The sequence below is a fragment of the Aeribacillus sp. FSL K6-8210 genome (genome assembly GCF_037963925.1).
Lineage (GTDB): Bacteria > Bacillota > Bacilli > Bacillales > Aeribacillaceae > Aeribacillus > Aeribacillus composti.
In genome coordinates, this window is record NZ_CP150172.1 from 3,335,635 (window position 1) to 3,797,007 (window position 461,373).

Here is a 461,373-nt window from a genome sequence, read left to right on the forward strand (position 1 = left end):
GACTTTTGATGGAACTGTACATACATCGTTATATTCCAGTTACTGAAGTGGAAGGACCAGGCAAAAGATTTGCAATTTGGGTACAAGGTTGTTCAATTCGTTGTAAAGGGTGTGCCGTTCCTTGGACTTGGGTAAATGAAAACGGTACAAAAATGAATGTGGAGAATTTATTTGAATTCATTAAAGATAGTAAAGAGCAAAACGAGATTGAAGGCGTCACATTTCTTGGAGGAGAACCGTTTGATCAAGCTGAAGCCTTAGGGGAACTAGGAAGAAAAGTGAAACAACTCGGCTTAACAGTTATGACATTTACAGGGTATTTATATGATGATTTGAAAAAACAAAAACAAAATCAACAGCTGCTATCAGTGACAGATTTGCTAATCGATGGACCTTTTATCGAAGAAAAATTAGATTTAAGCCGTCCTTGGGTTGGTTCATCCAATCAAAACTATCATTTCCTCACGGATGTTTATAAACATTTAGAAACGAACTTTCATCAATTTCAAAATAAAATTGAAATTCGAATTTCTCAAAATGGTACAATCTCAGTGAACGGAATGGCAACGAAAGATACATTGAAAGAAATATTGAATCAGCACACTTTTAAACGTATCCGATCAAATACTTAATTTTTATTTGTTAGGTGCACTTGATAAAGAAACAATAGATAATCCCCTACCTTTCAGGTACCGTCAAAAATTTTGTGTAATACAAGATAGATAGGGGGTCTCTGAAATGGATTTGGAATGTTTCTCCACACGGGGCTGTCCAGAAAATCAAATCCCCATAAAAAACAAAAAATCATAAACATCGATATATCAACGTTTCTAAAACATCAAAGGGGGCGTCAATAAGTAGTAAAAACGACTTATTAGACACCCCCATGTGGAAAGTGGGAATCCTCCTATTTTTTTGATTTGCATTATTTAGTTCTTCAAACATTTGCTCGAGGGCTGCTTGTACTTCGGCCAATCCTGGCAACTTTCGCTCTGCCCATTTCTCATTAGCTGATACAGGATTAATTTACCAAATCCTCAATCATAAGGGTGTGGTTGCCAGGTCATTTTCACCTAGGCAATCGATTACTTTCTCGTATACCAACCGGCGGCAGATGTTATTGCGAAGCTTTATAATGCAGGATGATAGGCTTATTTTTTTCATTGTTGCTTTATATAAACTAATTTCACCAGTTGTATGTTCGGAGTCTGCGGAATCAGCCACAAAATTTTCATTTAATGATATAGTCCAAATCTCTTCGTTATGTCTCATTAAAACAACAGCAAGAGTACCAAACTGAGTAATATGATCCCAGTAAAATAATTTCCTTTTTACCATTTATGAGTAACAGAAATTCCTTCTGAATGGCTCACAACCTCAACGTTATTTCCTTGCCATCGACCATGGATTTCAGCCCCGACATAATAATAGAACCTTCCGTTTCCGCGATCACCATAAGTCCAGATAAATTGTTGAATCGTATGATCAACGGTTTTATATGTAACGGCGGCAATAACATTCGCTAACTATTCCACTTTAAAATTCCCCATCTGTTTTATAGGGAAGCCTTTCTTTTGGACGAGACAGAATTCCGTAATAAGACCTCAAGTAAACGGCATCCCCACTCTAATTGATAATACATGTTTAAAATCAGGCGATATACTTATGATATTTTTAACTTTTTTACCCTTTGCAACAAACAATCCCTCATTGACCACTTATTCCATCCAATTTCTGGATGATGTGTCTCAAACCCTAGGATATTTTACTTAAAATAGAAAGTTTTAGGTAGATTATTTAAATTTTTCCTTATAATCATTTAACTATTTATTTAAAAAGCCGATTATAAATAATGAAATTGTTTGGTTTTCAATTTAATTATCACTTTGATGACTATTGTGTGCAGAAAAGCTTTGCGGAAGACCAACCAAACATGAACTCTGCAAGTTCCGATTTTTGCAATTACGGGATATCTGGAAGTAGGTACGCTTTTTACATAGCATTAATCTGGCCCAAACCCGTACTACTATAGTTCGTTTGTTGATACTTTAAAAAAACAACACAACGCAGACTGGAAACTGGCGATTTTAACTATGGCAATCACATTTTAATCGTCGATTTAAAAACAGGTAAATCAATCGATTTCTTTAGTGCGTTGAATTTTTACTATGGAAGCAAAGTGGAACCATTGCCTTCCATTAATTAGATAGGAGGGAATAACCGTGAAAATTGATCTTGGATATATCGGAGCAATAGTCGCTCGAAATAGAGCCAAAATGCCACCCGTACACGAAATCAAAAATCCATTGGCCGGACAACAAGTGGAAGTCATCCGAAACGGACAAGCCTATAAACTTACGATTTCGGATGAAATCAAACAAGTTCAAGGCTTGATGGCCATACCGATGGAAAAGTTTTTTCACGTAGAAAACGCTGACCCTTCTGATATTTTCTCTTATCGGCCAAAGGATCAATGGCTTGTGTTCAGCCAATATTTATATGAATCCAAATACTTTGATTCGCTAAGTAATGAAGAAGTAAAAAAAGTAGAATCCATCTTACAACACATAACGGACGGAGTAGATAGTTTGTCGCCATATCTAGGGATTAGCCTTTTTGGAATTAGTAAAGAACAACAGCATTCTTATGAAGCCCATCTTGAATTGGCTTCTTCAACAGCTGCACTTCAATACTTCAGTGATACGTTTTTAAGCGGTGATGTAAAAAAAGGATTTGATCAACTGATTCAAGATTATGTCCGCCACAATACGAAAATAGCCATAAATCACCAATCGGTAGAGGAGCGATTCATCGCAGCACGAGCCAAAATCAGGTCACTAAATGCTCCTTTAACATACCAACAAAGCCGTGAGCTGTCCATGACGAATAAACTTGGGAAAACGGTATATACACAAGCAGAAATTGAATCAGTCATCAAAAATTATCAAGAAATGTTTGAGAGCATTCAAAATGAAGAAGATTTGTCTGGAGTGCTTGCAAAAGCAAAAGAACAACTGCTTTCATTTGCTACGAAAGGCATCTCACCAAGGGATATAGATTACCAATTGGCAAGAGATTTTGTTGCACAGCGTGCCGATGACACATTCAATCGAATTGAAAATTACTGGCGTATGTTATTGCAAGAAAAATAAATTGTTCATTTGATCCGTGTTAAAAGATAGGGGGAAGTTTTTGTACTTTTTAACAAAAGTTGAGCAAAATATTGAAAAAGCTCAACCAACAGAAAATTGCTTGCAATGAAAATTACCGCTTAATAACTGAAGAAATCAATAATCTGCTTTCGAATAAACTGAAGCTTAAGCTGGAAAAATCTACTATCAATCCAAACGTGAACGAAAGAAATATGAGGAAAGATTACAAAATGATTTAATAGACATTTCAATGAACTAACTTCTGAGATGCTTCACCGTTTGGTTGATCGAATCGAAATAAAAGAAGATGTTTCACCAAAGATTTATTATCATTTCAAAAATGATGTTTTAAAAGAATAAAAGATATAGGAAAAGCACGTTTCATGATTTCCAGAAACGTGCTTTCAGCTTATCGACAAAGTCGACAAACTGGGATTAGTTTAAAAAGCTAATCTTTTTGATTCCATTAAAAGCCAGTTACGAGTGGCATAGGGGGATACCGCGATAATAAAGAAAGCTAAGGTTCTATGAATTAAGACTTCATATTTTAGTGTTTATGATAAATTAAATCAGTTTCGTAACTATCACCGCTGTAATTATTTTTTTAAATACAATCTCTTTAATTCTTCTGTTTCTTCTTTCTTTAATTTAAAATTATAATGTGAAATGATCTTTTTCATTAAGGAGTCAAATTGCTTTAAATAAAAGCCATAATTGTAAATTATCACAAATGCACTTGGCAATCTTTTGTTTCGGACAATTGGGATTATATTATTCTCAAAAGACAAGAAAAAACATCACAACGATCGTCATTTATTTTATCAATATTTATTTTTCCAATTTCTTTCCTATACAAAGAAAAATAATTTTTCCCTATATGATCTTCAAGGATTTTATTTGCTTTATTAACATCTTCTCCTATATTTCGCAGCATTTTTCTTACGCTATTACTTGGTTTATCTTGATTAAAGTAACTATACACAACAATATAAAATGCCAATTGGCCAAATTCCGAATCGGCATATTGTCCAATCAAAAATTCTTTATTTCTTTGGACTTCATATAATCTCATTTTTTTGTTGACAATATTAGTTTTACATTTTATAGACATATCGAAATACACATTGTCTTTATCATAATTTTTTTGATAGACAGAAACTTTGTAATGCACCCCTTTGTCAAGACACAAATTGATAATATTTAAGTTATCCATTCTCTCCTTTCGCTATGAATGTGGTGCGTGTGCAAAAAAGGCTTGACATGGAGCCTCTACGGGCACGATTTTTTGCGCCTACTTGATGTACTAATCACATAGTCTAAAATTCTTTCTTTCGATAAATAATTACAGCAATTAAATATGAGAGAGTAAATACAGTAATACCAAGTACTATAAATAAAATCGGAACTAATAAAGACGAATCTATGGATAACGGTAATTTGTCTATTAAATCTTCTACTAAGAATTTGATTCCATAATAAACAAATAGACCTACAAATCCTCCTCCAAGTACAAATGCATCAGATTTGTCTGCACCAAAGATATAGAGGAACGGGTATATAAGCGCACCTGCTAAAAGAACTACGAAAATTCCAGAAGAAATAATATTAATTATGCCATTTATTTGTGTTTCAAAAATTAGATCATATGTATAAATAACAATATATGAAAGAAATGCTCCGATAATCACAACCGATAAGTAAAAAATATAGTGACTTCGGACAATATTAGACCTACTAACCGGTAAGGTAAGTACATATTTATCATAACCAGACTTACTCTCTATTTTTATAACTTCAAGTGAAGGCAAAGTCATTAATAATATAATTAACATAGCGGCCACACCACTTACCATAGGCCCTGCAAAAAATAAAAGTACACCAGAAATCAATAATGCGAGACCTACATATGCAAAAATACTTCGATAAACTAGGTAATAGTTTGTCAATAATAGACCTTTCACTTAAATTTCACTCCCTGTTAGTTAGTAAGAGACTAAGTTCTTCCATTGAAATCTTTTTAGAGCTAAGGTCCTTTGGCAATTCCATTTTATTTGATACAAGTATTCTAGAATAAGAACCATAGTCCCTTTTTGCAACAACTATATTTCTATTTAGTAAAGATAATCGTTCCTTTTTGATATCAACAATTGCAAATTTTTCAAGAATCTTGTCCTTTCTCTCATTTAATAAAATTTCACCATTTTTGATAAAAACAATATGACTAGCAATTTTCTCAATATCACTCATAATATGAGAAGAAAGTAATATCCCACCACTACTCTCTCTCACAAAGCTTTTTAACTCACCTAAGACTTGTTCTCTTGATGAGGGATCAAGCCCTCCTGTTGCCTCATCTAGTAATAGTAGTTTTGCATTATGTGACAGTGCAACAGCTATAGAAAGTTTCATTGACATCCCACGAGAAAATTTATATATTTGTTTATCTTCGGGGAGAGAAAAAGAATTAACCAATCGGAAAAAATCATCTTGATTCCAAGTATTAAATATTCTCAAAAAAACTTTATTTAGTTGTTTGATTGTTAGGTGCGCCGGTAAATTCATAGCATCGAACACAACTCCAATTTTTTCCTTCATCTTAGGCTGTTTATGTATATTTTCTTTGCCAAAGATTTTAATTCTACCTGAATCCTGAGAAACTAGACCTAGTATTGTTTTAAATGTAGTAGATTTACCTGCACCATTATCACCAATAAAGCCAACTATTGATCCTGACGGAACATTGAATGTAACATTTTTTAAAACAACTTTATTGCCATATCGCTTTGTAATATTTTGAACATCTAATAAGTACGACATTTTCTCACTCCAACATATTATCTTAGTATATATATGTATTCTACTTACACCCGTTAAATCATTTATTTTTTCAAAAATTATCTTTCTATTCAGAATAATAATGTAGAATAATACATTTTAAAAGGGGCTTTTGAATCGTTTTGTTTTTTTATTAGGTCTAAGAGCCTATGTTTTTACTTATTTTTGTTTGTACATCCAAGGTTATGAAAATAATATAGAGAATAAATAGTATTTTTCCATTGATTGATGTTAAATTAATAGATGGATACTACCTTGACACTACATTAAATAAAAAAATTTATAGAAAAATAACAAGTATCATTTACTTAATGATTAGTGTCGAACTCGATTCATCAGAAAAATGTAAGTGTAGTACTTCTTCTAGGTCCTTTTCGGTTAATTTTTCTAATATTTTTACGTCAAATAAATTCGTCCCATTGAAATGATAACGTGTGAATTGATTTGCAATAAATTGAGGCGAATTAATAGACCTTAAAAAGCAACCAATTTCCTTATTTATTACACGTTGTGCATTATCTCTTTTTATCGGATCCCTTTTAAATCTAGAAACCGTTTCATATACAGTATTAATAACTTCTTGAGGCTCTTTACTTTCCCCACTAATTATGGAGTAACCAAAATTCCCCTCAATTCCGCCGGAACCTTAACATCCCCAACCCCTTCCATGGCGAATCCTATTTGCCGGTCAGGGTTCGTATTTTTCAGATTTGTTATGGCGTTGTCTACGAATCGGCCGACTTTAGGCGCACCGTTTGCTGCGCCGGTTTTCAAATGCTGCGGCACTTCTAATTCATTAGCCTCCTACTCGATGTTTAGGGAAGCTAAAGCTACATAGTGAATAACCGTGAGAAAGAAATTTTATATGTTTTTCCAGTTTGAAAAGTTCGTGAAATTTTTCAAACTGTGGGAAAATGTTCAAATGGAAAGGATAAGTCCCGACATCTTGCCAAGTTATTGTTAAAAATTAGATTTTAATATAAATTAATTGTAAGCGCTGACAGTTTATAGTTGCAACTATAAGCACCTTGACATTTTTGCTATGGCAATCATCTTTTGCATGAAATAACAGATCCCACAAATTTCTTCTTAAGTATTGTTATTTAATTGCTAGAAAAGGAGTGGATCAAGGATGATGCAAAAAATCCAACGGTTCGGTGGGGCGATGTTTGTGCCAGTATTATTATTCCCATTTGCGGGGATACTTGTAGGTCTCACAATTTTATTTAAAAACGGGGATATTATGGGTTCTTTGGCTGATCCAGATGGAGCATGGTATAAATTCTGGACGGTAATAGAGGAAGGTGGATGGACAGTATTTAATCAAATCCCGTTGCTTTTTGTTGCCGGCATCCCTATTGGATTAGCGAAAAAAGCACACGCGAGAGCTGTTTTAGCAGCACTCGTAACCTATTTAACTTTCAATTATTTTGTAAACGCTATTTTAACGATTTGGGGGGAAAATTTTGGTGTCGATTTTAGCCAAGAAGTTGGAGGAGTGAGCGGGTTAACGGAAATTGCCGGTATTAAAACTTTAGATACAAATATTATCGGTGCGATTGTTATTTCTTCCATTGTTGTTTTAATCCACAATCGATATTTTGACAAAAAACTACCAGATTTCCTAGGTATCTTCCAAGGAACATCCTTTGTTGTCATTGTTTGTTTTTTTGCTATGTTGCCTCTTGCCTTGCTTACCTCGTGGGGATGGCCGATAATTCAGAACGGAATTGCTTCTTTACAAGGGTTTTTGGCTTCCTCTGATGTATTAGGGGTTTGGTTGTATACATTCCTTGAAAGAATCTTAATTCCAACGGGGCTGCACCATTTTATATACGGTCCTTTTATCTACGGCCCGGCAGTTGTTGATGGCGGAATTGCAAAATATTGGATGGAGCATTTATCGGAATATGCAACAAGTGCTCATTCATTAAAAGAAATGTTCCCGGAAGGCGGTTTTGCTTTGCATGGTATGCCCAAAATTTTTGGAATCCCTGGCATTGCATTAGCGATATACGTAACAGCAAAACCTGAGAAAAAGAAAATCGTATCAGGTATGTTGATTGCAGCAACTTTAACATCTGTTGTAGCCGGGATCACAGAACCGATAGAGTTCACATTTTTATTTGTTGCTCCTCTTCTATTTGCTGTACATGCATTTTTAGCAGCTTCTATGGCTGCGGTGATGTATGCGTTTGGTGCAGTTGGTAATATGGGTGGTGGATTGTTAGAAATTGCCAGCTCCAACTGGATTCCGTTATTCAAATACCATACTTCCACTTATATCACTCAGTGGATAATTGGATTGGCATTTACGGTTATCTATTTTTTCACGTTTCGTTATTTAATTGTAAAGCTAAATGTAGCTACCCCAGGTCGTGAAGCAGATGACCAAAAAGAAGTAAAACTGTATACAAAAGCAGACTACAAAGCTAAAAAGCAAGCAGAAAATAAAAATAGTGCAAATAAAGAAAATGCTTATTTTGTTCAAGCTAGTGAATTTTTAGAAGCTCTAGGCGGATCTTCTAATATTGCCGATGTAACAAACTGTGCTACAAGACTCCGCGTAACAGTAGTAGATGAATCAAAAATAGCGCCTGATAGCCGATTTAGATCAGCTGGAGCCCACGGAATTGTTAAGAATGGGAAAGCAATTCAAGTGATAGTCGGTTTATCGGTTCCACAAGTAAGGGAACAATTTGAGAATTTATTGAGTGATTCTAGCAAAAAACAATATAAAGAAAACTGAAAGGCTCCACATTTACTTGCAAATTCTAAAATGTTGTTTATTTGACAAGCGGGAAAATTCCCTTCTTATGGGAAATAGAACTGAACTTGAGATAGCGACCAGAATGGTTAAGAAATATTGTTTTCATACAAATGAATTGTTATAACTTGGATGAAAGAGGATATTGCATTAAAGGAGGAAACCTAAAAATGAAAAAATTCTCGGTATTAATTGCAGGCGGGGGAAGTACTTTTACTCCAGGGATTGTTTTGATGTTATTAGATAATTTATATAAGTTTCCAATTCGGAAATTAAAACTTTATGATAATGATGAGGAACGTCAAGCAACAATTGCAGGAGCTTGCGAAATAATTCTCAAAGAAAGAGCTCCGGAAATAGAATTTTTGGCAACAACAAATCCTGAAGAAGCCTTTACAGATGTTGATTTTGTCATGGCGCATATTCGTGTAGGAAAATATGCAATGCGTGAATTAGATGAAAAAATACCTTTGAAACATGGTGTAGTTGGTCAAGAAACATGCGGGCCAGGTGGAATTGCATATGGAATGCGTTCTATTGGAGGAGTATTAGAATTAATTGATTATATGGAAAAATACTCTCCTAATGCATGGATGCTCAATTATTCCAACCCAGCAGCGATTGTAGCTGAAGCGACGCGCCGTCTCCGTCCTCATTCGAAAGTACTTAACATTTGTGATATGCCTGTCGGGATTGAAGAACGTATGGCGCGAATTTTAGGGTTAAAATCTCGCAAAGAAATGACGGTAAGATATTATGGATTGAACCATTTTGGATGGTGGACGGATATTCGCGACAAAGAAGGAAATGATTTAATGCCTAAATTAAAGGAGCATGTTGCAAAGTACGGGTATGTTGTCAATGATAGCGGAGACAATCAGCATGTTGATGCTAGCTGGCAAGATACATTCTTAAAAGCGAGAGACGTATATGCATTAGACCCAGATACGTTGCCAAACACATATTTAAAATACTATTTATTCCCGGATGAAGTAGTGGCAAATTCTAACCCGAATTATACAAGAGCAAATGAAGTAATGGAAGGCCGTGAAAAATTTGTTTTCGGCGAATGTAGAAAAATAATTGAAAATCAATCCACAGAAGGCAGTAAACTTCATATAGATGAACATGCAGCATATATTGTAGATTTGGCGCGTGCCATTGCTTATAACACTCATGAAAGAATGTTGCTTATTGTAGAAAATAAAGGGGCTATTTCCAATTTTGATCCGACCGCAATGGTGGAAATTCCATGCATTGTCGGCAGCAATGGTCCTGAACCGCTATCGATCGGGGAAATCCCGCAATTCCAAAAAGGATTAATGGAACAACAAGTATCTGTGGAAAAGCTAGTGGTAGAAGCATGGATAACAAGGTCTTACCAAAAATTATGGCAAGCAATAACATTATCAAAAACAGTACCGAGTGCAAAAGTTGCTAAAGAAATATTGGATGATTTAATTGAAGCAAATAAAGATTTCTGGCCTGAACTTCATAAAGATGATGTGGTAGTGAGCGAATTTTTTTAAGATGATCGATTTTATCAAATAAAAAGGGGCTGTCCAGAAAGTCAGATCCCCATTGAAAACAAAAAATCATAAACACCGATATATCAACGTTTCTAAAACATTAATGGGGGCGTCAATAAGCCGTAAAAACGAATTATTAGACACCCCCTTTTTTTGTTTCACTCCTCCTTCTGTTAATGAAAAATTATTTTTTGCCAAGCAGCAGACTTACACCTTTTTTTCCTTTAAACTAAGTATTGTAGTGTTCTGGCATTACATTTGGCTGCTTCCGAAGGAATGTAAAGGATAATAATCCAGTACAGTTCCATATAGTTCTGCCAGCGAATTTATTCGCAGTTAACGGCACGGCCATTTGGAGATGACAAGAGCAAACATAAATTATTTATTGAAGGAGGGGATATGGCTTGAGATTAGAAGAACTTATTAATAAACATTATAAAAAATTAAATGAGACAGATTTACACATCTTAAAGTACATTATGAATAATAAAAATACTTGTTATTCGTTAGGGATTAATAATCTAGCTGAAAAATGCAATGTTTCCCGCTCTTCAATATTGCGGTTGGCACAGAAATTGGAATTTAGTGGATATAGTGAATTCCGAGTGTTCTTAAAATGGCAAGGTCGAGAGGATCCGGTAGAAGAAAAAAGCGGTGTAGAAATTTTGCAGGAAGATCTTCATGAAACAATCAAATATATTCAAACCAAAGATTTTTCGGATGTTTGTGAATTGATATATAATGCCAATCAAGTATTTGTTTTTGGGACGGGCACTGCCCAATTACATTGTGCATTAGAGTTGCAAAGAATGTTTCTGCCGCTTCAAAAGTATTTGAATGTTATCCACTCTCAATTGGAGTTTGAAATAATTGTAAAGGATTTGCAGAAAAACGATGTTGTGATCATTTTTTCTTTATCAGGAGATACACCAACAATTTTTCCTGCAGTGCAAAATTTAGTTGCCAAAGGAATTCCTTTTATCTCTATAACAAATTTAGTAAATAATCGTTTGGCTAGAATGACTCCGTATAATTTATATGCCAGGAGTTCAAATCTCGCAAGCCATAACGGAACAAAATTGAAAACATTTGCCCCTTTTTTTATTATTGGAGAAGCTATTTTTAGCCATTATGTTGACTACCTGAAAGAGAAAAAAGAAACAATTGAAAGGGCGGGAAAAGATGAAGACGCATAATACAACGTGCCAACAAAAACATTCGAATGATTCCCCTTCCATATTACAAAGTTTGCGCATTTTTAAAATATCGGTCATCTTTTTTATACGTCCCATTTCTCTTTCTTAATTATTTATATATAATGTCGCTGCAGGCAAACCAACCTTTTTTTGCTCAAGTAAAAGAGGATCCTTTCATTAAAATTTGTTTGTGTTTGCCATGTTAAATCTTTTTTTGGTGTATTGACAAGAATGGTGTTGTCAGATTTATAAAACAGATCCAGTTAGAAATAGGAAGGTTGGCGATTTCATTATTACTGGTTGAAATATATTTGGCAGTATGTTGCTTCTTTTAGCTATTAGCAAATACCGGAAAGCACATAAAGAATTCATAAAAAATAGTACGTTGAACCGGAAGGAAAAAGGAGCAAATTTAAGATTTGTCGGAAGTACCATTATTGTTGGATTGCTGTCTGTTCTTTGTCTTGTCTTTATTATTAAAATACAATTTTCATAAAATTATTATAGATAGAAAGAAGGAATTAGTATGTTAAAAAAAATATTTGCGAAAAATCCCAAAACTATTATAGAAGAAATTTTTTCACCTATGTATGGCGAAGTAATTTCATTATCAGAAGTACCGGATCCCGTGTTTGCCCAAAAGATGATGGGGGATGGGATAGCGGTTATTCCTAAAGACGGAAAGGTGGTGTCCCCTGTAAAAGGACAAATTATTCAAGTATTTCCTACTAAGCACGCAATAGGTATTCGAACAAAACATGGGTTAGAAGTATTAATTCACGTTGGACTAGATACGGTTGAATTAAATGGTGAAGGTTATGAAGTAACTGTGAGTGAAGGGCAAAAAGTAAAAATTGGAGATCCCATAATGAATGTTGATATAGAATTTATTGAAAAAAATAATAAAGAAATCGTAACGCCAATTATTATTACAAATAGCGCTGAAAAGACTGAGAAAATAGTTGTGCGGGAAGCTGGTGAAATACAAAGGGGAGAGTATATATTGAAATGCTATGTTGTAAATTAGGGCAATTTCATCCTAACATCCGAAATACCGCGAAAAATTTTGCGAATCCCCTAGATGATGCACATTCTTACCAAGCATTTGTGCATTTTCCAAATATATTTCTGTAAAATGATGCAAGGTATTTTCTGCAAGAAGAAAATTCAGAGTGTCGCAGTATATCTTTATCAAAATTTTGTATAAATATACATATATGTGATCTATCCATCAAGGGCTTGACATGGATCTTCTGTAGCCATGATTCTTTAGCCAAGCGCCAGCTTCAACAGTTTTGGCAAAACCAAAAAAGGTTATCATGGCTCCTCCTCCATGTAAAGCTCCTTTGCATATCACTGCATAAGGATTTTGCAATTCTCTGCACTTTTATTTTCAAAAAACAAACCTATTGTAATTAAGTTTATTATAATCTCCCTGTTCTCCGTGTCTAATTTTTAGACTAACATCAATTTTATGTTTCTATTACTTAAATACCTTATTGTTCTTAGCTAATATTATATATCCTAAAATAACAGTTTTCTGTTCTAAGCCTTTTTATAAAGTTATCAATGGCATCACTTTCATTATTAAATATTACTTCCGAACCTGTTACAATATTGGATCTTTATTATCATGGATAACATAAAAAGGATTCAAAAACCCCTCTTCTCTGAACCATTTATTACGGTCAAATTTAATTTCCATTAACTATTAATTTTATTTCATCGACATGGAATAGCTTAGAAGCTTTGGATAAGTAGTGCGGTCAAATTAAAATGTTTATTTTCTATCTACCTATTTTTCCCATCGTTATCATATATAAAAATTTGAAAATTTGATTCTCATTTCCCCTTTCGATAATTGAAAAATTTTGTCTTTCATCCACATTATATAAGATCCAATTATCACCTTCTAAGTAGCAACCTGTTGAAAATGGTACATTGGTTTTTCTACCAATAACAATATTCAATTCTTCCAAATCTATGCCTAACTCTTTTATTTTATTTTCATATTCAGTTCGTGTCATTTTTTACCAACCTCCTTTATTTTGTAATATACCGATATCCTCTAAAGCTTTCACATTTATTGGAGTGTTAATTTGTTTCACACCACCCGTAGTTATTTTCCCATGGAGCTGCTTCCCCCATAACACCATATGTTGAGTCTATTTCTTTTTCTTTATACAAAGCTACCAATTCAGGATTTGATTGAAAAGCTTTATATTGAGAATACCAATTGGCAATAACATTTTCAGTAATATGAGGATTATTAGTTCCGATCTTTATATTTAATTTATCAATAATAGAATTTATTTTGTTAACAGAATCTTCTGGATGGTCAATACTAAAATTTTTAATAGCATCTATTGCATCTTTATAGTACGTTTTATCAAAATAATAGGTGTTCCTCGCATACTCATTTTCAATATAACAAATAGAACGTTCACTTTGTGTACTATGATAACCATTTTCTACCACACCTAAATTGTTGCCAAAAGGACTTCCAATTCTATCTAGTTCACTTGGAATTAATATTTCTCCAGTTTCTTTATTAAATACACCAATTGCAGTATCTTTATTCAAATCTGGAAAACTTGGCCAGTCAATATCTGGCCATTCTCCCCAATTAGAATAATCAGCATTTTTTATCACTCTAACATCATTTAAAACATTAAAATTTATTTTTTGTTCCGGTGTTAACTTATTGAAGTTAGCTTTCATAATTTCAATCTTTTCAGCATTAGATAACGTTTCATTACACCAAACATTATCTCTGAGATATTTATTGAAATTATCTTGTGCCTCTTTCCCTATACCTTCAAATGATTCACAAACATATTTTTCTAATTTAGGATCTATAGTACTTTCGCCTGTTCCCATATCCTTAATGTTATATTCGAAGCCATCGTTGTTAACTTTATTCCCCCCAACATTCACCCCATCGACCTTGCTCAAGTATGCCCGGATTTTGTTTTCCACCGCATGCGTATTTTCCGCCGGAACCTTAACATCCCCAACCCCTTCCATGGCGAATCCCATTTGCCGGTCAGGGATCGCATTTTTCAGATTTGTTATGGCGTTGTCTACGAATCGGCCGACTTTAGGCGCACCGTTTGCTGCGCCGATTTTCAAATGCTGCGGCACTTCTAATTCATTAGCCTCCTACTCGATGTTTAGTAAATTCCCACCTTGTGAAAATCAGAGTATGATTGATTTCTTATGTGTTATAGTTTTAACCCTACTTTTTGGCACCCAATCCATAAATGTATCTCGATCTTTTCTGTCTAGATCTAACTCAACTCCTATTGCAACATCAGATGTAGCAACAAGATATTCATTAACATTTTCATTTAATATTTGCACCTCTAGTCCATCAATCACTCCAATAAGTTCTATTTCATAAATATCTTCTATCTCATTCTGTTCAACTTCATTAATATACACTCTAGGGAGATTACTAATGTCATAATTATCTGGATATTTTTTTTCTTTAAACCCCTTATCTAAATCTGTTGCATTATAGCTAATTAACCTAACTTTATTCTCTATTAATCTAGCCTTATAGTCCTCACCTTTATATTTGGCATATAATCCTTTTTTCAAAATAATCCCTCCAGTAATTATTTTATCGGAACAAATCTACCAACGTCTTCGTCATATATAGCGCGTAAAAATTCTTCTCCATTGATTACTTCATACAATTCAGCCCCATCTTTTGGAGCAAAGTAACCTTTAAATTTCCATTCAGGAACTCTCTATTATATTTATCCACAAATCCCAACTTTAACGATTCTGGATCCTACTTATTATTATTAGATTTCCATCCATATTACGAGTCATTTCATATTCTTTTCCCTTATAAGTGGCGAAACGGCCTTTTCTGATCATGTTTATTCACCTCGGTAATTTGATAGGATTGTCTATTTATGGAAAAAAGGGGTGTCTAATAAGTCGTTTTTACGGCTTATTGACACCCCCATTAATGTTTTAGAAAAGTTGATATATCGGTGTTTATGATTTTTTGTTTTCAATGGCGATTTGACTTTCTGGACAGCCCTTCAAAAATTCTGTCGATCCCTCTATTAAAAAATTTTATGCTCTACCACATTTATTGACAGAAAATATTTTATGTTTCTATTACTTAAATACCTTATTGTTCTTAGCTAATATTATATATCCTAAAATAACAGCTTTTCTGTTCTAAGCCTTTTTATAAAGTTATCAAGGGCATCACTTTCATTATTAAATATTACTTCCGAACCTGTTACAATATTGGCTCTTTATTATCATGGATAACATAAAAAGGATTCAAAAGCCCCTCTTCTCTGAACCATTTATTACGGTCAAATTTAATTTCCATTAATTATTAATTTTATTTCAACGACATGGAATAGCTTAGAAGCTTTGGATAAGTAGTGCGGTCAAATTAAAATGTTTATTTTCTATCTACCTATTTTTCCCATCGTTATCATATATAAAAATTTGAAAATTTGATTCTCATTTCCCCTTTCGATAATTGAAAAATTTTGTCTTTCATCCACATTATATAAGATCCAATTATCACCTTCTAAGTAGCAACCTGTTGAAAATGGTACATTGGTTTTTCTACCAATAACAATATTCAATTCTTCCAAATCTATGCCTAACTCTTTTATTTTATTTTCATATTCAGTTCGTGTCATTTTTTACCAACCTCCTTTATTTTGTAATATACCGATATCCTCTAAAGCTTTCACATTTATTGGAGTGTTAATTTGTTTCGCACCACCCGTAGTTATTATTTCACCGTTTTTTTCCCATGGAGCTGCTTCCCCCATAACACCATATGTTGAGTCTATTTCTTTTTCTTTACACAAAGCTACCAATTTAGGATTTGATTGAAAAGCTTTATATTGAGAATACCAATTGGCAATAACATTTTCAGTAATATGAGGATTATTTGTTCCATTCTTTATATTTAATTTATCAATAATAGAATTTATTTTGTTAACAGAATATTCTGGATGGTCAATACTAAAATTTTTAATAGCATCTATTGCATCTTTATAGTACGTTTTATCAAAATAATAGGTGTTCCTCGCATACTCATTTCAATATAACAAATAGAACGTTCACTTTGTGTACTATGATAACCATTTTCTACCACACCTAAATTGTTGCCAAAAGGACTTCCAATTCTATCTAGTTCACTTGGAATTAATATTTCTCCAGTTTCTTTATTAAATACACCAATTGCAGTATCTTTATTCAAATCTGGAAAACTTGGCCAGTCAATATCTGGCCATTCTCCCCAATTAGAATAATCAGCATTTTTTATCACTCTAACATCATTTAAAACATTAAAATTTATTTTTTGTTCCGGTGTTAACTTATTGAAGTTAGCTTTCATAATTTCAATCTTTTCAGCATTAGATAACGTTTCATTACACCAAACATTATCTCTGAGATATTTATTGAAATTATCTTGTGCCTCTTTCCCTATACCTTCAAATGATTCACAAACATATTTTTCTAATTTAGGATCTATAGTACTTTCGCCTTTTCCCGTACCCTTAATGTTATATTCGAAGCCATCGTTGTTAACTTTATTCCCCCCAACATTTTTTACAAAGAAGTGCTATTTTTCAAAGTCTTTCGTTGCTCATTCCGTCATCAACCCTTAGACCGATTGGGACCGGCCCATGTCGAGATACCGCGATAATAAAGAAAAAGCTGAGGTTCTATGAATTAAGACTTCATATTTTAGTGTTTATGATAAATTAAATCAGTTTCGTAACTATCACCGCTGTAATTATTTTTTTAAATACAATCTCTTTAATTCTTCTGTTTCTTCTTTCTTTAATTTTAAATTGTAATGTGAAATGATCTTTTTCATTAAGGAGTCAAATTGCTTTAAATAAAAGCCATAATTATAAATTATCACAAATGCACTTGTCAATCTTTTGTTTCGGACAATTGGGATTATATTATTCTCAAGAGACAAGTAAAAAACATCACAACGATCGTCATTTATTTTATCAATATTTATTTTTCCAATTTCTTTTCTATACAAAGAAAAATAATTTTTCCCTATATGATCTTCAAGGATTTTATTTGCTTTATTAACATCTTCTCCTATATTTCGCAGCATTTTTCTTACGCTATTACTTGGTTTATCTTGATTAAAGTAACTATACACAACTATATAAAATGCCAATTGGCCAAATTCCGAATCGGCATATTGTCCAATCAAAAATTCTTTATTTCTTTGGACTTCATATAATCTCATTTTTTTGTTGACAATATCAGTTTTACATCTTATAGACATATCGAAATACACATTGTCTTTATCATAATTTTTTTGATAGACAGAAACTTCTTTTAACGATTGGTTATCATTTTCAACGATAAAAAGATTAGGATCCTTCTTTAAGAGTTCAAGCACATTCATCATGGACTCCACTTCCTTACAGAAACAAGTTCAATTAAATCTTCTTCAATTAATTCATTAATTGTATAAGGTTTCCCATTTTCATGGTATTTTACAAATTGTGTTCCCCCGCCTGGTCTGCCAAACCAAGGCGCAGCTTTACCAGATTTAACACTAAAGTCTTCCAATACTCTATAAACGTAATAGTTTGCTTCGTCACTATGCAATGCGAGCGCTCTCTCTTCATACGGAACACCCTTTGGAGAAAAGAAGCCTCCAGTTGGTTCTCCATATCTATCTATTAACATTCCTTCTTTCAGGATTGTGTCAACCGGTTCTTCTGCGAATCCATCATTTGGAGGCCATATTACTTCTCCAGTTTCTTGATTATAATATTTTGGATTATCATATACATCTTTATATTTAAGGTACTTTTCCTCACTGGGTGGATACATCCATTTTTCAATTTTCGCTTTATCACCTGGACTTAAACCTTTTGAATTATCTTTAATTTCTTTTATGTCCTCCAAATTCACCCCATCGACCTTGCTCAAGTATGCCCGGATTTTGTTTTCCACCGCATGCGTATTTTCCGCCGGAACCTTAACATCCCCAACCCCTTCCATGGCGAATCCCATTTGCCGGTCAGGGATCGCATTTTTCAGATTTGTTATGGCGTTGTCTACGAATCGGCCGACTTTAGGCGCACCGTTTGCTGCGCCGATTTTCAAATGCTGCGGCACTTCTAATTCATTAGCCTCCTACTCGATGTTTAGTAAATTCCCACCTTGTGAAAATCAGAGTATGATTGATTTCTTATGTGTTATAGTTTTAACCCTACTTTTTGGCACCCAATCCATAAATGTATCTCGATCTTTTCTGTCTAGATCTAACTCAACTCCTATTGCAACATCAGATGTAGCAACAAGATATTCATTAACATTTTCATTTAATATTTGCACCTCTAGTCCATCAATCACTCCAATAAGTTCTATTTCATAAATATCTTCTATCTCATTCTGTTCAACTTCATTAATATACACTCTAGGGAGATTACTAATGTCATAATTATCTGGATATTTTTTTTCTTTAAACCCCTTATCTAAATCTGTTGCATTATAGCTAATTAACCTAACTTTATTCTCTATTAATCTAGCCTTATAGTCCTCACCTTTATATTTGGCATATAATCCTTTTTTCAAAATAATCCCTCCAGTAATTATTTTATCGGAACAAATCTACCAACGTCTTCGTCATATATAGCGCGTAAAAATTCTTCTCCATTGATTACTTCATACAATTCAGCCCCATCTTTTGGAGCAAAGTAACCTTTAAATTTCCATTCAGGAACTCTCATTTATCCACAAATCCCAACTTTAACGATTCTGGATCCTACTTATTATTATTAGATTTCCATCCATATTACGAGTCATTTCATATTCTTTTCCCTTATAAGTGGCGAAACGGCCTTTTCTGATCATGTTTATTCACCTCGGTAATTTGATAGGATTGTCTATTTATGGAAAAAAGGGGTGTCTAATAAGTCGTTTTTACGGCTTATTGACACCCCCATTAATGTTTTAGAAAAGTTGATATATCGGTGTTTATGATTTTTTGTTTTCAATGGCGATTTGACTTTCTGGACAGCCCTTCAAAAATTCTGTCGATCCCTCTATTAAAAAATTTTATGCTCTACCACATTTATTGACAGAAAATATTTTATGTTTCTATTACTTAAATACCTTATTGTTCTTGCTAATCTTAAAATAACAACTTTACTGTTATAAGCCTTTTTATAAAGTTATCAAGGGCATCACTTTCATTATTAAATATTACTTCCGAACCTGTTACAATATTGGCTCTTTATTATCATGGATAACATAAAAAGGATTCAAAAGCCCCTCTTCTCTGAACCATTTATTACGGTCAAATTTAATTTCCATTAATTATTAATTTTATTTCAACGACATGGAATAGCTTAGAAGCTTTGGATAAGTAGTGCGGTCAAATTAAAATGTTTATTTTCTATCTACCTATTTTTCCCATCGTTATCATATATAAAAATTTGAAAATTTGATTCTCATTTCCCCTTTCGATAATTGAAAAATTTTGTCTTTCATCCACATTATATAAGATCCAATTATCACCTTCTAAGTAGCAACCTGTTGAAAATGGTACATTGGTTTTTCTACCAATAACAATATTCAATTCTTCCAAATCTATGCCTAACTCTTTTATTTTATTTTCATATTCAGTTCGTGTCATTTTTTACCAACCTCCTTTATTTTGTAATATACCGATATCCTCTAAAGCTTTCACATTTATTGGAGTGTTAATTTGTTTCGCACCACCCGTAGTTATTATTTCACCGTTTTTTTCCCATGGAGCTGCTTCCCCCATAACACCATATGTTGAGTCTATTTCTTTTTCTTTACACAAAGCTACCAATTCAGGATTTGATTGAAAAGCTTTATATTGAGAATACCAATTGGCAATAACATTTTCAGTAATATGAGGATTATTTGTTCCATTCTTTATATTTAATTTATCAATAATAGAATTTATTTTGTTAACAGAATCTTCTGGATGGTCAATACTAAAATTTTTAATAGCATCTATTGCATCTTTATAGTACGTTTTATCAAAATAATAGGTGTTCCTCGCATACTCATTTTCAATATAACAAATAGAACGTTCACTTTGTGTACTATGATAACCATTTTCTACCACACCTAAATTGTTACCAAAAGGACTTCCAATTCTATCTAATTCACTTGGAATTAATATTTCTCCAGTTTCTTTATTAAATACACCAATTGCAGTATCTTTATTCAAACCTGGAAAACTTGGCCAGTCAATATCTGGCCATTCTCCCCAATTAGAATAATCAGCATTTTTTATCACTCTAACATCATTTAAAACATTAAAATTTATTTTTTGTTCCGGTGTTAACTTATTAAAGTTAGCTTTCATAATTTCAATCTTTTCAGCATTAGATAACGTTTCATCACACCAAACATTATCTCTGAGATATTTATTGAAATTATCTTGTGCCTCTTTCCCTATACCTTCAAATGATTCACAAACATATTTTTCTAATTTAGGATCTATAGTACTTTCGCCTGTTCCCATATCCTTAATGTTATATTCGAAGCCATCGTTGTTAACTTTATTCCCCCCAACATTCACCCCATCGACCTTACTCAAGTATGCCCGGATTTTATTCTCCACCGCATGCGTATTTTCCGCCGGAACCTTAACATCCCCAACCCCTTCCATGGCGAATCCCATTTGCCGGTCAGGGATCGCATTTTTCAGATTTGTTATGGCGTTGTCTACGAATCGGCCGACTTGCAACGCACCGTTTGCTGCGCCGGTTTTCAAATGCTGAGGCATTTCCTTCGCCCATGCTTTCGCATTTCGAATGCGGGCAACGATGTCTTTTTCAGCATGGACAACCATGTCGGAGGCACGTTGTGATTTTTGCTGGAAGTCCGTTTTCAACCCCGTTAATAATTGAAGATCACTTGCTTCTCTTAGAGGTGAAAAGCGGGCAGCGCTGCTGAATCTAGAAAGCGCGCTGACGCCAGGGACGATATCCAATGGTGCGAGGGCACCGCGGAATACTCTTTCGCCTGTTCCCAGTTCCCTCCCTGAAATCCAGTCTTTTCCGGAAACGGCCGAGCTTAATTCCAGTGTACCATAGGCCATGCCCAATGCCATCCCTGCTGGCGGACAAATAAATGAGACGCCGACAATCACGACGAGCGCCGCTATTTGCCCCCAGAATTCTTTGTTCATTTGCCCGTCTTTGATCGATTCATACTGAAAAGCCCGGGAATTCAAAGCTGCCTGTATATATTCCTGTTCCGAAAAATCTTGCTGGGGATTCAGTTCTTTCCATGAGGCGTATTCCCGTTCCATCAGCCTGGCATAGTAGTTGCTGCCGCTGAACAGATCTTCCAGTCCGACCTCGGCTTTTGGCACTTCGATCGTCTCTTGTGTGCCATAAGTTCCTGGAACGACGATTATTTCTTTAACACCGATGTGGTTTTTCGTCTTGATCTCTGATATCGATAAGTTGCGCATCGCTTCGACAAAAGCATCGATATCTTGATAAAACGGCTCATCGATCGTACGGTCGACAATATCTCCGACACGGCCGCTAAAGCGGTGCAGGACGAGATAATCTTCATATAATTGTTGATATTGGCTTTTGCGGTCCGTGTGGGTGAAAGAGATGACACCGTCGCTATCATATTTGGCGATGTCTGATTGGGCGTCTTCCAAAAGATCACTGATATCTTTCAAATTGTCGATCATGCCTTTGCCCCATGCGCCAAGGCCGATCAGATCGCCAATGCCTTTCTTGGTCCTTTCCCATTCGGAAGGTATATATTTGACATCCATCCGATTATACCTCCAATTTTGCTATAATCTGTTCCGCAATTTGTTGGTCCACTTCCATCATGGTTAATAAAATGTCCATTACTAACGTTGCTGCACGACTGTAATGATCGTACAAATCCATGATCTTTTCATTCGCTTCATCGTATACAGCCATCGCTTTCATCGCTTTGCCCGCCGTATAGTAATCAAGGCTGCTTAGTTTTTTTATATTGGGAATTGCCGTTTCCTCTAATTCCGAAAGAATTCTGTTCAAATAATTAAAAACAGTCGTGATTTCATCCGGATTGACATCAATGGTGCCGGATCCTCCTCCGCCCATATTCGCGTTAGCCATGCGCTTTTGCCTCCTTATAAGGAAATTCCAATTCGTCAAAGAGCAGTTTCAGAAACCAATATTGGCTTGCATGGTAGTATTTCTTTTGTGGGATATCCACCATAATCAGATTTTGATCTTTCGTAAAAATCATCCACTGCTGATAGAATTTCGGATTGTCAGGCTCCATCGGCCGTTCAGTCATATGAAAGAATTCAAGATTCATAAACATTTTTTCCGGTTCAAAACTTTCTACTTCTCGCCTTTCTTCATGGGTTAGTTCACGCTTTAAAAAAGTTTTTTCAAGCGGCGCCGGTTCTCTTGACATTAACGGAAACTGTTCGCTTAGCAATTTGAGAACAAAAGCTTTGGCTATGATCCTTAATTGGTATAAGTTATTTTCTAGTTCCACCAAAACGATCAGCTTGTCATTTGTTTTCTCGAAGAAAGCAAACATTAAATTATTAATTCGCACATATTTTTCACTTTGAGCATAATGTTCCAGTGCTTGAATGACCAAGGCCCCCGCCTCTGTGATTTTGCCGGCAGAATCTAATATTTGTTTTTCTTTTAAGCGTTCGTGAGCTTCTTTAAAAACTTCTTCTCCCTTTAATTGGTAAATTTGTTTATCCGGGAGGCCGAATATCGTATTGCATCCAAAAGCCGCAGCCAACAAATATAATTCCGGTACGTTAAAAGCATCGCGAGCAGCGTTCATAAGTTTCTCACTTCTTTAACTGATGGATCGTTCAAAAAGTCATGGAAATAACTTTCCAAATTATTCAGGGCTTTTGTCTGTTTCGCTGCAGCCTTTTCCATCTCTTGATGATATTTGTGTATAATCTCGAGATAGGTAAGAAATGCGTCTCGTGATTTTCCACTCCACCCCGCCGAGTGAATATAGGAAATTAATTGGCTGCATGTGTTCTTCGTGTTTCTAATCGACTCTTCAAGCGCTTTTGCCGTTTCTTTCGCTTCATTTACTTTGGCACCGTTGATTTTAACGCTTCCCATATAACCGCTCCATCCTTTCTTTCCGTTCTCTTTCCTCTCTTTCCGCTCTCTCCCTCGCTTCTTTAATGGCTAAGTTTTTATAGTAAATGTATCTTTCGTATGCCTTATTTTTGGCGGACACAAGAGAGCTTCTTTTCTGCTTTTCCAGTTGGAAATATTTATTCAGCTTCTGATTGAGTTCTTGCCGCTTAGGTTCAAAGTCGTTTGATGGAATGTCTGAGCTGGATAAATGAGCTGCTTTTCCTACATAGCTTTCGTAGATTCCTTCTGCTTCCGAAACATTTTGATCATAATCCGAAAGTGCATCATGAAGTTTTTCGTAAAGCTTATGGTAATCATCTCTTTTTTTCTCCGTCGCCGTTTTGAACCAATCAAACATGTTCGCTCACTTCCTCCTTTGTACGATATGGCGCGGCGATTTTAATTTTTACCGCTTTTCCATATCGGATATAATAAGCTTCGTAAGGCGGCAGGTTCTTTTCCTTATACGGCCGATTCATCACTTCCAAAATATTTTGGTCGGCAACCCTGCCAATCAACACACCCGTTTTTTGTTTTTTGATCATAGTGGAAATGTCATCATACATTCTTTCAATTCTTCCCGGGATTCCGCCAATAATGAAATAGATTCCAAGTCTTGCTCCCGTTTCCATCAGCTTTGCAAGCGTTGACTGCGACAGCGCCGACATCGTTTCAACGACAAAGGAGGCATCGGTGATTAAAACAACGAGCGGACGGATTTGGTTCTTAAAATCGCGTATGGTCGCTCGCCCGTTTGTTTCCAACTGGATTTGGCGAAATGCGTCTTCCCTTGCCTCGTATAGTTCTTGAATTTTGGCTACAAACAAATCCATTGAAGCTCCATTATCCGCATACAAATTGACATGGTTTTGATACAATTGGAATGCTGCTGCAGCATTATCCAACAAACCGACATCAATGTGCTCATTGAGCGAAATGCTGGATAGAAGAGTTAAATACGTTTGTTCCACTGCATCAGCCATTTCTCCTAAAATTAATGTATTTTGGTCTTCAACAACCTGTAGTGCTACAGGCTCTACTTCTTCAAAATCCACCGCAAATGGAATGCCTCCTGACGCCAACATATCTTTTGCCTTCGGATGTTTAATGAATACAGAAAATTCAACCACTTCTGGAACCATTGGAATTGGAGCCGGCGTTTTGCCTTTCCACGCTTCACGCATACCTTTGCTCTCCGTTTGGATTCCCTCAATGATTTGCAGCGTATCTTCGCCTTTTACAGGCAAAGCTGTTTGAAAAGCAGTTGGCTGATCCAATTTGATTAGGCCGCGGCCTGGTATTTCCTCAATCGATAAATCCGTTCTCCCTACAATATTGCGAACTTCTGTAGCATCTATCATAAACAAGGCAATCTGATGTTTAATATTGGCGAGGAGAGGCGCTCTTAACGCGCTTTGCCTTCCTGCGCTGATGGCAAGATGTATACCGACGCTGACGCCTTCCCTTGCAACTTGCGCGACCATATTCTCAAAATCATCCTTATAAGAAGAGTCTAAAACGGAATCATACGTATCGATTATGAGTAGAATCGCCGGAACGTTTTCGCCGATTGCCTTTTCGTACATGCGAATGTTGGCAACTCCGTATTTACTTAATTTCTGCTTGCGCTCCTTCATCTCGTTTCGTAAGCGGCGAATAAGCTTAGCCATTTTCACTTCGTCATCTGCCATAATGGTGTCGGCGACATGGGGCAAATCTTTCAATGGCAACAAACCGTTAGTTCCTAAATCGATTAAATACATATGAACTCTTTCGGGGTTATACTGTCTGGCAATATCCACTGCCAAAGTCTGCAAAAAGGTTGATTTCCCATAGCCTGGGCTGGAATAAACAGCTAAATGTCCATCCTTCTCCAAATTCAAGGTTAATGGCTTTTGCTCTTGCATTTCCGGCAAATCTAAAAAGCCGATGGTCGCTTCAAGCCCTTGCTTCTCTTGATACCAAGCTTCTGTATATTCTACTTGATGCAGCTCCGTTAAATAGATCTTCTCTTCTAACGGCGGCAGCCACGGTCTTGGCAATTCTTCCACACCGATTTTTTCAGCGTAGGCGTTGATCCAGTCGACGACAGCTTCGAGTTCAGTCGGGACTTTTACTATTTCTTTGCGGTTGGAAAGGCCGCTTAAATCCTGAGAAATCGGCTCATATTGGCCAAGCTCGTTTATCGCGTAAATCGTCGTGTCCAAAAGGTCTTGGTCCTCCTGATCCGGAACATAATTTGCGCCGCTCCATGCGCTTTGAAATAGTTCGTAAATTTCATTGTTGCCGACTTGCAGGTAGGCGCGTCCCGGCAAGGTGATTTCAGCGGCGTCCGGTGTTTTTAAAATTTCCATCGAGTCGCTTGTGTTTTGGACTTTGAGTGCCAGTTTAAATTTCGAGTTGGACCAAATTTGATCGTCGACAACCCCGCTCGGTTTTTGCGTTGCCAATATCAGATGGATGCCGAGCGAACGACCGATGCGGGCGGTCGAGACAAGTTCTTTCATGAAATCCGGCTGCTCCGCTTTCAGTTCGGCAAATTCGTCTGAGATCAGGAATAAATGCGGCATCGGCTCTTTCGCTTCGCCCGTTTTATATAACTTCTGGTATTGGTTGATATGGTTGACGTTATGCTCTCCAAACAAGCGCTGGCGCTTCTTTAGTTCGGCTTTGATCGAGGCAAGCGCGCGCATCGACTGGACACCGTCAAGGTTTGTGATGGTGCCGAGCAGGTGCGGCAGCTTCCGGAACAGATTCGCCATCCCGCCGCCTTTATAGTCGATCAGCAAAAATGCAACTTCATGCGGATGGAAATTAACGGCAAGCGAGAGAATATAAGATTGAATGATTTCAGATTTCCCCGAACCCGTCGTCCCGGCGATCAGCCCGTGCGGTCCGTGCGCTTTTTCATGGAGGTTCAACTGGACAATATCCTCTTTTCCCCGCAGTCCGATCGGTACTGCCAGGCTTTTATATGCTTCGTTTCGTGCCCAGCGTTCTTCAATCCCGAGCTCCTCAACCTTTTCCACGCCGTACATTTCAAGGAAAGTCACGCTTTCCGGAATGGAATTTTTCAAGTTTTGCAGGTGGTTTAAAGGAGCCAAAGCACGGGAAATGTCTTCTTTGTTAAAACCGTCCGGGAAGTGATCTGGAACAAACCGTTTGTTTACCAATTCGCCGTTTTCGATAATGATGTTGCCATAGTGGGCATCGCGTATATCAATCACCGTTTTTACATGCTCAGGCAATGACTGCATGACATCTTCCACAAACACGAGCGAAACACCAAGTTCGATTGGATCTTCATTAAAAAACTCCATGATCGTATGGTCTAAAATCAGCTTTTCATCTGTAATAAAAATGACAAAATGCGGTGAAAAATAGATATTCTCATTTTTGTTCGCTTTCTCATCAATTGTTAATTTTCTTTCTTTTAAAATTTGATAGAGCGAATTGAGAACCTGGTCGCGAGATCGCTCGTGGTATATAAAACCTCTAATATTTAAATCACGCAAACTGGCATGCGGCAGCCAGCGCATCCAAGCCCATTGTTGCTTTTCTTCCTCCGGGAATATCGTCACAAATTGAACATCGTGATAACTGTGAAATAAGGCTGTTTGCATGACGAGCATTTGCAGCTGTTCCAACACAAGACGGCGCTGACCAATATATCCCACTGGCCCATTTAACAAGGACGTTACAATCGGAACATCATGCAATTTTAAAAATTGTGATCGAAGGCTGCGCGCCTCCTCGACAAGTTCATCTTTATCCTGTGTAAATTCTTCCATGCTGAATTCGATGTCAAAGCTGGCATCCACTGTCCCTGTTCCAACGCGATACATTAAAAAGTCATGGTGAAACCTCGTCTTTTCGTAAATCCGCGAGTCCACCCTTAAGGCCATATCACGGATTTGCTCCACACTTGGGTAGTGATAGTTTAAGGCATGGCGCTGTTCTTCACTTGCTTGATACAATTCATGTGTTTTTTGCTTCAAATAATCCCGGTAGCTCTCCTCCCGTTCTTTCATATCCAATCGATATTGCCGCAAGCTTTTCACATAAGAGGTGATGGAAAAAATAACTGTGACAATCGTCATAGACAGCATCACAATTAAATAAATGCCGCTTCGCTGAAAAAAGGAAACGAGTACGAAGGCTGCAATCATGACTAGCGGCGGAACAATGACACGGGCAAGTTGTTCACTCGGTTTGCTTGGCTTGCTGGATGGTTTAGCAATTTTCCGTTTATCTTCCGGAACACGGTAAATAATGCGCGGTGAACGGTGATAATCAGGATAATCCGCGTTATACTTGCTTTGTGCGCTATATAATGGCACCAATTTAGATATATAGGGTTCGGAGGCCAATATCTCCAAACGATCTCTGGTCACTCTGACCATTACACCGGCAAAAAAAAGCTCATCCCCCGCTTCAATCTTCACTTCTTCTCCATCCACAAATGTATAGTTATGATAGACAGTGCCCTGATAGACAGCCATTTGAAAAGAGTCTCCCAATTGATCACGGAACAATACGAAATCAATAGCAGTATTGGGAATCTGCACATCATCATACGTATTTTTGCCAAAGGTAATGTTCAATTTATTGGAAATGTCATAGTAGTGCCAATCATTATGCTCCGTAAGGTATATTTCCAGCGGAATATTGTTTATCTGTAATGAAATGGCACCATTTATCAATGATTTATTTTCAACCTTGCATGTTTCACCATCCCAATCCACCCAAATGGTGTCGGATAAACCGCGAAAGGTAATAGTGTCAGACCATTGGCCGCCGATTGATACTCTTTTCGGTTCATGGTCATGTAAATGGCATTTATGCAATTGTTTATCATAACTCACCAGTAATAATCGTTGTGCCATCTCTTTCTCCCTCTCTACATGCAATTAAGAAAGACGCATGCCTTTTTTTCCAGTAAGCGAAATGATTGGGGTACATGAATCGTAACGTTTAATTCTTTAAAACTAAAAATCAGCTGAACTATTAAAATGATAGCCGCTCATAAATGCAGGCAAGATCCCCTCATTTCGTTTCTTCTGTTTGGTTTTGTTCAGGAACCTTTTTCTCCGTTCGATCTGTCTGTGTCCCCTTTGCTTGATCGGTTACTTGTTGTTCTGCAGCTGCCGGCGCGGATCCACCCGTTTCTTCAGTTGGATTGGCTTTCTCCGGATCCGTCACAAACAAAGATTCCAGACCATATTTTTCTCCATACGATTTTAACTTCTCTTCATATTGCTGCACCTGGTTTTGCCGTTCGGTTCCACTTAAGTTTGGATCATTTTTTGCCTTCTCAATTTTTTTAATATAGCTGTACATGATTAACACCGGATCATCGAGATACATCGCTAAATCAAGTGATTTATCCAAATCTCCGCGGCCATTGTAAATCCAATACAATAAGTAGTTAGGATCGCTTTTTAAGCTAATATTATTCATAATGGTGTCTTTTTCTTCATCGCCCAGATTTTCGGATTTAACATATGAATAGGCCAATATATATTTTCCCGAATCTGGCAATTTTTCAGGATTGACACTTTCGAGATCTGAAATGACTTCTGAATAATCCTTGGATAAAAAAGCCCTATGCGCTTCCAAAAGGTGCTGCTGAAACGGCAGCTTGAAAAAGCCGAAGTATACAACAGGAACAGCCAAAATGACTGCAGCTGCGATCATGGCAATGGATAAACGTTTAAATAGCTGAAATCTTTTTTTTGGAACGATTTGCATATTTTTCTCTGTTTCGCGCTTTTCCTTGCGATACTGATTGTGTAAAAATTCAACAAAGTCATCAAAATGATCAATTTCACTGATTTGACGTTCAAACTCGGTATCTTTTGCATTTTTCCATGAACCTGCATATAGTTCATCGAAATTATATTTTTTTGAAAATAGGGCGATACTCAAGCATTTATATTGCAGCAGGAAGGTTTCGTCGTTGATCTCATAGGGGGGTAGCACCTGTCGAATGCCTCTGTAAACCAAAAAAGGTATAAGATTATCATCAAATATGAGATTATGTGGATGCAGGAAGAACGTAATTCGCGTATCTAAAATTTTTCTGAAACGGGCCAGATTGCACAGCAATCGCAACTTGTCACTTCGCCCCAAGCTTTGAATGGTTTCCCAATGGTTCATATTGGAATCAACTTGAAATTGGAAAGTGAGAACCTCTTCCCCGTCCTCCACTTCTACCGGAACAAACTGGTCTGTATTCTCCTTCATCAGAGCCAATTCACGAATATCTTTCACGCGGGTCTGCGATTTTGCCAGTTCTAATTTCCATTGATTGTTTTCAATAAAAAAATGATAAGACACGGAATCCATTTTAATTGTTTTTTCCTTCATGATTTCTGACTCCTTTTCAACGTTACACAGGCTATAATAAAAAGCATGGTTCTTGTTCTATAAAACAAGTAAAATATCTCCATTCGCCACTGGGAACTCGCTAATCTGGTCGTCATCCGCCAGTAAAAGTTCTTTAGTCGGGATTTTTACCGCAAAAAGGGAATAATTAGGGAGTTCGAGCCTTAAAGATTCATTCAAGTTCGACAGCAGCTGTTTTATCGGCTGATGTGCCGGTATCCTCACATCATATCGACCTTTCCCCCATTTACTAAAATCAACGGTCACATTGATATGCGTTTCAACGGGCATTCCTGATCTCCCCTTTACTCCATTATTTTTCTTATAAGAGCCAAAATTCCGCCGACCAACATAACAGCAAATCCGCTCAGAAATCCAATGGCTATCTGATTTACCCTTTCCTTTTTCTCTGCATGATCCGCAGTGCTTTGGCTAGCGGGAGAAGAATGCTGCGTAAAAAAATGTTGTGAAAATAATGTCTTTTTCGCATCGTAAAAGCTTGTTTTTGCATCGCTCGCCACCGAATCGGCAAAAATTTCTTCTTTTAGATGATTCACTGCATGATCCAGCTCTTTTTGTTTTTTCTGGACCGCAGCCCGAGTTTGTTTTTTAAACAAACCGGGCGCGATTTTTTCCAGTTCAGTTTCACTCTCACTTTGGGATTCTTGTGATTTTATGTCATCGCTGATACGGTCTACTTGTAAATCAAGCTTCCCACTGTGATCCAAATGTTCATCTGCCAACGAATGTGCAGAAAGCAAAGGCTGGACGCCTATAGCTGCAGCAACTAAAATACTAATTCGGATTAGCTGCTTCATCCCTTGCCTCCTTACTTTGTGTAAACCCATTTATCACAAATAAATGTCCGACAAGACTTAAAAATGCTGTCCCCACTAATATGGTGATGATCAATGGATCGTACTTTGCATCGTCAACAAAACCTAATAGCAGCTTCTCAATATATTGCAGTGGCGACAATTCTTGCAATGTAGATGCTAAAGACTGTTTGTCGAAATTCAGCCCAAGAGTTTCTGTCAACAATACATAAAGGCTTAACATGCCAAGAAGTAAAAACATCCCGATCATTTTAAGCTGTCTTAGCAAATAAGCTCCTGCCAGCACCATGGTGAACATAATCAGGGAGATCAGGCCAATCCATTGAAAATATTTTTCTTGTGGAATATCGATAAAAGAACCTGACAGCAAACCGATGATGATTCCTTCGATAACGCCAATTCCTGCTGTCACCCATGTGATCGGAGTATTTTTCCAAACCAATGTTCTGTTTTCTGAGAAATCATCCTTTATCAATCTTTTTCTTTCAGACGTTGCAATGACGTATGCAGAAAATAAAGCCAAAATAAAACAGATTAACACCAAATAATAAGGGATAAAAGTATCTTTAACTACTTTCACTTCGCTGTTTTTTGTCTGCACCGGATTTGATAGAAAATTCAACAAGTTTTCATTTGGACGGTCGCCTATACGGCTGTTGGCTAACACTTGTCCAAAGTTATCAGCAAACTCTTGATCCTTCAGCAGCTTATTAGTCAAATCATTTGAAAGCTTTTGAGCCTTTTTCACTAATGTGTCGCCGCTGTTTACAATATTGTCAGCCTGTTTATCAATCGCATCAAAAGTTTTATAGACGCTGTCTGTTGAAATCAATACATTTTCAGATTGATCTGCCAAGGATTGGCTTGTAGCCAGCAATGTTTGAAGTTGATCGTCTAAGGACAGAACAGCGCTTTGTTCTTTATTTTGACCGGCTTGTATCTCACTATTTGCGTTTTGCAGCTTCAAACTGGCTTCCCGCCATGCTTCCAACCGCTGTAATGTATTGGTAATGCGATGATTCAATTCTTCTGCTTGTATCGTCGCTTGTTGGACTAATAAAGCCATTTCGTCAGAATGATTTTGAGTTTTCTGAACTAGCTGCTTATAACCTGCTATCTTATTTTTAAGGTCTTCCGTTTCAGCTCTGACATCCTCAGTTATTTTCCCGGCCATATAGTCGGATATGGCTTCTACAATATCTTGTTTATGGAACAGGTAATAAAGAGAATCCTCTGCAGCCATATCCCCCAAGCTACGTTGTTCCAATCCATTGGCTAAATCGGAAATACTTTTCCCAAAATATAATTCATATAACATCGCTGTTTTTTGATAATCTCTGATACTTTCATTAAGGCTTTTCATGAAAGTATTAGCCGGATCACTTATCAGCTGAGACATTACTTTATGATAGATAACATTGTTAATATCTTCTCTTTCAACAGGAGGTTCATTTGTATTCTCATCATTTGAATCGTCCTGTGTCGATTCGGAATTACTGTTTTCATTCATATTTAGAGCTTCAGGATCAGGCTGTTGCTCTTCTGGCGGCAATGGATCAGATGGATCAGACGGCTCTGGCGCCTCTGTATTTTTATGCTTTTGAATAATCTTCCATTCCCATGCAACAGGCTGAAATAAATCAATTTTCGCATTTTCGTCCTTCAAGCTTATTTTTATGTTGACTGTAATATTTCCTTTTTCAGTGACAGGAAGATCAAATGTAACGTTGTTCTGATCTCCATCCACTTTAAAAACATTTGTTTGCCCATTAGGAAGAGTCAATGTCACTTCATGAATACGAAAAAGTTCAGGAACTGCCGCATTTATATTTTGACTCTCAATATTTCCGCCTAGAATAGCTGCATTGTCCGACAAAATGATGCCTGATTCCGTTAAATCCTTTTTCACTTTGTTTATTAAATTTGCTAAAGGAAGCCCCGTACCGTTGGATGGTTGTGGCTGATATTGAAATTCCCGATTAAATTGGTTTGTCACCTTGATAACCATTTTGATATCGCTCTTCACCGACTCATCGATGTTTAAATCATCAATTTCTTCCCGTTTTAACGTTTGAAGTTTATCAATTTGGCTTTTAATCGTTTTTTGGACAATTTTATCGGGAGTATCAAATATTTGATTTAACGAAACGTAACTGTTTCCGACACCATCTTTCATTTGTTTTGCCAGTTTTTTCGCAATATTTTCCTCTGTTTCATTTTCTAGCTTTTTCGTTAATTCTTGCTCATAGCTGTCTATTGTTTCCAATGTTGATTTTAACGACATCTTCAGCGCTTCAGACTTCAAGAAAATATTTTGGTCCTCCATGGAATTGAAATGGAACTGATTATAAATTGCTTGATTGGTTTCAACCAGTCGGTTAATATTTTGCTGAACGTCTGCAGCGTTTAGACTGCTGTCGAATGCTGTTAGCTGATCTGCAAAACCTTTTGCCAAAGTTTCATGAGCATTCTTCATTTGTTGGAAATCTAAAAAATTTGTTTGATAAGCATTTGTTGCTTTTGCCCCTTCAACAAAGGAGCTCTGGTAATTTTGCAAGATATCCTCCAGACCTTTGAAAGCATCGGTTGATACCTTTGTTTGATCCTTTACTGTCGCAAACTGATTAGTGAAACCAGATAATGGTTGATGAATATCATGATTATATATATTGGTATGATTCCGTTCCTTCCTGACAAGTTCAGCAACATTGTCTTGGGCCTTTTGTAAGTTTCCTATTACACTAGCGAAGTAAACATCAATAATTCGACGATTAAAATCCTCTAAAATTGAACTAGCCGTTTTTTCCGCCCGGGCTTTCATGCTGCTGTTGCCCGATGCATTAATCTTATAGTTTAAAGTGATTTTCTCCGGATTTTTATCATTCATTGATAGTGCTTTTTCTGTAAAATCATTTGGAATGATAATAATCATGTTGTACAAATTGTTTTTAAAGCCGCTTTCAGCAACACCACGGCTGACAATATACCAATCATGTTCATTATCTTTTTCAATACTTTTCACAAATTCATTGCCAAATGCGTATTTTTTGCCATTAAAGGTGCCGCCTTGATCTTCATTTACTAAAGCAACAGTCATTTTTTGCTCATCATCATTTGTACTTTTCGATACTTGGTTTAATGCTAAGTAGGAACTTCCTGAGGAAAGCATGAGCACCAGTCCAAGAAACAAGAAAGAATTGAGCACAAATTTCTTCATTCCATTCACCCCCTTTTATGTGAATGACATACAGATATGTTGGGATGAAAACCAAACATGACAAACATCCTCAAAGGCACTGCCTTCTTGCCAACGCCTCATTTTTCCTTGCACATCCATTCCGAAAATATTTATGTATTAAGAAAAAAGCCACACAACATCGTCGCGTGGCTTTTTTGACAACACGGAAGTCGTCCAACCATCTAAGCCTGGTATTAGACATGAAGTCAACGCGGATTGATTATTGAAGCCCAAAATTGCGTGATAGCTGCTCATCATGTTGAGCTACTGCTTCCGCTGTTCTATTCAATTGCGTATTAATATCATGCATAAGCTGGGCAAAGTTTTGCACCTTCGGTTTTAGTTGATTAAATTGATCATCAAATCCTTGGAAAGCACGGCCTTCCCACTCAGCACGAAGTTCATTTTGTAAATTTGTTAAATCTCTTAAAATTTGCTCAATTTGCAAACCAGCTTGCCCATAACGCTGAGCCTTCGCTTTTAGCTCCTCTGGGGTCATTCGAATTTGTCCTGCCAAAATATCCATCTCCTTCAAAATAGTTTTGTGGCATTCGTTTCTTTAAATAATATCGAATGCTTAATAAATATTTTCCTATAAATGTATTTATCAATAGTTGGAAAAACAGTCAAACGCCCGATGAAAGATGTCAAATTTCACACAGTACTTTTTGCCCAAAATTATCTCGAACCTATGATTTTTTCTAAAAACAATTGATGGCATACAATTCCATTTAACCAGTAATTCGGAATTCTAAAATTGGTTATTTGTGGTTTTTATGTTACATTTTATGGTGCATATAACTTATTTTTTGTAAAAAAATCTAGGTAATGGAAATTGTTTATATTGCGCTTTCATAATTGAGGATTTTTTGTTAGGAGGATGCCGATTGTAGTTAAAAATGCTGTCTTTTTTTAGAATTTTGATAACCCTAAGGACCTGTTCTTTGATGCAAACGCGGAAAAGTATGCTTACAACAGTTAATCCCGTATAACATCTAATACCCTTGCCTATATTGGCAAGAAAAAAGGAAGCAATTACCTCTAAATAAGACAATTACTTCCGGGATTTTTCTTCATTTCTACTTTTTTTGGACTAGACCATTGCAAGGCAAGGCTATCAATTTTTTGGATCTTCACTTGGCATTCTCTTTTTAGTTATATTTTTTTCTTACAACAGCAAAACATATACTCCCCATTCCAAGTAAAATAATGCCAATCAGTAGGAAATTAAATTGATTGGTAGCTGTATTTGGCAATTTTTTACCTTCTAGTTCCTTCTTTTCTTCTGCTAACTGTTCAGATTTTGTTGGTTGTCCGATTTTTTCTTCCGGCTGTTCAGGTTCTGCTGGTTGCTCAGGATTTCCTCCCGGCTGTTCAGGTTCTGCTGGTTGCTCAGGATTTCCTCCCGGCTGTTCAGGCTCTGCTGGTTGCTCAGGATTTTCTCCCGGCTGTTCAGGCTCTGCTGGTTGTTCAGGATTTTCTCCCGGCTGTTCAGGTTCTGCTGGTTGTTCAGGATTTTCTCCCGGCTGTTCAGGCTCTGCTAACAATTCGGCTGTGATAAGCGCAAAATATACAGAGTAAGCAGCAGTTTCCCCATTATTTGAAATCTCTATAGTATACGGTATGGATGGATCAATATCTTTAAAAATATGTGAAGAATCAGCTGCTATTTCCTCACCCGTTTCTTGATTTTGTAAGCTAACTTCGACATTAGCTTTCGGAATGATTTGTAAGCTTAATTGACCATTTTCATCAACAATTAAATGGCTTTTTTCAACAAAATTCGCAAAATCCGCTCCAAAATCTGCTAAACTGAGAACATATGTGCCTGCATCATAGTGTTTCGTTTTTAGAATATTTGTTACTGCTTCTTTCAATGCTTGCGTAGCAGATAAAATTTCCACTCTTGTTGCGGCTAATTTGTTACTAACCTTCTCAGCTTCATTAAGTGACGTTTGAAAAGTATTCACATGCTCCCCATCAGCTTCCAATTTACTTGGATCGATTTTCTTTGCAAGTTCAACGAAATCTTTTAAGTCTTCTTGGATATTGACATTAAAGTTTAAATATACTTCTTTTTCCACACCATCCGTATTATATTTCACATAAGAAATGCCTTTCCAAACATCGTCTCCAGCATCCTTGTGCCTAATGTTTATTTGATAAATATTAGTATCATTTTTCGCTTCTACAAAATACACTTTAGACATAGCACTTGAAAAACCGCCATTTGCAGTATCTGCGGCTTTATAAATTTGTAAAGTTTCTTTTGGTAAATGAACAGGAATATTAGCAACAGTTTGATATGTTCCAAATTGCTTTAATACTGCTGTTGTTTCTTCGCCGAAATCACCTGCATGCTCGGACAGTTCTGCATCATCACCAATAGAGTTTAAAACTCTAAATCTTAAAGGCTCTATCTTAAAGAATTGATCCCTCTTTACAGAATCCATTGCAAATTTTAGACTTTCTATTGCTGCATCAACCTCTGTTTGTGTAGCATTTGGATTATTATAAACGTTTTCAGCGTTGGCAAGCCTTCTTTGAATTTCGGGGACAGCATAGCCATGTTCTCCTTCAGAATAAACATATGGAATCAAAGTCCCTCTAGGATGCACTGTATTAAAGAGGTGTCTTGCCTCCTCAAGCACTTTTTCCAATTCAGATTTATCCGTTTCAACATCAATCGGTAGAGTACTTGTATCTAATTGTAATTGAACATTGTACCAATTATCATATATGCCACCAGGCATACCAGGGACATTTTCCATATGCACATGCATTAAAATATCTAAAGCTTTTGTTACATCCTCCATTTTATAACGAATCACATAATTCCCATTATCTTTTCGTTCTGGCTGAACTTGCTGATACCCATCCATACCAGATATGTTATCACCTGAAATAACAGCCTTTGGCTTACCTGGCAGTCGATAACCAATATAAGGTAAATAATCTTTGTTTACTGCTGTAATTTCATGCTCAAATATTATCGTATCATCTTCTATAATCAATCTTCCTGAATTAGCAACATACAAATAACCATGAGCTGCTGATGTTTCCGCAGTTCCATCTTTTAAATAACGATAATCAACTCCTTCATATGTTCCATTTACCAATCCTGCCCCTTCCGCATGAACATTATGAAATATTGGAAGGATAGGTGATAAAGTCAACAGGAATATTGCAATACCTATCCATAATAACCTACTTTTCCTCTTCAAGCTGATCTCTCCCTAATCACAAAATTTTTCCAATGGAGAGTGAATGGAAAAACCCCGCCACTCTCCAAATATTCTGAAAATATCAAAGCCATTGAATAAATAGAGGAATATATCCACTATGCGGACCAGCGTTTACATATAATTGAACAGCTAAATTTACATCGAAATCATAGACGTCAAAAGTAAATTGAACATTTCCATCCGCATCAACTGTCCGATTGGCGGAAACATAATCACTGCCATCCCATACTAATAAATCACCAATATAACTAGCATCCTTCAATGTAATAGTTGCAGAATTACCATCGATAACGGCATCACCAACAATAAACGAACTCGCGTGACTAGAATAATTCCCATTAGAATCTAAAAACTGATAATTTAATGTTGCGGCAGATACAGATACAGCAATCGCTATGGATAGCAATAATACACTTATGAACATCGCAACAGTTCTTTTATAGCTTAGATTAGTTTGAATCATTCTCTACCATTCTCCTTCATTTCTTGGTATTACATCCATTCTCATAAACCCTGCCATTACTTATTAAATCAATTGCGTTTACTTACTCCTTTATGTTTTTATATGCCAGGGCATTTAATGGTAACGATAATCATTCTCAATATATGACGTAAAAAAACACCATTGATTATGATTGTGTTTCAATAATGATAATCATTATCAATGGTGCGCGAAAAAAAATGCCCTGCTTAATGAGCGGCATCTTGATGTAGTAAATAAAATGTTTGCCTATCAAGTATAGTTTTACCATTTACATGTATAATTGTCAACTTTTTTGTATTGGTATGTCAACACTAAACTAGACAATTTTTTTGAGGTGTTTCTCTCTGTACTCCACCGGGCTTAAATACTCAAGTGTTCCATTACACTTTAAAAACCCTGAGATCCATTGTATGCAAGGATTTCAGGGTTTTTCAATTCTTCTGATGATACATAAAATCATGTATTATTTTGGGAGCGATGTCTTTTTGGATAGATTTTTTCAAAACCTTACTTTTATGCTGTTGTCTTTTGGAAAGTGAAGAAACACTTCCTGCCTTCATCCTTTGATCTTTTCGTATTCTTCCAAAGCGTTTGAATATAGGCTTTCTTTTGAGAAAACAAGATTCGACTGCCGGCAAAACCCGATAAACTTGACAAAATTTTTGCGGACTGCCTCCTTTAATTTTTCCGCTGGTATTGTAAATGTATCCGCCGGTCCTTGTTTTCTCTTTTGTAATGTAATTACATAATTGCCGGCTTCTTTTTTGATTATGGCATTCCCATCGGCATTATCAAGGAAGCATATTTCAAATTCTTTATCTTCTTCCTCTCTTAAAATTCTTGCCAAATCCAGCCACGTTGTTAACAAACATTCGGTTTCCGTTCTTTCCTCCGTGAAAACAGGCTTTCCATCATAACTTAAAAATATATAGCCTGCCAGGTAATCCAAGTTATTCTCTTCCAATATTTTCTTGGCGGCAATCCCGGCCAGAGGGTCATCAATCGACAAAAATTTAGTCTTTTTTACCGTATAATATTCCTCAAGTTCATGGCTGTAATTATATACGAAAGTTTTTATCATAACGTCATTTTCAATCATACCTGTTCACCTCATTTTCTCGGAAATGCTGTAGATACATAGCCATTAGAATTTATTCTTACTTCATATGTTACTCCCCTTATTTTTTTGTAACATTTACTCCTCGTTTTTTCTTAAGTGCAGAACTTATTTTTGATTTATTAGAATTTATAACATTTGCTACTATATTTTTAATATCATTAACTGTAAAATCCGGATCAAAAAAGTCTTTATTCTTTTTTCCAGTCCAATATCTTGGATGGTGATTCTTCAGGATATGTTCCATCTTGGCTTTTGTAAAAATTACTTTTTTTCCACCACCAACGTTATAAGAAACGTTCCTAAATGTTTTCACTGCGTTTTTTGCTGCACTGCTTGACTTTTTCAGGAAAGTCTTTTTTCCAATTTGTAAAACGGTTTTACTACCTATTTTTTTAATAGTATATCTTAAAACAGCACCTCCGAGTAAGTAAACAAAATACGGCACAGCAGAAGCCTGTAATTAGTAGTGTTATATTCGTATTGTTCACCTGTCTTTAGATCGGTGAATATTGCAATAAAAGAATTCCTTCAGACTCAAGAACACTCACATTGAATTTATTTTCTTGAAAAACCCCATCTTCTTCCGCTTCACTTGAAATTTATATTTTTTCAAACTGTACTTGAGCAAATTTACTAACATAAATTTACAAATAAACATAAAAAGAGACATGAACCGATTCCTTGGTTAGAATAGATGTGCTATCAAACTACCCAAACAAGGAGGTTCATGTCTCTCGTATGGATACGATTAGCACATTATCAAGAAATTTACAATACATGATCTTCTCTCGGATTAAAACTTTATTATTCCAAGTCTGTGATGAACCATCTCGTCCACCTCATAGATGGAATGCTCACAAAAGGATGTTCTGGTACTCTGACGGATCTCCATCAGTGAGTTATCATCCGAAACACCGAATTCCGATACCCACCTCGTGACCATGGGAGGCGAAACGTATCGAATGTATCGCTACGAAGGGGCATTGAACGACATTCCAAGTGCGGTGGTATTGTTTTGTTGGAAAACCGATCAACCGATGACGAGCGAGCATTTGCGTTGTTTTTTAAGTACAGACACAAAAACTGAGCGATTAGGCTATTCTTGGATACTATGCGAAACGCTGGTCGATCGAAAGCTACTTTCGGCAAACGAAAGAAACATTAGGTTTCGATCGATATCGAATCCGACATGAGCGAGCCATTAAACGATTTTGGGCCATCGTACAATTTACGTATATCTATTGCATGACAGAACATTCAAGTGATTTTTCAACCGGTCTTGCGAGTGTGAGATCGAGAAAAATTCACAATCTCATTGAGTTTATTTATTACGAAGCCAAATGAGGAATGCTACTAGATTCCATTAAAAAAACCAGTTACGAGTGGCATAAGGGGATCTTTGTTTGCTTTTTGAAGATAATAATAAGTGTATCAGAGCAACTCCTACTGGACGAGATTTTTGCATTCGTCCCTTTTTTCATATTCGAAGAAAGAAGTTTAAACTGAGAAACAGTCGCCAAAAACAAAAGAAACATTAGAACTATCAAAAACGAGGGCGAAAACTTTGTCAATTCGTGAAGGAAATAAGCAAACAAATTAAGAAATCGCCCGAAAAGACGACAAGGCAATATTTTGTCGGCCAATTATCACGCCCGCAAACACTTCCATTTATAGAAGGCGACAAACTGGAAATCGGAATCACTTCATACGGTGATTTTAAGGGTGAATTGCCGCATTACCACACGCAAGCTTATGAATATCAATACATTATCAGCGGAAAAACGGAATATTTAGATGTGGAAACAGGAGAACTGTACACCTTTCAAAAAGGCGATTTCTATGTAACTACCCCAGGCATTAAATATGCTCAACGGTCACAACCCGGCACAGTTATTTTTTTATTAAAGCGCCCCCGGGGAATGATAAAGTGAATGTGGAACCGATGGCTGAAATCGGGAATTGGCTTAATCAAAAAACAAAATAAAGCAAAAACCGGATCCTTATTGTCAGCCGATCCTTCAGACCCGACCGGTAAAGCCGTTTTTCCGCTTTTCTCCCGAATACCGTCGATACCGATGAAGCAAATTTCATTTACACAAGTCAATACCGAATGCATGTATTCGGTATTGACGATAAACAATCGATTGTTTGAGAAAAAATAGGGAAAATCTGTTCAATATAAAACGATGTTCATAATTCTTTCCAGGCGTAGAAAATTGAGTGGGCGAACTGCAAATGCCAATCTTAAAAAACAACGATACATCGTTAACGGAATTTTACTCTTCCAACTATATTTAATATTCTCTCTTCTCTATACGGATAATCCAGTTATAGAGAAGTTGATAATATTTATGGAGATTGCCAAAAATTTCAACAGCTAGCTCTTCATTGTATGTATGAACTGTCAAATTCCGATCATCTACCATTTTTAATGCAATGATCGTTTCCTCATCAGATAAAATTCCAATTTCCCTGCTTGAACGAATTACTCCTTTAGGTGAACCGACATCAATTCCTTCTTTATCATATAAAAATTGTTTTACTGCTTTCCAACAAGCTTCAAAACTAAACTCAAATCGCTGAATAGCTGCATCCCGTTCAACTTCCGTTGGATTCTCTAGGAGCAAAACCTCTTGGAAAGCACGAAGAGCTTTTAAAGCAAGTTGAATACGTTCCTTTAACCGTTCCATAAAATTCCTTCCTTTTTCACTTTTTCTTTCATAGCCTGATCGGCTTTAGATAAATCGACAAGATCTACTCTGTACGGTAATGGCGATTCCTCTATTCGTTCACGAAGTTCCACCCACTTAGAAATCGGAATAGCTGAATCTGCAGAAAGAGCGATGTCAATATCGGATGTCCTCTTTTCCTCTTTACGAGCCCACGAACCAAACAGATAGACTTTTACTGATTGATCATGTAATGTTTCAACAATTATTTTTTTCAAAAACGACAGTATCTGTTCCCGATCAGCCGAATTTAAATCCATTTTTTATCAAACCCTTTTTTGAATTTGAAAATGATTATACCATAAAATGTATCATAAACGTGTCCAATTTTTAGACTAACATCAAAATTCCACAAGATCTAATGTTTAATAAATTAAGAAAGGATGATAATTTTGGAAGATAATTTAGAGTACTGTCCATTTTGTGGGAGCTGTCTACAAGGAGATCCCATCCCCAAGGAAAAACAACATCATTACAATGCGACACACTTTAGTCGAAAAATCGGGATATCTAGTTTAGAGGAAGACCGTGTAGTAAGGTGGCAATGCCCGGATTGTAAAGGAGAATGGGATCGCACATAACCTTGTAATTCTACAAAGTTATTACCAGACCTTTGTTTCTCTGTGAAAAACTAATGCTCCAAATATGTTCTAAGCTCTTATTTGTTTTGGAACACCTATATTAAAACAAAGACTTGCAATTATTGCATTTTTCGACTACTTAATATTCAGTGTTCCAAAGTTCCATTAATTAAGTACCCAACTATTAATAACTTTTTCGATTTCCATCATAAAATTATATAGCACTATGCAAAAATTTTAGGAACAAGGGAACAACTCGCGCTAAAGCCTTATTTATAGCGCATTTTGGTTGTTCCATTTGTTCCGGTTTTTTTAGAACAGATTCAAAAATCTATTTCACGGAAAAAATAAATTCATTGTATCGGGCAAGTCTGGATGGATTATTCCTTCTTTGATTTGTTTCGAACTAATCGGATCTGTCAGTTGTATTATCCATTAGGAAAAGCCCGTTTCATTGATTTTCAGAAACGCGCTTTTTCGAATATTTATTTTTTTATAAGCAACGCGCAGCACTCCACATGCGCCGTGTGCGGGAACATGTCGACGGGCTGGATGTATTCGACTTTGTACAAGCTGGAAAGAAATTGAATGTCTTTTGCCAGGGTGGACGGATTGCATGAGACGTAAACGAATCGTTTTGGCTTCACTTTTTTGATTGTTTTGAGAAACGCTCGGTCGCAGCCGGTGCGGGGAGGGTCGACGACGACAACATCTGGGCGCCAGCCTTCTTTTGCCCATTTTGGCATCCATGTTTCTGCTTTGCCTGTGACATATGTTGCATTTTTGATCCCGTGTTTTTCGGCGTTTTTTTTCGCGTCACGGATGGATTCTTCAATGACATCCATTCCTCTGATTTCTGCTGCATCCTTTGCCAGCCACAAGCCGATCGTGCCGACGCCGCAATAGGCATCTACGATTTTTTCGCTTCCTGTTAAACCTGCTGCTTTTTTGACTTCGTCATAAAGTTTGACCGTTTGCACCGGGTTAAGCTGGAAAAAAGCGCGGGCGGATAGTTCAAAGGAAAGATCGCCCAATGTTTCTTGGATGACTTCTTCACCTTTTAACAAAACCGTTTTGTCGCCGAAAATCAGCGATGTTTTGCTTCCATTTATATTTTGCATGACTGATTTTACTTCCGGCGCGCGCTTCATGATCTCCGCTGCAATCAGTTCTTTTCGCGGCAATTCTTCCGCTTTTGTAATGAGGACGACTTGCACATGGTTCGTTTGAACGCCGGCGCGTACGACGATTGTGCGAACGATGCCCGTCCGTTTTCGCTCATGGTAAATCGGAATGTGAAAATCCTCCAGTACTTGTTTTACCGTTTGGGTAATTTTATCTGTCAGCGGGTGCTGAACCATGCAAGAGTGAATTGGAACAAGCTTGTGTGAATTCGCACCATACAGGCCTGCTATCACTTGCTGTTTTTCATTTCCGAGCTGAAATTGACTTTTATTGCGGTAATGCCAAGGGTCGTCCATACCGATTGTCGGACGGATGTCGAGGGCGTCAACCTCGAGGTTCGTATGGCGCTCAAGCGCTTGAATGACAATGTCCCGTTTGGCAGCAAGCTGCTGTTCATATTGCAAATGCTGCAATTGGCAGCCTCCGCATCGGTCATAATAGATGCAGGGCGGTTTCACACGATGAGGGGATTTTTTCCGTATTTTTTTAATAACGGCTTCTGCATAATTTGGTTGAATATTCTCTGCTTGAACGACCACTTCTTCCCCGGGCAAAGCTCCCGGGACAAAGACGACTTGTTTCTTAAAATACCCGACACCTTCTCCGTTAATGCCAAGCCGCTTAATGGTCAGCGGAAATTGCTGTCCCTTTTGAATCGTCACAGATGCCGATCTATTTTTTATCTTCATTTCGCTTCTCCCCGTCTCTTTTCGATGCTTCGCCATAAATAAAAAGCTGCATAGCTTAAATAAGGAGCCCACTCGCGGCTGTAGTTTTCCATTTCTTCTTTTGTCGGTTTCGTTTCCAGTTGAAAATAATGCTTGATCGCGTTTTGCAAGCCGATATCAGCAGCAGGAAACAGATTCGGCCTGCCCAGCCCAAATAAAAGAAAATTTTGCACCGTCCACGGGCCGATGCCGCGCACTTGAACCAATTTTTTCATAATGTCATCATCGCCCCATTCATGGAAGGCATGAAGCGGCAGTGCTCCTTCTGCAATCAGTCTGGAGGTATCAATAACATATTCCGCTTTTCTCATGCTGAATTTCAGCGCCCGCAAATCCTCATAATTCAATTTGGCTACTGTTTCCGGTTTTGGATAAAACCATACATTATCTACTTGAAACCCAAAAGTTTGCACAAAAGCGGTCGTCAACTGATAGGCAAATGATAAATTTAATTGCTGATGAATAATGCATTTCATTAAACAAGCATACGGATGAAAATCTAACACGAGCGGCGTCCCTTCATGCTCTTGAAAAAGCGGAGCAAGGTTGGTTTGCAGGAAATGATCTTGAATGGTTTTAAGCGAATTCTTCCATTGAAATATGCGTGTCAGCTCATGGATGGCTCGTTCTTTTTGTTCATCCTGTTCCCCTGATATTTCAAATACTGGGTTTTCCTTCGTTCCGATTGCTTTTACAGCGGCAACAAAAGGTTCTTCTTTTTCACTATAAAGAGGAACAAGGACGGTTCGCTTGTGCACGTCCACCTTGTTCAACGGATCAAGTGAAAGGCGCTCTAACACGCGGTCGAAGTCATACGGCGGCGCCGCTTTTATCGTCACATTCCACATGTTTTTACCGACCTTTATCGTATTTTTTCGGAGCTATTATATCACATAATCCGCTTCTATTAATAAAGAAATGGACTTTCAAACATTTTCTCCATCACTAGATCGTCTAAGCTTTTAAAAGTATAGCCTTGCTGTTTTAAAGTTTTAATCGCTTCATCAAGCGCATCAGCGTTGTCTTTTGATACGGTGTGCAGCAAAATGATCGCGCCCGGATGAATTTGATTGATAATGTTGTCGTATGCATATCGCCAGCCTTTTTGTTCATTCACCTTCCAGTCGACAAATGCAAGCGACCAAAAAATATTGCGATAACCGTATTTTTCGGACAATGCAAGTGTGCGTTCGCTAAAAATGCCCCTTGGCGGTCTCACATATACTGTTCCTTCTTGGCCTGTAAGCTCCTTTACTTTGTCGCTGACGGCATCAAGCTCCTTCTTTATTTTATCAGCACTTATTGTCGTCATATCAGGGTGGCTCCATGAATGATTGCCGACAATATGCCCTTCCTTCACCATTCTCTTTACAAGATCAGGGGCTGTTTTTAAATAATGGCCTGTTACAAAAAACGTCGCATGTACATCGTGCTTTTTCAGTACGTCCAAAATTTTCGATGTATAGCCGTTTTCATAGCCATTATCAAACGTTAAATAAATCTCTTTTTTGCTGGGATCTCCTAAATAAAACGCTCCATATTTATTTAAAAGTTCATTCCATTCTTTCCCGGCATCAGGAGGCTGATGATTATTGTTTTTTTGAAAACCCCAATGAATCGGGTGATTGCTGACAGCAGCAGAGGCGCAGCTAAAAAAAGAAAAAAATAACAAGACAGAGCAATATAAAATCCGGAAATAATTCAAGCTGTGAATCTCCTTTCCATTATTTTTACTATTAGTCTTTATCCGTTTTTAGGAATTATGCTCCATCTTGATTTCAAAAAAATACCATAGCCAATCATCTGGCTATGGCATTGAGTTTAATATTTAGCTAAATACCGGCTCTTTAAATTGAGAAAGCTTTTCTAATGACGATTTTTCAATGTCTTCATGCAGGCTGTTGCCGTGTGAATCCATTGTGACAACGGCCGTGAAGTCTTTTACGCGCAAATGCCACATAGCTTCTGGAATTCCAAACTCCAGCAAGTCAACACCTTCAACCGCTTCGATGCAATCCGCATAATATTGAGCAGCACCGCCAATCGCATTCAAGTATACTCCGCCATGCTCTTTTAAAGCTTGCAGCGTTTTTTGCCCCATGCCGCCTTTGCCCATTACCGCACGGATGCCAAATTTTTTCATAATATCCCCTTGATAAGGCTCTTCGCGAATGGAAGTTGTCGGCCCAGCCGCTTTCACTTCCCAATTGCCGTTTTCATCTTTTAACATGACAGGTCCGCAGTGGTAAATAATTTGACCGTTTAAATCAACCGGCGCATCATGATCCATTAAATATTTATGGATGGCATCCCTTCCTGTGTAAATGATTCCGTTGATGCGAACAACGTCGCCGACTTTCAGCTCGCGGATTTGTTCTTCTGTAATTGGCGCTTGCAGCGTGATGACACGTCTTTCAGAGTCCGTTGATGCTAAATGTTCTTCTTGTGCAGCATTTTCTTGAAAATCAACATCTTCTCCATCTTGATAAAGCCATTTTATGATTTCACCCGTATTTGGATCGATATGCACACCTAAACGGCGGAATGCCCAGCAGTTGTATGCGACAGAAACAAAAAAGCTTGCAGGGATTCTGTGCATTGCGCCGACTTTGCAGCCTAATAAAGTGGTTTCCCCGCCAAATCCCATCGTTCCGATGCCAAGCTTGTTCGCATTTTCCATAATATATTCTTCCAATTGCCGCAATTCTTCGTTCGGATTTACGTCATCGACTTCGCGGAATAATTGTTCTTTCGCTAAATCGTACCCCGATGAACGGTCTCCACCGATTCCAACTCCAATGAATCCTGCGCTGCATCCTTGGCCTTGTGCTTGATATACCGCATGCAAAATACATTTGCGGATTCCATCCAAATCTCTCCCGGCTCTTCCCAATCCTTCTAGTTCGCACGGCAGGCTGTATTGAATATTTTTGTTTTCGCAGCCGCCGCCTTTTAATATTAAGCGAACATCGATATAATCTTTTTCCCATTGTTCAAATTTTACGACTGGAAGCCCTTCGCCCAAGTTATCGCCGGAATTTTCTCCAGTGAGCGAATCGACCGAGTTCGGGCGAAGCTTCCCGTCCTTCGTCGCTTGAGCGATCGCTTTTTTTATTGTTTCCTTTATTTGAATTTGATTGATACCGACTGGCACTTTAATTTTAAATGTCGGCAATCCGGTATCTTGGCAGATCGGCGATACATTTTCATCTGCCATTTTAATATTTTCGGTTATCGTGGCAAGCGACATCGCAGCTCTTGTACCAGCATTTTCACGCTGCTTCGCCTTCAAAATAGCGCGGCGGACATCCTTCGGCAATTTTGTAGACGTTTCCACAATTAATTGATACATACTCTCATATAATTTTTCCATCCCGCTTATCCCCCTTACATTCAGTCAAAAAACTCCCACTTAACACAATTTTTATTATACTTCTTTTAATTTTGATTGGAAAGGCATTCACGTGCTGATCATTTTTTAGGGGGATAAGGAGAGTGTTTCAACATTCATTGCAGCAGTTAAAAAAGGTTCAGCTTGCGAATTCTATCAACCGCTTCTAAAAGCCTGCTCTCATCAACTAATAAACCAACGCGTATGTATCCTTCTCCATATTGCCCGAAGCCGTTTCCTGGCGCAACGGCGACATCTGCTTTTTCAAGCAAATAATCGGCAAACTCTTCGCTAGTAAAACCTTTCGGAACAGGGAGCCAGGCAAAAAATGACCCTTTCGGAGCTTGAGCGTTCCAGCCAATTTGCTGAATAGCATTGATAAACGTATTTCGGCGGTTTTCATAAAGGGAGACAAGCTCCTCTACACACGACTGATCGCCTGTTAATGCGGCAGCTGCTGCTAATTGTATTGCTGGAAAAAGGCTGCAATATAAGTGATCTTGAATAAGATTAATACTTTCAATGATATTCTGGTTCCCTACAGCAAATCCAACGCGCCAGCCGGCCATATTGTAGGTTTTCGACAATGTGTACATTTCAATGCCGATGTCCTTGGCTCCTTCCGCTTCAAGAAGGCTGGTCGGTTTTTTGCCGTCAAAGCCGATCGCACCGTACGCAAAATCATGGACAACGGAAATTCGATGCTTCTTTGCAAACGTAACCGTTTCCTCAAAAAACTTAAGATCGGCCGTTGCTCCTGTCGGATTGTTCGGGTAGTTTAAATACATCAATTTTGCCGCTTCTTTATCCTCCAACGGAATGGCGTTGTAATCAGGTAAAAACCGATTTTCTGCCAACAGCGGGAACGTTTTAAATTGAGCCCCGGCTAAAACAACGCCTGATAAATAGTCTGGATAACCCGGGTCGGGCAATAGCATTAGATCTCCTTCATTTAATAGGCACATCGGCAATTCAACAAGTCCAGTTTTCGTACCGAATAAAATCGCCACTTCTTTTTCCGGATCTATATCGACTCCGTATTGTTTCTTATAATATTCACTAGCCGCATGTTTTAACTCGATAAGACCTGAAAATGGTGAATATTTATGTGTTTTCGGGTCTTCTGCTGCGGTTTGCAGCGCTTTGACGATATGCGGGGGAGTCGGCTGGTCAGGATTTCCTTGTCCTAAATTAATAATATCTCTTCCTTCGGCTACAGCGTTATTCACTTTTTTCACAAGGGCAGAGAAAAATTGTGTTGGAAGCTTTTTTAAACGTTCTGAAATCTCCACTCTAATCCACCTTTTTTTATAAAAATAGTTGAAATTATCATAAAAATTCTATAGTCTTTATATAAAAATGTCTAGGGGCTGAAAATCATGAAAGTTGCTTGTATACAAATGAATATCATTTTAGGCGAACCGGACCAAAACTATGAAATCGCTCAAAAAAATATAATAGAAGCAGCAAGCCATCAAGCGGATACAATTGTTTTGCCTGAAATGTGGAATACAGGATACGCCCTTGATCAGCTTGATGAGCTTGCAGACAAAAATGGAGAAAAAACAATTGAGCTGCTGACATCCCTTGCTAAAACATATCATGTCAATATTGTCGGCGGTTCAGTTGCAACGAAAAAAAACGGACAATTTTTTAATACCATGTACGTTGTCGACCGATTCGGAAATATCACCGCTGAATACGACAAAGCCCATCTGTTTAAATTGATGGATGAGCATAAATTTATGAGTGCCGGCCAAAAAGTAAATATATTTGAGCTGGACGGCATCACTTGCGGTGGTGTTATTTGTTATGATTTGCGTTTTCCGGAATGGATTCGCACCCATGCATTAAAAGGTGCAAACATTATGTTCATTCCTGCCGAATGGCCGAAAAAGCGAATTGACCATTGGCAATTGCTTCTCCAAGCACGGGCAATTGAAAATCAAATGTTTGTTGTAGCAGTAAACCGGGTCGGAGCGGATCAAAATAATGAATTTAATGGACACTCAATGGTCATTGCCCCTTGGGGCGAGCTTCTTGTTCATGATCAAACAGATGCAGGAATTTTTTACGCCCAACTGGATCTTCAAGAAATTGACCGTGTAAGAAAAACCATTCCTATTTTTCAAGACAGACGTCCGGAATTATATTTCGAATAAAATTTTACACCCCTTAAAAGAATGTGAAAGCATTCCCTTTTAAGGGGTTTTTGTATGAAAAGGCAATTAAACGCTTTTCATTTGTTTTAAACTTTTGGTAAAGGGTGGATAGGCAATCCCTTTTTCTGTAATAATTGCCGTAATGAGTTCATGATCGGTCACGTCGAATGCCGGATTATATGTTTGCACATTTTCCGGCGCCATCGGTTTTTCATACCATTTTGTCGTGATCTCCTCTGCTTTTCTCACTTCGATCGGTATATGTTCCCCTGTCGGACAATCTAAATCGATTGTTGAAAGCGGAGCACAAACATAAAACGGGATTCCATAATATTTTGCTAAGATTGCCACTCCGGAAGTTCCAATTTTATTCGCAGTATCTCCGTTTGCGGCAACTCGATCACACCCGACTAAAACCGCTTGTACTTTTCCCTCCTTCATCACAATGGATGCCATGTTGTCACAAATTAACGTTACATCCACACCAGCTTCCTGCAATTCCCATGCAGTTAGACGTGCACCTTGAAGAAGCGGTCTTGTTTCATCTGAAAAAACTTTGAAATGGTAGCCTCTTTCTTGGCCTAAGTAGATGGGAGCTAACGCAGTCCCATACCTCGCCGTCGCAATTGTTCCTGCATTGCAATGGGTCAGAAGACCCCAGCCGGGTTTTAATAATGACAGGGCATGCTCCCCGATCGAATAACAGACTTGCTCATCCTCATTACGGATATGTTCTGCTTCTTCCTTCAGTGCGTTTTTAATTTCCTCGATGCTTTTGTCTTTTTCTACTTTGAGTCTATCCTCCATGCGATCTAAAGCCCAAAATAAATTCACTGCAGTCGGCCGCGATGAAGCCAAATACTGTTTGATTTTTTGAAAATCATCCAAAAGCTGTTCATAAGTCGACGCTTTTGATTGCTTCGTGCCTAAATAAACACCGAATGCAGCAGCAATTCCGATCGCAGGCGCTCCTCTAACCTTCAGATGGTAAATGGCCTCCCATATTTCTTCTGGAGTAGAAAGATGCAGAAATACTTTCTCATTCGGCAATAACGTTTGGTCGAGTATGATCACCGTATTGTTTTCATCATCCAGTTGTACGGATTGAATGGCTTTTACTGCTGTCATAAAACTTTTCCCCTTCAATAAATTTGCGGACACTTTGTAATAAAACATTCACAAAGTCGTCGCCTGTACGAATGTTTGCACGTTCAAGAATAAAGGTTTTACCAGCTGTTAAACAAATTTTTTCAGCCAAAGCTCGGGATTCTTTATTTTCAATTGACGTGATGTCTTTTACATGGGCGATCCCAATAATTCTTCTGCATAATTCAAGTCCGGCAGCGGCTGAGGCATCCTCAAGGATGGAATTTAAATACCATTCTTTAAAACTAGGTGCACTTGCAGTTCTTTCTTTTATATTCTCATCCCAAGCATGTAAAAATTTTTTTGTAAACAGCTCTATTACGTCTGAGATTGTTTGTTGAATATATTGCAAGTAGTCTTCCTTTGTTTCTTGATCTTCAATTGTAAAGCTTGCATTTACATAGGCGAAAATAAGGTTTGCAATCACATTCCCAATATCGAACCCAGCAGGTCCATAAAAAGCAAACTCAGGATCGATTATTTTTGTTGAATCTTCCTTTATAAAAATGGAACCGGTATGAAGGTCGCCGTGGAGGAGGGACTGTGCTTTTGTCATAAAATCAAACTTCAGTTTAGCTGTTTCCAATGCAAGCTTTGAATCATTCCAAATTTCTTCGCGGATGAATTCTCTCGTTTCTGGAAATACATCATTTTGCTCACAATCGTAAAAAGGTTCTGTATACACGAGATCTTCTGTTATTTCACATAATTCTGAGTTTGTAAATTTTTGCACCAATGCTTTCTTCTCTTTATGATCGATAACGGCATCTGAAGTAAGCAATAAGGTGTTGACAAGAAACGTTGTAATATGGTCGGCAAACAAAGGGAATTTTTTATGTTTTAAAAGAGCTGTCCTCATAATTTCATGGTCAGATAGATCATCCATTACACAACAATTCATAATCGGATCATACGAATAAACCTTAGGTACAAATCCAGGCGCTAATTCCCCTTGCAGCTTCAATGCTTCGCTTTCAATCCGGTTGCGATCTGGCGAAACTTTAAAGGCGTCTGAAATACGTGCAACCGGACCAGCTTGTTTAATAATGACAGACTGGCCGCTATTTTGATCAACGACACGAAATACATAATTTAAGTTGCCATCGCCAATCTCTCGGCATTCCAATTCTGCGTTTTGTTCAAAAATATCGAGTTTTTTCTGTACATATTCGATGACATCTTTCTCAGTCATCGTAAAATATGTTGTAAAATCCTTCAAAAAAATTCCCTCCTCTATCTTTGTTTGTCATAAAGCGAAAAAAGAGTCTTTCATAATATCCATTCACAATATGGGGACGACATTATTACAAGACCACTTCGTCACCTGCTTGTAAAAGCGATTTCGGCAAATGCTCCAAATGGATTCGGATTTCTAGATCCAAAGCAGCCGCCGCATCCATTAAATAGAGGGGGCTGTCTAACAAGTCGATTTTCCGGCTTATAGACGCCCCTTTAATGTTTTAGAAACGTTGATATATCAATGCTTATGATGTTTCGTTTTCAGTAGATTTTGACTTTCTAAGACAGCCCCTTCCCAAAAATATAAATCTGCATCATTTATTCTTGATTTTCCCCATCCCGCCATAATACTTGATAATTTATCTGTGTTTACTTGGTTTTCAAGTGAAACTATATCCTCTTGTAACATGAGACAAGCCTATTTTTGTGGTGCTCTTCAGCTGCAAACTTCTTCGCTAAAATGTGTAAACCTATTAAAACCGGGTCAGCAGCCGCTGTGGTATTTTCATAGTTTTTTTGCATTCAGGAACATTGTTCACTGAGCTGGATGAATTGTGTATCCGAAGAGCAGCCAGTTATATGAAAAAGATGATGTTAAGCTTGCAGCTGTGAACGTTTAAAGCCGCTTTTTCATAAATTCTTTAAAAACTTAATTTACTTCTTCTTTTTCGTAAACAGGCACCCAGCCTTCTTCTGACACAAAGATGCGGATCGCAACAACTTTTCGGTCATCAGCTAATGTGAAATAGTGGCGTCTGCCCTCTGGAACAGAAATAAGGTCTCCCGGATTAAGATGCACTTCAAAAAATTTTCCGTCCTGTCCTTGAATAACAAAAATTCCATGGCCGCTAACAATAAAGCGCACTTCATCATCTGTATGATGATGTTCACGCTGAAAATTTTTCAGCAGCTCTTCAAGGTTTGGCGTATGATCTGCTAAAGAAATGACATCCCAAGCTTTGTAGCCGCGTCTTGCTGAAATATCTTTAATTTCATTTTCAAAAGATTGTAAAATCGTTTGTTTTTCCTCATCATTTAAAAGATATTTCTCTTTTAAATGCTCTGGTAATTTGGCAATATCCCATTGCTCGTAAATAACACCTTGTTGATTTAAAAATGAAATCACTTCCTCTTGATTGCTGATAACTTCGTTTGTTCCTTGAATTTTAATAGTTGTCATGTGAAATACCTCCTTAAAATGTTTAATTATTTAAAGCTCCTGTACTCGCAAGGAGACCGGCTTTTGCTTGAATAAGAGCAAGCTGATACTGAAATAAAAATTCACAAGCTTCTAAAATTTTCTTCGCTTCAAAGCCATCTTTTCCCCATACAGTAATTCCGTGGTTGCGAATAAGAACTGCCCCTTTATCCTCCTTCACGAAATCGCCCAAAGTGCTTGCTAATGTAGGAATATGGGCATAATTATAAATAATCGGAATCTGTAATTCTGCATCTTCCTCCCAGCGGTCAAACGCTTTTATCAGTTCTTGTCCTTGAAATACAATTTTCCCAGCGTCACCATAAAGTTCAGAGATGACATTATTTGCAACCGTATGTACATGCAGGCTGCAGCCGGCTTTGCTTCTTTTATATATTTCGCAATGCAACAGCGTTTCTGCCGAAGGCTTCAGATGTGTTGCGCCTACAGGATTTCCTTCTCCATCAACAAGCAAAAAATCTTCCTTCGTTTTTTTTCGTTTATCTTTGCCGCTTGCGGTCACAAGAAACTGAAGAGGGGAATCTTGAACTTTTATGGCTAAATTGCCGCTTGTCCCCATAAACCAATCCCTCGCAGCAAGCTCCTCTTTAATCTCCGCAAGCTCATGAACACGAGTTAAAACGACACTCATTTTGCGTCACCTTTTTCTTCTATGAAATTTGTTTTGTTTATTGTCTTCTCTAAAATGTCAATACAGTCGTAAAATGTTTCGAAAGATTGATAAGGAATAGAAAATTCTTGACATTTTTTTGATAAATAATCACGTGCAATAACTGTATCTGCAATCTTCGCGGCTTCTAAATCTGTGACGGAATCCCCGATGATGATGGAATGAGTGTCAGCATTTGCAATTTGCCGAATAATTGACGGTTTGCAGCACCCACAATTTTGGTTGGGACATTTTTCATCACACGTATAAGGCCAATGAATGGTGATCGTTTCTCCGCTAAAATCCGCTTTATTGCAAAACAGTGCGGTAATAGAATCAAAAGGCTGCAACAGCGGTTTAATAAAAAAATCGATTCCGCCGCTGACAATGTATAAAGGAATGTTCATGTTTTTCGCATAATGAACAAAGTCGCGAAATCCTTCCCTTATTTCTGCAGTTTCTAAAATATAGTGAATGATGTCACCCTTTAAAGAAGATGGAAGAAGTGCAAACATCTTGCCGACTCCTTCCTGAATACTAATCGACTGGGAAAGGACGCCATCCTTCAATTGCTCCCACTCTTTTGGAGCGAAACGCTTCATGATGCTAACGATGTTATCTTTTTTTGTCACCGTTCCATCAAAATCACAAAATATTACTGGCTTCAATTGGACGGTGCCTCCTTCCATCCCCAGAGCCGAATTGCTTCTTGTAATTCTATGTCTTCAGCTGCTTCATTAAGGGGAACACCCCGGGAAACAGCGTCAACTGCCTGACGGAAAGCTTTTCCTCCGCCTTTAGCACCTTGCGGGTGACCGTGAACACCGCCTCCTGCATTAATGACACAATCTTTTCCAAAATCATGAATTAAAATGGGAACAAGACCCGGGTGAATGCCAGCAGATGGAACAGGAAAAACTGGTTTTAAAACTGATTCCTTCACCAATTCTTCTTTCACTTTTAAAACTTTGTCACGCTCCAATGCAACGCTGCCATATGGTGAAGGGAACAACGAAAAATCTGCTCCAGCAATTCTTATCAATTTTCCAAGCAATAAGGAATGAGAGAGCCCATATTTTTCGGATGAAGTAAACGATCCGCTAAACGCCGGATGAGCCATAATTGGGAGGGCGATTTCATCATCTTCCCTTAATGCTTGCAGCACATCGAGGCCATATGTAAAAACATTAAATAGCAAAATATCGGCACCTAATTCTTTTGCTTTTCTTGCCTTATCTTTCAATTCAAATGTTTTTCCCGTCAAATTGACCGCATACAAAGTTCGGTGCCCTTTTTCTTGATACACGTTATCAAGAACTTTTTTGCCTTCCTTTATTCTTGTTTCAAATGATGTGAGCGAATTTTCAAAAAGTATTTCGTCATCCTTTACTAAGTCGACGCCCCCGAGAGCCTGCTCCCGCAATTGGGCAAGAAGGTAATCCATATCACGTCCAATTACACCTTTAAAGATGCTCATCACTAACGGTCTGTCGTAAACGCCAAGTTTTTCTCGTAACCCCTGAATTCCAAAGCGAGGACCTGGAAAATACCGAAAGATCTCATCGTCAAACTGCAAATCTAGTAATTTTATTTCTCCATCTAGTGATAATTTTCCAAAAGTTGTCGTTAAGATGGCAGGAATGTCTTTAGAAAAGTTTTCTCCCGGAAAGCGAATGTGAAGCTGTGCAATCGTTTTGCCGGAGGATGGATCCTCGCCTGTTTCTTTTATTTCAACCACTTGTCCTTTATGCTTTTTTAACTGCTCTTGCACTAAAAGAGGAAGGTCAGTCCACGAACCTACCGTTAATCCAAGAGCAATGCCTTCTGCTTTTTTTTCTAAATCTTCTCGTTTCGCAATGATTTGGTATACTGCTGTTACGTGACCCATTTTTTCAATCCTCTTCATTCAGATTTTTTTATATAAATAAAACCTCTTCAATAAGAAGAGGTTTTTTGTCAAAACAACTTCTTATCTTTCAACATCTCTGTTGGGAGAATTAGCACCGTGCTCATCATATGAGTCGGTTGCCGGGCTTCATTGGGCTCATCCCTCCACCTGCTCTTGATAAGAGTTTTATTATTAACTTTATAATTCTTATTCGGTTACTTGGATTATGCCACTATCCTTCCCCTCTGTCAACACTTTTTTACATCATATTCGATTCAAATTCGCTTACATTTTTCTGATGGCATGCTACAATTATTTAATGGTGCAGTTTACAATTTGAGGTATTTACCGGAACTTGAGGTTGAGCCAAAACAGGAAAGCCTAAAAAAAGAGGACGAAAAAAGAAGGTACAACATCTTTTTAACGTCTTCCGATCGCATCATGCTAGATTACTAGACTTAGAAAAACTGGTTGAATTACGCAATTATAACGTTACTGGTTATCGTGAGACAATTTGTTTCTTGTACCGTTATTGGTTATGTTGCTTTTTGAATGATCCAGAAGAAGCCTTAAAACAAACGCTAACGTTTAATTTACAGTTTAATGAGCCTTTAAGAAGATCCACCAGAAGCGCTGAAAAGGCCTATTATGCACGGAATAACGAAGAAGCAAACCGAATAGCCAGAGAAAAAGGGTATCCTGGCGCTGGATATAATATCAGCAATAAAAAATTAATTGAATGGTTAGATATAACAGAGGACGAACAACGCCATTTAAGCACGATTATAGATGCGAATGAAAAGCGGAGAAGGAAACAAAAACGCCGGGAAATGGGCGTAAAAAGCCGTGAGGAGTATTTAAAAGAACAGCGCAATAAAACGGATAAGAACTTAGAAAAACTTAGACAAGCAATTGAGTTGAATCCTGATTTCTCGAATTACAAATTAGCTAAATTGCTAGGAATAAGTGAATCGTATGTAAGGAAAGGATGTTATATGTTATTTACTGGAACGGATGATTTAATTAAAAACGAGGATCGATCAATTAAAGAACATGATGTTTTATATTCTAGAATTAAACCTTTACCCGTGGTGCTAGTTGAGTCTTAACGCTCAACTAGCCCAAGAACAACAAGCGAGTAAGCCAGTAAAATACCATCCAGTGCCGTTTCAAATCCAGAAACCGAGTTCGCTCGAATCTCGGTGATCCGATACGAATCGACTAAAATCGAAAACACGGTTTCAATCACTTTGCGTTTTCGTTTCATCCACTGTTTCCATGCGTCGGATTGGAGAATTCGCTGATTTTTTCGAACGGGCGTCCAAAAAGCGACTCGATGCTCTTCGTACAGCTTCTTTTGCAGTTTTTGGCTGATGTACCCTTTGTCACCTAGGTTATATGGATGTGGAATTTGCGTCATGACGGTTTCAGCGGCCACCCGGTCGTGACAAGACGCTTCGGTGACAACATATCCCATCGGAAGCCCTTGGTCGGTGACCTGCAGGTGAAGTTTCCACCCATAGAAAGTGATCCTTTTGGAAGCACAATAGCCAATATCGGCAATTCCACGGAATCGTTTGACGCGATGCATTCGAGCTGAATGACACAGCTCGATCGGCAAGCTGTCCACGACCGCATACGCATGGTGTTGCCCACGCTTGGCTAGCTGGTGCCGAATCCACTTGATCGCAAAGCTAAGCGCTCGGCAGCGACGGTTGTACCGAGAACGCTCAGGGAACAAGTCCTTGGGAAACAAATTCCCAATCACAAACCGATGCCAAGCCCGTTCGGAAGTGAAGCCCAACAACTTTCCAAGGACATGGATGGTGATGATGACTTCGTCTTTCTGTTTCAACAAATGACGATTTCGACGTTGAAGAGGAATCTGGATACTCGATAGTTGAGCCGATACAAAAAGCAAAATCGATGCATATTGTTTTTGAAGTTTGACACGATCTGTAGTAAAATGAAAGTGCTCTTGCATGGGGATTCTCCTTTCGAATGGTAGGTCGCACTTTCATTCTACAGGAGATTCGCCAGGCAAGAGCTATTTTTTATGCTTGTTTGATTTTATCTAGCACCACGGGTAACCTTTATCTTCACAAAAAATGGAAGGGTTAGTGGTGTACTTTCAACCCCATTGATGAAATTAAACCGTTTCTCAACTGAACAATTAATAGAAGTTTCATATAAAGTTAGGGAAATCCACGGTATGGTACACAAATGGATACCAGAGACAGTTATTGATGATACATTTATTAAGCAATATGTTGAATCATTTACTGTTGCCTTTGAACAGGAAATCACTGTACTTCCAAGGACATTTTTACGTGAATTTATATTCGTATTAGACGCTGCAAAAGAGGGGAACGATGTCCATTCTCTTTTAAATTATTAGTCCTAGTACTGTAGAAAGAATTAAACTGGATTTAAGTCAGTATTTTGGACACCAATAAGTGAAATTTAATTTTGATCTCATTGACATCGCTTGTCGCTTGACATGGAGCCTCTGCGGGCGTGGTGTTATGCGAAGGGGGAAAGGGGCAATGAATTCTTTCGCATGGCAAATAAGCCTACCACACCCGCCACTCCATGTAAAGCGGATGCTTGTAAAATTGTGAAGAGCACTACGCTGCCCTTTGATACTGTCTACTGTTTCTTGTGGCGTCATATAGCCCAGGCAGCTATGAATCCGTTTCCGATTGTACCAGCCTTCTAAAAATTCGAATAAGGCTCTTCTGGCAGCTTGAAAGTTCAAATAGTTGATTCTATAGATCTCTTCCTTTTTCAGAATTGCATGGAAAGACTCAATGCAGGCGTTATCGTATGGGCAACCTTTTTTTACTGAAGGAGTGTTTGAACTGCTTCTTTTCCATGTATTCTACAAATTTCTCGCTTGTATACTGGGATCCCAAATCAGAATGCAAGATCAATCCCGGACCTGGACGTTGTGCCTGATAAGCGTTTTCTACTGCCTTTAAAGCCAGTTCAGTCGTCATGTGACGGTCAAAAGCGTAACCAACAATCTTTCTGGAATGTAAATCCATTACGGAAGCCAAGTAGCACCAACCGTCTCTCAAAGTATGAATGTACGTAATATCCGTAACCCATTTCTCGTTGATGGTTGTCGTTGAGAAGTCCTGGTTCAGCAGGTTATCGTGTTCTTCCATCTTGCCCTTATTGGAATGGGGGCGATACTTTTTTCTGATAATGGAATAAATGCCTGCAGCCTTCATCAAATGCTGAACCCGTTTCAGGCTGACTTTGAGCCATTCTTTTTCAAGCATATGGTGGATCTTCGGTTCTCCGTATCTCTGCTTGCTTTCCGTATGGATTTTTCGTATTCTGTCTGTCAGCTCCCGGTTTTCCGTTTTGTTTTTGATTCTGTTTTTTGTTTGGATTGATAGTAGGTACTTCTCGGCACGCCAAGGACCGTACACATGGTTTTAAGGTCATAATGGTGTCTGGCTCTTATCTCGTCAATCATGGATATAACAGTGGTTTGAATCTACTTCTTTGCGAATATGACCATAGCTTTTTTAAAGATTTCGTTTTCCTCTTTCAGCCGGTGCAATTCTTTTTGCAGGTTCAGAAATTCTTCCGGGGTAAAAGAGCCCCCGTCATCCACCTTAACCGGTTTTTGTTTTCTGATCCATTTGTAGAATGTCGTTTCAGACAGGCCATATTCGATCAAGATCTGTTTTACTAGTGTTCCAGTTTGATAAAGCTCAACCACCATTTCCTTAAATTCAGCATGATAACGTTTACGTTTTTCGCTTGTGTTACCTATATCAGGACACATCCCTTCGTTAATATTATATTTCACTAAAGGGTGTCCATGAAACTATACTAGCATCAGTAGTTATATTATTTAAAAAGATTCTTAATCCAATTTCTGTCTGACACATGTAATAAACTCAACACTCTTGATGCGACTAAGTCAAAATCTTCTTCATTCTTTGCATCCTCATAGTTAAACCAAGTTTCATTGGATTCTTTTATATTTTCTGTGAGTCTATATCGGTAATCTATACCTACATCGTGTGCAGTCACTTTACTTGGCGGAATTTCTTCTCCCCAACTCGTTGTTACTCCTTCAATTGGGCAAATAGCTAAAACTACAACAAAAGATCCACCATAACGATTAAACTGAAAAGTTATTAAGTCAATATTATCTTCATTTTTCCTTCTAAAATGTGGAAATGAACCTTTAAAACCATGTTCTCTTAAATAAGGAACAACAATCTTTTTTAATGCATTAGTCATATTTAGACGGTCATTGGAAGCCATATTTAGTATTCCTCCAAAAATTCATTTTGTCTTTTATATCTTAATTATATATTATTATTAAAAGAAAGGGGTTCCCATGTGATTCAAAACGAACTAGTACACTTAAAATTCACAATTCTAATTTTAGTGACCTCTAGTCTAAATATTATTTATAAATTTTATAAGGTATTCCTTTAGATTTCAAATAGTTTAGTACAGGTTTACTTGCCCCTACTTTTCCTGTAGTATCACTTCTAAAGAAATGCCATTTAGCACCTTTTAGTTCCTTCTTTTTGATTAATAAGGCGTCTTTATCAATCTGTTTTCTTATAGTTGAAGTTAACGAAACATAACCAACTTTAGATTCATGTCCAATTCCAGAAGTATCGAGCACGTCTATATATCTACCACCTAAAGGAGTTCTAAAATATTCTTGTTTACTTCTTACTTTTACTAATGTTTCTAAATACTTCTCTCCAGCTCTTCCACTACTAAAAGATAATTTAGCTTTTTTTGCAGCTGATTTTGTAACTTGTTTACCTGATTGTTTGGAAACATACTTAATTGCTCCGCCAATTATACGTACAACAACACTTATTATAGATGCTTTAGCTTCATTTTCAGAGATGGTTATTTGTTCACCAGTATTTTTTTCTATTAAAATAGCTTTAAATTGTTCTTCAGTATTCTCAATTATTTTTACATCATATACTGTTTTTTCAATCTTATCCCCAACATTCTAATACGGAACTAACTGTTATATCATTACCTTTTAGATTTGAATCTATAATTAAATCCGTAGCATATTCATCTGTATCAATATCTAATTGAAGTTTGATTCCATTGCTGTCTAGGTTTTGAATAGTAGGTTTAATTTTTTCTGCACTATTAATCCCGATACGGATCATAGGCATATTCGTTCATCAAAAATTCCTCGAAGCCTTCCCACACCTCCCTCTTGCCCTCATGGACGTAATGGCGCTGATTCACGAATTCGATCCGTGAGCCGTTGCGCTTCCACCCTTCGTGAACGATCAGGATTTGTCTTCCTTGGCCCGTTTTCTCTTCCCTTGGCGAGAGACAAACAGTCCATCGGCCTCCACAAACAGCATCCGTCCATATTGCTGGTCAACCGAGCAGTGCAGCGGAGCTTCGGCTTCGAGCACCAACTGGCGGATCGCCTCATGGCTTATCACCGGATACCCGACCATCTGGGCAAGCGTACAAGCCGCTTTGCGATAAGAAGAGCACTCCACAACCAATCCCACCGACGTTTCTTCTAGACAAGGACTGATTGACTGCGATCCATCAAACACTAGAAGGGAGTCAAGCAAAAACGTGTAACGGTTTTGTTCTCGGTCTAAATAGTAGTTTCGCTCAAAGGTGACTTCGCCAAACAGGGTTTGAATCGTGGTGCGTCGTTTGTCTTTCAAGTGGTACCGGCGCTTGTCCCGGGTTTCCGCCAATTGTCGGTCGATGTCCTCCAACAAAGCCGTAAACAGTTCGGCGAAGGCGTTTTGCAGGGCTCGAAACAAATCAAGTTCGATCTCTTTCCATGTCAACGAATTTGTGGTAAGATGTTGTTGAATATTCATGGGACTCTCTCCTCCTGTTTGATAGTGTGGTCAATAATCATCTTATCAGGGAGAGAGTCCTTTTTTCATGTTCCTGCTTGGGATCCTACCGCGCTTTCGCTTGGTGACCCCGATGAGGGGATTGCGAACCTATGTTCCCATCCCCCCTCATCGGGAATTCTAAGAATTTCTCCCACAAACATTTTACGCACACCAGAAAATATTTATGGAAAATGCAAAAAGGCTAGATAACGCTAGATACCATGCATGGTTTCATCATCATAACTCTGATTGATGGATTACTGTTGCAAAGAAAAAAGAAGGTAAATTCATCCAATATCATTACAAACCACAGGAATTGGCTGAAAAACTAACAGAATGGCTCGAAGAGGATGTTTATTTTAGCTAGAATACAATTTTATAAGCCTAGCCGACAAATTACGAATATAAGGCAATTAAAGTCGTTATATGTTGATTTAGATTTTTATTTGTTTAATTATAATTCGAACTGGATCATCGGCAAATTAGAATACGATTATTTTGGCCAATCGATTCCAGAGCCGAATATAATCATTTTTAGCGGTCAAGGAATGGTTTTAATTTGGCTTAAAGAGCCTGTTCCTTACAAAGCCGTTATGGCAAGCGGTACAAAATCACTTCTTAGAACAATTAAAAGAGCTAGGGGGCGACTCTAGGGCGGTTGATGCTTCAAGGGTATTCCGCATTGCTGGAAGCATTAATTCAAAAAACGGTGTAGAGGTAATAGGGCAATATCGTCATAAGGAACGTTATGTCTTGAGAACGTTAATTAAAGGAGAAATGATTTTTATGGAAACTTATACAACCCTCAAAAAGATTACTCCTTCCTATGACCCTTGGGAAGCTTATTTAGATATGAAGGAATACGGTGAATTAACATTATCAAATATAGAATTTACCACCACCACAATCTGTAATATGCGATGTGAGCATTGCGCTGTAGGATACACTTTATCTCCGAAAGATCCGGAAGGGCTGCCGCTCGATTTACTTTTAAAAAGGCTAGACGAAGTGCCGACATTGCGATCCCTTTCGATTACCGGCGGGGAGCCGATGCTTTCGATAAAATCTGTGGAAAATTATGTCGTTCCCATTTTAAAATACGCACATGAACGCGGGATACGAACCCAAATCAATTCCAATTTAACATTGGACTTGAAACGCTATGAAAAAATTATCCCGTATTTAGATGTTTTGCATATTTCCCATAACTGGGGAACAGTCGATGATTTTGTTGAAGCCGGATTTGCAATGATGAAAAAGAAGCCTCCATATAAAGAACGCGCAAAATATTTTGAACGAATCATTGAAAACTCTAGAGCTCTGGCTGAAGCGGGAGTAATTGTTTCAGCGGAGACGATGCTGAATAAACGGACGGTTCCTCATCTTGAAAAAATCCATAGACAAATTGTAGACGAAATGAAATGTCAACGCCATGAGGTGCATCCAATGTATCCAAGTGATTTCGCTAGCAATCTTGAAACGCTCAGCTTGGATGAGATACGCGAAGCAATTCATAAGCTCTTGGATATCCGCGACGAATCAGTGTGGATGCTGTTTGGAACACTCCCGTTTTACGCTTGCAGCGACAATGAGGAAGATTTAGCATTGCTGAAGCGATTGAGAGAAAGCAAAAACGTGACTGTTCGAAATGACCCTGACGGCAGATCCCGTCTCAATGTCAATATTTTTACAGGGGACATTATTGTGACAGATTTCGGCGATGTACCGCCGCTTGGAAACATCAAAAAAGATACTCTTTTATCAGCCTATGAAAAATGGATGCAATCCCCGATTGCCCAACAGCTGAATTGCCATTGTCCAAACGTAGCGTGTCTTGGACCGAATCTTTTAGTGAAAAATAGTTATTACCGAGACTTAGATTTTACAAAAAGAAAAGCGCGCATATAATAAAAGGGCTTGGGCTTCTTTCGGCAATATATTTGCCTTTCGCCCGCCCTTTTCTATTATCTAGGCTGATTGGTAATAAGAAAGTGGAAGGATGCCCGATCCTGCACAGGAATCCATGCTCCAATGCCTTGTTGCGTAACATTTTTGACAACAATTTGCTTCTTGCTTCCCTTTAACATTAAATACACTTCTCCGTAAGTGACTTTTCCTTTTTCGTTGACAGCGGGAACGTATGCGTATAAATACCCCATTTTTTTCGGCGGGATATTATATACTTGATTTTTTTTCGTCCCGAAGCCGACAATTGTTTCAAATGCTAGCGGCATTTTCGATTTCTTTGCCGCCTTCATCAGCATCAATTTTTTGACATCTTTATGATCAGAAATTCTAGCGGTTAATCCTCCTTTTACCCGTTTTTGTGCCTCCTGTTTATAGCTAATTTGAACGGGCGACTTACCGCCTCGATTGTCAAAAAAGTTTGTATTGATTTTTTGATACTCCCAATTGACTGTTGTTTCCTCAGATTCATAATTCAATGCCCACCGTCCCAAGTAAATGGCGGCTCTATATCCTATGGCGGTTGGAGAAGGTGTAATGGAAGACTCATTTAACATTTTAATTAAAACAGGATTTTCAATCGGGACGTTGGATGTTTTGATTAACTCTTTTGTTAATTCACTTGGCTGTAAATAAGGAAGATTTTGACTCGGATTTGGATACGTATTTTCTTTTGAAATATCCATCACCGATTTGGGGATAGTTGGTGCTTCAGCGAAGCTTAAGCTTGAAAAAACCGATGCAAGCATGACTGAAATAAATAACGTCATTAGCTGTTTCATGTGGTTATCTCCTTTCAAGTAGCCTTTGCTTGTAGTTTTTTCAAGCTATTTGTATTTTATCCGCAAAATATCTTTCTATAATAGATAGAAGCCTATCCCCATGATGACATAAGCAGCAAGCAAAGTAGCCCCTTCAAACCAGTTCGTATCGCCGTCATTGGAAATTACAATCATGAGCAGTACTCCTGTCGCCATGGCAATCAACTCAGGAAGTGTAAAGACGAGCGGCATTTTTTCTGAAAACAGAAGCGAAATTAATACAAGCAAAGGCGCAACAAACATGGCGATCTGCAAGGTTGATCCGATGGCGATTTCAACCGCTACATCCATTTTATTTTTGTAAGCCATAATAATCGCAGACGCATGCTCCGCTGCATTTCCAACAATGGCAACGACAATTACCCCAATAAATAATTCACTCCAGCCAAGTTCATGTGCGACCGTTTCAAACGTATGTACAAGATTTTCCGAAACATATGCAACCGCAATTGTTGCCAAAAACAAAATGATGGTTGCGATTTTGCCAGACCATTCCGGGCTTTCGTGTTCTTCGATCTGCTCCTCTTTTTTCTGATAAACTCCCCGATGGGTTACCAATTTAAAAAACAACGCGGCTAAATAGAGCCCGATCATAATGATGGAAATGCCAATGCTTAACGTCAATGTGTCCGTATCATTCATTGTTTGTGCAAACACTTCTGGAATGACAAAGGCAACAATGACCGCAAACATTAACAATCCAGAATTATGTCTTGCGTCGTATTCATTAAACTTCTGCCGCTTGTACTTTAATCCACCAACAAAAAATGATAAACCTGCAACAAGCAGCAAGTTGCCGATTACAGAACCTGTGAGAGATGCTAAAACAACTGAAATTAAACCTGCTTTTAACGCAAAGATTGAAATAATGAGCTCAACAGCGTTCCCAAAAGTCGCATTCAACAGTCCGCCAATTCGTGGACCTGCCACAATCGCCAAGCTTTCTGTCGCTCTTCCCATAAAACTGGCAAGTCCGATAATCGTTAAACAATAAATTGCAAATAGAAGCAGTGCATTCCAATGCATCAAACTGCCAATAACGGACAACGGCAATCCAACAACAACCAAGGTCGATAATATACGATTGAACATAAAGCTCACCACCCATATTTAGCAATAATTTTCCCGAAAACTTTGCTTACTTATTTTAACAAAAGTTGTTTAAAATAAACACTTCCTTCTAAAAAAGGCCGTTTACAATTATGGAAAAAATTTGTCCGTAAAAATTATTTTTATTCTGACATAAGCACTATATTTTGATAAATCGAGCATTTTGCAAAGAGTCAGTCAAGACTTTGTGGGAACTTTTTTGATTCGCTGAAAACAGATGTAAGTCATAGGTTAGCGAACCATTTTTTTGAATTTCATCTGTAAGCGCTTTGGGACTATCATCCCTTGCCATGACAGACCGATATGTATACCTTTTTTTACCATCCCTTGAATTCAGACAGGGCATGATAGATCGGCGTCCCGGACGATTGCTGTAAATATGGAAAAATTAGAGAAGGCCATTCAAAAGATTACAAATGAGATGAGACGTTGCAAAGAAGCGGGTTTTGTAGACGGTATTCCATTTTGGGAACAAGCGTTAAGTAAGCTACTGAAAGAGAAAAAATAAAGGTCACTTATCCATTAAGGCATTGTAATTAGTTTCATTCTTTTAAGGATTTTCGAGTTTGTTGGTATTTAGTCTACCAGTAATAAAGTTCTAGAATACTTTATTTAATGGTATTTTTATGTAAAAAAATGAAATATATGGAACTATATTGATAAAATTAACGTCTATAAGGTGTGATAGAAATTAATATACTAAGGAGGTAATTTAATATGCGTAAAAAATTTTACTTGGGGCTTTAAGTTTATCTTTGTTAGGAAGTACATTACCATCATACTCAGCGTTTGCGGCAGAAAAACAAGATACATTAAACGTCTATTCTCAAGGATATAATGTATCGTTATCAGAAAATCTTATTCAAACAGCTGATCAATATGTTGTTGTCGAAGAAAATAAATTTGTATTGAAAGATGAGAAAAAGTTAAAGGAGATTCTTTCTGAAAGAGATTTTGAGATTGTTAACTATTTAGTATCTCAAGCTAATAATAATTTAGAGACCATCAGTGGAGCTAATACAGCGGTAGTAGGAAATAGTGTTGTTGTAATGCCTAAAGACGTTTCAGCTAAAACTATTAGTTACGCTAAAGCTTCTGAAGGAAAAAGAGCAATTAAATTTCATTGGTGGGGAATCGAACTGTGGTTGACTAAGACTGATGTTCGAGCCATAGTAAAAGGTGGAATTTCTGGTGGTGCAGCATATCTAGGTAGTATATTTGGAATAGCTGGCGCAGTTGCAGGAGCTGTTGTAGGAGCCATAATATCTGAGTATATAACAGGTGTCCCGATTTATGTTAAATATACTTATGGTAATAAATATCCTCCTATTGTCTTACCTCAATAAAAAGGGTTGAAAATTATGAAAAAAGCTATTATATCTGCAATTTTTGCAGGATTAGTCGTTTTAATAGGTGAGTATATATTCACAAATAGCTTAATTAAGTTATCGGTTCAAATACCCGTGTTATTAATTGGTATTGTGCTGATATATAGGCTACTGGGAAAATAGATTGATACACATTTTCGCTGTATAAAATCTTTACAACATTCCCCTGTACTGTTTTAAGTGCAGGGGAATGAAGATAATTGCTAGTAATAGTCATATCCATTTTCTCCTTTATTTTTGATTTTATTTTAATTACTAACTCAACTTTCGCAGATAGAAATTGGCAAATAAGCCTTGATATAACTAGGAAGGCCTGCAATCCATTGCTGTAGTTGACTTTCAATGATTTTTTTGTCATTTTATTTATCTTTTTTAGGGTATCTTGAAGAAGCTCGATCAACTGCTGTAAAGCTACAGCCCAATCCAGTTCATTGATTTCATTGCATAGTTCATAAAAGAGACCGCCAATGGTCCGATCATCCGTGTTACATTGATTTTGCCACGAGAGAACGATGTAACGAGTAAACACAATGGTGGTATGGCTGATAAGCAAGTCGAAAGAACGGCCTTGGAATTCTCCCTGAAGGCGCAACAGTGATTTAGTCGTCTTGAAAAATACTTCGATGTCCCAGCGTATTCCATAGATGCGCACGATTTCTTGTTCTGTCAGGGTACAATCGGTGCTAAGAATGGCCACCCATTCGTTTTTCTTGTTTCGGTTTTGAATGAAGACCACTTTAACTGGTATTCCATTTGCCATCACCGTGTGAATGGAACGAAGGATTCCTTTCTTTCCTTGAACCGGATTAGACAATCGATAGAGTTCTTTTAAAGAGACGGCTCTGCCCCCTACGAGATAGCGTTGATTGGTCGCTTTCACCATGCCGATCACATCAAGTCCCTGTTCCACGATTGCTTGAATGAGAGGTTGTTGAGTAAACCATGTATCCATCAAGACGTAACGGGCTCCAACCCTGCGGTCAAGGCACGCTCAAGTATAGCAGGGATTTGTTCTGGTGCTGTCTGTAATGCCTCAACACGGCGTTTATCCCCTGATGTACGCTTATCTATTTTTTCTGAAATCCCATTGATTTGAGCCTTTTTGGAGCTCAATAAAGAAAAGTCAATCGGCATAAAGGAGTAGCCGTCAGACCAGCCTAAAGTAAGCATACGAAAGCCTTTATAGAATCGCTTCCGGAGCGACGAGTGATCCATACAACGTGCAAGCAGTTCCACTTTCTTACTGCGATTCCGTCCAAACATCGAATCATCAATAATGAATACTTTTACCCGGTATTTATCTGTTAGGCTACTAACCTTGGCAATGACCGAGGAACTAAAGGAAAGTAGAACGGCACCATGGTTGAGGAAACGGTAGACCGCATCCTTGACTGGCAGCTGATCCGCTTTTTTAGAGTCCAAAAGCCGGAACCAGTTCTTCTGTTGGAAAATGAGGCAAAACACCAGTTGAAACAAATAAGAACAGGTGAATCAGAGATTTTTTTGGATGTTTGCCTTTCGAAGATGTTTCAAGATTTCTAATTCGTTGAAAACGGATTTTAGTTTATTTGGTAATTGATTATTTTGTTCCTTCTGCTCTATCATTTAGAGGACACCATGTGCAAAATACTCAAATCTAAAAAATACAACAACAAGAAAAAAATGATGTCTGAAGCAGAAGCCTTTTGCCGATTACAGCTTCGGATGATTGACGGTATACTATAACGTGGTGGTTTTTGCAAACATTTCACAACGTTACCGTGCTTGGACCTTCTTCCCTTTTTAAAAATGAGGACAGCCGCATGGGTAAAGCCTGTCGATCATTTTGTAAAAAAACCCCTTTATTTTAATCAGGCGATATAGTATGATAATTTTAACGAAATGACCAAAATGTCCATTTAGTCAATCAAGAGGATGAGGAGCATGGCTATCGATCGAAAACAAAATATTATTGATGCGGCGACAAAATCTTTTTCCTTATTCGGGTATAAGGCAACGACGATAGAACAAGTGGCGAAACTCGCGAATGTAGGCAAAGGAACAATTTATACGTTTTTTAAAAGCAAAGAGGATTTGTTAGACGAAATTATTTCCTCAGTTATTGTAGAAATAAAAGAAACGGCAGAGCATGCAATGGACCCCGATCGTCCATTTCTTGAAAACGCCCATCGCGCTTTATATCGCATTGCAGAGTTTCGAAAGCAACATCCACTAACAATTAAGCTTCTCCAAGAAATTCGGGATATCGGGACTCCGGCCGTTCAAGAAGTGATGAAAAGATTGGATCGGGCGATTATCGCCTTTATCCGCGAAAAAATTGACAACGCCATAAAAAAAGGAGAAATTCGCAACTGTGATTCCGAAATCACCGCCTTTTTAATGTTAAAAATGTATATCGCCCTAAACTTTGATTGGGAAAAGGAACATGAGCCGCTGCCAAAGGAGAAAATCGCAGAATTATTTGAGCAGTATTTTTTAAAAGGATTGTCGAAATAGATAGTCCTTCTTCTTTTATCATAAAATGACTAAATGAGCAAAATGGTCAAAAGTACAAAAAAGGAAGGAGATAACCGTTGCGTGGAATCTCATTATTTTTACATGAGCTAAAAATGATTGTAGCGAATCGGAAAATTTTGATTCCTGTTATCGCTATTTTATTTATTCCCATTATGTATAGCGGAATGTTTATATGGGGATTTGGAGATCCGTATGGCCACTTAGAGAGATTGCCGGTCGCTGTAGTCAATCAAGACAAAGGGGCAACATTGAATGGGGAAAAGTTAAAGATCGGCGACGATCTAGTGGAAAATCTAAAAAAGAAAAAGCAGCTTTCTTGGGAATTTGTTGACGAGAAAGAAGCGGAAAACGGATTAAAAAACCGGAAATATTATCTAGTTATCAAAATTCCAGAAAACTTTTCAAAGCATGCAACTACGATAAAGGACGAACACCCTCAAAAAATGGAGCTCATTTATATGCCGAATGAGAGCATGAACTTTTTCGCAGCACAAATCGGGGATAAAACCATTGAAAAACTGAAAGAAGAAGTTGGTGATACATTAACGGAAACATATGCCGAAACAATGTTCCAAAATATTAAGAAGCTGGCAGAAGGGCTCGAATCGGCAAGCGAAGGAGCAAAGAAACTGCATGATGGCATTGATTCAGCAAAACAAGGAGCAATAAAGCTGAAGGACGGGGTTGATTCGGCCAAAGATGGTTCACAAGAGCTGTACAACGGCGCGCTCTCTGCGGAACAAGGAGTTCAAGAAATATATGGACATTTAAAAACGATGGCTGAAAAATCATTGATATTTAAAAATGGACTGCAATCCGCTAGTTCCGGAGCCGAGCGTCTGAACAGCGGAATGAACCGTTTTAATTCCGGTCTTGACCAATTGATTGCAGGTCAAGAGAAATTGCTCGATGGTGCAGAAAAGGCAAGAAATGGTTCTCAGCAGCTGGCGGATGGATTAAAGCAATCACTTCATGGAATGAAACAAATAAATGAAAAAGCTCCTCAGCTCGCAAACGGAGCCGAGCAAGTACGAAGCGGAGCCAGCAATCTGTCGTCATCACTCGGACAATGGGCTAAGGGAGCAGAACAAACGAAAACGGGAGCGGCACAGGTGAGTGCCGGACTGGAACAGCTGACAGCCCGGCTTGATGCTATGATCGCTCAAACGTCTGATCCGCAGCAAAAAACGGCACTCAAAGAACTGCGTGCAAGTGTAGGGCAGCTGGCGGATGGAAGCAAACAAGTAACAAGCGGTATCAGCCAGCTTTCCGAAAATGCTGCAGCATTGAAAGATGGAGCTGATCAGCTTTCTTCTGGATCAGCGCAATTGCATAGCGGAACAGTCGCTTTAAGCGACGGTCTCAAACGACTAGTAGCAGGGCAGGAGCAGCTCGCCGCAGGTGCCGAATCATTAGCTGGCGGACAGAAGGAGCTCTCCCAAGGATTATCGACATTCGGTGAAAAAATGAATGAAGCGAAAAGCGGAATAACCCAGCTGATGGAAGGAAGCGGACAATTATCAGCCGGCTTGCATGATCTCGCTTCCGGTTCTGATCAACTGCAAGATGGCACTAATCAGCTTGCTGCTGGTTCCGGCGAATTAGCAAACGGAATGGAAAAACTCACAAATGGGTTAGGAAACTTTTCACACGGAATCGAGCAGCTTTCTAACGGGTCTGGTCAATTGACGGAAGGAATGACGACGCTGGATAAAGGTTCTAATGAATTGGCAGAAAAATTGCACGATGGAGCCAAAGATGCCAGCAACGTCAAAGCGGACAAAGAAATATACGATATGTTTGCAAAACCTATTAAAATTAAAAACGAAAAATTAAACGAAGTTCCTAACTATGGAACGGGGATTGCTCCGTACTTCTTATCGCTGGGATTGTTTGTCGGCGCCTTGCTCGTAACAATTGTGTACCCTCTTCGTGAACCAGCAACTACACCTAAAACGGGAATGAGTTGGTTTTTTAGCAAGTTTGGTGTTCTCGTTATGATCAGCGTCATGCAATCGTTGATAGCCGATACAATTTTACTAGCAGGAGTAGGCATTGAAGTGCAAAGTATTGCGAGATTTATCGTATTTACGATCATCACAAGCTTAACGTTCATGACGTTAATTCAGCTGCTTGTCACAACGTTAAGTGATCCGGGAAGATTTTTAGCAATCATTATCTTAATCTTACAATTAACTACAAGCGCCGGTACCTTCCCGTTAGAGTTAATCCCAACAGCGTTGCAGCCGCTCCACAACTGGCTGCCAATGACATATTCCGTAGCCGGCTTCCGTTCAGTCATTTCGAGCGGCGATTATGCGTTTATGTGGCAAAATGCATTTATTTTGCTCACTTTTATGATCGTGTTTGTTCTCGCAACGATCACCTACTTTACAATCCAACATAAACGCCGTTTTAGCGAGGCCGTATAACTTTTTGTTTTTGAATTTGCCGGACGAACTTTTACACCTTCGACTCTAGCGTAATAACTGAAAGGAAATTTTTCAGAACTAAATGTGGTAAATCGGCAATGCCACAATTCCTCTTCATAAAAATGAAATAGAAGCAGATCTCTATCATCTGCTTCTATTTTTTTGTTGAAACTTTTATTCATTCAGCGATTCGCCAAAAAGGCCTTCAAAAATGGATTCTTTTATAGGACGACGAGGGGTTGGTGCCTCTCTTTCCTGCAGGCTTTCCGGCAGAGCTTCTTTTTCCCCTTGATAGCCAATTGCAATGAGCGCATTGATTGCATACTCTTCAGGGATGTTTAAAACTTGACGTGCTTTTTCAAAGTCTATGCCTGTCATCGGATGCGTAATCAAGTCTTTTCTTGTTGCTTCTAATGATAAATAGCCCCAAGCTGCACCTGCATCAAAGGCGTGGGAGCCGATTTCCCCCCGCTCGCTAGTCTTTTTAGAAATAATCAAGGCAAAAACCGGGACGTTTTTGCACCAAATTTGATTAAACTCGCCAATGAATGACATAAATCTTTTGCGGTCTTCCTCTGTGCGAGCGATAATAAAACGCCATGGCTGGAAATTGAAAGCAGAAGGCGCCCAGCGTGCTGCTTCAAAAAGGCTTAGTAACACATCCTCCGGGACCTCTTTAGTTAAAAACGAACGCGGAGACCAGCGTTTTAAATAAATAGAATCAATTTCATATTCGGCCTGGCGGGCAAGCTTCGTTTGTGTCATCACATTACCTCCTAGAAATCAGATCGGAATTATACACATTTATTGTATTACATTTTTTTCTAAAAACAATTTTTTTGCTCATAAAAGCTTTTATTTTAGTTCAAATGTTTCCGTAATGTTGATGCTGCCTTCTACTGATTGAACCATTGGACAATTTTTGTGCGCCAGCTCCAAGCATTTTTGAATTTGCTCACGGTCCAAATCCTCGCTGGAACTTGAAATGATGAAATGAAGATGAATTTTTTCAATTCTGTTCGCTTTTTCTTCGTTCCGTTCAACTTCAGCTTGAATCGTAATATCGTCATAAACGATTCTTTTTTTATCTAAAATTTTTCTGAAAACACTTCCGCTGCAGCCAGCAATGGCGGAAACCATCAATTGAAATGGACGGAATCCGTATGTAACATCACCTGCCACATGCAGTTCTCCGTATTCAAAAGTTGTTTTATATCCAATTTCCTTCATTTGAAATTCCATGCTGTATCATCTCCTCCATTAATATCTACAATTTTATTGTAATTGATTAATTTTTTTATTTGCAATTAATACAAATTGCGGGAAAAAAATTAAAAAATAAGTTGAACATCTACTCCATCTGTTATATAATAGTTTCAAAATAAAAAAACTGTATCATAACATTATAGAGGAGAGGGGAAAAATGATGAAACGGCAGGAAAGAAAAAATATGATTGATTTTATTGAAAAAATAGGAAATATTGATCGGGAAACGCTTATGTACATGACGGATGCGGACATTGAACACATTTATGCTTCTATTTATGATCGATATTTAGAAATGGCTGAGTAGAAAACGCAAAAGAAGCCTTCCGCCGCCGGAGGTCCGATGCGAACATTCCCGCAAAAAAAAGAAGCTTCAACGCGCAGACACTCAACCTCTTGCCGAACTTTATTTAATATAAAATTAAAGCTCTGAACTCATGGCAAACATAGCTAAATTCTCGTTGAATACAAAAACCCGGGCTGTCGAAAAAGTCGACAGCCCGAGGAATGCGCTTGATAATATCTCTTTTAATGGTAGCCGTTTTGGCCGTTCGCACTTCCGCTTGTCTTATGCTTCGGCTTGGATTTTGAGTTTTGCTTGTTGTGTTGACCGCCTTTTTTTGATTGCTTTGCCACTCGTATGTCCTCCTGTTTACGTCAATTTTTTCAGCCTCATTTTTAATATGACCATGTGAAATGAAAAAAAGTCTTCGAAATAAATGGCGGCCTTTATTAATTATTGGAATTTTTTGATAAAATTGCATTGATCTCCCCGCCTAATATAATAATAACCGCGGAAAGATAAAACCAAATTAGAAGAATGATCACCCCGCCGAGGCTTCCATATGTCACGCTGAAATTCCCAAAATTTCCGACATAGTAAGAAAAAAGAAGAGAAACAACAATCCAGCCAACGGTAGCAAATAAAGCGCCTGGATATGCTTCAGAAATTTTCATCCGTTTATTTGGCGCAATAAAATACAGTCCTGTAAAAACGATGCACAAAATAACAGCACTTAATAACCATCTTATCGTATTCCATATCGTTAAAAACACTTCTGTAAATCCGAACGCCCGAAATATAAACAAGCCTATCTCTCTGCCAAACACCGGAAGCAGCAGTGCAACTAAAATGACTAAAATCATGGCAAAAGTCAACAAAATAGACATCAAGCGAGCTACAAGGAAATGACGGTTTTCTTCCACTTGATATGCTTTATTAAAAGCTCTGACAATCGCATTAATCCCATTTGAGGCAGACCAAATTGTTCCAATGACTCCGAACGACAAAAGGGTCACATTTTGAGTTTCAATAATATGCCTCACATTGTTTTCGATCAATTTCATTGTATTTCCCGGTGCATATTGTGCGACAAAATCAAGAACAACATCTGAAGAGAGGGGCAAATATGCAAGGAGATTCATTAAAAAAATAAGGAATGGAAAAAGAGACAAAAGAAAGAAGTAGGCTAACTCCGCAGCTAAACTTGATATTTCATCTTCTTTAAACCGTTTAAAAAGCTCTTTAGCGATTTGAAGAAGGTTGATGTGGTCATCCATCTTGGCACCTCATTTCAAACTAGTTTCTGTCAAAGGCGCTCCTTCCATTTCTCTTTTGCTTCTTTCATTATTTCCATTACTTTCGGTGTCGTTTCTTTTAATTCTTTCACTTTTTCAGAAACAAATTCAATATCTTCGATTGTTTGCTCGATTGTTCTTTTGACAGAGTTCATTTTTTCCTTTGTTTTATCAGCAATCTCCATCGGATTTTCTGCGCACTGCTTGATTTTGCTAAAAGCTGATCTGCTTTTGCTGATTACATTGTCCCTTGTTTTTTTATCCAATAAAGAAAGCGCTGCGCCTGCGATCGCTCCGATGAACAGCCCTTTTAACAATTTATTTTGCGATTTCATTTGACTTTCACCTCTTCTACGAAAGATGGTGTTCTTCTTTGATCTTCTGGAGCAGCCCTTTGCAGCCTTTGACAACCATGTCATAAACCTCTTCAAAATTCCCAGTATAATACGGATCAGGGACGTCCAAAATATCAGCATCTGGTACGAAATCCATTAAACGACTGATTTCACCCGTATTGTTATATCCTGCCATCCGGCGCAAATTTCCTAAGTTTTCTCCATCCATGGCAATAATATAATCAAAATCTGATAAATCATTCTTATGAATTTGACGTGCTTTTAAACCTTCATAAGAAATTTGGTAACGGTCTAATATTTCTCGAGTCCCTCTATGCGGCGGGCTTCCTACATGCCAGCCTCCCGTTCCCGCTGAATCGACAAAAATTTTATCTTCCAGACCTTCCCGTTTAACTAAATCACGAAAAACCGCCTCAGCCATTGGCGAACGGCATATATTTCCTAAACAAACAAAAAGTACTTTTATCATTGCTGAAACCTCCTGAACCCATTGCTTCAATCGTTTTTTCATAAGCTGCAAAGAATAGTTTGGAAAGATCAATTTTTTTGATCATAATATTCAATCTTTCATAATACATGATACAATGAAACAAATAAAAAAACGAGAGGATGAAATCAATTGAATTTATGTGAAAAATCAGCAGAAAATATGGAATACATGATTAAAAAAATTACAGAAAAATTGAATATGATCAACATCAGTGCAGTTCAACCAACACATTTTAATGTAAATATGTATGAAGACCTAAAAGAAATTTATGACCATGTAATGAAAAAAAATACTTTCAGCCCCAGCGAAATGCAAGCAATTGCAGAGGAATTGGGGAACCTACGAAAGAGCACTCTTTAAGTGAATTGAGCTTTCTGCTGCTCGTTGCGAATGGGCTTGTGCAAATGACGGCAATAAGTGTTTAACTTAGCGATGTTGAAGTGTTGTGAAAACTCGCAGCTGCTGTCCTCATCAGTTTGCTTCAGTTGATTTGTTATATGTGGTTCTATACGCTTCTCAAAACGATGTTCGAGTCACATTAGGAACCGCCCAATCTGCCATCCATCAGAGGTTTAGCTTGGATTCTAAAGCAGGCGAATCGTGTACGCGCTCCATTTTCATCATTCTCTTTTTTCTTTTGCAAGAGAAAAATAAAGATAGACCTCCTTGTTGTTTAGAGGCCAGATTTCAGAAGAAATCGTTTTTACTTTAAAGCAGCTTTATAAATTCAGTATAAGCTGCTTTTTGCATAATAACTTTTTTGTCAAAACGGTGTCTATTTTTTGAACAAAATGTGAATTTTTTGTTTCGTTTTTGTGACAAATGATTTATAATAAAAGAAAACGTTTTCTTTGTTTGGGGGTCAAAAAAATGGTCGTGACACTCATGAAATATTTTTATTTATTCGTTGCTCTCTTCTGTTTATTGTCTGGAATTTTGGTCGGTTTTGCAAAGGAGCTTCCGCTTTCGGTGATAGTCATTTTCTTAGGTTTTTTCAATCTTGCTTTATATTATGTCTTCCATAGAGAAGCCTTGAAAAAACAGCAAATTTAAAAGAATGGCGAAAATAAAGGCACCATTCTTTTTCGAAAACGTCAAATAAGCTTTTTATAAACTTTATCTTTATAAAATTGAGATGCAGATGTGTTGAATATATTCCTTTTCTTCACGATTCGTTCCAATGCCAATTGTTTTTCCGACAGCTTTTGTTGTAATTTTTTCCTTTCTGCTTCATCTTCACAGCATTTTAGTAAATCTTGAATAGTTAATAGTTCCTTTTTCAAGTCATTTTCTTGATCGACCATTCCGGCGTTTCTCAAAAGACGATAAGCCATTCGGAGTTCTTCCGGAATATCAGACAAATCGTCATGCGGGAGAGGCTTCCCCATCCCGGGAAGTTCTTTAAACTCTCCCTCTTCATATGCCTTTTTGATCCGATCCTCAGCAATTTGTGCAAATATATCCACGCTTCATCCTCCCTTCGACCGTTATGTTCGTTCTTTTTCTAAACGCTTTACCCGCTTTTTCATCGCTTTTGTTAAATATCCGCCTTTAAAAGAACGAATTTCATATGAGCTTAAAAACGCTTTTGGTTCTATTTCATTGACAAGTTTTAAAAATTCTTCCTCCCGAGACCGTTTGGCAACAACTTCCAAACGATACCTAATCGAATTCATTCCTTCTCCTTGAAAGACCGTAACCCCAAAACCAGCCTCCCTCAATTTTTTGACTAATCCGGAATTTTTATCCATTAAATTCACATTGTATGTTACATATCCAAAAGCCAGCTTTTTCTCCAGTTCACCGCCCAACAACAGCCCTGCACCAAAACCGATAATATATGCACTAATATTGTAAATATTAGATAAATCTTGAAAAACTATTCCTAAAGCGACAATATAAATCGCTGCTTCTAGCAAACCTATACCAGCAGCAGCCTTTGTTTGATTTTTCACTAACAAAATAGTTCGGATCGTCAATACTGGTACATACAATAATTGCAGCAAAAAAATAAAAATTGCTTGTAGAAACATGTTGCCTAGACACTCCTTTGTTCCATCATACTATAAATTATTTTCAAAAAGAAAGAGCTATCATAAACTCAAAATCTGAGATTTGAAACTACATTTTTACAATTCATCTTGATCTGTTATTATGCTTCGAAACTTCCTTTTTCATGCGAATAGGCTGGCGCTTGAAATACATCGCTGTTCTCCATACCCACTCCAACGGCCCTAATTGAAAATATTTAAACCAAATATGGCTGATGATAAGCTGCACGGCAAAAATTGCGAGTGCAAGCCAAAAACCGGCGAAGGGGTATACTTTACCGTACAATCCCAATCCGTAATGATAAAAAATATATGTACAAATAACAGATTGCATGATGTAATTTGTCAATGACATGCGTCCAACAGGCGCAATCTTCTTAACAATTTGCCGACAGATTGGGTGAAAATATAAAAATATGAGAGAGATCACATAAAACAACATGAGAAATGGTGCACCGAACACCATGTAAAAACTATTTTTAGCGGTGACCGCAAAAATATTTAACGGAAGCCCAATGATAAGCCCGAAAAACCAGATGGCTGTTAATAACCTTCGATGCTTCTCCGGTTCTTGAAAAAGCTTTTGTTTCGCAAATATCATGCCAACTAAAAACATGCTGATATATGGGAGCATGTTTATTATATAGACAAGCGGTTGAAAAGGCCACATGCCAGACATAGACATGTAAAAAAGCCGATCATGAATACGCTGATGGAAAATATCAGTAAAACTTCCGTTTTGATATGAATGGATTGCGTTTCTTGCCTCCTCTTCCAGTAAGGCAGCCTGCTCTCTTTTTTGGACTAAAGCATCCTCACCATTGGATACAGCCGTCATCAAACCAATAAGGAGCAAATATAAACTAAATAAACATACAGTCCATACCAAAAGGGTTTTCCAGGAACACTTCCGGAAAAAAAGGAGAAGAAACCCCAGCACAGCATAATCCATTAAAATGTCTCCATCCCAGATGAAAAATGAATGAATTAGTCCAAATACAAAAAGCACCACCAGTCTGCGTATATATATAGAAACAAAGTTCCTGCCGTTTCCTAAAGCCCGTTCCTCCATGATGATGATTCCAAATCCGAACAATAATGAGAACATTGTAATAAACTTCATTTGTACAAATATTTCCAAAATATTTTTCGTTAGAAAATCCCATGTTCTCCATGTTTCAGTAAAAAAATTTTCGCTGCCTATTTGGTATAAATATACATCTGGATAGCTGAAATGCGCCATATTCACAAGTAAAATGCCAAATATCGCAGCCCCCCGCACCACATCCACTACTTCATAACGCTCACGTTTAAGATTCAAACCAAAACCCCCATTCTGAAAAAAGTTCTTATTGTTAACGCCCTTTTTTCATTACTTTTTGTCCAAAGGCTGCATTTCAGCTTTATCGTGTTTAAATTTATTTGAATATAGCGAAAAAAGAATGACAATTTTCTTATAGTCTATTATGATAGACATAAGATTCGAATATCAACAGATCCACAAGGGGAGCTATATGCTGAGAGTGGACGGATATTTCGTCCAGACCCTTTGAACCTGTTAGTTAATGCTAGCGTAGGGATGTGGAAGTATACTGATCCATGATACAGCCTTTTTCCCCCTTATGGATATTTGTTGATAGCAAATAATATACAGGGGGTTTTATTTTTGGAAAAAAATCGCTTATTACTATTAATAGAAGCAGCAATCTTTGCAGCATTGGCAGTTATACTTGATCTTCTCCCTTCCATTCAATTATCATCAGCCATTTCTATATCCATTGCCATGGTGCCTGTACTCATATTATCGTTTCGATCCGGTGCAAAGATTGGCTTCATTTCCGGCTTTTTATGGGGATTATTGCAAATTGTATTAGGTGATGCATACATCCTGACGCCTGTTCAAGGCTTCATCGACTATTTTCTAGCTTTTTCCTTTATCGGTTTAGCCGGTCTTTTCAGCAAAACTATCCAAAATAAGCTGAAAGATGGAAAGAAAAGCTCTGCTCTTGTTTTCATCATCTTTGGCGTCTTCATCGGAGCTTTTGCACGTTATTTTTGGCATTTTATCAGCGGTGTCTTTTTCTTCGGAGAATATGCACCAGAAGGAATGTCAGCGGTCGTTTATTCTTTGATCGTAAACGGCATTACGATGATAGGAGCCTTTGTATTATGCGCTGTCGTTACTGTTATTCTCATTATGGCGGCGCCAAGATTGGTTGTAAAATAAATAAAATAGTCCTCTGCAAAACATGCAGAGGATGATTTTGTTTATAGGGTAAATACTTTCGTTTCAACAGTGTATTTTTTTAATTTTTCACGGCTTACATGAAAACCGATCCCCGGGTTATCAGGCAAGGCAATTTTTCCATTATAAACCGATATTTCCGGTTCAATAATATCTTCTTCCCAATACTTAGATGAACTGGATATATCTCCTGGCAGTGTGAATTGTTCAAGTGTCGCTAAGGCTATATTATGGGCCCGTCCAATCCCTGATTCAAGCATCCCTCCGCACCAAACTGGAACATTTTGCTCTTTGCAAAAATCATGGATTTTTTTTGCTTCTGTCAAACCGCCAACACGGCCGATTTTTATATTCATAATTTTGCAGCTTCGAAGTTCAACAGCCTTTCGAGCATCTTCGAAGGAACAAATACTTTCATCTAAACAGATCGGTGTGTCCAATTCTTTTTGAAGTTTGCTATGATCCACAATATCATCGTGCGCAAGAGGCTGCTCAATCATCATTAATTGAAACTCATCCAATTGTTTTAGATGATTTATATCTTTTAATGTATAGGCACTGTTCGCATCAGCCATTAAATCCAAGTTCGGAAAATGCTTCCGTATTTCCTTAACTACTTCAATATCCCAACCGGGTTTAATCTTTATTTTTACTCTCTTGTATCCTTCCTCCTGATATTGTTCAATAAGACTGATTAAATCTTTTATTGTCGGCTGAATACCGATGCTCACCCCAGCTTCAACTTCTTTTTTCATTCCCCCGAGAGCTTGTGAAAGAGGTATATTTTGCTGTTTTGCATATAGATCCCACACGGCACCTTCCAAAGCCGCTTTTGCCATATAATTTCTGCGAATAAAACGAAACGATTCAGCCAACTCACGAGGATGATGAAACGTCGTCTTTGATAAAATCGGAATGAGGAAATCTTCGATCATGTGCACAGTTGTTTTCACGGTTTCTTCTGTATACCATGGAGTGGAAAAAGCAACCCCTTCTCCAAAACCGGCTGCACCATCATCATCCTTTACTTCTACGATCAACAATTCGCGATCGTGAATGTCTCCATAGCTAGTAGAAAATGGGGCTTTCAAACGCATCTGTAATATATGCAAAACAATTTTCTTAATTTTTATCAATTAAGAGCATCTCCTTTTTTAGCCAAGCTCTCAGCTAAGTTCGACAAAATCATTCCCATTCGCCAGAGGGCTCGATATTTCCCGGAAAATATTTCTTAAAATAGCGAATCCACTCGAACGTTTGTTTTACACTAATTATAAAATAAACGCTTTCTTAATGTAAAGGAGCAAGGGATTTCTTTATTTCCCTTATTGTTTATTGAACTGCAAAATCTCAAATAAATAATGAGATCAATCGTAGAAACGAGTCTCATCATGAGATTAATTTTTCCACTCAATAGTTGTCTTCTTCTCTTTGTTGACTAGCAATTTAAAAACATCAGGTCTTGCATAATGCCCAACAGGATCAAAATCAAACTGGCTATAGGCGATTTGTTTCATATCCAGTTCTGCAATGATGATGTCTTCCTTGCCAAATACGGGCTCTGCCACATATTCGCCCAACGGTCCAACAATGGCGCTACCACCTCTGCTCATTATTTCAGGTGAAGAAGCAAGTTCATCATAACAAGCCAAATCTTTCGGATACATATCTTTTGTCACATATTGATTGGCAGACAAAACAAAGCATCTCCCCTCCAAAGCAATGTGGCGGATTGTTGACTGCCAAGTTTCCCTTGCATCAGCCGTTGGGGCAATATAAATTTGAATTCCTTGTGCATACATCGCAGCCCTTGCTAACGGCATATAATTTTCCCAGCAGATTAGCGCCCCTATTCTTCCATAAGGGGTGTCAAACACTGGCAATGTGCTTCCATCCCCTTCCCCCCAAACAATCCGTTCTGCTGCAGTCGGTTTTAATTTGCGGTGTTTTCCTAACAACTGTCCGTCAGAATCGAAAAATAAAACAGAACAGTAAAGAGTCCCGCCGCTAAATTCATTATCCCTTTCTGTAACGCCTATCACAAGGTAGACACCTGCTTTTCGAGCCGCTTCGCCCAGTTGTTCCGTCGTTTCGTCCGGAACAGCTACAGAATTGCTCCAGTATCTATACCAATCCTTCCTCCCTTCAGCCGAACGGCTCCCAATCGTTGTACCGAAAGATAAGCCTCTAGGATAAGCGGAAATAAAAGCTTCAGGAAATACAACAATCTTTGCTCCTTTTTCAGCAGCTTGATGTATGAGGCTAACCGCCTTTTTTGTCGTGGCGTCCCGGTCCATAATAACAGATGAGGCTTGTATAACAGCAACTTTAACCTTTTGTGCTCTGTTCGACATATTCTTCCCCTCCACCAAATTGAAAAATCTAAAGCCATCTTAAATGCCGAAGCTCACGAACCTTCAAAGTCAATAACCTTCGGAAGTTGCCCCCCTATTCATCTTCCATAAAAAAATCTGCACAGGAAGGAAAACACTTTGAATAATCCTCTTTTTAAGCATAGAAGGGCCGGCCCATGTATTAGAGTTCAAAATAATTGGATTATGTTTTTCCATGAGAGCTTTTCATGTGATATCTCATCTGAAGTAATTTAATGATAATTTCTTAGCATGCTCCTTTGTACAATACAGCTGTGGCTGAGTGTCGAACTAACTATCAACACTTAATTCTATAGAAGCATTAAGCGTAAAATATGAGAAACGGTTTGAATTGGAGTATATTATTCATAATAAAAATGTTCAAAAATTTTTGGACCATCCAATCAAAGACTTTGTCAATCATCCAATTTCAATACTGCAACAGCCATTTATCCAAGACGAACCATAAAGTGAAATAAATTTGCCGAAAATCGCACATCTATTTTAAGGGTTTTCAACTTCAAGTAAAGAAAAAATCGGGCAGGACAGCTTTAAGCATTGCGTCCATGTTACAAAAGATAATGATTTTTCAGCAGCGTTCAAATCATGTGCTAAAAACTCCAAGTTAAAATAAAAGTGGATGGGTAAAATGTTACTGAATTGGATGGGCATTATTCTTTCATCTAGCGTTATAATTAATGTTTGAACAGGTTCAAATTTTGATGGATATAACAACATTTTCGATTATGTTCAATAGGAACATTCTATAGATAAATAACAAAGAACCTGGTTAACTTGCCATATAGCAGGAAGTGCCAAGCAAATCTAAAGGGTGAAGCATATGGACTGGAAACCGGATCGAAATGCAAAAAAGCCTATATATAAACAGCTGGCCGAATATATTGAAAATGGAATTGCGGATGGCACATTTCCCCCTGATAAACCGCTGCCTTCTGAACGGTTTTTGGCCAATAAGCTGCAAATAAACAGAAGTACAGTTGTGGCTGCATATGACGAATTAGAATCAAACGGACTTATCGAGAGAAAGAGAGGAAGCGGAACAACAATCAGCAAAGATATATGGGGCATGACAAAGAAGCGTGTACCAAGCTGGAATCGGTATATTGAGGCAGGATCGTTCTTGTCGAATTTACCTGTGACCCAGAGAATACGCAAAGAGATGGAAGAGCATAAACTAATCAATTTAGCTAGCGGTGAATTGTCGGAAGATCTTTTTCCAATCGACTCCTTGCGAGAAATCATTTCGACAAGGTCATTTATCGGAAGCCTAGGATATGATCATCCTCAAGGGAATGAGATATTAAGAAAAACTATCACAAAGCATGTGAAACGATATCGGAGAATTGAGACAAATCCGTCTTCCATTCTCATCACATCAGGAGCGCAGCAAGCTTTATATTTAATCGTCCAATGCTTATTAAAGCCGGGTGATGCGATAGCATTAGAAGAGCCTTCGTATTATTACAGTCTCCCGGTCTTTAAATCAACCGGAATTAGACCTTTCTATTTACCAGTTGACAAAGACGGTATAAACCCGGATGATTTGCTTCAATTGCATAAAAAACATCGAATCAGGATGATCTTTTTAAATCCTGCTTTCCAAAATCCATCAGGCGCTTTCCTTCATAAAAACCGGCGGGAAAAAATATTGGAAATATCGTCTGAGTATGGAATACCGATTGTTGAAGACGATCCTTACAGTTTAACGTCCTTTAATGGGGAAGAGACCTACCCGCTAAAATCAATGGATGAGCATGGAAATGTCTTATATATCAGCTCATTGTCAAAAATTGTTGCTTCTGGTTTGCGAATTGGTTGGGTTATTGGACCAAAGCCTGTGATTGAAAGATTGTCTGATGCCAAACAGCAAGTGGATTTCGGTCATGCCAGCTTTACTCAATGGATTGCCAATGATTTTCTGGAATCTGACGACTTCGATGCCCATATCAACTGCTTAGTCAAACGGCTCGAAAACAGAAGGGATCAAATTGTCAAAAGCCTTCGATTCTACTTAAAAGACGATGTTGATTTTTATATCCCACAAGGAGGCATTCATTTATGGTGCAAAATAAAGAAAGACTTTAATGAGATCCAGCTGCTAGAAGAGTCGATCAAGCGCGGGGTTATTTATGTTCCGGGCTCAACGCTTGGATCAAGTACAAAATATGTCCGTTTTACCTTCGCAAGAGAAAATGAAGAAAATATAAATGAAGGAATAAAAAGATTTGCTGATGCATTTTATAATATTCAGCATAAATAAATTCCTATTTTCAGGTGATTATCAAAATTCTCTACCACAATGTAAAGAGACAGGGAGATGGTTTTATGTATAGTATGTTATTGACCGTAGGCATTATTATTTGTGTACTTGCACTCATTTTAACTGCGTTTATCGGAAAAGAAGTAGGAAAAAAAATAGAAACATATAAAGCGATCGGGAACAGTCCCCATGATGAACTTACAAGGTCAAGGAAATATGAAACAAGCTCCTTTCGCAATGTTCGCTCGTTGACATGGATTTATACCTTATTGTTCATTGTCATCCTCATTGTATGTCTTATTTTTCTGTTTTAATGCTAAAGAAACGAACCTATGCAAACAATAATGAACTAAATATATTTAAACCTAAATCCTCGACTAACCCTTGCTAACGAAATGACGTTTAGCATGGTTGTTAGTTGAGGTTTTTTATTTTGGTTTTCATTGAATTTTCATAGCTCCAAAAACGTTTTTCGCCAAAATTTTTTGACAATATATATTTACATTTATTTCAAAAAGTGATATCATTTTAATATAAAAATAATATGAGAGGGGCAATGAAAGTTGAAAGAAAAAAAGGCATGGTTTATTGACGGGTTTATTGGAATTGTATTAATCGTTGCACTTTTGCTCGGAGCAGCTTTTACATTTATCCAGGAGTTTATTGTTCTTGCAATTGTATTGGTTGTTCTTGCCGTACTGCTTGGAAGCGGTCTTACCATTGTACAGCCGAATCAAGCAAACGTTGTCATTTTCTTCGGACGTTATTTAGGAAGCATTCGGAAAAGTGGCCTTGCCTTAACGGTTCCATTAACTATTAGACAAAAGGTGTCCCTTCGCGTTCGAAATTTTAACAGCAAAAAGCTAAAAGTAAACGATGTGGAAGGGAATCCGATTGAAATTGCTTCGGTCATCGTCTTTAAAGTAATCGATTCCGCAAAAGCAACTTTTGATGCGGATGATTATGAAGAATTCGTGGAAATCCAAAGCGAGGCTGCCATTCGTCATGTAGCAACGAAATATCCTTACGATACGTTTGATGACCACAATATTACATTAAGAGGCAACGCCGATGTTGTTTCAAAAGAGCTGGCAGATGAATTGCAAGAAAGGTTGAACGTCGCTGGAGTTGAAGTAATAGAAGCTAGACTGACTCATTTAGCTTACTCGACTGAAATTGCCAGCGCCATGCTTCAGCGCCAGCAGGCAGCCGCCGTTTTATCTGCGAGAAAAAAGATTGTCGAAGGAGCCGTCAGCATGGCCCAAATGGCTGTCGAGCAGCTGGCTAGCAACGGAACGATTGAGCTTGATGAAGAAAGAAAGGTTAACATGGTGAATAATTTAATGGTTGCGATCATCTCCGATCGCGGCACCCAGCCGGTCATAAATACCGGAAGTCTATATTAATGGTTGTGTCGCATCATGGCAAAAAAGAAAAATTTCCCTTTAAGAATCGATCCTGAATTGTATGCCGTTATTGAACGTTGGGCGCAAGAGGAATTCCGCAGCGTCAATTCCCATATTGAATTTTTATTGCGGGACGCTGCTCGACGCGAAGGAAGGTTAAAGAAAAAAAAGGAGAAAGAATAAAACATCGATCATCTTTTCCGCAAGTCAAAAATTGGCTGCTGACTTCCTTCAAATCTTGGCGCCCTAGACACCCTTGTCTTAAACAAAATACTGCTGCTTAAAAGCTTGGCGAATGTACAGATGCCCAGCACATACAAAAAATCCCTTATGGATAACCATGAGGGATTTTTTATGAGTGAAGAACTTTTTCTAAATGTTTCACTGTTGGTGTTAAATTAGCAAAGAAATACGCTTCGCGGAGTCTGCGGGAAGGTGCACTATGCATGAGATATCCGGCACTTCCGTGATGAAGCATGTTTGCCTGTACAGCTTCAAGGGTTAAATAAGCAGCTTCCAAACGTATCTTTGCAATTTCTTTCCAGTCGAGTCTTTGATCGCTGAACAATGCATGAATGTCATCTTGAATTTTGCGCTCTTGTGTTTTCAATTGACCCGGCTGTATTTTCAAAAAGCTGTTGCAGCCATTTTGTTTATTAATAACCTTTTCAATGGAGGCGATGGAAGATCGTATAACACCTAAACCAAGAGGTATTTGATATAAAATGAAAACCGGGCGGATTTTCTCCACAAAAAGATCCGCATCGTCAGATAAAACCCACTGATTCGGGACAAAAACATCTTGAAAAGTACAAGAATATGTTGCGCTTCCATTTAAACCTAGAAAATCATTTTTTTCCTTTAATATTAATCCTTCTGCATTGCTCGGAATGAAGCACATGATTCGTTTGTGTTCATCCACCTCAGCAATCACACCGAACCAATGATTGTCACCTAGATTGGATACATTCGGCAAAACACCTGAAAGTATATAACCATCTTCTTTAGGTTTTGCCTTTAAGTGCAATTTTTCAAGTCCTGCATAATATTTCATCGGATTCGATAAGCCTGTTGCACCTAAAATTTTTCCACTCTCCAACAAAGGGAGCAATTTATTTTTTAATGAAAGATTATTGGAATTTCGCACATAAGTTAAAGCGGCCAGATGGCACCATAGGCAAAATGCAGTCGTCATACACCATTTTGCTGTTTCTTCTACTACTTTCATTTCTTGTAAAATATATTCCTTTTGCGACTTATGATTCGTAGAGAAAAATCCAGCTTTCCCTAGCTCCCGCAAATATTGCTCCTGATAAAAACCTTCCGCATCAATTTTTTTTACATATGGTTTCAATTCTTTTTCAATTAACTGCTCCAACGTTTCAACTTTTTCGTCCAAACTATTCATTTCAATCATCACCCGCGTTCATAATGTCCGAAATCAGGCATTCCAATTATTATTAAATAAATAATTCCTACGTGTTTAGTCGGTTTAAAGTTATTTTATTATATTAGGTTCAAAAAATCAATCTTTATTTTGCCGCCTCTCCTATTTTTTTGATAAAGATGAACCTGTATATGTATTTCAAAAGAGCTTTGAAAAAAAGACAATAAACCAATGCTTGGCTTATTACAACTTCCTGAAAGTAGCCGGCATCCGCAAGCTACTTTCAGATAAAAATCGAAAAAATATAAAAGCAAGTGGAAAGAAACGCATTGTTTTTCTCCACTTGCTTCATTTTAGGGACTTATCGGACAGCCCCGCCTCTTTAAAAAAGGTGATTAAAATTGATTATTTATCTGCCAATATTTCCGTAATGGAGTCAATTGGTGTTTTTACTGCGTTGCGGGCACGCTTAACAGCCTCTTCATCTGGTGCATCGTAGAAGCAAAGGCATTTTGTCATATCTTCACAAACATAAGTTCTCGAAAATGTTACTTCAGGAACTTCTTGATAATGTACAGAGTTTTTCTTCTTTCTCTCCAAATATTGTTCCATTGTCAAATCTTCTGGTAAATTCCATTCAACCAAATAATTGACAACTTCATTATTTTTCTTTACATCTTCGAGTTCTTTTCCAACAAGACGAACTTGTTTTACTAGATGAATAGGTATCTGAATGTCTTTTAACGTTTCAGTGGCAGCTTTTTGATTTTCTGCTTCAACAATAAAGAATGCGCGTGAGAAATCCTTTGATACTTGAAGTTCAATTAATGATGCCTGATTTTCGTTTAATTTTCCTTGAAGCTCTGAAACTTTTTGATCTAATTCCTCTTTTGCTGATACAATACCATGTAAGGATGATTCAATTAAGTATAGCGCCATATTTTTATCCCCCACTTTTTTATTATCATAAAGTCATTTTAATATACTTAGTTCAAAAAATCAACTTAATCACTTTTAAATTATTTTATGTTAAAATGGATTGTAACAAATGGAGGAGATTAGTTTATGAAAATAAGATATGATATCCCTTGCAACATCGCGCAATCACTTAATATCATTGGAGATCGTTGGACACTGTTAATTATTCATGAAATTTTAAACGGAAATGCACTTTTTAATGAAATTAAAAAAGCTTTACCGGGAATTTCTTCTAATTTGCTTTCGGAACGTCTCAGATATTTAGAAGAAGAAGGCCTCGTTCAATCAGAGCTTTATTCACAGCATCCACCTCGATACCGCTATGTATTAACACAAAGCGGAAAAGATTTAGAGCATGTTTTCAATGCACTTATTATTTGGGGAAGCAAACATTTAAAAAAATGTTATAAAAAACTGATTGACCCGGCTACAGGTGATGAGGTGGACATTGCCTATTATTCCAAAAAAACAGGCGAACTTGTCCAAAATGTTGAAGTTATTTCTATTGAAAGTGAGCTTCAAAATATTAAATAAAAATGCTGTCAGGTCCTCTAAGACTAGTTTAAGGATAGGCGTGCTGGAAGCTCCGGCAATTGCCTTTTCAGGAGGAGTTTTTCCACGCGTCTAGCCTCTTAGATACCAATTTTTACATAAATTCATTTCCCTTTGTCTAACGAATACGAAGTCCATATTATAAATCCCCTATTCCAGGTTATCATCATTCCCTTGTTCTCCTTTTTCAACACCTTCCGTAAAATCCAGTATGCTTGAATCACCTACCTATTCTTAAAGCATCACTTTAAAAATCCCGCTTACAGCTTAAAATGTTTTCCTGCCTCCGGCTTCAAAAATGCCATCCGCAAACGTCCATCATAATAAAAATCTATAAAAACGCAATGACTAAGCTTATCCTCATTGAACTCCCATCACTTCTTCTACAAAACGTCCAGATACATCGGTGCAAACCGCTCACAATCAAAATAACACGATTCATTCTCAAAAATTAAAATCATTGACACTAAAAAATATTTTCTATATATAGTTGAAAAAACTAACAAAGTATAATAAAATGATCTACAAATATTAAAACTCACTATTCTTATAAGAATTATTTTGTTAATGAATTAACCGAAGATTAATGAAAATCCGACGACTAAGAGGCGGTGTAATGAATGGATTCTCAGCAGTCTACAATTATTAAAGTTGAAAATTTGAGCAAGAGCTTCACAAATAAAAATAAAGAAATACACGTTCTAGACAATATTTCACTAGAAATAAAGCAAGGTGAAATCATCTCCATATTAGGAGAAAGCGGCTGCGGGAAAAGCACTTTTTTAAATATTATCGGCGGCTTTGAAAAGGCGGATAGCGGTCAAGTTTTGCTTGATGGGAATGTGGTGAATCAGCCGAATCGCAAATGCATAATGCTGTTTCAAGACTATGGACTGCTCCCATGGCGAACAGTGCTTAAAAATGTAGAATTGGGGCTGGAAGGTCTCAAGCTTCATCCTGCAGAACGAAAGGAAAGAGCGTTACATTACTTGGCATTGGTTGGTCTAAAAGGGAAAGAAGATTTGTTTCCTCATGAACTTTCTGGAGGAATGCAGCAAAGAGCAGGAATTGCCAGAGCACTTGCACTGAAGCCAGAATTAATTTTAATGGATGAACCGTTTGCAGCATTGGACACGTTTAATCGTTATTATTTGCAGGATGAACTGCTTCGCATCCAGCAAAAGGAAAAAACAACCATTATTTTAGTTACCCACGATATTGATGAAGCAATCTATTTATCAGACCGGATTCTCATTATGCATCCAAATCCCGGTCATATTCACAGGGAGATCAAGATCGCTCTCTCGAAGCCTCGAGACCGAAGCCATTCTGATTTTCAGTATTATCGAAAAATCATTTTTGAAGAATTCCACTTTAACCATCCTAATGTAACAACGGAGTATTATATCTAATTTTTCAAAGCAAGCTCACATTGTATATAAAAAAATAAAAATAGGAAAAGGGGAAATTAGATGAAAAGGATTATTCAATCTGGACTGATTCTATTAGTTATATCAGTATTGTTATTGACAATGGCTGCTTGTGGGGCAAACGGAAGCGATAATACTTCCGAAAGCGGCAAAGATGGAAAAAGAACAATCAAGATCGGGTATTTGCCGATTACTCATGCAGTACCTCTGTTTATCGAGAAGGAATTAGAAAAATATGAAAAATTCAATCTGGAACTCGTGAAATTTGGTTCGTGGCCTGAGCTTGTAGACGCCTTAAACACAGGCAATATTGACGGAGCTTCCATGCTAGTTACTTTGGCTATGAAGGCAAAAGAGCAAGGCATTGATTTAAAAGCTGTCGCATTAGGACATCGAGATGGGAACGTACTTGTCGTAGCAAATGATATTAATAGTGTTAAAGACTTAAAGGGGAAAAATTTTGCTATTCCACACAAATTCTCCACTCACAATATTTTGCTTTATCAAATGTTAAAACAAAACGGATTAAAGTACGATGATGTAAAAGCTGTCGAGATGCCTCCAGCAGAAATGCCGGCAGCTTTATCTGAGGGCAGAATTGCTGGATATGTCGTGGCAGAACCTTTTGGTGCAGCTTCCGTATCGATCGGAAAGGGCAAGGTACTATTTCAAGATAATGAAATTTGGCAGAATTCCATTGACTGTGCACTAGTACTGCGCGGTGAATTTATCGAAAAGGAAAAAGAGATTGCTCAGGATTTTGTTAATTATTACTTAAAAGCTGGTGAGGTAGCAGAGCACAAGGATGAGCAAACAATTGAAATGTCCTCCAAATATATGAAAGCGGACAAAGAAGTAATGGATTTATCTTTTAAATGGATTGCCTATGACGATTTAATCATTCATGAAAAAGACTATAAAGAATTAACGAAAAACTTGATTGAGATGGGCTTACAAAAAAATCCGCCATCTTATGAAGAATTTGTAGATAATTCGCTAATAGACAATGCAAAGCTTCCATAAGGGGAATTCCTATTTCTCGAGCAAACCGAAAGATGGACGCGAATTTAAAGATGTTCTATGGTTAAGCAGGCACTAGGCATGTTGAACAACAGAAGCCCTAATGATGGAAGTATACTAAAATGACAGTTCCGCATGGTTGATGATGCATAAATTCACCAATTAATTTGAGAAAAAAGAGAAGTGATAGGATGATTAAATATAAGAATTTCATAAATGTCATCATTGGTTTTGCTATCTTGATTACCTTGTGGCAATTAATTATTTTCATTGGAAAATATGATTCAGCACTTTTCCCTTCACCCATCCAAGTATGGGATGGAATACTTTCTTTGATTATAGATGGCACACTGTTCGAACATTTTCAAGTGAGTATCATGCGATTTTTGGCTGGATATCTTTCTGCCGTTGTATTAGCGATCATTTTAGGACTTATTTTTGGCAGAATACCACTATTATGGGGAGTGATTGACCCAATTATCCAGGTATTGCGGCCTGTTTCGCCAATCGCATGGTCGCCGTTTATTGTACTTTGGTTTGGGATTGGCAATATGCCGGCAATCGTAATTATTTTTATTGCTGCCTTCTTTCCTGTTTTGCTATCGACAGTATCTGCTGTAAAGAACGTTGATAAAACTTATTTGAAAGTGGCACAAAATTTCGAGATTAAAAAATTCGAGCTATTGCGCAAAATCATTTTTCCTGCCACATTCCCTTATATTGCGAACGGGCTTCATATAGCTGTAGGTACAGCTTGGATTTTTCTTGTAGCAGGAGAGATGGTTGGAACGCAGTCAGGACTTGGTTATTTAGTTGTCGACGCCAGAAATTCCATGAGGCTAGATTTAGTCATGGCTGCCATACTATTTATCGGCGTATCCGGGCTGCTTCTCGATAAAGCGGTCGGACTTATTGAAAACTGGATTAATCGTATTTGGGGAAGAGCATAATCGCTGTGCACGGCAAACTTTCCTGTTTCAAGGGATATCTCAGCCCTACAAGTTGAAAGTGCTTTTCCAACTAATCATCTAATTACCTATATTAATTTTTCAGAGGATAGTATGTTCATGATTAGAGCATACATCCTCTTTTTTTCTGTGAAAATCAATTAACCATGGCTGAAGCGGTATACCCCACAATCAAATTGGATACCCTATTAACGACCAAAAAAAGGCAATAGGAAAGCAGAGCTACCTTATTTTTAGGTATCTCGTATATTTCTGAACCTTTTTGGTTATACTAATTTATTTACTGCTCTCGAAACGGTTCTTTTCGAGAAATGATGCAGTAAATGATGGTAAGCATTCGGTGCGCGATCGCAACGAGTGCTTTTTTCTTTCCCCTGCGTGCCGCCAATGACCAATATTTCGCTGCCAAACGTTGATTCCTACATCGAGACAAAGCCCAAGCCGCCTCACATAACGCCGACTTGATATGCGGATTTCCCACTTTCATGATTTCCCGGCGCGACTCCCGCCCATGAAGCGAGGTGTTGAGACGTTGGAAATTGTCCCATATCGACTCCGATTTCAGCGATAATCACGGCAGCGGTTTCCTTCTTGACCCCCGGTATGGTCACAAGAAGCTCCATCTCTTGTTTGTATACTTGTAAGAGTTGGTCGATTCGTTCTTCGATGTCTCGAAGTAAACTTTCCAACGATTCGATGTGCTTCCACGATTGGCGAATCATGAACAGTTGATGGTTGGTCAATGTACCAAAGAGAGAATCCTGAATTTGTTGTTTTTTCCTCTTCATACTCCTGTGAATGCAAGCATCGACTTCGGTTTCTTCGATGTATCCCTGTTTCATTAAACGTTCCAGTAGCTTTCGCCCAGATACACCAAATACATCCGAAATCACGGAACTTAACTTGATATTGGAACATTCCAACACTTTTTGAATGCGGTTTTTCTCCGCGGTTAACTGCCCGATCCATTTTTTGCGCAAGCGAGTTAAATCCCGTAATTCTCGAATGTTCTCAGGAGGTACGAAACTCTTCTCGATCAATCCGTAACGCAACAATTTGGCGATCCATTCTGCATCGGAAACATCGGTTTTTCTCCCCGGTACATTTTTGATTCGCTGAGCGTTGGCAAGTGTAATGTCAAAGTAATCTTCCAAAATATTGAACACAGGTTTCCAGTAAACGCCCGTACTCTCCATCGCAATATGAGTGACACCACGATCTTCTAACCATTTCAGAAGACGAAACAAGTCTTTCGTGAAAGTAGGAAATGTTTCAACTTCCTTTTGAACGTGTTCTTCCTCTCCAAGAAGAGCACAAACGACAATTGTTTCGGCATGGACATCTAATCCTGCACAACGATGATAAAGAACATCCATGATTCTTACTCCTTCCATCGATAAATTCGCAAACAGGGAGTCCATTTGCACGTTAGGCATTTTTCTGTTCGTAGTCACCTTTTCACACGAAAAGGGCTGACAATGGGTGGAACACCAAATGGACTCAAACAGTTTTTATTACAGGGTCGAACCACCATTAAAGAGAACGTCTTTCAAAACTGTTTGCGTTCATATCCATTATGGGAAGGAATGATGGATTTTCATGCATGAGTGGGGAGTAAAATTACTCATGGATGTTTTTATACACATCTTTCTTATTTGGAACTAGTCTCTCCAGCGATTTTAGAAAACGGCAAAAATAATTCGGCTATTAAAAATAATCTTTCGGGCAAAATCATGCTAGATGTAAATCTTTTGTAAAGCAAAATTTACAATGAATTAGCTTGGGCACAATATTTGCTTAATATTTGTTTTTTATATTTCTTTTAAAAGCTTTTGATCCTCTGCCTCCATCCAAAGAGCAAGCATATTCTGCCCAACAAGATGTTTCGCGCAATCCAAAGTATAACAAACGTTTGCCAATCGAATTGCTTTTATAACAAAATACTTTGTTAAATCTTGAGAGCAGATTCGGAATTTTAAAAGAAAGGAAATTTAGCTATGGCAAAAAGCAATGCAGGAACAATTTTGTTGGAAAGATTAAAAGAACATAAAATGGTAGCAGCTATTAAAGAACCGAAATATATTGAGAAAGCGATCAAGAATAAAGAACATTTAAGTGCTGTCTTACTAATGACAGGAACCATTTTAACGGTAAAAAGATATGTTGATTTCATCCAGTCTGAAGGGCTCCCCGTCATATTGCATGTTGAAAAAATAGGCGGTCTGGAAATGGATGGCGATGGAATTGACTTTGTAAAAAAGAATGTCCAGCCAACGGCGATCGTTACAACGAGGAACGGCATTATAAAAAAGGCAAAATCAAGCGGTTTATTTGTTATTCAGCGAATCTTTTTAATTGACACGGAAGTTTATCATAATTTAGTGAAGGATGCGGACCAAATCCGCTCAGATATAATAGAAATTATGCCTTGCCGTGCGCCGGATTTTTTAAAGAAATTCACAAAGGTTTCGCAAGTTCCCGTTATAACAGGAGGGCTGTTGACTTTGCCTGAACATGCGAAGGAAGCGATAAATAATGGCGCACTCGCTGTAACGACGTCCAACTCAAAATTGTGGGAAATGGATTTAAATAAATTTTAAAAGAGAATTTACATATGATTTATACTAGATTAACAATTATCATCTATATTAAAAGTAACAAGTGAATAATTACTGGTGCAAATAGAGAGACCTCAAATTTAATGTATATGAAATAGATATATACATTATATTTGGAGTCTCTTTTTTGTTATGCAAGCAATTGGAGGTGATTTCGACATCATTTAATAGTTTTGTCAGGCCGGGAGATGAAAAGCATTTACACCTAAAATATTAATGGCAAACGATCTGCCAACCTGTCATTGGCATAACGATGAAAAATAGCTTTATCTGTAATTGAAGACAGCTTGTAGAAGCCGCTTGCTCGAACACGGACGGTGATAGCCAGTCAAAGGCAACACGATTTGTTAACTGATTCATGTAAAGAATTTTCTAAATAGGCGAAATGTCACGACAGTTTGAAGATCCCTTTCATTAATTACGCTCAAACAATTTGGTGAGGAGGAATATAATGAAATCATTTGTAAAATTGATTTGCGCATTTACATTAGTATTTATGTTAGCAGCTTGTAACAACACGAGCAAGCAGGCAGCCAATGACTCTCCTTCTAAATCAGAGGACGGCAACAAAAAAACTGTTATCGAATACTGGCACGTAAATGCTGAAACTCAAGGCGGAAAAACAGTAGAAGAGTTAGTGAAGGAATTTAATGCACAAAGTGATACTGTAGAAGTCGTAGCCAAATACAACCCGGACATGTATAAAGGGTTGATGCAAAATTTACAGGCTGAAGTAGCTGCGGGCAATTCACCAGCAGTTGTACAAGTAGGATGGGCATTTTTAGACTACTTCTCAAATAATTTTCATTATGTGCCGCCGCAAGAAATAATAGATAAATATTTTCCAGAAGATAAAACATTTTTAAAAGATCATTTCTTAAAAAATGTTTTGGATTTAGCGAAAAATTCGGATGGTGAACAAGTCGGGATTCCATATTCGTTAAGCAATCCAGTCCTCTATATTAATCGAGACCTTTTACGAAAAGCTGGTTTAGATGAAAATGGGCCAAAAACGTGGGAAGAGGTAAGAGAATTTTCCAAAATAATAAAAGAGAAAACAGGAAAATATGGGTTTTATTTGCAGGAGCCGGCAGATAACTGGGCTACACAAGCTTTATTAGAAAGCAACGGAGCCAAAATGATTACGGACGGAAAAGCAACATTTGCTTCAAAAGAAGGAATTGAAGCGTATCAACTATGGGCTGATATGGTGTTAAAAGATAAAACAGCCTTGCATTTGCCTTGGGATCAAGGTGTACAAAGCTTTATCGATGGCAATGTCGCCATGGTCTATACAACGATTGCCCAACGTTCGCATATCCAAGCGAATGCCAAATTTGACGTAGCGGCAATCAAATCGCCAGCATGGGAAGGAAAAGAAGTAAGACTGCCGGCAGGTGGCGCAATGCTGGCTATTACAGCAAAAGATGAAGATCAGCAAAAAGCAGCATGGGAATTCATGAAATTTCTTTATAGCGTTGAATCAATGGCTAAATGGACAGAAGGAACAGGTTATGTGCCTCCACGTAAAGATGTTGCAGAAGCAGAAAATGGACTTAAATCATTTTTAGAAGAAAATGAAATGATGAAGCCTGCCATAGAACAAATGGACAAGATTGTTCCTTGGGCATCATTCCCTGGAGACGCCGGTTTACAAGCAGAGCAATTATTAATAGATGTACGCGACGAAATTCTTACAGGAAAAGTGTCAGTAGAAGAAGGTTTAAAATCAACGGAAAAATCCATCAACGAATTGTTAAAGTAAAAGGAAATGTCTACAAAGGGTGACTAACATTTATAACAATTTTTCAAAAAAACTTCCTTTAGTCACCCTCCTTTTAACTTTTATTTTCGGTATCAGTGCGGAGGGTAATAAAAATATGAGTGATGGGACGGTTTTTAAAAATAAAGAGAGTTGGAAAGCGTATTGCTTATTGATTCCAACGTTAATTATATTTTCGATATTCATGTTCTGGCCATTTTTATACACGATTTATTTAAGCTTTTTTGACTGGAACATGATTACTCCGACAAAAGAATTTGTCGGATTGAAAAACTACATTGATGTTTTATCAGATCGAAATACATATAAAATATTGGGAAATACATTTATATATATTGCTTTCTTATTAGTTATAAACTGTATCATACCGTATCTTTTTGCTTTCGTTTTAGATTTAATTTTAAAACGATTTAATGGTTTTTATAAAAGCGCCTTGTTTCTGCCGGCATTCATCTCATTGGTCGTCGGTTCGATATTGTTTACGTGGATTTTAAATCCAGTTTCCGGACCTGTTGCCATTATTTTAGGATGGTTCGGCATTGAAATGCCGATTTGGAGTAAATTAGACGGTTGGGTCATATTGGTTTTAAGTTTGATTACATCTTGGAAAGTATTTGGCTATAACTTTATCGTCCTTTATGCTTCTATCAACGGTATTTCACGCGAAATAATAGAAGCAGCCCGTTTGGATAATGTTCCTTTATGGAAAATATTCTTTCATATCGTCTTGCCTATGAGCAGCGCTACTGGCATTTATGTGTTTATTATTACAATCGTCCAAGGACTGCAGTATGTATTCACGCCTATAAAAGTGATAACACAAGGCGGTCCAAATTACGCCAGCTCCAATGCGATCTATCACGCCTATCACGAAGCCTTCGTACTTTACAGAACAGGACATTCTGCAGCTTTATCAATTATGACGATGTTAATCTTTTTCATATTATTAGTTCTTGAATTTAAGTTTGTTGAAAGAGGTATCTATTATGAAAATTAAACGATCTGTTGCGATACCTTGGCACATTATTTTTATCATTACAATCATTATTCTTTTATATCCTATCGTTTTTGCATTAGGTTCATCGTTTAAAACGTTGGAAGATGCCTACAACAATGTTTTGAACATAGTTCCGTTAAATCCGACATTCGAAAACTATATCACATTCTTTAATAGTTTACCCGCTTTCAAAATTACGATGAATACGTTCATTATTGCCTCTGTTGCGACAATTTTCAAACTGATTACATCATTTTTAGCAGCGTATGCTTTCGTATTTTTGCAGTTTAAAGGGAAAAACATTTTATATTTTATGTTAATTAGTACAATTTTTATCCCTTTTACCGTAACAATGATTCCAAACTATTTGATCATATCGGGTATCGGTTTAGTCAACAGCGTTTGGGGTGTTATTTTGCCGCAGCTTGCCAATGCGCTTGGTATCTTTTTAATGAGGCAGTCGATGAAAACAATCCCCATCTCGTTAATTGAAGCAGCCAAATTAGATCATATTGGACACGCCCGGATTATGAAAGATATCGTTCTCCCATTAGTTAGGCCGGCTGTCACATCAACAGGTATCTGGTTTTTCATTACTACCTGGAACGAATACGTATGGCCGGTGCTCATTTTAAAAAGCAAGGAAAATTATACATTGCCTCTTGCTTTACAGATGTACATCAGCTCAGAAGGCGGCACGAATTTTACTGTCGCCATGGCCGTATCAGTCATCACAATGATAATACCTTTAACTTTATATTTAATTTTCCAGAAGTATATTATAGGAACATTTACTTCTTCTGGAATTAAATAACGGAGGATGGCACAATGAAGGAAATAAGATTTGAAAACGTTTGGAAATCCTATGGAAAAACACATGTTGTAAAAGGGCTCAATCTTACCATTCATCCTGGAGAACGTTTAGTTCTTCTAGGTCCGTCCGGATGCGGCAAATCGACAACTTTACGCATGATTGCAGGCCTTGAAGAAATTACTTCGGGCGACTTATATTTGAATGGCGTAAAGGCGAATGACATTCCAAGCGGAAAAAGAAATGTAGCGATGGTATTTCAAAATTATGCATTATATCCTCATATGAATGTCGTTGAAAATATTACGTACGGTTTAAAAGTTCAGAAGGTTCATAAAGACGAAATTCAAAAAAGATTAAATGCTGTGTTAGAAATGCTCCAGTTGAAAGGATATGAAAACAGATTGCCGAAAGATTTATCCGGCGGGCAAAGGCAGCGTGTCGCTTTAGCAAGAGCCGTTGTAAAAAAATCTGATTTCTTTCTGCTTGATGAACCATTATCAAATTTAGATGCGCAGCTAAGAGTATCTGCGCGCAAGGAACTAGTGAAAATCCATGAAATGTATAAGCAAACAATCGTTTATGTTACACATGATCAAATTGAAGCAATGACTATAGGGGATCGTATTGCGTTAATGAATCAAGGGCAATTGCAAATGGTAGATACGCCGGAAAATGTATATAACCGCCCTGCAAACATCTTTACGGCAAAATTTATCGGCTCGCCTCCAACGAATATTGTCGATATGGATTATTATGATGGCAAGGTTATGATCGGGAAACAATCATTTTTATTGCATCCGATGTGGATCCGACAAATAAATGAATGCAATGCCAAAACGTTTGTTTTTGGAATTCGTCCTGAACATCTAGAAATTTATAAAACTCCCCAAGAAAACACATTAAAAGGCACAGTGAAATACGTGGAAAACCAAGGAAGCAGCTACAGTATTTATATAAATTTAGAAGGTCATGAAGTGATTGCGATGAGTGAAAAAAAGAATTGGCATCCGGGGGAAATGGTCTATTTAAAACCAAAAATGGATCGTATTCATATTTTTGATCAAGAATCCACACAATCAATAGGCTATCCGCAAGAGCTGGATCTGAATGAAAGCAGTCCGATGAATCACAAAATCAATGTGGAAACATATCTTTCATGAGGTGGTTGTTTATGAAAAGAAAAATCTGTTATTCTGATTTGCCGCTTGTATCAAAAGATCCTTTAAAAAATGTCCATGACTTAATTGAATATGGAGCTGATAAAGTTGAACTATTAATGGATGGCGAAAAATGGGATGACATGGAAAAATCATTCAAAAAATTGTCTTCCAAACTAAAAGAATTGCCCATCGGCTACACCATTCATCCGCCAGCATGGGATATTAACTTAACAAGTGAAAATAAAGCGATTCGGGAAGCTTCATTTTTTGAATACAAAAAAGCGATTGAGTTTGCCGGCATGATTCAGGCTTCGCATGTTGTGATCCATCCTGGGTTCTGTTTTTCTCCGGTTTTTGACAAACGTTTAGCAAAGCAGCGAGCTGAAGATTATATCCATCAATTATGTGAATTTGCTAAACCTTTGAACGTCAAGCTGGCAATCGAAAACGTCGGATACAACGGCAGTTCGATTTTTACGCAAGATGAGTTTATAAGCTTTTTAGAAAATATTCATGACACGGCAGGATATTTACTTGATATTGGCCACGCAAATTTAAACGGTTGGGATATTCCGCAAATAATGAAACAGACAAAGGATCGACTGATTGCCCTCCATGTTCATGATAATAACGGAACAGGAGACGATCACTTGCCAATCGGTGAAGGAACCGTCCCATGGCAAGAAATCTTTAAAACGATTCATGAACAATCAATCGATTGTCAGCTCATCCTAGAATATGCCCCCGGAACACCGTTAGAAAAGTTACGCGAAGGCAAAGAAATTCTTCTAAAAGAACTTTCAACAGAATAAAGGTGGAGTATTGTATTGTTACACATTGACGATTTTGATGCATATTGTTTTGATTTAGATGGAACTATATATATTGGCAATAAACTTTTGCCCGGTGTAAAAGAAACGATCGACCGATTAAGGCGCCATAACAAAAAAATTCTTTTTATCACAAATACATCGACACAAACAAGAGAAGAATGCAGAGAGCGGCTTCATCATTTAGGAATTCAAGCGAAACTGGACGAAATCATGACAGCTTCTTATTTGTCAGCTGTATATTTTTTAGAGAAATCTCCGGACTCTCTAGTCTATATTGTAGGCGAAAAAGCGATTTCGGAAGAATTCCATAAATTTTCCCTAAAAATGACCGACAATCCTATGGACGCGACCCACGTACTTGTCGGGCTTGATCGCAGCTTTACTTACGAAAAACTCAATTTGGCAATGAACGCGGTTCGTAATGGAGCCAAATTAATTGCAGTCAATCCGGATTCGCTTTGTCCAGTTCCTGAAGGGTATATTTCAGATACACTGGCAATAGCGAAAGCAATAGAAGCTGCATCAGGACGGCCGATCGATCAGGTGATCGGGAAGCCTTCCTCTTTTTGCGGCAAAAAGATTCTTGAAAAATTAAACATAAACAGCAACAGGTGCTTAATCATTGGCGATCGCTTAGAAACCGATATTTTGCTTGGAAAAACAAATAATTGCCGCACATGCCTTGTATTAACCGGAGCCTCCAGAAAAGAGGATATTGAAAAAAACAAAATTTACCCGAATTATATTGCACAAAATTTACAGTATTTGTTTTTCATGAAATAAATCGATGCTTTCATACATACTGATTTTTAGGTAAAAGGTTCAAACCCAGGTGGACGTGATTCATCCTCGAAGCTGTCACGCTCCACCTGTTTTTTATACACACAATCAGCCGTTAAATTTTTTGACGACAACATCATTGGAAATACTCATCCAAAGCGACAATCATCGCCCCCATCCGCTCCAGCTCTGGAGCCACGATGCGCTGCACCCCATAATCCTTCAATTCTCCAGCAGTTACTTTGCCGACGGCTGCTGCCACAACATTTTGTTGAAATGCCTTTATAAGGTCGGATGTTGCTCCTTTTTTTTCAGCCAATTTGAAAAGCACTCTTACTTGCGGGGCTGCTGTAAACGCAACAGCATTCAGCTTATTCTCGATTATTTCATCCAGCAGCTGCTCGACGGTCTCAGGATTAGGTACAATGGAGCGGTATGGCAAAATTTCATGCAAAATCGCTCCGTGCTTTTCAAACCATTCTGAAAGCTTTGGCACCGGTTCTCCATGCAATTGTAAAAAAACATGCTTGTCTTTAAAAGAAAATCCTTCAATAGCCCGAAGCAGCCCGTCATTCGTTCCGTCATCATCGGCAGCATCCGGCTGAATGCCGATTTGTTTAAGAGCCGCTTTCGTTTTATAGCCGCGGGCAGCTATTTTTGCTTCTTTTAAAACGTTTATAAATGAATCCAAAATGCCGATCTTTTCTGCCGCTTCCAACAGAGCGTTCGTCCCTATTCCTGTCGTAAACACAGCCCAGTCAGTCCCTTTTTCAACAATGCTTCGAAGATCAGTCTCCAATTCCGAAGGAGAGCATTTTATTGTTTCTTGAATGGCTCGAATAACAGGCTCCCCTCCTTTTTTACGAATTAACGTGGAAATTTCCTCGCTCTTTCGAGAGCCTGTGATGGCGATCCGCTTCCCATGTAAATTTCCCATGCCTTTCTTCCCCCTTTTTCTCTATCATACTATAAATACTCCGTTCATCCCTTATTTTCAAATGAAAAAGTTTGAGTCAAGTATTTGTGGGCAACTTTTTTATGGAAGTAGAGTTAGAGCTACCGTTATGGAATTTCAATGTTTTTGTATGTTAGCGGTAGACGGGATTATAGGAAAAGCACACCTGGCTTTCTGCATTAATAAGTACCGGTGTTGTTTTTGGCTAACTTTATCTGCAAAAAGGATCTCCATTTTCTATGTTCATCTATTATTCTATTTATAAGAAATATTTTACTAATTTACCAAATTTAAGTTGAAAAAAGTTAAGCCTGAATCCGTGACAAAACATCTTTACAATGGTCGCAAACCGTTGATACGATAAGGGAAAACGACGTTGACGATTCTTCATCAAGTAGGTGATGTGATGAAAGATTTCCCGATTCGGTTTGTATTGACAGATGAAGCGATTACCCCAAGTGCTGGGCTTGCTCTCGTTGGCTACTTACTCCATCGAACGAAACTGGATAAACGGGTAAACGCACTTCGGCTTCCAACGGTTCGTCGAGAAGTGCACATTTCCCATAGCGATGTCATTCGCTCGATGATTGGCTTGCTTGCCACAGGAAAAACGGATTTCGATCATATCGAAGCGTATCGTCAGGACGATATCTTTTCGGCATCGATGGGGATTCAGCACGTGCCTTCCTCTCCAACCTTGCGACAACGACTCGATCAGCTCGCTTGTCTTCCGATGACCGAAACGATTCTTTGGGAGGAGTCCATACGTCTGTTGATTCAACGACATGCCACTTTGTCCCCTTGTTGGACCAAAGGAAAGACGACATGGCTTCCCCTTGATATAGATGGTTCCCCATTTGACAACTCCGATACGAAAAAAGAAGGAGTCAGTCGAACGTATAAAGGATTTGACGGTTTTACACCGTTGTTTGCGTATGCAGGGAAGGAAGGGTATCTCGTTCATGCCGAGTTGCGTCCAGGGAAACAACATGTGCAAGACAACATGCCCTCGTTTTTAGTCACCGCTATCCGTCGAGCTCGTCAACTGACTTCATCTCGTCTGCTTGTTCGCATGGATGCAGGAAACGATGCAGAAGCGAATGTGCACGTATGCCTAAAGGAAGACGTGGACTTTGTCATCAAGCGAAACTTACGCCGAGAATCGAAAGCGCTTTGGTTCCAGATCGCTTCGCAAAAGGGCAAACGTGTCGATGATGGACAAAGCGAAGGAGTACAAACCTATGAGCTATGCCTTCCACAGAAGGCAGCGATCGATGGAAACACGTATACGTACGTTCAAGTCACCCAAGTGACGGAACGGACGATGGAACGCAATGGACAGCTGATGCTCGTTCCTGATTATGAAGTGGAAAGCTATTGGGTGCGGCTCAAAGGATACGAGCATGTTCGAATGAGCGATGTGCTCGCGTTGTATCATGACCATGCGACATGCGAACAGTTTCATAGCGAACTGAAGAGCGACTTAGATTTAGAGCGGCTTCCATCTGGGAAGATGAAAACGAATGCGCTCGTGTTGGTCATGGGAGCCTTCGTTTACAATCTTCTTCGTCTGATTGGACAAGATCTATTAAGCGATCCGAGACATCCGTTGCACCACAAAGTGAAACGCCGCCGCATCAAGACGATTATTCAGACGGTGATCACGATGGCAGGGCGACTCGTCCGTCGATCACGACAGATCTGGATGAAACTGACGCGAAGGAGTGGCTATAGCGAGCCCCTACTGAACGTCTATCAGAAATGGAGAGAGGCAAGATAACGAACGAATGTTCGGGCACTGATGTCCAACGTCACTCCCTGTGCTTTTTTGTCTATTTTTTTTGGTTCGTATACCTAAAAAAGAGATTTGTTCCATTTTCGGAAATAGAGATGACATAGGTCATAAGCATAAAAGGGGTTTTATGGATTATCAATCCATCAAAATTACAACAAAATCAAAGTCGATTTCAATTCATCACGGATTCAGGTTAAGTTTAATATATAATGAAAATGAAAAGGAATTTTTTCCTAATACTTTATTAACAGAGGAGGAGAATTAATGATAAAGAAAATTGGAAAAGTATTGAGTACAGTCTTGTCCTTATGCATGTTATCGGTAATTTTGCCAGCTGTATCTCATGCAAATTCTACTTCTTCTGAGGACATAGTCCAACAACAGTTAGAAACTTTTGAAAGGGTGGAGAAAGAGATCGAATCTGACCCAGAACTAGTTCAACCTGATAAAAATTCATCAGCTTATAATTTTAAAGCTAATAATTTTCAAGCGTTAGCAGCAGCATCATATCCAAAAAGAAAAGGAGTTATATTAGTAACTAAAGATGGAAAATTTGGTTCTCTAGTAGGGCATGCAGGAATCATATACTCAGAAACATCAACAGTTGAATCTTTCCCAAAAGAAGGAGTGAAAACATTCAAAAATAATTGGAATACAAAATATAAAACTGTTTATGCGGTAACGACAAAGGGAACAACTGTCGCTCAAGATGCAAAAGCTGCAGACAGAGCGTATTCACACAAAGGAAAACCTTATAATTGGGAATTTACGAATATCAACACTACAAAAAAATTTTATTGTTCGCAATTAGTATATGAAGCATATAAGTATACTACAGGTTTAAACTTAAATCATAGCGGAGGAATCGTATTTCCAATTGATTTAGTTAACTCTTCTCACACGTATATCATTTATACTAAAGGAGTTTAACAAATGAACCTTTTTAAAACGATAACAAACAGATACAAAATGATCTTTATCTGTTTGTTATCCTCCATGATCTTTTTACAAGGATGCTTCTCAACGGAAACAAAAAACATCGAAGATTACAAATATGCAGTGATTTATACAGATATGTTTGAGAAAGCAGTTATACACCTGTACAATGAAAAAGGAAAGTTTCTTTCAAAACATAAAACGAAATACAGAGGAATGCCTCTTGGAGCTTTTATGGAAAGACCTATTCATATGAATAATAAAGTATATTACGCTAATCCACAATCTAAACACAACACCAATGAATTTATATTAGAGTTAAATAAAAGTAATTTGCAGATCAAAGAAATTCCTAACGAAGACGACATTGCTCCCACAGTTTGGACTGTTGATGAGGAGTTTGCTTATATGTCTGGGGGAGATCTCACTTCCTCTGAGCTTGCCAAAACAAATATAGCAACAGGAAAACAGGTCGCATCCACTGAGCTCAAGGGGCAAGCCATTCATATGATTGAACATTCAGATAAATTATATGTATTAACCTTTATACACTCCAATCCAGATGATATTTACGGTATTATCAATGTAATCAATAAAAAAGATTTATCTTTAATTGAAACAATAAAAATAAACGATATGATGTATTCATCAGATATGGAGCTCGTTGACAACGATCTTTTCCTAGTAAAAACATCAGATGGAAAAGACAATCAGTCAAATGAATTAATAAAAATAAACTTGAAGAACAAGAAAATTGAAAAGATTACCCTTCCGTTCAAATCCTTGAGTGATATGCATGTACACAAAGATCATATCTTTATCACACAAGGAGATATACAACGAGAACCTACGGAAAAGAAAATTGCGAAACTTCATTTAAATTCTTCTAAAATTGATGTATTTACTACAGAAATTGAAAACTATGTTTCATATATTCATGAAGATCAATTTATTACATCAGACGGTACAAAGATACAAATTTATAATCTTGATAACTTCAAAAAAGAAAAAGAATTTAAATTAGAAGGAGATGAGAGTCTGTTCACTTCATTTTTCATCAATGATTAAAAGCCAATACTATGTAGCAAGGTATTGGCTTTTTGTAATGCCTTCTTACGGTGTCTAACTTGCGAGTTTCATAATCAAATGTTGACCTCGTCTATGACTTTCAGCATATGTATGTGTTTCTTGCGTCTGTTTCTTTTATGGAAAAGGTTGAGACGTTCAAGCACATACTAATCAATTCGACATGTCGGTCATACCTCCCTGGGTAAGGGTGCAGTCTTTCCTTCCACCTGTCTGCTTCATTTACTCTGTACCATCTTCGACAGAAAGGACTTTGTTTCATCCAATGGCAACTAGCCTCATATGAAGTTCGTGTTTCGAGAGACACCCTAAGTTTGCTGCCCGCTTCCTTCAGATTCCACATCACCACGGACACCCTTGCGTTAAGCTAACTGCTACTTTTGTCTTTACAGCTCGGGACTTTCACCCTAGAGATTACACCTATGCCCGGGCGCATATGAAAAAAGAGAGCTGTTTTCAGCTCCCTTTTGAAAAATTATTGGATCACATTATCCACTTCTTTCACCATTTCAGCAACCGAAATCAATCCGCCGCCGGATAAATACCAGTAGTTAGGATCTAAGTACACAATATTGCCGTTTTTGTAGGCATTTGTCTTTTTCACTAATTCATTTTCTACTGTTTGTTTTGCAGATGATTGGCCGCCTACTGCAGCACCGCGGTCTACCACAAATAAGTAATCAGGATTTTTTTCAACAATATATTCAAATGAAATGCTTTGTCCGTGTGTAGAAACCTCAATGTTTTCATCTACAGCTTTAATTCCAAATTCATCATGGATGAGTCCAAATCTAGATTTCGGTCCATATGCGCTGACTTTCCCTTCATTGGCTAAAATAACTAATGCATTTTTTCCAGACGCTTCTGCTTTTTCTTTTAGCTTTTTAATCGATTCATCGATTGCTGCCAGTTCTTTTTCAGCTTCCTCTTCTTTACCGAAAATTTCTCCAAGTGTTTTCACATTTTCATGGAATGACTCTAAATATTTCGTTGTATCAACACCCATAAAGATGGTTGGTGCAATTTTCTCAAACTCTTCATAAACCTCTGATTGTCTTCCGGAAATAATGATCAAATCAGGCTCAATCGAACTGATTTTTTCAAAATCCGGTTCTTTTAAACCGCCGACATTTTCATATTTATCGTCACTGTATTTGTCTTTTAAATAGGATGGAAGGTTATCCTTCGGTACACCTACCACTTCAACGCCAAGCTTATCCAATGTGTCAAGAGCACCAAAATCAAAAACGACGACTTTTTCTGGATTTTTCTTCACTTTTGTTTCGCCAAGCTGATGCTTAATCGTCAGTTCTTCTGACTCCTGTTTCGTGTCATTTTTTTCACCTTCGCCGCTAGTTGCTCCGTTCGAGCCGCAAGCTGCAACAACAAAAACCATCAAAGAAGCAATGAGAAAAACTAAAAACTTTTTCATAAAAATTACCCCCTGTATATTTTTTAAATGATGTCGGCAATTCTTTAAACATCTCGCAATTGAATAAGAAAATCATTATCATTTCGAATTCTTTGTAAGGAAGAGCTGACAGCTCTTCCTTCTGCTGAGATGTTTATCAAAATGCCTCCATCAATACTACCCTTTAAGAAAAGTACACACATATTTTGCAATTGTTTATTTGCTGGATGTTTATATCCATATCATATACGTCTTTTAAGACAGAACGATCTATGACTCGATCAGTTGGCCCGACGTGTACGAGTTCTCCATCTTTCATTGCAACCACATAATCGGCATACACCGATGCAAAATTGATATCGTGCAGTACAATGACAATTGTTTTTCCAAGTTCATCGACAAGTTTTCTTAGCATTTTCATAATTTGCACAGAGTGCTTCATATCTAAATTGTTCAATGGCTCATCAAGCAAAATATATTCGGTATCCTGCGCGATCACCATAGCGATAAAAGCCCGCTGCTTTTGGCCTCCGCTCAATTGATCAAGAAATTTATGTTCAATCTCTTCAAGCCCCATGTAACGGATCGCTTCATCCACATGCCTTTGATCTTCTTTTGTTAATCTTCCGCTTGAATACGGAAATCTGCCGAAAGAGACCAGTTCCCTGACTGTTAAGCGAAGATTAATGTGGTTTGATTGCTTTAAGATCGAAATTTTTTTCGCCAAATCGTTGCTTTTGCATGCGCCAATTTCTTTTCCGTCAATCAAGATTTCTCCTTCATCTTTTTTTATTAATCGGCTGATCATTGATAGCAGCGTGCTTTTCCCAGCTCCGTTTGGGCCGATGAAGGCTGTGATTTTTTGTTTCGGAATTTTCAGCGAGACGCCTTTTACTACAAATTTGTTTCCGTACTGTTTTGAAACATTTTTTACTTCTACCATGATCGATTCTCCTTTAATAGAAGATAAATAAAATAAACCCCTCCAACAAAATTAATGACAACACTTAACGTAGTTGAAAATGTAAACACTCTTTCGACCAATAGCTGACCGCCAACCAACGCAATGATGGAAAAAAGAACGGTTCCGATCGTTAAAACACTATGTTTATATGTGTTTAAAAATTCCCTTGCCACGTTAATCACGAGAAGGCCTAAAAACGTCATCGGACCGGTTAAAGCTGTCGAAATCGAAACGAAAACAGCCACAATGATCAAAAGCCTTTTGACAACATAATCGTAATCAATGCCGAGATTAATCGCATGCTCCCTTCCAAGTGCCAGCACATCTAAATATTTGGCATATTTCAGTGAATAAAGACCCACCAGCAGCATAACGGCAATCGACAAGTACAGCAAATCCGTATTCACGTTATTGATGCTAGCAAACATTCTGTCCTGCACAATTAGAAATTCGTTAGGATCTATCAGCACTTGCATAAAAGAAGTCAAGCTGTTAAATAATGTTCCGAATATCAGTCCAATCAGAAGAAGAAAATAAATGTCTTGGCCTTCGCCTCGAAGAAGGAATTTGTAAAAGATCAGTGCAAACAGCATCATAAAGCACAAGGAAAGCGCAAAGTTAATATTTTTATCGATCATCGCAACATGTGTTGAACCAAATAAAAAGACAAGCATGGTTTGCAAAAGCATATATAAAGAATCTAAACCTAAAATGCTCGGAGTTAAAATTCTGTTGTTTGTAATCGTTTGAAATACTAACGTTGAAAAACCGATTGCTACACTTGTAATAATAACCGCCAGCATCTTCACCGAACGGCGCGGCAATGCATAATCCCAATTTTTGCCGAGGTCGATGAACAAAAAGGTGATAATTAAAAGGACTGCGACCACTAGAAGAGATGTTATTTTCGCTCTATAACCCATATGCTTTTCTCCTCATAAGTAAGTAAACAAAAATGGCACTGCCGATGACACCGACGGTTAAGCTGATCGAGATTTCGTACGGATATATAATGATTCGCCCTAAAATATCGCAAAACATAACGAAAACAGCACCGAGCAAAGCGGTATGAATCAAATTCTTTTTCAAATGGTCTCCATTGTATATAGCGACAATATTCGGAACGACAAGACCTAGAAACGGAATGGTTCCAACCGTCAATACAACAGATGAAGTGATCAAAGCTACGATAACAAGTCCGATATTGACAACTTGTTTATAATTCAAGCCTAAATTTTTCGAAAATTCCTCTCCCATTCCAGCGACAGTGAATTGATTCGCATACAAGTATGCAATTAATACAAAAGGAATGCTGACGTACAATAATTCATATTGACCTTTTAAAATTAACGAAAAATCTCCTTCCAGCCATGAGGAAACATTTTGAATCAAATTATTTTTGTATGCAAAAAAAGTAGTGATAGATCCAATGATGTTGCCGAACATCAGCCCGACTAGAGGAACAAAAATAGTATCTTTATATTTGATTTTCTCCAATATTTTCATAAAGATAAATGTTCCTAAAAGTGCAAAAGCAAATGCAACAATCATTTTTTGAATCGGACTAGCGTCTGCAAAAACCATGATCGCAACTAAAATCCCCAATCTGGCGGAATCCATCGTTCCTGCCGTAGTTGGGGAAACGAACTTGTTTCTGCTCAGCTGCTGCATAATAAGACCGGCAATGCTTATGCTCGTTCCTGCAATAATAATGCTAATGACACGCGGAATTCTGCTGATGATCAAAATTTGTATTTGTTCATCTGTCAAATTGAATAAATCAGTTGGTTTAATATCTTTTACCCCGATAAAAATCGATGCAATTGAAAGAATAATGAGAGCAATGATCAAATATCGTTTTTTCATTTTTTAACTCTTTCCGTAATAAATTAATAATGAGATTCGTTATCAATTATAATAAGAATAAGACTCATTTTCAATAAATTAAGAAAAATGTCTGAATTTGTCCACAATTTGATGGATGAAGAAGATTAAACCTCTCTTATAAACATCATTTTTTACCATAAATTTCATTGAATGCTAGCTTCCATGTAGTAAAATCCTCTTATCAAATATTTTCTCCTGCCAAAATTTTACTTACAGAAAATGTTTAAAGATTTGATGAACTTGCATAATTATAAATTGTTTGGTTTTTTTATTGACAAAATAATGTTCATACCGATATTATATATGAATAAATATTTTATTTTACTTATAATTATTCATTCGATTAAATGAGGGAGTATACATGCACATTCGAAGAGCGACTATGAGCGATACAGATGCCATCTATCAATTAATTAAACATTATGCATTGGAAGGAAAGCTGCTCAGCAGAACGTACGCATCTATTTATGAAAATTTACAAAATTTTTATGTTGCAGATGAAGGCGGAGCAGTGGCTGGCGTTGCCAGCTTGCATATTTTAGACAAAGATTTGGCTGAAATCCGCTCGCTGGCCGTTGACCCTGCCCATACCGGCAAAGGCATCGGAAAAGAGCTCGTAAAACAAATCATTTATGAAACAAACAGGTTGGAAATTGAAAATTTGATTGCCTTAACGTATCAAATCGAGTTTTTTACCAAATTAGGATTCGATATCGTTGACAAGCAATCTCTCCCGCAAAAAATGTGGAAGGATTGCATCAATTGTCCGAAACTTCCATCGTGTGACGAAACAGCTATGTTAAAAAAAGTATGGCAGACAGAACTAGCGAAACAATAAAAATAATTTCATCACACTTTTTTATTGCCCGCCTCAAAGAAGCCGCACCGCCGCAGTTTTCAATAGTAAATAAAATGAAAGGAGCTATCCAGAAAGTCAAATCCCTATCGTAAACAAAAAATTATAAACGTCGATATATCAACGTTTCTAAAACATTAAAGGGGGCGTCAATAAGCCGTAAAAACGACTTATTAGACACCCCTTTGCATCCATAAACCATTTACAGCACAAATTGTCGAATAGCATGGGCGACACCGTGTTCATCGTTTGTCCTCGTCACGATATCGCACATTTCTTTCACCTCAGGCTCGGCATTCCCCATTGCAACGGAAAGCCCTGCAGCTTCCAGCATTGGAACGTCATTGAAATTATCACCAATCGCAATCGTTTGTTCCAATGGGATATTGTAGTGCTTGGCAACAGCTTTTAATCCGTATCCTTTATTTCCCTTTTCATCCATTATTTCAATGTTGTAGTCACCTGATGTCGTAACCGCAATCCCAGCAATGTTTTCTAATTGTTCCATAATTTCTTTTCTAGTATGTTGATTAAATTGCAAAATAAAAAACTTTTGGACCGATAAATCACCGCGGTTTATAACATCTTGTATATGACGAAAGTATCGATTATTGTCGGTCCTTTTTGGCTGCTCGATAAACTGTTTGTACTCAGATTCAAGCAAACATTTTGCCAGCTCCGGATTCGACTGCAGAGCAGAGCGAACTTTGGCGCTCCAGTCTTCCGGCATCCAAATACCATCATTTGTATAAAGTTTATACGGCACACCATAACTCTCCAAAATTTCGGCTGCTTCCAACATGTTTTGTTTGTTCATTGAAATGTATTTCGGCTTTTCTCCTTCGATTACGACAACTGTTCCATTGCTTGCTGCAAATGGACATGCCAAATCATATTCGTCCAGCAGTTCACGAATACTCTCAGGCGCCCTGCCGGAGCAAATCATGATGATATTTCCCTCATTTTGTGCTTCCCGAATAGCTGTAAGATTTTCTTCTGATATGGATAAATTGGAAGATAGCAATGTCCCGTCTAAATCAATAGCTACTAATTTCATACTGTTTCCCCTTTTAACAAAGTAAAGTGATTATATTCATTATATATGATCCTTTATTTCTGACAACATGTCTTTCGTTTTTAATTGCGGTTTAGCTGGTTTGTGACTAAATCAAAATAAAATCCTTCTTTTTCCAGCAATTCATCATGAGATCCTTTTTCCACAATGCGGCCATCCTGGATAACAAATATTTGATCTGCTTTTTTAATCGTATTCAGCCGATGAGCGATCACAAAGCTTGTTCTCCCCTTCATCAGCCTCTCCAGCGCTTCTTGAATCTTTAATTCTGTTACAGTGTCAATGCTGCTTGTCGCTTCATCCAGCAATAAAATGGACGGATTTTTTAAAATCGCCCTCGCAATTGAAAGAAGTTGTTTTTGACCTTGACTGATGCTCGTTCCACCTTCGTTAATGATTGTATCATATTGATCAGGCAGGTTTTTAATAAATGAATGAGCATTTGCTAGCTTTGCCGCTTCCTCCACTTCCTCATCTGTTGCATCCAATCTTCCGTATCGGATATTTTCACGAATTGTCGTGTGAAACAAAAAAGGATCCTGCAATACAAACCCCATTGCTTGACGAAGTTCACTCCGTCTTAATTTGGAAATATCCTTTCCATCTATCAAAATTCTCCCTTCATTTACTTCATAAAAGCGTGCCAGTAAATTGATGATCGTTGTTTTTCCGGCGCCGGTGGCACCGACAAGGGCAACTGTTTCTCCCGGAGAAACATGAAAGCTAATATTTTTTATCGTTTGTCTCTCTTCCCCGTATGAAAAAGATACTCGATCAAACACAATGTCTCCTTTTATATTTGCGGATTGTACATATTCTCCAAAATCGGCTTCCTCTGCCTGCTCATCGAGCAAATCAAATACCCGCTCTGCACCGGCAACCGCAGATAATAATGTATTAAATTGATTGGCAAGATCATTTAAAGGCCGTGTAAACTGCCTGGCGTACTCCGCAAAAACAACAATCGTTCCGATGGTTATCCACCCTTTTAGAGCAAAGATTCCACCGAACCCTGCAATCAATGTAAAACTTAAATTGTTTAATACGTGCATAAGCTTTGGGATAAAACCGGAAATCGTCTGAGCCCAAAATGAAGATCTCCGCAGCCTTTCATTTTTTTCTAAAAACTCATGCATAACCCGGTTCTCTTGTGAAAAAGTTTTGACAATTCGCTGACCAGTGATGGTTTCTTCAATGTATCCATTCAGTTCTCCTAAACTTCGCTGCTGCTCTTTAAACAATTGTCCAGTCCGCCGGGTAATCCATTTCATACCTACAACCAATAAAGGAACAACTATTAAGGTGATGATTGTTAAAAAAGGGCTCATCCATAACATAACAGAAATAACACCAATTAATGTAAGAACACTGGATGAGATTTGAATCACTGAGCTGTTTAATGTCGAGCTGACGTTTTCAACATCATTGGTCATTCGGCTCATCAGCTCTCCCGTTTTTTTCTGATCAAAAAAAGAAATGGGAAGAAGGTGAAACTGGCGAAATAGATCGGATCTCATTTTATACACAGTATTTTGCGCCACTTTGATCATCCATATGTTTTGCAGCCAAATGGAAAGGGAATGCAATGCATAGATCAAAACAAGAACGGCGAAAAAAAAGAAAAAGTGATTTCCGCTTTTTTCTACAATATAAATGTCGATCCCTTTCCCTACTAAAAAAGGCCCAAGGATTGTTAAAACTGTGCTAATAAAAACCATGAGCAAAACGAAAAAAAACAAAACCTTTTGATCTGACATATATCCCCAAATTCTTTTTAATGTTCCTTTCCAGTCTTTAACTTTTGAAGAGCTTTTCTTCACTTTTGACTGATTTGTCAGCTTTAGTTTTTCATATCGGAAAGGTTCAATAAGACTTTTGAGCATGACGGATGCCATCCTTTCCATATTGTGATTCATAGATTTTTTGGTAAAGTGGAACGCTGCGTATTAATTCATCATGCCTTCCTTTCGCAAGCACCTTTCCGTTTTCTAGTAGCAAAATTTGATCAGCCGCCATCGCTGTTGCAATTTTTTGCGTAATGATCAAGGTCGTACATGGATATTTCATCAATGCTTGAAGCAGTTTTCTTTCCGTCTTTAAGTCTAAAGCACTCGTGCTGTCATCAAGCAGCAATATTTTTGGCTTTCGGACAAGCGCTCTGGCAATCGAAATTCGCTGCTTTTGCCCTCCGGAAAGATTCACGCCTTTTTGGCTGATAAGGGTATCATATCCATGAGGTAGCTTTAAAATCGTATCATGTATTTGGGCATCCTTTGCAGCAGCAATGATTTCTTCCATAGTAGCATCTTCTTTTCCCCATAAAATATTATCTTTTACCGTTCCAGTGAATAACAGCGATTCTTGCGGAACCATCCCAATTGACCTTCTTAAATGCTCAAGCTTGATCGTACGTATATCGAAACCGTCAATATAAACGGCTCCTTTTTCTAAGTCGTATAATCGCGGAATTAAATTAAGAAGAGTCGATTTGCCGGAGCCGGTAGCCCCCATCACCGCCATAGTTTCTCCAGCATTTACCGTAAACGATACATCATCAAGCACCTTAACGGCTGAATCCGGGTATGCAAAGGACACCGATCGAAATTCAATTTTTCCCTCTTTTATTTGATGACTTGATTCGGCAAGCTCATCAGTCAATTTTACTTCTGTTTGAAGCACCTCCGAAATCCTTAAGCTGGAGGCTTTTGCCCTTGAAAAACCAGAGACAATAAAAGACAGCATAGATAAAACAGAAATGATCCTCGTTGAATAATTGACGATCGCAACGACTTCACCTACTTTTGCCTCACTTGGTCCAGCATGAGCCGCCCATAAAATAATTAAAATGCTTACATTCATTACAAAAAGCAAGACAGGCTGCATGATTTCCATAAAGCGGAGCACGAAAATTGTTTGGTCTTTTAAATCTTTGTTCGCCTCCTGAAAGCGATTAACTTCATAGTCATTTCGCAAAAAAGCTTTGATTAAGCGCATATTCGTCAAGTTTTCCTGTATGACTTTATTCACCGTATCCAGCTTTTCTTGCACGATTCGAAACATCGATCCTGCTCTTTTCATCACCCATAAAAGAAAAAAGATAAGGCACGGAAGAATGACGATGAGAATGAAGGATAATGTAAAATTTACTGCTAGAGCCATAACCGCGCCGCCGATCACCAACAATGGAGCACGCAGCATAATCCGAAGTCCCATAAAAATTGTGTTTTGCACTTGGGAGACATCATTTGTCATCCTTGTAATGAAAGATGAATTGGAAAATTGATTATAGTTCGCAAAAGAAAAGGTTTGAATTTTCCCAAAAAGAACTTTTCTAATATCAAATCCAAAGCTCTGGCTGACATGCGCCGCAAAAAATGAATTAATGATGCCTGCTGCAAAGGCAAGAGCCGATACACCAACCATCACCAGCCCCCAATGGACGACAGCTGATAAATCCCTTTTCAAAATTCCATCATCTACAATTTTTGCCATAAACAAAGGCTGGACAAGCTCCACTGTCAGCTCGGTTAACATGAGAGCAAGAGCAATAACAACCGCCAAGCGGTACGGTTTTAAGAAAGACGCCACTTCTTTCATAAGCATAGCCTCCAAAAAGTATGAACGAAACTATTTATATTTTCCATCATACAACTTTATAAAAAATTTTTTAACTATTTTTACTTTTCCCTATTAAAGAAGGCAATTATATGTTTTTATGGGACGTGTGGTAATTCCAACTATTGTTTGCAAGCTGACGCATTCACAAGCAAGCAGGTTGTAATTCCAAATATTTTTTCGAAAGTGACAAAAATTAAGACGACCCCGAAAAGTTCGTTTGAACCTTCCGAGATCGTCCAGCTATGAAATATTTATTAACCTTTTTTTACTTCTTCAGGCACTTGCAAACCAAGACCTTCTGCAACGCGGGTGCCATATTCAGGATCTGCTTTGTAGAAGTGGCCGATTTGGCGGAGTTTTATTTCCTCCAGCTTAACTGGCTTCATTGAATTTACAATATTTTCAATAAGGCGTGCTCTTTCATCTTCACTCATGAGACGGTATAAGTCGCCCGCTTGAGTATAATGGTCATCATGGTCATAAGGAACGTTTTCCGCAACACCTGATACTGGGTATGATGCTTGTTTTGCTTCAGGTGTTTCTTTTGGACCGCCGAAGCTGTTTGGTTCATAATATACAGAGCCTCCGCCATTTGAGTCAAAGCGCATAAATCCATCACGTTGATAGTTGTTCACTTCAACTCGCGGACGGTTGATTGGAAGTGAGTTATAGTTTGCCCCGATGCGGTAGCGATGTGCATCATGATATGCAAAGAGACGACCTTGCAGCATTTTGTCCGGCGACACATCGACTCCTGGAACTAGGTTTCCCGGTGAGAATGCAGCTTGCTCAACTTCTGCAAAATAGTTTTCAGGGTTTTTATTTAATACTAATTTTCCTACTTCAATTAATGGATAATCTTTGTGAGACCATACTTTTGTCACGTCAAATGGATCCCATCTGTATGTGTTGGCATCTTCAAGCGGCATGATTTGCACATAAAGCGTCCAAGAAGGATAGTCTCCGTTTTCAATCGCATTGAATAAATCCTCTGTATGATAATCCGGATTTTCTCCGGCAATTTTTACAGCTGTTTTCGTATCAAGGTTTTTTATACCTTGGTCAGTTTTGAAATGATATTTGATCCAGACGCTTTCCCCGTCTTCGTTTGTCCATTTAAATGTATGGCTTCCATAACCATTCATATGACGGTATGTTGCTGGAATTCCGCGATCTCCCATCAAATAAGTTACTTGGTGCAATGATTCAGGCGATAGAGACCAAAAATCCCATACGGCAGTAGGATTTTTCAAATGTGTTTTTGGATCGCGTTTTTGTGTGTGGATAAAATCAGGGAATTTAATCGCATCGCGAATGAAGAAAATCGGCGTGTTGTTTCCTACGATGTCATAGTTTCCTTCTTCTGTGTAAAACTTAACGGCAAAACCGCGCGGATCGCGGACCGTATCAGCGGAGCCAAGCTCACCTGCAACAGTTGAGAATCTTACAAATACTGGTGTTCGCTTGCCTACTCCGTTGAAGACTTTCGCTTTCGTATATTTTGACATATCATTTGTCACTTCAAAGTATCCGTGAGCACCGGCACCTTTTGCGTGAACAACTCGTTCAGGAACTCTTTCTCTATTAAAATGGGCTAGTTTTTCCAGAAGATGTACGTCTTGAATTAATGTCGGACCTCGATGGCCTGCTGTCATCGAATTTTGATTGTCCCCTACAGGAGCACCCCAGCTCGTCGTAAGCTTTTTATTATCTCCCATTTACCGATCACCTCATAATTTAAAATAATATTTCTCTAATCATTACAACTATATGATAACATATTTTAATTAAAAATCAATAGTAAATTATAATAATTTTAATAAAGGAGTTTGAAACCGTTGATCTATCAATCAATGAACCTCGTTTATTATCAATTAGCCACTATTTTTTTCATGTTGTTCTGTTTATTTTCTTTGACAAGTTGTTTAAAAAATTGGCAATCGAGTAGGAGGGGGTGACTAACCCCCGACCTCTCACACCACCGTACGTACCGTTCGGTATACGGCGGTTCAATTAAGTATGACGTAGTGCTTGATATCTTTCGAATAGACTTCTTAACCCTCGACGCTTCCAATAGGAGTTGTCGAGGGTTTTGTGTAGGATGGGACTGCAGGCAATCCGCCAATATTTCTTGCGTGTATTGCCCCATTCGAATGCTTTATGGCTTGGAACTTCTAATCCTCTGAGTTTCCGAATTCTTGTTTTCGGGGTTTTCCATTCTTTCCACAAACACATCCGAAGCCTTCGTCTAATCCATTCATCAAATTCTTTGAACTTACTTGGTGTTTCTGCCAAGGCAAAATATCCGCACCATCCCATTAAATACTTATTCAGTTTCTCAATCCTTTTCTCCATTGGATACGGTTTCGACCTTGATGTAATTTCACGGATCTTGTTCTTCAAACGTTTCACACTTTCGTTCGCAATCCGTACCTTTGGAGTCTTATTGAGTGTGAAGCTGAAACCGAGAAACTTCCGTTTCCAAGGACGGTCTACCGCCGATTTCTCTTTATTTACCTTGAGCTTTAACTCCTTCTCTATAAAGTTCGTAATGGAGTTCATGACACGAATTCCTGCTTTCTTTGTTTTCACATAGATGTTACAGTCATCCGCATACCGAACAAACTTATGTCCACGTTTCTCAAGCTCTTTATCCAATTCATGAAGCATGATGTTTGATAAAAGTGGACTAAGCGGGCCGCCTTGAGGCGTTCCCATGTCCGTTTCCATTACCACTCCATTGATCATCACGCCTGATTGAAGATACCGGCGAATTACCTTCAGTAGAATTCGATCTTTGATCGTTTTCGCCAAGATCCCCATCAGTTTGTCGTGATTCACCTTGTCAAAGAATTTCTCTAGGTCTATATCGACTACCCAACGATATCCTTCTTTGATATAACCCTTTGCTTCCCTAACCGCATCATGTCCCCTTCTACCTGGTCGGAAACCATAGCTATGGTTCGAGAAGGTCGGATCAAAGATTTTCGTCAACACTTGGGCAATCGCTTGTTGGATGAAACGATCCGTCACGGTAGGGATCCCTAGAAGTCTTACTCCACCGTTCGGTTTCGGGATTTCGACTCGACGGACGGGTAAGGGCTTGTAGGTTCCTTCTCTCAACGACTGTCGAATGGAGTCCCAATTTTCGTAGAGGTGTCTTCGTAGGTCTTTTACGGACATGCCATCTACTCCGTGACCTCCTTTATTCTGTTCGACTCGTTTCAGTGCCGCCAGGAGATTTTCCCGTGACAAAATCATTTCCATCAACATTGATATCCTCTCCACGTGAACGAATTCTTCTATTTGTGCCATCTTCTGCTCCACCCTCTTGAAGTCCCCCGTGGGATTCACCACTTCCTCCTTCAAGTAAGTCCTATCGGATTGTCTGCTTCCACACAGAAGGTGAACGCCTAGCGATTCGTTCTCCTTAATTGTTCAGTCCTTCCTCTTCCATCTCGAGCTTGAAAGAGTACTATGACTTCTGCTGACTTCTGACTGTTCAGTTATCTATCACTAGATAGGTTACCAAGGTTACTTGGCGTGCCAGCCAGATCTCCCCGGGTAAGTACATGCACTTTCACACCATCTATCCGCCTCATTTACTCGATATGACCTTCGACAGAAAGAGCTTTGTTTTGTTTCGCAAACTCACTCAATCATACCTAGCCTTATATGAGGTTCGTGTTCCTCGGACCGGTGTTTTGCCTCCAGCTTCCTTCAGATTCCGCGTCACCACGGACACCCTTGCTCTTGGCTAACCTCTACTTCTGTCTTCGGGGTTCGGGACTTACACCCTATAGTTCATGTACATGCCGGGCGCACGAAAAAAACGGCTGAGCAAATATAGCTCAGCCGCTACAAATTGAGAGGTTCTTATGGAAGCTATCGAATTGAAACTGAAAAAACAACATACATAGTTGAAAAAGACCGTTGATCTCTCCGTGCAAAAACAGCAAGCCATTTTCATTTATGGCAAGATGTCATTTCATATTCCCAAGCAATATAGGATTCAACGCTAATATGAAAAAATGTTCGTATTCCACTTTATCTCTTTACGAAGAGATTCGCTCCGCTTTCCTTTCCATGCGGGAGCTTGGAATGAATAAAGACAGAAAAGCAGCTGCAAAGGCAAGCAAGCCTGTTGCAAGAAACACTTCATAAAAACCGATGTGATCTGCAATAAAGCCCGCTAACATCGGACCAGTGAAAATGCCGATTGCATAAAATGATTGATAAAAGCCCATTGCGGTCGTCCGATATGCTTCTTGACAGCTTTGAATAACCATCGCAAGCAGCAGCGGAAAAATAAAACCAAGCCAAAACCCTATGAAAATATGCATGAAGCAAATCCATAGAATCGAATTTGACAACGGCAACAGAAGATGAAATAATCCGCTTAAAATAAATGAAAGCAAAAGCAGTTGTTTTTGCTTTCGAACAGGAAAATAGGCAAGCAGCAATGATGCAGCAGCATGCGGAATAAAAAAGGAAGTGACGACCCAAAAAAACACGGACTCACTAAATCCGATTTTCGAGACATAAACCGGTGTAAATCCAAAAATCGTCATAAACAAAATTCCGTGTCCGGCAAGCGATAAAGCTGAGATGCCCCAAAGCGGCTTGATGCCGAGAACATATTTTAATTGACTCATATATTTGAAATCAATAAGATTCACCTTATCGCCGATTTCTTTAATGCGAAATGAAAGAATAAGACCAATCAAAGCCATGACGGTCCCAATGAGAAACGGCATTTCCCAGCCGAACCACTCTACAATTTTCCCGCTGATAGCCATGCTAATAAATTGGGAAACGACCGTCATAAACTGGAGAATTCCCATCGCTTTGGAAGATTGACTTTCCGTAAAATATTGAGCGTATAATGTAGTAGCCATTACCCACATCGACGCGGTAATTCCTGAAAGAAGTCTTGCAATAAAAATCGGGATAAATGATTGAAAGAAAAGAAACAGGATTCCGCTGGCAAACGCCATAAAAAAACCAGCTATAAGCATTCCTTTTCTCATTTGCCCTAAATAGTCTGATAAAACTCCAAGAGGCAAACGAATCAAAATCTGGGTGATGCCGTAACTGCCAAAAATAATGCCAACAAGTGAATAGTCAAACTGCAAATGTTCTAAATAAACCCCAAAGATTGGAACATAAATATAAATGGAAAACCAAAAGCAAAAGATAACTGTTAAAAAAATAATATGATCTTTTTTCCCTGCTATATTTATTTTTTGAACGTTCATCGCCAAAACCTTTCTATATAATTAAATAGGAATTTTTTGCTCTTTCCATTTTACGATATTTTTGAAATTATACAATATTCGAGTTTCACGAAAATCGTTTCTATAAATTTCCTATTCCAATAGTATAATTAAGATATATAGTGTTGTGGAGGGATATTATGACTGAGCTTTTAGTAGGATTGATCATTGGTATTTTCATCATGTTCATCGTTGTCAATATCAATAAAACGAAGAAAAAAAGATCATTAAAGCTTGTTCAAGAGGCTGTCCCGGCAGAATTAGCCTGCCGCATTCCAGAAGGGCTGCCAATTATCTCTCGTTTGGAAGACTCTCTAAACTCAGAATATATGGAAAAAGTAAAGAAAAGAGTGTTAGCAAATCATCCTAGTTGGACCGAAACGGACTTTAACTGGCGCCTATTTGAATTAAAAAGATATTTTTTGTTGGCAGGAATTTTAAAATCAGTTCCAATGTTCAGCGATGAAGTGGATGAAATATGGCATGAAATGATTATGTTTACGAAAGAATACGAAAATTTTTCAAAAAAATTTTTTGGATCATTTCTGCATCACAGCCCTAATGTGGAACGGACACCGATTCCTCACGAAAGAGCCCTTTTTGATTGGATGTATTTGCACTTATTTGAAATCTATCCAAACAGCACGAAGCTGTGGGGAGGCTTTTTAAAAAATCCGCTAAGCAAAACACTTTTGGAAGAAGTTCGCTCAGCTAGTGACGAAAAACTGTTTGATAAATATTTTCGTTCGTTTGACCCGATCAAGCCATTACAAACAAAGCTGCTTGAACAGCTGAAAAACGATATTGAAAAAGCAGAAGAAATGAAACGACAAAACAAATCGCTCCGCAAGGAAATAAAAACAGACGATACGTACTCGATGCTGCTACCGGCTATGGTATTTTTATCGCTGTACGAGCAGGACAGTTATACAGAAAAAATGTCGCAGCTTTTGAATAAGGATGCAGGGACAAGCGGAGGTTCTGTTTATGCATGCGGGGCTGCGCTCAGCGATTCCAATGATCATTCAGGGGGTTCCGGATGCTCTTCTTCAGGATGCTCCAGTTCAAATTGCGGAAGCAGCTGCGGCGGAGGATGCGGCAGCAGCTAAGGAAATGTTCATAACCACACTCTTTTAAAGGTGAGCGCGATGAGCAGAAACCGGCAAAGTGCCGATTCTTGTTTTCGATTTTAAAAGCCCATATGCGCATTTTTTCTATGCTGCAAACAGCTGCCCTTCAAAATACCATTAGATCTACTATGCATCCATTTTTACAGTACATAAGGGTAGCTTATGCCGTATATGTTCCAACAACAGCTCGTTCTTGCTTCAAAGATCAGATTTCGCAAAAATCATTAAAAAACCATCGCCTCCCAAATTGAGGATGGCGATGGTTTCCTTTTATTTCGAGTGCATTTTAAATTCTAAAAATAAATCATTATAATAGGAAAGCATTCGTTTCCCTAGGTTTTCATACACTTCCAATTTATCCGTTAATTCAGGGGACGGGTAAAACCGCTCATCTTCAGAAATCTCTTTCGGCAAGTATTCAAGCGCCTTTTCATTTGGAGTAGAGTAGCCGACATATTCAGCATTTTGCGCAGCCACTTTCGGGTCTAGCATAAAGTTGATAAATTTATGAGCGCCTTCTATGTTTTTGGCCGTTTTCGGAATAACCATATTATCAAACCAAAGATTAGAGCCTTCTTTCGGCACCACGTAATCTAGCTTCTCATTTTCCCACATGATATCTGCAGCATCTCCCGACCAGACGAGAGCGGCACCTGCTTCTTCGTTTGCCATCAGCATTTTGATTTCATCTCCAACGATCGCCTTCACGTTTGGAGTCAGTTTATCCAGTTTCTTTTTCGCTTCTAGCAAATGGTCTTTGTTCGTATCATTCAACGAGTAACCAAGACTGTTCAATCCCATTCCGATTACCTCTCGGGCGCCGTCGACAAGAAGTATTTGATTTTTCATATCTTTATCCCATAAATCATTCCAGCTGTCGATCTTTTTTCCCCCGAGAGCTTCCGGATTATACAAAATGCCGACCGTTCCCCAAAAATATGGAATGGAATATTTATTCCCCGGATCAAACGATAAATTTAGAAAACGGGGGTTGATATATTTTAAATTAGGAATTTTCGAATGATCAATAGGAATAAGAAGACCTTCTTCCTTCATTTTGCTAATGGCATACTCAGAAGGGACGGCAATATCAAATGTTGTTCCTCCTTGGGAAATTTTTGTCATCATCGCTTCATTAGAATCAAATGTTTGGTAAATCACTTTTATACCTGTTTCTTTTTCAAAACGGTCGATCAATTCCGGATCAATATATTCTCCCCAGTTGTAAATCGTAAGGGTATTATCACCGGAGTAGCCTTCAGATGCATTCAGTCTCGCAATAAAAAACAGGATGGCAAACGAAGCGATAAATACTATCGCAAACATCTGCACAATTTTTTTCATTTCCGTCCCCCCAATCTTCCCGGACGATTATAGCGCAGCGTGATGAAATAATAGCCGATCACAAGCAAAATCGTTAAAAGGAAAATGAGTGTTGACAAAGCATTAATGGTAAGGGAAATGCCTTGTCGAGCCATTGAATATATTTCAACAGATAAAGTGGAAAAACCATTTCCAGTAACAAAGAATGTAACGGCGAAATCGTCCAAAGAATAGGTTAAAGCCATAAAAAATCCAGCAAAAATCCCAGGGGTAATATAGGGGATTACTACTTTTGTTATGACATTCCACTGGCTCGCCCCTAAATCTCTTGCCGCATCGATTAATGTCGGGCTCATTTCCTGAAGCTTTGGCAATACCATCAATACGACAATCGGCACACTAAAGGCGATATGAGACAGCAAAACAGAAATAAAACCAAGCTGAATGCCGACAATGGTAAACAAAATTAAAAAGGAAGCTCCGATGATGACATCAGGACTGACTAATAGAACATTATTTAACGAAAGCAATGTATTTTTCACCCGTCTTGTTTTGACGGAGTAAATGGCGAGCGCACCGAAAACGCCGATGATCGTTGAAATCGCCGCAGAAAGCAAAGCAATTACAATCGTATTCAGTACAATAATCAACAGACGCACATCCTGCAGGACTTCTTTATACCAGTCCAACGTAAAATTTTCAAAATGATGCATTTTTCCGCCGCTGTTAAACGAGTAATAAATAAGGTAGAAAATCGGAGCGTATAAGATGAAAAATACGATGATTAAATATATATTTGAAACCTTCCATTTTCTGTTCATTTTTCATCCCTCACTTCCGATTTCCTGTTAAAAACATGATGATCACCATTGCAAGAATTAAAAAGACCGCAATGGTTGCTCCCATTCCCCAGTTTTGAGTAACTAGGAAATGCTGCTCTATTGCTGTGCCAAGCGTAATTACCCGGTTTCCTGCAATCAAGCGGGTAATCATAAATAACGATAATGCAGGAATAAACACTGCTTGGCATCCGGATTTAACACCGTCCAGCGTCAGCGGAAAAATGACCCGGCGGAACGTAATCCAAGGGGATGCTCCGAGATCCTTAGCTGCATCTACAAGCGTTGGATTTAATTTTTCTAAAGCATTAAAAATCGGCAAAATCATAAATGGAACGAAAATATAGACAGAAACAAACACAAAGCTGAAATCTGTAAATAATATTTGTTTAGCACCGACACCAATTAATTCCAAAAAATGATTGGCTATTCCATAGGTTCCAAAAATGCCGAGAAAGGCGTATGCTTTTAACAGCAAATTGATCCACATCGGCAAAATGATTAACAAAAGCCAAAGCTGCTTATGTTTTGTTTTCGTTAATAAAAGAGCTGTCGGATAAGCGATCAATAGCGAAAAGGCTGTAATTAAAAACGCATACCAAAATGAGCTTAACGCCATTTTCAAATAGACCGGCGTGAAAAATTTCTCGTAGTTTTCAAAAGAAAATGTTCCTTCAATGTTAAAAAACGAATAAAAAATGATAAGCAGAATCGGAACGACAACAAATAGTAAGATCCATAACACATATGGTAAGAAGTATAAAGCGCGAATATTACTTTTCATCGGCAACACCAATACGAGAATTTTCTTCTAAACGCATAACGTGTATTGCTTCCGGTTCAAAATAAAGACCAATTTCATCGCCGACTTCTGCCTTTTTTGTAGAATGAACAAGCCACTCGTTGCCATCCTTATCATAACAGCAAATTTCATAATGAACTCCTCTAAACAGCTGGGAATCCACATAAACCTTCAGCTTTCCTTTTTCAGGTGTTGTTATTTCCAAGTCCTCCGGTCGAATTACCACTTCTACGTCCTCGTTCGGAGCAAAGCCTTTATCAACACATTCAAACTGCTTTCCGACAAATTCAACAAGATAATCTTGAATCATTTTTCCTGCGACAATATTCGATTCTCCGATAAAGTCTGCCACAAAGCGGTTAACAGGTTCATCATAAATATCTTTCGGCGTTCCACTTTGCTGAATTTTCCCCTTATTTAAAACAAAGATTTCATCAGACATTGCAAGAGCTTCCTCTTGGTCGTGTGTGACAAAAATAAATGTAATGCCGAGCCGGCGCTGAAGCTCCCGCAGCTCGTACTGCATTTCCGTGCGCAGCTTTAAATCAAGAGCTGACAACGGTTCGTCTAACAGAAGCACTTCCGGTTCATTGACTATCGCTCTCGCAATGGCGACCCGCTGCCGCTGTCCTCCTGACATCTCCTGAATGTTCCGTTGTTCATAGCCAGATAAGTTTACAAAACGAAGGGCATCTTTTACTTTTTGTTCGATGATATCCTTTTTCATTTTTTTAATTCTAAGGCCAAAGGCAACATTTTCAAACACATTCAGATGCGGAAAAAGGGCATAATCTTGAAACACTGTATTGACTTGACGTTTGTTCGGCGTTACATGGTTAATATTTTTTCCGTTAAAATAAATCGTGCCGCTGGTCGGTTCCGTAAATCCCGCAATTAGACGGAGAATGGTTGTTTTTCCGCATCCTGAAGGTCCAAGCAACGTGTAAAATTTTCCGCGTTCGATTTCAAAACTTACATTATCCAATACTGGCAAATCATCATCATATTTTTTTGTCACTTGTTCAAAGCGAATAATTGTTTTATTGTTCATGAACGATTCCTCCAACCGCATCAAGAATTATAAATAAGATTCAGTTGCCACTAAAATTACTTGCGACATGCTTTCTGCCTCATTGACAATTTGATGCTCATCGGATGCATGATAATAAATGGATTCTCCTTCCTTTGCCACATACTTTTTTGTTCCGATCCGAACTTTTATTGTTCCTTTCAGAACATAGGCGAACGTTTCAGATAAGGATGGTTCAAAAACTTTAAACTCTCCTTTTTCAAACAACGTTAAAAGAATCGGCTCCATTTCTTTTTCATTTGATTCAGGAACAATCCATTCAACCTTATATCCTCTCTCTTGGTCAATAAATACTTTTCGTTCTTCTTTGCCGTAAACTACTTTTTGCTCGGCATCCTCATCATCGAAAAAATCTTTTGGATTGCATCCCAGCACATCCAATATATTCAGAAACGTTTCCAATGAGGGAGAGCTTAAATCTCTTTCCAATTGGGAAATGTATCCTTTAGACAAATCGGTTCGTTCGCTTAGCTCTTCTTGCGTCAGACCTTTTTTTATCCGCAAATTTCGAATTTTCCTCCCAATTTTCATCATAACAACCTCATTTGTTTAATACTAGTAAACTTTTTGTCAAAAAAAATTAATATATTTATCGAAAATTGTTTATTTCACGACGATTTATTATACACAATTACACAAAAAACACAATAAAAAATTTTCAAAAAAAGAAGGAATTTTTAGTTGATCTTCAACTAAAATTTCCTTCTTTTTAAAAATCCTTAATTGTCAGAAATGAGGCCACTACATCTGGATCAAAATGCGTATTTTGATGCTCCACTAAAAAATTCAACGCTTTTTCAATCGGCCATGCAACTTTATATGGACGGCTGCTCGTTAAAGCTTCAAACACATCGACAACCGCAACAATTCTAGCTTCTAAAGGAATTTCTGCTCCTTTCAAGTTTTTCGGATATCCCGTTCCATTCCATTTTTCATGGTGAAAGAGAATAATATTTTCGGCCACTTTATAGCTTTGCCTTAAAAAGTTATCTTTCAGTTTGCTTGTTATTTTTTTCAAAATGTCAAAGCCTATTAACGGATGCGTCTCCATAATTAAGCGTTCATATTTTGTTAGTGGTCCTGGTTTATATAAAATTCCTTCAGGTATGCCAGCTTTTCCTATATCATGCAAAATGCTGGAGTAAGCAACATTTCTCATATATTCTTCTGATAAATTAAGATTATGATAGCTGTTGTGAGCATAAATGAGCTTTTCAGTTAGTTTTCGAACGTTGATCAAATGATCCTCAATGCTTGGATCTTGAATTTCACAAGAAATCGCCAGCACTTCCAATATTGATTTTTTTGTTTCTTCTATTTGCTCCTGCGAAACGTATGCTCCGCTGTCCAGCTGCTCCAATTCCCGAAAAATTCCTACAAAAAACAGTTCATCTTCTATTAGAATAGGAGTTATTGTTATAGATGAGTGCCATAATTCTCCTGATTTCTTACGATTCACAAAAACACCGGACCAAGGCTTTTTTTCCGATAATGCTTTTTTCATCGAAGCATAAGTTTGCTCCGGGGTCAAATGAGATTTAATGACACCTGCTCTTCTGCCGACAATGAAATCCTTTTTATATCCCGTTATTTGTTCATACGCATCGTTAACAGCGACGACAACATGATCTTTATCTGTCACAATGACAGCATCAGCCAGTTGAAGATAAGGAGACAATAAGTTTTCTACATTCATGTTTTTAAATCCCTTTCCCAAATCTCATCTTGCAAACTATTCATTTAAAGGGATAATCTCATATTATTGGTTCGGTTCATAGATGCTCCACGTTAATTTCACCGAATTTACAATTTCATCTGCTACTGTTTCAGGATCAAGATTATTGGTCGATACTTTTGAGTTATGGAGAGAGTATGCATTTTGCCGTTTTATAAACAATTTTTCAATTTCCTCCATTGATTTTTCCTTTAAAAGAGGGCGGTTCTCGACTAAAAGCGGCATTCGATCCTTCCAGCTGTCCCATGATAAATCCAGCAAAAAGACGATGCAGTTTGATAAACAAGCATTGCGGACCTCTTCTTGTAAATAGGCTCCCCCTCCTAAAGATACAACCTTCAAGCGTGTGTTCGTGCAAATATCAACAATATACTCCTTTTCGATTTTTCGGAAATAATCTTCGCCAAATTTTTGAAATATTAACGAGATGGGCATATTTTGCTTTTTTTCAATCTCCTGATCCACATCAATGAAATCTCGGTATAACTTTTTCGCGACCAACTGGCCAATAGTCGTTTTGCCGACTCCCATAAATCCAATTAAAACAATATTTTTTTCCCGAAGAGGGATTTCTACATGTTCCTTCATAACGCATCCACTTCCCTAGATTTCTTCATCATGGTGTGTCAGCTTGACTCCCGCACTACAAGCTCAGGCTGTAAAATCAGTTTTTTTGCCTCTTCTTCATCACCTTTCATTCTCCGATGCAAGAGATCAGCAGCTTTTGCACCGAGCCGATCAGGAAAAGCTGCAATGGTTGTTAAAGAAGGGCTGAATACCGCTGACTCCGGAATATTATCAAAACCAACCACAGCCACATCTTTGCCTGGAACAATGCCTTGTTCTTTTAATCCGAGCATAACACCAGATGCAACAACATCATTATAGCAAAAAACCCCGGTTGGAGGCTGAGGATGCTGCATAACTCGCTTAATCGCCTCTATTCCCCCTTGCCTAGTTGCGGGAGATTGGACAAACAGCGATTCATCCATTTCCAGCCCGGCTTGTTCAATCGCTTCACAAAATCCTTTTTTCCGGTCTGTCCATACTGATGAATTAGAAAAACCGCCCAAAAAAGCGATGCGGCGGTGGCCTTGTTCGATTAAATGTTCAGCCGCTATCCGTCCGCCTGCAACATTATCGATTCCGACATAATCAAACGGCTCTTCTGACAGCATTTTTCTCGCTACTAAAATAACAGGAATCCCCCATTGCTTTAACCGTTCTACCATATCTGGTGAACTGCCTGGGACAGGGCTCATAATTACCCCGCCGACACGATATTCAAGCATTGTCGCAAGCAGCGCATCTTGTTTATCAGGGGAATCAAACGTCGTTCCTAATATTACGGTATATCCTTCTTTATCTAAAGCTTCGTGAACGCCCACCAATAATTCCGAGAAAAAGGGGTTGCCGATCTCTGTTATAATCAAACCAACTGTTGAAGATTGGTGGGATCGTAAATTCGCTGCAACACGATCATATATATATCCCAACTCTTTTATCGATTTTAACACTTTTTCTCTTGTTTCTTTTGAAATATTTGGGCTGCCCCGAACAACAAGGGAAGCTGTAGCCCTCGACACACCCGCGTGTTTTGCAACCTCCTGCAGTGTCACGCGGGACTGTTTTTTTCGTCCCATCTGTCCAATCACCTGCTAACGCAATTAATCAACGAATTCAGTTGAGAAAAGTATACCTTTACATTTAAAACGTTGTCAATTTGTTTATTTCCATGCTTTACGGCTTTGAAAATGTTATAAATAATCACCTCCCTTCAGGCTGCAGGAGCACCACAAATCACCTGAAAAAATGGGCTGAAGTCGGTTTATATATAGACAAGAGCATAGATCAAATATGTACTTCTGTCGGGAGGAAGCCGCCATATAACCGTTTCATAGATGGCTCCAAGTGATTCACCTTTGCCTGTTGTATGGATACCAAATGAAAAAAGCCCCGTTCGAAAAAGAAATCGTGCGATTGGAGGCAGTGGAATATCACCAAGAGAGTGAAGCTCGATGTGCGAAAGACAGCTTTTTTGAATAGGGAAAAATTCATTCAAGTACGAGTATCTGAAGAAAATCGCAAAATAAAAGATTTAATCATAAAAAACTGCACATTATTTCAGAAAAGGAGCCAATCATTTGCTCCATCCTTCCTGAAATAATGTGCAAATTAACAATACCTTCAGTCCAATCAAAGTACCTTTTTAAATCAGATAGTAAACACTTTAAAAATCTACATATCTGTAAACCATTGAAGCGGAACGGTAACAATGGACGGAAACAGAATAAGCAGTAAAAGAACAAGTGTTTCTGCAAGTAAAAAAGGCCATATTCCTTTCATAATGTCCTCCATTCCTATCTTTCCAACCCCACAAGCGACATTTAACACAGTACCAACTGGAGGAGTGAGCAATCCAATGCAGTTGTTCAGTATAAACAGCACCCCGAAGTACACCGGATCGATTCCCGCCTTTTCAATAATAGGCATTAAAACAGGAGTTAAAATCAGAACAGTAGGCGTCAAATCCATTGCCGTACCAACTAAAAGAACTAACGCATTAATTGCTAGCAGAAGCAGCAATTTGTTCTCGATTAACGGTCCAAGCATATCCGCAGCTATTGATGGAATATTGGCTACTGTTATCAACCAAGCTGACAACATTGCTGCTGCTACAAGAAACATTACAACGCTTGTTGTTTTTGCAGCAGCTACTAACACCTTAAACAAATCTTGTATTTTAAGTTCTCGATAAACAAACAACCCGACAAATAACGCATAAAATGCAGCTACAACAGCAGCCTCTGTCGGAGTAAAAATCCCGCCCCGAAGTCCTCCAACGATAATAGCTGGAAGTAAAAGCGCCCAAATAGCCTGACGGGTAGCAGACAATACTTCTTTTGCAGATTTTCGGGGGAAGACTTCTACCTGCTCTTTTCTTACCATTAACCACCAACAGACAACCAAGCATAAACCAATTAGAAGCCCTGGAATGATCCCTCCCATAAATAATTTTGTAATCGACACGCCGCTTGTTACCCCAAAAATAATCATCGGTATGCTCGGAGGGATGATCGGGGCAATAATACCGCCGGCTGCAATGAGGCCAGCAGACCGATTTCGGTCATATCCAGCCTTGACCATCATCGGAATAAGAATAGCGCCAAGAGCCGCCGTATCCGCTACCGCTGAACCGGATAAACCGGCGAAAAGGACGCTTGCCATGATCGCTACATATCCTAATCCTCCACGAATATGACCGACAAGAGACATGGCAAAGTTAATAATTCGATTAGAAATGCCTCCTGCGTTCATCAATTCTCCCGCAAGAATAAAGAAAGGAATAGCCATCATCGGAAAACTGTTCGCCCCATTAATGAGGTTCTGTGCCATAATTTGAGTGTCAAAAATATTCAGAAAAAACATGAGAGCAACACCGCTCACCAAAAGCGCAAACGCAATAGGCATCCCCAACGCCATGACACCAATTAATGAGCTGACAAAAACAACAAAAGCCATTTACCTCTCACCTCCTGCCATCCCTTGTTTTTTCCCATGATGTAATTCCACGATTTCTTCATGAACCGCTTCCATAATTTCATCTTCCGATTCTTTCATTCGGATAAGCTTTTCAAGCGTATTTGGCCGAAAGAGAGCCTGATAAATATTAAATATTACTATTATTCCCATTCCGATACTCACCACAATACCCATTCCATAAACATAAGCGAGTGGCAAATTCGTGGCAGGAGCTCTGCTTTCCAAGCTGCTCATAGTGATCTTCCAGCTTCCATCCAGAAGCAGCCACAGTACATAAAGAACAATCGCATTACTTAAAATAAATACAATTCGCTTTGCCCCAAGCGGCAGCTTTTTTAAGAGTACATCCACCCCTAAATGGTCGTTATCTTTCAAAGCACCGATGGCTCCTAAAAACACCATCCAAACAAATAGATAACGCGACATTTCTTCCGACCATGTAATGCCGGAATGAAAAGCATAACGCAATACGACATTGCCAAAGACGAGAATTGCCATGGATGCTAAACATAACGCCATTAATATCTGCAACAGCTTATCTAGCATAAATGCAACCTTTTTCAACCGTACTTCCTCCTTACTTTCAAATAATTGGAAAATAACTCTTAAGAGTGAGCACACTCCTAAGAGTTAAATAGTGTCATCATTTATTTGCCTGCCTCCAATAATTTAGCAACTAGATCTTCACCAAATTCTTTTCCGTATTTTTTATAAATTGGCTGTACTTTGTCAATAAACGTTTGCTTTTGTTCATCTGTTAACTCTGTAACAACCATCCCCTCTTTTTCAATCTCTTTAAATAATTCTTCATCTTCTTCTGCATTTAACTGACGCTGATATTCTTTCGCTTCTTCAGCTGCTTTTTTTATGATTTCTTGTTCTTCGCTGGAAAGTGTTTTCCAAAACTTTTCGCTTATTAAAAACGGGCTTGCATTATACACGTGACCGGTTTTTGTAATGTACTTTTGAACCTCATACATTTTATTAGCTGCAACGTTTCCAACAGGATTCTCCTGTCCATCGACAACCCCTTGTTCAAGTGCAGTAAACAGCTCTGTAAAAGCCATCGGAACAGGATTCGCCCCTAATTCTTTCCACAGATCAATATGAAGCTTGTTTTCAAGCGTACGAATTTTTAATCCTTTAATATCATCGACACTTTTAACCTCTTTGACGTTGTTCGTTAAATGGCGAAACCCGTTTTCCCAGTAGTTTATACCAATAACACCTGTGCCTTCCAGATCTTTCATTAATTCTTGCCCAATTTCGCCATCCAAAACTTTGTAAGCGGTTTCTCTGTCTTTAAATAAAAAAGGTAAGTCCAATACGTTAAATCTTGGAGCGAAAGATGCGATCGGCCCAGTCGACATGGTTGATCCTTGAATAGATCCCATTTTTAATCCTTCAAATACTTCTAAATCCCCTCCGAGCTGTCCATCGGGATATACTTCAACTTTAATAGATCCATTTGTTTCTTTTTCGACGATTTCACCAAATTTATAAAGTCCTTTTGAGAGAGAGCGTTCTTTTGTGGTCGCCACTGCTAATTTCATAATTTTAGTTTCTGAAGATTTTGAGCCTGATTCATTATTTTCTCCCGAACTCGAACCGCTTGAACATCCGACTAACAGCAACAAACAAGATATTAAGATGAAAGAAATTTTTTTCATTTTTTCACACTCCTATCTTACAATCAATTTGATTTTCGAAAGGTTTATAGTTTTGATTTTATTAATAACTAGGCGTTTGGGGGAGCAGAAAAGGGCTGACATGGCATGGATTATCCTCATTTCTACCCTGTCAATAACCCCTTTCTTAGTCCATCTTTTTGAAAATGATCGTTTTTGTTTTCCTGCAAAAAATTGCTTCTTTAATCTTCTGGCAGGCTTCCTTGCGGGCTATAGCACCACAACAACCAAAGCGGTTCATTTCCTGTATTAACATGCTGGTGATATTCGCCCTCGGGTATGAACATATAGTCTCCTTCTTTAAATGGACGGCGGTTTCCATTTCCATCAACCACTTCTCCTGAACCTTTTATAACTACGTCCATTTCTTCAGATTCTGGATGGTTGTGAAGGGAGCTTGCTTCCCCGGGGGAAAAAATCGTAATTCCAGCCATAATATGTTTAGATCCTACAGTTTGCGGGGTAATCAGCTGGAAAACCTTGCGAATCTGGTTCAACTCCGGCTTATCCAGCCCTAACCATAATGTTTTAGCGTCTTGAAAAGGATCAAGAACTTTAATTTTCATGCCTGCGCTCGTTTTCGGCATAATCAATTCCTCCTTCATAATTTAATTGGAAATGTTTTAATCCACTGAAACATGGTGAACTTTCCTATCCGGGGAATAGATATCCATAATATTCCAATGTCCTGCTGTCGGCGTTGGTACATTGATCATCTCCACATCAATCACAAACGGTTTATTTGCTTCAATGGCCCGCTGCAATGCTGGCTTGAATTCCGCTGCAGCTTGAACTTTTACACCTTCCACACCGTAAGCCTTCGCAATGGCTGCATAATCAGGTGAATACGGCTTTCCATCTTTTCGAAATACCGTTCCGTAGGTTGTGTCGAAGTGGGCTTTTTCCAGTCCGGCTATGGTTCCAAAAGCATGATTGTTCATGATCACCCAGACAACCGGAATATTTTCTTCAACAGCGGTGGCAAGAAGCGCCGGATTTTGTCCGAAGCCTCCATCACCGACTAATGAAACGACCACTTTATCTGGATGCGCTATTTTTACTCCTAATGCTGCGGGCGCACCAAAGCCCATCGTGCAATAGCCCCCAGGCGTGAAAATAGTGCCCGCTTCATATACCGGAAATTGCTGTCCAACCCCATTTTTATTCCAGCCGACATCCGTTGTTATAAAAGCATTTCTTGGCAGCACTTCACGAACTTCTTGTAAAATCCGCTCCGGACGCATCGGATAGCAGTCATTGCGAATATGTTCCTCATTCTGTTTACGAAATTCTTGTTTATATTGAGAAATTTTCTGTTTCAGCTCTTTATTTTCTTTTCCCTTTGGAACGAGCTCTTTCGCCACCCGGTTTATTACGGAAAGCGCTTGTTTTAAATCTGCCACAATTCCGATTTCAGTCGGATAATTTCTTCCAATCTCGTTCGGATCAATATCAATATGAATCAATTTCGTTTTCGGAATGTTAAAGGTGTATTCCGGCTCCCAGGAGCTGCAATCCGCCTCTGAAAATCTTGTGCCGAGTGCTAAAATCAAATCTGCATGCAAACACATATCATTCACAAATTTTGTTCCCCAGAAGCCTGTCATGCCCAAGGCTAATGGATGATCGTCGGCAATGGCTCCCTTGCCCATTAATGTGTAGGCAACAGGAATGTCAAAATGTTCAGCTAATTCCTTCAATTCTTTGGAAGCATCGGCTAGCATAATGCCTCCTCCAGCATAAATCAATGGATTTTCCGCCTTGATTAGTTTTTCGACAATTTCTTTTGCAGTCTCGTTATCGATAGAAGGCTTATGCAACTTTTTCGTATGATGATTCAATTTTTCAAATAAAGCAACATCGACCTCCTTCGAGAAAATATCCATTGGCACAGATACTAAAACAGGTCCTGGTCTTCCGCTTTCAGCTAATTGAAATGCTTTTTCTAAAATTTCCGGAAACAGATCCGGCCGGTCAACCCGCCATGCACGTTTAACAAACGGGCGGTATATTTCGTATTGGGATGCATCTGCATGCAGGTTAATTTCTTGATGTGGGTGCTTTCCATAGAAATGACTCGGTACATCCCCTGCAATGACAACCATCGGAATGGAATCTAAAGCGGCATTTGCAACACCTGTTGCAGCGTTCGTCAATCCTGGTCCAAGATGGCTTAAGACAACTGCCGCTTCTTTTTTTGCCCTCGCATACCCGTCTGCCATATGTGCAGCAATTTGCTCATGCCTTACATTTACAAACTTGATGGAGCTTTTTTCTAAAGCGGCTAAAACAGCAATGTTTGTGTGGCCGCAAAGACCAAAAATATGTTCAACCCCGCGGTTTTCCAAATATTGAACGAGTTGATCGGAAACCAGCTTTTTCATAATTTTTCTGCCTCCTTAAAGCTTAAAATAACTTTTCCAGCATTTCCGGAAGCGGCCGTTTCATAAGCTTCCTTGTAGTCGGTAATGGAAAAAATTTTAGAAACAATTTGTTCGACGGAAAACTCAGGATCCCGTAGATATTCAATCGCTTGCAAATAGTCATCTGGAAATTGATAAATTATTGAACCATATATTGTGATTTCACTGCGCACAATATGAACAATCGGAAAATTCGCCTCCTGCGCCAGCCCAATCAAAACGACAGCTCCTCCTGGCTTCGCTAATTTAACAGCGCTTTCAACTGAAACCTTTGTACCGGCTGCTTCAAATACAACGTCAAACGTTTCAAGCGATTCAATCTCATGCGGCAAGAAAACTGAAATATCACCGATTTCTCTAACTAAATCAAGCTTGTGCTGATTGATGTCAATCGCTGTCACTTTTGCACCTAAATAATGGGCGAGCGCCGCTGCCAGCATTCCTTCATTCCCGCAGCCGACGACAGCTACCTTCATATTTTTTTCCACATTGACCTTTTTAAAGGCATGGACGATAACTGCGAGCGGCTCTACGAGAACTGCTTTTTTATTCGGCAAGTCATCAGGCACTGCTAAAACATATTTGGAAGAAATGTTAAACTCTTGGGCAAACCCTCCATCAATATTTACGCCTAACGATTTCTTGTTTCGGCATATATTTGTCAAACCTTTTTGGCATTGATCGCATACTCCACAAAATGTATTCGGTAAAACAACGCACCTTGTTCCAATTTTAAATGAAGCTTGTTCCCCTTTTTCCACAATCACCCCAACAAGTTCGTGGCCGGCGCGAACGGGATATTTTGCATAAGGGAGCTTTCCTTTATAAACACTTAAATCAGAACCGCAAATCCCTCCATATACTAATTGAATTTTTACCTCATCGCCTTTTGGAGCTGGAACTGAGTTGTTATGCCGCAGCTCTAGTTCGTTCGGTTTTTTTACATATAGCTCAATCAATCTGTACACCACCATGTTTGTTTCATTCAATAAGGATCTTGAAAAACAATCATCTTCATTTCTGTCATTTCCTGAATTGCATAACGCGGCCCCTCCCGGCCAATCCCGCTATTTTTCACACCGCCGTAAGGCCAATGGTCAAGCCGGAAATTTGAAGTGCCGTTGATTACAACGCCTCCTACTTCCAGCTCCTTAGCTGCTTGATAAATGACATCCATGCGGTTTGTAAATAATCCCGCTTGAAGTCCAAAGGACGAATTATTTGTTTCCGCTATTGCCTCTTCAATCGTACAATACGGAATAATGCTGACAATCGGACCGAACACTTCTTCACATACAACTTTGCTTTGCTTCGGCGGATTCAGAAGAACAGTCGGCTCAACTGTCGCCCCCTGCTGTTTTCCTCCGGTAATCAACTCGGCTCCGGATTGGACTGCTTCCTTGATCCAATTCATAACGCGTTCCGCCGCTCGTTCATCCACCAAACAGCCAATATCTGTATCCGGCGATAATGGATCTCCAACCTTTAATTGCTCCACTTTCTCTTTGAAAAGTTTTGTAAACGGCTCAACGACAGTCTCGTGTACATAAATTCTTTGAACGGAAATGCAGCTTTGACCGGAATTGCTGTAGCCTGTTAAGGCACATAAAGCTGCCGCTCTCTTTAAATCAGCATCTTCGTGTACAATGGTTGCGGCATTTCCTCCTAGCTCTAACAGCACTTTTTTCATTCCAGCCAAGTCACATATATTACGGCTGGCAGCAACTCCACCTGTAAACGAAATGACATTGACCCGGTCATCCTGAACAATTTGCTGACCGACTTCTGCTCCTCCTAGCACCATATTAATACCGTGTTTTGGAAAGCCTGCTTCAAGCAGAAGCTTCAGCAGTTCCGCTGCAATTAAAGGCGTCTGAGGAGCAGGCTTTAACACAACACTGTTTCCGGCTGCAAATGCAGGTCCGATCTTATGACAAATGAGATTTAACGGCGCATTAAATGGGGTGATAGCTGCAACAACCCCAACCGGAACACGAAACGTCATGGCCAATGCTTTCGTTCCGCGCTGCGAAGCGCTTCCCGGTATCGTTTCTCCGATCAGCCGTTTTGCTTCTTCCGCTGATTGTTCCAATGTTTCAACCGAGCGGGATACTTCATCCAATGTGTTTTTCAATGGCTTGCCGAGTTCCTCGGAAATAAATTTTGCGAATGTCTCTTTTCTGCTGTCTAGCAAGGAAGATGCTTTTTTTAAAATATTGGCTCTCTCGTAAACTGGAATTCCTGCAATCTCTTTTTTTGCTTGAAATGCTGAGGATAAAGCATTTTCAACATCTTCCTTTGTTGACAGCAGCTGCTCACCGATTATTTCGCCAGAATAAGGGCTCCGCACCTGTACTACTGGCCGCCCCGAATTGATCCAACATCCGTTAATAAATGGCTGAGCTTTTCTCATCTAATCACCTGCTTATCACATCGATTTGGCTCTGTTTACTCTTCTATTAGATCGATCCAATATCAGAGCTTTTTAGATCGATCTAAAATTCTATTAGATCGATCTAAAAAATATTTATTGTTGGGAATTTTGAAAATAATCTCTTTTTAAGAAGATTATAAATTTTATTGTAAACGGTGTCAATACATAAAAAACATTTCAACAAAACATGCTACCACAATGCCGAACCCAATGTACCCTAATGCAAAAATCATATTCCATGAACCGATCCGATAAGATTGTGCGCTTAATTCATCAGACAAAATTGATACTGATATATTAAAAGGGCTGAACATCACAGTCGACAAGCTGCTGCATATTAACACAATGGATAGCGGAATTGATGGTATGTCGACTAAAAACGGCTGCAAGAGCTCTGCCAATAAAGCAAAACCTACTAAAGGGTGAAAACCAATTAACGATGTAATGAAAAAATAAAGTCCTATTGTACTATATAAAATCAACGTCTTTTCAGTTCCTAATTCAAAAACAGGTTTTAAAAATGATAGTAATTGCGAGTCTGCCAGCATTTCTACAAATAAACCTGCTCCCAAAAACATGAAAAAGTAATTGGCTAATCCCCTTGTCCGCTCTTTCCAATGCTGGATTGCAACTGTAAAATATCTTTTTCCTTTTTTAATAAACAAAGACCAAATGGCAGAAAATGGGATAATCAATAATACAACAGAAAACAGAAAACCTTTTTGTAAAAAATGTTGAACAGTCGACACCATGAAAATAAACAAAAGCAGCATTCCGATTAATTCAGAAGCTTTTTTATAACCCTTTTTCTTATTTAAAAAATGAGGCGTATGAAAGGCGATTTGGATACCTTTATATTTATACGAAGACATGAGCCAATCAAACCCAAGCATTATGATTGCCATCGGAAGCAAAATTGGAAAAATGATAAAATACTGCACTTTTGTAATATCTATCGTTGAACTCACCATCACCTCCATCGGGCTCCAAGTAAGACATAATGCATAGGCGCGCAGCAAGTTTTGCGAATAAAATTTCGTTAGCACTTTTTTGGGCAAATCACGCAGGATAACATTTAATGATTTAATAAGAAGGGGAGCTGTAGCAATATTTAAAAATAGACCGAGTATATGACAAACTCCTGAGCTTCGCCGATATAAATGGTTCAGATCAGCAGCTTGATCCTGAAGTAACAAGCTTAAATGTTTATCATACCTTCCGACACGAATGATGGAATTCATAAATGGCAATACGAAAAACAATGAAAGCAAACCAAGCACTTGCTCAAAATGCAAAATAAACGTATGCCATGGCTGCTTACTTTGAATAAATAAAACAAATCCAATCAATAAAAATATGGCACCTGAAATGAGATATAGTCCTCTGGCATAAACCGCTGAAATTGCGAGTGCTACCAAAGCGACAGCTCCAGTGCTATAGCTTATGACTGGAGCATGAAAAAAACGAGATAAAATATAAATAGCTATCAAAACTGTATACACAAAAATGCGCAAAACCTTTCTCTCATCCTTTCTTTCTCAAAATATACTAATACATAATCCACGGGATCTTCCCTTAACATAACACAGTCTATCAAACACATAAACATTTTTACAAAACAAAAAGACCGGACTCGATATGCCGGCATCTTTTATATGAAAAAACGCACTCTGATAACACGCCGATCCAAAAAAATAAATGCCTCCTCTCTCAAAACGGCTTGAGAAATGGAGGCAGAAGTGAATCATTATTTACATTCTTCTTAAATAATCCCCGGCTTTATCCGCTGGCAAAGGTTTACTGAAATAGTATCCTTGCATAATATGACAGCCCTTCCCTAGCAAATATTTGAGCTGAACATTTGTCTCGACCCCTTCTGCAATGACATCCAAATTTAGAGAATGAGCCATTGCGATGATGGCGTTGACGATTGGATTTTCCTTTTGCCCCTGCCCGATTTGTTGTATAAACGAACGGTCGATCTTTATTGCATTGACAGGAAGTCTATTCAAATAATAAAGAGAGGAAAAACCTTTGCCGAAATCGTCCAGATGAATGTGCACACCTAATGATTGGAGCTTTTGAATAATTTTTACCGCATGTTCAAAATCTTTTATGGCCGTTGTTTCCGTTATTTCGATGACAAGCGAAGAATACGGCAGCTTGTATTTTGAAATCGATTCCTGGACTTGATGAACTAAATCACTATGAAAAAATTTACGTGCCGACATATTGACCGCAATCGTTAATTGTTTATTACTAAATTCCTCCTGCCAGCATTTAAGCTGTTTACACGCTTCATCCAATCCTAAGTTTCCTATCAATTCAATCGTATTATCTTCTTCAGCCAACTCAATAAATTCTGATGGGGAAAGAAACCCTTTCTCCGGGTGATTCCATCGAACTAAAGCCTCAAACCCGATGGTTCTCCTTTGAATTATGTCAACTTTCGGCTGATAATATAAGACAAACTCGTTATTGGCAATACCGCGCCGCAGCTCCTGCTTCAGGAGAAAACGTTCGTAATGATGCTCCATAAAAGATTGATAGAAGCGATATGTGCTTTTCCCATCCTTTTTTGCCTCATACATGGCTAAGTCAGCATGATGGATCAGTGTGTCTGCATTGTGGCCATGCTCAGGAAAAAAAGAAACTCCTATGCTTACTGTGATAAACACAGCATTTTCTCCTAAAATTAGTGGATATTGAAGCTCATTGACAAGGTTTGCAGCCAAATTATAAACTTGATCCTTTTCTACATCTCTCAGCATGATGACAAATTCATCGCCGCTATTGCGGCAAAGAAGCGCGTTTTCGTTTTTCATTATATCTTTTAATCGTTTTGCAAATTTGACTAACAGCTCGTCTCCCTTCTTATGCCCGAAAGAATCATTGATCATTTTAAAATTGTCAATGTCAATAAAGAAAAAGCCTCTTTTTATTTCAGGATGTTTTCCTATTTCTTCATCAACCATTTTTCGAAAAGTAGCCCGTTCTAATAAATTAGTCAACGAATCGTAGTGTGCCAGCTTTAATAATCTTTTTTCCTTTTTATTCCTAGCTATTTCCTTCGCAGTCCGATCCCTAAACAAGCGAAAAATCGTTTCGGCTTTCTCCTTTGTCTCCGTCGTCTCTATGTTTATAATAAAAATGAGCCCAATGATCTCCCCTTTGTAGCTTTTAAGAGGCACTTCCAAATAACCGGCGCCTTCTATATCTCCCTTTAATCTAGAGAATAACTGGTGAATAAATTTTTCGTAAGAGCTCGCTTCCTTTAAAGAACTTTCCAAAGCTAGTATTGGCTGAACATCTCCATCAGACAAATTTCCGTTTCGATACATTGCTAGTACATTTATTTTTGAAGATGTTTCGTCCACTTCTCCGACAAGGACTATTGGCGCATGTAATGTTTCTGCAATATACTTAACAAGGGAGCGAAAGTATTCTTCTCCAACATGAGTCAGCACTTCAACAGCCCGTATACCCAGCACTCTCTCAATCTCTTCCAGAGCTTCGTGTCTTTTCATCCCCACTACGATACCCTCCACATAATACGATTCCATTTTCAAGCACCTTATACAGAAAATAGAAGTTACATTTATAGTAATAAAATACAGGAAATTTGTCATCTAATAGATGCCAAAAAATAGCTAAAAAGAAGGATAAAAAGCATGCGTTTGGTTAAACTTCAAATAAATTTTGTCAGCAGCAAAAGTGACAAACTTGACTTTTCTTTAAATTGAGACTCGCAATGATAACGCTTTAAAATTTAAAATGTAGAAACATTATTCTAAAAAAATAAAAGGGGTGAACACAATGGCAGAATCAAATATTAAAGTAAAAATACAGAGATTCGGCAGTTATTTAAGCGGAATGATTATGCCAAATATCGGCGCATTTATTGCGTGGGGACTCATCACTGCGTTATTTATACCGACTGGTTGGACACCAAATGAAGCTTTAGCAAAACTAGTGAATCCGATGATACAATATTTGTTGCCGCTTCTAATTGGTTTTACCGGCGGGCGCATGGTGTATGATCTGCGCGGAGGAGTTGTGGGTGCAACCGCAACGATGGGAGTAATCGTTGGAGCGGACATTCCAATGTTTTTAGGTGCCATGATAATGGGGCCTCTTGGTGGGTATATTATAAAGCAAGTGGACAGACTGTTCCAAGGAAAAGTTAAATCCGGATTTGAGATGCTTGTCAACAATTTTTCAGCTGGTATTGTCGCCGCTATTTTAACGATTATTGCTTTTTTAGGAATCGGCCCGATTGTCTTAACTTTGAGCAGCATTTTGGCAGGTGGAGTTAAATTCATTGTCGATGCCAACCTGCTTCCGCTCGCAAGTATATTTATCGAACCCGGAAAAGTGCTGTTTTTAAATAATGCGATTAATCATGGAATTTTAAGCCCGCTCGGAATTGAACAAGCAGCAGAAACAGGCAAATCCGTTTTATTTTTGCTTGAAACGAATCCAGGGCCAGGTCTAGGAATTTTGCTTGCCTATATGCTGTTTGGAAAAGGAAATTCTAAACAAACTGCTCCTGGTGCAGCCATTATTCACTTTTTGGGCGGAATTCACGAAATTTACTTCCCTTATATTTTAATGAGACCATTATTAATTTTAGCTGCTATTGCCGGCGGAGCGAGCGGAGTGTTAACATTCTTACTTTTTGATGCCGGACTTGTGGCAGTGCCTTCACCGGGAAGTATTATTGCATTAATGATTATGACTCCAAAAGGACATTATATAAGTGTGTTGGCTGGTGTTATTGTTGCAACTGCTGTTTCATTCCTCATCTCAAGCATCATCTTAAAAGCAGCGAAAGCAGACAGCGAGGAAGACTTATCAGCAGCAGCAGAGAAAATGCAGCAATTAAAAGGTAAAGAAAGCAAAGCAGCAGAAATGCTCACAAATCAAGCGCAAAAAGACAGCGGAGATGCCGAGCTGCAAGAAAATGAATTAGCCAATGTCCAAAAGATTGTTTTTGCTTGTGACGCAGGCATGGGATCCAGTGCAATGGGCGCTTCCATTTTGCGAAACAAAGTCCAAAAAGCTGGGTTAAATATCGAAGTAACAAACACTGCCATCAACAATTTGCCTGATGACGCAGACATTGTATTTACACATAAAGATTTAACAGATAGAGCAAAAGCAAAGCTTCCTAATGCAACACACATTTCTGTTGAGAATTTCTTAAACAGTCCTAAGTACGATGAACTGCTAGAAAAATTAAAAGAACAGTCATAAGCAGATTGCACAGCTGTGCACTTTAAAAGGGGTGAATTCCATGTACTTGCGGGCGAGAGAACGGGAAATCATCGAATTAATGCTGCAGGAGGACCGACACATTTCCACAAAAGAGATCGCTGAACGATTAAACGTCAGCTCAAGAACAGTTCACCGGGAGCTTAAAAATATAAAAAAAGTGATAAAAAAATATGGTCTTTATATTGACAGCCTGCAAGGAAAAGGAATTCGCTTATTCGGTCCATCGCTGCGGAAACAAAATTTATTAAAAGATATCCGATCTGGAGAGCACACAGACTTTAGCCAGGAAGAAAGAAAAGTGCTTATCCTATGTTCACTTTTAGAGGCCAGCGAGCCTCTAAAACTGTTTACGCTAGCCGAAAAATTAAACGTCACTTCTGCAACCGTAAGCAATGATTTAGATCAAATCGAAGAATGGATTGCTCAATTTGATTTGAAGCTCATCCGAAAAAGAGGATACGGAATAGAACTCATCGGACCAGAAAATGGAAAGAGGGCTCTCCTTGGAAACATTATAATGGAGAAATTGGATGAAAAAAGTTTTTTGCAAGCAATTGAAAGGCAGATAAAAGAAGAGAAAAATGAAAAAAGGGAAAAAATTTTTGAAATCATTGATGAAGAAAAAATAAAAACGGTTGAAGGAGTACTTGAAAATTTTCGGCAAACCATTTTATTTTCTATTGCGGACAGTGCCTATATTGCTCTTGCAGTCCATTTAATGCTTGCAGCGGAAAGAATCCAAAAAGGCGAAACGATCGATATCGATCCTCAAGTTTTTCAAGAATTGAAAGGCACAAAAGAATTCGAATCCGCCCGCGTGATCGTCAAAGAATTGGAAAAAGCCTTTCAGATCAAGTTTCCTGAAGCGGAAATCGGCTATGTCGCGACTCATTTATTAGGTGCGCGCAGAAAAGAAGATAAAGATTTTTCCTTCTTTGATGTAGATGTAGACATTTCAAGAAAGGTCCATGCGCTCATTGAATTTGTTTCCAACAAAACCGGCTTTCCCTTGACGGAAGATCAATCTTTATATCAAGGGCTGGTAGCCCATTTTGTCCCTGCTATTACACGTTCAAAAGAGAAGATTCATACGCACAATCCTCTGCTGCAACAGATCAAAACAAAATTTTCCGCCCTTTTCGAGTCTGTCGAAGAAGGGGTAAAAAAAATCTTTTATGATCTTCAGTTATCAGAGGATGAAATTGGCTTTCTCGTACTGCATTTTGGCTCCGCTTTAGAATCAAAGATGGAGAATATTTCGCTGCAGGGATTAGTTGTTTGCCCCAGCGGAATCGGTTCTTCCAAAATGCTGGCAACGAGACTTCGCAAGGAATTTCCTGAAATAGAAAACATTCATATTGCTTCTCTTATTGATTTAAAAAAGCTGGATGTCAGCCAATACGATATTATTATTTCAACTACCGATCTTCCGTATCGTCATGTGCCATATATTACAGTTAACCCGCTGTTAAATGAGCATGATATCGCCAAAATAAAAAGGTACATGAATGAAAAGCTGACAGAATTCAAAAGAAGCGAAAACAATGTTCCGGGCATTCCTTTCCGGAAAAATCCTTCAAACGATATGATTCACATCATCGATCAATTTTTTGAACTGGGCGATATTATCAAAACAGTTTTGCTCCATTTCAATGTGAGCTTGCTTGAAAATACAGGACAGCATAAAAAAAATCTTTTGGAAATCGCCCGCACATTGCATAAAGAAAAATTGATCACAAATGATGAATCCATTGCGAAGAAGCTTTTGGTGAGAGAACAAAAAGGAGGATTGGGAATTCCCGGGACAAAAATTGCTTTATTTCATTTAAAAGATGAAGAAGTATTGATTCCTTTATTTCGTATTTATGATTTGGACAAAGCGGACAACGTCCTCGGAATGGACGGAAATGCGATGGAAATCAGCCGGATATTGCTGCTTTTAGCTCCTGAACAGCTAACTCAAAATAAGCTGGAAATATTAAGCCAAATCAGTTCATCTATTATTGAGAGCAATAGCAGTTTAACACTATTTGAAAGCGGAGATGAAGCAGCTGTCTATCATAAGCTGAATGAGATTTTCCATCGTTATATGAAAGAAAAATTTTTTAATTGGAGTGACTAAGATGAAGCAAATATTAACAGCAGAGAATATTGTTTTAAATGCAAAAGTGGACAATCAGGAGGAAGCTATTAAATTAGCTGGAAAGGTTCTTGTGGAAAACGGCTATGTGAACGAACATTATATCAGCAAAATGCTTGAAAGAGAACAAATCACTTCCACATACATGGGAAACCATATAGCTATTCCTCATGGAACAGAAGAAGGAAAAAAAGACATTTTATCATCAGGTATTTCCATTATACAAATTCCTGAAGGCGTAGAATATGGAGAAGGCAACATTGCTAAAGTAGTGTTCGGAATTGCCGGAAAAGACAACGAACATTTGGAGCTCTTGTCGAAAATCGCCATCCTTTGCTCAGAGGAAGAAAATGTTGACCGTATAATCAATGCAGCAACCAAAGAAGAATTAATCAATTTATTCAATGAGGTGGAATAAACATGATCGCTTTGCAGTTCGGCGCTGGAAATATAGGAAGAGGATTCATCGGCGCTCTTCTAAATCAAGCTAACTATGAAATATATTTTCTTGACGTGAATGAAAATCTAATCTCTGAGCTAAATAAAAGAGGAAGTTATATCATCGAATTAGCCAGCGAAAAAAAAGAAACAATCACCGTCACAGGTGTAAAAGGAATTAACAGTGCAAAACAAACTGACAAAGTTATCGATCTCATTTGCCAAGCTGACTTAATTACAACGGCTGTCGGTCCAAATATTTTAAAAATCATTGCACCGACAATCGCTTCAGGACTTAAGGAACGATTTAAACAGTCAGTCCAGCCTTTAAACATTATTGCATGTGAAAATATGATCGGCGGCAGCCAATTATTAAAAGAAGAGGTACGCAAATCGCTTACAGATGAAGAAAAACAAAAATTGGATCAATATGTTGGCTTTCCTAATGCAGCTGTCGACCGCATCGTTCCATTACAAACCCACGAGGACCCTTTAAAAGTTTCTGTTGAACCATTTTTTGAATGGGTCGTGGAAAAAACAGACATAAAAGGAAGCTTGCCAAATATTCAAGGAATCACCTATGTTGACGACTTAAATCCATATATTGAGCGCAAGCTATTTACTGTCAACACTGGACATGCTACTGCAGCTTATTTAGGCTATTTCAAAAATATAGAAACAATCGACAAAGCTGTATTGGACCCGTTTGTCCGCCCAATTTTAGAAGGCGCGCTAGCTGAAACCGGCGACATGCTGGCGAAAACTTATCATTTTGATCGTTCCGAGCATCAAAAATATATCGATAAGATTATCTCTAGATTTGAAAACAAACAAATTTCCGATAATGTCACTAGAGTAGCCAGATCACCTATTCGCAAGCTTGGCGCAAACGACCGATTAATTTTACCAGCAAAAAGATTAATGGAATTCGGTCAAAAACCTGAAAATCTTGCAACAGCCGTAGCAGCTGCGCTATTGTTTGACTATAAAGAAGACCAAGAGGCAGTCGAATTGCAAGAAATCATTAAAACAAAAGGAGCAGCTGCAGCTTTGAAGCAGTACAGCCAGCTTGACGAAAACGACCCGTTAACAAAACTAATTCTTGAAAAATATGAACAGCTCATCAAATTGAAATAATGTAAGCAGGATGGTTCATTCTGCCTGTTTAAACACGGGGCTGTCTAATAAGTCGTTTTTTGGCTTATTGACGGCTCCCTTTTATGTTTTAGAAATGTTGATATATCGATGTTTATGATTTTTTGTTTTTCAATAGGGATTTGACCTTCTGGACAGCCCCTCAATCGAATGCAATGAACAAGAAAACATATTAATTAAACAACCAATAAGAAGGCTGACTCAACATCGCTGAAAAGCAATGTGTTGAATCAGCCTTTTACTTTTGATTTCTCCGATGCTCTCGCCATGAATTGGAATATATGATAGGAAGATGCTGCGCTTTTTCCAAGGAATATACGTAAACAAAACCTTCTATATTTTGCCGGCTATCCTTGACCCAAACACGCTCATACTCATTATTCGGCCGGCCTTCTAAAAAATCCTCCAGCAAATCCATTTGCCTTAATCCTTCTTCTGTCACAATGAGCCATTCACCGGCAACTTCGTCTTCTCCTTCATCAAGAACAAGCGCTGGATAATCTCCTACATCATACAGTCGGCCTTTCACATGCCCCTTTTTGCAAGAGATTAAATAGGGCTCTACAACATGATGATTTGCTTCGCCGACTAACAACGTTCCATACACAAAAACTTGATAAAGCATGGCAGCTCACCTCAAAAAGTTTAATCCGGTCAGTGAACATCGACACGTCAGTTGAAAAGAGCGATTTCCCACCTCAAAATTCATAGCCGGTCAGCGGGACTATGAAAGCTAGTATGTAAAAAAATTTATTCCTAGGCGGCAAATCAATTGAAAAGAGCTACCGCCCCCACCTTAAAAAACATAACCAGCTAAGCAAGACCATGAAAACTGACATGTATAAAAATTTGTTTCCTAAGCGACAAACACACGTCAACCAATTGAAACGAGCTACTGCCGAATGATTTTCATAATCATCCGATTCAATACTTCGGAAAACACTAGTCCCATGGCGATGGCTCCTGATATGATAAAAGCTTTAGCTGCTAGTTCAATCGCCATAAAATAGTCTTGCTCGACGACATGGCGCATGGCATCGTACGCAATCCCTCCTGGGACAAGCGGAATAATTCCTGGGACAGAAAAAATGATGATCGGTGCTTTATACATTTTCGCAAACAAGTGACTAATGAAGGCAACAAGAAGCGCTGAAATAAATGCAGCGATAATTAAATCCATCTTAAAATGAATCAAGAATAAATACGCAAGCCATCCAACTGCTCCCGCAATTCCGCATGCAAATAACGTCTTTTTTGGTACATTAAAAATAATTCCAAATGCAAATGCTGCAATAAAGCTTGCTGCAAGTTGTGACAGCATGACAACAATCCTTTCAATTAATAAATCGATAAAACGATGGCAATTCCTGACCCGATCGCAAAAGCTGTTAAAAACGCTTCAGCTCCCTTTGATAATCCCGCCACTAAATGTCCTGCCATCAAATCGCGGACAGCATTCGTGATATGCAGCCCCGGCACAAGAGGCATGACAGAACCGATAATAATTTTATCTAAATCTGTCCCGATGCCCAGCTTCACCTGCCAAATGGCTGTAAATCCAATGACAAACGATGCTAGGAACTCTGAAAAAAATTTAATTTTAGCAAAACGATGAACATAAACTAAAAATGCAAAACCTAAACCGCCTGAAATCATGGCAGGAACAAAATCTGCCCACTTTCCTTGAAACATGATTAAAAACCATCCGCTCAAGATGGAAACGGAGGTCAATTGCAGCCAAACTGGATATTCAGGTTTTGATTCGTCTATTTGTTTCAGTTCCAACAAAACTTCATCAACAGATATTTCACCCTGCGCCATCCTTCTAGAAATGTTGTTCACCATCGCAACTTTATTTAAATCTATTGTCCGTTCCAGCACACGTACAAGTTTTGTCTGTTCCATTTCGTCAATGGAAAATATAATTCCAGTGGGCATAGCAAAACAATGAGACTGCTTTACACCAAGCGATGTAGCCATCCTCTGCATCGTATCCTCAACGCGGTACGTTTCCGCTCCATTTTCTAGCATAATTTTACCAGCTAGCAAACAGGCTTCAATAATCTTGTTGGAATTTAATTGCACGCTAATCTCTCCAATAAACTTCATTTCCTATTATTATATCCAAGTCTTTTGGTAAGTGAATGGCAAAACGATTCAGCCTTTTATAGGTCTTTAAGTATTAAATCTTAGCACCTCATCGACCAAATGCTCAAGCTTTTTCTTCTGATCAATTTGGGACATCACCGCGTAAATCAGCGCTCGCCGCGGAACAGAAGATTGCAATTCTTCCTTTAGAAAGGATAGCAATTCCTTTTGCTCCTCATCTGCCGATTTTTTTATTTTATCAATTTGATTGAAAAGGGATTCCTTTTTCTTTTTCCGATTCAAAGCCTCTTCCGGCTCCAGCCTTTCTACTATATCCGGATCAAATAGCTGATCCTTCGCTTTCACAACATTTTCCGCTATTTTTTCAATTCTTCTCAACGAATAAGCGATTATGCTGTTAATTTCTATTTCTGCTCCGGCAGTGACAGCGAAATGAATGGCGTTTTGAACCATTCCATACAACAACACGGCCAAATCAACCGAATACGGACGTATTTGTTCACCGAATACTTCTGCAATCCTCTTCTGTGCCCAGCAAAGTTCATCAAAATGATACTGCTGCACCAATCCTTTAAGCTCTTCATCTTCTGACATCAGCACACCATAAAACAGAGCGAATAGTTTATTTTCTTTACTGATTTCCATCTTGACTTGAATTTGTTCGATAAACGCGTTTTTATCGTTTGCTTGCCTGCCAGCCAACACTTCCATTCTCCGCTGATCTGTTTCCATTTTAATCTTTTCAAAAATACTAATTAAAAGTTCTTTTTTCGATGAGAAATAATTATAAAATGTCCCTTTCGATATCCCGCTTTTATCTAAAATATCTTGAACTGATGTTCTCACAAATCCCTTTTCAACAAAAAGAGTATGCGCCGCTTCCATTACTTGTCTTTTTCGATCGTTCAATTTGACTGCACATCCTTTATGATTGAACTCAAAAATAAAAGTTATTGTTGATTTTTTTATACTATCAGTATATATTATTATTATCTTTTATAACAACAGTATAAAATAATATACTATAAGTACAAGGAGGATTCTCGCTTGACCAATCATGAAACATTAAACAAACCGCCTTATGGGATGATTGCCATTTTATTTGTTGGTGCCTTTGTGTCTTTTGTTAACGAAACGTTTCTAAATGTTGCACTTCCATCCATTATGAAGGATTTTGAAATATCTCCTTCATCCGCGCAATGGCTGTCAACAGGCTACATGCTGATTAATGGGATTTTAATTCCTGCCAGCGCATTCTTGTTGCAAAAGTTTACGAATCGCCAACTATATTTAACAGCAATGAGCTTGTTTACAGCCGGTACAGTGCTAGCTTCACTTTCGCCGACATTTGGCGTGTTATTGGTTGCAAGAATGTTTCAAGCGGCCGGTTCAGCGATCATGGCTCCCTTATTAATGAATGTCATGCTTGTCGCTTTTCCTGTTGAACGGCGCGGCACAGCAATGGGATTTTTTGGACTCGTAATGATCACTGCGCCAGCGATAGGGCCAACGCTATCCGGATGGATTGTTGAGCATTATTCATGGCGTACATTGTTTGACATCGTTATTCCGATCGCTGCTCTCACACTCATCCTTGCAATCTTTAAATTAAAAAACATTTTGCCTCAAAAACAAATATCTTTGGATATTTTATCGCTCATCTTATCAAGCATCGGGTTTGGCGGCATTTTATACGGGTTTAGCTCCGCCGGGGAAAAAGGCTGGGATTCCGTTTATGTATATGGAACCATTATTGTCGGAACGATCAGCTTAGTCTTGTTTATTGTGCGGCAATTAAAAATGGAAGAGCCTCTTTTGCAATTTCGAATTTATAAATATCCGATGTTCGCCTTATCATCCGCTATTTCGATCGTCCTTTCGATGACGATGTTCTCAGCGATGCTGCTTATGCCAATATATATTCAAACAATTCGCGGCATTTCACCTTTTGATTCCGGACTTTTAATGCTGCCGGGAGCAATCATCATGGGAATTATGTCGCCGATAACAGGAAGGCTTTTTGATAAATTTGGTGCTAGAGCGCTCGCCATTATCGGCTTATCTATTACCATTTTTACAACATATGAATTCAGCCACTTAACAATGGATACATCCTACAGCTTTTTAATGCTTATGTACTCATTAAGAATGTTGGGAATGTCGATGGTGATGATGCCCGTCATGGCAAACGGAATCAATCAGCTGCCGCAAACCATGAACCCGCACGCTACAGCGATGAACAACACGTTGCAGCAAGTTTCAGGAGCTGCTGGTTCAGCGCTGCTGGTCACGCTCATGCAAAATAAAACGGAGGCGGAGGCGGAGCGATTGGCGCAATCCGCAGCGGGTGATCCAGCAAAAATGGCCGATATTATGAATGAAGCAATGCTAAATGGAATCAACTTTTCTTTCAAAATATCAGTGTTAATTGCACTGATCGCCCTCGTTCTCACTTTCTTTATCAAACGGGCAAAACCAGAAGGAGAAACATTTTTAAAACAATCCGCATCATAAAATAGAAAGCCTCTAGACTAAGTTCATCAGTCTAGAGGCTTTTTCATTCAAAATATCTAGATTTTCCAGCCGGAATTAAAAGGCAGCTTCAACAGCAGCTGAACATTTCATACCTATTTACTTATCATCAACCCTCTTATAATCAAAAAGCTGCAGAGACTGCTTCAATAATATGTTCTGCATCAGAAGTTGACATCCGATACAGTTACCCCATTTTTCTTTTGAAATCCCGTTGCCGAATGGAAACAAATAAGGCTTGATCCGACAATATATTTAACCCGTTATTTTCTCGTGTAGCCGAAGCATTCAATTTTTTCTGCTGATTTTACAGCTACAGCGCTTCCCAAACAGCGGCGATTCCTTGTCCTCCGCCAATACATGCAGATACAGCGCCATATTTTTTGTTTCGCCTTTTTAATTCATAAATAAGAGTTGTCGTGATTCTTGTTCCGCTTGCAGCAAGAGGATGTCCTAGCGCAACGGCTCCCCCATTTACATTACCTATTTCAAGATCAAAGCCTAATTCTTTTTGGCATGCTAAATATTGAGCAGAGAAAGCTTCATTGATTTCAATTAAGTCCAAATCAGAAATCGTTAAATTTGCTTTCTTTAATGCATTTTGAATAGCAGGAACCGGACCGATCCCCATATACTTCGGTTCTACTCCTACAACATCCCAGGAAACAAGGCGGGCAATCGGTTTTAACCCCTTTTCTTCTGCATAATCACTTGATGCAATGACAACAGCTGCTGCTCCATCAACCATACCGCTTGCATTTCCCGGCGTGACAACACCATTTTCAATAAATCTAGGCTTTAATTTACTAAGCTGCTCCATGCTCGTATGGCGGATATGTTCATCTTGATCAATAATGATGTCTCCTTTTTTCCCTTTCACAGTAACCGGTACAATTTCTTCTTTAAAATACCCTTTTTCTCTCGCTGCAATCGCACGCTCATGGCTAGATAAAGCATGACGGTCAATTTCTTCCCTCGTTAAATTATATTTGACAGCTAAATTTTCAGCTGTTTCAGCCATTGTGCAGCCGCCATACGTATCATATAGTCCATCCCATAACCAGTCTTCTACAACAGGCGAACCTAGAGGACTTCCCCATCTCATACCGCGAATGACATGCGGTACTTGACTCATATTTTCCGTGCCGCCAGCCAGCACAACATTTGCTTCTCCCGTTAAAATGTAGCGGGCGCTTGTTAGGATTGCTTCAATCCCCGTCCCGCATAAACGATTAATCGTTACGGCAGGAACTTCAATCGGGGTGCCGGCTTTTAATCCAACATGTCTTGCTAAAATGTGTGCATCTCTGCTTGATTGCTGAACGTTTCCAAACACAACATGATCAATTTCATCAGGCGAAATATTAGATTTTCGAATAGCTTCTTTAGCCGCAAATGCACCTAAATCAGTCGCAGTAGTATTTCGAAATGATCCAGATATTTCAGCAAATGCCGTTCTTGCTCCTTCCAGCAAAACGATATCTTTCATTTTATTCACTCCTCTAAACATTTCGGTATTCCAACAGTTCCTTTGCATGTATCAAATATTTCTGATGCGTTAGTGTATAAAAAAACGTTTTCATTTATCAGAATAATGAAAATTATTTACACGCTCATTATAAAATTACGAAAATTAAATAACAATGTTAAAAATACTTAAAAATCAAAGGAGAATTCAGCAAATTTGCGTATAGATGAACAAGCCGTCAGGTAAAGCGGCTTTTCAAAACAACTGCTGGATTGTTAATAAGGTAAAAAATGGAATGATGTCAAAATAAGTTGGGGTGAATATTTTCGATCATTTGATGAAAGTATGATGGTTTAGTATTGGATCTTGAAGAATTAGAGATACATTATATTCTAGAAAAAAAGAATTAATTATTAAACCACTCTGGAATGTACAATTTAAAAATGGTAGAAACCCGGAAAAGAAGATGGCAGCTTATCTTATGGTACTAATCCGGACGTGTTGTTTTTAAAAACCAATCATCGAATATTACATTTCTCGCTTTAGGAAAAGGACAGGTCATTTTTATTTTCTGGTTGTTTGATTATTTTTATGGCGCTTTCTTTATATCTCTTTTCCAGCTTGGTTCTTTCGTTTTGAGAAATAGCGAACTTTTCATGAGTTAACCTCTTTTGTTTCTACTAGAGTTCTATATAGAGGCAGCGAATGCATTCTTAAATGGTTCTGTAAAATATAAATAAATGAAAAATTTTACTTGGTGTGACAAAAAAAGGGAGGTAAAATGAATATTAAGTAATTGCAATATATTGTATAGGTTTAATAAAGAATTGGTGATTAAAATATTTAACCATACCTGAAAAAGCAGTTTTCGTACTTCTAAAGAAGGCGAAATATTAAAGAAAATAATACGTGATGAAGCCTTTTTTAGTTGGCTTAGAAGTAAAGACGAGTTTTTATCTAACGCTGCTAAAGAGTTTATTTTGATCTTAAAACTCAGCTTACTTCTCTTCCCAGCTAGACTACTAGATACTTCATATTTCTGATGATGATTTAACAGCTTTTAATCGAAAAAAAGGATCATTATTTTTGAAAGAAGGTGCGAAAATGATTAAGGAGCTTCATCGTTCTTTAATGGAAAATTTCGAACAATTGGTTTCGTGGAGAAGATATTTGCATCGTCATCCTGAGCTTTCTTTTCAAGAGGAAAATACACCGAAATTTATTGCAGAGAAGCTTTCCTCCTTTGGGATTGAGGTAAAAACCGGAATCGGCGGAAATGGAGTTATCGGAATGATCAAGGGCGGAAAAGAAGGAAAAACCATTGCCTTCCGCGCTGATTTTGATGCGCTTCCGATCCATGAAGAGAACGACTCTCCTTACAGATCGTCCGTAAAAGGAGTTATGCATGCCTGCGGCCACGACGGACATACAGCAGCTCTCCTCGGGGTTGCAAAAGTATTAAGTGAAATCGATCGCAGCCGTTTAAAAGGCAACATCGTATTCATCTTTCAGCACGCGGAGGAAAAACCGCCCGGCGGCGCCAAGTTTATGATTGAAGATGGATGCCTGGACGATGTTGACCTTGTATTTGGCGCACATGTTTCCACTGATATTCCGTACGGCAAAATAGGCTTACGAGAAGGACCCGTTATGGCTGCTGTCGATGCATTTACGATTCAAATAAAAGGAAAAGGAGGCCATGGGGCCCGTCCGCATGAAACAGTAGATGCTCTTGTCATCGGCAGCCAAATTGTGAACTACTTGCAGCAAATTGTCAGCAGACGCGTGAATCCGATAGATTCAGCTGTTGTGACAGTTGGTGTGTTTCAAGCTGGAACAGCTTTCAATGTCATTGCAGAAAACGCTAGAATAGAAGGGACAGTAAGAACATTTAATCCAAACGTTAGGAAGCAAATTGAGGAAGAGATCAGAGCGATTGTTCAAGGGCTATGCCAAGCTTCGCACGCAAGCTACGAAATTGATTATTTAAACGGCTATCCTCCAGTTATCAATCCTAGAAATGAAACCGAACAATTGCGAGCCATTATTAGCGAGACGTATGCATCTGACTGTTTTTATAATTATCAGCCGTCAATGGGAGCAGAAGATTTTGCATACTACTTAAAGCATAAACCAGGTGTTTATTTTCATGTCGGTGCAAGAGGAGACGATCCAAAAACTCATTATCCTCATCACCATCCCCGCTTTGACTTTGACGAGCGTGCGCTTCTCGTCTCAGGGAAAATATTTTTAAGTATTGTCAATCATTATCTTTTACAATAAAAAAATGATGTCAATTAAAAGTGGTGCAACAAATTCGAAATGTACATTGAAACAACAACAACAATGATGATTTTATAGGAAATGGCGTAAAACCCCTATGCATTTAGCCTAGGGGATGTAAGCTCTAATGACCTTGTTCTTGAATATATTTTTGGATAATCTCTTTGCTTACATTTCCAATACTACAAGAAAAATATCCATCACTCCAAAAGGTTCTTTCTTTCCAAAAATGTTGAGAAAGATATTCGTTATGCTTTTGCCATATTCGATAGGTTGTAAGTTGCTTCAATAATCTAACGATTTCAAGAATGCTCCATTTCGGAGAATAACGAATCAAAATATGAATATGGTCTTGGTCTATTTCTTGCTCGATAATTTGCCAACCATAACGATTAGATATAGATTCGATTTCGGTTTTAATATCATCACCAACTTTTAATAATAACTTTTTTCGATACTTACAAACAAATATCAAATGGCACAAACAGCTATGAAGAGTAAATTTATCAATTTCTGGTAGTATTGTGGAAATACGACTTATTCACAATTGGTAAAATTTTCCAGTTAAATTTATTTACAAAAAGGGTCAAAAAGAACCAATTTTGCTTATTTTTTTAAAAAATGTGGATAACTTATTTTTGTTTGTTGTGGATAACTTTTTTTCTTTGCCAAACATCACATCCTTTGGTACAATTAATTCGCTAGGTAAACCTAATTTGCATAGGTTTTCCCAGTTGTGCGATATCCTCGTCTGTTAGTGTTTGCCCACGGAAGGCTTCTAACAATCGCGAGGATATTTCTTTTATCGTTTTCTTCATGCTTCTCAATATTTTTGACCCATGCTCATCCCGAGTTCGACAGTTTTGAGGTCATTTTAGGCAAATGGAAATGACCAAAATGCTGTTATATCAAGGGTTTCGTAATGCGGATCCTAGGAAAAAACGCCGAATTTCATAGGCACACGATTTATTAATTTTTCCTTTTAAAAATAAATTTTATACGTTATAATATAGGCATGTACATACGACGAGTCACACGCAAAAACAAGGATGGAACAACCGTTGCTTATCTCCAGCTTGCTCACAATGAATGGGATCCAAAGGCCAAATATGCGAAAGCGAAGGTGATTTATTCATTCGGGCGCGAAGATGAAGTGGATCGCGCCGTCTTGGAACGTCTGGCCAAAAGCATTTCGCGATTCCTTTCTCCTGAGCAGGCTTGGGAAGTCGAAACGTTGACAGGAGAAGCTTCCGATGACTTTCAATTCCAGTCATGCAAACACCTCGGCGGCGTCTGGCTCTTGGATCAGCTCTGGAGACAACTGGGGTTGGGAGAGATTCTCCACTCCTTGTTTACCTCCCGACATCACCAGATTTCGCTGGAACGGCTGATTTTTGCCATGGTGGCGAATCGCGCCCTTCATCCGTCAAGCAAGTTGGCGATGGAGGAGTGGGTGGAGAAAGACGTGTATATCCCTCACCTTTCTCAAGCCGCCAGCCACCAGTTGTACCGGGCGATGGATGAACTGTTGGCCGTGCAGCCGGAATTGGAACGTCAAGTGTTCCATGCTGTGGCCGATTTATTGAATTTGGAAGTCGACTTGATTTACTTCGATACGACTTCGTCGTACTTCGAAGTGGATCCCTCTGAAACACCGGAAGGAGAATCGCTTCGAAAACAAGGATTCTCGAAAGACAAACGCCCAGACTTGGTTCAAATCGTCATTGGGCTGGCTGTCACCCGGGAAGGAATCCCGATTCGCGCTTGGGTATGGCCTGGCAATACGATGGACATGACGGTCATCAAACAGGTGAAACAAGACTTGATTGGCTGGAAGCTTGGACGTGTGATCAGCGTCATGGACCGCGGCTTTTCCTCTGAAGAGAATTTGCGAATCTTGCAACAGGCCGGCGGACACTACATTGTCGGCGAAAAAATGCGATCCGGCAAAGCCGCCGTCGAAGAGGCCTTAAGTCGTCGCGGACGTTATCATGAAGTGGACGAGAATTTGCACATCAAAGAAATCATCGTCGGCGACGGAGAAGCGCGTCAGCGCTATGTTCTCGTGTACAATCCCAGCGAAGCCGAACGCCAACGCAAGGAGCGAGAAAAGCTGCTTGAATCGCTGAAAGAGGAGTTAGAAGGGCTTCGCCAACTCCCAAACGAAGCCCATCATAAGGCGACCTGCCGGTTGCGTTCCCATTCGTCCTACGGAAAATACTTGCGCCAGTTGAAGGACGGAACCCTTCGCATCGACAAGCAAGCGGTTCGTGACGCGGAAAAGTACGACGGCAAATATCTCATCCGGACATCCGATGACACCTTGTCTGCCGAAGATGTCGCCATCGGGTATAAGCAGCTGGTGGATATTGAGCAGGCCTTCCGAACATTGAAGTCTACATTGGAATTGCGGCCTATGTATCATCGCTTGGAAGACCGCATTCGGGCGCATGTGCTGCTCAGTTGGCTTGCTCTCTTGTTAGTTCGGATCGTGGAGATTCGAACCTATGAATCGTGGCCGAACGTAAGGGACGAATGCGAACGTCTCATGCTTGGACATTTTTCTTCAAAAAACGGTGACCTTTATCAACGAACCGAACTGACGGCCAAACAGGCTCAATTCTTTGCGGCTCTAGGGCTGGAGCCTCCTCCGAAGATTCTAGGCATTCATCCTCGCACCTAGATACACGCTCAACGTATGCCCAAATGCCTCTCGTCCCTTTGGTATCAAGGGATGAGAGGCATTTTGTTTGCCTAGTGACTGTCGAACTCGGGCTCATGTAACACCATGATAATCTCTGTAATTTGGGTTAATAGGTAGTGATTTTTCATGGCATTGTAATCTTGGCTGCTTGCGTGTTCAATGTGGTAGCGCAGGTTTTTTTGTCTGTTAAACCCCTCATTCTCTATTCTCCAGCGGCTTCTGCCAGCGTTCATCAGTTTCTTTGCATTGTTTTTTGTGATTTTTATATCTGTGATAAAGGTAAATTTTTGTTTTCTTTTTTCATCTTCTAATTCGCATTCGAAAACATTCACCCCAAAGCCTCTGTAATCAATATCGTTCACCCAGGTGATTTCCCCTCGCTGTTCGCTTTCACGTATCTTTACCACATTGGCTTTCTTGCCTTCCTCCTCTTCCATATTTTTTAACGCTTGAAACTCATCGGTGATGCTTTTAATACGATCTTCCTTAAAACGGAATAAGTAGTTCCAATTATTCGCCTTGCATTGTTTAAATACATTTTCGCAGGCATAAAGACTATCGGCAATCAGACAGATAGGCAGTTTTTTAAAGGTGTCTTTCAGTCTAGCAGTCAGTCGATAAAAAGCATTCAACTCACAATCTTGCTTTTCCACGTCCTCTGATTCATTTTCAATAAACTCGGAGGCCACACTTAGTACCATATTTCCCACAATTAACTTGGCTTCCAAGACATGATGCATGTAGATGGTCTTTATTTTTTCTTCACCCGTTTCCTTGTCTATGTATTTGCGCTCCCGTTTCAGGCAGTGTTCACAATGTTTTTTGTCAAAAGTAAAAATACCGGTCCCATCTATGGCAATACCCCAGTATTTCCCATTGATACGATAGGATTCAAAACACCTCTTTTTGAATAATTTCTTGATCATATCGATTCGGATCCTTTCAAGTTCTGCCGGGTTCACTCGTGCCAAAAAATCATTGATTGTGTCATAATGGGGCAGTTCTTCCAAATCTTCATTCCCCAACAATTTCCCCAAATTTTTAATGCACTCTTCCTTATTAAATTCGTTTGTCATTTCGCGCATACTTTTTAAGTTGCATGCATTTTTCAAAATAACCATCATCAAAAGGACTTCCGTGTCATAGGTAATATAGCTTTGGTGCCTTGGATCATCAATAGTTTTGAGCAATTTGTTTAAATTTTTAAAAAAGTGATTTTGTGTTTTTAGCAACTCGAATAAATAATTTACCTCTTTTTCCTTTTCACGCTTTTCCTTCCTCGTTACCATAAAAAAATCCCCCCCAAATGCCAATATATTAGGTTTTTTACATACCCTTATTATCACATATTTGGCAAAGTTTGGGTGGAATTATCTCGAAGAATTTTTACTCTTCAGGGCTGTGGCACAAAAGTAAATGCTTACTGTGATTTTCAGAAATGTATTCCATTATTTTTCTAAACCTTTACGAATTAATTCGTAAACTGCAACTGAAAAATTTTTAATATTGTTCTTTTTTTTGTACTCTTCGATTCTTGTTACTAAATCGACAGGAAATTTAATTAATTTTGGTATACGTTCCATTTTACAATCCTCCTCGGTATATACTATTGACATATTTTTTAATTAAGTATATACTTTTAGTATATATTAAAGGAGGTAAAAAATCAATGATTGTAAATAAAGCATATAAGTTTCGGCTCTATCCGAACAAAGAACAAGAAATATTAATTAATAAAACCTTTGGGTGCTGTCGATTTGTATTTAATCATTTTTTAGCAAAATGGGATAATACTTACAAAGAGGCAGGAAAAGGGTTAACTTATAATTCTTGTTCTGCTCAGTTAACACAATTAAAAAAAGAATTAACTTGGCTAAAAGAAGTGGATAGTATTGCACTTCAATCGTCATTAAAAAATCTTGCTGACGCTTATTCCCGTTTCTTCAAGAAACAAAACGATAAACCACGTTTTAAGTCCAAGAAAAATCCTGTTCAGTCTTACACGACAAAGTATACAAATGACAATATTGCTATTGATGATAATAAAATCAAGCTGCCTAAACTTGGATGGATTCGTTTTGCAAAGAGTCGTGAAGTAGAAGGTCGCATTCTCAATGCAACAATTAGACGTAATCCAAGTGGAAAATATTTTGTATCCATTCTTGTAGAAACAGAAGTTCAGGAATTACCTAAAACTGACTCTGCTGTTGGCATAGATGTCGGCTTGAAAGAATTTGCTATTCTTTCAGATGGAACGATTTACTCTAATCCTAAGTTTTTTCGAAGATTAGAAGAAAAATTAGCAAAAGCACAACGGATTCTATCAAGACGTAAAAAAGGTGGTTCTAATTGGAACAAACAACGAATTAAAGTTGCTCGTATTCATGAAAAAATCACAAACGCTAGAAACGATTACTTGCATAAAATCTCCACCTATATTGTCAAAAACCACGACATTATCGGGATGGAAGATTTGTCTGTAAGTAATATGTTAAAAAATAACAATCTTGCTAAAGCAATTAGCGAAGTATCATGGTCACAATTTAGAACGATGTTAGAATACAAAGCGAAATGGTACGGAAAGCAAGTTGTTACCGTATCGAAAAATTTTCCATCCAGCCAGCTTTGTTCGTGCTGTGGCTACAAAAACAAAGACGTTAAAAATCTTGCATTGCGTGAATGGGTGTGTCCTAATTGTCATACCCATCATAACCGAGATATTAACGCAAGTTTAAATCTTCGCAAGGAAGCCTTGCGATTAACCGTAGGAACTACGGGGATAGCCTAATCAATTAGAGTTCGGTAGAACTCTGTACTTAGGAATCCACTACGGCTTTAGCCTAGTGGTAGTTCAAGTAGCGAAACTGTCAACAAGCAAATGCACATTCTGTTCAGCCGCTTCGATCCATACGTTAAAGAAACGCAAACAAAAAATGCGAAATTTTATACGCAAAGTAATAGTTTACAAGGAATGCAGGTTTTCTGTTTTAAGGAGAAAACCCGCATTTTCAATAAATTTTTGAAAACAGCTTACGTACATTTTTCGCGTTTTATTTCTATATTTCTTGAGAGATGTTTTTGGTGTATAATAATGTTCATTGAGCTTAAAATTTCCCATTGGCGAGCTACTCGCCTGGGACTTTTATTTTTTTCTTTTCCGGTGTGTTATTCCATTTGAAAATCTTATTTAAAAACTTGTAAATATTTTTGCTTTCTTTCGCAAGTAGCGGTCCTATGATCGCTAAAATAAGAACATAAAGGGCAGTAAAAGGAGTTAAAATGGGACTTAATCCTGCTGTAATCCCTAAATTTGCAACAATGATCGAAAATTCTCCACGAGCCATAATGGTTAAACCAATATTGGTAGATGCTTTATGGGATAGCCCTGCTTTCCTCCCCGAAATCATACCAGCTACAAAGTTCCCAGCAATTGTGAGTGCGGCAGCGCCTAAAGCTAACCAGATCGCATCAGCTAATGTTGATGGATCAATACTCAATCCAAAGCTGAAAAAGAAGATTGCGCCAAAGAAATCTCTAAACGGAACTACCAGATGTTCAATGCGGTCTCGATAGTCAGTTTCTGAAAAAACTAGACCTAACAGCAATGCGCCAATCGCTTCTGCAACATGAAGGGTTTCTGAAAAACCAGCAACAAAAAACAATGCAGCAAATATAACAATAATGAAAATTTCGTCAGATTTAATATTCAACCATTTATTTAATAAAGGCGCACCTTTTCGTGCAATGAAAAAAAACAGCAGCATATAGCCAACCGAAATAAGAACAGAGGTAATGATACCGAGGACAGAAGTAGAGCCGGAAAGCAAGACACCTGACATTGTGGTTAAAAATAAAGCAAGGAAAATGTCGTCAAATAAGATGATCCCAAGGATTAACTCTGTTTCTGGATTTGCTGTTCTTTTTAAATCAACAAGGACTTTGGCGACGATTGCACTGGAAGACACGCTGACAAGCCCAGCAATAATAAGAGTCTCCATCCATGGCAACCCGACGATAAATCCATATAAAAGGCCTAAAACAAAATTGATTGCTACATAAAGACTCCCGCCTACCACAATATTTCGGCCTGATTTCATCAATTTTCCAACAGAAAATTCCAAACCTAAATAAAAAAGCAAAAACAGAACACCAATGCGTCCTAAAAATTGGATAATTTCTTTACTTTCAACAAAGGTTAAGTCGATAATCCCAATCGTTGGGGCATGCGGGCCAACAAGCATACCTAGGACAATCAGGAAAGGGATAATGGAAAATTTAAGCTTATTTGCGATAATAGCTGCAATTGCAACAAGGACAAGTGCTGTACCAACTTCAAAGACTAAATGATCCATCTATAAACCTCACTCCTTTCCTTTGTTCGATAATAAGTTGTTAACTAGTTGTTTTAGTTGGTTTCGTTCTCCTGAAATTACTAATGTATCGCCTGCCTCAATCACCGTATCCGGACCTGGGTTGTGTGTCTTCTTTGTCTTTTTTTTCTTAATAGCAATGACCGTAACTCCATAATTGTTTCTTATATCAATCTCACCGATCGTTTTATTCACAACTGGTGCACCAGGTTCTACTTGATACCATTCAATAATTAAATCATCAAACGCAAAGTCAACGGTTTCTAATGCTTTAGGTTTATATGCCATTCCGCCTAAAATTCCAGCAATTTGTCTTGCTTCTGAGTCATCAAATGTGGCAGTACTTAAAACCTCATCATGATCATCTGAATCAAAATGATAAATTTCTCTCCGTCCATCATCATGGATGACAATAACAAGCTTATCTTGGTTCTTTGTAATAATTTCAAACTTATATCCAATTCCCGGAAGTTCACTTTCTCTAATATTCATGCAAAAATTCCTCCTTATAAATGTTTTAAATGAATGGATTAAGGTTGTTGAATATTAAAGGTTTACATCAATTTCCGTTCTAATTTTTTCATCTTTCGAAATTCCTAGATATTTGAGTGTTTCAGAAGGAGACGAATGGTGAAAATATTTCTGAAGCAAAGAAATGGCGACTCCTCGTTTATAGGCATGAAATCCAAAGGTTTTACGCATAGAGTTCGTTCCAATTTTCCCTTGTATGCCGACCGCTTCTGCGGCACGATGGATAATGCGGTAAGCCTGTTGACGCGTGATGGGCTTTTTCGTTTTCGCGGACTGGAATAAATAATCTTCGCGGTTCAATTGTCTCGATTGGATATAGTGGAGAATCGCCCTTTTTACTTTTTGGTTGAGATACACTTCCTTAGTCGTTTTAGATTCTTTATGTGGAAGCAGATAAAAATCCTTTATGTAGCCGTCATCCCCCAAAACATCTCCTACTTTTATTTCCAATATTTCTGTGATCTTTAAACCGGTATTGATGCCAAACACAAAGAGTACATAATCTCGCTCTGAATGCTTTTTTAAATATCTTTTCATGGCATTGATTTGTTTTATATCTCTTAGAGCTTCAACATATTCCATATAGTTATTCCCCTTAATCCACGTTACTTAATACTATTATATACTATTATTATGTAACACGCAAACAAAGCTTTGGATTTTAAGACGAAAATAAGGGATAAGGTAAACAAACTGTTGTTTTTATGTTTAGCGGTCCTGTTATTCCTAATAAAGAGAAATTTTAATATGTAATCCTGCCCGTTTCAAGCCTTCTTTAAACAATTTTGCATACGGTTTTTTCTTCATTCCATTTCATAGGAAACAATTTAGGTACCTGCTTTTTATCTTGCACTTTTATGAATTTCGCTTGAACCTCATCGCTTCCCAAATTTCGAGTTGCACCTTTGTCCTTTTGCGGCATGCCCTAAGCCCATATTGTGCGCCATTAAAATAATCGTTTTTGCTCAATATCACAAAATCATCAAGAAAAGACTGATCTATTTTTAGAAAATCGGCTTATTGACGCCCCCATTAATGTTTTAGAAGCGTTGATATATCGGTGTTTATGATTTTTTGTTTTCAATGGCGATTTGACTTTCTAAGACAGCCCCCAAAGTCATCACAACCAAGCACAATTGAAAGAAACAGTTATGCTATACTTTTATATAAAAAAATGACTATTTTTCGTTCTGTTTGTGGCACATGATAAAGACGTTTTGAACTGGGGTGAAAAGCCAATGCACATAAATGGAATAGAAGTGAAAGGTAAAGTCGTCGACAGACAATCTCGTTGCAAGCATTACCATAAAGATGTGGATATTATTGCAATCAAATTTTATTGCTGCCAGACTTATTATCCATGTCATAAATGCCATGAGGAAGAGGGATGCGGAAATCCACAAGTTTGGCCCAAAGCCTTGTTTGATGAGAAAGCGATTTTATGCGGCCATTGCGGGAAAGAATTGACTATTAATGAGTATTTGCACAGTGCATATCAATGCCCGAACTGCAATGCGCAGTTTAATCCAGGCTGTGGACTTCACCGTCATTATTATTTTGAAACTTAAAAAATTCATTTCAAAACGCATTACAAAAAGCCATTTCAAACTTACATTTATCAAAGTTTGAAATGGCCCTCATTTTTTAAAATAGACGTGTGTTACATACAATCTCAAAAACTAACTAAATTTTAAACTGCTGTATTAATCGATCAAAATCCATTGCTTCTTTATCCAAATGTTTTGCTGAATTTGCTACTTCCTTCATAGAAGAATTAGACTGTTCAGCAGTAGCTGTCACCTCTTCTATTCCAGCTGCAGATTCTTCTGATACAGACGCAATACTTTCAATGGATTCTCCCATTTTTTTCGTATTGTCAAGAACACTGTTAATCGATTCTGACATACCGCGAATTTTATGCGAGACTTTTTTAATGGTCTCTTTTAGTTCATTAAAGATATCACCTGTTTTGGAAATAGTTTCCGTACCTTCTGCTACGTTTCTATAGCCATCCTCCAATGAAATAACAACATTTTTAGATTCAGTTTGAATGCCTTGAATGATAGAAGTAATTTCCGAAACAGAGGAAGCTACCTGTTCTGCAAGCTTGCGCACTTCATCAGCGACAACTGCAAAACCCTTTCCATGTTCTCCTGCTCTCGCAGCCTCAATCGCAGCATTCAACGCTAAAAGGTTGGTTTGATCGGCAATTTCTTGGATGACGTTAATTAATTTGGCAATATCGTTTGTTTTTGTATCTAACCCTTTTACCATTGCGAGTGAACCTTGAATTTTCGCATCAATTGATTCCATTTTTTCGATTGATTTTATCATTGCCTGACTGCCATCCTCCGTCAGAGTAAGCATGGAGTCTGAAAATGTCTGCACTTCTTGTTGATTTTTTAATACATTTGTTACGATCGATTCAAATTCATTCATCTGTTCTAATAGCTCTGATGCAGAGTTCGCTTGTTCTTCAGCACCGCTTGATAATTCCTGCATGGTAGAAGCAATCTGTTGGCTGCCTTGCTGAACCTCTTCGGAATATTGTGACAGCGTTCTGCTTTGTTTGCTTAAATTGCCTGAAACATTTGTCATATGTCCAATAATCTGATGCAAGTTTCCTTTCATTTTATTCATAGCATTGATTAATTGGCCGATTTCGTCTTTACCGTCATAAATGACTGCATGACCTTGCAGGTTCCCGTCTGCGATTTGATTCGCCATTTTTACTGCTACAAGTAAATTTTTCCTTATCGTCCGTGTAATAAGGAAAACCACTGTTACCCCAAGAACGATTGATAAAAGGACAGATAAAACCAATATGAGTAGGCTGTGCTGCATAACATTGAATGTTTGATTGACAGCTACAATGCGTTCTTCCTCTACGACCTTTGTCAATTGATCTAGCTGAGCAACTGTTTCTGTACGCAATTCAGCGATTTGTTCTCTTAACTTGCCGATTTCTTCCTTGTTTCCACCCTTCAAAGCCGGAACTAGCTGGTTTAAAAACAGATCATTAATCATTTCCTTGTTTGTTTCAATCTTTGCTAATAAATCCCGTTGATTTTTAGTCTTCAGTTGAGACTCTATTCCCTTCTTTTTGTCATCATACTCCTGCATACGATCATTAAACTCTTGCAAGTTTTTTTCATCCATTGTATTTATATAATCGGCCACTCGAATGTCAGCAGCTCTGAAAAGTGAAGCCATTTCTGTTATATGTACAGCCTTTTCTCCTCTACGGTCAATTTGTTCAATGTTGTTTTTTATTTGAAAAAATTGGTTTCCTATAATAATAGACGCTATAATAAATAATCCCACTGTTACGATCAAACCAATTGAATATTTCCAGCCAATATTTAAATTTTTATACATCCGTATCATAATAATCCCCCTCGTACCTTCTTATGTAACTTTTTTTTCTTTTTCTAGTTGGAGGTTACACATCGGCAAAGAACGTATGGAATCACTAAAATGAAAGCGGCAAAGCAGGAAGCTATTTGAATATAGCTGTTGCAAAAGAGCCGGAAAATACTAAAAAGAAAACAGGTAAGCCAGAAAGCACTTAAGCTGCCGCATAACCAAAAATCTTTCTATTTTGAGCACCGACTGAAATATAAAAACAACCATTTCGGGAAAAATGCAATATAAAATCTTTCCGAATGGCATCACGAATAAGAAGCAAGCCGAATGCTAACCAAATAGATAAAATATTTTACCTTTAGAAGCTTATATTCATTATCGTCTCACCGCTTTTACAAGCCATTGGAAACTCCCCCTAAACCAGCCTCTGATTCATGCAATGCTAATTTCTCTTGCATTATGACAAAAGCACTAGTATATGTTTCATTTTAAACCTTTACAAAAATATTTTCATTAAAAAGAATCACACATTTGTACAAATGATTTATGAGAAAGAGTAAGCACTGACCCGTCCTTTGAAGATGGAAACCATCATTGAGACAAGCTAGTATAAAACAAAAATTAAGAAAGCAGGCACTGTTCTTCTCCAGCTTTTCCGTTATATTCGTGTTGCCTGCTTATGAAATGATTAACGCTTAAATTAGCCTTAGCTGTTTGATATCCCACTTAGTTTTGATACAACCATTTCCAGCCTGTCCGAATACGTTCAAGTTCCCCTTATTTATATCCAACTTAGTGATAAAACAAATCTACTTTTTATTTCGGTTCTAGCGGAAAAAACTTTATATCCCACTTAGTTTAGATAAAATCCTTCCGGGAACGGTCAGAATATTCCTTGTCAGTGAATTTATATCCCACTTAGTTCAGATAAAACTCACACTGATCAGACATTTCTTTTCTTAGAAGATTAATCTTTATATCCCACTTAGTTCAGATAAAACGGGCTTAAAAATCCATAGTTTTCTTCATAAAACTGAAATTTATATCCCACTTAGTTCAGATAAAACGCAATTGTTTTGGCATTGTAACCTCTTCAATATATAAATTTATATCCCACTTAGTTCAGATAAAACCTTTTGCTGTGTCTCTGAAATTCGTAAGTAAGTTTATTTATATCCCACTTAGTTCAGATAAAACGTATTTGCTATTACAACAACGTTTCGTATTAACGAGATTTATATCCCACTTAGTTCAGATAAAACATCTTCTTCTTTTTCTACAATCATTTTTTCAATTTGATTTATATCCCACTTAGTTCAGATAAAACATTTTAAATAGGGTAAAAAATGACGCCTTTAATCAATTTATATCCCACTTAGTTCAGATAAAACTAATAATCTACAAGCGTGAAAATAAAAGCTACTGATAATTTATATCCCACTTAGTTCAGATAAAACGATTTCTGTGTCTTGTTCCCTTTGTTTCCTGGCACATTTATATCCCACTTAGTTCAGATAAAACGATGTTTTTTACTCTTCCATCTACCCATATTGTAATAATTTATATCCCACTTAGTTCAGATAAAACGAATAATCTTTTTTCTCCAATAACAACACCTTGCTATTTATATCCCACTTAGTTCAGATAAAACGATCAAACGTAATGATGTCGCCGGTTTGGGCGATATAATTTATATCCCACTTAGTTCAGATAAAACACACCTCCTAAATCCGCCGTTTTCTCGCTCTGCAAAATTTATATCCCACTTAGTTCAGATAAAACGATTGATCGTGGAAATGGCCAACGGTTTCCCTTCCGCATTTATATCCCACTTAGTTCAGATAAAACTGTTAAAGCGACATCCAGCAAAAGTAAATGTTTATGATTTATATCCCACTTAGTTCAGATAAAACGATAGCGAATATTTTGAGTGAAAAAGTTTTTGAAGAATTTATATCCCACTTAGTTCAGATAAAACTTGAAAAGCTAACAAGAATAGCGGCTGAAGCAGATGAATTTATATCCCACTTAGTTCAGATAAAACCCGTTGCGCTCGGCAATGCACTCAACCTCCGAATAGTCATTTATATCCCACTTAGTTCAGATAAAAGTAAGCGTCAAATCTTGCACACCTTCTTGGTGTGCTAATTTCATGAGATAATCTCCTCAAGATGAAATTGAAGGAGGTTTTTTTATGCCTAAGAATCCTGAATTACGAAAGGTTTGGGAACAACGAATCGCTGACTATCGTAAAAGCGGTCAAACTCAAGTAAACTGGTGCAAGGAAAATCAATGGAGTATTCACCAGTTTAAATACTGGTTAAGAAAAATTGAAAATCCAATAAAAAATCAAGGAAAGTCTACAAAATGGGCATCCGTTACCCTAGAAGATCATTCACAAACAGTTGAAAATTCATTACGGATTGAAATTAGTGGGATTTCAATTGAAGTAAAACCTGGTTTCGATCCGGCCTTTCTTTCAGAAGTGGTTAGGACGTTGAAATCAACATGTTAGTTGGTACAAGAGCTGAACGAGTTTACTTGGCAAAAGGAAGTACTGATTTGAGAAAATCCATTGATGGATTAGCTGCTTTGGTGAAAGAGGGATTTGATTTAGATCCCTTTTCATCAAGCTATTTTGTGTTCTGTAATCGAAAGCGAGATAAATTAAAAATTCTTCACTGGGACTATAATGGTTTTTGGCTTTATTATCGTCGATTGGAAAAAGGAAAATTTCAATGGCCAAATGAAAATGACACTGGAACGATACAAATTAGTTATCGGCAATTACGCTGGTTATTGGATGGTCTTGCAATGGAGCAAAAGAAAGCACACCCAGAAGTAAAGGCTAGAACAGTTATATGAATTTTTTACTTTTAACAAAAACCTTGGAGGAAAATAGCTAAAACCGTCGAATTATTACTACATGATGAAAAATTTAAAGAATCCTACCCAAAACCCATTTGAATTAATTGAAAAACTTCAACAGCAAATCGTTGAATTGACGGCGAAATTACAATGGTATGAAGAACAGTATCGTCTTAGTCAAAAACGAAAATTTGGCTCTTCAAGCGAAAAAACAAATCCTAATCAATTAGAACTACCTTTATTCAATGAAGCAGAGGTAGAGTCTAATGTAAAAGCCGAAGAGCCAACTGTTGAAACAATTACATATCGTCGTAAAAAGAAACGTGGTCAACGTCAAGCTACGTTTGAAAACCTGCCTATGGAAACGATTGAATATCGTTTACCCGAAGAAGAGCAGGTCTGTTCGTGTTGCGGTGAAAAAACACACGAAATGAGCACAGAAGTACGACAAGAATTAGTGATTATTCCGGCTCAAGTCAAAGTTTTAAAACACGTTCGATATGTCTATGGATGCCGTCATTGTGAGCGTAATGAAATAGAGACACCAATCGTTACAGCACCTGCCCCAAAATCTGTGTATCCAAAAAGTTTAGCTTCACCGTCAAGCATGGCATATATTATGAATCAAAAATATGTAGAGGGGCTACCTCTATATCGCCAAGAACAACAGTTCAAACGATTAGGTGTGATCTTATCCAGGCAAACCATGGCCAATTGGATGCTTTATGGTGCCGAAAAATGGCTTGCGCCAATTTATCAACGAATGAAAGAGCATCTCCTCTCTAAAGACATTCTACATGCGGATGAAACAACTGTTCAGGTTTTACATGAACCTGGAAGGTCAAGCACATCGAAATCTTACATGTGGCTTTATCGGACTGGAAGAGAGGATCCACCACTTGTCCTTTATGACTATCAGGAAACTAGAGCAGGAGAACATGCCAAAGAATTCCTAAAAGGGTTTAAAGGATACCTGCATGTCGATGGATATGGGGGTGTCTAATAAGTCGTTTTTACGGCTTATGGACGCCCCCATGAATGTTTTAGAAACGTTGATATATCGGTGTTTATGATTTTTTGTTTTCAATGGGGATCTGACTTTCTGGACAGCCCCGTAACATTAGTTGGATGTTGGGCTCATGCCCGCAGAAAGTTCGATGAGGCTTTAAACGTACTTCCTGAATCCAAACGTCATTCAGCAGTCACAGCTCGGGAAGGACTCAATTTCTGTAATCAGCTATTTGCCATCGAGCGTGATTTGAAAGAATGTACACCAGAAGAACGATATAAAAAACGACTTAAACACAGCCAACCATTGTTGGAGGCTTTTTCAGCATGGCTAAAAACAGAGAAAAGCAATGTTTTACCAAAGAGTCTATTAGGTCAAGCCATTACATACTGCCTCAACCAATGGGAAAAACTCGTGGCATTTTTAGAGGATGGACGATTAGAAATCGATAATAATCGAAGTGAACGATCCATTAAACCATTTGTGATCGGAAGGAAGAACTGGATTTTTAGCAATACTCCGAAAGGAGCTAAGGCCAGCTCAATCATTTACAGTATTGTGGAGACAGCAAAAGAGAATAAATTAAATCCATTTTATTATCTTCGCTACTTATTTGAAAGGCTTCCCAATATGGATATAAGCAATATGGATGAGCTTGATCAACTACTTCCTTGGTCCAAAACAATTCCTTTGAATTGTCGGGTTTTTAATAACTTATCACAATAATAGTATTTAATCCCTATCATTAAAAGGTGGGGATTATTTTACGCTTACAGATAAAACACCTGCTGAAGTTGAAGAAATGTTTTCCCTGCCGGAATTTATATCCCACTTAGTTCAGATAAAACGCGGTTGTTTCCTTTGTGATGGAGATATGGGGAACGTATTTATATCCCACTTAGTTCAGATAAAACGTATTTGTGATTGGCAGATTGTTTTCATAGTCGTTAATTTATATCCCACTTAGTTCAGATAAAACGGTTGATGTATTGCATCATTTCACCTCCTTGTGATATTTATATCCCACTTAGTTCAGATAAAACGAATTCTGTCTGACTTACTTTTGTGGCTATTTGTCATTTATATCCCACTTAGTTCAGATAAAACAATTTTCGTTGAATATTATTTCAACGAAAAAATTGAATTTATATCCCACTTAGTTCAGATAAAACGCGATTCACAAAATGCGCTGCAATCCCGTTCGATAATTTATATCCCACTTAGTTCAGATAAAACTTCAAACGATTCGTTTCGCAAAACCGGAATCCCATATTTATATCCCACTTAGTTCAGATAAAACTTTGATCGCATTTACGAACTGTACATTGATGCGATCGATTTATATCCCACTTAGTTCAGATAAAACCTTCGATGAATTTTTGAAATGCCTCTTCGCTTTCAAATTTATATCCCACTTAGTTCAGATAAAACGCTTTGTAATAAAAAGTATTGATATTTCCTAAATTCCAATTTATATCCCACTTAGTTCAGATAAAACAAGTGCAGCTAGCGATTTACTTGTTAGACTTGCTTATTTATATCCCACTTAGTTCAGATAAAACGGACAGCACTAGAATTGATTGCACGCCGTTACAACGCATTTATATCCCACTTAGTTCAGATAAAACAAAAAAGCTTGATGATCCAAGAGATATATATGAAAATTTATATCCCACTTAGTTCAGATAAAACTTGCACATTGACCCTACATACCTTTCCAAAATGAAATCATTTATATCCCACTTAGTTCAGATAAAACAGACAGGAAGGTGATGGAAATGTGTAAACAATGCCAATTTATATCCCACTTAGTTCAGATAAAACCCAGTTCGAGAAACAGGACGGGACTGTTCAAATATATTTATATCCCACTTAGTTCAGATAAAACGGGCAACAGCAACAACAAAAAAGACCGCCACTTTTTATTTATATCCCACTTAGTTCAGATAAAACGGATGATAAATGGATTGTCAAACGACAGCAACATATATTTATATCCCACTTAGTTCAGATAAAACGCAATTTTTCAAAAAAGTGTTGACTTTAAACCTTGTAATTTATATCCCACTTAGTTCAGATAAAACGCACATTGACCCTACATACTTAAGCAAGATGAAATCATTTATATCCCACTTAGTTCAGATAAAACTCGGTTCCAATCGATGAAAGTCTTTTCTCCCTCAATATTTATATCCCACTTAGTTCAGATAAAACCCCCAGCTTGCTGTTGTTTAAGTGGGTCTTCTATTGATTTATATCCCACTTAGTTCAGATAAAACGAAGAAGTTCTTAGTAGAAAAGCGGATGACGTTGATATTTATATCCCACTTAGTTCAGATAAAACGGGTTACATCGTGTTGAACATTTACTTTTTAAATGTATTTATATCCCACTTAGTTCAGATAAAACGAACCTTTTTTCGAAGACCCCCGCTTAAACCCGAGAAATTTATATCCCACTTAGTTCAGATAAAACGGAGTTACTAGAACGGTTTGGACAATTGCAAACCAATTTATATCCCACTTAGTTCAGATAAAACTTCGTTGTCCAATACCAATCTTTGTACCCCGGATTTTATTTATATCCCACTTAGTTCAGATAAAACATGTGGGTGTTTCGTAGAGTGAAAGAAGAACAGGTTATTTATATCCCACTTAGTTCAGATAAAACTGTGGGCGTTTTTGATGACGCCGTTTGCAATGTTAGATTTATATCCCACTTAGTTCAGATAAAACCGGAACGGTTGACGAATTATGCGCGAAGATTGACAATTTATATCCCACTTAGTTCAGATAAAACCCAGTTTTGGGCTAAAACCTCAGCTAATCTAATAGAATTTATATCCCACTTAGTTCAGATAAAACTCGGTTCCAATCGATAAAAACCCTCTCCCCTTCAAGATTTATATCCCACTTAGTTCAGATAAAACGCATTCTAGGAATTATACCCGGCGACATTGTCGAAAATTTATATCCCACTTAGTTCAGATAAAACCCGAAGTTCTCATGAAGAACTCGACCATTTTTCTTTATTTATATCCCACTTAGTTCAGATAAAACAGTACCCCACCAAGCACATTCTTGCCAACCGTTAATTATTTATATCCCACTTAGTTCAGATAAAACATCTATGAGCTGTACTTTGATGCGATCGAGGGGATATTTATATCCCACTTAGTTCAGATAAAACGGGTTCGCGGGGTTTCTATCGCGGACATGCAGAAAGATTTATATCCCACTTAGTTCAGATAAAACTTGTGTCCATTTCCACATGAAAAACCTAAAAAGGCTATTTATATCCCACTTAGTTCAGATAAAACTGGGAAGCTTTTGAAGAAAGAGTGAAACCATTCAGATTTATATCCCACTTAGTTCAGATAAAACAAATCTCATTTATCCTGGGCAAAAGATAAAATTAAAATTTATATCCCACTTAGTTCAGATAAAACTTCGTACGTCTTTTCCTTAAATGAAACAACCATTCCATTTATATCCCACTTAGTTCAGATAAAACGGAATCCGCAATCTTTTGAGATTTGTAACGAACATATTTATATCCCACTTAGTTCAGATAAAACATATAGAGCATTTAAATCATAATTAAAATGCGAATATTTATATCCCACTTAGTTCAGATAAAACTTTTGCCATAATTTCACTCCTTCTCGCACACTTTTAATTTATATCCCACTTAGTTCAGATAAAACGATGAATCTCCGTATGTTTATCGTATGCAGGGAAAAAAATTTATATCCCACTTAGTTCAGATAAAACTTTCAAGGGAAACGCGGGAAAATCGACTCCCAAAAATTTATATCCCACTTAGTTCAGATAAAACCAGATACAGAAACAGCAAAAGAGTTAAAAGCAACATTTATATCCCACTTAGTTCAGATAAAACCTGTCTTAGCAAATTTTTTCATACACCAATTGAACAAATTTATATCCCACTTAGTTCAGATAAAACGTAATCGTGCTGTATATAGAACCGTTCCTCCTTTCCGATTTATATCCCACTTAGTTCAGATAAAACGCAAGAACAGATCGCTAAAATGCTTGGTGTGACAAAGATTTATATCCCACTTAGTTCAGATAAAACCGAAGCCATGCGCCTATTACCAGTCGTTCGGTCAAATTTATATCCCACTTAGTTCAGATAAAACGAGCCCCCTTTTTGGTTACTACACGCTGTTTCGCCTAAATTTATATCCCACTTAGTTCAGATAAAACTGATGCGGGCAACGCATCAGAAAGGGGTGAATTGAAATTTATATCCCACTTAGTTCAGATAAAACGACGCTAGGGCGCTTTGGGACGCGCTAATGTTAACGATTTATATCCCACTTAGTTCAGATAAAACCCAAACAAAAATGCCAAAATAACGATAGTATCAAGCTTTTTTATAAACTTGCGAGATCAAGTATTTGTGCAGTTTGCAGTAAAGGTTAAATCGTGTTTTGGGATCTATGAAAAAAAGCTTTGAAACCTAGAATTCATCGAAGGTTTCATCACTTTTTCATATAATAGGTTTGCTGCAAATATTGATTTTTGCCTTCAACATTGAGATAATGTTGATACTTGTTGACAAAAACAACATTCCTTAGGCTAAGAATATTTGTCTATCCTTGCTACTCTTCCAATCTTGATCCATATCCCTACGAAAACAAGTCTCATTTAAGTCTTTTTCATTAAAATTACAAATACATACTAGCCGTCAGCAGCCCATTTCATGCATCATCATGAATTGAGTTCATTAAAATAATGAATGTATACTAACCTTCCCAAAAAAAGATTGGAAACACTAGTACCCTATGTCAATCAATACAATCTATTATAACAACATTATTCTCGTAATCACTATCACATATTACTGAATTTTTTAAAAAATCGGCACAATCAATTATACTGCTTTTTTCATTAAAGGAATAAAGTCTCAAAACTTTTTTCCTGCCCATACACTTTCTTTTTTATGTTCCGCGGGTTTTTCACTTCATAAACATAAATCGAATCTTCGTTTTTGTTAATAATCGCCTCAAGCTCTGACATGCATTTGGCAAGACTGCTTAAAGTGATTTCCCCTTCGAATACAGAATTTTGCGTCCAATAAAGATACTCTTTTAATTTTTTTCGAACTTTATTTACTCTTTTCTCTCCAACATCGTACGTTATTATGACAAACACACTTACCACCACGCTTTCAAAGGCTTGTATTTTTCGTCACCGATTACATGCTTGATCAGCTTATAGCATTCCAATCGGATTAAATATCGATACGTTACTTGACGCTTCAACTTTCGATGTTTTATAGAAGTTTGCATTTTCTTTTCCCAACTTTCAATAAACCGTTTGCGCCCTTCTTCATTTAATAAACAGAAGCCATGTTCATATGAAAATTGCTTTGGTGTAATTCGACGGTTATTAATTAGCGAAAAAATTAGCGGTTCTACGATAAGGGGTTTAAAAATTTCTGCAATGTCCAAGCTTAAAGAAAATCGTTTAACTGAAGGTTCATGCAAATAGCTAATCGTAGGGTTTAACTGTGTTTTATATATTTCCGTCAACACTGTCGTATACATTAAACTATTCCCAAAAGAAAGTAAGGCATTTATCGGACTGGTTGGCGGACGCTTCTCTCTTTTTTCCATAGAGAACTCAGGACGTAAAAATTGTGAAAATGATTGATAATAACAATTTCGAATTCGGCCTTCAATTCCCATTATTTCTTGAACACTATTGGCATTTTCCAATTTTTTTCGTTCTTCAGTTATCATGCAAATTGTATCTGTCGTCTTTTCTTTATGAGATTTTAAATTCCGCAATATATGAAATGACGCACTCTCTATAAAAGAACGGGCAATCTCCAGTCTTTTTTCTTCTTTCAAATAATGTTCAGCCTGTTTAACTAGTACGAAACCGGAAACCTTTTTTTCTCTTGGAACATATGAACCAGCATAAAAACCATAATAATTGTATATATGAAGATTAATATCATATTGATTCAATAAGTTTAAAAAGCTGCTATTAAATTGTGTTTCTCCGAATAAGTGAAGATTTTCTACTTTATCAACAGGAAGGGATTTTTTCTTTCCTTCACCATCGATAAAATAAATAGTATTATCCTGTCGTTTTAATTGTCCATTTGAAAACACATAAAAATCTTGCAACTCACTCACTCCTCTTGAGCAAAACAAAAAGAATAGTAAGCACATGATGAACAGTATGGAAGTCTCTTTACTTTCGGGGCTGTCGGCTGATATTGAATAGCATTGATCGCTTTTATTAATTTTTCTATTTCCACCTCATTCTCTGATGTTAATTCAATTTCTTCCGTTCGTTTTTCCTTTGGGTAATGAAGCTTCCCTTTTTTTTCAATGCCCATCTGCTTTAAATAATATAAGTAATACAAAAGTTGCATCCGATCAGCTTTTTCCATTTTGCTAGACATTTTGACTTCCCTGACATAATCATCATCTACTAAATCAAGTTTTATGACATCATCTACCATTTTCTCTTTCATTTGTACTCTTTTATAGGAATGCTCATGAAGCAATTGACCGATGGCGACTTTTTCATGCTCACTCTCAAGTTGTATACCTTTTGAAAACAACCACAGCTTCCTTTTACAAACAAAATAATAGTGTACTTTTATCCCTTGAATATCTAGCCGCACAAATGACACCTCTTTATACAAAAGGGGATAAAGAAGGAGTAAGCGAAACTCCAGTACCTTTTTTTGTTTTTTTGTCAAAATCATAATCTAAGTCTAATATTTCGATATATGGCAGTAATGGATATTCTTTACCGTTAGATGATCGATACGTCTTTAAAATCGGTGATGTATTACCTCTTGCTCGGGCTTTGGTAATGGACACCGTTTTTCGCTCAATTTCTTTCCGCAGTTTCATGCGTTCATAACGATCTTCACATTGAGCTAACTGGTCAAAGAGGTACTCATATTCATCAAATATTTTTCTCGGAATCGCAAGAACAGCCTGGATGTCACGGAGTATATTTTGTGCTTCTTTGTTCGTTAATTCATGGTCAGTAATCGAATCAATCGCCCTCATTGCATGATCAAATTCCTTTAAAAATTTTGTATTTTTTAATGATTCCCGCTTATAAAGATTAGCAACCAGCTCTACTTTTTCCTTTTCTTTTATCACCTTTTCATGAAATAACGAAAGCGCCTCAATACTTTTTAAAACAATTTCTTGATCATAAATATAGCCGATACCTGAAGCATCTTTAGTAAAAATAAAAATGTTTGGATTGTCGTGATCAAGCAAGCGTCTTCGATAACATCTGCCAAATCGTTGAAATAAGCTATCCAATGTTGCTACTTCTGTATAAAGCTCATCAAAATCGATATCAATAGATGCTTCAACAAGCTGAGTCGTCACCCAAATGCCTGATTGATTTCGATCTTTGTCAAATGCTTTAATGGCTTCTTCAAGAATGCTGCGATCTTCCTGAATAAACATGGAGTGCAGAAGCGATACTTGATCAGTAAGTTTACACAATTTCGAATAAACTTCCACAGCTTGCTTAACGGTATTTACAATAACTAATACTTTTTTCTTCTTCCCACTTTCAGCGATCCTTTCATAGTAATCGCTCATTGGTTGATCATATATGGCAATACGATGACGAATATCGTCATTCACAAAAGTTTGAAATACGTAATCTTCTTTTTTTATTACTCCACGACTTTCAAGTGCTTCTACATATAAAGTCGGGAGTGTCGCTGTCATAATTAGAAACCTTCCACCAATTTGTTTAATCATTTCTAAAGCTTTAATTAATACCGCTACAATTTTCGGTTCATAAGCCTGGATTTCATCGATGACAACTACCGAATAAGCCATGGTTGCATACAGCTTTTCATATCCTCTATATTTAAAAGGAAATTTTAAAATTTGATCAATCGTAGTAAAAAGCAATTTTGAAGCAAAATTTTTCGACTGATCATAGATGACCTCCCAATTTTCTTTTCCTGTTTCATCAAGATAGTTGCTGCTTGTCGAATGCAGAAGTCCGGCTTGCTCGAATCCCATTTGTTCAAATACCCTATCAAATAGTGCATTGATACTGACTCGAAGAGGCAATGTAAAAAATGCTTTTTGATTACCGATCCATAATAAAGCTGCCTCTGTTTTTCCCATTCCCGTCTGTGCTACAATAATTGCATTTTTTCCTTGTTGCTCCTTCGCAAATAATTGAACATCTCTTAATGAAGACCCTTTCTCTAGGATAAATTGTACTGCTCGTTCACCGATATTTTCTTCTATCCCTACTTCAATATCGATATGCCCAGAGGCTGCATGATCTATTCGATGAAGAAGACCTTTCACTAAGACATAAAATAAATATTCATCTATTTTTTCCTCATCGTAGACAATTCTTTTTTCCATTTCTCTAAAAACTCGATTGGACAGTTTAATTTGATCCGGAACAGGAATTTCAAGATGGCTTCGAACTAGATCTTGTTTCTTCACTAAGTCCAGTTCAATTGCTTCTCGAAGTTCTTCAAAATTTAACTCATGGTCACGTTCATGATGATAAGCAATTGCTTGGATAAGCACCTTTCGTTCAAAACGAGTAAGTGAAAGCTTCTCCAAGGGAAGAAAAAATGGAGATAAATAATTGTGCGGCAAATATTTTTGTGCTTCAGTTTTTGCCTTATAAGGAATGCCGATCACATCTGAAATGCGTTGCTGAAAGGGTCCATACACCTTTCCAGCATCATGATAGTGAATGGCAATTTTTAAAAGCTCCCAAACTCTTTCATTCTGTATGTAAATGCCATATGCATTACGTAATTTTTCATATTGTCTCAATAATTCGTCTGTGTGCTCCTTCAAGGATTCAACGGGATTTGATTTTGCATAAATGATGCACAATGTTGATTCCCTCCCTTATATCTGTAAGAAAAGAGCTTTTGTCCATAGACAAAAGCTTAATTAAAGAAGACAGTATATCCTTCTTCATCAAAATGAATTGGTTCATAAAACAATTCACTGTAAATTTTTTCACCCTGTGCAACATATAATGTTGGGATTTTCACCCAATCACGAACTCCCTTTTTAATTGTATAAGTCCAATTTAGGCGATAAGGGATACCCGTTAGGTCATCCTCTGCAATGATCTTTTTCGGGATATACATCGAATGAGCTAAGTCACTTTCATCAACTGTTATCAGCTCAATAAATCTTATCTCATCCATACGTACGAGATCTTCATGGCGTCCAAGGCTGATATGACCGTCATAACTATAAAAAGCTTTATAAATTTTTTGCAAAATTTCGTCCTCTGCAGCGATATGTATTACTAACTGAACATTGTACAAAAGATGCATATAAAGCGGCATCGCTGTCATGGAAGTATAGGAATAATCAATTCCTGAAAGCCCGTCCAAAATTATAGGAAATTCTTTACTTTTTCTATCTTTTATAAAATAACTTTTTTTATAATCTACAACTCTTGTTTCATAATCACCTTGGATGCTCAAACGAAATGGAATCAGTTTATTGGCTTTTAACACTTCATGTATCATGCCCTTTACTGTTGAGTATGGAGGAAGCGGATATGTTTCTCCTACTTTCAAAGCAAACGGTTTTGTATAACAGGCAGTTTCTTGAAACATTTTTAGTCGTAGTACTTGCATCATTTATCACCAAAATATTCGTCAATTTCTTGTTCAAGAATTGTAAAAAACTGCTCAATTGTCACGATATTCCCGAGTGTTTCAATTTCACTTTCATTATCGAAAACTCCACGTACTAGCCCGATATTAGTACGATCTGCCACCTTTTCTCCAAGTATCGTTTGTTCAAGCACTGATGCAATTTTTCCTGTATTGAGTTCGTATTGATTTCCTTGTTTTAACGACACTCTCCCAAGGAAAAATGGATTAGCAACACTGTATACCCCTCCAATAATAAATAGAGGTGCAAGATTCTCTTGTCTTCCTTTAATTTCACGATTTAATATTTTAATGATTGTCAAAAGTTGTTTGATACGGGCAGCACGTTCTTCATTCGGCAGTTCAATCTTTCCGTCCACTCCGATACGAGCAAAATCTATGGTTACCGTATACGTATAAAGGCTTTGATGCTGCTCTAAATTTGCTAAATTCGCGTCTGTTCCAATTCGATTAGCGAGGCCCATATTTGTTAAAAATTCAAGATCGCTTCGAAAAGGTTCGAGTGAAATCGCATGACTAATGCGAACAGCTGCAGATCTTCTCTCTGCGCCTGATTTCGCCTTTGTTTTCATATATCCAAATAAATCCATTTCAACTGAATCTTTGATGGTGCATTCGTCTTTAAATTGAATAACTCCTTTCGATTTGTCTACAACATCTAAATTCCAGTTAAAAAGTTGATTACCAAGGCGGACGATGTCGTAGCGAAGACTTTGGCGAGAGGCAAATGTATGAACATCACCATTCCCGCGGTGGAATTTTTTTAATTCAGAAATATTGGCGATACCTTCCCCATAATTTAATGAATTCCCTTGAAATATTACTGTAAATGATAAAGCCTTTCTCATTATTCATTTCCTCCTTCAGGTTGTTTGTCATTAGGTTGGGATACCAAGCCTGCGATAAACGCATTAGCAACAGTCGCAAAATCAAGCTTTTCTTCGTGCAGCACTTGTAAAAAGAGAGAGGGCATTGGCAACTCCAAAGACATATACACGCGAATTAAAGAATCCATAAAAGTCTTTTTATTGTTCGCTTTTGTTGCATTTAACAATCGGTAAGCAATTCCCTGAACTTTCGGTTCTTGTCCTTTTTCCACGTATTTTTGCCGAACTTCACGTCCACAGTTGTATAAAAACCAGATACTTTTGCTTTCAGTTTTCGAATCGATCTTCACATCTCCATCTCCTTCCAAATATTTTTGGTATAAATGACGGACAACTACTGCCGTCTGAGCATCTAATGATGAATATTTTTTCTCGATGCATTGGCGGAGTACATTGAAAATCCTCCATTTTGCATCGCGCCTTGTTAAAAAGTCATATGCAAGCGCATTGCGCAAAGAATAATGCATCCTTTTCAATAGTTCGTGCTCATTCACGAAGAAACGACTTAATGAACGGGGTAAATCAAAATAATTCAATATCGTCTTTCTCGACCGATAATCGGATGAATAATCAATAAAAAGATAATTTCGATGATTCGCATTTCCCTTTTCCTTCAATTCTGTAACTAAATCAAAAATAATTTCGTTTAAAGGGTTCTCTTCTTCGCGCAATAATGCATAACGTTCATTTACTTCAAAAAGTTTATTCATACTCCCATCGATTTGCACAAAGCTTGATTGGTTTCCGTTTGGTGAAAGTGCCGCTCCGGCAGGCGCACAAAACAATATAAATTTGGCAAGATTGGAAATAGGAATTTTCATTTCATTGTCAAAATCCCAAAAATAATTCAAAGCATTTGAAGAACTAACCTGTAAGGGAACAAAATGACCTTCATTTAAATGTTCGAATGCATACCATTCATCAAAAAAACTGCATGATAAAAACTGTTCATTTTCGTTTTCCCGAATGTCAGCAAGAGATGTTTTCTTCCACGTTTTATGTAAATTTTTGATCGGTTTATAGGGACATTCTTTGAGCCAACTTAATAGTTGGTTTTCATCCTCTGCATTCATAAGCAGTTGTTTAAGCTTTAGTTCACACAAAATTGGAACGATGTAATCTTGATGTATGCGTTGAATTTGTTCCTCAATCGCCAACTTATTTAAACTAATATTAAGAAAACTATTCTGACCGAAATAAGGTTGAAGTATAGAAAGTTTAAAAAAGTTTACTGTTTGTTTTTCATTAATAAACGGTGTTTTCAGTAGATCGAGATAACGGTTAACTTCCTTTTCTATTTGCTCAATGTCTTCGAACTGATCATATCCCTTAATTTGTTCAATCAACAAAGACATTTCGGTTCCTTCAGCTGTATCAGAACAGTAATTTTTTGCCTTATCCCATGTTCTCTTTAACGATTCATCAAGCTTTTTTTTCGCTTCTTTAAATGTTTCTTCTTTCCGACACCGACTTAAAATTTTTTTTAGCCTTGTTTCATCCCGATCAGCAACACTGAATTTTTCAAGAAAATATGTAAAATAATCTTTAGCCATTGTGTTAAATATGCTGCTATCAAAACAAATACCGTCCTGCTTCATTTCTATATGATGTCCGGCTTTCCTAGCAATCCGTACAAATCCAACCAAACCTTGATTAATCATCCATTCACCCGTAGGCAAAAAAATTTCCAAGTTATATCACCTCCACCATGCCGAACGATTGATTCCTGCGAAACCCAATTCCAAGCTGGGAAAGCAAGCGTAAATCATCTATGTCTCCATTTAGACAAAAATTTCCTTTATATGCAGTGAAGTAAAGATACCCGTGGTCAAATTCTCTGATTTTTTCTTTAACTACAGTTTTCTTTAGTTGATTTTCTAAGACTTGCAATGGCTGTTTAAGTCCGTGCCCACGAAAATTTTTCAATAGGAGATTAGCAATATAATTCAGCTCACGCTCGAATGCAGGATCATCTGGCGCGATTGATCTGTTATGAGCATCACGAATATAAATGGGAGAAAGTGTTTTAAAATAAACAGGGATTTGATCTATTTGTTTTTCTTCTAAAAGTGTAATTTTTCCCCGATGAAGTGTATACGTTTGATAAGTAAACTCTTGTATCTGCTGCAACCCATTATAAAGGTGAAGAAAAAATTCATAGTCAGGCGTACTGATCAAGAATGATATCTTGCCTTCGATATGGAATTCATCATCGATAAGTTTATACTTTGGTAAAAATAATGCAGTGCTAAAATGTTTGCTGTTCTTACTAGGTTTTCCGTTAAAAAAATACAAAGATTCATACAATGTCGGAGCTGACCGTTTTATGCTCTCCTTGATCAGACTGACAAACATCATACGATAGGCAACGGGTAGCCTTTCAACCTCAAATTGGCATCGAAGTCTCATTTCTTTTCCCTCCAAGCTTTTCTATCATCATCCTATCATCTATTCCGGAACTTAATATGTCAGTTTAAAAAATTTTTTGACATTTTTTCTACTTCTTCCTCGACGCTTTGGCGAAGTTCATTCGGACCGAGCACCTGAACTGCAGATCCCATGCTTAATACAAAACTAGTTAATTCCGGCAACCCGGACATCGTCGCCCGAAAAATGATGGATCCATCTTGTTGTTGCTCTATTTCTTGATCCTCTGAATAGATCTTTTCACTTAAAATCTTGGAAAATGGTGGTTTTACATGCAATTCAACAAAATAGGTATCAGCATAAATACTCGTTTTACCTATATAGTCTTCGAGCCGAAATGATTCATCACGCTGAAACCTTTCTTCATATATTTGATAATCTTGAATTCTAGTTAATTTAAAATCACGATAATCATTTCTCAGCTCACAATAAGCAATGCAATACCAAAATTTTTTATACGGAATCAGTTTGTAAGGATGAATGATGCGTTCAGTGCGGTCTGAATTTAAAGCCTCATAAACAATTTTCACTTTTCTGCGAGCCGCGATTGCAAAATTTAATTGTTCATACTTATCTTTTTCATGATTCCAATCGACATTTGCTTTTTCCTCTAAAATAATTGGCTGCCATTCAGACGAAGACTGAATCTGCTGTTTGGAAATACTTTGAATCTTCATGACGGCACTTTCAAAATCATTGAATTGCAAAAAGGTAGGATGATTTTTTAAATATTCACTTGCCTTTACTAATGCTTCTAATTCTTTTGGTGAAAGCGACAAGTATTCAAAAATATTGCTTTTCGGCAGAACATAACCTCCATATCTTCCCCTAGCTGTCTGAATATGGAATCCAGCCATTTCTAATTGATCTCGATAAACTCGAATAACCCTTTCACTTAATTCAAGTTCTTCTGCTAATTCTTTAATTTGCATTCGTCCTCGTGATTTCAATAAAAGAAGCATTCGAAAAGCATTGACAATTTTCGACATAATGATACCTCCAAAATACCTAACAACATTTACGTGTAATATTTTACCATAGTAAATTAATCCTATAGATAATCTGTATGGAAAATTTATAAAACTTTTGAAATTAGGTCTATTAGAACAGAGTGTGATCGCTTCAACCACAGAAGATGCTCTTGCCATCGGCTTTTCATAGTAAAGGTATCTTTAGCACACGTTAGGTGGACAAAGGCATGGACATTTCATAAAAAACCGTCGAGCAGAAATTGAGGAAGATATTTTTGAAGGAAAACTTACAGAAGATAGGATCATTTTGAAAATATAGGAGAATTGGCTTTATCCACAACTAAATGCAAGACAACTTGATTACGTGTCAAAATTTTATCCTCATTCCTGCTCTTTTTTCGCGCATAAAAGCAAGGCTCTTTGCAGAAGGATCAGTGCTCGCAAACGGCGTCATTGTTTTTTGCTAATAAAATCCTAAAGGGTCAAAGTCACAATGAATCCATCTTTATCTCCTTTTTCACTGATTTCCTAAGTCAGCTAAATCAATTGCTGGGATATACAGTTGAAAAAAATGAAGAAAACGTTGATAGTTGATCTCGTTAACAGCAAAACAGCTACAGACATCGGCAGATTTATTTTTTCCACATGAAAAGCATTGTTTCTTTGATTTCTTCTCTTGCTATGTTCATGAACGAACACAGAGGACAGTGTGTGAAAGCGGGACGAATAACGTAATGCAGATTTCCATAAAATAACGGTGATTCGCTCTGTTATTCTTTTCAGCCGAACCATTTCTAAATTTGCAGCATGCTTTTTAAAAAAATGAAGCAAAAGTGTTGACTAATTTATAGTAATCTTATAGGATTTAATTGACTAATTAGTCAGTCAGGGGGGGTATAGTGCAGGCAGAAGCTCGAAGACAGGAAAGAAAACAGCAATTATTGCAAATTGCATTAGAATTATTTGCGACAGTTGGCTATGAAAAAACGAAAGTCTCAGATATCGTCGCAAAAGGCAATGTGTCCCAAGGGACATTTTATTGGTATTTTAAAAGCAAAGAAGCGATCGCGCTTGAGATGCTGGAAATAGGTCGTGCCCAACTTTTAGATGCAATCAAACTAGGGTACCGCACAAAAAAAGTGGACTTGCAAGATTCCGTTGCTTCCACGACACAAATGTTTGAACGTATTTTTCATTTCGCTGAAAACAATAAGTATTTCATGAACATATTGCTAAAAGGCATTCATTCTCAGCCAAAGATACAAGAAAAAGTGGAAGAGATTAAAGCAGACATGGAAACAGCTTTTGCGGAAAATATTGCACAGGCCAAAGAACTGAAAATGATCTCGCGTGAAGTAGATCCAAAATTACTGGCAGTATTCATCATGAGCCTCCTGGAAGGAGTTTTAGCCAGATGGCTATTTCAATCGCCATCATCAAAAGATGCATTACAGCAAAAAACACTTCAACAGCTCATTGAAGAAACTGTACACTTTGAATTTTTTGGAATCTTTGGTGTCTAATGAAGGAGGATAAACATGAAAAAAATAAGATGGTTCATTTCACTCATTGCAATAGCAGCTCTAATACTTTCAGCATGCGGTAATAACAATGATCAAAAAGAAAAACAAACTCAAGATCAAGAGAAAAACGCATTACAGGAAATCAAAGATAAAGGCGAAATCACTGTCGGCATTATGGGTACTTATGCACCTTATAATTTTATGAATGAAAACAAAGAATACGACGGCTTTGACGTTGACATTGCGAAAGAATTGGCAAAACGTCTAGGAGTTAAAGCAAATTTTGTTGCACAAGAATTTTCTGGTTTAATTCCTGGGCTTCAAAAAGGTAAATTTGATATTTTAGTAAGCCAAGTGACAATCACAGATGAACGGAAAAAACAAATCGATTTTACAGAACCATATATTACAAATAAAGTCAAAGTGATCGTTCGGGAAGACAATAATGACATCAAATCTGTTAATGATTTTAAAGGAAAAACAATCGGAGTTGGACTTGGTACGAATGATGAAGCATATTTGCGAAATGAATTATTGCCAAAAGTGGGCGATTTTAAAATCAACACATATGATGACGTGATTACAACATTAAAAGACTTGGATGCTGGCAGAATTGATGCAACGATCAACAATGTCTATGCATTAAAACCAGTCATTGAAGAAAACGGCTATAAAATTAAAGCCGTCGGCGATCCAATTAAGGAGGACCAAGCTGGCGTTGCAGTGAAAAAAGGCAATAAAGAATTGGTGGATGCTTTAAATAAAGCATTGAAAGAAATGAAAGAAGACGGAACATATAAAGAAATTTATGTAAAATGGTTTGACGAAGAGCCGACCGAAGAATGATGAAAGTAGGTTGCCAAAATGGACTTAGTCATTGAAAACTTGCCTTTTTTGTTAAAAGGGGCATATTATACATTACTCATTACTGTAGTTTCCATGTTCTTCGGTTTAATCATTGGTTTAATCATTGCGATTGCCCGGCTTAAGGGCAATCGCATTCTGCGTGGTATAGCAAGAGCCTATGTGTCCATTATTCGGGGGACGCCGGCATTGGTGCAAATCGTCATCGTTTATTATGGCTTAGTTGATTATGGGATTGAATTAGGCCCATTAACTGCTGCGTATATTGCACTAAGTATTAACATCGGCGCTTATGTTTCAGAAGCGTTTCGCGGTGCGATTCAATCCATACCAAAAGGGCAAACAGAAGCAGCGCTCGCAACTGGTATGACGGAACGCCAGGCGATGCGCCGAATTATCATCCCTCAAGCGATTCGCTACGCTATCCCCCCACTTGGCAATACATTTGTCGGAATGTTAAAAGAAACATCGCTCGTATCCGTTATTGCGGTCACAGAATTAATGCGCTCTGCTCAATTATTAGTGGCGCAATATTATGTTTACATGCCGTTTTATTTAGCCATTGCAGCGATGTATTGGATTATGAGTACATTCTTTACATTTTTATTAAATAAAATCGAAAAACGGCTGTCTGTTTATTAAGGTGGTGACAGCATGATAGAGATTAAAAATTTACAGAAAAATTTTGGACAGCATGAAATATTAAAAAATATTTCATTATCCATTCCAGCCCATCAAGTAGTGGCAGTCATTGGTCCAAGCGGTTCAGGAAAAAGTACGTTTTTAAGATGCATCAACGGACTTGAAACAATTACAGGCGGCACCATTACAGTCGACGGTCACGTGATTGATGCAAATGCTTCAAAAAAAGCACAACAAAAAGAAATTTATGCCATTCGTCGAAAAACAGGGATGGTGTTTCAACAATTTAATTTATACCCGCATAAAACGGCCGTCCAAAATGTAATGGAAGCTTTATTAGTAGTGAAAAAAATGCCGAAGGAAAAAGCATACAGCATCGCAGCCAATTTGTTAGAAAAAGTCGGGCTTGCAGCAAAAGAAGATGCTTATCCGTCTCAGCTGTCAGGCGGGCAGCAACAGCGTGTAGCGATCGCAAGAGCTCTTGCGATGGAACCGAAGTTGATGCTATTCGATGAACCGACTTCTGCACTTGATCCGGAGCTTGTAGGAGAAGTATTAAAAGTAATGAAAGAATTAGCAGAAGACGGCATGACGATGATTATTGTAACGCATGAGATGAAATTTGCCCGGAGTGCCGCTGACCGCATTTTATTTATGGCAGACGGCGTTATCGTAGAAGATGCGAAGCCAGCAGCATTTTTTGAACATCCGCAAACAGCGCGGGCACAAAAATTTTTGCAACAAGTTACAGAGTTTTAAAAGAGAGGAATTGAACAATATGCAAATTAAAGCAACATGGCAGGGCGGCCGTGCTTTTGAAGCAGTCGGTCCATCCGGATACAAAATGGCAATGGATGCCACGGAAAACTACGGTGGAGAAGGAAGTGCCGCAACCCCAACAGAAATGCTCCTAGCGGCTCTTGCCGGCTGCATTGGAATTGATGTAACGATGATTTTAAGACATGAATTAGATCATATTGAGGCAATTGATATTACAGTCGACGGCACGCGTCGCGAAGAATTGCCCTCTTCTTTCACCGCTTATACCATCACATTTACAGTAAATGGGGATATAACGCCGAAAAAAGTTTGGCGCGCCATCCAATTAGGCAAACAAAAATATTGTGCGGTTTCTGCATCTTTAAAGGGTGACGTTACGTTCAAACTAATATTGAACGGCAAAGAAATTCCTGCTGAAAAAGAGTGAAAAAACGAAGTAAAGTTTTGATTACAAAGGATATTGAAAAATCTTTTGCAATCATTTTTTATACAAATTTTGTTTTAGCAACTGCCTTTAACTACCTATTTTCTTGTTTCTAACAGCTGTTCCGCTGTCCAAGCCGGAGTGTTTGCGGTTTTAACTAACTATTTTCTTGATTGGGGCTGTCTAATAAGTCGTTTTTTCGGCTTATTGACGGCCCCCCTTTTATGAAATATCGATGTTAATGATTTTTGGTTTTCAATAGGGATTTGACTTTCTGGACAGCCCCGTGCCACATTTTTTGTTTTTGCTAAAAAAAATAAACGACCTTTTCCCGCAATTCATTTGGAAAAGGCCGCAATTCGGATATCTATTCTTTTTCCAATCAATTTTTGTAACCTACTTCACAAAAATCGTTCTGCCATTTTTTATTTATAAATTTTCGACAGCACGCTCATCTTCTTTTACATAGGAATATGCTAGCTCATGGAAGGACACTTGATTTCCAATAACATAATCATGTTGTTTTCGATTTTCATGCGCTTTTTGGAACACATCGCTGTGGAACCAGCCTTCGAAGCTGTCTTTGTTCTCCCATGTTGTGTATACACGAACTTCGTCATAATCTTTTAATCCGTCCGTTACTAAGAGATCTAAACGAATGAACCCAGGAAATTTCTCAATTCCCTTTCTAATTTTAAAACGCTCCACTAACTTTCCGGAATATCCTTTTTTCACGCGAATGGAATTGGTAACGATGTACATTCTTTTTTCCCCTTTCTTTTGAATCGTTTTGGAATAAACATTGGTTTTCCATCCATATCATGGATGGAGACAGAAATACCAAATACCTCTTCAAACATTTTTTCCGAAAATACTTCCTCTGGACTGCCTTGTTGATAAATCGTCCCGTCTTTCATCACGATTAAGCGGTCACTATACTGTGCGGCTTGATTCAGATCGTGAAGAATCATGATGACCGTCCTGTTATACTGTTGATTGATCGTTTGGACAACCTCCAAAATTTCCAATTGATGTACAATATCTAAAAACGTGGTCGGTTCATCCAATAATAAATATTCAGTACTTTGGGCAAGAACCATCGCAATCCACGCTCTTTGCCTCTCGCCTCCTGATAAGGAAGACAAGTGTTGATGTTCATATTGTTTCACATTGGCAAGAGCTAACGCCCAATCAACGATTTCTTTATCTTCTTGACTGAATGGGGCAAATTTGCGTTTATAAGGGTTCCTGCCGAACTCTACTAATTCACGTACGGTAAAATCGAGCGTAACATCATGTGTTTGCGGCAGCATAGTTAATTGTTTTGCAATATCTTTTCGATTCGCAGAAACGATATTTTTTCCATCGAGAATGATCTCGCCATTTTGGGGCTGTAATAAGGCAGCGATGAGCCGCAGCAAGGTGGATTTTCCTGATCCATTAGGCCCAATAATGCTAATCACTTCACCCTTTGGCAATTCCAGATTCATTTCGTTGATGCCGAATCGTTTGGAATGGTGGTAAGTCAGATCTTTAACGGTGAGCATGCTTCACTCCCCCCCTTTAAAGACCAAATATAGGAAAAACGGACCGCCTAGAAAAGACAGCAGGATCCCTACCGGCAATTCAATAGGATCAAACCAGCTTCTTGCCGCAGCATCTGCGAACACAACGAGTATGCCGCCGCCTACACAGGATAATGGCAGCAAATAACGATAATCGTTTCCGATGAGCAATCGAATGATATGCGGAACGATAAGACCTACAAATCCTACCAGTCCAGCAACACTGACGGCTATTCCAGCTAAAAGAGCACTGACAAAAATTAAGAAAAATCTGCTTCTTTCCACTTGATGGCCTAATAAAGTGGCCACCTCATCCCCCAGCATCAGCATGCGGATATGTTTGATGGAAAAAAACGCTAATGCCAGTGCAAAAATGGCATAATAAACAATCATCTCTACATGCACCCAGCTTACGCCGCTAATCCCGCCATTTAGCCACGGCAGAACCGCTTGAACTTTGTCGCTATGTAAAATCATAATACATGACATGATCGCACCTAAAAAGGCGTTGATTGAAATCCCGACCAGCATAATTCGAACAATGGAAGTTCCATCTTGCCAAGCTAGCAAATAAATGAGCATTGCCGTAAGAAAAGCGCCAAGAAAGGCTGCTAAAGGCAAAATGTGCAGTTGATCGGGATACAGCACCATGATCACCGTCGCTGCCAGTCCTGCCCCAGACGTCACGCCAATAATACCGGGATCCGCAAGCGGGTTTTTCATTACACCTTGTAAAATCGCACCCGAAACCGCTAAACACATGCCGACAAGCAGCCCAACGAGAATCCTTGGGAGCCGCAAATCCCAAACAACACGGTACACTAACGATTCCTTATCGCCCATATCCGCAAAAAATTCCTTAAATGAAATAGAGATACTGCCTGCTGTCAGGCTATAGAATACGCTTAGAAACAATAAGATGATCAGAATGATGATAAGCCATATTCGTTTCTTTCGATTCATCATGAATCCTTTCCTATATCTTTCAAGCTTTGACGCATATATTCCACTGCTTCTGTGATCTTTGTCCCCGGATTAGTGCCAAACAAATTCGATGGCAACACCACAATGTTTCCTTTTTTTACCGCATCCAAGTTTTTCCAAGCTGCATTTTTTTCCATTTCTTGTTTAAAAGCTTTTTCTACCCCGCTAGGATCACCGTGTGTGATTAAGTAAATGATATCTGGATCAGCTTCCACCACACGTTCTACCGCTAATTGAGCGTATTGCGGATATTCTTTTAACTTTGGAAAGTTCGATGCTACATTGATTCCACCCGATTTTTCTAAAATATCTCCTGCCAATGACGTTGGGAGAGCTGCTAAAAATGATCCAGGTGCTCCATAAACAAGCAATGCTTGAGCTTCGGAAGCTTCCGTTTGCTTCTCAACGACTTGCTCGATTTGTTTAATCAACTCTTGAGCTTTCGATTCTTTACCGAGAAGAGTTCCATATGTTTCGATGTTTTTCTTTATATCTTCAATGGAATTCGCTTCCGTCATGATAGTTTGTATTCCTTGATTCTCCAATGCGGGGATGTTTTTATCAAAACCAACATTGGCAATTAACACATCTGGCTTCAAACTTACGATCTTCTCTATATTCGGCTGGTGTGTATTTCCGATTTCTACTACTTTTTCTAATTCTTCCGGTATCTCTACCTTCGTACTAGGCCTGCCGACAATTTCCCCTCCTAATTGATGAATGATATCCATATCACCGATCGTTAATGAAGCAAATTTTTTCGGATGAGTGTCAAAAGCAACTTCACGACCTGATGCATCGGTCACTTTCACTTTGCTTTCTGTTACTTTTGTCCCTCCTGTTGATTCAGTTCCTTTTACCCCGCATCCGGTAAATAAGAGCAATAAGAAAAACGTGAGGGTGAATTGGAAAAGTTTTGTTTTCAAAAGTATCCCTCCTTTACCATTTTAATTAAAAATGATTATCATTGTCAATTGTTATTTTCGAAATTTTCAACCATTTACTTGTTCTCCTTTAATTTTGCATGTATGACAAGTCTCCCTTCTCCTCCAGGAAACGTGTAATCACAAGTAGATAAAGTTAAAATTTGATCATTCGGTTCGATATCAATATCGGTCTTATAAATGGAACGATCTTTTAACTGATTGACAAATGATAAAAATTCGTCATCAGAGGAAAATTCAGTATCGATATAATAAAAATCTGTAGTCGTTTTATATACTGAAAAGATTTCAGCATCGTAGCTTTCATATAACGTATCAAAATAAATGGTGCGGTGATGCTGGAAAAACGATTCATCCAGATATTTATCTAATTGTCCAAACATCGTGTCATCTTTCATACGATGTCCGTAAAGGATAACATTTTGATTTAGGCCTTTCACATCATTTCGATAATCCATAAAAATGCTTCCAGCCCTTGATTTCTCTTTTTTATAATTTCTTGTTAAATAAAACTCATTGTTTTCCGCTTGAAGAATCGGATACGAAATGTATGTGTCGGGAATTTCAATCCAACCAACAATATCTTGGTTAATGCGCTGCAATTCAATAAAAGACGAACGAATTCTTTCAAAGTCCTTGCCTTCGTGAGAAGTTCTCTCGGTACGATTTTCTTGATAAACCTCTTGTATTTCAGCTAAAACTTGCCGGTTTGTATAGTAATCGTAAAGGATACTTATAATTTGATACGCTGAAAAAAACAAAATCCCAATGCAAACAATGCTAACGAGTTTCCCAATGATCTTTCTCAATCCCCGATCATTCATGTCGCATTGTCATTCCTTCTAGCAACTCCCATTGGCACAACATAAAATCCGCTTTGATCATTATGATTGACTATGGCTCTTACCCCATAAATGCTTTCAATCATTCCTTCCGTGATCACTTCTTTTGGAGAACCTTCCGTCACAATTTCGCCGTTTTTCATCACAATAATCCAATCACTATAACGAATGGCTTGATTCATATCATGCAGCACCATCACAATCGTAATGTTATACTCCCTGTTTAACTTCTTGATGAGCTCTAAAATTTCGAATTGATAATAAACATCCAAATATGTTGTCGGTTCATCCAAAAACAAAATAGGAGTTTTTTGCGCCAATGCCATCGCTATCCAAACTCGCTGTCTTTCTCCCCCAGACAGCTGTTCTACTTTTTCTTTTCGTTTTGATTGCAAATTGGTAATGGAAAGCGCCCAATCAATCACTTCTTCATCCTCTTCTGAGTTATGATGATGAAAAAATCTTTTATACGGCATGCGGCCGTAGCTCACCAGGTTCTCGACATTGATATCAAAAGGAATTTCATTTTTTTGATGAACAACCGATAGTTTCTTCGCCAATTCCTTCGGCTTATATTGTTGAATCAATTTTCCGTCCAAAATAATCTGGCCTTTTTGCGGTGCATTGTGGCTAGACATAACTTCTAATAATGTGGACTTTCCGCATCCATTCGGACCGATAATCGTCGTAATTTTACCAGGTTCAACAGCAAGGTTAATTGATTTTAACTGATCCTCTTTTTGATTATATGAGAATGAAACATTTTTAACCTCCATAGATGCGATCACTCCTTCTAATCAATATAATCAAAAAGGGACCTCCGATTAATGACATAATAATGGATGCAGGAAGTTCCGTCGGCGCTAAAAACACCCGTCCGATTGTGTCGGCCGTTAAAATAAGCAAAGCTCCTGATAAAATGGAGAATGGTGTTAATATTTTATAATCTGAACCGACTAATAGCCGTCCAATATGGGGAATTAGCAAACCGACAAATGCAATGACCCCAACAGTTGCGGTTGTGACGCTTGCCAAATAAACTGCAATCGCAGATATAATAACCCGAGCTCTTGTCACGTGAAGCCCCAGATTTCGCGCCGTTTTATCTTGTAAAGCCAGCATGTTGCACCAAGAATAAACGAGCAAGGACAATATTAAACCGATGGAACCATATATAACAATTGTTTGAACATCGTCCCACGTTTGTTGAGATAATGTTGATGCAGTAGCTTTCGCAGAACTGGTTGTCGTATAGCCTCTGTAGTTAAAGGATTCATATAATGCAGTAAACACCGCATTGACTGCCACCCCAACTAAAATTAATCGAAGGGGGCTGAGTCCTGATTTCCATGAAAAGGAATAGACAAGAAAACAGGCAAGTATCCCTCCAAGAAAAGCAAACAGCGGCATCCAAAAAAACAACGTAGGAAAGAAACTGATCATAGTTAATGCAACAAAATTGGCTCCTGAAGAAATCCCGATGATCCCAGCTTCCGCCAAAGGATTTCTCATAACTGCCTGCAATAATAATCCCGATACCGCCAAATTTGCTCCAGCAAAAAGGGACACAATGATCCGTGGAAATCTCATATCCTTTATGACTTCTACATCTTCATTTCCACCAAACAAAAGGCCTCTGATCAACTCAGCAACGCCAATTTCCAAACTTCCGTTCACAATAGAGAAAAAAGTGACAACAACCAGCATTGTGGTCACTACTGCAAAAGTTAGCCACGTTTTCTTCATGGATCAGCACCCTTTTCTTTTTTGTCCGCTTATTCATGAAACTCAGGATACAAATATTTCACCAATTCATCTAAAGCTTCATCCGCTCGAATGGTTGCGGTAGTCGGGAACAATTCTTCTTCCAGATCATACACCCTGCCATTTTTGACAGCATCAAAATGCTTCCATATATCGTTTTTCTTAAATTCTTCATCGAACATTTTGACTACTTCCTCCGGCATGCCGTGAGCAAGCCTTAATATGACATCGGGATTGGATTCATATAAATATTCTGTGTTAGATTCTAAATACTCCACTTTCTCTCCTTGAATCACGTTGTTTCCACCCGCCAATTTCACTAGATCGCCAATATAGGAATGCTCTGTTGCCACTAAGTAACTTCCGGGAACTCCGAGTAAGATTAAAACATTTGGTTTTTCCAAGTTACGAGTTTTTTTCTGGATTTCTTTTACTTTTTTTTCGAATCTATCAACGATCTTCTTCGCTTGTTTTTGTCGTTCATATTTTTCTCCGAGTGCAAGAATTTCCTTTTCCATTGATTGAAGACTGGTTAAATCCAAAAAATCTACTTGAACGTTATGTTTTTCAAACACTGGCTCTAAATCATATTGAATAGTTGAAACAGAGTATACATCAGTAGGTTTTAAAGACATCAAAACTTCCATATCAGGATTTTTAGCATACCCCACTCTTTTCGCATTCTTATACCGCTCCGGCAGTTTTTTGCTGCTTGTGGGGACGCCAACTAAATCAATATCTAACGCATCAAAAATTTCCGTAACGGCAACAGATAATGAGACAACTCGATGATCCTGTTTTTTCGGCTTTTTTTGTTCCGTTGATTCAGCAGCAGATGAAGAACAACCGGCGACGACAACCAGCAGCATTATCAAAAGGATCAGCCATCCCATTCTTCTTTGTTTACACACTTAAACAAAGCCTCCCCGCTTTCGACCGACCTAAAAAGTCGTTGTCATATTTTTTAAATAAGAAAATGTTGTCTTGATGCGCATGTCCGCATCAAGACAACAGTCAGGTTATTTTTTCAAATGAATAAGGAGCCTTGAGCGATTCTTCCAAACTATGATGGCAAGAGATCCTAGCAGCAATGCCAAATACAAACCAATTTGGGAAAGATCAGCCGTTTTGGCATTCACGGTTGAATTATTTGAGTTATTGGAAGCGTCATCGTCTGTCGACTGTTGATCTGCATCTCGGTTAAAGGTTAGTGAATCGTCATCGCTATTGCTATTTTGTTGATTTTGATCTTGATTTTGGTTTTGATCTTGATCGGTGGAATTCGTATTCTTCGTTGGAACGCCTGTTCCATCATATGGTTTTACACTATCTGGATCAAAAGCAATTTGGATATCATACGTATTGTGATATTGAAGATCTGGAATATCCACCTTGATCTTAGCATTCACTTTTTTAGATAAATCTTCGATCGGGAAACCTACTACTCTTGTATCTTCTTTTTCATTTTTGCTTCGCACTTCCACATCTTGATATTGGCCGTTTCTTTCCACTTGTAATTTCGTGATCCATGAGCTTTTTAGCAATGTGAACGCAACATCTAATTGTCCATTTTTTACAGTTAATAGTGCCGGGCTGACAACATAATCATTGACCATTGACGGTTCTTCTGTACCATTTTTTAATACAGTAAATTCCACGGTATATAGACCGTCAGCCAACTCATTTCTTGTTTGTCCGCCATTGTTATTTCCAGAATTTTGATTGTTATTGTTCGATGGATTGTCTCCAGGCTTATTTGTACCCGGATCTTTCCCAGGATCTTCTGGTTTTTGTACATCCTCATCCGGCTGATCCTTCTTTACTGGTTTGATGCTGTCTACATCAAACTGGATTTGAACCGTATAAGATCCATCATAACCATATTGCGGTATAACAACTCTTGTTTGAACATTCAGTTTTTTCGTTAAATCGTCCACTTCAAACTTGACGACTCTTGTGTCTTCTACGTCATTCGTCGATACAACCTCCGCATCGACATATTGACCGTTTCGCTCTACTTGAAAGCTTTTAATCCATCCGCTGTTTTTTAACGTCACGGAGACGTATTTTTTGCCATCCTTCACCGATAAGCGAGCCGGTTTCACAGTATAGCCATCCATCATCGAGATATCTTCTGTCTTGTCTTTTAAGACCTTAAAGTCAATCGTATATTCACCGTCTTGAAGCTCTTCAGCAGGCTGTTCATCCTGATCGCCATCTTCTCCCGGCTGCGGATTTGGCTCATTATCTCCAGGAGCTGGATCATTCGGTTCCTCGCCATCTTCTTGTCCTGGATTTTCAGGCTCTTGGCCTCCTTCTTCCGGCTGCTCCGCCTGCACTGGTGTAATGCTGTCTACATCAAACTTGAAGTGAACGGTATGCGTCATTTCATACATGTTCGGAACCGAAACAGTCAATTGAGCATTCAATTTTTTTGTTAAATCGTCTACTTCAAACTTGACGACTCTTGTATTTTTTTCTACATTTGTCGATACAACCTCTGCATCGACATATTCGCCATTTCGCTCTACCTTAAAGCTTTTAATTAATGAACTGCTTTTTAACGTCAATAAGACGTATTTTTTACCGTCCTGCACTGTTAAACGGGCCGGCTTCTCTGTATAGTTATCCATTGATGAGATATCATCTGTCCCGTTTTTGAACACTGTCAAGTCAATCGTGTATTCGCCGTCTTGAAGCTGTTCCGCAGGCTGTTCATCTTGATTGCCATCTTCTCCCGGCTGCGGATTTGGCTCAGTATCTCCAGGAGTTGGATCTTTCGGCTCTTCCCCATCTTCTTGATCCGGATTTTCAGGCTCTTGCCCGCCCTCTTCCGGCTGCTCCGCCTGCACTGGTGTAATGCTGTCTACATCAAATTGGAATTGAACCGTATGAACTGTATCATATACGCCTGGTACGGCGACTCTTGTTTGAACATTCAATTTTTTCGTTAAATCATCCACTTCAAACTTGACGACTCTCGTGTTTTCTGCTCCATTCGTCGATACAACCTCCGCATCGACGTATTCACCATTACGTTCTACTTGAAAAGTTTTAATCCATTCGCTGCTTTTTAATGTCACTGATACATATGCTTTGCCGTTCTGCACTGTTAAGCCGGCCGGCTTCACGGTATAGCCGTCCATTGTCGAGGTATCTTCTGTCCCGTTTTTCAAGACCCTAAAGCCAATCGTGTATTCTCCGTCTGCTAAAGCCGATTCAGCAAAAACAGGCTGTATTTTGACGGTCGGCAATAATAGCAGGAAAACCATAAAAATGGCAAAAAACTTTCTAATCCTTTTCTTCACAAGAAACCTCCCCTTCTACAAAACTTTAAATCTAGATTTGAATTTAAAAATTAGAAATGCTGCAGATAATAAAAATAAACCGATGAAAACATAAAGTGACGTGCTGTCACTAGTTTCCGGATTATTTTCTGTCTGCTTGTCTGTTTCATTTTGATTGTTTGTTTTATTTTGACTACTTTTTTCATTGCTTGTTTTTGTAGAAGCAGAGGTAGATAATTCGTTTGAACTATTAGAATCTGAGCTAACAGCTTTAATACTATTTTGATCAAACTTTAGTCTTATTGTGTAATGGCTGTCATAAACACCCTCTCCAGGAAATTCGTCTTCTGGAATATAAACATGTATTTGAGAGGTTACAATGTCGGGAACTTGATCTACTTCAAATTGCGCAACTCTTTTATTTGCAGAAGTATCTGTGCTTATCACTTTTGTATCCACATTAGAAACTTTAAATTCTTTAATCCACGAACTATGATTTAATCTTACTTGAACGAAGTATTTGCCATTTTTCACAATTAGTTTTGCAGGCTTTTCCCAATAATCATTGGCCATGGATACCGAATCATTATCTGCTTTTAAAACTTTATAGTTGATGGTATATGTTCCATCAGCCAAGGAATTATTCGCCGATGCCGGCAATGAAGCATAAAAAACTACAAATAGTAAAAAGACGACTGAAAAAATTTTTTTCATTTTTTGATCCGTACCCTCCTTTAAAATGTAATTAATAGATTGTTATATTCCAGAATTAAATAGCTTTCCCCCTTTCGGCTACTTATCAATAATGATTCTCAATCTCAATAGTCATTTTATTAATAACGATTATCATTGTCAATAAATTTTTATGAATCTTCCAGTTTTCCATAATTATAGAAATTTTTCATTTAGTAGTTTTTTATTTAGTTGGAAACTCCGTATTAAAAGACTTTAGTCGAACTTTATACAAGAAAATAGAAAAATCTTGTTTAATTGAATTTCATCCATAAAAAAATAATTTGTATTTATCGGAATGATGGATTCGCCTTATGTCTGAAAAATTATTCGGACAGTGTATTATTCATGTGAATATAGGCTATCGATTAACAAAATGAATAGAAAAAAAATGGAGATGAAACAAATTAGATCAGTTCCCTTTTTTCGGACATGAGGTAGTGTGATGTTAAGGCCAAGGGGGAAAATGAAATGGAAGACTTGGAGTATTTTTAAAAAATGCTTTTTCATTGATTAAACTTTATTAAGAAAATTTAATGTTTGTACCAGCACTTTCTTCTTTATGTATCGATAACGCAATATGAACTCCAAAAAATAAGTTTAGTAAGTAATATAAAGCAGATACAAAAACGGTAAAAATTAGACATAAACTTTTTTAAAAAAGTGTGCATACGAAATCGAGTGTAAAACGGAATTAATTATTTTTGAATAATTTTTTTAAATAATATTCGCCAGCTATTCTATATGAGTTTACTACTAGGAATAAAGTATTGAAAATACATATGAGCATTTCTTCAAACAATAATATTTTCGCTGCACCTACAATGAAACTTCAAAACAAGCTCAGAATACTAGTAACTCTCATTTCTTTTTATCAATTTGTCCGATCTGTACAATCAACTGTTGACTTTCAAATTATTAAGATCTATTATTATAGAAAATTAAACCTAGCTAAATAGTATGATTTAAATTTGACACGACTCTAGTTAGATGGTACAGATTTTTGAATGGATAAAAGGTGCAGACGACGAAGCGGCAGGTACAGATTTAGCATTACTCATCTACTAACAGGGTGTGGATCAAATACATCCTCTCGTTCATCATTTGACACTGCAAAAATAGTGATTCAAAAGCTTGCATATGACAGAGCCTATCCTTATGCAAATGAAATCATATATAATTTGTGACTGCACAGTCAGTTGGATTAATAAATGTTCAGGCATTTAGAATGCTCATTCCTCAAACGCCGGCTGCAGCACTTTCAAATTTTTGTACAGCCACTGTCAATTTTATTAAAGCACATCATTAAGTCATAAGGTGCCATTGCATGAAATAATATTAAGTGCCTAACATGTCGGAATTTTTTGAATTTTATATTGATATGTAGTTTTGGAGAATATTTATAAAACTACCATACTTAAGCTTGAAGGCAAGAGGTGGATAACATGCTGGAAATTAAAAATGTACATAAATCATTTGGGAAAAACAAAGTTTTAAACGGAGTTGATTTAAAAATAGATAAAGGGGATGTTGTCGTCATACTTGGACCGAGCGGATCAGGAAAGACAACATTGCTAAGATGCATAAATTTTCTTGAAAAAGCAGATCAAGGCCAGGCAATTTTTGGGGATATTCAGGTTGATCTTCATAAAGCAACTAGAAAACAAATTCATGCAATAAGACAAAAGACTGCATTTGTATTTCAAAATTACAATTTGTTTAATAATAAAACAGCATTAGAAAATGTAACAGAGGGGCTTATTATTGGCAGGAAGATTCCAAAAGAAAAAGCGAATGAAATTGGAAAAAAAGCATTGGATAAAGTAGGACTGTCCCACAAATACAATGCTTACCCTAGTGAATTATCGGGCGGGCAGCAGCAAAGGGTTGGCATTGCAAGAGCGATTGCTTTAAATCCAGACATCATTTTATTTGATGAACCAACTTCAGCACTGGATCCGGAATTAGTTGGTGAAGTTTTAACAGTTATGAAGCAAATTGCCAAAGAAGGAACAACAATGTTGGTTGTAACTCATGAAATGTCTTTTGCGAAAGATGTTGCCAATCGGGTGATTTTTATGGATGGCGGAGTCATTGTAGAAGAAGGATCACCTAAAGAAATTTTCACACATCCAAAAGAAGAAAGAACAAAACAGTTCTTAAAGCGGGTAATACCCGAGGATTTTACTTACTATATTTAAACAATTGAACAGCCTCTGTCCTTTCACATCACTGTAAATACAGACCCAAACACAGAATTCCTAGCCCTAAACGATTCAAATACGAATTGTTTAGGGCTTTTGCCGAATATTGATTGATTTCCTTCAATATCCTTTACGAGCACCACTATTCAAGCTGTTTCCACTGGGCATCCTACGGAATGAACATATCAGGACGTGGAAGCTCCCGTAAAATAAAGAACCTTCGAAATGAGCCAGCGTTTCCCATTAAAGTATTAAATATCCACAACAGCCAAATATTTTAACGACACGACAAGCAAAAGCAAGTTTCTCAAGAACGTGGTAAAATAATAGCATCAGCATAGCACTGTTCAGCAGCGTAGTATTCTTTCGAAATGCATGAGTACAAGCACTTTATTGATCCAACAGTAATGCAAATTCTCACCCGTTATACGAAGAAGTTTTTCGCGGAAGATTTCGATCAAGTGGCAATTATACAAAGCTAAATATCTATCCATATGTTTTCGGCAAAAATGTCCTATTCTTTTGGAACCCGGCAAAATGTAAGCATCGTCGTCTATGCAATGAACAAGCAGTTCATCGGTTTTACCCAGATTTTATCCCATACGTTCGCCAACGTTTTCTAAAATAGGCAATTTTGAAAACGTTTACTTTTTATAATTTGTCAGATTTCCTGACGATAATATTGAGAATGCTGCATTTTAAAAAAATAATCTATTTAAAGACAGTTTAAATGGGCTGCTGCTTTTAATAAAGACGGAATATTTTCATTATAGATTATTAAAACCATTTTAAGGAGGTGGAATCATTCAATTAATGATTGCAGATGATGTGCTTGAGCCTAATACCATGAAATTGGTAAGATCGCTGCCGAATGTAATGAATTGATGACGACACCTTTGATTTGTGAAACTGCTGAACAATCGGCAAGATTAATTCAAAATAACTATGAACTAACAGAGATTTTTATATATGCTGACCCCGCGTTTTTCTACTTAGCAAAAAGTGCGTTTCCTATTAGTAATTTTTCGTATTACATCCCTTTTGCAGGATAAATGATCGGCAAAGAATCGATCAATCAAAAAGGAAAGCCAGGCCGGATTTAGGAAAAATCAATATCACGAAATTAGCAAAACACGTAAATGAAAAAGGAAAAGCAAATATTTAGTTTTCTTCATAACTGTAAATCCTTGGATAATTGGCTGCATTTATAGAAGCAAACAAAATGTAATCTGTAATTCTCGGTGTTTGGCTGACCATGTAGAGATTCTTTTTTTCGCTATATGACTCTTTATGTTACCTTCGGCTGGTATGAGCTTCTGGCGCAAGATATTTTGGTACGAATCTCGTTTAGTCTTTTCTAATTGTTCAGAAATTTTTTTAATAATGATCGACAAAACGGGTGATTCTTGTTCATTCAATTGACCCTTCATTATTGGATTTAGGACTGTAAAAATGCAAAAGGGGGCAAGAATTAATGAGGAATTCATTAGGCTATCCACAATTACTTTCGCAGTTGCGTCAAGACGATTCCCTAGACCTTTTGGCAGACCGTATTGGTGAAATGCTTGAATGTCCAATAACGATAGAGGATTCCAATCATCAGATCATTTCCTACAGCAGACATAAAGAAAATGTTGATGAAGCAAGAATGGCCACGATTATGAGTAGAAAAGTGCCAGATAAAATCATTAACAGTCTTTGGAAAAATGGGATTATGGCAAAACTGTTCGAAAGCGATGAACCTGTTATTGTCCCTGCAATCGAAGAAGTTGGACTTGGCAACCGTGTCGCTGTTTCGATTCGAAAACATAATGAGGTTTTAGGGTTTATATGGGCACAAATCAATGATAAAACAATGGGCGATGATCAATTGCATTTGCTAAAGGAAGCTGCAAAGCTTGTGAAAAACCATCTCCTCCTTCAGCGAATAAGAAAACGAAAAGAAGAAGAGAGTCATCAAGAATTTCTATGGAAGCTATTAACAGGTCATCTGAACGATGTGTCTAAGATTAAACACCAGGCTAAACGAGTTGGGGTTAATCTGGATGGAAATCTTGCTGTTGCTATCATTAACTTTGAAAATGATATAACACAAGCTATTGAAAAACATGCCTATTATTTGGCTGAAACATTGCACCAAGTTCAAGTAGTCAGCAAATTATTTGATCAAAATCAACTAATATTGCTTACCCGGCTCAGAACAGAAAAAGAGGCGATGAACGCTCTTTCCGGTTTTATTAAAGATTTTATCAACAAAATAAGTATGCGTTTACAAATCCGAAATATATCTGGTGCTTTCGGCTCCGTTTATCATACTCCGGAGCATGTTCATTGCAGCTATAAACAAGCATTGAAAGTATTAAGGCTTAAGGAAAAATTCCCCGATGAATTACAGCAAAAGTATAGTTTTCAGGAGATCGGCATCTATCAGTTTTTAGATGAACTTTATCAAATCCGAGTTCGTGACCACTATCAAAGTGAGGCAATCAAAAAATTAAGAGAGTATGACCTCAAGCATCACACCGATTTATTGCATACGCTTAAAAGTTATTTAGAATGCGACTGCAATGTTTATCAAGCAGCGCAATTATTACATGTTCATCCGAATACGTTAAATTACCGTTTAAAAAGAGTAGTAGAAATAACAGGAATAAACCTGAAAGACCCTAACCAGAAAATAACATTATTTCTGGATTTAAAACTTGAAAGCATGAATGTCGAGTAATTTGTATATTTACACAAATTACTTTTGCGGTTTTCTGATTTTTTCATAAAGTAAGGTTCAACTAAAAGAGATATGATAGTGGTGCAGATGTTATTTTAAGGAGATGGTGAGGATGATCATCGGGGTACCGAAAGAAATTAAAAATAATGAAAATCGTGTAGCTATCACACCTGCAGGGGTTGTGCAATTAATAAATGCAGGACATAAAGTTGTTATTGAAGCAAACGCTGGAATCGGAAGCGGTTTTACCGATGAAGAGTATAAACAGGCTGGTGCCGAGATTGTTGAAAGAGCTTCAGAGGTTTGGGAAAAAGCAGAAATGATTCTGAAAGTAAAAGAGCCCCTCCCAGATGAATATGTATATTTCCGAAAAGGGTTAATTTTATTTACCTATCTCCATTTGGCAAATGAACCGGAATTGGCCAAAGCTTTAGTGGAAAATGAAGTGACCGCTATTGCTTATGAAACAATTACCGTAAATAATACATTGCCATTATTGACACCAATGAGCGAAGTTGCCGGCCGCATGGCAGCTCAACTCGGGGCGCAATATTTGGAAAAATCTAAAGGAGGAAAGGGAATACTGCTAAGCGGTGTTCCTGGTGTCAAACGCGGAAAAGTCACGATTATTGGCGGCGGTGTAGTCGGAACGAATGCAGCAAAAATTGCACACGGCCTTGGTGCAGATGTAACGATTATTGACTTAAATCCTGCACGCCTGCGTCAATTAGAAGACATTTTTGGTTCAACTGTGCAGACGTTAATGTCAAATCCTTATAATATTGCAGAATCTGTCAAAGACTCCGATTTAGTTATCGGTTCGGTGCTGATTCCCGGTGCAAAAGCACCTAAGCTTGTAACGGAAGAAATGGTAAAATCTATGCAGCCCGGGTCAGTCATAATCGACGTTGCTATTGATCAAGGCGGAAACTTTGAAACGATTAATTATGCAACAACTCATGACAATCCTATTATCGAAAAATATGGAGTGCTGCATTATGCAGTCGCCAACATTCCAGGTGCGGTTCCACGTACAGCAACAATTGCCCTAACAAATGTCACGATTCCATATGCTGTGCAAATTGCTTCCAAAGGTGTAGTTCAAGCAATTAAAGAAAGTGAAGCGATTAAAACAGGCGTGAACGTCATGAATGGGAATATAACCTTTAAAGCAGTAGCACATGACCTTGGCTATGACTATGTTCCAGTCGATGACGTTATCTCCGAACGATTGTATTCTTAAAACGGTGATGAAACACCCTTCATGCTTAGCTGTGAAGGGTGTTTTTAGGATTCTTTAAATGGACGAACGTTCATTTGCATTTTTATTCCATCTTTTTTTCGGCACATCATGCCAATTATTGAATAATAATTCTCAACAACACTCAGCAACTGAAAATTAGATGTGTGTCTTAATGCCACCGTATACGGACTTTGCATACCATAAAATCCAGAAGGGGAGATCGCGTCCAACAACGATCTCCCCTTCTTATGTATCTACTATTCTTCTAATAGCAATGATTTAAGTTCTTCTAATCCTTTTTGACGCTCAATTGGATCCAGAAACCCCACACATGAATAGATTCTTAAGCAATAAAAAAACACCCATTCACAATTGACCATCAGCTAAAATGAATGGGCATTTAAAAATTTTTAGAGCATATGTTCAGGAAAAATCTACTTTTGGACTGGAGGCTGCTTTATTTTATCGAGTAGAGGACTCTACATAGCCTTTCTGACCCAGCACATAGAAGACATCTTGACGACTCTCCAAAATGTAGGAGGGAGCAGGCTTGCCTCGGTTCGCCCGGTGACCAGCAAGGTGAGCCTCGCTCTTCTCCCAGGCTTTCCAAGCCTCTTCTGATTCCCAGCGAATCATAACGAGTACTTCTTCATTCCCTTTTCTCTGCCTTTTCTTAAGCACGCTTAAATCGATAAAACCCGGCTGCTGTTCGATTATTCCCTGTGAAGTGAAGCGATCAACAATTCGATCGGCATGTCCTTCTGTCACTAAAATAGTTTTTATTTGAACAAACACTCACATTACTCCTTTCATTGTGATTATACATTATTATATTTGATAACAATTATCATTTTCAATAATTCCCGCAAGAAATATTCATCTTTTTTCAAAACGCTTCTCTATCAATTCATTTAAAAAGATGATGGCCAATAGCAAAGCGCCTGATCCGCAGCACAACATATGACGATATGGCTCCGCTGTCCCCACCAGATGAAAAATTGAATTGCCGGCACACTATCACTATTTAATTGTTCTCTACTTGTCCGGCTTTCGTATCAGATACTCCATTAGCCAAGATAATATTCATTCATTATTTTAAAAAACTATTTTAATATAAAAGTTCACAACAAAAAAACACACGTTTATGAAGTCAAACGAAATCAGCTCCTAACATGTATTTTTTACGTGACAATATTGTTGTCAATCTTGATAAATAAGTTTAAATTTTATCCAAGACAGGTGTCTTTTTACGAACACAAGTTTTACAATGCTTTTAAGGCTGCGGCAGAGCAAGCTCTTTATTGTCAAAATGGCTTTCCATTCAAATTCCGCATGTGTGTAACACCGTAAGGATAAACTCTTTTGGTTATCATAATAAAACTCCCCATGAAGATAAACAGATTTTTATTTTTTAATCTGTCTACCTAATGGGGAGGCATATCAAAAATCAAAACGTCATTAAAACAAAAAACACATAAACATCAATATATAAACGTTACTAAAACATTAAAGGGGAGGTCTATAAGTCGAAAAAACGACTTATTAGACATCCCTCTTTTTTTCGTCGTGACAAAAAATTTTTAAAAACGGATTATTTTCAATTATATTCTATTATTCTGCAATTTTTTTATATTATCTCTGCTTTAAAATCATTGACTTATCAGTCTCTTTTCTTTATTATAGAAACAATTATCCACTGATGAAAAGTGGCTGTTTTAAACTTTATTCATTCCACACCTTTGTTTCTCATCCAAGAAATTAGCTATAAACCGGTTCTTTTTCGTTTACACCAGAGATCGGTTCTTGTCCGTTTAGACCGAGCGTCTCTGCTGTTGAAGTATGAAGTTCATGGAAAAGATCCGGGTTTTCCACTAGTGACACACCATAAGAAGGAATCATTTCTTTAATTTTCGGTTCCCATTTATTCAAATGTTGAGGAAAGCATTTTTTAATTACTTCAAGCATTACGTGTACAGCAGTAGAAGCTCCAGGAGAAGCACCGAGCAATGCAGCGATCGAGCCATCTGCAGCCGTAACAACTTCTGTACCAAATTGAATCGTTCCTTTACCGCCAGCTTCAGTATCTTTGATAATTTGCACACGTTGGCCTGCGACGACTATATCCCAGTCCTCTGATTTAGCCGTCGGGATAAATTCACGCAACTCATTCATGCGCTTTTCTTTCGTTAACAGAAGCTGCTCGATCAAGTATTTTTCCAAAGAAAAGTTTTTAAAGGCTGATGCCAACAAAGTTACGAAATTGTGCGGTTTTACGGAAGCAAACAAATCCAAATTTGAACCAGTTTTTAAGAACTTAGGCGAGAAGCCTGCAAACGGTCCAAAGAGCAATGTTTTTTTGTTGTCGATATACCGTGTATCAAGGTGCGGAACTGACATAGGAGGTGCACCAATTTTAGCCTTACTGTAAACTTTTGCATGATGCTGCTCTACAACTTCTGGATTATTACATACCATAAATAATCCGCTTACAGGAAAACCACCAATATGTTTACCTTCTGGAATACCAGATTTTTGAAGCAAGTGCAGACTTCCCCCGCCGGCTCCAATAAATACGAATTTAGCCTTATGGATTTCAACTGAACCGCTATTGAGATCCTTCACTTTCAATTCCCACAAACCGTAACTTGTGCGTTTAATATCCTTAACACTATGCTTGTAGTATATTTCGACATCTTTCTCTTTTAAGTAGTCAAATAACATGCGTGTTAAAGCTCCAAAGTTAACATCCGTACCTGAGTCGATTTTGGTTGCTGCGATCGGTTCATTCGATGTACGTCCTTCCATTATAAGCGGAATCCATTCTTTCAGTTTTTCCGGGTCATCAGAAAATTCCATTCCTTGGAATAATGGATTGTTTGATAGCGCTTCAAAACGTTTCTTTAAATATCTCACATTATTTTCCCCTTGGACTAAACTCATGTGGGGCAGCGGTCTGATGAATTCCTGCGGATTTTGTATTAGATTGTTTTTTACAAGGTAAGACCAAAACTGTCTGGAAACTTGGAACTGTTCATTAATTTTTATAGCTTTGCTAATATCAATAGATCCATCCGGTTTCTCGGGTGTGTAGTTAAGCTCACATAGTGCAGCATGCCCCGTTCCTGCATTATTCCATTCATTAGAGCTTTCTTCTCCTGGTTTGTCGAGTTTTTCAAACACTTTAATTTCCCATTCCGGCGCTAATTCTTTCAACAGTGTCCCTAAAGTCGCACTCATAATTCCGGCACCAATTAAAATAACGTCTGTGTTAGTTGGTCTGCTACTCATTTTTCCCCATCCTTATCCCCCAATATTTGTAGAAAGGATGCAGGCGACCTGCCTAATTCAAAGCTCTACATGGCTTTCGCCACACGCCTTTTCTACAACAATTATATCTTAATTATAGTATATCATTATTTAAGTATAGTTCATTATTAGTATTTCTAATTAAAGTCCATCACGATTATTTATAGATTTACAGATTCTATATCAACTTTATACAACCAGACCGCTAAAATTAATTTTTTCTTGAAAATGAATCATTTTACTCCACCAACATATCCTATTATTTACCAATCGCCAGATATCACCTGAACGAATGAGATGTGCTGTTTAAATAAGAGTTTCTACCGATAAAGAAGATCAAAAAAGAATCCATAAGCAGTCAAATAGAGCTCTTTATGGGATATATCTTGGTTAAAGGGGGATATCGAAAATTTTTACGTTGATGCAAACGCGAACAGTTGCACAAAATAAAACAGATAAATCACCTCTTCAAACAACAGATGATGAACATGTCACTCAATTATAAAATCAGTCACTTATTCTGCCTCCCAAAATAGATAATTTGAACAAACAGTTCCAATTGTTTTTTTAGGATTTATTCCTTTGTTTGCTTATCTTGCCAGCAGTGATGATGTTCTGTCATTTTTTGGCGTGGTTTTTCACTCTATGCAAAAAAACACAAATTTTTACATATAGGATGTATGTTTGAATTTGATCATTTAATATTAAGTCACTTTACAGAGGATCGACCACATAAAAAATGAGCCACGTGATTTCCCATTTTCAAAACCTCTCTTATGCTTGTAAGTATCAGAACATTCAAACATAAAGAGAGGAAGAAAAGGATGATGAGTATGGCTCAATTTCATACCAAGGATAAGTAGTTTCCTACGATTCTAAAGCTCTAGTAATTTTTTGAATCAACATTTTTCAATTCCTTGAAAAACCGCTTGAAGCATCTTTTCAATCTCGATGACCGGATCTAGTTCTTTTTCGAAAATAAACCAATCATATAAAGTTCCCCGCATGCACCTGGAAATGATCATGGCCAGCTCTTGTATTGAAAAATCTTCGGTGAACTCCCCTTTTTCCTGTCCCTCTTGTAAGTAATTTTCAAGAATGTGATATAATCTTCGATTCGTATCCGCCAGAAACTTGGCGCTTTGGGGATTCATATAAATCGTTTGCATTAACTCTTTCCCTAAATCGTTTTTCAAATACTTCATTTGTGTGATGGAAAGACGTATAATTTTTTCCTTAGCAGATAAATCATTCGGCAATGTTTTGCAAAATTCATCATAAAAGTTATCAATTTCCTTAAACTTTTCCAAAAAAATTTCTGACTTCGAAGCAAAATGCCCGTAAAAGGCTCCCTTCGACGTTTTGCTTTTCTCGACGATTTCATCTACAGTGACTTGGTTATATCCTTTTTGACTAAACAGCTCCAAAGCTGTTTCCAAAATTCTTTTTTTGGTTTTAAGCGCTTTTTTTTGCTTTGCATTTAATGTCATAAAAAAATCCCCTTTTTTCCTAACTCAACTTGTCTTTTATTATATCTAATGGTCTTGGAAAACCTTTTATACAAAATATTCTAAATTAACAAAATATTATTGACAAATCAAATGTATTGAAATAAACTATGGTCTATAAAGACTACAGTCTATTTTTTATGTAAGCGTTTACTATAGGGGGTGAAATCTATGGATATTATTGGAGAAAGAACGATAATCGATTTGCTTCATGAAAAATGCAGGTTACACGGAGATAAACCATTTCTTGTCTTTGAAGATAATAACAAAAAAACCACCATGTATACTTATCAGACGTTTTTGCAAAAAATGAATAAATTCAGCCGAGTACTTTTGGATTTAGGGATTCAAAAAGGCGACCGGGTTACTCTCCATCTTCCAAATGGTTCTGACTTCATTGTCTGCTGGTTTTCATTAGCTAGAGTCGGTGCGGTTATGGTACCAACAAACATCCTCTCGACTGCAAATGAAATGGAATATACAATAGCCCACTCGGAATCGGTTCTCCTAATTACAGAAGAGGAGTATTTAGAAAAATTTCAATCAATTCAAAGCAAATTGCCAAATCTTAAAAAAATATTGTTAAGCCGCTGCAAAAATGATCTATACAAAGAAATAAGCATGGATCATTTAATTGAAAAAGCAGAGGGAGACATTCCTCCTATATCCCTCAAAAGCGATGATATTGTCTCCATCATGTATACTTCGGGAACAACTTCTAAGCCGAAGGGATGCATGATTACTCATGCCAATTATCTTTATACTGGCGAGGCTGTTTCGAAGACCCTGAACTTTACCCCAGAAGACAGGGCTTTGATCGTACTTCCTCTTTTTCATGGCAATGGCCAATACTATCTGTTTATGCCTGCCTTAACCGTTGGAGCAAGTGTTGCCATCACGGAACGGTTCAGTGCTTCCCAATATTTTAAGCAGGCAAAGAGATTGCATGCAACAGTCGGTTCATTGTTTGCAGCTCCCATCCGCATGATTTTAGCACAGCGTTTTGATGAGGCAGACAAAGAAAATCCTCTCCGCTTAATCATCTTTGCCCAATCGGTCACGCCTGAACAACTGCAGGAATTTGAACAAAAATACAATGTACCGCTGTTGCAGCTATACGGAATGACAGAAACTGTAGCACCGCCATTAATGAATCCATTATATGGGCAAAAGGATAATACCGGAATCGGAAAGCCCATCCTCAGCGCCGAAGTCAAACTTGTGGATGAAGCGGGAAAAGAAGTACCGGTCAACAAACCCGGTCAGATCATTGTAAAAGGCATTCCGGGGCGCACTATTATGAAAGGGTATTTCAAAAATGAAAAGGCAACCAACGAAACTATTCAAGACGGCTGGCTGTATACAGGGGACAACGCCATTATGACAGAAAACGGTTATTTTTACTTCGTTGATCGGAAAAAGGATATGATCAAACGTGCTGGAGAAAACGTAGCGGCAATGGAAGTAGAAAATGTAATCATGGAACATCCGGACGTGTATGAAGCCGCTGTCATCGGCGTGCCTGATGAGATGCGGGATGAGGCCATTAAAGCGTTTGTAATTTTAAAAGAAGGAAGACAAACGACGGAACAGGAGCTGATTGAACATTGTCGGAACCGTCTTTCAAAATTTAAAATACCGAATACCATCGAGTTTGTGAAGGACTTTCCTAGAACGTCTGTCGGAAAAATTCAAAAACATTTGTTGAGGAAATCCGAAAATGTACTTTAAAATCATTCAATTTACCTTTATGAACCTGCTTTTCCAATATTTTAAACCTCGGAATGTCATTAATGGAATTCCGCCGTTCCAGTGCAAGCGATAATGAAATAACCGTGAATTCCCTCAAAAAGAGAATTTGAATTTGATTATTAGATATGTGAGATGAGGGGTGTATTTTTATGAACAAAATCCGTATCTTGTTTGCCAGCTTATCAGGGTCTGTCATTGAATGGTATGATTTTTACCTATATGGTACTGCTACGGGACTTGTGTTTTCATTTCTATTCTTTCCAAGTCATGATCCGGCTGTAGGACTATTACTTTCTTTTGCAACCTTTGGCATTGGCTATGCAGCCAGACCTATCGGCAGCATTATCTTCGGTCATTTTGGTGATAAGATGGGAAGAAAGGCCGCTTTAATATTTACACTTATTGGAATGGGCGGAAGTTCATTTTTGATTGGTCTTCTTCCTACTTATGAGCAAATTGGTATTTGGGCGCCGATTATACTCGTCCTTTTAAGGCTCATCCAAGGTATTTCCCTTGGGGGTGAATGGGGTGGAGCTGTTCTGTTGGCCACCGAATATGCCCCGAAAGGCCTTCGCGGACTGTATGGCTCCATTCCCCAGCTAGGTGTACCCATCGGTTTAGTTCTCGGTTCATTAAGCTTAACGGTTATTAGTTATTTTACTTCTGATACACAATTTTTGGCATGGGGATGGCGGATTCCGTTTTTATTTAGCGTTGTTCTGATTGGACTCGCGCTCTGGATCCGAAGCGGAATTGAAGAGACTCCTGCCTTCAAACAACAAAAGGAAGCTGGAGCAATTGCGAAAATACCATTTTTGGAAACGTTCAAAACGAATTGGAAAAGTGTTTTGCATGCTATCGGTTTAAAAATTGGGGACGGATTTTTCAATGTATTCTTAATGTCATTTATTCTTTCTTATTCTACGGTGTACTTGGGGTATTCCAACCAAGTGGCACTAACAGCCCTTACCATTGGCTGCGCGACTATGATTATCACCATTCCGGTTGTAGGATACTTGTCTGATTATATTGGCCGAAAACTCATTTATATTGTCGGATTAATTTTATTGTTTATCTTATCTATCCCTTATTTTTCATTGGTTGACGAGGGCGCTTCCTGGTTATACATCATGCAAGGCGTGATGCTGGGAATCATCTGGGCATCGATTTTCGCAACACAGGGCACCTTATTCTCCGAATTATTTCCGGCAAAGGTTCGCTACACAGGTTTATCCTTCGGGTATCAAGTGGCAGCCGCCATTGTTGGTTTCGGTCCAATGATTTGGACAACAATGGCCGAATCCTTCGGTCCTTCCCCATGGGTCTTTGGCGGATTTATGATGGGAGGCATTATATTATCCCTTATTTTAAGTCTGTTAGTTCCGGATACGAGAAAACGTTCGTTATACGATCATCATATTGAAACAGCTGAAAATAATTTCAGCATAAAAATGTAAGGTAAAATAAGATTTCTATCCTTCCACGGGGTACCATAAAATTATTGAATGAGGTTACCCTGTTTTCATTTTTAAATAAACTCGTTTGGTATATCTATGTGTGGGGCCTAATTATGGTGTGAATGCCTCTTACGCAGTTGCTAGAAACGAAAAACTCAAGGGTGGATCGACACTCCCTGAAGGAAAGGGGATGCCTTGACATTATTTGAATCTCTCATGCTCGCTATTTCCTCTGGGGGTGGATGGACCAATACTGTCTTTTTTAAAAAAAGTAATCCGCTCTTGAGTTGGCGGCTCAGAGTGGATACAGTTAGTGCCGCTGAATCAGCTGGTCCCCCTGACAGAGAATCGTTTAAAGACGGTTATCAATGTTCGTCGTACGGATAACTTTTTCATTTACCAACAATTTATACGTTTATTATATCTTTTGTACAAAAAATGAAAGACTATAGTCAAGGAATTTCCGTCCCAAGGCACTTTCCATCATTAGGAAACGGTTTATTTATTCATTGAAATACAACGTTACTCGAAATGGAATGTATAGATATCACTTCTCTTGTTCCGTAAGCATCTCCAGCAATTTTTTCAAAGCAAAGGAGCGGTACCGACCCTTTTTCGTGATAATACCAAGATGCCAAAGAACCTTTTCTTTCAAGGGAATAATAACAATATCCGGATTATTTTGTTTTCCGCCTATCACTTTCGGCAGCAATGTGATCCCCATTTTTGATGAAACAAGCTCCAAAATTAAATCCCATTGGGAACTTTCATAGGCGATATTCGGGGTAAAACCAGAATTTTTGCAGGTGTTAATAATAAATTCATGCAACGTAAAGTTTTTTGCAAATAATATAAAGCTTTCCTTCTCCAATTCTTTGACGGACACCCTTTGTTTGCAGGCCAGAGAATGATCCTTGTGGATAAAAAGGACAAATTCATCCGTAAAAAAAGAAGAAATGTGAAAAATGGATTCATCCACCGGCAGAACCACAATGCCGACATCAATTTCCCCCTCTTCTACCAGCTGCTCTACCACCCTTGCGCCAACCTCCACCAACTCCAATTTGACATTCGGGTATTGTTGATGGAAGTTTCCGGCAATGGAAGGGAAAAACAACGTTCCAATAAGGGGAGGAATGCCGATTTTAATTTCTCCAATGGCGACGTTTGCCAGTTCATCCAGCAGCATTTTCGTTTCTTCCAAAATACTCATTAACTTTTTTCCCTGTTCATAAACAACTTTTCCTGCATCCGTCAATTGAATATGCCTCGTGGATCGTTCCAATAGTTCCATATGAAATTCCTCTTCCAGCTTTTTCACGGCTTTACTTAATGACGGCTGGGATAAATAGGAGTGCTCCGCAGCTTTTGTAAAACTCTGATGATTGGCCACCTCAATAAAGGATTGAATGTCCCGAAGTTCCATCGAATCCCCCTTTTTATTCCCAAATGTAATAAATAAGATTCATTTTATTTATTTTACTTTACCGTTTGTCCCTGTGTAAACTTTTATGTAAGCGGATGCAAAAAGGAATTTTGAAAGCGATTCCATCATGCGCTCATTTACTTGTTCTTATTTTTAACGGAACCGGTGGAAAAATCAAACAGAATTTATTATTTGCTAAAGGGAGGAGAAACCATTGAAGACACTTACATCCTTTTTCAACCGCGTGGTGCAGCGTTATTTGCCTGATGCCTTGCTGTTCGCCATTATTTTAACGTTTTTAGTATATTTATTAGGTGTTTTCTTTACAGACAACAGTCCAGTGGACATGGTCACCCATTGGGGTTTAGGTTTTTGGGATTTACTGGAATTTACCATGCAGATGACCCTTGTGGTTGTAACCGGCTATATATTAGCAAACACTCCCGTCATTAAAAGGCTTTTGGCGAAAGTAAGCACCTTTGCACGCACCCCTGTCCATGCCGTCATGCTTGTAACCATTGTTTCATTAATCGCCTGCCTGATTAATTACGGTTTCGGGCTGGTGATCGGCGCTTTGTTTGCCATACATGTTGCCAAGCATGTTCCATCCGTCGACTACCGTATTTTAATTGCCAGTGCATACAGCGGATTCCTCATTTGGCACGGGGGATTTTCCGGTTCGATCCCACTTACCATTGCAACCCCGGGCCACTTTTTGGAGGAATCCATGGGCGTGATCCCAGTGACGAAAACCCTTTTTAGCCCGACAAATTTGTTTATTGTTATTGCCCTTTTGATCACCTTGCCGCTGTTTAACCGTTATTTGTTAAAAAATGCAGAGAGCCAGCTCGAAGATCGAACGAAATGGGTGATTCCAAATGAAGAAGCAGCAGCAGTAGAGCATGTGACACCTATGACACCAGCAGAAAAATTGGAAAACAGTCGGACAATATCCCTGATCATCGGCATTATGGGAATTGCATTTATTGTTTATCATTTTGCTGTAAACGGATTTAACCTAAACATTAATATCGTCAATTTTATTTTCCTTTTCCTTGGAATTTTACTTCATCAAACACCGAAAAGGTTTCTGGATACGGTAGCGAACGGCGTTAAAAACGCCGGTGGGATTATCATCCAGTTTCCCTTTTATGCTGGAATTATGGGAATGATGATTCATTCAGGATTGTCTGAGCAAATCGCATTATGGTTCGTCAGTGTTTCGACCGAACAAACCTTGCCTTACCTCTCCTTTCTTAGCGCTGGCTTAATCAATATCTTTGTTCCATCCGGGGGCGGGCAATGGGCGGTTCAAGGACCGATTATGATTCAGGCAGCAATGGAATTGGGAGCAGATCCGGCCAAAACAGCAATGGGGGTAGCCTGGGGAGATGCTTGGACAAATATGATCCAGCCGTTTTGGGCGCTTCCCATTTTAGCGATCGCAGGCCTCCACATCCGAGATATTATGGGATTTTGCGTCATGATTCTAATTTTCAGTTTTATCCCGATCTCCATCGGATTTCTGCTGTTTTAAAGCTTCAGTTGTCCCATAACAAAAATTTTCCCAATATTCTATGTTTTGCAAACAAATCCCAAGAATGCTGTTATGACGCCAGCATTCTTGGGATGGGTTTTTTAAAGTTTATCAAAAACTATCATTTGCTTTTAATCCTTTTTTTGTTCCTTCTCCGTTTGACGGGATTGACGGTATCCCGGGTGTTTCGAAAATGGTTCCCTTTTTATTGTTCCAATTAGGAACATGATCGTTCCAGCATTCTTGTCTAATGATGGGACTGGATGCATATTTTCTTGTAAAAAATACTCCCACTTTGCTGTTTCTCCTAAAAAAATGTTGCCGTGCTTGCTGTGCTGTGCAGAAGGTTACTATCTCTCCCGTTAGATACTGAGGATGAATCGAATCCCGGCCGATGAGCTTTTTCAAATAATTTTTGACATAATCCAATTAAAGAAGACCGTTTTGTGTCCTGAATTTGTGCATTACAAAACCAAATCTTTCACAGCCAACTCAATCATTTTCATTTTTTCCTCATTCATCATTTTCTTCTCCTTCTAAACTATTGGATAATTCCAATTTCAATTTCCTATTGAAAACGTTAATAATAGATAAAAAGATCGGTTCTATCACTCAAAAACCGTAAACCAGAAAAAATCACCATCTCTTTTTTCATAGAGGAGAAGAAAAATTAAGAGAGGATCGCAACAGGGAAAGCCTATTGCATTTTATAGAAACCTATTCGCAAAAGACATATCAGTTAAACGATGTGCCTTTTTTTCAATAATCTGCCTCCCAAAATACAAAATAGATAATTTTAACAAACAGTTCTAATTGTTTTTTGGATTTGTTCCTTTGTTTGGTTTTCTCGCCAGCAGTGGTGTGATGTCTGTCATTTCTGACGTGGTTTTTCACCCTATGTCGAAAAAAACTACTAACTTTTATATATAGGGGCTATGTTTCGGTAAATCCGTTTTTTGTCACAAAAAGGAGAAAATACAGCAAAGAAACTCCTGACTCATAGGAGCAGGAATTGTTTTTGTCATCGTTTGACAGAGTATTTTTCTAAAAAAAATTGTACAGCCAGTAGAGAATTCTCGAAGCATATTTTACGCAATCAATGCAGAAGTGGATCGAAGCCTGAAGAGATAGGCTGCGAGGTGATGAAGCAGGAAATTCTCATAGAAACATGGAGAAGCACGCCACTTTAGTGAGGGTGTGAGGTTCCACCGCGGTAGAAAACTGCTAATCCATTTCCAAAAGCTACTTTCAGATAAAAATCGAAAAAATATAAAAGCAGGTGGAGAGAAACGCATTGTTTTTCTCCACTTGCTTCATTTTAGGGACTTATCGGACACCCAGCTCGAAAATTGAATAGAAACTGGTGAGATTAAACAGATACGCTGAATGTACTTCCCGATGAGATGGCAGCACCATCGATAGTATTGCCTTTCCCATAATATGCCTCGCGCCATGCTTCAACGTATATTGCGCTAAACTCACTAGTTCGTGCCATTTCTGCTTTTGTCATCACCATTGTCCAACCATTATTTTGTGAATAATGGGCAATGACATTATTACCTGCATCTTTGAACTCCACAAAGGATATTCGGCCTTTGCCGGCAAAACTTTGGGATGCTTTTGCGATAATACCTTTTCTATCTGGAGACACAACGGAAATATAGCTTTTCATAAGATTTCTGTAGCCCGCAGATTCACCGCCACAGATACCTTTGGCAGCATCTTTTTTTGCCTGTTCAATAATAGCCTCTCTGAATTCTTCTTCACTCATGGCAGGGGCTGTTTTCGTGCAGAAATCGAACCTGGTAAAGTCAGGGGACGGAAAGCCATTCATCCGCAGCTTATTGTCAATTTTTGTTCCAAGCAATATATTGATTAAGTTGACATCTAATGGTTTTATACGACTTATTTTCCATTCACTCCTTTTCATAGGATTTCGCCTGATACTTTGCTGGAAAATACCTGGCGATAACCACTACTTACCTATCCGGGTTTAAGATGTTGTTTAGTAGTTGTAGTACACCGTCAGCTTTATATTTTTATATGTTTTATAACCGGGAGACAAACTGCTGACGTTGGTTCCCGTATAGTAAAGTTGATATGTGCCATTCGCAAGTGTGCCAATCAATTCTGCAGAAATTTCTGTTTTGTTACCAGATCCCCATGGTGCCGATGTCCATCCGGAAATGTTACTAGTTGTTATATACAATCTGTTTGACAGGATTGCGCCAGAATACGACATCGTGTTACAATCAGCAACGACCTTTGTAATGACCGCATCTGCCGGTAATCCGGAGACATTAATTGTAGCAATAGACGAGGAACCACTCTCACCCGGGTCAAGATACAGACTCATTGAACCGATTGTTCCAGAGGATGAGGTGAATGTTTTCGATGACGAAGCGGCGAATGCGGTTGTTGTCATGAAAAATACTACGACCATCACAAGCAATAAACTGATTAACCTCTTTGCTTTCATATAAGCACCCCCTTTCAAATGTTATTTTTGAGGATTCACCAGCCCATAGAATAATTGACCCTCATTATATATATCGTCCAGATATTACCATTATTTTACACAAAATTTCATATTTGCCACTTACACGTACCACGGCATCGTAATGGCAAATTTAGTACCGATCTCTTTGAATGCTATCAGCGTAGCGAACAAGCATTATTGCTTGCTATGATGGAAATGGTGGTAAACGGTGGTCAACTCGGAAAGTACAAAAAATTACAGAACAATATGTGGCAAGAAATTCTCGAAATCCACTGTTTCAGCCCTTTGCAAAAAACTAGACCCTATAGTTCATGAATTTAGAATGCCCCCCTACAAACTCATTAATTTAGGTGCCAAAGTGCGAGAGAATAATAGAGTCCATTCGAGGGGTCTTCTAATCGGTGGGGATGGCTTTTCGCATTTCCTTCTCCACTCTGGACATGGCCTCGGTAAAGCTTACGCCGATCCCTCGCCCATGTTTTGGCCGATACCAGCAAATACCTTCGAGGGCGAATTGATACTAAGCAGGCTTTTGGCGCCGTCCACGATGCCGGAGAAGAAGCCGGATACCTTTTCGTCGAGCCACGAAGCGAGAGACTTGATGCCTTCCCACAGACCGGTTACGATGTTCTTACCGATTTCAAATACAGCGCCCACGGCCTTTCCCAAACTACTGACAATGGCCGCGATAATCTGCGACAGCGAGGCTACGAGCTGCGGAATCGCTTTAATTAATCCTGCCGCGAGCTGAACTGTAAGCTCGATGCCCATTGCGATAATCTCAGGCAGGTTATTGGTAATAAAGTCCACTATGTCGGTAATGATCTGGGGCAGGGCTTCTACAGCTTGGGAAGCGCGTTAGAGCAAAACCTCGAGGTGTTCTTGTTCTTTAAAGACTAACGTCACAATTTCTTCATCGGATCGTCGACCAGTCGAAATGAAAGCAGAAATCAATAGGTTTTAGAACTACTGCATCCACTTGACATGGATCCTCTACGGGTATGCCTCTAAGCCGGGAATTCAGATAATCTGTACAACTAGCCGGCATGCCCTCCACTCATGTAAAGTTTCTAGAACAGATCACTTATGATTATTGTGCAGCATCATTTAGCGGTCCGTCTGCTTGACCTTAATTTCGTTGTCCAGTTAGACGATTCATTCTATTAGCGATTGACGTTCATAATACATTTCAGAATGGAGAAGCTTTAGCTGAAGTACGGACTTTTTATGGTTTCCATCTTCATCTTATAAAAGTATTCAAAACACGTACTATTTTATCTAACATAATGTACTTTTTTACGCGTATTGCGTATAATAATATATAGAAGTATATAAAATGAATACCAAAAGACTTGGAGGTGTGATGATGAGCGAGACCAAAAAAATAATTGGAGAAAATATAAGGAAATATTTAGATGCGAAAGGTGTAAAACATAGCTGGGTTATAGACCGATTAGGAATAAGTAAGGGTGCTTTTTATAGATTTCTTAAAGGTGAAGGAAATATTGATCAATTTGAGGAGAAAATGTTAAAGCTGTTTAGAATTAAAGATCCGTTTTATTTTCATCGTAAAGAAATGGATTTGCCTAAAGGTGTCAATGAAAAAATTGAAGAACAAAATTTTATGGATTTTGCTGCACTGTCTTTAAATGGGGAAGTGAATGAAGCATTTAAAGAAGGGATGAAAGTTTTTAGAGAATTTGTAGAATTAATTGATGTTCTCAAACCTTTGTCTCATTCACCAGTTATGTTTGGAGGAGAACATCGTGATCAATAAAGAGAATATAGAACAAGTAGTCAATTTTAACCGAGATTATTTACCTGAAGTGAAATCAAAAATTGAGATGTTAAAGTCTTCCGGTGATCCTCTAATCGCATCTAAGCCTTTAGAATTCATTAAAACTTATTTATATGAAAACGCACGTGCATTAGAATTTCCCATTAAAAATTCAGATTATGGCGGTTTAGTTTTTTATTACAATAAGGATTTTTATATACAAATCAACACAGCACAGCCTAAAATTTATGAGAACTTTATGTGGGCGCATGAGTTCTACCACTTTTATTTTGATAAAGATAGGGTTAAGAAAAAAGAAGAAAATTTTGTTATGGTAGATAGTATTTTTGATGAAAAGGAGAGATTACCTAATCTTTTTGCAGGTGAAATTCTAATTAATGATCATATTTTAAATCGGAAATATGCATCTTTAAAAAAGGATAACAGTCTTAGTTTAGCCGATATTGCAGTTCATTTAATTCCTGTTTTTGAAGTTCCTTATAAGGCAATCGTAATAAAACTGGTTCAAAATCAATTCATTACCATTGATGAAGCTAAAGAAATTATTGATTATGATTATAAAAATAACCTGCCTGATGAAATAGACCGTACATTATTTGCAGCCAGCAATAAAATTAAAATTGACGATTATAAAAACTTGATATCAAAAGCGGAAAATAACCTAAATGAAGAAGATTATCAATCCATCATCAATAAATATAAAAAATTATATCAATTAGTGCTAGATTGGCGAAAAGAGTCAGCGGGCGAAAGTGAAAATGAAGGCTATCGAAAATCCTAAGATCCGTCCCATAAAACCTTTTATCCAATTTCATTCGGAAAGCCTAAAAAAGTCTCTATACGCTAATCAAGCACTGTATATTATGGATAATATGATGCTGTCAAAGCTAAGGAAGGACGCTGTGTGTAATCCTTTTATTATACAAAAGGGATTTCAACTATCTAAAGTCATTCTCATTCCAGACATCATTCTTGAAGAAGCCTCCAAAAACTTACCAGATGAAAAGGCATTTGAAAAATACTATTATGAATTATTTCGAATTCTATCTACAGAGCATGAAATATACGTAGCAGATTTACAAATCATATTTGAATTATTAAGGGATATGATTGGCACAAAAGAAGCTGCATTCAATATATTGAAAAACATATCTTTAGAAGCTGTCAGAACGAATCAAACAATACGTGATTCCATTAAAGAAATCGATTCTCATTCTGAAGCTGCTCTAAAAACATTAATTGGTTGTATTATTGCCAATGGAAAAAATGCCGGCGAACGTTTTATCACTATTTTTTCCCTCGCATTATTGAGCTTGTATTTCGGTCCTGTTTATATCGTCAGTGAAGATGAAAAGGGAATTTATGGACCTTTTAGGACATTTTTAAACAATGAAAGGTTAGTGGAATTAATTAATATCGATCATACTTTTGACTTTATTCAACTTTATCAATTCATGTCCTATGAATCCTTAATTCTTTCTCTTTTTCATCAAGCTGATTTAAGTAAAGAAGAATTGTTCGATTTGATTCAAAAAAGCAATCGTGATCAATCAAGAAATATTCTATATAGTTTGAACGGAATCTCTTTTCACACACCCATTTCCAACCAAAAATTGGTTGAATGGATTAGCCAACAAATAATCAAAATACAATTTTAAAAGTTCCTGTCCTTCCATGAGGCAATCCCTGAATTTTCTTCATTGACTAAATCGAAATAAAAGCAGATGGAGCTCCGAAAATCTTTACGGATTTCCAGCTCCCTCTGCTTAATTTTCCCTCAAAACCATCTTCGCCACACACTCCACATGCCTTGAGTGGTGATCGCAGATATTAAAACTTGTAGCAGTGTTCACCTAAATTACTTTCGATCGAGTTTGCACTTGGTGATGTAGCTTATGATAGCGAACAGATAAGTAAACCGTCTGAACAAGTTGGTATCTTTTTTGTATATCCCATTAACCGCCGCAATACTAATGAACGAAAAGATGCCTATGGTCGGATCACTCATTATCATCTAGAAATTAATTGATAATGCTGGGCGTAATTCTTTAGCTTTTCCATTATATAAGATGCCATTTTTGATGCTTTGCAATTTTTTGAACTTAAATGATGAAACTCAAGATTTATTTTTTTACCATTAACCTGTACTACAGCATCGATAAATAATCCACCATTCCCAGCATCTACCTCATAATCAATAACTTCAAATTTACTATGGTCACCAATTACTTCTTGAACAAAAGAACAAATCGCTTTATTAATGTTTTTATGATACTTAGCAGACTTACTCTGAATAGAATCATAGGCAGCTTTAGTATTATCATTCATTTTACCTTTATTTGATGAAGTCAATTCGTGAGGAATTTTACCAATTAAAAATTTGTAGAAATCAGTACTCTCTAAAGCTCTTATTGCGTTAGCTTTATTTTTGTTAATACCATTTTCCTTAGCAATTTCTGATAATAATCCATCATCATAGAAAAGACACGCATAATTTACTGCTGTAGGTTTTATAGTTGTTAATTTAGCCTCAAGTTTGACAGAGTACACTAAAGAAAAGCCCGAAAATACTGGTGTTTTGGACTTTACCCACAACACGTACCACTACACTTGTTAGTGGCACGTGTTTTTTTCTAATACTCTAGGAGGCGCTTGTGTGACAAGTGCTTCAAATGCTAGATTTGCTTGACCTTGTAATTCTGTACGAACGATTTGCTCTTCACCATTCACGCGTATTTTCGAGGCCTTCATCTGGCTTACATCATGCAAAATATCCTTTACACTTGTTTGGCATCCTATTTCTTTTAGCTTATAGGCCAAAAAGGATTCCATGACAAGCGCAAGGAAACAAACCATGATATGGCCTCGAATACGAGATTCCACTCGATGGTACATCGGGCGAAGTTCTAGATTCGACTTCAGGTTACGAAAGGCTTGTTCCACTCTCCACAACTCTTTATAGGCAAGTGCTGCCTCTTCATCCGTTAATGACGAGTTGGTCCGAATGGCGTACTTTCCGTCAAACTTTTCGTCATTGGATACCTTCTCTTCATCAATTTTGGCCGATGCTTTTTCTATCGTTAAAAACTTGGAATACGCACGGTTTTTGACGAGTCCAGATGGACCGAGTTCATCAAGCTTCGATTGAAGGTTTTCTAACACGACTTGACGACTCGCTCGATCACGTTCTTCAGCGTCCGGATTGTAACAGAGTACATACGTTTCGCCATCGATTTTCTTTGACTTCACTTTTAGATTCGGGAGAACCTTCTTATATGGCCCACGGATGGATAATAGCTCTTGGGCTTTCTTCGACTTTCGTAATTTGACACCCACAATATATTCCATGCCCAGTTCACGAATTTGATCTAAGTTGGCTTCACTAACCATTCCGCGGTCTCCCACTAGAATGACTTTCTGAATAGGATAGCGCTTCTTCAGGTCTCCAACCACCATGCCAAATGTCTTCGTATCATGCATGTTTCCAGGGAAGACTTGATGCCCAATCGGAATCCCTGTTTTGGTCATTAATAAGCCAATCACGACTTGTTTTCGATCTCCACGATGATCTTTGGAGTAACCATAGTGAGCCAGCAGTTCGTCTGCTTCCTCTCCTTCGAAATAGGTGCTTGTCGTGTCGTAAAACACGATATCTACTTCTAATGAGGTTAAATCGGTTAAATGTCCATAAAGTTGTTCCTCAATTTTTTCTTTTTGTTCACTTAAGAAGTCTAATGCACGATAGTAGTGATGGAGTTGAATGTCTGAAAGACCTTCTGCATAAATCGTGTCGATCCATTGTTTGAAGATATAATGCTTACTATTGGGATCCATGAGACGGTTTAACACCATGGCAAAAATGGCTTCGTCATACTGAGAAGCAGCCTCGGAATCATCCATGATTTTACGTAATAGCCGACCAAGCCCTAACTTTTCCCATACCTTTCGGAACAGATAAACCGGCCCAAACTCTTTTGTCCAAAGCACGGAGACAGAAGAGGAAGACCCTTGCCCGTGAATTCGGTCAAAGTAACGCTCTGAAAATTTGGCTAATCCCTCGATTATGTTATCGACAGAGCCATTCTCTAATAAATGTTCTAACCTCCCTAGATTACAAAGCGTTTGTTGCCGAACTTTATTGTCTACACGAAATGTACGACATATTTGTAGATATTGACGAACTGAACCATTTTTATTTTTTTGCTTATTAATTCGAATATACATAGCACTAATAGTATAACATATATTACATATTATTGGATATACAAAAGTTATCCACATAACACTACATAATGATTATATTTTCGATAAAAAAAGTGGATAACTATTGGTATAATCATCTTTAGTTATCCACATGTAGTGAAATGGTGTCAAACTTGAGTTAGCATTAAATAGGGTAATTATATATGCTAGACTTTCTTTTTTACTTTTATTCCTATCATTCCATAATTTCCCAGAAGAAGGTTTAGGTGAATAACTAGTTAGTTCTTCTGATTTTAGAATATAACTTCCAGCTCGTCTAATTCGATTTGCCTCGCTTTCAACTTTTTCACCAGAAGAAATAACAAATACAACTTCCGGTAATTTCTTTGCTTTCTGCTCATCTACAATTCCTTGGGATACTATGTCTCCAACTTCAGCTAAAAACTCTCCTACAGTATCTGATGACGTTATTAGATCATTTAATTGTGATTCTTCTATAGCTAAATCCGCCAATGTTTTATCCATATATATTAACAATCTTTCTAATATATCTCTCCAAGTACTCTTATCAGGGCCACTAATGGTTATAACACCATTACTAGGTACGAAGTTTCTCCCTCCAACTTTCCTTGCAGTTTCAACCAAAGTTTCTAACCATGCATCATCATTAGCTGGCCAACATACAATTAAGTCCTTTCTTCTCCTTAACAATTGATTCAAACTTGTAAATAAGTTTGTTAATCCAACTGCATCGCTAGTAATTTCCCTACCGTCTAATAATACTATATTTATTTTTGTTTCATGGGGCGGTACATTATCTTTGATCCATTGAGTTATTGAGTTAAAATCAGTATCTACTGGTACAAAATAAGTTTTGTTAAACAAATCAGATCTCCATATAGGCATTGAATACACGGTTGTAGTTTTCCCAATTCCAGTTGCTCCTTTAACAAAACTTAACACCCCTCCGTTCTGGACTTGTACTTTTTTAACTAAATCTACAAAAGAATCTATGTCATCTTTAACTTCTATGAGTAAAGCTCCTAATTCATTTGACTCATTTGTAAAATGAGGTAATATGTTTTCAAATCTACTAGGTACTTTTATAATACCTTTCATATCCTTTCCTCCCTCTAGAAATGTTGATATATCAAGGTTTCTTGGCATCTTAGGGGTGCCAAAAAAATATTTTTCGACAAAACTCATCACATACTTTTGAATTTTTGTTGATATCTAACAGTCCATGGGTGCGCTTCGCGGCCACTGGATATTTTTGTATTTTTCACTCCAGTGGGGGGATGTGTATGCGACGCACCTTGGATCTCTGCACAACTGATGAGGACGAACCCTCCCATGTCTCTGGGCATCCTTGTGCCAACATTCCTTCGTTCGGTCTCTTCACCAGGCAGAGGCCGGCTAAGCTCCTTAAGGGACTCTAGGTCGAATGGATGAAATCGTGCCAGCTTCTCCGTGTCATCTGGTTGTTCAGACAGTTCTTTTTGCGAAAGGAGGCGACTCTAGGCTGCCTGCGCTTGGAATTGGGAAAAGATATCTTGAATCATTCGTTCCCCATCAAATGCTTGCTGTTTCACACAAACCGCGTATAGTACTTTCAATAGCTTGCCACATAACACGACGATCGATTGCTTCTTACGTAACGGGTTGATTGGGCGTGTCGTATAGTACTCGTGCAACTGACGGAAAGCCTCATTATGGCGAATCAATGGCATCATCACCCGAAATAAAAGGGCGCGTAGCCGTTTTCGTCCTCGCTTCGAGATTCGTTTTTGCCCCTTGTGTTGCCCTGACGAGTTCTCCTTCAGTGTCAAGCCCGCTAATTTGATGAGTTGCCTCGGATCTTGATACTGGGCAAAGCTTCCGATTTCCGATAACAGTTCAATGATCGTCGCATCTCCTAGCCCTGGGATCGTTTGGAGCCATTCGTATCGGCGGTTGTTTGAGCAAGTGCCGTCAACTCTTCTGTGAGGGTTGCGATCTCTTGTTCCAATTGGCGATATCGGCGGACAAGCGTGGCGATTTCGATACGGGCCATCTGTTGTCCTTCCGTTATCCCAATCGAATGGCGGGCTACCTCTAACAGCTTTTGCACTTTCGGCTTCTGTGGGCATTTTAGCGTCTCGCTTTGCCGATAACGCTCCATTAGCCCCTCTACCGTCTGATTCGCAATGTCCATCGGAAATGGCGTTTTCTCTAACACCACCAATGCCATTTTGCCAAACGACGGAAACACCTGCACAAACTCAGGAAAATAACGATCGAGCCAACGAATCATTTGATTTTGGACGGCATTCAACTCTTTTGTCAACGACTCTCGAAACGTACTTCCTGCCCGCAATTCCGCCTCCACCTCATGGAGAATACGTGGATAGCTAAAGCGTCCGTCTTTAACCAGTTTCGCAATGACAAGAGCATCTTTGGCATCATGCTTCGTTGGCAAGTTGTCGTCGAGTTCTTTTGACCGTTTGACATGCATCGGGTTGACCATTACCAACGGGATCCCTTTTTCCTCGAGGAAGTAGGCGAGGTTCAACCAGTAATGTCCGGTCGGCTCGATTCCGACGATGACTTCGGTTTTGCCAAATTCCTTCATCGCTTCTTGTATCGACGCATAGAACTGTTCAAATCCGGATCTCGATTGAATCACAGGAAACGGCTTCTTCAGCACCCGACCTCGTGCGTCAACCATTGACGCATAATGTTTTTGTTTGGCAATGTCCATTCCAATCACTAACGTTTGGTCGGTGACTTGTTCAATTTTGCGATTTTGTGTACAATTCATTGTATAGTCCTCCTTGGTCTGATGTTAGGTGTTTGTTGACACCCCTGCATCATACCAAGAGGACTTTTTTCTTTCAAGTCCCCGAAAACCTTTCTAACAGGAATGCTCCTTAATATAAAGCTCAGATTGAAAAATCGACATAAATAAAGCCTTTAAGTTAGGCAAAAGAACCATTGAAACGTTTTATGTATGGGTCAAGTCCAAATTATTGTGTAAATTTCCACTCTGATAGACAATAGGGACCTGAGCCTTGACGTATCATTGGTAAGTCTGTGAAGTCTCCCAGCAGAAGACTTCACAGATAAATGATTATGCTATCAAGGAACTTTTGCGGCATATCCTCGCTTCGCTCCGGTATTCTACCTTCCCCTTGACACATCAAAGCGGTTATCCCACTCTCTTCATTGTTAAAACCTCTTGATCCACCGTTCGAGCTTCTTGCTCTTTCATTTTTCACCACTGCCAACATGCACCCGTCCCTATTCCCAGACTTTCGTATAAAGGAATACACGTGTTCATGCAGGAACCGTTGATTCCAGTCCTAGATGAAGAACAAAATATGGTTTTAATTGGATTGCATTACTAAACCTGATAAACTTAGGAAACAACTTAATTTGGAGTTCTTTTCCTCCCCAGAGCTATTCAATCTGGATCTACTCGCACTAAAAAAAACCTGCTTTTTTGCCCTTGTAATTGCAACATAAAATACACTTAGTTCTTCCAAATATTTCGATTCATCCTTCTTATTAAAATGACCAAAATTCGGGTGACACAAAAATCCTGAAACCGTATTCAATTTAAAATTACAACGACTACAAAAACCACGATAAGAAGGAAATACATTCTGTTCCATATCGGGTAATATAACATAATCCCATTCTAATCCCTTCGCTGCATGCATTGTAGAAATTACCACATTTTCATTCACAAACTCCATATTTTGTTTTAAAGCATAATTATTAAAGGTTTCCTGTATTAGATTTATTTTATCTTCATTATGTAGAGACATAAATTCTTCCGAAATTCTATTCAAAAAGATACTCAATAATTGCAATAATGATTCAATCATAATACTTGAAGATTTACTATATGTGTCTTCGATTTCCTTTAAATATTTCTTTATGAATGTTTTTGTAATATTCTTTTCTGATTGAAGAAATTCTATAAACTTAGATTGACATCTTTTATGAAAATCAATATAGATTGGATCTTCATCTGTATAAAGTCCATAAAAATATTTGATTTTATTTTCTTTAAACTTATTAATTATCACATCAATATTCTTACCTCTTGATCGAGATAAAATTGCTATTCGGTTAGATTCTTTTTCCTCTTTTAATTCAATAACCTTGTTTGCAACCCAGATAGCTTCTTCTTCCTGATTATCTAAAACCACTAGAGGTATTAAGGCATTTTGGCTGATACTAGGTTTAGACAAATTTTCAGCATTGGCTCTAATATTTTTCTCCAATAACAACATTTGGGGATTATCCTTAAATCTATAATTTTGGCTTAGTGTGATTTTATCCATTTTATATCTTTTTCTACATTTTTCCAAAAGATTCGGAATAGCTCCAATAAAACCATATATTCTTTGTAGAGAATCTCCAATAAAAACTACTTGATTATCCTCACCAATTAACTGGTCTAAAACTAAAAAACTAAGAATGTTAGTATCTTGAAACTCATCTACAATAATAATTTCAAAGTACTTTTGATAAAAACTCTTTATCTCTGTATAAGATTTTAATAATTGAACAACAAACATTAAGATTGCATTATAGGGAATGTATTTATTAGTAATAAGTTTTTTACAAACAATCTGAATATAATCATCCCAATTATCTAACAGAAACTTATAATTAGCATTATTAATATTTTTTACTGAATCACTAATCTTGGTTAAGAGTTCTGCTTCTTCATGTCTCAATCCTACTTTTAAACTCATAAGTTCTTGATAATCATCATCGTTAATACTAGTTAAATTATCTATTTCTCTTAAATTTTGATGTAATAAGTAACCATAATATTTTAAAATTCGTCTGCAGAGACCGTGATAATTTGAAATAAATAATTTATCGTTTATATTAAAATCTAACGCTTCTATAAGTTGTGGCAATTGACTGGTAACATCTTTTTTTATCTTATAAGCGGCGTTTACACTAAAAGATAACGCTAATATTTTTTTATTACTACTAAGTTTTTTTGTAACTAATAAATATGCAATTTTACTAATCATTGTTTTAGTCTTTCCGTAACCTGCGGGTGCCTCAATTAATAATCTTTTTGAATTGGAATAAATGGCTTTTAATTGCATTGGATCATTTGAATGCAACTGTTCAATTTTTTCTTTTAATTTCGCTTCATCTTGAGTCATTACGAAGCATCTCCTTAGCCCTCATTATTGCTTTCTTATACACTTCTGGAATTAAATCAAGCGTCAATAATCTGCCAATCTCTCTTCCCAAGACTATAGATTTATTAATATCAAGCCATGCCAAATACATAATTCTTAGAATTTGATGATCAGAAACCTCAGAAAATCGGCAATCTCCATTTAATTCAACTCTTAACTCTAATCCATATTTCTCTGCTGTTTTCTTCAGTTTATTTGATTGAATACTTCTTTCAAGTTCCAAGCTATCATATTCTTTAACGATTTTTTCTAAAATTGTAATGCTGTCATTATCAAAACACTTACTTACTATTTCATCCTCAAAATCACGACAATCAGTATGTAGGAGATTATCTATTTTCTTTAGTATTTTTTCTTTTTCAAGATATTTATCTTTATCAATAACTCCGACACATTTTATTCCAAACTCTTTAAATAAATTCATTAAAGGGCCGATTGATTCTGCTCCATTAGCTTTTAGTATACTAATCCCGGCATCATCTAAATCTACGCCCAACTTTGTAGCAAAAATGTCCATACATCCAAATTCGCTTTCACCCTCTACAATAATTACACATTTTGAAAAGAAAGTTTCTTTTATATATTGCATATTCATCAATAGATGCTTTTCTATATTTTTAGGCAAATCGATATCGACACCGTTTTTTACCACTAATTTATTTTCATAATTTTTGTAAAATCTCACTATTTGTTTATAGTCATTTAATAAGATATTAGGTGAATGAGTAACTATTATACTTTGTCCAACAATACCGTCTATATTAAACAACTCTTTTAATAGAGCTGTAAAATCAGTATCTTTATTCCGAATAATTTCATATATATTTTTAATCAATGATCTTTGCATATAAGGATGTAGATGTATTTCTGGTTCATCTAGTGAAAAGATTAAAGGAATTAGTTTTTTGTTCTTGTTATCCTCATATAGTATCTTTTCTAGTTTATTTTTATTAAGATTACTTAATCTTTCAAGAATGGCCAAGGCGATAATAATTGAGTACTGTACCCCATACCCACTCGAAGTAATCTCTAACTTCTCGTTATCAGCTAAAACTAAGACTCTAGAAAGTAAATTTTCAACTTCGTCATCTATACTTGCATTAATTTTAAAATCATTAAAACTCTTTAATTTTCTAAAGATCTTATTAATATATTCCATTAATTGCTGTAGCTTTGCTTTATCAATAAAATCTAAGTCATTAGTTTTATTTGTATTAAGATATTTTTTAATCAGAAATCTCAAAAATTTTCCGGATCCTTTACCTTTTTCAAAACTCAGTTCATTGCTTGGATTTCTAAGCGAATCATAATGGATATGCAATATTTTTTTGATAGTGTTATTAGACAAATTTATCCCTGTTTCTTTGTGAGTAAAGTTGATAAACTCATCGGGAGATTCTTGACTAACAATAATATTAATCCTATTGCTATTTTCAGGATCAAATAAATCACCAAACATTCCTTTCTCATAATCATTTAATAATAGAGATAACAGTATATTGATTTCCTTATCCTTATCATGAAAATCTTCGCTTTTAAAACTTTGGTAGTTAAAAATTGTATTAATTAAAGACAATACATTAGATTTACCTAAATTATTTTCACCAACTATAAAAGTAATATCAGGATGGAATTTTATATGTACTCCATCAAGATTTCTATAATTTTGAATATACAATTCTGACAAAAACAACTGTATCCCTCCTCGAACTTTAACTAGAAGATAACTATTAAATCTTTATTGTTATCATGTCAATATCTCTTTATCCTTCATTTTAAACATCTTTCCCCTTCCATTAATAAACAGTTGATTGATTTTCTAATTAAAGAAGGCATCTAAGAGCGGGGGATGAAAACTCTAAGATGCCTTTTATAGTTAAGTGTGAAATATATTCAGTTATGCCCCCACAATATCTTCTGAATTTCTGTTAATCTCATCGATAATACTAATGATCCTCCGCGCGTCATCCATGTTGTCTTTAAAGAGTTCAACAATGCTGCCGATGGTTTTAAACGGTTCTTCCTGCAGCACCCGCTTGTCCATGACTCCGTTTTTCACAAAGTAATCGACGATCAATTTGACAAAACGGCTTTGTTGGATGTTCAATAGTTCGCTTGATAAAAATTCGGAAAACGCTTCGTTGGCGGCCTGTGGGTCAAGGCCGACGATTTGGCGGACAAGTTTTGTAATCGGTGTGTCTCCGAATTCTCTTTTATAATCTTCCTGTGTGCCAAGCTCATTCCAAAGAATATGCTCCAACGTTTTTAAGTCTTGGACTGTTAGCTTTTTATTATTTCGCAGCTTATAAATGGCCATCTGGTCGCGGTGTTCGTGCAGATAATGTTCCACCTTTTTCCGATAATTTTTCAGATCATTGACAGTAAACATCGGACCGTTTTCTTTGACCTCTAAAACTTGGTCTTTAAAGTTCGTATAGTAAATTTTTTGCGTTTCTTTTTCAAGGAATTTAACTAAGTCACGCAACGCTTCGCGAACAGCTTCCAATTCGAAAATATCGGCTTCGCTCCAAAACTCTTCCGTTTGCACCTTTTCGATGATGTATTTTTGCTCCATCACTTGAGGAATCGAACCGAGTTTCGACAACGCCTCTGCAGTACGAATCACACTCCGAATCGGCCTCGTCGCATTTTTCGTTTGCAGTTTTGCCAACTCAATCGTGTACATAAGCAAATCAAAACGTTTCGCCAATTCATCATCGTTTAGCGGAACAATCAGCGGCGAAATATGTTCTTTGATTTCATTAACATCTATCGCTGTTAAGGAGTCCCATTTAGTCCGGTTTTTAAACTTGTGTACGTATTGAATATGTTGGCGTACGCGGAAGTTTTCTTCGTTTAACTTATTGATTTCCGCCAGCACTTCGTCAATCAATTCATTGCGATAAGCAATATACTCTTCTTCTTGGTATTGTAAATGCTGCAGTTCTTTAATGATTTCGATTTTGGCATTAAATAGACGCTCCGTTAAGCTTTCCACCGCTTTTCCTTCGATTCCTTTCGGATTTTCCCGGAAAAACTCAAAGTTGCCGCAATAGTCAAAAATAAGGAAATGCGTTTTATCTTGTCCGACTCCGAATAAGTCTTTGCATAAACGGGTTCCGCGTCCAATCATTTGCCAAAACTTTGATTTGGAGCGTACCTTTTTAAAGAACACAAGGTTGACGACTTCCGGAATATCCACTCCAGTATCGAGCATATCGACCGATACCGCAATTTGCGGCAATTTGTTACGGTCGGAAAAATCATCGATTAATGTTTGGTAGTAGTTCACGCTGTAATCAATGACTCGTGCAAAGCCGCCCTTGTATTCAGGGAACAATTGATCAAAGCGCTCCACAATCCGTTCCGCATGACGATGATTTTTCGCAAAAATAATCGTTTTGCCGAGTTTGTCTCCGCCTTCGACGCGAATTCCTTTTTCCATTAAATCTCTGAGTACCGTATCAATCGTATCGTCATTAAACAGCCATTCGTTTAACGCTGCACTGTCAATATCCTCGCCTACTTCATCATCAAATGTTTCTTCATATCGTTCTTTTTCTTCATCAGATAACTCATCGTAATGAATGCCCTCTTCAAGAAATTTAAGCTTTGTTTCAATGGTACGATAATCCACTAAATATCCATCTTGAACTGCTTGATCTAACTCATAGGCATAGGTCGGCACACCGTTTTCCAGATCAAACACTTCATACGTATTGCGGTCAATTTCGTCCTTTGGTGTGGCGGTAAGCCCAAGCAATATTGCGTCAAAATAGTCAAAAATTGCTCGGTACTTCTTATAAATACTGCGGTGGGATTCATCGACGATAATTAAATCAAAATGCCCGACGGTAAAGAGGCGTTTGCCGTCTTTTCGTTTCGCTTCGTCAATCGCGTTCATCATTGTCGGGTACGTCGAAAACACCATGCGGCTTTCCTCTGGATTATCTTTGTTATCGAGCAAATTACAAAGTGTCAAGTTCGGCAACAAATGGCTAAAGCTGTTTTTGGCTTGCGTTACCAGAGTTTTGCGGTCCGCTAAAAACAAAATATTTTTTACCCAATTATGACGGGTAAGAACATCGACAATCGAAATCGCCGTCCGGGTTTTGCCGCTCCCCGTCGCCATGACAAGCAACGCTTTGCGCCGTTTGTTCTCAAGCGCGTCACATACGGCTAAAACCGCTTCTTTTTGGTAATAGCGATTCGTTATGTTGTCATTGATTTGCACATTTTTTAGCGGCTTCTTCATCGTCCGACGATCAATAAGCAAGCTTAATTCTTCCTTATTGTAAAAGCCGGAAACTCTCCGCGCCGGATAGTTAAGGTCGTCCCAAATATACGTTTCAAAACCGTTTGTGTAAAAAATAATCGGACGTTGGCCATGCATTTTCTCAATGCAGTCGGCGTATAGCTTGGCTTGTTGCTTTCCTTTGTTCGGGTCAGCGGTTGTCCGTTTCGCTTCGATGACCGCCAGCGGCTTTCCGTTATCGCCAAAAAGAACGTAATCGACATAGCCGACTCCTTCCTCATTCGGCATGCCAACGACAGGGTATTCCACAATAACGTCCTTTTTAAATTCCCAACCCGCCAGCTTCAAATCTAAATCAATATATTTCTTTCTTGTTTCCCATTCGCTTAGTTCATCGACTTGGAAGTGATATTCTTTTGTATTCGCTTCCCGTTTGGCGGTGAGAAGAGCGCGAAGCTGTTCGTTTTCTTTCATCATCTCTTCAAGACGCTTGTCTTTGGAACTTAGCCGTTCGTATAAATCTTTCAATTCTTCCGGACGCTCGCGCTTTTCCTCTCCGATTGGCAGCAATGATTCGTCAAAGTCCGTAGCCGTATATTCATCCGAATAACAATAATCAATCCAAGAGACGAACTGATGAAGATTATGCAGGGAAAGAATCGCTTCTTCCCTCGTAATCATCGAGTTCGTATGAACCGCGACATTTCCCAGTTTGACAATGTAACGCAACAACGGCAACAAGTCTTCATCAATAATGGACAAAAAGACGTTGTCATGAATCAAACTGGAAAGATTATCTTGATACGGAACTTTCAAAGCGCTGTCAAAGCTGTACACCCACTTAACGGCAAGCTCCAGCGCACGGCGCGTCAAAATCGCGCACGTCGCCGGACTCACAACCAAACTTTTCTCCGCCTCTAAACAAGCATTTGTAAAGCTCTCATAATGAGGTTTTCCTATTAAAAAATGAAAGTTGGATAACAACAAATCCCCCTCCCTCGACCAAACCAACATGAATTTCCTTCACATTTATTAATCGTTGAATAGTTCTCCCTTAAATACACGTTGCATGAGGGAATTGAAGTTATTTTCGAGTTCTTCTAAACTTTTCTGCAATAATTCTTTTTGAATTTCAATTTTTTTAATAATTTCAGCAAATTGATTTTGTAATTCAATAGGAGGAACAACTACCTCAATATTGTTAATTTTTTTTAATGTTAGTCTCTTAATTGCTCCACCGTTCATACCACTTGTTATTTTTCTGAAAACTCTCTCGTTATTAAGAAAATGGGTTAAATAGTAATTATTCAATTTATTAAAATCGACTTTAATAAGTGCCAAACTAGATAGCATACTAAATTCGAAATCATAATGATTTATTGCAGCAATGCCTGTTGTAGCTCCATCTTTTATATATAGAACGTCCCCTTTCTCTGGGTTACATCTTTCATAAATTTTTTGATGATCTTCTAGCGAGACGTAAGTAGGGTCTTTGAAGAAATCTAGGCCTCCCTTGTTCAAGTGTTTAGCAGTAATGTACGGGATACCTTCTTTTACAGTAGGTGGCGAGTGATGAGTACCATCCGTTATTTTAATACACAAATTAGCTAACTTTTCTTTCTTGTATTGATTTGTATTTTTGATTGGATCCCCAAACATCTCCAAAAACACACTTTGCGTTAACTGGTCCAACGCTTCAATTTGGGCTTTTCGTTTGTCGATGAGTTCTTGGGCTTTGTCTAGTACTTTAGCTATTTTTTTCTGTGTTACTAAATCTGGAATAGGGACAAGAATATTATCAAAGTATTTTTTAGTAATGTGTTTCATGGTAGAACCATGTAAATATTTTAATGCTCTTTCTAAAGACCTTTGTACTATATATTTAAAATAACTTTTATCAATATCCTCTTTGTCGAAAATAACTTTGAAGATATGTTGATTTAGTACTGCTTTCTCTCCCAACCATTCAAATACACCTAGACTAGCGGACCAAGATATGAGTATATCTCCTTTATTTACAATATATTTATCATCAATTTCCCCTTGATAATAGTTAAATGGGCTATCTGGGTTTGTCAAGTTTTGAATTCTTATTATAGGCAAACCTTTGTTTTTCCAGTCAGTAGGCTTAAAAGCATAACCATTAACATAAGTGGCTATGTCACCAAGTCTCTTTAAAGTTACTGTCATAAGACCCCTACCCTCTAATCATTTGTTTCAACTCTTGTAATCCTTGCATAATCTCTTTTTCCAACGTTTCCACTCTTTCAAGTATCACACTTGGCGCTTCATACTGTACTTCTTCATACTCAATTTCTTTATATTTGTTAATCGAAAGGTCATAGTCATTTTCCCGGATTTCTTCCACCGGCACGAAGAACGACTGCTCCGTACGTTTCCGGTCTTTTTCCGCTTCACGGTTATGGAAGCGCGCAATGATGTCCGGAATGTCATTTTCCTCAATCGGGGTACGCTTGTCATCCAACGAGTAGCCATCGGCTTTCATGTCATAGAACCATACTTGATCCGTTCCGCCTACGCCTGTTTTCGTAAAAATCATAACCGCTGTTGAAACGCCGGCGTATGGTTTAAATACGCCGCTTGGCATGGAAATAATCGCTTCTAATTTATGATTTTCCACAATTTCTTTGCGGATGTCTTTATGCGCCTTCGAGCTGCCGAACAATACCCCATCTGGCACGATGCACGCACAGCGTCCGCCCGTTTTTAAGATGCGTAAGAATAACGCCAAGAATAAAAGCTCTGTTTTCTTTGTTTTTGCAATTTTTAATAGGTCACTAGAAACGGCTTCGTAATCCAAGGAGCCTTTAAACGGCGGATTGGCAAGGACAAGGGTGTATTTGTCCTTATCTTTGTTTTGTTCCGATAAAGAGTCGCGATATTCGATATTCGGATTTTCAATGCCATGGAGCATCATGTTCATCGCACCGATGCGCAACATCGTGCGGTCCATATCAAAACCGTAGAACATATGGTTATTAAAATGCTCTTTTAAACTTTGCACCAAAAATAAGTCGCTGCGATGTTTGCGCAAATATTCGCCCGCTGCGACTAAAAACCCTGCGGAACCGGCGGCCGGATCAACAATAATATCTTCCGGTGTTGGTTTGACTAACTCTACCATCATCTTGATAATATGACGCGGCGTGCGGAATTGCCCGTTCGTACCTGCTGTCGCGATTTTGGATAGCAAATATTCATATAAATCCCCTTGTAAATCGCGGTCCTTCATTGGGAGCTTATCAATGCCGTCCACAATTTTGGAAAGCATTTGCGGCATAGGAATCATAAAAATCGCATCGCTCATATACTTGGCATATGCGGAATTTTTATTGCCATGCAAGCTTTTAATAAAAGGAAATACTTCCTCAGATACAATTTCATACATTTGGGAAGCTTCTAGATTTTTAAACTTGCTCCAACGCAAGTGTTGTTTATCTTCAGGAAAGATTCGTTCAAACTCAATTCCTAATAAAGCAGCCTCTTGTTCTCTTTGGGTTTCAGCTTCATCGAGTCCTTTAATAAATAAGAGGTATGTAAATTGTTCAATGACCGTCAGCGGGTTCGTAATTCCGCCCGTCCAAAACGTTTCCCATATTTTATCGACTTTGTTCTTTAATTCTCCAGTAATCATATAGCAGCCTCCTTATTATTTCCGAATTTAATTATACATTGTTCTATCAGCATTAAAAACTCCAATATAATGAAATTAAACCTGCTGTCAAAATTAAGTTCGTCATTGTGTAAAAAAGAAAATAGAAAAAGAGCCATGTTGTTCCCTCTTTGTATAGAATAAACAGCAAACATAAAGAGGAAAGTAACAGTGGCTCTATGTCATATTACTATAAATTGTTAATTTTGGTATGAGTTATGACCAGAGATGAGGGATTAACCAATTCGCCGGAACCAGTCCTGAATCAAATTCTCGAGGCGCAAGTAGAAGAGCAGCTAGAGACGCACCTTATGAACACATAGAAGAACGAAAAGGCGATTGAAACTTCGTATCCACGTCAGTTGACGACCCGAGTAAGACGTTGACCTCGTACATCTTTCCACTCACAAGAGATGGAGAGCTCTCCACCGCCACACCAAAGTATATACAGGATGCTTTGCTTGAGGGAGATTCGCGGGATTCTTCATGCTCCAAACATGCAAACGGACCAGTTGGCTGTTGGAATTAAATAAAAGGAATTTTAATAATATTAGGATTTGATTAAAAAAATAGATTATGAACATACAATACTCAGGATGCTTAATTAACTTTTTTACTTCTGTCGATTTACCAGTGCCACTTTACTTAATTAGCAACTTTCTTTTAAATATCTTTTTTCTTTTAAAGCACTCATTATAACTTCAATAACTGCTTTCATTACTTCAAAAGTTGCCTTTTCAATTTCTGAATATGTGTTTTCATCAAACCCTTCTTTATCACGACCATGTGCAATTCCATTACGCCTATTCAATAACATTGAAATTTGGCCTTCATATTCTTTAAAAGCATCATATGGCAAACCCAATCTAAATAATATCTTTTTTAAAACAACAGGCCAAAGATTAGATTCTGTATCTACAACCGTATCAGGTATAGTTACCGGCTTATCTAAAAAAGAATGCATATTAGAAATAAAATCCACTTGACGGGCATAAGAATGTAATTTTGTATCGTCAGGTAATTTATTTCCAAAAATTTTCCTATAAATTTCAGGCTTTCTACTAGCATCCTCATAAGCTTGAAATTCTTCTGCAAAAGAACATGCAACTATATAATCATTAGCTGCTTTGCGTAGGACTTTCGCTTTATTGATAGCATCTACATAAATTAGAAAAGCTGTTCTGCAAAACCCTTCATAATGTGAATAAAGCATAACAACTAATGCTTTTCTATATCTTTTTTTATCTTCATCATCTTCTATATAAGCAAGCTGATTACGTAATAATCTAATCTCATTACTTCTCCATGTCATTTCCTCTTCAAGTTGAGAACGGATATCAATTAAATCAATTTCTCTCATTTATTAGTGCACCTACCCGATCCTCAACAAACTTAATTCTTTGCGCTAATTGATTAGGGGTATTTTTACCTCCTCCTGTTGTTAATGCTTTAAAATTACTATCATTTTTTATTTCAATAAATTCATTTTTTAATTTTTCGATAAATTCATTATCATAATTAATTTGGTCTAAATATTTTTGTATTCCTAAAGTAAAAGCTTCAAAATGATAAGGAGAAAAAGAAGATATAAATTTTCCATTGTTATTCGTTCTAGAAAAAACATATTCTCCCAAAGTTAAATTAAGTACTTTAAAAGTTTTATTAAAAATTTCTCTTTCCTTATCATAGTCAAATTCTATATGTCCCTCTTCGCCTTTCTTATAAGAGACCCCTTCCATATAATCCGTCATAAAGGATCCGACATCATGTCGATATTTATGGCGATAATTTTTAAAGGCAAAAAATCGTAACACTAATTCTTCATCATATTTTTGATCTTTCTTTTCATCAGATAAATTGGATATACAATTTACAAAATCTTCATTTTTGCTTAATTCAATAATAAACTCATTAAATTTATCGTCTAACAACCTAATAGTACAATTTCTTATTTCTTGTTCACTTAAAAGTTCCCCACCTGTATTTAACCTTTTAAACATATAATAGCGTAATCTCTGGTCACTTTCTCTTCTAATAATTTCAACACGTACAAAATTCCTTTTTAGTTTTATTTGAAGTGGCTTTGGCAAATCATTATATGTGTAGCCATCTAATTGATTAACTATATCGCACCCAGTTAATGTTAAATATTGGTTTTTCTTAGTTTTTAATGAACCGCGAAAATGTAAATAAGAAGATATCCTTTGTAAACCATCTATTAGTTCATATACTCCTTCTTCTCTCTCAATTACATATATTGGTGGGATAGGCATTTCTAAAATTAGAGATTCTATAAAGCGAGATTGTTTTTCTTCAGACCAACGGAATAATCTCTGATAATCAGGGTCTATTATAAGTTCACCATTTTCGTACATGTCTAACAACTCATTAAATGACAAATCTAAACTTCTCGTTCTGACTTTTTTTATCTTAGAATCAACAATTTCTATAAGTTCATTATCTGTAATTCGAGATTTTTCCACTTTTCATCCCCTCGTTTTTTTAAATATAATGACACTTTCCACACTTTTAGTATTTACTCTATATTTTCTGATTTTTGGATTTATTTCTGCCATTGAAACTTTCGATTCAAAATCCTCTTTACAATATTGAGTCCATCCTAAACCTTTTGTCATTTCAATTATAATTTGTGGTAAGTTAACATGTACATCCTTATAATATGAGTCTTGAACAACAAAGACACCATATCCATTTCGCTTCAACACACGATTAATTTCTACAATCGACTTATAAATTGAATCAAAATATTGCAAATATGTTTTGTAATAATAAGTTTTTGATGCTTTGGAATTATGGCTACTAATTTTTGATAATGTTTCAAGGCATGTTTTTCCCCAATTACTATTTAATGTTGGAATACTTTCATTAATGACAGGTGATCCAATCATTCTTTTCCTTAATTTCTCCATTTCCTCAATTGGACATCCTATAAGAGCTAATTCTAAACTAGTTAAAACAGCATAATCAATTCTTGTACAATATGGTGGAGAGGTAATGACTGCATCTATTTCATTATCTTTAAGAGGAATATTATCCGATGATGCTATATCTATTTTCGTTAAGCGTTCTAAATCAACATAACTATCTGATTCATGTTCAAATTGATTTATCATAAATTCAACTTGATATTGGAACTCCCTAAAAATATCCTCTTTTTTTAAATCAACCCTTTCCTCTGGAGATTTTGGTTTCTTAATCCAAGTAGGGTTAGATGATCTAAATTTTTCCAAAAATTTTTTCAAGGCTCTAAATAATGCAACATAAAAAAAGGCAGCCACACTGTTTATAGATTCCAAACTCTCTTCATAAAAAATTATCAAATATTCATCTTTATCACATGCAATCTGTTGAATCGCTCTTTCAATATTTCTAAACACTTTTGCACTCTTTGGTGTTAGCCAAATTTCTAGTGGTTCAGGCGAAATCCAAGGATACTTCCAATAGTATTTTGCTTTCTTTATTATTTTTTCACATATCATTAATAACTTTGGTATAGAATTTCTATTAACGCACCTCGCCTTTGAAACTATTACCATAATAGGATTAATATCAAATCCTATCGAATAATATTTATTTTCTGCCGCAACTTGAGTTGTTGTTCCACTTCCGTTCCAAGGATCTAATATAATATCCCCTTCTTGTAGATTAAGGATATCTAAAATATTTTTAACAAATCGAGGTGAATATCCTGCATAATACTCATACCACGCTGTTTTCCCAAATTTGTACAAAAAATCTCTCTTAGGATTGTTAGACACTCCCAATAACATCATAACCTCATCCTTATGTCTTTTCTATAAAAATATTGTTTACACTATTATAACGCGTAATTAACATAAGATTCCTTCATTATATTTATCATAAAGTTCTTCATCAATTTACCCTAAAATAAAAAAGTCCTAATCATACTTGTTAAAGACACTTCATCCACTATGTATACTTCAATTTTTTGTTCGATAAAATTTGCTAAATCCAAATTTTCTGTTTGATATAAAAACCAATTCTTTCCATAACACCTATTCTTCGATTTTTTCGCAAATAAAAAATAAAAGTCTTGCTAAAAAAAGTGGGTTCAAAGCTTGAAGGAGAAGGATTTCCCCTTCTCCCCTGTCTTCCTGTTTTTTCGCAAAATTTTATTTTCAATCACAAATGTTTATTTTAAAGTTATAGCTTTTTTACGAGCAACGCACAGCACTCAACGTGCGCCGTATGCGGGAACATGTCGACTGGCTGGACTTCTTTTGTTTCGTAGCCGCCTTGTTCTAGGATGGCAATGTCGCGCGCTAATGTCGCCGGGTTGCAGGAGACGTAGACGACTTTTTTTGGTTTCATTGCTATAATTGTTTGAAGCAGTGAATGATCGCAGCCTTTTCGAGGAGGATCCACGACGATGACGTCTGCGCGAATTCCTTGTGCATGCCATTTGGGCATGATCTCCTCTGCTTCACCGACGGCAAATTCAACGTTCTCGATGCCGTTTAGTTTTGCATTTCGTTTGGCATCTTCAATGGCATCGGGCACAATTTCCACGCCGTACACTTTTTTAGCTTTTTGCGCAAGGAAGAGTGAAATCGTTCCGATCCCGCAATAGGCGTCGATGACCGTTTCTTCTCCGGTAAGTTCGGCGTATTCTAACGCTTTTTCGTAAAGAACCTTCGTCTGTTCAGGGTTCACTTGGTAAAAAGAGCGTGCGGAAATGGCAAACTTAATTGATCCGATATAATCATATATATATTCCAAACCCGAAAGCAGCTTTGTTTCTTCGCCAAATATGACGTTTGTCCGTTTCGGGTTTATGTTTTGGACAATCGATCGAATGTTTGGAAATTTAGCGGTAATTTCAGCTAAAATTTTCTTTTTATGTGGAAAATCAGCTGTTCGGGTAACGAAAACAAGCATCGCTTGCTTTGTTTGATACCCGTAGCGGACAACGATATGGCGCAGCCATCCTTGATGGGTTTGTTCGTTGTAAGCCCGGATGTGATAGCGGTTCAATATCGCTTTAACTTCTCGGACAATTCGATCGTTTTCCGTCTGCTGAATGAGACATCTCTCCATATCGATAATTTCGTGCGTTCTTTGCTGATAAAAGCCTGCAATCAGGGCGCCTTCCCGCTCCCCGATTGGAACCTGTGCTTTATTTCGATAATTCCAAGGATCGCTCATTCCGATCGTTGGATGAACCGTGACTTTTTCTACATCCACTTTTCCGATGCGGGCAAGCGTTTCTTTTACTATTTTTTGCTTATGGCGCAGTTGGCCGTCATAGCTTACATGCTGAAGCTGGCAGCCTCCGCATTGTTTGTATATAGGACAAAGCGCATCTGCCCGATCGGGGCTTGTTTCCGATAATTTCATGAGACGTCCGTATCCATAGCCTTTTTTTACTTTGACAACTTTGACTGTTCCCTTTTCTCCAGGCAAAGCATTCGGGACAAATAAAGGAAAGCCGTTGATTTTGGCTACTCCTGCCCCGTCATGTGTTAAATCTTCAAACAATACATCGTAATAATCATTTTTCTTCACTGGTGCTTCCATGTTGTTTTCTTCCTTTTTGATCAGAATGGACTGAAAAAATTGTATCACAACCGTAAAAATGACCCAAGTGATTTTATTATTGTCATAATAGGAAATACTATTGTAATGAAAATATAAAAGGGCGGCACGTAACATTGGTTGATGAAAAAGCGTCTATATTAGCTGAAGGAGTGAATTTACATGGATCAAAGTTTTAAAGAGTCACTCATCGAACAGCTTATTGCCAACGGTGTTTACAAAGGGGAAGATGGACAACAATTATATGAATTGAACGTCATTGAGTTGTTAAAACTTGTCAATAAAATTGAAAGCGATCATTACCATTATGGAAAATAAAAATTTCGTTTTTCCAGCTTGAAAGCAAGGCTGTAAAAACAGCTGCACCTTTCTTTCATTACATTTTGTTTAACAAGCTGCCTGCAAAGCTTTTGCAGTGGTTCTTTTAAGCAAAATGTTGCAGACAAGTCATATAAATCGTTGAAATTAGCGCGGGGAGCCGCATTTCATCTATTCAAAAACGGTAAAGAGCAGCCTATTCGCTGCTCTTTTCAATTGGCGCGTTTTTTTCTGCTTTTTCTTTCGACATGATGATCTCAATATATTGATACAGGTTTTCAAATTCAGCAGGCAGGAGTCCTCCGTATTCGCCGTCCAAGTTTAACTGCATTTTGTCTTCTGTCTTTACTTTTATCCGATTGGCTTTTGTATAAATTACATTTTCACTGTGAATATGCTCGCCTTTTAACGCCAAGCTGGCAAGGCGAATAAACTCCGCGAGGCTGACTTTTTTCAAAATCAGTAAATCAAACATGCCATCATTTAAAATTGAGTCTGGAGCCAACTTTTCAAACCCTCCGACCGAATTTGTCAAGCTGATTAAAAACAGCATGATCTCTCCTTGAAACAGCTTGCCATCATATTCAATTTCCACCTCTGTCGGATGGATGGAAGGGAGCATTTCAATGCCCTTTAAATAATAAGCAAGCTGTCCTAAAACGGTCTTTAATTTGCTTGGAACGTCATAAGTAAGCTCTGTTAATTTTCCGCCGCCGGCAATATTAATAAAATATTGGTTATTCACTTTTCCAATGTCTATTTTCCTTTTTACGCCGTTCAGCAGCGTATCGACTGCGTGCAAAATATTGTCGCGGGGAATGCCGATTGCACGGGCAAAATCGTTTGTAGTTCCGACGGGGATGATTCCGAGCGTCGGACGATTTTCCATGACTGCGAGCCCGTTCACAACTTCGTTCACCGTACCGTCTCCACCCGCAGCGATAATGAGGTCAAACCCGCGTTCAGCAGCCTGTTTCGCTGCATTTGTCGCATCTCCTTCACCGGTAGTAGCATGGCACGATGTTTCATAGCCGGCCTCTTCAAATTTAGCAAGAACTTCAGGGAGCTGTTTTTTGAAAGACTCTCGACCAGATGTGGGGTTATAAATGATTCTTGCGCGTTTCATTCACATCATCCTATACTATCCATTTCTATTGTAAAAATAGAATCATTAATAGATTATTCCTTTTTGCCAAAACAAACAAGTTTTTTCTATCATTTGTGTTCATTTATACTACTTTTGTCAATAAACGTTTATTCTATTTTTATTTTGATAAAACTGTTCACCATTTAAACACTTTTTTCAAATTCCAGCTTCAAAAATTCACGGATGGGTTTTATTTCCATTTTACTATAAATAAAACACCCAGCTGCTAAGCTGAGCGTCTATTAAAATTATCGTTTCTTTATTTCTTGTAATAACAATTTGTTTACTAATTGCGGGTTGGCTTGCCCCTTCGTTTTTTTCATAATTTGACCGACTAGAAAGCCAATCGCTTTATCTTTTCCGTTTTTAAAGTCGATAACCGATTGCTCATTTTCATCCAATGTTTCGATTACAAGCTTTAAGATGGCACCTTCATCAGAAATTTGAACAAGCCCTTTTTCTTTCACGATTTTTTCAGGGTCTCCACCTTTTTCAATCAGCTCTTTGAACACTTTTTTCGCGATTTTGGAGGAGATGGTTCCATTTTCGATCAGCTTGATCATTCCTGCAAGACTTTCCGGGGTGAGCGCCACTTCAGACAACTCTTTTTGCTCTGCATTTAAATATGCTGATACTTCTCCCATCAGCCAGTTAGAAGCTTGTTTCGCATCAGCTCCGGCTTTAACTGTTGCTTCAAAGAAATCAGACATTTCTTTCGTCATTGTCAGCACTTTAGCATCATACGCTGGGAGTCCAAGCTCTTCAACATATCGTTTTTGGCGCGCATCCGGCAGCTCCGGAATCGATGACCGGACTCTTTCTTTCCACTCATCATCAATGTAAAGAGTGACTAAATCAGGTTCAGGAAAATAACGATAATCGTCTGATCCTTCTTTAACGCGCATTAAAATCGTTTTCCCTGTAGCCTCATCAAAACGGCGTGTTTCTTGTTGAATGACTCCGCCGGATAAAAGCACTTCCGCCTGACGTTTTTCTTCATATTCGAGCCCTTTGCGCACAAAGTTAAATGAGTTTAAGTTTTTCAATTCTGTTTTTGTGCCAAATTCTTTTTGTCCGATCGGGCGGAGCGAAATGTTTGCGTCACAGCGAAGAGATCCTTCTTCCATTTTACAGTCGGATACGCCAGTATATTGAATAATCGATTTTAATTTTTCCAAATATGCATAGGCTTCTTCAGGTGAGCGGATGTCCGGCTCTGATACAATTTCAATCAGCGGTGTTCCTTGACGGTTAAAGTCTACAAGAGAATAGCCGTCGCCAGTATGCGTCAATTTGCCAGCATCCTCTTCTAAATGAAGGCGCGTAATGCCGATTTTCTTTTTCTTTCCGTTCACTTCAATTTCAATCCAGCCGTTTTGACCGATCGGCTGATCATATTGGGAAATTTGATATGCTTTCGGGTTGTCCGGATAAAAATAGTTTTTCCGGTCAAACTTTGTATAAGTAGCCACTTCGCAGTTCAATGCCATCGCAGCTTTCATTGCGAATTCAACGGCTTCTTTATTTAAAACGGGCAAAACTCCCGGGTATCCGAGGTCAATGACCGTTGTGTTTGTATTTGGTTCAGCACCGAAAGCGTTTGGTGCACTGGAAAAGATTTTCGATTTCGTTTTCAATTCCACATGTACTTCAAGTCCGATGACCGTTTCAAAGTTCATTAGTTCTCACCCCTTACAGTTCCGGTTTTTGTTTATGGAAGTCTGTTGCTTGTTCGTATGCATGGGCAACGCGATAAACGGTGCTCTCGTCAAAATGCTTGCCGATGATTTGCAATCCCAGCGGCAGGCCGTTGGCAAATCCGCAAGGTACGGAAATAGCAGGAACTCCGGCAAGGTTCACATTGATTGTTAAAATATCGTTCGCATACATCGTGAGTGGATCGTCAATTTTTTCGCCGATTTTAAATGCTGGAGTCGGGGTTGTCGGTCCGATGATGACGTCATATTTTTCAAAAACGTCTTCAAAATCTTTTTTAATAAGCGTGCGCACTTGCTGCGCTTTTTTGTAATAAGCATCATAATATCCAGAGCTTAATGCAAATGTACCGAGCATAATGCGGCGTTTTACCTCATTTCCAAAGCCTTCCGCGCGTGTTTGTTTATACATATCGATCAAGGTTTCAGCGTTGTCGGAGCGATAACCGTATCGGACTCCGTCAAAACGTGCGAGATTCGCAGATGCTTCGGATGAGGCAAGCAAATAATATGTAGCAATACCGTATTTGGAATGCGGCAAAGATACTTCTTCCCATTCTGCGCCCAATCCTTCGAGTACTTTTAAAGCAGCCAGTACGGCCTCGCGCGACTCACGGCTTACCCCTTCACCTAAATACTCTTTCGGAACCGCAATTTTCAGCCCTTTAATATCTCCAGTTAAAGCGGATATATAATCAGGAACTTCCACATTTGCACTTGTGGAATCCATTGGATCAAGACCTGAAATGACTTGAAGAAGGTAAGCGTTGTCTTCAACAGTTCTTGTTATCGGTCCGATTTGATCTAATGAAGACGCGAATGCGACTAATCCGAAACGGGAGACTCGTCCATATGTAGGCTTCAAGCCAACAACCCCGCAGAATGCTGCCGGCTGGCGAATCGAGCCGCCTGTATCAGAGCCTAGTGCAAACGGAACTTCTCCTGCGCTGACAGCCGCTGCGCTGCCGCCGCTGGAACCGCCTGGAACCGCTTCTAAATTCCATGGGTTTTTCGTCTTTTTAAATGCGGACGTTTCAGTGGATGATCCCATCGCAAACTCATCCATGTTTAATTTGCCGATCGTAATCGCTTCAGCTTCTTCCAGCTTGCGCATAACCGTTGCATCATAAATTGGGTCAAAGTTTTCAAGAATTTTGCTTGCACAGGTTGTGCGTAAATCCTTTGTCACAATGTTATCTTTAATCCCTATCGGCATGCCAAACAATAAACCGTATGTATCTTTTTTTCCTATTTCATTATCCAGTTGTTTTGCTTTTTCCCGGGCTCGTTCTTCATCGAGGGTTAAGAAAGCTTCTACCTTTCCGTCGACTTCTTGAATGCGCTTGTAAGACTCGTCGACAAGATCGGAGACGGAAATTTCTTTTCGGTGCAGCATTTGTTTTAATTCAGATATTTTATGATCAAACAGAGCCATGTTCGCTTCGTCCTCCTTACTCAAGAATGGCTGGTACGCGGAATTGTCCGTCTTTTTGGTCAGGAGCATTTTTCAACGCAACTTCCCGTGGAAGACCCGGCTCAGGTTGATCTTCGCGCATGACATTTTTCATATCCAAAACGTGGGAAGTTGGTTGAACGTTCTCCGTATCCAATTCATTTAACTGCTCAGCAAACGTTATAATCGCGTCAAGCTGATTGGTAAACATCTCTGCTTCCTCTTCCGTAATTGCCAAGCGGGCAAGATGAGCAACATGTTTTACTTGTTCTTTCGAAATGCGTGACATTCCAATTCACCTCCACTTTTTCGAACACACTGCAATACTCTGATAATATCAAATTTTAGCCAGATAAAGCAACACCCCCGAAATGTTGAAACAATATTGCACGAAGGCAGGCTGAAAAAAGCCCCTCTTACAGATGATTTTCTTTTCATATGTAATTTTCAAAACGTCGAAGGACTTCAACCAAAAATTCAAATATAGGTACATTCGTCCAAACGTTTTATTCATTCGTGAATATAAAAATATTGTACGGTACATTATTCGGAGGTGAAAAACATGAGTTTTGGATTCGGTTCTTGTCAAGGCTACGGTTACGGAGGATATGACGGCGGATTCGGGTACGGTGGTGGATTCGGACACGGCGGCGGATTTGCCCTTATAGTAGTATTGTTCATTTTGTTGATCATTGTCGGTACTGCTTTTGTAAAGTGGTAAACACCGTTTAACCAAATGCCCGCCAAAAAACGATCAATATAAAGGTGATTTCAAAATCCCCCCTTTTTGAAATCACCTGTTTTTTTTATTGAAAAACATGAACTGTTGGTTTTTCCTGTCCTGCCTCTCTTACGATGAGCGCTTCCGGGCCTCTTGAAGAGTTGATGGTCACTTCCAGAGAAATATAGTCTTTGTAATATTCCACAACTTTCCCAGTTAAAAATTGTGTAAAGGCGATGACTTCTGTTTTACCGTAAAACTGAACCGGTATTTCTATTTTCATTTGCTTCATTTCACCGTCTTGATAAAAAGCTTTCCCAATGATACCTGTGTAGTTAGGGAAAAAGTCTTCAATATCACCTTTCAAACGTTTAAATGTGTTGGCATCGTCCGGTTTTTTCTTTGTTCCCTCTTCAGATGGGAAAAAGTAATACTCTTCGTTAATATTTTCCCACTTTCCGATATTTTCGCTTCCGCCATCAACGATTGTTCTTGCAAAAAAGTGCCCTGGAACAATCGAAGATTTAGGCGCTTGTTCGTAAAGGGAAACGACAATCGGCACTTTTTCTAATCCTTCTATATCTCGAAGCCTCTTCACAACCACTTGTGCGATTTCCTTCCCTTTCTTTTCAATGGTGGCCTTGTCTATTTTATTTTCTTTTTGGATGCCGTCTTCCGTGCGGTAATAATAAACAGAATTCAAGGCCAAACCGATCGACACTCCGCCAAGCTCAAGTGTTTTTTCATCTTTTTTTACAAGGTAATTATGTTCAAGTATATGCGTTACATAAATGGGGCTTTTTTCGGAGCTTTCTGGCGGATTTAAACCTTCATTTTTGAAAGATTTATCCTTTTTTTTCGCTTCTTCTAAATCTTTTCCTTCCAGCTTGCGGCTAAGCCAGTTTTGGACAGTTTTTTTGTCTAAATATTGTCCTTCTTGAAACACATATTTATCCGTTGGAAACTTGTCGCTGGCCATCCGCATAAGACCAGTTTCAAATTCATCAACATCAAATCTTGTATTGAGATTGCTTGCCACAAGCCCTCGCGCTTCACTCGTTTTAAAAGGCACGAGCATCTTATAATAATCTTCCGAAATTCTGTATTTCGGTATAATTGCTTTTTCTTCCGTTGATTCTTCCGTCTCTTGTACAATTTGCTCCGGTTCTCCAATGTCCTGCGAGCATGCACTGAGCACAGCCATGCACGCTGCCGCTATGATCAAAAGTTTTTTCAAGGTACCTTCCCTCTCCTATTTCCTTAGTTCTTCAAGTAAACGAGACTCATCCCAAACCTCTATGTTTAATTCGCGAGCTTTTGCAAGCTTGCTGCCGGCATCTTCACCAGCGATTACAAGATCTGTTTTTTTGCTCACACTGCCAGTAACTTTTCCGCCTCTTGCTTCAATTTGTTCTTTTGCTTCATTGCGGGACATTTCAGCAAGCTTCCCTGTTAAAACGATTGTCTTACCGGCAAAATACGAATCCCCTTCATCTGAATTTGTCCGTTTCGGACCTTTATACGTCATATTGACGCCGAACGACTTTAATTCTTCAATCAATTCTTTTACTTCAGGCTGTTCAAAAAAAGTAGCGATGGAATCAGCCATTTTTTCTCCGATTTCCGGTATGTTGATTAATTGTTCTCTTGTCGCGCTTTGCAGCCGCTCCATTGTTTCAAAATGCTCTGCTAAAATCTTGGCGGCTTTTTCGCCGACATAGCGAATGCCTAAACCGAATAAAAGGCGCTCCAGCGAATTTTCCTTCGACCGTTCAATCGCGTGCAACAAATTATCCGTTGATTTTTCACCCATCCGTTCAAGCTGAAGCAATTGGGGTTTTGTTAATTTGTATAAATCCGCTACATCTTGAATCAAGCCTTCTTTAAACAATTGGGTGATGACGCGCTCCCCTAGTCCTTCAATATTCATCGCATTTCGGGAAACAAAATGGATGAGACCTTCGCGAATTTGCGCCGGACATTTTGGATTAATGCATCTAAGCGCAACTTCTCCTTCCAACCGGACCAGCTCGCTATTGCATTCAGGACAGTGCGAAGGCATCCGAAAATCCTGTTCATTGCCTGTTCTTCTGTCAACAAGAACATTTACAATTTCAGGAATGATGTCCCCGGCTTTTTTCACGACGACGAAGTCCCCAAGCTTAATATCTTTTTCCCGAATCAAATCTTCATTATGAAGGGAAGCTCGTTTGACGGTTGTCCCGGCAACCTTTACAGGCTCTAAGATCGCTGTTGGGGTAATGACGCCGGTGCGTCCGACAGCGAGTTCAATATCCAGCAGCTTCGTCACCACCTCTTCTGCCGGAAACTTATAGGCAATCGCCCATCTCGGGCTTTTCGCAGTTGCCCCGAGCGCTTCCTGCTGACGCAAACTATCAACCTTAATTACAACTCCGTCAATATCATACGGAAGCTGAGAGCGCTTTTCCAACAATTGATCAAGCAGCTCGATCACTTCGTCGATGTTTTTGCATTTTCTGCGTTCACGATTTGTTTTAAAGCCGAGTTCATCAAGCAAGTCCAATGCTTCACTATGAGAAGACACTCCGGTATCGCCAAGCTCTGCTATGTTATAGACGAAAATATCTAAATTTCGTTTCGCGGCAATTTTTGGGTCTAGCTGGCGCAAGGAACCAGCCGCAGCGTTTCTCGGATTGGCAAACGGAACTTCCCCTTTTGCAATGCGCTCCTCATTTAATTTCTCAAATGATGCTTTCGGCATAAATGCTTCCCCGCGCACTTCCATCGATAAATTTTTCTTTAGTCTCAAAGGGATCGAGCGGATCGTTTTTAAATTTTCCGTGATATCTTCCCCCGTCGTGCCGTCTCCTCGTGTTGATCCTTGTACAAACAGGCCGTTTTCATATCGAAGGGAAACCGCAAGCCCGTCAATTTTCAGCTCCACTACATATTCGACATCCCCAACTGCTTGGCGGACTCGCCTGTCAAAGTCACGCAAGTCCTGCTCATTAAAAGCGTTTGCCAAACTTAGCATCGGCACGCGGTGCGCCACTTTTCGGAAAGCATCTAAAACAGCGCCCCCCACCCGCTGGGAGGGAGAATCAGGGGTTTTCAGCTCTGGATATTTTTCTTCAAGTTCTATTAGTTCTCTCATGAGGCGGTCATACTCTGCGTCAGGAACAGACGGATTGTCAAGAACGTGATATTCATAATTATATTGATTCAAAAGCTTGTGCAATTCTTTTACACGGTTTTCTGCCGTACGTTTGTCCATATGTGTCAATTCCTTCCTTCAAATAGTTACTGTACTTTTTCAATTGGTGCAAATTTAGCAAGCAACCGTTTTATGCCGACAGGACTTGGAAATGCCACGTCAAGTTCTTGATCCTCCCCATCGCCTTTCACTCGGACGACAACACCGACACCCCATTTTCCGTGCACGGCTTTATCACCTACTGACCAAGCCTTTACATCTCCTCCCGTTGATTTGGCTCCGATTGTTCTATTTAGTTTCGGCTTTGGAGATTTCTTTTCATTTAAGTCTTCTAAAACCTCTTTCGGCATCTCTTCAATAAAACGAGATTCCGGGTTCATGTTTGTTCTTCCAAAAAGGGTCCTCATTTTCGCATTTGTTACATACAATTCTTCCTCTGCCCGCGTTATCCCGACGTATGCCAGCCGGCGCTCTTCCTCCATTTCCGCCTCTTCCATCAAGGCTCGGTTGTGAGGAAATACACCTTCTTCCATCCCGATCATAAATACAACCGGAAACTCTAAACCTTTTGCCGAATGGATCGTCATCAATAACACGGAATCTTTCTGCTCCGATTGCTCTTCATCAATGCGGTCAATGTCCGCAATCAAGGCCAAATCCGTTAAAAAGGCGACGAGGCTTTTGTCCTCATTTTGCTTTTCAAAGTTTTGAGTTACAGATAAAAATTCATCAATGTTCTCTAAACGACCTTGGGCTTCCAATGTTTTTTCCTGCTTAAGCATCTCCCTGTAGCCGGTTCTGTCAAGAATCTCTTCCACAAGCTCAGTAACAGACACATAGTCTTGCATTTGTGACAGCTGCTGGATCAATTCACGGAATTCCGTCAACACTTTCATAGCACGAGTGCTGACCCCGATATGTTCCATTTCTTCTAAAGCAGCAAACATCGAGATACCTTGCTGGGCTGCATAATTCATTATTTTTTCAACGGTTGATGCACCGATGCCCCGTTTCGGAACATTGATGATTCGCACCAAACTAATATCATCATTCTGGTTTGCCACTAGACGCATGTATGCAAGAATATCCTTGATTTCTTTCCGGTCATAGAACTTTATGCCGCCGACAATTTTATAATCAATATTCGATTTTAACAGCACTTCCTCTATGACACGGGACTGTGCATTTGTACGGTACAATACAGCAATATCGGAAAGTCTTCTTTTGCCCGATTGGACGAGCTCTTGAATTTGCTTGGCGACAAACTGGGCCTCCCCAATTTCGTGATCAGCCCGGTAGTAAATAATTTTTTTCCCCTCAGGGTTTTCCGTCCATAAATTTTTCGGCTTTCTGTTCATATTATTTTTAATGACTTCATTAGCCGCATGCAAAATACGCTTGGTAGAACGATAATTTTGTTCAAGCAAAATCACTTTAGCGTTCGGATAATCTTTTTCAAACGATAAAATGTTTCCGATGTCCGCCCCTCGCCAGCGATAAATCGATTGATCCGAATCGCCGACAACACAAATATTTTGAAAACGGGATGCCAGCATCTTTACAAGCGTGTATTGTGCGCGGTTTGTATCTTGATATTCATCAACATGAATGTATTGAAATTTCCGCTGATAATATTCGAGTACTTCTGGAACACGTTGAAAAAGCAGTATCGTTGACATAATGAGGTCATCAAAATCAAGAGCTTGGTTTTTCAACAATTTTTTTTGGTAGTCGATATAGATATCGCTGACAATTTGCTCCCACACATCTCCTGCTTGACGAGCAAATTCCTCCGGGGAAATGAGATCGTTTTTCGCGCTGCTGATAGTGCCGAGAATAGCTCGAGGATCATATTTTTTAGGATCAATGTTTCGTTCTTTTAAAATTCCTTTGATGACAGACAATTGGTCTGATGTATCCAATATCGTAAAATTGCGATTGACGCCGATCCGGTCAATATCTCGGCGAAGGATTCGCACGCACATCGAGTGAAAAGTGGAAATCCATATTTCCTCAGCACCAGGGCCAAGCAGTTGTTCAATCCGGTCTTTCATTTCCCTCGCTGCTTTATTTGTGAAGGTAATAGCAAGAATATTCCAAGGTGCTACTCCTTTTTCTGCCATTAAATAAGCGATCCGGTGGGTGAGAACCCTTGTCTTGCCGCTGCCTGCACCCGCCATGATTAAAAGAGGACCTTCCGTATGTTTCGTCGCTTTTTGCTGCTGTTCATTCAAACCTGAGAGGAGCTGCTCAGTCAAAAAATGCATTCAACACTCACCTCATTTTCACTTTCTTTACCCTTTAACAGCGCGGACAGTTTCAAGCGCTGATTGTAAATTTTCATAAATGGCATTCCCGACAACGATGATGTCAGCGTGCTCGGCCATTTCTTTTGCTTGCGCAGCATTTTGAATGCCGCCCCCATAAATAAGCCTAGTATTCGTTAAAACCGATTTCGCTGCTTTTACTGCTTCAACATTGCCGTACGTTCCGCTATATTCTAAATAAAAGAGCGGAAGATGAAACATGTTTTCCGCCATTCTCGCATACGCTTTAATATCATCCACATTAAGCTCCGTCTTTGCTTCGGTCAATTTTGCGGCTTTGCACTCTCCATTTAAAATGCAATAACCTTCCATTAAAATATCATTCCAGTTCATAATGTCACCAAACTCTTTCATTGCTTGGTGATGCAGCTCCGTAATCCATGTAGTATTTCGGCTGTTTAAAACCGTCGGAATAAAATACAAATCAAATCCAGGAACAATTGCTTCTAAGTTCGATACTTCCAGCACGCATGGAACGAGAAAACGCCGCACCCGCGAAAGCAAAGAAAGAACATTATCTTCCGTTACATTGTCGCTTCCTCCAATGATAACAGCGTCCGTTTTCGATTCGCAAATTTTTTCAAGCTGTTCATCGGAAATGGTTTTATTCGGATCGAGCTTAAACACATGTCTCCACTCGTTCACATCATACATACATAATCCTCCATTTCATATACCATTTCATTATTATATCAAATTATAATAGGACAAAAAAATGGGGAATCAATGAAAGTCTGTAGATGTTTAGAAAGAGTTTTTTTAATGGGAGGGGATTTTCAAGCTAAATTGAAGAAGCCTTTCAGAGTTTTAAAAGTTCTAAACTAAAAAAGAGCTGCTGATTTCATCCAGCAGCCCAATTTATGACGAAGCGTTGTCATCTTTAATTCTTTCAAGCGCCATTGCATAAGCATCATTTCCGTAATTCAAGCACCGTTTTACCCGGGAGATAGTCGCTGTCGATGCACCTGTTTCTGTTTCAATTTTATGATACGTATAGCCTTCCTGTAGCATTCTTGCAACTTCAAACCGTTGGGCAAGCGATTGGATTTCATTGACGGTGCAAAGATCATCAAAAAAACGGTAGCATTCCTCCAAATCTCTTAAAGAAAGGATAGCCCGGAACAATTGGTCTAACTCTCTCCCCCGCAGCTTGTCAATTTGCATGCATCATTCTCCTTTCTCAGCTAAATTTTGAAAAGCCTGATCCAAATCTGGCACGATATTGATCCAAGTATGGCCGGGAACTAATTTTACTTGTTCTTCATTTTCATAAGGAAGGATGCGTCCGTTCACATTTTTCCAATCGACCCTTTTCATCATACCTTTTTGCAAAAGAATCCCTTCGCCCCCAGAGTTTAAATCAATCGTTCTGCGGCCGTAATCATCAAGGAAACGATGATCCATTTGGACAATAAAAATGTTGTCTAAAAGAACAGGTTCTTCCGTTTCCCGATCGACTGTCAGTTCGTCCCCGGAATACCGCTTATAGCGGCCTAGCTGCTGATCGAAAGCATATTTAATGCGCCATTCCGGTTTAGAACCATAAGAAACAACGGCTTCTAACATTTCTTCTCCAGAAATGCCGTTTATTTCTTCATCTGAAAGAAAAGGCAGCGGGGCAACTTCCTTTGTCATTGAATACCCGTTTTCTTTTGCTCCTTTTACGACATTTTCAAAAGAAATATACGAGTTATGAGGAGCTTTCCGGGTTGAATCCCGCCAAAACAGCGTACCATCATAAAACAGACCGTTTAAATAGTCTAGATGCTCTGACTCCAGCATTTCTTTAGCAGTGGGACTCCAGCCGTGACTGATATAAATTGCTTCATACCCTTTACTCAAATCGACAAAATATTCCCGCGCACTTCTGACTGGACCGATAATTTTTGGCTTCTCGCTTTGATAAATGGCTAAAAAGCGCGTGATCGTGCCTTCAGCTAAAGCCTCGTAAACAATATCCGCTTTATTTAATCCTGATTGAGGCCTCGCTTTCGGATGGTTGTTAATCGTGACAGCAATTGGGCGGCTGTCAATATTTCCGGTCGCAGCATTTCCTGTCAAAGGGCTTACGGCTGTTTCTTTTTCAATTGGCTGATTTTCAGATGATGACGGTTCGTCATTTGTTTTCTCTTTTTCTTTTTCATTCGTGCAAGCTGTTATAAAGACAAAGAAAAGCATCGTAAATAAAATCAATGTCCTTTTCATTCATTCACAACCTTAACTAATTTATCCCTTTTATATTTTAACGTATTATTGTCGGAAAGAGTATTGTTTTTTTCATAACATCATAAATTCCTTCCTGTGTAATCCGAATATATGGTAAATGTGTGGAAGATAAAAAGAGCAGGCTGTGAATCGGGTCTAAAAATTTATAGCCCTTTTCTCTCATAATCTGGACCAAACCATTTTCTTCCTTAATGACCTCTTTAAATTCTTTCGATGACGCAGCGCCGTTAATGTTAAGAGGCATTTCATAAATCACTTGGCCATTTTCCGTTAATACTATTCCACCGCCGATTTCTTTCAATCTGGAAAATGCATGCATCATATCTTGTTTGTTTTTCCCTATCAACACCACATCTCCAGTCGTTGAATAAGTGCTTGCAAAGCCTTTTATCCCCTTTGCGAAGCCTTTTAACATTGTATTGATCCGCCATTTCCCTTTTTTATCGATGACAGCGAGGAAGCTTTCGTCATGATCTAGCGGAAGTTCATCAACGAAGTTGTCAATAGTGATGGAATACGGCTCAATAATAACCGTGTTTCTCATTTTTAATCCCATCGGCATAGAAAATTGAAGATCATCCATTGTCAAATCCCAATCAAGTTCAAGCGGTGCAACTTCATATTTGTTCCAGTCTGCTTGAGGGAAATGATCAAACACCTGACCGTCCTTATGAATCCATTTCCCTTTCGCCAAAACAGCCACTGGGTTCGGGTTATTTTTCGCTTCCAGAAAATTTATGGAGGCTAACCTGCCAGGACCGATTACTCCCAATTTTGAATCAAGCATATAATATCTAGCAACATTGTACGTTGCCATTTTATAAGCCTCAAACTCTGGAATTCCGGCCTCCAGCGCTATTTGAATGGTCTGATTAATCATTCCATTTTCATAAAAAGCAGGCGTTGAACCATCCGTTGTAAAAAACATTTCGTCAAAACGATTAACTCCAAATGCAAGCAGCTCTTCCAACAATTTCGGCAAATCCGGCCGTATTGAAGAATAGCGGAGCGGCACGCTGTATCCGCATAACAATCGATTATATACTTCTTCTCCGCTAATAGATTCGTGATCGGAATCGACACCAAATAATTTCATTTTTGTCAATGTTTTTCGAGAAGCCCCTGGAAAATGGCCTTCTACACGCTTCCCGACCTTTTTTGTCTCATGAATCCAGTGTAAAAACAAGTCATCCCCTAAAAGAAGCTTTGGCCAGCCTGTCAATTCTCCTCCTTGAATAACGGCTGGATGCTCGATCCATTGTTTCACGACATCTGGCGGAATGAGTTGATCTTCTTCTCTGCATTCCGTTTGTAAGTCATAGCGGGCCCACCAAAAAAACTGAACTGGAGAAGATTGCATATCTTCAACAAAAGAAAACGCTTTCTTTTTTGGGAATTGTAATAGCAAAAATAGGTTATCGCATATTAGTGTTGTAGTTCCCGTTTGCGATACATGTTGTGCAAGCGAATGAGGATTATATAATTGAAACGGATGGGCGTGCGGTTCAATATAGCCAGGAACTAAATAAAGTCCTTTGCAATCAAATATTTCCGTATTTGCTGTTTTTTCCGGCTCTTCATTGCCGACATAAATAATGCGGTCTTTATAAATCCAAATATTTGACTTCACCCACTGGTTTAAATATGGATGTAAAAATACTGCATTTTTCAACCACAAGGTTGGTGCTAATCTATTTGAAACGACATCTATATGTTCACGAATTTCATGGGCTTTCCAAAAAGCACCAGATCGCATGATCTGCTCAGTCCTCCTCAATTAAAAGTAATTACTCAAAATAGTGACTCTGTTACTTTATATATTAACATATGAAAAATATTAAAGCACTAAAGTTTCTTACAAAATTTTGAACTTGGGATAACGGTGCAGAGGCTTTCTTGATTGATCGTTTCCTAATAGAAGAAACGCTGGTTTATTTTTAATAATGAGCGGTCAAAATAGGAAGTTGTTTAAGAAGAAGCTATGTCAAAAATGCCGATTACATTCCTTTATAAAATGAAAAGGACAGGAACATCCTCCTGTCCCATTGGAAAGGTTTATAAAATATGTGGTAGATATGTCTTTTATTTATTAGTATTCATCGGTTCGGAATATTGAAAGCCAAATTCGTTATAATGCGCGATAGCCGATGTCTTTACGATAAAACAAACCTTCCGTCTCAAGCTCTTTTAATTGCTTGTACACTTTTTCTTGCGCATTTTTTAAATTATCTCCAAATGACGCCACAAGGTATACACGACCCCCGTCTGTTACAAATTGGCCGCCTTCCTCTTTTGTTCCGGCATGGAATAAAAGGGCATCCGCACCAACCTTTAACAAACCGATCGGTGTTCCTTTCTTATAGCTGCCCGGATAGCCTTCCGCCGCCACAACGACTCCCAACACCGCTTGATCTGTCCATTCAAGTTCAACCGGTTCTCCTTTTAACACTTTCAACATCACATCGATAAGGTCTGATTTTAGTCGAGGAAGAACTACCTGTGTTTCTGGATCTCCAAAACGCGCATTGAATTCAATCACCTTCGGGCCGTCTTTTGTCAGCATGAGGCCGGCATAAAGAATACCGGTAAATGCCGCTCCTTCATTTTTCAAAGCTTTCGCTACCGGCTTTAAAATTTTCTCTACAGACTCATGAACAACATCATCAGAAATTTGCGGGACAGGAGAATAAGCCCCCATTCCACCTGTATTCGGTCCTTTGTCTCCGTCAAAGGCCCGCTTATGATCCTGCGCAATCACCATCGGGTAAATGTTTTCTCCGTTTACGAAAGCCATAAGGGAAAACTCTTCACCTGTCAAAAATTCTTCAATTACAACGGATTTTCCTGCTTCTCCCAGCTTATTTTCCTTTAAATAGCCGGACAGCGTGTCAATTGCTTCTTCATTTGTCATCGCAACAACGACACCTTTTCCCGCCGCAAGCCCATCCGCTTTAATCACAATCGGGGCGCCTTTTTCTTCTACATATTGCTTCGCTTTGGCAAAATCAGAGAACGTTTCATAATTGGCAGTCGGAATGTTATATTTTTTCATTAAATTTTTTGCAAATGATTTGCTTCCTTCAATAATTGCCGCTTCTTTCCTCGGTCCGAATACAGTTAATCCAGCGTCTTCAAATTCGTTGACAATACCGTTCATTAAAGGAATTTCAGGACCAACAATGGTTAAATCAATGTTGTTTGTTTTGGCAAATTGGATCAATTCGTCTGTTTGTTCTTCTGAAATCGGAACTCTTATTGCAACGTCTTTCATACCATCATTGCCAGGCGCGACATACACTTTTTCAACGAGAGGGCTTTTGGCCGCCTTCCAAGCGATCGCATGCTCACGGCCCCCTTTTCCAATAACAAGTACTTTCATCATCAGTCATCCCCTTTCTTAATGTTTGAAATGACGGACTCCAGTAAAGACCATTGCAATTCCGTATTCATCCGCTTTTTTTATCGAATCTTCATCGCGAATGGATCCGCCTGGTTGTATGATTGCTGTAACCCCTGCTTTCGCTGCTTCTTCAACGGTGTCAGGCATTGGGAAGAACGCATCTGATGCAAGTGCACTGCCTTTCGCTTTCTCGCCAGCCTGTGCAATCGCAATTTTTGCAGCACCAACCCGGTTCATTTGGCCTGCACCAACACCAACGGTCATTTCATCTTTTGCCAAAACAATCGCATTTGACTTGACGTGCTTCACGACTTTCCAGCCAAGCTTTAAGTCCTTCCATTCTTGTTCAGTCGGCTGTCTTTTTGTTGGGATTGAAATGTTCGCGTCATCGAGCGTATAAATATCTTGATCTTGAACAAGAAGGCCGCCGTAAACAGATGTCAGCTGCTTCTCCGGTTGGAATTTTTTCGAAAAGTCGATCGTTAACAATCGAATATTTTTCTTTTTCGTTAATATTTCAAGAGCTTCTTGGCTAAACGAAGGGGCAATGATAATTTCTAAAAAAATTTCGCTCATTTTTTCAGCCGTTTTCTGATCAACTTCACGATTCAGTGCAACAATGCCGCCGAAAATTGAAGTCGGGTCCGCCTCATATGCCCGATTATAAGCTTCAAAAATGGTTTCACCTGCGCCGACGCCGCACGGATTCATATGCTTAACAGCGACCGCTGCCGGTCCATCAAATTCTTTGACAATGCTAAGTGCCGCATCCGCATCTTTAATGTTGTTATACGACAATTCCTTTCCATGGAGCTGGATGGCTTCGGCAATAGATGATGGAGGCGTGATCGGCTTTTTATAGAACGTTGCCTGTTGGTGAGGATTTTCCCCATAACGAAGGGATTGCTTCCTTTCAAATGTCACAGTAATCGATTCAGGCTCTTCTTCTCCTGCCTGCTCTGTTAAATATTCCGCAATCAGTGCATCGTATGCAGCAGTATGACGGAATACTTTGGCAGCCAACTTCCGTTTTGTTTCTATGCTTACTTCTCCGTTCTCTTTCAGTTCGGCTAAAATGACGGGATAATCTTCAGGATCAACGACAACCACTACATCTTGGTGATTTTTTGCAGCAGCCCGAAGCATCGTCGGCCCGCCGATGTCAATGTTCTCGATCGCTTCCTCAAAAGTCACGCCATCTTTGGCAATTGTCTCTTTAAACGGATATAAATTCACAACGACTAAGTCAATCGGTTGAATACCGTTTTCCTCCATCTGCTTCATATGGATATCATTGCTGCGAACCGCTAGCAGCCCCCCGTGAATAACAGGATGCAGCGTTTTAACTCTTCCGTCCATAATTTCCGGAAAACCGGTTACTTCCTGAATTCCAATGACATCTATTCCATTTTCCTCAAGAAGCTTTTTCGTTCCGCCAGTGGAGATTACTTCGATCCCAAGATTGACAAGCTCTTGCACAAACGGAATGATGTTTGCTTTATTAGATACACTGACAATTGCCCGTCTGATTGTCATGCTTTCACCTCTAATTTTTCTAAAATTTTTCCTATTGTTTCAGGATAAAATGAATGCTCGATTTTATGGATTTTCTCTGCAAGTGTATTAGCATCATCATCTTCGCTGATTTCAACCGCACGCTGAGCGATGATCGGGCCTGTATCCATTCCTTCATCAACATAATGGATGGTGACACCCGTAATTTTTACGCCGGCACGGAGCGCTTGTTCAATTGCATGTTTTCCCGGAAATGCAGGAAGCAAGGAAGGATGTATATTCACAATTCTCCCCGCAAAAGCGTCAAGAAGAGTGTGGCCGATTAAACGCATGTAGCCGGCCAGCACGATAAAGTCCACTTGATAGTGCCTCAATTGCTGTAAAATATCTTCTTCAAACTGTTCCTTCGACTCATATTGCTTCGGATCAAAAACAAAAGCAGGAATCTGCTCCTTTTCTGCCCGCTCCACTACTTTAGCACCGGGTTTATCACAGACTAAAAGCATCACATTTGCTTTTAGCTTCCCGCTCTTTACATGGTCTACAATCGCTTGGAAATTAGAGCCGCTCCCGGATGCAAACACCGCGATCCGCTTCATGAAAAAGGCCCTCCTTTCAGCCGAATTCCGCTTCCTTCTTTTACCCGGCCGATGAGAAAAGCCTTTTCTCCCAGCTTTTCAAGCTTATTGAGGCACTGCTGAACAACATCTTCTTCGACCGCCAGAACAAAGCCGATTCCCATATTGAACACTTCAAACATTTCAGACAAATCGATATTTCCTTGCTGTTGAATAAAGGTAAAAATCGGATGAATCGGCCATGAACCGAAATCGATTTCTGCTCCAAGCCCTTCCGGAAGCATTCTCGGGATGTTTTCAATAAACCCTCCTCCGGTAATATGGGCCATGCCGTCAACTTTATATGCTTTCACAAGCGGCAGGACAGAAGAAACATAAATTTTTGTCGGCTTTAGCAATTCTTCTCCGAGCGTTTCGGTTAGAGGCTCGTATATTTCATGTAAATCAAGCTTATTTTCTTCCAAAAGCACTTTGCGAACGAGTGAATAACCGTTTGAATGGATGCCGTTTGATGAAAGGCCGATGAGAAAGTGCCCAGGCTTGATCCGTTCGCCTGTGACAATGTTTTCTTTCTCGACAACACCGACAGCAAAGCCGGCAATGTCGTATTCATCTTCATCATATACGCCGGGCATTTCCGCTGTTTCTCCACCGATGAGCGCACAACCCGCCTGCAGGCAGCCATCGGCAACACCTTTAACAATTTTTTCAATTTTTTCAGGGTCTGCTTTCCCGAGCCCCAAATAGTCCAGGAAAAAAAGCGGCTCCGCACCTTGTGCCAAAATGTCGTTTACACACATAGCCACAGCGTCTATTCCAATCGTATCGTGTTTATCCGCCATAAAGGCAAGCTTCAGCTTCGTTCCCACTCCGTCTGTTCCAGAAACAAGCACCGGCTCCTTATATCCTAAGCTTGCCAGATCAAACATTCCGCCAAAACTGCCGATCCCTCCTAAAACACCGGGACGCTTCGTTTTTTCCACATGCTTTTTCATGCGGCGAACTGCTTCATAGCCCGCATGAATGTCCACACCTGCTTCTCTATACGCTTTGGACATGAATTATCCTCCTTCGGTCTGTCATATTAGCCTTTCTCATGAGGAAGAATCGTATCTTCATAAATGTCTGTCGGATATTTTCCTGTAAAACATGCCATACATTGCCCGCGAAATTCACCTTCATATTTCCTTCCGATCGCATCCAGCATCCCTTCTGTGCTTAAGAAAGCAAGACTATCGGCGCCAATGATGCTGCGAATTTCTTCTACAGTATGAGAAGAAGCGATCAGCTCCTCATGAGTGGAGGTGTCAATACCGTAATAGCAAGGGTTGGCAATCGGCGGTGAACTGATGCGGACATGCACTTCCGTTGCCCCTGCTTCCCGCAGCATCTTGACAATACGCTTCGATGTCGTTCCTCTTACGATTGAGTCATCCACCATGACAACCCGTTTGCCTTCCACTACCCCGCGGACAGGGGAAAGCTTCATTTTCACTCCTTGCTCTCGCAATGATTGGGACGGCTGAATAAACGTACGGCCGACATATCGGTTTTTAATTAAACCGAGCTCGTACGGTATACCGGATGCCTCGGCATAGCCGATCGCCGCAGATATGCTGGAATCCGGAACTCCAGTCACTACGTCCGCCTCTACAGGCGCTTCTATCGCAAGCCGTTTGCCAAGATTTTTTCTTGCAGTATGAACATTTATTCCTTCCACATTGCTGTCAGGGCGTGAAAAATAAACGTATTCCATCGTACAAATCGCACGGTTAATCGTTTTGGAAAAACGTTCGCTTTTCAGTCCTTCACCATTGATGATGATAAGCTCGCCAGGCTCAACGTCCCTTTCTAGCTGAGCTCCAACAGCATCAAAAGCGCAGGTTTCCGAAGCGACAACATATGCATCACCGAGACGTCCGATAGATAAAGGACGGAGTCCGTTCGGATCAAGGGCAATCATCATCTCTGTTTCCGTCATGATTAAAAAGGCGTATGCCCCTTTAATCATCGTAAGCGCGTTTTTCACTTTATCTTTTAGCTCTAAATAGCCGCTTCTTTTAATTAAATGAGCAAGAACTTCTGTATCTGACGTTGTTTGAAAGATGCTTCCTTGATTTTCAAGCTGATGCTTCAATCCGGAAGCATTCACTAAATTTCCGTTGTGAGCTAATGCGAGACCGCCTTGCTCCGATCGAAAAAGGAACGGCTGGACGTTTTCATAACCGCCTCCTCCAGCCGTCGCATAGCGAACATGGCCAATAGCTCCTGTTCCTTTTAAGTTGTCTACCCCATTGGCAAACACTTCTGTAACAAGTCCTTCCCCTTTAAACCCTGTCAGTTTTTCGCCGTCTGTTACGACAATCCCTGCCCCCTCTTGTCCGCGATGCTGAAGGCTGTGCAGACCGTAATAAGTGATTTGAGCAGCGTCCCTATGACCCCATATGCCGAATACACCGCATTCTTCATTTAGCCCCTTTATTTCAGCAAGCATGGGATAGCTCCTTTCCAAGCTTGTTCTAACTCTTCCACTGATGCTTGAATCAATGTTTCTCCATTGCCGTTGACAATTTTAAGAATTCCGCTGTTTGTGACCGTTCCGATAGCTTCAGCTTGAACAATCTTTTCAAACGCCTCTTTGTTTTCCGGTTTTACGGAAACGACGATGCGGGACTGGGATTCGCTGAACAGCCCTGCCAATGCATCACCGTTGATCGTTATTTCCGCTCCAAGACCCGTTCCGATTAAGCATTCACTTAGCGCAACGGCCAGGCCTCCTTCGGCAACGTCATGAGCCGACTGGACAAGCCCTTCTCGAATGGCAGCTAACAGCTGATCTAAACGTTGCTTCTCTTCTTCCAAGTCAATTTCCGGCGCTTTGCCAAAGATCTTGCCTTCAAGCATTTTTTGCAATTCACTTCCAGAAAATTCTGGTTTTGTCTCACCGAGCAAATAAACGATGCTGCCCGCCTCTTTAAATGATTGCGTTGTAATATGATCTGTATCTTCAATAAGTCCGACCATCCCGACAACCGGAGTTGGATAAATAGCTGTTCCGTTCGTTTCATTGTACAAGGAAACATTTCCGCCAATGACAGGTGTATTTAAAGCTAAGCACGCTTCGCTCATGCCGTCCACCGCTTTTTCAAGCTGCCAAAAAATCTCCGGTTTTTCCGGACTGCCGAAGTTTAAACAGTCTGTAATAGCGAGCGGCACCGCTCCTGAACATACGATGTTTCTTGCTGCTTCACTAACTGCAATTTTTCCGCCGACTTCTGGATCTAAATATAAATAGCGTGAGTTGCAATCGGTTGTCATCGCCAAAGCTTTTTTCGTCCCTCTGATTCTTAGGACAGCCGCATCAGAACCGGGCGCCACGACAGTGTTCGTCCGCACCATATAATCGTATTGGTCATATACCCACTCCTTGCTGGCTATCGTTGGCTGTTTCAGCAATGCAAGAAGCGTTTCTTTGTAATCGTCAACTTTTGGAACATAGGGCGGCATGCTTTGAAACTGGCGATAATATTCTGGTTCTTTAGACGGTTTATAGTAAACAGGCGCATCTTCCGCAAGCGCATCAACAGGAATTTCCGCAACGATTTCTCCTTTATGAATAAGGCGCAGCATCTTGTCATCTGTAACTTTCCCAATCGGTGCAGCCTCCAGATCATATTTTTTAAACAGATCAATGATTTCCTGCTCCCGCCCTTTTTTAATTACGAGAAGCATTCTTTCTTGCGATTCGGATAACATCATCTCATAAGGAGTCATTCCTGCTTCCCGCTGAGGAACAAGATCCAAGTTCATTTCAATTCCTGAGCCCGCCTTGCTCGCCATTTCTGCCGATGAGCTTGTAAGCCCCGCTGCTCCCATATCTTGAATGCCGACAAGTGCATCAGATTTGATTACTTCAAGGCAAGCTTCCAAAAGCAGTTTTTCCATGAAAGGATCTCCAACTTGAACAGCCGGACGCTTTTCTTCGGAAGCTTCCGACAATTCTTCGGAAGCAAATGTAGCTCCGTGAATGCCGTCTCTTCCGGTTTTGGCTCCGACGTACATCACTGTATTGCCGACACCAGTTGCTTGCCCTTTTTTGATATCTTCATGGTTTATGAGTCCGACACACATCGCATTGACCAGCGGATTTCCTTCATAGGAAGCGTCAAACTGCACTTCTCCTCCAACGGTTGGAATTCCGATACAGTTACCGTATCCGGCAATGCCAGCGACAACTTCTTCAAACAAATATTTGACACGCGGGCTTGTAAGTTCCCCAAAGCGAAGAGAGTTAAGGAGAGCGATTGGTCTGGCTCCCATCGAGAAAACATCGCGAATAATGCCTCCGACTCCTGTTGCTGCACCTTGATACGGTTCGATTGCAGAAGGGTGGTTATGGCTTTCTATTTTAAAGACGACGGCTTGATTGTCGCCGATATCAACAATCCCTGCTCCTTCACCAGGTCCTTGCAGCACACGTTCTCCTTTTGTTGGAAACTTTTTTAATACTGGTTTTGAATTTTTGTAGCTGCAATGCTCTGACCACATAACAGAAAAAATTCCAATTTCCGTGTAATTCGGCAATCGTCCTAATATTTTTTCAATGAGGGCAAACTCCTCATCACTAACTCCCATTTGCTTATAAATTTTGTCGTTTTTTATCATTTCTGGACTTGGTTCAAGAATTTGTGACATGAGCTTCCCTCCAACTTCTTACAATCGATTGAAACAATTTCAACCCGTCTGTATTTCCTAAAAGTTCGCTGACTGCCCGTTCCGGATGCGGCATCATTCCAAGGACATTGCCGCGTTTATTTACGATGCCTGCAATGTTATTTAAGCTTCCGTTCGGATTATCTTGATACGTAAAAACAATTTGCTTGTTTGCGATTAACTCTTCAAGAGTTTTTTCATCACAATAATAATTTCCTTCCCCATGTGCGATCGGAATGGTGATAATCTCGCCCTTATCATATTTGTTCGAAAACATCGTTTCGTTGTTTTCCACCTTTAATTTCACAGGGCGGCAAATAAATTTCAGCTTCTCGTTCCGTCTCATGGCACCCGGAAGAAGACCAGCCTCAAGCAAAATCTGAAACCCATTGCAAACGCCAAGTACAGGCTTCCCTTCATCTGCAGCTTTCACAACTTCCTTCATAACATTGGCAAAACGGGCAATGGCTCCGCTGCGCAAATAATCGCCGTATGAGAAGCCGCCAGGAAGGAGAATGCCATCGAAGCCACTTAAATCTTGAGCGTCATGCCAAACGTATTCGACTTCCTCTCCCAGTTCGTCTTTAATGGCATGGTACATGTCAACGTCACAATTGGAACCCGGAAAAACGATCACGGCAAATTTCACTTGACGGCTACCTCCTCTATTTCATAACGGTAGTCTTCAATCACAGGATTTGCTAAAAGCTTTTTACACATTTCGTCGACAATCTCTTCGACATTTCGATCCGTTTTTCCGATTGCTAGCTCCATGTACTTCCCGATCCGAACATCTTCCACTTCGTTGAAATTCATTGAATGTAAAGCATTTTTCACCGCATTTCCTTGAGGATCAAGCACACTTTCACGCAATGTAACATATACTTTTACTCTGTACATGGAACTGTACCTCCTAAACGTTTTAAAATTTCTTTATAAGCATCCGTCAAATTGCCGATATCCCGGCGGAACACATCTTTATCAAGCTTTTCATTTGTATGTTTGTCCCAAAGTCGGCACGTATCAGGGGAAATTTCATCTGCAACAACAAGCGTTCCGTCGTTTAGCAAGCCAAATTCAAGCTTAAAATCTACTAGTCTCACGTTTCTTTCATGAAAATGCTTCAATAAAATATCGTTTACTTTGAAAGCTAATGTTTTTATTTCATCCAGCTGCTCTTTATCCGCAAGCTCTAGTAGTTCAATATGGAAACTGTTAATTAAAGGGTCTCCCAGGTCATCATTTTTATAGTAGAACTCAATGATCGGCTTTTTAATCTCAGTTCCTTCGGCAATGCCCAATCTTTTGGACAAGCTTCCTGCCACAATATTACGTACAACTACTTCAATCGGAATGATTGTCACCCGTTTGACAAGCTGTTCATTTGACGAAATTTTTTGAACAAAATGGGTCGGAATGCCGTGTTCATTTAACTTTTCAAACAGCAAACTTGAAATTTCATTGTTTAGCTGTCCTTTGCCTACAATCTCAGCTTTTTTCTCCCCATTAAACGCGGTAGCGGAATCTTTATAATAAACAAGAAAAATGTTGGGATCGTCTGTTTCATAAATTTTTTTCGCTTTTCCTTCGTACAGCAATGAGCCCTTTTGAACGGTCATGATCATGCCTCCTAATGCGGAATATTGGCCTTTCATTTTATGTCAAGGGGCAGGGCAGTTTTTCGATTTGCCGAGCCCCATTTGGACATCTATTGTTCTAACCCGCAGCGTTTAAAAATGTAATCCACATTTTTCAAATGGTAATTGTAATCGAAGCAGTCATCGATTTCTTCTTTCGAAAGCTCTGTTGTAATTTGTTTTTCCGCTTCGATCAGCTCTCTAAACGGAACTTGGCGCTCCCACGCTTCCATCGCTTTCGGCTGAACTAAATCGTATGCTTCTTCACGTGTCATACCTTTATTGATTAGCGCAAGCAAAACCCGCTGTGAGTAGATCAATCCCAGCGTTTTCTCCATATTGCGCTTCATATTTTCCGGGAAGACCGTCAAGTTTTTCACAATATTGCCAAATCGATTTAACATGTAGTTCAACGCGATCGTAGCATCTGGCAAAATGATGCGCTCTGCCGAAGAATGAGAGATGTCGCGCTCATGCCACAATGGAACATTTTCGTAAGCCGTCAGCATCATTCCGCGAATGACCCTTGCCATTCCTGTCATGTTTTCCGATCCGATCGGATTGCGCTTATGCGGCATCGCAGATGAACCTTTCTGTCCTTTGGCAAAAAACTCTTCCACCTCGCGGGTTTCGCTCTTTTGCAAGCCGCGAATCTCAACTGCAAACTTTTCAATCGATGTAGCAATTAAAGCAAGCGTAGCCATGTACTCGGCATGTCGATCACGCTGCAATGTTTGCGTCGAAATCGGCGCCGGCTTTAAACCGAGTTTTTCACACACATACTGCTCCACAAACGGATCGATGTTGGCATAAGTGCCGACTGCTCCGGAAATTTTGCCGACTTCAATCTCTTCTCTTGCGCGTTTAAACCGCTCTAGATTTCGCTTCATTTCTTCATACCATAGCGCCAATTTCAAACCAAACGTTGTCGGTTCTGCATGCACCCCGTGCGTACGCCCCATCATGACGGTGTATTTATGCTCCAACGCTTTATCTCTTAAAATAGCGATGAAATTTTCCAAGTCTTTTTGTAAAATTTCGTTCGCTTGCTTTAGCAAATAAGATAAAGCGGTATCCACGACATCAGTGGAGGTCAATCCGTAATGCACCCATTTTCGTTCGTCGCCAAGCGTTTCTGATACAGCACGGGTAAACGCCACTACGTCGTGCCTTGTTTCCTCTTCAATTTGCTTAATTCGGTTCACATCAAATGAAGCACGTTCACGCAGTTTTTTTACATCTTCATTCGGGATCACACCAAGCTCCGCCCACGCTTCACATGCTAAAATCTCCACTTCAAGCCAAGCTTTAAAGCGGTTTTCTTCCGTCCAAATCGCACCCATTTCAGGACGTGTGTATCGTTCAATCATTCCTGCAACCTCCTATTGATCTCTCCGTCTTGTTTATGAATAGCTTGTCAAACATTCCAAATTTGAGTGGATTCGATATATGTCAATAGTTCCTCAATTTCATCACTGAAGAACGTAATATGTCCCATTTTTCTGTTGATTTTTGCCTCCGCTTTTCCATATAAAAATAATTTCCCTTTTTTCAGCAGCTCTTCGTTTTTCAACACAGGCTCTAGATGCTGGCCCAGTATATTCACCATAATTCCTTGATGAATGAGCTTCGTGTTTCCGAGAGGCAATCCGCAAATCGCGCGAATATGCTGTTCAAACTGCGATGTTTCACATAAATTTAATGAATAATGACCTGAATTATGAGGCCGGGGGGCGAGCTCATTTATATAAATTTCATCGTTTGCCACAAACATTTCAACTGCCAGCGTTCCAATCAGCCCAAGCTTCGCCGCCAATGTTTTTGCTGTTTCCTCCGCCTGTTCCTTCAACGAATCAGAAATTCTTGCAGGTACAATGCTTTCGTGCAAAATATTGTTAACATGAATGTTTTCGGCAACAGGCAATGTGCTGACTTCACCTGTCACGCTTCTAGTGACAATAACCGAAATTTCTTTGTCGAACGCGATCCATTTTTCCAATACACAGCGTCCGTTCTTCAACAAAGCTTTTGCTTCTTCTATATCTTCTTCTTGCTTTAGTACAAATTGGCCTTTCCCATCATATCCTCCGCGGCATGTCTTTAAAACACTCGGGATGCCTATGTTGGATACGGCTTGATAAAAATCATCTTCTGATTCAACGACTTCATACGGCGCAACTTTCACACCAGCGTTCGCCACAGCTTCCTTTTCCGTCTGGCGATCTTGTGTAATGGCGAGCAGTCTGCTTCCTTGAGGCAAGTAGGCGTTTTTCTCAAGCCAAGTTAACGCCTCGTAATCAATATTTTCAAATTCATACGTTATACAATCGCTCACCTTCGCAAGCTCTTTGATTGCATCCAAATCATCGTAACGGGCTGTGATTTCAATGTCGCTCACTTGGCCGCATGGAGAATTCGGTGTTGGATCAAGCACCGCCACACGATATCCCATATTTTTGGCAGCGATAGCCATAAATTTGCCTAGTTGACCGCCTCCAATGATTCCAATTGTACTTTGAGGCAAAAGTTTTTTATACAAGCTGATCACTGCTTTCCATGACGTTTTTTCTCATATTTTCTCGCCGTTGTTCAAGCTTTTGCTGAACATCAGCATCATTGATCGACAAAATTTGCGCCGCTAACAGACCAGCGTTCACTGCGCCCGCTTTTCCTATCGCCACTGTTGCAACAGGCACGCCGCCGGGCATTTGCACGATCGAGAGCAGCGAATCCAGTCCGTTTAACGCGTTTGTTTTAACCGGAACTCCGATGACAGGGAGAGTTGTTTTCGCTGCAACCATTCCCGGCAAGTGTGCTGCTCCGCCTGCGCCTGCAATGATTACTTGAATTCCGCGATCCCTGGCAGTGCTTGCATATTGAAACATCCAATCAGGTGTGCGGTGGGCAGAAACAACCTTTTTTTCATAAGGAATATTCAGCTCATCTAATATTTCACAGGCATGCTTCATCGTTTCCCAATCTGAAGTGCTTCCCATTATCACTCCAACGACAGGATTCATGGCGATGCTCCCCTCTTTATTTTTAATAATAGGTTGCCACCTTCGTTAAAAATCTTGACAATAATTGAAAGGCATAAAAAAAGCCCGCTTCTGCATTTTCCCTATCAATAAGGGAAAGTAACACAAACCGGGCATAAGTAATATGTATGCTCAGTTGAAAAATCTTGCCGATTACTTTCCCTCATAGTCCAACAATTTACGGTTGTTGGGTAGAAACTTTTGGGCCATATTCCCAAGATTATATGAGGTTTTAGTTTTCATATGCTGTTTTCGACTCCATCTTAACAATGAAAAATCATTATGTCAACGATAAAATCGAACATTATTTTTCTTTAAACACCGAATGTTCGGGTTTTGATGAACCTTGATCATGATCTGTGACGTTTTCACTTCCTTCTAAAACAAAAGAAAAGGATCAGACAGCATTTCAGTCTGACCCTTCGACTTCTTATTAATTGACAAGAAAGATGAAATAAAGCAGAAATACAATCGATAAACCATACAAAATCGGATGAATCTCTTTTCCTCTTCCTTTTAGAATCATCGTGATCGGGTAGAAAATAAAGCCGATAGCAATACCGGTTGCGATGCTGTACGTTAATGGCATTGTAATCAAGATTAAAAACGCCGGAACAGCAATTTCAAACTGATCCCATTTTATATGCCCTAAAGATGATACCATTAAAACTCCGACAATAATGAGCGCTGGAGCCGTAACAGAAGATGTAATAACGCTCAATAGCGGCGAGAAAAATAAAGCTAATAGGAAACATCCTGCCGTTATAATGGAAGCAAAACCTGTCCGCGCGCCTGCCGCAACCCCTGCTGATGATTCTACATAAGAAGTGGTTGAAGATGTTCCTAAAATCGCTCCGACAACTGTTCCCATTGAATCAGATACTAAAGCTCTGCCGATTCGCGGAAGTTTATTGTTTTTCAATAACCCTGCTTGATTGGCAACCGCAACCAGCGTTCCTGCCGTATCAAAAAAGTCAACAAACATAAACGTTAAGATTACGACAAGCATTTGTAAAGAAAAAATATCTCCTAAATGTCCTAAAGCTACTCCAAACGTCGGAGCCAAGCTCGGAATTTCCCCAATAATTTTATCCGGTTTTGGAACAAGGCCAAAAATCATTCCGACAACGGCCGTAATCACCATGCCGTAAAACACGCCGCCTTTCACTTGCCGAACCATTAAAATAATCGTAATAGTTAATCCAAAAATAGATAGAAGAGTATTTCCATTCCGCAAGTCTCCCAAGCCGACAAGAACAGCGTCATCATTAACAATTATGCCTGCATTTTGAAAACCGATAAATGTGATAAACAATCCGATTCCCGCACCGACTGCATGCTTCAGCTCCGGCGGAATGGAATCAATAATTTTTTCCCGCAATCCGCTAAGCGTCAGCAAGACAAGAAAGAGACCTGAAACAAGAACACCTGAAAGGGCTGTTTGCCAAGGGATGCCGTACGTCAAAACGACAGTAAAAGCAAAGAACGCGTTCAATCCCATACCGGGAGCAAGAGCTACCGGATACCGTGCCACAATACCCATGATGAGCGTCCCGATGGCTGCAGCCAACGCGGTCGCAGTGAAGACAGCTCCTTGATCCATTCTCAATTCATTGGGAAAATCAGCAACAGAGCTTAATGAAAGCGTTGCTGGATTGACAAACAAAATATAGGCCATTGAAAGAAATGTTGTAATTCCGCCAATAATTTCCCTGCGGTAATTAGTGCCAAGTTCATCAAATTGAAAATATTTTTTCATTATAAAGTCCTCCTACAATTGGCTGTATAAAAAACTTTAAGCAAAAAAATAAGCGCTCCATTCCAAGGATGCGCTTGACCATGAGGTTGCTGAAAGCCCAATGTGAGAAAGGAAAAGGATCCTCTCCTCCTTCAGCCATCGAACCGTCAACACCTCGTAGTCAAGCTATTTACGGTAGCTTGGTAGAAACTTTCGGGCCATATTCCCGAAATTATACGAGAATGTTTATATTTATTATATAAAAATGATAATTCCGATTTATACAAGTTGGTCAGATTTATTCCCATTCAATTGTTGCCGGCGGCTTGCTTGTAATATCGTAGACAACTCGGTTCACGTGCGGCACTTCATTGACAATCCGCGTAGAGATCACTTCCAGCACTTCCCACGGAATACGAGCCCAATCTGAAGTCATGCCGTCAATTGAAGTGACAGCACGGATTCCAATTGTATGATCGTACGTGCGGGCATCGCCCATCACACCTACGCTGCGGATGTTAGGCAAAACGGTGAAATATTGCCAAATGTCCCGCTCTAATCCGGCTTTTTTAATTTCTTCTCGTAAAATAGCATCGGATTCCCGAACAATCTCTAGCTTTTCTTCCGTTACTTCTCCTAAAACCCGAATGGCTAATCCTGGTCCCGGGAACGGCTGCCGCCAAACGATTTCATCTGGAATACCAAGCTCTGTTCCAAGTGCGCGAACTTCGTCTTTAAAGAGTGTATTCAATGGTTCAATCAGTTGAAATTTCATATCCTCCGGAAGTCCGCCGACATTGTGATGCGATTTGATCGTTTGCGCCGTCTGCGTACCGCTTTCGATAATGTCTGTATAAAGTGTTCCTTGAGCAAGAAACTCAATGCCCTCCAATTTTGCCGCTTCATCATCAAAAACATAGATAAACTCGTTGCCGATGATTTTTCTTTTCTTTTCCGGGTCAGTAACACCCTTCAATTTTTCTAAAAAGCGGTCTTTTGCATCTACTTTAATGACATTCATGTTAAACCCTTCGCTAAACGTCTTCATGACGCTTTCCGCTTCCCCTTTGCGAAGGAGTCCATGGTCAACAAAAATGCATGTTAATTGCTTGCCGATCGCTTTATGGATTAAAACGGCTACAACAGATGAGTCCACCCCGCCGCTTAGCGCGCACAGCACTTTCTTATTTCCGACAGTTTTGCGGATGTTCTCTATTTGCATTTCAATAAAGTTTTCCATCGTCCACGATTTCGCGCACCCGCAAATATGGAAAACGAAATTTTTCAATAGGTCGTTTCCAAATTCCGTATGGCGCACTTCGGGATGAAATTGAACCCCGTACATGTTCCGCTCATCATTGCTGATAGCAGCAAATGGACATGATGGGCTAACGGCGTCTACTTTAAAGCCGTTCGGAATATCGGCCACAAGATCCCCGTGACTCATCCAAACGATTTGATCATCAGGCAGGCCTTCAAACAACGGCGATTTTTCCTTTACTTGTAAAGCTGCTTTCCCATATTCCCGGTGCTTCGCCTTCTCCACTTTTCCCCCGAGCAAATAGGTCATTAATTGCATGCCATAGCAAATTCCGAGCACTGGAACCCCGAGTTCAAAAATCCGCTCGTCGCAGCGAAAAGACTTTTCGTCATATACGCTGTTTGGACCCCCTGACAAAATAATTCCTTTCGGATTCATTTTTTTGATATCTTCTATCGACAGCGTATGCGGATGAAGCTCGCTGTAAACACCGAATTCGCGAATTCTGCGCGTAATTAATTGATTGTATTGGCTGCCGAAATCTAACACTAAGATCATGTCTTGGATGTTCTCCAACGTGTTCACCTCATTATTTTGATGGATCAATATATTGTTTCACATCTGACTTCAAAAAAATAGAATTCTACCGAAAAAAGGCAGAATTCTAGTACATCTACTAACTTCTGCCTTCATAGTCGGGTTATTTACGGTAACCCGGTAGAGACTCTCGAACCATATTATCGAGGATATACGAAGGAGCTTCCCGCTATGAATTTTTTCTTATCATACCAAGTGATCAAGACCCGGTCAAGAAGTTGTTTTTTTGATTAAATCTTCCCATAATTCTTTCGATTGCTCCCATTCCTTGCTTGGATCATCGCCCCGATACAGCGCCCGCTCATAAATGTAAGTTAATTGCGACATACTATTTGTTCCAAACATTTGATCAATCTGTTTTGCATATTCCCTTAACGTTTGCCCGTTTTCCCGTTTGTAGCCACATCTTTCCAGAGATTTAAGCAAAAGCCTGTATGCTTTCAAAAAATCTTTCTCATCATGATTCCATTTATAGAAGCTAGTCATCCAACTGGTCATCCATTTATTTCTCGTTTTGAAAAGTATTAACACACATGCCGCTATAAACAAGATGAAACCGATGGAGACAATAACAGCTGGTGATAGCGAAAAAGGGAATTCCTTTGGCTGCTTAGCATCATCCGTATCGATTTGTTCTTGACTTTCTTCCTCAAGCGGCTGACTTTGTTCTTGTTCGGCAGCGGATGAATCTTGTTGATTTTCATTTGATTGATGTGCAAATTCCTGCGGATTGGAAAAACCGATCGTCGGTTCAAAAGGGACCCAGCCAATTCCAGAAAAATAAACCTCTACCCACGAATGGGCATTGTTGCTAGTTACTTCATACACTTCCAATCCTTCGCTTGTCGTTTCCACAAACTGCCCAGGGGTATATCCCTTTACCCAGCGCGCCGGAATTCCGACAGACCGAAGAAGAACAACCATAGATGTCGAAAAATTGTCGCAATATCCTTTCTTCGTTTCAAATAAAAACTGATCGACATAATCTTCATCCAATTCCGGGACAGCCACATCATTCGTTTCATATACAAACGGTTCTTTCAAAAAATACTGTTCAACCGCCTTGGCTTTATCATAAAAGTTGTTTTTATCTTTTGTAATCTCCACAGCGAGATTTTTCACGCGTTCCGGAAGGCTTGCGGGAAGCTGCGTATATCGTTCAACCAATTCTTTTGGAGCACCTTCATTCGAGTGAACAGCCTGCAATTTTTCAATTTCAAACAAGGGATAAGAATATTTCAAAGAATAACTGGAAAGCCGTTCCCCCGATTCATTAAACATTGGGAATATATTCTCCGTAACATGATCGATGCGGTATTGATCAGCATCACTGGAAATTTCCTGCAATCCAAGCGGATAAATAATATGCTGATATGGATATTCGCGCTCAATTTCTACAGTCGAAACAAGCTGTTCCGTTTGAACCTGACTACTCGTCAAGTTTAAATACGGACCGATAAATCCATTTGCAATGGAAAATTGTCTGTCGCTTGTCATCCAGCCTTTTCCTGTATAAACATCTTTTGTTTCAACTCGCCAATAATGCTGTCTTTCTACATACGCCCGAAAAGCAGGTGCATCGTTTGGAATGAACGGACCGCCCAATTGCTCATCATTGGTACCATAACCGATTTTTTTGACAACCGAATTTGACAAATGCTCCCCTTCTCCGTCCTGTTTATACTTCGAAAAATACGGTAAAGGGTCTGGCCATTGGGGGGCCGCTTTCGGAGCGAGCCACCCGATCGCAGCGGAAACAACAATCATTGCCAAAAGCGGCACAATCCATTTCCAATACAAAATAGACCTAAACGGAATTTTCTCCGAAAAAATCATCCTTTCAAAATAAAGAAGACCTAAAAGGAAAAATCCAACCACCGCTAACCGTATAATCGCATAAGTTGCATCATATGGCGAAAACGTATCTAATACTGCCACATACGTAATAGTTAAAATTAAAAATAATAAAATTCTTTTTCTCTGAATAATCCAATAGTTTAATAAATAGACAAGCAGCCACAATAATACAAAGAAAAGAAACGTCCGGAATGGAGGAGTCATTCCGCCGAAATACCTTTCGGTGATCAAGTTTAAGTTATAGCGAAGATCATGAATAAATTCTAATATCCATCCTATTTCAAAGACAGAGCCGTTGTAAAACAGCTGATGAATAAAAAAGAAAATATAACATAATTTAACTGGATACGAGATATACCATTTTAGCTGCATAAAAGTAAAAAAGAGAGAAATTCCGATAAATATAACGAAAATAACGGTATAGATAGAATCAGTCGAATATTCAAGCGGCCGCAGCCATTCCCACAGCAAAATAAACGATAGCAAATATAAACAAAAGTTAACGATTTGCTGTTTCATTATCGGCTTCCCACCCTTTGCGCTGCATCTCGGAACATGCCGGCGTCAACAGTGCGGACAGTTATCGAATGCCGCCGCAATTTATCTATTAGTTCTTGATCTCTTCTCGGCTTTTCAACCGCTTTTGTCACATGCCAAATGGTGACATGACGCGGCTTCGGAAACGCTAGAAGCTTGTCAATCAAGGAAGGGTGTAAATGACTTGTCATAATCATGATAAATGAATGCTGTCCCCATTTGTTCAATTCCTCTAAAAGCTGGTTGATAAACTCGTCCTCACCATCGCAATCCGCCACTGCCAAATGATACAGGATATGCTTCCAATGATGCTCATGATTTGATATAGGAAAAACTTTCTTCGTTTTCCCAACCGAAACTACCCCGAGCTTGGAACCGTTTTTGAGCACTGCTTTAGAGAACGAAGCTGTAAATGAGATAAGCTCTTCAAATGACGATGACTTTGTTCGATCGATGAAACAAACAATTTGTTGGCTATTCAGCTGCTCAAATTCCTTTGTCATGATCGAATGGCGTCTCGCTGTCGCCTTCCAGTCTATCCACGATAATTTATCTCCCGGTTCATATTCCCTTACCCCAGCAACGATCGAAACATCTTTTATATATCGTGTTCTGGCAAAACCTGCATCCTTTTCAAGTGAAAGTTGTTGGGGACGGTACTGAAACTCAAAAAATGGCGGATAGACCACAATGTGATTTTTTGCCGAATAAATGCCTTCTCTTTCAATGATTCCAAACAAATCTCCTGTTTTAAATCGCACTGTTTCAAAATGATGGGATCCCCTCGGAAGATTAGATAACGAATATTGGAATGAAAAACGTTTTTTCCACCAAGGAAACAATACAATCTTCGCTGATCCCGAATTTTTCAGCTTTTCAGGAAGGACATCCTCAACGATTCCAAAGAAAAAAGGGAAGGGAAACGGCTGTTCAATTTCGATAGTACAAACAAGCGGTTCGCCTGCTTGAAATTCCGTTTTATTTAATTTGCGCCGAACTCGCAGCTTCTTCAGCGGATAGAGAGCCAACGCAACAGAATAAACAACAAACGGCAGCAATGAATACAATAAAAACCAGCTGACAAATCCTCCTTGAAACATGGCATATGCAAAGGAAGCCGCCACGAGCAATATTAAAAAAGCAAGGTTCCACGCCAGCCGTGTGCCTTTTAGCAAGCTTTTCATTGATTTCACAGCGACCTCACTACAGGCACAGGGATTTCGGCAAGAATATCTTCAATGATTTGTTCAGCTGTTCTCCCTTCATAACGCGCTTCAGATGTCAAAATAATGCGATGGGGCAGGACATGCACGGATAAATATTGAACATCATCGGGGATCACATAATCTCGGGCATGAATAAACGCATACGCCTGAGATGCCTTCATAAGCGCAACAGAACCACGGGGACTGACTCCTAAATAGACGGAATCATGGTTCCGCGTCTTATTTACGATGTCTACAATATAATGTTTAATCGTATCATCTACATATACTTGTTTGATTTCTTCCTGAAGTGTCGTTAATTCGTCTTTGGTGATGACTGACGTTAGTTCATCAAGCGGCTGTCCTTTTTCAGCTCTTGTCAACACTTCTACTTCTTCTGTAACGGAAGGATAGCCCATTTTCAGTTTTAGCAAAAATCGATCCAATTGAGCCTCCGGCAACGGATAAGTTCCTTCATACTCAACCGGATTTTGTGTCGCCATAACGAAAAAAGGTTTTTCAAGCGGCATTGTCACGCCATCAATGGTGACACTCCCTTCCTCCATGCCTTCAAGCAAGGCGGATTGGGTCTTTGGTGAGCTTCGATTTATTTCATCGGCCAAAATAATATTAGCCATAATCGGTCCTGGTCGGTATTCAAATTCAATCGTTTTCGGATTATATATCGATACTCCAGTAACGTCTGAAGGCAGTAAATCAGGTGTAAACTGAATTCTTTTAAAATCAGCCCCAACAGACTTTGCCAATGCCTTCACCATCATCGTTTTTCCAACTCCGGGTACATCTTCGAGAAGCACATGCCCTCCAGCAAGCAATGCCGACAAACTTAAAATGACCAGTTCACTCTTTCCTACAATAACTTTTTCAACATTTTCGACAATTTTTTCTAATTTTGGATGCATCGTCTCCCCTTGCATTTATAGGCCTCCCAATCATCATATCTGCACTTCTAACTCTATTATACAATTGCCTAATAGCAGAAAAAAACGATTCGTTTTCAAACTGTTTAAAATTTATTGTACATTGTTACGTTTTCTTCTGAGAAAAGAAGCAGGATATAAAATTTAGAATTTTCACAAACTTTACGCGGAGTATTCCTAGTTTTCCTGCTTCTAAATAAATGGGATGACGTCTTGCTAAATAAAGTAAATGCAAGGGAATGATTGTTAAGAACGCTTGTATAGCATTGCCCAAATTTCTTTTAAAACAGGCATTTGTTCTTTCTCTTCTTCACTTACTTGTTCCCAAATGATTCCTTCCGGCTTTGAATAAGGAGTGTTCGTTTTGATCAATTCTTTTTCTGTAGCAATCCAATCAACCGTCAAATCATACGGATCAATAGGAAAATCGTCTTCTACCAGCTGAATGCTATGAACAGTCGTGACGACAGGAACAGAAGGCTGCCCAAGCTCCCGAATAATGGCATATTCGCGATCAGCATATCCTTCGCCTTTTCCAATTCTGCGCCCGTCCCTATGGACTGCAACCGATCCAACCACGATGAAATCAATAGTTGGCAGCTGATCGAGAGAGATTTCCTTTCCGAACGTATTCATATGTTTCAAGCTGGCGGCTTTTCTCTCTTCTCCTTTTGGCACCCATTCAGGCTTCACCATGATAAAACCGGATTTTAATCTTGGAGTTGGCATAAGAAGAATCTTTCCATCAATTAGCACTTTCGTCCGAATTGGAAGCTGCGGAGCATCAGGGTTCACCTTTACGACGTTTGCCGATTTATATTCAGGCATCGAAGCAACAATTTTTGCAGCTTGTTCAGCTCCTTTGAAATTTGGAATTCTATTTTTCAGCGGAAACGGAAAGCGTCCAAGCTTCTCTTTTTCAAGCTGAGTCCATATTTTTTCCCTGACGGCCTGTTTATCCATCTTCTAAACCTTCTTCCTGCGCCGTGATTTAACCTTTACAAATAAAAAAGCAGTGGTGAAACTTTGTAAAAACAGCCAATTGACAAACGAAAAGATGATGTTTTCATATTCTATCTTGGGGCTCATAGAACAAGAACAGCGGTATACTCCGGGAATCTAAAATATGTGTCGGAAAATCAAAAGAGCTGCCATTCTTACGATTGCCCAATTTGAAAGCTGAAAGGTAGATACCATTTTGATTCAAGATGGGAGATAATTTTATCAATACTGCCAAGTTCACTTCGTTTTTTTTAAGAGCTCGATTTGGTATTGATGAATCAGCTTATCAAGTTCCTGGCTGATTTTTAACACAACCTCAGATGTATATCCATATTTCTCAGCCAATGAAATCATATATGCTCGTTCATTTTCTATTTTAATAGATAGAATATTCATTTTATTCATTTTTCAGTAACCCCATTTTTTACGAGTTTTAGTAGTATTAATAGTACCATACTCTTACGAATAATGTAAAGATTTGTAATTTATTGAAGAAATTTGCGGAAGAAGGGGGTAAATTCCCCCATTTAAAAAGTATTGGGGTTTATTTTCTCCACCGTGTAGAAAAAAACGTTCCTAGCACAATAAACCCATTGTAAAATTTTTAAAATAGCGTTCACTTAAAAAATCGGATAATCATTTTTGCAAATTTCCTGAATGGATTGTATTTTCTGATGAAAATCCTCTGAAGCAGCCTGAGCGTGCAAGAGGGAGTTAAGTTTATTGGACAAATTGTCATGATTATAAAACTTGCGCTTTATTTCATTTTGACTTCAATGAGCCCTAAGAAATAAATATTGACCGCAGCATGAACATCAAAGAAGCCTTGGCTCGACGATAAATCAAACCCGCCAATTTCTTGCATCCTCTTCAGTCGGTAACGAACAGACCCTAATGAAACATGCATTCTTTCGGTTGTTTTATATAGATGTCCGTTATTTTCAACATACCAAAAAAGCGTTTCTAATAAATCTGAGCCATGCTTGTCATCGTAGTTTTTTATTTTTTGAAGCATTGTATGTGAAAAGGCTTCCATTTCCGGTAAATTTTCAGAGCATATTAACTTCGCAACCGCTAAAAGCTCCTTAAATGCTTTGACTTTCGCATTGCTTTTAGAAAACTTCATAATCTTAATTGTTTTTTCTGCTTCTTTTAATCCTTTTTTCAAATCTGATGCTTGCTGACATAAACTGCTGATCCCCAATTTCATTTCAAAAGTTTTAATCTCGGAGAAAATCTGATCAATTAGCCATTGCCCGCATGAAACTTCAGATGAAAATTGACGGATAAAATCTTCAGGAATAACAGCAATCAGCTGATTGACTTTTGTTGTCATTATACATGCAAAACCTTGCTGCTTGAACAATTTATTTAAGTTTTCAGCTGCTGCAGTTTTATAATGATTAAGCGAATCTTCAAGCTCTTTTCGATTAAACTCTTGGCCGCTGTCCAGATGAAACAAAAACACATATTGCGGTTGATTAAGATTGTATCCCATTAATTTTAATCGGTAAGTAAGCTCTTCTTCTGAAAATTCCCCCCTAAAAACGGCGTTCAGCAATTCTCCTTTAATTCGCTGTTCGTTTTCAAACGCAGAAGTTTCATTTATTATTTGCATAGCACAAATGGATGCCGCCTTTTTAATGACGATATAGCCCAATTCCGAAAAGCCTTCTGATTCACGAATTAGTGAAACATAACCAAAAATATTGTTTCTTACAAAAACAGGAGATATTAATTTTTCAAATGTATAGCCTTTTGCTGAAGAAACTTTTATCCGATTCGTATTACATTTTTCTTTTATATCTACTGTTTCCACTTTCTCCCTCACATAATCAGCGCTGTTTAAATAAATTTTTCGAAGCGAATCGCTCGCTGCAATCAACTGGCGGTGAGAGTTTTCCAGCAGAAGAGCACAATTCATCTCAACCGCTAAAGTGTTCAATATCCCCTTTAGTCCACACCCGTTTAATAGCGAATTTGTCAACTTTTCATTAATCATAAGAGCTTTCTTAAACATTTCTTTCTGCTTTTCTATCCTTATAAAAGCTTTGTCTAGCTCTTGTCCTAAATTTTCCTAATAAGGCAGCTCTTTTTCGATTTCTTCTCCCCAATCCTAAAACCGGTTTGGCAATCCAATGACAATGCGGATCACCCTTTCCTTCACACTCAACTTCTTTAAAAATTACTTTTCTACCCAAATGATTGCTCACATATCCGCCTGCAAATCCTATTAGTGTAAAACATACTGGATCAGAAGATAATCCAAAGGTTGCAATATGGTGTTCAGCTTCTTGTGAATGCTTCCAATAGCCTTCTGAATAATAATCTTTTGTTACAGGGTCGATATACAGCTCTTTAACTGAAATGCCTAAATCAGCCGTTATGCCGTGCATATGCGAACAAGCGATAAACAGTTCTTTCAATGTCAGCGTATGATAAGCATCTTTCCTTCTTAAATGATTTGAAAAATTATTGCCGCAATTCCAGCCATACCGTAATAAAAAACCTTTAGCTCTGTCGAGACCTAAAGCTGAAATTAAATGATTTCGCAAAGTATTTAAGATTGCCCAGATTCAGGCAAAAATTTCATCATTTCGTTGGAGTCTAAAACTTCCCCCATTTCCATCCCCCTCACCACAAACTATTAGCATTTTTTATCAAAATTATCATAATATTTAATAAATTTTCAGGAAATTTTATATAAGATATCAGTAATGAACAGAATTGATTCTGTTAAAAATGTAAGCGTTAACAAAAAGAGGGGGAGAATAATATGAATAAATTTGAAGAACAAATTTATAATTGCATGAAACCCGTTGAAGAATTGCTGGCTAAAACAACCAATCCACTGCATATTGCGATTCTTGAAAACTTCCGCCGACACGTGCATCTGGAAGGCGCCGGCATGTTCAATGAAATTGTTTCTTCCGATATGATGGTCGATCACCCCGTTTATCGTGTTACTTGGGGAAGCGAGCCTGCTGTTATTGAAGGAAAGGAAGGAGTCCTCAACTTCTATCATATTGCATCAAAATCAGTACTTTGGCATTCTGATGACTTGCTGGCTGTGGCTGATTGGGGAATTGCAGATGAACTGACTTTCCACCAATTAATTAAAGGCCAAGGATTGCTTGATTTAGGATTTGAAGTAGATGATCCGGACAAAATTTATCATTACTCAAGCCGTCAAGTATTTTTATGGCCGTATGATGAAACGGGGAGACTTAAGGGAGAGCATCTTTACGAAGATAAAAGTACAGTAAAAATTATAGAAGTGGATCCTGCTGACGTCATCACACCAGAACGAGTTGCCGAAATCCACCGGGAATGCTTGACAAAATTAGAAGCAGAAAAACCGCCGAAATATTGGACGCTGGAAGTTATAAAACAACAGCTGGAAGGCAAATGATAAAATGAGCTTTCATGAAGACGAACACACGATCATTCATTTTTTAAGTCTAGTACATCATGAATGAATGCCCGACGCGAGGGAGCTAATATAACTCTCTCGCGTTTTATGCATCTAAACATGGCAAGCTGGCAAATTTATGCCCAATTGTAATCAAAGCAAAAAAAGCCGTTAAACATTTCGAATCATAAACTAAACGATTGGAATATCAGCAAATCTATCATTTCCTTTAAGCTATTTCCGCCTTTACAGAAAATATAGAAGCTTCATAAATCCTTTCCAATCATTTTCTTCTGCACAGAAATCAAGCAGCAAACAGCCTAAATATGTTGATAATTCGGGAAATGGGCAAAAAAAATATATTGGCACATACACGTTTTTTATAAAAACATACTGACATTCATGACAGATAATACGGACTGATCTGGATACACAGTTCGTTTTGCTATTTTCCATTTTCCATTCACTTTCCGAATAATATCTTCTCTTTCTCCGAACAATTCCTCGGTTTTTGCTTCTGAACTTCTGCTGCGCTTAAATAGAAAATAACTTCTAACCTTATATTCATTAGAGCTAAAGCCAGGCTCAACGACCACATTGCTTATAAAATGCCTCTGCCTTGTAGGCGGGTTTTCGACCCAGGCTGATTTCGTATAAAGTCTTTCGACCTTTATCTCTATGTCCTTTTTCGAATCTGCAAAATAAGTCATTTCAGTATTCAAATTGCTTCCCATTTTGTTATCAACAGTTACCCGCAGGGGCATCGTGTATTGAATATCATCATCAAGCAATTCAAGCCATTCCCGATATTTTCGGTGGTCAAGCAAATAGGCCTCATAATATAAAAATTGAGAAATTTCATATTGAATATCACTATTCATGAGATTTCACCTCTGGCTCTTTCGTAATCAGCTCCAGCCAGTATTTATGCATACTTCTTGCAATATGATCTGTATAGCAAGTTGGGTACGCTTTTCCCGGTCCCGGAAAATTCTCATCCGGATCTAAGTGATCTAATCCCATTAAGTAGTTGAGCATATTGTTGTAGCTGAGATTTCGATCTCTTGCCATTAACCCTTGGCTGGCCTCAACAATGCGAGCCCAATTTTCCGTATCATCCTGTTCAAGAGTACCTGCCGCGCCAAACGTTGCAATAAAGCCTTTGTACGATTTTTCCTTATAATCTTCCGGCAGCGCCTTATCAATCATATACCAAATCCAAATTTCAACTTGATCGGGCCCTAACGGCCGCCATACTCTAAATTGAAGATGATTATACTTTGTTCCTTCTGTTCCGCTGCAAGAGCTTAAGAATGATAGATTTGGAAAAACTCCGCCAACAAAATTTTGAACTCTAGAAAAAATGTCCAATTGTTCTTTATTTAAATTTTTCTCAAACATCGACCACATCGATTCAGGCATACCTTGGTATATGTTATTCGATCTTCCAGTAGCAGATGTAATTACATTAATTCCATGTCCGTTTGACAAAACAACTTGATGTCCATATGATGCATACAAAGGATCGCTCGGTGTAAGCTTCAATTCCACGGCGGATCTATGAGTCGTTTGAACATGGTAAGGATCTGCCGCGAAATTTTCACTTGTCATTTTCCAATTTGCTTTTGCCACCCATCGTTGAGGGACTCCCCTCACTTCCATCCCTCCGTCGCTCCGGCCAAGCATTATATCAAAATACCATTTCATTTCGCCTAAATAATCTTCTAAAGACATAGCGTCAGGATCAAGATTTCCAAAAATCATTCCTTGATAGCTTTCAACACGAGGAACTGGGCGCAGTCCCCACTCGCTTTTATCCATCGATTCCCCAAATACTTTATTCCCTGCAACAACCCCGATCAGTTCACCGTTTAAATTATAAGTCCAGCCATGATAAGGGCATGAAAATGCTTTTTTATTTCCATAATCTTCTGTACACAAACGAACACCCCTATGAGAACAAGAGTTCAAAAATGCGTTGATTTCTCCATTTTTATTTTTCACTAAAATAATCGGGTCATCGACCATCATCCTCGTAACAAAGCTTCCTGGTTCTTTTAATTCCGATTCGTGCGCCAGAAACTGCCATGTTCTGCCGAAAATTCTTTCTTTTTCTAGTTCGTATATTTCCGGATCTGTAACTAACCATTGAGGAAATCGGCCGTTTTCTATATTTTTCTCAACTTCCTTCCAATCTATCGTTCTCATATCCGTTCCCTTCCTCCTTTGGTTATTGGAATATTCGGAATTCTATGCCGCCAAACTCCCGGCTTTTGGGCAAGTTAGGTTAGTACAGACCTGTTGTTTATACTAAAGCTTTAGTCTTTCTTTTTTGCTTATACCTAAATACGTATCTTTTATTTTTTCATCTTCCAGCAAATCGCTCGCTTTTCCTTGAATGACAATTTCTCCGCGATCCAATACACAAGCGTGATCTGCAATTTGCAAAGCTGCTTTGACGTTTTGTTCAATTAACAAAATGGTCGTTCCAAATGTTTTTTTCATTTGCTTTAAAATATTCATAATGTCTTTGACAATAAGCGGAGCCAATCCTAAAGACGGTTCATCCAGCATCATTAGTTTTGGCTTCGCCATCAGCCCGCGGCCTATGGCAACCATTTGCTGCTCGCCGCCGCTCAACAATCCGCCCGGTCGATCCAACATTGTTTTTAATTTAGGGAAAAAGTCTAGAACTTGCTCGAAATCCTCCATAACACTTTTTTTGTCATTTTTATATCGGTGATAAGATCCTAACAGCAAATTATCCTTAACAGAAAGATCATCAAAAATTTGTCTTCTTTCCGGGACAAGACAAATGCCTTTTTCAACGATCTTTTCTACTTTACCATAAGAAATTTCTTCATTTTCAAATACAATGGTTCCTGATCTCGGTTTATAAATGCCTGCTATTGTTCCAAGAAGGGTGCTTTTCCCGGCGCCATTTGACCCTACCATCGCAAAGATTTCGCCTTGTTTTATTTCAAAGTGAATCCCTTTCAAAACGTGCAAATATCCGTGGTACGTATGAAGGTTGTCTACTACTAACATTAGATTGCTTCCTCCTCTCCCAAATAGGCTGCAATAACTTTAGGATTGCTGGCAATTTCTTCAGGCGTTCCTTCTGCAATTTTTTTCCCATAGTCAAGAACTACAATTTTATCTGCAATCGACATCACCGTTTCCATATCATGTTCAACAAATAAAAATGTCATCCCTTGTTTTCTCATATTTTTCAGTACATTCACTAGATTGCGGGATTCCTGCGGATTCAGCCCGGCCATCGGTTCATCTAGTAAAATAAATGAAGGCTCTGCAGCTACTGCCCTGGCAATCTCTAATAATCTTTGATTTCCATAAGGCAATGTTTCAGCTCGTTCAAAAGCTAAATCAGCAATACCGACCTGTTCAAGGCATTGCAATGCTTTTTGCATTACCTCTTTTTCTTCTTTATAAACGTTCGGCAATCGCAGGCCTGAGCTTAAAATTCCAGTTTTTAATCTTATATGGCTTCCTGTCATCACATTTTCGATGACGGTCATATTATTAAATACTTGCAAATTTTGAAATGTTCTTGTCATCCCTAGACTTGCAATTTGATAAGGTCTTTTCCCGATGATGGAAACGCCTTTAAAGGTTATTTTTCCACTTGTTGCCGGGATGACACCTGTCACTAAATTAAAAAGGGTTGTTTTGCCGGCGCCATTTGGACCTATTACAGCAACAATTTCCCCTTTTTTCACTTCAAACGAAACATTTTCAACGGCATTTACACCGCCGAATGATTTTGAAAGATTTTCGACTTTTAATAATGTTTCCTCAGTCATGAATATCACTTCCCGTTGACTTCTTTGAAAATGCTGAAACTGGTTTATTTTTAAAGCTTGAAGTGATTCTTTTGATAAAATGAAAGATCGCTTTTGAAATTCCATTTGGCATGTATATTAAAATAACTACAAGCAGCACGCCGAAAAATACAATTTCGAATTCCCCGCTAGCATTGGGAATAATTTTCGGTACAATATCTTTCAACAATTCTCCTAAAAATACATATATCGCTGCTCCGATCAATCCGCCCCAAATATTCCCTATCCCACCGATGACAACCATTATTAAAAAGTAGATAGATGTCATCATTTCAAACAATTGAGGATTTATAAAGGTGACATAGTGTGCGTATAAGCTTCCAGCAATTGAAGCATAAACGGCGCTTAATACAAAAATTTGCAATTTATATTTATTAATATTTATACCAATTGCTTCCGAAGCAATTTCGCTGCCATGGATAGACATTAAAGCTCTTCCGACTCTTGATTGAACAATATTGCGCGCAAAGAAAATTCCTAAAAAGACAAAGATCCAAATTAAGAAGTAAAATTGAAAATCTGTTGAAAATGAAATACCGAATAAGCTTAAAGGAGGTATGCCAAAAAACCCGTTTAATCCTCCAGTTATTGTTTTCCACTCTTTAAAAAATGTAAATATGATCACTCCAAATCCAAGAGTGGCTAAGGCTAAATAATGCCCTTTTAGTTTAAATACTGGAATACCAATGATTAAAGAAACGAGTGATGCAATAATCGCCCCAACTAAAATTCCTATCCAGGAAGGCATCTGCAATGTAGCCGTAAAATATGCAGAGGTATAGGCACCAATACCGTAAAAAGCTGCATGCCCGAGGGAAATTTGCCCTGCATATCCGATTAATAGCGTCAGTCCAGTCGTAACCAATGAGTAAAAACCGATCATAATGAAAGTACTTAAAATATAATTATTTGATTGAAAAATAAAAGGAAGAAGCATAATAACGACAAAAAAGATAAGAGGACCTTTCAAACTCCTGTTGTATATTTTCGTTAAATTGTTATCCATTTTTTCCTCTCCTCTAAACACGTTTTCCTGATACTTTCGAGAACAATCCATTTGGCATGAAGAATAATACGATTAAAAGAAGAGTGAAGCTAATGGCATCTTTATATCCTGAAGATAAATATCCTTCCGTAAAAGATTCTAATATTCCGATTAAAAATGCTCCGGCAATAGCAGCAGGTGCATTTGACAACCCTCCAATTACTGCAGCAATAAATGCTTTTAAGCCAATCATGATTCCCATATCATACGAAGCACCCGAAATGGGGGCAATCACTATTCCTGCGAGCGCTCCAAGACCAGCACTAATGGATACTGCCCAAAACGACATTTTTTGGGGGCTGATTCCCATTAGCCTTGCTGCAAAACGATTGACAACACAAGCTGTTACCGCTTTTCCTAAGTAGGTTTTATTAAAAAAGTAGTAAAGGACAGCTAAACTTAATAAGGAAATGCCGATAGCCCATAAGCTTTGCGGCTGAATGGTAGCATCCAAAAAATTGATATTCTGATTTCCAGAGAAAGGACGCAGCGCCAAAGGCTGAGTTCCCCAAATTAAAATGCTAATTCCCCGAAATACAAAAGCTGCACCTATCGTAATAATAAGAAGTGTTGCGGTTGATGAATTTCTTGCAGGATAAATTGCCAACCTTTCGAACAAACCACCGATAATCGTGACTATGACAACACTTACTGCTATTGCAATAATTAATGGAAAGCCCATATTGACAAACGAAATACAAGTAAGTGCACCCAGCATGGCAAAATCGCCTTGTGCTAAATTTAAAAGGCCGGTTATGTTGTAAATAATGACAAATCCAATAGCAATCAGTGCATAGATGCTTCCAATGGTCAGTCCAGAAAAAATTAACTGAATAAATTGGCTGGTCAGTTCCATTCCCACACTTCCCTTCTATTTTTGGTCTTTAGGGATCTTCCCCGTACTTTTAATCGTTGAAGATCCCTTTACAGCATTATTCTGCAATGACAAATTTGCCGTCTTTGATTTGAACCATAACTAAGCTGCTTTTATCAAGGCCAGTATGATTATCTTTCGAAAAATTGAATATTCCGGAAATTCCAACAAAATTTTTCGTATTTTCGAGCTGTTCTCTAATTTTTTCTTTGTCAGTTCCGGTTTTTTCAATTGCATTCACTAATAAATAGAATGCGTCCCAAGTATGGCCTCCAAACGTATTTGCGTCGTAGTTGAATTTTGCTTTAAAATCCTCTTTATACTTAATAAGTGTTTCTTTTTGCGGATCATTATCCGGCAATTGTTCAGCGACAATTAAACGCCCTGCAGGAAAAATAACTCCTTCCGCTGCTTCTCCGGTTAACTCAATAAACTCTTTAGTACCAATTCCCTGACTTTCAATAATGGGAAGTTTCATTCCTAATTGATGGAGATTTTTCGTAATAACTGAAGACTCCTGAGCAGTTCCCCAAACGATAATTGCCTGTGGATTTGATTTCTTTACGCGAGTCAGCATCGCTTTCGCATCATCAACAGTTGCTTCAAATTCCTCTTCAATAACAGCTTCAATGCCGTATTCACCTTTCAGGCGATTAAATTCTTCATGAGCACTTGTGCCGTATTGGTTGGCAACATTCAGCCAGGCAATTTTCGTTAAATTTTTTTCTTTCAAATAGGCTAAAATTTTAGGAATTACTACATCATCACTTTGTGTCGTTTTGAAGATCCAGTCCCGTGAAGAATTATCATCAGGTTTTACAATTTGTTTACTTGTAGCTGATGCAATGAATGGAGTTTTTGACTTTTCCGCAAGCGGCACCATTGCTAAAGCATTTCCGCTTAGCGTACCCCCAACAACAGCCAATACTTTATCCTGCTCAATTAATTTTTTCATAGACAGCACGGCTTCATTTTGATCGGACTTATCATCATAGGCAATCAGCTCTATTTTCTTTCCATCTATTCCATCGTTTTCATTTACTTGCTCCACCAGCATTTTTACCGTTTCCATCTGTGATTTTCCTAAAGGAGCACCGCCGCCCGAAGCTGAATAAATAGCACCAATTTTAATGACATCGGAACCACCGGAATCATTATTTTTTCCACCGGCGCTTTCAGAATTTCCGCATGCTGCCAGCATAGAGAGAAATAACATCAAAATGATCAACGAAACAAATTTTTTCAACGTAACCCCCTCCTTTATTTTTGGCAAAATTCCTTAAAAGCTTTATCTTTCTTAGTGACAACGCTTTCATATTAGTGAAATCAGAGGACCACCCCTTTCCTTTGACCAACAAATCATCAATAATATTATATATGATTTAAAATATGGTTTCAAATATTTAAAAAATTCTATCTTTTCTTCCTCCTAGCATTTTCTACTCATTCAAAATCCACTTGTAGAGAAAGAAGCTTCATCTATTGATTTTCTTCACAACAAGGGTTTAGAATTTGATCTTGTTATCTATTAATATATATAAAATAATATATGATATTAGCCAAAAAAATTTCCTTGAACAAATCCAACTGAGTACGATCAGTTGAATTTGTTCGAAATTGTTTTATTATGAAAATTTTTGCCGATTTCTGAATGCTTCTGCTGTATTTAATTTGTGTTGGCGGACAAATTCCTCAATTTGGTTGGGCGGAGCCTTTTCTCGAAGCAATCGAATAATTTCTTCGTGCTCTTTAATGGACTCTTTAGAGCGCTTCGGAACGAGTGTGAAGCCATAAGTCCGTATCCGCTTCATCCTCTGCCAAATTTGCTTAATCTGCTCCTCTAAAAAGTTATTGCCGCAGTTTTCATATATTAAGGTGTGGAACTGATAATTTAATTCACTGAATTGCTCTAATTCAAAATCTTGCAGCGACTGTTTCATCTTTTCGTTTAATTCTTCTAATTTTTTGATCGTCTCCTCCTTTATAATATTAGAACTTAAAACAGTCGCATAACCTTCTAGCACCGCCAAAACCGAAATGGTTTGCAAATACTCTTTTTCGTTGATATTGCTTACAACTGCTCCGCTATACGGCTTATATTGAATTAAGCCTTCTGCTTCCAATTGGCGGATCGCTTCTCTGACAGGGATGCTGCTTAAATTCAGCTCTTTTGCAATTTGATCGATTACTATTCGATATCCAGGCCCGTAAGCACCATTTTCAATTCGTGAAAGAATATAATCATATGCAATTTGTGTTTTATTTTTTACCTTCTGTTCCATACTTATATCATATATTAAAGAATATATACTAACAAGCAAAACGAGTTAGCTTTCCATTATTGTTGAGCCGAAATCGTTTCGGCTTTTTTTGATTTACCAAACTGAGGAATGTGATGATCTCCAATCGCCACATGAATTACTTGAACCTCTGTATAAAAATCAAAACTATAATGTCCGCCCTCTCGGCCAATACCGCTATATTTCGTTCCGCCAAACGGGATTCTTAAATCCCTGACGTTTTGCGAGTTTACCCAAGCCATTCCGCTTTCAATCGATTGGACAATTCGGTGTCCGCGCTTCAAATTGTTCGTCCATACATAAGCAGCCAGCCCATATTTTACATCATTAGCCATTTTTATGACTTCTTCTTCAGTCTCAAATGGTATAACTGCCATGACAGGTCCGAATATTTCCTCTTGAGCAACTTTCATACCGTTATGGCAATTCAGAAGAAGTGTCGGTGGAACAAAGTTGCCATTTTTCAATGATTGCGGAACGTTTCCTGAAAACACTTCTGCCCCTTCTTTTTTGGCTATTTCAATGTAATTTAAAACAGTTTCCCAATGTTTTTTGTGAATTAGCGGCCCTAGTTCTGTCGAAGAATCCAATGGATCCCCTACCGAGATATTTTGCACACGCTCTTTCAGCCGTTCAACAAAGGAATCATAAATCGATTTTTCCAAAAACAACCGCGAATTGGCTGTACAGCGCTCCCCGTTAAGAGAAAATACTCCCCAAACGACAGCATCCAAGGCTTTTTCCAAATCAGCATCGGCAAAGATAATTGCAGGAGATTTTCCTCCTAGCTCCATAGAGGTTTTTTTCAACGTATCTGCGCTATTTTTTATTATTTCGGCACCTGTTGTCGTCTCGCCCGTAAAGGAAATAAGCCGGACATCAGAATGTCTCACGAGGGACGCGCCAGCTGTTTCCCCAAAGCCGTGAACGATATTAAAAACTCCCTCTGGCAGTCCCGCTTCATGAATAATTTCAGCCAGCTTGTTAGCAGTCAGCGGCGACCATTCAGCAGGTTTTAAGACAACCGTATTACCTGTTGCCAACGCCGGAGCCACTTTCCATGTTTCCAGCATGAACGGAGTGTTCCATGGCGTAATTAAACCTGCCACTCCAATTGGCTTGTAAATAGTATAATTAATAAAATCTCCGTCTACTTTATACGCTTCTCCTACCATGCGGCTTTTAACCATTTGTGCATAAAATCGAAAGTTTTCAGCTGCACGGGATGCTTGCTTTTTCGTTTGACTGATTGGCAATCCTGTATCTAGAGATTCCAAATAAGCAATTTCTTCCGCATTTTCTTCAATTAATGCAGCAATTCGTAAAATATACTTCATTCTTTCATCTACCGACATTGTTCCCCAAGGGCCGTCAGCAAAAGCTTTTTTGGCAGCTTTTACTGCTAAGTCAATATCTTCTGCAAATCCTTCCGCTACCTCATTGATTACTTCATTATTAAAGGGATTAATATTCTCAAAGCTTTTCCCTGCAACTCCCTCTACAAACTTGCCATTGATATAATGAAGAACTTTCCCAACTTTATATGTGGTCATTTCGATTCCTCCAAGTATGCAATTAATTTTTGTAGCGCTGATGAATGTTATTATATTTGTACGTTCCAAATTCACTAAATTCATATAGTTCTAAAGACAATGCAAGATATCTCCTTTTGAAAAGGATCGAAAAATGATCTTTCATCACTGCAAAGATCTCATCACAAACTGCTTTTTTATCCTCTTCAGTACGCCCAGCGCCAATCTTTAGCGTACCGTGGACAAAGGCATCATCCTCAAAGCCGTCAGCAACACAATAATCTTTCAATTCAATGGCTCTAGATCTCACGCCTCCAATTGGAAATATATCGCTTTTGGAAATTAGCACATCATTAACTTTTTTCAGCAGCTCTGGAATTTTTGCCTCTTTTTTGATATTGTCGGTATATTCTAAAATAAAATGCGGCATAACGTCAGCTCTCCTTTAAAGTGTTGGTGACGGAGAAAAGATTCTGAATGACAGCTTCATATAATTCGATTAATTAAACGTCCAATCCCTTCTATTTCTGTAATCACTTCATCGCCAACATTAACATTGACCGCTCCTTTAGGTGTTCCTGTGAGAATTATGTCCCCGTAATTTAAGGTCATAAAGCTAGTTAAATACTCGATTAACATAGGGATTGTAAAAATCATATCTTTTGTATTTCCTTCCTGCACTAACGCTCCATTAACGTAAGTACGAAGGACCAAGTTCATCGGATCTGGTATATCTTCTTTATCGACAAGCCAAGGGCCTATCGGGGTAAATGCATCGCGATTTTTCACGCGCAAATTCGGCCGGTAATAGTTCTCTAAATAATCCCTGACAGCGTAGTCATTTGCAACCGTATATCCTAAGACGTATTCATACGCTTCACTAGCCTTGACATTACGCGCCATTTTTCCGATTACCACTGCCAGTTCACATTCATAGTGCATAAAATCTACATCAGGAGGACGTTTCGTTTCAGATCGATGCCCAACAATCGTATTCGGTCCCTTTAGAAACACAAGCGGTTCAGTTGGTGCATGAAATGACAGCTCTTTAGCATGATCTGCATAATTCAAACCTAATGCAAAAACAGTCCGCGGGCTTACAGGCGGAAGCCAGACTACGTCCTTTTCTGTCACTTTACGATGATCATTCAGTTGAAGGAAGCCGTTATCTTCAATTGCTTCATAAATGGTGCCGTTCATAGCAACTCTAGCTCGTTTCATCGCACAGCCCCCTTCACATAATCCGCTTCATGAACAATTGTATTTTCTAGACTGCCTACACCTTCAATTTCTATGCGAACATGGTCTCCTGCCTTTACTAAAGGCGCTTGCTCAGGAACACCTGTCAGCAGCACATCTCCTGGATAAAGCGTCATAAATTCTGTTATATCAGCCAGCAGCCGAGCAACTGGCCGGATGAAATTTTTCGTGTTATTTTTTTGCGCAAGCTTTCCATTGATAAAAACGCGAATGTCCAATGAATCAGGATCATCTATCGATTCCTTTTTGATGATCCACGGACCAACCGGATTAAATCCATCTCTTGCCCGCTCCCTTATCGCCGGACGATAAATGTTTTCGTGTGGAATTGCTACATCATTCACAACTGTATATCCAGCAACATATTGAAAGGCTTCTTCTTCCTTTACTTTAGTGGCAGTACGCCCAATGACCACGCCGAGTGCTGCCCCTACTTCTAATTCGTCTGCATCCTCAGGCAATGGTATGGGGCTCCTGTAGCCACTTAATGTGTTAATCGGTTTTATATATAAAATTGGCGCTTTCGGTGGTTCGTTATATGGTGAATGTGCCATTTGCTCACGATATCGATGAAAGGCGCCTTGATAATTCAAAAGGACACCGTAAATCGTACCTGAAACCGGAGGCTCCCAAGAAAGCTGATTGACGTGATATTGAGTTCCATTTAAAAAAATTGAATTGTTTTCTGGATCCACTTCGGCTTCCGTTATATTTGGCATTCCAAAAATTTTCACTACTGCATTGCCCATCCAATTCACTCCTTAGCAGGCGCAATACATCAGCCCTTTTTAGCTTGCCTTAATTTTTTACTTTCTCTAAAAGACCATATTTTTGCAGCGTTTGCCGAATTCTTTCTTGAAGCTCCTCCGCAGGCAAATCAAGAGGCAATCTTAATTTCGGCGTGATTTTTCCCATCATTCCAAGCGCCGCCTTTACAGGTCCCGGATTTGTCTCGGCAAATAAAATATCGTTTAATTCCATTAACTCGAAATGGAGGTCCTGAGCTCTCTTTATATCGCCTTCAAACCAAGCGTCATGCAATTCCGCAACTTTTGCCGGTTCCACATTAGCCGTTGCACTAATAGAACCTGCCCCCCCGATTGCTAGCATTGGATAGCATAAAAGCTCGATTCCTGAAAATAGTAAAAAATCTCTTCCGCAATGAAGCAGCACCCGATTCACATGCTCAAAATCTTTATTGGATTCTTTTGCACCGATAATGTTCGGGCAATCCTCCACTAAACGAGCCATTGTTTTGACCTCTAAATTTACAGCTGTTCTCCCTGGGATGTTGTAGATAATGATCGGAATATCTACAGAATCAGCTACTGCTTTAAAATGCTTATACAACGCATGCTGGGACGGCCTATTATAATACGGAACAATGACCATCGCAGCATCTGCGCCAATTTCTTGTGCAAATTTCGTTAGTTCAAGTGTTTCATCATGATTAGTCGATCCTGTTGCCGGAACAAACGGGACTCGGCCATTCACTGTTTTTTTCGCCAGCTCCATTACCTGCTTGCGTTCCTCCGTTGTTAATGAACTGGGTTCGCCAGAAGTTCCTGTCACTGAAATCCCATGGCTGCCGCTTTCAATTTGCCAGTTGATTAAATTTTTCATCGTTTCAAAATCAATATTGCCTTCCGCATCAAATGGAGTAACAACAGGAGCAATCGATCCTCTTAATCTTTGCTTTATTTCGTTATAAGACATATATAAGCAACCTCCTGAACAAAATGATTATTATCTGAATATTTCAAATCTCATTAATTTATTTTTATTATATATATAATCATATATGATTTCAACTATAAATTATTATATGACTGTTCGGCTAAAAAGATCATAAGCAGCAGCAACTGGTCGATCAAGCAATTGTTCTATGAACCTCAATTGGACATTATTTTTTTCTGCTATTCTATCCAATCCGTCAATAACACCCTCAAATAAGTAAGGTTTTAATGTTTTGTTCGTTATATGGCATAAACCGTTGTAAAATGTCTCATTGAATTCTATTTGGATTTTATAAATTCCCGGTTTAGGCAGGAAATAATCATGATCGATTTGCGCTTTAAAAATAAAATTGTTGTCAGCATCCCCTCGTTCCATCGATTTGACTAAACATGAAACACGATAATAATCCCCAAGATAATGAGGTATTTCATTTACAAGGCCTGACTCTAGCAGCTTCCGAATCATGGAGGAGCTTATTTTTTCTTGTTTATATTGGATTTTCGGAATAGTCGTCACATCAAAAAATCCCGTTCCAACGTTTTTCAGCTTCTCCATATTCCCTTTTCCTTTAAAACCATACGTAAAGTCGAAGCCGGCAACGACATGTTTGCACATCAAGCCTTTTAAGTATTGATTCACAAAGTCTTGATCGGATAATTCAGAAAAATTTTTATCGAATTTTACAATATACAGTTTCTCTACCCCTAATTGTGAAAAGATTTCCATTTTGGAAGGAAGCGGCGACAGATAGGAGATAACTTTTCTATCCGTTTCAATGACTTGACTTGGATGTGGAAAAAACGTCATCACGGCAAATGTTAGTTTTTTTACTTGCGCGATTTCTTTCGCTTTTTCAATGATTTTCTTATGTCCTAAATGCACTCCATCAAAGAAGCCGACTGCCATGACACACGGCTCGGGCTTGCATTCCGCTAATACTTTGGAATTGTTAATATAAACGACTTCCATCCATTCACCCCGCGTTGGCATGACTAGCCAAATTTCTATATTTTCCTTCAAAAAATAACAATGGGTCACCTTCCTTCATATAAATGTCAGTCACCTTTCCAATGTATAAAGTGTGGTCGCCGGCAACATGTGTATTGTATACGTCACATAAAATATTTGCTAACGAATTGGGCAGCACCGGTTGATCACCGACCCAATCAAAAGTAACATTTTGTTTCTCTTTTAATTGGCCGGCAAAAAGCATCGATAAATCTTGTTGTTCTTCAGACAAAATATTTACTGTAAATTTTCCTGTCTGCTTAATGATTTCATTCATTTTTGCTTTTTCTCCAATTGAAATGAGAATTAGTTTAGGATCTAAAGAGACAGACATAAATGCATTTGCCGTCATTCCGCGTACTTCCCCATTTAGGGCAGTCGTAATAACAGTGACTCCTGTCGCAAACTTCCCCATTGCATTTCGAAACGTGCGATCATCCATGTTACACACCTCTTTTTACGCTTTTTTATACTTGCCGATTTATCACGACTAATTTTAGCTCCGTCATTTCTTCAATCGCATATTTAATTCCTTCTCTCCCCATTCCGCTCTCTTTCACTCCACCGTATGGCATATGATCGACTCGGAACGTCGGGATATCATTAATCATTACACCGCCTACTTTTAGCTCTTCAGCCGCATATAAAGCATGGTGGATATTTTTTGTATAAATCCCTGCCTGCAGTCCATACCGGGAATCATTTACATACTCAACAGCCTGTTCAATCGATGAAACCTTTTCGATTAACACTACAGGGCCGAAAATTTCTTGACAGGAAACTTTCATATCAGGTTTTGTGTTGAGTAAAACCGTCGGTTCGACAATATTTCCTTTCGCATTTCCCCCTGTTGCAACTATTGCACCTGTTTTTTTAGCTTCTTCGATCCAGCTGATGACACGGATTACATCATGTTCGGAAATCAGCGCTGAAACATCTGTTTGAAAATCCAGCGGATCTCCTGTTGTCAGCTTTTCCGTTTCTTTCACAAATGCATTGACAAACTCATCATATACATGTTCATGTACGTAAATTCTTTGCAGCGAGATGCATACTTGCCCTTGGTTAGAAAAAGCCCCTTTAACACATCTTGGAATGATGCTTTTAACATCAATTCCTTCATCTACGATCAAAGCCGAGTTGGAACCTAACTCAAGCGTGACACGTTTCAAGCCTGCTTTATTTCTGATCTCTTTTCCGACTTGCGGGCTTCCTGTAAACGTAATCATTTTAACCCGCTCATCTTCTACGATTTTTTTGCCAACGATGCTGCCGCTTCCTGTTACAACATTTAATGCACCATCAGGCAGTCCTGCTTCCTGCAATAATTCAGCTATAAAGAAAGCAGATAACGGTGTTTGGGAGGCCGGCTTTAAGACAATCGTATTTCCGGAGGCAATGGCCGGTCCTACTTTATGCGCAACTAGATTCATTGGAAAATTAAACGGAGTGATAGCTCCTATTACACCGATCGGTTCACGAACCGTATAAGCAGTCCGATTTTCCCCGCCGGGCGCCGCATCTAATGATAGTGCCTCACCATGAATTCTTTTTGCTTCTTCAGCCGAAAATTTATATGTTTGAATGGTTCTTTGCACTTCCTCTAATGCTGTTTTGATTGGCTTCGCCGCCTCTTTTGCAATAATTTCTGCCGCTTCCTCTTTCCTCTTATCTAAAAGCATCACCAGTTTTTCCAAAATGTGTCCGCGTTCATGTTTTGGCATTTTCGCCATTTTCAGAAAGGCGTTATGTGCGGCTTCGATCGCTTTTTCAACGTCAGCTTCTGAAGCAATTGGAATTTCTGCAATTACTTTTTTATTATATGGAGAGGAAAGAGGAGCATAATGTTCTGCTCCTACCCAACTTCCACTAATAAACAATTTTCTTTTCATCGCTACCTCTCTTTTCTTACTTAAAATTAAATGACAAAATCAGGTTTTAGCTTTTGCACACTTGGTTCTTTTAGTTCAACTAACTCTCCGCTATGAATATCAAATACTTGTGATGCTTCATTAAACCAGCAGTCCGGTGCTTCATGCCCCCAAAATGTTTGGCGTCTTGGATCATTTATATCCCAGCGAATCGGCAGAAAATCCGGATCGCTTGTCAAGTAATCTCCATTGTATAATTCAATTCGATGTCCATCTGGATCACGCAAATAGAGGAAAAATGCGTTTGAAAGACCATGGCGTCCAGGGCCTCTTTCTATATTTTTCGCATATCCCATAGCCGCTAACACATCACAGGCATGAATGAGACTAAGTTGATCCGACAGCCAAAAGCCGATATGGTGAAGACGAGGGCCGTTTCCATTCATAAATGCCAAATCATGCACATTAGGTTTTCGATGCAGCCATGCAGCCCATAATTCATTATTTTCTGTTTCGGTATACTCAGAACACGCAAACCCCAGCTCTTTTACGTAAAAGTCATATGCTTTTTGTACATCCGGAACCATGCAATTAAAGTGGTCAATTCGCTGTATTCTTGCTCCTTTATATAAGTCATATCTTTGCAGCAGCCTTTCGACCGTGTCCATTCTGGCAAAAAACTCAACTGGAAGACCTGAAATATCCTGCACACGGAAAGCCCTTTCAACTGCATGCTGATTTTCTATCCATTTTGGATTCATATTTTTTTGTTGAAAATAGTCATATAATTTGTTTAAATCCTCATCGGAATAAACCTTGTAACTGATCGCTTCCACACCAGGCTGCTCTGCTTTTTTCAACACCAGGCTGTGATGATTATGTTCCTCATACCCTCTGAGATATAAATGGTTTTCATCAGCCTCTGTCACAACGAATCCTAAAGCGTTTTCATAAAAATCGCGTGAAGCCTCCAAATTTGTCACCAACAGTACCGCCCTTGCACAACGAATAATATTAAAATCTACCATCTTGAAAGTCCCTCCCTATTAAATTCCCCCGAGAATAGAAAATTTTCAGAAAAATATAGTTTGCTATAATCATATATGATATTGTATATTAAGTCAAATTCAACTCGCTATGCTGTCATGATCGCTTTCACAATTAACGTTTGGCACCTTCATTTATTGTTTGTTAAACAGTTGTTACTTTTGTAGTTCCTAAAAATTCACGAACCAAGTCTTTGAAATAATCTTTTTCGTACCCGTCAAAATAGACCATACCCATGCGGACCGGATCTCCAAAGAAATAATATTCATAATGAGTTTGACGGCTTCCAAATGCGCTCATTGTAATATCCCAAGCTAAACGGAACAACTGAACGCGCTCATATCCATCAATATTTGCTCCTTGCATCGCTCTTCTGACAATATCGCTGATTTCTTCATTATTAAAATCAGCTTCTGTCGGAATGGCCATTAATCCAGAAGCGCCAAGAATCCTTAAGATTTCCACTAAACGAGGGTAAATTCTTGGGTACCAATTTCGAGCAGCATCAAGCGCAGCAAAATCCGGCGTCATTGTTCCCCATTTATCAAGCTTTGCATTATGTTCTGCACGATATAAATGACTGCGCATTGTCTCAAGAGTCAGCATAATTTCTGTTCCTTTATCTTTTACATGCTGAAACTGTTCAATTCCAATAGCCTCCATAATTAGAAGGACAACTCCAAGGATAAATTCAGTTTTCACTACATTTTTGGCAACTACTTGATGCGACATGTGGACAACGGCATTCGTCTCACGGAAGGTTCGGTTGCAAATGGAAGAATTGCCACAGACAAATACCCGTTCCCAAGGAACGAAAACGTTTTCAAATGAAACAATAGCATCTCCTTCTTCAAATCGCGACCCGAGCGGATGATCCCAATGACTTTTTCCATAGTCAAAGGCTTCGCGGCAAATAAATTTTACGCCTGGAGTATTATTTGGAATTGCAAAAGCTAATGAATACGGGTCATCCCCTTCACTTGATTTTTTAACTGTTGAAGGAAAAACTAATATTTCATCCGTTATGCCGCCTTGCGTAGCCAACAAACGAATCCCATCAACAATAATTCCATCTTTATTTTTCTCGACTAAATGCAAGGAAACATTTGCATCCTTTTGCTCATGCTGAGCTTTAGAGCGATTAATCTGCGGATGTATAAGGGTATGTGTTAAAGAAATATCGTTTTCTCTCGCATATTCATAATATTTTCTTGCGTTCTCCGCATACATTGGATCATCTTCTGCGAACAGATCATTCGCTATTCCCATTGCCATCACTTCAGCATTTAAATAATCTGGAGACCGCCCCATCATTCCGGCGGAAGTTCGAGCCCATTCCTGTATTGCTTCGCGTCTTGCAATCAGTTCTTCTTTTGTGGTAGGCTGCATAAATGTTATACCGACTTTTTCTCCTGTTGTTGGTGAAGTATACAGCATCTTATCAGCTTTTTCATATTGAAGATCGTAAAGCTTTGCCATTGATTGAATCACATTTTTCAATGCAGGATGCTCCGTGACGTCATCAACTTTCTCCCCATGAATGTAAACGCTGCTTTTCGCTTTCTTCAAACGCTCAATATACTCTTTTCCAGTTTTTGCAGGCATCTTCATTCCCCCTTAAATAGATTTTTTCATCCACAATTCGATTTACTTTTTTGAATCTTCAAAAATAATATAACATATGATATCATATATGAAAAATATGAAAAAAATTGGTTTTGTATATAAAAAAAATATGCACCTTCACATGAGGTGATCAGATTGATTGACATTAAACAGCTGAAATATTTTGCAGCGATTGTCGAGGAAGGACAAATTACACGCGCGGCGAAAAAGCTGCATATGGCGCAGCCGCCTTTAAGTCACCAGTTGAAGCAATTGGAGGAAACGCTTGGAGTCATTTTATTAGAACGGAACGGAAAAAAACTTGAATTAACGGAATCCGGAAAAATTTTCTACAAAAAAACGAAACAGCTCCTTCATCAATTGAATGATATGATTTTGGAAGTCCAAGAAATAAACGATGGAACGAAAGGCACATTATCAATAGGATGTGTGAAATCATGCTTTTCCTATTTACCCAAAACAATGCGGAAGCTTCTTGAGAAATTCCCCAATGTCAAATTCCATTTAAGAGAAGGAGATACATTCTTAATCAGTGAATTTTTAAAAAGCAGAGAAATAGAGGTAGGGATTATACGATTGCCCATTGATACCGATGAATATCAAACAATAAAACTGCCAAGCGATCCATATGTGGCCGTCATTCCGCAGCATTGGAATTATAAACATCATTCTATTCAAATGAAAGATATAAAAGAAATGCCTTTGCTTCTTTTACACCGAATCAGCGGGAAAGGCCAGTATGAAATGGTTGTGAATGAATGCGCACGGCATGGATTTGAACCAAAAATTTTATGCGAGTGTCCTGATGTAACGATTCTTTTATCATTAGTTGCAGAAGGTGTAGGTGCAACGATTGTCCCAAAATCTGCCGTTTCCAATTTTCAAATTCCAAACATTCAAATGCTGGAAATTGAGGATTCATCCATTACAGCTGAAGCATCGATAATTTTCGAAAAAAATCGGTACCTGTCTAAAAGTGCAGCGAATTTTATTAAGATACTAAAAACTGAATATCCGATTGATGATCAGCTTGGCAGACCGCAGCCAAATAAATAAATGCACACCGAAGAGAATCTTTGTTTGGAATTTATGTCTATTATAGTGGCACAAGGACTTAAAATTGAAATCGAGAGAAGACCTCGACTTAACTAGATTAAAAGGCTGGCTTCTTTTCTCAATATTCTACGGTTGTGTTCGTAACATATTGGGCGGCGGATAGTTTTCATCAACTAAAAAGTGATGAAGAAATATATTTCCTCATCACTTCTTAAATCCTGTTGTTGCCCATGTCAATTTATATGTAACTTTCTTTTTGGTTCCTTCGTTAACGAGCTTGAATCTGTACCGATCTTTTGGTGAAAATTTCGGTGAATCGAAACGGGTTGTGCCGTTTTTGTTGGCATTGATCGTTTTGATCGTTTTCCAGCTTCCTTTATTATTTTGTTTAATTTGTATATACAGCTTAAATGTTCCTTTTGCTGCACTTGAAGCTTCAATGCGTCCGTATGAGATGGAGACATTTTTTGTGCTGCTCGTCCACTTTTCTTGATAGCTTGGCGTTTCGACATAATTGGTAAAATAGCCGCTTTTGTATTGAAAAAGAGAAAGACCTGCTGCTTTTTTCGGAGCTGCTCCAAAACTAGCAAAAGCAAAAAGTATTAAGACAACAGCTATTGCACCTATTATGAAGTTCTTTTTCATTATGAATATTCCTCCTATCCCATCAATATCCAGATTGATTATAATATGGGTGGATCATAAATGCATCCTCCGAATGAACTAACATAATTTAGTAGAATGAACCGATTTTTGAAAAATAGTATCTTTCAATCTATGAATGACAAATTGCTGCTTCTCAATCAGCACACAGAGGAAAAATTGAAGGGCATGAAATTGCCGAAAACGTATTGAAAAAAAAGCATGAAATAGTGCTAAATGTCCAGAAGTCCTGATTACGGAGAAAAGCGCTTTTAGGTTTTAAGTTGTTTTCAGCTGACAGGGGCACTAGGACATATCGCCTAGTGAGAAAATCATCCTTTCAGCAAACAGACAAACTCGTCCAAAACGTTTGAATCGCTGCGCCCATTTATAACTGTGCTCCGACAAACTTGTATTAGATGTTATGAAACTGATCCAAAAGCGGGAAAGCTCGCAGCCTGTATTATTAACGCGCCGTTAAGAGGTAAATTGCAAAATCAACAGAGGTTTTGTGGACAAGCAGCCTTGATAACCTTCTTTGTTTTCCTAGATAACAATTGGGAAAATCTCCATGCTCAAACTTTAGATCAATCAATCGCTTACTTCCATTTTTCTCACATGAAAGACACCTTTAGAATACGTGCAGCACAATTTCTTCCATAATAGATTCCGCCTTGATGTAAAATATATGTTTGGAGGATAAATACATGAAACCAAAGGTGATAGTATATAAAAAATTGCCTGAAGATATTTTAAACAGTTTGAAACAAGTATGTGAGATCAAATATTACCCCGACAGTGAAGACCATTCTATATTCTTACATGACTTACATGACGCTGAAGGGATGATTGGCGCAGGAATGCGAATCGATCAGCATTTTTTAAAGCAAGCTCCAAAATTGCGAATTGTCAGCAATATTTCCGTTGGATATGACAATTTAGACATTCAGGAATTAACGAAACGAAACATTATGGCAACCAATACACCTGATGTTTTAAATGAAACAACGGCTGATGCAATTTTTGGGCTGCTCCTTATAACAGCTAGAAGAATGGCGGAGTTAGATCGTTACGTAAAAGAAGGCAAATGGGAAGCCCCAATTGGAGAAAATTTATTTGGTGTTGACGTTCATCATAAAACACTTGGGATTATTGGCATGGGGAAAATCGGCACCGCCATTGCCAAACGAGCACATTTCGGTTTTGGCATGAACATTTTATATCATAACCGATCCCGCAATCAAAAGGCAGAGGAACAATTTCATGCCACCTATTGCGAGCTTGAGGACTTACTAAAACAATCAGACTTTGTCTGCCTTATGACGCCGTTAACATCAGAAACAAAGCATTTAATCGGGCTAAAACAATTTCAATTGATGAAACGAAGCGCCATTTTCATCAACGGTTCAAGGGGCCAGACCGTCAACGAAAAAGACCTTATTTACGCGCTCCAAAACAAACTCATTTTAGGTGCCGGGCTTGATGTATTTGAACAAGAACCTGTCCCGAAAGATCACCCTCTGTTAAAAATGAATAATGTCGTCACATTACCGCATATCGGCTCAGCAACTTATGAAACGCGGTATGCAATGGCAAAACTGGCGGCGGAAAATTTAATAAAGGGGCTGAAAGGATTATGTCCGCCCAATTTAATAAATCAAGAAGTGATGCGAAAGTGAATTGCTAATTTCAAACATTGACCATCGGAAACACTCCTTTCCAAAAAATCTTTTCAAAGAAAAAAGCGTTCTCCACGGAGGCGCTTTTTTTCTTTGAAAACATAAAATGTGAGTCCTTAAACTGCTGCTTGCTGAAACCCGGATAAATAATGATTCATTCAAGCCGTTCTAAGTTCAGCCTTTAGCTCCAGGCTGAGGAGGCTCGCACTCTTTTTGCAATGAGCTGCTTTTTCTGTTATATTTCATTCGCTGCTGATGATTGTGCTGAAATAATCAAATCGTTTTCTTAAAGCATTCAGCAGTCATGGATGCTAGTTTTTATTTGCAGATCGGACGTTGGATGATCTGCTTTTTTTTACGTATTTAGTTAAATAATTCGTGAAATGGAATTTCTTTAAAAAGATACTTTTTACAAAAATGTCATTTATGTTAATATAAAAAAAGATATTTCTATTTTCCGGTCATCAGATGACCCGTTTATCTGTTGTCAGAAAATTTAATAAAATGAAAGGAGGCGGACAAAGCTCTAAATGAACTGAAAGCTTCGTGAAAATGAAAGCGTTTAAACAATTCGATTTTATAACGAAAAATTTAAAGAAGGGGAGAAAGCCATGGTCAAGGGTAAATGGAAAATATTGATTGCCAGTTTAGTAGGAAGTGCGATTGAATGGTTTGACTACTTTCTTTATGGAACAGTTGCATCATTAGTTTTTAACCAATTGTTTTTTGTTAATGAAGACCCTACAGTCGGATTATTAATTGCCTATACTTCTTTTGCTTTAGCGTTTTTCCTCAGACCTGTTGGCGGAATTATTTTCAGCCATATTGGCGACAGGTTAGGAAGAAAGAAAACATTGGTTTTAACCCTTAGCTTAATGGGAATTGCCACATTTGGCATGGGGGTAATGCCTACGTATCAAGTGATCGGAATTTGGGCTCCTATCTTTTTGACTCTGTTGCGTTTCATACAAGGTTTAGCTCTTGGCGGAGAATGGGGAGGCTCTGTTTTACTAGCTGTTGAATATGCTTCAAAAAATAATAGAGGTTTTTTTGGAAGTGTACCTCAAATGGGAATTTCTTTAGGATTGATTTTAGGCACCCTTGCCCTTTCAATTATGTCACTTTTGCCGCATGATCAATTTATGTCATGGGGCTGGCGTGTTCCATTTCTGTTAAGTGCATTGCTTGTAATTTTCGGGCTGTGGATTAGAAAAGGAATTGATGAGACGCCTGCCTTTAAAAAAGCTCAACAAGAAGGAGAGGTTGCTAAAATTCCATTGGTAGACACTCTTCGCTACCATTGGAAAGAGGTTTTAATTGCGATGGGTGCAAAAGTCGTGGAAACTGCACCGTTTTATATATTTGGTACGTTTATTGTATCGTATGCTACTTCAACTTTGAATTTTGATAATACAGATGCATTAAATGCTGTACTGATAGGCTCTATCGTAGCTACAATCGTCATTCCGCTCGTCGGAAGCTTATCAGATCGAATCGGACGAAAAACGATTTATATTAGCGGAATTATACTCACTATTTTATATGCGTTCCCATATTTTTGGATGCTTCAACAAAATTCGGTGTTTTTATTAATTTTAGCAACGGTGATCGGCCTAGGCGTTATTTGGGGATCTGTGAATGCAGTTCTCGGCACAATGATTTCAGAAATTTTTTCGGCCAAAGTTCGATATACGGGAATATCTCTAGGCTATCAGCTTGGGGCTGCAGTTGCCGGAGGGACCGCACCGTTAATTGCAACCGCTTTATTAGTGGAATTTAACAATTCCTACATTCCTGTTGCCATTTATATTATTTTCGCTGCATTGATCAGCTTCATAGCTATTTGGTCTGTAAAAGATGGAGCGAATAGAGAGCTGAATGATAAAGTACAAATAAAGGCTTAAGAAAATTACAAAGCCCAGATTATTCCATTCCATGTGGATAATCTGGGCTTTATTTCTCACCATACTTGGGGTTGTTAATATAAAAATGAATAATTTTTCCATTAATAGGTATAAAAAAGCGAAAACTCTAGTATCGTAATTGTTGACTAGACAAACCAGTTTATCAAATCTATTCTGCCATTACCATCTTTTTTATGGTTTCTATGCCTTCTGATGAAGTGCCTGCTGTTTTTCCAACCCAAGCAGCACCTCCATGCATTCTTTGTCCCATTTGCTTTTGGAAAAAATAAAATAAAACTCATCAAAAAGGGGGGATGGATACCGAAACAACGAACATCTTTTCTTTCGTATCCGCCTAGAAACGGGAAGGAAATTTGTCACCCCCGCCTTTTGATAATGAACCTTTTATTTTGCAATCTTCCTTATTTTTCATACTTCACAAACGGATCAGCAATGGTAATTTTTTGCGCTTCTGCATCGCTGGTGCCTACATATAGATCAGCTGTTCCATCCCCTTTTCTGATTAAACCGCCGCTGAAAACTACATTGACAAGGTCAGGCCGCTTGGCAGCGCCTTTCAAAAAATGGGATCTCGTTGCAATGAGTTCCATATCAGAAAATTTCATTGTATCAGGATCTAATACAAACACCATCGGATAATAATGGCGGTTCCCTTGTTCATCTTTGCTTGCTATATGTCCGAGCACACCAATCAGACCGTTAGAAAGCAAATGCAGTTCGTTTGCTCCTCCCCATTCTTCATCCGTAAATTGGCCCTCTAAAAGCGTGGCTTTTTCGAGATTTTCGGGATTAAGATCATCAAGAGTCGGTATTCGGATAAACCCAATTTTGCCGAGACCGCCTTTCTCGCCTTGAGGCCTTGTCAACACTCCAATTGATCCGTCTTTTAATTCAATCACTCTGATATCCTTCATGCCTTCAGGACCTTTAGCGAATTTTTCTAAATCTGCAATATTTTTCCCTTTATAAAAAAGCGTTCTCCACCAAAGTGAGCTTTTAAAAGTGGGATGCGGAAAAATTTCAACTCCGCCAAAAACTAAATCTCCGCCAATTCTCGTCACGAACGGATCCTGCAGCTGAAATTTCGGCGCTCCTTCTTTCGGAATCCACTTTCCATCCCGATTTACAAAGAAATATACTTCTGAATGCTCGCTGTTTCGAGGCTCTACTCTACCTGCTATGACAAGTTCCCCATCATCTAAAAACGGCGCCGAGATATTATATACGTCCCTATTTCCTACACCTTTGAAAATTAACTTTTGTGGATTGATCGGCTGAGGAGCATTTTCAAATTCTTTTAGCAGCTTAGCGCTTGACTTAATGCCCGTTTTCTCCAACCGCACAAAAGCTCCCTCCACACTTTTGCATTTCTGTTTCTAGCAAAGACTTTCTGATGTTTTATCATATTCAATTCCAATGATGCTTGACAATGATGTGTAACGGGGGAAAAATATTTTACAAATGGATTCATCATATTATTTACCTTTTCAAAAGAATTCTTTTAATTATTTTACATAACAAAAGTATTTCGTCAATTATATCATTTACAAAGATCAGCAAATTATTTATATGCCCTGCCCTATTTCAAACAAAACATTTGCAAAGTTTTTCCATTATTTCTTCAAGAGGAATTTCCGCACCTGCAATCGATTGATCCGATGCACCATAATAAATCCGAACTGTACCATTTTCCGCCAAAGCTCCGCATGTAAATACAACTTGACCGAAGAATCCGTTCATTTCATAATCCGCTTCAGGCTTTAAAATGGGTTCCTCCGTCTTAGCTAACATTCTCCCAGGATCATTCAAGTCTAGAAGCAGAGCACCTAAAGAATAGCAGTCGTTTTGATCAGCGCCATGATAAATAGCCAACCAGCCTCTATCGGTTTTAAACGGAACTGCTCCCCCGCCAATGCGGCAGCTGTCCCATCCTTTTTCGCTAAGACTAAGCAAATGCCGATGATTTCCCCAATATAAAAGATTGTCCGATTCAGCAATCCATATTTCAGGTCTGCCGATTCCTTTCGGTACAGGTCGATGCAGCGCATAGTACTTGCCATTAATTTTTTCAGGAAAAATGGCCACATCTTTGTTTTCAGGATGAAAAATTAACCCTAGCCGCCTGCATGTTTTAAAATCAGTTGTTGAGGCAAGCCCCACTCCAATGCCTTCAGGCGACACTGCGCTGTACTGAATGTAAAAAGATACACCAATCTTAGTAATTCTTGGGTCTTCAATTCCCCATGCTTCACGTTCAGTTTCCGGATACATGAAAGGTTTATCATCAATGGTGAAATTCCGTCCGTCTTTGCTGCGGGCAAGCCGAAAATAAGATAAAGATGTGACATAGGCAGCTCTATGCATGGAATCACTGTAAAAAATCATTCTTGGGTCAGAAAAATCATATCTTTTGTCATTTTTTTGCAATTCCATCTCTTTCAGCTTTCCTTTTCCTGAAGAAAAATCGATATAAGAAATTTTCACGACATTTGGATCAGTACAGACAGGACGCTCAGCAACGCGCAGCAATAAAAGCACTTCGCCGTTCAACTGGGCAACACCAGCATTAAAAACTCCTATTACTTCATGTCCACGGTGAAAAGGTTTTACATCGTCCGGAGCAATCAGTGGATTTTCTGGAAAACGAAAAACTTTCACAACCAATGCCTCCTGTTTTAAAAAAATCTAGGAAGTTTTTTGAATTGCCATGTTATTTTTCTTCAATGTCCCCTTTTCAATTCCTGTTACCAATTGTGATCGAATGTTAAACAATCCATGATCAACGTTTGAATTATCTATCCAAAGAACATCTCATTTATACAGCGTCGCTAATATAAATATTCAAAATAAAAATCAAGGTTGATATGGCAATTTTCAATCAAAGGTAAGAGTTAAAGCATGAAATCCAACTGTCCAAAAATCCACAAACACCTCTTGAATGGATTGGAAAGGCAAAACGCAGCACTTATGTATTGAAAGATGAGCCATTATTTTTATGGTGACAAAACAAACGAAAGATTGACATACTGCATAATGACAGGGATGGCTATCAAGGGGTGTACAGAGCAAATTCAAACAAAATTCTCTATATAAAAATGACAGTCCGATGGGTTCCTAAAATGAAGGATTGGGGAGAAATACTACTGTAAAGGACAAAAATAATCGAATAAAATTTGTAAATGTCCTTCATAGAGGCAATGAAGTCCAACAAGAAGCAATTGTATGTGCTGAATGTCCATCATAAAACTTTTGAAGAACGTAATTCAGAAAGAGAACATCAGAAAAATCCTTCATAAGACTTCTGAAGGATTAAACAAGATAGGAAAAAATGGTTTGTCCGATAAATCCCTAAAATGAAGGAGCGCCAAAAAGTCAGTTAACTTGGGCACCTCTCCAACGGAATATTTTGACTGTACCAAATGAATGGCTCCAAAAAGTCAGTTAACCCTGACTTTTTGGACAGCCCTACCATCATTTTAAGCGTCTATTCATTTCGATTTTTCCACCTTAGTCTGTCTTAAAATCGTTTGGCAGACAAGGAACTGATCTTTAGGGAAGATGCGAATCGAACCAAAAAAGTTCATGAGCGGACGAGGCCAGTGACGCTGGATGAAAGCATTCGCCGACAGTCTGAATGTCCCCCCAAATAAGGAAGGCTAGACTTTGTTCGGCTGTTTTTATCATTTGTATATTTTGCAAATGAAGCTCCAAGCAGGCAACAATAGTTCAAATGGCAAGAATAAGGCTTTCCGCATAGCTCAAACAGCGGCTGAAAATTAAAGCCTAATTTCCGGATAAAACAATACTTTGCCGATGAACTCTTTTTTTTCTAAAATTTTTTCAAACATTTTCGGTCCTTCCTCTAACGTGATGCGATGTGTGATCAGCGCCTCAGCGTTTATTTTTCCGGTTCTCATACAATCGATTGTCGTTTTCCATTCTTTTCCTGGAAACGGAGACGATATGGCATTCCAAGATCCTAATACGGTTAATTCGTTTCGGACGATTTTTTCAAAGTAAAATCTTTCGACTAGGACGTCTCCGTATGGAATTCCCATAAATACAACCTGCCCTCTCTTTTTCGCTAATGAAAAAACTTGGGCGGATGTTACAGGGGATCCCGCTGATTCTACAGCAATGTCTACTCCTTTTCCATTCGTCAGCTCCATGATTTGATCATATGCCGATTTTTCAAGAGGGTTGATCGTAAAATCCGCTCCCATTTCTTTGGCAATATTTAATTTCTGATCATCGATATCAATCGCAAAGATTTCACTTGCTCCAAAAATTTTTGCCCATTGGACTGCGAGAAGCCCGATAGTTCCGCATCCCATGACAGCAACGCTGTCACCCGGCTGCAACGATGTCCGGTAAAGCCCGTGTACGACAACGGATGACGGCTCAATTAAAGCGGCGGAGTCATAGCTTATCTCGTCCGGTATGAAAAGCACATTTTCCCCAGGCAATTTCACATATTCGGCAAAGGATCCCGGCTGTAAGGCTCCAATAACATGCAAGCTTTCACATTGGGACAAAATCCCTTTTTTGCAGCTTTCACATTTACCGCAATATAAAGCAGGACAGCCGACAACCCTGTCTCCTGCTTTTACATGAGAGACAGAAGGACCAACTTCTACCACTTCACCGGAAAATTCATGTCCCCAAATCATTCCTTGTACGTAAGGTCCCAGTTTTGCATATCTTGAAATGTCTGAACCGCATATGCCTGTTGCTTTTACTTTAATGATCACGTCGTTCTCATTTTCTATCCTTGGTTCAATAGCATCCTCGAACCGCAGATCTCGTTTTCCGTAAAGTTTTAGCGCTTTCATTTCCTATTCCCTTTCCCGCATAGTTTAATTTTCGTTATGAACCTTCATAGCTTGCTCCGAACAAACACCTTTAGATTTATTTTTGAAAAGCTTGTAAAATGCAACCGCCAACACGATTGAATTTATGATAAATTGATGTTCAATATAAAAGTCGCTGACCATTCTCCCATACGGTCCAAGAATAAAATCTATGATGCTCTCAATCATTTTTTCACCTTCTTATTGACATGTTTGTCAATACTTTACTTCTTCCCCTTTGCCAAGACTTACATTAGACATATCCCCACCTGCTAAATGCGGTGGGGAACAACTGATTATTCATGAACAGGAGTTAAAATAACTTTAATTGCATCGCCGCTTTTAATTGCTTCGTATGCTTTATCCCATTCAGAAATGTTGAATTGATGTGTTACAAGCGTTTTAGTATTTACTCTATTTTCATTCATCAAGGCTAAAGACGGCTCCCAATCGCTTGGTTTTTGACTGCGAGATCCAGTAAATACAATTTCTTTTTGAATAATTTTTTCCATATCAATAGGGATTTCAGATTTTGCATAAATGCCAACCTGTACAAATTGGCCTTTCTTTTTCAATAAATCGAGCCCCATGTTCAAAGCAGGTACAGCACCGGTACATTCAAATACTGCGTCTACACCGTAGCCATCCGTCAATTCATTGACTAATTGTTTGACGTCTTCTTCTTGAATGTTTACGGCATAATCCAGTCCAAGCTCTTTTGCCTTTTCCAGCCGCAGCTTGTCATTGCTTAATCCGGTTATGATAACTTTAGCTCCTAAATCTTTTACGACTTGAGCGACTAATAAACCAATCGGACCGGGGCCGAGTACTAAAACGACATCACCTTGATGAATCGTAGCTTTCTTTACTGCATGATGTGCACATGCAAGCGGCTCCGTCATCGCTGCAGATAGAAAATCTACATTTTCAGGAAGCTTATGAACACTTTCTTTACGTGCAATCAAATAGGTTGCAAAGCTTCCATCTTGCTGCGTGCCCAACCCTTTTCTGTTGCTGCATAAATTGTAATCACCGGACTGACAGTATTTACATGTTCCGCATATATAATAAGTAGTTTCAGAGGTTACCCGATCTCCTACCTGAAATTCAGTTACATTCTCCCCGACTTCTGCTACTACACCGGAAAATTCATGGCCTAACGTAACGGGGGCTTTCACTTTGTAATGTCCTTCATACGTATGAATGTCCGTACCGCATATTCCGCTGTATTTCACTAAAATTTTGACTTGATCCGGTCCGACTTTCGGTTCTTCCACATCTACCATTTCCAAGTTCCCAAATCCTAGTTCTTTTTTTACTAAAGCTTTCATTTCTTTATCCCTCCAGCAAGCTGCAATATTGGAGACTATTAATTGAATAGCGCAAAAATTCTATAGATAACGTAATTGATCAGATTTCCACCTTGGTCGATACTAGAGATTTTGCTCGCTCCTTCAGGCATGTTAAATTTAGATTCTACAGCCATCTCAGTATGGAGCGCCGCCAAATCTGTCGCCATGTACAGTGACAGGGCGATTAACAACGTACCAACGATTACCGAATGAACAATGTTTCCTCTTGCAGCACCGACAATAAATGCAACAATGAAAGGAATGGTAGCTAAGTCCCCAAACGGAAGAACGTTATTTCCAGGTAAAATAATGGCGATTGCTACTGTGATCGGTACTAAAATAAGAGCTGTTGAAATTACGGACGGGTGACCAATTGCAACGGCAGCATCTAGCCCGATATAAATATTTTGTGCGCCGAATTTCTTTTGAAGCAGTTCTCTAGCTGATTCAGAAATCGGCATTAAACCTTCCATTAAAATTTTCACCATTCTCGGCATTAACACCATAACTGCTGCCATAGACATCCCGATTTCGATCGTATCTCCGACAGAATATCCAGCCAATAATCCTAATGCGACACCTAAAATTAGCCCCATAAAGATCGGTTCACCAAAGATCCCAAATCTTTTTTGAATCGTTTCCGGATCAGCATTTAAATTTTTAAGACCTGGTATTTTTTGAATCAATTGGATCAATGGGATACCAAGAACTGCGTATGAAACCGTGCTTCCCGTTGCAACAGAAATTCCCGGAAGCCCGAAATATTTATCAAGCATCGGAGCTGTCCAATCTGCAATTTTCAAGCAAGCAATTTGGAATAATACCGCGGCAATTAAGCCTTGAATAATACTGCCTGATAACGTATATACAATTGCACCGGTAAAAGTGTAATGCCAAAAATTCCAAATATCTACATTCATTGTTTTTGTCGTTTTTGTCACAAGCATCAAAACATTTACTAACAATCCGAGAGGAATGATAAAGGCTGCGATTGGGGAGGCCCAAGAAATCGGTGCAGCAGCCGGCCAACCTACATCAATAACATTCAGTTCGATTCCAAATCGATCAACCATTCCTTGAGCTGCCGGCCCTAGATTATTGACTAAAAGATCAACTACTAAGAAAATCCCTACGAATGCAACACCAATCGTCAAACCGGCCCGAAAGGCTTTTCCGGGTTTTTGTCCGAAAATTAACCCTAGTATAAAAATCGCCACGGGCAAAATAACTGTTGCACCTAAATCTAAAAATGCTCGTATCGCATCAACAAAACCTTGCATATTTTTCCCCTCCTTAAACCCCTACCAAAATAATCAAACGTTTGTTTAATTTTTCAGCGCTTCCAAAATTTCTTTTTTCACTTCATCCAGTCCAATGCCTGTTAAGAAAGCGCGTGCATTAATAACCGGGAACGGGTACTCCTGCTGTACAATTGTTGTACTAATTAATAAGTCAGCCGTGTCCACATAAGAACCAACTTCTGTAATTTTTATTTGAATAATTTCACATTCAATGTTATGTTCTTTGCAAAGCTGTTGCACCGCATCATTGACAATAGTTGAAGTAGCAATTCCAGCACCACATGCGACTAATACTTGTTTTTTCTTCATTTCAATTCATCTCCTTTAAATCTAAACATTCTATAATTTTTGTTTTGATTAATGTTTTATTTTTTTCTGTTGTTAAAAACTTGATGACATCCTCGTTTTGAAAGATGCTTATCAGTTTTTGCAAAATTTTCAAATGAGAATTTTGCTTGTCGATCGCTAATAAAAACACAATTTTTACCGGAGTTTTTGCCTCCTGCTCCCCCATGATTCCAAACTCAACAGCGTCTTTTAGTATCGCCAAGCTGATCGCCTTTTTATTGACATGAACGGAATCCGTATGGGGAATGGCGACAGATATATTACTGGAAGTTGGGAGACCGGTCGGAAAGGTTTTTTCCCTCTCAATAATTGCATCTATAAAACTCTCTTTTACAAAGTTTTTTTCGTAAAGATGGTTTCCCATTACTTTCAAAACTTCTTCCTGATCCTTCGCTTTTAAGTCGCAAAAAATCAAAGATTCATCAAAATGCAAATCAATCACTGGTATATCACCTACTCCATTAATAAAAGAGCTTTTATTCTTGTGCATATAATTTCAGAACTTCATGTAAGTCTTTCATGCTTTTTGCGTTCAATACTTTATTCAAATCCTGTTCATTTCTCACTAAATTCATTAATTGCATGAATGCTTTTAAATGTTGATCTTTATCTAAAGCTGCAATCACAATGATTAACTTAATGGACTGATAGTTTTCAAAGGCTACTCCTTTTCGCAATTTCAATAAGCTCATCGATAAACGATTTACTCCTTCATCAGGTGAAGCATGTGGAATGGCTACATGTTCACTGATGACAAAATAAGGATCTGATTGGCAATGTTTGATCATTGCTTCAACATATTGTTCTTTAATGCTTTTATCCTTCAGCAAAGGCTGGGCCGCCAGTTTAATCGCTTCTTCCCAACTACGAACCGAATGGCGGAATATCATCGTTGAAGGAGTAATTAAATCGCATAAATTCGGATTTTTAATAGAATGATTTTCTAACTTGTTGTTAGAGCCTTGGTGAATATAGCTTTGAATCGCATTGTAAAGCTCTTTTTTATTTTTAATGACAGCATGCTTTTCAATAATTCCCATTAATTCTTCAACATTTATTACTTCAGGTACAAACCCATATAAGTCAGACATCACTTCTTTTCGCAATCGTCTTTTTTCTTCAGCACCAATAAAATGATCTACAAGGAAGAACTTTTTATTTGTTTTCAAATAAACTGGAGAAAAGACAATGTCATAATCCATTTCATATTGTTGGAATTCGCGCACAGACAATGAATCAAGAAAAATAAATTCAGGAAACAGTTCTCTTAGCGTCCCATACATCAATCTGGAAACTGATATTCCTTTTGGGCAGACAACTATGGCTTTCATTCTTTGGCTAATATTGTCGCCCTGCCTGGAAAGCCACCCGCCGATTAAAATTGTTAAATAAGCAATCTCACTTTCCGGAATAGCTGAACCGATTAAATCTTCCAGCGGTTTAACCGATTTTTTAACAAGATGATGCAATTCCTTGAAATTTTTATTGATATCATCAAGAACATCATTTGTATCAGTTAAATTGTATTTAATTCGAAAATAGGCGGGCTTCATATGAAGGACGAGCTTTTGAAGAAGCTGCTCTTTATCCTTCAAAAAAATGAACGTATTTTTTTCAAAGTTGTCGATCACTTGACTTAGCGCGCTTTTTAATTCAGGAATTTCTTTATCAATCTCCTCTTTAGACCAATAAACATTCGTTGTCAGCAAGTTCAGAGTAATAAAGAGCCGTTCTTCCTCTGAAACATTTGGAAAATCATGCAAAAGTTCTTCCGTTGCCAAGTATTCTTTTGTGCCGGAAATCTCATTATAATTAAGGTTAAAAGAACCGATATGATGGCCTTTCCGTATTCTTCTTAAAATAAAAATTAAAATATAAGGCATTAACTCAAGTTTTTCGTCTGTAAATTTCAGATTTAACGATGCCTCCACTTTTTCGAGGCGATTTTTAAATTCCTCTAACTCATCTACAGATAATTGCGAAATCTGAATGATCTTTTCTTTTCCTTGATCTGCTGTCCAGATGCTGTTCGTGATAGAGATTAACAGTTTCCGGCATTGAAATTCGTCTCCCTCAATGACGTATCCATATTTTCTTGAATACTTGTATTCAAGGCCGTGTTGTTCGACAATATCCTTTACTTTTTTCAAATCGTCAATAACGGTATTCTTGCTCACTTTTAGTTCAGATGTGAAATGAGCCAACGATAAGGCATCCATTCTCGTTAAAATCATCAATATAATGAAATGGACGCGCTGCAGTTTCGATAAATCATAAAAATCGACTGATTGAGTATTTTCCTTTTCACTCAATACTTTTAGTAAACTCGGATCTACAACAAAATAGCCGTGATTTGTCCTTTCAATCTGAGGGAAATTTTGTTCATAAAGCCAATCATTGATCTTGGAAAAACTATAATTGATCTGTCTCTTGCTCAAGTTGAATTTTTGAGCAAGTTCATTGCTACTAATGTTTGGATTTTTGATTACTTCTTTCAAAAGACAATTGCTTCGAATGTCTAGTAGCATTTGTACCTCCTTTCTAAGCACAATTTTAGGCCACTTTTCCTAAAATTGATTACGCTTTCATTCCTTTTTTTGAATTTTCGCTTTACAATTTTGGGATGAACTGATCTGTTCTCGTTATTATCAAATATTAAGGACACCTTCTGAACGAATGACATCCTCCCTTCTGATAAATCTCATTTTCAGGCATTAAGGCAGTCCGAAATGGATGCTGCATCAAGTAAATGGATTTAAATCCAATTACTTATTTAATTTATCTATAGACTTCCCAACAAGGATTTAGAATATAAAGAAGTACAAGGTCAAAGATCTTACCCAGTCGCTTGTAATCAACAGCGACGAAAAAACTGTCCATCCGGAAAAGATAAGACGGGATTCATTTGACACTTACTGTAAAATCGAATGTCCTTGGATGTACGAGCTCTTCTTAACCGTCTTGTTAGGAATCAGCTAATATACTAACACAATTACATAATGTTATTTATAATTTCATAAAAGAAACATAATGAAAAATATTTAAAATTTTATCTAAATTTTAAAATATAATTATAGAAAATCCATATTTTATCATAAATTAAGGAAAGATATATGAATCATAATACAAATTCTTATTATTCATTCGTATAAAAAACGTCATTTTTTTATTGAATTCAAATAAAATTTACTGTATATTCTAATTATTCTTATAATTAAAAATTCTATGGGGTGGGATTAGCTGATGAGCGATTTTTTAAATGAGAAATTCACGGTTGCTGCCGTACAAGCCTCCTCGATTTTATATGACAGGGAAAAATGCTTGGAAAAAGCTATTTCGCTAATTGAAGAATCGGCGAAACAAGGGGCTCAATTAGTTGTATTGCCTGAGTCTTATATTCCTGGCTATCCGTATCACATCTGATTAGGAACACCAATGTGGTATCATGAACTATTTAAGGAATGGTTTCTCAATTCTGTAGAAGTACCTAGTAAAACAACTGATGCTTTATGTGAAGCTGCACGAAAACATAATATACATGTCGTTATTGGTATTTCAGAGCGAGATGGCAAAACATGCTATAACACAATTTTATTTATTGATAATAAAGGGAAAATTTTTGGCAAACACAGGAAATTGGTGCCGACTCATGTTGAGCGTGTTCATTGGGGCATGGGAGATGGAAGTTATCTAAATGTTTATGACACAGAGCTGGGACGAATGAGCGGGCTGGTCTGCTGGGAGCATACTATGGATTTGGTACGTCATTCCCTTATCGCACAACGCTCCCAGCTGCATTGTGCCGTATGGGTAGGATTTTCAAGTATAACGGGTTGGGATACATTATTTGATATGTCTACTGAACTATCTGCGCGTTATCATGCTCAAGTAGGCGGATGTTTTGTTATCAATTGTCAAAGTACAGTCGACAAGGACAATGTGGAAAAGTTAACACAGACTGATTATCAAAAAGAGTGGCTAAAGCCTGGAGGGGGCTGGACGGCGATTATCGCACCCGGTGGTTCCATATTATCCGGTCCTTTAAAAGGAAAGGAAGGTATTTTGTACGCTGAAGTTGATATGAAATTAATTGCTGATATGGCACATTGGCACGATGCCATCGGACATTATTCACGACCTGATGTGACTAGTCTTCTGTTAAACCGCGAGCCTTATAAAGTGCTCCGAGATATGAACAATGCCAATAACATTAGTAATCCGAAGAATGGAAGTGGTCATGATCAACAATCTGTTGATCAAATAATGAACTTGTTAAAGCAATTAGAACAAAATCTTCGAAGCAGTGAATCAGATGAGCTCAGCAGAAGATTATCAGAAATTCAGCGCGAAGCCGTTCATGCATTTACAAGGGGGAATTAACCATGTGTCTTTGTTCTTTCGGTCCGAATTCTGGTGTTCACACTTATGATGTGACAAAATCAAAAGTAACGTATTTCAAATATAATATCAATGATCGTACTTTAGTTACGAACAAACAAGAGCAAGCAGATAGTGAAGCGTTGCCTAAGGGAAAAAGTCAATCATTATAAGCATATGCACACAAAAACTCCCTTGTTTTCCTCGAAACTAGGGAGTTTGTCTGAATGACAGAAATATAGCCAATTTTTCAAACGAACGAACATTCGGCTGTTCTTCATTATAAATCGCCGACCAGCAACCATTACGGATCAGCAGGTTGCAAATAAACAGAGACAAACAAAATCCGAAATGCTTCTGACCGCAAGCTGCCATTGACCGTCATCTTGTATGGAAAGAGCATCTTGAAATTTTAGCTCAGAGTTAAACAGGAAAAATCAGGAGCTTTACAATCGGTATTTCGAAAGAACGGCTCTTCTTGTGATTATTTTGCAAAACGAGGTGCTCTAAGTATGTTCCTATAGTCTATGATTTCACGATTCCTTGACGCCACATGATCCAATATGAAACGGAAACTTTATTTTATACGCTAACTCTTGAAAGTCTATAAAAGGATTGCGGTTTCCCTGTATATAATAAATCGATTGGTTCCGATGCTTTTCATAGATGGAAACGGGAAACGATTCATGCCAGTGAATCAGTAAAGAAAGATTAATTTGTTTAAGGCTGCTTTTTTTTATTTCATTCGGGTATCGCAATAAAAAATACATCATTGCTCTCGCAACAGTACCTTTGCCATGTTCCGGTTCGAATCGGCCGTCTTTGACAACTCCGCAGCGATTGCGGATTTTTTCTTTTGGCGATTCCGGCTGATAAAAAGAAAAATCATGAAAAGGATAATTGGATCGTTTGACATTGCACTCCGGATGACAAACAAATAAATGATGCAAATCGCTTTTCATCGGTTCCCGTGCGTGAAACCAAGACTGCGGAACAATATGTTCTGTATTATATTTTAAACGCAAGTCAATGCTTTTCATCTTTTTCAATAAAGAAATGTCCTTTTTGCTCACTATTTCTAAAAGAGCTTGAAATTGCTCATATCTTTTTTGAATTATTTCGAAATCTTCTTGTATGATTCGGCTAGGATCGCTTTTTTCGCCAGAATAGATGCTTTTCACTGTTCCATCCGGCTGCAAATCGACCCACGTATACAAATAATGATCTTTGCATATAAAATACGGCAGCTGATTTTTATGTGTTTTTTTCACTAGATTATGATAATGGTAAAATAGGTTCAGCCCCTTGATTTCTTTTCCGATGACATTTTTGTAATAATGCTCTATATCTTTTTTATCTTTTTCTGGATCATAATAAAACTTCGTGTTTTGGCGGATTTTTTCCTGATTCTGCAAAAGAGTAAGAGATGTCCGAATACGATCTTTTTTCTGCCACTCCTTGTGCTCTGCAATATTTTTAATTAAAGGTGCATCTTTTCTCCTTTTTCTTCCCATCATTCCTCATACCTCAATAATTAGTATCATGCTTGCAAACAATGAAACTTTGTTACTTTTGCAGCTTGCGAAATACAAGAAAAAATTTTCATCGTCAACAGCCAATCAAAAACCTTCTATTATTCTTTATAAATGGAATAATGCCAAACTCCTTTTTCCATCTCCTTTCTAATTTTTCCGTTTAATTCCAAATAATCTAGATGTCCTATAATTTCAGACATCACAAGCGAAAACTGCTCCGAATACTTATTTCCATAATAGGCTTGGGCTAGACCGCTCGCGGTTGTTACCCCGTTTAAAATGAGATTCATAATTTTTTCTGCTTTTTTCTCAATCCCTTTTAATCTTTTATTTATTAAATCTTTCGGGTCTTGAATGAATACGCCGTGTCCCGGAAATACGAGATCGAGAGGCAAATCCGAAACTTTCTCTAAAGAATGTTTATGCTGGAGTAAAGTCGGCATCCGCCGTCCAAAAGAATCGGGTTCGACAAGTGCGTTGCTGGATATATGCTGAATCAGCAAATCACCTGAAATCATCCAACGATGCTTTGGATCATACAGCGCAATTTGATCCGGAGCATGTCCGGGCACCTCGACAATTTGAAAATCCAAATGGCTGCTCTCGACTGGAATGATCTCCGCTTGGATAGCAAGTTTTCTGTTTTTCACAATCGATTCTTTTAAATAATCGACCTGCTTTCTCCCTGCTTCATGACATCCCATTTCCTCATATAATTTAGAAAAAAACTCCACCCTCATCTCAAGAAATTGGCGGTCTCTCTTTAAGCGCGGGATCGCATTTTTGTGGGCATAAACTTGAATGGGGTGATCCGCAATGATTCGATTCACTAATCCGACATGATCTATATGGTTGTGAGTTAAAATGATTTCGGTTAAGTCATGCAAAGCCAACCCGTTTTTTTGCAGCGTTTCCAACAATGCATTCCAACAAGCCTCATGATCCAAACCAGCATCTATTAAAGCAAGGGATTCTTTTGCTTTCACTAAAAAAAAGTTGATCGTTCTTAAATTAGACGGAACATCGACGATAATCGGGATGATTTCATAATTTTGCTTGCGAAGCTCCATATTTTTACTCCCCCTTTGTTTTGACAAACCAAATAAACCGCTTAAAACCCCCGACTTTAAAATTTGATACAAAGCGAAAAAAAAAGTTATGTGATTTATTTCAGTCCTTGCAGTGCAGACGCTTACTTTAACCAAATCCCCATTTTTGCCATACCCTTTGGAAAATTTAGAACTGTATAAACATATTATATGTTTTTTTAAAAAGGTTTGTAAAAGAGAGGCTGCCAATTTATTTTCCATTTGTAACATGTAAGGCAATAACAAATATAGATCCGGTAGTACGGCCGCTGATTTCACGCTAATTTTACATCAAAAATCCCCATCGCCAACCGGCCGATAAGGTACTGTAAATTGACGCGCTTCATATTAAATACCAAAGCTCTTTACTGAAAATTGAACTACCACTAGGCTAAAGCCGTAGTGGATTCCTAAGTACAGAGTTCTACCGAACTCTAATTGATTAGGCTATCCCCGTAGTTCCTACGGTTAATCGCAAGGCTTCCTTGCGAAGATTTAAACTTGCGTTAATATCTCGGTTATGATGGGTATGACAATTAGGACACACCCATTCACGCAATGCAAGATTTTTAACGTCTTTGTTTTTGTAGCCACAGCACGAACAAAGCTGGCTGGATGGAAAATTTTTCGATACGGTAACAACTTGCTTTCCGTACCATTTCGCTTTGTATTCTAACATCGTTCTAAATTGTGACCATGATACTTCGCTAATTGCTTTAGCAAGATTGTTATTTTTTAACATATTACTTACAGACAAATCTTCCATCCCGATAATGTCGTGGTTTTTGACAATATAGGTGGAGATTTTATGCAAGTAATCGTTTCTAGCGTTTGTGATTTTTTCATGAATACGAGCAACTTTAATTCGTTGTTTGTTCCAATTAGAACCACCTTTTTTACGTCTTGATAGAATCCGTTGTGCTTTTGCTAATTTTTCTTCTAATCTTCGAAAAAACTTAGGATTAGAGTAAATCGTTCCATCTGAAAGAATAGCAAATTCTTTCAAGCCGACATCTATGCCAACAGCAGAGTCAGTTTTAGGTAATTCCTGAACTTCTGTTTCTACAAGAATGGATACAAAATATTTTCCACTTGGATTACGTCTAATTGTTGCATTGAGAATGCGACCTTCTACTTCACGACTCTTTGCAAAACGAATCCATCCAAGTTTAGGCAGCTTGATTTTATTATCATCAATAGCAATATTGTCATTTGTATACTTTGTCGTGTAAGACTGAACAGGATTTTTCTTGGACTTAAAACGTGGTTTATCGTTTTGTTTCTTGAAGAAACGGGAATAAGCGTCAGCAAGATTTTTTAATGACGATTGAAGTGCAATACTATCCACTTCTTTTAGCCAAGTTAATTCTTTTTTTAATTGTGTTAACTGAGCAGAACAAGAATTATAAGTTAAACCTTTTCCTGCCTCTTTGTAAGTATTATCCCATTTTGCTAAAAAATGATTAAATACAAATCGACAGCACCCAAAGGTTTTATTAATTAATATTTCTTGTTCTTTGTTCGGATAGAGCCGAAACTTATATGCTTTATTTACAATCATTGATTTTTCACCTCCTTTAATATATACTAAAAGTATATACTTAATTAAAATATATGTCAATAGTATATACCGAGGAGGATTGTAAAATGGAACGTATACCAAAATTAATTAAATTTCCTGTCGATTTAGTAACAAGAATCGAAGAGTACAAAAAAAAGAACAATATTAAAAATTTTTCAGTTGCAGTTTACGAATTAATTCGTAAAGGTTTAGAAAAATAATGGAATACATTTCTGAAAATCACAGTAAGCATTTACTTTTGTGCCATTTGATATTTGTTTGTAAGTATCGAAAAAAGTTATTATTAAAAGTTGGTGATGATATTAAAACCGAAATCGAATCTATATCTAATCGTTATGGTTGGCAAATTATCGAGCAAGAAATAGACCAAGACCATATTCATATTTTGATTCGTTATTCTCCGAAATGGAGCATTCTTGAAATCGTTAGATTATTGAAGCAACTTACAACCTATCGAATATGGCAAAAGCATAACGAATATCTTTCTCAACATTTTTGGAAAGAAAGAACCTTTTGGAGTGATGGATATTTTTCTTGTAGTATTGGAAATGTAAGCAAAGAGATTATCCAAAAATATATTCAAGAACAAGGTCATTAGAGCTTACATCCCCTAGGCTAAAGCCATAGGGGTTTTACGCCATTTCCTATAAATAACCCCCTTCCTTATTTTCAATGGAAAAGGGGAAATCTGCTTGAACATTAAAATTCATAAATTCTTTTTTACATGTTGATCTAGGTCCGAAACAGGCAAAAGAACTAGCAGCTTCTTGCTAGCATTCTTATACATAAAATAAATCCGGTCGAATGAAAAAACGATTCAACCGGAAGTTAGTTTTTCAATAATTTCTGAATATCTTGTTCAAAATCAATCGGTTCGTCCCATGGTTCATATCTATTCACGACTTGGCCGTTTTCACCAATTAAATATTTTGTAAAATTCCATTTAATATCGTTGCCAACCAGCCATTCAGGGTATTCATTCGCTAGTTTGATTTTTAATAGTTTTTCTGCCGTATTCGATTCATCAAATCCGCGGAACGGCGCCTCATTTTTCAAATATTCGAATAATGGATGAGCGTTTTTTCCGTTCACGTCGATTTTTGCAAACATCGGGAATGTAACGCCATAATTTAATTGGCAAAAAGAAGCTGCTTCATCGCTTGTTCCCGGCTCCTGTTGATCAAACTGGTTGCATGGAAATCCTAGTATTTCAAAACCTTGATCATGATATTTTTTATATAGCTTTTGCAGTTCTTCAAACTGGTATGTAAATCGACATTTACTAGCGGTGTTCACCACTAAGAGCACTTGACCTTTAAATTCTGCTAAAGAAACTTTTTCGCCGTTTGCTTTTTCTACTTCAAATTGATAAATAGACATGGGAAACACCTCTTTATCTATTATTAAGTTATAATTATTATAATATAAAAATATTATCACGCAAAAAAAATTGCTCTCAGTTACAAATTTGGAAACTTTTTTCCTGAATCAAAAAGAAGGTGAATGCCCGCCTATTTTTTCAATTTGAAGCATTGATGTTTTTAGAATGGCTGCCTTAGTCCTCCTTTACTATAAAAATTTGGGAGCTCTCGGCGGAATCCATTAATTTTTGAAAATATATATTTCCTAAATAACTCGAGCCTTCACAAGTATTGATTATTTTCCGGCGCTCGCATTTAAGTTGTAATTAGATACACTCACTAATTCCTTCATTCATTTCTTGTGTTAAAGTGATAAAGTAAGCAGGCAAAAGTTCTCCTTCAACCGTTCCATACTTATAAGTATTCAACCACTAGTGCCAGCTGGACTTTTTGTCCAATCTTTCCTTTCATCTTAAGCTCCCGCCTGCAGATCATCATAATCTTTGAGTTGGCTTGAATGGACAGTGAACAAATCCCATCTAACCAAAGAAGATTTGGAATTTTTCTTACTAATTCTGCCAATTTAATTGCGCCTCAAATCTTCCATATTAGAAAAATGATTCCGGACAACTGGCGTGACTTTTTCTTATTTTCAATGTTGTCAAGGCGTAGTGATCATAAATTATTGCCGGCAAGCAAACTGCTGTTAAGAGAAAGAATTAAAAAGCCAAAAAAACCGGGCAAAAAATGGGTGCCCGGTTTGCTGTCTTATTTACTTGTTTCACTTAAATCTTTCACAGTTTATCCATTTAAGCTGCAAAAAATCTTTTATGTATATGTTTCATTCACTAAATCTATTCAGCCTCATTTTTCCCTCCTATTGAAAAAAGTCGGATGAATAGCCAATGATGAATGGAAAATATCAAAATTTTTATTCACTTGCAATCTTTATTTCGGTATTCAATCCAATTTCAGGGATATCTTTATTTTCCAAGTACAAAGTGCCCGGCAGTTCCGGTGTTGTCGATCCGTCAAAGCGCAAAGTAATATGCCCCAATGTTGTTAAGTTTCTTTGCACAGCATCGCCGACAGACGTGATTTCAAATTTTTCATTATTAATATAAAGCTTCTGTCCAGCTTGAATTACTCCTTCCGCCTTTACGACATCAATGACATAACAAAAATCTTTCAGATCCTGTGGAGCTTCATTACCAAATAAAATAATCATTTTCTCTTTCAAAAAATGATCGGCCATTGTTCCGATTCCTTTTATTTTATTCTTATAAATGATTGTCATAAAGTCGGCACAAACCTGTTACGGTTGTGCCTTCCCTCCCATATGTCAGATTTTTACAAAACTCATGATGTTATAATTACAAATTTACGAATCATAAAGTCCGAAGCTTGCCAGCCAAGCGACAAACACCCTTGGAACCCCGATTAAGAATCTTGAATAAAGGACGGACGGTACACCGACCTCTACTGTTTCAGGTTCCGCTTCTGCAAGTCCTAAACCTACAGGTATAAAGTCACAGGCGTTTTGCGTATTGATGGCAAACAATGCTGGCAGCGCCAAGTTTGGCGGGATATTCCCTTTGCCAATTTCCACTCCAATCAGCGTCCCGATAATCTGAGCGATTACTGCTCCAGGTCCAAGCAAAGGTGATAAAAATGGCAATGAACAGATAAACCCGATTAAGAGCAATCCCCATATATCGCCAGCCAGCGGCGACATGATCTTAGCAAATACGTTTCCGATTCCTGAACCTTGAATAATTCCAATCAGCAATGATACAAAAGCCATGAACGGAATAATCGTGTTAATCATTGTTTGCACTGCTTCACGTCCTGCTTGATAGAACGTGCTAATGACTTTTCCTGCGCCAAGTCCAATTTTCGTTAATAAGTTTTTATTGGAGCTTGCTGCCATTGTTTCAGAAATCTTTTTATCACTGCTATATTTAAACTCTCTTTCAGGTTTTTCTTCCGGAATTTTTTCTTCAGCCGGAGCCGCCTCTCTAGCACTCTCTTCAACGGGCTGAATTTGATCCAACCCCACATCTGAAACGTAAATATCTTCCGTAATATATTGGGCCAACGGTCCGCTTTTTCCTGTTGGCATAATATTGACAGTTGGAATGCGTTTTTGCGGATAGATGCCGCAGCGTAATGTACCGCCGCAATCAATAATTGCAAGCGCAATCTCTTCATCCGGTACTGATGTTTTAAAACCGTTGACCGGCTCGGCACCTGTCAGTTCAGCAATTTTGTCTACAATTTCAGGCTTTGCTCCTCCGGTAATATAAACAATTTTATTTCTTTTTTCCGTCGGTGTAATGATGAGCGGTCCGCCAAAACCGCCGCTGCCCTTCACAATTTTTATCGACCGATATTTAGCCATTTCCCATTCCTCCTCCTTTTCTAACGATGATGTAACGTTACTTCTGTTTTCAATTTAATATTTTGCTGTTTTTCTACTATTCTTGTTGTAAAATCTGTAATCCAGCCTGCGAAGAAGTTCATCACGAGACCGACAAGGAAATAACGGACAGCCAATTCTGCAGTGCTCAAACCTAGTTTCTCAATTCCAGCCGCAATACCGAGCCAAATAAATAATTCCCCTGGGTTTATATGTGGAAATAAACCGTTGCTGGTATGGCAAAAATATGCACCTGAAGCGAAATAGCTCGGTTTATATCTTTCCGGCAAAAAACGTCCTAATGACAACGCCATTGGATTCCCTAGCATAAATGAACCGACAAGCGGCAAGACTAAATATCTTAACAACGGGTTTTTAGAAGATGCCATCGCAAGTTTATTGACCCGCTTTTCTCCAATAAGCTGAATGAATGTATTCATACAAACCATCAATAGCAACACAAGCGGAACAATGCTTTGCATCCACGAAATAAATGTTTCTGCGCCAGTTTTAAACAAATTCATAAAACCTTCAGCAATCGTAACAATAATATCCACGTTCCTCACCTCTTCATGATTTTTTTACCGAAACAATGTTTTCTGCCTGCATCATGATTCGTTTAAAGATACTCGGCTTTTCGGGAATTTCCCCGCCGCTCATAATAATCTTATAATTGCTGACCGCATCCAAAATAGCTGATTTCAATAGCTTGTTGCAATGAGCCATATCGGCTTCTCCAAGCGTTTTTATATTTTTGCCCGTAAAGCCTTTCAATTCCCGAACTTTCGCTAAAACTGTAACCCCTTGTATTTTCATTGCTTTCAGAATCTTCCCGCTGTCGGAAACGGCAAATAATACAATGGTGCCCGCCCGAATTCTGCCGGGGCGCTTTCCGATTGCCACTTTTCCAATCTTTCGCAGCTCTATATACGCTTTGGCAAAATGTTTAATTTGAAAATAACCTAATGCCAATTGCACGATAAATGCTCCTGCTATAAAAAGCATAATGATGATCAATTGCATCCTATCACATCCCTAAGATTGATGATGAACTGCTTGCTTGTTCGAGGCATTTTGTAAAATCTTCGTAGCTGGCTGCATCGGCCAATTCCTCTACCTGTTTCTGATCAGAGGCGATTTTGATGATTTCATCGTAAATTTTAATCAGGAGGCTTGCATCATTATCGGCTTTTTCCGGTATTCCCAACAGAAAGACAAGCTTGATTTCCTTCCCGTCAACCACTGCTTTTTCAGGAAAAACACCGATCGCCATTTCAATCTGATTGGACTTGTAGTTAACTGTATGCGGCAAGGATATATACCGGTCAAAAACCATTGATCCTTTCTCTTCCCTTTCTCTCAGCCTCTCTTTAAACCCTTCGTCCAAATAGCCTTTCTTGACTAAAACGTCGATCATATCATTCACATTTTCGTGGTAGCCTTTATTTGTATCTAAGACGAAGAATTTATCTTTGTTGAGTAAAAGTTTTAAAATTGAACGGTGATTGCCAAAATCTTTCATTTTAAATTTTTTCCGATAGGTCATCTTTTCTATTTGCCTAGAAACACTCGCTTCGTCAAAGATTTCGTTAATTATGATGACAGGTGGATCAATTGCAAAATGAAGCTTTACTGTTGAAAAGACCATATCGTATTGATTCAAAAGCTCTTTTGAAATTTCAATTTCAGAGTAAATATCAATTTGAGTATTTGGATTTAATATGCGCTGCAGTTGAATAGAGACTAATTTGGCAGATCCCCGCCCGGTTCCGCAAATGACTGCAACTTTTTTTAATGCTCTCGTTATTTCATCATGTTGGGCAATGAATACTCCGAAATACAAGGATAGGTAGCCAAGCTCATCTTCAGGAACCTTCAGTCCATACTCTTTCTCAATTACTTGCCCGGCAATTTCGGCCAATTTAAAGGCGACAGGATACTTCTCCTTCACATCAGCCAGCTGCGGATTTTTCAAACGCACATCAAACATCAAGCGGTTCAGCATAAAGGTTAAATGATACAGAATATCTTTGAAAAATGTTTCATTTTCGAAAATAATGCTTTTATCAAACCCTACTTGTTCGATTATTAAGTCCAAGAGACGTTTAATATCGTCGGAAATTGTAATGTCTGCAATTGTTCGAATGTTTGTCGGCGTTCTTCTTCCCGCGATCGGCAATGTTATAAACAGTATTTCAGGTTGTGAAATTTCAACCGGCAAATGCCGTTCGATTACGGAAACGATTTCTGAAGCAATCGAATAGTCCTGTGTATTTAATAGTTTGTTATATTTTTCATCCAATTCCGTAAGAGGATGATTTTTTATAAAACGATCCAACATGACAATAATAAATTGCATTAACTTTTTTTGGGTGGTAGACTCTAAATTGTAGTGATTGGCAATCTTCATTATTTCTTCTTTAATATCTTCATCCAGCGGGTAATCCCCGTATAAATAGTCATAGACGTTATCTAATATAAAAAAACGGATATCCAGTTCATTTCCTTTTAGGCTCATCCCGCTGTTCGGTTTTCCATGAATGGCTAAATTGTAAGATTCCAACGCTACGGCAGCTTTTTTTATTTCATTTACAAGAGTTGTTCTCCCCAGATTCATGTCAAAAGCGAGCTCATCCAGCGTATTCCTTCCTTTGCTGTTGATTAATCGATCAATGATAAAAGCGATACGCCTTTGTGATGAATCCAGCATGTTTTTCTTCTTAGAAACGGTTTCAATGAAATCATCAAACCTATGCCCATCTTCAATAAACAAATGGTAGCCTTTTCCCTTTTCGTTTTTGATGGCTGCAATCCCATTCAGTTCACTGTTAAGTAGCTTAATATAATTGCGGATTGTTCTCGTGCTGACCCCCAATGAGTTGGCAAGATAATCCAAAGAACAATAGGATTTTTTTTGAAACGTTTCTAGCATTTGAACAACACGGCCATCAATTGTAAAATCCAACAATATTCACCACCTTTTACGTAAAAATAAAGTGACATAGTTTCGTCTATCAGTCAAAGGTAGTGATTGGAATTTTGTGATATTTCGTTATAGGACCATTTTTTTAGGCTGCTGTGATCTTAACCGCGGGATTTGCCTCCAGAAATATTAACTGTCGTACCAGTAATATAACTTGCACGGTCTGAAGCCAAGTAAGAAACTAAATCGGCTATTTCTTTTAGTTTACCCGGACGCCCAAGAGGAATGGAATTGCTGTAATCCGTTGACAATTGATCAACTGTGACTCCTCGAGTATAGGCAAGCGCTTCATTATAAGCATCTGACGTCAAGCCTGTCGGTTCGTTGATGCCAGGCGCCACCGCAACAACCCGGATATTGTATTTGCCGAGTTCTTTTGCCCACGAACGAGTGAAAGCTATTAATGCTCCCTTTGTCGCGGCATAGCAGCTTTGTCCAGATGATCCTTCCTGTCCGGCTTCGGAAGCAATATTGATAATAACTCCTTTATTTTGCTTAATCATTTCTCTGGCAGACGCCTGTGCACAAAGGTAAGGACCTTTTTGATTGACAGCTACCATAAAGTCAAAATCTTTCTCATTCAACTCGTATTCAGGTTTTTCACCTTTGACATCGACTAACAGTCTTGGCAGGTTGACTCCGGCATTATTTACTAAAATATCGACTGAGCCGAATAATTTCACGGTTTCGGCCACCATTTTGTCAACGCTTTCTTTTTTTGTAACGTCACATTTTAGAAAATAAGAACCATTATCTTGCGGTCCTTCTTCTCCATTTAAATCGGCTACAACAACTTTTGCCCCATTTCGGATCAGTTCGTTTGTGATATGTAATCCGATCCCGGAAACGCCGCCTGTTACAATCGCCACCTTTCCTTCTAATTCAAGCCATGAGTCACTCATTACGATCTCCTCCTTTTGATCTAGTCTCTGCTCATTAGATGCTTTTAGTGTAAAATGTTTTAACCTTTTATTTAATACACAGTTTTTCACTTAAAATTGAAAAGTGGTGCATGAGCGGACAAAACGGTGGAAACAGATTGGAGCTGTAGAAATGAAAGAAAGTCTTACCTGCTTTCAAGGGTGGCTATAAGCCAAAAGACATATAAAAGTACGGAGTAACGAGAAAAAGACGTTCAACGTTCCAGAAGAAATACCGTAATGAACGCAAGCGCACGACGTAACGAAGCGATATTCGTTCATGAAAGCAAAATGGTGTAAACCGCACGCTTTCAGCAGCTGATAAATATATGAATGAATCGTACTGTTTTATTTTTATTGCATGAATTTTAGACTACAGGAAATCTATCATTTATTAACGAAAAAATAATCTTTCTTATCAAATGAAGGATTAGACTATAAATCCCTAATTTTTAGTCAAAAAACGATGCAAAACTTATCATTTCAAAGGCAATGGGTGTTGAACCACGATTGTATTCCTCCTTGTATTCACTAACGGGAAGCAGTCTTCATGTTTTCATTTTTACACTATCAAATGTGTGGACTGAATTTGCAAGATTTAATGCTTTTGAATTACTCTAAATTGCTGATTTTTATTTACATAATATTATAAAAAAGTTTATTCTGGCATCATACGTAAGGGAATAAGACAAGCTTAATTACTTGTGAGCGGCAAAATAGACTTATAGGAATATTAAGTGAGGTCATCATTTATATACCTACTAATTGCCCAATTAGGAATTAGACTAGTTTTAAATGAATATAGATTCAGGAGTGAAAAGATTGCGTAACATTATTTTATTATTCATTATGTTTTTTTGGTTGGCTGCAATAATGTAAATGAATTAAAGAAAGATGAGAAAACTGCAAGTTACGGAAATTTTGAGCTGAAATTAAAAGTCCCCAAAGTGGTTAAAAACAAACAAGAATTTGATATCATTACAGCTTTTAAAAATAACGGAGCTGAAACAACTTTATTTCATAGTAAACCAATAATAGAATCATTCATTATAAAGGATAAGTGAGGTGAAGTAATTTATTCAAAAGATTAAACCTCAAACAGAGTTTTATATAAAGACGAAATCAAGCCTAATCAAAAATTTGAGGAGAAATTTCATATAGCTATAGATAAAACGGGAACATATTATGTAGCAGTCAACACTTCCAAATTATCTGAAAGCGAGGATGTTGAAGGTAAAAGATTTTCCATTAAGAACATAAAAATAAATGTTGAACAATAACATATAAGCAATCTTACAAATTAAACCCGGCTTTTATTATGATCCCTCTTGTGTAGACAGTTAGGAAAAAGTTTAACCTTGTTTTCTGCAAGAAAAAAATACAGAGGGTTGCAGTATATCTTTATCAAAATTTTGAATAAATGTATATGTGATCTATCCATCAAGGGCTTGACGTGGATCCTCTGTAGCCATGATTCTTTAGTCAAGCGCCAGCTTCAACAGTTTTGGCAAAACCAAAAAAAGTTATCATGGCTCCTCCTCCATGTAAAGCCCCATTGCATATCACTGCATAAGGATTTTGCAATTCTCTGCACTTTTATTTTGCAAAAAACACCTAACCTGTCTCACAAAGGGATTTTTCACGGAAATAAAAGAATAAATATACTGATGAGTTTCAATGATGGTTGTTTAGGAATCTTAAACAGGAACGACGTTTAGATAAAAAAGTTCTTGAAATATTCGTCAGTAGGTTAAAAAATGCGAAACCTCAAAAAAAGATTGATCAAAAGCATTTGCAGACCAGAGGAAACTTTTATCGTACTGCCTGAAGGCCACATTTCGTATAGCCTTTTTAAACATCTACTCTACTATCGGAAATGACAAAATAACCGATGTTCCTTGCCCTTCTTCACTTTCAATTTTCATCGTCCCGTTATGTAAAGCAACAATTTGTTTGACGATGGAAAGCCCGAGGCCTGTTCCCCCTGTTTCTCTTGAACGCGATTTATCTGTCCGGTAAAAACGTTCCCCTATACGATCCAACTCTTTTTTCGGTATGCCTATTCCATTATCCCGAACGATAACAACAGCCCGCTTCTCTTTCTGATACAATGCAATGTTGATCATCCCGTTTTCGAAGGAATACTTAATGGCATTGTCAATCACATTACAAAAAACTTGATGCAGCCGGTTCATATCTCCCATAATGATGATTTCATCATCTAAATCTGTTTTGATGGATATATTCCTTTTCTTCAGCGCAGGCGCAAACAGTTCTAATGAATCAAGAATCAATTGGGAAAAGGCGATCGGCTCTGCTTCAAGAGTCATATCTTTGTTTTCCAGCTCATTTAATTGTAATAAGTCGTTTATGAGCTTCTGCATTCGCGTTGTTTCTTTATTGATGAGCAGAAGATGATTTTTCGCCTCTTCTTTTGATGAATAAGCTTCATCCAGCAAGATTTGCGTGTATCCTCCAATATATGTGAGAGGGGTTCTTAATTCATGAGCCACGTTGGATAAAAATTCTTTCTTGCGCTCGTCTTGTTTTTCAAGAGATTCCGTCATTTTGTTGAAGGCGCTCGCCAATTCTCCTATATCATCTGACGTTTGGATAGGAACTCTTTTAGAAAAATTTCCGCGGCTGATCTCTTTTGCAATCGTTTGAATTGTTCGCAGCGAACGAAAGATCGAATGAATTGAGTACGTGATAACAAAATAGATCAATACGAAAAAGATTAAACCGAACAAGATTAAAATCGGAATGCCTTTACTAAAAACCTCTGGTATTTCGGCTAAAGGAATATAAATATATATAAAACCTATTAAGTTCTGTTCGTGGGTTAGCGGGAATATTGCTCCGACAATCTTTCGATCCAATTCATGAACATAGCCCTCTTTAACTACGTATTGCCCGGATGAGAGCTTTTTCTCATCTTCTTGGCTGATCAGATGTTTGTAATCAATTTGATACGGAAAATGTTGATGAAGCTCATCTAATTGATCAACAGCTATTACTTCATAAGGTGAAATGAGATTATACCATTCAATTTTTTCTTTAATATCTTCACTTAGCGAGCCGTAATGAAAGTGAGCAGCTGTCTGCTTTCCCTCAAAAATAAGCCGCTCTTTCACACTGCGAATGTAAAGCTCTTTATATAGGAAGTGAATGAACAGAAAAGAAAACAAGATGGAAAAAATGATGCTGACGAAAAAGAGCAGCAATACTTTCTGACTAACTGAAAAATGTTTTATTTTTTTCAAGACGGCACCTCAAACTTGTAACCGATTCCCCAAACGGTTTGAATAAGATGGCTGTGCTCCTTTAATTTTAGACGAATCGTTTTAATATGAGTATCAACGGTTCGTTCACTTCCTGCATAATCGGAATCCCATATTTGGTCAAGCAATTGACCTCGTGTAAATACTTTTCCTTTATTTTTGGCTAAAAGGAATAATAGATCAAATTCTTTTTGAGTGAGCGCAAGCCTGCGACCTTCAACAGTGGCAATCCGGCCTTGAAGATCAAATTGCAACGGTCCAATAGCTGCTATTTTTACATCGCTAGCAATTCGATGTGTTCTGCGAAAAATCACTTCCATACGCGCCAAAAGCTCTGAAGGATGAAAAGGTTTTACTATATAGTCATCTCCCCCAATCTTTAAACCTTTCACCTTATCTTCCTCATTCCCTTTTGCCGTTAAAAAAATGACTGGAGAATCAATTTGAAGATATTGCCGCATTTCCTCGACTAAAGTAAAACCATCAATGTAAGGCATCATGACATCAACGATCAGCATATCCGGGTTTTCCTTTTTTAATCTTTCAAGTGCTTCAAACCCGTCTTTTGCTTCCAAACATATATATCCTTCTCTTGTCAAATACGTTCTAATCAGCTTTCGCATCTTTTCTTCATCATCAACGATCAACACCTTTAAAGACATCAGCCACTTGACACCTTCTCTCAACTTATTAAATGAATTTTCTAATTTATTAATTATAACCAGAAATTATGAAATTTGTTTGAAGTTTTTCATAAATTTGTCCTAGTAAGCTCCGAGCGATAGAAAGGCAAGCAAATGTTTCACATGACTGTCCATCATGTTTAGACCTCCTGCGATTGGATTTGACAAATTGCCAATTTTAAAAGCAAAGGCCAGTAAATGAATGTAAGAAAGGAAACAAATGTAAAAAAATATCCAAATAGGCTTCATAGTTTTCACACAATTATACGCTAACCTTCAATTAGAACAATGACACTGAAAAAAGGATTCCGTCATGAAAAAATTATGGTATTTAATCGTTTTTTTGATGCTTTTTTGGACACATCCATCCAGCAGCATCCATGCCGAAAGCACATTGCAATATCTGATTGATCAAGCTCCAGAGCACTCAATCGTGAGAATACCGAGAGGCGTTTATCATGAATCAATTGTGCTCTCAAAACCTGTTACGTTACAAGGAAATGGACAAGTAACCATTCAATCCTGCCGTAAAGAACCCGTCATCTCCATCAAAGGTCAACGCGTTTCAGTAAAAAACGTAACGGTCATTCAATGCAGCCAAGAGAAAAACGCTGCCGCTATACAAGTATCAGGAAATCATCACCGAATTGAACACGTTCATATTCGTACAAAGGGGATCGGGATAAAGCTTGAACACGCCTATCACACCGTCATCACACAAAGCTCGATAAAAGGTGAAAAACAACATAACGGGATTGATTTATGGAAGTCAGAACAAAATGTCATTGAAAAAGTCAGAATCGAAAAAGTGAGAGATGGGATTTATATGGAGCAAAGCGATTATACAACGGCCGTCCAAAACCTCATCCAGCAATCAAATTACGGCATACACATTATGTATTCTGACCACATAACAATTCAAAAAAACATTTCCAAAAATAACGTGGCAGGAGCGATGGTCATGGAAACAAAGGGTGGAAAAATCGAAAAAAATGAATTCATTTTTAACAACCGCAATGTTCATGCTCAGGGGATTCTTTTATTTGATGCGACAGAGACAAAGGTGGTCCGCAATAATATTTCTTATAATCGAGTTGGTATTTTTGCCGAAAGCGCCTCCAATAACCTTATTTTATCCAATGAAATGCGTGGGAATTTTATTGGCATTCAATTCAAAGAGGCGAACGGAAACATCGTTTCAAACAATACGTTTATTAGCAATGTAAATGAAGCTCAAGCTTTGAGCAGCTCGGACAATGAAGTGAAAAGGAATTATTGGGACGCCTCTCTAAAGCTTGATGCCGATGGATCCGGTTATAGCGACATACCTTATAAAACGAATCCGTTCTTTTTAAGTTTGACGAAGGATATTCCAGAATACCAGCTGTTTTTCCATTCACCAGGCATGGTTGTATTGCAAAAATTATGGAAAAGTCCAGACAATGAAGCGATGACGGATGACTCGCCGCTTATGACAGCTAAAATACAAGATGAATCAAAGTCATCTTCTGGAGTGATCATTGTTTTCAGTCTTCTCTTGTTTTTAGGAAGCATTACTTTATGGAGGATAGGGAGGAAAAAAGAGGATGCGTAAAATGTATTTCATTTTCATGTTATGCGCTCTACTGATTATCACTGCTGCGTGCGGAAAAAAGGAAGTGTCGCCAAGAGCCATTGATGAAAAAAACGATAAATGCGCTCAATGTAACATGGCTGTAATGGATAATCAGTTTGCAACACAGCTTATTTTAAAAAATGGCAAAACATTCATTTTTGATGATATCGGATGTATGTATAAATGGAAAAGCGAAAATAAAAATGAAAACATCGAAGCGGAATTCGTCAGAGATTATCATTCGAAAGAATGGGTTGAATCTGATAAAGCAACCTACGTGTATGATCAATCGATACGGACGCCAATGGCCTACAACGTCATTTCTTTCCAAGATAAAAAAGATGCTGAAGCCTTCATATCAAAAAATAGCGGAAAAATATTAAACTTCGATCAATTGCAAGATCATAAATGGAAAATGAATAAAGAAATGATGGAAAAGAATATGCAGGATGGTCATACGGATATGAATGGCGACAGCCACATGGATGAGGGCAATGATCATTCACATGAATGAAGGGCAAATTTATAAGTGCCCTTTTTTTACAGTGGGAGGAATTATGCGGAACATATGGAAAGCCGAATGGCGTTTGACAATCAGGCAGCGTTCTTCTTACACGTTTGTGTTTCTATGGATTTTCGTTTTATCATTACTATTTTTGTTAGAGCGGAATAACCCTGCTCTCACAGGCTATACAAACATGACAGGCACAATCGCCAACATTGTGCTGTACATCGTACCACTGTTTATGCTGGTGGCTGGATCGTTTTCCATCGCGAATGAAATGGAAAATGGCCAGTGGAGTCTTTTATGCACGTATCCGTTGCCGACTATTGCCTATTGGGTTGGGAAGCTTTGCGGGCAATTGACCGCACAATCTGCCATCTTCAGCTTAAGCTTCAGTTTGAGCCTTTTGGTCGGCACTTTATTGGGAAGTTCATCATCTTTGAAATGGGTGCTCATTTTATATATTTTTTCTATCTCGCTAATATGGTTTTTTCTCGTCATCGGCTTGACCATTGGCTCGTTTTCAGAAACGAGATGGCAAGCTCTCATACTTTCGGTCGGCGTGTGGTTCTTTCTTATCATGATATGGCCGACTGCAGTCATTTCCGTTTTGAGCTTTGTCCCTTATCCGATGATAGCTCCGCTTTTAAAGGCATCTTTATTCTGTAATCCGGCGGAATTGCTCCGTATAGTATTTGTTGTTCAGCTTGACGGCGGAGCTGTTTTTGGACAATCATACGACGAGCTCATCTCTTTTATGCAAACAAAAGCATTATGGGTGCTGTTCGTCGGTTATATGTTCATCTTTTCAAGCATCATGCTTGCATTTTCCGTCTGGAAGCTTGAAAGGAAGAAAAGACAATGACAACATTACAAGTCTCCGACGTTTCAAAAAAATATAAAACAAAAGTTGTGCTTTCTTCCATGTCACTGGAAGCAAAAAAAGGGGAATGCATCGTATTATGCGGCGGAAACGGAGCCGGAAAAAGCACGCTTCTTCGCATTTTGGCGGGTATTTCAAATCCGTCCTCCGGGGACATTGTTTTAAACAATATCAGTCTAATTAAAAACAGAAAAAACTATATCGAGCAGATCGGCTACATGCCTGATGATTTTCATGCTCAGCAATTCATGACGCTTCAAGAATTTTTATCATTTTATGCCAAACTGCGGAAAAAAGATCAATCATCTGTACAAGACATTTTAAAAAAAATAGGTTTGGAAGAATTTAAAAGAGAACTAGTGAAAAATGTATCAAAAGGAATGAGGCAAAGACTATTATTAGGACAAGCATTGTTAGGAAATCCAAAACTGCTCTTGTTAGATGAACCAACAAATGGTTTAGACCCATTTTGGATTGATCAGTTTGTCAATTTGATAAAAGAACAAAAGATGAAAGGCACAATCATCATTTTTTCCACTCATATGATGGATGTTGCCGCAGAAGCAGGCGATCAAATTCTGTTTATAAAGGAAGGCTCTATTATTGACCATATGAAAAATACGATCCACAAGGAAAAAACCGCATTGCAATTGTTGAGGTTATATCGACATGATCTATAAAAGTTTTGTCATTGCTTAAAAAAAGGGTGAAAAAAATGGAATTTGAAAGAATAGATGCAGTAGCAAAGGATTCAAAAGCATTCACTGATAAACAAACGAAAGCTTCTTTATATAAAACAGTATGGAGATGGCATTTTTACGCAGGGATTTTTTTCGCACCGCTGATTATTTTTTTGTCTATTACCGGAGGAATTTACCTGTTTAAACCGCAAATTGAAAATTACATGTACCATGATCTTTATTACGTCCAACAAGGACAGCATAAAATTTCATCTACAGAACAGATTCATGAAGTGAAAAAGAATTATCCACATGCAAAAATTACAGGTTTTACACCTTCCTTTGCGCCGGACAGGTCATCTGAGGTTGAAATAATGGTGAACGGGGAAAGTATATCTGTGTTTGTTAATCCATACAACGGCGACATTATTGGAAAGTTAAATGAGAATGCACGCTTCATGGCATGGGTGAAAGATTTGCATAACGGTGAATTATGGGGCGGCACCATTGGAAACTGGTTAGTAGAGCTCTCCGCTTGCTGGTTCATTATCCTAATTATTACTGGTGTTTACTTATGGTGGCCGCGAAATAGAAAATCTCTTTTTGGGACATTGATTCCGCGAATAAACCTGAGTAAAAGAAACCGCACGTTTTGGCGCGATATGCATGCCGTTACAGCAATCTGGCTTTCTCTTTTTATCGTCGTACAATTGTTTTCTGGACTCATGTGGTCCGGTGTTTGGGGAAGCATGGCACATCGTATCGTTGATCCCATTTCCGGAAACCCGGAAGGAGATCAACCATGGGAAAAATATGCATTTCCTAAATCAACAATTCCAACAAAAGAAATAGCAGATGTTCCTTGGGCAGCTGAAAACTTACCTGTTCCCGAATCAAGTCCCAAAGGAATGAAAACAATTTCTGTTGATAAAGTTATGCAAATTGCAGAAAAAAACAACGTCCAACCGGGATATGGAATTGCATTTCCTGATGGAGAAACCGGTGTATATACGATCTTTCTAGATCCTGCTGACGTCTATCCTAACCGCCCACTGCCTTGGGCACAACAAACGCTGCATATAGATCAATACAGCGGAAAAGTTTTAGCTAAATTTGCATGGAGTGACTATGGTGCATTGGGAAAATTAATTTCACTAGGCATTGCATTTCATCAAGGAGAATTTGGATTCATTAGCCAGCTTTTCATGCTTGCATTAACTATTGGCATTATAATGATTGTTGTAAGTGGCGTTATAATGTGGTGGAAGCGAAAACCGAAAGGCAAATTGGGTGCTCCGGCTTTGCCAGAAAACTTTAAAATGTTAAAGGGAGTAGCTGTCATTTTCATTGCTTTAGGCCTTTTCTTCCCATTAGTGGGCGCATCACTATTGATAGTGTGGGTTTGGGATTATTTCGTCATTAAAAGAATTCCCATTGCGAAACAGTGGATCGGGTAGAAAGCTAAATGGGAGTATCACACGAATAATGAATAAATTGTTATCAACCATTTACTGGCACCAGAGCCAATAAATCATTTCGCCTGTCAGCTCATCGATTGCATACGTCTGATTCCGTGAATCCCCGTCAAGGGAGGAAAGTTTTCAAGTTCGTGCGCGCTGGCAGGCGCCTTCAATGTTGGCACATGCTTTGCAGCAGCTACCCACTCTCCCATTTTACTGGAATAACAAGTATAACTCCTCTATCTCGTCCACAAAATTCAGGTAACTTCCTTTTTACAAAATTGACCTGAACAGCTGGCAATAGTTAATCATGTAATGAGAGTCTCGTTCCTTCCCGCTTAAAAGGAGTTGGAGGATAGTTTCTTTTTCAGTTCATCGAGCTCTTCTTCAGTTAATTTCGTAACCGACATAATAACTTCCTGTTCTAATCCGGAACGAAGCATTTCTATGGCTACCTGTCGAACTCCTTCTTCCCGGCCCTGCTTCAACCCTTCCTCCCATCCTGCCCGCCGTTCGCCTTGGAGGTTTGACAATTGATCCCGAAGCCATTTCAAACGCATTTCGTATTCATAACGGTTTACCGGGTTGACGCTTAAACTTTCCCATTCTTCCAGCGCTTCACGAATTTCCTGCTCATTCATCGCAAACACCTCCAGTTTCGATTTTTCACTTTTCGCCATCCACTGGAGACATGAAAAAAAAGAATTTAGTTCATACCTCTTTTCACATAAAATGAACTATTCTACTCATGGTCAAAAAAGTCATTCATCCAATAGTTTCTTCTTCAGCTCATCGAGCTCTTCTTCAGTTAATTTTGTAACCGACATAATAACTTCCTGTTCTAATCCGGAACGAAGCATTTCTATAGCTACCTGTCGAACTCCTTCTTCCCGGCCCTGCTTCAACCCTTTTTTCAATCCTTCTTCCATTCCCTTTTTCAGCCCTTCCTCCCATCCTGCTCGCCGTTCGCCTTGAAGGTTTGACAATTGGTCCCGCAGCCATTTCAAACGCATTTCATATTCATAACGGTTTACCGGGTTGACGCTTAAGCTTTCCCATTCTTCCAGCGCTTCACGAATTTCCTGCTCATTCATCGCAAACACCTCCAGTTTCGATTTTTCACTTTTCGCCATCCACTGGAGACATGAAAAAAATTTTAGTTCATACCTCTTTTCACATAAAATGAACTATTCTACTCATGGTCAAAAAAGTCATTCATCCAATAGTTTCTTCTTCAGTTCATCTAGCTCTTCTTCAGTTAATTTCGTAACTGACATAATAACTTCCTCTTCTAGCCCTAAACGAAGCATTTCTATGGCTACCTGTCGAACTCCTTCTTCCCGGCCCTGCTTCAACCCTTTTTTCAGCCCTTCCTCCCACCCTGCCCGCCGTTCGCCTTGAAGGTTTGACAATTGGTCCCGCAGCCATTTCAAACGCATTTCGTATTCATAACGGTTTACCGGGTTGACACTTAAGCTTTCCCATTCTTCCAGCGCTTCACGAATTTCCTGCTCATTCATCGCAAACACCTCCAGTTCACTGAGCATAAACTCATCGATTTTCCCCTTTTTGGCGTCTACTGCTGACAGCATCATCAGCCACGGATACTCTGGCAATCGTTTTATTTCTCTGTTATATTTCTTCCATTTTACCATAAACTGCTGTAAATCAATGACGTGAAATTCAAGGTGCGGACTCCAAAGAAAATGTTCTTCATCTTCTCGTATATGGAAAACCGTATGAAATCGCTCCGTTTCATGAGGAAAAAGCCGATAATTAAGGATGGTAATCATAAAGGTAGGGGGAAGCATGCTGTACGGCTGTCCTTTTGCTAATGACCGGGAGAAAACCCTCGCCCAGTAATACAAAATTCGTTCCGGTAAATCGTGCTGATTTACGATTTGAATTTCCACATTGATGCGCTCGCTTCGATCCGTCAGCACCAGTACATCAAGCCGGTTCATTTTTCCATCTTCTGTCTCTTTCGTCAGCTCTGTGCTTTCAAACTGAACATCGACAATGCGATCTGCTTCGCTCCGATGTAAAATCGCATTCAAAAAAGCAATGGTAAGCGACTTGCGGTTCGGGTTGCCGAACAGCTGCTTAAACATGAAATCTATCTTCAAATCGAGGTATTCTTTCATAATGGAGATCGTCCTTTCGAGGGAGAATAAAAATAAGAGGAAAACATAAGAGGGGGAAAGATTAAAAATCGTAACAGCTAGGGACAAGTATTAATATTCTTACCAAACAGAACATATGTTCTGTAAATAATATAAAACTACCTATAAGAAATGTCAACCTAAAATTTCAAACTTATTAATAGGAATTTAAATAATGAAGTTTTTTACTAGATTTTTGAACGTTTCCAGCCCGCTACAATTCAAAACAGCAGAGACAGGCATTTTTTTCAGTTTTACTGTAAACGCTCAAGTAATGCTGTTAAAGCCTCACTGCATCATATAACAATAATGAAGATAAAAGAGGAAAAACATTTAGATTTAGAAAAAAACAGAAATGACGGAAACCTTCATCGTTCCGCTTGATACAGGTGTCCAAAAGTAATGCACTTCAATAAAAAAGACCTTGCCAGCCTCCTGAAATGTCCACCTTAAACCATATAGCGTAGGTAGAAAAAAATGCTGGCAAAGTCCAAGATTCATCGTCTTAAAGTTTTCGAATCCCATAAACTGAATAGCCGATACTAAAATTGTTCTAATGAGATTGATTGTCTTAAAGTTTCGAGCCCCTCTCGATCAATCAAATTTCAAAATGGTAGGGATTTATAGAAATCAGTCAAAAAATAGGCAGATAAAAATCAGAAGGTATAGCAGCATGATGTTTCTGATTGCTTGCCGAAGCTCTAAAAAATGAATGTAAATCGTATCAGACTGTCTGTTATTTTATCGAGTCTGGAGGAAGGAAAATCAGAAGAAGGAAGCAACCCCGCGAATTCCTGCTTCATCGATCTCCAGCCCGCTATCAGCAAGATCGTGCTTTGTCCGCTATCGCTTGGCTTATATAAGATCAACAAGCTTTTCCTGCTTCATTCTGTAAATGATGAATATCGTACTGATCGCGATCAATACAAGAAAGGTGCCGATTGTAAGCATAAGCGGATGAAGAATCGCAAACAGTTCGCCAACAAGGTATTTTAAAGTACAATAGCTTAGCAGCACAACGATCGGGACAAGCGAGCCGATCAATGTGATGTAGTTTTGTGCGATCCGTGAGAAAAATACTGAAAAGAGCGCCGCAACAATGGCAACAATATAAGTAGCAATCACCGTTGTGATGATATAGCCTTCAAATGTAAAGTCAAACCAAAATTCGAATGCCACTTATATGGGACATTGATTGCCATTTTAGTCACGCAGACTCTTCTGTTCCAAGCCCGAAGGTATTGGCATCAACGGGAGGGAATCGAGATCAGTGAATGGAAAGCGCTTAATATCCTCCAATCGTATTGGCATCGGTTTCTTTTGCATCCCCAAGCGATGGAAACCGCCCTTCCATCTCTCCTGTCTCTGTTAAGGAAACACACGAGGAAAGACCGAAGGAAAGGAGAGGAAACGGTATCGGATCTTTTAAAGAAATTGGGGATATGGTAGTGTGGGTTATGGATATAAATGCCAAATAACCCTCTTCTTGAGGGTTATTTGGCATGCCCAGCATTTGGTTTTCTCTTCATCCTTTGATTGATTTTTCGAACATGCGTATCATCCTAAAAAATTTTATACCGCTAACTTGACGGGTATGGGGTGACTAACCCCCGACCTCTCACACCACCGTACGTACCGTTCGGTATACGGCGGTTCAATTAAGTATGACGTAGTGCTTGATATCTTTCGAATAGACTTCTTAACCCTCGACGCTTCCAATAGGAGTTGTCGAGGGTTTTGTGTAGAATGGGACTGCAGGCAATCCGCCAATATTTCTTGCGTGTATTGCCCCATTCGAATGCTTTATGGCTTGGAACTTCTAATCCTCTGAGTTTCCGAATTCTTGTTTTCGGGGTTTTCCATTCTTTCCACAAACACATCCGAAGCCTTCGTCTAATCCATTCATCAAATTCTTTGAACTTACTTGGTGTTTCTGCCAAGGCAAAATATCCGCACCATCCCATTAAATACTTATTCAGTTTCTCAATCCTTTTCTCCATTGGATACGGTTTCGACCTTGATGTAATTTCACGGATCTTGTTCTTCAAACGTTTCACACTTTCGTTCGCAATCCGTACCTTTGGAGTCTTATTGAGTGTGAAGCTGAAACCGAGAAACTTCCGTTTCCAAGGACGGTCTACCGCCGATTTCTCTTTATTTACCTTGAGCTTTAACTCCTTCTCTATAAAGTTCGTAATGGAGTTCATGACACGAATTCCTGCTTTCTTTGTTTTCACATAGATGTTACAGTCATCCGCATACCGAACAAACTTATGTCCACGTTTCTCAAGCTCTTTATCCAATTCATGAAGCATGATGTTTGATAAAAGTGGACTAAGCGGGCCGCCTTGAGGCGTTCCCATGTCCGTTTCCATTACCACTCCATTGATCATCACGCCTGATTGAAGATACCGGCGAATTACCTTCAGTAGAATTCGATCTTTGATCGTTTTCGCCAAGATCCCCATCAGTTTGTCGTGATTCACCTTGTCAAAGAATTTCTCTAGGTCTATATCGACTACCCAACGATATCCTTCTTTGATATAACCCTTTGCTTCCCTAACCGCATCATGTCCCCTTCTACCTGGTCGGAAACCATAGCTATGGTTCGAGAAGGTCGGATCAAAGATTTTCGTCAACACTTGGGCAATCGCTTGTTGGATGAAACGATCCGTCACGGTAGGGATCCCTAGAAGTCTTACTCCACCGTTCGGTTTCGGGATTTCGACTCGACGGACGGGTAAGGGCTTGTAGGTTCCTTCTCTCAACGACTGTCGAATGGAGTCCCAATTTTCGTAGAGGTGTCTTCGTAGGTCTTTTACGGACATGCCATCTACTCCGTGACCTCCTTTATTCTGTTCGACTCGTTTCAGTGCCGCCAGGAGATTTTCCCGTGACAAAATCATTTCCATCAACATTGATATCCTCTCCACGTGAACGAATTCTTCTATTTGTGCCATCTTCTGCTCCACCCTCTTGAAGTCCCCCGTGGGATTCACCACTTCCTCCTTCAAGTAAGTCCTATCGGATTGTCTGCTTCCACACAGAAGGTGAACGCCTAGCGATTCGTTCTCCTTAATTGTTCAGTCCTTCCTCTTCCATCTCGAGCTTGAAAGAGTACTATGACTTCTGCTGACTTCTGACTGTTCAGTTATCTATCACTAGATAGGTTACCAAGGTTACTTGGCGTGCCAGCCAGACCTCCCCGGGTAAGTACATGCACTTTCACACCATCTATCCGCCTCATTTACTCGATATGACCTTCGACAGAAAGGGCTTTGTTTTGTCTTGCAAACTCACCCAGTGATACCTAGCCTCATATGAAGTTCGTGTTCCGAGAGACCTTAAAGTTTGCCGCTCGCTTCCTTCAGATTCCGCGTCACCACGGACACCCTTGCGTTAAGCTAACTGCTACTTCTGCCTTCGCAGCTCGGGACTTTCACCCTATAGATTACACCCATGCCGGGCGCACACACAAAAGAAAGCTTGTCGTCTTTTTTCACGCAAGCTTTATTTTACAATAGTAAAGTATTCTCTGATAAAACTGTTGTAACCGCCTGATAACTTTGAACATTTTTTGCTAATTAGTAGTGGACACTTTACTGGAAGTTAGTGCTGGCATTTTGTCACTTTACTTGGAGCCTCTGCGGACAAGATTATTAGCCAGGAAGCCAGATATATCAATGAATCTGGCTCAGCCGACAAAGGCTATCATGCCCGCCTCTCCAAATAAAGTGCACGTCTCTACTGGAAAAAAGTGTTCAATCTTACTTATTCAGCATTTTTAGGTAAGAAAGTGTTCATTTCTATTTGGCGGTTACAACTGTCGGATCTCAATATTAATTGTATAAATTAATCTTTGTTTTCTGCTATTTCTTTATAATATTTTTTGAAACTATACCCTTTAAAATTAAAATTCCGTATTTTATCAGTATGTTACTTTTAATACCATTACGATTACATAATGTCTTCTTTTTTCTTTACCCACCTTGTGAGTTATTCATTTTATAGTGCATACCAATATTTTATAAAAGCGGCTATCAACTTTGACGAAAACCTGAATTATCTACTGTAGTTGAGCAATTTTCATTACAATAATTACCATGTAAAAAGAGACAAACGGAGTACCCCTTATGCCACATGAAGCTGTTTTTTAACGACATCAATGGGAATATCTTGTTTCGCTGCATCGTAAATAAACTCCACGAGGCTATGTCCTTTCTTCTTTCGAAGGAAGTCAAGCCCGGTAGAGAAATCGCTGTTGGATTCGACCATACTGTACACATAAGCGAGTTGCACCAAGATCCAATACCGTTTCACCGCCCGACGTTGACGAACGCGGTACCCATCGAGCTTCAGCTGGTCTTTCGCTTGTCGAAAAAAGCATTCGATCGACCAACGCTGGGCATAGTAGCGCAAGATCTCTTCATCGCTTAGCTCCCGGTCGGTGCTCAAGACGCAGTGAAGATGTTCAGGTGTCATCGGCTGATCGGCTTTCCAAGCCAACAACACAACGGCATCATCGAGACCTTTCAGCGCTCCCTCGTAGCGATACACGCGATAACGCTCTTCTCCCACCGTGACGAGATGGGTGTCGTTCGGTTCGATATAGCGGGCAAACTGTTTGGCTTGGATGGCGATGCCTTTTGGATAAAGAACCCGATTCGTCTTGAGCATCGCAATGACGTGGAATCCTTTTTTCAGGCAGGCTTCCACGAGTGTTTTCGATGGGTACCAAGAATCCATCAGCACATAAACAGAACCGTGCACATCCAAAGAAGAAAGCATCTCGATGGCCCATTGACCCTTGCTTTTCCCATCCGCCTTGTCGTAGAGGCGAAACGCAAAGGGAAAGGCTTGCGTCATCGTATGAACCATGAGCCAGACGAGAGAGTGTCCCCAAATCGACTTTTTGTCCGCGTGAGAATAATGCCAATTACACCCTTCAATAGCGTGTTTCGCCTGTGACGAAGGCTTCGTTTTTCGGCAGATCGTATCATCGATCGAAACAAAAATGGGGTGATTCTTTCGCTTGGCCGTTCGTTCCACATGACGAAGCATCCACTGCTGGAGTTTGCGAAGCAAGATTTCTTCATCCCAAGGGCTTTTCGTGAAAAAATGGCTCAGTGTCGTTCGATGGTTGGGATGAAAGCTCTCATGATGCAGATCGGTCAAGGTTCCCACAAATCCTTTCGTTGTCAGCGCATCGATAATATGAACGAGATGCTTCATGACCGGCTTAGAGAAATAAAGGGCCAGCCCCAACATTGCGAAAAACTTGTCGATTCCTTGGTGATGTGGTAGTCTATTCATGAGACATGAACCTCCTTGAGAATGGTTTGGTGACACATCTATTCTAATCAAGGAATCGGGTTCATGTCTCCTTTTTTGTTCGGATGTAAATTTATGTTAGTGAATTTGCTCATCTACAGTTATCTAAAAAGAATTCTCAAAATCTTCTTTATCCGGAAGCAGTAGTTTAATGTTTTTTTCTTCCAGTTGTTTTTTCCAATTTTTAGGGTAGTCCCAATCTGATATTATGATAGACACTTTGTCAAGTGGGCATATATGTGCGAAAGTGGATTCACCTAATTTCGTATGATCTGCTAATACGATGAGTTCTTCTGATCGTTCTATCATAATGTTTGAAATATGTGCTTGGTTCAAGTCATAGTCTGTGATGCCTTCTTTGAGAGAAACTCCGCCTGCCGAAATAAACGCTTTATTTGCTTTTAGTTTATATAATGCTGTTTCTGCAAGCGGCCCCGTTGTTGACTTCTGGTTTATATCAACTTCTCCGCCTATAAAAATAATTTTGCCTTTAAAAACTTCAGTCGCCAACAACATTGCTGGCCCTGAATGTGTAATAAGAGTAACGTTTTTTTTGTTTCCTAAATACCGTATCATTTCCAACGGAGTTGTTCCATTCCCGACCATTATGATATCTCCATCATTAACAAGAGAAGCAGCCATTTTGCCGATCACTCTTTTTTGCTTCGAGTTAATGGCAGACTTTTCATCGAATGGAGGCTCCCACGGAAAAGAAGCAGCTAGAACAGCTCCGCCGTATACTTTTTTCAACCTCCCCTCCTTTTCTAATCGGTCCAAGTCCCGTCTAATCGTTTCAGTTGATACATCGAGTGTTTCTGCTAACTCAGAAACATGTAATTTTTCTTCATCTACCAACTTTTTTAGTATAAATTTTTTTCTTCGTTCAAACGCCAGTGACACAAAAAATCCCTCCAAATTTTCAGCATTCAGGAGCTGTCCCGTGAGTGATTATTCCGCTTATGAATACCTCTTTTTATTTCAAAAACTTGAAATAAAACATTTCTTAATTTTTAATGTCCTATTGGGACCTCCTCCTATCTACCATTTATAAAATTAGATGCTTCCATTAAGCCATAGCATCTAAGTTTTCAGGAATCGTTTGCCCTCCATCTACTATAATCGATTGTCCAGTAATGTAGCCTGCCTCTTTTGAAGCGAGAAAACATGCAGCATAAGCAATATCGTCAACATGTCCAAGTCTTTTTAATGGAATAGAAGCAGCCATTTCATTAAGATAATTTTCACCTAAATTCTCTAAACCTTCAGTAACGATATTCCCTGGCAGTACAGCGTTAATGGTAATATTGTATTTAGCTAGTTCTAGCGCAGCTGATTTCATAAATCCTAGTTGTGCTGCTTTGCTCGCTCCATAGTGAGACCATCCTTTGTAACCTGTTAAAGGGCCTGTAATGGAAGATGTCAGAATAATTCTTCCGTATTCTGCATTTTTAAGATAAGGGAGGGAGGCCTGTATCGCGTACAAACTCCCTTTGGCGTTTGTATTCATTACAGTATCCCATTCTTCACCCGTCATCTCCTCAATTGCTGCACTTGGAAAAATTCCTGCATTTGAACATAGTATATCTATTCCACCAAACATATCTGCTACAGACTGTGCAACTTTTTTCATCGAATCCAGATCTGCAACATCTCCTTGAAAGCTATTTGCACTTCCACCGTCATTTCTAATCTGTTCAGCACATCTCTCTGCCGCTTCGGCATTTCTAGCCACGACCGCTACATTTGCACCTTGTTTTGCGAAAACGACTGAGATTCCTTTTCCAATACCTTTGCTTCCTCCAGTTACCATAACGGTCTTTCCTGCCAATGACGTAAACATGGTTCAATCCCCCTCTATTTTCAATAATCATACTTTTCAGACATCTAAATGCGGAGGCAATTTCTTAAATCCTTTTGTCTTAATTATTAAGTAAATGACTCCTATTGCCAGCCAAATTGTTCCAATGAGTTGGGCAACTGGATCCATACTGATCCAAACATAAACTATTACGAAAAAACCTAATAATGGAAGAACCAAATAGCGAAGATGCCTCCACCCTGTCGGTTTCCAATTTGGCACACTTCCTAAACTTAAAGGTGCTTCTCCTTTTTTCTTCACATAATATAGCCAAATGACTGATAAATTCAGTGCTGCAAATCCAAACAATGCTCCGTAGTTCACCAAATTAGATAGTGTCGCTATATTGGAAGAAAGACCTAAAATAAACTCAACTGCAACGATAATCACAATGCTCCAGTGAGGCGTTTTCCACCTTTTGTTGACTTTAGCAAAGATGGACTTCGGCAAAAGTGTATCTCTTCCCATTCCATATAATAGTCTTGCACCCGCAGCAGTAGCTACCAAGTTAAAAACTGCCAACTCAGTTAAATATCCTGCTGTAAAAAAGATAGCAAATCCTTCTCCTCCGGTCATTTTTGAAACTTGAAACAAAACAGTGTTCATCCATGTTTCATCGCTAATATGCTCTTTCCAATCGGGAATAGCTAACATCCCGACATACCCACACATAAACATTGTTAATGTTCCAATTCCAATACACCAATAGATGGCTCTTGGAATATCCCTTTTCGGTCTCCGTGTTTCTTCTGACAGCGTTGTGATCGCATCAAAACCAAGAAAGCTGAATACTGCAAGAGATGTAGCTGCTATTAAACTTGACAAGCTTTCAAATTGAAAAGGCTGTGTGCTGAACAATGTCCCTGTTCCAAATCCGTCAAGGTGAACAGCTTTTGCCCATACTAAAATAGAAGCCCATACGACAAATTCTCCAAGAACTAACAGCCAAAGACCCATTTTAGAAAGAAGTTCCACACCAAATAAGTTTAATAATCCTGTTCCAATGGAGAAAATAGCAAGTAGAACCCAATAAGGAACGTCAGGAAAATACTGCTGGGCAAAAAAAGCTGAGCTAGATGCCGTCACGGTTGGAATTAAAATATAGTCTAATGTTAAAACCCATCCAGCTATAAACCCAAAATACGCATTCCATCCCCTGCCGACATAGCTGTAAACCGATCCGGCAAGCGGGAAATTCCGAACCATAACAGAATAACTAAAAGCTGTTAAAAGCATTGCAATACCTGCAAGCAGATATGGAAGAGCTACCGTCCCGCCCGAAGTTTGCAATAGTAATCCAAAAATAATGGCAGGTGCAATGGGAACCATATAATTCAACCCAAATGCTGTAAGTTGCCAAACATTCATAGTTCGTTTGAGTTCTTGTTTATAGCCGAATTTAGATAAATCGGCTGTATAATCCAACAATCCTTTTTCTTTTTCTTGGGCAAGCATATCGTTGCACCTCCAAATACTTCGTAAAATAAATTAGTAAAGTAGTTAACCGTTTTTTATCCATAGCGGTATAAATATTTTTCTGCCAATGGTACTGTTTGGAAAGTAAATTCTGCACCCATTTTTTGGGCAGTTTCATTATCTGAATGACTGCTGATCCAGCCGATTAGCATTAACCTGCGAAGCATTATAAATGTTGGAATCTCTTCTTCCTCTTCCTTTGAAAGAGTTCGAACTTTTTTATATCCTTTCAACCAGGACTGTATTAAATCAGGTACATAATCCTTATGTTCTATAAAACTTAAAGCAGCGGCCAAATCATATAAATACCAGCCAAAACCACAATCATCAAAATCAATGACTTTTAATTGATCGCTCTCTACAAGAAGATTGGCAAGCCGCAAATCTGCATGGATCAATCCGAAACGGTCCGGCGTTTTTCCAAAACGGTTCAATCTGTGATATATCGTATTAGATACTTTTTCAAACAGCTGCACAAGTTGGGGAGTGATTCCTAACCCGTCCTGCCATCTCCCCCATTTTGCTTTTTTTCCTAACATTGTTTCATATTCCCATGTAGGACGGCAGATTATTTTGGATTCTTTCCAATTTTCAACATGGTTGTGCAAATGAGCCGTTATTTCACCAAGGTTTTCAAAATTAAAGAGTAATTCATTCTCATTCATTTCATCAGGAGTTTCGCCCTTTAAATAACTGAACATGACACAATGGTATGGTTGTCCACTATTATTGACGTCAGCAATCTCCTGAATGAACTGTCCATTAGCGCCTGCAATCGGTTCAGGGACAATGATGGATGTATGATTTTTAATTGCCATCATCCAAATGAGCTCAGCTTCAAGCTCTTTTTTCGTATGATAACCTGGACGGTTCAGTCTCAAAATAGCTGATCCCTTTCCATCTTTACGTTCAGCTAAATATGTTATGTTTTCTGAATAATTTAACAGGCGGATGGAAGAAACCTCCGGATAAAATAATTGAACCGCTTTTTTGGCAATTTCACTATAAAATTCGATCACATTACTGTACGAAGGACTTCTCATTGCACACATTTTTCCCCCTCCATTCCACGAAATATTTTTATTGCTGAACTAACTTTGATGCTTGTTTAATACTTCTTTCAACCTTTTCGAGCAATTCATCACAGTAATCTTTGCTGCAAAGAAGCCCAGGCTTAAATTGCAGCACTCGTGGATCAAGCATTGAGTAAATAGCCCATACACCGTTTTCGTATAATGAACGCATAACATACTTTGCTCCTTCTGGATGGTTAAATTCCAGCCCCATCACAACCCCCAATTGACGTATACCTACAAAAAAGTCAGAGGTTCCACGTTTTATGACTTCCAATCCTTTTCGCAAATAGTCTGATATAAACTTAACATTGCTCCTTACTTCCTCTCTCTGGGTAATCTCCAATACTTTCATCGCAACAATGCATCCAAGTTCAGCACCCCCAAACGTAGATATATGGGCAAAACCATCTTCCATCATCCATTGGCCTGCTTTTTCGCTCACTACTGTCGCCGCAATTGGATAAATCCCACCGCTCAACCCTTTGGAAGTGACTAGAATATCAGGTTTTACACCATAATGTTCTATCCCCCACATTTCACCTGTTCGCATTAGCCCTGTTTGCACTTCATCCGCAATATATAAGGCATCATACTTCTCACATAAAGCTTTTACGGCTGCAAGATATCCTTCTTCTGGAAGAGGAAACCCGTAAGTTGCAGGAATTGTTTCTACAATGACACCAGCAACATCATGCTTCGAAAGCTCCTTTTCCATCTCTTCCAAATCATTAAATGGGACATGTACAAATTCGTCCTTATCACCCTCGCTCAAAAAAAGACGCGAGTATCGTTCGTTTCCTAGCGCCAAAGCTAACCCTGTATGGCCATGATAACCATTTTGAATGGAAACTATTTTCTTTCTTTTAGTTGCATATCTTGCACATTTAATTGCTACATCGATTGCTTCTCCTCCGCCACTTGACAAAATCGAATACTTAAGATTATCGGGAGTACAATAATTTAGTTGTTCAGATAGTAAAGCACGAGCAACAGAAGGAAAATGGTGATTCCCTATATCGAATTCTTTTAATCCTTCCTGCAGCGCATCTATGATTTCAGGATTCCGGTGACCAAGGTTGTATGTTCCTCCATTTAAATGAACATCCATCAATTTTTTTCCATTTATATCATAAAAATAATAGCCTTCTCTTTTACCGATCACTAAATCAATACCATCTTTTTTCCATTTCAAAGTTTTTCCAGGATTCCACCACTTAATCGATTTTTCTAAAATATCTGCTTTACTAACACTGATTGTTGCGATCATGCTAATCCCGCCTTCCGATAATATTGTTATAAATTATTACATTTAATGTTATATATTATTAATAAAACCACAACTTGCAAATTGATTTTTTGTGTTTTCTTGTGGTTTTTAGTTAAATAATAATCCTGCTTTTCATCTTTGTCTTAAAATATGTCATTTTTTATTACATATATTTTGGAATTTATTTAAATGGTACTTTTTTTAACATATATTGAAGAGCGGTATCAATGATAAATGCCACAGAATTCATCATGAATTTCTGTTGCATTTTTACAGTTTTGTGATTTATTTTTTAACCAGTTCTCTACCACCTATGGAACAACAAACTGCAAACTAGTATATTATAAAATTTGTTTATTACACATTGAGATTTTTTCATAAAGTTCATCATTATATCGTAAAATGAAGGTAACCAGCACTTTTAACACGAATGATTCGTTGAAGGAAAAGCTACGGGATATAAATGACCAAGCTGCAAAAAAGAATAAGAATTGAATAGTTATTCTTTCGGTTCCTCAAATTACTATACTGAAAGACTTAAAAATCCCATAAAAGTCATTTAACATTTTGTTCCACATAAATACAATTTAGATAGAGAGTGTTACTAGAAAAAGGAGATCTTTATGAACAAGATTTTATTATCGAATATGACGGTATATGCTGAAGAACGAGTTTTCAAAAATGGATATGTATTAATAGAAAATGGGAAAATTCTCGAAGTTGGTCCTCAAGAAAAGCTGACTGTTACAGACGAACGGGTTGAAAAAATTGAAAGCAAAAACAATTATGCAGTTATTCCTGGTTTTATCGATTTGCATATTCATGGAGCAGCAGGCGCCGATACGATGGATGCAACCGATGAAGCAATTCGCAAAATGGCAGCGGCACTCCCCCGGGAAGGAACGACGAGTTTTTTAGCAACAACGATGACAAGCTCTGAACAGCGGATTGAAGAAGCTCTGATCAATGTAAGAAAGTACATGGAAACAGCGAATAAACCCGGATATGCAGAAGTGTTAGGAGTCCACTTGGAAGGTCCGTTTATTTCACCTAAAAGAGCAGGAGCGCAGCACTCAGAAAATATTCTCGAACCGAACTTGCAGTTATTTAAAAAATGGCAGCATATATCTGGCGGAGCGATAAAGCTTGTGACATTGGCGCCTGAAAGAAAAGGTGGAATAGAATTAACCGATTATTTAAAACAAACAGGAGTTGTCGCCTCCATCGGGCATTCAGATGCTTCTTATGCTGAAGCTGCTAAAAGCATACAAGCTGGCATTACCCATGCAACCCATTTATTTAATGGAATGAGCGGATTGCACCATCGCAAGCCTGGAGCTGCTCTAGCAGTGCTCATGCATGATGAGGTGTTGTGCGAAATTATCGCAGATGGCATTCATGTGTGTCCGGAAATGGTGAAATTTGCTTATCAAAACAAAGGAAATGACGGGCTTATTTTAATCACGGATGCAATGAGAGCGAAATGTCTCGGTAAAGGAATCTATGAACTTGGAGGCCAAGAAGTCCAAGTGAATGAAGATCGGGCAGTTTTGCGGGATGGGACGCTGGCAGGAAGTATTTTGAAGCTGAACGATGCAGCCAAAAACATGATGGCTTACACCGGATGTACGCTTCAAGACATTATTCAAATGGCAGCCGTTAACCCTGCTAAACAAATAAACGTTTATGATCGCAAAGGAAGCATTGCAAAAGGAAAAGATGCTGACTTAGTTGTTTTAAATGACCGCCTTGAAGTAGTAATGACATTTTGCCGCGGAAAACTTGCCTATTCACAACAAGAAATGTGACGAAGATATTGCTGCCAGCGAAAGATTACGGTGATATGATCATGAAAGCAGCACACATGATTAGGTAAACAAAAACTGAATTTTGCATTAAGACGGATCAGTTATTGCTGCTTTTACACAACAGCTCACATCAATAAACAAGTTCGCTCTGTGAATCTAGAGAAGATGTGGACTGCATCCATTTAATAAAAAATAGTTACGATCATTTTGTGAAAAAACACCATGCTGATCTTGCAGCGAATTCAACGCCAAATGGATGAACCGGCCAAGTTTAAAAATGCAAACTGTATGTGCAATTAATTGCTCAACTGGGGGGATCGATCTTCAAGTTTTAAGGTCGGATTGAGCATCTTCGGAGACGCCCTTTAGCAGCACTTATCAGAATCGGTATGACTAGCAATCGTTCCATCCTCCCCTCTTTTCTTCTTCGATACTTTCAAAACGCAATTTGCATGATTCATTGTTTAGCTTCACGGTTTCCTTCTCTAAACTTACCGACGATTTCCTTTAGCAGCTACTGACCGCCCCGTTTTGAGCTGTTAGGGGGCATTTCAAGATGATAGAAAGAAATTAAACTATTGCTAAATATTAATTGAAAGCGTCTAGGCAAGTATATCTATGATTTTATGTATTGATTCAAATTGTTTAATTTAGCATTTGGGATGAACACACCATGTCGGAACGACTATGAGCATGTGGGTAAATAGATCATCACCCCTAAAACGATTTGATCGTTTAAGGCTAATATGGATGAATCTTCCTCTTTTTTATGTATTTTTCTATTGCTTTTTCTCTCTTATTTTTGTATAATTTAATCGATATTTTAATTTCTCTCTTTTATTTTTGATTTTTTTTAAGGGTCACCGTATTTCGATGGTCGAGATCGAGTACGGTGTTTTATTTTTGTCTTAGTAATGAAGCAAAATATCTGTTATAGCTTTTTGAAGAAACAGCATGCTGATCAAATAGCAATGTATAACACAACGTTTGTTCCAATGGCTATAGAACCCATTTTTAAGAATTTATCGTAAACTTCTTTGCCCGAAAATAAGAAAATCAAAGGAAAAGACAAGACCATTAAAATCATTAAATAGATTCTATATTGTACATGTTTCTTTCTCAGATACAATTATCCCGTTCAACAATTTCAAAGTTAATATACTTGTTTACTCTCTAAAAAAGTTCCTTCGGTGTTCTCACCACTTCGTATTTAATCCTTAAATTTGATAAAAGATGTTAATGGATGGAAATTTTTATTTCCTAAAATGATCCGTTTTTAAAACAGCTTCCTTTTCCATCGTTTCAATAGTTTGATTTAAAGCATCTTGATCTAAACATATCATAAGCTCTGAACCCCTTGTTTCAGCAATAATCAGTCAGTCTGGATTATTCCGTAATGACGCTTTTATCTATTTTTCATAGGATTATCTTGTTTTCCCTTGATTTTCGGTTAGAGTTCTCCAAACTGATTATATTTTACCGGATACAATTCTTTTATATGGCTATCATAGTGTTTTCGACTTTTTTAGCCATAAAAAATCCCCTCCTAGGTTCATATCAAATGGCCTCTTTTTTTACTGTCTACCTGTAGGGGATAATACCAGTCAGCTTCAATAATTTTGGCAAAACCAAAAAAGGTTATCATGGCTCTCTCTCCATGTATAGCCCCTTTGCATATCACTGCATAAGGATTTTTCGATTCTCTGCCCTTTTATTTTGGAAAAAAACAGAAACCCTAATGAACTGGAAGCTGTACTATGAAGTGCCCAGTTATCAACGATACTAAACTTAGGTTGTGGAAATCCAAATATTGATACCTGAACCATTTGAAATTTAGAGAAATTAAGAACAAAAATAAAAAATTTTAACTTCTAATCAAGTTTTTTATTTGAACATTTTACATTTTTTTGTTCTAAGAGCCATAAGACTTTCAAAAGAAAAAAGGACTTCACCCCTCATTTGCAGAATTTTTGATGTGGCCTAAACACAATAATTCGCTAGGGGGAAGTCACTTAGTACATTCTACAAGAAAGTCTATTTTCCTTTTTGAAGAACTGTAAATTTTAGATTCTAAAGAAAATTTGCCAAATCTTTTTTAGTGCTCTTGATTTACGTCCCTTTGCTAAGCAATTCTTCACCCCAAGGGGGGCTGAAGGTCATTCTAAGGAAAGGAATTTTAAGAGCTCTTATTGCTGCTCCATTAAAAGGTTTTGATACGTTTACAGCCCTTCGTAACCGATTGGATTAAGACATTCGTTCCGTTATCAATGCGGTTTAAATATCGGTCGACCTGAACCATCTACCTCTACTTTTAGTACAGTATTTTCCATGAACACACTCAAAAAAATCTTTATATGATCTTGTCCAGATAGGCCAAGCTGAAGGCGTATCAATGGAGGGCATCAGGCTATCGATAGTGCCGCCATTAACGCCTCTGAAAAGATCAAGCCTAAAAAACAGAGTGAACAACAAGGGAGCAAAGTTTGATTCTTTTAGCAATAAAATCACTTGGTTTGGCCATAAAGTGCATTTTTCTGTAGATACCATCAGTGAATTACCGATTGCGATCGAAGTAACTCCAACTCATGTAAACGATGGAGAAGTCGACCCAACATTGATCGGAAATGTGACAGATTGTACAAATTCCCAAGTCGAATTCCTGATCATGGATGGTGGATGTAACCAACTTTATGAAAAACCGATTAGTTTCTATCAAATTGAAAATTAACAGATGTTAAAAACACCCTGCAAAAAGTCTTTTATTTATAAATATCCCCTATTGACAAATATTTCGTTTCCAAATACGGTTCAATGCCTTCCACTCCACCTTCACGGCCGATTCCGCTTTCTTTCATTCCTCCAAAAGGAGCGTGGGCAGCAGATGGAGAGCCGTCATTCCAGCCGATAATTCCGAAATCTAAATGCTCATGCAGATAGATGCCTGTTCTATAGTCATTTGTAAAAAAGTAAGCGGCCAGACCATAAGGCGTGCTGTTTGCAATATTAACAGCTTCTTCTAATTCCTGAAACGTTGTGATTGGCAAAATGGGTCCAAATGTTTCCTCTTGCATAATCTTCATGTTCTCATTGACATTTTTGAGAACTGTCGGATAAACAAAGAAATAGCCTTTTTCCCTATTTGCATTGTATTTATTGCCGCATAGAACTTCAGCACCTTTACTGATTGCATCGTTGACCTGCGAGACAATCTTATGAAAGCCTTTTTCATTAATAACTGGCCCAATTTGAGTGCCTTTTTCCAAACCATTTCCAACTTTTAATTTTTTAACTTCATTTGTTAATTTTTCAGCAAATTCCTCTACAATGCTTTCATGCACTAGAACTCTGTTTGCACAAATACATGTTTGACCGGCATTTCTGAACTTGGAAGCTATCGTTTGTTCTACCGCCAAATCAATATCAGCATCATGTGCAACAATGACCGGTGCGTGGCCGCCTAATTCCATTGAAACATGTTTAACTGTACTGGCACTGTCTCTGATCAATAATTTTCCTACAGGAGTCGAGCCGGTAAACGTAATTTTTCTGACATATTTGCTTTCCGTAAATATTTTTCCTACCTCACTGCCATAGCCATTCACACATTGAATTACATCCGCTGGTATTCCGGCTTCATGAGCGAGCTCAATCAATTTCATCGTGGTTAACGGGGTATCTTCTGCTGGTTTCACAACGAATGTACATCCAGCTGCCAATGCCGGTGCAGCTTTTCTTGTCATCATTGCGGCTGGAAAATTCCAAGGAGTAATGGCTGCAACCAATCCTACCGGTTGGCGGCTGACAATGATACGTTTGGATTCCGTATTTGCAGGAATTGTTCGTCCATAAAGCCGTTTCGCCTCTTCTGCATACCAATCAATGTAACTAGTTGCATAGTCAACTTCACCCAATGATTCGTGCAAAGGTTTACCGCTTTCCATTGTCATGATCTTTGCAAGATCACCTTTATGTTCTTGGATTTTTTTAGACCAAAGCTTTAATAGTCTCGATCGTTCATGTGCATTTGTTTTGGACCACTTTCGGAAACTTTCATGCCCTCTCCGCAATGCAAGATGAATCTCTTCTTCTGTATCTGCCTTTACTTCCTGGATCAACTCACCTGTTGCAGGATTCGTGACTTTAATCGTCGCTGCCATCAAGGTTTACCTCCCTCTGGGTTTTTCTTTGCCGGGATATAAAATATATAACGCCACTGGTTAATGGATTCCCGGCAATTTTATCCTCAGTTTCTTCACCCAGTTCATTGAGCAAAAGCTTTTTCCAATATGGATAACCCTTTATTTAATTCCTCGTCAGTAATAACCAACGGAGCTAAAAAGCGTATAATATTTCCATCAATACCAGCTGAAAGCAATAAAAGACCATGTTCATTCGCATATTTCAGAATTTGATTCGTTTTCTCTTTATTCGGTCGTTTGTTCTGGCGGTTATCTACGATCTCCACCGCTACCATAGCACCTAAGCGGCGAATTTCCCCCACAAACTCATGTTTTGCTTGTAATTCCAGCAGTTTTTTCTCAATCTTTCGTCCCAGTATTTCTGATTTTGTGAGCAAATCCTCTTCTTCGACGATATCAATGACTGCCAGTGCGGCGGCACAAGCTACAGGATTCCCAGCATACGTTCCACCCAGTTCACCCGGATCGGCAGCATTTAAAATTTCCGCCTTGCCTACTACACCGCTTAAAGGCAACCCGGCAGCCAATGACTTGGAAACAGTAATCAAATCCGGGACAACATCAAAATGTTCAATTGCAAATAATTTGCCTGTACGGCCAAAACCAGTTTGAATTTCATCTGCCACAAAAACAATACCGTGATCATCACAGAAGTCCCTGACAAATTTGACAAATTTCTTCGGTGGGATAATAAAACCGCCTTCCCCTTGAACAGGTTCCATTACGATACAAGCAACCGTTTCAGGTGCCACAGTAGCAGCGAAAAACCTCTTGAATTCTTCAATCGTCCAATCAATATATTGTTCATCTGTCATATGATCCGGTTTTCGGTACAAGTATGGATAAGGAGCTTGATACACTTCTGAAGCAAAAGGACCAAATCCGAATTTATATGGTTTGACTTTGCTCGTCATGCTCAACGTCATATTCGTTCTTCCATGAAACCCTCTGACAAATGAAACGACCGCTTGTCTGCCTGTAAATTTACGGGACACTTTAACTGCATTTTCGACTGCTTCCGCACCCGAATTAAAAAGAATAGCTTGTTTATCAAAGTTGCCTGGCGTAATCTTGCATAATTTTTCTGCCAGCTTAATGTATCCTTCGTACATGATCACATTAAAACCAGGATGCAAAAATTTATCGACCTGCTCTTTTACAGCAGCCGTTACTTTAGGATGACTATGCCCTACATTTAAAGTTCCGATTGCCCCTGCAAAATCTATCCATTCATTCTGATCAATGTCTACGATGGTAGCCCCTTTTGCATGATGCGCAATACTTAAATTTCCATTGCTCACCCCTTTAGGAACATACTTTTTCCGTTTAGCCTGCAAGTCTTCCATCGTTGTCGATGATGCCATTTTTTCATTGCCTCCTCAAAATCAATATATATACGAATTATGCCAATTTTCTGTTATAGTGAAAAGCACCAGTTTTCTGATTTTTCAGGTACCAGTTAAAACGTTAAACACTCTTTATAAAGCTAGGGGGTATGGTAAAAACTTAAAATGCACACTGTTCTCATTTACCTTCCAATTCACTTTCTATATAAATTAGAAATCCTTCAAAGGGGATTCTCGTCAAAGGCTAAGTCGACGAGACATCTTTAAATTTTTTCACAGAGTCTTTTCTAGAACCAAACAGATACAAGATTGTTCCGATTCCATACCACCCAAACACAATTAACCATTCCATAGGCCAAACAAGCGCAGATGGCATTCCAGGTAAATAAAAAGTAATAAATATAATACTTAAAATTATGGCGATAACTCCAGTTAATTTCCAATTTCGTATCTTATATGGACGTTCTAAATCAGGTTCTGTTTTTCTAAGTTTCATAAATGAGATGGAAACAAGCATATAACCGATGACAATTCCAATGCCACCAGCATTTACAAACCAGTTTAAAGCTGAATGCCCTAAAAATGGTGCAAAAAAACCAAGTAATCCTAAAAAGATAATGCCATGTGTCGGTGTCTTATATTTTGGATGAATGTAAGCAAACCATTTTGGAATCATCCCTCTCTCCGCCATGGCAAATAAAATTCGACTTCCACCAATAATGAATGCATTCCAACTTGTCACGATTCCGGCAACCCCACCAATCACAAGAATTGTTCCAAACACTGGACTTCTAAATAGATTCGTCATTGCATCAGCAGTAGCAAGTCGGGTAACCTCGAGTTGAGACGGTGTTAATCCAACTGATACCCCATATGCAATTAAAATGTAGAAAACAATGGCCAGTATAATAGAAAAAATAAGTATCCTACCTATTACTTTTGGTGGTGCTTTTACTTCTGAAGCGATTTGCGGGATAACATCGAACCCTACAAATAGGAATGGAATCATGATAAGAACAGTCATCACTCCCCCCACTCCTTCTCCAAGAATTGAATTCGTATGCTCTGAACCTCCATTTGCAAATGCTCCAAAAACTAAAACTAAGCCTATTAAAATAACAGCAATAGTTAAAATATTTTGAAAAATAGCAGCCGGTTTAATTCCAAAATAATTCATCGATGTCAACAACAGCGAACCAAAGGATCCAATCAAAACCCAAGTTAAATAAATATCCCATCCTCCGAGATTCCATAAAAAGAGTTGGTGATCAACAGGAATTATATAATCAATGACGGTAGGTAATGCAACTGCCTCAAAGGTAATAACTGATACATATCCAAACAAGACACTCCATGCAGCAATATATCCCAACCTATCATTAAAGGCTCGCTGGACGAACACTAATCCACCGCCAGTTTCAGGTATTGCAGCTGCTAACTCTGCATAGGTCAGACCAATAAAAGTAACAAGCAGCCCACCAAACAAAAAGGCAATTGCCGTTCCTAGAAAACCTGCTTTACTTATCCAATCACCAGAAAGAACAACCCATCCCCATCCAAGCATTGCTCCAACAGAAAGAAATAGAACATCGGCTCTTGACATTGATTTTGAAAATTTATTACTCATTACTCTCACTCCCTTTTAAATTTATTAAGAAAGTATTATTATAAAACATTGTAGAAAACAAAAGCTTTGTTCCGTCACATACGAATACATAATTAGAAAATGCACATTTCTATAACCATCTCCACAGCTTTTGCATTAATAACGGAAATCGCATAGACTAAAAACAATTCTAAGGAAAAATAAAAGCCTGAATCCCCCTTACATTTTTATTTTCTTTTTATGTTACTATTTCTAACATCATTTATCCTGATAATTTACACTGATAATAAATAATATTATGATAAATATATTAAAAGAAAAGTACCAGTTTTCTGATTTTTCAGGTACCAGAGGGAGAGATAGATCATGATATTTTTTCAAATAGATAAAAAGGATAAGTCAAATCATATCTATCAACAAATTTATAAATCGTTAAAAGAAGCGATTTTAGAGAGAAAGATTCCTACCAATGAGAAATTGCCTTCCAAAAGAAAATTAGCAGAAAAATTAGGAGTGAGCATTAATTCGGTTTCAAATGCGTACGAGCAGCTCCTGGCTGAAGGATATATTTACGCAATTGAAAGAAAAGGCTACTATGTGGAAAATATTACACAGTTCAACAATCAAAAAGAGGCTAAAATGAACTTTCCAGATGATTTAAAAGAAGAATTCTCCAAGAAAGATGAGGGATGGCTTTCCTTATCACATATGACGGCTGACATCTCCATGTTCCCGTTTAAAGAATGGATGAAGTGTGAAAAAATAGCAATAAAAAATCACAAAAACGAACTTTCGGACATTTCTCATCCTCAAGGTCCTTACCTTGTGAGAAAAACCATCTCGCGTATGATTGCGCTTACACGCGGTGTTAAATGCGAACCAGAACAAGTGATTATCGGCCCCGGGACACAGCCCTTGTTACGTCAAGTGTTGGGCATGCAGAGGGAAAATATAAAAGCTGCAATTGAGAACCCTGGGTATTCTCGCATCTACCAATTATTAAAAGATATGAATTTTGAAGTTTTTCCAATCGATCTTGATAAAAAAGGAATAGACATCAAGAAAGTGGAAGCTTTGAATCCACATTTCCTTTTTATCACCCCGTCACACCAATTCCCGACCGGAATCATTATGCCTATTTCAAGAAGAATTGAACTTTTGAATTGGGCCTCGGCTTCTGAAGGAAGGTATATTGTAGAAGACGATTACGATAGCGAATTTAAATACGGAACGGACAATATTCCGTCGCTGCAAAGCCTAGATCGGAATCAACGAGTGATTTATGCAGGAACATTCTCCAAAACGATCATGCCAAGTTTCCGAATCAGTTATCTCGTTTTGCCTCCCGATTTATTAAGAGAGTACAAAAGACATTTTTCATATTGGATACAGGGAAGCAATACACTGAATTTATTTACGCTTCACTATTTTATTGAAAGCGGCGAGTACGCAAAACACGTCAAGCGCATGAACAATCACTATGAGATGAAAAGAGAAAACCTGATTAAGGAATTGAAATGGAAATTTCGAAATGACATTAAGATTAAAAATGTGCCGGCAGGACTTCATTTCATTGCGGAATTCAAAACAGATAAAGGGTATAAAGAAATTGAAGAAAGAGCAAAAAAAGAAAAACTTGAAATATACTCCATGAAGAGGTTCAATTTACTAGGCAATATCGAAGAAGGGAAAAAAATTATTTTGATTATCGGATTTGCCAATATAAAAAATGAAGACATACCAGTTGCCGTAGATAGATTGTACCGTGTTATTTATTAACTTTACATCGGACGAATAACCGCTTTAGGAACAATGCCATAATGTTTTAAAATGATTCATCTTGGATAAGAATGCTCAATTTCTATTTTCCGCTGTGACCTTTCCCCTTTCACTTATAATATCTGTCCGTAGTTAAAAGAGAACTATCAGCTTTTATACGCACAACCCATTTAAGAGCAAAAGAAATGATTTTATTTAAAATTTTTCGATCTGACATGACTAAATGGGGAAGGTTCTTAAAAGCCTTTTTTTCTTCTCCGATCGGACCTACAAAGTTATTAAGCTGGCTCACGAAACGTTAACAAGAGCGGGAAAAGAAAACCCAAGCATCGCCGTGTGCGGCATTAATCCACACGCTGGAGAAAACGGTCTGTTTGGCAATGGAGAGGAAGAGGAAAAACTCATTCCCGGCATCCGAAAAGCACAAGAGGAAGGAATCAATGCAACCGGACCATATCCGGCAGATACATTATTTTACCGTGCGGTGCGCGGAGATTTTGATATTGTTGTCGCTTGCTACCATGACCAAGGGCACGCCCCTATTAAAGTGCTGGGGCTGGAAGCCGGAGTAAACATCACCGTCGGCCTCAAAGGCGGTATCATCCGCACATCTGTCGACCATGGAACAGCCTTTGATATCGCAGGAAAAAATCGGGCGGACGAACGCAGCATGCTCGAAGCCATTCGCGCCGCTGTCGAACTGGCTCCGAAAGTTTAAACACCAACCTTTTTGCTTCATTTATCTGTTTTTGGCAATTAAAAAATGTATGAATGACAAAATACGAATATTCCATTCCCTGTATAAAATTTTAGGTCTATATCGCTTGACACGGAGCTTCTGCGGACATGTTTCCTAGCGAAAGGAGCGAGCGCCAATCCTTGCTTCGCAAGGCATCAAGCCTAACATGTCCGCCACTCCATGTAAAATTTTATTCGAATCATTTATGCTAAATAAGCAGTATGCTCAGATATGGTTGTTCATCTACTTGACCTTAATTTTTTGTCCGGTTAAGTCAATTCATTTTAGAACCAATTTTAAAAATAAGTTCTTCATAAATTTTTAGCGATGAGGCAAACAAGAAAGACGAACAAGAGCGCCCAGATGGCGGCTGGTAGTTATTTCTGTTTCCATGATTTCAATGACGGAATAGCTTTCGGCAATGTCCTCCTTAAAACCTCTCATCAGCTTTTCGGCGCGGCAGGCTCCTGTGGCTTTACCTTCTGCAAAAAGAAAATGCCAAGGAGCACCATCATCAAAAGCGATCCCATCGCCAACCGATTGGCAATGTTTCCGTATGAATGAAAAAGGAGGGTAATGCTTCCATAAATCGCTGGACCAATGATGGCTGACACTTTTCCAGAAAAAGCGAACAGTCCGAAAAATTGCCCTTGCTTATCTGGCGGGGAAAGTTCGACTATATATGTTCTCGAAGTGACCCACATCGCTCCTAAACTGACGCCGAACAAACTCCCAGCAATCCAAAAAGATAGCTTGGAAAAAGCAAGCACCCCTATCGCCAGTGCGATGCACATCACGATGCCGACATACAAAACCGCTTTTTTGGCTCCCTTGCTTCTCGTAATATAGCCAAAAAGAAAGGAACCGATAATACTTGAAACTGTGGAGACTAAATATAAAAGGATGAACTCCCCTGCCGTAAACCCGGCAATGACTTTGGCATAAACGGACATGATGGCGATCGTCGTCGCCACCGCATCATTCAAAAAGAAATAAGCAATCATGAATGTAAAAATGTTTTGATACTTTTTCATTTCTTTCAATGTTGCATAAATATCCCGATAGCCTGCAAAAAGTCCGGCCTTTCGCTTTAAGGCATCGGCTTTTTCGGCTTCTTCTTTGACAAAGAAAAACAGCGGGAAAGAAAAGAGGAGAAACAAAAGGGCGCTTGGAATAAAAGCCCGATAGTAATCCATTTCTCCAACAAATGGATACACAGCGAGCCCGACAAGCGTTCCGACATATCCGACAGCAACGCCAAAACCGGAGATAAGCGGTATTTAGAGCATGCAGTGCGCCAATTGCCATTGGATCGCTTCCGATAATAAAAGCCGTCGGCAGGCTTCCTTTCTTAATCGCCTGTTTCATGATCTTGTAACCTTCACTCGTCAGCCAGTCGGCAATGTATACATTTTCTTCCTTGAATAGTTTTCTTTCTTTCATGATTTTTTCAAACGTTTCTATTCTCGGATCGCGATTTTCAGACTTGCTCAAATTGTCGAGAGTTTTAATTTGCTGCACCCCGCCGATATAGCCGATATTTTGATGATTTAATTGAAATAAATAGTCAAGCACTTTGGCGGTGGCTTTCTTAAAATCTGAAATCACGACATCATATTTTACATGCGAGTCATTCGGGTCATAATCAATAAAGACGACATTAGAATTATGGTTATAAAATTCCTCCAAATTTTCGATATCTAAAGAGCCGATGACAATAATGCCGTCCAAGTTGCTCAGTTTTGAGGGATCACCATTGCTGTTTACCCGGTAAATCGTCGAAATTTCCATCCCAAGATCTTGGCAAGTTTTTTCGCAGCCAACTCGAATGGACATAAAATAAGGATCGTTATACTCATATTCTTCGGAATATATGATGACAAACCCAATATTAAAAGATTTTTTTCCCTTCTACCGGAAGTTTTTTCGTTTTTTTCCGCAGAGGTGTATAGTCCAATTGTTTTGCCGTATCCAAAATACGTTTTCTCGTATCCTCGGCCACAGATAATGTCGGGTCATTATTCAATACTCTTGATACAGTGGCAGTTGAAACATTTGCCAGCTTCGCAATATCTTTAATTGTCGCCATCTCCACAACCTCATTCTAAACATATTTTTTACTAAATTTTTCTGTCATTTTACCAAAATTTTAATTTACAAACAATAAAAAAGTCCGCGAAAGTGGGTAATTCTATTGCTGCACATTTTCCCTGAAAAATGCAAAAAAGAATGCCTGAACATGTTTTTTGTTTTAATGGAGCCTTGGAAAATGCTTTTCAATAGCTTAACCCACCTTGTTGATCAGAGACGATTACGCTTATGGGTTCCCTATGTTTCAGCCTTTCAAAAAACTTATGAACTATCCAATCGTTTTAAACAATCGGCCAATTTAGAATGCCAGCTTCTTAGCAGCCATTCAATAAAGGGCCTAAACGGATAGTTTAAAAAATAACAAATAATCGCCTTATAAAATCTTTATAATTGGAAGTTACACTTTCATTACGAGATTCATGAAATGTTTGAATCATAGGAAGTTGAATCGTGATTGTCTTTTGAAACTGGAGTAAACATTGAAACAGCCACCTTTTTGTTTCAGCAACACACACCTCTTTAAAGTTTCTTCAAGAGAAAGGGGAATCGAAAATGGAGAAATACATTTTGAAAACTCACCATTTGAGTAAATCTTTTGGCAAACAGTTAGCGGCAGACAATGTTTCTTTAAAGGTGAAAACAAACACGATCTATGGACTGCTCGGGCCAAATGGAGCCGGAAAATCAACGACTTTAAAACTGTTAACAGGGCTTTTACATCCCACATCTGGCGAAATTATATTTAACGGTCATCGATGGAGCAGAAAAGATCTTAAAGACATAGGTGTACTTATTGAATCACCGGGTCTTTATGGCAATTTGACCGCTTATGAGAATCTACTTGTTCATACAAAGGTACTAAATTTACCAGAGTCAAGGATACAAGAAGTGCTGAAAATAGTTGGTTTAGAAAATACCGGTAAAAAGAAAGTATCGCAATTTTCGTTTGGCATGAAGCAAAGATTAGGTATTGCTAAAGCACTTTTAAATCATCCAAAGCTTCTTATTCTCGATGAGCCAACAAACGGGCTTGATCCACTAGGTATACAAGAATTGCGCAAGCTTATAAGATCCTTCCCATTGCACGGAATGACTGTCATTTTATCAAGTCATATCTTATCAGAAGTGGAACAATTAGCAGATCATATTGGCATCATTCATCATGGAAAACTCAAATATCAAGGTGAAATCGAGAAAAATAAAGATTTAGAAAAATTGTTTATGGAAGTAGTCAGTGAAAAAACGAAATAGGGAGGAAATGAAATAATGCTCAATATGATACAGTCAGAAAATTTAAAATATAAACGTACATTTACAAAAAAAATTGTATATATTTCTCCTTTCTTTTTTATATTATATGCCATTCTTACAATGCCTACTATTCATTCAAAATATAATTATTTCGAATATACAGTATTCAATTGGTGGCCATTACTATTTATGCCGTTAGGGACAGCCTTGATATCTTCACTTTCTGCAATGAGGGAAAAAAAGTCAGGAAACTACAGAGTTTTACGATGTCATGATATGAGTTTAACACATATGTGGTTCAGTAAAATCATTGTGATTGCCCTATATACATTGTTATCATCTATTGAACTCATCTTCTTATTGTTCATATTAAAATTTTTTCTTCCTAACAGCATTACATCAGCAGTTGTAGTAATACAAGCAAGTCTTGCAGTTTGGGTCACATCTTTGGCATACATCCCTATAGGCTTGTTTTTGGCAGAACGATTCGGAACAGCGGTTTCTATTATTGTTAGTGTTTTAGGCATCGTCATAGGAGTAGTGATGGCCTCAGAACCTTATTGGATTTATATTCCGTGGAGCTGGGGAATGAGGCTAATGTCTCCTATTGTAGGTGTTCATCCAAATGGAACCCCGCTGGAAACAGGAAGTCCATTGTTAAATTCTTCTGTTATTCCAATGGGAATTGTCGTCTCGATTGTATTTTTTATTTTGCTGTCATTTGCGACAGCGATTTGGTTTTCTAAAAAAGAGGTGAACTGAATTGTCTTTTCTTCAAGTTCTATCTTCCGAATGGATAAAGACGAAGCGAACGGCGATTAGACTTATCGTGTTTGTCACACCAATCGTTTATCCAGTTTGTATGTTATGGTATTTTTCTAAATACAGTAATCCTTCATCATGGCAAATTAAGATATATAGCGGCTTTTTCGAGGTGTTAACAGTCTCTATACCTATCATTGTCTCTCTACTTACAGGTCTTATATCGTTTCAGGAAGAAAAATCAGGAAATTTTATCGGCCTGTTAGCAGAACCAGTTTCAAGAGCAAAACTTTATATGAGTAAACTAGTTTTGCTGATTTTATCAGCAATCATGGATATATTCTTGGCCACTTTCCTTATGCTGTTAGGGATGAGTTATATATTACATGTAGACGATGTTCATTACGGATTATTTTGGCAAGGTGCACTGTTATCAGTGATTGGCTCGCTTTTTCTTTTTTCAATGCATATATTTATTAGCTTTGCATATGGGATGGGAGCGTCTATAGCTATTGGAGGGGGCGGTTTCCTTATTTCAGCTATCATTGGAGCAACCGTTGTTGGGGATGACATGTGGCCATTTATACCTTGGGCTTGGGCTGTTAGACTTGCAAAAATCCCCATATTGTTGATGCCTGAAGCAAAGCTTGCTAATGGAATACAGCCATCAGAGCTCTTTCTTCAAGAACTGATGAAAGGCATGATACCGGCGATTATATGTTTTGTGTTCGCAACAATCGGCGGAATAATATGGTTTAATCGATGGGAAGGAAACAAATCATATGAATAATAACAAAAACAATCTTGTAAAGCACGATGAAGCAGGAAAGGAGAAAATATGCATTGAAAAGAAAAAATTCTATATTTTCCCTTTTATTGATCGTTTCAATTTTTTTGGGAGGTTGTTCGCTTATAAGCGAGTTAAAACATACCGCAACAAAAAATATGGCGATTGATAAAAAACTACCGATATATGAATTAAACAAACAAAATTTTAAGGAAATAAGCTATAAAGATAAGACTTATATTATCCAAGAATCTGTCATTAAGCCTAGTTATTTACAAGAACCTATTGGGAGAGTTTCCGAAAGTATTACAATTAATGAAGAACATGAAATATTAAGCAAAAAAGAACTTAGAAAAGTTGAAGTTCTTCCAAATAAAAAAGAAGAAAAAAGATTTCATTATAACTTTGGCTGGGTATACAGCATAAAAAATACAAACCCAGACGAAGAAATAGCAGTTGTCGTGAATAACCAATATCGTGTGGCAAAAATGCAAAAATAAAATTCGCCACAAAAAGGTGGAATCAAGAGCGACGATAGAATGAATTGATTTTCTATATGGACAAAAAAGATGGAAAAATGAGCGAAGCGCCGCATGAATAATGGGATTTAGAGTCAAAATTCAAGAAGGAAGCCGAAAACATTAAGCGTTATTGAAACTTATTACAAATTTATGATATTTTCCTGTTCCTTTATATAAAACTCTACTGTCGCTCCACCTTTTTCGTTATTATAAGCCAAAATCTCTCCACCAAAATTGTTAACAATTTTTTTCGAGATATAAAGGCCTAAACCGATATGATTTTTGTATTGTTCATCTTGATAAAATGCCTCGAACAACATGGACGCATCCTTTTGTTTAAATCCGATTCCTGTATCCATACATTTAAAGAAAATTTTATTGCTCTCATCACCTAGTTCATCATGTACCTCAAGTTTAATTTCTCCATTCGTTGTAAATCTCAGGCTGTTATATAAAATATTATCTAAGACCCTCATTAACATTGACTCATCAAGTAAATAAAATTGTTTACTTAAATTGATATCAAACTTAATATCTAAGTTCCTTTTATTATAGGCCACTGCTGATATTTCTTGCTTTTTCTCTATAAGCATTTTATTCAAATCCAATTTCTTAATATTTAATAAAAAGTTCGCCTTTTCTACTTTATATAACAGCGATAAATTATCTGTAAGCATGACCATCTTATTACAATTATTACGAATAATATCTAGATGGGGAATGATATCAAAATCATCATGGTTCTTCAAATCAGCAATCAAATCCATTTGTCCTTGGATCACCGTTAAAGGGGTTCTTATGTCATGGGCAATTGATGACATCATCATCTTGCGTTCATCATCTAACTTTGATAGATTTTCAATGGTTTCTTTCAGTGCGTTGATCATTGTATTAAAAGAATTTTGTATTTTGATAAATTCCCATCTTTTAAGCCCGTGCACCTGAAAGTCAAAATCACCATTCGAAATCTTCTCTGCAGCCTGAAGCAATACTTTGATATTATTAAATAATGACTTATATAGTTTAGATGTAAATAAAATCAAATAAATAATAAAAAATATTAACGGCGAGATCAGCAGCAAAATATAAATCAATACCACTCCGGGATTATCCTTTATATTATTAATTAAGAACCCAAAAGGAGCCTTTATGACATAGACAGCTTGGATAGAGTTATTATGCTGAACAGGTACATATCTATAAACATACTTTCCTTTTACAATCTCATGATTTATGACTTTGCTGAAATTTATTTTATTTTCTACAACCCCCTTATCCCCATACATATGATTACCGTTGATATCCAAAACTTCACCTTGGATGTTTTCATGATAGGACTTTAAATCAATTAATTGTCCTTTTAAAATTGATGATGAATTTTCTTCGATCTTTTTTTCAATTAAATCTATATACTTAACATAATAGTTAGACGGTTTGATGGTATTGTTGTTTGTTATCACAAATATCAACAGAAATAAGCATATATATGTGATAAGCGTTGATATAAAGGTTGATAGGAAGACCTTAACAACCAATAAATAAAAATCTCTTTTTATCGTTTTATCCTTTTTCATATGTCACATCCCATTTATATCCTAATCCATATAGCGTTTTAATATAAGAATGTTCCGGATCTAAAGAGCGAATTTTCTTTCTAATATTTTTGATACTCTCTGTAACTGTTTCTAATTGACTTTCTGAATCGAATCCCCATACGCTTTCAAAAATTCTTTCTTTAGAAAAAACCATATTCTTATTCAACATTAATAGTTTAATGATTTCATACTCTTTTTTTGTTAAATGTAATTTAACACCTTTACAAAAAATTTCATTAGCTAAAAGATCTATAGTAATATTTTTAGAGCTTAGAAGATGCCTTTCATTCGATCTTATTCGCTCTTCTCGTCTTAAATGGCAATCTATTCTAGCCTTTAATTCCTTTAAGCTAAAGGGTTTACTAATATAGTCATCTCCACCTACTGAAAGAGCTTGAATCTTATCTTCTTCTAACGTTTTTGCACTTACAAATATGATAGGACAATCCAAACTGTCACGGATCATGCTACACAATTCCATTCCATCAATGCCTTCCATCATAATATCCAATATAATTAAATCAAAATTATTATTGATAATCTGCAATGCCTCATTCCCGCTATGAACAGTTTCAACAAAGTAATTATAAAGCTCTAGGTATTGTTTTATTGTAAGGCAAATATCTTCATTATCATCAACCACTAAGATTCTCTTTTTTTTATTCATTATCCCCACCACCTATATGAATTCTTGGAATAATTCGGGACAATATAAAAAATAATGATGTAACCGAATAGAAACTCGAAGTTATCTGTCTTAATGGCAAATAACAACATTCCATTCCCTATATAAATTGAGAATCTAAAGTTTTTCTAATGTTTTTGGAAATTTTTTATTGCAATTGAAAAGTGCAGAAAAATGCAATGAACATGCGAATGTTTGCTGCCATATTAATTCCTTTTAATATCACACGAAGACAGCAAATGTTAGGTAAACTCACATATCAAAATATTTTAAAATTTCAAAGAGTTTTTAGAGGTTTTTTAGGAGTGAAGGAAACGATTTTAAAAAAAGTGAATCTAATGGAAGAATGGTTAAGATAATTATTGTTGCGGATGCATCGAAATAAGAAAAATTACTTGTCGACGTTTATGAAGACAGGGAAATATAAATTAGGGATGGAGGCAGCTTGTTTAAAACAAAGACCTTGATGCTATAATCAAACCTCTTGTAAAGTGCAAAATAAAAATTCAGAGTTTTGCAAAGAAATACACAGGTCTGAACTGTCGCCAAGTGCAAACAATGATCCGAAATGAGGATCGAAGGAAGCGAATTCCCTCCCTTTCGCTGATCATACCTTTAGTCCCTCAACACTCTCTCAGCAAGTTGGACAGATGACTGGCGCCATACCCAACTACTCTTTCAACAAATGACAGATTTTTCTTCCGTCAAATCCAGCATGCGCAATTTCTGTTACGCTCAGTCCTTTTTCAGCCACTTTCGCACTTCCTCTTCCGCAAGTCCAGTAAGATCGGCAATGTCTTTCGCCGCCATTCCTTTCGCCGACATATGCCGGATCATGTTCTTCCGTTCTTCTTCCCGTCCTTCCTTTAATCCTTCTTCCCGTCCTTGCTTTATCCCTTTTTCCAACCCTTCCTCCATCCCAGCGCGCCGCTCGCCCAGAAGGTTGGACAATTGATCCCGCAGCCATTTCAGCCGCATTTCATATGCGTAGCGATTTTCCGGACTGACGCTTAGCTTCTCCCACTCTTCCAACGCTTCGCGAATTTCTTGCTCGTTCATCGCCAACACCTCCAGTTCATTGAGAATTGTCTCATCAATTTCTCGTTTTCGGGCATCCACCGCCGACAGCATCATCAACCAGGGCCACTCCGAAGATCGTTTGATCTCACGTCTGTATTTCTTCCATTTTACCATAAATTGTGATACATCAATGGCGTGAAATTCAAGATGCGCGCTCCAAAGAAATTGTTCTTCATCCTCTCGGATATGAAAGATGGTGTGGAAGCGATCGGTTTCATGCGGAAAGAGCGGGTAGTTGAGGATGGCAATCATAATCGTGGGCGGAAGTTCGCTGTACCCTTGTCCTTTGAAAAGCGACTGGGAAAAGAGCCTCGCCCAGTAATACAAAATCCGCTCCGGCATATCGTGTTGGTCAATGATTTGAATTTCCACGTTGATCCGCTCGCCTCGGTCGGTCCACACGAGCACATCCAGCCGGTTCATTTTCCCCTCTTCTATCTCTTTTGCCAGCTCCGTGTTTTCAAACTGCACATCAACAATCCGGTCATGGCCTGTCCGATGCAAAACCGCATTTAAAAAAGCGATTGTTATCTGCTTTCGGCTCGGGTGGCCGAACAATTGTTTAAACATAAAGTCCAGTTTTAAATCGAGGTATTCCTTCATAACAGGGATCATCCTTTCGAGGAGAATTTGGAGAGGAATAGAGGTTCATCTAAAGAAAAGCCAAAACCATTGACAGAGTTTTCAGACAAAAAAGAGCCCATCGCCTTTCTAATACGCACTTCTTGACAAATCCCAACCGGCAGCCGTTCTAATGAAAACTTTGCCACCAGATATATCGGGAACATATGTTCTGTTAATGCTATTGTAATATACATGATCTTCTCTTTCAACCACCAACATTTCGACAAATTTCGAACCAGCCAAACACCATTCCAAAAGGGTTAACTCCCACTCCCTTGGAAATAGATCCCAATTGTCTTCTGAAAACAGGAGGATGAGTAAAATTTTCCTCATTTTCCTTAAATGTAAATGGAGGCGGAAATGAAGGCGTCGTCTTTATTGGAATCGATCGAAAGAAAAGACAAGCACTAGCCATGATCCGCGCCTCATCCGGAGAAGATTGTACGAGTTTCATCATAGTCCGCATTCCTTTACTGTATGTCCCGCATTAAAAAAAGGAAAGGGGGAGTGTATGAAAAGAGGTACGAAGACTTGCGGCAAATCAAGACCCACATTGAAGCGCAACAAATAATCCTCCGTGAGATCATTAGAAAAACCACTCGCATTTGGCGAAAAATAAATCTTATGATTCGAATAATTTCGGAAGTGCTGAAAGATGTGCGATGAAGAACCCGGTTACAAAGGAAAAGGCATATATAGATGGCGGAAATCAAATATTTGCACCTGAACAAATGAAATTGAGACGTAAAGAGCAAAGAGCCTTCCTCATAAATCGATTTTCGACTTATAGCTGTCCCCTTTATGGAATAACGTTGAAAGATCATGCAATTCAGTCAAGCCCTAATATTGTGTAAAAGCCGACTCCCAGCTCAGCAAACTTATGCCTGCGAAATAGAACCGCTTTCCGCTCGCTCCTCTTTCCATAAATTATTAGACTCATCATGGAATTCCCCTTTTTGTACAGTCCCTTCAACGGCCAAATCCAAATTATTGTGTAAAATCATACTCCCAGTCTAGCGAACTTAGAGCGAACTTAGGCTCCCGGCAAATCAAACCGCTTCCTTTTCACACAAAATTCAGGACTTAATCGCCTCCAACAAGTTTTTTAGCTTTACTTATACAAATTCCAGCCGCAATCAACTAAACGCAACAGGCAAAATTCAACCCACCATTTCATATCCTAAAGGATGAGAAATGGTGGTTTAATATTACTGTGTTGTATACCGCTTCCTTCCATTAAAAAACAAACTCCACTGTCGGATTTTTCGTTACACAATCAATATGGACATCTGCTTTAACCATTCCGCCAAAGGTGTGATTGGAACCGAATGCAACGTGGACGGTATTGTACGCTTTTTCATCTTCCAAAATAACGCCTGTGATTCTTGCTGCATAGTTTGTTCCGATGCCTAACTCGCCTAACAAACGGCCGTTTCCATCCCCGAGCAGCGCCAGTAATTGAGCACCTGTCTCACCTGTGGCATCTACCAACCTCCCCTTTTCAATCGTTAATACAACAGGTTCATCGACTAAACCTATACCTGCAATCGAACCTGTAATTTCAATTTTTCCTACCGCCTGTTCTTCTAATGGAGCTATATACGCCTCACCTGAAGGAAGATTTCCGGATGCCGCTTTTCCGCGGAAAACACCTGTACTTGGTATACCATCTCTGCCTTCAACAGGAATCTTTAATTCATAGCTGTCGCCGGTTTTAATAATAACCATTTTTGCCTTTGTTAATTTTTCCGCTACTTCATTTGTTTCTTTTTCAACAATGCTATAATCTGCACTCATCGCACCATTCAAAAACATATCTTCTGTAATTCCCGGCATGGTAATGACACTAACTCCATGTTGATTGGCCGTTTTCCTTGCAGCAGTATGGGTCAATGAATGTTTCGTTAAACAAAAGACAAGATCAAATTCCAGCATTTTTTCTGCCGTTTCCTGCGGAGGTTCTTCCCCTGATTTACTCCGATCTTCCATTACATGAATTTTCGTTTTCCACCCATCATTTTTTAGAGCCTTTTCAAATTTTCTCCCTAACGATTCCGTACTATTATCCGTTAAAACAAGGATAGATATATTTTTGTCTACTGAAAAATTATTTTTCATTAAATTATGAACGGTTTCTTGAAAACTGCTCATACCTTTTCACTCCTTATTTTGCGTAAAATATATACTTGCCAAAACAAAAATGAAAGCGATGATCGTACCGAAACCGAGTGGTTCATCCAATAAAAAAACACCTAACAGAATCGTGGTAATTGGCATCAAATAGGTAATAAATAAGGCAAAAATGGCGCCGCCGGATTTAATTAAATAAAAATACAACAGATTCCCGATACCCGAATTAAATACGCCTAACATGACAAAATAGAAAAAATTATTTCCACTATTTCCACTAAATAAATATTGATAGCTATCAAGATCAAATAAAAGCATAAAAATACCGGAATAAATACTGCCGACAGCCATTGAAACAAAGGACAATGTGTAGACAGAAACCGAACTCAAAAACTTGCCTGTCAAAATCGAAGACAATGTATAAAAACTGACTGCTACTAACAGAAATATGGCACTCATAACCTGAAATTGCCCAGAAAATCCAAAAACAAAAGATAATACTATACCGATAAAGCCAATGGCGACACCTAATAGTTCTTGTCGATGAACCTTCTGTTTTAATAGAAAAACACTAAATAAAACGCCAAAAATCGGACCTGTTGCATTGATAACCGCACTAATGGTTGTATCTAAACCCTTTTGGCTAAAACTCATAAATACCCATGGAACACCTGCGCTTAACAAGGTAATTCCAATTAAGGCACCCTTATTTTTAAAGTCTGTTTTTTTCTTTTTCAATAGAACGAATGGCAACAAAACCAGACCGCCAAATAAACAACGATAAAAAACAATAGAAACCGCATGAAAATCTGGTAAAAGCAATTTTGTAAAATAAAATGTCGATCCCCAAAGGAGGCTTAATACAAATAAAGCCAATACTGGCATTTCAGATTACATCCTTCCATGCTATAGGAAAACGAAAGCGCCCATTAAGCGATCTGCTTCCAGGCCTAGAGCCGCAGGACTGTGAACAACATCGGTGAAACAGCATCGCATAAAGAAAAAGCGAATGCTTTTTCGGGGAGATAAAAGGCACGATGGGGCTTGTGATCCGATGTTGTCCAAATCGTACGGAGGCGATGGAAACCTCGCTCCTGCTAAAGCACTTCAGCATTTAAGTTCAAAATGTAATTTCTTACTTTAAAAAGAGATCCGGATAGATCCGGATCAACTAAAAGACATATTCTGCAGCAATCCGTGCCACAAGTGTACGTGGAAGAATCACCGGCAAACCGCTCCCTTTTTTCGCTTCAAGTTTATGGGTTTCATTGTACCCCATACAATCCAACACAATTAACTCTGCACCCTGTTCTTTTAAGGATGCAGCCGCTCCGGCGATATCGCTTTCTTCATAAGGAGAAGCGGCTGCCGTTACCAATTCCAGTCCGACGCCCTCCCATTTTTTCGCTAATGAATGCCGCTGCTTTTCTAATGGAACCACTAACCCTAATTTACTGCCGCCCGTCATAATGGCTTGAACTGTATGCACTAAAATTTTATCCGGATAAATGATTGGTTTTGTTGTCACTAATGTTGGAAAATCACCGGTACATAACATAATCACTACTTCCACATCTTGTTCCAATTTGGTCAATTCATCCTGTAATAATGGAAGCAGCTTGCTTTTTCCAATCTCGACTGATTGACCATTGCGGAGTCGGGAAATATAAACTGTGTCCGAACCCTCAGGTTTGATGGCATCCATCGTTTCTTCCGTTAGCCGATCCAATCCGCCTCTTTCCACGATTTCTACATCCGCACCGAAAATTTTTTGAAAGGAAGGAGTGGCATCTGTGCGAGGGGATTGGCCGATTGTTAGTACACCAACCTTAGCCATGATTACTCATCCCCTAAAGTTTGCAAATGTTTCATGGAACCATAGAGTTTCACTAAGCGTTCATATTCTTCTTTATCATAAAATTCAAAGTTGCCTTGAGTATATTCTTTTGCCACTTCAATGCAAAATCTTACAGCTTGGGCAATATCGACTTCATGGCTAGCACCAGTACCGCATCCCGGTACAGCTGTTTTGGCAGTGATAGCGACGCCGACAACCGGTGCATCTGTTGCAACGGCAGGCTGAAGAATGCTATTTAAGTGGTAGACGCCATTGCCGTATGGCGTAATATCTTGCGTTGTGACAGCAAACGTGACTGGTAAATCACCCGTTGTCATTTCCATAATTCGCAGTAAATCATCATTGAATTTTAAAATATATCCTGATTTGACTGTTGGAGAAATCGCAATGCCACGGTGGTTTATCACTTTATTTCCTTTCGTTGTATCAATCGATAAAACGGCGTCCATTTCCGGGACTACTTCATATCGATTCATTGTTAATATATCAACAGGAGAATCCATAAAATCTACAGGTTCATGCGGCCGTGTAGGCGCATCCGGACAAATATGTGTCGTTACATAAACATCACCGGGCAGCCGATCCCCTTTTTCGGACATGATTGCAAGTTTTAAAGCTATTGTTACAGCCGCAGCTGCTCCATCACCGTCGGAAACAAATCCAATCCGATTTGGACGTGCGCCCAAACCGCCAAGTCTTCCGACAACACCCAATGTCGGAGCATGTCCGCCGCTCGATTTCCCATTTGTCCCTTTAATTAATATTTTGACAAAATCTGTTGACCCATTTTCGCCAGTTACTGTTGTGTAGCTTGCTTCCACATATTTTTTTCCTTCAAATAAGCGGACAACCGCTTCTCCATTAACTGAAGCATCATCTAGTAATTCCAAAACTTCCATTGTATATTTTAAAGACATCCCAATCTCTCCCTTATACAATTTTTTTATTAATAACAGGTTCAATGGTTTTTAACAAATTGTGGTTATACATGGTTGAGCTTAATTTCAAATTCTCTTTTGGAACGGAAATGACGGCTACTTTCAGTCCCTCTTTCACCTCAGCACTGACAACCGGCATTCCTGTTTCGGCATTGAAAGTCATAATTAAATCAGGAAATGTCCCTTTTCTCTGGCCATTGACTTCGACTGTCATGTACTCATTCCAAAATGTTAATTCCAAGTCATCAACTTTTACAAACCCTACATCAAAACCGCCTTTTTCTTCAAGCTCGCAATAACTAACCGTTCCGGAATGAATAACACGCCCTTTTAAATGGGACGCAACGGCTTCAATTCTTTCCGGTCCCTCCGGTGCTGACAAAAAGACTTCGCCGAGTTCAATTGCTTGAGTAATGCCGCCTACTGCTGCATTTTCTTTTACATAATCAACAGTTACCGGATTTCGGCAAACGGCAACCATTCCGCCCGCTTCTACTGAAATACTTCTGACAATTTTACCGGCTGATTCCAGGGATGATTTTACGACACCTTCCACTTGTCTTTTCCCTTTTCCGCCGGCAAATGACTGGATCGAAACATAACCGTCAACTTCAGACAAATTCATGGAGCCCATCGCCCCTGTTGGATGGGCGCGTCCGTTGCTTGGCGCATCAATAACCGGCAGCCCGGTTGCCGCTGCCTGCAGCCAGCCATTTATCGTTGTTGCTGCCCCATTTTCATTTGTCATAAGCGCTTTAATAGGATGGTGAAACTCCTTTTGCATCCGGTTTACAGTCTCAACAAACTGGTCGGAACTAACAGAAGCTTCCTTAGAAGACGGAGCCCCTACTAATGAAACATTGACTACATAATCGCCGCCCTGTAATTCATCAATTGAAACTAATTCCGGCTGGCCAATGGAAAAAGTAGACTCGGCTTTTTGGAGACCGTCATGAATCCAGCCTCCGCCTCCCCCGCCGAGAATACAGCCGCCGTAAACGGCTTTTTTCGCATCTTCCATCGTTAATGTTTTTCTAACCATTCTATCACCTCATTATTTCGCTTTAAACACGGATGAGAAGAAACTATATAATGCATCGCCGGCAATAAATCCAGCTGCGGTCGTATACATCTTATTTTCAGCTTCAGATCCTATAAATTTGATAACAAGAACGCGAATTATTAAACCGACAATAACAGCCCATCCTGCTAAAGGATTCATAATAAGCAACCCAGTAGCCAGCATAATGCCCAATTGTCTTTCCGTACCGCCAATCAGCTGAATGATCACCCCGGGAATGGCCCATAAGAGCAACATAAGACCAACATTCCCGCTTAATCCAGACTTAATGGTGGATGCATATACATGATCAACCGGCGGAACTAAGCCTTGTCCAAAAAAGTTCTTGGAAAATAGGGCAACCATCACAATCGCGATAATGAACCCGATAAATGCACTTTTCAATTGTATTTTCCGTCCATATAATTCTTGTTCAACGGAAACGCCAGTCCGAATGATGTTGCCGGATTTCAAATCATATCCAAAATCTGCAAAAGCAGGTCCTGTTGCTGCTGTAAAACCGGTCAGCAATGCTAATGCAACTGGCGGGAAGCCGAGTATCATGCCGATTAACAATGAAATAAGTGTTACCGCAAATGCCGGGAACCAACCGGAGTGCATAGCCGCAATCCCGACTATAATTTCATGCACTAATGCAGCAAAAGCAGCAAATATAATGAAAAGAATCAATTGACCAAATGGCATTTCAGTAATGAGCCCGCCCATGACGGCAATTAGAATAGCGATTCCTAAGTAAAGCAGGAATCCAAAACCAAAACCTTTTTTAATATCGTCTGCACCGCGGGTATATTCGTATCCGCTTGTGTCTGTAACTTTTCCACCTTGTTTTCTCGTTTTCGTAAAAGTAATGATAAACTGAATAAGAGCTACGAGACCTGCGCCGATCATCATGCCATGTGGGATATAATAGTCTCCTAAATTCAAGCCAAACAACGGTTGCGAGTATCCGTTAAGTAATAAACCAATACCGAACATGCTCAAAGCCCAAAAATTCCCGATGAATGCAACACCAAAGGCCGACATGGAAATGCCGAAGTGGGATCCAACTAATCCGCCAAGAATCCCCAATCCAAGATATTTTGCCTTTTTACCGCCTTCATCACCGGCTTTCAAAGCTTCGGCCGTTGCAACACCTGGAGGCCATACTTCGTTTGCCCCGAAAAGTTTCGTATCGAAAACTTTATAAAGGATAAGGGCATCGGTTAAAAGCGCCAATCCGGCTCCGATTAACATTGGGATAATAAGGTCCGGCAAGCCCATTACAAATGGAAGTCCAATTGGTATTAATAAACTATTGGCAGCCCCAAAAGTGGCAGCTGAAATGGATGTCTGAACTAAATTTTGATTTTCCAACGACTTAAATTGTTCAAAAATTTTAATTGGAATTCTCGCAAATAACATGGCGATTAATGCGCCAATAATGGATGTATTTGGCGTAATACCGAGCGTTGTAATTAGTTGCATCCCGATAATGGCGCCAAAAATAGAAATAAGAACAGAAAAAATAAAAAAGGTTAAATTGAATGTCCTATTTTGCATCTTTATGACCCCTTTTTAATTAATTGATAACCAATCCCTTGCGCCTCCACTAAATCGATAACAGGTACGGAAATTTTTCCGTTTAAATAATCTTTAAGTCCAATAGTGGAAAAACCTGTACAAGCAAACAGGATACAATCGGCGCCAGAGTTAATGACATCCTTTACTACTTCTAATAATTCATCTTTTGCCGTGGAAGCGAATAAATCGGTTGTTTTTCTAAGAGAAGGATGATAGGAGTATGAATGGAATTTCCTTCCCAATTCCTCTTTCATTCGTGCTGGAGGTGCGTCGGTAATGCCAATGATGCCAATACGGTTTCCTACCATACTTGCAGCATGCGCCCCACAACCCCCCGCGCCTAAAACCGGCAAATCAATTTCATTTCTTGCTTCATCCAAGCCTGGATCTGCAGCACAACTAATGGTAATGGCATCAATGTTCGGTTTTTCCGCCAATTCTTTAGCTAACTCAACGATTTTGGGTATGGCTTTTTTCTCCGATTCATCATCGTATATTCCATTAGGTTGCGATGGAATACAGCGTGTGACCGATTCTATGGAAAAATATTCTTTCAATTTCTTCCCGTGTTCATTTAAAATTTTTTCATCATCAGTTGTTAAAACACGAATAATTCCTAACAATTCAACCACCTCTATCGGATTTTTCACCATTATAAATTTTTCAACTATTTCTATAAATGCAAAAAGAGTGAAATCATTTTCTTTCTGAATTATCCATATTGTGCATTGTTGATCTTTACGCAAATGATCTATTTGATAAAAAAAGAGTCTCATCACCATATTCTGTGATGTTCACACAATTCCGGCAATAAGTTAGCGAGATTGATACTCAATCTAGAGTAGCTCCTTCGTCAGCTTGCAGACCACTAAGTGGGTAGAATGGAAGAGGTCAAGCGCTTTCCTTGACGGATTCCATTCTACCAACTACAATGCGGAAAGCTGATGAAGGGCATGGTTAAGCAACCTGATTTTTATAAGTTTTACCTGTACATTCCAAAAATACACGTAGCCGAAATCTTTCAAGGTTTCTGAAGCCAAAAGCACGTCTTTTGATGTTCTTACTCTTATGGTTTGTACCTTCAATCCGGCCATTCGTAAAAGGGGTAAGAAAATATTGTAAAATTTGTGCCTTCCAATTTTCTATCGTCTTGGCAACTTGATGAAATGAAGGAAATGGGCTGCTCCATGCGAGTTGAATCTATTCTTCTAAGAGTGAATCAGCTGTATCATAGTCATTCACTTGGTATATTTTTCTAAATAGTTCTTTTAGAAAATAGGCATATGACAATTCTGAATGCTCTTTGAGCATCTCGTCTAATTGTTGTTTTTCATTAGCCGTTAACTTTTCAGAACCTTTCAAGAGTTTAAACCGTCCCTTTTTTAGTCCAGGAGTTTTCTTTCTAACTTGGTCAAGTGCATGTGTCACCTTTTGCACCACATGATATTTATCAATGACGATACAGGCCTCTGGGAATATAGATTTAACAGCTTTATGGAAGGGATCCCACATATCCATAACAACGGTATGAACGCATTTATCAGACAGAATCTTCTTGGCAAGTAAGATCTGAGTTGAACGATAACTCCGTTGATGTTCCATACCAAGCACACTCCCGGATTGGGTATCCATAAGAACTGTTTCATATCGGTGACCCTTTCGGACAGCGATCTCATCAAGGCTAAGGATTAATTCATTGTCTTCTAAAACACTTTCAAGAGTTTCTAAATGCTCCTTCTCTTTTTCTTTAGCAACGGAATAAAATATTCTCTCAACGGTTGTATAAGGTATTTTTTCCTTTCGACTCACTTCTTGGATAGTAGAGCCAATGCACATTTCGTACAGATATTCTCTGTACCGATTGGTCTGATGCTTATTAGGACGGATACATTCAAATGTTTGTGAAAATCCCTCATTACAGTTGTGACAACGGTATCTATACACTCTGACAAACAAGAAAAGGGGCTTACCTAATACGGACAAGTCACGAACCTTTCTTGTCCGCCAGTCATGGGCATGACTAGAAAAAAAACCGCAGTAAGAACAGCGTTCTTCTGTAGTATTTTTCTCAACATGTAACAAACTGCAATCTTCAAGAAACACTTGTTTAACAACTTCAAATTCTGGCAAATCTAGTGATACGGAAAACACTTTAGAACCTCCTGTTATGTTAAGTCACGCTAACATTATTGCCAGGAATTCGTGAGTGTTTTCCTTATTTTTTGGGTTAAATCACAAAATGTGGTGATGAATCTTTTTTTCTTAAAGTACAAATACTGTCCATGTCTTGATGATAATGTAATAGTGTTATCACTCAATATTACTAAATTGAGGATGAAAAAATGACTAATCAGAAACCATTCCGAAGTAAAAGTTTTTATTTAAAGGATTTTTATTCCATTATTTCTGTACCCTAATTTTATGCATTGTACCTTATTACATCTTTTTTGTGTTTAATTCCATATAGTAACATATATTTAGTTTCTAAAATTGAAATTTTTTGTCGGAATGGAGGATTTTCATGGACGAGCAACAATCAAAATCGCTTCGAATTTTGTCATTATATGAACGTCTTTGCCAAGGAGATACGATTTCGAAAAAGGAAGAAGCGGTTCGTTTTGGTGTGAATGAAAAAACAATTCAGCGTGATATTGATGAATTGCGTACATACATCGCCAATAATTTTGAAGCATCAATGGTATTAGAATATGATCGGAAGAAAAATGGCTACGTATTAAGACGAAATGAAAACATTTGGTTAACGAATGAAGAAATACTCGTTTTAGCAAAAGTATTACTGGAAAGCAGGGCATTTCAAAAAGCAGAAATGGATCAGTTATTGGATAAACTCATTTTGCAATCACAGCCTGAAAATCGACGATTTATCCAAGAAGTGATTCGCAACGAGCGCTTTCATTATGTCCCGGTGCAACATAATCAATCGCTGATAAACATGATTTGGGATTTAAGTTATGCGGTACGAACGAAGCGAGTGACAATTATCGATTATCAAAAGGAAGGAAATGATTCTCCTGTTAAAAGAAAGCTCAAGCCTGTTGGAATCGTTTTCTCTGAATATTATTTTTATTTAGTAGCGTTTCTCATAGACTACGATTTTAGTTTTCCGACAATTTATCGAATGGATCGAATTGTCGATTACTGTATTACTGATGAGCGTTTTAAAGTTGACTATAAAAATCGATTTGAAGAAGGAGAATTTCGAAAGCGAGTCCAGTTTATGTATGCAGGTGAACTAATGAAAATTACGTTCCGTTTTTGGGGACCTTCCTTACAAGCTATTTTAGATCGATTACCGACTGCAAAGATTATTGCAAAAGATGAACAATCCGTCACAATTGAAGCAGAAGTTTACGGCCGTGGCATTAAAATGTGGCTTTTAAGCCAAGCGCAATATTTAAAGTGTTAAAACCTGAAGAATTTCGGAATGAAATGAGAGAAACGATAGAAAAAATGTTGAAGAACTATAAATAAGAATAAATATACACATCGTTATTTAAAAGTAATTTTGTCGAAATTTATCGTTTTTTTGTAGATTTTATCCTAAAAAATTATAGTAAAATATACCTGCAAATTTTTAATTATCAAAAGCCTGTTTATAAATCTAAAAAACATCTGTATTTTCTACTCAATTCTTTAACTATGATTATAATTATTCGCTAGGAGGGCAACACAGTGACAAAAGAAAAAATAAAAACTCTAGAAGTGCTAGATGAAAAAACGAAAAAAGTATACACGCGCGTGTTAATAGCCTTCATAAAAGAACAGGGAGAATTACATCCAAAGCAACTTTCTGATTTATATTTATTTATGTCCCAAATTGGACTGAGTTCTGAATCACGGCATGACCTTCGTGCTTTTCTGAGCAATGATTCAAACGTATCTTTTGTTGATGTACTTCATTGTTTGATGAGTGAGATGCAAACGTTAAATAGTGAAGAACAAGAAGCAATGAAATTTTCAATTATTAAAGATTTAGCACGTTTAATAAAAGCAGCAAATTATAACCCTCGTTTGGATAACAATCTAATAATTACAGCTGAAAAGTTTTATCCTGAAAAGGCTGAAGAAATTCTAGCACTTGTTATTAAATCTATAGATAACGACGAAAAATTTCTTAAAGATGAGATTTCCATAAGTGAATTTGAAAAGAGGACTAAAGATTTAGCTTCAAAAGCCGCAGCAGTAGGGGTTCCCATTGCAGCTGTATATTTTTCTGGAAGCGTTGTTGGATTAAGTGCAGCTGGCATTACTTCAGGCTTAGCGGCGCTTGGATTTGGTGGATTGTTAGGTCTCAGTTCAATGATTACTGGAATTGGGACAGTTGTCATTTTAGGAGTCATGGCTTACAAAGGAGTTCGTTGGATACTTGGCAAGAACGAACGTGAGTTACGGAACAAACGTGAAAAGCTAATCCAAGACATATTAAAAACACATCAAAAAGCAATAAATATACTTATAGAAGATATTAATGAACTTGCAAATAAATTGGAACAATACATGAGTCAATCCAATCGGAATGAAGAACTGCTTGAAAAATTGAAACGTGAGCTTGAGATATTTAAAGCTGCACTTAATTCTTTAGAAGAAAGGAAAGAGCAATTTGAAATTTAACAAATATGAGCGTATTGTAGCATACCAGAGACTTGAACTTCTTGATTTGAGACGGTTATTTTCCGAAGTTGAAGTCGATTTGCAAGATTATTTATCTCGTGAACAACGAATTAATATAGAAGCAAATATAATTCAAGATGAATTATCTAGTATAAGACAACGCCTAGAAGCATTAGGTGTCGATTTCAATAAATTCGAAACGTCTACATCACCTAGTGTGAAAAGTATACATATCCCTGTAAAAACGTACCGAAAAATTGAATCTACGGATTTTAATAATGATTTCAATCGTTTATTACAACTGGCTGATCAACGGTTGAGTGATGCCGGCATCGATTTAAAACGAGATCCTTTATTACAAATTATCAGCCAAAATGAATTAAAACAGAGTCAAGATGATTACTTAAAAAATTTCGGAAATATCGAATGGACAAAATCTGACTACCTTATTGTTTTGATTGCTGGGCTTGTTGCAACCCTTCTTGATATTTTTTTAGTGAAAATTCCAACTGATACTAACTTTTTAGGTAATATGCAAGAAGGTTCTCCAATCACAAAGTGGATTAAGGAGAAATCTTCAGAAATTCACAAATCATTTTTTGAGGATTTGGAAAAGAAAGCGAAAGTGGTCTTTGATGCTTCAACTGACGTTTCTCTTGATCAAGAAGTTGCCGGTTTAAATCCACATTTTCATCGACTTATGAGTTTTGGGCACGATCCCATTCTTGGTTTTATTTTTGGAGTTATTGATGTTATGAAAGGAACCGGGACATTTGTAGATAAGTATGGAAATCTTATTGTTGCTAAAAATAATGGATACTCACCGGAAAGTAATTTTTTCATCGCAATCATTAAAGTATTTCTTCATTTACTTTCTGATATTTTTACAAAGGCAGGGATTCAACCGCCGTTTTTCACACTTGTTCAGCTTATTAAAGCTAAATCTCCATTTGTACTTGGTCCTTCTGGTGAAAAGGTTAGTTGGACCGATGTTGCTCGCTATATGTACAAGCATGGATATGATTTTCGTCATTTTTTAACTACGGGCATTGTACCAGCATCAGTTGATATTATTATCCGTTTATACTGGTACGCTTCAAAAATGTTTTCTGATGATCCAGAAACCCACTTTCCAAAAGCAAAGCTAGCATCTTTGTTAATGCTGGGTCACTCTATTGCTTTATCTGGAAATTTTATAAAAACAGGGTTGATTTACCATATGAATCCCCTTGCACTTAATTGGTCACAAATTCTTCGCATGGTTCCAATCGTTATTTCTTATATAAAAGAAAAAATTGAGAGAGATAAGAAGATACGTAAATCTATAGATAAGGAATGGATATTATTGTATAAGGGGATCTAGGCTATGGTTATTCAATGACAAGGAAATGTTTTAAAAATAAAAAACGAAAAAGCAATTGTAAGAAATATCCAAATAGCGAAATCGTGATAGAAAATGTCAATAATATCACCAAAAACATCTAAAGTTACATTCTCATTAGCCCCCTAATGAATTTGGACACTCGATAAGGTGTTTTTTATAATCGAAGTGACCAATGAAGGGGACTTTTGATGTACATGAAACGAAGAAAACATTCGAAGGAATTTAAGCTACAAGTAGTGAAAGAAGCATTAGAAGTTGGAAATAAAGCATTGGTAGCTAGAAGATACGAGCTTAGCCCGAATCTCGTGCAAAGATGGGTGAAGGCATACGAAGAAGGACAGCTAGGACAAGAAACAGTTACCCATTCCTCTTCAGCTGAAATCAAAAGGCTGGAGGAAGAAAATGAACAGCTCAAGAAGCTATTAGGGGAAAAAGATTTAGAAATCGCGATTTTGCGTGATTTGATAAAAAAGAAGAACCCTCACTTACTGAAAAATTGGAAGTAGCCGAGCAGTGGAGCGAGAAAGGATATCCGATTACAAAAGTATTGGAGATTCTAGAAATGAATCGCTCAACCTACTATTTTTACGGAAATGAAAGAGTTTTATAAAAATATTTTTAATCGAGTAGGAGGGAGCGATTAACTCCCGTCCTCTCACACCACCGTACGTACGGTTCCGTATACGGCGGTTCAATTAAGATAATTGACGCAAGTCTTTATAACTTCCGTGAATAGCTGTTCTCTTTATGCCAGTGGTCACTCCACCCTCCAAGAGATCTCCCACGGGATTCACCGCTTCCTCCCTCAAGTGAGGTACTACGTTTTCTGTGTTCATCATGACTCACTGAATGCCAAGGGCTATTCTCTCTTAATTGTTCGGTCCTTCTTAGTTGTTCTAGACCAACTAATACTATGACCTCTGCTGACTTCTGACTGTTCAGCTATCTATCACTAGATAGGTTACCAAGGTTACTTGGCGTGCCAGCCAGACCTCCCCGGGTAAGAGTGTAATCTTTCCTTCCATCCATCTGCTTCATTTACTCTGTATCACCTTCGGCAGAAAGGGCTTTGTTTTGTCTTGCAAACTCACCCAGTGATACCTAGCCTCATATGAAGTTCGTGTTCCGAGAGACCCAAAGTTTGCCGCTCGCTTCCTTCAGATTCCGCGTCACCACGGACACCCTTGCGTTAAGCTAACTGCTACTTCTGCCTTCGCAGCTCGGGACTTTCACCCTATAGATTACACCCATGCCGGGCGCACAAGTAGAACCACATAATGCATAATGAAGGAATATTTTCATCTAATTTCAAGATATATCGTTAATTTCTTTGTTTCATTACTAAATATATCCTCTCCTATCTTTTGATAGGGGAGCTTTGTTTTGCGTGCTTATGGTTTTAATTTCCAAGGACTTTTTATTGTTTTTCGTATCATTGAGGTATTTCCTTTAAAAATCAAACAACTATTTTTTAACACTGATATCTATCCCGCTCCTATTATTTTTACCAAAGGGAGCGGGATTTTTTGTTCTATCACTATTGTTATATTTTTGATAGGAAAGAAAAGGAGAGGGAGAAGTTTAAATCCATTCTTTGCAGAAAAGCCATCAAATCAAAAATCACTTCCTGCAGCAAGAACTACCCCTAACCCCAAAAAAGTAAAAAACGCGTAAGGTTCGCTCCGATAAAACTCACGAATAGAGAACAGAACGCGTACTGTTGCGTAAAGATAAACAAATATAACTGTTGTAATGCCGGCAATTGTTCCAACTGATATAACTCCTGCAACAAAATTTTGTCCGACTGCATGAAACGTAAATTTGTAAATACCTTGATATTTCAAAAATTTTTAATTAAAATTTAATTGTAAATATTGTATATTATGTATATGGTGTATATGTAATACATATACAGTTAAAAGAGGTTTTTCTATGAAAATAATACTTAAAAACAGTTCCGAACAACCTTTATACCAACAAATAAAAGATCAAATTAAGGGTGCCATTCTCCGTCAAGAATTAAAAGAAGGAGAAAAACTACCTTCCATTCGTTCACTAGCAAATGATTTGCATGTTAGTGTTCTTACAACGAAAAGAGTATATGAAGAGTTAGAGAAAGAAGGCTTTATTATAACTATTGTAGGAAAGGGGTCATTTGTAGCGTCTGAAAACATGGAAATGTTATTGGAATCTAAAAGGCATCTGGTGGAAAAAAAGCTCTCAGAAGTGTGGCAAATGGCTAGAACTCTTGGAATAAATAAAGAAGAACTTTACTCAATGATGGATATCATTTTTGAAGAGGATGATGAATGATGAAAGCCGTTTTAGAGGTAAATAACTTAAAAAAAGAGTTAGGTAGTTTCAGCTTAGAACAATTAACTTTTTCACTAAAGGAAGGCTGCATAACAGGATTCATCGGTGTAAATGGTTCTGGGAAAACAACAACAATTAAAACCATTCTTGGACTTTATCCCAAAGATGACGGTAGCATTAAATTTTTTGGTAAAGATATGGAAAAAAATGAATGCGAAATAAAAAATCGCATTGGTGTAGTTTTAGACGAAGGCTATTTTTATGAAGAGATGACATTGAAAGAAATGAAGAGTATTATTGCCCCAGCATATACGAATTGGGATGAATCTGTTTTCTTAAACTACATAAATCGTTTCAATTTAAAATTAAACCAGAAAATTGCCACTTTATCGAAAGGTATGCGTATGAAATTTGCTATTACTTTAGCTCTATCTCACCATGCGGATTTATTAATAATGGATGAACCAACAAGTGGGCTTGATCCATTAATTCGTAATGAGTTAATGGAAATACTTTTAGATTTCATGGAGGAAGAGGGGAAAAGTGTTTTCTTTTCTACTCATATTACGTCTGATTTAGAGAAAGTAGCTGATATGCTTATTTTAATCGACAATGGCAAAATCGTATTCAATGAAAGTAAAGACGAACTATTAGAAAGACACGCTTTGATAAAAGGGGATAATCGTTTAATAAATGAACACTCGACTAAATTATTTTTAAGATTACGTCAAACACCATTTGGATTCGAAGGAATTACCAATAAAGTAGATCAAGTATGTGAGCAAATGAAAGATATTATTATAGAAAGACCCTCCATTGAAGATGTAATGTTGGCTTATGTAAAGGAGAGATAAAATTGTTGCTTCATCTCGTTAAAAAAGATTTAATTTTAGCAAAAAAGTATCTATTGGTTATGCTTATTTTTGCAATTGTAGCACCTATATTTAACAATTCAAAATTAGGATTAAGTAACGGCAGCTTTATAAGTTTTCTTACTACTGTTTTATTTGTGGAATATATTTTGTTTAATATGATTTCGTTTCAAGAGGATAAATATAAAGGGGCAGCCCTTCTTTGTACAACTCCATATACTCGAAATGGTGTTATTAAAGCAAAATACGTATTTATTCTCGTCATTTTTATTGCGTGCTTTCTTTTATATAATCTTGCTGCAGCAATTGGTGCATCATATGGGTTAACACGGTTAAGTATTTATAGTGTAGGAGTAGCTCTTCTTATTATTTCTATTTTTTTCGGTTTATTAATTCCTGTTCAAACTAAATTTGGGTATGAAAAAACAAAATATATCTTTTTTATTACGGTCTTTTTAACTCCATTTATACTGCCAACTATTATTGAATGGTATCAATCTATTGATATTAATATCAATTTTAACTTACCAATACCTCAATCTATAAAGGATTGGATACCTTTTGCTATAGCTGTTTTAATGGGATTAATTTCAATGATTATATCAATCCGAATCTATTCAAGGAAAAACTTATAATCATTTTTTGAGGTGAATATGAATGAAAATAATCATATTTTTATTTCGTCTCATCACCATATTCTGTGATGTTCACACAATTCCGGCAATAAGTTAGCGAGATTGATACTCAATCTAGAGTAGCTCCTTCGTCAGCTTGCAGACCACTAAGTGGGTAGAATGGAAGAGGTCAAGCGCTTTCCTTGACGGATTCCATTCTACCAACTACAATGCGGAAAGCTGATGAAGGGCATGGTTAAGCAACCTGATTTTTATAAGTTTTACCTGTACATTCCAAAAATACACGTAGCCGAAATCTTTCAAGGTTTCTGAAGCCAAAAGCACGTCTTTTGATGTTCTTACTCTTATGGTTTGTACCTTCAATCCGGCCATTCGTAAAAGGGATAAGAAAATATTGTAAAATTTGTGCCTTCCAATTTTCTATCGTCTTGGCTACTTGATGAAATGAAGGAAATGGGCTGCTCCATGCGAGTTGAATCTATTCTTCTAACTCAAGTTTGACAGAGTACACTAAAGAAAAGCCCGAAAATACTGGTGTTTTGGACTTTACCCACAACACGTACCACTACACTTGTTAGTGGCACGTGTTTTTTTCTAATACTCTAGGAGGCGCTTGTGTGACAAGTGCTTCAAATGCTAGATTTGCTTGACCTTGTAATTCTGTACGAACGATTTGCTCTTCACCATTCACGCGTATTTTCGAGGCCTTCATCTGGCTTACATCATGCAAAATATCCTTTACACTTGTTTGGCATCCTATTTCTTTTAGCTTATAGGCCAAAAAGGATTCCATGACAAGCGCAAGGAAACAAACCATGATATGGCCTCGAATACGAGATTCCACTCGATGGTACATCGGGCGAAGTTCTAGATTCGACTTCAGGTTACGAAAGGCTTGTTCCACTCTCCACAATTCTTTATAGGCAAGTGCTGCCTCTTCATCCGTTAATGACGAGTTGGTCCGAATGGCGTACTTTCCGTCAAACTTTTCGTCATTGGATACCTTCTCTTCATCAATTTTGGCCGATGCTTTTTCTATCGTTAAAAACTTGGAATACGCACGGTTTTTGACGAGTCCAGATGGACCGAGTTCATCAAGCTTCGATTGAAGGTTTTCTAACACGACTTGACGACTCGCTCGATCACGTTCTTCAGCGTCCGGATTGTAACAGAGTACATACGTTTCGCCATCGATTTTCTTTGACTTCACTTTTAGATTCGGGAGAACCTTCTTATATGGCCCACGGATGGATAATAGCTCTTGGGCTTTCTTCGACTTTCGTAATTTGACACCCACAATATATTCCATGCCCAGTTCACGAATTTGATCTAAGTTGGCTTCACTAACCATTCCGCGGTCTCCCACTAGAATGACTTTCTGAATAGGATAGCGCTTCTTCAGGTCTCCAACCACCATGCCAAATGTCTTCGTATCATGCATGTTTCCAGGGAAGACTTGATGCCCAATCGGAATCCCTGTTTTGGTCATTAATAAGCCAATCACGACTTGTTTTCGATCTCCACGATGATCTTTGGAGTAACCATAGTGAGCCAGCAGTTCGTCTGCTTCCTCTCCTTCGAAATAGGTGCTTGTCGTGTCGTAAAACACGATATCTACTTCTAATGAGGTTAAATCGGTTAAATGTCCATAAAGTTGTTCCTCAATTTTTTCTTTTTGTTCACTTAAGAAGTCTAATGCACGATAGTAGTGATGGAGTTGAATGTCTGAAAGACCTTCTGCATAAATCGTGTCGATCCATTGTTTGAAGATATAATGCTTACTATTGGGATCCATGAGACGGTTTAACACCATAGCAAAAATGGCTTCGTCATACTGAGAAGCAGCCTCGGAATCATCCATGATTTTACGTAATAGCCGACCAAGCCCTAACTTTTCCCATACCTTTCGGAACAGATAAACCGGCCCAAACTCTTTTGTCCAAAGCACGGAGACAGAAGAAGAAGAGCCTTGCCCGTGAATTCGGTCAAAGTAACGCTCTGAAAATTTGGCTAATCCCTCGATTATGTTATCGACAGAGCCATTCTCTAATAAATGTTCTAACCTCCCTAGATTACAAAGCGTTTGTTGCCGAACTTTATTGTCTACACGAAATGTACGACATATTTGTAGATATTGACGAACAGAACCATTTTTATTTTTTTGCTTATTAATTCGAATATACATAGCACTAATAGTATAACATATATTACATATTATTGGATATACAAAAGTTATCCACATAACACTACATAATGATTATATTTTCGATAAAAAAAGTGGATAACTATTGGTATAATCACCTTTAGTTATCCACATGTAGTGAAATGGTGTCAAACTTGAGTCTAAGAGTGAATCAGCTGTATCATAGTCATTCACTTGGTATATTTTTCTAAATAGTTCTTTTAGAAAATAGGCATATGACAATTCTGAATGCTCTTTGAGCATCTCGTCTAATTGTTGTTTTTCATTAGCCGTTAACTTTTCAGAACCTTTCAAGAGTTTAAACCGTCCCTTTTTTAGTCCAGGAGTTTTCTTTCTAACTTGGTCAAGTGCATGTGTCACCTTTTGCACCACATGATATTTATCAATGACGATACAGGCCTCTGGGAATATAGATTTAACAGCTTTATGGAAGGGATCCCACATATCCATAACAACGGTATGAACGCATTTATCAGACAGAATCTTCTTGGCAAGTAAGATCTGAGTTGAACGATAACTCCGTTGATGTTCCATACCAAGCACACTCCCGGATTGGGTATCCATAAGAACTGTTTCATATCGGTGACCCTTTCGGACAGCGATCTCATCAAGGCTAAGGATTAATTCATTGTCTTCTAAAACACTTTCAAGAGTTTCTAAATGCTCCTTCTCTTTTTCTTTAGCAACGGAATAAAATATTCTCTCAACGGTTGTATAAGGTATTTTTTCCTTTCGACTCACTTCTTGGATAGTAGAGCCAATGCACATTTCGTACAGATATTCTCTGTACCGATTGGTCTGATGCTTATTAGGACGGATACATTCAAATGTTTGTGAAAATCCCTCATTACAGTTGTGACAACGGTATCTATACACTCTGACAAACAAGAAAAGGGGCTTACCTAATACGGACAAGTCACGAACCTTTCTTGTCCGCCAGTCATGGGCATGACTAGAAAAAAAACCGCAGTAAGAACAGCGTTCTTCTGTAGTATTTTTCTCAACATGTAACAAACTGCAATCTTCAAGAAACACTTGTTTAACAACTTCAAATTCTGGCAAATCTAGTGATACGGAAAACACTTTAGAACCTCCTGTTATGTTAAGTCACGCTAACATTATTGCCAGGAATTCGTGAGTGTTTTCCTTATTTTTTGGGTTAAATCACAAAATGTGGTGATGAATCAAAAAAGAGAGACGAACCATTTATTTCGCCTCTCTTAAGCTATTTTCATGATTTTTAAGCAAAATATTAAAATAAAACGATTTTCCGAATTGTTTAAATCTATATTTAGTAATTGTTCAATTTTTTTCAATCGATAGGTCATCGTACGCCGATGAATAAACAGAATTTCTGCCGACTTTGAAACATTGCCATTTTCCTGTAAATAAACTTCCAATGTTTTTAATAAATCATTCTTTTTATCTTCCAGCAATGGCGCCAAAAAGTTCAGTGCGTATTGTTTCGCAAACGGGTCATCAATTAAATTTAGTAAAAACTGATAAATTCCCATTTCATTATATGTGTAAACATATTCTCCCTTTTTTACATTCGAACCGACTTCGATGATTTTTGTAACAGATTGCACGACCGTATCGAGGTTGGCTCCTTTTCCAAAATAAGGACTAATCGAGACATATAATCCCCTTAAAGGATCCAATTTATTGTACGCCTCTATTTGGTTTTTCCACCGTTGGACCATTTCACTATAATTCTCTTCAATACCTGTTAGGAGCGCATAAAATTTTCTGTTTTTCATAAAGATAAACACTTGACTTTTATGAATTTGCAATTGCTCAATGAAATCCATTAACTTATTTCGAATTAAACCTTCATAGTCAATCAAAGACGGATTGGAATACGGGATGTTTAAACTGTCCGAATAAAAGTGAATAATGACATTATTCTTTTCGTTTGCCTGATCCAAATGGTCAAAACCCTTCAGAAACCCATTCATTTGTTCATAATCGTTTAGACGTTTTCTCTGATTATACAACTGTTCTTTCAATAATACATCTTTTAGCTTGTTCCCCACTTCTTCTAAATGATTTTGAAAGACAGGATCCGTGATTAAAGAATTGATACAGTGAATGTGGACAACGGCAAATACGCGGTTTTTATAAGTAAGCGGGATAATCATTTGCTTTCGATATCCTTCTATACTAAATAAAATATTTTTCGTGTGTGAAAATTTAGTTGTCCACTCCTCCAACATTTCATCATACCGCTGATAGGTTGGCAGTGAAAAAAGTGCCGTTGACTTTCTCCATCCATCGGATGTAAAGTTTTTTGCAGCATATAGAAGTCTTCCTTCGTTATCTTCTATATAAACGGATCCATTTAACATCTTTGATAGCACATCAAGCGCTTCTTGAACCGAATCGATTTCCATTGCTCCAAATTTTGACAAAGGATTTTCCGAACGACCCTGTCCAAAATACTTCTCTTTATATAAACATTCATAAAGTGGTGTTAACACGTTTATATAGGAAATGTTTTTAGGCAAAGAGATGATGGGAAAGTCATGTTGATTGGTAATGGCAATCATTTCTTCCGGAAGCGTATCAATAAATCTTCCGACTTTTATAACTAAACCAGCCGCCCCAATCGATATCAAATCCTTTACAACTTGAATTTGTTTATCCGGATCGTCTTTTATTGAATAAAAGGTTGTTAATACTAACATACCGGGAGTTGCCCAATTCAATACTTCCGGTACTTCCATGACTTCAACGGTTTCTATTTTCCGGAAAATCCCCTTTTCACCAGCAACGATCTTTCCTGAAGCTAATTCGCCAATTTTTAATGCATCTTTTACTTTCATCCCTTCATCGCCTCGAAAAAAATTTGAAAAGGAAATATTTTTTGAACATTATATCACCAATTGAAAAAGATAGTAATACAAAATTGTTGAGAGTAATGGAAATAGTTCGTATTTTCGTAAAAATTTTTCAGTTAATGAGGTTGATTGTTCGTTTTATAGATTTGGAAATATAGGGCATATCTATAGGTCAACCCGTTATTCTCCTAAAAAAAACCAATTACTCTATTCAAGTTTCTAAAGATTGACATTAACCGAAATTGAATGGTTTACGACAAAAAACCGAAAGAACGAAACCTGAAAGAGACAAACAAATGCCCGGACGTATATGCAAAACAGCCGCAACGGTTTGGGAATATTATCAACAAAAGAACATAATAGGTGAAAACATCTAAAAAATGCGGCGATGTCGTTTCAAGATGAAGTCCAAGAATTTGTGTAAAAAGAAGCGGACACAAAGCGGTTCTATTTCCGGAGATATAAGTTTGTTGAACTAGGAGTCGGCTTTTACACAAACATTAGGATTTAACCTCATTTCAATATGCGCCTGATAGCCGACAATCCTTAATCAAACGTTTAATTAAGAAAAAGCGGGCGAAAAAACTGCTTCCTGTTTTTTGTTGGGGGCTAGCCAGTCATGAAAACATATGAAATGCCGAATACACTGCAGCGGCAAAAAGTCTATGTCGGAACGAAAGAATACTATGCGAAAACAGTGACAAATCAATCGTATGGAATTTCATATGAGCGCTCCAAAGGAAATGTTCCTCATCTTAACGCAAATGAAATACCGTATGAAAGCGGCCTGTTTAATGAGAATATAAAGGGTTGTTGAGGATCGTAACCATAGTGAGAGGATGTTCGGAATACGCTTGTTCCAAGGAGAGCAAAGGAAAACAGCCTTGCCAATAATACAATACCCGATCTTGCAAATCATGCTTGTGAACTATTTGAATTTCTACGTTCATCCGCTCTTACGTTTCTTTCACAAATTCCGTATTTTCTTATTGAACATCAACAATGCGGCCGCGTCCCGCACCTATGAAATAACAATTCATAAAAGTGATGGCAATCCGCTTTCGGCTTGGATGGCCGAACAGCTGTTTAAACATGAGATCCATTTCCAAATCGAGGTATTCTTTCATGACGGGGTTGATCGCTGCCAGCCGTACAAAAGCTACAGTCCACCACCGTCCGCTTTTCAAAAGTAATGATCCGCATTTACAAAAATAGAACCATCACTCCGGATGGGGACAAGCAGAGGAACAATTCTAAAATAACATAAGGAAACTTACCACAAAGCGAAAGTAAGTTATAATGAATGGTAGCAGAAAGAAATGAGATGGGTGGATTGATAAACATGAAAATCAAAACATTATTGATTGCTCCCTACCCTGGTTTAAAAGAATTAGCCTTAACCCTTGCCAAAGAACAACAATTGCTGGACATGACCGTTGTACAAGGAGATTTACGTGAGGCGATTCCTATTGCGAAACAATATGAAAAAGAAGGCTATGATCTCATTATCAGCCGCGGCGGCACCGCGCAGCTGCTGCGCCAGCATGCATCACTGCCAGTCATTGAAATAAAAGTCTCCGGCTATGACATATTGCGTATATTGACATTGGTCAAAGACTATAACGCACATCTTCGCATTATTGGATTCCCCAACATATGCCAAGGTTTTATTTCTGTCTCCAATCTTTTAGGCGTCCAAATTCCTTATACCATTATCCATGATCAAGAAGAGGTAGAGGAGGCCGTCCAACAAGCGAAGGCCGGCGGCGCCCAAGCGATCATCGGAGACACGATCACGTGCAAGACAGCGGAAGCGCACGGGCTTCAGAGCATACTGATTACTTCAGGCAGAGAGTCCGTGATCGAAGCGTTTGAACAAGCAAAACAAACTTATCAAATTATTGAAAACACCGCCAAACAAACAAAAATATATCAACAACTGCTGCAAAAAACAAAAGAACCTATTGTTGTTTATGACGAAAATGGCACGATACAATTCGCTAATTCCTCTTTTCAAAAGATATTGCGATTTATCAAAAAGGATTCGGATGAATCTTCTATTTATGCGTATTTTCCGTTTCTCCACAATGCGTGTGCGCAATTATGCAAAAAAATTGAACCGATCGAAATATTGTACACTTTCGCAACCGACGATGAACTGATGCAGTTTCGGCAAGGATACCTTAAAACGGATAATGCCGAAAACCAGTATTACCTGCGGTTTTCGGACGAAGAGAAGGAAGACCGGCAAGAATACGGCCTATCCGTTGCTGCCATTCAGCCAATCATGACTTCCTTTTCACAGATTCCCGGGAACAGCCAACTGATGCAAGCAGTTATTAAGCAAGGAAAAAAGGCTGCGGCGCATAATAAGCCAGTAGCATTATACGGAGAAAAAGGAACCGGAAAAAAAACTTAGACGGAATAAATAACATCAACATTAAATTTAGGTTATAATAGACCTGAATTTTATTTAAGTTGGTGATTATTTATGCGTACCAAAAATAGATTAAATCCAATCGAATCAAAATACTTTAGACCCGAGATAACTAGTTGTCCAGAATGTGGTAATAAATTAGTATACTGTCACCCTGTTTGGAGAAAAACAATTTCTACCCTAAAAGGTGAATTTAAAATCATAAATCTAGGATACCGATGTGAGAATAACTCCTGTTCTAATGACACCGTATATCGTTCAGCTGAAGCCGAACAATTAAGTATGAAGCACATTACTTATGGAATGGATGTCATCGCCTATATCGGATATTTACGGTTTAAAGAACATAAGACTCGATCTGAGATAGCTACTATCTTATCGGAAAAAGAAGTGAAAATTTCTGAGAGGCAAGTACAGAAACTTTATGAAAGATATGCGTTATTACTGCGGGCAAGCGTTAAAGAAAATATGAAAGAGACATTAGAAAATATTGTGAAAGAACATGGAGGACTTGTCTTATCTATTGATGGTGTCCAACCCGAAAAAGGTAACGAAACATTGTATGTCATCCGTGAAGTTCTTAGTGGTACTATTTTAGCTACACATAATTTAAAAAGCAGTGCTTCTCAAGAACTGATAGGTATTATTCAACCCATTTTAGACTGGGGTTATCCAATCCAAGGTTTTATCAGTGATGGGCAACAATCCATTCGTTTAGCAATTGAACAAATAGCTCCAGATATTCCGTATCAATATTGTCAGTTTCATTACTTTAAAGACATAGCCAAACCATTAGTTGAAAAAGATAGAAAACTAAAAACGAATATCAAAAAGAAGCTAAGGGGAATAAGGGAAGTTGAAAGAAAAATTGAAAATTCTCCATCTAAAAACATAGAAGAAGAGGTAGCAAGTGACTATATTGCGGCTATTCGATCCGTTCTTCTAGAAGATGGTAAGCCACCATTCGAATTACCAGGCACTTGTGTTTTTGAACGAACGAATGCGATTAAAGATTCGATTGAAAAATGCCTGGATAAAAAAGGGGACTCCTCTACTTGAAAAGTTGTTCAGAATAGTCAGAAATGTGGATAACTATAAGGAAGATTATCAACTCGTAAAACGTTGGGATACACGATTTCAAAGGATTGCCACCATTATGGAACCTTCTGAGAATAAAACAAGTTTTTGGGTCGAAAACAGATTGAAGCAATATTTAAACCAAATGGAAAAAGAGCTCAATCGGAAAGAAGATCAACCGTTTGTAGAGAACCTATTAAAGTATAGTAAAGGATTTTGGAAAGGACTTTTCACCTTTTATGATTATCCACTTATACCGAGAACGAATAATGATTTAGAACTCTTTTTTAGAAGAATAAAGCAAAAACACCGAAGAATCACAGGTAGTCGGACTTGGAATCGATATATTATCCGACACGGTGAAAACATTGTATTTGTAGAAAATGTCTCTAATGAACAGGAAGGGCTACAAATGATAAAAAATGTTAATTATTCAGCATATAAAACTGAAGCGAATAAATGGGAACAACGTATTGGCGAGCATATAAAACAAAGAAGATTCAAAAAAGAACCAAATGAATATTTAAACACTATTGAAGAGAAATGGAAAAGGCACAACTAATTTATTGTGTTGGTTGTGCCGTCTAAGAAAAAAAAGCAAATTGTAGGTGTGCAGGAAGAAGCGCTAAAGTGGCTGTACAGCCGTACTTGGAAAAATAATTTACAAGAATTAAGCAGTGTGATGGAACAAGCCGTTCAGTTTGCGAATCATGAGTATATAAGGAAAGAAGATTTCAACGACATTTTGAAAAACACGGATGATCACACTCAACTGGGCTGCTCCGTGATTGATCTCAATAAACCGCTCGCCGAAATTGAAAAAGACATTATCTGGAAAGTATTACAAGAAGAAGAGATGAATCAAACAAGAGCAGCCAAAAGATTAGGGATTAATCGGAGTACGTTATGGAGGAAACTGAAATAACGTTGCATTATGCAACATTATTTCAGTTTTTTTATTATAAATCAAAAAATTGTTGATAAATTAAACATAAATAAAATATAGATGTAAGCGATTTCTGTATGCGTTTTTTTATAAAACTGTTTCATTTTTAAACATAATTGTGAGGGAGAGATGAAAAAATGAAAATCAAAGCAACGTTGGATCGCATTCCAGGGGGAATGATGATCGTTCCACTCATCGTGGGAGCCATCATCAACACATTGTTTCCGAACGCAGCGAAAACTTTCGGTTCGTTCACAGGCGCGCTGCTGACAGGAGCGTTGCCAATCCTAGTTGTTTTCTATGTGTGCATGGGGGCGACGATTGATTTTAAAGCCACTCCGTACATCCTTAAAAAAGGAGGCGTGCTGCTCCTCAGCAAAGTAGGCATCGCAGCAGTGATCGGGATCATTGCCGCCCAATTCCTCGGCGAAGGCATGATTAGCGGAGGGATGTTTGCAGGGTTGTCAGTGTTAGCCATCGTAGCAGCCATGAACGACACAAACGGCGGGTTGTACATGGCGTTGATGGGCCAGTTTGGCAAGAAAGAGGACGTCGCTGCTTATTCGATCATGAGTTTGGAATCAGGTCCGTTCCTGACGATGGTAACACTCGGAGTAGCAGGACTTTCCGCTTTCCCTTGGCAAACATTGGTAGGTGCGATCTTACCCTTGGTCATCGGGATGATCCTTGGCAATTTGGATCAAGAGCTGCGCGAATTTCTCGGGCGTGCCGTTCCAGTGTTAGTTCCATTTTTTGCGTTCGCACTGGGGGCTGGTCTGAACTTGCTGAACGTGTGGAAAGCGGGAATTGCAGGAATTTTGCTGGGGATCGCAGTTGTACTCATTACGGGTACGGTGCTTTGGGTCGTTGACCGATTGACAGGAGGCAATGGCATAGCAGGGCTTGCGGCCGCTTCAACAGCAGGCAATGCAGCGGGTGTCCCTGCGGCAGTTGCGGCAGCCAACTCTTCGTATGCTCCGGTAGCTCCCGCAGCCACTGCATTGGTCGCTTCCTGTGTCATCGTCACCGACATCTTGGTTCCAATCGTCACCGCTTGGTGGGCAAAACGGATCGGGGCAGACAACAAAGCAACGGTTTGATGGACGGAGGGAGACAGGATGAACAAACTAGCCATTATTGCCGATGACTTGACAGGCGCTTCCGATTCCGGAGTGCAATTCGCCAGGAAGGGGCTTGCCACGCAGGTCTTGTTTGATCTAACCGGGCTGTCCAGTGTGAGGGATATAGAGGCAATCGTAGTCGACACCGATAGCCGATCGCTTCCCGCGCTTGACGCATACCGGCGTGTACAGAATGCAGCGAAATTATTACAGGAGATGGGATTTCGCCACCTGTACAAAAAAATCGATTCCACCCTTAGAGGAAATATCGGAGCGGAAATCGATGCCATTTACGATACAATAAAACCGACATTTATGATAATTGCACCGGGTTACCCTCAAAACGGGAGAACCATTTATAAAGGGCATCATTTTTTACACGATACATTGCTGCATGAGACAGAATTATCACGAGATCCGAAATGCCCGATAAAAGAATCATATGTTCCCAGTTTAATAGCAAAGCAGACGAAGCGCCCTATAGGGCTGATTGACTACCAAACCCTTCGTCTCGGATTTGACAAAGTCAAAGAACAGCTTGATCGTTATCGGGCAATAGGTATTCCTTACATCATCTTTGATTCCTTAAGCGAGGAAGATTTGCAGGACATCGTCCGATACGTGTGCCGGATCAATGAAAAAGTCGTATGGGTCGGATCGGCAGGTCTAGCCAATTATCTTCCCGAAGCTTATCACCTGCAAAAAACAAACAAAGCGGACATGATCGAGCCAATCGAACGGCCCATTCTGCTCGTCGTAGGCAGTGTAAGCCAAGTTTCCCGCAAACAGCTCGATCGCGCCCTTTCTTTACAAAACGTGAAAGGAATACCGGTAGATTCGATAAAACTCGCAAGCAATGACCAGTACCGTTATGAGGAGATGGAAAAGGCCTTTCACCAAGCGGAACAATGGGCTAAACAAGGTTATCATGTCGCTCTCTATTCTTCCGCTTCGCCAAATGAAATCAAACAGGTGCAGGAAATAGGCAAATCGAAAGGATTGAGCGCAATCAAAATAAGCAATTTCATCTCCCAAAGCCTAGGAGAAGCCGCCGCTAGGTTAATTCAGAAAGGATATTTTGGCGCCATGATCTTAACGGGCGGCGATACGGCAAAACATGTTTGCGATAAAATCGGGGCTAAGGGTTTTGAATTGCTGGATGAAGTGGAAACAGGAGTGCCAATAGCGAAATTAATTCATGACTCAGGAATGTACGTAGTAACAAAGGCGGGCGCCTTTGGTTCGGAAAATACATTTATTCAAGCCATTCACCAATTAAAAGGAGTAGATGCCAAATGAAACCTGTCATCGGAATCACGATGGGAGACGCTGCCGGTGTAGGGCCGGAGATTATCGTAAAAGCTTTGCAAAACCGATCCATTTATGAACAATGCAATCCTTTAGTGATAGGAGATGCAAAAATATTAGAACGGGCAGTTCAAATTACCAATTCCAAACTGGCCATTCACCCTATTTCATCGGTAAAGGAAGCAGCTTGCCAATACGGCACAATTGATTGCATCGATTTAAATTTGCTTCCCGCCGATTTGCCTTTTGGCCGGGTATCAGCAGCTGCAGGCGATGCCGCATTCCAATTTTTAAAACGCGCCATCGAATTAGCGAAAAACGGGGATATTCAAGCCATTTGCACAGCTCCTTTAAATAAAGAAGCCCTGCACAAAGGCGGACATCAATACTCGGGACATACCGAAATTTTGGCCGATTTAACGGGCACTCAAGATTATGCAATGATGTTGTCCTCTCCAAAACTTAAAGTCATTCATATCACCACCCATGTCGGGTTAATTAAAGCGATTGAAATGATTAATCCCGATCGGACCTACAAAGTTATTAAGCTGGCTCACGAAACGTTAACAAGAGCGGGAAAAGAAAACCCAAGCATCGCCGTGTGCGGCATTAATCCACACGCTGGAGAAAACGGTCTGTTTGGCAATGGAGAGGAAGAGGAAAAACTCATTCCCGGCATCCGAAAAGCACAAGAGGAAGGAATCAATGCAACCGGACCATATCCGGCAGATACATTATTTTACCGTGCGGTGCGCGGAGATTTTGATATTGTTGTCGCTTGCTACCATGACCAAGGGCACGCCCCTATTAAAGTGCTGGGGCTGGAAGCCGGAGTAAACATCACCGTCGGCCTCAAAGGCGGTATCATCCGCACATCTGTCGACCATGGAACAGCCTTTGATATCGCAGGAAAAAATCTGGCGGACGAACGCAGCATGCTCGAAGCCATTCGCGCCGCTGTCGAACTGGCTCCGAAAGTTTAAACACCAACCTTTTTACTTTATTTATCTGTTTTTGGCAATTAAAAAATGTATGAATGACAAAATACGAATATTCCATTCCCTGTATAAAATTTTAGGTCTATATCGCTTGACACGGAGCTTCTGCGGACATGTTTCCTAGCGAAAGGAGCGAGCGCCAATCCTTGCTTCGCAAGGCATCAAGCCTAACATGTCCGCCACTCCATGTAAAATTTCTATTCGGATCATTTATGCTAAATAAGCAGTATGCTCGGATATGGTTGTTCATCTACTTGACCTTAATTTTTTGTCCGGTTAAGTCAATTCATTTTAGAACCAATTTTAAAAATAAGTTCTTCATAAATTTTTAGCGATGAGGCAAACAAGCAAGACGAACAAGAGCGCCCAGATGGCGGCTGGTAAGCTATTTCTGTTTCCATGATTTCAATGACGGAATAGCTTTCGCCCCCATAAAACCTCCGTCAGCTTTTCGGCGCGGCAGGCGCCTGTGGCTTTACCTTCAGCAAAAAGAAAATGCCAAGGAGCACCATCAGCAAAAGCGATCCCATCGCCAACCGATTGGCAATGTTTCCGTATGAATGAAAAAGGAGGGTAATGCTTCCATAAATCGCTGGACCAATGATGGCTGACACTTTTCCAGAAAAAGCGAACAGTCCGAAAAATTGCCCTTGCTTATCTGGCGGGGAAAGTTCGACTATATATGTTCTCGAAGTGACCCACATCGCTCCTAAACTGACGCCGAACAAACTCCCAGCAATCCAAAAAGAAAGCTTGGAAAAAGCAAGCACCCCTATCGCCAGTGCGATGCACATCACGATGCCGACATACAAAACCGCTTTTTTTGCTCCCTTGTTTCTCGTAATATAGCCAAAAAGAAAGGAACCGATAATACTTGAAACTGTGGAGACTAAATATAAAAGGATGAACTCCCCTGCCGTAAACCCGGCAATGACTTTAGCATAAACGGACATGATGGCGATCGTCGTCGCCACCGCATCATTCAAAAAGAAATAAGCAATCATGAATGTAAAAATGTTTTGATACTTTTTCATTTCTTTCAATGTTGCATAAATATCCCGATAGCCTGCAAAAAATCCGGCCTTTCGCTTTAAGGCATCGGCTTTTTCGGCTTCTTCTTTGACAAAGAAAAACAGCGGGAAAGAAAAGAGGAGAAACAAAAGGGCGCTTGGAATAAAAGCCCGATAGTAATCCATTTCTCCAACAAACGGATACACAGCTAGCCCGACAAGCGTTCCGACATATCCGACAGCAACGCCAAAACCGGAGATAAGCGGTATTTCCTGTTTATTCCCCAAACTGGAAATCATGGAATCGTAAAAAACAAGGCTCGAATGGTAAAAAAACTTTGCTGCGACAAATAAAAGCACGATTATGACAAAAGACGCCGGCAATCCAAACATGGCATTCCCAAGATTCGAATATCCGGCAACACCCATAAGCAAAGTTGCCGTAACCGAAAGAGTCGTAAAAATCCCAAGCCATTTCTTTCTTCTCCCGGTCCGGTCAATCCATGTGCCGTATAAAGGTGAAAATATCACTAAAAAGAAAGAGGCTAACGCATTCGCATACGAAATAAATGTACTGGCGATCTGGTTCAAGCTCTCGCTTTTTCCCACCGTTTCCGAAACATAAAGCGGGAAAAAAATCGTGTTCACATTCGAGGAAAAAATCGTATTCGCAAAATCATACAACGCCCACGATAAAATCGGCAACGAAACATACAGTTTCCAGCCCGGCTTTTCATACGCATGCGAGGCAATCTTCTCCACTGCACCCTCCCCCATTCTGTCGGTGATAAAACGGCCGCAAACCGTTTATTCCATATATAGATTACTTTGTATATTTAATGATTTTATTTCATGGATGTAAATTTTTCCGAAAGAATACCTCGTCGGCTTCCAAAAAACGATGTTTTTCATAGTTATCAGAATATAATCAATATTTTAACAAATAAATGTGCATTTGTGTATCATCATCGTTTCCTGCCGATGAATGGGGAGAAAATTACTGTAATCACGTTGACATAAAGTCATCAAACAAAACATTACTTGATCTTGGCTCTTCATTTTAAGTGGTGACAGGCACCGAGCCTAATGCCCGATGGACGTGATCAAAACCACGCACCGTTGGCAAGATAGTATTTCAAGACATTCGAGCGTGGCAAGTCAATCGTCTGTTCTTCTCCGGTCACTAAGATGATGCGTCTGTTTATTAACTTCGGATCGCAATGCACAGGCACTCACCCCAATCATTCCAGAGAATACTTTTCCTTAATAAGGAAACAAATATTAATAAAAGTTTCCTTTGTTTCTTTTTTTTCTTTAGTTTCTTTAATCATTCTGATACAATGGAGGTGAGGAAGGGGTGAATAAAAAAATGACTACTCTTTTTCGAACAGCAGGAAATTCAAATGTTGATGATGAGTATGAAAAAACGTCAACACTAAGTGAAAATGCCAGACGTTACTTGGAGCTGGTAAGACTTTCACTTGAACTGGAAAAACAAAAAGAGAAGATGTATCTAGTACTAAACGAACAAGAAAAAGAAGAAGTTCAGAACGTTCTGAGCCAAATAATGGAACCAACCATTCCAGAATATCTAACCGTTCGCGATGTCGCACTTCTTCTCGACGTCACACCACAAATGGTTCGCCGATACTGCGCAGAAGGAAAAATTGATGCGTACCAGCGCCTTGAAGGCAGTGGAAAATGGATCATTCCAGCCGCACAGTTTCTCCATCATCCAAACTGGTCAGCATTTCTCCGGAAGAGACAAAAGGTGAAAAATCAATCCATCAACATAGTGGAAAAGATGTTGGAATATTTCGAGGAAGAGGAGTAAGAAAGAAAAATATGGGGAACATAACAGAAACAAAAGTGTATATGTTAGACACGAACGTGTTTCGGTATAAGTCTAACCCACGTACCCATAAAAGCTACAAAAAAGCAGCAAAACGTTTTTGGAGGGACGTTTTACAGGAAATTCGCAATGGAGAATCAGTCCTTTATATTCCTAAAGAAGTAATTCGGGAGTTAGAGGTGCAATCCTATACGCTCAACCAAAAAGAAAATCAACGCATAGCACAACTACTAGAATTGATAGAAGAAACAGTTCCTGATCTCACAACACCAGAGATGGAACATCAAATAAGAAAAATGGCAGCCTACGTTCGTTCTGGGTACAAAAGCGATATCAATGCAGCTAGAGATATGGAATATGGCAGCATATCTGACGCTCAAATACTATTGCCCGCTTGGCAATACGATGGCATTCTCGTTACGGCAAATATTAAAGATTTCACGTTGCATTCTCTTTTGTTTCTTCAGAACGAAAGGAGCTCTTTGATCCTTTATCAGGAACTTATGTAACAATTGCCCTAACTGTATACTAAAACATACATCACGATCCAGTTTTTGTCGGTTGCTGCAAGATTTACATAACATGTTAGAACGATGAACCTCCCCGCTTACTTTTTCATTTATACTTTGGATACAAACAGTCCCGCACACCAGCCAACAAATTGTTTCGCAGTTTTATGAAGAGAAACCCGCAGTGTCGGATACAACGAAGCAGGAATACGAAAATATAAAAACAGCAATGATGGAAAGGCAACTGATACGTCATTTACTAAAAAAGAAAAACGAATAGTTTGACAAACAGCACCGATACAGGAAACCGTTCCATTAGCAAATACTTGTCTTACCATCCTTTCTCAGATTTCCGAGAGACTGTCAAGCGCTTCCCTCGAGAGAATCTTGTGGTCCTTAAGACATTTAGAAAAGAAGAAAAAGGAATCAAAGCCGTTTAGTCTTGATTCCTTCTGCTTAACCGATTTTACACTATCCTCGTAAAGCACTCCATTGAACCAAGAAGACAGCATTCCCGCACTGCCCATGTCGTCCAACCGAGATCAGCTGTACATCAGTAGATGTCACCGTGACTCAATTAAACACATATTGCTAGCAACATATTGATGATTCATAGCTCCATGAACGCGTAAAACAACCTTTGTTTTTTCTGCTGTTCCGGACTTATAAATTCCCCTTTAGTCCTTTCCTTATAATTTCCCCAATAGGGCTAACGCTTTGCTCATATGAACCACTTCTTTAGCCAAGTTCTCCATTCGCAATAATATTTCAGCATCGATGATCCCGTTGTTCTGATTAAAGTGGTCTGTATGAACATACACATAATCCGGGGCTATATACGCCCGAAAGTATCCAGCAATCGGTTTTAATTGATTTTCAATAACCAAGTAATGATGATACGTTCCCCCAGTAGCAATAAAACCGACTACCTTGTTCCGAAAGGAAGAGGGAGGAACCAAGTCAAACAGATTCTTTAACGCCCCGGATAAAGAGGCTTGGAAGATCGGTGTACCGATGATATAACTATCCGCACTACTTACCATATCAATAACTTTTTTCGTATCCCCCTCATATGTATTAGGATGGCGTCCATCACAAAATTGAACATCAAACTTTTTGAGATCTAGTATTTCCGTTTCGATTTGCGGATCATATCGGCGGGCTAGCTCGATGACTTTTTCCACCACAGCGAGAGTTTTTGAACCTGTAATCGTTCCTGATATACCAAGCAATTTCATTTTTCTCATCTCCTTTTCAGTCGGTTTTGTTAAGAACCAGCAGATCATATAACTCGTTTTTCAAACGTCTTAAAAAAGGTCTGCTCCGTGCTAAAGAAGTCATTTCCGGCGAAAAGATTCCATTAAGGACTTCTTCCCGATCCGGCTGCCCTTCGCAGTCCAGCTGACGATGCAGGAATATGAGGCTTCTGCCAGATTCACAAGGTTCAGCCACTGCCATAATGACATCATTTTCATGCGCCCAGATGCGCTGCATCCAAGAATGAAACATTTCTGCACCACTAGCCGAAACAGCAATGAGATCCGCCCCCTGTTTCGCCAAGATGCGGTACGATTCCGGAAATTCTGCATCTCCCCCCGTGAGAAGCCCGATTCTGGCAAACGGCAGCTCCAGCGTACAGAATCCTAAGCGTCCATATCCCCCATGTCCGAAAGCGTCCATATGGACTTGCTGATAGCTCCCAATGCAGCCTTCCGGTCCTAAAAGAAAGGCCGTTGGCACACGGTGCCCGTCTATATTTTGCAGAACCCCGGCAACAATATATATTCCATATTTGGAAGCTATGGAGTGAAGAGCACGCTGATAGAATTCGATACTGGTTTCCGTCCCTTCTGCTCCGGTGATGTCTATCTCAGGCAAAATGATTAACCGATGCTCAAGATCTTCGTTCTTGCGCGATTCCAACCTTTTCCTTACATTGGATATCCACTGTTCCATTGTTCCCCGATTCGAAAGCTGGGCTACGCAAACCTCGAAAGATACTTGCGGCGAAGCGGGGCGAGTCGATCCTTCCTTCCAAAGATATGGGTGCAGGAGCAAGTCGTGGTATTCTTTCGGCTGCCGCAACCCCAGTATTCTCTCTTTTTGGTCGTTATGAGGTTGATAAACGCCGTATACGATCCCATCTCCTGACAACTTCCAATCCTGAACCTCGCCATTAGGACTAATGACTGCACTCCCTCCCGTAAACTGTGCCCCGCGTTCCTGTCCCCAACGATTAGCAGCCACCCAACAAAGCCCATTTTCCATTGCTCGCAAAGACCAAGTTTTGCTCGGAGGATTATTGCTTTCCCCTACCCAATTCGTCGGAAAAGCAATAATATCAGCTCCTTTGAGTGCAGCAACTCTTGCTGGTTCAAAATACATTGCATCCATGCAAATCAGCATAGCTATATTCCCAATTTTGGTAGAAAATACAGGGATCCCTTCATTGCCTTCACGGGCCCATCGGGGGTCAACAGCAAAAAGATGCGTTTTCCGGTAGCGTCCAACCACTCCTTCGGGACCGATCAATACGGATGAATTGTAAAAAATTTCAGTAAATGGATCAATCTCTGGCAGCCCGATGACTAGATAGCAGGAATACTTTTTAGCAACGGCTTGGAAAAGTTCCGTTGTAGGGCCAGGGATCGATTCTACATAAGGAGCGATTTCTTGACGATTCTCAAAGATATACCCTGACGTGGCCATTTCAGGGAAAACAATCAATCTTGCCCCGTTTTCCGCTGCCTCTTCAGCCAACTCCAGCATACGATGCCGATTTCCCTCCAATTCGCCTATGCGTGATTCAAATTGAACGGCCGCCACTTTAACAGATTCTAACCTATTCATAATCCTAACCTCCGTAATCTCCTACCACTAATGATTCTTTAGACCAATCGAAAAGAACAGCTTCCTCCTCTTCCGAATGAAGGGTAATGCGGGGAGTCGCTGTTAATTCGCCAATAACTCTCGCAGTAATCTGTTCTTTCTGGAAAAGTGCCTGAACTTCGCCCGTTTGCTCAGGATCAACGGCCAAAATGAATCCGTATCCAGGAAACATTTTTATCCATTTAAAAAAATCTACATTATACGGTTTAGGTATGCTGTTCAGAACAACCCTCACACCGCATCCTGAAGTTTCAGCCAACATCGCTAATGTTCCAATAAGCCCTGCGTTGCTGATATCACGGGCGGCAGTAGCCAACTGAAGTTCAGCAATCATTGGCAAAACAGCCAGCTTTCTTTGGAGATCTTGCGGCGTGCGGAAGCTCGTGCTGTCCCATTGCAAATAATTCTTAAACTGACGGCCTTCCAGATCGACCGCAACCATCAGCCATTGACCAGGCCGTCCTTGAAAACAACGTAATAGATGAGTGGCTCTCCCTACCATGGCCGTCGCCACTCCTGCTGTTTCCTCCGGCAAATAGTGCCCACCGACCATAGGAACCCCAAACTTCCGGCAAGCCTCAGCCATACCCAGCGCAATCGTTTCTGACATTTTATCATTGGGCGCACTCAACAAATTGACTGCAGCAGTCGGCTTCCCTCCCATGGCATAAATATCATTAACGCTCACCAAGACGGAGCAATAACCGGCCCAAAAAGGTTCATCTGCTGCCAACTGTGGATAAATGGCATCACATGACAGAAGGAGATACTCGTTTTCCATGACCAGAATCGCTGCATCATCTCCAATCGGATCCAAGGTAGAACCGAAATTCCATACATTTTGGAATGCTTTCAACGGCGATTGGATCGCCTTTTTTCGAGTTACACCTATGAACGATTGCAATTCACGAACTAGGGAGTGCAGCGTACCCACGATTCATCATCCTCCTGTAAAGCTTCATATGCTCTTTAGCAGCAGCCATCCATGTATATTGTCTAGCCGTTGCCTTTCCGTTCAAAACAAGCATTTCGGCAAGTTCTTTTTCTTTAACTGCGCGGATCATCCGCCGGGCAACGGCCTCATCATTTTCAGGATTTGCCAATAATGCATTAAGAGAATCAACTAAATACTCTTGAAATACCGGGATATCTGAGGCTACGACCGGAACACCGACAGCCATAGCTTCAAGAATTGCCAATCCCCATCCTTCCTTGATGGAAGGTTGGACGAAACAATCGGCAATGTGGTAAAGGTTACATAACGTTTGATTATCTACGGACCCTACAATTCGTACCCCTTCCTGAACATAGGATGGCAAGCGGCTCAATTCTTCAAAAAAAGACGTCCTATAATGCTGGTAATCAAACAGTGTATCCCCGCCAACAATAAGAAGCACACTTTCTGGAACAACTTCTTTTACCCTTGCATAGGCGCGCAAGAGTCCCACAGTGTTTTTCCTTGGTTCGATCCCACCGATTGTCAGAAAAACCGTATTTCCCCTTAACTTATACTGATCACGTATGAGTGTCCTGTTTCCCGTTTCTTGAAAAAAACGTTGCTCAACGCCGTTATAAATAACCTGTGAAGTCCGTTCATATATAGATTCCAAACGATCTTGCCAATAACGGCTGACCGTAATTAAAGCATCTGGTTCGGTAACCGAACGGTTTTGGCACTGAACCAAAACTGGACTCATAAAATCGTCTAAATGATGAACAGTTCGGCAGAAGAAGGGGATGAGCCCCTTCTCTCTCAGTTGAAACAAACTGTTTGCACTGATACAATCCTGTGCATGATGGATATCAAAAGCATTGAGCTGCTCCTCTTCAAGCGCCGCCACGTACGTATCAATATACCGAAGAATGCGGGACTCAAATTCTTCTTCGGAACGGGAAGAAAAGGGGATGAGTTTGACAGCGGTTTTTACGGGGCGGAAGAAACTCGAGCCATTTTGTGACAAAGAATAGATTACCACTTCATTTCCCGCATTCTCCAGCGCTTCAGCCAAAGCCAATGTATGGACGACACCGCCTCTCGGTTTCGTCGAATAAGTATAGAGTGCCACCTTCAATCGATCTCACCTTCCAAACAGCCAAATTGACCCACTACTTATCTTTTAGGACGCGTATTCTTCTACTTTTTCCTGTTTGCGATTCATTAACCCGGCCTCTTTCACAATCGAGCTTACATAACGATCCATGCCCCCAAGCGGCCGGATATGAATTCCCCTTATTCCATCGATAGTTCGAAGTTTGTGAATCAACTCCACCACCATCTTCATTCCTTCATCAGGCGAATCTGCCTCTTTGATTCGCTTAATGATCTTATCCGGTATCGCAATACCCGGAATTTTTAACACTGCATCCACATGGTCCGCATCCCTTAACGGCAAGATACTAGCCATAATATATGAACGTTCGTGCAGACCCCGTCGGCGTGCTTCCTCCATCCACTCCTCCAACAGTTCAATATCGAATACCAACTGTGTACGAACAAAATTCGCTCCGGCATCTATTTTAGCTTCTAAACGGTCGATCAATTCCTTAACTGGTTTGCCGGCGATGTTTTCAACGACTCCAATGGTCATCTCCGGCGCTTCTTCCATCACTGTATTGTCAAACAGCTTTCCTTCATCTACAAAGCGGCGTACATACCGAACGAGTTCCATCGTCTCCAGATCATAAACTTCTTTAGCGTTCGGCTCTGTTCCAATCTTTGCTGGATAGCCTCCCAAAATTGTGATATTTTTGACACCTAAAGCTGCAAGTCCCATCAGATCGCTTTGAATCCCCATCCGGTTGCGGTCACGCAGATTAATTTGAACAATCGGCTCCATCCCTACCTGGCGGATAAAAAAGGCGCCGACAACAGGCGTTAGCCGGGCGATGGCCAGCAAATTATCACTAAGATCCACTGCATCCACATAACCTCTTGCTCTAACAGCTTGCTCAACAAGCGGACTAGGATTCCAACTTCTTGGCGGCACCATTTCGGACGTAACAGTGAAATCATTTGCCGAAACCAATCTATTTCCTATATATATAGACATAGGTATTCAACTCCCTCTTCTCTTCATAATCATTAGATCTGGAATGTGCTTAAAATAAATGCTCCGGCTCGATGATACTCAATAAGACAGTCTTGAAGATCCAACGGGTGAACAGGTATAGTGCCTTCAATCAGATCCTCTTCCCGAATACCGTGAAGACTTAATCCAAAACGGCAAACATAAACTTTTCCCCCTTCTTTGATAAACGTGGCCAAGCTTTCATTAATATTTAACATTCCTCCGAAAGCCGATTTGCCGACTGTCGGAAACCCCCGGGTAGCTGTAGCGTTAATGGCTCCAGTTCCATATAAATAAATAGCTGTTTCAAATCCTTTGCGCTGGGCGCGAATGGCTTGCAAGATTGCCACATAAGATAAGGAAGATTCATGGGCAATGCCGTGCACTAAAACCAAAAACTTCTCTCCGGGATTTGCTTTGTAGTCAGGGAAGACTTTAGTATCTCCATACAATTTCGTTCCTTCCGGTAAACTTGGATGCGGAATTTCATTCATGGATTTCAATTCGTTTTCATTTAAATTTGCCATTTTTCATAACCCCCTAAAAAATCATTTTTTTGAAAAAATACTTTATAGTGAAAGAGCATTCGCTCTTAGACCAACTTGCTAAAATATTGTTCTTCAGCGTTTGCCCAAAAAACGCGTTCTTTAATTTCATCGGAGATTGGGGCGCCTTGAATTTTCCAAAACTCACCTTCATAATCGCTCCAAGGCTCATCACAGCCGAATAAAAAGCGATCAACACCTATTCCAGTTTGATCTATTTCCTTCAATAGCTTACGTACGGCAAAGCCGATCGCCCAGCTAGAATCTACATAGACTTGGTACCCGCCTTCAATGAGATCTCTCCATTGGGAAATTAGCCGAATATGTCCGCTCACACCTCCACCCATGTGAACTAGATGGATTTTAAGATCTTTTCCGTAACGTTTGATCAGTTCAAAATAATTCGTGATATCTGAATTTCCTCCCGGACTTGTATGAAAATGAATCGGAATATTTCTTTCTCTGGCCTCGCGGAAAATCTTCTCATGGAGTTTCATTGTTGCTTCATCCCATTTTCTTGGGTCAGGAGTTCCTCCCAGCAAGTAGCTCATCTTCAGGCCGCGAATGCCCGGTTCATCCAGCATAGTTAAGGCTTTTTCCGTTAATTCACGGTTCTGCGGCAATCCGGATACCCATAATGCACCGGCAACCCGGCCCCCACCTTCCCTGCACAGTTGAACAACTAATTCATTAAGCTTAAAAGGCTGTTCTTGAACAGGAATCCCGTAATTAGGAATGATGAGACATTTCTCCATCCCCCTGCATTCCATAAATCGGGTCAATTCTTCAGAAGTTGCCGGTCCGGGATCCGCAGGCGAAATCGGTTCTTCGGATTCATAGAAGGGCCACGGATCTAAAACACCGACATGATTGTGGGCGCTATAAACTTTTCGTCCAAACCCCATTGTCAAAGGCTTTTCTTCCTGCAAGCTATACTTGGTCTCCCGGTCGCTTGGCAAACTATGGTTCAACTGCTTGCCACCGCTGCCCAGCGGATTGCAATGGTGCATGACACACATTAAAATCTACCTCCATAATTTGATGCGGGTGCCCATTGAAAACAAACGTTTCTCCTACAGGCTCCCATCCTAATTTTTTGAACAATTCAATATTTTGAAGTTGAACAGATGCTAAAAAGCGACTGGCCTGTTGATTCTTGACAGTTTCAACAGCAGCCCGAATCAAGTAGACTCCAATCCCTCTCGTCCGGTAATCCGGGTGCACTGCAAGCCTCCCTCCCCACCATACATTTGGCTTCTCCTTATCGCGATAACATCGAACCGTTCCTATGAGAACATCTTTCCTTCGTGACCAAGCATTTAAATATATAGCCCCATGGTCATATTCATCCAAGTCATTTTCTTCAAACATGCGCTGTTCTTCCACAAATACCATGCGTCGTAACTCTAAAGCTTTTTGAATTTCTTCTTCGCTTTCAGCTACTCTAATCTCGCAAAATTTCATTATTTCCCTCCTCGTCCTTTATTTGATTTTTCAAATAATGGAAGAGCGGAACAAGCACCGCATTTCGCGCATCCAGCCATGCTGTATTCAGAAGATAAATTCTCTTCCTGCAGTACAGAGGCCACACGACGGTAAACTTCAAGCATCAAATCACCTGAAGGGGGAGCCGCATTTTCCAGCTCCGTTCCACGAAGTGGGCGAAGCGGAACAACGAACGGATAGACGCCTAACTTGGCTGCCCTTCGGCAACCTTCTACCGTTTTTTCCAAGTCCTCTCCAAGCCCGATAATGACATACGTACTTACTTGATTTCTGCCGAAGACAGACACCGCTTTTTCAAATGCTTGGAAATACACTTCAAGCGAAATCTGAGACTTGGACGGCATGACCTTTTTTCGAACTTCTTCATCAAACGACTCTACATGGAGGCCAATTGAATTGGCGCCGGCATCTTTTAATACTTGATACAATGAATCATCATTCGGAGGCTCGCATTGAACTTGAATGGGGAGCTGGCTCACTTTGCGGATGCTTCTTATGCATTCAGCCAAATACAGAGCTCCCCTGTCAGTTTCGTTAGGTGTGCCTGTCGTTAATGTAATGTGTTTAATTCCATCAAGCTCTTCCGCTGCTTTAACCACTTCGGCAAGCTGCTCCGGTTTTTTTTGCGCAATGGTTGTTCCCCGCTGCAGAGAATGGCCAATAGCACAAAATTTGCATCGTTTATCCGGTGCCCAGCGTATACAGCTTTGAATGACGGTGCTTGCTAGGACATCAGCTCCGTGAAGGACGGCAATTTTGTTATAAGGAATTCCATCCTTTGTACTTAATTCATAAAACTTAGGCCGACGAACAGTTTCCAGCAAAGTGAACGGCAAAGGTTTTCCTTCATATTGAAGTAACAGACCGGAGGATCCTTGAGCTAAAGAATAAGGAGAGTTCTCTGCCGGACCATTTAGCGTTGGGATCATGACAGCCTGTCCCTGGATCAGAAAAGCCTGATCATCTGTCGGTCCTGCTCCCCCTTTTCTGCCTCCTTTTGTAAGTCCCTCAGTGCGCAACCCTTTATTCTGAAGGTCTACCAGCAAGGATTTCAAGTTAGCGTCAGGCGAGTCTTCCTGTTTCAAATATTCACTTGAATTCATACCATTCCTCCTATTAATCTAACTTTTTGTTATATTTTGTTACTCATTATGTTATTAATATTTACACAAATTATAATAATGTATAATAACAGATATGTAACGAGCCATTTTTTCTCTTTTTTTACCGACCAATATTGAATTAACAATTAAATATGTGACTTTTCCTAACAAATAAATTAAAATTTTTTTATTTAAATCCTAAAATTTTTAGAAAAGGAGATTGCAATCGTTGTTAGTTACCTATTGCTCTTCTAATTATTTTGTTAGATTTTTATTAATTTTCTATGCTGGGAGGGATACAAAATGGAATGGAAACCAGATAGAACAAGCGAAATCCCGTTATATAAGCAAATTGCTAATTATTTGGAGTCCAGAATCTTAAACGGTGAGTTTCCACCGGGGAGCCGTTTGCCCTCCGAACGTTATTTAGCAAATCAATGGAAGGTTAACAGAAGTACGGTCAACAACGCTTTCGAGGAACTACGATCCGCAGGACTAGTACATCGCATAGTAGGACACGGTACAGAAGTAAACCGAGATATCCCGGGAAGCGGGACAAAACAATTTCCTAATTGGGATATGTTTGTAAAACAAGGCTACTATTCACCAAATAACCCGCTAAATCAAAAAATTTATCGGTTTATTCGAACGGATGAGCAAATTATTAATTTTGCTATTGGAGAATTAAGCTCTGATTTACAACCTATAAAATTGATGCAAGATATTAATAGCTCCATAGAATTGTGCAACGATTTAGGGTATGAACACATTCAAGGCAATACTACACTGCGCGAAACCATTTCCGAGCATATGAAAACTTATCGAAATATCGAATCTACTCCTTCTTCCATTTTGATTACATCCGGAGCCCAGCAGGCCATTCATCTCATTATTCGAGGTTTACTTAAACCTGGAGACGCAGTTGCCATTGAAGATCCTTCGTATGCCTATTCGCTCCCGATTTTCCATTCTGAAGGATTAAATACCCATCTATTACCCGTACAAAATGGAGGAATTGACCCAGATCAAATCGTCGCACTGCACAAAAAACACCGCCTCAAAATGTTGTTCCTGAATCCCACTTACCAAAATCCTACAGGAGCGACACTTGATCTTGAAAAAAGGCGTAGAATTCTTGAAATATGCTCAAAATTTGGTATAGCCATTGTAGAAGACGATCCGTACAGTATCACCGGTTATGATGGTGCAAGTATCGATAGTATGAAATCTATGGATAAAGACGGTTTTGTTCTCTATATTAGTTCATTGACTAAAATTATCGCTTCAGGCCTTCGCATCGGTTGGATTTTGGGACCGCAAACCGTTATTAACCATTTAGCTGACGTCAAGCAGCAATTTGATTTCAGCCATCCTAGTCTTCCGCAATTAATTGCCGCAAAGTTGTTAAGCTCCAAACATTTTGATGAACACATTATGCGTTTGAGGGAAGGACTGAAAATAAAGAGGAATTTGACGGTGCGTTCCCTAAACAATGAACTGAATGGGATAATCAGCTTTTTTGTCCCAAAAGGAGGCATACATTTATGGTGTAAATTAAATGACGAGGAGATAGATGAAAACCTGCTATTCAAAGAGGCCCTAAAGAATGGGGTTGTTTTTGCACCGGGAAGCACATTAGGATCGGATCATAAATATATACGTTTTACCTACGGCCGAGTAGAAACAAAATCCATTCCTGAGGGAATTCGACGGTTTGCACAATCGCTAAAGTCTTTGATACCAACATGCTGAGTGACCAGCATGGTTTCTATTGAATAATACCCGTAGCTCAAAAATTAGGGGATATAAAATAGCTCTTGCATGGAATAGTCCTTTAAAAGGAAAGTGAGATCCTTCAGTTCCATGCAAGCGCACTTTCATTTTTTTCGCCTACCGAGTGCTACATCTATTTTTTTCAATGGAGCAGCAAAGCCTTATTGAGGGGCAGGTTTTCTAACGTTTCCACTACTTCTTCGGATGAATAAGCCTAAACCACTGCCAAACGGCTTCGACAAATGACAGGCAATCTATTTCAACCACTTTCGCACTTCCTCTTCCGCAAGTCCAGTGAGATCGGCAATATCTTTCGCTGCCATTCCTTTCGCCGACATATGCTGGATCAAATTCTTCCGTTCTTCCTCCCGACCTTGCTTTAGCCCTTGTTTCAACCCTTTTTCCAACCCTTCCTCCATCCCCGCACGCCGCTCGCCAAGAAGATTGGACAATTGATCCCGCAGCCATTTCAGCCGCATTTCATACGCGTAGCGATTTTCCGAACTGACGCTTAGCTTCTCCCACTCTTCCAATGCTTCGCGAATTTCTTGCTCGTTCATCGCCAACACCTCCAGTTCCTTGAGAATCGTCTCATCAATCTCTTGTTTCCGGGCATCCACCGCTGACAGCATCATTAACCAGGGCCACTCCGAAGATCGCTTCACATCACGTCTATATTTCTTCCATTTTACCATAAATTGTGATAAATCAATGGCGTGAAATTCAAGATGCGCGCTCCAAAGAAATTGTTCTTCATCTTCGCGGATATGAAAGATGGTGTGAAACCGATCGGTTTCATGCGGAAAGAGCGGGTAGTTGAGAATTGCAATCATAATGGTGGGAGGAAGTTCGCTGTACCCTTGGCCTTTGAAGAGCGACTGGGAAAAGAGCCTCGCCCAGTAATACAAAATCCGCTCCGGCATATCGTGCTGGTCAATGATTTGAATTTCCACGTTAATCCGCTCGCCTCGGTCGGTCCACACGAGCACGTCAAGCCGATTCATTTTCCCTTCTTCGAACTCTTTTGCCAGCTCTGTGTTATCAAACTGCACATCGATGATACGATCATGGCCTGTCCGATGCAAAACCGCATTCAAAAAAGCGATTGTAAGCTGCTTTCGGCTCGGATGGCCGAACAATTGTTTAAACATAAAGTCCAGTTTTAAATCGAGGTATTCCTTCATAATGGGAATCATCCTTTCGAGGAGAATTTGGAGGGGAGTAGAGATTTATCTAAAGAAAAGCTGAAGTTATTTGCAGATTTTTCAGATAAAAGAAAGTGCATCGCCTTACAAAACGCACTTCTTGACAAATCTCAACCAGCAGACGTTCTAATGAAAACTTTGTCACCATATACATTCAGAACGTATGTTCTGATAATGTTATTGTAATACACCTTATCTTATCTTTCAATCACCAATGATTCGACAAATTTTGCACAGAGCCAAAAACTATACCAAGTTCCTCCTTCCTTAGAAATAGATCCTAGTTGTCTTCCAAAAAACAAGAACATGAGTAATCCTTCCTCATTTCCCTTAGGTTACCATTTTAATTAGCAAAGTGCCGGTGTGTTTAATCCTGCCGTGGTGACCGTCGGGAAAGGAGATAACCGTCAGTATACCGAAGCATATCTGCGTTTTTAAGCCCACTACGGGTGAAGTACAGCCGTGCAAAAGGTTGTTCACTATCCGAACCAAATTTGTTCCACATACGCACAAACATATTTTTCATTCGACCTAAATCTTTTCCACATCAGACCTAAAAAAGTTCCACATCAAGCCTAATATCCAGCACTCCACACCAAATCCCCGCCACATTCCATACTTTTCGTATTCCAACGCTTGACATGTTCGCGGCGGTGATTATAATTAATTAAAAAATTGTTAATAATTTTCTTACAATGACTATGAAAAGGAAAAGTAAGGTTCAGTTATCTTTCACAGAGAGCTTCGGTAGCTGAGAAGAAGCAAAAATACGAACCCGAACAATGGCCTCTGAGTTGCGTGCTGAAAGTATTATTTTCGTGTTTTATCCCAACAAAGCACGAAGGTACGAGTAGGTTCCGCCGAGTTTGGTACTCGTTACAAATACCACAGTATGAAGGGATTAAGCCCGTAGTACTGGCAGAGGCTGTTTTGTGCGAGCAAACAGTGAAGTAAGGTGGTACCACGTGAGCAAAACCACGTCCTTATCTATATAGATAAAGACGTGGTTTTTTTTATAAAACAACAATGTATGGGGGAAAATTTATGAATCGTTTTTTAGTTATTCAAACTGATTTTGGATTAAGCGATGGAGCTGTCAGTGCAATGTATGGAGTCGCTTTGAATGTTAATCCCAGCCTGAGGATTTTTGATTTGACCCACGATATTCCCCAATATAATATTTGGGAAGCGTCTTATAGGCTGTACCAAACGATATCGTATTGGCCAAAGGAGACGGTATTTATTTCTGTTGTTGATCCGGGTGTCGGTTCAGAACGGAGAAGCATTGTTGTGAAGACAAAATCAAACCAATATATTGTGACACCCGACAATGGAACGATCACACATATTAAGAAGTATATTGGGATCGAAGAAGCAAGGCTGATCGATGAAAAGGTAAACCGGCTGCCAAATTCCGGCCATTCTTATACCTTCCACGGACGTGATGTTTACGCTTATACCGGCGCACGGCTTGCATCCGAAGTGATTACGTTTGAACAGGTGGGGCCGGAAATTCCAATCGATTCGCTAATTGAACTGCCAGTTTTAGAAGCCTATATTCAAAATGGTGCGATTAAAGGGAATATTGATATACTTGATGTCCGCTTTGGAAACTTATGGACCAATATTGATCGCAGCTTGTTTCAGAAGTTAGACGTAGATTACGGAGATTCTTTTGAAGTAACGATTGAAAATGAAACAAGACAAGTATATAAAAATATTATGACGTTTGGCAGATCATTTGCGGATAGTCATTTGGGCGAGCCTTTGCTTTACGTCAATTCGCTCGACAAAATCGGTGTGGCAATCAATCAAGGATCATTTGCGAAGGCCTACCATATTGAAGCAGGTGCCAAATGGAAAATCACTATCTGCAAAGTACCGAATTTCGTATATAATGGAAATTCAATATAATCATAAAAATGAAAAAAGGAGAGGAAGTTCATGAAAGAAAACAATTTATCGATCAAAACAATCGTAGCAATCGGAATTGGAGCAGCTGTCTTTGTTATTCTGGGAAGATTTGCGTCCATTCCAACAGGGATACCAAATTCCAATATTGAAACAACTTATGCATTTTTAGCACTTATGTCAATTATTTTTGGGCCTGTCGCAGGCGGTTTCATCGGACTTATCGGTCATGCGTTAAAAGACTTAATATTTTATGGATCTATTTGGTGGAGTTGGGTTGTTGTCAGCTTGCTTGTCGGATTTTTAATTGGTCTGGCTTCCAAAAGCATCGATATCGAATCTGGTGAATTCGGCACTAAAAAAATTATTACATTTAATATTGTTCAGGTGATTGTTCAAGCAATCGGCTGGTTCCTTGTCGCACCTTCTCTTGATATACTGATTTATGCTGAGCCAGCAAATAAAGTCTTCCTGCAAGGATTAGTTGTTGGAATTTCCAATATGGTAACAGTTGCCGTCATTGGAACACTTCTTCTTTTACTCTATGCAAAAACACGCAGTCAAAAAGGAAGTCTTGATAAAGAATAAAAGCACATTGTGAGTTTTGACAACATATTTACTTACAGGAGCTTTTACGAATGAGAAAACGAGTGATTGAATTTCATAATTTTAGCTTTAAGTATCATAGCCAAAAAAATCCAACATTAAAAAATATTCATTTAAACATTTACGAAGGGGAAAAAGTTTTAATCGTTGGGCCTTCAGGATCTGGGAAGAGCACCATTGGCCACTGCATCAATGGTCTAATCCCCTTCTCTTATAAAGGAGAAATGACCGGAAGTTTAAAAGTAATGGGTCAGGAAACAAAGGAGTTAAATATTTTTGCTTTATCAAAAATGGTTGGTACTGTTTTACAGGATCCTGATGGCCAGTTTATAGGATTAACTGTTGGTGAAGACATAGCTTTTGCATTGGAGAATGATTGCACTCCGCAAAAGGAAATGTTCGAGATCGTAAAAGATGCTTCCAAAATGGTCGAAATGGATGATTATTTGCCTGCCTCTGTCCATCATTTGTCAGGCGGGCAAAAGCAGAGGGTTTCCCTCGCTGGTGTAATGGTTGACAAAGTGGATATCCTGTTGTTTGATGAACCGCTCGCAAACCTTGACCCCGCTACTGGAAAGTATGCAATGGCTTTAATCGACAAAATCCAAAAAGAAACGAATACAACCGTTGTCATTATTGAACACCGTTTAGAAGATGTTTTATATCGCCATGTCGATCGCATTATTGTGGTCAATGACGGCTCAATAGTAGCTGATATGAGCCCTGACCAGCTTTTAACAACTAACATTTTAGAAGAAACGAATATACGGGAGCCGTTATATATTAAAGCGGTCAAATATGCCGGTTGCGAACTAACTGAAGATATGCATCCTGCTGATTTCAATCAGTTTAAAGCGGATTTATGCCGAAAAAACTTGTTGGAATGGTTTGAAGATTCAAATCCAAAAACGCCAAGTAAAGAAGGAAAAACAATTTTAGAGCTGAAAAATATTTCGTTTAGCTATTCACCAGGTCACGAAACGATAAAGGATGTTTCTTTTTCAATTAACAAAGGGGAAATGGTGAGCATTGTTGGAAAAAATGGAGCAGGGAAATCTACAATTACAAAATTAATTTGTGGATTTGAAAAGCCTTCCTCAGGGAGCATATTGTTTAACGGCAAGGATATAACAAACGAAACGATTAAAGAACGCTCGTTAAAAATCGGCATGGTCATGCAAAATCCAAATCATATGATTTCAAAGAATATGATTTTTGACGAAGTAGCCTTAGGCTTAAAGGTTCGCGGCGTAGCGGAAGCTGAAATAAAAGAACGCGTCGACAATACATTAAAAATTTGCGGGCTGTACCCATTTCGGAATTGGCCGATTTCAGCATTAAGCTTCGGTCAAAAAAAGCGGGTTACGATTGCTTCCATTTTAGTGTTAGAACCAGACATCATTATTTTGGACGAGCCAACTGCCGGACAAGATTTTCGCCATTATACAGATATTATGGAGTTTCTTGTTCAATTAAATCAGCAAGGCGTCACAATTATGATGATTACTCACGATATGCATTTAATGCTGGAGTATACAGAAAGAGCGATAGTATTTGCAGAAGGCAGGAAAATTGCCGATGATTCTGCTGTCAATGTCCTTTCTGATATTGACATCATCAAACAGGCAAATTTAAAGGAAACGTCTCTTTATAACCTGGCATTAAAAACAGGAATACCAGAACCGAGGAAGTTTGTGGAACGTTTCATAGAATATGATCGGGAGGTAAGGCAGGTTGGCAGCCGAAATGCTATCTTATATTGACCGAAAATCTCCTGTTCATCAGTTGACAGGTGTAACAAAGCTAATATGCTTTATCTTATGGTCGACAGCAGCTATGCTGACATACGACACTCGTATTCTACTATTTTTATTTTTAATTAGTATTCTCATTTTTATTATTTCAAAAATTAAACTTGAAGAGATATTGTTTGTTCTTGTATTTATTTTAGTATTTCTTTTCATAAACAATGTTGCCATTTATGTCTTTTCACCGCAAGAAGGAGTAAAAATTTACGGCTCCAGCCATGTGTTATTTGAAATATCAGGAAGGTATAACGTCACATTGGAACAACTTTTTTACCAATTGAATATTACGTTAAAATATTTCACAGTGATCCCAGCGGCTTTGCTTTTTATTGTGACGACTCATCCGAGCGAATTCGCCGCTTCCCTCAATCGCATCGGTGTGAGTTATCGAATTTCGTATGCTGTTTCTTTGGCATTAAGATATATACCGGACGTACAGCGGGATTTTCGGAATATAGCACGCGCCCAACAAGCCAGAGGCCTTGACATGTCCCGCAAAGAAAAACTTCCTAAACGGATCAAAAATGCCGCCTCCATCCTTGCACCGCTTATCTTATCAAGCCTAAACAAAATTGACACCATCAGCAACGCAATGGAACTGCGCGGCTTTGGCAAAAACAAAAAACGCACATGGTATAGTGCAAGACCTTTTCAAAAAAGTGACTACTTTGCAATCGCTCTATTTACTATTCTGTTCATTGTCACCTTAATCATCACATTCCATGATGGAAGCCGGTTTTATAATCCGTTTTAAAAATACTCCTACTGATCGCATCCAGTAACGCTGTTTGTTGCTGGATGCGTTTTTTTGTGAAAACATTTAAATTAGCCCAATTTTAGGGGTGGGCAGGTTGCTTCCTTGGGCCACTAAGCTGGCAAGCCTTTTTTTATGCAATCAAGTTCTGCATTTTTTTGTTGCAGAACTCTGTATTTTTATTTAGCAATAAACACTCATGCGTATCACCTAAACAGAACTGCCCACATTTGTTACGCCAATCACTCTTAGTTCATCTTCCCATATTCGTGATATGGACATCAATCCCTTTATTCCTACACGTTTCTTCTTAATCCTTTTTCCTCCATAAACTTTTTACGAAAATATACCTGTGACGTATGGACTGCTCCATAACCGACCGCCAGCACGCCCTATTAACCAATTAATAGACCGAATATTCAGTTAACAGCGCCCATAAAAACAAACCGCCCCATCAAGGGCGTCTCGACCATTTGGACCCTTTCCACTGATGCCATTTCCACGCGCTTTCGATGGCTGACAAGTGACAGGCAGCCTCACCCCCTCACAAATTCAGCATATTTTTTCTTCCGCTCTGTTTTTGTGCCTGAAAGGTAATCTAATAATGCATCCATATTCATAAATTTCGGAGGCAGCGATTTTGGATGCATATACAAATAAAAACTACTCCATCGGTAAAGTTCCGGCGCATGTACCATATGAGCTTCTACCGGGTTGAGATGAATATATCGACTCACTTCCAACATTCCGCTATCATTGTCAATCAATTTACCATAATAACGCTTTTCAAATACATGTCCCGTCAAACGATAGCGAGTATTATAATAATTTGCATACCGTTTGTTCATGAGCGCCATGACTTTCGAAATCGGCTCCTGTTTTGAGCGCAGCTGCAGGTGAAAGTGATTCGTCATAAGGCAATATGCGGCTATTTCAAACGGGATTTTTTCATGTAGCTGGTGGAGGATATGAAGAAAAGCGAGAAAATCATTTGTTTCCTTGAATAGGGGATCACGCCGATTGCCGCGGCAAACGATATGATAAAACCGATGGGGCACCCAGATCCGCTTTTGCCGTCCCATTCTTTTTACCTCGCTGTTGCCTGTTGCTTCGTATATGTTTTCAGCCATCTTAGCGTCATCGCTTCCCAAAGCGATTCATCTGCTATCTCTTCGGTTCCCTTTAAATCGGAAATAGTCCTTGCCAGCCGAATGATTTTCGTTTGCACACGATTGCTCCATTGATGCTGGGATGCCCATTGCTGCAACAGGTGTTGCTGCCTTTTAGCAAGCGGGCTTTTTTCCATTAATAACTCAAAAGGAACACGCCCATTCGTTATTTCTTTTCCGTAACGTTCATATTGCTTTCTTCTTGCTTCTTCTACTCTTTTCCTTATGGTTTCCGAAGATTCCGAAACCCTCGTTTCTTTGGTGAAATCAATGACTTCCAATGGTAATAAAACATCCATCCGGTCATAAATCGGCCCGGAAACACGATTTCGATACGCTTGAATTTGTTTCGGACTACATGTGCAATAGCGCGTTCTTGAGCCTAAATATCCGCACGGACACGGATTCATCGCCCCAAGCAAAATAAAGTCCGCAGGATATGTCACCGTCGACGAAATACGGCTAATCGTCACTTTCCCCGTCTCTAACGGCTGGCGAAGCATATCCAGCGTCTTTTTTGCAAATTCCGCCATTTCATCGAGAAATAAAACACCGCGATGTGCCAGCGACACTTCGCCAGGCTTTGGGTGCGTTCCCCCGCCAATTAAAGAAACCGATGAAGCGGAATGATGCGGATGACGAAAAGGTGGATAGCCACTCTCGATTTTTTCTCCTGCCAGCTGGTACAAACTGATCACCTCTAACTGCGCATCATGAGAAAGACCCGGCAAAATCGACGGAAACGTTTCCGCTAACAAACTTTTCCCGCACCCAGGCGGTCCAACCATTAACACGTTATGTCCGCCTGCCGCTGCGATCTCCAATGCACGCTTTGCTTGATGATGGCCAATAATCGATTGAAAATCTCGATGATGCTTTCGAGGGGAGTCCATAATTTCAGGAGAGCGAAAAACTGGGGGTAACGAAAGAACACGTTGTCCATGCAGATATTGCACCGTTTCTTCCAACGTCTGAACAAAGATACAATCGAGATCTTTCAAATGATGAAGCGGAAGTGTGGGATCATACGGAAGGTATATTTTTTGAAAACCGAGCTTCTTTGCTGCCAATATCGCTGGAAGCATGCCATCCACCGGCTGAATCGTTCCATCCAACGATAACGAACCTAAAAACGCTGCATCGGAGGAAGCCGGCGCTGTCAGCTTGCCCATTGCCTTCAAAATCCCAATCGCCATCGCCAAATCAAACATCGGGCTATGCTTTTTCCGCTCCGGCGGAGACAAATGAACAACAAGCCTTTTATCAAAAAAGTCGCATCCGAAAGCATAAAGCGAAGCAAGAACACGTTCCTTTGCCTCTTTCACCGATGCATCCGGCAACCCAACAATCACCATCGCCGCAATCCCCGGCACTTCCTGCACCTCCACCTGCACTCGATACCCTTCTAACCCCCTTAACCCAATGCTTAAAATCTTCACCGTCACTCATCCATCCCTCCCAATCACAGAACATTAGTTCTTACCCATTATTGTAATACCCTCCCTTTTATCTTTCAATTACCAATATTTCGACAAATTTCGGGCGGTGACAGGCACCGAACCCATTCTGTCTGTCAGCTCCCGGTTTTCCCGCTTTGTTTTTGACTCTGTTTTTTGTTTGGATTGATAGTAGGTACTTCTCGGCACGCCAAGGACCGTACACATGGTTTTAAGGTCATAATGGTGTTTGGCTCTTATCTCGTCAATCATGGATATAACAGTGGTTTGATCTACTTCTTTGCGAATATGGCCATAGCTTTTTTTAAGATTTCGTTTTCCTCTTTCAGCCGGTGCAATTCTTTTTGCAGGTTCAGAAATTCTTCCGGGGTAAAAGAGCCCCCGTCATCCAGCTTAACCGGTTTTTGTTTTCTGATCCATTTGTAGATTGTCGTTTCAGACAGGCCATATTCGTTCAAGATCTGTTTTACTGGTGTTCCAGTTTGATAAATTTCCTTAAATTCAGCATGATAACTTTTACGTTTTTCGCTTGTGTTACCCATATCAGGACACATCCCTTCGTTAATATTATATTTCACTAAAGGGTGTCCATGAAACTATACTAGCATCACATATGTTTTCGTTCGTCGTAACACAATCGCTCCCTAGATCAATTCATCTGTGATCTCTTTATATTGGATTCTGATAACAAAGTAAATTGAAAAGCGATTTATGAGTGGAATTTGTAGTCAGCAAAACTTAAAATCTGGACGGGCATTATATCGTGTGTGGAAAAATGCGGTCCGGGAAGGACATCACGGAAGAAGCGATGAGCTGTCGTAGCCAGTACCACCAAGTTTGGGAAAATTTATATGTCAAAGAGATCACCACTGGAGATAGCAAGACGTGTCAGCGCTATGTATTGTGTACAGTCCAAAAGAAGCGGAACGTCAAGACAAGAGCGAAAAAAACTGTTGGAGACACTGAAAGCGGAATTGGGAGGGCTTCGGCAGCTGCCGAATAAGGCCAACATAAAGCGACATGCGGTGTCAGAAAAATGTCTCCTGCCGAAACTTATTAGGCTCTGTATTTATGCCATTCCCACGCGCTTCCGCTGATTGGTTCCAACAAATATTCCAAATATTCCGCTTTCCAGCCAAGTTCTTCATAAATTTTTTGCGATGATGCGACAAGGCGCGCCGGGGCGCCCGGGCGGCGGGCGATGGATTCAATGACAGCACGGTGGCCAGTGACTTTTTCGCATGTTTCAATCACTTCTTTAACCGAATAGCCTCGGCCATTGCCAAGGTTATAAATGGCGGTTGTCTTTTTCCCCGCCAGCAACACTATGAAAGGATTTCAAATGAACGATTCGTTCTCTACATTAAATGTACAATCTCTACATCCGAATGAAATTTTTGTAAATACTCTGCCAATAAACGGCGATGGCAATGATGCGGAGTATGTTCACTACATAACAGACAAACCGTTTTCTTTCCTATCAGGTCCTTGTGATACTGTTCTACCTTTCTCCTCTTTAACAAATCCATATACTTTTTCTCATAATCTTCCCAAGTGATTTCCTTATTTTTATAAGCTTTAAGAATCTCCTCGGTTGGGGCAAGAAGCGAATCGTGAACGTAGTCAATGCCCAAAATTTCCAATATGAATGATAAATCATCTTTTTTCGCATATCCTGAAAGTTGAGACGTGTTATGCAGCCGTGTATCAATAACCGTATGAACATTCTCTTGTTTTAATAGCTCCACAAACTTTCTCAACGATTTCTTCGAAAAACCGATCGTACATATTTTTGCTTTCATTCTTCCGCTCTCCTAAAACAAGCTTAGCTGTTCTGTCTTAATAGGGTTTAATTCCACAGCTACAACTCCATACGGCTCGAAAAACTCCCCCACTAAACGACGATGGCAATAACGATGATCCTCACAGAAACAAAGCAATACAATATCCTTTCCTAGAAGCAATTTCTTATAAATATCTCGAAGTGACCTTAACTTTTCCTCTTTCCTTAGTTCAGAAAGAAAAGCATTTTCATACAAAGGCCACCATTCGTTTGGGTTCGTTCCTTTCCATTCCCTTAGATAATGCTGAAACAGTTGAGGAGAAGGTGATAAGCTACGAACAACAATAGCGCCCGGTATATCATGACCGGCTCGCGTGATTTGCCATATTTCCGCATGAGGCGGCGCAAATTTTAGCCCCCTTACATTCGAGGTATATAACTTTCCCCTCGGTTTTTTCATTCACCTTCCCTCCTTCCCTTTTTATTAAGTATACCATTAGATAAATGCAAATATCCATTTTCAATCTGGATATTGTTGTGGATAAGGAACAAATGGATTCGTGATAATACTAATAACCATTGGATATTCACGGTAAATGTCCTTATTAGGTTCTTTCCTTGCGAGCCCAACACAGAGATATAATTGATTAAATTCATCAAAACGAACAGAACGATGTTGGAAAACTGAACGCCATTTTAAATCAGTCACGGGATAGCCTTCCTTAAAGGTATTATTACGATATTCATTTCCATTAATTGTGAAACAAACTCGATTCTCTCCAACCACCTTTCGTATTTTATCTGCATTAATCAAACATAGAGAACGTCCGTTAGCATCTAACGTATCACATAGCGATTGCTCATCCTCGAGATGTCGCTCAACAAACGTACATAATTGCTCATTACTTAGTTCATTACATTTATTTACAGAATTGTAATCTAATATTTTGATATCTTCCGTGTGTCCCGGCGATTGAGGATCGTTATATTTGACATAATCAGTAATTTCCCATACGTCTCCCGGCTTAATGAATGCACTATCACAATATCTATAGGTTGGCCAAAAGCGGTGATCAGGTGGTAGAGGTCTTACCCATTCCCCGTATTCAGTCATACCTGCAATGCAATAACGATCATACGTTTTTGTAACGGCAAGAATCACAATTTTCAATGTTTTATCCAAATTCACCATCCCCTATTTTTAGATGAATTTGTTATTACTGCAGATGGACAATTTCGGGTAATAAAGAGCCTGTCCCAACATCAATAAAAGCTATCGGTGTATTTGCTCATCTACAGTAATAATACTTTTATTTCGATATTGATCCCCTTAATCCTTTTTCTTCCACAAAAATTTTATGAAAATATACCTGCGACATATGGTCTACTTCATAGTTTCTCAGCACCGTGCATCACCTGGCTAATCGATTTTATACAGAATATTCCGTTAATTATATCCACAAATAAATAAACCGCCCTACCAAGAGCGGCTCGACCATTTGGACCCTTTCCACTGATGCCATTTCCACGCGCTTGCGATAATGTCTTCCAATGAATACCCCGCTTTCCAGCCGAGTTCTTCGTAAATTTTTTGCGATGACGCGACAAGGCGCGCCGGGTCGCCCGGGCGGCGGTCGGTGTATTCAATGACGGCTTTACGGCCGGTTACTTTTTCGCACGTTTCAATCACTTCTTTGACGGAATAGCCTAAGCCGTTACCAAGGTTGTACACCGCAGTTTTCTTTTTACCAGTCAACAATGCTTCCAGCGCTAAAATATGCGCCTTCGCTAAATCGGTGACATGGATATAGTCACGAATGCATGTCCCATCTGGTGTATTATAGTCCGTACCAAATACAGAAATTTTGTCGCGCTGACCTAACAAATGCTGCAAGACAATCGGAATTAAATGCGTTTCTGGGTTATGGTCCTCACCAATTTCTCCCGACTCATGCGCCCCAGCCGCATTGAAATAGCGAAGGACGACATAGTTCAAACCATACGCAGAAGCAAAATCCGCTAAAATTTGTTCGATCATTAACTTCGAACGGCCGTATGGGTTAATTGGATTTGTTGGGCAATCTTCCGTAATTAATTCGACATTCGGAATCCCATACGTTGCCGCAGTAGACGAAAAAATAAAGTTTTTCACATTATATTTCAACATTGTTTCTAGCAACGTTAATGTAGCAGCAACGTTGTTTTGATAATATTTCAGCGGATTCACCACTGATTCGCCGACTAAGCTGTTCGCCGCAAAATGCATGACAGCTTGAATCGGGTATTTTTCAAAAATCGGTTCAAGATCCGCTTTGTTCCCTAAATCCCCTTGCACAAACACCGCTCGTTCATCGACTAAATTGCGATGGCCAGTCGATAAGTTATCAAGCACAATTACTTGCTCTTTTTCAACTAACTCTTTCACAAAATGACTACCGATATAACCTGCACCGCCAACTACAAGAATCATAGACAATTCCCCCAATTATGAGTTAACAATTTGGTTCACTATAGCCATGACTGTATTTTCTAGTTCACCAATTAATTTTTCGCTTTCTTCTAACGACGTTCCTTTTACACCAAAGTAAAATTTCGCTTTTGGCTCTGTACCGGATGGACGCAAACAGAACCACGAACCATTGGCGAGATGGTACTTCAAGACGTTCGAACGAGGCAGGTCAATCGGTTGTTCTTCCCCTGTCGCGACAAACGGTGCGTTTGCTTGTTAAATCGAGCGATGCCTGTGGCACGCATCAATGATCGTTCTTGAATTTTTTTCTAACTAACTCTGCAATATTTAAAGTAGGCAAAATGATTGGAGTCTCACTGCCTTTGCTTGATAAATCAGAAACAAGTGAACGCAAATAAGGAAATATAATAGCTAATGCATTGATATGGTATAAATTGTGTATCATCTCATCACTAATCTCGGCATCACTGTTAATTTCAAAGTATCCCATTATTTTAGCTTTTACAAAAAAAGTATGATTTTCAAGAAATTCATCACCTAATAAGACACTCAAAGTAATAAAAGCCTCTGTTTTTTTCTCATTCCCATATTCAACAGAGAATTCAAATTCCGGCCTTACTTTCTCATTCTCTATTTCAATAAAAGGATTATTTTTATAAATGGTTTCTAAAACATGATATTCTTTAAACTGCAAAACTGCATTCATTATTATGACGCTCCCACTAACAAATCAGATTTGGAAAAAGTTTGGCTCACAGGTGCAAACAAAGTTTTTTCTTTATCAATTGAAAACGCATCTACATTTTTTACAGTCAAATTATATTGATTTAACTCTTTAAACTCAGGAAAAAGTTCTTCAATATTCACTTTTCGTTTTCCATTCTCATCATTAATGAATATACCCGGAGTTTCTGATTTAATTTTTACCTTAATACCAAGTCTTTGAGCAATATCTATTCTGTTCTTTTCCATTGTCATCTCTCCTCGTATACTAAGTTTCAGAAAGTTTTTTTATCGAATTTCCAGTCCGATACGCTCCTTGACAATCGCATATCTTGGGTGGTTACCTTTGTGGGAGGGGCGCGCCCCTCCCACAAAGGGTTCAGCGTACCGGGGTTGGACTTTTCGCAATGTTCCTGGATAATGGTCTTAGGATCATCGGGGATACTCTTCTCACTCCTGTAGCTTCGACTACTTGTAAAGTCTGTCTCCCCGGCTCCTGTTTGGACGTCTAACCCGCAGGCTGTTCCCGTTGGTTTTCCCCATGCTGGAAGGAGCAGCTTCCAGGGCAGCCCATGGTCCAACGTGAGTTCTCATATGCGAGGGTGACTGGTCAACAGGCGCGATCCGGGGGCATCCCGAAGAGTCCAACCCCTCGATCCTACAACAATAGGAGGTGATCTCATGAAACTCTACGTCGGGATCGACGTGAGCTCACGCGACTTAGCCACCTGCATTATGGATCATGAAGGAAATACGTGCGCACGCTTCAAAGTGGATAATCATCTTCTGGGCGCCACCTTCCTTCGGGATCAAATCCTCCTGTGGGCTAACAAGCGAAAGCCAACCGAAATTCTGATCGGGATGGAAGCCACCTCGGTCTACAGTTGGCATCCAGCTATGTTTTTCCACCAGCAGGAGGCCTTGCAGGCTTGGAACGTCAAGGTGTTTACGATCAATCCAAAGCTCATTCGCAAGTTTAAAGAAGCCTATGTCGACTTGGAGAAAACGGATGACATCGATGCTTGGATCATTGCGGATCGGCTTCGCTTCGGCCGTCTGAAGATGACGGCTGTCCTCAAGGAGCAGTTTCTCGCGCTTCAGCGACTGACACGCATGCGATATCATCTCGTCCACCAGTTAACCCGTGAGAAACAGTATTTTCTCCAGCACTTGTTTTACAAATGCAGTTCCTTTACCCAAGAGGTGGACAGTTCGATCTTCGGACATGCCATTCTCGAACTGCTGCTTGAGTCGTGGAGCCTCGATGACATCTGCCAAATGGATGTCAAGCAGTTGGCCGACTTCCTGCGCCAAAAAGGGCGCAATCGCTTTGCCGATCCGGAATGCATCGCCAAGTCGATTCAAAAGGCGGCCCGTTCGTCGTATCGGTTGTCCAAGTGTGTCGAGGATTCCATCGACTTGCTGTTAGGGCTGTCGATTCAATCAATCCGCAGCCTGCAATCGCAGCTCAAAGAGCTCGATAAAGCCATTACCCGCCATCTTGAAGGCATTCCGAACACACTGCAAACCATCCCAGGCATCGGACCGGTTTATACCGCAGGCATCCTGGCCGAAATCGGGCAAATCGAGCGGTTTCACAATCAGGCCGCCTTGGCAAAATATGCCGGCTTGACATGGTCCAAGCACCAATCGGGCCGTTTTCAAGCCGAGGACACCTCCCTCATTCGTTCCGGCAATCGCTATCTCCGTTACTACCTAGTGGAGGCTGCCAACTCGGTACAACGGCATGATGCGACGTTTCGTGCGTACTACCGGAAGAAGTATGAGGAAGTGCCCAAACACCAACATAAACGAGCCCTCGTCCTCACCGCTAGAAAACTCGTGCGTGTGATCGATGCGCTGCTACGCAACGGTCAAATCTACACGCCAAGAAAGGGGGAAGATCGATAAGAGGATCGATCTGGTATACCAATATCAACCTTTAGACCCAGTTTATTACATGTACCAATACTGGGTTTCTTCAGTATTGCCTTTTTTCGGATCATCGGACAAGGGAATTTCCAATTTCTATGATTTTTCACCTTGACATATTACCGCAGGACTTTATCACTCAAATACAATGGATCTATTGTATCTCTTCCCTTGTCTTAAGTTAAATATACTTATTTCCTCTAATTTTATGCACTCAATGCTTTCAAAATCAATAATATGTTGGTTTCTTACACATAATTGAGTACCATGTTGTCTAAGCCCCATATCCATTAACATTTTATATTGATCTAAATAAGAATTCCCTGAAAATGTTCTTTGTATGAGATAAATATCATCGTCTATTAAATCACAGAAATAACATCTCAACTTCTCAGACTCTCCAAGGGAAATTTCAAGTTCAATCTTTTGCTTTTCAAGCTCAGCAAGTTCTTTTAATACATGTTTATTAAACCTGATTAAATCCTCTCTTGTGTCCAAATTCCAAAAATTCTTTCTTTCTACATTAAGGATAGCACGGATTACCGCAATTTTCCCCTTTTTGATATGTCCTTTCCGCAATTGTTTTTCTACAGCACTCTTGCCCCACTGTTTAGCCTGTTCAAAGTCCTCTCTAAAAAAGTATATTCCTTGCCCAAGCCAATGGTCATCTCTAAAATTAGATTGAAAAGTTTTTGTTTCAATAATGTTATCCGCAGCTGCGTCAAATGTACCATGATATGCTATTATGCACAAACTATAATTAGTAAAATCCATATTGCTCCAATCCTTTACCATTGTTATCTATCTATCATAAATAACACAAAAAAGGGATTAGTTAATAAATATCAGATAGAACGCATATTCTCCATCATTATCGCTTTAAAATCTTCATCATAGCCGTATCTCCCGAAAAACTTGAGGAGCATTCCTGTTAGGAAGGTTTTCGGGGACTTGAAAGAAAAAAAGCCCTCTTGGTATGATGGTAAGCGTCAAATAATCCCCACCTTTTGAAAAGATGGGGATGCTGATAATGCTGATAAAATACACTTACTTTGTTTGAACCCGGCAATGATCGGGGAGAGAAGGTGACCAAGGAAGCACCGTTTGGATGACTTCGTGTCATCAGTTAAATCCATCGTAGGAAGTTTCTGAAATAGATAGTGAAGATATTCATACGGATTGAGTCCGTTTGCCTTCGCTGTCTCTACAATACTATACACGATCGCACTGCCTTTTGCGCCTCTTGGTGTATTCGAGAATAGCCAATTTCTCCGGCCAATCACAAATGATTTGATGGCTCGTTCACTTCCGGTTGTTGTCGTTCTCTAAGCGTCCATCCAGTAAGAAATTCTCTAAGAATTCCCACTGATTGAGGCAATAGGCGATAGCTTCTCCTAATTTGGATTTTGGTGCTACGTGTGTTTTTTTCGTTTGAAGCCATGCCAAAAAGAGGTCCAATATCGGCTTACTTTTTTCAAGCCGGATTTTGTACCTTTCTTCTGGTGATGCCTCTTTGATAGTTCGCTCGATGGCATAGAGTTAATTACAAAACTGTAATCCTTCAGCTGAAACGGTTCGTTTGCCTTTAGCCGAAGGCGGTGCTGCCTTGAGAGCCTCGTCGAATTTCCGACGTGCATGAGCCCAACAGCCAACCAGCGTGACATTCGGGACTTTATGGTAACCCGAGTAGCCATCCACTTGAAGGTAACTAGTGAACGTGTCTAAAAATGTTTTAGCGTGTTCACCTTTACGCGTTGGTTGATAGTCATACAAGACGATCAGTGGGCCAACATTTCCCGTTCGGTATAACCCATGTAGGATTTGGACGTCGCATCGCGACCTGACTCGCGCAAAACCTGGAGTGTGGTTTCATCTGCATGCAAAATCGGCTGCTTCAACAGCGTTTGATGCATGTGATGATACAGCACAGAAAGCCATTTTTCCGCACTATACAGGACCCAGTTCGCTATCGTTCGAGCGGTGACAGGAACCAAACCCAATCACACCCTTATTTCAATTTTTCAATCTCTTCAATCGGCAGTTCGGTTAATTCGTGAATCGTTTGGATGTCGTAACCTTTTACCAACATCTTTTTCGCAATTTGTCGCTTTTCTTGTTGTAATCCTTTTTTTACACCCTCATTTAATCCTTTTTGCTCATACGAAATTAACAATTCGAGCACTTGTTCTTTTTCTTTCGTTTCCATCTTGTTCACCTCGTTTCGTAATTGTTGTTCTTCTTCATCCGACAGTTGCACATATGTTTCGAAAAAGCCGATTAACAATCGTTGCTTTGCTTCGTCTAATTCCATGCGCACAAGCATGCGTAAAAATTGTTTTTTCAATTCAATTCGTTCACTTTCAGTATACCCCATTTTGCTTAACAGCGCAGCGGCGATCGGGTTGTCGTTGCGAATATAATGGCGCCAGTTTTGTTTGTGCAGCTCGACGGTGAAAAAACGGAAGTGGAGTATGTTCCCAAATGGAAGTCGAAGCGTAAATGAAGATGGTTCGTCGCAGATTGTATCGTAGCTGAAGACGGCAATCGGAACGATGTTCGTGCGGTATTTTTCAAACAAGCGGCTGAAGTAAATAAACATACGCTCTGGAAACGATGGTTGAACGTTGCTTTGGTTTTCGATATGGACGATAATTAAACCGTCTTTCCCTTTTAGCTTCGTTTCCACTAACAAATCGACGCGATATTTTTCCCCAGCGGTCACGTCCGTGAACAGTTCTTCAGATAAAAATGATAAATGATGAAAATCAATATGCTCGTGCACTTGCGGGAAAAAGAGAAGAATAAACTCTTCAAAAAACGTCGTGATGAGCTCTTTAAACAAGCGGTCGTGATCGACGGCCATACATTTACCTCACCTCCAAAAATTTTACATACTTTTTCGACAAAACGAACCAAATTCCTACTTGGAAATGAATTTTTTAAACAAAAGCAGAGAGCCAATCTATGACCCTCTGTTTCTACAAATCTCGACATATATCGGGGCGTGACAGGCACCGAACCTATACTCCACATGAGACAAATTCATTTCGTCCAAACAAATCAAATATAACGACGTTGGATTGGCCCTAGCCTCAACCAAAGCATCTAAAAATTCAGTTGATAGGTACTGGTAATCGATCGGATTCAGAAATCCGACTATGTCTTGTTTATCCGTCCAACTTGGCTGCACCCTAATCGTGTAGGATTTTGCCCCCTTGATGATGTTCGCAAACCCTCTCACTAGACTAGACTTCCCTGTTCCGCTCGGCCCATGCAAAATGATCAGCTGATTGGTTTTCAGCGCCCCCACGAAACACTCAATCACATCCCGTTCGTATTGAAGATCACATTGGGTGTGCAACGCCCCGCGGATGACATCGATTATGTCACCTTGTCCATTCCAAGGAATCAGTTCCGAGCCGCTTTCTTCTTCCTCTGCCAATCGCTCGGACAAAGATCGAGGAGGCAAAAGACGCAGACGTTCAAATTGGGAATGCAGGCGGCTCTCATATTCGTCTAACTGTTGCTCTTTTTCGTTTAGCTGGCGTTCCCTTTCATTCAGACTGCTTTCTTTTTCCTCTAGCTGAGATTGTATTTGATCAAGATGTTCCTTTTTCTTCTCTAGCTCCTGTTCTTGTCTATTAAGCTCTTCATTTTGACACTGAATGTGATCTTCATATATCTGTATAAGTTCCTCCAATACAAAGTTGGACAACTCTTCTAATGAACCAAGCTGTTCAGAAAGTTTTTCAACTATTCTATGTCCAAGCTTACGTTCAAGTCGATGTCCCAATACCTCTAATAACTGGGTTTGAGACGGCGCTTGTTTCACAGAGTTTCTTTTGACTGATACCATGCCCCTTATTCGTCTTTCCCTATCGTTCCTCCCTTGTAATGCTTCTATATCAAGAGCCATCGGAACAGTAACGACAATCTCCCCTTCTTTTACCTGTTCCGCTTCTCCGTTTAAAACAAAGGAAACACTCCATTTTTCATTATTAAATGGCAAGGTAAACGGGAGGAAGGTATCCGGATTTAATACTACTCCAATAAACAATTTTCCCCCTTTAATTGGAATGGTCCTCGTTATTTTCAAAATTAATCGATCCCCTAACCCTTTTCGGACTCGACAAAACCCCTCATAAAAAGAATTAGCTTGCTCCTGCGTCCAGTTAACCGGATTGCCTAGTTCATGTAAAATCACTTCCAATTGATGTTGCAACCCTTGTTGTTCGTCCGTAATCACCTCGATGTTCTCCTTTCCAGCTGAAGAATCTCTGTTCATGTCATCTCAAAGGCTTGCCTCTCCTATTGCACTGCAACGCAATCAACAATAAAAAATGAAAAGAAATTCACCCCATTTACAAATGATTCTATATACCCCTATCAAAACCCTCTTTATTCCATAAATTTATAACAAAAAACCTATAAAACAAGAGGTGATGGTTGTTTATGGCGAAGATGAAGCTGTAAAGCGCAAATCACATAGTAACAATATACTATACAATCATCAGCAACAGTGCTCCCTCAACTGTCTCAAATCTATTTCCAACCTACAGAAGGCGAAAAGTGAACATAGAGGATGGGGCGAAAGAACTGCAATATGATATTTCACTTCCCACTTCACCTCCTCAGACGTTTCAGCACTTCCTCCGAGCGTTCATGGATGTCGTTCACAAACTGGATAATGGCTTGGACGATACCGTTTCAAATACCCGGTATACGACAAAGAACATCCCGCCAGCCTTTCCTCTGCGATTATTCAACAATTGCTGCGGGAGAAATTAGGCTATGAAGGCATTGTCGTGACAGACGATTTGGAGATGGGAGCGGTAAGCAAGTATTTCACCTATCGGGAACTCGGCTATCGTGCCATAGCGGCTGGCGCTGACTTATTGCTTGTCTGCCACACGTTTGACCACCAAAAAGAAGTGATCGACGGCATATGGGACGCCTTCCGAACCGGAAAACTGTCGGAAGAACGAATCAACGAATCTGTGAGAAAGATTTTAGCCTATAAACTGTCCCAGTTCCCTTCCATCGAAAACGTTTATGTCGATCCCGCGAAAGCGAAGCAAGTGGTAGGAAACTAATTGCTCCCCCTGATCCATCACGCAAACGTGAATCATCCCCCACCTGCACAACGCGAAGGGGTGGGGGATTCTTTTTCTACAAATTGCCACAAAAGGGTCTAATTAAGAAAATGGACAAAGAAACACATAGCGCGATCAAAAGGACGGTGGAAAGATATCCAAAAAGAAGAGGGGGCAGCGAAAAAGAGGATGAAAACCGCATGCTCGCTTAAGCCAACTCGCTCGTAAGACATTGGGCATAAACCAAGGTGTCTCGGCCGAAAAATTAACAATTGCATATAAACACAAAATATCGTATATTTATAAAAAAGAATCTATGATCATACGATAGTGAGGGAGCCCAATGCACATTAGTCATGCCGTCACGAGGTAAGCGTAAAATAGTCCACACCTACCTTTAGATGTGGACTATTGTTATGATTTATTTAGCTTTATTAGGAACACGACATTCTTCTGGAATTGTTGTGGACCAAGGAAGGAGTTGATCTAATTTTTCTTTGTCAGTCAGATTAATATTTGGAAGCTGTTCAAATAAATATTTAAGATAATTGAATGGGTTTAATCCGTTTTCCTTCGCAGTCTCCACAATGCTATAAATGATTGCGCTGGATTTAGCCCCCTTTATGGTATTGCTAAACAGCCAGTTTTTCCTCCCGATTACAAACGGTTTAATGGATCGTTCTGCGCGGTTGTTATCAATTTCTAAACGACCATCCTCTAAAAAAGCTACTAAACGGTCCCATTGATTACGACAATATTTAATGGCTTGCCCAAGTGCACTTTTTGGCAACACTCTTGGGGCTTGTTCATGAAGCCATGCCAAAAAAGCCTCCAATACCGGTTGGCTGCGTTCTAAACGTTTCTTATAACGTTCTTCAGGACTAACGTCCTTTAAATCCCGTTCTATCGAGAAAAGTTGGTTACAGAATGCAAGACCTTCTTTGGCTTTAACGTGAGTAGTTTTAGCCGATTCAGGAAGAGCCTGCAAAGCTTCTGTGAATTTACGTCTGGCATGAGCCCAACAACCGACCAGACTGACATCAGGGATTCCGTTATAACCGGCATACCCGTCCACATGTAAATATCCACGGAAACCTTCCAAAAATCGTAAAGGATGTTTGGATGCACGGGTTCGCTGGTAGTCATACAAAACAATTGGAGGCCCCATTCGTCCTGTCCGATAAAGCCACATAAATGATTTGGAAGTCGCTCGTCGGTCAGGTTCTGAAAGAACCTGTAAGGTGGTCTCATCCGCATGGAGGATATCCTGATTCAATAGATGGTTACGCATTCGGTCGTAAACAGGACTCAACCAGGTGTCGGCTCCATACAAAATCCAATTGGATAAAGTTTGCCTGGAAATGAATATGCCAAATCGCTCCAGATGTTTTTCCTGGCGATACAAAGGCATACTTTCAACGTATTTCTGCGTCATCGTATAAGCCATTGACGATGGAGATGCCAGACTTCCCGGAAAAACAGGAGCCGGCATTTTCGCCGTGACAATAGGCGTTTCTATTTCATGGCGTTCACAATGACGACAACTATAAACATATTGGACATGCTTTTTCACTTTTACTTGTGCTGGAATAACTTCTATTTCTCTGCGTACTTGCGTACTCATTTCGTGTAGAGGTCCAGCGCAACACGAACAAACCTGTTCCTCAGCTGGCAAACGGTATTCCACCGTTTCAGTAGGCAGGTTTTCTAGTTTTTCATCTCGACGATTTCGCTTCTTCTTGCGTGTATATGTAATGGTTTCAATCGTCGGTTCTTCATCATCAGGATTTGCGGTAGCTTCAGCTTCATTGAAAAGGGACAGTTGGTCTGAATTGGTCTTCTCACTGGAAGAACCAAAACGACGTTGTTGACTTAACCGAAATTGCTCCTCATACCATTTTAGCTTCGCTTCCAAAGCTTCCTTTTCTATTTCAAGCTTTTCGTTACGCGCTTTATAGTATTCAATTGTTTCTTGAGTTTTCATGTCCATGTTTTTCATAGTTCCAGTATACGCAAAAGAATCCGGCTTGACCAGTCGGATTCTCAAGTTTTTTAATTTCATAGAATCGTGCGTGCTTTCACTGTGGGATGGGCTTGTTTTTGTTCGATGGATAAGCCATCTAATAACCAGCGTAGCTGACGAGGACTGATATCCATCGGCACTCCTTCTTGTTCAGATGGCCAGTTGAAAGTTCCTCTTTCTAATCTTCTATAATGGAGCCAAAACCCATTATTATCCCACTGTAGAATTTTAAGTTTATCCCTTTTCCGATTACAGAAAACAAATAAACAAGGGGAAAATGGATCCAAATCGAAGCATTCTTTGACGATGACTGCGAGACCATCAATCGATTTCCGGAGATCGGTGCTTCCACGTGCAAGGTACACTCGTTCAAAATTTGCGTTAGATATCATCGATTTTGAATCACACGCACTACATCGGAAAGTAGATTCAAATCGGTGCCTGGACGTACTTCGATGGACAGTGCACCGTAATGAATAAGGACAGATTCCTGACCCGTATGATGGGAGGAGATTTCTTGGACATCCACCGTCAACCATTTTGATTGATGCTCGTTCGTAGAAATTTCTTCCTCTCGAAACTTTCGAATCCAGTAGTACATCTGATGTATATTTACATCATTGATGCGAGACCACTCAGAAGCACTCAATCCACTTGTTTTCCAAGCATCATACCTGGATTTCCATTCTATTCTTTTGTCAGCATCATTCATAGCATAACCTCCAGCATTTTTTCTATGGAGATTATCTCATGTAACATTCACAACTAGAAGGTGCTGAGTATTTGACGCTTACAAATCCATTGAAAACGAAACATCATAAACATTGATATATCAACATTTCTAAAACATTAAAGGGGCGTCTATAAGCCGGAAAATCGACTTATTAGACAGCCCCTATCTCATTGATTTATACTTGTGATAATAGAGAACTCGATCCTTCATAACCATTGGGATTATTTGTCTGCCATCGCCAAGCATCTCGACACATTTCTTCAATTCCTTTTTCAGCTACCCAACCCAATTCCTTTTTAGCTTTTGTTGGGTCGGCATAGCAAATGGCCACATCTCCCGGTCGACGTTCAACAATTTTATATGGAATTTTTATACCTGTTACTTTTTCAAATGCTGAAACAATTTCTAGAACACTGTATCCTTTACCTGTACCTAAGTTATATGCCTCAACACCTGATGTTTTCAAAACTTTTTCGAGTGCTTTTAAATGCCCGATAGCAAGATCAACTACATGTATGTAATCACGCACACCTGACCCATCCACTGTAGGATAGTCGTTTCCAAATACTCGCAATTCTTTAAGCTTTCCAACTGCAACTTGTGTAATATAAGGCATTAAGTTATTAGGAATACCATTGGGATCCTCTCCAATTCTTCCACTTGGATGAGCTCCAATTGGGTTAAAATAGCGTAATAGAGCAACGCTCCAACTATTATCAGAGACATATAAATCCCGCAAAATGTTCTCAATCATTAATTTAGTTCGTCCGTAAGGATTCGTTGCTCGAAGAGGAAAATCCTCGGATATTGGTATACGATCTGGATTACCATAAACAGTTGCAGAAGAACTGAAAACCATTTTCTTTACATCATACTTTCTCATTACTTCACATAAATTTAAAGTGCCGGCAATATTATAGCGATAATAGCGGAGGGGTGATTGAACAGACTCCCCAACTGCTTTCAAACCGGCGAAATGAATTACCGCATCAATTTCATTTTCCGAAAAAACAGTTTCTAACTGATCTCGATTAAGTAAATCTATTTGATAAAACGGAAAATCTTTTCCAGTAATCTCTTTTACTCGTCTAAGCGATTCCGGCTTACTGTTAGAAAGAGAATCCACAACTACAATTTTATAATCTGCATTCAACAATTCTACACATGTATGGCTGCCAATGTACCCTGCTCCACCAGTTACTAATATTTTTCTGTTCCCCATAACTAAATCATTCCCCATGTTAAAATATCGTCCTCTTTAATATCTACTTTTGCTTCACACCCTTACAAACTCAATGGATATCAGAAAAATTCCTATCCCTAGGCGTTTCCATGTTAGCATTTTCTTATGACTGCACCTTTTTGAAATTCTTCACTTTTATATTGGGTTCCTAGGTCTGTATGAAGGATTAATCCTTCCGCTGGATTTTGGGTTTTGTATGCATTTTGAAGTGTTTTTATCACAACTCTCTGTGTCCATATTTCGTGAAAAAGAATAACCGACAATTTTTTTCGTATGCAAGTACATGATACAAACCAAATAACACCATCCATCTTTTACCGTTGAAACATATGTGATGTCAGCTACCCATTTTTCATTACAAAGGGATTGAACGGGATGTTGATCTTTAAACTGATCGATCAAAACTGATCGATCACTTCAACTAGTTCTTGGCTATTTATTTTTTGCGAATATGGCCATAGCCTTTTTTAAAATTTCATTCTCCTCTTGTAAGCGACGTAGTTGTTTTTGTAACTTGCATAATAATCTGGTGTGACTGCCTCTTCACCATTTTCTGTGGTTGACACACAATCCTAGAAATAAAGTTAGCGTGAGTGTGTTTTTTGCAAAATAAAAGTGCAGAGAATTGCAAAATCCTTATGCAGTGATATGCAATGGGGCTTTACATGGAGGAGGAGCCATGATAACCTTTTTTGGTTTTGCCAAAACTGTTGAAGCTGGCACTTGGCTAAAGAATCATGGCTATAGAGGATCCATGTCAAGCCCTTGATGAATAGATCACATATATGTATATTTATACAAAATTTTTATAAAGATAGCAACACTCTGTATTTTTTTCTTGCAGAAAACATGAGTGTATAGCCGAACAGTTTTTATGTCCTTCTTCAGCTTGCTGACTACTTAGTTGGTAGACTAGAAGCGGTCAAGTGCTTTCCTTGACGGCTTCTAAGTCTACCAATTACGATCGATATAGCTGAAGAAAATCCATTTATGCGGCGTTTTGTTTATAAATATTCCCTGTACATTCTAGAAAACACGTTGTCTAAAACGTCCTAAATTTCGGTACCCATAATCTCTTCTTTTAATATTTTTTATTTTGTGGTTGGTCCCTTCTGTTCTTCTATTTGTATATGGAGAAAAGAAGTATTGAAGGATTTCGGCTTTCCAGTTTTCAAGCGTCCATATGGACTACTCCAAGCAAGTTGAATCCATTCTTCTAAAAACTTTAATGCATCGTCATAAACTTTTAGCTTATAGAATTCTCTTAAGATTTCCTTTAGCTCAAGTTTGACAGAGTACACTAAAGAAAAGCCCGAAAATACTGGTGTTTTGGACTTTACCCACAACACGTACCACTACACTTGTTAGTGGCACGTGTTTTTTTCTAATACTCTAGGAGGCGCTTGTGTGACAAGTGCTTCAAATGCTAGATTTGCTTGACCTTGTAATTCTGTACGAACGATTTGCTCTTCACCATTCACGCGTATTTTCGAGGCCTTCATCTGGCTTACATCATGCAAAATATCCTTTACACTTGTTTGGCATCCTATTTCTTTTAGCTTATAGGCCAAAAAGGATTCCATGACAAGCGCAAGGAAACAAACCATGATATGGCCTCGAATACGAGATTCCACTCGATGGTACATCGGGCGAAGTTCTAGATTCGACTTCAGGTTACGAAAGGCTTGTTCCACTCTCCACAATTCTTTATAGGCAAGTGCTGCCTCTTCATCCGTTAATGACGAGTTGGTCCGAATGGCGTACTTTCCGTCAAACTTTTCGTCATTGGATACCTTCTCTTCATCAATTTTGGCCGATGCTTTTTCTATCGTTAAAAACTTGGAATACGCACGGTTTTTGACGAGTCCAGATGGACCGAGTTCATCAAGCTTCGATTGAAGGTTTTCTAACACGACTTGACGACTCGCTCGATCACGTTCTTCAGCGTCCGGATTGTAACAGAGTACATACGTTTCGCCATCGATTTTCTTTGACTTCACTTTTAGATTCGGGAGAACCTTCTTATATGGCCCACGGATGGATAATAGCTCTTGGGCTTTCTTCGACTTTCGTAATTTGACACCCACAATATATTCCATGCCCAGTTCACGAATTTGATCTAAGTTGGCTTCACTAACCATTCCGCGGTCTCCCACTAGAATGACTTTCTGAATAGGATAGCGCTTCTTCAGATCTCCAACCACCATGCCAAATGTCTTCGTATCATGCATGTTTCCAGGGAAGACTTGATGCCCAATCGGAATCCCTGTTTTGGTCATTAATAAGCCAATCACGACTTGTTTTCGATCTCCACGATGATCTTTGGAGTAACCATAGTGAGCCAGCAGTTCGTCTGCTTCCTCTCCTTCGAAATAGGTGCTTGTCGTGTCGTAAAACACGATATCTACTTCTAATGAAGTTAAATCGGTTAAATGTCCATAAAGTTGTTCCTCAATTTTTTCTTTTTGTTCACTTAAGAAGTCTAATGCACGATAGTAGTGATGGAGTTGAATGTCTGAAAGACCTTCTGCATAAATCGTGTCGATCCATTGTTTGAAGATATAATGCTTACTATTGGGATCCATGAGACGGTTTAACACCATGGCAAAAATGGCTTCGTCATACCGAGAAGCAGTCTCGGAATCATCCATGATTTTACGTAATAGCCGACCAAGCCCTAACTTTTCCCATACCTTTCGGAACAGATAAACCGGCCCAAACTCTTTTGTCCAAAGCACGGAGACAGAAGAGGAAGACCCTTGCCCGTGAATTCGGTCAAAGTAACGCTCTGAAAATTTGGCTAATCCCTCGATTATGTTATCGACAGAGCCATTCTCTAATAAATGTTCTAACCTCCCTAGATTACAAAGCGTTTGTTGCCGAACTTTATTGTCTACACGAAATGTACGACATATTTGTAGATATTGACGAACTGAACCATTTTTATTTTTTTGCTTATTAATTCGAATATACATAGCACTAATAGTATAACATATATTACATATTATTGGATATACAAAAGTTATCCACATAACACTACATAATGATTATATTTTCGATCATTAGCATTGCATAAATATAGTTAGAATTTTCTGTTAATTAATTTTTGTGAATTTGTGACAAAAAGACAAAACCTAAAGAAAGGTGGCACTGCCCATTTGGTAAATATATACAGTTAAACCAGAGCGACAACGACAAAAGGGAGATTATGGACTGGCTCGCCCATCAAATTTTCGCAACCAAACATAAGCTGGTTTCCACAGAGCTCTCTTTAACCAACGAGTAATTCGAAGTAGGGATTTCTTACTTTTCATCTCCAATTGAATGAGAACATGTAAGCAATACGTGATAAGGGCTAAGAAAATTTGATTTTGAATAGCTGTTTCACTCATTCCATAAAAGTGCTTAATTTCCACGTGTTGCTTGAGCCATTTGAAAAAGAGCTCAATAGCCCAGCGAGATCGGTAAATATCACTTATCTCTTCTGGTTTTAAATCAAATCGGTTGGTGATTAAACGAAGTAAGTTCCCTTTTGTGTCCATAACTTCTAGTAGACGAAAGACATTTTCAGTACGATTTTGTGTGGTACCAATGTAGACCATTTTATCGGATAGAACGTGACAATCATCAGGAAGTGAAAATGTATAGACTTCACGAATGACTGCGTTTTTCTTCAGTCTTGAAACGAAGAAATAGCCATCATCTGTCATCCGATCAAAACGTTCATAGTCCACATAACCGCGGTCAAACACATACATGGCTTCTTGATCATCCACTAGGACTTCGAGTTGATTTCGGTCATGTTCTTTTGCTGTCGTAATCACTGCTTTTTCAGGATAGACGGTGTCTTTATCCATGAAAACGAGCCGTAAGTGTAGCTTTACACCAGCTTTTGTTTTACGGAATTTTGCCCATTTATAATGGGTCAAATTCAACGGGAGTGTACTTGAATCAATGATTTTCAGTGGCATATTCTTTCCGTTTTGATAATGGTGCCGTTGAATTTTCCAAACAAGATCCAAGAACAAATTGGCAAGAATGAGTGGGTTGATCTGATTGTTTTTTCGGGATAGCTGAGAGGCACTTATCGATTCAAATCCGAGTGCTTTTTGAAGATCTTCGTCTACAAGTGCATCACTCATTTCCTCTAAGCTCTTAAATTCGAGCAGCTGGGCTACCAATAAAAGTTTAATATAGGCTTCTGTTGTCAGCTTTTTTGTGTAATAGTCCTGTTTCAATTCTTTGACTTGTTCGCTAAGTTTTTGAATATTTATGGGTGAAACCCATTTACCAAATGATGAAATTAGTGTATTCTTGTCCATAATGGTTATCCTTTACGATTGGATTTGGACAGGAACCACCTGTACTTCCATTGTAAAGGATTTTTTTGTTTCGAAATCAATAAAAAATTGAACATTCTTAGTATTTTGAATCATCAGATTTAATTACTGCAATGCTAGTGATTTTCGATAAAAAAAGTGGATAACTATTGGTATAATCACCTTTAGTTATCCACATGTAGTGAAATGGTGTCAAACTTGAGTTTCAATTACCAATATTTCGACAAATTTCGGGTGGTGACAGGCACCGCTCCCAGTCAACTTCAACCGTTAACTGACCTACCAATTTCTCTAAATTTTCTTGTTTGGCCTCATATTCTTTACGGATTTTATCCACTTCGCTTGAGCCTTTTTCAAAGACCATCGAGGATCGTTCTAGAAATTCTGCTTTCCAACGACTGACCATGACTGGGCTTAATTCATATTTGGCGGCTATTTCATTGACGGTTTGCTCTTCACGCAACACCTCAAGAACCACCTTAGCTTTAAATTCTGCGGTATATCGGTTTCTTTTTTTCATGGTATCATTATAACTTATTTATCACGCTCATGTGTCTCACCTTATGGGAGCATTATAGTGATTGCCTACAATAAACGGAATGAGTCTGAACCAATCGGATTTGATAAGCATTTCGCTCCAACCTGTTTCAGAGAGCACTCTTATCGCTACGACAGCTACGATGCCAAATATGAAACACTGAAATATACAAGGCCAAAAGAATGTGTTGACTGCCCGCTGGCAAATGAAGGCATCTGCCAAAAAGTGTATAAAGTCAAAATCACGACAGACCTTCGAAAATACACAGCTCCTGCCCGGGGATCCAAGGCATGGAAAAATATTTTCAAACGTCGTACTGCAGTAGAACGGGTGAATGCATATTTAAAGGAGTACTTTCAGCTAAACAATGTTCGTTACCGGACCGGAAAACGGGCAAAAGTACATTTCGATCTTGTAACGCTTATTTACAATGCATCAAAACTAGCCGCAGACCGCATAAACGCAATGTTAAATCAAGGGCAACAAGCTGCATAAACCTAAGGCAATTTAAAAAAACGGCAATTTAGAAATTCTGCAGGTCTTTGTATTTTTAAAAAGAGCAATTATGAAATTGATTCAATTACTAATTTTACTTCTAATTACTAGAATCATTTTATTCAATTCCTTAACTTTCAATAAGTATACAAATAAGCAGTAAATTATAATTCCAAAAATACTGGAAATCAACAATGCAAAGATATCTCCAATTCTATAATCTAATATATTAAATATATATAAAGTACATATCCCCATTATAATTGAAGCTAATAAAACTTTAATAAATGTTACCATTATCGACTTGTAATCTAGCTTAGAGATTTTTTTATTGTAATCATTAGCTAATAAAAAGACAATAAAGAATGCTGAAATACTTGTTGATAAAGCTAGTCCACCGATTCCCATAAATCTAATCAATATAAGATTTAAGCATACGTTTAATAACATTGAAATAACACTATTTTTTAATGGAGTTTTAGTGTCAGTAGTAGCATAAAAAGCTCTAGAAAGTATTTCTCTAAATCCATATGCACATATTCCAACTGCATAAAATAAAAATGCTTGTGAAGTCATGTAAATCGCATTATCATCAAATGCCCCTCTTCCAAATAAAACTGTTATTATTGTTTCTGAGAAAATAATTGTGCCTATTGATATTGGTACAGCAATTATTGAGATTATATTTAATGCTTCTTTTACAGAAGTATTTAAACCTACTTTATCTTTTTTAATAGCCATTTTTGTCATTGTAGGATACATTGCCGTTGCTATAGAATTTGCAAATATACCGTTAATAAAAATATTTAACCTATTAGCATAATCTAAAGCAGACATAGCGCCTTCTGCAATTGTAGAAGCAAAGGTACGATCAATTAATACGTTTATTTGATTTATGTTTAATCCTATAATTGCAGGTATTGCAACTATAAACATTTTCTTTAAACTTTCATTTTTAAGATTGAAAATAGGTTTATATTTATATCCTTTTTTTAATATTGAAGGTAACCATAATAAAATTTGAGAAAATGCTGCTAATACATTACCATAAGCTAATACCATTAAATTAGTTTTAGAACTTATGAGTATTGCAATAATTGCAATTATATTCATAGGTAGTCCAACTAATACAGGTGTTGCAAAATCACCTTTAATTTGAAGATAACCACTAAAAATTGCTGTTAATACAAAAAAATAAAGCGTAATGAAACCTATTCTTGTAAAATCAACTGCTAATCTAAGAGCCTCACCTTCAAAACCAACAGCGAAAATTTTTACAATTGATTCAGTGAAAATCATTCCGATAATTATTAAAATAGTACAGAATAACATTGAAACATTTATCAAATTATTTGTGAAATTTATAGCTTCGTTCTCATTTTTTTCATTTGCTATCCGAGTAAAAATTGGGATATATCCGGTTGCGATACCCATAGAAATAAAACTAAATATAAATGCTGGTACAGTTAAAGATATTATATATGCATCAGTAATATAAGATGCACCATATAAATAAGAAAGAAATATATCTCTAATAAATCCTAACCCTTTTACAATTATTGTTAATAACATAATTAGAAGTGCGGCTTTTTTCACAATCTAATTATTCCCTTTCTAGTAGCATAATTTATCGATAACAATGTTTGACTGCATCTATATAAAATTGTTCCATTTGTTTAGACATTGTTTTAATATCGTAACCAGCATCTCTAATTTTTTGGACATTATCATACCTTTTATTTTTATTACTAATATCTAATAAAGTATCTACCCAATCATCAACATTTTCTATTGATCTAAAGAAAACTTGATCTGTAATAGCAATCTCTTTTGTAACATTTGAAGAAACTACACAAGGTAATCCTGCAGTTTGTGCTTCAACTGAAACAATTGGAAATCCTTCAAATTTTGATGGTAAAGTAAACACATCCATTGCTTGAAAATATTCATTTACATTTTTTATTGATCCTGTAAAAATAACTTTATCATCTAAATTCAATTTATGTACTTTTTCAACAACCTCATTCTTCATTGGTCCTTCACCAATAAATAACAATATAGCATCACTCCTTTTCTTAAGGAACTCTTTAAAAACATCCACTAAAAACGTTTGATTTTTCACATCAAAAAAAGTGCCAACATGTCCAACGACAAATTTATTATCTAAATTTAATTCTTTTCTCATTTTATCTCTTTTATTAGTATCAAATTTAAATTTATCAATGTCTATTGCATTAGGAACAACTTCATAAGATAAGTCATCAAACATCCATTTCCCTGCTAAATCTGAACATGACAATTTATGAGTTGCCAGTTTATTTATATATTTCTTATTCATCTTTTCAGTAAATTTCGCTATTTTACCTAATGGGAAAATATATCCTGAACTATGTGCATGAACAATTCTTACTGGTACTCCACACATTTTAGCTACTATTAAATAATCTAGATCTGCAAGGTGACTTTTGTGAAAATGAACAATTTGTATCTCTCTATGTTTTTTAAAAAAATTAAATGGTAAATACAAAAAATGTTTTACCACATCTCTTCTTTTGTAAAGAATAGGATATACTTTCCCACCCATTGCAATTATTTCATCTTCATAAGCAATTTTATCACCGTACAAGGTTAAAAAATCAAACTGAACTTTTGATCGATCAATATTCCTATAAATATTCATCACGAATGACTCTAAACCACCGTAATTTGGTGTCATCCCTACATGTAATACTCTAATTTCTCTCATATCTTTTCTCCATTTCCAATCGATTATTTATAATTATAAATTGAGATTTATTAAACAAATTAATAAATAAATATGATGAAAATAATAAGATTACTACACCCAGAATATTTATTAAAGTGAATGATGATGTAATGAAAGCAGTAGTTTCAGATCTAGGTGTCATCATAAGATTTCTAATTAATAATAAAGCAAAAGTGGATATATATGGTTTTCCATTAAAAAACCATTTGTAGAGAACAACAAATAATAACCCAAATAAAAAACTACCAATAGCAACACCAATAATGCCAAAATCCACATTGAGTTCAGCAATATAACTTGATCCATAACCTCTTCCTTGTAAATACCCCGACGGCATAATATAATAAGAAATCCTATGTGAAAAAAGATTTCCATTTAACGCTCTTTCAATTGATTGACCAGAATAGACAGGAAAATCAAAAAATAATTGGGTGATAATATTGCTTTTTAAAAATTCAATTATTGTTCCTAAACTATACATTTGATGATCAGGATATACCACCTTAAATTCTTGACTATATGCTAGTGTTTTTAATGTTACTCCTTGCTTATAAAAGAATTCTAATACCATGTTATTTACATTGCTAGTTGCTTCTGTCATACCAACCCTTGTATAACTAACAATATTCATTAAAGTTGCTACAATAGGAATTGCAGTAATAGTCGTAATTATTTCCTTCTTTCCTAACCATTTTTTTTTGCTATCTTTATCTCTAAAAGCAAAATAAATTAAAATAATAATAATATTTAAAATAAACCCGGCTCTTTTTCCTGTTCCTAATGATATGACCCCTTCAATTAAATATAATAGAATTGGCAGTATTGCTTCCTTTTTTGTAGGTTTTACTGATAAAAAGGCAAAAAAAGGAACGGCATACATTTCTGACAACTTAACTACGATAGGTGGTAAATTAGATTTATACGAAGTATAAAAATCAAAATAACCAGACTCTTGCACAAATGAAGTTTGATCTTTTAAATATAAAAACCTAAAAATTAATAGAAAATAGAAAAAATATTTACTAATGTTTTTAAAATAAATCCAAAACAAACTTTTATTGTAAGTTTTTTCTAGAATATTTTCGGAAACTTTTTTATTTAAAATACGTTTTTCCATTAGTAGATTTCCTAAAAATAAAAATAGCATACTAATATAAATACCTATAAAAATATTTATTATCACTCTTGGATCATAGATTTCAGTTCCAAAGAAACCGGCTTCACTATGTTGATAATCAAACAAAGTAATAATAAAGGGTCTACTTAATATAAAAACAAATAAAGTAATATTAAAAGAAAAGAAAATAACCCTTTCTGAAAATTTTTCAAATGCAAACCAAATATTTTGGATTAGTAATAAAAAAATAGAAAAATTTATAATATTAATACTATCTGCAATTATTCCTATAAAAAATAGTAAGATAGATATCAAAAGAAAAACATTTCTAAGCAGTACTAACAAGAAATTCACCTTCTTATATATAATAGACTCTCGTTTTTACTAAAGACTTTAAGGGTAAGGTTTTTCTGTTCTGTCCAAGTTATGTAGCATCTATTTTTTTGTAAAGAAAAGACTTTTTTAACTAGTTCACTTCCATTGAATGATTTTATAAACGAGATAAAATCTACTCATTTAGATGCCGAAAGGCATTAGTCAACGATAATATGATTTAGAAAAATCTATTGATTAGAGTTGTGTTAAAATATTGATACTTTATATACCCAAAAGATCACTTTTGAGACATATTACACCAGTTCCCATCCGTAATTTTTATGGTAGGCCAATATTGAATAAATTATAAATTTAAGACTGACTTATCCATAGAAACTCTTGAATTTCCAGTGAATTATTCTAATATATAATTAAATCTTTTCATTCCGATAGTCTATTATATAACTTTTTATTTTTATAATTGTGTCCAGAGATTTCAGCTGCAAATTCTGTATATAACTTTACAGCATTACAATTTTTATTCCACAACATATATGAATTTTTGCACATACTGCTGTATTCCTCATATGTCAACTGATAAAATTTTCTTAATACGTTACTGATTTCTTCTGCTAATGGGTTACTTTTTAGAAGGAAGCCAGAAACACCATTTTTTAAAATCTCTCTAGTACCTCCAACATCTGTAGCAATAACGGGTAACCCCATAGACATTGCTTCCATAATTGAAACAGGAACACCCTCAGAAGATGAAACATTAACAAATACAGTAGCTGGATTCTTTTGATACCATTCTAATACTTCTTCATTTTTTAATTGCCCTGTAAAATAATAATTGTTACTATCAAGTTTTTTCTTTGCCAATTTGCTAATTTTTTTAAATTCCGAGCCGCCTCCAATATGCGTCCAATGAAATTTAATCCCTTCATCTTGTAAAATTTTTAATGCATCTATTAACAAGTCTAATCTTTTTACTTTTCTCATTACCGAACAAGTCACAATATTTAACATTTCGATTCCCTTTTTCTCCGAAACTTTTCTGGGCATTGTCCCTAATCTTCTTACTTCCACTTTCTTTTCAAATCCTGGATTAGTTTTATTAATATAATCAACACCATCTTGTGAACAAGGGAAAATATGGTCTAATTTTGATAGTAAGAAATTTCTTTGAGGTAAATATTTTAATGGTGCAGCATCTTCATATAAATCATATCTGTGAGCTCTAGATATTGTTTTGACATTATTAACATTTTTTAACAAATTCTCTCTCAACTTAATCGCTACATTTGCAGTAATATATAACCAGTAACTGTATATCGTAATTGAACTATATTTTTCAAATGCTATATTTTTTAATTGTTTTTCAAAAGAATTATAAACCTCGATAGACCTAGCTTCAAAATACTTCGCATAAAGTCTTTGCGCAAAGTTTTCTTTCCCATTAAATAAATTTTTATTATGTGAAACTTTATTCATATGTTTAAAAAACATTTTTGCTTTTCCAATTGGATTAAAATACAAATTGGATGATATTATTTTACAATTTTTAGGAACTTTTCTAGTTTGTTTCATATTTGGTGACTTCATTGTTACCAAAATAATTATATCTTTAAACTCTTCTGATAAAAACTCTATTTCCGATTCTAAATATTCTTCACCTTTATGAAAAGGATAGTAGTTGGTTAATAGTATTAAGCAGTTATTCACTATAGCCCCACCTTTTCTTGGTTACTCTCATAACGATTTATATTTTTAGCTTTCAATACAGAAGCCAATGTCATAAATATTATCTTTATATCTAAAGCGAACGAAATATTTTCTACATAATATAAATCGTTTTTTACACGTTGTTCCATCGTAGATTTATTTCTTAATAATGCTTGATTATAACCCGTAATACCAGGACGAACTTCAAACTTTCTAAAATATTCTTTTGGATATTTATCTTTATTTCCTAATGGACTAGGCCTAGGTCCAACAAAACTCATGTCCCCCTTTAAAACATTAATGATTTGAGGAATTTCATCTATGCTTGTCTTCCTTAATATTTTTCCTACTTTTGTTACTCTCGGGTCATCATCAGAATTAAAAGTACTACCATCTTCATTACGTATATCTGGTGCATTCACTTTCATAGTGCGAAATTTATACATCCGAAATTCCTTCATATCCTTTCCTAATCTTGGAGCGATATAAAATACTGGACCTTTATCTTCCAGTTTAATCATAATCGAAACTGGTATCATAATAATCAATAATAATGGAAGTGCGAGTAAAGCCCCTATCACATCAAATAAACGCTTAATACCATAACGGTACATAATCTAACTCCTTCATTAATGTTCTTATTTCAGCTAATGCTTCAGAAAAAGTATAATCAGGCGAAAATTTCAGAATTGTTTTTGCCTTGCTACTGTCCATATAAGAGGAACTTATTCCTTCATCTGCTGTAGGATCCTCTATTAATAAGTTACCTTCATTTTCAAATATAGTGTTAATCTGAGTTGCAACATCATAATTTGTTAAAGCCTCACCGCTACCAACATTAAAGGTACCTGAAAGTGTGCTCTGCTTTAACGTACAAACCACAGCTTTGGCTGCATCTTTTGCATATAGAAATTCCCTTTTAGCAACACTTTTAGCATGTAAAACAAGCTGCTCATGGTGAAAAGCCTGTCTCATAAATAGATTAATCATATAATTATTTTTTTCATTAAAACCATATAAGTGTGCGAATCTTAAATTTTTTACATGCAACCCCTTTTTTTCTGAATAAATATTCCCAATATATTCACATGCTAATTTACTAACACCATACATCAGTTTTGGTGCAGGGGGTTGCTCTTCTGTCCAAGGAAGCAATTTTTCATCAGAATAAACGGAAATAGACGAAGCATATACAATATTTGTTATATTCAGTTCACAACAAGCTTCATATAGATTTTGTGTCAAAATCTCATTATCATGGAATTCGGATATCATCCCTTGACTACCTCGCTTCGCTGCAAGATGCACCACAGCATCTACATCAAAAAGCTTATCTATTAAATCTGTCTTTGAATAATCCGAAACGCGATATTCATAATCATTTCTAGAATTATCTATTATGTTTCTTGTTATTACTACCGGAATATTATTTTCTTTTTTAATATACTCAACAACATGTTTGCCTAAAAATCCTGTACCACCTGTAACCGCTATTCTCATTGTAAACCTCCTTTTCCTTTTTCTTTTTCCGCTACAGTATCAATGTTCTGGTTAAAAACATACTAGCGGAACTTCAATAGAATCTTAATAATTAATAATAAGACAAATCCTATTATATCTTACGAATAAAATACCCGATTTTTTCAAATTTTCCATTTACCGGCCGGATATTCTCTCCTTGCTTATAGTAGTTAAAGCTATATAAAGAATTTTGCATTTCACTTTGATATGTAGAGTAATCAGCCTTTGTATTCGGTGGCTGACAAATAAATTCTAAAACATATCCACCCTTTAATTCATCATATTGTTTCTCCAACTCTGAAATATCATTATTTAGTAAATGCTCAAATGTAAGCTTTAATAAATTAACTCCTGTATAGTAATATAAAATATTCCACATGTGACATCCATCCAAGCGGGGTGTTATTTCAATAATATAAGGAATCCCTTGTTCCAATTTCATTTGAGCATAGACAGGTCCATTTGTAATCCCCAGTTTCTTACATGCTGATTCTATAATATCTTTTAATGTATCTGAAGTTTGTAGGTTAAGGTTTGTTGTTGGAACAATGTGTTTGTGTATTAACCCAGTATATTCTGGCCAAGTAACCCTATCTGATGCAATTAAATATTTTAGTTCACCATCCACTAGATATCCATTTACAGATAATTCAGGTCCAGAGATATATTGTTCCGCTATTACTAATCCTGAACGGGAATATTTTTTAGCAATTTCATAGCTCTTCAAATATTCATCTAAAGACTTAACTAAACTTACTCCCCTTTGCCCCTGTGCATCAGCAGGCTTTAATATAAATGGGAAATCTAACTCTAATTTATCTTTTTCACTTGTTATTGCTTGAAATTTTACATTTCCTTTAAAATCATTTCCTAAAGTTGTTCTCATTAAAAATTTATTATTACAAATACGAGCAGTTTTTTGTGATACAAAATGCGGCATTTGTAGCTGTTCACTAATAGAACATGCCACCGGTATAGCTAAATCTGAGCCTACAGAATAGACTAAAGAAATTTCATTTTCCTTTATATGCTTAATAATCGCTTCTTCATCCAAAATATTAATCTGATCAAAATGATCCGCTACATCTGCACCAGGACCATCTTTTTCCATAGCACAAGCATAAGTTTCGTATCCCATTTTTTTTAGTTCTAATATTGCATCCATTTGAACAGGAGCAACACCTAAGATTAGAATCCTTTTTTTCATAAGATGACAATTCTCTCCTTATCTATTCTATAATCTCTTTAAAAGTCTTAATAACATACCATACCTGTTCATCTGTCAAACAAGTATGAAGTGGCAATGTAATTTCATTTTCGTACATCTTATAGGCATTCGGATAATCCTCTATTGAAAAACCTAAATTTTTGTATGCTGTGTGCATAGGTAATGGCTTGTAATGAACATTTGTTGCAACACCATTCTCGGCCATTTTTTCTATAACCTTATTCCTATAATTTTCGTCCTTACCAATAAGCCTTACAAGATATAAATGACCGCTTGACGAAAAACTGTCACCATAATGTTTTAAAACATCTACATTGCAATCTTGTAAGGCCTTATCGTACATCTCAATAATTTTTTTTCTTCTTTCTAAGATTTCAGGATATCTCTGAAATTGAGCAAGTCCCAATGAGGCCATTATATCGGTCATATTGCACTTATAGCCAGGATAAACTATGTCATATTCCCAAGCACCAAGTTTGGTTTTTGCTAATGCATCCTTTGATTGCCCATGAAGAGATAACAGCATAAACTGCTTATAAATTTCTTCATTATCAATCCCAGGTATATCTCTCCAAGTAACGGCACCACCTTCAGCAGTGGTTAAATTTTTTACTGCATGAAATGAAAAACATGTAAAGTCTGCAACTTCTCCACTTTTTTTTCCTTTGTATGTTGCGCCAAAAGAATGAGCTGCATCTGCTAATACTATAACCCTACCTATTGCTTTTTGGAGTTCATTTGATGGATTAAATAGATATTGTTTTCTATTAACTATTTCAAATATCTTTTCATAGTCACACATTACTCCTGCAATATCTACAGGTATAATCACCTTTGTTTTTTCTGTAATTGCTTGTTCTAGCTGATCATAATCCATTTGGAATGAATCTTTAGCAGTATCAACTAGAACAATTTTGGCACCAACATGTTGAATGACACTTGCAGATGCTGAATAGGTATAAGCAGAGGTAATCACTTCATCCCCTTCACCTACTCCTAAAAGTCTTAGTGTCATTTCCATGGCAGCAGTAGCTGAATTTAAACAAGCCGCTTTCGATGTATTACAATACTCTGCTATCTTCTGTTCAAATCGTTTCGTTTTAGGTCCTGTTGTAATCCAACCTGATTTTAATGTATCTATAACTTCATCTATTTCCAACTGAGAAATATCTGGAGGTGAAAACGGTATTTCCATAAAAAATCTCCTCTCTTAATGAACAGATGTATATATTGCTACAAATTTACTAAACAAATACACACAACCAAGTAATTTCAATACTTCAAACATATTTTCGTTACTAAAAAAATCAGCAAATTTTTATAACTACAGAGTCTTATAAAACATTGGCTTTACTGTGTTTTAGCTTTCTTATTCCGTCAGTCATAGATTTCAACAGTTTTTTCTCTTGTGGACGCATTTGTTTACTGCTCTGATTATTCTTGCTCCTCCTGTTTCATCATAGAAGTTTTAATCACTGGTTGCACCAGCGAATCATGAGGATTTAAGCTATTTAGCCCCTAAATGAACTTGGACAATAAGAGTAAAAAATAATATACTGCTTAATGTACCAAGGAGGCTAAACAACATGACACGAACCAAACACTCCAAGGAGTTTAAATTACAAGTCATCAAAGAGGCACAGGAGACAGGCAATAACAGCCTTGTTGCCCGCCGTTATGAACTGAATTCCAACATGGTATCCCGTTGGGTGCGGGAATATAAAGATGGCAAATATGGTGATGTTGATGTCACTGTTTTGCCGGACCTTGACCCGAAAGAAATATCCAAGGAAAATGAAAAGCTCAAAATATTGCTTGGTGAAAAAGACCTTGAAATCGCGATCTTACGCGACATTATAAAAAAGAAAAACCCTCACTTGCTGAAAAAATTGAAGTAGCCGACAACTGGATCCCAAAAGGCTATTCCATTTCCAAGGTGCTAAAGATTATAGGGATTGCTCGTTCCACCTACTATTATCAAAAGAGCTACCGCGTGGAAGAGAAAAAAGTGAGTGAGGGGCGTCCGGCACCAGGTTATTCCTTCACAGAAGACGGGCGAAAAGTATCAGACGAACAAATCAAAGAATTCCTGCTGGAGGAAATTGCAGGCGATGGCTTCAACTATGGCTACCGCAAGCTGACCAAGAGGCTTCGCCGCGAATATAACCTTGTCATCAACAAGAAGAAAGTCTACCGTCTGTGCAAAGAGCTGGGTATTCTACGGCCGCAGCGCAAAAAGAAGGCCCAACCCCCTAGGAAGCTGGCACGAAACCGTACGGTAACAGACTCAAACCAGCTATGGGAAGCGGATATCAAATACGGCTACATCGAAGGGGAAGACCGGTTTTTCTTCGTCATGTCCATCATCGATGTATATGACCGTGGAATTGTCGCCTATCACAACGGATTAAGCTGTACAGCCAAAGATGCCGTCCAAGCACTTCAACAGGCATTGTTAAGACGGCAACAATTCAGCGCAGAGATCAAACCAGTGATTCGAACAGACAATGGGCCACAGTTTGTTTCCCATACTTTTGAGGAATTTTGCGAAAAATACCAGATCGAACATGAAAGGATTCCGCCGAGAACACCGAATATGAATGCCCATATTGAATCTTTTCATCGAATCTTTGAAGATGATTGCCTTTCAAGGTGGCAGTTTGAAACCTACGCGAAGGCCTATGAAGCCGTCACGGATTTTATGGTCTTCTACAACGAAAGACGGATGCATTCAAGTATTTTGGACCTGTCACCTCAGGAGTTTTACGAACAAAACAAGCAAAATAAATTGGAAATCGAAGAGGTTCGCGTATAATCGATTCATGAGGAGTCAGGGCCGACAGGAATCCCTTGTCCGGCTGCGAAAAGAGCCACAGCGTAGCTGCTTGCCATTGACCGCAGCGCCCGATTCTTAGGAGGCGATGGAAGGGGTCGGGGCCCACCAGCGAATACTTAGAATCGGTTTGTCCGTGTTAGCATTGGGCGCATGAAGAGCCCTAAAGGCTGTTTTTTTAGCGATCTTGCGCCGATCCCCCAACACGGACAAAAGCAAGGTCAATGGTGGCGGACAAGAAGCGCAGGGTTCATAATCAAGAAAAAGAGAGACTAAGAGTAACTATGTCCAAAACTCGGGGGTTAATCCGTTTATTCCAATTAGACTGATAAAAGAATAGGAATCGATTACTTTCACGTGCATCTACATCTAAGAAATAGTTTGAAATATAGCTTTGAATAGGATAGTCTACCTAAAATAGACAACATCAATAATAATTACTTTTGACAAACACATCAACAGTTACACTTCGATCCAACAAGACAAAGTGGATAAATAAGGCATACCAAAGAGGTTTCCACCAATCTCCATTGTTTAAAAC

Annotated in this window: 399 protein-coding genes, 22 pseudogenes, 2 CRISPR repeat arrays, 5 riboswitches and 1 other annotated feature (1 of these 429 only partly in view); of the genes and pseudogenes, 121 read left to right on the top strand and 300 right to left on the bottom strand. The window is 38.5% G+C overall.

Features of this window, described 5'->3' with window-relative positions:
• From NSQ41_RS16225 to NSQ41_RS16240, 4 genes and pseudogenes are all read left to right on the top strand, one after another.
• Positions 1–9, top strand: partial view of a helix-hairpin-helix domain-containing protein gene (locus NSQ41_RS16225; protein WP_158640202.1) — the end only. It extends 705 nt beyond the left edge of the window; the window shows 9 of its 714 coding nt (coding positions 706–714); its start codon lies off the left edge, out of view; the stop codon is at positions 7–9.
• On the top strand, positions 9–632 hold the full coding sequence (locus NSQ41_RS16230; RefSeq protein WP_066248060.1) for a 4Fe-4S single cluster domain-containing protein: 624 nt from the start codon (positions 9–11) through the stop codon (positions 630–632). Before NSQ41_RS16225 ends, NSQ41_RS16230 begins: the two co-directional genes overlap by 1 nt.
• Positions 633–2,021: 1,389 nt before the next feature.
• Positions 2,022–2,206 (top strand): annotated as a pseudogene (locus NSQ41_RS16235) (hypothetical protein); the annotation flags it as partial.
• 16 nt (positions 2,207–2,222) lie between these two features.
• Positions 2,223–3,152 (top strand): hypothetical protein, encoded by a 930-nt coding sequence (locus tag NSQ41_RS16240; protein WP_339210359.1) that lies wholly within the window; start codon positions 2,223–2,225, stop codon positions 3,150–3,152.
• Positions 3,153–3,918: 766 nt separating this feature from the next.
• On the opposite strand, the gene NSQ41_RS16245 is transcribed toward NSQ41_RS16240, so the two are convergent.
• The 4 genes from NSQ41_RS16245 to NSQ41_RS16260 form a co-directional block, all read right to left on the bottom strand.
• Complete coding sequence (locus NSQ41_RS16245; protein WP_339210361.1) at positions 3,919–4,365, bottom strand: hypothetical protein; 447 nt, start codon at positions 4,363–4,365, stop codon at positions 3,919–3,921.
• Positions 4,366–4,468: 103 nt separating this feature from the next.
• Positions 4,469–5,113 carry an ABC-2 transporter permease gene (locus NSQ41_RS16250; protein ID WP_066248048.1) on the bottom strand — a complete coding sequence of 215 codons (645 nt, stop codon included), beginning with the start codon at positions 5,111–5,113 and terminating at the stop codon, positions 4,469–4,471.
• Between the two features lie 7 nt (positions 5,114–5,120).
• Positions 5,121–5,969, bottom strand: a complete 849-nt coding sequence (locus NSQ41_RS16255; protein ID WP_066248045.1) for an ABC transporter ATP-binding protein — start codon at positions 5,967–5,969, stop codon at positions 5,121–5,123.
• 624 nt (positions 5,970–6,593) lie between these two features.
• On the bottom strand, positions 6,594–6,773 hold the full coding sequence (locus NSQ41_RS16260) for a hypothetical protein (RefSeq protein ID WP_130157211.1): 180 nt from the start codon (positions 6,771–6,773) through the stop codon (positions 6,594–6,596).
• 346 nt (positions 6,774–7,119) lie between these two features.
• Between NSQ41_RS16260 and NSQ41_RS16265 the strand changes: the two genes are divergently transcribed.
• The 4 genes from NSQ41_RS16265 to NSQ41_RS16280 all read left to right on the top strand — a co-directional run bounded on the left by NSQ41_RS16265 (position 7,120) and on the right by NSQ41_RS16280 (position 12,506).
• A complete protein-coding gene (locus NSQ41_RS16265; protein ID WP_130157209.1) occupies positions 7,120–8,736 on the top strand; it encodes an alpha-glucoside-specific PTS transporter subunit IIBC in 1,617 nt (538 codons plus the stop codon).
• A 188-nt stretch (positions 8,737–8,924) separates the two neighbouring features.
• Entirely contained in the window at positions 8,925–10,283 is a 1,359-nt protein-coding gene (locus NSQ41_RS16270; protein WP_066250754.1) for a 6-phospho-alpha-glucosidase, read from the top strand.
• Positions 10,284–10,687: 404 nt separating this feature from the next.
• Positions 10,688–11,479 (top strand): MurR/RpiR family transcriptional regulator, encoded by a 792-nt coding sequence (locus tag NSQ41_RS16275; RefSeq protein ID WP_094244504.1) that lies wholly within the window; start codon positions 10,688–10,690, stop codon positions 11,477–11,479.
• Positions 11,480–12,005: 526 nt separating this feature from the next.
• On the top strand, positions 12,006–12,506 hold the full coding sequence (locus tag NSQ41_RS16280) for a PTS glucose transporter subunit IIA (RefSeq protein WP_066250760.1): 501 nt from the start codon (positions 12,006–12,008) through the stop codon (positions 12,504–12,506).
• Positions 12,507–13,266: 760 nt separating this feature from the next.
• On the opposite strand, the gene NSQ41_RS16285 is transcribed toward NSQ41_RS16280, so the two are convergent.
• The 26 genes from NSQ41_RS16285 to NSQ41_RS16410 form a co-directional block, all read right to left on the bottom strand.
• Complete coding sequence (locus tag NSQ41_RS16285) at positions 13,267–13,506, bottom strand: hypothetical protein (protein ID WP_066251013.1); 240 nt, start codon at positions 13,504–13,506, stop codon at positions 13,267–13,269.
• 67 nt (positions 13,507–13,573) lie between these two features.
• Positions 13,574–14,623: a hypothetical protein gene (locus tag NSQ41_RS16290; RefSeq protein ID WP_339210363.1), complete on the bottom strand. Its 1,050-nt coding sequence runs from the start codon at positions 14,621–14,623 to the stop codon at positions 13,574–13,576.
• A gap of 54 nt (positions 14,624–14,677) precedes the next feature.
• On the bottom strand, positions 14,678–15,082 hold the full coding sequence (locus NSQ41_RS16295; protein ID WP_063389154.1) for a hypothetical protein: 405 nt from the start codon (positions 15,080–15,082) through the stop codon (positions 14,678–14,680).
• An 839-nt stretch (positions 15,083–15,921) separates the two neighbouring features.
• Complete coding sequence (locus tag NSQ41_RS16300; RefSeq protein WP_066251013.1) at positions 15,922–16,161, bottom strand: hypothetical protein; 240 nt, start codon at positions 16,159–16,161, stop codon at positions 15,922–15,924.
• Between the two features lie 3 nt (positions 16,162–16,164).
• Complete coding sequence (locus NSQ41_RS16305; RefSeq protein WP_157727863.1) at positions 16,165–16,335, bottom strand: hypothetical protein; 171 nt, start codon at positions 16,333–16,335, stop codon at positions 16,165–16,167.
• 176 nt (positions 16,336–16,511) lie between these two features.
• Entirely contained in the window at positions 16,512–16,868 is a 357-nt protein-coding gene (locus tag NSQ41_RS16310) for a hypothetical protein (RefSeq protein WP_094244501.1), read from the bottom strand.
• Positions 16,869–17,270: 402 nt separating this feature from the next.
• Positions 17,271–17,912: a hypothetical protein gene (locus NSQ41_RS16315; RefSeq protein ID WP_066251020.1), complete on the bottom strand. Its 642-nt coding sequence runs from the start codon at positions 17,910–17,912 to the stop codon at positions 17,271–17,273.
• Entirely contained in the window at positions 17,909–18,631 is a 723-nt protein-coding gene (locus NSQ41_RS16320; RefSeq protein ID WP_327873495.1) for a TNT domain-containing protein, read from the bottom strand. The genes NSQ41_RS16315 and NSQ41_RS16320 overlap by 4 nt, the downstream gene beginning before the upstream one ends.
• 54 nt (positions 18,632–18,685) lie before the next feature.
• Entirely contained in the window at positions 18,686–19,090 is a 405-nt protein-coding gene (locus NSQ41_RS16325) for a hypothetical protein (RefSeq protein WP_063389154.1), read from the bottom strand.
• 17 nt (positions 19,091–19,107) lie between these two features.
• Positions 19,108–19,245 (bottom strand): hypothetical protein, encoded by a 138-nt coding sequence (locus tag NSQ41_RS16330; RefSeq protein ID WP_339210364.1) that lies wholly within the window; start codon positions 19,243–19,245, stop codon positions 19,108–19,110.
• Between the two features lie 668 nt (positions 19,246–19,913).
• Complete coding sequence (locus NSQ41_RS16335) at positions 19,914–20,153, bottom strand: hypothetical protein (RefSeq protein WP_066251013.1); 240 nt, start codon at positions 20,151–20,153, stop codon at positions 19,914–19,916.
• A 3-nt stretch (positions 20,154–20,156) separates the two neighbouring features.
• A complete protein-coding gene (locus NSQ41_RS16340; RefSeq protein WP_339210366.1) occupies positions 20,157–22,298 on the bottom strand; it encodes a hypothetical protein in 2,142 nt (713 codons plus the stop codon).
• A 4-nt stretch (positions 22,299–22,302) separates the two neighbouring features.
• The gene (locus NSQ41_RS16345) at positions 22,303–22,632 is read right to left on the bottom strand and encodes a hypothetical protein (protein WP_066249523.1); all 330 of its coding nucleotides are present in this window, start codon (positions 22,630–22,632) and stop codon (positions 22,303–22,305) included.
• The gene (locus NSQ41_RS16350) at positions 22,625–23,329 is read right to left on the bottom strand and encodes a DUF5081 family protein (protein ID WP_339210367.1); all 705 of its coding nucleotides are present in this window, start codon (positions 23,327–23,329) and stop codon (positions 22,625–22,627) included. The genes NSQ41_RS16345 and NSQ41_RS16350 overlap by 8 nt, the downstream gene beginning before the upstream one ends.
• Positions 23,326–23,625, bottom strand: a complete 300-nt coding sequence (locus tag NSQ41_RS16355; RefSeq protein WP_066249517.1) for a WXG100 family type VII secretion target — start codon at positions 23,623–23,625, stop codon at positions 23,326–23,328. The genes NSQ41_RS16350 and NSQ41_RS16355 overlap by 4 nt, the downstream gene beginning before the upstream one ends.
• Positions 23,612–24,004 (bottom strand): hypothetical protein, encoded by a 393-nt coding sequence (locus NSQ41_RS16360; protein WP_094244497.1) that lies wholly within the window; start codon positions 24,002–24,004, stop codon positions 23,612–23,614. The genes NSQ41_RS16355 and NSQ41_RS16360 overlap by 14 nt, the downstream gene beginning before the upstream one ends.
• Entirely contained in the window at positions 23,997–28,532 is a 4,536-nt protein-coding gene (essC, locus tag NSQ41_RS16365) for a type VII secretion protein EssC (protein ID WP_339197407.1), read from the bottom strand. The genes NSQ41_RS16360 and essC overlap by 8 nt, the downstream gene beginning before the upstream one ends.
• A 160-nt stretch (positions 28,533–28,692) precedes the next feature.
• Positions 28,693–30,015: a type VII secretion protein EssB gene (gene essB / locus NSQ41_RS16370; protein WP_339193344.1), complete on the bottom strand. Its 1,323-nt coding sequence runs from the start codon at positions 30,013–30,015 to the stop codon at positions 28,693–28,695.
• Between the two features lie 57 nt (positions 30,016–30,072).
• The gene (locus tag NSQ41_RS16375; RefSeq protein WP_066249503.1) at positions 30,073–30,324 is read right to left on the bottom strand and encodes an EsaB/YukD family protein; all 252 of its coding nucleotides are present in this window, start codon (positions 30,322–30,324) and stop codon (positions 30,073–30,075) included.
• A 14-nt stretch (positions 30,325–30,338) separates the two neighbouring features.
• Positions 30,339–30,851: a type VII secretion protein EssA gene (gene essA, locus NSQ41_RS16380; RefSeq protein WP_066249501.1), complete on the bottom strand. Its 513-nt coding sequence runs from the start codon at positions 30,849–30,851 to the stop codon at positions 30,339–30,341.
• On the bottom strand, positions 30,829–34,086 hold the full coding sequence (gene esaA, locus NSQ41_RS16385; protein ID WP_339210369.1) for a type VII secretion protein EsaA: 3,258 nt from the start codon (positions 34,084–34,086) through the stop codon (positions 30,829–30,831). Before esaA ends, essA begins: the two co-directional genes overlap by 23 nt.
• A 241-nt stretch (positions 34,087–34,327) precedes the next feature.
• Entirely contained in the window at positions 34,328–34,624 is a 297-nt protein-coding gene (locus NSQ41_RS16390) for a WXG100 family type VII secretion target (protein WP_066249497.1), read from the bottom strand.
• Positions 34,625–35,258: 634 nt separating this feature from the next.
• Positions 35,259–37,331: an NEAT domain-containing protein gene (locus NSQ41_RS16395; protein ID WP_339210370.1), complete on the bottom strand. Its 2,073-nt coding sequence runs from the start codon at positions 37,329–37,331 to the stop codon at positions 35,259–35,261.
• Positions 37,332–37,413: 82 nt separating this feature from the next.
• A complete protein-coding gene (locus tag NSQ41_RS16400; protein ID WP_066247764.1) occupies positions 37,414–37,815 on the bottom strand; it encodes a hypothetical protein in 402 nt (133 codons plus the stop codon).
• A gap of 577 nt (positions 37,816–38,392) precedes the next feature.
• Positions 38,393–38,935: a hypothetical protein gene (locus NSQ41_RS16405; RefSeq protein WP_130158894.1), complete on the bottom strand. Its 543-nt coding sequence runs from the start codon at positions 38,933–38,935 to the stop codon at positions 38,393–38,395.
• Between the two features lie 79 nt (positions 38,936–39,014).
• Positions 39,015–39,401: a hypothetical protein gene (locus NSQ41_RS16410; protein WP_339193347.1), complete on the bottom strand. Its 387-nt coding sequence runs from the start codon at positions 39,399–39,401 to the stop codon at positions 39,015–39,017.
• Between the two features lie 478 nt (positions 39,402–39,879).
• On the opposite strand from NSQ41_RS16410, the pseudogene NSQ41_RS16415 reads away from it, so the two are divergent.
• The 3 genes and pseudogenes from NSQ41_RS16415 to NSQ41_RS16425 form a co-directional block, all read left to right on the top strand.
• Positions 39,880–40,300: pseudogene (locus NSQ41_RS16415) on the top strand (transposase); the annotation flags it as partial.
• A gap of 230 nt (positions 40,301–40,530) precedes the next feature.
• Complete coding sequence (locus NSQ41_RS16420; RefSeq protein WP_339210371.1) at positions 40,531–40,887, top strand: cupin domain-containing protein; 357 nt, start codon at positions 40,531–40,533, stop codon at positions 40,885–40,887.
• Complete coding sequence (locus tag NSQ41_RS16425; RefSeq protein WP_339193349.1) at positions 40,888–41,118, top strand: hypothetical protein; 231 nt, start codon at positions 40,888–40,890, stop codon at positions 41,116–41,118.
• A gap of 132 nt (positions 41,119–41,250) precedes the next feature.
• Here NSQ41_RS16425 and NSQ41_RS16430 read toward each other — a convergent pair whose 3' ends face one another.
• From NSQ41_RS16430 to NSQ41_RS16460, 7 genes are all read right to left on the bottom strand, one after another.
• Positions 41,251–41,646: an HI0074 family nucleotidyltransferase substrate-binding subunit gene (locus NSQ41_RS16430; RefSeq protein ID WP_063389150.1), complete on the bottom strand. Its 396-nt coding sequence runs from the start codon at positions 41,644–41,646 to the stop codon at positions 41,251–41,253.
• Positions 41,634–41,945, bottom strand: a complete 312-nt coding sequence (locus tag NSQ41_RS16435) for a nucleotidyltransferase domain-containing protein (RefSeq protein WP_130158900.1) — start codon at positions 41,943–41,945, stop codon at positions 41,634–41,636. Before NSQ41_RS16435 ends, NSQ41_RS16430 begins: the two co-directional genes overlap by 13 nt.
• 806 nt (positions 41,946–42,751) lie before the next feature.
• Positions 42,752–44,140 carry a 23S rRNA (uracil(1939)-C(5))-methyltransferase RlmD gene (gene rlmD / locus NSQ41_RS16440; RefSeq protein WP_339210372.1) on the bottom strand — a complete coding sequence of 463 codons (1,389 nt, stop codon included), beginning with the start codon at positions 44,138–44,140 and terminating at the stop codon, positions 42,752–42,754.
• Positions 44,137–45,027, bottom strand: a complete 891-nt coding sequence (locus tag NSQ41_RS16445; RefSeq protein ID WP_339210373.1) for a DNA-3-methyladenine glycosylase — start codon at positions 45,025–45,027, stop codon at positions 44,137–44,139. The genes rlmD (NSQ41_RS16440) and NSQ41_RS16445 overlap by 4 nt, the downstream gene beginning before the upstream one ends.
• Positions 45,028–45,086: 59 nt before the next feature.
• Positions 45,087–45,884 carry a delta-lactam-biosynthetic de-N-acetylase gene (pdaA, locus tag NSQ41_RS16450; RefSeq protein WP_327856984.1) on the bottom strand — a complete coding sequence of 266 codons (798 nt, stop codon included), beginning with the start codon at positions 45,882–45,884 and terminating at the stop codon, positions 45,087–45,089.
• A 123-nt stretch (positions 45,885–46,007) separates the two neighbouring features.
• Positions 46,008–47,552: a fumarate hydratase gene (locus NSQ41_RS16455; protein ID WP_311066501.1), complete on the bottom strand. Its 1,545-nt coding sequence runs from the start codon at positions 47,550–47,552 to the stop codon at positions 46,008–46,010.
• A gap of 146 nt (positions 47,553–47,698) precedes the next feature.
• Positions 47,699–48,862, bottom strand: a complete 1,164-nt coding sequence (locus NSQ41_RS16460; RefSeq protein ID WP_339210374.1) for a pyridoxal phosphate-dependent aminotransferase — start codon at positions 48,860–48,862, stop codon at positions 47,699–47,701.
• Between the two features lie 87 nt (positions 48,863–48,949).
• Here NSQ41_RS16460 and NSQ41_RS16465 point away from each other — a divergent pair, with 87 nt between their 5' ends.
• Entirely contained in the window at positions 48,950–49,732 is a 783-nt protein-coding gene (locus NSQ41_RS16465; protein WP_311066503.1) for a carbon-nitrogen family hydrolase, read from the top strand.
• A 66-nt stretch (positions 49,733–49,798) separates the two neighbouring features.
• Here NSQ41_RS16465 and mtnA read toward each other — a convergent pair whose 3' ends face one another.
• The 6 genes from mtnA to NSQ41_RS16495 form a co-directional block, all read right to left on the bottom strand.
• Positions 49,799–50,860, bottom strand: a complete 1,062-nt coding sequence (gene mtnA, locus NSQ41_RS16470; protein WP_339210376.1) for an S-methyl-5-thioribose-1-phosphate isomerase — start codon at positions 50,858–50,860, stop codon at positions 49,799–49,801.
• On the bottom strand, positions 50,820–52,097 hold the full coding sequence (gene mtnK / locus NSQ41_RS16475; protein WP_082829410.1) for an S-methyl-5-thioribose kinase: 1,278 nt from the start codon (positions 52,095–52,097) through the stop codon (positions 50,820–50,822). The genes mtnA and mtnK overlap by 41 nt, the downstream gene beginning before the upstream one ends.
• 669 nt (positions 52,098–52,766) lie before the next feature.
• Entirely contained in the window at positions 52,767–53,297 is a 531-nt protein-coding gene (locus tag NSQ41_RS16480; protein ID WP_339193354.1) for a cupin domain-containing protein, read from the bottom strand.
• A 22-nt stretch (positions 53,298–53,319) separates the two neighbouring features.
• Positions 53,320–53,967 carry a methylthioribulose 1-phosphate dehydratase gene (locus NSQ41_RS16485; protein WP_339210378.1) on the bottom strand — a complete coding sequence of 216 codons (648 nt, stop codon included), beginning with the start codon at positions 53,965–53,967 and terminating at the stop codon, positions 53,320–53,322.
• Positions 53,964–54,674, bottom strand: a complete 711-nt coding sequence (locus NSQ41_RS16490) for a 2-hydroxy-3-keto-5-methylthiopentenyl-1-phosphate phosphatase (RefSeq protein ID WP_339210379.1) — start codon at positions 54,672–54,674, stop codon at positions 53,964–53,966. The genes NSQ41_RS16485 and NSQ41_RS16490 overlap by 4 nt, the downstream gene beginning before the upstream one ends.
• Entirely contained in the window at positions 54,650–55,873 is a 1,224-nt protein-coding gene (locus NSQ41_RS16495) for a 2,3-diketo-5-methylthiopentyl-1-phosphate enolase (protein WP_063386762.1), read from the bottom strand. The genes NSQ41_RS16490 and NSQ41_RS16495 overlap by 25 nt, the downstream gene beginning before the upstream one ends.
• Before the next feature lie 78 nt (positions 55,874–55,951).
• Positions 55,952–56,057: riboswitch (SAM riboswitch) on the bottom strand.
• 364 nt (positions 56,058–56,421) lie between these two features.
• Between NSQ41_RS16495 and NSQ41_RS16500 the strand changes: the two genes are divergently transcribed.
• Entirely contained in the window at positions 56,422–56,982 is a 561-nt protein-coding gene (locus NSQ41_RS16500; RefSeq protein WP_339210381.1) for a hypothetical protein, read from the top strand.
• On the opposite strand, the gene NSQ41_RS16505 is transcribed toward NSQ41_RS16500, so the two are convergent.
• Positions 56,979–57,857, bottom strand: coding sequence for an IS982 family transposase (locus NSQ41_RS16505; protein WP_339210383.1), 879 nt, complete (start codon positions 57,855–57,857; stop codon positions 56,979–56,981). The two genes, NSQ41_RS16500 and NSQ41_RS16505, sit on opposite strands and share 4 nt — an antisense overlap.
• Positions 57,858–58,016: 159 nt before the next feature.
• On the opposite strand from NSQ41_RS16505, the gene NSQ41_RS16510 reads away from it, so the two are divergent.
• Positions 58,017–58,271, top strand: coding sequence for a BREX system ATP-binding domain-containing protein (locus tag NSQ41_RS16510; RefSeq protein WP_242009363.1), 255 nt, complete (start codon positions 58,017–58,019; stop codon positions 58,269–58,271).
• A 249-nt stretch (positions 58,272–58,520) separates the two neighbouring features.
• Here NSQ41_RS16510 and NSQ41_RS16515 read toward each other — a convergent pair.
• The 5 genes and pseudogenes from NSQ41_RS16515 to NSQ41_RS16535 form a co-directional block, all read right to left on the bottom strand.
• Positions 58,521–59,675, bottom strand: a pseudogene (locus tag NSQ41_RS16515) (IS3 family transposase); the annotation flags it as partial.
• A 65-nt stretch (positions 59,676–59,740) separates the two neighbouring features.
• A complete protein-coding gene (locus NSQ41_RS16520; RefSeq protein WP_144598486.1) occupies positions 59,741–60,163 on the bottom strand; it encodes a DUF4304 domain-containing protein in 423 nt (140 codons plus the stop codon).
• 145 nt (positions 60,164–60,308) lie between these two features.
• A complete protein-coding gene (locus tag NSQ41_RS16525) occupies positions 60,309–60,536 on the bottom strand; it encodes a hypothetical protein (protein WP_339210385.1) in 228 nt (75 codons plus the stop codon).
• Between the two features lie 331 nt (positions 60,537–60,867).
• Entirely contained in the window at positions 60,868–61,056 is a 189-nt protein-coding gene (locus tag NSQ41_RS16530) for a hypothetical protein (protein ID WP_339211673.1), read from the bottom strand.
• Positions 61,034–61,737 (bottom strand): annotated as a pseudogene (locus NSQ41_RS16535) (UPF0236 family protein); the annotation flags it as partial. The gene NSQ41_RS16530 and the pseudogene NSQ41_RS16535, both read right to left, overlap by 23 nt.
• Positions 61,738–62,108: 371 nt before the next feature.
• On the opposite strand from NSQ41_RS16535, the gene NSQ41_RS16540 reads away from it, so the two are divergent.
• Positions 62,109–62,411: a hypothetical protein gene (locus NSQ41_RS16540; protein ID WP_339193361.1), complete on the top strand. Its 303-nt coding sequence runs from the start codon at positions 62,109–62,111 to the stop codon at positions 62,409–62,411.
• A 133-nt stretch (positions 62,412–62,544) separates the two neighbouring features.
• Positions 62,545–63,666 carry a radical SAM/CxCxxxxC motif protein YfkAB gene (yfkAB, locus tag NSQ41_RS16545; RefSeq protein WP_063386763.1) on the top strand — a complete coding sequence of 374 codons (1,122 nt, stop codon included), beginning with the start codon at positions 62,545–62,547 and terminating at the stop codon, positions 63,664–63,666.
• A gap of 56 nt (positions 63,667–63,722) precedes the next feature.
• Here the strand turns inward: yfkAB and NSQ41_RS16550 are convergent, their stop codons facing one another.
• Together NSQ41_RS16550 and cax are read right to left on the bottom strand one after the other, a co-directional pair.
• Positions 63,723–64,505 (bottom strand): YfkD famly protein, encoded by a 783-nt coding sequence (locus NSQ41_RS16550; RefSeq protein ID WP_094244469.1) that lies wholly within the window; start codon positions 64,503–64,505, stop codon positions 63,723–63,725.
• A gap of 75 nt (positions 64,506–64,580) precedes the next feature.
• Positions 64,581–65,636: a calcium/proton exchanger gene (cax, locus tag NSQ41_RS16555; protein ID WP_066247744.1), complete on the bottom strand. Its 1,056-nt coding sequence runs from the start codon at positions 65,634–65,636 to the stop codon at positions 64,581–64,583.
• A 397-nt stretch (positions 65,637–66,033) separates the two neighbouring features.
• On the opposite strand from cax, the gene NSQ41_RS16560 reads away from it, so the two are divergent.
• Entirely contained in the window at positions 66,034–66,162 is a 129-nt protein-coding gene (locus NSQ41_RS16560; RefSeq protein ID WP_339210386.1) for a hypothetical protein, read from the top strand.
• 247 nt (positions 66,163–66,409) lie between these two features.
• Positions 66,410–67,000 (top strand): hypothetical protein, encoded by a 591-nt coding sequence (locus tag NSQ41_RS16565; RefSeq protein WP_339210389.1) that lies wholly within the window; start codon positions 66,410–66,412, stop codon positions 66,998–67,000.
• 302 nt (positions 67,001–67,302) lie between these two features.
• On the opposite strand, the pseudogene NSQ41_RS16570 reads toward NSQ41_RS16565, so the two are convergent.
• Positions 67,303–68,647 (bottom strand): annotated as a pseudogene (locus tag NSQ41_RS16570) (transposase).
• Between the two features lie 318 nt (positions 68,648–68,965).
• Here NSQ41_RS16570 and NSQ41_RS16575 point away from each other — a divergent pair.
• Both NSQ41_RS16575 and NSQ41_RS16580 read left to right on the top strand, forming a co-directional pair.
• Positions 68,966–69,538 carry a TetR/AcrR family transcriptional regulator gene (locus tag NSQ41_RS16575; protein ID WP_339210390.1) on the top strand — a complete coding sequence of 191 codons (573 nt, stop codon included), beginning with the start codon at positions 68,966–68,968 and terminating at the stop codon, positions 69,536–69,538.
• A 77-nt stretch (positions 69,539–69,615) separates the two neighbouring features.
• A complete protein-coding gene (locus tag NSQ41_RS16580; RefSeq protein ID WP_311066514.1) occupies positions 69,616–71,991 on the top strand; it encodes a YhgE/Pip domain-containing protein in 2,376 nt (791 codons plus the stop codon).
• 174 nt (positions 71,992–72,165) lie between these two features.
• On the opposite strand, the gene NSQ41_RS16585 is transcribed toward NSQ41_RS16580, so the two are convergent.
• Complete coding sequence (locus NSQ41_RS16585; protein WP_339210391.1) at positions 72,166–72,756, bottom strand: nitroreductase family protein; 591 nt, start codon at positions 72,754–72,756, stop codon at positions 72,166–72,168.
• Between the two features lie 90 nt (positions 72,757–72,846).
• Positions 72,847–73,233: an OsmC family protein gene (locus NSQ41_RS16590; RefSeq protein ID WP_063386769.1), complete on the bottom strand. Its 387-nt coding sequence runs from the start codon at positions 73,231–73,233 to the stop codon at positions 72,847–72,849.
• 184 nt (positions 73,234–73,417) lie between these two features.
• Between NSQ41_RS16590 and NSQ41_RS16595 the strand changes: the two genes are divergently transcribed.
• The gene (locus tag NSQ41_RS16595; protein ID WP_063386837.1) at positions 73,418–73,564 is read left to right on the top strand and encodes a BH0509 family protein; all 147 of its coding nucleotides are present in this window, start codon (positions 73,418–73,420) and stop codon (positions 73,562–73,564) included.
• 425 nt (positions 73,565–73,989) lie between these two features.
• On the opposite strand, the gene NSQ41_RS16600 is transcribed toward NSQ41_RS16595, so the two are convergent.
• Genes NSQ41_RS16600 through NSQ41_RS16610 form a run of 3 tightly spaced genes read right to left on the bottom strand, consistent with a single transcriptional unit; the run spans position 73,990 to position 75,660 of the window.
• Positions 73,990–74,817: a YihY/virulence factor BrkB family protein gene (locus NSQ41_RS16600; protein WP_063386771.1), complete on the bottom strand. Its 828-nt coding sequence runs from the start codon at positions 74,815–74,817 to the stop codon at positions 73,990–73,992.
• 29 nt (positions 74,818–74,846) lie between these two features.
• Positions 74,847–75,170 (bottom strand): YtxH domain-containing protein, encoded by a 324-nt coding sequence (locus tag NSQ41_RS16605; protein WP_311066515.1) that lies wholly within the window; start codon positions 75,168–75,170, stop codon positions 74,847–74,849.
• Positions 75,171–75,186: 16 nt separating this feature from the next.
• Entirely contained in the window at positions 75,187–75,660 is a 474-nt protein-coding gene (locus NSQ41_RS16610) for a low molecular weight protein-tyrosine-phosphatase (protein ID WP_130156865.1), read from the bottom strand.
• 150 nt (positions 75,661–75,810) lie between these two features.
• Here NSQ41_RS16610 and NSQ41_RS16615 point away from each other — a divergent pair, with 150 nt between their 5' ends.
• Both NSQ41_RS16615 and NSQ41_RS16620 read left to right on the top strand, forming a co-directional pair.
• Positions 75,811–76,041, top strand: coding sequence for a DUF1128 domain-containing protein (locus NSQ41_RS16615; protein ID WP_063386774.1), 231 nt, complete (start codon positions 75,811–75,813; stop codon positions 76,039–76,041).
• Between the two features lie 510 nt (positions 76,042–76,551).
• On the top strand, positions 76,552–76,734 hold the full coding sequence (locus NSQ41_RS16620; protein WP_063386775.1) for a hypothetical protein: 183 nt from the start codon (positions 76,552–76,554) through the stop codon (positions 76,732–76,734).
• Positions 76,735–76,775: 41 nt separating this feature from the next.
• Here the strand turns inward: NSQ41_RS16620 and NSQ41_RS16625 are convergent, their stop codons facing one another.
• The 3 genes from NSQ41_RS16625 to NSQ41_RS16635 all read right to left on the bottom strand — a co-directional run bounded on the left by NSQ41_RS16625 (position 76,776) and on the right by NSQ41_RS16635 (position 79,053).
• Complete coding sequence (locus NSQ41_RS16625; protein ID WP_063386776.1) at positions 76,776–77,147, bottom strand: DUF1992 domain-containing protein; 372 nt, start codon at positions 77,145–77,147, stop codon at positions 76,776–76,778.
• Positions 77,148–77,168: 21 nt separating this feature from the next.
• Positions 77,169–77,714: a DUF2179 domain-containing protein gene (locus tag NSQ41_RS16630; protein WP_063386777.1), complete on the bottom strand. Its 546-nt coding sequence runs from the start codon at positions 77,712–77,714 to the stop codon at positions 77,169–77,171.
• A 103-nt stretch (positions 77,715–77,817) separates the two neighbouring features.
• Entirely contained in the window at positions 77,818–79,053 is a 1,236-nt protein-coding gene (locus NSQ41_RS16635; protein ID WP_242009353.1) for a DUF418 domain-containing protein, read from the bottom strand.
• Between the two features lie 172 nt (positions 79,054–79,225).
• Positions 79,226–79,329, top strand: a riboswitch (TPP riboswitch).
• A gap of 69 nt (positions 79,330–79,398) precedes the next feature.
• Between NSQ41_RS16635 and thiT the strand changes: the two genes are divergently transcribed.
• Positions 79,399–79,959, top strand: coding sequence for an energy-coupled thiamine transporter ThiT (gene thiT, locus NSQ41_RS16640; protein WP_066247732.1), 561 nt, complete (start codon positions 79,399–79,401; stop codon positions 79,957–79,959).
• Between the two features lie 41 nt (positions 79,960–80,000).
• Here the strand turns inward: thiT and menC are convergent, their stop codons facing one another.
• Both menC and NSQ41_RS16650 read right to left on the bottom strand, forming a co-directional pair.
• Complete coding sequence (gene menC, locus NSQ41_RS16645) at positions 80,001–81,110, bottom strand: o-succinylbenzoate synthase (RefSeq protein ID WP_339211647.1); 1,110 nt, start codon at positions 81,108–81,110, stop codon at positions 80,001–80,003.
• 264 nt (positions 81,111–81,374) lie between these two features.
• The gene (locus tag NSQ41_RS16650; protein WP_339210393.1) at positions 81,375–82,331 is read right to left on the bottom strand and encodes a carbon-nitrogen hydrolase family protein; all 957 of its coding nucleotides are present in this window, start codon (positions 82,329–82,331) and stop codon (positions 81,375–81,377) included.
• A gap of 859 nt (positions 82,332–83,190) precedes the next feature.
• Here NSQ41_RS16650 and NSQ41_RS16655 point away from each other — a divergent pair.
• From NSQ41_RS16655 to NSQ41_RS16670, 4 genes are all read left to right on the top strand, one after another.
• Positions 83,191–84,630: a PLP-dependent aminotransferase family protein gene (locus NSQ41_RS16655; RefSeq protein WP_339210394.1), complete on the top strand. Its 1,440-nt coding sequence runs from the start codon at positions 83,191–83,193 to the stop codon at positions 84,628–84,630.
• Between the two features lie 65 nt (positions 84,631–84,695).
• The gene (locus NSQ41_RS16660) at positions 84,696–84,944 is read left to right on the top strand and encodes a hypothetical protein (protein ID WP_339210395.1); all 249 of its coding nucleotides are present in this window, start codon (positions 84,696–84,698) and stop codon (positions 84,942–84,944) included.
• Positions 84,945–85,193: 249 nt separating this feature from the next.
• Positions 85,194–86,036, top strand: a complete 843-nt coding sequence (locus NSQ41_RS16665) for an SPFH domain-containing protein (RefSeq protein ID WP_339210396.1) — start codon at positions 85,194–85,196, stop codon at positions 86,034–86,036.
• Between the two features lie 15 nt (positions 86,037–86,051).
• Positions 86,052–86,219: an Arc family DNA-binding protein gene (locus NSQ41_RS16670; RefSeq protein WP_065095528.1), complete on the top strand. Its 168-nt coding sequence runs from the start codon at positions 86,052–86,054 to the stop codon at positions 86,217–86,219.
• A 169-nt stretch (positions 86,220–86,388) separates the two neighbouring features.
• Here NSQ41_RS16670 and NSQ41_RS16675 read toward each other — a convergent pair whose 3' ends face one another.
• Together NSQ41_RS16675 and NSQ41_RS16680 are read right to left on the bottom strand one after the other, a co-directional pair.
• Positions 86,389–87,444 (bottom strand): acyl-CoA dehydrogenase family protein, encoded by a 1,056-nt coding sequence (locus NSQ41_RS16675; RefSeq protein WP_311066519.1) that lies wholly within the window; start codon positions 87,442–87,444, stop codon positions 86,389–86,391.
• Between the two features lie 384 nt (positions 87,445–87,828).
• Positions 87,829–88,362, bottom strand: a complete 534-nt coding sequence (locus tag NSQ41_RS16680) for a DUF4242 domain-containing protein (protein WP_339210398.1) — start codon at positions 88,360–88,362, stop codon at positions 87,829–87,831.
• A gap of 126 nt (positions 88,363–88,488) precedes the next feature.
• Between NSQ41_RS16680 and NSQ41_RS16685 the strand changes: the two genes are divergently transcribed.
• The 4 genes from NSQ41_RS16685 (at position 88,489) to NSQ41_RS16700 (ending at position 92,353) form a co-directional block, all read left to right on the top strand.
• Positions 88,489–88,935 carry a helix-turn-helix domain-containing protein gene (locus NSQ41_RS16685; RefSeq protein ID WP_066247718.1) on the top strand — a complete coding sequence of 149 codons (447 nt, stop codon included), beginning with the start codon at positions 88,489–88,491 and terminating at the stop codon, positions 88,933–88,935.
• Between the two features lie 638 nt (positions 88,936–89,573).
• Complete coding sequence (locus NSQ41_RS16690) at positions 89,574–90,365, top strand: ABC transporter ATP-binding protein (protein ID WP_327848580.1); 792 nt, start codon at positions 89,574–89,576, stop codon at positions 90,363–90,365.
• Positions 90,366–90,425: 60 nt separating this feature from the next.
• Positions 90,426–91,406, top strand: a complete 981-nt coding sequence (locus NSQ41_RS16695) for an ABC transporter substrate-binding protein (protein ID WP_327848579.1) — start codon at positions 90,426–90,428, stop codon at positions 91,404–91,406.
• Between the two features lie 188 nt (positions 91,407–91,594).
• Positions 91,595–92,353, top strand: a complete 759-nt coding sequence (locus NSQ41_RS16700; RefSeq protein WP_339197537.1) for an ABC transporter permease — start codon at positions 91,595–91,597, stop codon at positions 92,351–92,353.
• 298 nt (positions 92,354–92,651) lie between these two features.
• Here the strand turns inward: NSQ41_RS16700 and NSQ41_RS16705 are convergent, their stop codons facing one another.
• Both NSQ41_RS16705 and NSQ41_RS16710 read right to left on the bottom strand, forming a co-directional pair.
• Positions 92,652–92,804, bottom strand: a complete 153-nt coding sequence (locus tag NSQ41_RS16705) for a hypothetical protein (RefSeq protein WP_339210400.1) — start codon at positions 92,802–92,804, stop codon at positions 92,652–92,654.
• Positions 92,805–92,817: 13 nt separating this feature from the next.
• A pseudogene (locus tag NSQ41_RS16710) lies at positions 92,818–93,807 on the bottom strand (IS110 family transposase); the annotation flags it as partial.
• A gap of 561 nt (positions 93,808–94,368) precedes the next feature.
• On the opposite strand from NSQ41_RS16710, the gene NSQ41_RS16715 reads away from it, so the two are divergent.
• The 7 genes from NSQ41_RS16715 to NSQ41_RS16745 all read left to right on the top strand — a co-directional run bounded on the left by NSQ41_RS16715 (position 94,369) and on the right by NSQ41_RS16745 (position 101,359).
• A complete protein-coding gene (locus NSQ41_RS16715; protein WP_339210403.1) occupies positions 94,369–94,971 on the top strand; it encodes a glycerol-3-phosphate responsive antiterminator in 603 nt (200 codons plus the stop codon).
• Positions 94,972–95,440: 469 nt separating this feature from the next.
• Positions 95,441–96,754: an ABC transporter substrate-binding protein gene (locus tag NSQ41_RS16720; RefSeq protein ID WP_066247712.1), complete on the top strand. Its 1,314-nt coding sequence runs from the start codon at positions 95,441–95,443 to the stop codon at positions 96,752–96,754.
• A 115-nt stretch (positions 96,755–96,869) separates the two neighbouring features.
• Positions 96,870–97,769, top strand: coding sequence for a sugar ABC transporter permease (locus tag NSQ41_RS16725; RefSeq protein WP_327848576.1), 900 nt, complete (start codon positions 96,870–96,872; stop codon positions 97,767–97,769).
• Complete coding sequence (locus NSQ41_RS16730; RefSeq protein WP_003252244.1) at positions 97,759–98,583, top strand: carbohydrate ABC transporter permease; 825 nt, start codon at positions 97,759–97,761, stop codon at positions 98,581–98,583. The genes NSQ41_RS16725 and NSQ41_RS16730 overlap by 11 nt, the downstream gene beginning before the upstream one ends.
• Positions 98,584–98,597: 14 nt before the next feature.
• A complete protein-coding gene (locus NSQ41_RS16735) occupies positions 98,598–99,743 on the top strand; it encodes an ABC transporter ATP-binding protein (protein WP_063386792.1) in 1,146 nt (381 codons plus the stop codon).
• Positions 99,744–99,754: 11 nt separating this feature from the next.
• Positions 99,755–100,555, top strand: coding sequence for a sugar phosphate isomerase/epimerase family protein (locus tag NSQ41_RS16740; protein ID WP_063386793.1), 801 nt, complete (start codon positions 99,755–99,757; stop codon positions 100,553–100,555).
• Between the two features lie 15 nt (positions 100,556–100,570).
• Entirely contained in the window at positions 100,571–101,359 is a 789-nt protein-coding gene (locus NSQ41_RS16745) for an HAD-IIA family hydrolase (RefSeq protein WP_339210405.1), read from the top strand.
• A 133-nt stretch (positions 101,360–101,492) separates the two neighbouring features.
• Here NSQ41_RS16745 and NSQ41_RS16750 read toward each other — a convergent pair whose 3' ends face one another.
• A complete protein-coding gene (locus NSQ41_RS16750) occupies positions 101,493–102,293 on the bottom strand; it encodes a uroporphyrinogen-III synthase (protein ID WP_339210407.1) in 801 nt (266 codons plus the stop codon).
• Positions 102,294–102,717: 424 nt separating this feature from the next.
• Here NSQ41_RS16750 and NSQ41_RS16755 point away from each other — a divergent pair, with 424 nt between their 5' ends.
• From NSQ41_RS16755 to NSQ41_RS16765, 3 genes are all read left to right on the top strand, one after another.
• Positions 102,718–104,091, top strand: coding sequence for an IS1380-like element ISGsp2 family transposase (locus NSQ41_RS16755; protein ID WP_044899598.1), 1,374 nt, complete (start codon positions 102,718–102,720; stop codon positions 104,089–104,091).
• 279 nt (positions 104,092–104,370) lie between these two features.
• A complete protein-coding gene (locus NSQ41_RS16760; protein ID WP_094244450.1) occupies positions 104,371–105,036 on the top strand; it encodes a YiiX/YebB-like N1pC/P60 family cysteine hydrolase in 666 nt (221 codons plus the stop codon).
• Between the two features lie 3 nt (positions 105,037–105,039).
• Positions 105,040–106,110: a hypothetical protein gene (locus tag NSQ41_RS16765; protein ID WP_094244449.1), complete on the top strand. Its 1,071-nt coding sequence runs from the start codon at positions 105,040–105,042 to the stop codon at positions 106,108–106,110.
• Between the two features lie 493 nt (positions 106,111–106,603).
• Here NSQ41_RS16765 and NSQ41_RS16770 read toward each other — a convergent pair whose 3' ends face one another.
• From NSQ41_RS16770 to NSQ41_RS16785, 4 genes are all read right to left on the bottom strand, one after another.
• Positions 106,604–107,560, bottom strand: a complete 957-nt coding sequence (locus tag NSQ41_RS16770) for a siderophore ABC transporter substrate-binding protein (RefSeq protein WP_327848570.1) — start codon at positions 107,558–107,560, stop codon at positions 106,604–106,606.
• A 163-nt stretch (positions 107,561–107,723) separates the two neighbouring features.
• A complete protein-coding gene (locus NSQ41_RS16775) occupies positions 107,724–108,482 on the bottom strand; it encodes an ABC transporter ATP-binding protein (RefSeq protein ID WP_327848569.1) in 759 nt (252 codons plus the stop codon).
• Positions 108,476–109,426: an iron chelate uptake ABC transporter family permease subunit gene (locus tag NSQ41_RS16780; RefSeq protein ID WP_144598386.1), complete on the bottom strand. Its 951-nt coding sequence runs from the start codon at positions 109,424–109,426 to the stop codon at positions 108,476–108,478. The genes NSQ41_RS16775 and NSQ41_RS16780 overlap by 7 nt, the downstream gene beginning before the upstream one ends.
• Positions 109,416–110,369 carry an ABC transporter permease gene (locus NSQ41_RS16785; protein ID WP_339197568.1) on the bottom strand — a complete coding sequence of 318 codons (954 nt, stop codon included), beginning with the start codon at positions 110,367–110,369 and terminating at the stop codon, positions 109,416–109,418. The genes NSQ41_RS16780 and NSQ41_RS16785 overlap by 11 nt, the downstream gene beginning before the upstream one ends.
• Positions 110,370–110,751: 382 nt before the next feature.
• On the opposite strand from NSQ41_RS16785, the gene NSQ41_RS16790 reads away from it, so the two are divergent.
• On the top strand, positions 110,752–111,228 hold the full coding sequence (locus NSQ41_RS16790) for an N-acetyltransferase (RefSeq protein ID WP_339210408.1): 477 nt from the start codon (positions 110,752–110,754) through the stop codon (positions 111,226–111,228).
• A 220-nt stretch (positions 111,229–111,448) separates the two neighbouring features.
• On the opposite strand, the gene NSQ41_RS16795 is transcribed toward NSQ41_RS16790, so the two are convergent.
• From NSQ41_RS16795 to NSQ41_RS16820, 6 genes are all read right to left on the bottom strand, one after another.
• A complete protein-coding gene (locus tag NSQ41_RS16795) occupies positions 111,449–112,303 on the bottom strand; it encodes a Cof-type HAD-IIB family hydrolase (protein WP_327848567.1) in 855 nt (284 codons plus the stop codon).
• A gap of 80 nt (positions 112,304–112,383) precedes the next feature.
• The gene (locus NSQ41_RS16800) at positions 112,384–114,204 is read right to left on the bottom strand and encodes an ABC transporter ATP-binding protein (RefSeq protein ID WP_339210410.1); all 1,821 of its coding nucleotides are present in this window, start codon (positions 114,202–114,204) and stop codon (positions 112,384–112,386) included.
• Positions 114,185–115,918, bottom strand: coding sequence for an ABC transporter ATP-binding protein (locus tag NSQ41_RS16805; protein ID WP_339210411.1), 1,734 nt, complete (start codon positions 115,916–115,918; stop codon positions 114,185–114,187). The genes NSQ41_RS16800 and NSQ41_RS16805 overlap by 20 nt, the downstream gene beginning before the upstream one ends.
• 275 nt (positions 115,919–116,193) lie before the next feature.
• A complete protein-coding gene (gene katA, locus NSQ41_RS16810; RefSeq protein WP_063386805.1) occupies positions 116,194–117,657 on the bottom strand; it encodes a catalase KatA in 1,464 nt (487 codons plus the stop codon).
• Between the two features lie 295 nt (positions 117,658–117,952).
• Positions 117,953–119,212, bottom strand: a complete 1,260-nt coding sequence (ltrA, locus tag NSQ41_RS16815; protein ID WP_094245397.1) for a group II intron reverse transcriptase/maturase — start codon at positions 119,210–119,212, stop codon at positions 117,953–117,955.
• A 782-nt stretch (positions 119,213–119,994) separates the two neighbouring features.
• On the bottom strand, positions 119,995–121,197 hold the full coding sequence (locus NSQ41_RS16820) for an MFS transporter (protein WP_063386806.1): 1,203 nt from the start codon (positions 121,195–121,197) through the stop codon (positions 119,995–119,997).
• Between the two features lie 158 nt (positions 121,198–121,355).
• On the opposite strand from NSQ41_RS16820, the gene NSQ41_RS16825 reads away from it, so the two are divergent.
• Positions 121,356–122,324 (top strand): hypothetical protein, encoded by a 969-nt coding sequence (locus NSQ41_RS16825; RefSeq protein WP_094244440.1) that lies wholly within the window; start codon positions 121,356–121,358, stop codon positions 122,322–122,324.
• Positions 122,325–122,615: 291 nt separating this feature from the next.
• Here NSQ41_RS16825 and NSQ41_RS16830 read toward each other — a convergent pair whose 3' ends face one another.
• From NSQ41_RS16830 to NSQ41_RS16910, 17 genes are all read right to left on the bottom strand, one after another.
• A complete protein-coding gene (locus tag NSQ41_RS16830) occupies positions 122,616–123,689 on the bottom strand; it encodes an ABC transporter substrate-binding protein (RefSeq protein ID WP_063386808.1) in 1,074 nt (357 codons plus the stop codon).
• The gene (locus tag NSQ41_RS16835) at positions 123,686–124,489 is read right to left on the bottom strand and encodes an ABC transporter permease (protein WP_130157449.1); all 804 of its coding nucleotides are present in this window, start codon (positions 124,487–124,489) and stop codon (positions 123,686–123,688) included. Before NSQ41_RS16835 ends, NSQ41_RS16830 begins: the two co-directional genes overlap by 4 nt.
• A gap of 10 nt (positions 124,490–124,499) precedes the next feature.
• On the bottom strand, positions 124,500–125,291 hold the full coding sequence (locus NSQ41_RS16840; RefSeq protein ID WP_339210414.1) for an ABC transporter permease: 792 nt from the start codon (positions 125,289–125,291) through the stop codon (positions 124,500–124,502).
• Positions 125,281–126,360, bottom strand: coding sequence for an ABC transporter ATP-binding protein (locus NSQ41_RS16845; protein ID WP_063386811.1), 1,080 nt, complete (start codon positions 126,358–126,360; stop codon positions 125,281–125,283). Before NSQ41_RS16845 ends, NSQ41_RS16840 begins: the two co-directional genes overlap by 11 nt.
• A gap of 27 nt (positions 126,361–126,387) precedes the next feature.
• Positions 126,388–126,930, bottom strand: a complete 543-nt coding sequence (locus NSQ41_RS16850; protein ID WP_066250024.1) for an XRE family transcriptional regulator — start codon at positions 126,928–126,930, stop codon at positions 126,388–126,390.
• 178 nt (positions 126,931–127,108) lie between these two features.
• On the bottom strand, positions 127,109–128,095 hold the full coding sequence (locus tag NSQ41_RS16855) for an HD domain-containing phosphohydrolase (RefSeq protein ID WP_311066533.1): 987 nt from the start codon (positions 128,093–128,095) through the stop codon (positions 127,109–127,111).
• Between the two features lie 63 nt (positions 128,096–128,158).
• Positions 128,159–128,722: a shikimate kinase gene (locus NSQ41_RS16860; protein WP_063386814.1), complete on the bottom strand. Its 564-nt coding sequence runs from the start codon at positions 128,720–128,722 to the stop codon at positions 128,159–128,161.
• A gap of 38 nt (positions 128,723–128,760) precedes the next feature.
• Positions 128,761–129,777, bottom strand: coding sequence for a LacI family DNA-binding transcriptional regulator (locus NSQ41_RS16865; RefSeq protein ID WP_066250028.1), 1,017 nt, complete (start codon positions 129,775–129,777; stop codon positions 128,761–128,763).
• Positions 129,778–130,372: 595 nt separating this feature from the next.
• The gene (locus tag NSQ41_RS16870; RefSeq protein WP_063386816.1) at positions 130,373–131,656 is read right to left on the bottom strand and encodes a TRAP transporter large permease subunit; all 1,284 of its coding nucleotides are present in this window, start codon (positions 131,654–131,656) and stop codon (positions 130,373–130,375) included.
• Positions 131,657–132,241 (bottom strand): TRAP transporter small permease, encoded by a 585-nt coding sequence (locus NSQ41_RS16875; protein WP_066250031.1) that lies wholly within the window; start codon positions 132,239–132,241, stop codon positions 131,657–131,659.
• Between the two features lie 83 nt (positions 132,242–132,324).
• The gene (locus tag NSQ41_RS16880) at positions 132,325–133,347 is read right to left on the bottom strand and encodes a DctP family TRAP transporter solute-binding subunit (protein ID WP_339210415.1); all 1,023 of its coding nucleotides are present in this window, start codon (positions 133,345–133,347) and stop codon (positions 132,325–132,327) included.
• 200 nt (positions 133,348–133,547) lie between these two features.
• The gene (locus NSQ41_RS16885) at positions 133,548–133,952 is read right to left on the bottom strand and encodes a cupin domain-containing protein (RefSeq protein ID WP_242009354.1); all 405 of its coding nucleotides are present in this window, start codon (positions 133,950–133,952) and stop codon (positions 133,548–133,550) included.
• A 36-nt stretch (positions 133,953–133,988) separates the two neighbouring features.
• Entirely contained in the window at positions 133,989–135,749 is a 1,761-nt protein-coding gene (locus NSQ41_RS16890; protein WP_339210417.1) for a thiamine pyrophosphate-binding protein, read from the bottom strand.
• Entirely contained in the window at positions 135,746–136,747 is a 1,002-nt protein-coding gene (locus NSQ41_RS16895; RefSeq protein WP_066250038.1) for an alcohol dehydrogenase catalytic domain-containing protein, read from the bottom strand. Before NSQ41_RS16895 ends, NSQ41_RS16890 begins: the two co-directional genes overlap by 4 nt.
• A 26-nt stretch (positions 136,748–136,773) precedes the next feature.
• Positions 136,774–138,201: an aldehyde dehydrogenase family protein gene (locus NSQ41_RS16900; RefSeq protein WP_063386821.1), complete on the bottom strand. Its 1,428-nt coding sequence runs from the start codon at positions 138,199–138,201 to the stop codon at positions 136,774–136,776.
• Between the two features lie 179 nt (positions 138,202–138,380).
• Positions 138,381–139,640 carry a hypothetical protein gene (locus NSQ41_RS16905; RefSeq protein ID WP_339210418.1) on the bottom strand — a complete coding sequence of 420 codons (1,260 nt, stop codon included), beginning with the start codon at positions 139,638–139,640 and terminating at the stop codon, positions 138,381–138,383.
• A gap of 333 nt (positions 139,641–139,973) precedes the next feature.
• Positions 139,974–141,749 (bottom strand): EAL domain-containing protein, encoded by a 1,776-nt coding sequence (locus NSQ41_RS16910; RefSeq protein ID WP_339211649.1) that lies wholly within the window; start codon positions 141,747–141,749, stop codon positions 139,974–139,976.
• A gap of 289 nt (positions 141,750–142,038) precedes the next feature.
• Between NSQ41_RS16910 and NSQ41_RS16915 the strand changes: the two genes are divergently transcribed.
• From NSQ41_RS16915 to NSQ41_RS16930, 4 genes are read left to right on the top strand one after another with little or no spacing between them, the layout of a single operon-like run.
• Positions 142,039–143,478 (top strand): PTS mannitol transporter subunit IICBA, encoded by a 1,440-nt coding sequence (locus NSQ41_RS16915; protein WP_339210419.1) that lies wholly within the window; start codon positions 142,039–142,041, stop codon positions 143,476–143,478.
• 40 nt (positions 143,479–143,518) lie between these two features.
• A complete protein-coding gene (locus NSQ41_RS16920; protein WP_339210420.1) occupies positions 143,519–145,621 on the top strand; it encodes a transcription antiterminator in 2,103 nt (700 codons plus the stop codon).
• 1 nt (position 145,622) lies between these two features.
• Entirely contained in the window at positions 145,623–146,057 is a 435-nt protein-coding gene (locus NSQ41_RS16925) for a PTS sugar transporter subunit IIA (protein WP_063386826.1), read from the top strand.
• Between the two features lie 2 nt (positions 146,058–146,059).
• A complete protein-coding gene (locus NSQ41_RS16930; RefSeq protein WP_063386827.1) occupies positions 146,060–147,214 on the top strand; it encodes a mannitol-1-phosphate 5-dehydrogenase in 1,155 nt (384 codons plus the stop codon).
• Between the two features lie 256 nt (positions 147,215–147,470).
• Here the strand turns inward: NSQ41_RS16930 and NSQ41_RS16935 are convergent, their stop codons facing one another.
• The 4 genes from NSQ41_RS16935 to NSQ41_RS16950 all read right to left on the bottom strand — a co-directional run bounded on the left by NSQ41_RS16935 (position 147,471) and on the right by NSQ41_RS16950 (position 150,250).
• Complete coding sequence (locus NSQ41_RS16935) at positions 147,471–147,857, bottom strand: gamma-glutamylcyclotransferase family protein (protein ID WP_066250059.1); 387 nt, start codon at positions 147,855–147,857, stop codon at positions 147,471–147,473.
• 267 nt (positions 147,858–148,124) lie between these two features.
• The gene (locus NSQ41_RS16940) at positions 148,125–148,553 is read right to left on the bottom strand and encodes a threonine/serine exporter family protein (protein ID WP_339210421.1); all 429 of its coding nucleotides are present in this window, start codon (positions 148,551–148,553) and stop codon (positions 148,125–148,127) included.
• 17 nt (positions 148,554–148,570) lie between these two features.
• Entirely contained in the window at positions 148,571–149,263 is a 693-nt protein-coding gene (locus NSQ41_RS16945; RefSeq protein WP_339200041.1) for a threonine/serine exporter family protein, read from the bottom strand.
• 144 nt (positions 149,264–149,407) lie between these two features.
• Positions 149,408–150,250, bottom strand: coding sequence for a TetR/AcrR family transcriptional regulator (locus NSQ41_RS16950; RefSeq protein ID WP_144598416.1), 843 nt, complete (start codon positions 150,248–150,250; stop codon positions 149,408–149,410).
• A gap of 177 nt (positions 150,251–150,427) precedes the next feature.
• On the opposite strand from NSQ41_RS16950, the gene NSQ41_RS16955 reads away from it, so the two are divergent.
• Positions 150,428–151,855 carry a DHA2 family efflux MFS transporter permease subunit gene (locus NSQ41_RS16955; protein ID WP_339211651.1) on the top strand — a complete coding sequence of 476 codons (1,428 nt, stop codon included), beginning with the start codon at positions 150,428–150,430 and terminating at the stop codon, positions 151,853–151,855.
• Between the two features lie 331 nt (positions 151,856–152,186).
• On the opposite strand, the gene NSQ41_RS16960 is transcribed toward NSQ41_RS16955, so the two are convergent.
• Positions 152,187–153,362, bottom strand: coding sequence for an acetyl-CoA C-acetyltransferase (locus NSQ41_RS16960; RefSeq protein WP_339210423.1), 1,176 nt, complete (start codon positions 153,360–153,362; stop codon positions 152,187–152,189).
• A 1,083-nt stretch (positions 153,363–154,445) separates the two neighbouring features.
• Here NSQ41_RS16960 and NSQ41_RS16965 point away from each other — a divergent pair.
• Complete coding sequence (locus NSQ41_RS16965; RefSeq protein ID WP_066250069.1) at positions 154,446–155,624, top strand: M20 family metallopeptidase; 1,179 nt, start codon at positions 154,446–154,448, stop codon at positions 155,622–155,624.
• A 124-nt stretch (positions 155,625–155,748) separates the two neighbouring features.
• Here NSQ41_RS16965 and tnpA (NSQ41_RS16970) read toward each other — a convergent pair whose 3' ends face one another.
• Positions 155,749–156,099, bottom strand: a complete 351-nt coding sequence (gene tnpA, locus NSQ41_RS16970) for an IS200/IS605 family transposase (RefSeq protein WP_339210426.1) — start codon at positions 156,097–156,099, stop codon at positions 155,749–155,751.
• 540 nt (positions 156,100–156,639) lie between these two features.
• Here tnpA (NSQ41_RS16970) and NSQ41_RS16975 point away from each other — a divergent pair.
• The gene (locus NSQ41_RS16975) at positions 156,640–158,307 is read left to right on the top strand and encodes an IS1634 family transposase (RefSeq protein WP_044899596.1); all 1,668 of its coding nucleotides are present in this window, start codon (positions 156,640–156,642) and stop codon (positions 158,305–158,307) included.
• 71 nt (positions 158,308–158,378) lie between these two features.
• On the opposite strand, the gene NSQ41_RS16980 is transcribed toward NSQ41_RS16975, so the two are convergent.
• Together NSQ41_RS16980 and NSQ41_RS16985 are read right to left on the bottom strand one after the other, a co-directional pair.
• On the bottom strand, positions 158,379–159,617 hold the full coding sequence (locus NSQ41_RS16980) for a transposase family protein (protein WP_339210429.1): 1,239 nt from the start codon (positions 159,615–159,617) through the stop codon (positions 158,379–158,381).
• A 159-nt stretch (positions 159,618–159,776) separates the two neighbouring features.
• On the bottom strand, positions 159,777–159,911 hold the full coding sequence (locus NSQ41_RS16985) for a hypothetical protein (RefSeq protein WP_264467635.1): 135 nt from the start codon (positions 159,909–159,911) through the stop codon (positions 159,777–159,779).
• 86 nt (positions 159,912–159,997) lie between these two features.
• Between NSQ41_RS16985 and tnpB (NSQ41_RS16990) the strand changes: the two genes are divergently transcribed.
• On the top strand, positions 159,998–161,116 hold the full coding sequence (gene tnpB, locus NSQ41_RS16990) for an IS200/IS605 family element RNA-guided endonuclease TnpB (RefSeq protein ID WP_339193944.1): 1,119 nt from the start codon (positions 159,998–160,000) through the stop codon (positions 161,114–161,116).
• Positions 161,117–161,453: 337 nt separating this feature from the next.
• Here tnpB (NSQ41_RS16990) and NSQ41_RS16995 read toward each other — a convergent pair whose 3' ends face one another.
• From NSQ41_RS16995 to NSQ41_RS17005, 3 genes are read right to left on the bottom strand one after another with little or no spacing between them, the layout of a single operon-like run.
• Complete coding sequence (locus tag NSQ41_RS16995) at positions 161,454–162,680, bottom strand: cation:proton antiporter (RefSeq protein WP_339210431.1); 1,227 nt, start codon at positions 162,678–162,680, stop codon at positions 161,454–161,456.
• A 9-nt stretch (positions 162,681–162,689) separates the two neighbouring features.
• Positions 162,690–163,190: a cation:proton antiporter regulatory subunit gene (locus NSQ41_RS17000; protein ID WP_066250077.1), complete on the bottom strand. Its 501-nt coding sequence runs from the start codon at positions 163,188–163,190 to the stop codon at positions 162,690–162,692.
• Between the two features lie 54 nt (positions 163,191–163,244).
• A complete protein-coding gene (locus NSQ41_RS17005) occupies positions 163,245–163,811 on the bottom strand; it encodes a tyrosine-type recombinase/integrase (RefSeq protein WP_130157422.1) in 567 nt (188 codons plus the stop codon).
• A 656-nt stretch (positions 163,812–164,467) separates the two neighbouring features.
• Here NSQ41_RS17005 and NSQ41_RS17010 point away from each other — a divergent pair.
• The gene (locus tag NSQ41_RS17010) at positions 164,468–164,797 is read left to right on the top strand and encodes a CHY zinc finger protein (RefSeq protein ID WP_066250083.1); all 330 of its coding nucleotides are present in this window, start codon (positions 164,468–164,470) and stop codon (positions 164,795–164,797) included.
• Positions 164,798–164,912: 115 nt separating this feature from the next.
• Here NSQ41_RS17010 and NSQ41_RS17015 read toward each other — a convergent pair whose 3' ends face one another.
• Positions 164,913–166,616 (bottom strand): HAMP domain-containing methyl-accepting chemotaxis protein, encoded by a 1,704-nt coding sequence (locus NSQ41_RS17015; RefSeq protein WP_339210434.1) that lies wholly within the window; start codon positions 166,614–166,616, stop codon positions 164,913–164,915.
• A 692-nt stretch (positions 166,617–167,308) separates the two neighbouring features.
• Positions 167,309–168,706: a CRISPR direct-repeat array (repeat unit 27 nt; unit sequence TTTATATCCCACTTAGTTCAGATAAAA).
• A gap of 83 nt (positions 168,707–168,789) precedes the next feature.
• On the opposite strand from NSQ41_RS17015, the gene NSQ41_RS17020 reads away from it, so the two are divergent.
• The 3 genes and pseudogenes from NSQ41_RS17020 to NSQ41_RS17030 all read left to right on the top strand — a co-directional run.
• A complete protein-coding gene (locus NSQ41_RS17020) occupies positions 168,790–169,110 on the top strand; it encodes a hypothetical protein (RefSeq protein ID WP_003352856.1) in 321 nt (106 codons plus the stop codon).
• Entirely contained in the window at positions 169,104–169,460 is a 357-nt protein-coding gene (gene tnpB / locus NSQ41_RS17025) for an IS66 family insertion sequence element accessory protein TnpB (protein WP_003352857.1), read from the top strand. The genes NSQ41_RS17020 and tnpB (NSQ41_RS17025) overlap by 7 nt, the downstream gene beginning before the upstream one ends.
• Positions 169,461–169,521: 61 nt before the next feature.
• Positions 169,522–171,162, top strand: a pseudogene (locus NSQ41_RS17030) (IS66 family transposase); the annotation flags it as partial.
• A 64-nt stretch (positions 171,163–171,226) separates the two neighbouring features.
• Positions 171,227–174,831: a CRISPR direct-repeat array (repeat unit 29 nt; unit sequence ATTTATATCCCACTTAGTTCAGATAAAAC).
• A 557-nt stretch (positions 174,832–175,388) separates the two neighbouring features.
• Here NSQ41_RS17030 and cas2 read toward each other — a convergent pair.
• From cas2 to NSQ41_RS17075, 9 genes are read right to left on the bottom strand one after another with little or no spacing between them, the layout of a single operon-like run.
• Positions 175,389–175,652, bottom strand: coding sequence for a CRISPR-associated endonuclease Cas2 (gene cas2, locus NSQ41_RS17035; protein ID WP_063387729.1), 264 nt, complete (start codon positions 175,650–175,652; stop codon positions 175,389–175,391).
• Positions 175,653–175,654: 2 nt separating this feature from the next.
• Positions 175,655–176,635, bottom strand: a complete 981-nt coding sequence (gene cas1b / locus NSQ41_RS17040; RefSeq protein ID WP_327856944.1) for a type I-B CRISPR-associated endonuclease Cas1b — start codon at positions 176,633–176,635, stop codon at positions 175,655–175,657.
• 5 nt (positions 176,636–176,640) lie between these two features.
• On the bottom strand, positions 176,641–177,141 hold the full coding sequence (gene cas4, locus NSQ41_RS17045; RefSeq protein ID WP_235600436.1) for a CRISPR-associated protein Cas4: 501 nt from the start codon (positions 177,139–177,141) through the stop codon (positions 176,641–176,643).
• A 13-nt stretch (positions 177,142–177,154) separates the two neighbouring features.
• Positions 177,155–179,371, bottom strand: a complete 2,217-nt coding sequence (gene cas3 / locus NSQ41_RS17050) for a CRISPR-associated helicase Cas3' (protein ID WP_327848721.1) — start codon at positions 179,369–179,371, stop codon at positions 177,155–177,157.
• 56 nt (positions 179,372–179,427) lie between these two features.
• Complete coding sequence (cas5b, locus tag NSQ41_RS17055; protein ID WP_339210437.1) at positions 179,428–180,135, bottom strand: type I-B CRISPR-associated protein Cas5b; 708 nt, start codon at positions 180,133–180,135, stop codon at positions 179,428–179,430.
• Complete coding sequence (gene cas7i, locus NSQ41_RS17060; RefSeq protein ID WP_311066552.1) at positions 180,135–181,022, bottom strand: type I-B CRISPR-associated protein Cas7/Cst2/DevR; 888 nt, start codon at positions 181,020–181,022, stop codon at positions 180,135–180,137. The genes cas5b and cas7i overlap by 1 nt, the downstream gene beginning before the upstream one ends.
• Positions 181,022–182,752: a type I-B CRISPR-associated protein Cas8b1/Cst1 gene (gene cas8a1 / locus NSQ41_RS17065; RefSeq protein ID WP_327856945.1), complete on the bottom strand. Its 1,731-nt coding sequence runs from the start codon at positions 182,750–182,752 to the stop codon at positions 181,022–181,024. Before cas8a1 ends, cas7i begins: the two co-directional genes overlap by 1 nt.
• 1 nt (position 182,753) lies before the next feature.
• Positions 182,754–183,470: a CRISPR-associated endoribonuclease Cas6 gene (gene cas6 / locus NSQ41_RS17070; RefSeq protein WP_063387724.1), complete on the bottom strand. Its 717-nt coding sequence runs from the start codon at positions 183,468–183,470 to the stop codon at positions 182,754–182,756.
• A gap of 59 nt (positions 183,471–183,529) precedes the next feature.
• Positions 183,530–184,477: a WYL domain-containing protein gene (locus tag NSQ41_RS17075; RefSeq protein ID WP_339193387.1), complete on the bottom strand. Its 948-nt coding sequence runs from the start codon at positions 184,475–184,477 to the stop codon at positions 183,530–183,532.
• Between the two features lie 881 nt (positions 184,478–185,358).
• On the opposite strand from NSQ41_RS17075, the gene NSQ41_RS17080 reads away from it, so the two are divergent.
• Genes NSQ41_RS17080 through NSQ41_RS17100 form a run of 5 tightly spaced genes read left to right on the top strand, consistent with a single transcriptional unit; the run spans position 185,359 to position 188,695 of the window.
• Complete coding sequence (locus tag NSQ41_RS17080; protein ID WP_232515597.1) at positions 185,359–185,982, top strand: TetR/AcrR family transcriptional regulator; 624 nt, start codon at positions 185,359–185,361, stop codon at positions 185,980–185,982.
• A gap of 15 nt (positions 185,983–185,997) precedes the next feature.
• A complete protein-coding gene (locus tag NSQ41_RS17085; protein ID WP_063387722.1) occupies positions 185,998–186,828 on the top strand; it encodes a transporter substrate-binding domain-containing protein in 831 nt (276 codons plus the stop codon).
• An 18-nt stretch (positions 186,829–186,846) separates the two neighbouring features.
• Positions 186,847–187,488 carry an amino acid ABC transporter permease gene (locus tag NSQ41_RS17090; RefSeq protein ID WP_063387721.1) on the top strand — a complete coding sequence of 214 codons (642 nt, stop codon included), beginning with the start codon at positions 186,847–186,849 and terminating at the stop codon, positions 187,486–187,488.
• A gap of 12 nt (positions 187,489–187,500) precedes the next feature.
• A complete protein-coding gene (locus NSQ41_RS17095; protein ID WP_066250100.1) occupies positions 187,501–188,247 on the top strand; it encodes an amino acid ABC transporter ATP-binding protein in 747 nt (248 codons plus the stop codon).
• A 19-nt stretch (positions 188,248–188,266) separates the two neighbouring features.
• Positions 188,267–188,695: an OsmC family protein gene (locus tag NSQ41_RS17100; RefSeq protein WP_063387719.1), complete on the top strand. Its 429-nt coding sequence runs from the start codon at positions 188,267–188,269 to the stop codon at positions 188,693–188,695.
• A gap of 426 nt (positions 188,696–189,121) precedes the next feature.
• Here the strand turns inward: NSQ41_RS17100 and NSQ41_RS17105 are convergent, their stop codons facing one another.
• The 10 genes from NSQ41_RS17105 to isdC all read right to left on the bottom strand — a co-directional run bounded on the left by NSQ41_RS17105 (position 189,122) and on the right by isdC (position 198,792).
• A complete protein-coding gene (locus NSQ41_RS17105) occupies positions 189,122–189,454 on the bottom strand; it encodes an antibiotic biosynthesis monooxygenase (protein ID WP_339210439.1) in 333 nt (110 codons plus the stop codon).
• On the bottom strand, positions 189,424–190,239 hold the full coding sequence (locus NSQ41_RS17110; RefSeq protein WP_130157530.1) for an ABC transporter ATP-binding protein: 816 nt from the start codon (positions 190,237–190,239) through the stop codon (positions 189,424–189,426). The genes NSQ41_RS17105 and NSQ41_RS17110 overlap by 31 nt, the downstream gene beginning before the upstream one ends.
• Before the next feature lie 3 nt (positions 190,240–190,242).
• Complete coding sequence (locus tag NSQ41_RS17115; protein WP_339210441.1) at positions 190,243–191,223, bottom strand: iron ABC transporter permease; 981 nt, start codon at positions 191,221–191,223, stop codon at positions 190,243–190,245.
• Positions 191,220–192,167: an ABC transporter substrate-binding protein gene (locus NSQ41_RS17120; RefSeq protein ID WP_063387715.1), complete on the bottom strand. Its 948-nt coding sequence runs from the start codon at positions 192,165–192,167 to the stop codon at positions 191,220–191,222. Before NSQ41_RS17120 ends, NSQ41_RS17115 begins: the two co-directional genes overlap by 4 nt.
• A gap of 74 nt (positions 192,168–192,241) precedes the next feature.
• The gene (srtB, locus tag NSQ41_RS17125) at positions 192,242–193,009 is read right to left on the bottom strand and encodes a class B sortase (RefSeq protein WP_063387714.1); all 768 of its coding nucleotides are present in this window, start codon (positions 193,007–193,009) and stop codon (positions 192,242–192,244) included.
• Complete coding sequence (locus NSQ41_RS17130) at positions 193,006–193,803, bottom strand: ABC transporter ATP-binding protein (protein ID WP_130157533.1); 798 nt, start codon at positions 193,801–193,803, stop codon at positions 193,006–193,008. The genes srtB and NSQ41_RS17130 overlap by 4 nt, the downstream gene beginning before the upstream one ends.
• Positions 193,793–194,773: an iron ABC transporter permease gene (locus NSQ41_RS17135; RefSeq protein WP_063387712.1), complete on the bottom strand. Its 981-nt coding sequence runs from the start codon at positions 194,771–194,773 to the stop codon at positions 193,793–193,795. Before NSQ41_RS17135 ends, NSQ41_RS17130 begins: the two co-directional genes overlap by 11 nt.
• Before the next feature lie 29 nt (positions 194,774–194,802).
• Positions 194,803–195,684, bottom strand: coding sequence for a heme ABC transporter substrate-binding protein IsdE (isdE, locus tag NSQ41_RS17140; protein ID WP_063387711.1), 882 nt, complete (start codon positions 195,682–195,684; stop codon positions 194,803–194,805).
• 126 nt (positions 195,685–195,810) lie between these two features.
• Positions 195,811–198,099 carry an NEAT domain-containing protein gene (locus tag NSQ41_RS17145; protein ID WP_339210443.1) on the bottom strand — a complete coding sequence of 763 codons (2,289 nt, stop codon included), beginning with the start codon at positions 198,097–198,099 and terminating at the stop codon, positions 195,811–195,813.
• 15 nt (positions 198,100–198,114) lie between these two features.
• Positions 198,115–198,792, bottom strand: coding sequence for a heme uptake protein IsdC (isdC, locus tag NSQ41_RS17150; protein WP_339210445.1), 678 nt, complete (start codon positions 198,790–198,792; stop codon positions 198,115–198,117).
• Positions 198,793–200,255: 1,463 nt separating this feature from the next.
• Here isdC and NSQ41_RS17155 point away from each other — a divergent pair.
• The 3 genes from NSQ41_RS17155 (at position 200,256) to ald (ending at position 204,982) form a co-directional block, all read left to right on the top strand.
• Positions 200,256–201,011, top strand: a complete 756-nt coding sequence (locus NSQ41_RS17155) for an amino acid ABC transporter ATP-binding protein (RefSeq protein WP_063387708.1) — start codon at positions 200,256–200,258, stop codon at positions 201,009–201,011.
• A 1,477-nt stretch (positions 201,012–202,488) separates the two neighbouring features.
• Entirely contained in the window at positions 202,489–203,739 is a 1,251-nt protein-coding gene (locus NSQ41_RS17160; protein ID WP_066250119.1) for a PucR family transcriptional regulator, read from the top strand.
• A 112-nt stretch (positions 203,740–203,851) separates the two neighbouring features.
• Positions 203,852–204,982, top strand: a complete 1,131-nt coding sequence (ald, locus tag NSQ41_RS17165) for an alanine dehydrogenase (RefSeq protein ID WP_339210448.1) — start codon at positions 203,852–203,854, stop codon at positions 204,980–204,982.
• A gap of 462 nt (positions 204,983–205,444) precedes the next feature.
• Here ald and NSQ41_RS17170 read toward each other — a convergent pair whose 3' ends face one another.
• The 3 genes from NSQ41_RS17170 to NSQ41_RS17180 all read right to left on the bottom strand — a co-directional run bounded on the left by NSQ41_RS17170 (position 205,445) and on the right by NSQ41_RS17180 (position 209,778).
• Positions 205,445–205,777 (bottom strand): antibiotic biosynthesis monooxygenase, encoded by a 333-nt coding sequence (locus NSQ41_RS17170; RefSeq protein ID WP_066250125.1) that lies wholly within the window; start codon positions 205,775–205,777, stop codon positions 205,445–205,447.
• A 963-nt stretch (positions 205,778–206,740) separates the two neighbouring features.
• Positions 206,741–208,270, bottom strand: coding sequence for a malate:quinone oxidoreductase (locus tag NSQ41_RS17175; protein ID WP_339210450.1), 1,530 nt, complete (start codon positions 208,268–208,270; stop codon positions 206,741–206,743).
• A 917-nt stretch (positions 208,271–209,187) separates the two neighbouring features.
• On the bottom strand, positions 209,188–209,778 hold the full coding sequence (locus NSQ41_RS17180) for a helix-turn-helix domain-containing protein (RefSeq protein ID WP_339210452.1): 591 nt from the start codon (positions 209,776–209,778) through the stop codon (positions 209,188–209,190).
• Positions 209,779–209,967: 189 nt separating this feature from the next.
• On the opposite strand from NSQ41_RS17180, the gene NSQ41_RS17185 reads away from it, so the two are divergent.
• Together NSQ41_RS17185 and NSQ41_RS17190 are read left to right on the top strand one after the other, a co-directional pair.
• Positions 209,968–211,527, top strand: coding sequence for an AMP-binding protein (locus NSQ41_RS17185; RefSeq protein ID WP_339210454.1), 1,560 nt, complete (start codon positions 209,968–209,970; stop codon positions 211,525–211,527).
• 170 nt (positions 211,528–211,697) lie between these two features.
• A complete protein-coding gene (locus NSQ41_RS17190) occupies positions 211,698–213,005 on the top strand; it encodes an MFS transporter (protein ID WP_144598291.1) in 1,308 nt (435 codons plus the stop codon).
• Positions 213,006–213,552: 547 nt separating this feature from the next.
• Here the strand turns inward: NSQ41_RS17190 and NSQ41_RS17195 are convergent.
• Entirely contained in the window at positions 213,553–214,431 is an 879-nt protein-coding gene (locus NSQ41_RS17195) for a LysR family transcriptional regulator (RefSeq protein WP_063388774.1), read from the bottom strand.
• 214 nt (positions 214,432–214,645) lie between these two features.
• Between NSQ41_RS17195 and NSQ41_RS17200 the strand changes: the two genes are divergently transcribed.
• The gene (locus NSQ41_RS17200) at positions 214,646–215,968 is read left to right on the top strand and encodes a short-chain fatty acid transporter (RefSeq protein WP_311066567.1); all 1,323 of its coding nucleotides are present in this window, start codon (positions 214,646–214,648) and stop codon (positions 215,966–215,968) included.
• Between the two features lie 111 nt (positions 215,969–216,079).
• Here the strand turns inward: NSQ41_RS17200 and NSQ41_RS17205 are convergent, their stop codons facing one another.
• The 3 genes from NSQ41_RS17205 to NSQ41_RS17215 all read right to left on the bottom strand — a co-directional run bounded on the left by NSQ41_RS17205 (position 216,080) and on the right by NSQ41_RS17215 (position 218,447).
• Complete coding sequence (locus NSQ41_RS17205; protein WP_130157549.1) at positions 216,080–216,262, bottom strand: hypothetical protein; 183 nt, start codon at positions 216,260–216,262, stop codon at positions 216,080–216,082.
• Between the two features lie 1,075 nt (positions 216,263–217,337).
• Positions 217,338–217,898 carry a hypothetical protein gene (locus NSQ41_RS17210; protein WP_311066568.1) on the bottom strand — a complete coding sequence of 187 codons (561 nt, stop codon included), beginning with the start codon at positions 217,896–217,898 and terminating at the stop codon, positions 217,338–217,340.
• A gap of 75 nt (positions 217,899–217,973) precedes the next feature.
• Positions 217,974–218,447 (bottom strand): hypothetical protein, encoded by a 474-nt coding sequence (locus tag NSQ41_RS17215; protein WP_133309162.1) that lies wholly within the window; start codon positions 218,445–218,447, stop codon positions 217,974–217,976.
• Between the two features lie 120 nt (positions 218,448–218,567).
• Between NSQ41_RS17215 and NSQ41_RS17220 the strand changes: the two are divergent.
• A pseudogene (locus NSQ41_RS17220) lies at positions 218,568–218,868 on the top strand (transposase); the annotation flags it as partial.
• 56 nt (positions 218,869–218,924) lie between these two features.
• On the opposite strand, the gene NSQ41_RS17225 reads toward NSQ41_RS17220, so the two are convergent.
• Positions 218,925–219,239: a hypothetical protein gene (locus NSQ41_RS17225; protein WP_339211674.1), complete on the bottom strand. Its 315-nt coding sequence runs from the start codon at positions 219,237–219,239 to the stop codon at positions 218,925–218,927.
• A 565-nt stretch (positions 219,240–219,804) separates the two neighbouring features.
• On the opposite strand from NSQ41_RS17225, the gene NSQ41_RS17230 reads away from it, so the two are divergent.
• From NSQ41_RS17230 to NSQ41_RS17240, 3 genes are all read left to right on the top strand, one after another.
• Positions 219,805–220,245: a hypothetical protein gene (locus NSQ41_RS17230; RefSeq protein ID WP_339210457.1), complete on the top strand. Its 441-nt coding sequence runs from the start codon at positions 219,805–219,807 to the stop codon at positions 220,243–220,245.
• On the top strand, positions 220,235–221,047 hold the full coding sequence (locus NSQ41_RS17235; protein ID WP_094244400.1) for an ImmA/IrrE family metallo-endopeptidase: 813 nt from the start codon (positions 220,235–220,237) through the stop codon (positions 221,045–221,047). The genes NSQ41_RS17230 and NSQ41_RS17235 overlap by 11 nt, the downstream gene beginning before the upstream one ends.
• Positions 221,048–221,168: 121 nt before the next feature.
• Positions 221,169–221,924, top strand: coding sequence for a hypothetical protein (locus NSQ41_RS17240; protein ID WP_339210459.1), 756 nt, complete (start codon positions 221,169–221,171; stop codon positions 221,922–221,924).
• Positions 221,925–222,276: 352 nt separating this feature from the next.
• On the opposite strand, the gene NSQ41_RS17245 is transcribed toward NSQ41_RS17240, so the two are convergent.
• From NSQ41_RS17245 to rlmD (NSQ41_RS17305), 13 genes and pseudogenes are all read right to left on the bottom strand, one after another.
• Positions 222,277–222,864: a hypothetical protein gene (locus tag NSQ41_RS17245; protein ID WP_339210461.1), complete on the bottom strand. Its 588-nt coding sequence runs from the start codon at positions 222,862–222,864 to the stop codon at positions 222,277–222,279.
• A 15-nt stretch (positions 222,865–222,879) separates the two neighbouring features.
• Positions 222,880–224,490 carry an IS1634 family transposase gene (locus NSQ41_RS17250; RefSeq protein ID WP_339192846.1) on the bottom strand — a complete coding sequence of 537 codons (1,611 nt, stop codon included), beginning with the start codon at positions 224,488–224,490 and terminating at the stop codon, positions 222,880–222,882.
• A gap of 72 nt (positions 224,491–224,562) precedes the next feature.
• Positions 224,563–225,588, bottom strand: coding sequence for a hypothetical protein (locus NSQ41_RS17255; RefSeq protein WP_339210462.1), 1,026 nt, complete (start codon positions 225,586–225,588; stop codon positions 224,563–224,565).
• A gap of 398 nt (positions 225,589–225,986) precedes the next feature.
• Positions 225,987–227,269: pseudogene (locus NSQ41_RS17260) on the bottom strand (IS110 family transposase).
• A 565-nt stretch (positions 227,270–227,834) separates the two neighbouring features.
• Complete coding sequence (locus tag NSQ41_RS17265) at positions 227,835–229,646, bottom strand: ATP-dependent helicase (RefSeq protein WP_339210464.1); 1,812 nt, start codon at positions 229,644–229,646, stop codon at positions 227,835–227,837.
• Positions 229,633–231,372 (bottom strand): AAA family ATPase, encoded by a 1,740-nt coding sequence (locus tag NSQ41_RS17270; protein WP_339210467.1) that lies wholly within the window; start codon positions 231,370–231,372, stop codon positions 229,633–229,635. The genes NSQ41_RS17265 and NSQ41_RS17270 overlap by 14 nt, the downstream gene beginning before the upstream one ends.
• A gap of 210 nt (positions 231,373–231,582) precedes the next feature.
• Entirely contained in the window at positions 231,583–234,924 is a 3,342-nt protein-coding gene (locus NSQ41_RS17275; RefSeq protein ID WP_339210469.1) for a DEAD/DEAH box helicase family protein, read from the bottom strand.
• A 48-nt stretch (positions 234,925–234,972) separates the two neighbouring features.
• Positions 234,973–236,130, bottom strand: a complete 1,158-nt coding sequence (locus tag NSQ41_RS17280) for a restriction endonuclease subunit S (protein ID WP_339193437.1) — start codon at positions 236,128–236,130, stop codon at positions 234,973–234,975.
• 7 nt (positions 236,131–236,137) lie between these two features.
• The gene (locus NSQ41_RS17285) at positions 236,138–237,595 is read right to left on the bottom strand and encodes a class I SAM-dependent DNA methyltransferase (protein WP_339193439.1); all 1,458 of its coding nucleotides are present in this window, start codon (positions 237,593–237,595) and stop codon (positions 236,138–236,140) included.
• Between the two features lie 667 nt (positions 237,596–238,262).
• On the bottom strand, positions 238,263–238,973 hold the full coding sequence (locus tag NSQ41_RS17290) for an MAE_28990/MAE_18760 family HEPN-like nuclease (RefSeq protein WP_339193441.1): 711 nt from the start codon (positions 238,971–238,973) through the stop codon (positions 238,263–238,265).
• Positions 238,960–240,096, bottom strand: coding sequence for a DUF262 domain-containing protein (locus tag NSQ41_RS17295; RefSeq protein WP_339193443.1), 1,137 nt, complete (start codon positions 240,094–240,096; stop codon positions 238,960–238,962). Before NSQ41_RS17295 ends, NSQ41_RS17290 begins: the two co-directional genes overlap by 14 nt.
• A gap of 3 nt (positions 240,097–240,099) precedes the next feature.
• Entirely contained in the window at positions 240,100–241,407 is a 1,308-nt protein-coding gene (locus NSQ41_RS17300) for a DNA methyltransferase (RefSeq protein WP_339210472.1), read from the bottom strand.
• A gap of 391 nt (positions 241,408–241,798) precedes the next feature.
• Positions 241,799–243,172, bottom strand: a complete 1,374-nt coding sequence (rlmD, locus tag NSQ41_RS17305) for a 23S rRNA (uracil(1939)-C(5))-methyltransferase RlmD (protein WP_339210473.1) — start codon at positions 243,170–243,172, stop codon at positions 241,799–241,801.
• 180 nt (positions 243,173–243,352) lie between these two features.
• Between rlmD (NSQ41_RS17305) and NSQ41_RS17310 the strand changes: the two genes are divergently transcribed.
• Positions 243,353–243,508, top strand: a complete 156-nt coding sequence (locus NSQ41_RS17310) for a Fur-regulated basic protein FbpA (protein WP_082829588.1) — start codon at positions 243,353–243,355, stop codon at positions 243,506–243,508.
• A 196-nt stretch (positions 243,509–243,704) separates the two neighbouring features.
• Here NSQ41_RS17310 and NSQ41_RS17315 read toward each other — a convergent pair whose 3' ends face one another.
• The 4 genes from NSQ41_RS17315 to gatC form a co-directional block, all read right to left on the bottom strand.
• Positions 243,705–244,634: a diacylglycerol kinase gene (locus NSQ41_RS17315; protein ID WP_339210475.1), complete on the bottom strand. Its 930-nt coding sequence runs from the start codon at positions 244,632–244,634 to the stop codon at positions 243,705–243,707.
• A gap of 269 nt (positions 244,635–244,903) precedes the next feature.
• The gene (gene gatB / locus NSQ41_RS17320; protein WP_144597463.1) at positions 244,904–246,334 is read right to left on the bottom strand and encodes an Asp-tRNA(Asn)/Glu-tRNA(Gln) amidotransferase subunit GatB; all 1,431 of its coding nucleotides are present in this window, start codon (positions 246,332–246,334) and stop codon (positions 244,904–244,906) included.
• Positions 246,335–246,347: 13 nt separating this feature from the next.
• Positions 246,348–247,805: an Asp-tRNA(Asn)/Glu-tRNA(Gln) amidotransferase subunit GatA gene (gene gatA / locus NSQ41_RS17325; RefSeq protein WP_094244375.1), complete on the bottom strand. Its 1,458-nt coding sequence runs from the start codon at positions 247,803–247,805 to the stop codon at positions 246,348–246,350.
• Between the two features lie 16 nt (positions 247,806–247,821).
• Entirely contained in the window at positions 247,822–248,112 is a 291-nt protein-coding gene (gene gatC, locus NSQ41_RS17330; RefSeq protein ID WP_063388808.1) for an Asp-tRNA(Asn)/Glu-tRNA(Gln) amidotransferase subunit GatC, read from the bottom strand.
• A 273-nt stretch (positions 248,113–248,385) separates the two neighbouring features.
• On the opposite strand from gatC, the gene NSQ41_RS17335 reads away from it, so the two are divergent.
• The gene (locus NSQ41_RS17335; protein ID WP_082829587.1) at positions 248,386–248,544 is read left to right on the top strand and encodes a YjcZ family sporulation protein; all 159 of its coding nucleotides are present in this window, start codon (positions 248,386–248,388) and stop codon (positions 248,542–248,544) included.
• 85 nt (positions 248,545–248,629) lie between these two features.
• On the opposite strand, the gene NSQ41_RS17340 is transcribed toward NSQ41_RS17335, so the two are convergent.
• The 29 genes from NSQ41_RS17340 to NSQ41_RS17480 all read right to left on the bottom strand — a co-directional run bounded on the left by NSQ41_RS17340 (position 248,630) and on the right by NSQ41_RS17480 (position 282,867).
• Positions 248,630–249,781, bottom strand: coding sequence for a CamS family sex pheromone protein (locus tag NSQ41_RS17340; RefSeq protein ID WP_339197724.1), 1,152 nt, complete (start codon positions 249,779–249,781; stop codon positions 248,630–248,632).
• 15 nt (positions 249,782–249,796) lie between these two features.
• Positions 249,797–251,800, bottom strand: coding sequence for an NAD-dependent DNA ligase LigA (gene ligA, locus NSQ41_RS17345; RefSeq protein WP_066250775.1), 2,004 nt, complete (start codon positions 251,798–251,800; stop codon positions 249,797–249,799).
• 26 nt (positions 251,801–251,826) lie between these two features.
• On the bottom strand, positions 251,827–254,007 hold the full coding sequence (gene pcrA / locus NSQ41_RS17350; RefSeq protein WP_339210477.1) for a DNA helicase PcrA: 2,181 nt from the start codon (positions 254,005–254,007) through the stop codon (positions 251,827–251,829).
• 27 nt (positions 254,008–254,034) lie between these two features.
• The gene (locus NSQ41_RS17355) at positions 254,035–254,721 is read right to left on the bottom strand and encodes a heptaprenylglyceryl phosphate synthase (RefSeq protein WP_339210479.1); all 687 of its coding nucleotides are present in this window, start codon (positions 254,719–254,721) and stop codon (positions 254,035–254,037) included.
• A 204-nt stretch (positions 254,722–254,925) separates the two neighbouring features.
• On the bottom strand, positions 254,926–255,231 hold the full coding sequence (locus NSQ41_RS17360; protein WP_063388817.1) for a YerC/YecD family TrpR-related protein: 306 nt from the start codon (positions 255,229–255,231) through the stop codon (positions 254,926–254,928).
• A 3-nt stretch (positions 255,232–255,234) separates the two neighbouring features.
• Positions 255,235–256,272: a DUF3048 domain-containing protein gene (locus tag NSQ41_RS17365; RefSeq protein ID WP_339210481.1), complete on the bottom strand. Its 1,038-nt coding sequence runs from the start codon at positions 256,270–256,272 to the stop codon at positions 255,235–255,237.
• 37 nt (positions 256,273–256,309) lie between these two features.
• Positions 256,310–258,049: an adenine deaminase C-terminal domain-containing protein gene (locus NSQ41_RS17370; protein WP_339210483.1), complete on the bottom strand. Its 1,740-nt coding sequence runs from the start codon at positions 258,047–258,049 to the stop codon at positions 256,310–256,312.
• A gap of 372 nt (positions 258,050–258,421) precedes the next feature.
• Positions 258,422–259,672: a phosphoribosylamine--glycine ligase gene (gene purD / locus NSQ41_RS17375; RefSeq protein ID WP_117017208.1), complete on the bottom strand. Its 1,251-nt coding sequence runs from the start codon at positions 259,670–259,672 to the stop codon at positions 258,422–258,424.
• An 18-nt stretch (positions 259,673–259,690) separates the two neighbouring features.
• On the bottom strand, positions 259,691–261,229 hold the full coding sequence (purH, locus tag NSQ41_RS17380; RefSeq protein ID WP_339210485.1) for a bifunctional phosphoribosylaminoimidazolecarboxamide formyltransferase/IMP cyclohydrolase: 1,539 nt from the start codon (positions 261,227–261,229) through the stop codon (positions 259,691–259,693).
• Positions 261,226–261,807, bottom strand: coding sequence for a phosphoribosylglycinamide formyltransferase (gene purN, locus NSQ41_RS17385; RefSeq protein ID WP_066252087.1), 582 nt, complete (start codon positions 261,805–261,807; stop codon positions 261,226–261,228). Before purN ends, purH begins: the two co-directional genes overlap by 4 nt.
• On the bottom strand, positions 261,804–262,844 hold the full coding sequence (gene purM / locus NSQ41_RS17390) for a phosphoribosylformylglycinamidine cyclo-ligase (RefSeq protein ID WP_339210487.1): 1,041 nt from the start codon (positions 262,842–262,844) through the stop codon (positions 261,804–261,806). Before purM ends, purN begins: the two co-directional genes overlap by 4 nt.
• 26 nt (positions 262,845–262,870) lie before the next feature.
• The gene (gene purF, locus NSQ41_RS17395) at positions 262,871–264,280 is read right to left on the bottom strand and encodes an amidophosphoribosyltransferase (RefSeq protein WP_339210489.1); all 1,410 of its coding nucleotides are present in this window, start codon (positions 264,278–264,280) and stop codon (positions 262,871–262,873) included.
• Entirely contained in the window at positions 264,265–266,481 is a 2,217-nt protein-coding gene (gene purL, locus NSQ41_RS17400; protein ID WP_063388824.1) for a phosphoribosylformylglycinamidine synthase subunit PurL, read from the bottom strand. Before purL ends, purF begins: the two co-directional genes overlap by 16 nt.
• Positions 266,465–267,148 (bottom strand): phosphoribosylformylglycinamidine synthase subunit PurQ, encoded by a 684-nt coding sequence (purQ, locus tag NSQ41_RS17405; RefSeq protein WP_063388825.1) that lies wholly within the window; start codon positions 267,146–267,148, stop codon positions 266,465–266,467. Before purQ ends, purL begins: the two co-directional genes overlap by 17 nt.
• Positions 267,145–267,399, bottom strand: coding sequence for a phosphoribosylformylglycinamidine synthase subunit PurS (gene purS / locus NSQ41_RS17410; RefSeq protein ID WP_063388826.1), 255 nt, complete (start codon positions 267,397–267,399; stop codon positions 267,145–267,147). The genes purQ and purS overlap by 4 nt, the downstream gene beginning before the upstream one ends.
• The gene (gene purC, locus NSQ41_RS17415; RefSeq protein WP_063388827.1) at positions 267,387–268,118 is read right to left on the bottom strand and encodes a phosphoribosylaminoimidazolesuccinocarboxamide synthase; all 732 of its coding nucleotides are present in this window, start codon (positions 268,116–268,118) and stop codon (positions 267,387–267,389) included. Before purC ends, purS begins: the two co-directional genes overlap by 13 nt.
• A gap of 89 nt (positions 268,119–268,207) precedes the next feature.
• Complete coding sequence (purB, locus tag NSQ41_RS17420; protein WP_339197742.1) at positions 268,208–269,506, bottom strand: adenylosuccinate lyase; 1,299 nt, start codon at positions 269,504–269,506, stop codon at positions 268,208–268,210.
• A gap of 47 nt (positions 269,507–269,553) precedes the next feature.
• Positions 269,554–270,675 carry a 5-(carboxyamino)imidazole ribonucleotide synthase gene (gene purK, locus NSQ41_RS17425; protein WP_339210491.1) on the bottom strand — a complete coding sequence of 374 codons (1,122 nt, stop codon included), beginning with the start codon at positions 270,673–270,675 and terminating at the stop codon, positions 269,554–269,556.
• Entirely contained in the window at positions 270,668–271,156 is a 489-nt protein-coding gene (gene purE, locus NSQ41_RS17430) for a 5-(carboxyamino)imidazole ribonucleotide mutase (protein ID WP_339210493.1), read from the bottom strand. The genes purK and purE overlap by 8 nt, the downstream gene beginning before the upstream one ends.
• Positions 271,157–271,320: 164 nt before the next feature.
• Positions 271,321–271,422, bottom strand: a riboswitch (purine riboswitch).
• Positions 271,423–271,607: 185 nt separating this feature from the next.
• The gene (locus NSQ41_RS17435) at positions 271,608–272,933 is read right to left on the bottom strand and encodes an NCS2 family permease (protein ID WP_339197745.1); all 1,326 of its coding nucleotides are present in this window, start codon (positions 272,931–272,933) and stop codon (positions 271,608–271,610) included.
• Complete coding sequence (locus NSQ41_RS17440) at positions 272,911–273,072, bottom strand: hypothetical protein (protein WP_157727845.1); 162 nt, start codon at positions 273,070–273,072, stop codon at positions 272,911–272,913. The genes NSQ41_RS17435 and NSQ41_RS17440 overlap by 23 nt, the downstream gene beginning before the upstream one ends.
• Positions 273,071–273,172, bottom strand: a riboswitch (purine riboswitch). Its footprint overlaps the gene before it by 2 nt.
• Before the next feature lie 38 nt (positions 273,173–273,210).
• Entirely contained in the window at positions 273,211–274,731 is a 1,521-nt protein-coding gene (guaA, locus tag NSQ41_RS17445) for a glutamine-hydrolyzing GMP synthase (RefSeq protein WP_066252101.1), read from the bottom strand.
• A gap of 114 nt (positions 274,732–274,845) precedes the next feature.
• Positions 274,846–274,947, bottom strand: a riboswitch (purine riboswitch).
• A gap of 33 nt (positions 274,948–274,980) precedes the next feature.
• Positions 274,981–277,146, bottom strand: a complete 2,166-nt coding sequence (locus NSQ41_RS17450; protein WP_339210495.1) for a DUF4129 domain-containing transglutaminase family protein — start codon at positions 277,144–277,146, stop codon at positions 274,981–274,983.
• Positions 277,146–278,348 (bottom strand): DUF58 domain-containing protein, encoded by a 1,203-nt coding sequence (locus tag NSQ41_RS17455; protein WP_339211652.1) that lies wholly within the window; start codon positions 278,346–278,348, stop codon positions 277,146–277,148. Before NSQ41_RS17455 ends, NSQ41_RS17450 begins: the two co-directional genes overlap by 1 nt.
• A 5-nt stretch (positions 278,349–278,353) precedes the next feature.
• Positions 278,354–279,307 (bottom strand): MoxR family ATPase, encoded by a 954-nt coding sequence (locus NSQ41_RS17460; RefSeq protein ID WP_339210497.1) that lies wholly within the window; start codon positions 279,305–279,307, stop codon positions 278,354–278,356.
• Between the two features lie 249 nt (positions 279,308–279,556).
• Positions 279,557–280,273 (bottom strand): 5-formyltetrahydrofolate cyclo-ligase, encoded by a 717-nt coding sequence (locus NSQ41_RS17465; protein WP_339210499.1) that lies wholly within the window; start codon positions 280,271–280,273, stop codon positions 279,557–279,559.
• Between the two features lie 276 nt (positions 280,274–280,549).
• The gene (locus NSQ41_RS17470) at positions 280,550–280,717 is read right to left on the bottom strand and encodes an aspartyl-phosphate phosphatase Spo0E family protein (protein ID WP_082829641.1); all 168 of its coding nucleotides are present in this window, start codon (positions 280,715–280,717) and stop codon (positions 280,550–280,552) included.
• 352 nt (positions 280,718–281,069) lie between these two features.
• A complete protein-coding gene (locus tag NSQ41_RS17475) occupies positions 281,070–282,332 on the bottom strand; it encodes a helix-turn-helix domain-containing protein (protein ID WP_339210502.1) in 1,263 nt (420 codons plus the stop codon).
• Positions 282,325–282,867 (bottom strand): V4R domain-containing protein, encoded by a 543-nt coding sequence (locus NSQ41_RS17480; protein WP_117017178.1) that lies wholly within the window; start codon positions 282,865–282,867, stop codon positions 282,325–282,327. The genes NSQ41_RS17475 and NSQ41_RS17480 overlap by 8 nt, the downstream gene beginning before the upstream one ends.
• Positions 282,868–283,088: 221 nt before the next feature.
• Here NSQ41_RS17480 and NSQ41_RS17485 point away from each other — a divergent pair, with 221 nt between their 5' ends.
• Positions 283,089–283,724 carry a hypothetical protein gene (locus NSQ41_RS17485; protein ID WP_339197757.1) on the top strand — a complete coding sequence of 212 codons (636 nt, stop codon included), beginning with the start codon at positions 283,089–283,091 and terminating at the stop codon, positions 283,722–283,724.
• Between the two features lie 380 nt (positions 283,725–284,104).
• On the opposite strand, the gene NSQ41_RS17490 is transcribed toward NSQ41_RS17485, so the two are convergent.
• The 18 genes from NSQ41_RS17490 to hpaB form a co-directional block, all read right to left on the bottom strand.
• Positions 284,105–284,605 (bottom strand): 3-phenylpropionate/cinnamic acid dioxygenase subunit beta, encoded by a 501-nt coding sequence (locus tag NSQ41_RS17490; RefSeq protein WP_063388839.1) that lies wholly within the window; start codon positions 284,603–284,605, stop codon positions 284,105–284,107.
• Positions 284,598–285,932: an aromatic ring-hydroxylating dioxygenase subunit alpha gene (locus NSQ41_RS17495; RefSeq protein ID WP_094244350.1), complete on the bottom strand. Its 1,335-nt coding sequence runs from the start codon at positions 285,930–285,932 to the stop codon at positions 284,598–284,600. The genes NSQ41_RS17490 and NSQ41_RS17495 overlap by 8 nt, the downstream gene beginning before the upstream one ends.
• Before the next feature lie 102 nt (positions 285,933–286,034).
• A complete protein-coding gene (locus NSQ41_RS17500) occupies positions 286,035–286,772 on the bottom strand; it encodes an ABC transporter ATP-binding protein (protein ID WP_066252126.1) in 738 nt (245 codons plus the stop codon).
• Positions 286,772–287,548 (bottom strand): ABC transporter ATP-binding protein, encoded by a 777-nt coding sequence (locus NSQ41_RS17505; RefSeq protein WP_094244349.1) that lies wholly within the window; start codon positions 287,546–287,548, stop codon positions 286,772–286,774. The genes NSQ41_RS17500 and NSQ41_RS17505 overlap by 1 nt, the downstream gene beginning before the upstream one ends.
• Positions 287,541–288,593: a branched-chain amino acid ABC transporter permease gene (locus NSQ41_RS17510; RefSeq protein WP_066252130.1), complete on the bottom strand. Its 1,053-nt coding sequence runs from the start codon at positions 288,591–288,593 to the stop codon at positions 287,541–287,543. The genes NSQ41_RS17505 and NSQ41_RS17510 overlap by 8 nt, the downstream gene beginning before the upstream one ends.
• Positions 288,594–288,606: 13 nt before the next feature.
• Positions 288,607–289,488: a branched-chain amino acid ABC transporter permease gene (locus NSQ41_RS17515; RefSeq protein ID WP_063388844.1), complete on the bottom strand. Its 882-nt coding sequence runs from the start codon at positions 289,486–289,488 to the stop codon at positions 288,607–288,609.
• A 76-nt stretch (positions 289,489–289,564) separates the two neighbouring features.
• Complete coding sequence (locus NSQ41_RS17520; RefSeq protein WP_339210503.1) at positions 289,565–290,752, bottom strand: ABC transporter substrate-binding protein; 1,188 nt, start codon at positions 290,750–290,752, stop codon at positions 289,565–289,567.
• Positions 290,753–291,131: 379 nt separating this feature from the next.
• Positions 291,132–291,788, bottom strand: coding sequence for a GntR family transcriptional regulator (locus NSQ41_RS17525; RefSeq protein ID WP_063388846.1), 657 nt, complete (start codon positions 291,786–291,788; stop codon positions 291,132–291,134).
• A gap of 56 nt (positions 291,789–291,844) precedes the next feature.
• Positions 291,845–293,359, bottom strand: a complete 1,515-nt coding sequence (gene hpaE / locus NSQ41_RS17530; RefSeq protein ID WP_094244346.1) for a 5-carboxymethyl-2-hydroxymuconate semialdehyde dehydrogenase — start codon at positions 293,357–293,359, stop codon at positions 291,845–291,847.
• A gap of 22 nt (positions 293,360–293,381) precedes the next feature.
• Positions 293,382–293,768, bottom strand: coding sequence for a 5-carboxymethyl-2-hydroxymuconate Delta-isomerase (locus NSQ41_RS17535; RefSeq protein ID WP_339210506.1), 387 nt, complete (start codon positions 293,766–293,768; stop codon positions 293,382–293,384).
• A gap of 56 nt (positions 293,769–293,824) precedes the next feature.
• A complete protein-coding gene (locus NSQ41_RS17540) occupies positions 293,825–294,559 on the bottom strand; it encodes a fumarylacetoacetate hydrolase family protein (RefSeq protein WP_066252144.1) in 735 nt (244 codons plus the stop codon).
• Complete coding sequence (locus NSQ41_RS17545) at positions 294,556–295,347, bottom strand: fumarylacetoacetate hydrolase family protein (protein WP_339193468.1); 792 nt, start codon at positions 295,345–295,347, stop codon at positions 294,556–294,558. The genes NSQ41_RS17540 and NSQ41_RS17545 overlap by 4 nt, the downstream gene beginning before the upstream one ends.
• 49 nt (positions 295,348–295,396) lie before the next feature.
• Positions 295,397–296,314 carry a 2,4-dihydroxyhept-2-ene-1,7-dioic acid aldolase gene (hpaI, locus tag NSQ41_RS17550; RefSeq protein ID WP_130156668.1) on the bottom strand — a complete coding sequence of 306 codons (918 nt, stop codon included), beginning with the start codon at positions 296,312–296,314 and terminating at the stop codon, positions 295,397–295,399.
• 105 nt (positions 296,315–296,419) lie between these two features.
• A complete protein-coding gene (locus tag NSQ41_RS17555; RefSeq protein ID WP_158640170.1) occupies positions 296,420–297,304 on the bottom strand; it encodes an FAD synthetase family protein in 885 nt (294 codons plus the stop codon).
• A gap of 4 nt (positions 297,305–297,308) precedes the next feature.
• Complete coding sequence (locus tag NSQ41_RS17560; protein ID WP_144597410.1) at positions 297,309–297,785, bottom strand: flavin reductase family protein; 477 nt, start codon at positions 297,783–297,785, stop codon at positions 297,309–297,311.
• Positions 297,786–297,810: 25 nt separating this feature from the next.
• Positions 297,811–299,235, bottom strand: coding sequence for an aldehyde dehydrogenase family protein (locus NSQ41_RS17565; protein WP_339210510.1), 1,425 nt, complete (start codon positions 299,233–299,235; stop codon positions 297,811–297,813).
• A gap of 26 nt (positions 299,236–299,261) precedes the next feature.
• Entirely contained in the window at positions 299,262–300,242 is a 981-nt protein-coding gene (hpaD, locus tag NSQ41_RS17570) for a 3,4-dihydroxyphenylacetate 2,3-dioxygenase (protein WP_063388855.1), read from the bottom strand.
• A gap of 163 nt (positions 300,243–300,405) precedes the next feature.
• Positions 300,406–301,866, bottom strand: a complete 1,461-nt coding sequence (hpaB, locus tag NSQ41_RS17575; RefSeq protein ID WP_339210512.1) for a 4-hydroxyphenylacetate 3-monooxygenase, oxygenase component — start codon at positions 301,864–301,866, stop codon at positions 300,406–300,408.
• Positions 301,867–302,022: 156 nt separating this feature from the next.
• Between hpaB and NSQ41_RS17580 the strand changes: the two genes are divergently transcribed.
• Entirely contained in the window at positions 302,023–302,943 is a 921-nt protein-coding gene (locus NSQ41_RS17580; RefSeq protein WP_063388857.1) for a LysR family transcriptional regulator, read from the top strand.
• 204 nt (positions 302,944–303,147) lie between these two features.
• Here NSQ41_RS17580 and NSQ41_RS17585 read toward each other — a convergent pair whose 3' ends face one another.
• The gene (locus tag NSQ41_RS17585) at positions 303,148–303,588 is read right to left on the bottom strand and encodes a hypothetical protein (protein WP_327848107.1); all 441 of its coding nucleotides are present in this window, start codon (positions 303,586–303,588) and stop codon (positions 303,148–303,150) included.
• 704 nt (positions 303,589–304,292) lie between these two features.
• Here NSQ41_RS17585 and NSQ41_RS17590 point away from each other — a divergent pair.
• A complete protein-coding gene (locus NSQ41_RS17590; protein WP_339210514.1) occupies positions 304,293–305,264 on the top strand; it encodes a D-glycerate dehydrogenase in 972 nt (323 codons plus the stop codon).
• A 611-nt stretch (positions 305,265–305,875) separates the two neighbouring features.
• A complete protein-coding gene (locus tag NSQ41_RS17595; protein WP_063388860.1) occupies positions 305,876–307,168 on the top strand; it encodes an MFS transporter in 1,293 nt (430 codons plus the stop codon).
• Positions 307,169–307,590: 422 nt separating this feature from the next.
• On the opposite strand, the gene NSQ41_RS17600 is transcribed toward NSQ41_RS17595, so the two are convergent.
• The 9 genes from NSQ41_RS17600 to NSQ41_RS17640 form a co-directional block, all read right to left on the bottom strand.
• A complete protein-coding gene (locus NSQ41_RS17600) occupies positions 307,591–308,532 on the bottom strand; it encodes a DUF1861 family protein (protein WP_063388861.1) in 942 nt (313 codons plus the stop codon).
• 241 nt (positions 308,533–308,773) lie between these two features.
• Positions 308,774–309,847 carry a glycoside hydrolase family 130 protein gene (locus tag NSQ41_RS17605; protein ID WP_339210516.1) on the bottom strand — a complete coding sequence of 358 codons (1,074 nt, stop codon included), beginning with the start codon at positions 309,845–309,847 and terminating at the stop codon, positions 308,774–308,776.
• Positions 309,848–310,965: 1,118 nt separating this feature from the next.
• Entirely contained in the window at positions 310,966–312,021 is a 1,056-nt protein-coding gene (locus tag NSQ41_RS17610) for a galactitol-1-phosphate 5-dehydrogenase (RefSeq protein ID WP_063388863.1), read from the bottom strand.
• A 24-nt stretch (positions 312,022–312,045) separates the two neighbouring features.
• Complete coding sequence (locus NSQ41_RS17615) at positions 312,046–312,228, bottom strand: hypothetical protein (RefSeq protein WP_339210519.1); 183 nt, start codon at positions 312,226–312,228, stop codon at positions 312,046–312,048.
• A 107-nt stretch (positions 312,229–312,335) separates the two neighbouring features.
• Positions 312,336–313,370, bottom strand: a complete 1,035-nt coding sequence (locus tag NSQ41_RS17620; RefSeq protein WP_339210522.1) for a zinc-binding dehydrogenase — start codon at positions 313,368–313,370, stop codon at positions 312,336–312,338.
• Positions 313,371–313,408: 38 nt separating this feature from the next.
• Positions 313,409–314,671 (bottom strand): PTS galactitol transporter subunit IIC, encoded by a 1,263-nt coding sequence (locus tag NSQ41_RS17625; protein WP_339210524.1) that lies wholly within the window; start codon positions 314,669–314,671, stop codon positions 313,409–313,411.
• Positions 314,672–314,716: 45 nt separating this feature from the next.
• Positions 314,717–315,001, bottom strand: coding sequence for a PTS sugar transporter subunit IIB (locus NSQ41_RS17630; RefSeq protein WP_063388867.1), 285 nt, complete (start codon positions 314,999–315,001; stop codon positions 314,717–314,719).
• A 1-nt stretch (position 315,002) separates the two neighbouring features.
• On the bottom strand, positions 315,003–315,482 hold the full coding sequence (locus NSQ41_RS17635; protein WP_082829602.1) for a PTS sugar transporter subunit IIA: 480 nt from the start codon (positions 315,480–315,482) through the stop codon (positions 315,003–315,005).
• A 34-nt stretch (positions 315,483–315,516) separates the two neighbouring features.
• Complete coding sequence (locus NSQ41_RS17640; protein ID WP_339210526.1) at positions 315,517–317,568, bottom strand: BglG family transcription antiterminator; 2,052 nt, start codon at positions 317,566–317,568, stop codon at positions 315,517–315,519.
• A gap of 715 nt (positions 317,569–318,283) precedes the next feature.
• On the opposite strand from NSQ41_RS17640, the pseudogene NSQ41_RS17645 reads away from it, so the two are divergent.
• Positions 318,284–319,420: pseudogene (locus NSQ41_RS17645) on the top strand (carbon-nitrogen hydrolase family protein).
• Positions 319,421–319,422: 2 nt separating this feature from the next.
• Positions 319,423–319,590: a hypothetical protein gene (locus NSQ41_RS17650; RefSeq protein WP_157727840.1), complete on the top strand. Its 168-nt coding sequence runs from the start codon at positions 319,423–319,425 to the stop codon at positions 319,588–319,590.
• A gap of 360 nt (positions 319,591–319,950) precedes the next feature.
• Here the strand turns inward: NSQ41_RS17650 and NSQ41_RS17655 are convergent, their stop codons facing one another.
• The 3 genes from NSQ41_RS17655 to tnpB (NSQ41_RS17665) all read right to left on the bottom strand — a co-directional run bounded on the left by NSQ41_RS17655 (position 319,951) and on the right by tnpB (NSQ41_RS17665) (position 323,601).
• Positions 319,951–320,934 (bottom strand): endonuclease, encoded by a 984-nt coding sequence (locus NSQ41_RS17655; protein ID WP_339210527.1) that lies wholly within the window; start codon positions 320,932–320,934, stop codon positions 319,951–319,953.
• A gap of 116 nt (positions 320,935–321,050) precedes the next feature.
• Entirely contained in the window at positions 321,051–322,022 is a 972-nt protein-coding gene (locus tag NSQ41_RS17660) for an MBL fold metallo-hydrolase (RefSeq protein ID WP_339210528.1), read from the bottom strand.
• 460 nt (positions 322,023–322,482) lie between these two features.
• A complete protein-coding gene (gene tnpB, locus NSQ41_RS17665; RefSeq protein ID WP_339193944.1) occupies positions 322,483–323,601 on the bottom strand; it encodes an IS200/IS605 family element RNA-guided endonuclease TnpB in 1,119 nt (372 codons plus the stop codon).
• 86 nt (positions 323,602–323,687) lie between these two features.
• Between tnpB (NSQ41_RS17665) and NSQ41_RS17670 the strand changes: the two genes are divergently transcribed.
• Entirely contained in the window at positions 323,688–323,822 is a 135-nt protein-coding gene (locus tag NSQ41_RS17670) for a hypothetical protein (RefSeq protein ID WP_264467635.1), read from the top strand.
• Positions 323,822–324,220: an IS200/IS605 family transposase gene (gene tnpA / locus NSQ41_RS17675; protein WP_339193942.1), complete on the top strand. Its 399-nt coding sequence runs from the start codon at positions 323,822–323,824 to the stop codon at positions 324,218–324,220. The genes NSQ41_RS17670 and tnpA (NSQ41_RS17675) overlap by 1 nt, the downstream gene beginning before the upstream one ends.
• 230 nt (positions 324,221–324,450) lie before the next feature.
• On the opposite strand, the gene NSQ41_RS17680 is transcribed toward tnpA (NSQ41_RS17675), so the two are convergent.
• The 10 genes from NSQ41_RS17680 to NSQ41_RS17725 all read right to left on the bottom strand — a co-directional run bounded on the left by NSQ41_RS17680 (position 324,451) and on the right by NSQ41_RS17725 (position 335,248).
• Entirely contained in the window at positions 324,451–325,002 is a 552-nt protein-coding gene (locus tag NSQ41_RS17680) for a glutathione peroxidase (RefSeq protein WP_339210530.1), read from the bottom strand.
• Between the two features lie 395 nt (positions 325,003–325,397).
• Entirely contained in the window at positions 325,398–325,565 is a 168-nt protein-coding gene (locus NSQ41_RS17685) for a hypothetical protein (RefSeq protein WP_339210532.1), read from the bottom strand.
• 349 nt (positions 325,566–325,914) lie between these two features.
• Positions 325,915–326,280, bottom strand: coding sequence for a PTS glucitol/sorbitol transporter subunit IIA (locus tag NSQ41_RS17690; protein ID WP_063388881.1), 366 nt, complete (start codon positions 326,278–326,280; stop codon positions 325,915–325,917).
• An 84-nt stretch (positions 326,281–326,364) separates the two neighbouring features.
• The gene (locus tag NSQ41_RS17695; RefSeq protein ID WP_063388882.1) at positions 326,365–327,384 is read right to left on the bottom strand and encodes a glucitol/sorbitol-specific PTS transporter subunit IIBC; all 1,020 of its coding nucleotides are present in this window, start codon (positions 327,382–327,384) and stop codon (positions 326,365–326,367) included.
• A gap of 20 nt (positions 327,385–327,404) precedes the next feature.
• A complete protein-coding gene (locus NSQ41_RS17700; protein ID WP_066251165.1) occupies positions 327,405–327,959 on the bottom strand; it encodes a PTS glucitol/sorbitol transporter subunit IIC in 555 nt (184 codons plus the stop codon).
• 13 nt (positions 327,960–327,972) lie between these two features.
• Positions 327,973–328,425 carry a transcriptional regulator GutM gene (locus NSQ41_RS17705; protein WP_186439333.1) on the bottom strand — a complete coding sequence of 151 codons (453 nt, stop codon included), beginning with the start codon at positions 328,423–328,425 and terminating at the stop codon, positions 327,973–327,975.
• 4 nt (positions 328,426–328,429) lie between these two features.
• Positions 328,430–330,367 carry a BglG family transcription antiterminator gene (locus tag NSQ41_RS17710; RefSeq protein WP_339210534.1) on the bottom strand — a complete coding sequence of 646 codons (1,938 nt, stop codon included), beginning with the start codon at positions 330,365–330,367 and terminating at the stop codon, positions 328,430–328,432.
• A gap of 119 nt (positions 330,368–330,486) precedes the next feature.
• The gene (locus NSQ41_RS17715; RefSeq protein WP_063388884.1) at positions 330,487–331,287 is read right to left on the bottom strand and encodes an SDR family oxidoreductase; all 801 of its coding nucleotides are present in this window, start codon (positions 331,285–331,287) and stop codon (positions 330,487–330,489) included.
• Positions 331,288–333,164: 1,877 nt separating this feature from the next.
• On the bottom strand, positions 333,165–334,568 hold the full coding sequence (locus tag NSQ41_RS17720) for an ATP-binding protein (protein ID WP_082830363.1): 1,404 nt from the start codon (positions 334,566–334,568) through the stop codon (positions 333,165–333,167).
• Positions 334,565–335,248: a response regulator transcription factor gene (locus tag NSQ41_RS17725; RefSeq protein ID WP_063388886.1), complete on the bottom strand. Its 684-nt coding sequence runs from the start codon at positions 335,246–335,248 to the stop codon at positions 334,565–334,567. The genes NSQ41_RS17720 and NSQ41_RS17725 overlap by 4 nt, the downstream gene beginning before the upstream one ends.
• 334 nt (positions 335,249–335,582) lie before the next feature.
• Between NSQ41_RS17725 and NSQ41_RS17730 the strand changes: the two genes are divergently transcribed.
• Genes NSQ41_RS17730 through NSQ41_RS17750 form a run of 5 tightly spaced genes read left to right on the top strand, consistent with a single transcriptional unit; the run spans position 335,583 to position 340,409 of the window.
• Positions 335,583–336,863 carry a NosD domain-containing protein gene (locus tag NSQ41_RS17730; RefSeq protein WP_339210536.1) on the top strand — a complete coding sequence of 427 codons (1,281 nt, stop codon included), beginning with the start codon at positions 335,583–335,585 and terminating at the stop codon, positions 336,861–336,863.
• On the top strand, positions 336,856–337,398 hold the full coding sequence (locus NSQ41_RS17735) for a nitrous oxide reductase accessory protein NosL (RefSeq protein ID WP_117017157.1): 543 nt from the start codon (positions 336,856–336,858) through the stop codon (positions 337,396–337,398). Before NSQ41_RS17730 ends, NSQ41_RS17735 begins: the two co-directional genes overlap by 8 nt.
• 43 nt (positions 337,399–337,441) lie before the next feature.
• A complete protein-coding gene (locus NSQ41_RS17740) occupies positions 337,442–338,254 on the top strand; it encodes an ABC transporter permease subunit (RefSeq protein WP_117017183.1) in 813 nt (270 codons plus the stop codon).
• Positions 338,251–338,952: an ABC transporter ATP-binding protein gene (locus tag NSQ41_RS17745; RefSeq protein WP_117017156.1), complete on the top strand. Its 702-nt coding sequence runs from the start codon at positions 338,251–338,253 to the stop codon at positions 338,950–338,952. The genes NSQ41_RS17740 and NSQ41_RS17745 overlap by 4 nt, the downstream gene beginning before the upstream one ends.
• A 35-nt stretch (positions 338,953–338,987) precedes the next feature.
• Positions 338,988–340,409, top strand: coding sequence for a PepSY domain-containing protein (locus NSQ41_RS17750; RefSeq protein ID WP_339210538.1), 1,422 nt, complete (start codon positions 338,988–338,990; stop codon positions 340,407–340,409).
• Positions 340,410–340,750: 341 nt separating this feature from the next.
• Here NSQ41_RS17750 and NSQ41_RS17755 read toward each other — a convergent pair whose 3' ends face one another.
• The 12 genes from NSQ41_RS17755 to NSQ41_RS17810 form a co-directional block, all read right to left on the bottom strand.
• Positions 340,751–341,053, bottom strand: coding sequence for a hypothetical protein (locus NSQ41_RS17755; RefSeq protein WP_339197814.1), 303 nt, complete (start codon positions 341,051–341,053; stop codon positions 340,751–340,753).
• Between the two features lie 120 nt (positions 341,054–341,173).
• Positions 341,174–341,506 (bottom strand): hypothetical protein, encoded by a 333-nt coding sequence (locus tag NSQ41_RS17760; RefSeq protein ID WP_339210539.1) that lies wholly within the window; start codon positions 341,504–341,506, stop codon positions 341,174–341,176.
• A gap of 117 nt (positions 341,507–341,623) precedes the next feature.
• Positions 341,624–342,559 carry an Rpn family recombination-promoting nuclease/putative transposase gene (locus tag NSQ41_RS17765; RefSeq protein WP_339211654.1) on the bottom strand — a complete coding sequence of 312 codons (936 nt, stop codon included), beginning with the start codon at positions 342,557–342,559 and terminating at the stop codon, positions 341,624–341,626.
• Positions 342,560–343,429: 870 nt separating this feature from the next.
• Positions 343,430–343,753 (bottom strand): hypothetical protein, encoded by a 324-nt coding sequence (locus NSQ41_RS17770; RefSeq protein ID WP_339210540.1) that lies wholly within the window; start codon positions 343,751–343,753, stop codon positions 343,430–343,432.
• 106 nt (positions 343,754–343,859) lie between these two features.
• Positions 343,860–344,087 (bottom strand): hypothetical protein, encoded by a 228-nt coding sequence (locus NSQ41_RS17775; protein WP_339197823.1) that lies wholly within the window; start codon positions 344,085–344,087, stop codon positions 343,860–343,862.
• Positions 344,088–344,232: 145 nt separating this feature from the next.
• Complete coding sequence (ltrA, locus tag NSQ41_RS17780; RefSeq protein ID WP_094245397.1) at positions 344,233–345,492, bottom strand: group II intron reverse transcriptase/maturase; 1,260 nt, start codon at positions 345,490–345,492, stop codon at positions 344,233–344,235.
• 1,213 nt (positions 345,493–346,705) lie between these two features.
• Complete coding sequence (locus tag NSQ41_RS17785; RefSeq protein ID WP_063388773.1) at positions 346,706–347,887, bottom strand: IS701 family transposase; 1,182 nt, start codon at positions 347,885–347,887, stop codon at positions 346,706–346,708.
• A 123-nt stretch (positions 347,888–348,010) separates the two neighbouring features.
• Positions 348,011–348,805: a DeoR/GlpR family DNA-binding transcription regulator gene (locus tag NSQ41_RS17790; RefSeq protein ID WP_339210542.1), complete on the bottom strand. Its 795-nt coding sequence runs from the start codon at positions 348,803–348,805 to the stop codon at positions 348,011–348,013.
• A 166-nt stretch (positions 348,806–348,971) separates the two neighbouring features.
• Entirely contained in the window at positions 348,972–349,745 is a 774-nt protein-coding gene (gene fabG / locus NSQ41_RS17795) for a 3-oxoacyl-ACP reductase FabG (RefSeq protein ID WP_339210544.1), read from the bottom strand.
• A gap of 36 nt (positions 349,746–349,781) precedes the next feature.
• Positions 349,782–351,218 carry an APC family permease gene (locus tag NSQ41_RS17800; protein WP_339210546.1) on the bottom strand — a complete coding sequence of 479 codons (1,437 nt, stop codon included), beginning with the start codon at positions 351,216–351,218 and terminating at the stop codon, positions 349,782–349,784.
• A 56-nt stretch (positions 351,219–351,274) separates the two neighbouring features.
• A complete protein-coding gene (locus NSQ41_RS17805; RefSeq protein ID WP_327864091.1) occupies positions 351,275–352,291 on the bottom strand; it encodes a phosphotransferase in 1,017 nt (338 codons plus the stop codon).
• A gap of 28 nt (positions 352,292–352,319) precedes the next feature.
• Positions 352,320–353,582, bottom strand: coding sequence for an aminotransferase class III-fold pyridoxal phosphate-dependent enzyme (locus NSQ41_RS17810; RefSeq protein ID WP_327856109.1), 1,263 nt, complete (start codon positions 353,580–353,582; stop codon positions 352,320–352,322).
• 623 nt (positions 353,583–354,205) lie between these two features.
• On the opposite strand from NSQ41_RS17810, the gene nagA reads away from it, so the two are divergent.
• Positions 354,206–355,390: an N-acetylglucosamine-6-phosphate deacetylase gene (gene nagA / locus NSQ41_RS17815; protein ID WP_339210548.1), complete on the top strand. Its 1,185-nt coding sequence runs from the start codon at positions 354,206–354,208 to the stop codon at positions 355,388–355,390.
• A 2,392-nt stretch (positions 355,391–357,782) separates the two neighbouring features.
• On the top strand, positions 357,783–358,118 hold the full coding sequence (locus NSQ41_RS17820; RefSeq protein WP_339210550.1) for a hypothetical protein: 336 nt from the start codon (positions 357,783–357,785) through the stop codon (positions 358,116–358,118).
• 31 nt (positions 358,119–358,149) lie between these two features.
• On the opposite strand, the gene NSQ41_RS17825 is transcribed toward NSQ41_RS17820, so the two are convergent.
• The 3 genes from NSQ41_RS17825 to NSQ41_RS17835 form a co-directional block, all read right to left on the bottom strand.
• Entirely contained in the window at positions 358,150–359,547 is a 1,398-nt protein-coding gene (locus NSQ41_RS17825) for an NAD-dependent succinate-semialdehyde dehydrogenase (RefSeq protein WP_327856112.1), read from the bottom strand.
• A 104-nt stretch (positions 359,548–359,651) separates the two neighbouring features.
• A complete protein-coding gene (gene gabT, locus NSQ41_RS17830; protein ID WP_339210552.1) occupies positions 359,652–360,953 on the bottom strand; it encodes a 4-aminobutyrate--2-oxoglutarate transaminase in 1,302 nt (433 codons plus the stop codon).
• 226 nt (positions 360,954–361,179) lie between these two features.
• Positions 361,180–362,562, bottom strand: a complete 1,383-nt coding sequence (locus NSQ41_RS17835; protein ID WP_339197838.1) for an amino acid permease — start codon at positions 362,560–362,562, stop codon at positions 361,180–361,182.
• A 345-nt stretch (positions 362,563–362,907) separates the two neighbouring features.
• On the opposite strand from NSQ41_RS17835, the gene NSQ41_RS17840 reads away from it, so the two are divergent.
• Entirely contained in the window at positions 362,908–364,320 is a 1,413-nt protein-coding gene (locus NSQ41_RS17840) for a PLP-dependent aminotransferase family protein (protein ID WP_130157668.1), read from the top strand.
• A 259-nt stretch (positions 364,321–364,579) separates the two neighbouring features.
• Positions 364,580–365,038 (top strand): annotated as a pseudogene (locus tag NSQ41_RS17845) (4-hydroxythreonine-4-phosphate dehydrogenase PdxA); the annotation flags it as partial.
• 464 nt (positions 365,039–365,502) lie between these two features.
• Here NSQ41_RS17845 and NSQ41_RS17850 read toward each other — a convergent pair.
• The 3 genes and pseudogenes from NSQ41_RS17850 to NSQ41_RS17860 all read right to left on the bottom strand — a co-directional run.
• Positions 365,503–366,339 (bottom strand): annotated as a pseudogene (locus tag NSQ41_RS17850) (MFS transporter); the annotation flags it as partial.
• Positions 366,340–366,385: 46 nt separating this feature from the next.
• A pseudogene (locus NSQ41_RS17855) lies at positions 366,386–366,895 on the bottom strand (transcriptional regulator); the annotation flags it as partial.
• Positions 366,896–366,950: 55 nt separating this feature from the next.
• A complete protein-coding gene (locus tag NSQ41_RS17860; protein WP_339197844.1) occupies positions 366,951–367,148 on the bottom strand; it encodes a LacI family DNA-binding transcriptional regulator in 198 nt (65 codons plus the stop codon).
• 554 nt (positions 367,149–367,702) lie between these two features.
• On the opposite strand from NSQ41_RS17860, the gene NSQ41_RS17865 reads away from it, so the two are divergent.
• Genes NSQ41_RS17865 through NSQ41_RS17880 form a run of 4 tightly spaced genes read left to right on the top strand, consistent with a single transcriptional unit; the run spans position 367,703 to position 370,450 of the window.
• Positions 367,703–368,401 (top strand): lantibiotic protection ABC transporter ATP-binding protein, encoded by a 699-nt coding sequence (locus NSQ41_RS17865; RefSeq protein ID WP_339197848.1) that lies wholly within the window; start codon positions 367,703–367,705, stop codon positions 368,399–368,401.
• A 15-nt stretch (positions 368,402–368,416) separates the two neighbouring features.
• Entirely contained in the window at positions 368,417–369,163 is a 747-nt protein-coding gene (locus NSQ41_RS17870; RefSeq protein WP_339210554.1) for a lantibiotic immunity ABC transporter MutE/EpiE family permease subunit, read from the top strand.
• A 1-nt stretch (position 369,164) separates the two neighbouring features.
• On the top strand, positions 369,165–369,953 hold the full coding sequence (locus tag NSQ41_RS17875) for a lantibiotic immunity ABC transporter MutG family permease subunit (RefSeq protein WP_339197851.1): 789 nt from the start codon (positions 369,165–369,167) through the stop codon (positions 369,951–369,953).
• Positions 369,954–370,006: 53 nt separating this feature from the next.
• Positions 370,007–370,450 carry a NisI/SpaI family lantibiotic immunity lipoprotein gene (locus NSQ41_RS17880; RefSeq protein ID WP_339197854.1) on the top strand — a complete coding sequence of 148 codons (444 nt, stop codon included), beginning with the start codon at positions 370,007–370,009 and terminating at the stop codon, positions 370,448–370,450.
• 161 nt (positions 370,451–370,611) lie between these two features.
• On the opposite strand, the gene NSQ41_RS17885 is transcribed toward NSQ41_RS17880, so the two are convergent.
• From NSQ41_RS17885 to NSQ41_RS17940, 12 genes and pseudogenes are all read right to left on the bottom strand, one after another.
• A complete protein-coding gene (locus NSQ41_RS17885; protein WP_339197857.1) occupies positions 370,612–372,045 on the bottom strand; it encodes a HAMP domain-containing sensor histidine kinase in 1,434 nt (477 codons plus the stop codon).
• On the bottom strand, positions 372,032–372,733 hold the full coding sequence (locus NSQ41_RS17890) for a response regulator transcription factor (RefSeq protein ID WP_339197860.1): 702 nt from the start codon (positions 372,731–372,733) through the stop codon (positions 372,032–372,034). The genes NSQ41_RS17885 and NSQ41_RS17890 overlap by 14 nt, the downstream gene beginning before the upstream one ends.
• A 753-nt stretch (positions 372,734–373,486) precedes the next feature.
• The gene (locus tag NSQ41_RS17895) at positions 373,487–374,434 is read right to left on the bottom strand and encodes an Rpn family recombination-promoting nuclease/putative transposase (RefSeq protein ID WP_339197863.1); all 948 of its coding nucleotides are present in this window, start codon (positions 374,432–374,434) and stop codon (positions 373,487–373,489) included.
• Positions 374,435–374,442: 8 nt separating this feature from the next.
• Positions 374,443–374,649 carry a hypothetical protein gene (locus NSQ41_RS17900; RefSeq protein ID WP_339210555.1) on the bottom strand — a complete coding sequence of 69 codons (207 nt, stop codon included), beginning with the start codon at positions 374,647–374,649 and terminating at the stop codon, positions 374,443–374,445.
• Between the two features lie 1,042 nt (positions 374,650–375,691).
• Positions 375,692–376,606 (bottom strand): aminopeptidase, encoded by a 915-nt coding sequence (locus tag NSQ41_RS17905; protein WP_339194180.1) that lies wholly within the window; start codon positions 376,604–376,606, stop codon positions 375,692–375,694.
• A gap of 6 nt (positions 376,607–376,612) precedes the next feature.
• Positions 376,613–377,470 carry a DMT family transporter gene (locus tag NSQ41_RS17910; protein WP_339210557.1) on the bottom strand — a complete coding sequence of 286 codons (858 nt, stop codon included), beginning with the start codon at positions 377,468–377,470 and terminating at the stop codon, positions 376,613–376,615.
• A gap of 286 nt (positions 377,471–377,756) precedes the next feature.
• Complete coding sequence (locus NSQ41_RS17915) at positions 377,757–378,422, bottom strand: AroM family protein (protein WP_339197875.1); 666 nt, start codon at positions 378,420–378,422, stop codon at positions 377,757–377,759.
• A 2-nt stretch (positions 378,423–378,424) separates the two neighbouring features.
• Complete coding sequence (locus tag NSQ41_RS17920) at positions 378,425–379,360, bottom strand: DUF1177 domain-containing protein (protein WP_339194183.1); 936 nt, start codon at positions 379,358–379,360, stop codon at positions 378,425–378,427.
• A gap of 13 nt (positions 379,361–379,373) precedes the next feature.
• The gene (locus NSQ41_RS17925) at positions 379,374–380,423 is read right to left on the bottom strand and encodes a DUF917 family protein (protein ID WP_339197878.1); all 1,050 of its coding nucleotides are present in this window, start codon (positions 380,421–380,423) and stop codon (positions 379,374–379,376) included.
• Between the two features lie 12 nt (positions 380,424–380,435).
• The gene (locus NSQ41_RS17930) at positions 380,436–382,001 is read right to left on the bottom strand and encodes an OPT/YSL family transporter (RefSeq protein WP_339194185.1); all 1,566 of its coding nucleotides are present in this window, start codon (positions 381,999–382,001) and stop codon (positions 380,436–380,438) included.
• Between the two features lie 2 nt (positions 382,002–382,003).
• The gene (locus NSQ41_RS17935; protein WP_339194187.1) at positions 382,004–382,645 is read right to left on the bottom strand and encodes an aspartate/glutamate racemase family protein; all 642 of its coding nucleotides are present in this window, start codon (positions 382,643–382,645) and stop codon (positions 382,004–382,006) included.
• Positions 382,646–382,979: 334 nt separating this feature from the next.
• Positions 382,980–384,173: pseudogene (locus NSQ41_RS17940) on the bottom strand (ISL3 family transposase).
• A 370-nt stretch (positions 384,174–384,543) separates the two neighbouring features.
• On the opposite strand from NSQ41_RS17940, the pseudogene NSQ41_RS17945 reads away from it, so the two are divergent.
• From NSQ41_RS17945 to NSQ41_RS17965, 5 genes and pseudogenes are all read left to right on the top strand, one after another.
• Positions 384,544–385,514, top strand: a pseudogene (locus NSQ41_RS17945) (WYL domain-containing protein).
• Positions 385,515–385,715: 201 nt separating this feature from the next.
• Positions 385,716–386,654 (top strand): hypothetical protein, encoded by a 939-nt coding sequence (locus NSQ41_RS17950; RefSeq protein WP_339197883.1) that lies wholly within the window; start codon positions 385,716–385,718, stop codon positions 386,652–386,654.
• Positions 386,644–388,017, top strand: a complete 1,374-nt coding sequence (locus NSQ41_RS17955) for a hypothetical protein (RefSeq protein ID WP_094245847.1) — start codon at positions 386,644–386,646, stop codon at positions 388,015–388,017. The genes NSQ41_RS17950 and NSQ41_RS17955 overlap by 11 nt, the downstream gene beginning before the upstream one ends.
• A gap of 209 nt (positions 388,018–388,226) precedes the next feature.
• Positions 388,227–388,544 (top strand): transposase, encoded by a 318-nt coding sequence (locus NSQ41_RS17960; RefSeq protein WP_232515537.1) that lies wholly within the window; start codon positions 388,227–388,229, stop codon positions 388,542–388,544.
• Positions 388,545–389,421: 877 nt separating this feature from the next.
• Positions 389,422–389,712 (top strand): hypothetical protein, encoded by a 291-nt coding sequence (locus tag NSQ41_RS17965; protein WP_339200065.1) that lies wholly within the window; start codon positions 389,422–389,424, stop codon positions 389,710–389,712.
• On the opposite strand, the pseudogene NSQ41_RS17970 reads toward NSQ41_RS17965, so the two are convergent.
• Positions 389,706–389,849 (bottom strand): annotated as a pseudogene (locus tag NSQ41_RS17970) (amino acid permease); the annotation flags it as partial. The gene NSQ41_RS17965 and the pseudogene NSQ41_RS17970 sit on opposite strands and share 7 nt — an antisense overlap.
• 121 nt (positions 389,850–389,970) lie before the next feature.
• Between NSQ41_RS17970 and NSQ41_RS17975 the strand changes: the two are divergent.
• The 3 genes from NSQ41_RS17975 to NSQ41_RS17985 are packed head-to-tail and all read left to right on the top strand — an operon-like array spanning position 389,971 to position 391,858.
• Positions 389,971–390,351, top strand: a complete 381-nt coding sequence (locus NSQ41_RS17975; protein ID WP_066251550.1) for a GntR family transcriptional regulator — start codon at positions 389,971–389,973, stop codon at positions 390,349–390,351.
• Complete coding sequence (locus NSQ41_RS17980; protein ID WP_066251558.1) at positions 390,351–391,205, top strand: ABC transporter ATP-binding protein; 855 nt, start codon at positions 390,351–390,353, stop codon at positions 391,203–391,205. The genes NSQ41_RS17975 and NSQ41_RS17980 overlap by 1 nt, the downstream gene beginning before the upstream one ends.
• Before the next feature lie 2 nt (positions 391,206–391,207).
• Positions 391,208–391,858: an ABC-2 transporter permease gene (locus NSQ41_RS17985; RefSeq protein WP_339192839.1), complete on the top strand. Its 651-nt coding sequence runs from the start codon at positions 391,208–391,210 to the stop codon at positions 391,856–391,858.
• Positions 391,859–392,093: 235 nt separating this feature from the next.
• On the opposite strand, the pseudogene NSQ41_RS17990 reads toward NSQ41_RS17985, so the two are convergent.
• From NSQ41_RS17990 to NSQ41_RS18005, 4 genes and pseudogenes are all read right to left on the bottom strand, one after another.
• Positions 392,094–392,348, bottom strand: a pseudogene (locus tag NSQ41_RS17990) (transposase); the annotation flags it as partial.
• An 84-nt stretch (positions 392,349–392,432) separates the two neighbouring features.
• Positions 392,433–394,043 carry an IS1634 family transposase gene (locus tag NSQ41_RS17995; RefSeq protein ID WP_339192846.1) on the bottom strand — a complete coding sequence of 537 codons (1,611 nt, stop codon included), beginning with the start codon at positions 394,041–394,043 and terminating at the stop codon, positions 392,433–392,435.
• A gap of 72 nt (positions 394,044–394,115) precedes the next feature.
• On the bottom strand, positions 394,116–395,144 hold the full coding sequence (locus NSQ41_RS18000; protein WP_339210558.1) for an ISL3 family transposase: 1,029 nt from the start codon (positions 395,142–395,144) through the stop codon (positions 394,116–394,118).
• Positions 395,145–395,281: 137 nt separating this feature from the next.
• Complete coding sequence (locus NSQ41_RS18005; protein WP_339194189.1) at positions 395,282–396,886, bottom strand: PucR family transcriptional regulator; 1,605 nt, start codon at positions 396,884–396,886, stop codon at positions 395,282–395,284.
• 634 nt (positions 396,887–397,520) lie between these two features.
• On the opposite strand from NSQ41_RS18005, the gene NSQ41_RS18010 reads away from it, so the two are divergent.
• Complete coding sequence (locus NSQ41_RS18010) at positions 397,521–397,718, top strand: hypothetical protein (protein WP_339197890.1); 198 nt, start codon at positions 397,521–397,523, stop codon at positions 397,716–397,718.
• Positions 397,719–397,887: 169 nt separating this feature from the next.
• Here NSQ41_RS18010 and NSQ41_RS18015 read toward each other — a convergent pair whose 3' ends face one another.
• The gene (locus tag NSQ41_RS18015; protein WP_339197893.1) at positions 397,888–398,088 is read right to left on the bottom strand and encodes a hypothetical protein; all 201 of its coding nucleotides are present in this window, start codon (positions 398,086–398,088) and stop codon (positions 397,888–397,890) included.
• 155 nt (positions 398,089–398,243) lie between these two features.
• On the opposite strand from NSQ41_RS18015, the gene NSQ41_RS18020 reads away from it, so the two are divergent.
• From NSQ41_RS18020 to pdxA, 7 genes are all read left to right on the top strand, one after another.
• A complete protein-coding gene (locus tag NSQ41_RS18020) occupies positions 398,244–399,320 on the top strand; it encodes a PrpR N-terminal domain-containing protein (protein ID WP_339210561.1) in 1,077 nt (358 codons plus the stop codon).
• Between the two features lie 72 nt (positions 399,321–399,392).
• Positions 399,393–400,397, top strand: coding sequence for a transposase (locus NSQ41_RS18025; protein WP_339210563.1), 1,005 nt, complete (start codon positions 399,393–399,395; stop codon positions 400,395–400,397).
• A 142-nt stretch (positions 400,398–400,539) separates the two neighbouring features.
• Positions 400,540–400,977: a hypothetical protein gene (locus NSQ41_RS18030; protein WP_339210564.1), complete on the top strand. Its 438-nt coding sequence runs from the start codon at positions 400,540–400,542 to the stop codon at positions 400,975–400,977.
• 15 nt (positions 400,978–400,992) lie between these two features.
• Positions 400,993–401,340, top strand: coding sequence for a helix-turn-helix domain-containing protein (locus NSQ41_RS18035; RefSeq protein ID WP_339210566.1), 348 nt, complete (start codon positions 400,993–400,995; stop codon positions 401,338–401,340).
• A 158-nt stretch (positions 401,341–401,498) separates the two neighbouring features.
• Entirely contained in the window at positions 401,499–402,461 is a 963-nt protein-coding gene (locus tag NSQ41_RS18040) for a 2-keto-3-deoxygluconate permease (protein WP_339210567.1), read from the top strand.
• Between the two features lie 18 nt (positions 402,462–402,479).
• Entirely contained in the window at positions 402,480–403,781 is a 1,302-nt protein-coding gene (locus NSQ41_RS18045) for a four-carbon acid sugar kinase family protein (RefSeq protein WP_339197905.1), read from the top strand.
• Positions 403,778–404,773, top strand: coding sequence for a 4-hydroxythreonine-4-phosphate dehydrogenase PdxA (pdxA, locus tag NSQ41_RS18050; protein ID WP_339210568.1), 996 nt, complete (start codon positions 403,778–403,780; stop codon positions 404,771–404,773). The genes NSQ41_RS18045 and pdxA overlap by 4 nt, the downstream gene beginning before the upstream one ends.
• A 458-nt stretch (positions 404,774–405,231) precedes the next feature.
• On the opposite strand, the gene NSQ41_RS18055 is transcribed toward pdxA, so the two are convergent.
• The gene (locus NSQ41_RS18055) at positions 405,232–406,560 is read right to left on the bottom strand and encodes an MFS transporter (RefSeq protein WP_339210569.1); all 1,329 of its coding nucleotides are present in this window, start codon (positions 406,558–406,560) and stop codon (positions 405,232–405,234) included.
• Positions 406,561–407,155: 595 nt separating this feature from the next.
• Between NSQ41_RS18055 and NSQ41_RS18060 the strand changes: the two genes are divergently transcribed.
• Positions 407,156–407,632, top strand: a complete 477-nt coding sequence (locus NSQ41_RS18060; RefSeq protein WP_339210570.1) for a helix-turn-helix domain-containing protein — start codon at positions 407,156–407,158, stop codon at positions 407,630–407,632.
• Between the two features lie 11 nt (positions 407,633–407,643).
• Positions 407,644–408,159, top strand: a complete 516-nt coding sequence (locus NSQ41_RS18065) for a DUF4411 family protein (RefSeq protein ID WP_339210571.1) — start codon at positions 407,644–407,646, stop codon at positions 408,157–408,159.
• 110 nt (positions 408,160–408,269) lie between these two features.
• Here NSQ41_RS18065 and NSQ41_RS18070 read toward each other — a convergent pair whose 3' ends face one another.
• From NSQ41_RS18070 to NSQ41_RS18115, 10 genes are all read right to left on the bottom strand, one after another.
• Entirely contained in the window at positions 408,270–408,497 is a 228-nt protein-coding gene (locus NSQ41_RS18070) for a hypothetical protein (RefSeq protein WP_094244308.1), read from the bottom strand.
• 351 nt (positions 408,498–408,848) lie between these two features.
• Positions 408,849–409,397, bottom strand: a complete 549-nt coding sequence (locus tag NSQ41_RS18075) for an NAD(P)H-dependent oxidoreductase (protein WP_094244307.1) — start codon at positions 409,395–409,397, stop codon at positions 408,849–408,851.
• A 16-nt stretch (positions 409,398–409,413) separates the two neighbouring features.
• The gene (locus NSQ41_RS18080; protein ID WP_339210572.1) at positions 409,414–411,009 is read right to left on the bottom strand and encodes a nitrilase-related carbon-nitrogen hydrolase; all 1,596 of its coding nucleotides are present in this window, start codon (positions 411,007–411,009) and stop codon (positions 409,414–409,416) included.
• Between the two features lie 4 nt (positions 411,010–411,013).
• Positions 411,014–411,982 (bottom strand): AIR synthase related protein, encoded by a 969-nt coding sequence (locus NSQ41_RS18085; protein ID WP_339210574.1) that lies wholly within the window; start codon positions 411,980–411,982, stop codon positions 411,014–411,016.
• Positions 411,954–413,114, bottom strand: coding sequence for an MSMEG_0565 family glycosyltransferase (locus tag NSQ41_RS18090; RefSeq protein WP_339210576.1), 1,161 nt, complete (start codon positions 413,112–413,114; stop codon positions 411,954–411,956). Before NSQ41_RS18090 ends, NSQ41_RS18085 begins: the two co-directional genes overlap by 29 nt.
• A 51-nt stretch (positions 413,115–413,165) precedes the next feature.
• Positions 413,166–414,098, bottom strand: a complete 933-nt coding sequence (locus tag NSQ41_RS18095) for a methylenetetrahydrofolate reductase (RefSeq protein WP_339210579.1) — start codon at positions 414,096–414,098, stop codon at positions 413,166–413,168.
• A gap of 32 nt (positions 414,099–414,130) precedes the next feature.
• The gene (locus tag NSQ41_RS18100) at positions 414,131–414,643 is read right to left on the bottom strand and encodes an MSMEG_0572/Sll0783 family nitrogen starvation response protein (protein ID WP_094244302.1); all 513 of its coding nucleotides are present in this window, start codon (positions 414,641–414,643) and stop codon (positions 414,131–414,133) included.
• 65 nt (positions 414,644–414,708) lie between these two features.
• A complete protein-coding gene (locus tag NSQ41_RS18105; protein WP_232515587.1) occupies positions 414,709–415,680 on the bottom strand; it encodes an amidohydrolase family protein in 972 nt (323 codons plus the stop codon).
• Entirely contained in the window at positions 415,622–416,125 is a 504-nt protein-coding gene (locus NSQ41_RS18110) for an MSMEG_0567/Sll0786 family nitrogen starvation N-acetyltransferase (RefSeq protein ID WP_094244301.1), read from the bottom strand. Before NSQ41_RS18110 ends, NSQ41_RS18105 begins: the two co-directional genes overlap by 59 nt.
• Complete coding sequence (locus NSQ41_RS18115) at positions 416,125–417,270, bottom strand: MSMEG_0568 family radical SAM protein (protein ID WP_339210581.1); 1,146 nt, start codon at positions 417,268–417,270, stop codon at positions 416,125–416,127. The genes NSQ41_RS18110 and NSQ41_RS18115 overlap by 1 nt, the downstream gene beginning before the upstream one ends.
• 303 nt (positions 417,271–417,573) lie before the next feature.
• On the opposite strand from NSQ41_RS18115, the gene NSQ41_RS18120 reads away from it, so the two are divergent.
• A complete protein-coding gene (locus NSQ41_RS18120) occupies positions 417,574–419,022 on the top strand; it encodes a PLP-dependent aminotransferase family protein (protein WP_339210583.1) in 1,449 nt (482 codons plus the stop codon).
• Between the two features lie 275 nt (positions 419,023–419,297).
• Here the strand turns inward: NSQ41_RS18120 and NSQ41_RS18125 are convergent, their stop codons facing one another.
• A complete protein-coding gene (locus NSQ41_RS18125; RefSeq protein ID WP_339211655.1) occupies positions 419,298–420,230 on the bottom strand; it encodes an Rpn family recombination-promoting nuclease/putative transposase in 933 nt (310 codons plus the stop codon).
• Positions 420,231–420,940: 710 nt separating this feature from the next.
• Positions 420,941–421,236: a binding site (T-box leader), on the top strand.
• A gap of 56 nt (positions 421,237–421,292) precedes the next feature.
• Between NSQ41_RS18125 and NSQ41_RS18130 the strand changes: the two genes are divergently transcribed.
• Genes NSQ41_RS18130 through NSQ41_RS18145 form a run of 4 tightly spaced genes read left to right on the top strand, consistent with a single transcriptional unit; the run spans position 421,293 to position 425,327 of the window.
• Positions 421,293–422,162, top strand: coding sequence for an S-adenosyl-l-methionine hydroxide adenosyltransferase family protein (locus NSQ41_RS18130; RefSeq protein ID WP_339210584.1), 870 nt, complete (start codon positions 421,293–421,295; stop codon positions 422,160–422,162).
• Between the two features lie 30 nt (positions 422,163–422,192).
• Positions 422,193–422,747: an ECF-type riboflavin transporter substrate-binding protein gene (locus NSQ41_RS18135; RefSeq protein WP_094244297.1), complete on the top strand. Its 555-nt coding sequence runs from the start codon at positions 422,193–422,195 to the stop codon at positions 422,745–422,747.
• Between the two features lie 50 nt (positions 422,748–422,797).
• Positions 422,798–424,528 carry an ABC transporter ATP-binding protein gene (locus tag NSQ41_RS18140; RefSeq protein ID WP_339210586.1) on the top strand — a complete coding sequence of 577 codons (1,731 nt, stop codon included), beginning with the start codon at positions 422,798–422,800 and terminating at the stop codon, positions 424,526–424,528.
• Positions 424,500–425,327: an energy-coupling factor transporter transmembrane component T gene (locus tag NSQ41_RS18145; protein ID WP_327856127.1), complete on the top strand. Its 828-nt coding sequence runs from the start codon at positions 424,500–424,502 to the stop codon at positions 425,325–425,327. The genes NSQ41_RS18140 and NSQ41_RS18145 overlap by 29 nt, the downstream gene beginning before the upstream one ends.
• A gap of 536 nt (positions 425,328–425,863) precedes the next feature.
• Here the strand turns inward: NSQ41_RS18145 and NSQ41_RS18150 are convergent.
• The 11 genes and pseudogenes from NSQ41_RS18150 to NSQ41_RS18200 form a co-directional block, all read right to left on the bottom strand.
• Positions 425,864–426,409, bottom strand: coding sequence for a transposase (locus tag NSQ41_RS18150; RefSeq protein ID WP_094244295.1), 546 nt, complete (start codon positions 426,407–426,409; stop codon positions 425,864–425,866).
• A gap of 5 nt (positions 426,410–426,414) precedes the next feature.
• Positions 426,415–427,941, bottom strand: a complete 1,527-nt coding sequence (locus tag NSQ41_RS18155) for a YifB family Mg chelatase-like AAA ATPase (protein ID WP_311066627.1) — start codon at positions 427,939–427,941, stop codon at positions 426,415–426,417.
• Between the two features lie 284 nt (positions 427,942–428,225).
• A complete protein-coding gene (locus NSQ41_RS18160; RefSeq protein WP_339210588.1) occupies positions 428,226–428,495 on the bottom strand; it encodes a transposase in 270 nt (89 codons plus the stop codon).
• Between the two features lie 514 nt (positions 428,496–429,009).
• Positions 429,010–429,276, bottom strand: a pseudogene (locus NSQ41_RS18165) (UDP-glucose 4-epimerase GalE); the annotation flags it as partial.
• 35 nt (positions 429,277–429,311) lie between these two features.
• Positions 429,312–429,755: a DUF488 domain-containing protein gene (locus NSQ41_RS18170; RefSeq protein WP_339197924.1), complete on the bottom strand. Its 444-nt coding sequence runs from the start codon at positions 429,753–429,755 to the stop codon at positions 429,312–429,314.
• A gap of 12 nt (positions 429,756–429,767) precedes the next feature.
• Complete coding sequence (locus NSQ41_RS18175) at positions 429,768–430,196, bottom strand: DUF488 family protein (RefSeq protein ID WP_339197927.1); 429 nt, start codon at positions 430,194–430,196, stop codon at positions 429,768–429,770.
• Between the two features lie 60 nt (positions 430,197–430,256).
• On the bottom strand, positions 430,257–430,919 hold the full coding sequence (locus tag NSQ41_RS18180) for a hypothetical protein (protein ID WP_339210589.1): 663 nt from the start codon (positions 430,917–430,919) through the stop codon (positions 430,257–430,259).
• Between the two features lie 294 nt (positions 430,920–431,213).
• Positions 431,214–432,206: a UDP-glucose 4-epimerase GalE gene (gene galE, locus NSQ41_RS18185; RefSeq protein WP_339210591.1), complete on the bottom strand. Its 993-nt coding sequence runs from the start codon at positions 432,204–432,206 to the stop codon at positions 431,214–431,216.
• Between the two features lie 15 nt (positions 432,207–432,221).
• A pseudogene (locus NSQ41_RS18190) lies at positions 432,222–432,431 on the bottom strand (phosphomannomutase); the annotation flags it as partial.
• Positions 432,432–432,489: 58 nt separating this feature from the next.
• Positions 432,490–432,912 carry a protein-export chaperone SecB gene (locus NSQ41_RS18195; protein ID WP_339210592.1) on the bottom strand — a complete coding sequence of 141 codons (423 nt, stop codon included), beginning with the start codon at positions 432,910–432,912 and terminating at the stop codon, positions 432,490–432,492.
• Positions 432,913–432,914: 2 nt separating this feature from the next.
• Positions 432,915–433,178: a hypothetical protein gene (locus NSQ41_RS18200; RefSeq protein ID WP_327848734.1), complete on the bottom strand. Its 264-nt coding sequence runs from the start codon at positions 433,176–433,178 to the stop codon at positions 432,915–432,917.
• A gap of 432 nt (positions 433,179–433,610) precedes the next feature.
• Here NSQ41_RS18200 and NSQ41_RS18205 point away from each other — a divergent pair, with 432 nt between their 5' ends.
• Entirely contained in the window at positions 433,611–434,840 is a 1,230-nt protein-coding gene (locus NSQ41_RS18205; RefSeq protein WP_027725928.1) for an IS110 family transposase, read from the top strand.
• A gap of 156 nt (positions 434,841–434,996) precedes the next feature.
• Here the strand turns inward: NSQ41_RS18205 and NSQ41_RS18210 are convergent, their stop codons facing one another.
• The 4 genes and pseudogenes from NSQ41_RS18210 to NSQ41_RS18225 all read right to left on the bottom strand — a co-directional run bounded on the left by NSQ41_RS18210 (position 434,997) and on the right by NSQ41_RS18225 (position 439,107).
• Complete coding sequence (locus NSQ41_RS18210; RefSeq protein WP_327848735.1) at positions 434,997–435,635, bottom strand: hypothetical protein; 639 nt, start codon at positions 435,633–435,635, stop codon at positions 434,997–434,999.
• 273 nt (positions 435,636–435,908) lie between these two features.
• Positions 435,909–436,861: pseudogene (locus tag NSQ41_RS18215) on the bottom strand (IS66 family transposase); the annotation flags it as partial.
• Between the two features lie 8 nt (positions 436,862–436,869).
• Positions 436,870–437,724 (bottom strand): Rpn family recombination-promoting nuclease/putative transposase, encoded by an 855-nt coding sequence (locus tag NSQ41_RS18220; RefSeq protein ID WP_339210595.1) that lies wholly within the window; start codon positions 437,722–437,724, stop codon positions 436,870–436,872.
• 99 nt (positions 437,725–437,823) lie between these two features.
• On the bottom strand, positions 437,824–439,107 hold the full coding sequence (locus NSQ41_RS18225) for an AAA family ATPase (RefSeq protein WP_339210597.1): 1,284 nt from the start codon (positions 439,105–439,107) through the stop codon (positions 437,824–437,826).
• Positions 439,108–439,630: 523 nt separating this feature from the next.
• Here NSQ41_RS18225 and NSQ41_RS18230 point away from each other — a divergent pair.
• On the top strand, positions 439,631–439,954 hold the full coding sequence (locus tag NSQ41_RS18230) for a glycoside hydrolase family 3 N-terminal domain-containing protein (RefSeq protein ID WP_339210599.1): 324 nt from the start codon (positions 439,631–439,633) through the stop codon (positions 439,952–439,954).
• A 421-nt stretch (positions 439,955–440,375) separates the two neighbouring features.
• Here NSQ41_RS18230 and NSQ41_RS18235 read toward each other — a convergent pair whose 3' ends face one another.
• The 9 genes and pseudogenes from NSQ41_RS18235 to NSQ41_RS18275 all read right to left on the bottom strand — a co-directional run bounded on the left by NSQ41_RS18235 (position 440,376) and on the right by NSQ41_RS18275 (position 448,759).
• Positions 440,376–441,953 carry an IS66 family transposase gene (locus NSQ41_RS18235; protein WP_339211658.1) on the bottom strand — a complete coding sequence of 526 codons (1,578 nt, stop codon included), beginning with the start codon at positions 441,951–441,953 and terminating at the stop codon, positions 440,376–440,378.
• A 59-nt stretch (positions 441,954–442,012) separates the two neighbouring features.
• Positions 442,013–442,369, bottom strand: coding sequence for an IS66 family insertion sequence element accessory protein TnpB (gene tnpB, locus NSQ41_RS18240; RefSeq protein ID WP_063389611.1), 357 nt, complete (start codon positions 442,367–442,369; stop codon positions 442,013–442,015).
• On the bottom strand, positions 442,366–442,689 hold the full coding sequence (locus NSQ41_RS18245) for a hypothetical protein (RefSeq protein WP_063389610.1): 324 nt from the start codon (positions 442,687–442,689) through the stop codon (positions 442,366–442,368). Before NSQ41_RS18245 ends, tnpB (NSQ41_RS18240) begins: the two co-directional genes overlap by 4 nt.
• 196 nt (positions 442,690–442,885) lie before the next feature.
• Positions 442,886–443,950: a UDP-glucose 4-epimerase GalE gene (gene galE, locus NSQ41_RS18250; RefSeq protein WP_339210601.1), complete on the bottom strand. Its 1,065-nt coding sequence runs from the start codon at positions 443,948–443,950 to the stop codon at positions 442,886–442,888.
• Between the two features lie 122 nt (positions 443,951–444,072).
• Positions 444,073–444,319, bottom strand: a pseudogene (locus NSQ41_RS18255) (DDE-type integrase/transposase/recombinase); the annotation flags it as partial.
• Between the two features lie 660 nt (positions 444,320–444,979).
• Entirely contained in the window at positions 444,980–445,138 is a 159-nt protein-coding gene (locus NSQ41_RS18260) for a transposase (protein ID WP_339211660.1), read from the bottom strand.
• 179 nt (positions 445,139–445,317) lie between these two features.
• Entirely contained in the window at positions 445,318–446,928 is a 1,611-nt protein-coding gene (locus tag NSQ41_RS18265) for an IS1634 family transposase (RefSeq protein WP_339210604.1), read from the bottom strand.
• A gap of 231 nt (positions 446,929–447,159) precedes the next feature.
• Positions 447,160–448,275, bottom strand: a complete 1,116-nt coding sequence (locus NSQ41_RS18270) for an IS4 family transposase (protein WP_339210605.1) — start codon at positions 448,273–448,275, stop codon at positions 447,160–447,162.
• 223 nt (positions 448,276–448,498) lie between these two features.
• A complete protein-coding gene (locus NSQ41_RS18275) occupies positions 448,499–448,759 on the bottom strand; it encodes a hypothetical protein (protein ID WP_339210607.1) in 261 nt (86 codons plus the stop codon).
• A gap of 111 nt (positions 448,760–448,870) precedes the next feature.
• On the opposite strand from NSQ41_RS18275, the pseudogene NSQ41_RS18280 reads away from it, so the two are divergent.
• Positions 448,871–449,326, top strand: a pseudogene (locus tag NSQ41_RS18280) (transposase); the annotation flags it as partial.
• Positions 449,327–449,407: 81 nt separating this feature from the next.
• Here NSQ41_RS18280 and murJ read toward each other — a convergent pair.
• The 8 genes from murJ to NSQ41_RS18320 all read right to left on the bottom strand — a co-directional run bounded on the left by murJ (position 449,408) and on the right by NSQ41_RS18320 (position 459,194).
• Positions 449,408–450,922, bottom strand: coding sequence for a murein biosynthesis integral membrane protein MurJ (gene murJ, locus NSQ41_RS18285; RefSeq protein ID WP_339210608.1), 1,515 nt, complete (start codon positions 450,920–450,922; stop codon positions 449,408–449,410).
• Between the two features lie 31 nt (positions 450,923–450,953).
• Positions 450,954–452,072: a glycosyltransferase family 1 protein gene (locus NSQ41_RS18290; RefSeq protein WP_339210610.1), complete on the bottom strand. Its 1,119-nt coding sequence runs from the start codon at positions 452,070–452,072 to the stop codon at positions 450,954–450,956.
• A complete protein-coding gene (locus NSQ41_RS18295; protein ID WP_339210612.1) occupies positions 452,059–453,555 on the bottom strand; it encodes an O-antigen polysaccharide polymerase Wzy family protein in 1,497 nt (498 codons plus the stop codon). The genes NSQ41_RS18290 and NSQ41_RS18295 overlap by 14 nt, the downstream gene beginning before the upstream one ends.
• 411 nt (positions 453,556–453,966) lie before the next feature.
• On the bottom strand, positions 453,967–455,250 hold the full coding sequence (locus tag NSQ41_RS18300; protein WP_339210614.1) for a glycosyltransferase: 1,284 nt from the start codon (positions 455,248–455,250) through the stop codon (positions 453,967–453,969).
• Positions 455,250–455,864, bottom strand: coding sequence for a sugar transferase (locus NSQ41_RS18305; RefSeq protein ID WP_339210615.1), 615 nt, complete (start codon positions 455,862–455,864; stop codon positions 455,250–455,252). Before NSQ41_RS18305 ends, NSQ41_RS18300 begins: the two co-directional genes overlap by 1 nt.
• A complete protein-coding gene (locus NSQ41_RS18310) occupies positions 455,845–456,750 on the bottom strand; it encodes an NAD(P)-dependent oxidoreductase (RefSeq protein WP_339210616.1) in 906 nt (301 codons plus the stop codon). Before NSQ41_RS18310 ends, NSQ41_RS18305 begins: the two co-directional genes overlap by 20 nt.
• A 112-nt stretch (positions 456,751–456,862) precedes the next feature.
• Positions 456,863–457,978: an ATP-grasp domain-containing protein gene (locus NSQ41_RS18315; RefSeq protein WP_339210617.1), complete on the bottom strand. Its 1,116-nt coding sequence runs from the start codon at positions 457,976–457,978 to the stop codon at positions 456,863–456,865.
• Between the two features lie 22 nt (positions 457,979–458,000).
• The gene (locus NSQ41_RS18320) at positions 458,001–459,194 is read right to left on the bottom strand and encodes a DegT/DnrJ/EryC1/StrS family aminotransferase (protein WP_339210619.1); all 1,194 of its coding nucleotides are present in this window, start codon (positions 459,192–459,194) and stop codon (positions 458,001–458,003) included.
• Between the two features lie 391 nt (positions 459,195–459,585).
• Here NSQ41_RS18320 and NSQ41_RS18325 point away from each other — a divergent pair.
• A protein-coding gene (locus NSQ41_RS18325) for an IS3 family transposase (RefSeq protein WP_339210620.1) occupies positions 459,586–460,814 on the top strand; the annotation gives its coding sequence in 2 pieces (ribosomal slippage) (positions 459,586–459,874 and positions 459,874–460,814; 1,230 coding nt in all).
• The last annotated feature ends 559 nt before the right edge of the window (positions 460,815–461,373 follow it).

Bases quoted from the DNA above. Each gene is read 5' to 3' on its own strand.
- NSQ41_RS16230 (WP_066248060.1), top strand. From the start codon at position 9: ATGGAACTGTACATACATCGTTATATTCCAGTTACTGAAGTGGAAGGA.
- NSQ41_RS16245 (WP_339210361.1), bottom strand. From the start codon at position 4,365: ATGGATAACTTAAATATTATCAATTTGTGTCTTGACAAAGGGGTGCAT.
- NSQ41_RS16255 (WP_066248045.1), bottom strand. From the start codon at position 5,969: ATGTCGTACTTATTAGATGTTCAAAATATTACAAAGCGATATGGCAAT.
- NSQ41_RS16265 (WP_130157209.1), top strand. From the start codon at position 7,120: ATGATGCAAAAAATCCAACGGTTCGGTGGGGCGATGTTTGTGCCAGTA.
- NSQ41_RS16270 (WP_066250754.1), top strand. From the start codon at position 8,925: ATGAAAAAATTCTCGGTATTAATTGCAGGCGGGGGAAGTACTTTTACT.
- NSQ41_RS16280 (WP_066250760.1), top strand. From the start codon at position 12,006: ATGTTAAAAAAAATATTTGCGAAAAATCCCAAAACTATTATAGAAGAA.
- NSQ41_RS16285 (WP_066251013.1), bottom strand. From the start codon at position 13,506: ATGACACGAACTGAATATGAAAATAAAATAAAAGAGTTAGGCATAGAT.
- NSQ41_RS16300 (WP_066251013.1), bottom strand. From the start codon at position 16,161: ATGACACGAACTGAATATGAAAATAAAATAAAAGAGTTAGGCATAGAT.
- NSQ41_RS16310 (WP_094244501.1), bottom strand. From the start codon at position 16,868: ATGAAAGCTAACTTCAATAAGTTAACACCGGAACAAAAAATAAATTTT.
- NSQ41_RS16315 (WP_066251020.1), bottom strand. From the start codon at position 17,912: ATGATGAATGTGCTTGAACTCTTAAAGAAGGATCCTAATCTTTTTATC.
- NSQ41_RS16330 (WP_339210364.1), bottom strand. From the start codon at position 19,245: ATGAGAGTTCCTGAATGGAAATTTAAAGGTTACTTTGCTCCAAAAGAT.
- NSQ41_RS16335 (WP_066251013.1), bottom strand. From the start codon at position 20,153: ATGACACGAACTGAATATGAAAATAAAATAAAAGAGTTAGGCATAGAT.
- NSQ41_RS16340 (WP_339210366.1), bottom strand. From the start codon at position 22,298: ATGGATGTCAAATATATACCTTCCGAATGGGAAAGGACCAAGAAAGGC.
- NSQ41_RS16345 (WP_066249523.1), bottom strand. From the start codon at position 22,632: ATGGCTAACGCGAATATGGGCGGAGGAGGATCCGGCACCATTGATGTC.
- NSQ41_RS16350 (WP_339210367.1), bottom strand. From the start codon at position 23,329: ATGAACGCTGCTCGCGATGCTTTTAACGTACCGGAATTATATTTGTTG.
- NSQ41_RS16355 (WP_066249517.1), bottom strand. From the start codon at position 23,625: ATGGGAAGCGTTAAAATCAACGGTGCCAAAGTAAATGAAGCGAAAGAA.
- NSQ41_RS16360 (WP_094244497.1), bottom strand. From the start codon at position 24,004: ATGTTTGATTGGTTCAAAACGGCGACGGAGAAAAAAAGAGATGATTAC.
- essC (WP_339197407.1), bottom strand. From the start codon at position 28,532: ATGGCACAACGATTATTACTGGTGAGTTATGATAAACAATTGCATAAA.
- essB (WP_339193344.1), bottom strand. From the start codon at position 30,015: ATGAAGGAAAAAACAATTAAAATGGATTCCGTGTCTTATCATTTTTTT.
- NSQ41_RS16375 (WP_066249503.1), bottom strand. From the start codon at position 30,324: ATGCCCGTTGAAACGCATATCAATGTGACCGTTGATTTTAGTAAATGG.
- essA (WP_066249501.1), bottom strand. From the start codon at position 30,851: ATGAAGCAGCTAATCCGAATTAGTATTTTAGTTGCTGCAGCTATAGGC.
- esaA (WP_339210369.1), bottom strand. From the start codon at position 34,086: ATGAAGAAATTTGTGCTCAATTCTTTCTTGTTTCTTGGACTGGTGCTC.
- NSQ41_RS16400 (WP_066247764.1), bottom strand. From the start codon at position 37,815: ATGATTCAAACTAATCTAAGCTATAAAAGAACTGTTGCGATGTTCATA.
- NSQ41_RS16405 (WP_130158894.1), bottom strand. From the start codon at position 38,935: ATGATTGAAAATGACGTTATGATAAAAACTTTCGTATATAATTACAGC.
- NSQ41_RS16425 (WP_339193349.1), top strand. From the start codon at position 40,888: ATGTGGAACCGATGGCTGAAATCGGGAATTGGCTTAATCAAAAAACAA.
- NSQ41_RS16430 (WP_063389150.1), bottom strand. From the start codon at position 41,646: ATGGAACGGTTAAAGGAACGTATTCAACTTGCTTTAAAAGCTCTTCGT.
- NSQ41_RS16435 (WP_130158900.1), bottom strand. From the start codon at position 41,945: ATGGATTTAAATTCGGCTGATCGGGAACAGATACTGTCGTTTTTGAAA.
- rlmD (WP_339210372.1), bottom strand. From the start codon at position 44,140: ATGAAGATAAAAAATAGATCGGCATCTGTGACGATTCAAAAGGGACAG.
- NSQ41_RS16445 (WP_339210373.1), bottom strand. From the start codon at position 45,027: ATGTGGAATGTGACGATAAAAGCGGCGCCGCCGTATGACTTCGACCGC.
- NSQ41_RS16455 (WP_311066501.1), bottom strand. From the start codon at position 47,552: ATGGAAAAATTATATGAGAGTATGTATCAATTAATTGTGGAAACGTCT.
- NSQ41_RS16465 (WP_311066503.1), top strand. From the start codon at position 48,950: ATGAAAGTTGCTTGTATACAAATGAATATCATTTTAGGCGAACCGGAC.
- mtnA (WP_339210376.1), bottom strand. From the start codon at position 50,860: ATGACAGCAGTAAAAGCCATTCAATCCGTACAACTGGATGATGAAAAC.
- NSQ41_RS16480 (WP_339193354.1), bottom strand. From the start codon at position 53,297: ATGACAACTATTAAAATTCAAGGAACAAACGAAGTTATCAGCAATCAA.
- NSQ41_RS16485 (WP_339210378.1), bottom strand. From the start codon at position 53,967: ATGAGTGTCGTTTTAACTCGTGTTCATGAGCTTGCGGAGATTAAAGAG.
- NSQ41_RS16490 (WP_339210379.1), bottom strand. From the start codon at position 54,674: ATGGAAGGAGGCACCGTCCAATTGAAGCCAGTAATATTTTGTGATTTT.
- NSQ41_RS16495 (WP_063386762.1), bottom strand. From the start codon at position 55,873: ATGGGTCACGTAACAGCAGTATACCAAATCATTGCGAAACGAGAAGAT.
- NSQ41_RS16505 (WP_339210383.1), bottom strand. From the start codon at position 57,857: ATGCAAGAGCACTTTCATTTTACTACAGATCGTGTCAAACTTCAAAAA.
- NSQ41_RS16510 (WP_242009363.1), top strand. From the start codon at position 58,017: ATGAAATTAAACCGTTTCTCAACTGAACAATTAATAGAAGTTTCATAT.
- NSQ41_RS16520 (WP_144598486.1), bottom strand. From the start codon at position 60,163: ATGGCTTCCAATGACCGTCTAAATATGACTAATGCATTAAAAAAGATT.
- NSQ41_RS16530 (WP_339211673.1), bottom strand. From the start codon at position 61,056: ATGCCTATGATCCGTATCGGGATTAATAGTGCAGAAAAAATTAAACCT.
- NSQ41_RS16540 (WP_339193361.1), top strand. From the start codon at position 62,109: ATGTTTATTTTAGCTAGAATACAATTTTATAAGCCTAGCCGACAAATT.
- yfkAB (WP_063386763.1), top strand. From the start codon at position 62,545: ATGGAAACTTATACAACCCTCAAAAAGATTACTCCTTCCTATGACCCT.
- NSQ41_RS16550 (WP_094244469.1), bottom strand. From the start codon at position 64,505: ATGAAACAGCTAATGACGTTATTTATTTCAGTCATGCTTGCATCGGTT.
- cax (WP_066247744.1), bottom strand. From the start codon at position 65,636: ATGTTCAATCGTATATTATCGACCTTGGTTGTTGTTGGATTGCCGTTG.
- NSQ41_RS16560 (WP_339210386.1), top strand. From the start codon at position 66,034: ATGGAAAAATTAGAGAAGGCCATTCAAAAGATTACAAATGAGATGAGA.
- NSQ41_RS16575 (WP_339210390.1), top strand. From the start codon at position 68,966: ATGGCTATCGATCGAAAACAAAATATTATTGATGCGGCGACAAAATCT.
- NSQ41_RS16585 (WP_339210391.1), bottom strand. From the start codon at position 72,756: ATGACACAAACGAAGCTTGCCCGCCAGGCCGAATATGAAATTGATTCT.
- NSQ41_RS16590 (WP_063386769.1), bottom strand. From the start codon at position 73,233: ATGGAATTTCAAATGAAGGAAATTGGATATAAAACAACTTTTGAATAC.
- NSQ41_RS16595 (WP_063386837.1), top strand. From the start codon at position 73,418: ATGAAACGGCAGGAAAGAAAAAATATGATTGATTTTATTGAAAAAATA.
- NSQ41_RS16600 (WP_063386771.1), bottom strand. From the start codon at position 74,817: ATGGATGACCACATCAACCTTCTTCAAATCGCTAAAGAGCTTTTTAAA.
- NSQ41_RS16605 (WP_311066515.1), bottom strand. From the start codon at position 75,170: ATGAAATCGCAAAATAAATTGTTAAAAGGGCTGTTCATCGGAGCGATC.
- NSQ41_RS16610 (WP_130156865.1), bottom strand. From the start codon at position 75,660: ATGATAAAAGTACTTTTTGTTTGTTTAGGAAATATATGCCGTTCGCCA.
- NSQ41_RS16620 (WP_063386775.1), top strand. From the start codon at position 76,552: ATGGTCGTGACACTCATGAAATATTTTTATTTATTCGTTGCTCTCTTC.
- NSQ41_RS16630 (WP_063386777.1), bottom strand. From the start codon at position 77,714: ATGTTTCTACAAGCAATTTTTATTTTTTTGCTGCAATTATTGTATGTA.
- NSQ41_RS16650 (WP_339210393.1), bottom strand. From the start codon at position 82,331: ATGTCGAACAGAGCACAAAAGGTTAAAGTTGCTGTTATACAAGCCTCA.
- NSQ41_RS16655 (WP_339210394.1), top strand. From the start codon at position 83,191: ATGGACTGGAAACCGGATCGAAATGCAAAAAAGCCTATATATAAACAG.
- NSQ41_RS16660 (WP_339210395.1), top strand. From the start codon at position 84,696: ATGTATAGTATGTTATTGACCGTAGGCATTATTATTTGTGTACTTGCA.
- NSQ41_RS16670 (WP_065095528.1), top strand. From the start codon at position 86,052: ATGGCAAAAAAGAAAAATTTCCCTTTAAGAATCGATCCTGAATTGTAT.
- NSQ41_RS16675 (WP_311066519.1), bottom strand. From the start codon at position 87,444: ATGAATAGTTTGGACGAAAAAGTTGAAACGTTGGAGCAGTTAATTGAA.
- NSQ41_RS16680 (WP_339210398.1), bottom strand. From the start codon at position 88,362: ATGGCGCTATACTTAATTGAATCATCCTTACATGGTATTGTATCAGCA.
- NSQ41_RS16685 (WP_066247718.1), top strand. From the start codon at position 88,489: ATGAAAATAAGATATGATATCCCTTGCAACATCGCGCAATCACTTAAT.
- NSQ41_RS16690 (WP_327848580.1), top strand. From the start codon at position 89,574: ATGGATTCTCAGCAGTCTACAATTATTAAAGTTGAAAATTTGAGCAAG.
- NSQ41_RS16695 (WP_327848579.1), top strand. From the start codon at position 90,426: ATGAAAAGGATTATTCAATCTGGACTGATTCTATTAGTTATATCAGTA.
- NSQ41_RS16700 (WP_339197537.1), top strand. From the start codon at position 91,595: ATGATTAAATATAAGAATTTCATAAATGTCATCATTGGTTTTGCTATC.
- NSQ41_RS16715 (WP_339210403.1), top strand. From the start codon at position 94,369: ATGGCAAAAAGCAATGCAGGAACAATTTTGTTGGAAAGATTAAAAGAA.
- NSQ41_RS16720 (WP_066247712.1), top strand. From the start codon at position 95,441: ATGAAATCATTTGTAAAATTGATTTGCGCATTTACATTAGTATTTATG.
- NSQ41_RS16725 (WP_327848576.1), top strand. From the start codon at position 96,870: ATGAGTGATGGGACGGTTTTTAAAAATAAAGAGAGTTGGAAAGCGTAT.
- NSQ41_RS16730 (WP_003252244.1), top strand. From the start codon at position 97,759: ATGAAAATTAAACGATCTGTTGCGATACCTTGGCACATTATTTTTATC.
- NSQ41_RS16735 (WP_063386792.1), top strand. From the start codon at position 98,598: ATGAAGGAAATAAGATTTGAAAACGTTTGGAAATCCTATGGAAAAACA.
- NSQ41_RS16740 (WP_063386793.1), top strand. From the start codon at position 99,755: ATGAAAAGAAAAATCTGTTATTCTGATTTGCCGCTTGTATCAAAAGAT.
- NSQ41_RS16750 (WP_339210407.1), bottom strand. From the start codon at position 102,293: ATGGGAAATTTACATGGGAAGCGGATCGCCATCACAGGCTCTCGAAAG.
- NSQ41_RS16755 (WP_044899598.1), top strand. From the start codon at position 102,718: ATGAAAGATTTCCCGATTCGGTTTGTATTGACAGATGAAGCGATTACC.
- NSQ41_RS16760 (WP_094244450.1), top strand. From the start codon at position 104,371: ATGATAAAGAAAATTGGAAAAGTATTGAGTACAGTCTTGTCCTTATGC.
- NSQ41_RS16765 (WP_094244449.1), top strand. From the start codon at position 105,040: ATGAACCTTTTTAAAACGATAACAAACAGATACAAAATGATCTTTATC.
- NSQ41_RS16770 (WP_327848570.1), bottom strand. From the start codon at position 107,560: ATGAAAAAGTTTTTAGTTTTTCTCATTGCTTCTTTGATGGTTTTTGTT.
- NSQ41_RS16775 (WP_327848569.1), bottom strand. From the start codon at position 108,482: ATGGTAGAAGTAAAAAATGTTTCAAAACAGTACGGAAACAAATTTGTA.
- NSQ41_RS16780 (WP_144598386.1), bottom strand. From the start codon at position 109,426: ATGGGTTATAGAGCGAAAATAACATCTCTTCTAGTGGTCGCAGTCCTT.
- NSQ41_RS16785 (WP_339197568.1), bottom strand. From the start codon at position 110,369: ATGAAAAAACGATATTTGATCATTGCTCTCATTATTCTTTCAATTGCA.
- NSQ41_RS16790 (WP_339210408.1), top strand. From the start codon at position 110,752: ATGCACATTCGAAGAGCGACTATGAGCGATACAGATGCCATCTATCAA.
- NSQ41_RS16795 (WP_327848567.1), bottom strand. From the start codon at position 112,303: ATGAAATTAGTAGCTATTGATTTAGACGGGACATTGCTATCTTCCAAT.
- NSQ41_RS16800 (WP_339210410.1), bottom strand. From the start codon at position 114,204: ATGCTCAAAAGTCTTATTGAACCTTTCCGATATGAAAAACTAAAGCTG.
- NSQ41_RS16805 (WP_339210411.1), bottom strand. From the start codon at position 115,918: ATGAAAGAAGTGGCGTCTTTCTTAAAACCGTACCGCTTGGCGGTTGTT.
- katA (WP_063386805.1), bottom strand. From the start codon at position 117,657: ATGGGAGATAATAAAAAGCTTACGACGAGCTGGGGTGCTCCTGTAGGG.
- ltrA (WP_094245397.1), bottom strand. From the start codon at position 119,212: ATGTTGATGGAAATGATTTTGTCACGGGAAAATCTCCTGGCGGCACTG.
- NSQ41_RS16820 (WP_063386806.1), bottom strand. From the start codon at position 121,197: ATGAACGTTCAAAAAATAAATATAGCAGGGAAAAAAGATCATATTATT.
- NSQ41_RS16825 (WP_094244440.1), top strand. From the start codon at position 121,356: ATGACTGAGCTTTTAGTAGGATTGATCATTGGTATTTTCATCATGTTC.
- NSQ41_RS16830 (WP_063386808.1), bottom strand. From the start codon at position 123,689: ATGAAAAAAATTGTGCAGATGTTTGCGATAGTATTTATCGCTTCGTTT.
- NSQ41_RS16835 (WP_130157449.1), bottom strand. From the start codon at position 124,489: ATGAACAGAAAATGGAAGGTTTCAAATATATATTTAATCATCGTATTT.
- NSQ41_RS16840 (WP_339210414.1), bottom strand. From the start codon at position 125,291: ATGAAAAGTAATATTCGCGCTTTATACTTCTTACCATATGTGTTATGG.
- NSQ41_RS16845 (WP_063386811.1), bottom strand. From the start codon at position 126,360: ATGAACAATAAAACAATTATTCGCTTTGAACAAGTGACAAAAAAATAT.
- NSQ41_RS16850 (WP_066250024.1), bottom strand. From the start codon at position 126,930: ATGAAAATTGGGAGGAAAATTCGAAATTTGCGGATAAAAAAAGGTCTG.
- NSQ41_RS16855 (WP_311066533.1), bottom strand. From the start codon at position 128,095: ATGAATGTAGAAAACTTATTGTCTCCTTATCTTCAACTGGCTGATGCT.
- NSQ41_RS16860 (WP_063386814.1), bottom strand. From the start codon at position 128,722: ATGAAGGAACATGTAGAAATCCCTCTTCGGGAAAAAAATATTGTTTTA.
- NSQ41_RS16865 (WP_066250028.1), bottom strand. From the start codon at position 129,777: ATGGGACGAAAAAAACAGTCCCGCGTGACACTGCAGGAGGTTGCAAAA.
- NSQ41_RS16870 (WP_063386816.1), bottom strand. From the start codon at position 131,656: ATGGCTTTTGTTGTTTTTGTCAGCTCATTAATTGGTGTCATGGCGTTG.
- NSQ41_RS16880 (WP_339210415.1), bottom strand. From the start codon at position 133,347: ATGAAAAAAATTTCTTTCATCTTAATATCTTGTTTGTTGCTGTTAGTC.
- NSQ41_RS16885 (WP_242009354.1), bottom strand. From the start codon at position 133,952: ATGCCGAAAACGAGCGCAGGCATGAAAATTAAAGTTCTTGATCCTTTT.
- NSQ41_RS16890 (WP_339210417.1), bottom strand. From the start codon at position 135,749: ATGAAAAAGCTGGTTTCCGATCAACTCGTTCAATATTTGGAAAACCGC.
- NSQ41_RS16900 (WP_063386821.1), bottom strand. From the start codon at position 138,201: ATGAGAAAAGCTCAGCCATTTATTAACGGATGTTGGATCAATTCGGGG.
- NSQ41_RS16910 (WP_339211649.1), bottom strand. From the start codon at position 141,749: ATGAAAAGACACGAAGCTCTGGAAGAGATTGAGAGAGTGCTGGGTATA.
- NSQ41_RS16915 (WP_339210419.1), top strand. From the start codon at position 142,039: ATGGCAGAATCAAATATTAAAGTAAAAATACAGAGATTCGGCAGTTAT.
- NSQ41_RS16920 (WP_339210420.1), top strand. From the start codon at position 143,519: ATGTACTTGCGGGCGAGAGAACGGGAAATCATCGAATTAATGCTGCAG.
- NSQ41_RS16925 (WP_063386826.1), top strand. From the start codon at position 145,623: ATGAAGCAAATATTAACAGCAGAGAATATTGTTTTAAATGCAAAAGTG.
- NSQ41_RS16930 (WP_063386827.1), top strand. From the start codon at position 146,060: ATGATCGCTTTGCAGTTCGGCGCTGGAAATATAGGAAGAGGATTCATC.
- NSQ41_RS16935 (WP_066250059.1), bottom strand. From the start codon at position 147,857: ATGCTTTATCAAGTTTTTGTGTATGGAACGTTGTTAGTCGGCGAAGCA.
- NSQ41_RS16940 (WP_339210421.1), bottom strand. From the start codon at position 148,553: ATGCTGTCACAACTTGCAGCAAGCTTTATTGCAGCATTTGCATTTGGA.
- NSQ41_RS16945 (WP_339200041.1), bottom strand. From the start codon at position 149,263: ATGCTAGAAAATGGAGCGGAAACGTACCGCGTTGAGGATACGATGCAG.
- NSQ41_RS16955 (WP_339211651.1), top strand. From the start codon at position 150,428: ATGATTGCCATTTTATTTGTTGGTGCCTTTGTGTCTTTTGTTAACGAA.
- NSQ41_RS16960 (WP_339210423.1), bottom strand. From the start codon at position 153,362: ATGAAAGATATCGTTTTGCTGGAAGGAGCAAGAACGGCATTTGCTGAA.
- NSQ41_RS16965 (WP_066250069.1), top strand. From the start codon at position 154,446: ATGATTAAGGAGCTTCATCGTTCTTTAATGGAAAATTTCGAACAATTG.
- NSQ41_RS16975 (WP_044899596.1), top strand. From the start codon at position 156,640: ATGTACATACGACGAGTCACACGCAAAAACAAGGATGGAACAACCGTT.
- NSQ41_RS16980 (WP_339210429.1), bottom strand. From the start codon at position 159,617: ATGGTAACGAGGAAGGAAAAGCGTGAAAAGGAAAAAGAGGTAAATTAT.
- NSQ41_RS16985 (WP_264467635.1), bottom strand. From the start codon at position 159,911: ATGGAACGTATACCAAAATTAATTAAATTTCCTGTCGATTTAGTAACA.
- tnpB (WP_339193944.1), top strand. From the start codon at position 159,998: ATGATTGTAAATAAAGCATATAAGTTTCGGCTCTATCCGAACAAAGAA.
- NSQ41_RS16995 (WP_339210431.1), bottom strand. From the start codon at position 162,680: ATGGATCATTTAGTCTTTGAAGTTGGTACAGCACTTGTCCTTGTTGCA.
- NSQ41_RS17000 (WP_066250077.1), bottom strand. From the start codon at position 163,190: ATGAATATTAGAGAAAGTGAACTTCCGGGAATTGGATATAAGTTTGAA.
- NSQ41_RS17005 (WP_130157422.1), bottom strand. From the start codon at position 163,811: ATGGAATATGTTGAAGCTCTAAGAGATATAAAACAAATCAATGCCATG.
- NSQ41_RS17010 (WP_066250083.1), top strand. From the start codon at position 164,468: ATGCACATAAATGGAATAGAAGTGAAAGGTAAAGTCGTCGACAGACAA.
- NSQ41_RS17015 (WP_339210434.1), bottom strand. From the start codon at position 166,616: ATGATACGGATGTATAAAAATTTAAATATTGGCTGGAAATATTCAATT.
- NSQ41_RS17020 (WP_003352856.1), top strand. From the start codon at position 168,790: ATGCCTAAGAATCCTGAATTACGAAAGGTTTGGGAACAACGAATCGCT.
- tnpB (WP_003352857.1), top strand. From the start codon at position 169,104: ATGTTAGTTGGTACAAGAGCTGAACGAGTTTACTTGGCAAAAGGAAGT.
- cas5b (WP_339210437.1), bottom strand. From the start codon at position 180,135: ATGCAAGTACTACGACTAAAAATGTTTCAAGAAACTGCCTGTTATACA.
- cas7i (WP_311066552.1), bottom strand. From the start codon at position 181,022: ATGAGAAAGGCTTTATCATTTACAGTAATATTTCAAGGGAATTCATTA.
- cas6 (WP_063387724.1), bottom strand. From the start codon at position 183,470: ATGAGACTTCGATGCCAATTTGAGGTTGAAAGGCTACCCGTTGCCTAT.
- NSQ41_RS17075 (WP_339193387.1), bottom strand. From the start codon at position 184,477: ATGTCGAAAATTGTCAATGCTTTTCGAATGCTTCTTTTATTGAAATCA.
- NSQ41_RS17085 (WP_063387722.1), top strand. From the start codon at position 185,998: ATGAAAAAAATAAGATGGTTCATTTCACTCATTGCAATAGCAGCTCTA.
- NSQ41_RS17090 (WP_063387721.1), top strand. From the start codon at position 186,847: ATGGACTTAGTCATTGAAAACTTGCCTTTTTTGTTAAAAGGGGCATAT.
- NSQ41_RS17095 (WP_066250100.1), top strand. From the start codon at position 187,501: ATGATAGAGATTAAAAATTTACAGAAAAATTTTGGACAGCATGAAATA.
- NSQ41_RS17100 (WP_063387719.1), top strand. From the start codon at position 188,267: ATGCAAATTAAAGCAACATGGCAGGGCGGCCGTGCTTTTGAAGCAGTC.
- NSQ41_RS17105 (WP_339210439.1), bottom strand. From the start codon at position 189,454: ATGTACATCGTTACCAATTCCATTCGCGTGAAAAAAGGATATTCCGGA.
- NSQ41_RS17110 (WP_130157530.1), bottom strand. From the start codon at position 190,239: ATGCTCACCGTTAAAGATCTGACTTACCACCATTCCAAACGATTCGGC.
- NSQ41_RS17115 (WP_339210441.1), bottom strand. From the start codon at position 191,223: ATGATGAATCGAAAGAAACGAATATGGCTTATCATCATTCTGATCATC.
- srtB (WP_063387714.1), bottom strand. From the start codon at position 193,009: ATGAATGATCGGGGATTGAGAAAGATCATTGGGAAACTCGTTAGCATT.
- NSQ41_RS17130 (WP_130157533.1), bottom strand. From the start codon at position 193,803: ATGGAGGTTAAAAATGTTTCATTCTCATATAATCAAAAAGAGGATCAG.
- NSQ41_RS17135 (WP_063387712.1), bottom strand. From the start codon at position 194,773: ATGAAGAAAACGTGGCTAACTTTTGCAGTAGTGACCACAATGCTGGTT.
- isdE (WP_063387711.1), bottom strand. From the start codon at position 195,684: ATGGGATGGCTGATCCTTTTGATAATGCTGCTGGTTGTCGTCGCCGGT.
- isdC (WP_339210445.1), bottom strand. From the start codon at position 198,792: ATGAAAAAAATTTTTTCAGTCGTCTTTTTACTATTTGTAGTTTTTTAT.
- NSQ41_RS17155 (WP_063387708.1), top strand. From the start codon at position 200,256: ATGCTGGAAATTAAAAATGTACATAAATCATTTGGGAAAAACAAAGTT.
- NSQ41_RS17160 (WP_066250119.1), top strand. From the start codon at position 202,489: ATGAGGAATTCATTAGGCTATCCACAATTACTTTCGCAGTTGCGTCAA.
- ald (WP_339210448.1), top strand. From the start codon at position 203,852: ATGATCATCGGGGTACCGAAAGAAATTAAAAATAATGAAAATCGTGTA.
- NSQ41_RS17175 (WP_339210450.1), bottom strand. From the start codon at position 208,270: ATGAGTAGCAGACCAACTAACACAGACGTTATTTTAATTGGTGCCGGA.
- NSQ41_RS17180 (WP_339210452.1), bottom strand. From the start codon at position 209,778: ATGACATTAAATGCAAAGCAAAAAAAAGCGCTTAAAACCAAAAAAAGA.
- NSQ41_RS17185 (WP_339210454.1), top strand. From the start codon at position 209,968: ATGGATATTATTGGAGAAAGAACGATAATCGATTTGCTTCATGAAAAA.
- NSQ41_RS17190 (WP_144598291.1), top strand. From the start codon at position 211,698: ATGAACAAAATCCGTATCTTGTTTGCCAGCTTATCAGGGTCTGTCATT.
- NSQ41_RS17195 (WP_063388774.1), bottom strand. From the start codon at position 214,431: ATGGAACTTCGGGACATTCAATCCTTTATTGAGGTGGCCAATCATCAG.
- NSQ41_RS17210 (WP_311066568.1), bottom strand. From the start codon at position 217,898: ATGAAAAGGAGTGAATGGAAAATAAGTCGTATAAAACCATTAGATGTC.
- NSQ41_RS17215 (WP_133309162.1), bottom strand. From the start codon at position 218,447: ATGAAAGCAAAGAGGTTAATCAGTTTATTGCTTGTGATGGTCGTAGTA.
- NSQ41_RS17225 (WP_339211674.1), bottom strand. From the start codon at position 219,239: ATGGGCATCGAGCTTACAGTTCAGCTCGCGGCAGGATTAATTAAAGCG.
- NSQ41_RS17230 (WP_339210457.1), top strand. From the start codon at position 219,805: ATGAATACCAAAAGACTTGGAGGTGTGATGATGAGCGAGACCAAAAAA.
- NSQ41_RS17250 (WP_339192846.1), bottom strand. From the start codon at position 224,490: ATGTATATTCGAATTAATAAGCAAAAAAATAAAAATGGTTCAGTTCGT.
- NSQ41_RS17255 (WP_339210462.1), bottom strand. From the start codon at position 225,588: ATGAAAGGTATTATAAAAGTACCTAGTAGATTTGAAAACATATTACCT.
- NSQ41_RS17265 (WP_339210464.1), bottom strand. From the start codon at position 229,646: ATGACTCAAGATGAAGCGAAATTAAAAGAAAAAATTGAACAGTTGCAT.
- NSQ41_RS17280 (WP_339193437.1), bottom strand. From the start codon at position 236,130: ATGACAGTAACTTTAAAGAGACTTGGTGACATAGCCACTTATGTTAAT.
- NSQ41_RS17285 (WP_339193439.1), bottom strand. From the start codon at position 237,595: ATGATTACTGGAGAATTAAAGAACAAAGTCGATAAAATATGGGAAACG.
- NSQ41_RS17290 (WP_339193441.1), bottom strand. From the start codon at position 238,973: ATGAGAGAAATTGATTTAATTGATATCCGTTCTCAACTTGAAGAGGAA.
- NSQ41_RS17300 (WP_339210472.1), bottom strand. From the start codon at position 241,407: ATGATGTTATTGGGAGTGTCTAACAATCCTAAGAGAGATTTTTTGTAC.
- rlmD (WP_339210473.1), bottom strand. From the start codon at position 243,172: ATGGAAGCACCAGTGAAGAAAAATGATTATTACGATGTATTGTTTGAA.
- NSQ41_RS17310 (WP_082829588.1), top strand. From the start codon at position 243,353: ATGGATCAAAGTTTTAAAGAGTCACTCATCGAACAGCTTATTGCCAAC.
- NSQ41_RS17315 (WP_339210475.1), bottom strand. From the start codon at position 244,634: ATGAAACGCGCAAGAATCATTTATAACCCCACATCTGGTCGAGAGTCT.
- gatB (WP_144597463.1), bottom strand. From the start codon at position 246,334: ATGAACTTTGAAACGGTCATCGGACTTGAAGTACATGTGGAATTGAAA.
- gatA (WP_094244375.1), bottom strand. From the start codon at position 247,805: ATGGCTCTGTTTGATCATAAAATATCTGAATTAAAACAAATGCTGCAC.
- gatC (WP_063388808.1), bottom strand. From the start codon at position 248,112: ATGTCACGCATTTCGAAAGAACAAGTAAAACATGTTGCTCATCTTGCC.
- NSQ41_RS17335 (WP_082829587.1), top strand. From the start codon at position 248,386: ATGAGTTTTGGATTCGGTTCTTGTCAAGGCTACGGTTACGGAGGATAT.
- ligA (WP_066250775.1), bottom strand. From the start codon at position 251,800: ATGGACAAACGTACGGCAGAAAACCGTGTAAAAGAATTGCACAAGCTT.
- pcrA (WP_339210477.1), bottom strand. From the start codon at position 254,007: ATGCATTTTTTGACTGAGCAGCTCCTCTCAGGTTTGAATGAACAGCAG.
- NSQ41_RS17355 (WP_339210479.1), bottom strand. From the start codon at position 254,721: ATGTATGATGTGAACGAGTGGAGACATGTGTTTAAGCTCGATCCGAAT.
- NSQ41_RS17360 (WP_063388817.1), bottom strand. From the start codon at position 255,231: ATGCAAATTGACAAGCTGCGGGGGAGAGAGTTAGACCAATTGTTCCGG.
- NSQ41_RS17365 (WP_339210481.1), bottom strand. From the start codon at position 256,272: ATGAAAAGGACATTGATTTTATTTACGATGCTTTTCTTTGTCTTTATA.
- NSQ41_RS17370 (WP_339210483.1), bottom strand. From the start codon at position 258,049: ATGCGATCTGGTGCTTTTTGGAAAGCCCATGAAATTCGTGAACATATA.
- purD (WP_117017208.1), bottom strand. From the start codon at position 259,672: ATGAAAGTACTTGTTATTGGAAAAGGGGGCCGTGAGCATGCGATCGCT.
- purH (WP_339210485.1), bottom strand. From the start codon at position 261,229: ATGACAATCAGACGGGCAATTGTCAGTGTATCTAATAAAGCAAACATC.
- purN (WP_066252087.1), bottom strand. From the start codon at position 261,807: ATGAAGCGGATCGCGGTGTTTGCATCCGGGAGCGGCTCTAATTTCCAA.
- purM (WP_339210487.1), bottom strand. From the start codon at position 262,844: ATGTCCAAAGCGTATAGAGAAGCAGGTGTGGACATTCATGCGGGCTAT.
- purF (WP_339210489.1), bottom strand. From the start codon at position 264,280: ATGCTTGCTGAAATAAAGGGGCTAAATGAAGAATGCGGTGTATTCGGC.
- purL (WP_063388824.1), bottom strand. From the start codon at position 266,481: ATGTCACAAATTCTTGAACCAAGTCCAGAAATGATAAAAAACGACAAA.
- purS (WP_063388826.1), bottom strand. From the start codon at position 267,399: ATGTACAGAGTAAAAGTATATGTTACATTGCGTGAAAGTGTGCTTGAT.
- purC (WP_063388827.1), bottom strand. From the start codon at position 268,118: ATGACCGTTCAAAAGGGCTCATTGCTGTACGAAGGAAAAGCGAAAAAA.
- purB (WP_339197742.1), bottom strand. From the start codon at position 269,506: ATGATTGAACGATACACACGTCCTGAAATGGGTGCGATTTGGACGGAA.
- purE (WP_339210493.1), bottom strand. From the start codon at position 271,156: ATGAATCCTGTCGTTGGAGTGATAATGGGAAGCACTTCAGATTGGGAA.
- NSQ41_RS17435 (WP_339197745.1), bottom strand. From the start codon at position 272,933: ATGAAAAAATATTTTCAATTTGATGAACTTGGCACTAATTACCGCAGG.
- NSQ41_RS17440 (WP_157727845.1), bottom strand. From the start codon at position 273,072: ATGGCTGAAGGAGGAGAGGATCCTTTTCCTTTCTCACATTGGGCTTTC.
- guaA (WP_066252101.1), bottom strand. From the start codon at position 274,731: ATGATCTTAGTGTTAGATTTCGGCAGCCAATACAATCAATTAATTACG.
- NSQ41_RS17450 (WP_339210495.1), bottom strand. From the start codon at position 277,146: ATGAAACAGCAAATCGTTAACTTTTGTTTATATTTGCTATCGTTTATT.
- NSQ41_RS17455 (WP_339211652.1), bottom strand. From the start codon at position 278,348: ATGAAAAGCTTGCTAAAAGGCACACGGCTGGCGTGGAACCTTGCTTTT.
- NSQ41_RS17460 (WP_339210497.1), bottom strand. From the start codon at position 279,307: ATGCAAGGGGAGACGATGCATCCAAAATTAGAAAAAATTGTCGAAAAT.
- NSQ41_RS17465 (WP_339210499.1), bottom strand. From the start codon at position 280,273: ATGGATAAACAGGCCGTCAGGGAAAAAATATGGACTCAGCTTGAAAAA.
- NSQ41_RS17470 (WP_082829641.1), bottom strand. From the start codon at position 280,717: ATGAATAAAATGAATATTCTATCTATTAAAATAGAAAATGAACGAGCA.
- NSQ41_RS17475 (WP_339210502.1), bottom strand. From the start codon at position 282,332: ATGTTTAAGAAAGCTCTTATGATTAATGAAAAGTTGACAAATTCGCTA.
- NSQ41_RS17485 (WP_339197757.1), top strand. From the start codon at position 283,089: ATGAATAAATTTGAAGAACAAATTTATAATTGCATGAAACCCGTTGAA.
- NSQ41_RS17490 (WP_063388839.1), bottom strand. From the start codon at position 284,605: ATGAATAGTGATATTCAATATGAAATTTCTCAATTTTTATATTATGAG.
- NSQ41_RS17495 (WP_094244350.1), bottom strand. From the start codon at position 285,932: ATGAGAACGATAGATTGGAAGGAAGTTGAGAAAAATATAGAAAACGGC.
- NSQ41_RS17500 (WP_066252126.1), bottom strand. From the start codon at position 286,772: ATGTTAGTAGTAGACAACCTTCATACGTACCACGGATATTTGCACGTT.
- NSQ41_RS17505 (WP_094244349.1), bottom strand. From the start codon at position 287,548: ATGACTGAGGAAACATTATTAAAAGTCGAAAATCTTTCAAAATCATTC.
- NSQ41_RS17510 (WP_066252130.1), bottom strand. From the start codon at position 288,593: ATGGATAACAATTTAACGAAAATATACAACAGGAGTTTGAAAGGTCCT.
- NSQ41_RS17515 (WP_063388844.1), bottom strand. From the start codon at position 289,488: ATGGAACTGACCAGCCAATTTATTCAGTTAATTTTTTCTGGACTGACC.
- NSQ41_RS17525 (WP_063388846.1), bottom strand. From the start codon at position 291,788: ATGGAACAGAAGGTAAAAAATAAAACACAAATTGCATATGATTATATT.
- hpaE (WP_094244346.1), bottom strand. From the start codon at position 293,359: ATGACCACATATAAAGTTGGGAAAGTTCTTCATTATATCAATGGCAAG.
- NSQ41_RS17535 (WP_339210506.1), bottom strand. From the start codon at position 293,768: ATGCCGCATTTTATTTTAGAATATACCGACAATATCAAAAAAGAGGCA.
- NSQ41_RS17540 (WP_066252144.1), bottom strand. From the start codon at position 294,559: ATGAAACGAGCTAGAGTTGCTATGAACGGCACCATTTATGAAGCAATT.
- NSQ41_RS17545 (WP_339193468.1), bottom strand. From the start codon at position 295,347: ATGGGCAATGCAGTAGTGAAAATTTTTGGAATGCCAAATATAACGGAA.
- hpaI (WP_130156668.1), bottom strand. From the start codon at position 296,314: ATGTCTTATAACGAAATAAAGCAAAGATTAAGAGGATCGATTGCTCCT.
- NSQ41_RS17555 (WP_158640170.1), bottom strand. From the start codon at position 297,304: ATGGAAGTCGTTTATATTAACAATTCCAAAGTATTAGCGGAATGCAAG.
- NSQ41_RS17560 (WP_144597410.1), bottom strand. From the start codon at position 297,785: ATGGATGATCGCACGTTTCGAAATGCAATGGGGAAGTTTGCGACAGGA.
- NSQ41_RS17565 (WP_339210510.1), bottom strand. From the start codon at position 299,235: ATGAAAAGAAAATTGTTTATTAGTGGAAGTTGGGTAGGAGCAGAACAT.
- hpaD (WP_063388855.1), bottom strand. From the start codon at position 300,242: ATGGTAGATTTTAATATTATTCGTTGTGCAAGGGCGGTACTGTTGGTG.
- hpaB (WP_339210512.1), bottom strand. From the start codon at position 301,866: ATGCCTGCAAAAACTGGAAAAGAGTATATTGAGCGTTTGAAGAAAGCG.
- NSQ41_RS17585 (WP_327848107.1), bottom strand. From the start codon at position 303,588: ATGAAAAAGAACTTCATAATAGGTGCAATAGCTGTTGTCTTAATACTT.
- NSQ41_RS17590 (WP_339210514.1), top strand. From the start codon at position 304,293: ATGAAACCAAAGGTGATAGTATATAAAAAATTGCCTGAAGATATTTTA.
- NSQ41_RS17595 (WP_063388860.1), top strand. From the start codon at position 305,876: ATGGTCAAGGGTAAATGGAAAATATTGATTGCCAGTTTAGTAGGAAGT.
- NSQ41_RS17610 (WP_063388863.1), bottom strand. From the start codon at position 312,021: ATGAAAGCGCTAAAACTTTACGGAAAACGAGATCTGCGGTTCGAGGAT.
- NSQ41_RS17615 (WP_339210519.1), bottom strand. From the start codon at position 312,228: ATGATTGAGAGCATCATAGATTTTATTCTTGGACCGTATGGGAGAATG.
- NSQ41_RS17620 (WP_339210522.1), bottom strand. From the start codon at position 313,370: ATGAAAGCTTTAGTAAAAAAAGAACTAGGATTTGGGAACTTGGAAATG.
- NSQ41_RS17625 (WP_339210524.1), bottom strand. From the start codon at position 314,671: ATGCAAGGTTTTGTTGATGCGATACGAGCATTTTTAGATTTAGGTGCA.
- NSQ41_RS17630 (WP_063388867.1), bottom strand. From the start codon at position 315,001: ATGAAGAAAAAACAAGTATTAGTCGCATGTGGTGCTGGAATTGCTACT.
- NSQ41_RS17640 (WP_339210526.1), bottom strand. From the start codon at position 317,568: ATGCTACTAGACATTCGAAGCAATTGTCTTTTGAAAGAAGTAATCAAA.
- NSQ41_RS17650 (WP_157727840.1), top strand. From the start codon at position 319,423: ATGTGTCTTTGTTCTTTCGGTCCGAATTCTGGTGTTCACACTTATGAT.
- NSQ41_RS17655 (WP_339210527.1), bottom strand. From the start codon at position 320,934: ATGATGGGAAGAAAAAGGAGAAAAGATGCACCTTTAATTAAAAATATT.
- NSQ41_RS17660 (WP_339210528.1), bottom strand. From the start codon at position 322,022: ATGGAGCTTCGCAAGCAAAATTATGAAATCATCCCGATTATCGTCGAT.
- tnpB (WP_339193944.1), bottom strand. From the start codon at position 323,601: ATGATTGTAAATAAAGCATATAAGTTTCGGCTCTATCCGAACAAAGAA.
- NSQ41_RS17670 (WP_264467635.1), top strand. From the start codon at position 323,688: ATGGAACGTATACCAAAATTAATTAAATTTCCTGTCGATTTAGTAACA.
- tnpA (WP_339193942.1), top strand. From the start codon at position 323,822: ATGGAATACATTTCTGAAAATCACAGTAAGCATTTACTTTTGTGCCAT.
- NSQ41_RS17680 (WP_339210530.1), bottom strand. From the start codon at position 325,002: ATGTCTATTTATCAATTTGAAGTAGAAAAAGCAAACGGCGAAAAAGTT.
- NSQ41_RS17690 (WP_063388881.1), bottom strand. From the start codon at position 326,280: ATGACAATCATTTATAAGAATAAAATAAAAGGAATCGGAACAATGGCC.
- NSQ41_RS17695 (WP_063388882.1), bottom strand. From the start codon at position 327,384: ATGGCTAAATATCGGTCGATAAAAATTGTGAAGGGCAGCGGCGGTTTT.
- NSQ41_RS17705 (WP_186439333.1), bottom strand. From the start codon at position 328,425: ATGCAATTGATCATCATTATGCTTTTTATAGCAGGAGCATTTATCGTG.
- NSQ41_RS17715 (WP_063388884.1), bottom strand. From the start codon at position 331,287: ATGAGTGACTCATGGCTTGAATTAGAAGGAAAGGTGGCGATTGTAACA.
- NSQ41_RS17725 (WP_063388886.1), bottom strand. From the start codon at position 335,248: ATGTCTTTAAAGGTGTTGATCGTTGATGATGAAGAAAAGATGCGAAAG.
- NSQ41_RS17730 (WP_339210536.1), top strand. From the start codon at position 335,583: ATGAAAAAATTATGGTATTTAATCGTTTTTTTGATGCTTTTTTGGACA.
- NSQ41_RS17735 (WP_117017157.1), top strand. From the start codon at position 336,856: ATGCGTAAAATGTATTTCATTTTCATGTTATGCGCTCTACTGATTATC.
- NSQ41_RS17740 (WP_117017183.1), top strand. From the start codon at position 337,442: ATGCGGAACATATGGAAAGCCGAATGGCGTTTGACAATCAGGCAGCGT.
- NSQ41_RS17745 (WP_117017156.1), top strand. From the start codon at position 338,251: ATGACAACATTACAAGTCTCCGACGTTTCAAAAAAATATAAAACAAAA.
- NSQ41_RS17750 (WP_339210538.1), top strand. From the start codon at position 338,988: ATGGAATTTGAAAGAATAGATGCAGTAGCAAAGGATTCAAAAGCATTC.
- NSQ41_RS17755 (WP_339197814.1), bottom strand. From the start codon at position 341,053: ATGAATGAGCAGGAAATTCGTGAAGCGCTGGAAGAATGGGAAAGTTTA.
- NSQ41_RS17760 (WP_339210539.1), bottom strand. From the start codon at position 341,506: ATGAATGAGCAGGAAATTCGTGAAGCGCTGGAAGAATGGGAAAGCTTA.
- NSQ41_RS17775 (WP_339197823.1), bottom strand. From the start codon at position 344,087: ATGCTGGGCATGCCAAATAACCCTCAAGAAGAGGGTTATTTGGCATTT.
- ltrA (WP_094245397.1), bottom strand. From the start codon at position 345,492: ATGTTGATGGAAATGATTTTGTCACGGGAAAATCTCCTGGCGGCACTG.
- NSQ41_RS17785 (WP_063388773.1), bottom strand. From the start codon at position 347,887: ATGAATAGACTACCACATCACCAAGGAATCGACAAGTTTTTCGCAATG.
- fabG (WP_339210544.1), bottom strand. From the start codon at position 349,745: ATGTTTACGTCATTGGCAGGAAAGACCGTTATGGTAACTGGAGGAAGC.
- NSQ41_RS17800 (WP_339210546.1), bottom strand. From the start codon at position 351,218: ATGCTTGCCCAAGAAAAAGAAAAAGGATTGTTGGATTATACAGCCGAT.
- NSQ41_RS17805 (WP_327864091.1), bottom strand. From the start codon at position 352,291: ATGTGTGCAATGAGAAGTCCTTCGTACAGTAATGTGATCGAATTTTAT.
- NSQ41_RS17810 (WP_327856109.1), bottom strand. From the start codon at position 353,582: ATGATCGCAACAATCAGTGTTAGTAAAGCAGATATTTTAGAAAAATCG.
- nagA (WP_339210548.1), top strand. From the start codon at position 354,206: ATGAACAAGATTTTATTATCGAATATGACGGTATATGCTGAAGAACGA.
- NSQ41_RS17820 (WP_339210550.1), top strand. From the start codon at position 357,783: ATGGAGGGCATCAGGCTATCGATAGTGCCGCCATTAACGCCTCTGAAA.
- NSQ41_RS17825 (WP_327856112.1), bottom strand. From the start codon at position 359,547: ATGGCAGCGACGATTAAAGTCACGAATCCTGCAACAGGTGAGTTGATC.
- gabT (WP_339210552.1), bottom strand. From the start codon at position 360,953: ATGGCATCATCGACAACGATGGAAGACTTGCAGGCTAAACGGAAAAAG.
- NSQ41_RS17835 (WP_339197838.1), bottom strand. From the start codon at position 362,562: ATGAGTAATAAATTTTCAAAATCAATGTCAAGAGCCGATGTTCTATTT.
- NSQ41_RS17840 (WP_130157668.1), top strand. From the start codon at position 362,908: ATGATATTTTTTCAAATAGATAAAAAGGATAAGTCAAATCATATCTAT.
- NSQ41_RS17860 (WP_339197844.1), bottom strand. From the start codon at position 367,148: ATGGCGACAATTAAAGATATTGCGAAGCTGGCAAATGTTTCAACTGCC.
- NSQ41_RS17865 (WP_339197848.1), top strand. From the start codon at position 367,703: ATGGAGAAATACATTTTGAAAACTCACCATTTGAGTAAATCTTTTGGC.
- NSQ41_RS17870 (WP_339210554.1), top strand. From the start codon at position 368,417: ATGCTCAATATGATACAGTCAGAAAATTTAAAATATAAACGTACATTT.
- NSQ41_RS17885 (WP_339197857.1), bottom strand. From the start codon at position 372,045: ATGAAAAAGGATAAAACGATAAAAAGAGATTTTTATTTATTGGTTGTT.
- NSQ41_RS17890 (WP_339197860.1), bottom strand. From the start codon at position 372,733: ATGAATAAAAAAAAGAGAATCTTAGTGGTTGATGATAATGAAGATATT.
- NSQ41_RS17895 (WP_339197863.1), bottom strand. From the start codon at position 374,434: ATGAAGGAATACCTCGATTTAAAACTGGACTTTATGTTTAAACAATTG.
- NSQ41_RS17900 (WP_339210555.1), bottom strand. From the start codon at position 374,649: ATGTATATTACAATAGCATTAACAGAACATATGTTCCCGATATATCTG.
- NSQ41_RS17905 (WP_339194180.1), bottom strand. From the start codon at position 376,606: ATGAGCAGTTTTCAAGAAACCGTTCATAATTTAATGAAAAATAATTTT.
- NSQ41_RS17910 (WP_339210557.1), bottom strand. From the start codon at position 377,470: ATGCCAGTATTGGCTTTATTTGTATTAAGCCTCCTTTGGGGATCGACA.
- NSQ41_RS17915 (WP_339197875.1), bottom strand. From the start codon at position 378,422: ATGGCTAAGGTTGGTGTACTAACAATCGGCCAATCCCCTCGCACAGAT.
- NSQ41_RS17920 (WP_339194183.1), bottom strand. From the start codon at position 379,360: ATGTCTTTAAAATATACAATGGAAGTTTTGGAATTACTAGATGATGCT.
- NSQ41_RS17925 (WP_339197878.1), bottom strand. From the start codon at position 380,423: ATGGTTAGAAAAACATTAACGATGGAAGATGCGAAAAAAGCCGTTTAC.
- NSQ41_RS17930 (WP_339194185.1), bottom strand. From the start codon at position 382,001: ATGCAAAATAGGACATTCAATTTAACCTTTTTTATTTTTTCTGTTCTT.
- NSQ41_RS17960 (WP_232515537.1), top strand. From the start codon at position 388,227: ATGTACATGAAACGAAGAAAACATTCGAAGGAATTTAAGCTACAAGTA.
- NSQ41_RS17975 (WP_066251550.1), top strand. From the start codon at position 389,971: ATGAAAATAATACTTAAAAACAGTTCCGAACAACCTTTATACCAACAA.
- NSQ41_RS17980 (WP_066251558.1), top strand. From the start codon at position 390,351: ATGAAAGCCGTTTTAGAGGTAAATAACTTAAAAAAAGAGTTAGGTAGT.
- NSQ41_RS17995 (WP_339192846.1), bottom strand. From the start codon at position 394,043: ATGTATATTCGAATTAATAAGCAAAAAAATAAAAATGGTTCTGTTCGT.
- NSQ41_RS18005 (WP_339194189.1), bottom strand. From the start codon at position 396,886: ATGAAAGTAAAAGATGCATTAAAAATTGGCGAATTAGCTTCAGGAAAG.
- NSQ41_RS18010 (WP_339197890.1), top strand. From the start codon at position 397,521: ATGAAAACATATGAAATGCCGAATACACTGCAGCGGCAAAAAGTCTAT.
- NSQ41_RS18020 (WP_339210561.1), top strand. From the start codon at position 398,244: ATGAAAATCAAAACATTATTGATTGCTCCCTACCCTGGTTTAAAAGAA.
- NSQ41_RS18025 (WP_339210563.1), top strand. From the start codon at position 399,393: ATGCGTACCAAAAATAGATTAAATCCAATCGAATCAAAATACTTTAGA.
- NSQ41_RS18040 (WP_339210567.1), top strand. From the start codon at position 401,499: ATGAAAATCAAAGCAACGTTGGATCGCATTCCAGGGGGAATGATGATC.
- NSQ41_RS18045 (WP_339197905.1), top strand. From the start codon at position 402,480: ATGAACAAACTAGCCATTATTGCCGATGACTTGACAGGCGCTTCCGAT.
- pdxA (WP_339210568.1), top strand. From the start codon at position 403,778: ATGAAACCTGTCATCGGAATCACGATGGGAGACGCTGCCGGTGTAGGG.
- NSQ41_RS18065 (WP_339210571.1), top strand. From the start codon at position 407,644: ATGGGGAACATAACAGAAACAAAAGTGTATATGTTAGACACGAACGTG.
- NSQ41_RS18070 (WP_094244308.1), bottom strand. From the start codon at position 408,497: ATGGTAAGACAAGTATTTGCTAATGGAACGGTTTCCTGTATCGGTGCT.
- NSQ41_RS18075 (WP_094244307.1), bottom strand. From the start codon at position 409,397: ATGAAATTGCTTGGTATATCAGGAACGATTACAGGTTCAAAAACTCTC.
- NSQ41_RS18080 (WP_339210572.1), bottom strand. From the start codon at position 411,009: ATGAATAGGTTAGAATCTGTTAAAGTGGCGGCCGTTCAATTTGAATCA.
- NSQ41_RS18095 (WP_339210579.1), bottom strand. From the start codon at position 414,098: ATGTCTATATATATAGGAAATAGATTGGTTTCGGCAAATGATTTCACT.
- NSQ41_RS18100 (WP_094244302.1), bottom strand. From the start codon at position 414,643: ATGGCAAATTTAAATGAAAACGAATTGAAATCCATGAATGAAATTCCG.
- NSQ41_RS18105 (WP_232515587.1), bottom strand. From the start codon at position 415,680: ATGTGTGTCATGCACCATTGCAATCCGCTGGGCAGCGGTGGCAAGCAG.
- NSQ41_RS18110 (WP_094244301.1), bottom strand. From the start codon at position 416,125: ATGAAATTTTGCGAGATTAGAGTAGCTGAAAGCGAAGAAGAAATTCAA.
- NSQ41_RS18115 (WP_339210581.1), bottom strand. From the start codon at position 417,270: ATGAATTCAAGTGAATATTTGAAACAGGAAGACTCGCCTGACGCTAAC.
- NSQ41_RS18120 (WP_339210583.1), top strand. From the start codon at position 417,574: ATGGAATGGAAACCAGATAGAACAAGCGAAATCCCGTTATATAAGCAA.
- NSQ41_RS18130 (WP_339210584.1), top strand. From the start codon at position 421,293: ATGAATCGTTTTTTAGTTATTCAAACTGATTTTGGATTAAGCGATGGA.
- NSQ41_RS18135 (WP_094244297.1), top strand. From the start codon at position 422,193: ATGAAAGAAAACAATTTATCGATCAAAACAATCGTAGCAATCGGAATT.
- NSQ41_RS18140 (WP_339210586.1), top strand. From the start codon at position 422,798: ATGAGAAAACGAGTGATTGAATTTCATAATTTTAGCTTTAAGTATCAT.
- NSQ41_RS18150 (WP_094244295.1), bottom strand. From the start codon at position 426,409: ATGGGACGGCAAAAGCGGATCTGGGTGCCCCATCGGTTTTATCATATC.
- NSQ41_RS18160 (WP_339210588.1), bottom strand. From the start codon at position 428,495: ATGGGTAACACAAGCGAAAAACGTAAAAGTTATCATGCTGAATTTAAG.
- NSQ41_RS18170 (WP_339197924.1), bottom strand. From the start codon at position 429,755: ATGAAAGCAAAAATATGTACGATCGGTTTTTCGAAGAAATCGTTGAGA.
- NSQ41_RS18175 (WP_339197927.1), bottom strand. From the start codon at position 430,196: ATGAAAAAACCGAGGGGAAAGTTATATACCTCGAATGTAAGGGGGCTA.
- galE (WP_339210591.1), bottom strand. From the start codon at position 432,206: ATGATTCTTGTAGTTGGCGGTGCAGGTTATATCGGTAGTCATTTTGTG.
- NSQ41_RS18195 (WP_339210592.1), bottom strand. From the start codon at position 432,912: ATGAATGCAGTTTTGCAGTTTAAAGAATATCATGTTTTAGAAACCATT.
- NSQ41_RS18200 (WP_327848734.1), bottom strand. From the start codon at position 433,178: ATGGAAAAGAACAGAATAGATATTGCTCAAAGACTTGGTATTAAGGTA.
- NSQ41_RS18205 (WP_027725928.1), top strand. From the start codon at position 433,611: ATGAAACTCTACGTCGGGATCGACGTGAGCTCACGCGACTTAGCCACC.
- NSQ41_RS18210 (WP_327848735.1), bottom strand. From the start codon at position 435,635: ATGGATTTTACTAATTATAGTTTGTGCATAATAGCATATCATGGTACA.
- NSQ41_RS18220 (WP_339210595.1), bottom strand. From the start codon at position 437,724: ATGGCCGTCGATCACGACCGCTTGTTTAAAGAGCTCATCACGACGTTT.
- NSQ41_RS18235 (WP_339211658.1), bottom strand. From the start codon at position 441,953: ATGAAAAACATGGACATGAAAACTCAAGAAACAATTGAATACTATAAA.
- tnpB (WP_063389611.1), bottom strand. From the start codon at position 442,369: ATGATATCTAACGCAAATTTTGAACGAGTGTACCTTGCACGTGGAAGC.
- NSQ41_RS18245 (WP_063389610.1), bottom strand. From the start codon at position 442,689: ATGAATGATGCTGACAAAAGAATAGAATGGAAATCCAGGTATGATGCT.
- galE (WP_339210601.1), bottom strand. From the start codon at position 443,950: ATGGGGAATGATTTAGTTATGGGGAACAGAAAAATATTAGTAACTGGT.
- NSQ41_RS18265 (WP_339210604.1), bottom strand. From the start codon at position 446,928: ATGTATATTCGAATTAATAAGCAAAAAAATAAAAATGGTTCAGTTCGT.
- NSQ41_RS18270 (WP_339210605.1), bottom strand. From the start codon at position 448,275: ATGGACAAGAATACACTAATTTCATCATTTGGTAAATGGGTTTCACCC.
- NSQ41_RS18290 (WP_339210610.1), bottom strand. From the start codon at position 452,072: ATGAGAGAAATTAGAGTATTACATGTAGGGATGACACCAAATTACGGT.
- NSQ41_RS18305 (WP_339210615.1), bottom strand. From the start codon at position 455,864: ATGTACCGTTATGGTATTAAGCGTTTATTTGATGTGATAGGGGCTTTA.
- NSQ41_RS18310 (WP_339210616.1), bottom strand. From the start codon at position 456,750: ATGAGAATAGCGGTTACAGGTGGTACAGGATTTTTAGGCAAACATGTT.
- NSQ41_RS18315 (WP_339210617.1), bottom strand. From the start codon at position 457,978: ATGAAAAAAAGGATTCTAATCTTAGGTGTTGCTCCTGTTCAAATGGAT.
- NSQ41_RS18320 (WP_339210619.1), bottom strand. From the start codon at position 459,194: ATGGAAATACCGTTTTCACCTCCAGATATTTCTCAGTTGGAAATAGAT.